This is a genomic window from Streptomyces sp. NBC_00005, from assembly GCF_045160215.1.
In the GTDB taxonomy this organism is placed as follows: domain Bacteria; phylum Actinomycetota; class Actinomycetes; order Streptomycetales; family Streptomycetaceae; genus Streptomyces.
In genome coordinates, this window is the sequence record NZ_CP108316.1 from 4,614,903 (window position 1) to 5,066,997 (window position 452,095).

At 69.5% G+C, this 452,095-nt stretch carries 430 protein-coding genes, 5 tRNA genes, 3 rRNA genes, 7 pseudogenes and 1 riboswitch (2 of these 446 only partly in view); of the genes and pseudogenes, 163 read left to right on the top strand and 282 right to left on the bottom strand.

The window, feature by feature from the left end; all coding sequences use genetic code 11:
* Both rpsI and rplM read right to left on the bottom strand, forming a co-directional pair.
* On the bottom strand, nt 1–120 hold the start of the coding sequence (rpsI, locus tag OG303_RS21035) for a 30S ribosomal protein S9 (protein ID WP_405870049.1). Its footprint begins 408 nt before the window's first position; 120 of the gene's 528 nt are visible here — the first part of the coding sequence; it begins with the start codon at nt 118–120; its stop codon lies beyond the left edge, outside the window.
* A gap of 42 nt (nt 121–162) precedes the next feature.
* Nucleotides 163–606 carry a 50S ribosomal protein L13 gene (rplM, locus tag OG303_RS21040; protein ID WP_045559465.1) on the bottom strand — a complete coding sequence of 148 codons (444 nt, stop codon included), beginning with the start codon at nt 604–606 and terminating at the stop codon, nt 163–165.
* A 327-nt stretch (nt 607–933) separates the two neighbouring features.
* Here rplM and OG303_RS21045 point away from each other — a divergent pair, with 327 nt between their 5' ends.
* A complete protein-coding gene (locus OG303_RS21045) occupies nt 934–1,818 on the top strand; it encodes a hypothetical protein (protein WP_405870051.1) in 885 nt (294 codons plus the stop codon).
* 82 nt (nt 1,819–1,900) lie between these two features.
* On the opposite strand, the gene OG303_RS21050 is transcribed toward OG303_RS21045, so the two are convergent.
* The 37 genes and pseudogenes from OG303_RS21050 to rpsJ form a co-directional block, all read right to left on the bottom strand.
* Entirely contained in the window at nt 1,901–2,422 is a 522-nt protein-coding gene (locus OG303_RS21050; RefSeq protein ID WP_405870052.1) for a GtrA family protein, read from the bottom strand.
* An 8-nt stretch (nt 2,423–2,430) separates the two neighbouring features.
* A complete protein-coding gene (locus OG303_RS21055) occupies nt 2,431–3,201 on the bottom strand; it encodes a polyprenol monophosphomannose synthase (protein ID WP_405870053.1) in 771 nt (256 codons plus the stop codon).
* Nucleotides 3,202–3,220: 19 nt separating this feature from the next.
* Nucleotides 3,221–4,537 carry a UDP-glucose dehydrogenase family protein gene (locus tag OG303_RS21060; protein WP_405870054.1) on the bottom strand — a complete coding sequence of 439 codons (1,317 nt, stop codon included), beginning with the start codon at nt 4,535–4,537 and terminating at the stop codon, nt 3,221–3,223.
* 31 nt (nt 4,538–4,568) lie between these two features.
* Nucleotides 4,569–6,395: an ArnT family glycosyltransferase gene (locus OG303_RS21065; protein WP_405870055.1), complete on the bottom strand. Its 1,827-nt coding sequence runs from the start codon at nt 6,393–6,395 to the stop codon at nt 4,569–4,571.
* Entirely contained in the window at nt 6,395–7,408 is a 1,014-nt protein-coding gene (locus OG303_RS21070) for a glycoside hydrolase family 26 protein (RefSeq protein ID WP_405870057.1), read from the bottom strand. Before OG303_RS21070 ends, OG303_RS21065 begins: the two co-directional genes overlap by 1 nt.
* Nucleotides 7,408–8,822 (bottom strand): annotated as a pseudogene (locus OG303_RS21075) (glycosyltransferase family 2 protein). The gene OG303_RS21070 and the pseudogene OG303_RS21075 overlap by 1 nt, the downstream one beginning before the upstream one ends.
* 383 nt (nt 8,823–9,205) lie before the next feature.
* On the bottom strand, nt 9,206–10,072 hold the full coding sequence (gene truA, locus OG303_RS21080) for a tRNA pseudouridine(38-40) synthase TruA (RefSeq protein WP_405870058.1): 867 nt from the start codon (nt 10,070–10,072) through the stop codon (nt 9,206–9,208).
* 84 nt (nt 10,073–10,156) lie between these two features.
* Nucleotides 10,157–10,666: a 50S ribosomal protein L17 gene (gene rplQ / locus OG303_RS21085; RefSeq protein WP_405870060.1), complete on the bottom strand. Its 510-nt coding sequence runs from the start codon at nt 10,664–10,666 to the stop codon at nt 10,157–10,159.
* Between the two features lie 187 nt (nt 10,667–10,853).
* On the bottom strand, nt 10,854–11,876 hold the full coding sequence (locus OG303_RS21090) for a DNA-directed RNA polymerase subunit alpha (RefSeq protein WP_003966937.1): 1,023 nt from the start codon (nt 11,874–11,876) through the stop codon (nt 10,854–10,856).
* Between the two features lie 152 nt (nt 11,877–12,028).
* A complete protein-coding gene (gene rpsK, locus OG303_RS21095) occupies nt 12,029–12,433 on the bottom strand; it encodes a 30S ribosomal protein S11 (protein WP_003956432.1) in 405 nt (134 codons plus the stop codon).
* A 70-nt stretch (nt 12,434–12,503) separates the two neighbouring features.
* Nucleotides 12,504–12,884: a 30S ribosomal protein S13 gene (gene rpsM / locus OG303_RS21100; RefSeq protein ID WP_405870061.1), complete on the bottom strand. Its 381-nt coding sequence runs from the start codon at nt 12,882–12,884 to the stop codon at nt 12,504–12,506.
* A gap of 197 nt (nt 12,885–13,081) precedes the next feature.
* Nucleotides 13,082–13,195 carry a 50S ribosomal protein L36 gene (gene rpmJ / locus OG303_RS21105; protein ID WP_003998809.1) on the bottom strand — a complete coding sequence of 38 codons (114 nt, stop codon included), beginning with the start codon at nt 13,193–13,195 and terminating at the stop codon, nt 13,082–13,084.
* A 61-nt stretch (nt 13,196–13,256) separates the two neighbouring features.
* The gene (gene infA, locus OG303_RS21110; protein ID WP_003948620.1) at nt 13,257–13,478 is read right to left on the bottom strand and encodes a translation initiation factor IF-1; all 222 of its coding nucleotides are present in this window, start codon (nt 13,476–13,478) and stop codon (nt 13,257–13,259) included.
* A gap of 334 nt (nt 13,479–13,812) precedes the next feature.
* Complete coding sequence (gene map, locus OG303_RS21115; RefSeq protein WP_405877396.1) at nt 13,813–14,649, bottom strand: type I methionyl aminopeptidase; 837 nt, start codon at nt 14,647–14,649, stop codon at nt 13,813–13,815.
* Between the two features lie 99 nt (nt 14,650–14,748).
* On the bottom strand, nt 14,749–15,411 hold the full coding sequence (locus OG303_RS21120; RefSeq protein ID WP_405870063.1) for an adenylate kinase: 663 nt from the start codon (nt 15,409–15,411) through the stop codon (nt 14,749–14,751).
* Entirely contained in the window at nt 15,411–16,724 is a 1,314-nt protein-coding gene (gene secY / locus OG303_RS21125; RefSeq protein ID WP_405870064.1) for a preprotein translocase subunit SecY, read from the bottom strand. The genes OG303_RS21120 and secY overlap by 1 nt, the downstream gene beginning before the upstream one ends.
* A 188-nt stretch (nt 16,725–16,912) precedes the next feature.
* The gene (rplO, locus tag OG303_RS21130) at nt 16,913–17,368 is read right to left on the bottom strand and encodes a 50S ribosomal protein L15 (RefSeq protein ID WP_405870065.1); all 456 of its coding nucleotides are present in this window, start codon (nt 17,366–17,368) and stop codon (nt 16,913–16,915) included.
* 2 nt (nt 17,369–17,370) lie between these two features.
* Nucleotides 17,371–17,553, bottom strand: coding sequence for a 50S ribosomal protein L30 (gene rpmD / locus OG303_RS21135; RefSeq protein ID WP_006376032.1), 183 nt, complete (start codon nt 17,551–17,553; stop codon nt 17,371–17,373).
* A complete protein-coding gene (gene rpsE / locus OG303_RS21140) occupies nt 17,553–18,158 on the bottom strand; it encodes a 30S ribosomal protein S5 (RefSeq protein WP_371669683.1) in 606 nt (201 codons plus the stop codon). The genes rpmD and rpsE overlap by 1 nt, the downstream gene beginning before the upstream one ends.
* A gap of 38 nt (nt 18,159–18,196) precedes the next feature.
* Entirely contained in the window at nt 18,197–18,580 is a 384-nt protein-coding gene (gene rplR, locus OG303_RS21145; RefSeq protein ID WP_369171707.1) for a 50S ribosomal protein L18, read from the bottom strand.
* Nucleotides 18,581–18,583: 3 nt separating this feature from the next.
* Complete coding sequence (gene rplF, locus OG303_RS21150) at nt 18,584–19,123, bottom strand: 50S ribosomal protein L6 (protein WP_266683869.1); 540 nt, start codon at nt 19,121–19,123, stop codon at nt 18,584–18,586.
* Between the two features lie 24 nt (nt 19,124–19,147).
* On the bottom strand, nt 19,148–19,546 hold the full coding sequence (gene rpsH, locus OG303_RS21155) for a 30S ribosomal protein S8 (protein WP_007384075.1): 399 nt from the start codon (nt 19,544–19,546) through the stop codon (nt 19,148–19,150).
* Between the two features lie 212 nt (nt 19,547–19,758).
* Nucleotides 19,759–19,944, bottom strand: a complete 186-nt coding sequence (locus OG303_RS21160; RefSeq protein ID WP_003948630.1) for a type Z 30S ribosomal protein S14 — start codon at nt 19,942–19,944, stop codon at nt 19,759–19,761.
* Between the two features lie 5 nt (nt 19,945–19,949).
* Complete coding sequence (gene rplE / locus OG303_RS21165; protein WP_405870067.1) at nt 19,950–20,507, bottom strand: 50S ribosomal protein L5; 558 nt, start codon at nt 20,505–20,507, stop codon at nt 19,950–19,952.
* On the bottom strand, nt 20,507–20,830 hold the full coding sequence (rplX, locus tag OG303_RS21170) for a 50S ribosomal protein L24 (protein ID WP_053674523.1): 324 nt from the start codon (nt 20,828–20,830) through the stop codon (nt 20,507–20,509). Before rplX ends, rplE begins: the two co-directional genes overlap by 1 nt.
* Before the next feature lie 2 nt (nt 20,831–20,832).
* On the bottom strand, nt 20,833–21,201 hold the full coding sequence (rplN, locus tag OG303_RS21175) for a 50S ribosomal protein L14 (protein ID WP_003998823.1): 369 nt from the start codon (nt 21,199–21,201) through the stop codon (nt 20,833–20,835).
* Nucleotides 21,202–21,326: 125 nt separating this feature from the next.
* On the bottom strand, nt 21,327–21,614 hold the full coding sequence (rpsQ, locus tag OG303_RS21180) for a 30S ribosomal protein S17 (protein WP_007384073.1): 288 nt from the start codon (nt 21,612–21,614) through the stop codon (nt 21,327–21,329).
* On the bottom strand, nt 21,614–21,838 hold the full coding sequence (gene rpmC, locus OG303_RS21185; RefSeq protein ID WP_003998824.1) for a 50S ribosomal protein L29: 225 nt from the start codon (nt 21,836–21,838) through the stop codon (nt 21,614–21,616). The genes rpsQ and rpmC overlap by 1 nt, the downstream gene beginning before the upstream one ends.
* Nucleotides 21,838–22,257, bottom strand: coding sequence for a 50S ribosomal protein L16 (gene rplP, locus OG303_RS21190; RefSeq protein ID WP_009327094.1), 420 nt, complete (start codon nt 22,255–22,257; stop codon nt 21,838–21,840). The genes rpmC and rplP overlap by 1 nt, the downstream gene beginning before the upstream one ends.
* A 5-nt stretch (nt 22,258–22,262) precedes the next feature.
* On the bottom strand, nt 22,263–23,087 hold the full coding sequence (gene rpsC / locus OG303_RS21195) for a 30S ribosomal protein S3 (RefSeq protein ID WP_405870071.1): 825 nt from the start codon (nt 23,085–23,087) through the stop codon (nt 22,263–22,265).
* Entirely contained in the window at nt 23,087–23,434 is a 348-nt protein-coding gene (gene rplV / locus OG303_RS21200) for a 50S ribosomal protein L22 (RefSeq protein ID WP_165261516.1), read from the bottom strand. The genes rpsC and rplV overlap by 1 nt, the downstream gene beginning before the upstream one ends.
* Nucleotides 23,435–23,474: 40 nt before the next feature.
* Nucleotides 23,475–23,756: a 30S ribosomal protein S19 gene (rpsS, locus tag OG303_RS21205; protein WP_030930516.1), complete on the bottom strand. Its 282-nt coding sequence runs from the start codon at nt 23,754–23,756 to the stop codon at nt 23,475–23,477.
* 12 nt (nt 23,757–23,768) lie between these two features.
* Nucleotides 23,769–24,605, bottom strand: a complete 837-nt coding sequence (rplB, locus tag OG303_RS21210) for a 50S ribosomal protein L2 (RefSeq protein ID WP_405870073.1) — start codon at nt 24,603–24,605, stop codon at nt 23,769–23,771.
* 40 nt (nt 24,606–24,645) lie between these two features.
* A complete protein-coding gene (gene rplW, locus OG303_RS21215) occupies nt 24,646–25,065 on the bottom strand; it encodes a 50S ribosomal protein L23 (protein ID WP_405870075.1) in 420 nt (139 codons plus the stop codon).
* Nucleotides 25,065–25,721: a 50S ribosomal protein L4 gene (gene rplD, locus OG303_RS21220; RefSeq protein WP_405870076.1), complete on the bottom strand. Its 657-nt coding sequence runs from the start codon at nt 25,719–25,721 to the stop codon at nt 25,065–25,067. Before rplD ends, rplW begins: the two co-directional genes overlap by 1 nt.
* A gap of 7 nt (nt 25,722–25,728) precedes the next feature.
* Complete coding sequence (rplC, locus tag OG303_RS21225) at nt 25,729–26,373, bottom strand: 50S ribosomal protein L3 (protein ID WP_020118531.1); 645 nt, start codon at nt 26,371–26,373, stop codon at nt 25,729–25,731.
* Between the two features lie 17 nt (nt 26,374–26,390).
* Entirely contained in the window at nt 26,391–26,699 is a 309-nt protein-coding gene (rpsJ, locus tag OG303_RS21230) for a 30S ribosomal protein S10 (RefSeq protein ID WP_003948644.1), read from the bottom strand.
* A 704-nt stretch (nt 26,700–27,403) separates the two neighbouring features.
* Between rpsJ and OG303_RS21235 the strand changes: the two are divergent.
* A pseudogene (locus tag OG303_RS21235) lies at nt 27,404–28,489 on the top strand (right-handed parallel beta-helix repeat-containing protein); the annotation flags it as partial.
* Nucleotides 28,490–28,557: 68 nt separating this feature from the next.
* Here OG303_RS21235 and OG303_RS21240 read toward each other — a convergent pair.
* The 17 genes from OG303_RS21240 to OG303_RS21320 form a co-directional block, all read right to left on the bottom strand.
* Nucleotides 28,558–29,700 (bottom strand): acyltransferase family protein, encoded by a 1,143-nt coding sequence (locus OG303_RS21240; RefSeq protein WP_405870078.1) that lies wholly within the window; start codon nt 29,698–29,700, stop codon nt 28,558–28,560.
* Nucleotides 29,701–29,965: 265 nt separating this feature from the next.
* Nucleotides 29,966–31,159 (bottom strand): elongation factor Tu, encoded by a 1,194-nt coding sequence (gene tuf / locus OG303_RS21245; protein ID WP_147995149.1) that lies wholly within the window; start codon nt 31,157–31,159, stop codon nt 29,966–29,968.
* 157 nt (nt 31,160–31,316) lie between these two features.
* Nucleotides 31,317–33,443: an elongation factor G gene (gene fusA, locus OG303_RS21250; RefSeq protein WP_405870080.1), complete on the bottom strand. Its 2,127-nt coding sequence runs from the start codon at nt 33,441–33,443 to the stop codon at nt 31,317–31,319.
* Nucleotides 33,444–33,482: 39 nt separating this feature from the next.
* The gene (gene rpsG, locus OG303_RS21255) at nt 33,483–33,953 is read right to left on the bottom strand and encodes a 30S ribosomal protein S7 (protein WP_003974303.1); all 471 of its coding nucleotides are present in this window, start codon (nt 33,951–33,953) and stop codon (nt 33,483–33,485) included.
* A gap of 3 nt (nt 33,954–33,956) precedes the next feature.
* Entirely contained in the window at nt 33,957–34,328 is a 372-nt protein-coding gene (gene rpsL / locus OG303_RS21260; protein ID WP_003948652.1) for a 30S ribosomal protein S12, read from the bottom strand.
* 307 nt (nt 34,329–34,635) lie between these two features.
* Complete coding sequence (locus tag OG303_RS21265; RefSeq protein ID WP_405870081.1) at nt 34,636–35,265, bottom strand: DUF1707 and DUF4190 domain-containing protein; 630 nt, start codon at nt 35,263–35,265, stop codon at nt 34,636–34,638.
* A gap of 180 nt (nt 35,266–35,445) precedes the next feature.
* Complete coding sequence (locus OG303_RS21270) at nt 35,446–36,117, bottom strand: hypothetical protein (RefSeq protein WP_405870082.1); 672 nt, start codon at nt 36,115–36,117, stop codon at nt 35,446–35,448.
* A 380-nt stretch (nt 36,118–36,497) separates the two neighbouring features.
* Nucleotides 36,498–40,397 (bottom strand): DNA-directed RNA polymerase subunit beta', encoded by a 3,900-nt coding sequence (locus tag OG303_RS21275; protein ID WP_405870084.1) that lies wholly within the window; start codon nt 40,395–40,397, stop codon nt 36,498–36,500.
* A 100-nt stretch (nt 40,398–40,497) separates the two neighbouring features.
* Nucleotides 40,498–43,983, bottom strand: a complete 3,486-nt coding sequence (gene rpoB / locus OG303_RS21280) for a DNA-directed RNA polymerase subunit beta (RefSeq protein ID WP_405870085.1) — start codon at nt 43,981–43,983, stop codon at nt 40,498–40,500.
* A gap of 614 nt (nt 43,984–44,597) precedes the next feature.
* Nucleotides 44,598–44,984, bottom strand: coding sequence for a 50S ribosomal protein L7/L12 (gene rplL, locus OG303_RS21285; protein WP_405870086.1), 387 nt, complete (start codon nt 44,982–44,984; stop codon nt 44,598–44,600).
* Nucleotides 44,985–45,101: 117 nt separating this feature from the next.
* On the bottom strand, nt 45,102–45,632 hold the full coding sequence (rplJ, locus tag OG303_RS21290; RefSeq protein ID WP_405870088.1) for a 50S ribosomal protein L10: 531 nt from the start codon (nt 45,630–45,632) through the stop codon (nt 45,102–45,104).
* Nucleotides 45,633–45,966: 334 nt separating this feature from the next.
* Nucleotides 45,967–46,878 carry a hypothetical protein gene (locus OG303_RS21295; protein WP_405870089.1) on the bottom strand — a complete coding sequence of 304 codons (912 nt, stop codon included), beginning with the start codon at nt 46,876–46,878 and terminating at the stop codon, nt 45,967–45,969.
* Nucleotides 46,879–47,020: 142 nt separating this feature from the next.
* A complete protein-coding gene (rplA, locus tag OG303_RS21300; RefSeq protein ID WP_405870091.1) occupies nt 47,021–47,746 on the bottom strand; it encodes a 50S ribosomal protein L1 in 726 nt (241 codons plus the stop codon).
* 81 nt (nt 47,747–47,827) lie between these two features.
* The gene (rplK, locus tag OG303_RS21305; RefSeq protein ID WP_030359033.1) at nt 47,828–48,262 is read right to left on the bottom strand and encodes a 50S ribosomal protein L11; all 435 of its coding nucleotides are present in this window, start codon (nt 48,260–48,262) and stop codon (nt 47,828–47,830) included.
* 178 nt (nt 48,263–48,440) lie between these two features.
* Nucleotides 48,441–49,280, bottom strand: coding sequence for a transcription termination/antitermination protein NusG (gene nusG / locus OG303_RS21310; RefSeq protein WP_405870093.1), 840 nt, complete (start codon nt 49,278–49,280; stop codon nt 48,441–48,443).
* Nucleotides 49,281–49,360: 80 nt separating this feature from the next.
* Nucleotides 49,361–49,645, bottom strand: coding sequence for a preprotein translocase subunit SecE (gene secE, locus OG303_RS21315; protein WP_405870094.1), 285 nt, complete (start codon nt 49,643–49,645; stop codon nt 49,361–49,363).
* A 108-nt stretch (nt 49,646–49,753) separates the two neighbouring features.
* A tRNA-Trp gene (locus OG303_RS21320) sits at nt 49,754–49,826 on the bottom strand.
* Nucleotides 49,827–50,109: 283 nt separating this feature from the next.
* On the opposite strand from OG303_RS21320, the gene OG303_RS21325 reads away from it, so the two are divergent.
* Complete coding sequence (locus OG303_RS21325; RefSeq protein WP_405870095.1) at nt 50,110–51,336, top strand: pyridoxal phosphate-dependent aminotransferase; 1,227 nt, start codon at nt 50,110–50,112, stop codon at nt 51,334–51,336.
* A gap of 122 nt (nt 51,337–51,458) precedes the next feature.
* Nucleotides 51,459–52,487: an adenosine deaminase gene (locus OG303_RS21330; RefSeq protein WP_405870096.1), complete on the top strand. Its 1,029-nt coding sequence runs from the start codon at nt 51,459–51,461 to the stop codon at nt 52,485–52,487.
* Nucleotide 52,488: 1 nt separating this feature from the next.
* Here the strand turns inward: OG303_RS21330 and OG303_RS21335 are convergent, their stop codons facing one another.
* The gene (locus tag OG303_RS21335) at nt 52,489–53,085 is read right to left on the bottom strand and encodes a TetR/AcrR family transcriptional regulator (RefSeq protein WP_405870097.1); all 597 of its coding nucleotides are present in this window, start codon (nt 53,083–53,085) and stop codon (nt 52,489–52,491) included.
* 116 nt (nt 53,086–53,201) lie between these two features.
* On the opposite strand from OG303_RS21335, the gene OG303_RS21340 reads away from it, so the two are divergent.
* Nucleotides 53,202–53,834, top strand: coding sequence for an NAD(P)-dependent oxidoreductase (locus OG303_RS21340; protein WP_405870098.1), 633 nt, complete (start codon nt 53,202–53,204; stop codon nt 53,832–53,834).
* A 33-nt stretch (nt 53,835–53,867) separates the two neighbouring features.
* Here the strand turns inward: OG303_RS21340 and OG303_RS21345 are convergent, their stop codons facing one another.
* From OG303_RS21345 to OG303_RS21380, 8 genes are all read right to left on the bottom strand, one after another.
* Entirely contained in the window at nt 53,868–54,923 is a 1,056-nt protein-coding gene (locus OG303_RS21345) for a UDP-N-acetylmuramate dehydrogenase (protein ID WP_405870099.1), read from the bottom strand.
* A 135-nt stretch (nt 54,924–55,058) separates the two neighbouring features.
* Nucleotides 55,059–56,510 carry a DHA2 family efflux MFS transporter permease subunit gene (locus OG303_RS21350; protein WP_405870101.1) on the bottom strand — a complete coding sequence of 484 codons (1,452 nt, stop codon included), beginning with the start codon at nt 56,508–56,510 and terminating at the stop codon, nt 55,059–55,061.
* Between the two features lie 116 nt (nt 56,511–56,626).
* Nucleotides 56,627–57,196: a TetR/AcrR family transcriptional regulator gene (locus OG303_RS21355; RefSeq protein WP_405870102.1), complete on the bottom strand. Its 570-nt coding sequence runs from the start codon at nt 57,194–57,196 to the stop codon at nt 56,627–56,629.
* A 123-nt stretch (nt 57,197–57,319) separates the two neighbouring features.
* A complete protein-coding gene (locus OG303_RS21360) occupies nt 57,320–57,748 on the bottom strand; it encodes a MaoC family dehydratase (RefSeq protein ID WP_405870103.1) in 429 nt (142 codons plus the stop codon).
* A 7-nt stretch (nt 57,749–57,755) separates the two neighbouring features.
* Entirely contained in the window at nt 57,756–58,208 is a 453-nt protein-coding gene (locus OG303_RS21365) for a MaoC family dehydratase N-terminal domain-containing protein (protein WP_405870104.1), read from the bottom strand.
* Between the two features lie 151 nt (nt 58,209–58,359).
* Complete coding sequence (rpmG, locus tag OG303_RS21370; protein WP_003948671.1) at nt 58,360–58,524, bottom strand: 50S ribosomal protein L33; 165 nt, start codon at nt 58,522–58,524, stop codon at nt 58,360–58,362.
* A gap of 90 nt (nt 58,525–58,614) precedes the next feature.
* Nucleotides 58,615–58,687, bottom strand: a tRNA-Met gene (locus tag OG303_RS21375).
* Between the two features lie 46 nt (nt 58,688–58,733).
* A tRNA-Thr gene (locus OG303_RS21380) sits at nt 58,734–58,806 on the bottom strand.
* 267 nt (nt 58,807–59,073) lie between these two features.
* On the opposite strand from OG303_RS21380, the gene OG303_RS21385 reads away from it, so the two are divergent.
* The 3 genes from OG303_RS21385 (at nt 59,074) to OG303_RS21395 (ending at nt 61,323) form a co-directional block, all read left to right on the top strand.
* Nucleotides 59,074–60,393 carry an amidohydrolase family protein gene (locus tag OG303_RS21385; RefSeq protein WP_405870105.1) on the top strand — a complete coding sequence of 440 codons (1,320 nt, stop codon included), beginning with the start codon at nt 59,074–59,076 and terminating at the stop codon, nt 60,391–60,393.
* Nucleotides 60,394–60,542: 149 nt separating this feature from the next.
* On the top strand, nt 60,543–61,199 hold the full coding sequence (locus OG303_RS21390; RefSeq protein ID WP_405870107.1) for an NAD(P)H-binding protein: 657 nt from the start codon (nt 60,543–60,545) through the stop codon (nt 61,197–61,199).
* 1 nt (nt 61,200) lies between these two features.
* Entirely contained in the window at nt 61,201–61,323 is a 123-nt protein-coding gene (locus tag OG303_RS21395) for a hypothetical protein (protein WP_405870108.1), read from the top strand.
* Nucleotides 61,324–61,418: 95 nt separating this feature from the next.
* Here the strand turns inward: OG303_RS21395 and OG303_RS21400 are convergent, their stop codons facing one another.
* The gene (locus OG303_RS21400; protein ID WP_405870110.1) at nt 61,419–61,631 is read right to left on the bottom strand and encodes a hypothetical protein; all 213 of its coding nucleotides are present in this window, start codon (nt 61,629–61,631) and stop codon (nt 61,419–61,421) included.
* A gap of 183 nt (nt 61,632–61,814) precedes the next feature.
* Nucleotides 61,815–62,292 (bottom strand): annotated as a pseudogene (locus OG303_RS21405) (NUDIX hydrolase).
* Nucleotides 62,293–62,496: 204 nt separating this feature from the next.
* On the opposite strand from OG303_RS21405, the gene OG303_RS21410 reads away from it, so the two are divergent.
* On the top strand, nt 62,497–65,019 hold the full coding sequence (locus OG303_RS21410) for an MFS transporter (RefSeq protein WP_405870111.1): 2,523 nt from the start codon (nt 62,497–62,499) through the stop codon (nt 65,017–65,019).
* Nucleotides 65,020–65,204: 185 nt separating this feature from the next.
* Here OG303_RS21410 and OG303_RS21415 read toward each other — a convergent pair.
* Nucleotides 65,205–65,286: transfer RNA gene (locus OG303_RS21415), tRNA-Tyr, on the bottom strand.
* Nucleotides 65,287–65,520: 234 nt separating this feature from the next.
* On the opposite strand from OG303_RS21415, the gene OG303_RS21420 reads away from it, so the two are divergent.
* Nucleotides 65,521–66,009, top strand: a complete 489-nt coding sequence (locus OG303_RS21420) for a YajQ family cyclic di-GMP-binding protein (RefSeq protein WP_383420566.1) — start codon at nt 65,521–65,523, stop codon at nt 66,007–66,009.
* A 129-nt stretch (nt 66,010–66,138) separates the two neighbouring features.
* Here the strand turns inward: OG303_RS21420 and OG303_RS21425 are convergent, their stop codons facing one another.
* Complete coding sequence (locus OG303_RS21425; protein WP_405870112.1) at nt 66,139–66,405, bottom strand: GlsB/YeaQ/YmgE family stress response membrane protein; 267 nt, start codon at nt 66,403–66,405, stop codon at nt 66,139–66,141.
* A 134-nt stretch (nt 66,406–66,539) separates the two neighbouring features.
* Here OG303_RS21425 and OG303_RS21430 point away from each other — a divergent pair.
* Nucleotides 66,540–67,164, top strand: a pseudogene (locus OG303_RS21430) (amino acid permease); the annotation flags it as partial.
* 191 nt (nt 67,165–67,355) lie between these two features.
* Here OG303_RS21430 and OG303_RS21435 read toward each other — a convergent pair.
* The 13 genes from OG303_RS21435 to OG303_RS21495 form a co-directional block, all read right to left on the bottom strand.
* A complete protein-coding gene (locus OG303_RS21435; RefSeq protein WP_405870113.1) occupies nt 67,356–67,922 on the bottom strand; it encodes an SMI1/KNR4 family protein in 567 nt (188 codons plus the stop codon).
* A gap of 121 nt (nt 67,923–68,043) precedes the next feature.
* Complete coding sequence (locus OG303_RS21440; protein ID WP_405870114.1) at nt 68,044–68,436, bottom strand: YccF domain-containing protein; 393 nt, start codon at nt 68,434–68,436, stop codon at nt 68,044–68,046.
* Entirely contained in the window at nt 68,433–69,296 is an 864-nt protein-coding gene (htpX, locus tag OG303_RS21445; protein WP_405870116.1) for a zinc metalloprotease HtpX, read from the bottom strand. The genes OG303_RS21440 and htpX overlap by 4 nt, the downstream gene beginning before the upstream one ends.
* Before the next feature lie 193 nt (nt 69,297–69,489).
* Nucleotides 69,490–71,013 (bottom strand): NADH-quinone oxidoreductase subunit N, encoded by a 1,524-nt coding sequence (locus tag OG303_RS21450; RefSeq protein ID WP_405870118.1) that lies wholly within the window; start codon nt 71,011–71,013, stop codon nt 69,490–69,492.
* A complete protein-coding gene (locus tag OG303_RS21455) occupies nt 71,010–72,584 on the bottom strand; it encodes an NADH-quinone oxidoreductase subunit M (RefSeq protein WP_405870119.1) in 1,575 nt (524 codons plus the stop codon). The genes OG303_RS21450 and OG303_RS21455 overlap by 4 nt, the downstream gene beginning before the upstream one ends.
* A gap of 6 nt (nt 72,585–72,590) precedes the next feature.
* Entirely contained in the window at nt 72,591–74,585 is a 1,995-nt protein-coding gene (locus tag OG303_RS21460) for an NADH-quinone oxidoreductase subunit L (RefSeq protein ID WP_405870120.1), read from the bottom strand.
* Nucleotides 74,582–74,977, bottom strand: coding sequence for an NADH-quinone oxidoreductase subunit NuoK (gene nuoK, locus OG303_RS21465; protein ID WP_405870121.1), 396 nt, complete (start codon nt 74,975–74,977; stop codon nt 74,582–74,584). Before nuoK (OG303_RS21465) ends, OG303_RS21460 begins: the two co-directional genes overlap by 4 nt.
* Nucleotides 74,977–75,702, bottom strand: a complete 726-nt coding sequence (locus OG303_RS21470; protein WP_405877398.1) for an NADH-quinone oxidoreductase subunit J — start codon at nt 75,700–75,702, stop codon at nt 74,977–74,979. The genes nuoK (OG303_RS21465) and OG303_RS21470 overlap by 1 nt, the downstream gene beginning before the upstream one ends.
* 35 nt (nt 75,703–75,737) lie before the next feature.
* Entirely contained in the window at nt 75,738–76,316 is a 579-nt protein-coding gene (locus tag OG303_RS21475; RefSeq protein ID WP_405870123.1) for a NuoI/complex I 23 kDa subunit family protein, read from the bottom strand.
* A gap of 2 nt (nt 76,317–76,318) precedes the next feature.
* Nucleotides 76,319–77,287, bottom strand: coding sequence for an NADH-quinone oxidoreductase subunit H (locus OG303_RS21480; RefSeq protein ID WP_405870124.1), 969 nt, complete (start codon nt 77,285–77,287; stop codon nt 76,319–76,321).
* Nucleotides 77,284–78,822, bottom strand: a complete 1,539-nt coding sequence (locus tag OG303_RS21485; protein ID WP_405870126.1) for an NADH-quinone oxidoreductase subunit C — start codon at nt 78,820–78,822, stop codon at nt 77,284–77,286. The genes OG303_RS21480 and OG303_RS21485 overlap by 4 nt, the downstream gene beginning before the upstream one ends.
* The gene (locus OG303_RS21490) at nt 78,819–79,439 is read right to left on the bottom strand and encodes an NADH-quinone oxidoreductase subunit B (RefSeq protein WP_405870127.1); all 621 of its coding nucleotides are present in this window, start codon (nt 79,437–79,439) and stop codon (nt 78,819–78,821) included. Before OG303_RS21490 ends, OG303_RS21485 begins: the two co-directional genes overlap by 4 nt.
* Nucleotides 79,430–79,879: an NADH-quinone oxidoreductase subunit A gene (locus OG303_RS21495; RefSeq protein WP_405877400.1), complete on the bottom strand. Its 450-nt coding sequence runs from the start codon at nt 79,877–79,879 to the stop codon at nt 79,430–79,432. Before OG303_RS21495 ends, OG303_RS21490 begins: the two co-directional genes overlap by 10 nt.
* 264 nt (nt 79,880–80,143) lie before the next feature.
* Between OG303_RS21495 and OG303_RS21500 the strand changes: the two genes are divergently transcribed.
* The 5 genes from OG303_RS21500 to OG303_RS21520 all read left to right on the top strand — a co-directional run bounded on the left by OG303_RS21500 (nt 80,144) and on the right by OG303_RS21520 (nt 87,021).
* A complete protein-coding gene (locus tag OG303_RS21500; protein WP_405870128.1) occupies nt 80,144–81,367 on the top strand; it encodes a sensor histidine kinase in 1,224 nt (407 codons plus the stop codon).
* A gap of 120 nt (nt 81,368–81,487) precedes the next feature.
* Nucleotides 81,488–82,861, top strand: coding sequence for a sensor histidine kinase (locus OG303_RS21505; protein ID WP_405870130.1), 1,374 nt, complete (start codon nt 81,488–81,490; stop codon nt 82,859–82,861).
* Nucleotides 82,862–83,034: 173 nt separating this feature from the next.
* Nucleotides 83,035–83,694, top strand: a complete 660-nt coding sequence (locus OG303_RS21510) for a response regulator transcription factor (RefSeq protein ID WP_016437671.1) — start codon at nt 83,035–83,037, stop codon at nt 83,692–83,694.
* A 326-nt stretch (nt 83,695–84,020) separates the two neighbouring features.
* The gene (locus tag OG303_RS21515; protein WP_405870131.1) at nt 84,021–85,949 is read left to right on the top strand and encodes a 2-oxoacid:acceptor oxidoreductase subunit alpha; all 1,929 of its coding nucleotides are present in this window, start codon (nt 84,021–84,023) and stop codon (nt 85,947–85,949) included.
* A complete protein-coding gene (locus OG303_RS21520) occupies nt 85,942–87,021 on the top strand; it encodes a 2-oxoacid:ferredoxin oxidoreductase subunit beta (RefSeq protein WP_405870132.1) in 1,080 nt (359 codons plus the stop codon). Before OG303_RS21515 ends, OG303_RS21520 begins: the two co-directional genes overlap by 8 nt.
* A 66-nt stretch (nt 87,022–87,087) precedes the next feature.
* On the opposite strand, the gene OG303_RS21525 is transcribed toward OG303_RS21520, so the two are convergent.
* From OG303_RS21525 to OG303_RS21535, 3 genes are all read right to left on the bottom strand, one after another.
* Nucleotides 87,088–87,345 (bottom strand): hypothetical protein, encoded by a 258-nt coding sequence (locus OG303_RS21525; protein WP_405870133.1) that lies wholly within the window; start codon nt 87,343–87,345, stop codon nt 87,088–87,090.
* A 13-nt stretch (nt 87,346–87,358) separates the two neighbouring features.
* Nucleotides 87,359–87,862: a DUF6082 family protein gene (locus tag OG303_RS21530; protein ID WP_405870134.1), complete on the bottom strand. Its 504-nt coding sequence runs from the start codon at nt 87,860–87,862 to the stop codon at nt 87,359–87,361.
* A gap of 81 nt (nt 87,863–87,943) precedes the next feature.
* Nucleotides 87,944–88,336, bottom strand: a complete 393-nt coding sequence (locus tag OG303_RS21535) for a winged helix-turn-helix transcriptional regulator (RefSeq protein WP_405870135.1) — start codon at nt 88,334–88,336, stop codon at nt 87,944–87,946.
* A gap of 91 nt (nt 88,337–88,427) precedes the next feature.
* On the opposite strand from OG303_RS21535, the gene OG303_RS21540 reads away from it, so the two are divergent.
* The 4 genes from OG303_RS21540 (at nt 88,428) to OG303_RS21555 (ending at nt 92,199) form a co-directional block, all read left to right on the top strand.
* Nucleotides 88,428–89,282 carry an SDR family oxidoreductase gene (locus OG303_RS21540; protein ID WP_405870136.1) on the top strand — a complete coding sequence of 285 codons (855 nt, stop codon included), beginning with the start codon at nt 88,428–88,430 and terminating at the stop codon, nt 89,280–89,282.
* Between the two features lie 179 nt (nt 89,283–89,461).
* Nucleotides 89,462–90,409: an EamA family transporter RarD gene (rarD, locus tag OG303_RS21545; RefSeq protein WP_405870138.1), complete on the top strand. Its 948-nt coding sequence runs from the start codon at nt 89,462–89,464 to the stop codon at nt 90,407–90,409.
* A gap of 200 nt (nt 90,410–90,609) precedes the next feature.
* Nucleotides 90,610–91,098, top strand: a complete 489-nt coding sequence (locus OG303_RS21550; protein WP_405870140.1) for a VOC family protein — start codon at nt 90,610–90,612, stop codon at nt 91,096–91,098.
* A 144-nt stretch (nt 91,099–91,242) separates the two neighbouring features.
* Nucleotides 91,243–92,199 (top strand): M28 family metallopeptidase, encoded by a 957-nt coding sequence (locus OG303_RS21555; RefSeq protein ID WP_405870142.1) that lies wholly within the window; start codon nt 91,243–91,245, stop codon nt 92,197–92,199.
* A gap of 27 nt (nt 92,200–92,226) precedes the next feature.
* On the opposite strand, the gene OG303_RS21560 is transcribed toward OG303_RS21555, so the two are convergent.
* A complete protein-coding gene (locus OG303_RS21560) occupies nt 92,227–93,678 on the bottom strand; it encodes a tetratricopeptide repeat protein (protein WP_405870143.1) in 1,452 nt (483 codons plus the stop codon).
* Nucleotides 93,679–93,934: 256 nt separating this feature from the next.
* On the opposite strand from OG303_RS21560, the gene OG303_RS21565 reads away from it, so the two are divergent.
* Nucleotides 93,935–94,447 carry a hypothetical protein gene (locus tag OG303_RS21565; RefSeq protein WP_405870144.1) on the top strand — a complete coding sequence of 171 codons (513 nt, stop codon included), beginning with the start codon at nt 93,935–93,937 and terminating at the stop codon, nt 94,445–94,447.
* 209 nt (nt 94,448–94,656) lie between these two features.
* Nucleotides 94,657–95,259 carry a flavodoxin family protein gene (locus OG303_RS21570; protein WP_405870146.1) on the top strand — a complete coding sequence of 201 codons (603 nt, stop codon included), beginning with the start codon at nt 94,657–94,659 and terminating at the stop codon, nt 95,257–95,259.
* Here OG303_RS21570 and OG303_RS21575 read toward each other — a convergent pair.
* From OG303_RS21575 to OG303_RS21595, 5 genes are all read right to left on the bottom strand, one after another.
* The gene (locus OG303_RS21575; RefSeq protein ID WP_405870148.1) at nt 95,249–96,145 is read right to left on the bottom strand and encodes an ABC transporter permease; all 897 of its coding nucleotides are present in this window, start codon (nt 96,143–96,145) and stop codon (nt 95,249–95,251) included. The two genes, OG303_RS21570 and OG303_RS21575, sit on opposite strands and share 11 nt — an antisense overlap.
* A complete protein-coding gene (locus tag OG303_RS21580) occupies nt 96,132–97,106 on the bottom strand; it encodes an ABC transporter ATP-binding protein (RefSeq protein ID WP_405870150.1) in 975 nt (324 codons plus the stop codon). The genes OG303_RS21575 and OG303_RS21580 overlap by 14 nt, the downstream gene beginning before the upstream one ends.
* 84 nt (nt 97,107–97,190) lie before the next feature.
* Entirely contained in the window at nt 97,191–98,417 is a 1,227-nt protein-coding gene (locus OG303_RS21585; protein WP_405870151.1) for a LolA family protein, read from the bottom strand.
* A 288-nt stretch (nt 98,418–98,705) separates the two neighbouring features.
* A complete protein-coding gene (locus OG303_RS21590; protein WP_405870153.1) occupies nt 98,706–99,716 on the bottom strand; it encodes a CHRD domain-containing protein in 1,011 nt (336 codons plus the stop codon).
* A 176-nt stretch (nt 99,717–99,892) separates the two neighbouring features.
* Complete coding sequence (locus OG303_RS21595; protein WP_405870155.1) at nt 99,893–100,903, bottom strand: polyprenyl synthetase family protein; 1,011 nt, start codon at nt 100,901–100,903, stop codon at nt 99,893–99,895.
* 268 nt (nt 100,904–101,171) lie between these two features.
* On the opposite strand from OG303_RS21595, the gene OG303_RS21600 reads away from it, so the two are divergent.
* From OG303_RS21600 to OG303_RS21610, 3 genes are all read left to right on the top strand, one after another.
* Nucleotides 101,172–102,674: a peptide MFS transporter gene (locus tag OG303_RS21600; protein WP_405870156.1), complete on the top strand. Its 1,503-nt coding sequence runs from the start codon at nt 101,172–101,174 to the stop codon at nt 102,672–102,674.
* Nucleotides 102,675–102,690: 16 nt separating this feature from the next.
* A complete protein-coding gene (locus tag OG303_RS21605) occupies nt 102,691–104,688 on the top strand; it encodes a CocE/NonD family hydrolase (protein ID WP_405877403.1) in 1,998 nt (665 codons plus the stop codon).
* A 240-nt stretch (nt 104,689–104,928) separates the two neighbouring features.
* Nucleotides 104,929–105,136: riboswitch (cyclic di-AMP (ydaO/yuaA leader) on the top strand.
* Between the two features lie 5 nt (nt 105,137–105,141).
* Nucleotides 105,142–105,876 carry a transglycosylase SLT domain-containing protein gene (locus OG303_RS21610; RefSeq protein ID WP_405870158.1) on the top strand — a complete coding sequence of 245 codons (735 nt, stop codon included), beginning with the start codon at nt 105,142–105,144 and terminating at the stop codon, nt 105,874–105,876.
* Nucleotides 105,877–105,882: 6 nt separating this feature from the next.
* Here the strand turns inward: OG303_RS21610 and OG303_RS21615 are convergent, their stop codons facing one another.
* The 3 genes from OG303_RS21615 to OG303_RS21625 form a co-directional block, all read right to left on the bottom strand.
* Complete coding sequence (locus OG303_RS21615; RefSeq protein WP_405870160.1) at nt 105,883–106,695, bottom strand: HAD family hydrolase; 813 nt, start codon at nt 106,693–106,695, stop codon at nt 105,883–105,885.
* 132 nt (nt 106,696–106,827) lie between these two features.
* Complete coding sequence (locus OG303_RS21620; protein WP_405870162.1) at nt 106,828–108,030, bottom strand: FAD-dependent oxidoreductase; 1,203 nt, start codon at nt 108,028–108,030, stop codon at nt 106,828–106,830.
* Nucleotides 108,031–108,097: 67 nt separating this feature from the next.
* Nucleotides 108,098–109,345 (bottom strand): ATP-grasp domain-containing protein, encoded by a 1,248-nt coding sequence (locus OG303_RS21625; protein ID WP_405870163.1) that lies wholly within the window; start codon nt 109,343–109,345, stop codon nt 108,098–108,100.
* Between the two features lie 248 nt (nt 109,346–109,593).
* Between OG303_RS21625 and fahA the strand changes: the two genes are divergently transcribed.
* The 8 genes from fahA (at nt 109,594) to OG303_RS21665 (ending at nt 119,208) form a co-directional block, all read left to right on the top strand.
* Entirely contained in the window at nt 109,594–110,832 is a 1,239-nt protein-coding gene (gene fahA / locus OG303_RS21630) for a fumarylacetoacetase (RefSeq protein WP_405870164.1), read from the top strand.
* A 233-nt stretch (nt 110,833–111,065) separates the two neighbouring features.
* On the top strand, nt 111,066–112,007 hold the full coding sequence (locus tag OG303_RS21635) for a M56 family metallopeptidase (protein WP_405870165.1): 942 nt from the start codon (nt 111,066–111,068) through the stop codon (nt 112,005–112,007).
* A gap of 198 nt (nt 112,008–112,205) precedes the next feature.
* The gene (locus OG303_RS21640) at nt 112,206–112,994 is read left to right on the top strand and encodes a GntR family transcriptional regulator (RefSeq protein ID WP_405870166.1); all 789 of its coding nucleotides are present in this window, start codon (nt 112,206–112,208) and stop codon (nt 112,992–112,994) included.
* Between the two features lie 41 nt (nt 112,995–113,035).
* A complete protein-coding gene (locus OG303_RS21645; protein WP_010986276.1) occupies nt 113,036–113,263 on the top strand; it encodes a ferredoxin family protein in 228 nt (75 codons plus the stop codon).
* Between the two features lie 15 nt (nt 113,264–113,278).
* Nucleotides 113,279–114,652 (top strand): ABC transporter substrate-binding protein, encoded by a 1,374-nt coding sequence (locus OG303_RS21650; RefSeq protein ID WP_405870167.1) that lies wholly within the window; start codon nt 113,279–113,281, stop codon nt 114,650–114,652.
* 92 nt (nt 114,653–114,744) lie between these two features.
* A complete protein-coding gene (locus tag OG303_RS21655) occupies nt 114,745–115,593 on the top strand; it encodes an ABC transporter permease (protein WP_405877405.1) in 849 nt (282 codons plus the stop codon).
* Complete coding sequence (locus tag OG303_RS21660) at nt 115,577–116,344, top strand: ABC transporter ATP-binding protein (protein ID WP_405870168.1); 768 nt, start codon at nt 115,577–115,579, stop codon at nt 116,342–116,344. The genes OG303_RS21655 and OG303_RS21660 overlap by 17 nt, the downstream gene beginning before the upstream one ends.
* An 11-nt stretch (nt 116,345–116,355) precedes the next feature.
* Nucleotides 116,356–119,208, top strand: a complete 2,853-nt coding sequence (locus OG303_RS21665) for a fumarate reductase/succinate dehydrogenase flavoprotein subunit (protein ID WP_405870170.1) — start codon at nt 116,356–116,358, stop codon at nt 119,206–119,208.
* Nucleotides 119,209–119,851: 643 nt separating this feature from the next.
* On the opposite strand, the gene recQ is transcribed toward OG303_RS21665, so the two are convergent.
* From recQ to OG303_RS21740, 15 genes are all read right to left on the bottom strand, one after another.
* Nucleotides 119,852–121,882, bottom strand: coding sequence for a DNA helicase RecQ (gene recQ, locus OG303_RS21670; protein WP_405870172.1), 2,031 nt, complete (start codon nt 121,880–121,882; stop codon nt 119,852–119,854).
* Between the two features lie 204 nt (nt 121,883–122,086).
* Nucleotides 122,087–123,745, bottom strand: a complete 1,659-nt coding sequence (gene nuoN, locus OG303_RS21675) for an NADH-quinone oxidoreductase subunit NuoN (RefSeq protein WP_405870173.1) — start codon at nt 123,743–123,745, stop codon at nt 122,087–122,089.
* Complete coding sequence (locus OG303_RS21680; RefSeq protein ID WP_405870174.1) at nt 123,742–125,313, bottom strand: NADH-quinone oxidoreductase subunit M; 1,572 nt, start codon at nt 125,311–125,313, stop codon at nt 123,742–123,744. Before OG303_RS21680 ends, nuoN begins: the two co-directional genes overlap by 4 nt.
* Before the next feature lie 5 nt (nt 125,314–125,318).
* Nucleotides 125,319–127,214 carry an NADH-quinone oxidoreductase subunit L gene (gene nuoL, locus OG303_RS21685; protein WP_405870176.1) on the bottom strand — a complete coding sequence of 632 codons (1,896 nt, stop codon included), beginning with the start codon at nt 127,212–127,214 and terminating at the stop codon, nt 125,319–125,321.
* 14 nt (nt 127,215–127,228) lie between these two features.
* A complete protein-coding gene (gene nuoK, locus OG303_RS21690) occupies nt 127,229–127,528 on the bottom strand; it encodes an NADH-quinone oxidoreductase subunit NuoK (protein WP_242779136.1) in 300 nt (99 codons plus the stop codon).
* The gene (locus tag OG303_RS21695) at nt 127,525–128,364 is read right to left on the bottom strand and encodes an NADH-quinone oxidoreductase subunit J (RefSeq protein WP_405870178.1); all 840 of its coding nucleotides are present in this window, start codon (nt 128,362–128,364) and stop codon (nt 127,525–127,527) included. The genes nuoK (OG303_RS21690) and OG303_RS21695 overlap by 4 nt, the downstream gene beginning before the upstream one ends.
* On the bottom strand, nt 128,361–128,963 hold the full coding sequence (gene nuoI / locus OG303_RS21700) for an NADH-quinone oxidoreductase subunit NuoI (RefSeq protein ID WP_405870179.1): 603 nt from the start codon (nt 128,961–128,963) through the stop codon (nt 128,361–128,363). Before nuoI ends, OG303_RS21695 begins: the two co-directional genes overlap by 4 nt.
* Entirely contained in the window at nt 128,956–130,320 is a 1,365-nt protein-coding gene (gene nuoH, locus OG303_RS21705; RefSeq protein ID WP_405870180.1) for an NADH-quinone oxidoreductase subunit NuoH, read from the bottom strand. Before nuoH ends, nuoI begins: the two co-directional genes overlap by 8 nt.
* Nucleotides 130,317–132,821, bottom strand: a complete 2,505-nt coding sequence (locus OG303_RS21710) for an NADH-quinone oxidoreductase subunit G (protein ID WP_405870182.1) — start codon at nt 132,819–132,821, stop codon at nt 130,317–130,319. Before OG303_RS21710 ends, nuoH begins: the two co-directional genes overlap by 4 nt.
* Complete coding sequence (gene nuoF, locus OG303_RS21715; RefSeq protein WP_405870183.1) at nt 132,818–134,164, bottom strand: NADH-quinone oxidoreductase subunit NuoF; 1,347 nt, start codon at nt 134,162–134,164, stop codon at nt 132,818–132,820. Before nuoF ends, OG303_RS21710 begins: the two co-directional genes overlap by 4 nt.
* The gene (gene nuoE, locus OG303_RS21720) at nt 134,164–135,033 is read right to left on the bottom strand and encodes an NADH-quinone oxidoreductase subunit NuoE (RefSeq protein WP_405870184.1); all 870 of its coding nucleotides are present in this window, start codon (nt 135,031–135,033) and stop codon (nt 134,164–134,166) included. The genes nuoF and nuoE overlap by 1 nt, the downstream gene beginning before the upstream one ends.
* The gene (locus OG303_RS21725; RefSeq protein ID WP_405870185.1) at nt 135,030–136,367 is read right to left on the bottom strand and encodes an NADH-quinone oxidoreductase subunit D; all 1,338 of its coding nucleotides are present in this window, start codon (nt 136,365–136,367) and stop codon (nt 135,030–135,032) included. The genes nuoE and OG303_RS21725 overlap by 4 nt, the downstream gene beginning before the upstream one ends.
* Complete coding sequence (locus OG303_RS21730) at nt 136,364–137,119, bottom strand: NADH-quinone oxidoreductase subunit C (protein ID WP_405870186.1); 756 nt, start codon at nt 137,117–137,119, stop codon at nt 136,364–136,366. Before OG303_RS21730 ends, OG303_RS21725 begins: the two co-directional genes overlap by 4 nt.
* Complete coding sequence (locus OG303_RS21735) at nt 137,116–137,670, bottom strand: NADH-quinone oxidoreductase subunit B family protein (RefSeq protein ID WP_016640165.1); 555 nt, start codon at nt 137,668–137,670, stop codon at nt 137,116–137,118. The genes OG303_RS21730 and OG303_RS21735 overlap by 4 nt, the downstream gene beginning before the upstream one ends.
* A 13-nt stretch (nt 137,671–137,683) precedes the next feature.
* Nucleotides 137,684–138,043: an NADH-quinone oxidoreductase subunit A gene (locus OG303_RS21740; RefSeq protein WP_007383963.1), complete on the bottom strand. Its 360-nt coding sequence runs from the start codon at nt 138,041–138,043 to the stop codon at nt 137,684–137,686.
* A 768-nt stretch (nt 138,044–138,811) separates the two neighbouring features.
* On the opposite strand from OG303_RS21740, the gene OG303_RS21745 reads away from it, so the two are divergent.
* Nucleotides 138,812–139,621, top strand: coding sequence for a C40 family peptidase (locus tag OG303_RS21745; protein WP_405870188.1), 810 nt, complete (start codon nt 138,812–138,814; stop codon nt 139,619–139,621).
* A 114-nt stretch (nt 139,622–139,735) separates the two neighbouring features.
* Here the strand turns inward: OG303_RS21745 and OG303_RS21750 are convergent, their stop codons facing one another.
* On the bottom strand, nt 139,736–141,550 hold the full coding sequence (locus tag OG303_RS21750; RefSeq protein ID WP_405870190.1) for an FAD-dependent oxidoreductase: 1,815 nt from the start codon (nt 141,548–141,550) through the stop codon (nt 139,736–139,738).
* A 90-nt stretch (nt 141,551–141,640) separates the two neighbouring features.
* On the opposite strand from OG303_RS21750, the gene def reads away from it, so the two are divergent.
* Nucleotides 141,641–142,270 (top strand): peptide deformylase, encoded by a 630-nt coding sequence (def, locus tag OG303_RS21755; protein WP_405870191.1) that lies wholly within the window; start codon nt 141,641–141,643, stop codon nt 142,268–142,270.
* Between the two features lie 19 nt (nt 142,271–142,289).
* Here the strand turns inward: def and OG303_RS21760 are convergent, their stop codons facing one another.
* Nucleotides 142,290–143,585: a geranylgeranyl reductase family protein gene (locus OG303_RS21760; protein ID WP_405870193.1), complete on the bottom strand. Its 1,296-nt coding sequence runs from the start codon at nt 143,583–143,585 to the stop codon at nt 142,290–142,292.
* Between the two features lie 99 nt (nt 143,586–143,684).
* Between OG303_RS21760 and OG303_RS21765 the strand changes: the two genes are divergently transcribed.
* Nucleotides 143,685–144,191, top strand: a complete 507-nt coding sequence (locus OG303_RS21765; protein WP_405870195.1) for a GNAT family N-acetyltransferase — start codon at nt 143,685–143,687, stop codon at nt 144,189–144,191.
* Between the two features lie 133 nt (nt 144,192–144,324).
* Nucleotides 144,325–144,648: a PASTA domain-containing protein gene (locus OG303_RS21770; protein WP_405877407.1), complete on the top strand. Its 324-nt coding sequence runs from the start codon at nt 144,325–144,327 to the stop codon at nt 144,646–144,648.
* Between the two features lie 109 nt (nt 144,649–144,757).
* On the opposite strand, the gene OG303_RS21775 is transcribed toward OG303_RS21770, so the two are convergent.
* The 4 genes from OG303_RS21775 to OG303_RS21790 are packed head-to-tail and all read right to left on the bottom strand — an operon-like array spanning nt 144,758 to nt 149,658.
* A complete protein-coding gene (locus tag OG303_RS21775; RefSeq protein WP_405870197.1) occupies nt 144,758–145,453 on the bottom strand; it encodes a demethylmenaquinone methyltransferase in 696 nt (231 codons plus the stop codon).
* Between the two features lie 23 nt (nt 145,454–145,476).
* Nucleotides 145,477–146,844: an acyltransferase family protein gene (locus OG303_RS21780; protein ID WP_405870199.1), complete on the bottom strand. Its 1,368-nt coding sequence runs from the start codon at nt 146,842–146,844 to the stop codon at nt 145,477–145,479.
* Nucleotides 146,844–149,324, bottom strand: a complete 2,481-nt coding sequence (locus OG303_RS21785; RefSeq protein WP_405870201.1) for a bifunctional polysaccharide deacetylase/glycosyltransferase family 2 protein — start codon at nt 149,322–149,324, stop codon at nt 146,844–146,846. Before OG303_RS21785 ends, OG303_RS21780 begins: the two co-directional genes overlap by 1 nt.
* Before the next feature lie 19 nt (nt 149,325–149,343).
* Nucleotides 149,344–149,658 (bottom strand): hypothetical protein, encoded by a 315-nt coding sequence (locus OG303_RS21790; protein WP_405870203.1) that lies wholly within the window; start codon nt 149,656–149,658, stop codon nt 149,344–149,346.
* Nucleotides 149,659–150,046: 388 nt separating this feature from the next.
* Between OG303_RS21790 and OG303_RS21795 the strand changes: the two genes are divergently transcribed.
* Both OG303_RS21795 and OG303_RS21800 read left to right on the top strand, forming a co-directional pair.
* The gene (locus OG303_RS21795; protein WP_405870204.1) at nt 150,047–151,090 is read left to right on the top strand and encodes a chitinase; all 1,044 of its coding nucleotides are present in this window, start codon (nt 150,047–150,049) and stop codon (nt 151,088–151,090) included.
* A 119-nt stretch (nt 151,091–151,209) separates the two neighbouring features.
* Entirely contained in the window at nt 151,210–152,163 is a 954-nt protein-coding gene (locus OG303_RS21800) for an IS481 family transposase (RefSeq protein WP_405867321.1), read from the top strand.
* Between the two features lie 4 nt (nt 152,164–152,167).
* Here the strand turns inward: OG303_RS21800 and OG303_RS21805 are convergent, their stop codons facing one another.
* From OG303_RS21805 to OG303_RS21820, 4 genes are all read right to left on the bottom strand, one after another.
* On the bottom strand, nt 152,168–152,614 hold the full coding sequence (locus OG303_RS21805) for an imidazolonepropionase-like domain-containing protein (protein WP_405870206.1): 447 nt from the start codon (nt 152,612–152,614) through the stop codon (nt 152,168–152,170).
* Nucleotides 152,615–152,706: 92 nt separating this feature from the next.
* Nucleotides 152,707–153,906, bottom strand: coding sequence for a cyclic dehypoxanthinyl futalosine synthase (gene mqnC / locus OG303_RS21810; RefSeq protein WP_405870208.1), 1,200 nt, complete (start codon nt 153,904–153,906; stop codon nt 152,707–152,709).
* Between the two features lie 71 nt (nt 153,907–153,977).
* The gene (locus OG303_RS21815; protein WP_405870210.1) at nt 153,978–154,712 is read right to left on the bottom strand and encodes a prepilin peptidase; all 735 of its coding nucleotides are present in this window, start codon (nt 154,710–154,712) and stop codon (nt 153,978–153,980) included.
* The gene (locus OG303_RS21820) at nt 154,709–157,663 is read right to left on the bottom strand and encodes a BTAD domain-containing putative transcriptional regulator (RefSeq protein WP_405870212.1); all 2,955 of its coding nucleotides are present in this window, start codon (nt 157,661–157,663) and stop codon (nt 154,709–154,711) included. Before OG303_RS21820 ends, OG303_RS21815 begins: the two co-directional genes overlap by 4 nt.
* 350 nt (nt 157,664–158,013) lie before the next feature.
* Between OG303_RS21820 and OG303_RS21825 the strand changes: the two genes are divergently transcribed.
* Together OG303_RS21825 and OG303_RS21830 are read left to right on the top strand one after the other, a co-directional pair.
* On the top strand, nt 158,014–158,664 hold the full coding sequence (locus OG303_RS21825) for a hypothetical protein (RefSeq protein ID WP_405870214.1): 651 nt from the start codon (nt 158,014–158,016) through the stop codon (nt 158,662–158,664).
* A complete protein-coding gene (locus OG303_RS21830; RefSeq protein ID WP_405870216.1) occupies nt 158,661–159,734 on the top strand; it encodes a hypothetical protein in 1,074 nt (357 codons plus the stop codon). The genes OG303_RS21825 and OG303_RS21830 overlap by 4 nt, the downstream gene beginning before the upstream one ends.
* A 1-nt stretch (nt 159,735) precedes the next feature.
* Here the strand turns inward: OG303_RS21830 and OG303_RS21835 are convergent, their stop codons facing one another.
* On the bottom strand, nt 159,736–160,008 hold the full coding sequence (locus OG303_RS21835; protein ID WP_405870217.1) for a hypothetical protein: 273 nt from the start codon (nt 160,006–160,008) through the stop codon (nt 159,736–159,738).
* Between OG303_RS21835 and OG303_RS21840 the strand changes: the two genes are divergently transcribed.
* On the top strand, nt 159,977–160,450 hold the full coding sequence (locus tag OG303_RS21840; RefSeq protein ID WP_405870218.1) for a hypothetical protein: 474 nt from the start codon (nt 159,977–159,979) through the stop codon (nt 160,448–160,450). The genes OG303_RS21835 and OG303_RS21840 overlap by 32 nt on opposite strands.
* A 104-nt stretch (nt 160,451–160,554) precedes the next feature.
* On the opposite strand, the gene OG303_RS21845 is transcribed toward OG303_RS21840, so the two are convergent.
* Nucleotides 160,555–160,968 (bottom strand): ATP-binding protein, encoded by a 414-nt coding sequence (locus tag OG303_RS21845; protein ID WP_405870219.1) that lies wholly within the window; start codon nt 160,966–160,968, stop codon nt 160,555–160,557.
* Nucleotides 160,969–161,206: 238 nt separating this feature from the next.
* Here OG303_RS21845 and OG303_RS21850 point away from each other — a divergent pair, with 238 nt between their 5' ends.
* Nucleotides 161,207–162,058, top strand: coding sequence for a helix-turn-helix domain-containing protein (locus tag OG303_RS21850; RefSeq protein ID WP_405870221.1), 852 nt, complete (start codon nt 161,207–161,209; stop codon nt 162,056–162,058).
* 8 nt (nt 162,059–162,066) lie between these two features.
* Nucleotides 162,067–162,270: a DUF397 domain-containing protein gene (locus OG303_RS21855; protein ID WP_405870222.1), complete on the top strand. Its 204-nt coding sequence runs from the start codon at nt 162,067–162,069 to the stop codon at nt 162,268–162,270.
* Between the two features lie 37 nt (nt 162,271–162,307).
* Here OG303_RS21855 and OG303_RS21860 read toward each other — a convergent pair whose 3' ends face one another.
* The 5 genes from OG303_RS21860 to OG303_RS21880 form a co-directional block, all read right to left on the bottom strand.
* Entirely contained in the window at nt 162,308–162,904 is a 597-nt protein-coding gene (locus OG303_RS21860; RefSeq protein WP_405870223.1) for a hypothetical protein, read from the bottom strand.
* Nucleotides 162,905–163,064: 160 nt separating this feature from the next.
* On the bottom strand, nt 163,065–163,658 hold the full coding sequence (locus tag OG303_RS21865; protein ID WP_405870224.1) for a hypothetical protein: 594 nt from the start codon (nt 163,656–163,658) through the stop codon (nt 163,065–163,067).
* Nucleotides 163,659–163,699: 41 nt separating this feature from the next.
* Nucleotides 163,700–168,247 carry a DUF6531 domain-containing protein gene (locus tag OG303_RS21870; RefSeq protein ID WP_405870225.1) on the bottom strand — a complete coding sequence of 1,516 codons (4,548 nt, stop codon included), beginning with the start codon at nt 168,245–168,247 and terminating at the stop codon, nt 163,700–163,702.
* Nucleotides 168,248–168,576: 329 nt separating this feature from the next.
* Complete coding sequence (locus OG303_RS21875) at nt 168,577–169,122, bottom strand: hypothetical protein (protein WP_405870227.1); 546 nt, start codon at nt 169,120–169,122, stop codon at nt 168,577–168,579.
* 152 nt (nt 169,123–169,274) lie between these two features.
* A complete protein-coding gene (locus tag OG303_RS21880; RefSeq protein WP_405870228.1) occupies nt 169,275–169,922 on the bottom strand; it encodes a hypothetical protein in 648 nt (215 codons plus the stop codon).
* A 113-nt stretch (nt 169,923–170,035) separates the two neighbouring features.
* On the opposite strand from OG303_RS21880, the gene OG303_RS21885 reads away from it, so the two are divergent.
* The gene (locus OG303_RS21885) at nt 170,036–170,377 is read left to right on the top strand and encodes a hypothetical protein (RefSeq protein WP_405870230.1); all 342 of its coding nucleotides are present in this window, start codon (nt 170,036–170,038) and stop codon (nt 170,375–170,377) included.
* Nucleotides 170,378–170,389: 12 nt separating this feature from the next.
* Here the strand turns inward: OG303_RS21885 and OG303_RS21890 are convergent, their stop codons facing one another.
* Nucleotides 170,390–170,803, bottom strand: a complete 414-nt coding sequence (locus OG303_RS21890; protein ID WP_405870231.1) for an SsgA family sporulation/cell division regulator — start codon at nt 170,801–170,803, stop codon at nt 170,390–170,392.
* Nucleotides 170,804–171,021: 218 nt separating this feature from the next.
* On the opposite strand from OG303_RS21890, the gene OG303_RS21895 reads away from it, so the two are divergent.
* Nucleotides 171,022–172,854 (top strand): sigma-70 family RNA polymerase sigma factor, encoded by a 1,833-nt coding sequence (locus tag OG303_RS21895; RefSeq protein ID WP_405870233.1) that lies wholly within the window; start codon nt 171,022–171,024, stop codon nt 172,852–172,854.
* 136 nt (nt 172,855–172,990) lie between these two features.
* On the opposite strand, the gene OG303_RS21900 is transcribed toward OG303_RS21895, so the two are convergent.
* The 9 genes from OG303_RS21900 to OG303_RS21940 all read right to left on the bottom strand — a co-directional run bounded on the left by OG303_RS21900 (nt 172,991) and on the right by OG303_RS21940 (nt 179,590).
* On the bottom strand, nt 172,991–173,479 hold the full coding sequence (locus OG303_RS21900; RefSeq protein WP_405870235.1) for a pilus assembly protein TadG-related protein: 489 nt from the start codon (nt 173,477–173,479) through the stop codon (nt 172,991–172,993).
* Nucleotides 173,479–173,937 (bottom strand): TadE/TadG family type IV pilus assembly protein, encoded by a 459-nt coding sequence (locus tag OG303_RS21905; RefSeq protein WP_405870236.1) that lies wholly within the window; start codon nt 173,935–173,937, stop codon nt 173,479–173,481. Before OG303_RS21905 ends, OG303_RS21900 begins: the two co-directional genes overlap by 1 nt.
* Before the next feature lie 2 nt (nt 173,938–173,939).
* Nucleotides 173,940–174,377 (bottom strand): TadE/TadG family type IV pilus assembly protein, encoded by a 438-nt coding sequence (locus OG303_RS21910; protein WP_405877409.1) that lies wholly within the window; start codon nt 174,375–174,377, stop codon nt 173,940–173,942.
* A gap of 59 nt (nt 174,378–174,436) precedes the next feature.
* A complete protein-coding gene (locus OG303_RS21915) occupies nt 174,437–174,688 on the bottom strand; it encodes a hypothetical protein (protein WP_405870238.1) in 252 nt (83 codons plus the stop codon).
* Between the two features lie 96 nt (nt 174,689–174,784).
* The gene (locus OG303_RS21920; RefSeq protein ID WP_405870240.1) at nt 174,785–175,708 is read right to left on the bottom strand and encodes a type II secretion system F family protein; all 924 of its coding nucleotides are present in this window, start codon (nt 175,706–175,708) and stop codon (nt 174,785–174,787) included.
* A complete protein-coding gene (locus OG303_RS21925) occupies nt 175,705–176,652 on the bottom strand; it encodes a type II secretion system F family protein (protein ID WP_405877412.1) in 948 nt (315 codons plus the stop codon). Before OG303_RS21925 ends, OG303_RS21920 begins: the two co-directional genes overlap by 4 nt.
* 34 nt (nt 176,653–176,686) lie before the next feature.
* Complete coding sequence (locus OG303_RS21930) at nt 176,687–177,994, bottom strand: CpaF family protein (RefSeq protein WP_405870242.1); 1,308 nt, start codon at nt 177,992–177,994, stop codon at nt 176,687–176,689.
* Nucleotides 177,991–178,839, bottom strand: a complete 849-nt coding sequence (locus OG303_RS21935; RefSeq protein ID WP_405870243.1) for a hypothetical protein — start codon at nt 178,837–178,839, stop codon at nt 177,991–177,993. The genes OG303_RS21930 and OG303_RS21935 overlap by 4 nt, the downstream gene beginning before the upstream one ends.
* Nucleotides 178,840–178,858: 19 nt before the next feature.
* Entirely contained in the window at nt 178,859–179,590 is a 732-nt protein-coding gene (locus OG303_RS21940) for a hypothetical protein (protein ID WP_405870244.1), read from the bottom strand.
* A gap of 508 nt (nt 179,591–180,098) precedes the next feature.
* Between OG303_RS21940 and OG303_RS21945 the strand changes: the two genes are divergently transcribed.
* From OG303_RS21945 to OG303_RS21955, 3 genes are all read left to right on the top strand, one after another.
* On the top strand, nt 180,099–180,965 hold the full coding sequence (locus OG303_RS21945; RefSeq protein WP_405870246.1) for a hypothetical protein: 867 nt from the start codon (nt 180,099–180,101) through the stop codon (nt 180,963–180,965).
* A gap of 151 nt (nt 180,966–181,116) precedes the next feature.
* Nucleotides 181,117–183,363, top strand: a complete 2,247-nt coding sequence (locus OG303_RS21950; RefSeq protein ID WP_405870247.1) for a hypothetical protein — start codon at nt 181,117–181,119, stop codon at nt 183,361–183,363.
* Nucleotides 183,353–184,615: a hypothetical protein gene (locus OG303_RS21955; protein ID WP_405870248.1), complete on the top strand. Its 1,263-nt coding sequence runs from the start codon at nt 183,353–183,355 to the stop codon at nt 184,613–184,615. Before OG303_RS21950 ends, OG303_RS21955 begins: the two co-directional genes overlap by 11 nt.
* On the opposite strand, the gene OG303_RS21960 is transcribed toward OG303_RS21955, so the two are convergent.
* From OG303_RS21960 to OG303_RS21985, 6 genes are read right to left on the bottom strand one after another with little or no spacing between them, the layout of a single operon-like run.
* Entirely contained in the window at nt 184,608–185,198 is a 591-nt protein-coding gene (locus OG303_RS21960) for a hypothetical protein (protein WP_405870249.1), read from the bottom strand. The genes OG303_RS21955 and OG303_RS21960 overlap by 8 nt on opposite strands.
* Nucleotides 185,198–185,866, bottom strand: coding sequence for a hypothetical protein (locus OG303_RS21965; RefSeq protein ID WP_405870250.1), 669 nt, complete (start codon nt 185,864–185,866; stop codon nt 185,198–185,200). Before OG303_RS21965 ends, OG303_RS21960 begins: the two co-directional genes overlap by 1 nt.
* Nucleotides 185,863–186,675, bottom strand: coding sequence for a hypothetical protein (locus OG303_RS21970; RefSeq protein ID WP_405870252.1), 813 nt, complete (start codon nt 186,673–186,675; stop codon nt 185,863–185,865). Before OG303_RS21970 ends, OG303_RS21965 begins: the two co-directional genes overlap by 4 nt.
* Nucleotides 186,672–187,499 (bottom strand): hypothetical protein, encoded by an 828-nt coding sequence (locus OG303_RS21975; RefSeq protein ID WP_405870253.1) that lies wholly within the window; start codon nt 187,497–187,499, stop codon nt 186,672–186,674. Before OG303_RS21975 ends, OG303_RS21970 begins: the two co-directional genes overlap by 4 nt.
* A 60-nt stretch (nt 187,500–187,559) precedes the next feature.
* Nucleotides 187,560–188,975 (bottom strand): hypothetical protein, encoded by a 1,416-nt coding sequence (locus tag OG303_RS21980; protein ID WP_405870255.1) that lies wholly within the window; start codon nt 188,973–188,975, stop codon nt 187,560–187,562.
* Nucleotides 188,972–189,268 carry a hypothetical protein gene (locus OG303_RS21985; RefSeq protein ID WP_405870256.1) on the bottom strand — a complete coding sequence of 99 codons (297 nt, stop codon included), beginning with the start codon at nt 189,266–189,268 and terminating at the stop codon, nt 188,972–188,974. Before OG303_RS21985 ends, OG303_RS21980 begins: the two co-directional genes overlap by 4 nt.
* A 336-nt stretch (nt 189,269–189,604) precedes the next feature.
* Here OG303_RS21985 and OG303_RS21990 point away from each other — a divergent pair, with 336 nt between their 5' ends.
* The 3 genes from OG303_RS21990 to OG303_RS22000 are packed head-to-tail and all read left to right on the top strand — an operon-like array spanning nt 189,605 to nt 194,821.
* A complete protein-coding gene (locus OG303_RS21990; protein ID WP_405870257.1) occupies nt 189,605–190,327 on the top strand; it encodes a hypothetical protein in 723 nt (240 codons plus the stop codon).
* A gap of 10 nt (nt 190,328–190,337) precedes the next feature.
* Entirely contained in the window at nt 190,338–194,255 is a 3,918-nt protein-coding gene (locus OG303_RS21995; RefSeq protein ID WP_405870259.1) for a DUF6531 domain-containing protein, read from the top strand.
* Nucleotides 194,256–194,290: 35 nt separating this feature from the next.
* The gene (locus OG303_RS22000; RefSeq protein ID WP_405870260.1) at nt 194,291–194,821 is read left to right on the top strand and encodes a hypothetical protein; all 531 of its coding nucleotides are present in this window, start codon (nt 194,291–194,293) and stop codon (nt 194,819–194,821) included.
* A 416-nt stretch (nt 194,822–195,237) separates the two neighbouring features.
* Here OG303_RS22000 and OG303_RS22005 read toward each other — a convergent pair whose 3' ends face one another.
* Together OG303_RS22005 and OG303_RS22010 are read right to left on the bottom strand one after the other, a co-directional pair.
* Nucleotides 195,238–195,795, bottom strand: a complete 558-nt coding sequence (locus OG303_RS22005; protein ID WP_405870261.1) for a hypothetical protein — start codon at nt 195,793–195,795, stop codon at nt 195,238–195,240.
* A 293-nt stretch (nt 195,796–196,088) separates the two neighbouring features.
* Nucleotides 196,089–196,364: a GntR family transcriptional regulator gene (locus OG303_RS22010; RefSeq protein ID WP_405870263.1), complete on the bottom strand. Its 276-nt coding sequence runs from the start codon at nt 196,362–196,364 to the stop codon at nt 196,089–196,091.
* A 161-nt stretch (nt 196,365–196,525) separates the two neighbouring features.
* Here OG303_RS22010 and OG303_RS22015 point away from each other — a divergent pair, with 161 nt between their 5' ends.
* From OG303_RS22015 to OG303_RS22035, 5 genes are all read left to right on the top strand, one after another.
* Nucleotides 196,526–196,831, top strand: a complete 306-nt coding sequence (locus tag OG303_RS22015) for a hypothetical protein (RefSeq protein ID WP_405870265.1) — start codon at nt 196,526–196,528, stop codon at nt 196,829–196,831.
* A gap of 562 nt (nt 196,832–197,393) precedes the next feature.
* Nucleotides 197,394–198,047 (top strand): hypothetical protein, encoded by a 654-nt coding sequence (locus OG303_RS22020; RefSeq protein WP_405870267.1) that lies wholly within the window; start codon nt 197,394–197,396, stop codon nt 198,045–198,047.
* A complete protein-coding gene (locus OG303_RS22025) occupies nt 198,035–199,069 on the top strand; it encodes a hypothetical protein (RefSeq protein WP_405870268.1) in 1,035 nt (344 codons plus the stop codon). The genes OG303_RS22020 and OG303_RS22025 overlap by 13 nt, the downstream gene beginning before the upstream one ends.
* Before the next feature lie 257 nt (nt 199,070–199,326).
* Nucleotides 199,327–199,932, top strand: coding sequence for a hypothetical protein (locus OG303_RS22030; RefSeq protein ID WP_405870269.1), 606 nt, complete (start codon nt 199,327–199,329; stop codon nt 199,930–199,932).
* A 53-nt stretch (nt 199,933–199,985) separates the two neighbouring features.
* A complete protein-coding gene (locus tag OG303_RS22035) occupies nt 199,986–200,483 on the top strand; it encodes a hypothetical protein (RefSeq protein WP_405870271.1) in 498 nt (165 codons plus the stop codon).
* Here the strand turns inward: OG303_RS22035 and OG303_RS22040 are convergent.
* The 3 genes from OG303_RS22040 to OG303_RS22050 are packed head-to-tail and all read right to left on the bottom strand — an operon-like array spanning nt 200,473 to nt 202,968.
* Nucleotides 200,473–201,963: a hypothetical protein gene (locus tag OG303_RS22040; RefSeq protein WP_405870273.1), complete on the bottom strand. Its 1,491-nt coding sequence runs from the start codon at nt 201,961–201,963 to the stop codon at nt 200,473–200,475. The genes OG303_RS22035 and OG303_RS22040 overlap by 11 nt on opposite strands.
* Before the next feature lie 5 nt (nt 201,964–201,968).
* Nucleotides 201,969–202,661, bottom strand: a complete 693-nt coding sequence (locus OG303_RS22045; RefSeq protein ID WP_405870274.1) for a hypothetical protein — start codon at nt 202,659–202,661, stop codon at nt 201,969–201,971.
* Nucleotides 202,651–202,968, bottom strand: a complete 318-nt coding sequence (locus tag OG303_RS22050) for a hypothetical protein (RefSeq protein WP_405870276.1) — start codon at nt 202,966–202,968, stop codon at nt 202,651–202,653. The genes OG303_RS22045 and OG303_RS22050 overlap by 11 nt, the downstream gene beginning before the upstream one ends.
* A 600-nt stretch (nt 202,969–203,568) precedes the next feature.
* Between OG303_RS22050 and OG303_RS22055 the strand changes: the two genes are divergently transcribed.
* The 12 genes from OG303_RS22055 to OG303_RS22110 all read left to right on the top strand — a co-directional run bounded on the left by OG303_RS22055 (nt 203,569) and on the right by OG303_RS22110 (nt 213,881).
* Nucleotides 203,569–203,871, top strand: coding sequence for a hypothetical protein (locus OG303_RS22055; RefSeq protein ID WP_405870277.1), 303 nt, complete (start codon nt 203,569–203,571; stop codon nt 203,869–203,871).
* Nucleotides 203,872–205,167 carry a WXG100 family type VII secretion target gene (locus OG303_RS22060; protein WP_405870278.1) on the top strand — a complete coding sequence of 432 codons (1,296 nt, stop codon included), beginning with the start codon at nt 203,872–203,874 and terminating at the stop codon, nt 205,165–205,167. It begins immediately after the preceding gene.
* A gap of 7 nt (nt 205,168–205,174) precedes the next feature.
* Nucleotides 205,175–206,089: a hypothetical protein gene (locus tag OG303_RS22065; RefSeq protein WP_405870280.1), complete on the top strand. Its 915-nt coding sequence runs from the start codon at nt 205,175–205,177 to the stop codon at nt 206,087–206,089.
* Between the two features lie 20 nt (nt 206,090–206,109).
* Complete coding sequence (locus tag OG303_RS22070) at nt 206,110–206,799, top strand: hypothetical protein (RefSeq protein WP_405870281.1); 690 nt, start codon at nt 206,110–206,112, stop codon at nt 206,797–206,799.
* Nucleotides 206,800–206,893: 94 nt separating this feature from the next.
* Nucleotides 206,894–207,784 (top strand): hypothetical protein, encoded by an 891-nt coding sequence (locus tag OG303_RS22075; RefSeq protein ID WP_405870283.1) that lies wholly within the window; start codon nt 206,894–206,896, stop codon nt 207,782–207,784.
* Between the two features lie 24 nt (nt 207,785–207,808).
* Nucleotides 207,809–208,468 carry a hypothetical protein gene (locus OG303_RS22080; protein WP_405870285.1) on the top strand — a complete coding sequence of 220 codons (660 nt, stop codon included), beginning with the start codon at nt 207,809–207,811 and terminating at the stop codon, nt 208,466–208,468.
* A gap of 598 nt (nt 208,469–209,066) precedes the next feature.
* On the top strand, nt 209,067–209,384 hold the full coding sequence (locus tag OG303_RS22085; protein ID WP_405870286.1) for a hypothetical protein: 318 nt from the start codon (nt 209,067–209,069) through the stop codon (nt 209,382–209,384).
* On the top strand, nt 209,381–210,724 hold the full coding sequence (locus tag OG303_RS22090) for a putative T7SS-secreted protein (protein ID WP_405870287.1): 1,344 nt from the start codon (nt 209,381–209,383) through the stop codon (nt 210,722–210,724). Before OG303_RS22085 ends, OG303_RS22090 begins: the two co-directional genes overlap by 4 nt.
* Nucleotides 210,725–210,748: 24 nt before the next feature.
* Complete coding sequence (locus OG303_RS22095; RefSeq protein WP_405870288.1) at nt 210,749–211,414, top strand: hypothetical protein; 666 nt, start codon at nt 210,749–210,751, stop codon at nt 211,412–211,414.
* 39 nt (nt 211,415–211,453) lie between these two features.
* Nucleotides 211,454–212,119 carry a hypothetical protein gene (locus tag OG303_RS22100; RefSeq protein ID WP_405870289.1) on the top strand — a complete coding sequence of 222 codons (666 nt, stop codon included), beginning with the start codon at nt 211,454–211,456 and terminating at the stop codon, nt 212,117–212,119.
* Nucleotides 212,120–212,231: 112 nt separating this feature from the next.
* Nucleotides 212,232–212,576: a hypothetical protein gene (locus tag OG303_RS22105; protein ID WP_405870290.1), complete on the top strand. Its 345-nt coding sequence runs from the start codon at nt 212,232–212,234 to the stop codon at nt 212,574–212,576.
* Between the two features lie 60 nt (nt 212,577–212,636).
* Nucleotides 212,637–213,881 (top strand): hypothetical protein, encoded by a 1,245-nt coding sequence (locus tag OG303_RS22110; RefSeq protein ID WP_405870291.1) that lies wholly within the window; start codon nt 212,637–212,639, stop codon nt 213,879–213,881.
* A 7-nt stretch (nt 213,882–213,888) separates the two neighbouring features.
* Here the strand turns inward: OG303_RS22110 and OG303_RS22115 are convergent, their stop codons facing one another.
* Both OG303_RS22115 and OG303_RS22120 read right to left on the bottom strand, forming a co-directional pair.
* Nucleotides 213,889–214,458: a hypothetical protein gene (locus OG303_RS22115; RefSeq protein WP_405870293.1), complete on the bottom strand. Its 570-nt coding sequence runs from the start codon at nt 214,456–214,458 to the stop codon at nt 213,889–213,891.
* A 140-nt stretch (nt 214,459–214,598) separates the two neighbouring features.
* The gene (locus tag OG303_RS22120) at nt 214,599–214,904 is read right to left on the bottom strand and encodes a WXG100 family type VII secretion target (protein ID WP_405870294.1); all 306 of its coding nucleotides are present in this window, start codon (nt 214,902–214,904) and stop codon (nt 214,599–214,601) included.
* A gap of 272 nt (nt 214,905–215,176) precedes the next feature.
* On the opposite strand from OG303_RS22120, the gene OG303_RS22125 reads away from it, so the two are divergent.
* On the top strand, nt 215,177–219,736 hold the full coding sequence (locus OG303_RS22125) for an FtsK/SpoIIIE domain-containing protein (protein ID WP_405870296.1): 4,560 nt from the start codon (nt 215,177–215,179) through the stop codon (nt 219,734–219,736).
* A 152-nt stretch (nt 219,737–219,888) separates the two neighbouring features.
* Nucleotides 219,889–220,371 (top strand): hypothetical protein, encoded by a 483-nt coding sequence (locus tag OG303_RS22130; protein WP_405870297.1) that lies wholly within the window; start codon nt 219,889–219,891, stop codon nt 220,369–220,371.
* Here OG303_RS22130 and OG303_RS22135 read toward each other — a convergent pair.
* Both OG303_RS22135 and OG303_RS22140 read right to left on the bottom strand, forming a co-directional pair.
* A complete protein-coding gene (locus tag OG303_RS22135) occupies nt 220,364–222,121 on the bottom strand; it encodes a serine/threonine-protein kinase (protein WP_405870299.1) in 1,758 nt (585 codons plus the stop codon). The two genes, OG303_RS22130 and OG303_RS22135, sit on opposite strands and share 8 nt — an antisense overlap.
* 63 nt (nt 222,122–222,184) lie before the next feature.
* Nucleotides 222,185–223,033: a menaquinone biosynthetic enzyme MqnA/MqnD family protein gene (locus tag OG303_RS22140; protein WP_405870301.1), complete on the bottom strand. Its 849-nt coding sequence runs from the start codon at nt 223,031–223,033 to the stop codon at nt 222,185–222,187.
* 308 nt (nt 223,034–223,341) lie between these two features.
* Here OG303_RS22140 and OG303_RS22145 point away from each other — a divergent pair, with 308 nt between their 5' ends.
* Nucleotides 223,342–223,545, top strand: coding sequence for a cold-shock protein (locus tag OG303_RS22145; protein WP_003992177.1), 204 nt, complete (start codon nt 223,342–223,344; stop codon nt 223,543–223,545).
* 122 nt (nt 223,546–223,667) lie between these two features.
* Here the strand turns inward: OG303_RS22145 and OG303_RS22150 are convergent, their stop codons facing one another.
* On the bottom strand, nt 223,668–224,240 hold the full coding sequence (locus OG303_RS22150; protein ID WP_405870302.1) for a helix-turn-helix domain-containing protein: 573 nt from the start codon (nt 224,238–224,240) through the stop codon (nt 223,668–223,670).
* Nucleotides 224,241–224,309: 69 nt separating this feature from the next.
* Here OG303_RS22150 and OG303_RS22155 point away from each other — a divergent pair, with 69 nt between their 5' ends.
* The 4 genes from OG303_RS22155 to OG303_RS22170 all read left to right on the top strand — a co-directional run bounded on the left by OG303_RS22155 (nt 224,310) and on the right by OG303_RS22170 (nt 226,883).
* Nucleotides 224,310–224,999 (top strand): AzlC family ABC transporter permease, encoded by a 690-nt coding sequence (locus tag OG303_RS22155; RefSeq protein WP_405870303.1) that lies wholly within the window; start codon nt 224,310–224,312, stop codon nt 224,997–224,999.
* A gap of 14 nt (nt 225,000–225,013) precedes the next feature.
* On the top strand, nt 225,014–225,310 hold the full coding sequence (locus OG303_RS22160; RefSeq protein WP_405877414.1) for an AzlD domain-containing protein: 297 nt from the start codon (nt 225,014–225,016) through the stop codon (nt 225,308–225,310).
* A 49-nt stretch (nt 225,311–225,359) separates the two neighbouring features.
* Complete coding sequence (locus OG303_RS22165; protein WP_405870305.1) at nt 225,360–226,034, top strand: class I SAM-dependent DNA methyltransferase; 675 nt, start codon at nt 225,360–225,362, stop codon at nt 226,032–226,034.
* A gap of 81 nt (nt 226,035–226,115) precedes the next feature.
* Nucleotides 226,116–226,883, top strand: coding sequence for a PIG-L deacetylase family protein (locus OG303_RS22170; protein ID WP_405870306.1), 768 nt, complete (start codon nt 226,116–226,118; stop codon nt 226,881–226,883).
* A gap of 9 nt (nt 226,884–226,892) precedes the next feature.
* On the opposite strand, the gene OG303_RS22175 is transcribed toward OG303_RS22170, so the two are convergent.
* Nucleotides 226,893–228,809: an AMP-dependent synthetase/ligase gene (locus tag OG303_RS22175; RefSeq protein ID WP_405870307.1), complete on the bottom strand. Its 1,917-nt coding sequence runs from the start codon at nt 228,807–228,809 to the stop codon at nt 226,893–226,895.
* 276 nt (nt 228,810–229,085) lie between these two features.
* Complete coding sequence (locus tag OG303_RS22180) at nt 229,086–231,038, bottom strand: AMP-dependent synthetase/ligase (protein WP_405870309.1); 1,953 nt, start codon at nt 231,036–231,038, stop codon at nt 229,086–229,088.
* A 270-nt stretch (nt 231,039–231,308) separates the two neighbouring features.
* Between OG303_RS22180 and OG303_RS22185 the strand changes: the two genes are divergently transcribed.
* Nucleotides 231,309–232,610, top strand: coding sequence for a 3-oxoacyl-ACP reductase (locus OG303_RS22185; RefSeq protein WP_405870310.1), 1,302 nt, complete (start codon nt 231,309–231,311; stop codon nt 232,608–232,610).
* Nucleotides 232,610–233,452, top strand: a complete 843-nt coding sequence (locus tag OG303_RS22190) for a MaoC family dehydratase (RefSeq protein ID WP_405870311.1) — start codon at nt 232,610–232,612, stop codon at nt 233,450–233,452. Before OG303_RS22185 ends, OG303_RS22190 begins: the two co-directional genes overlap by 1 nt.
* Before the next feature lie 18 nt (nt 233,453–233,470).
* On the opposite strand, the gene OG303_RS22195 is transcribed toward OG303_RS22190, so the two are convergent.
* The 6 genes from OG303_RS22195 to OG303_RS22220 form a co-directional block, all read right to left on the bottom strand.
* A complete protein-coding gene (locus tag OG303_RS22195) occupies nt 233,471–234,124 on the bottom strand; it encodes a TetR/AcrR family transcriptional regulator (protein WP_405870312.1) in 654 nt (217 codons plus the stop codon).
* A 58-nt stretch (nt 234,125–234,182) separates the two neighbouring features.
* Entirely contained in the window at nt 234,183–234,494 is a 312-nt protein-coding gene (locus OG303_RS22200) for a DUF4229 domain-containing protein (RefSeq protein ID WP_405870313.1), read from the bottom strand.
* Nucleotides 234,495–234,614: 120 nt separating this feature from the next.
* Nucleotides 234,615–235,139, bottom strand: coding sequence for a GNAT family N-acetyltransferase (locus tag OG303_RS22205; RefSeq protein WP_405870314.1), 525 nt, complete (start codon nt 235,137–235,139; stop codon nt 234,615–234,617).
* Between the two features lie 57 nt (nt 235,140–235,196).
* Nucleotides 235,197–236,360: an aminofutalosine synthase MqnE gene (gene mqnE, locus OG303_RS22210; RefSeq protein ID WP_405870316.1), complete on the bottom strand. Its 1,164-nt coding sequence runs from the start codon at nt 236,358–236,360 to the stop codon at nt 235,197–235,199.
* Nucleotides 236,361–236,419: 59 nt separating this feature from the next.
* Entirely contained in the window at nt 236,420–236,875 is a 456-nt protein-coding gene (locus tag OG303_RS22215; protein WP_405870317.1) for an Lrp/AsnC family transcriptional regulator, read from the bottom strand.
* Between the two features lie 83 nt (nt 236,876–236,958).
* A complete protein-coding gene (locus OG303_RS22220) occupies nt 236,959–237,642 on the bottom strand; it encodes a UbiX family flavin prenyltransferase (RefSeq protein WP_405870318.1) in 684 nt (227 codons plus the stop codon).
* Between the two features lie 91 nt (nt 237,643–237,733).
* On the opposite strand from OG303_RS22220, the gene OG303_RS22225 reads away from it, so the two are divergent.
* Nucleotides 237,734–238,348, top strand: a complete 615-nt coding sequence (locus OG303_RS22225; RefSeq protein WP_405870320.1) for a rhomboid family intramembrane serine protease — start codon at nt 237,734–237,736, stop codon at nt 238,346–238,348.
* Here the strand turns inward: OG303_RS22225 and mqnP are convergent.
* Complete coding sequence (gene mqnP / locus OG303_RS22230) at nt 238,338–239,240, bottom strand: menaquinone biosynthesis prenyltransferase MqnP (protein ID WP_405870322.1); 903 nt, start codon at nt 239,238–239,240, stop codon at nt 238,338–238,340. The two genes, OG303_RS22225 and mqnP, sit on opposite strands and share 11 nt — an antisense overlap.
* Nucleotides 239,237–240,688 (bottom strand): menaquinone biosynthesis decarboxylase, encoded by a 1,452-nt coding sequence (locus OG303_RS22235; protein ID WP_405870324.1) that lies wholly within the window; start codon nt 240,686–240,688, stop codon nt 239,237–239,239. The genes mqnP and OG303_RS22235 overlap by 4 nt, the downstream gene beginning before the upstream one ends.
* A gap of 88 nt (nt 240,689–240,776) precedes the next feature.
* Here OG303_RS22235 and OG303_RS22240 point away from each other — a divergent pair, with 88 nt between their 5' ends.
* A complete protein-coding gene (locus OG303_RS22240) occupies nt 240,777–241,196 on the top strand; it encodes a PLD nuclease N-terminal domain-containing protein (RefSeq protein WP_405870326.1) in 420 nt (139 codons plus the stop codon).
* Between the two features lie 16 nt (nt 241,197–241,212).
* Here the strand turns inward: OG303_RS22240 and OG303_RS22245 are convergent, their stop codons facing one another.
* Nucleotides 241,213–242,142, bottom strand: coding sequence for a hypothetical protein (locus OG303_RS22245; RefSeq protein WP_405870327.1), 930 nt, complete (start codon nt 242,140–242,142; stop codon nt 241,213–241,215).
* Between the two features lie 209 nt (nt 242,143–242,351).
* On the opposite strand from OG303_RS22245, the gene OG303_RS22250 reads away from it, so the two are divergent.
* Nucleotides 242,352–243,764: a purine-cytosine permease family protein gene (locus tag OG303_RS22250; RefSeq protein WP_405870328.1), complete on the top strand. Its 1,413-nt coding sequence runs from the start codon at nt 242,352–242,354 to the stop codon at nt 243,762–243,764.
* Here the strand turns inward: OG303_RS22250 and OG303_RS22255 are convergent.
* Both OG303_RS22255 and OG303_RS22260 read right to left on the bottom strand, forming a co-directional pair.
* A complete protein-coding gene (locus OG303_RS22255) occupies nt 243,737–244,366 on the bottom strand; it encodes a hypothetical protein (RefSeq protein ID WP_405870329.1) in 630 nt (209 codons plus the stop codon). The genes OG303_RS22250 and OG303_RS22255 overlap by 28 nt on opposite strands.
* A 53-nt stretch (nt 244,367–244,419) precedes the next feature.
* Nucleotides 244,420–244,761, bottom strand: coding sequence for an ArsR/SmtB family transcription factor (locus OG303_RS22260; protein ID WP_405870330.1), 342 nt, complete (start codon nt 244,759–244,761; stop codon nt 244,420–244,422).
* A 106-nt stretch (nt 244,762–244,867) separates the two neighbouring features.
* On the opposite strand from OG303_RS22260, the gene OG303_RS22265 reads away from it, so the two are divergent.
* Nucleotides 244,868–245,845 (top strand): zinc-binding alcohol dehydrogenase family protein, encoded by a 978-nt coding sequence (locus tag OG303_RS22265; RefSeq protein WP_405870331.1) that lies wholly within the window; start codon nt 244,868–244,870, stop codon nt 245,843–245,845.
* Nucleotides 245,846–245,871: 26 nt separating this feature from the next.
* On the opposite strand, the gene OG303_RS22270 is transcribed toward OG303_RS22265, so the two are convergent.
* The gene (locus tag OG303_RS22270) at nt 245,872–247,662 is read right to left on the bottom strand and encodes a protein kinase domain-containing protein (protein ID WP_405870333.1); all 1,791 of its coding nucleotides are present in this window, start codon (nt 247,660–247,662) and stop codon (nt 245,872–245,874) included.
* 202 nt (nt 247,663–247,864) lie between these two features.
* Here OG303_RS22270 and OG303_RS22275 point away from each other — a divergent pair, with 202 nt between their 5' ends.
* Nucleotides 247,865–248,473: a TetR/AcrR family transcriptional regulator gene (locus tag OG303_RS22275; RefSeq protein ID WP_405877416.1), complete on the top strand. Its 609-nt coding sequence runs from the start codon at nt 247,865–247,867 to the stop codon at nt 248,471–248,473.
* Nucleotides 248,474–248,618: 145 nt separating this feature from the next.
* Entirely contained in the window at nt 248,619–248,759 is a 141-nt protein-coding gene (locus OG303_RS22280; protein ID WP_405870334.1) for a hypothetical protein, read from the top strand.
* Between the two features lie 6 nt (nt 248,760–248,765).
* Here the strand turns inward: OG303_RS22280 and OG303_RS22285 are convergent, their stop codons facing one another.
* The gene (locus OG303_RS22285; RefSeq protein ID WP_405870335.1) at nt 248,766–249,068 is read right to left on the bottom strand and encodes a hypothetical protein; all 303 of its coding nucleotides are present in this window, start codon (nt 249,066–249,068) and stop codon (nt 248,766–248,768) included.
* Nucleotides 249,069–249,265: 197 nt separating this feature from the next.
* Between OG303_RS22285 and OG303_RS22290 the strand changes: the two genes are divergently transcribed.
* Nucleotides 249,266–249,937 (top strand): hypothetical protein, encoded by a 672-nt coding sequence (locus OG303_RS22290; RefSeq protein WP_405870336.1) that lies wholly within the window; start codon nt 249,266–249,268, stop codon nt 249,935–249,937.
* 3 nt (nt 249,938–249,940) lie between these two features.
* Here OG303_RS22290 and OG303_RS22295 read toward each other — a convergent pair whose 3' ends face one another.
* Entirely contained in the window at nt 249,941–250,708 is a 768-nt protein-coding gene (locus tag OG303_RS22295) for a CDP-alcohol phosphatidyltransferase family protein (protein ID WP_405870338.1), read from the bottom strand.
* A 169-nt stretch (nt 250,709–250,877) separates the two neighbouring features.
* On the opposite strand from OG303_RS22295, the gene OG303_RS22300 reads away from it, so the two are divergent.
* Nucleotides 250,878–251,777, top strand: a complete 900-nt coding sequence (locus OG303_RS22300; RefSeq protein ID WP_405870339.1) for a transglutaminase-like domain-containing protein — start codon at nt 250,878–250,880, stop codon at nt 251,775–251,777.
* 2 nt (nt 251,778–251,779) lie between these two features.
* On the opposite strand, the gene OG303_RS22305 is transcribed toward OG303_RS22300, so the two are convergent.
* Entirely contained in the window at nt 251,780–253,051 is a 1,272-nt protein-coding gene (locus OG303_RS22305) for a PucR family transcriptional regulator (protein WP_405877418.1), read from the bottom strand.
* Between the two features lie 99 nt (nt 253,052–253,150).
* On the opposite strand from OG303_RS22305, the gene OG303_RS22310 reads away from it, so the two are divergent.
* Both OG303_RS22310 and OG303_RS22315 read left to right on the top strand, forming a co-directional pair.
* Nucleotides 253,151–253,609: a nucleoside deaminase gene (locus tag OG303_RS22310; protein WP_405870341.1), complete on the top strand. Its 459-nt coding sequence runs from the start codon at nt 253,151–253,153 to the stop codon at nt 253,607–253,609.
* Entirely contained in the window at nt 253,602–254,576 is a 975-nt protein-coding gene (locus tag OG303_RS22315) for an isopenicillin N synthase family dioxygenase (protein ID WP_405870342.1), read from the top strand. Before OG303_RS22310 ends, OG303_RS22315 begins: the two co-directional genes overlap by 8 nt.
* On the opposite strand, the gene OG303_RS22320 is transcribed toward OG303_RS22315, so the two are convergent.
* From OG303_RS22320 to hemL, 8 genes are all read right to left on the bottom strand, one after another.
* Nucleotides 254,563–254,991 carry an SRPBCC domain-containing protein gene (locus tag OG303_RS22320; RefSeq protein WP_405870343.1) on the bottom strand — a complete coding sequence of 143 codons (429 nt, stop codon included), beginning with the start codon at nt 254,989–254,991 and terminating at the stop codon, nt 254,563–254,565. The two genes, OG303_RS22315 and OG303_RS22320, sit on opposite strands and share 14 nt — an antisense overlap.
* A gap of 67 nt (nt 254,992–255,058) precedes the next feature.
* Nucleotides 255,059–256,156, bottom strand: a complete 1,098-nt coding sequence (ccsB, locus tag OG303_RS22325) for a c-type cytochrome biogenesis protein CcsB (RefSeq protein ID WP_405870345.1) — start codon at nt 256,154–256,156, stop codon at nt 255,059–255,061.
* A complete protein-coding gene (locus tag OG303_RS22330) occupies nt 256,153–257,892 on the bottom strand; it encodes a cytochrome c biogenesis protein ResB (RefSeq protein ID WP_405870346.1) in 1,740 nt (579 codons plus the stop codon). Before OG303_RS22330 ends, ccsB begins: the two co-directional genes overlap by 4 nt.
* Nucleotides 257,893–257,895: 3 nt before the next feature.
* Nucleotides 257,896–258,666: a cytochrome c biogenesis CcdA family protein gene (locus OG303_RS22335; protein ID WP_405870347.1), complete on the bottom strand. Its 771-nt coding sequence runs from the start codon at nt 258,664–258,666 to the stop codon at nt 257,896–257,898.
* A 1-nt stretch (nt 258,667) separates the two neighbouring features.
* Nucleotides 258,668–259,291 (bottom strand): TlpA family protein disulfide reductase, encoded by a 624-nt coding sequence (locus OG303_RS22340; protein ID WP_405870349.1) that lies wholly within the window; start codon nt 259,289–259,291, stop codon nt 258,668–258,670.
* Between the two features lie 66 nt (nt 259,292–259,357).
* A complete protein-coding gene (locus OG303_RS22345; protein ID WP_405870351.1) occupies nt 259,358–260,695 on the bottom strand; it encodes a hypothetical protein in 1,338 nt (445 codons plus the stop codon).
* A 209-nt stretch (nt 260,696–260,904) separates the two neighbouring features.
* Nucleotides 260,905–261,603, bottom strand: a complete 699-nt coding sequence (locus tag OG303_RS22350) for a histidine phosphatase family protein (protein ID WP_405870352.1) — start codon at nt 261,601–261,603, stop codon at nt 260,905–260,907.
* On the bottom strand, nt 261,600–262,919 hold the full coding sequence (gene hemL / locus OG303_RS22355; protein WP_405870353.1) for a glutamate-1-semialdehyde 2,1-aminomutase: 1,320 nt from the start codon (nt 262,917–262,919) through the stop codon (nt 261,600–261,602). The genes OG303_RS22350 and hemL overlap by 4 nt, the downstream gene beginning before the upstream one ends.
* A gap of 351 nt (nt 262,920–263,270) precedes the next feature.
* On the opposite strand from hemL, the gene OG303_RS22360 reads away from it, so the two are divergent.
* Entirely contained in the window at nt 263,271–263,906 is a 636-nt protein-coding gene (locus tag OG303_RS22360; protein WP_405870355.1) for a hypothetical protein, read from the top strand.
* A 73-nt stretch (nt 263,907–263,979) separates the two neighbouring features.
* On the opposite strand, the pseudogene OG303_RS22365 reads toward OG303_RS22360, so the two are convergent.
* Together OG303_RS22365 and OG303_RS22370 are read right to left on the bottom strand one after the other, a co-directional pair.
* Nucleotides 263,980–264,315, bottom strand: a pseudogene (locus OG303_RS22365) (site-specific integrase); the annotation flags it as partial.
* A gap of 17 nt (nt 264,316–264,332) precedes the next feature.
* Nucleotides 264,333–264,446, bottom strand: a pseudogene (locus OG303_RS22370) (YdcF family protein); the annotation flags it as partial.
* A 294-nt stretch (nt 264,447–264,740) separates the two neighbouring features.
* Here OG303_RS22370 and OG303_RS22375 point away from each other — a divergent pair.
* Complete coding sequence (locus OG303_RS22375; protein ID WP_405870356.1) at nt 264,741–266,054, top strand: cation:proton antiporter; 1,314 nt, start codon at nt 264,741–264,743, stop codon at nt 266,052–266,054.
* A gap of 111 nt (nt 266,055–266,165) precedes the next feature.
* Here OG303_RS22375 and OG303_RS22380 read toward each other — a convergent pair whose 3' ends face one another.
* From OG303_RS22380 to OG303_RS22395, 4 genes and pseudogenes are all read right to left on the bottom strand, one after another.
* A complete protein-coding gene (locus OG303_RS22380; RefSeq protein WP_405870357.1) occupies nt 266,166–266,798 on the bottom strand; it encodes a hypothetical protein in 633 nt (210 codons plus the stop codon).
* Nucleotides 266,799–266,921: 123 nt separating this feature from the next.
* On the bottom strand, nt 266,922–267,542 hold the full coding sequence (locus tag OG303_RS22385; protein WP_405870358.1) for a hypothetical protein: 621 nt from the start codon (nt 267,540–267,542) through the stop codon (nt 266,922–266,924).
* A gap of 538 nt (nt 267,543–268,080) precedes the next feature.
* Entirely contained in the window at nt 268,081–270,069 is a 1,989-nt protein-coding gene (locus OG303_RS22390; protein ID WP_405870359.1) for a WD40 repeat domain-containing protein, read from the bottom strand.
* A 550-nt stretch (nt 270,070–270,619) separates the two neighbouring features.
* A pseudogene (locus OG303_RS22395) lies at nt 270,620–271,822 on the bottom strand (helix-turn-helix domain-containing protein); the annotation flags it as partial.
* 491 nt (nt 271,823–272,313) lie between these two features.
* Between OG303_RS22395 and OG303_RS22400 the strand changes: the two are divergent.
* Entirely contained in the window at nt 272,314–272,475 is a 162-nt protein-coding gene (locus OG303_RS22400; RefSeq protein WP_405870361.1) for a hypothetical protein, read from the top strand.
* Nucleotides 272,476–272,505: 30 nt separating this feature from the next.
* Here the strand turns inward: OG303_RS22400 and OG303_RS22405 are convergent, their stop codons facing one another.
* The 5 genes from OG303_RS22405 to OG303_RS22425 form a co-directional block, all read right to left on the bottom strand.
* Nucleotides 272,506–273,024: a DUF3515 family protein gene (locus OG303_RS22405; RefSeq protein ID WP_405870362.1), complete on the bottom strand. Its 519-nt coding sequence runs from the start codon at nt 273,022–273,024 to the stop codon at nt 272,506–272,508.
* Nucleotides 273,025–273,196: 172 nt separating this feature from the next.
* The gene (locus OG303_RS22410) at nt 273,197–274,636 is read right to left on the bottom strand and encodes an ATP-binding protein (RefSeq protein WP_405870364.1); all 1,440 of its coding nucleotides are present in this window, start codon (nt 274,634–274,636) and stop codon (nt 273,197–273,199) included.
* Entirely contained in the window at nt 274,637–275,347 is a 711-nt protein-coding gene (locus OG303_RS22415; RefSeq protein ID WP_405877420.1) for a response regulator transcription factor, read from the bottom strand.
* A 128-nt stretch (nt 275,348–275,475) separates the two neighbouring features.
* Entirely contained in the window at nt 275,476–276,057 is a 582-nt protein-coding gene (locus tag OG303_RS22420; protein ID WP_405870365.1) for an FMN reductase, read from the bottom strand.
* Nucleotides 276,054–277,139 carry an LLM class flavin-dependent oxidoreductase gene (locus tag OG303_RS22425; protein ID WP_405870366.1) on the bottom strand — a complete coding sequence of 362 codons (1,086 nt, stop codon included), beginning with the start codon at nt 277,137–277,139 and terminating at the stop codon, nt 276,054–276,056. Before OG303_RS22425 ends, OG303_RS22420 begins: the two co-directional genes overlap by 4 nt.
* A 105-nt stretch (nt 277,140–277,244) precedes the next feature.
* On the opposite strand from OG303_RS22425, the gene OG303_RS22430 reads away from it, so the two are divergent.
* Both OG303_RS22430 and OG303_RS22435 read left to right on the top strand, forming a co-directional pair.
* Complete coding sequence (locus OG303_RS22430; protein WP_405870367.1) at nt 277,245–278,060, top strand: DUF6597 domain-containing transcriptional factor; 816 nt, start codon at nt 277,245–277,247, stop codon at nt 278,058–278,060.
* Between the two features lie 167 nt (nt 278,061–278,227).
* Complete coding sequence (locus OG303_RS22435) at nt 278,228–279,646, top strand: MFS transporter (protein WP_405870368.1); 1,419 nt, start codon at nt 278,228–278,230, stop codon at nt 279,644–279,646.
* 11 nt (nt 279,647–279,657) lie between these two features.
* Here the strand turns inward: OG303_RS22435 and OG303_RS22440 are convergent, their stop codons facing one another.
* On the bottom strand, nt 279,658–280,548 hold the full coding sequence (locus OG303_RS22440; protein ID WP_405870369.1) for an NADP-dependent oxidoreductase: 891 nt from the start codon (nt 280,546–280,548) through the stop codon (nt 279,658–279,660).
* Between the two features lie 136 nt (nt 280,549–280,684).
* Here OG303_RS22440 and OG303_RS22445 point away from each other — a divergent pair, with 136 nt between their 5' ends.
* Nucleotides 280,685–281,092, top strand: a complete 408-nt coding sequence (locus tag OG303_RS22445; RefSeq protein WP_405870370.1) for a winged helix-turn-helix transcriptional regulator — start codon at nt 280,685–280,687, stop codon at nt 281,090–281,092.
* A gap of 185 nt (nt 281,093–281,277) precedes the next feature.
* Here OG303_RS22445 and OG303_RS22450 read toward each other — a convergent pair whose 3' ends face one another.
* Nucleotides 281,278–281,751, bottom strand: a complete 474-nt coding sequence (locus tag OG303_RS22450) for a MarR family winged helix-turn-helix transcriptional regulator (protein ID WP_405870371.1) — start codon at nt 281,749–281,751, stop codon at nt 281,278–281,280.
* Nucleotides 281,752–281,836: 85 nt separating this feature from the next.
* Nucleotides 281,837–282,313: a hypothetical protein gene (locus OG303_RS22455; protein WP_405870372.1), complete on the bottom strand. Its 477-nt coding sequence runs from the start codon at nt 282,311–282,313 to the stop codon at nt 281,837–281,839.
* A 102-nt stretch (nt 282,314–282,415) separates the two neighbouring features.
* Here OG303_RS22455 and OG303_RS22460 point away from each other — a divergent pair, with 102 nt between their 5' ends.
* From OG303_RS22460 to OG303_RS22480, 5 genes are all read left to right on the top strand, one after another.
* Complete coding sequence (locus OG303_RS22460; protein ID WP_405870373.1) at nt 282,416–282,754, top strand: YnfA family protein; 339 nt, start codon at nt 282,416–282,418, stop codon at nt 282,752–282,754.
* Between the two features lie 62 nt (nt 282,755–282,816).
* The gene (locus OG303_RS22465) at nt 282,817–283,593 is read left to right on the top strand and encodes an SDR family NAD(P)-dependent oxidoreductase (protein WP_405870374.1); all 777 of its coding nucleotides are present in this window, start codon (nt 282,817–282,819) and stop codon (nt 283,591–283,593) included.
* Nucleotides 283,593–283,745, top strand: coding sequence for a hypothetical protein (locus OG303_RS22470; RefSeq protein ID WP_405870375.1), 153 nt, complete (start codon nt 283,593–283,595; stop codon nt 283,743–283,745). Before OG303_RS22465 ends, OG303_RS22470 begins: the two co-directional genes overlap by 1 nt.
* A gap of 43 nt (nt 283,746–283,788) precedes the next feature.
* The gene (locus OG303_RS22475; RefSeq protein ID WP_405870377.1) at nt 283,789–285,054 is read left to right on the top strand and encodes a GNAT family N-acetyltransferase; all 1,266 of its coding nucleotides are present in this window, start codon (nt 283,789–283,791) and stop codon (nt 285,052–285,054) included.
* A gap of 175 nt (nt 285,055–285,229) precedes the next feature.
* Nucleotides 285,230–286,030, top strand: a complete 801-nt coding sequence (locus OG303_RS22480; protein ID WP_405870379.1) for a hypothetical protein — start codon at nt 285,230–285,232, stop codon at nt 286,028–286,030.
* A 51-nt stretch (nt 286,031–286,081) separates the two neighbouring features.
* On the opposite strand, the gene OG303_RS22485 is transcribed toward OG303_RS22480, so the two are convergent.
* Nucleotides 286,082–287,275: an RtcB family protein gene (locus OG303_RS22485; protein ID WP_405870381.1), complete on the bottom strand. Its 1,194-nt coding sequence runs from the start codon at nt 287,273–287,275 to the stop codon at nt 286,082–286,084.
* A 205-nt stretch (nt 287,276–287,480) separates the two neighbouring features.
* Here OG303_RS22485 and OG303_RS22490 point away from each other — a divergent pair, with 205 nt between their 5' ends.
* The 3 genes from OG303_RS22490 to OG303_RS22500 all read left to right on the top strand — a co-directional run bounded on the left by OG303_RS22490 (nt 287,481) and on the right by OG303_RS22500 (nt 290,822).
* Entirely contained in the window at nt 287,481–288,326 is an 846-nt protein-coding gene (locus OG303_RS22490; protein WP_405870382.1) for a DUF3558 domain-containing protein, read from the top strand.
* A gap of 135 nt (nt 288,327–288,461) precedes the next feature.
* Entirely contained in the window at nt 288,462–289,376 is a 915-nt protein-coding gene (locus OG303_RS22495; RefSeq protein ID WP_405870383.1) for a DUF3558 family protein, read from the top strand.
* Between the two features lie 156 nt (nt 289,377–289,532).
* Nucleotides 289,533–290,822 (top strand): DUF2637 domain-containing protein, encoded by a 1,290-nt coding sequence (locus tag OG303_RS22500; RefSeq protein WP_405870385.1) that lies wholly within the window; start codon nt 289,533–289,535, stop codon nt 290,820–290,822.
* 64 nt (nt 290,823–290,886) lie between these two features.
* On the opposite strand, the gene lysS is transcribed toward OG303_RS22500, so the two are convergent.
* Entirely contained in the window at nt 290,887–292,653 is a 1,767-nt protein-coding gene (gene lysS, locus OG303_RS22505; RefSeq protein WP_405870387.1) for a lysine--tRNA ligase, read from the bottom strand.
* 158 nt (nt 292,654–292,811) lie between these two features.
* On the opposite strand from lysS, the gene argS reads away from it, so the two are divergent.
* A complete protein-coding gene (gene argS, locus OG303_RS22510; protein WP_405870388.1) occupies nt 292,812–294,593 on the top strand; it encodes an arginine--tRNA ligase in 1,782 nt (593 codons plus the stop codon).
* Nucleotides 294,594–294,671: 78 nt separating this feature from the next.
* Here the strand turns inward: argS and OG303_RS22515 are convergent, their stop codons facing one another.
* Entirely contained in the window at nt 294,672–295,049 is a 378-nt protein-coding gene (locus tag OG303_RS22515) for a peptidase inhibitor family I36 protein (RefSeq protein WP_405870390.1), read from the bottom strand.
* A gap of 310 nt (nt 295,050–295,359) precedes the next feature.
* Here OG303_RS22515 and OG303_RS22520 point away from each other — a divergent pair, with 310 nt between their 5' ends.
* Nucleotides 295,360–296,139, top strand: coding sequence for a peptidoglycan-binding protein (locus tag OG303_RS22520; RefSeq protein ID WP_405870392.1), 780 nt, complete (start codon nt 295,360–295,362; stop codon nt 296,137–296,139).
* Entirely contained in the window at nt 296,136–296,996 is an 861-nt protein-coding gene (locus OG303_RS22525; protein WP_405870393.1) for a helix-turn-helix domain-containing protein, read from the top strand. The genes OG303_RS22520 and OG303_RS22525 overlap by 4 nt, the downstream gene beginning before the upstream one ends.
* Here the strand turns inward: OG303_RS22525 and OG303_RS22530 are convergent.
* Nucleotides 296,977–297,792: a class I SAM-dependent methyltransferase gene (locus OG303_RS22530; RefSeq protein ID WP_405870394.1), complete on the bottom strand. Its 816-nt coding sequence runs from the start codon at nt 297,790–297,792 to the stop codon at nt 296,977–296,979. The genes OG303_RS22525 and OG303_RS22530 overlap by 20 nt on opposite strands.
* Before the next feature lie 83 nt (nt 297,793–297,875).
* Here OG303_RS22530 and OG303_RS22535 point away from each other — a divergent pair, with 83 nt between their 5' ends.
* Nucleotides 297,876–298,472 (top strand): TetR/AcrR family transcriptional regulator, encoded by a 597-nt coding sequence (locus OG303_RS22535; protein WP_405870395.1) that lies wholly within the window; start codon nt 297,876–297,878, stop codon nt 298,470–298,472.
* A gap of 109 nt (nt 298,473–298,581) precedes the next feature.
* On the opposite strand, the gene OG303_RS22540 is transcribed toward OG303_RS22535, so the two are convergent.
* Complete coding sequence (locus OG303_RS22540; protein ID WP_405870397.1) at nt 298,582–298,758, bottom strand: hypothetical protein; 177 nt, start codon at nt 298,756–298,758, stop codon at nt 298,582–298,584.
* A 54-nt stretch (nt 298,759–298,812) separates the two neighbouring features.
* Between OG303_RS22540 and OG303_RS22545 the strand changes: the two genes are divergently transcribed.
* Nucleotides 298,813–299,607, top strand: coding sequence for a DUF4253 domain-containing protein (locus OG303_RS22545; RefSeq protein WP_405870398.1), 795 nt, complete (start codon nt 298,813–298,815; stop codon nt 299,605–299,607).
* 24 nt (nt 299,608–299,631) lie between these two features.
* Here the strand turns inward: OG303_RS22545 and OG303_RS22550 are convergent, their stop codons facing one another.
* From OG303_RS22550 to hemB, 3 genes are all read right to left on the bottom strand, one after another.
* Entirely contained in the window at nt 299,632–300,534 is a 903-nt protein-coding gene (locus tag OG303_RS22550; RefSeq protein ID WP_405870399.1) for an SAM-dependent methyltransferase, read from the bottom strand.
* Between the two features lie 501 nt (nt 300,535–301,035).
* Complete coding sequence (locus tag OG303_RS22555; protein ID WP_405870400.1) at nt 301,036–301,395, bottom strand: DUF805 domain-containing protein; 360 nt, start codon at nt 301,393–301,395, stop codon at nt 301,036–301,038.
* Between the two features lie 282 nt (nt 301,396–301,677).
* Nucleotides 301,678–302,670: a porphobilinogen synthase gene (gene hemB, locus OG303_RS22560; RefSeq protein WP_405870402.1), complete on the bottom strand. Its 993-nt coding sequence runs from the start codon at nt 302,668–302,670 to the stop codon at nt 301,678–301,680.
* Nucleotides 302,671–302,910: 240 nt separating this feature from the next.
* Between hemB and OG303_RS22565 the strand changes: the two genes are divergently transcribed.
* Nucleotides 302,911–304,314, top strand: coding sequence for an FAD-binding oxidoreductase (locus OG303_RS22565; protein ID WP_405870404.1), 1,404 nt, complete (start codon nt 302,911–302,913; stop codon nt 304,312–304,314).
* Between the two features lie 69 nt (nt 304,315–304,383).
* Here OG303_RS22565 and OG303_RS22570 read toward each other — a convergent pair whose 3' ends face one another.
* From OG303_RS22570 to OG303_RS22590, 5 genes are all read right to left on the bottom strand, one after another.
* Complete coding sequence (locus OG303_RS22570; RefSeq protein ID WP_405870405.1) at nt 304,384–306,087, bottom strand: uroporphyrinogen-III synthase; 1,704 nt, start codon at nt 306,085–306,087, stop codon at nt 304,384–304,386.
* Entirely contained in the window at nt 306,084–307,043 is a 960-nt protein-coding gene (gene hemC, locus OG303_RS22575) for a hydroxymethylbilane synthase (RefSeq protein ID WP_405870407.1), read from the bottom strand. Before hemC ends, OG303_RS22570 begins: the two co-directional genes overlap by 4 nt.
* Complete coding sequence (locus tag OG303_RS22580; protein WP_405870408.1) at nt 307,040–308,869, bottom strand: glutamyl-tRNA reductase; 1,830 nt, start codon at nt 308,867–308,869, stop codon at nt 307,040–307,042. The genes hemC and OG303_RS22580 overlap by 4 nt, the downstream gene beginning before the upstream one ends.
* Nucleotides 308,866–309,630, bottom strand: a complete 765-nt coding sequence (locus tag OG303_RS22585; protein WP_405870409.1) for a redox-sensing transcriptional repressor Rex — start codon at nt 309,628–309,630, stop codon at nt 308,866–308,868. The genes OG303_RS22580 and OG303_RS22585 overlap by 4 nt, the downstream gene beginning before the upstream one ends.
* Before the next feature lie 281 nt (nt 309,631–309,911).
* Nucleotides 309,912–310,181, bottom strand: a complete 270-nt coding sequence (locus OG303_RS22590) for a glutaredoxin family protein (RefSeq protein WP_405870411.1) — start codon at nt 310,179–310,181, stop codon at nt 309,912–309,914.
* Between the two features lie 172 nt (nt 310,182–310,353).
* Here OG303_RS22590 and OG303_RS22595 point away from each other — a divergent pair, with 172 nt between their 5' ends.
* From OG303_RS22595 to OG303_RS22605, 3 genes are all read left to right on the top strand, one after another.
* Complete coding sequence (locus tag OG303_RS22595; RefSeq protein ID WP_405870412.1) at nt 310,354–311,280, top strand: HAD family hydrolase; 927 nt, start codon at nt 310,354–310,356, stop codon at nt 311,278–311,280.
* A gap of 427 nt (nt 311,281–311,707) precedes the next feature.
* On the top strand, nt 311,708–312,481 hold the full coding sequence (locus OG303_RS22600; protein ID WP_405870414.1) for an ECF subfamily RNA polymerase sigma factor, BldN family: 774 nt from the start codon (nt 311,708–311,710) through the stop codon (nt 312,479–312,481).
* A 233-nt stretch (nt 312,482–312,714) separates the two neighbouring features.
* Complete coding sequence (locus OG303_RS22605) at nt 312,715–313,938, top strand: DUF5667 domain-containing protein (RefSeq protein ID WP_405870416.1); 1,224 nt, start codon at nt 312,715–312,717, stop codon at nt 313,936–313,938.
* A 68-nt stretch (nt 313,939–314,006) separates the two neighbouring features.
* Here OG303_RS22605 and OG303_RS22610 read toward each other — a convergent pair whose 3' ends face one another.
* The 5 genes from OG303_RS22610 to OG303_RS22630 all read right to left on the bottom strand — a co-directional run bounded on the left by OG303_RS22610 (nt 314,007) and on the right by OG303_RS22630 (nt 317,840).
* On the bottom strand, nt 314,007–315,059 hold the full coding sequence (locus OG303_RS22610; protein WP_405870418.1) for a lysophospholipid acyltransferase family protein: 1,053 nt from the start codon (nt 315,057–315,059) through the stop codon (nt 314,007–314,009).
* Between the two features lie 14 nt (nt 315,060–315,073).
* On the bottom strand, nt 315,074–316,135 hold the full coding sequence (locus tag OG303_RS22615) for an NAD-dependent epimerase/dehydratase family protein (RefSeq protein ID WP_405870420.1): 1,062 nt from the start codon (nt 316,133–316,135) through the stop codon (nt 315,074–315,076).
* Between the two features lie 293 nt (nt 316,136–316,428).
* Nucleotides 316,429–316,527: a 30S ribosomal protein bS22 gene (locus OG303_RS22620; protein WP_003948845.1), complete on the bottom strand. Its 99-nt coding sequence runs from the start codon at nt 316,525–316,527 to the stop codon at nt 316,429–316,431.
* 157 nt (nt 316,528–316,684) lie between these two features.
* Complete coding sequence (locus tag OG303_RS22625) at nt 316,685–316,894, bottom strand: helix-turn-helix domain-containing protein (protein ID WP_016437488.1); 210 nt, start codon at nt 316,892–316,894, stop codon at nt 316,685–316,687.
* A gap of 130 nt (nt 316,895–317,024) precedes the next feature.
* Nucleotides 317,025–317,840, bottom strand: a complete 816-nt coding sequence (locus OG303_RS22630; RefSeq protein WP_405870422.1) for a phosphatase — start codon at nt 317,838–317,840, stop codon at nt 317,025–317,027.
* Nucleotides 317,841–318,138: 298 nt separating this feature from the next.
* On the opposite strand from OG303_RS22630, the gene OG303_RS22635 reads away from it, so the two are divergent.
* Entirely contained in the window at nt 318,139–318,567 is a 429-nt protein-coding gene (locus OG303_RS22635) for a spore-associated protein A (RefSeq protein ID WP_405870423.1), read from the top strand.
* A 45-nt stretch (nt 318,568–318,612) separates the two neighbouring features.
* On the opposite strand, the gene OG303_RS22640 is transcribed toward OG303_RS22635, so the two are convergent.
* The 7 genes from OG303_RS22640 to OG303_RS22670 all read right to left on the bottom strand — a co-directional run bounded on the left by OG303_RS22640 (nt 318,613) and on the right by OG303_RS22670 (nt 327,683).
* Nucleotides 318,613–319,785: an acetoin utilization protein AcuC gene (locus OG303_RS22640; protein WP_405870425.1), complete on the bottom strand. Its 1,173-nt coding sequence runs from the start codon at nt 319,783–319,785 to the stop codon at nt 318,613–318,615.
* On the bottom strand, nt 319,736–320,953 hold the full coding sequence (locus OG303_RS22645) for an MFS transporter (RefSeq protein ID WP_405870426.1): 1,218 nt from the start codon (nt 320,951–320,953) through the stop codon (nt 319,736–319,738). Before OG303_RS22645 ends, OG303_RS22640 begins: the two co-directional genes overlap by 50 nt.
* 78 nt (nt 320,954–321,031) lie before the next feature.
* Nucleotides 321,032–321,727 (bottom strand): VC0807 family protein, encoded by a 696-nt coding sequence (locus OG303_RS22650; RefSeq protein ID WP_405870427.1) that lies wholly within the window; start codon nt 321,725–321,727, stop codon nt 321,032–321,034.
* A 69-nt stretch (nt 321,728–321,796) separates the two neighbouring features.
* Nucleotides 321,797–322,441, bottom strand: a complete 645-nt coding sequence (locus OG303_RS22655; RefSeq protein ID WP_405870429.1) for an HAD family hydrolase — start codon at nt 322,439–322,441, stop codon at nt 321,797–321,799.
* A 62-nt stretch (nt 322,442–322,503) separates the two neighbouring features.
* Nucleotides 322,504–322,620 (bottom strand): 5S ribosomal RNA (gene rrf / locus OG303_RS22660).
* Nucleotides 322,621–322,713: 93 nt separating this feature from the next.
* A 23S ribosomal RNA gene (locus OG303_RS22665) occupies nt 322,714–325,836 on the bottom strand.
* Between the two features lie 319 nt (nt 325,837–326,155).
* Nucleotides 326,156–327,683 (bottom strand): 16S ribosomal RNA (locus OG303_RS22670).
* Together the 16S, 23S and 5S rRNA genes form the textbook arrangement of a ribosomal RNA operon.
* 843 nt (nt 327,684–328,526) lie before the next feature.
* Here OG303_RS22670 and trpS point away from each other — a divergent pair.
* On the top strand, nt 328,527–329,588 hold the full coding sequence (trpS, locus tag OG303_RS22675) for a tryptophan--tRNA ligase (RefSeq protein WP_405870430.1): 1,062 nt from the start codon (nt 328,527–328,529) through the stop codon (nt 329,586–329,588).
* Here the strand turns inward: trpS and OG303_RS22680 are convergent.
* On the bottom strand, nt 329,492–330,538 hold the full coding sequence (locus OG303_RS22680; RefSeq protein ID WP_405870431.1) for a GlxA family transcriptional regulator: 1,047 nt from the start codon (nt 330,536–330,538) through the stop codon (nt 329,492–329,494). The genes trpS and OG303_RS22680 overlap by 97 nt on opposite strands.
* An 87-nt stretch (nt 330,539–330,625) precedes the next feature.
* Between OG303_RS22680 and OG303_RS22685 the strand changes: the two genes are divergently transcribed.
* On the top strand, nt 330,626–331,213 hold the full coding sequence (locus OG303_RS22685; protein ID WP_405870432.1) for a cysteine hydrolase family protein: 588 nt from the start codon (nt 330,626–330,628) through the stop codon (nt 331,211–331,213).
* 16 nt (nt 331,214–331,229) lie between these two features.
* Here OG303_RS22685 and proC read toward each other — a convergent pair whose 3' ends face one another.
* From proC to OG303_RS22700, 3 genes are all read right to left on the bottom strand, one after another.
* Nucleotides 331,230–332,042 carry a pyrroline-5-carboxylate reductase gene (proC, locus tag OG303_RS22690; RefSeq protein ID WP_405870433.1) on the bottom strand — a complete coding sequence of 271 codons (813 nt, stop codon included), beginning with the start codon at nt 332,040–332,042 and terminating at the stop codon, nt 331,230–331,232.
* Between the two features lie 477 nt (nt 332,043–332,519).
* Nucleotides 332,520–333,314: an ABC transporter permease gene (locus tag OG303_RS22695; protein ID WP_405870434.1), complete on the bottom strand. Its 795-nt coding sequence runs from the start codon at nt 333,312–333,314 to the stop codon at nt 332,520–332,522.
* A complete protein-coding gene (locus tag OG303_RS22700) occupies nt 333,311–334,099 on the bottom strand; it encodes an ABC transporter ATP-binding protein (RefSeq protein ID WP_405870435.1) in 789 nt (262 codons plus the stop codon). The genes OG303_RS22695 and OG303_RS22700 overlap by 4 nt, the downstream gene beginning before the upstream one ends.
* Before the next feature lie 252 nt (nt 334,100–334,351).
* On the opposite strand from OG303_RS22700, the gene OG303_RS22705 reads away from it, so the two are divergent.
* A complete protein-coding gene (locus tag OG303_RS22705; protein WP_405870436.1) occupies nt 334,352–335,803 on the top strand; it encodes a SulP family inorganic anion transporter in 1,452 nt (483 codons plus the stop codon).
* Here OG303_RS22705 and OG303_RS22710 read toward each other — a convergent pair.
* The 4 genes from OG303_RS22710 to OG303_RS22725 all read right to left on the bottom strand — a co-directional run bounded on the left by OG303_RS22710 (nt 335,767) and on the right by OG303_RS22725 (nt 338,489).
* A complete protein-coding gene (locus tag OG303_RS22710) occupies nt 335,767–336,537 on the bottom strand; it encodes a class I SAM-dependent methyltransferase (protein ID WP_405870437.1) in 771 nt (256 codons plus the stop codon). The genes OG303_RS22705 and OG303_RS22710 overlap by 37 nt on opposite strands.
* Nucleotides 336,538–337,246: 709 nt before the next feature.
* Nucleotides 337,247–337,759 carry an EamA/RhaT family transporter gene (locus OG303_RS22715; protein WP_405870438.1) on the bottom strand — a complete coding sequence of 171 codons (513 nt, stop codon included), beginning with the start codon at nt 337,757–337,759 and terminating at the stop codon, nt 337,247–337,249.
* A 43-nt stretch (nt 337,760–337,802) separates the two neighbouring features.
* Complete coding sequence (locus OG303_RS22720) at nt 337,803–338,147, bottom strand: SH3 domain-containing protein (RefSeq protein ID WP_405870439.1); 345 nt, start codon at nt 338,145–338,147, stop codon at nt 337,803–337,805.
* Nucleotides 338,148–338,168: 21 nt separating this feature from the next.
* Nucleotides 338,169–338,489, bottom strand: coding sequence for an SH3 domain-containing protein (locus OG303_RS22725; protein ID WP_405870440.1), 321 nt, complete (start codon nt 338,487–338,489; stop codon nt 338,169–338,171).
* A gap of 184 nt (nt 338,490–338,673) precedes the next feature.
* Here OG303_RS22725 and OG303_RS22730 point away from each other — a divergent pair, with 184 nt between their 5' ends.
* Nucleotides 338,674–340,770, top strand: coding sequence for a serine/threonine-protein kinase (locus OG303_RS22730; protein ID WP_405870441.1), 2,097 nt, complete (start codon nt 338,674–338,676; stop codon nt 340,768–340,770).
* A 67-nt stretch (nt 340,771–340,837) separates the two neighbouring features.
* On the opposite strand, the gene ilvD is transcribed toward OG303_RS22730, so the two are convergent.
* The 4 genes from ilvD to OG303_RS22750 all read right to left on the bottom strand — a co-directional run bounded on the left by ilvD (nt 340,838) and on the right by OG303_RS22750 (nt 345,322).
* Nucleotides 340,838–342,691, bottom strand: coding sequence for a dihydroxy-acid dehydratase (gene ilvD / locus OG303_RS22735; RefSeq protein ID WP_405870442.1), 1,854 nt, complete (start codon nt 342,689–342,691; stop codon nt 340,838–340,840).
* 124 nt (nt 342,692–342,815) lie between these two features.
* Nucleotides 342,816–343,421: a TetR family transcriptional regulator gene (locus tag OG303_RS22740; RefSeq protein WP_405870443.1), complete on the bottom strand. Its 606-nt coding sequence runs from the start codon at nt 343,419–343,421 to the stop codon at nt 342,816–342,818.
* A complete protein-coding gene (locus tag OG303_RS22745; protein ID WP_405870444.1) occupies nt 343,418–344,242 on the bottom strand; it encodes a sugar phosphate isomerase/epimerase family protein in 825 nt (274 codons plus the stop codon). Before OG303_RS22745 ends, OG303_RS22740 begins: the two co-directional genes overlap by 4 nt.
* Before the next feature lie 138 nt (nt 344,243–344,380).
* Nucleotides 344,381–345,322 carry a Ppx/GppA family phosphatase gene (locus OG303_RS22750; RefSeq protein ID WP_405870445.1) on the bottom strand — a complete coding sequence of 314 codons (942 nt, stop codon included), beginning with the start codon at nt 345,320–345,322 and terminating at the stop codon, nt 344,381–344,383.
* 71 nt (nt 345,323–345,393) lie between these two features.
* Here OG303_RS22750 and OG303_RS22755 point away from each other — a divergent pair, with 71 nt between their 5' ends.
* Nucleotides 345,394–346,287 (top strand): hypothetical protein, encoded by an 894-nt coding sequence (locus tag OG303_RS22755; RefSeq protein WP_405870447.1) that lies wholly within the window; start codon nt 345,394–345,396, stop codon nt 346,285–346,287.
* Nucleotides 346,288–346,506: 219 nt separating this feature from the next.
* On the opposite strand, the gene OG303_RS22760 is transcribed toward OG303_RS22755, so the two are convergent.
* Nucleotides 346,507–348,192 carry a BACON domain-containing protein gene (locus OG303_RS22760; RefSeq protein WP_405870449.1) on the bottom strand — a complete coding sequence of 562 codons (1,686 nt, stop codon included), beginning with the start codon at nt 348,190–348,192 and terminating at the stop codon, nt 346,507–346,509.
* A 220-nt stretch (nt 348,193–348,412) separates the two neighbouring features.
* Here OG303_RS22760 and radA point away from each other — a divergent pair, with 220 nt between their 5' ends.
* Nucleotides 348,413–349,822: a DNA repair protein RadA gene (radA, locus tag OG303_RS22765; RefSeq protein ID WP_405870451.1), complete on the top strand. Its 1,410-nt coding sequence runs from the start codon at nt 348,413–348,415 to the stop codon at nt 349,820–349,822.
* Between the two features lie 80 nt (nt 349,823–349,902).
* The gene (gene disA, locus OG303_RS22770; RefSeq protein ID WP_405870452.1) at nt 349,903–351,027 is read left to right on the top strand and encodes a DNA integrity scanning diadenylate cyclase DisA; all 1,125 of its coding nucleotides are present in this window, start codon (nt 349,903–349,905) and stop codon (nt 351,025–351,027) included.
* 80 nt (nt 351,028–351,107) lie between these two features.
* On the opposite strand, the gene OG303_RS22775 is transcribed toward disA, so the two are convergent.
* Nucleotides 351,108–351,947, bottom strand: a complete 840-nt coding sequence (locus OG303_RS22775) for a hypothetical protein (RefSeq protein ID WP_405870454.1) — start codon at nt 351,945–351,947, stop codon at nt 351,108–351,110.
* 149 nt (nt 351,948–352,096) lie between these two features.
* Between OG303_RS22775 and OG303_RS22780 the strand changes: the two genes are divergently transcribed.
* From OG303_RS22780 to cseC, 5 genes are all read left to right on the top strand, one after another.
* Nucleotides 352,097–353,032 (top strand): A/G-specific adenine glycosylase, encoded by a 936-nt coding sequence (locus tag OG303_RS22780; RefSeq protein WP_405870455.1) that lies wholly within the window; start codon nt 352,097–352,099, stop codon nt 353,030–353,032.
* Between the two features lie 262 nt (nt 353,033–353,294).
* On the top strand, nt 353,295–353,834 hold the full coding sequence (locus tag OG303_RS22785; RefSeq protein ID WP_390668618.1) for a SigE family RNA polymerase sigma factor: 540 nt from the start codon (nt 353,295–353,297) through the stop codon (nt 353,832–353,834).
* Entirely contained in the window at nt 353,822–354,469 is a 648-nt protein-coding gene (locus OG303_RS22790; RefSeq protein WP_405870457.1) for a hypothetical protein, read from the top strand. The genes OG303_RS22785 and OG303_RS22790 overlap by 13 nt, the downstream gene beginning before the upstream one ends.
* A 180-nt stretch (nt 354,470–354,649) precedes the next feature.
* Nucleotides 354,650–355,354, top strand: a complete 705-nt coding sequence (gene cseB, locus OG303_RS22795; RefSeq protein ID WP_405870459.1) for a two-component system response regulator CseB — start codon at nt 354,650–354,652, stop codon at nt 355,352–355,354.
* 17 nt (nt 355,355–355,371) lie between these two features.
* Nucleotides 355,372–356,715, top strand: coding sequence for a two-component system sensor histidine kinase CseC (gene cseC, locus OG303_RS22800; RefSeq protein ID WP_405870461.1), 1,344 nt, complete (start codon nt 355,372–355,374; stop codon nt 356,713–356,715).
* Nucleotides 356,716–356,755: 40 nt separating this feature from the next.
* Here cseC and OG303_RS22805 read toward each other — a convergent pair whose 3' ends face one another.
* The 4 genes from OG303_RS22805 to OG303_RS22820 form a co-directional block, all read right to left on the bottom strand.
* On the bottom strand, nt 356,756–357,625 hold the full coding sequence (locus tag OG303_RS22805) for a class I SAM-dependent methyltransferase (protein WP_405870463.1): 870 nt from the start codon (nt 357,623–357,625) through the stop codon (nt 356,756–356,758).
* The gene (locus OG303_RS22810) at nt 357,619–358,065 is read right to left on the bottom strand and encodes a VOC family protein (RefSeq protein WP_405870464.1); all 447 of its coding nucleotides are present in this window, start codon (nt 358,063–358,065) and stop codon (nt 357,619–357,621) included. Before OG303_RS22810 ends, OG303_RS22805 begins: the two co-directional genes overlap by 7 nt.
* A 55-nt stretch (nt 358,066–358,120) precedes the next feature.
* Nucleotides 358,121–358,540: a helix-turn-helix transcriptional regulator gene (locus tag OG303_RS22815; RefSeq protein WP_405877422.1), complete on the bottom strand. Its 420-nt coding sequence runs from the start codon at nt 358,538–358,540 to the stop codon at nt 358,121–358,123.
* A 213-nt stretch (nt 358,541–358,753) separates the two neighbouring features.
* A complete protein-coding gene (locus tag OG303_RS22820) occupies nt 358,754–360,328 on the bottom strand; it encodes an MDR family MFS transporter (protein ID WP_405870465.1) in 1,575 nt (524 codons plus the stop codon).
* 174 nt (nt 360,329–360,502) lie between these two features.
* Here OG303_RS22820 and OG303_RS22825 point away from each other — a divergent pair, with 174 nt between their 5' ends.
* On the top strand, nt 360,503–361,099 hold the full coding sequence (locus tag OG303_RS22825) for a TetR/AcrR family transcriptional regulator (RefSeq protein ID WP_405870466.1): 597 nt from the start codon (nt 360,503–360,505) through the stop codon (nt 361,097–361,099).
* Here OG303_RS22825 and OG303_RS22830 read toward each other — a convergent pair whose 3' ends face one another.
* Nucleotides 361,100–361,813: a M23 family metallopeptidase gene (locus OG303_RS22830; RefSeq protein WP_405870468.1), complete on the bottom strand. Its 714-nt coding sequence runs from the start codon at nt 361,811–361,813 to the stop codon at nt 361,100–361,102.
* Between the two features lie 510 nt (nt 361,814–362,323).
* On the opposite strand from OG303_RS22830, the gene OG303_RS22835 reads away from it, so the two are divergent.
* On the top strand, nt 362,324–362,923 hold the full coding sequence (locus OG303_RS22835; protein WP_405870469.1) for an HAD family acid phosphatase: 600 nt from the start codon (nt 362,324–362,326) through the stop codon (nt 362,921–362,923).
* A 68-nt stretch (nt 362,924–362,991) separates the two neighbouring features.
* Here the strand turns inward: OG303_RS22835 and OG303_RS22840 are convergent, their stop codons facing one another.
* Nucleotides 362,992–365,517 carry an ATP-dependent Clp protease ATP-binding subunit gene (locus tag OG303_RS22840; RefSeq protein ID WP_405870471.1) on the bottom strand — a complete coding sequence of 842 codons (2,526 nt, stop codon included), beginning with the start codon at nt 365,515–365,517 and terminating at the stop codon, nt 362,992–362,994.
* Nucleotides 365,518–365,947: 430 nt separating this feature from the next.
* Here OG303_RS22840 and OG303_RS22845 point away from each other — a divergent pair, with 430 nt between their 5' ends.
* Nucleotides 365,948–366,565: an SCO3374 family protein gene (locus tag OG303_RS22845; RefSeq protein ID WP_405870473.1), complete on the top strand. Its 618-nt coding sequence runs from the start codon at nt 365,948–365,950 to the stop codon at nt 366,563–366,565.
* Between the two features lie 8 nt (nt 366,566–366,573).
* Here OG303_RS22845 and OG303_RS22850 read toward each other — a convergent pair whose 3' ends face one another.
* From OG303_RS22850 to OG303_RS22895, 10 genes are all read right to left on the bottom strand, one after another.
* Nucleotides 366,574–366,909: an Lsr2 family protein gene (locus OG303_RS22850; protein ID WP_030942666.1), complete on the bottom strand. Its 336-nt coding sequence runs from the start codon at nt 366,907–366,909 to the stop codon at nt 366,574–366,576.
* Between the two features lie 299 nt (nt 366,910–367,208).
* On the bottom strand, nt 367,209–367,760 hold the full coding sequence (locus OG303_RS22855; protein ID WP_405870475.1) for an amino-acid N-acetyltransferase: 552 nt from the start codon (nt 367,758–367,760) through the stop codon (nt 367,209–367,211).
* 9 nt (nt 367,761–367,769) lie between these two features.
* A complete protein-coding gene (locus OG303_RS22860; RefSeq protein ID WP_405870477.1) occupies nt 367,770–368,201 on the bottom strand; it encodes a BlaI/MecI/CopY family transcriptional regulator in 432 nt (143 codons plus the stop codon).
* A gap of 156 nt (nt 368,202–368,357) precedes the next feature.
* Nucleotides 368,358–368,537: a hypothetical protein gene (locus tag OG303_RS22865; protein ID WP_405870478.1), complete on the bottom strand. Its 180-nt coding sequence runs from the start codon at nt 368,535–368,537 to the stop codon at nt 368,358–368,360.
* 73 nt (nt 368,538–368,610) lie between these two features.
* Complete coding sequence (locus tag OG303_RS22870; protein WP_405877424.1) at nt 368,611–369,270, bottom strand: hypothetical protein; 660 nt, start codon at nt 369,268–369,270, stop codon at nt 368,611–368,613.
* A 132-nt stretch (nt 369,271–369,402) separates the two neighbouring features.
* Nucleotides 369,403–370,200 carry a type III pantothenate kinase gene (locus OG303_RS22875; protein ID WP_405870480.1) on the bottom strand — a complete coding sequence of 266 codons (798 nt, stop codon included), beginning with the start codon at nt 370,198–370,200 and terminating at the stop codon, nt 369,403–369,405.
* A gap of 9 nt (nt 370,201–370,209) precedes the next feature.
* Complete coding sequence (gene nadC / locus OG303_RS22880; RefSeq protein ID WP_405870481.1) at nt 370,210–371,187, bottom strand: carboxylating nicotinate-nucleotide diphosphorylase; 978 nt, start codon at nt 371,185–371,187, stop codon at nt 370,210–370,212.
* Nucleotides 371,188–371,192: 5 nt separating this feature from the next.
* Complete coding sequence (locus OG303_RS22885; protein ID WP_405870483.1) at nt 371,193–372,908, bottom strand: L-aspartate oxidase; 1,716 nt, start codon at nt 372,906–372,908, stop codon at nt 371,193–371,195.
* A complete protein-coding gene (gene panC / locus OG303_RS22890; RefSeq protein WP_405870484.1) occupies nt 372,905–373,906 on the bottom strand; it encodes a pantoate--beta-alanine ligase in 1,002 nt (333 codons plus the stop codon). Before panC ends, OG303_RS22885 begins: the two co-directional genes overlap by 4 nt.
* The gene (locus tag OG303_RS22895) at nt 373,903–374,832 is read right to left on the bottom strand and encodes a Rossmann-like and DUF2520 domain-containing protein (RefSeq protein WP_405870486.1); all 930 of its coding nucleotides are present in this window, start codon (nt 374,830–374,832) and stop codon (nt 373,903–373,905) included. Before OG303_RS22895 ends, panC begins: the two co-directional genes overlap by 4 nt.
* A gap of 185 nt (nt 374,833–375,017) precedes the next feature.
* Between OG303_RS22895 and OG303_RS22900 the strand changes: the two genes are divergently transcribed.
* Nucleotides 375,018–376,307, top strand: a complete 1,290-nt coding sequence (locus OG303_RS22900) for a threonine aldolase family protein (protein ID WP_405870487.1) — start codon at nt 375,018–375,020, stop codon at nt 376,305–376,307.
* Here the strand turns inward: OG303_RS22900 and OG303_RS22905 are convergent.
* A complete protein-coding gene (locus tag OG303_RS22905) occupies nt 376,297–376,518 on the bottom strand; it encodes a hypothetical protein (RefSeq protein ID WP_405870488.1) in 222 nt (73 codons plus the stop codon). The genes OG303_RS22900 and OG303_RS22905 overlap by 11 nt on opposite strands.
* A 166-nt stretch (nt 376,519–376,684) precedes the next feature.
* Here OG303_RS22905 and OG303_RS22910 point away from each other — a divergent pair, with 166 nt between their 5' ends.
* A complete protein-coding gene (locus OG303_RS22910; RefSeq protein ID WP_405870489.1) occupies nt 376,685–377,791 on the top strand; it encodes a DUF5937 family protein in 1,107 nt (368 codons plus the stop codon).
* Nucleotides 377,792–377,994: 203 nt separating this feature from the next.
* Here OG303_RS22910 and OG303_RS22915 read toward each other — a convergent pair whose 3' ends face one another.
* Both OG303_RS22915 and OG303_RS22920 read right to left on the bottom strand, forming a co-directional pair.
* Nucleotides 377,995–378,666: a response regulator gene (locus tag OG303_RS22915; RefSeq protein ID WP_405870490.1), complete on the bottom strand. Its 672-nt coding sequence runs from the start codon at nt 378,664–378,666 to the stop codon at nt 377,995–377,997.
* Nucleotides 378,667–378,767: 101 nt separating this feature from the next.
* The gene (locus OG303_RS22920; RefSeq protein WP_405870492.1) at nt 378,768–379,970 is read right to left on the bottom strand and encodes a sensor histidine kinase; all 1,203 of its coding nucleotides are present in this window, start codon (nt 379,968–379,970) and stop codon (nt 378,768–378,770) included.
* A 118-nt stretch (nt 379,971–380,088) separates the two neighbouring features.
* Between OG303_RS22920 and OG303_RS22925 the strand changes: the two genes are divergently transcribed.
* On the top strand, nt 380,089–381,159 hold the full coding sequence (locus OG303_RS22925; protein WP_405870493.1) for an SAM-dependent methyltransferase: 1,071 nt from the start codon (nt 380,089–380,091) through the stop codon (nt 381,157–381,159).
* A gap of 54 nt (nt 381,160–381,213) precedes the next feature.
* On the opposite strand, the gene OG303_RS22930 is transcribed toward OG303_RS22925, so the two are convergent.
* A complete protein-coding gene (locus OG303_RS22930) occupies nt 381,214–382,365 on the bottom strand; it encodes an NADH-quinone oxidoreductase subunit D (RefSeq protein WP_405870495.1) in 1,152 nt (383 codons plus the stop codon).
* A 31-nt stretch (nt 382,366–382,396) separates the two neighbouring features.
* Here OG303_RS22930 and OG303_RS22935 point away from each other — a divergent pair, with 31 nt between their 5' ends.
* Together OG303_RS22935 and OG303_RS22940 are read left to right on the top strand one after the other, a co-directional pair.
* Nucleotides 382,397–382,909, top strand: coding sequence for a PH domain-containing protein (locus tag OG303_RS22935; RefSeq protein WP_405870497.1), 513 nt, complete (start codon nt 382,397–382,399; stop codon nt 382,907–382,909).
* Complete coding sequence (locus OG303_RS22940; protein WP_405870498.1) at nt 382,906–384,243, top strand: PH domain-containing protein; 1,338 nt, start codon at nt 382,906–382,908, stop codon at nt 384,241–384,243. Before OG303_RS22935 ends, OG303_RS22940 begins: the two co-directional genes overlap by 4 nt.
* 40 nt (nt 384,244–384,283) lie before the next feature.
* On the opposite strand, the gene OG303_RS22945 is transcribed toward OG303_RS22940, so the two are convergent.
* Entirely contained in the window at nt 384,284–385,729 is a 1,446-nt protein-coding gene (locus OG303_RS22945) for a hypothetical protein (protein WP_405870500.1), read from the bottom strand.
* A gap of 181 nt (nt 385,730–385,910) precedes the next feature.
* A complete protein-coding gene (locus OG303_RS22950; RefSeq protein WP_405870501.1) occupies nt 385,911–387,038 on the bottom strand; it encodes an alpha/beta hydrolase in 1,128 nt (375 codons plus the stop codon).
* A gap of 224 nt (nt 387,039–387,262) precedes the next feature.
* Here OG303_RS22950 and OG303_RS22955 point away from each other — a divergent pair, with 224 nt between their 5' ends.
* The 6 genes from OG303_RS22955 (at nt 387,263) to OG303_RS22980 (ending at nt 392,450) form a co-directional block, all read left to right on the top strand.
* Nucleotides 387,263–389,074, top strand: coding sequence for a phosphatidylglycerol lysyltransferase domain-containing protein (locus OG303_RS22955; RefSeq protein ID WP_405870502.1), 1,812 nt, complete (start codon nt 387,263–387,265; stop codon nt 389,072–389,074).
* A gap of 132 nt (nt 389,075–389,206) precedes the next feature.
* Entirely contained in the window at nt 389,207–390,157 is a 951-nt protein-coding gene (folP, locus tag OG303_RS22960; RefSeq protein WP_405870504.1) for a dihydropteroate synthase, read from the top strand.
* The gene (locus OG303_RS22965) at nt 390,154–390,657 is read left to right on the top strand and encodes a nuclear transport factor 2 family protein (protein WP_405870506.1); all 504 of its coding nucleotides are present in this window, start codon (nt 390,154–390,156) and stop codon (nt 390,655–390,657) included. Before folP ends, OG303_RS22965 begins: the two co-directional genes overlap by 4 nt.
* 271 nt (nt 390,658–390,928) lie before the next feature.
* The gene (folB, locus tag OG303_RS22970) at nt 390,929–391,288 is read left to right on the top strand and encodes a dihydroneopterin aldolase (RefSeq protein WP_405870507.1); all 360 of its coding nucleotides are present in this window, start codon (nt 390,929–390,931) and stop codon (nt 391,286–391,288) included.
* Nucleotides 391,285–391,896, top strand: a complete 612-nt coding sequence (gene folK, locus OG303_RS22975) for a 2-amino-4-hydroxy-6-hydroxymethyldihydropteridine diphosphokinase (protein WP_405870509.1) — start codon at nt 391,285–391,287, stop codon at nt 391,894–391,896. Before folB ends, folK begins: the two co-directional genes overlap by 4 nt.
* A 68-nt stretch (nt 391,897–391,964) precedes the next feature.
* Complete coding sequence (locus OG303_RS22980; RefSeq protein WP_405870511.1) at nt 391,965–392,450, top strand: DUF3180 domain-containing protein; 486 nt, start codon at nt 391,965–391,967, stop codon at nt 392,448–392,450.
* A 21-nt stretch (nt 392,451–392,471) separates the two neighbouring features.
* Here the strand turns inward: OG303_RS22980 and folE are convergent, their stop codons facing one another.
* The 6 genes from folE to dacB form a co-directional block, all read right to left on the bottom strand.
* Entirely contained in the window at nt 392,472–393,077 is a 606-nt protein-coding gene (gene folE / locus OG303_RS22985) for a GTP cyclohydrolase I FolE (RefSeq protein WP_405870512.1), read from the bottom strand.
* A gap of 143 nt (nt 393,078–393,220) precedes the next feature.
* Nucleotides 393,221–395,260 (bottom strand): ATP-dependent zinc metalloprotease FtsH, encoded by a 2,040-nt coding sequence (ftsH, locus tag OG303_RS22990; protein WP_405870513.1) that lies wholly within the window; start codon nt 395,258–395,260, stop codon nt 393,221–393,223.
* A 183-nt stretch (nt 395,261–395,443) separates the two neighbouring features.
* Complete coding sequence (hpt, locus tag OG303_RS22995) at nt 395,444–396,004, bottom strand: hypoxanthine phosphoribosyltransferase (protein WP_030043337.1); 561 nt, start codon at nt 396,002–396,004, stop codon at nt 395,444–395,446.
* A gap of 65 nt (nt 396,005–396,069) precedes the next feature.
* A complete protein-coding gene (gene tilS, locus OG303_RS23000) occupies nt 396,070–397,113 on the bottom strand; it encodes a tRNA lysidine(34) synthetase TilS (protein WP_405870515.1) in 1,044 nt (347 codons plus the stop codon).
* Nucleotides 397,114–397,304: 191 nt separating this feature from the next.
* A complete protein-coding gene (locus OG303_RS23005; protein WP_405870516.1) occupies nt 397,305–398,429 on the bottom strand; it encodes a zinc-dependent metalloprotease in 1,125 nt (374 codons plus the stop codon).
* A gap of 85 nt (nt 398,430–398,514) precedes the next feature.
* Nucleotides 398,515–400,146 carry a D-alanyl-D-alanine carboxypeptidase/D-alanyl-D-alanine-endopeptidase gene (gene dacB / locus OG303_RS23010; protein ID WP_405877426.1) on the bottom strand — a complete coding sequence of 544 codons (1,632 nt, stop codon included), beginning with the start codon at nt 400,144–400,146 and terminating at the stop codon, nt 398,515–398,517.
* A gap of 124 nt (nt 400,147–400,270) precedes the next feature.
* On the opposite strand from dacB, the gene OG303_RS23015 reads away from it, so the two are divergent.
* Together OG303_RS23015 and OG303_RS23020 are read left to right on the top strand one after the other, a co-directional pair.
* On the top strand, nt 400,271–400,762 hold the full coding sequence (locus OG303_RS23015; RefSeq protein WP_171142460.1) for an inorganic diphosphatase: 492 nt from the start codon (nt 400,271–400,273) through the stop codon (nt 400,760–400,762).
* Nucleotides 400,763–400,865: 103 nt separating this feature from the next.
* On the top strand, nt 400,866–402,536 hold the full coding sequence (locus OG303_RS23020) for a threonine/serine exporter ThrE family protein (RefSeq protein WP_405870517.1): 1,671 nt from the start codon (nt 400,866–400,868) through the stop codon (nt 402,534–402,536).
* Nucleotides 402,537–402,591: 55 nt separating this feature from the next.
* Here the strand turns inward: OG303_RS23020 and OG303_RS23025 are convergent, their stop codons facing one another.
* The gene (locus OG303_RS23025; RefSeq protein WP_405870518.1) at nt 402,592–403,479 is read right to left on the bottom strand and encodes a DedA family protein; all 888 of its coding nucleotides are present in this window, start codon (nt 403,477–403,479) and stop codon (nt 402,592–402,594) included.
* A 143-nt stretch (nt 403,480–403,622) separates the two neighbouring features.
* On the opposite strand from OG303_RS23025, the gene OG303_RS23030 reads away from it, so the two are divergent.
* Entirely contained in the window at nt 403,623–403,988 is a 366-nt protein-coding gene (locus tag OG303_RS23030; RefSeq protein ID WP_405870519.1) for a YbjQ family protein, read from the top strand.
* An 18-nt stretch (nt 403,989–404,006) separates the two neighbouring features.
* Here the strand turns inward: OG303_RS23030 and OG303_RS23035 are convergent, their stop codons facing one another.
* Nucleotides 404,007–404,768 (bottom strand): MerR family transcriptional regulator, encoded by a 762-nt coding sequence (locus OG303_RS23035; RefSeq protein ID WP_405870520.1) that lies wholly within the window; start codon nt 404,766–404,768, stop codon nt 404,007–404,009.
* A gap of 123 nt (nt 404,769–404,891) precedes the next feature.
* Between OG303_RS23035 and OG303_RS23040 the strand changes: the two genes are divergently transcribed.
* Both OG303_RS23040 and OG303_RS23045 read left to right on the top strand, forming a co-directional pair.
* The gene (locus OG303_RS23040) at nt 404,892–406,184 is read left to right on the top strand and encodes an ion channel protein (protein WP_405870521.1); all 1,293 of its coding nucleotides are present in this window, start codon (nt 404,892–404,894) and stop codon (nt 406,182–406,184) included.
* 113 nt (nt 406,185–406,297) lie between these two features.
* Nucleotides 406,298–407,698, top strand: a complete 1,401-nt coding sequence (locus tag OG303_RS23045; protein ID WP_405870522.1) for a glutamate decarboxylase — start codon at nt 406,298–406,300, stop codon at nt 407,696–407,698.
* Between the two features lie 26 nt (nt 407,699–407,724).
* On the opposite strand, the gene OG303_RS23050 is transcribed toward OG303_RS23045, so the two are convergent.
* The 4 genes from OG303_RS23050 to OG303_RS23065 form a co-directional block, all read right to left on the bottom strand.
* Entirely contained in the window at nt 407,725–408,489 is a 765-nt protein-coding gene (locus OG303_RS23050) for an ABC transporter permease (RefSeq protein ID WP_405870524.1), read from the bottom strand.
* Nucleotides 408,486–409,472 (bottom strand): ATP-binding cassette domain-containing protein, encoded by a 987-nt coding sequence (locus tag OG303_RS23055; RefSeq protein WP_405870525.1) that lies wholly within the window; start codon nt 409,470–409,472, stop codon nt 408,486–408,488. The genes OG303_RS23050 and OG303_RS23055 overlap by 4 nt, the downstream gene beginning before the upstream one ends.
* A 72-nt stretch (nt 409,473–409,544) precedes the next feature.
* A complete protein-coding gene (locus OG303_RS23060) occupies nt 409,545–410,186 on the bottom strand; it encodes a PadR family transcriptional regulator (protein WP_405870526.1) in 642 nt (213 codons plus the stop codon).
* A gap of 24 nt (nt 410,187–410,210) precedes the next feature.
* Complete coding sequence (locus OG303_RS23065; RefSeq protein WP_405870528.1) at nt 410,211–410,759, bottom strand: DinB family protein; 549 nt, start codon at nt 410,757–410,759, stop codon at nt 410,211–410,213.
* 155 nt (nt 410,760–410,914) lie between these two features.
* Here OG303_RS23065 and OG303_RS23070 point away from each other — a divergent pair, with 155 nt between their 5' ends.
* Nucleotides 410,915–411,511: a hypothetical protein gene (locus tag OG303_RS23070; protein WP_405870530.1), complete on the top strand. Its 597-nt coding sequence runs from the start codon at nt 410,915–410,917 to the stop codon at nt 411,509–411,511.
* 24 nt (nt 411,512–411,535) lie between these two features.
* Here OG303_RS23070 and OG303_RS23075 read toward each other — a convergent pair whose 3' ends face one another.
* Both OG303_RS23075 and OG303_RS23080 read right to left on the bottom strand, forming a co-directional pair.
* Complete coding sequence (locus OG303_RS23075; protein ID WP_405870531.1) at nt 411,536–412,996, bottom strand: aldehyde dehydrogenase family protein; 1,461 nt, start codon at nt 412,994–412,996, stop codon at nt 411,536–411,538.
* Nucleotides 412,997–413,108: 112 nt separating this feature from the next.
* Nucleotides 413,109–413,933, bottom strand: coding sequence for a helix-turn-helix domain-containing protein (locus OG303_RS23080; protein ID WP_405877428.1), 825 nt, complete (start codon nt 413,931–413,933; stop codon nt 413,109–413,111).
* Nucleotides 413,934–414,266: 333 nt separating this feature from the next.
* On the opposite strand from OG303_RS23080, the gene OG303_RS23085 reads away from it, so the two are divergent.
* Nucleotides 414,267–414,782: an ATP-binding protein gene (locus tag OG303_RS23085; RefSeq protein ID WP_405870532.1), complete on the top strand. Its 516-nt coding sequence runs from the start codon at nt 414,267–414,269 to the stop codon at nt 414,780–414,782.
* A gap of 92 nt (nt 414,783–414,874) precedes the next feature.
* Here OG303_RS23085 and OG303_RS23090 read toward each other — a convergent pair whose 3' ends face one another.
* The 5 genes from OG303_RS23090 to rpmG (OG303_RS23110) form a co-directional block, all read right to left on the bottom strand.
* Nucleotides 414,875–415,093: a DUF397 domain-containing protein gene (locus OG303_RS23090; protein WP_405877430.1), complete on the bottom strand. Its 219-nt coding sequence runs from the start codon at nt 415,091–415,093 to the stop codon at nt 414,875–414,877.
* 500 nt (nt 415,094–415,593) lie between these two features.
* Nucleotides 415,594–415,827, bottom strand: a complete 234-nt coding sequence (gene rpsR / locus OG303_RS23095) for a 30S ribosomal protein S18 (protein WP_405870533.1) — start codon at nt 415,825–415,827, stop codon at nt 415,594–415,596.
* 5 nt (nt 415,828–415,832) lie between these two features.
* Entirely contained in the window at nt 415,833–416,960 is a 1,128-nt protein-coding gene (locus tag OG303_RS23100) for a CobW family GTP-binding protein (RefSeq protein ID WP_405870534.1), read from the bottom strand.
* Entirely contained in the window at nt 416,957–417,211 is a 255-nt protein-coding gene (locus tag OG303_RS23105) for a type B 50S ribosomal protein L31 (protein ID WP_405870535.1), read from the bottom strand. The genes OG303_RS23100 and OG303_RS23105 overlap by 4 nt, the downstream gene beginning before the upstream one ends.
* A 9-nt stretch (nt 417,212–417,220) precedes the next feature.
* Nucleotides 417,221–417,385: a 50S ribosomal protein L33 gene (gene rpmG, locus OG303_RS23110; RefSeq protein WP_030573688.1), complete on the bottom strand. Its 165-nt coding sequence runs from the start codon at nt 417,383–417,385 to the stop codon at nt 417,221–417,223.
* 62 nt (nt 417,386–417,447) lie between these two features.
* Between rpmG (OG303_RS23110) and rpmB the strand changes: the two genes are divergently transcribed.
* The 4 genes from rpmB (at nt 417,448) to OG303_RS23130 (ending at nt 419,326) form a co-directional block, all read left to right on the top strand.
* On the top strand, nt 417,448–417,684 hold the full coding sequence (rpmB, locus tag OG303_RS23115; RefSeq protein WP_405870536.1) for a 50S ribosomal protein L28: 237 nt from the start codon (nt 417,448–417,450) through the stop codon (nt 417,682–417,684).
* Nucleotides 417,684–417,989: a 30S ribosomal protein S14 gene (rpsN, locus tag OG303_RS23120; RefSeq protein WP_405870537.1), complete on the top strand. Its 306-nt coding sequence runs from the start codon at nt 417,684–417,686 to the stop codon at nt 417,987–417,989. The genes rpmB and rpsN overlap by 1 nt, the downstream gene beginning before the upstream one ends.
* Nucleotides 417,990–418,168: 179 nt before the next feature.
* On the top strand, nt 418,169–418,693 hold the full coding sequence (locus OG303_RS23125) for a hypothetical protein (protein WP_405870539.1): 525 nt from the start codon (nt 418,169–418,171) through the stop codon (nt 418,691–418,693).
* Nucleotides 418,694–418,801: 108 nt separating this feature from the next.
* Nucleotides 418,802–419,326 (top strand): DUF4232 domain-containing protein, encoded by a 525-nt coding sequence (locus OG303_RS23130; RefSeq protein ID WP_405870541.1) that lies wholly within the window; start codon nt 418,802–418,804, stop codon nt 419,324–419,326.
* 30 nt (nt 419,327–419,356) lie between these two features.
* Here the strand turns inward: OG303_RS23130 and OG303_RS23135 are convergent, their stop codons facing one another.
* Both OG303_RS23135 and OG303_RS23140 read right to left on the bottom strand, forming a co-directional pair.
* Entirely contained in the window at nt 419,357–420,508 is a 1,152-nt protein-coding gene (locus OG303_RS23135) for a DUF2786 domain-containing protein (protein ID WP_405870542.1), read from the bottom strand.
* Nucleotides 420,509–420,542: 34 nt separating this feature from the next.
* A complete protein-coding gene (locus OG303_RS23140; RefSeq protein ID WP_405870543.1) occupies nt 420,543–421,511 on the bottom strand; it encodes a S41 family peptidase in 969 nt (322 codons plus the stop codon).
* A gap of 111 nt (nt 421,512–421,622) precedes the next feature.
* Between OG303_RS23140 and OG303_RS23145 the strand changes: the two genes are divergently transcribed.
* The 3 genes from OG303_RS23145 (at nt 421,623) to OG303_RS23155 (ending at nt 424,827) form a co-directional block, all read left to right on the top strand.
* On the top strand, nt 421,623–422,249 hold the full coding sequence (locus OG303_RS23145; RefSeq protein ID WP_405870544.1) for a LysE family translocator: 627 nt from the start codon (nt 421,623–421,625) through the stop codon (nt 422,247–422,249).
* 116 nt (nt 422,250–422,365) lie between these two features.
* Nucleotides 422,366–423,100 (top strand): Clp protease N-terminal domain-containing protein, encoded by a 735-nt coding sequence (locus OG303_RS23150; protein ID WP_405870545.1) that lies wholly within the window; start codon nt 422,366–422,368, stop codon nt 423,098–423,100.
* Between the two features lie 35 nt (nt 423,101–423,135).
* Nucleotides 423,136–424,827: a bifunctional 3'-5' exonuclease/DNA polymerase gene (locus OG303_RS23155; RefSeq protein ID WP_405870546.1), complete on the top strand. Its 1,692-nt coding sequence runs from the start codon at nt 423,136–423,138 to the stop codon at nt 424,825–424,827.
* 66 nt (nt 424,828–424,893) lie between these two features.
* Here the strand turns inward: OG303_RS23155 and OG303_RS23160 are convergent, their stop codons facing one another.
* The 4 genes from OG303_RS23160 to OG303_RS23175 form a co-directional block, all read right to left on the bottom strand.
* Nucleotides 424,894–428,172: a BTAD domain-containing putative transcriptional regulator gene (locus tag OG303_RS23160; protein WP_405877432.1), complete on the bottom strand. Its 3,279-nt coding sequence runs from the start codon at nt 428,170–428,172 to the stop codon at nt 424,894–424,896.
* 379 nt (nt 428,173–428,551) lie between these two features.
* Nucleotides 428,552–429,445 (bottom strand): glycosyltransferase family 2 protein, encoded by an 894-nt coding sequence (locus OG303_RS23165; RefSeq protein WP_405877434.1) that lies wholly within the window; start codon nt 429,443–429,445, stop codon nt 428,552–428,554.
* Between the two features lie 124 nt (nt 429,446–429,569).
* On the bottom strand, nt 429,570–430,019 hold the full coding sequence (locus OG303_RS23170) for a DUF3052 domain-containing protein (protein WP_405870548.1): 450 nt from the start codon (nt 430,017–430,019) through the stop codon (nt 429,570–429,572).
* A gap of 196 nt (nt 430,020–430,215) precedes the next feature.
* Entirely contained in the window at nt 430,216–430,836 is a 621-nt protein-coding gene (locus tag OG303_RS23175) for a VanZ family protein (protein ID WP_405870549.1), read from the bottom strand.
* Between the two features lie 221 nt (nt 430,837–431,057).
* Here OG303_RS23175 and OG303_RS23180 point away from each other — a divergent pair, with 221 nt between their 5' ends.
* From OG303_RS23180 to OG303_RS23230, 11 genes are all read left to right on the top strand, one after another.
* Nucleotides 431,058–432,176, top strand: coding sequence for a sensor histidine kinase (locus tag OG303_RS23180; RefSeq protein WP_405870550.1), 1,119 nt, complete (start codon nt 431,058–431,060; stop codon nt 432,174–432,176).
* Nucleotides 432,173–432,823: a response regulator gene (locus tag OG303_RS23185; RefSeq protein ID WP_405870552.1), complete on the top strand. Its 651-nt coding sequence runs from the start codon at nt 432,173–432,175 to the stop codon at nt 432,821–432,823. The genes OG303_RS23180 and OG303_RS23185 overlap by 4 nt, the downstream gene beginning before the upstream one ends.
* 402 nt (nt 432,824–433,225) lie before the next feature.
* Nucleotides 433,226–434,569 carry an amidohydrolase gene (locus OG303_RS23190; RefSeq protein WP_405877436.1) on the top strand — a complete coding sequence of 448 codons (1,344 nt, stop codon included), beginning with the start codon at nt 433,226–433,228 and terminating at the stop codon, nt 434,567–434,569.
* Nucleotides 434,559–435,617: a LacI family DNA-binding transcriptional regulator gene (locus tag OG303_RS23195; protein ID WP_405870553.1), complete on the top strand. Its 1,059-nt coding sequence runs from the start codon at nt 434,559–434,561 to the stop codon at nt 435,615–435,617. Before OG303_RS23190 ends, OG303_RS23195 begins: the two co-directional genes overlap by 11 nt.
* A 66-nt stretch (nt 435,618–435,683) precedes the next feature.
* Nucleotides 435,684–436,445 carry a glutamine amidotransferase gene (locus OG303_RS23200; protein WP_405870555.1) on the top strand — a complete coding sequence of 254 codons (762 nt, stop codon included), beginning with the start codon at nt 435,684–435,686 and terminating at the stop codon, nt 436,443–436,445.
* Nucleotides 436,445–437,161, top strand: coding sequence for a purine-nucleoside phosphorylase (deoD, locus tag OG303_RS23205; RefSeq protein WP_405870556.1), 717 nt, complete (start codon nt 436,445–436,447; stop codon nt 437,159–437,161). The genes OG303_RS23200 and deoD overlap by 1 nt, the downstream gene beginning before the upstream one ends.
* Nucleotides 437,162–437,274: 113 nt before the next feature.
* Complete coding sequence (locus OG303_RS23210) at nt 437,275–438,369, top strand: BMP family protein (RefSeq protein WP_405870557.1); 1,095 nt, start codon at nt 437,275–437,277, stop codon at nt 438,367–438,369.
* Nucleotides 438,370–438,394: 25 nt separating this feature from the next.
* On the top strand, nt 438,395–439,966 hold the full coding sequence (locus OG303_RS23215) for an ABC transporter ATP-binding protein (protein WP_405870559.1): 1,572 nt from the start codon (nt 438,395–438,397) through the stop codon (nt 439,964–439,966).
* The gene (locus OG303_RS23220; RefSeq protein WP_405870560.1) at nt 439,963–441,096 is read left to right on the top strand and encodes an ABC transporter permease; all 1,134 of its coding nucleotides are present in this window, start codon (nt 439,963–439,965) and stop codon (nt 441,094–441,096) included. The genes OG303_RS23215 and OG303_RS23220 overlap by 4 nt, the downstream gene beginning before the upstream one ends.
* Nucleotides 441,096–442,055: an ABC transporter permease gene (locus tag OG303_RS23225; RefSeq protein WP_405870562.1), complete on the top strand. Its 960-nt coding sequence runs from the start codon at nt 441,096–441,098 to the stop codon at nt 442,053–442,055. Before OG303_RS23220 ends, OG303_RS23225 begins: the two co-directional genes overlap by 1 nt.
* Nucleotides 442,052–443,221, top strand: a complete 1,170-nt coding sequence (locus OG303_RS23230) for an esterase-like activity of phytase family protein (RefSeq protein ID WP_405870564.1) — start codon at nt 442,052–442,054, stop codon at nt 443,219–443,221. The genes OG303_RS23225 and OG303_RS23230 overlap by 4 nt, the downstream gene beginning before the upstream one ends.
* A gap of 197 nt (nt 443,222–443,418) precedes the next feature.
* Here OG303_RS23230 and OG303_RS23235 read toward each other — a convergent pair.
* The 5 genes from OG303_RS23235 to topA all read right to left on the bottom strand — a co-directional run.
* Nucleotides 443,419–443,495: transfer RNA gene (locus OG303_RS23235), tRNA-Thr, on the bottom strand.
* Between the two features lie 107 nt (nt 443,496–443,602).
* Nucleotides 443,603–445,186, bottom strand: a complete 1,584-nt coding sequence (locus OG303_RS23240; protein WP_405870565.1) for an alpha/beta hydrolase — start codon at nt 445,184–445,186, stop codon at nt 443,603–443,605.
* A 117-nt stretch (nt 445,187–445,303) separates the two neighbouring features.
* Entirely contained in the window at nt 445,304–446,509 is a 1,206-nt protein-coding gene (locus tag OG303_RS23245) for a DNA polymerase III subunit delta' (RefSeq protein WP_405870566.1), read from the bottom strand.
* Between the two features lie 345 nt (nt 446,510–446,854).
* Entirely contained in the window at nt 446,855–450,082 is a 3,228-nt protein-coding gene (gene tmk / locus OG303_RS23250) for a dTMP kinase (RefSeq protein WP_405870568.1), read from the bottom strand.
* A 173-nt stretch (nt 450,083–450,255) separates the two neighbouring features.
* Nucleotides 450,256–452,095, bottom strand: the 3' portion of a protein-coding gene (topA, locus tag OG303_RS23255) for a type I DNA topoisomerase (RefSeq protein WP_405870570.1). Its footprint extends 980 nt past the window's final position; only the last 1,840 of its 2,820 coding nucleotides appear in the window; the start codon falls outside the window, past its right edge; its stop codon occupies nt 450,256–450,258.

Sequence of the window (452,095 nt, forward strand, 5' to 3'; positions counted from 1 at the left end):
CAGCGACTCCGAGGTGTACTCGCCCTCGACGGGGACCTCGGACTCGGTGGTGTAGCTGTCGATGTCGACAAGCTCGGTCTCGGTCTCTTCGACCGGCTGCTCAACGGTGGTCTCGGCCACGATGCTCCTCAGATTCTCTTCAGTCTTAGGGGGTGGCCGGACTTACTGCGCGACCTGGGTGATCTCGAACGGCACCGGCTGCTGGGCAGCGTGCGGGTGCTGGTCGCCCGAGTAGACCTTCAGCTTCGAGAGCATCTGACGGCCCAGGGTGTTCTTGGGGATCATGCCCTTGATGGCCTTCTCGACGGCCTTCTCGGGGTTCTTCGCCAGCAGCTCGTCGTAACGGACGGAGCGCAGACCACCCGGGTAGCCGGAGTGGCGGTACGCCAGCTTCTGGGTCTTCTTGTTGCCGGACAGGTGAACCTTGTCGGCGTTGATGATGATGACGAAGTCGCCCATGTCCATGTGCGGGGCATAGGTCGGCTTGTGCTTGCCACGGAGGAGGTTCGCAGCGGTGGTAGCCAGACGACCCAGGACGATGTCCTGAGCGTCAATGACGTGCCACTGGCGAGTCACATCGCCGGGCTTGGGGCTGTACGTACGCACTTCGCAGCCTTCTTCTTCAGTGGATGGGGCCTGACACATGGCATCACTGAAGCGATCGTGCAGCTGGGGACGACAATGCCGGGGACGCTGCCCGTATGCCGCCCACTGGTAACTGCTCCAGGGAACCTACGTAAGGGCCTCTCGCGTGAGAACGACCAAGCCAATACGCATAACGAACAAGCAGGATACCTGCGCTGGCCCGGACGGGTCAAAACGAGGTCGCCGCACACGCGGGAAGACCGAGATGTGCACCCCTGCCGGAAAGGTCCCCGGCGACCCCGCCGGAGGCACATCGGCACCCTCCGCCTCCCGTCTAAGATGCGGCCCATGAGCTTTGGGCAGCAGGGGGGACCCCAGTCCCAGTGGGACCCCTGGAAACCGCAATCCCAGCAGCCGTGGGCCAACGGCGGCGACGACGGCCGGACCCCGGACTGGGCAGCGCTCGCCGAGGCGTCCGAGACGCGCAACAAGAGGCGCAGGCTGCTGTTCGTCGGCGGCGGCGCGGTCGCCACGATCGCGATAGGCACCGCCGTGGCCATGGCCGTGGTGTCGGCGAACGGCGACAACCAGGCCTCGGGCAACCCGTCCAACGTGCCCGCGAGCGGGTCCATCCCGAGCAGCAGCGCGACGGCTCCGTCCTTCGCGCCGACCAGCGCCCCGCCGCCGCTGGACCCGAAGGACTTCATCGCCTCCAAGAGCAAGGACACGGCCCCGCTCAGCGCGGACGCCCTCTTCCCGGGCACGCAGCTGACCATGGGCTCGGCGGTGTACAAGAAGGGCCCGACGGCCGACACGAAGAACTGCGCGTCGGTCGCCGAGGGCACCCTCCCGAAGGTCCTCAACGCCAACGACTGCACCCGCCTCCTGCGCGTGACCTACGTCAAGGGCGGCATCGGCGTGACCGTCGGCGTGGCCGTCTTCGACACCGAGGCGCAGGCCACCAAGGCCAAGAACCAGACCGACAACAGCGGCCTGGTCAAGTCGCTCTTCGGCAGCGGCGTGAAGCCCTTCTGCAACGCCGCGTTCTGCCGCACGACCACCAACTCCTACGGCCGCTACGCCTACTTCACGATCGCCGGATACTTCAACGGCAACGACGTCACGAAGAAGGACACGAAGGTCTTCCAGGTCGGCGACGACCTGGCCGTGTTCACCTTCCGCCAGATCCGCCGCCGCGGCGAGGCCCAGGCGTCGGCGGCCGCGAACGAGTGACCCGGCGCACCACTAGGGCCCTTCTGATGGATCTCCGACGCCGCGGAGATCCATCAGAAGGGCCCTAGGCGCGCCGGGCCGGTCAGGTGCTCTCCCACACGACGGTCAGGGCGGGCTCGTTCAGGACGGGCTCGGGGTGGCGAGCATCACGTTCCGGACGACTGCCGGCCGTCTTGAAGACCCACGTCCGGTAGGACCAGAACCGGAAGAGGGTCGCGATGCCGATGCCGACGAACTTGCCGGTGTTGCTCGCGAGCGTGCCGTCCCAGCCGAGTCCGTAGGTGGTGGCATAGAGGACCGAGTTCTCGATGACCAGGCCGACCGCGCTGAAGAAGAGGAAGAGCCCCAGCTCCTTCCGCCGGCCGCTCCGGTCCTCCTGGCCGCGGTCCCGGTACGCGAAGTACCGCAGACCGAGGTAGTTGCCCATGATCGCGCAGATCGTCGCCACGACACTCGCCCGGACGGTCTGCCACTCGGTGACGGTCCTGATGATGTTGAAGACCGCGAGATTGACCACGAAACCCGACAGCCCCACTGCGCCGAACTTCGCGATCTCGCGGTACAGGTGCCCCCATCGCGAGGGAACCGCATGCCGTCCGCTCACCGTCCCGCTCAGCCCCGTCTGTGGCGCAGCCGCAGCCGCAGCGGCACGACCGCCGACTCGATCTGCGTCGCGAGGTTCATCTTGGACACACCCTCGGTGCGCTCCTCGAACCGGATCGGGATCTCGACGGCGCTGTGGCCGGCCCGGACGGCCTTGAACTTCAGCTCGACCTGGAAGCTGTAGCCGGCGCTGTCGAGGGTCGCGAGATCGACGTCCCGCAGCGTGGCCGCCGACCACAGGTTGAAGCCGGCGGTGATGTCCCGGATCTTGGTGCCGAGCACGGTCCGGGCGTAGCGGTTGGCGAAGCGGGACAGCAGGACCCGGTGCCTGCCCCACTCCTCGGCCAGCGAGCCGCCCTCCACGTACCGGCTGCCGACGACCAGGCCGACGCCCGTGGCGACGGCCGTACCGAGCATCCGCGGCACCGCCTCGACGGGGTGGCTGCCGTCGGCGTCCATCTGGACGACGTACGCGGCGCCCTCCGCCAGCGCGGCGCTCATGCCCGCGGCGTACGCGCGCCCGAGGCCGTCCTTCTCGGTGCGGTGCAGCACGCTCATCCGGCGCGGCCCGGCGGGCTGGTCGGCGTTGTACTTCTCGGCGAGCTCGTCGGCGATCCGCCCGGTGCCGTCCGGGCTGGAGTCGTCGACGACCTTCAGGTGCAGCCCGTCGATCGGCAGACCAAGGACCAGCTCGGCCATGCGGGGCAGGTTCGCCGCCTCGTTGTACGTCGGCATCACGATGGTGACCGGTACGCCGGGGCGTCTGTCGTTGACCGTCATGTCCTTCTCCTTCCCTCCCCTAGAGGCCCCGAAGGGACCCCCTTCCAATGGGCGCCGGTCTGCCCAGCGCCCGGAAGTACCAGCCCGCCGCGGTCCAGCGGTCCGCGTCGAGCACCCCCCGGCCGTCCACGATCCGCGGACGGGACACGAGCCGCGCGGCCCGCTCCGGGTCGATCTCCCGGAACTGCGGCCACTCGGTCAGATGCAGCACGAGGTCGGCTCCCCCGAGCGCCTCCTCGGCCGACAGCGCGTACCCGAGGAGCGGGAACGCCTTGCGGGCGTTGTCCAGCGCCTCGGGGTCGTAGACCGTGACATCGGCGCCGTCGAGCCGCAGCCGGGCGGCCACGTTGAGCGCGGGCGAGTCACGGATGTCGTCGGAGTCGGGCTTGAAGGCCGCTCCGAGCACGGCGACACGGGCCCCCAGCACCGTCCCACCGCACAGCTCCCGCGCCAGGCCGACCACCTTGTCGCGGCGCCGCATGTTGATCGCGTCGACCTCGCGCAGGAAGGCCAGTGAGACCCCCAGCTCGTCGGCGCGGTGGGCGAAGGCGCGGATGTCCTTGGGCAGGCAGCCGCCGCCGAAGCCGACGCCGGCGCGCAGGAACTTGCTCCCGATCCTGTCGTCGTACCCGATCGCCTCGGCGAGGACGCCGACGTCGCCACCGGAGGCCTCGCAGACCTCGGCCATCGCGTTGATGAAGGAGATCTTGGTGGCGAGGAAGGCGTTGGCGGCCGTCTTGACCAGTTCGGCGGTCGGGAAGTCGGCGGTGACGAGTGGGGTCCCGGCGTCGAGGACGGGCGCGTACACCTGGCGCAGGATCGTTTCAGCCCGCGGGGAGCAGACGCCGACCACCAGCCGGTCCGGCCGCAGCGTGTCCTCGACGGCGAAGCCCTCGCGCAGGAACTCCGGGTTCCAGGCGACCTCGGTGTCGAGCGTGGAGGCCAGCCGCTGCGCCGTGCCGACCGGCACGGTCGACTTGCCGACCAGCAGCGCACCCTCGGCCGCGTGCTCGGCGATCGCCGCGAAGGCCGCGTCGACGTACGTCAGGTCCGCGCCCTCGGAGCCCTCGCGCTGCGGAGTTCCGACACACACGAAGTGCACGTCGCCGAAGGCTCCGGCCGCGGCGTAGTCGGTCGTGAACCGGAGCCGTCCGCTCGCCGTGTGCTTCGCGATCAGCTCGGGCAGCCCGGGTTCGTGGAACGGCACCCGGCCGCCCTCGAGCGCGGCGACCTTGTCGGGGTCGACGTCCACGCCGAGCACCTCGTGACCGAGCTCCGCCATACAGGCGGCGTGGGTGGCACCCAGGTAGCCGGTGCCGATGACGGTCAGCCGCATGACGGCCTTTCTCACTTCAGAGCGGATGCGCTCAGGAGGTCTTGATCCAGATGCGGTACTCGCTCGTGCCGTTGGCGTTCCGGAAGGGAATCTCGGCCAACAGCCGGTAGTGCGAGTTGCCCTTGACCGCGGCGGCGATGATGTCGTCGACCCGCGGGTTGGTGAGCCCGTCGAGGACGATCAGGTTGAACCTGCCGGCCTTCACCGACTGGCGGTAGGCCTCGTCGCCGCTGTAGTACTTGCCCTTCTTGTCCTTGTAGTCCATGCCGAAGACGCTGTGCCACTGGCTGTGGCTCGACTTCTCGCGCAGGTAGTACACGGGCACCTCGGGCGTGGAGGCCAGGTATTCGCCCTTGGAGTTCACATGGGACCCGATGACGTCGATCATCTTCGTGGAGTTGGGCCACACGTCGAAGCGCCAGTCGGCCTGCTGGATGCCCAGGCACAGCGTGGCCGTCCAGAGCATGATGCCGAGCTGGGGGTAGCGGAAGTGCGCGCCCACCAGACGGGTCACCCCCACACCGGCCATCGGCGCGGCGAAGAGCAGACCGAAGCCGACGTGCTTGAACAGCGAGACCACGGTGCCCAGATGGACCTGGTACGCCGGTGCCAGCACGGCCGTACCGCACAGCACCAGCCCGAGCAGGGCCCGCCAGCGCCAGCCGGGGTTGCCCAGCCCGATGGCCTGCGGCGACTCGTTCATACGGCTGCGCCGGACGTACGAGACGGCGCCGCCGACGGCGGTCAGGAACATCAGCCCGCCCCACTTGGCCGACTGCTCCAGCAGGAACTCGGTGGTGTCAGTGCCGTGGACACGGTTGGTGGTGGTCTGCCGCACACCGTCCATCAGATCCGTGGTGTACATGCCCACCACGACCAGACCGCCGATGCCGAGCGCGAGCAGCACCATCCGCAGGAACGCCTTGCCGCCCTTGTGCGGCCACGCGGTGAGCAGGGCGAGCGCGACGATGGTCGGCAGGTACAGCGCGGACGCGTACTTCACCCCGACCGCCAGGACCGCGACAGGCGCGGCCAGCAGCACGGCGATCACCGGCGCCCGGTCGGTGCGTACGACGATCCAGGTCGTCAGGGCGAGCAGGAACACCGCGGCCGCGTCGTAGGTGGCGAAATAGCCCATCACGACGGTCGACTGGAGCACCGCGAACAGCGCGGCGGCGGCCAGCGCGGCCCGCTCGTTGAACAGCCGCCGGGTGAAGGAGTACAGCAGCCCGGTGGTGCAGAGCATGAAGAACAGGCTCAGGGTCCGCGCCCCGGCGAGCCCGAACTTCGCGTCCACGATCGCGGCGAGCACCGGGTAGAGCTGCGGCGAGCCGGAGAAGTACGCGGCGTAGTCGCGGGGCAGCGGGGTGCCGTGGAGCAGCTGGGCGAGCTCGGAGTGACCGGCCGCCAGGTACAGCGCCTCGTCCTGGAAGGCGGTGTTGGACAGCCGCAGCGACAGCGCCGCCTGGACGAGCAGGATGCACAGCAGTACGGCCCGGCTGACCCAGGCCCGCCGCCGGCTCGCCGCCATCTCCCAGCCGGCTTCCGGCGTCTCGGGGATGTGGTAACCGGGCTCGTCCGCCGCGTCGTCCGGCACCTGCTGGTACTGGACGGTGCGCAGGGCGTACGTCGGCTGGTCCTCGGGACCGCTGTGCGGCTGCTCGGGGATGCCGGCCGCGTACGGCTGCTGCTGCGGCTCCTGGCCCGGGTGGAAGTGGTTGTCGTACGCGTGCCCCTGCTGCTCGTACTGCTGCTGCCGCGGGGGCGTCCCGTTGGAGTTGAACCAACCGGACCCGCTGTCGTCGTCGGCGTACGGATCGTAGGGCTGTGGCGTGTAGTGGTCGTTTCGGGAGGTCATCACGGCTTCCGTACGTCGAAGCCGAAACGGTCGTCGGCCGCCAGGCGCTTGAACTCCTTCAGCGCCAGCGGGCTCGCCTCCAACCGCCAGTCGGCACGCTTCTTGTAGTTGAACCAGATGAAGCCGAGCATGTCGTCGTCGGCCTCCACGCCCGCGAACAGGTTGCGGATGTCGGCCCGTCGCCGCTCACCCGCCATGGCCGCCGTCTCGATCAGGATCATGGGCTTCTTGGTGAACGTGCGGATCTGGTCGATGGTCGGACCGAAGACGCTGTCGAAGGCGTTGTCCTCGTCGATCGTCCAGTAGCCCACCAGCCCCACCCAGTCGACGTAGGCGTCGCCCGGGTAGTAGGGCTCCAGCTTCACGCTCTTGACGGGGTTGACGATGTTGGGCGACCAGGCCCAGATCACGTTCGAGGCACCGGCGTCGATGAACGTCTCGTGGATGTGCCGCCAGGCGGCCACGTACTGCTTGGGGGTCACGTACTTCGTGCCCCACTTCTCCCACTGGCCGTTGAACTCGTCGGCGAAGTCGATCACCACGGGCACGTTCAGCCTGCGCACCGCCGTCGCGTACTTTTTGATGTACGCGTCCGACTTGCCCGCCGCGATGTCGGCGATGGTGGTGTCGAGGGGCTCCCAGGACATCAGCGTCATGGCGCCCTTCTTCCAGGCCTTGCGCACGCCACTGGCGTCGAAGCCGTCGCCCCAGCCGGCGTAGTACTCGATGAGGTTGGGCTGCTTGCCGGTTAGCTCGGTGTACGCGTCGACGCCCTTCATGGACGTGGGCGCGCCCGCCACGGCGGCTCCGTAGTACTTCTTGTCCGGCTTGATCAGCGGCACGACGTCGTAGGGGATGTCGGACTGCGCGCTCTTCGACGGATCGGCGCCGCCCTCGGCGTGTTCGGCGGGCGACCCGTCGTTCGACTCGCCGAGCACAGAGCAGCCGCCGAGGGTCAGGGCGGTGAGCAGGACGGCGGCCAGTGCGGTACGGGCACGGTGGCGGAACTGCATCAGGCGACCGCCCTCTCGCGCGGCTGCACCAGCACGCGGCCCACCACGAGGGCGTAGAAGAGCCCGGAGGACAGGATCAGGGCGAAGTTCGGGGCGTCCATGGTGAACGTCCGGTACACAGCGCCGACCACCCAGATCAGGGCCGTGCCGCCGCTCCAGACCCACATGCCGATCCAGAAGCGGCGGGTCTTGTTCTTCTTGGCGCCGGAGGAGCCGGTGGGCTGCCAGCCCATGCGGTTCTTGCGCAGGATGTCCCAGATGGCGAAGACGTGCGCCCAGCCGTACATCATGCGGGCCGCCCAGGCCTCCAGGCGGTAGGGCGCCTTGTGCCACATCGGGAAGATGATCGTGGTGTAGAGGATGCTCGGCAGCACCAGGACCAGGTGCTCGACCTGCAGCTTCTGCGGCATCATCACGAGCAGCACGATGGGGATGACCGGCGCCGCGAAGGTGAACAGCGCCGTGTGGATGTAGTAGAAGAACCCGGACATGTAGCACAGGCGGCTGGACAGCCTGATCTTGCGCTGCCAGAACTTCTTGCCGGCGAGCGGCTCATCGAGCCGGAGCACCAGCGGTACTGCTGGTTGAAGAAGGCGCCGGCGGTGTCCGGGCACACGCCCGTGGAGACGGCGACCGGCACATAGCGCAGGTCCCAGCCGAGGCCCCGCAGGTCGAAGCCGGTGTGCACGTCCTCGGAGTGCTCGATCAGCGTCGTACCGCCGTTGGTCTCCAGCGCGGCCCGCCGGTACACGGCGCAGGAGCCGACGCAGATCGCGCCGTCGCTGCCCTGCCGGGAGACCTGCACGGACCGGTAGAACAGCTCCTGCACGGCGCCCGCGCCGCGCTCGATCCAGTTCTGCGAGTCCAGCACCCGGAAGTACTGCGGGGACTGCACGATCCCGATCCCCGGGTCGGACTCCATGTACGGCAGCAGTTCTTCGAGCAGGTCGGCGCGCGGGGTGAAGTCGGCGTCGAGGATGAGGATGTACTGGCCGTCGGACTGCCCGAACCCGAAGTGCAGGTTGCCCGCCTTCTTGAACCAGCCGCGGTTCTCCCGGGTGCCGTAGCGGAACCCGAAGTCGCGGGCCATGGCCTTCAGCTCGGGGCTCGCGCCGTCGTCGAGGACGAAGGGAACACAGACGCCCGGGTAGTGGTCGGCCATCTCCCGCACGTGCCGCCAGGTGTTGTGCAGCACCTCGATGGGCTCACCGCACACCGGCAGGAACACGTCGACCGTGGGGTAGACCTCGGGCCGCCAGCCGTGGACCAGCCGCTTGTGGTGCGCGATGTCGAAGTCTCTGGTGAAACCATTCACCCGAAGCGACACCAGGTAGTAGATGACCGTGAACACCAGCAGCGGCGTGTAGATCCACAGCACCGGTGTGGACTGGGCCAGCTTGAACTGGCTCATCACCAGGCAGCAGAAGCTGATCAGAGAGCTGATCGTCAGGATCCACAGCCGTCTTCGGGCGTAGGAGTACTTCTCCTTGTCCGTCGGCGGAAGCGGCAGCAGCCCCAGGGGAGCTCTGCCGCCCCGCGCGGCTCTACGACGCCCATGACTCTGCCGCGCGACACGACGCCCCCCGGCCCTTGTCGGACCAACTGCACTCATGAGAAACCCCACCCATGGGCCTCACCGGCCCCTTGCCCCCCACCTGTTGCCCGGTCTCCCCTGTAGAACTGATGACCGAGTTGCGAAAGAATATACGAGAGGATGTGAAGGCCGTAAGGGGCTACACGGGACTTACGTCCACTAAGTCCCGACATGGGCGATATCTTCGCCCCAAGCGTGAGTAACTAACAGGTTTCGCATCCGGACGAGCCGGGCAAGGACCGCCGGTTCCGCGCCTCTTTGTTCCGCGCGGCCAACAACTCGTCGGCCGGGTAGCCGACCTCCTCAAGGGTCAGCCCGTGCGGCCGTACGACATGCACGGCCGAATCCCGTACGCCGGCCGCGAGCACCTTGCCGGGCCAGTCCGGCCCCCGGTGCCCGTCCCCGACGAACAGCAGCGCCCCGATCAGCGAGCGCACCATGTTGTGGCAGAAGGCGTCGGCGCGCACGGTCGCGGTGATGATCCCGTCCTCCCCGCGCACCAGGCTCAGCCGCTGCAGCGTACGGATGGTGGTCGCACCCTCCCGCTTCTTGCAGTAGGCGGCGAAGTCGTGCTCCCCCAGCAGCCGTTCGGCGGCCTCGTTCATCGCGTCGACGTCGAGTGGCCAGTCGTGCCAGAGGACGTGATTGCGCAGCAGCGGATCCACACCGCCGGGATTGTCGGTGACCCGGTAGGCGTACCGCCGCCAGACCGCCGAGAAACGGGCGTTGAAGCCACTGGGCGCCTCTCTGAGGGCCCACACGCGTACGTCCCTGGACAGGCGCCCCGCGAGCCGCTTGAGCAGCTTGTCGTGATGCGCGTCCCAGACCTCCCGGGGCAGGTCGACATGGGCGACCTGTCCGCGCGCATGCACCCCGGCGTCGGTCCGCCCGGCCACGGTCAGCTCGTACGTCGTCCCCCCGGACCGTGTCACGGTCCGCAGGGCGTCCTCGATCTCGCCCTGCACGGTCCGCCGGCCCCCGGCCTGCTTGGCCCACCCGGAGAACTCGCTCCCGTCGTACGACAGGTCGAGACGGACACGGACGTAACCGGGCTGTACTTCGTCACTCACACGGAGATCCTCTCAGCAACACGAAGGCGGGCCCGCTCCTCGAAAGGAACGGGCCCGCCCACGAAACAGCCTTCGCCAGAACGCTTACGCGTCCTTCGACTCCTCGGCGGCTTCCTCGGCCTCGTCGGCCTTGGTCACGTCGACCTTGGCGTCCTCGACCTCGACCGCAGCCTCGACGTCCTTGGCGGCACGCTTCGTCGCGGCCTCGGCCTCGCCGGTCGCCTGCTGCGCGACCGTCAGCGCCTCGACCAGCTCGATGACAGCCATGGGCGCGTTGTCGCCACGGCGGTTACCGATCTTGGTGATGCGGGTGTAGCCACCCGGACGGTTCTCGTAGCGCGGGCCGATCTCGGTGAAGAGCGTGTGCACGATGCTCTTGTCCGTGATGACCTGCAGCACCTGGCGGCGGTTGTGAAGGTCGCCCTTCTTCGCCTTGGTGACCAGACGCTCGGCGTACGGGCGCAGGCGGCGGGCCTTCGCCTCGGTGGTGGTGATGCGGCCGTGCTCGAACAGCGCCTTCGCGAGGTTCGCGAGGAGCAGCTTCTCGTGCGCGGCACTGCCGCCCAGACGGGCACCCTTGGTGGGCTTCGGCATGGTTCTTCTCCTGTGTGTCTGCCCCGGCCGTATCAGGTACCGAGGTCAGTATCCGAGCAGGCGGCCGCCTGTCGGAGATCCGGAGCCTTTTACAGCCTCGGAGGTCCCGCGCCCCAAGGGGCGCGGGGAACTGCGCGGCCGGCCACAACCGGCCCGCAGCCACAATCCAGCCGTCGAACCCGAGCTCTTAGTACTGCTCGGTCTCGACGAACCCGGCATCCGCGTCGTCGTCGGCGCCGAAGGCGTCGGCGGCGGCGGTCGGGTCGAATCCGGGCGGGCTGTCCTTGAGCGCGAGGCCCATACCGGCCAGCTTCGCCTTGACCTCGTCGATGGACTTCGCACCGAAGTTGCGAATGTCGAGGAGGTCGGCCTCGGAGCGGGCGACGAGCTCACCCACGGAGTGGATGCCCTCACGCTTGAGGCAGTTGTACGACCGAACGGTGAGCTCCAGCTCCTCGATCGGCAGGGCGAGATCGGCGGCCAGGGCGGCGTCCGTCGGCGACGGGCCCATGTCGATGCCCTCGGCGTCGATGTTCAGCTCACGCGCCAGACCGAACAGCTCGACCAGGGTCTTACCGGCCGAGGCCATGGCGTCACGCGGGCGCATGGCCTGCTTGGTCTCGACGTCGACGATCAGCTTGTCGAAGTCGGTGCGCTGCTCGACACGGGTCGCCTCGACCTTGTACGTGACCTTCAGCACCGGCGAGTAGATCGAGTCGACCGGGATACGCCCGATCTCCTGACCCACCTGCTTGTTCTGCACCGCCGAGACGTAACCGCGGCCGCGCTCGACCGTCAGCTCCATCTCCAGCTTGCCCTTGCCGTTGAGCGTGGCAAGCACCAGGTCGGGGTTGTGGACCTCGACACCGGCCGGGGGCGCGATGTCGGCGGCGGTGACCAGACCCGGACCCTGCTTGCGCAGGTACATCACGACCGGCTCGTCGTGCTCCGAGGAGACGACCAGCTGCTTGATGTTCAGGATCAGGTCGGTGACGTCCTCCTTGACGCCCGGCACGGTGGTGAACTCGTGCAGGACACCGTCGATGCGGATGCTGGTGACAGCAGCCCCGGGGATCGACGACAGGAGGGTGCGGCGGAGGGAGTTGCCGAGGGTGTAGCCGAAGCCCGGCTCCAGCGGCTCGATCACGAACCGGGAACGGAACTCGTCGACGACCTCTTCGGTCAACGAGGGACGCTGAGCGATCAGCATGTGTGGATCAGATCCTTCTTTCGTGGACGCCCGCTATTTGACGCCCGACGGAATCGTCCCCCGCAAAAGGGACGGGTACTGCAAGGGTACGGGCGGTACGGCCCTTTGAAAGTGCCGTACCGCCCGAAATCCCAAGACCTACCGGCCGTGCGTCAGACGCGACGACGCTTCGGCGGACGGCAGCCGTTGTGCGGGGTGGGGGTGACGTCCTGGATGGAGCCGACCTCGAGGCCCGTGGCCTGGAGGGAGCGGATCGCGGTCTCGCGACCGGAGCCCGGGCCCTTCACGAAGACGTCGACCTTGCGCATGCCGTGCTCCTGCGCGCGGCGGGCGGCCGACTCGGCGGCCATCTGCGCGGCGAAGGGGGTGGACTTGCGCGAGCCCTTGAAGCCGACGTGGCCGGCGGAGGCCCAGGAGATCACGTTGCCCGAGGGGTCCGTGATCGAGACGATCGTGTTGTTGAACGTGCTCTTGATGTGCGCGTGGCCGTGAGCGACGTTCTTCTTTTCCTTGCGGCGCACCTTCTTGGCAGCGCCCTGACGACCCTTGGGGGGCATCTAGTAACTCCTACGGGGAGGTGGTCGGTCCTACAGCGAAGACCGCTGGTGAAGCGTTGTCCGCTGAGGACTACTTCTTGCCCGGCTTCTTCTTGCCGGCGATGGCGCGACGCGGGCCCTTGCGGGTACGGGCGTTCGTGCTGGTGCGCTGACCGCGGACGGGCAGGCCACGACGGTGACGGAGACCCTGGTAGCAACCGATCTCGACCTTGCGGCGGATGTCGGCCTGGACCTCGCGACGGAGGTCACCCTCGGTCTTGATGTTGCTGTCGACGAACTCGCGGATCGCGACGAGCTGCTCCTCGGAGAGGTCGCGAACGCGGGTGTTCGGGTCGACGCCGGTCGCTGCCAGCGTCGCCTGCGAGAGGGTCCGGCCGATGCCGAACACATAGGTGAGGGCGACCTCCACACGCTTTTCGCGCGGGATGTCAACACCGGAAACGCGTGCCATTCAATGGCTCCAGTTGATCCTCGGAGGTCTTCCACAGAACCGGCTCCCAGCCGCCGTACAAGGTACGAACCGGGTCCCCGGCCTCCGAACCGGGGGTATCAGACACCTGCGGTGCCTGGGTCCTGCGTATGAACATATTCAGCTCGCGTCGCGCGAATCTCTGCGATGTCGATGCAGAGGGATCGGTCGATCGTGCGTCAGCCCTGGCGCTGCTTGTGGCGCGGGTTCTCGCAGATGACCATGACCCGACCGTGACGGCGGATCACCCTGCACTTGTCGCAGATCTTCTTGACGCTCGGCTTGACCTTCATGGGATTGAGGTTCTCCGGGTCAGTTGCCGGCAGCCCCGCTCGCGCGGGACGTGGGCAAGATCTACTTGTAGCGGTAGACGATCCGGCCACGCGTCAGGTCGTACGGAGACAACTCCACCACGACCCGGTCGTCAGGGAGGATGCGGATGTAGTGCATACGCATCTTGCCGCTGATGTGTGCCAGGACCTGGTGGCCGTTCTGGAGCTCGACCTTGAACATGGCGTTCGGAAGAGACTCGACGACAGTGCCCTCGATCTCGATGGCACCTTGCTTCTTGGCCACGCTTCGCCCTTCGAATCGACTACCTTGATCGACTCCCGCACTGTTCCCTCACGGGGCGCATGCGGACATGCGGGTGCACGAGAGCCGACGAGTCAGTCTACGTCAGCGCACCCGGAAAGACGAATCGAGAGAGTCTGCCCCAGGCCCTAGATCATTAAGCGAACGGGCTTCAGCCGAGCGGGTCCGAAGCCACCGTGATCCCGTACTCCGCCGGCTTCGCCTTGCCGCCGACCCATCCCCATCGCCGCTCTCGCGGGCTCGGCGCCGGGAGCGCCTCACAGGCTTCGAGCGGCTGCGCCGGCCTCCGACCGGCGGTCGCGGCTCGGGCCCGGACTCAGGCCAGCGGATCCGGCGCCGCCGTGATCCCGAGCTCCGCCAGCTTCGCCCTGCCCCCATCGGGAGCCGTGAGGACCAAGGGGCCCTCCTCCGTCAGCGCGATGGAGTGCTCCCAGTGGGAGGACCAGGTGCCGTCGGTGGTGATGACCGTCCAGTCGTCGGAGAGGACCTCGGTCTTCGGCGTGCCGAGGGAGACCATCGGCTCGATCGCGAGGCAGAAGCCCGGGACCAGCTTGGGGCCCTTGCCGCGGCGCTTCTCCACGTAGTTCAGCAGGTGCGGGTCCATGTGCATCTCGGTGCCGATGCCGTGGCCGCCGTAGTCCTCGATGATTCCGTACTTGCCGCCGCCCGGCTTCGGCTGGCGGCGGATGTAGGTCTCGATGGCGCGGGAGACGTCGACGAGCCGGTTGCCCTGCTTCATCGCCGCGATGCCGGCCCACATCGACTCCTCGGTGACCCGGGAGAGCTCGATCAACTCGGGGGCGTGGCCCGAGCCGACGAAGGCCGTGTACGCCGCGTCGCCGTGCCAGCCGTCGATGATCGCGCCGCAGTCGATGGAGATGATGTCGCCGTCCTTGAGGATGACCTCGTCGGACGGGATGCCGTGGACGACGACCTCGTTGACGGAGGTGCAGATCGTGGCCGGGAAACCGCCGTAGCCAAGGAAGTTGGGCTTGGCGTCGTGCTCGGCGAGCACCTTGCGCGCGACCTGGTCCAGGTCCTTGGTGGTCGCCCCGGGGACCGCGGCCTCACGAGTGGCCGCGTGGATGGCGGCGACGACCAGCCCCGCCTCACGCATCTTGGCGATCTGCTCGGGGGTCTTGATCTGCACCATGGGTGGCCTGCGCTCTCCGTCACTCACGTCAACCAATTACCTACACAACAGTACGGCCGTGACGCCCCTGGGGGTGCCACGGCCGTAACCGGCTGACGGCTACTTGCCGTCGTCCTCGCGCTTGAGGGCTTCCATCGCCCGCTGCGTGACCTCGCCCACCGGGCCGAGGGACGAGATCGTGACGACCAGGCCCTGCGCCTTGTAGTAGTCGATGATCGGCTCGGTCTGCGTGTGGTAGACCTCGAGCCGGGTGCGGACGGTCTCCTCGGAGTCGTCGTCACGCTGGTAGAGCTCACCGCCGCAGACGTCGCAGACGCCTTCGTTCTTCGGCGGGCTGTACGTCACGTGGAACACGTGCGCCGAGTCGTTGCGGCAGATGCGCCGGCCGGCGATCCGCTTGACGACCTCTTCCTCGGGGACCTCGAGGTCGAGTACCGCGTCCAGCTTGATGCCCTCGGTCTTGAGCAGCTCGTCGAGCGCCTCGGCCTGCGAGACGTTGCGCGGGAAACCGTCGAGCAGGAAGCCGTTCTCCGCGTCCGGCTGCTCCATGCGGTCCTTGGCCATCGCGATGGTGACCTCGTCGGGGACGAGATTGCCGGCGTCCATGTAGGACTTCGCGAGTTTCCCGAGCTCCGTCTGCTGGCTGATGTTGGCGCGGAACAGGTCGCCCGTGGAGATGTGCGGGACACGCAGCTTCTCGGCAAGGCGAGTGGCCTGCGTGCCCTTCCCGGCGCCAGGCGGCCCGACGAGAACGATTCGCATCAGCGGAGGAACCCTTCGTAATTGCGCTGCTGGAGCTGGCTCTCGATTTGCTTCACCGTCTCGAGACCCACACCCACGATGATCAGGATGCTGGTCCCGCCGAACGGGAAGTTACCGGTTGCCCCGAACCCGACCAACGCCATCGTTGGCACAAGAGCGATCAGACCCAGATACAGCGAACCCGGCCAGGTGATCCGGTTGAGTACGTAGCTGAGGTACTCAGCGGTCGGTCGGCCAGCCCGGATGCCCGGGATGAAGCCACCATACTTCTTCATGTTGTCGGCGACTTCTTCGGGGTTGAAGGAGATCGCCACGTAGAAGAACGCGAAGAAAACGATCAGCAAGAAGTAGCTGACCAGGTAAATCGGGTGGTCGCCCTTGGTCAGGTTCTGCTCGACCCAGGTCTTCCAGCCTGCCTTGCTCCCGGAGAACTGAGCGATCAGCGCCGGGATGTAGAGCAGCGAGGACGCGAAAATGACGGGAATCACACCCGCCTGGTTGACCTTCAGCGGGATGTAGGTCGACGTACCGCCGTAGGAACGGCGGCCGATCATGCGCTTCGCGTACTGCACGGGGATGCGCCGCTGGGCCTGCTCGACGAAGACCACCAGGCCGACCATGACCAGGCCGACGAGGATGACGGTGCCGAACTCGATCCAGCCGTCGGCCAGCTTGCCCTGCTTCTTGATCGCCCACAGCGCGGACGGGAAGGTCGCGGCGATCGAGATGAACATCAGGATCGACATGCCGTTGCCGATGCCGCGGTCGGTGATGAGCTCACCGAGCCACATGACGACGGCCGTACCGGCGGTCATGCAGATGACCATGGTGATGGTGGTGAAGATCGCCTGGTCCGGCACGATGCTGCTGGCAGTGCTGCAGCCGCTGAACAGGGCGCCGCTGCGGGCGGTGGCCACCAGGCCGGTGCCCTGCAGGATGGCGAGCGCCACCGTCAGGTACCGGGTGTACTGCGTGATCTTCGACGTGCCCGCCTGGCCCTCCTTCTTGAGGGCTTCCAGGCGCGGGATCACCACGGTCAGCAGCTGCAGAATGATGCTCGCCGTGATGTACGGCATGATGCCCAGCGCGAAGATCGTGATCTGCAGCAGCGCGCCGCCGCTGAACATGTTGACCAGGCCGAAGAGGCCCTGGTTGCCGGAGGCCTCGTCCACGCATGTCTGGACGGCCGTGTAGTTGACGCCGGGGATCGGGACGTGCGTACCAACCCGGTACACCACGATGATGGCGAGCGTGAAGAGCAGCTTCTTGCGCAGGTCGGGTGTCCTGAACGCCCGGGCGAACGCGGTGAGCACGGTGCCTCCTGCGACCCCCGCGCAACAGCGTCAAGGGTGACGGTCTTGAGGTTCGACGGATACAAAAAAGAACAGTGCAGGCTACCTTACCGGCGGCACGGCTTCCCTTGGAACGACCAACCGGGGATACCCCATTGTTGGGGTATCCCCGGTCGGGATCGCTCAAGTCATCGAGACACCTGAGTGGTTCAGATGAGCTCGGTGACGGTGCCGCCGGCACCGGTGATCTTCTCCTTGGCGGAGCCGGAGACGGCGTCGACCGTCACCTGCAGCGCCACGGAGATCTCACCCTGGCCGAGGACCTTGACGAGGCTGTTCTTGCGAACGGCACCCTTGGCCACCAGACCCTCGACGGTGACTTCGCCACCCTCGGGGTAGAGCGCGGCCAGCTTGTCGAGGTTCACGACCTGGTACTCGGTCTTGAACGGGTTCTTGAAGCCCTTCAGCTTCGGGAGGCGCATGTGGAGGGGCATCTGCCCACCCTCGAAGCGCTCCGGAACCTGGTAACGGGCCTTCGTGCCCTTGGTACCACGACCGGCCGTCTTACCCTTCGACGCCTCACCACGACCGACACGGGTCTTGGCGGTCTTGGCGCCCGGGGCGGGACGGAGGTTGTGGATCTTGAGCGGGTTGTTCTCCGCCATGATCAGTCGACCTCCTCAACCGTCACGAGGTGGCGGACGGTGTGCACCATTCCGCGGAACTCGGGGCGGTCCTCCTTGACGACCACGGTGTTGATCCCCTTGAGACCAAGGGACCGCAGGGTGTCACGGTGGTTCTGCTTGCTGCCGATGTACGACTTCGTCTGCGTGACCTTGAGGCGAGCCATTACGCACCCGCCCCGGCACGTGCACGGAGAAGAGCCGCGGGGGCGACGTCCTCGAGCGGCAGGCCACGGCGGGCCGCGACCTCCTCGGGACGCTGCAGACCCTTCAGGGCCGTCACGGTCGCGTGCACGATGTTGATCGCGTTCGACGAGCCGAGCGACTTCGACAGGATGTCGTGGATACCGGCGCACTCGAGCACGGCACGCACCGGGCCACCGGCGATGACGCCGGTACCGGGGGACGCGGGCTTGAGCAGAACGACGCCGGCAGCCTTCTCACCCGTGATCGGGTGCGGGATGGTGCCCTGGATACGGGGGACCTTGAAGAAGTGCTTCTTGGCCTCCTCAACACCCTTGGCGATGGCGGCCGGCACCTCCTTGGCCTTGCCGTATCCGACACCCACGGTGCCGTCACCGTCGCCCACCACGACCAGCGCAGTGAAGCTGAAGCGACGACCACCCTTCACAACCTTGGCGACGCGGTTGATCGCGACGACGCGCTCAACGTACGCGGTCTTCTCGGCGGCAGCAGCGCCGCCGTCACGGCCCTTCCGGTCCCGCCGCTCGCCGCCACCGGCACCGCTTCCACGGCGCTGGGGTCCAGCCATTGGATTACCTCTCTCTTTCCGCTAGCTACGGAAGCGGCTCAGAACTTGAGCCCGGCTTCGCGGGCGGCGTCCGCCAGGGCGGCAATGCGCCCGGCGTACTGGTTGCCACCACGGTCGAATACGACAGCCTCGACACCGGCGGCCTTGGCACGCTCGGCGACCAGGGCGCCGACCTGCTTGGCCTGCGTCGACTTGTCGCCCTCGGCACCGCGGATCGAGGTGTCCAGGGTGGACGCCGACGCAAGGGTGTGACCCTTGATGTCGTCGATCACCTGGGCCACGATGTGGCGGTTCGAGCGGGTAACGACCAGACGCGGACGCTCCGCCGTTCCGTTGATGTGCTTACGGATCCGGATGTGGCGGCGCTTGATCGCGGCGCGCTTGTAGGCGTCGCCCTTGAGGATCTTCTGTCCGTATGCCATGGCTTACTTACCCGCCTTTCCGACCTTGCGGCGGATGACTTCGCCCTCGTACTTGACGCCCTTGGCCTTGTACGGGTCAGGCTTGCGCAGCTTGCGGATGTTGGCCGCAACCTCGCCGACCTTCTGCTTGTCGATGCCCTCGACCGAGAAGTGCGTCGGGTTCTCGACCTTGAACGAGATGCCCTCGGGCGCCTCGACCGTGATCGAGTGGCTGTAGCCGAGCGCGAACTCGAGGTTCGAACCCTTGGCCGCCACGCGGTAACCGACACCACTGATTTCGAGCTTCTTCACGTAACCCTGGGTCACGCCGGTGATCATGTTCGCCACCAGCGTGCGGGACAGGCCGTGCAGGGCCTTGTTCTGACGCTCGTCGTTGGGGCGGGTGACGTTGAGAACGCCGTCCTCACCCTTGGCGATGTCGATCGGCGCGGCAACGGTGTGGGTCAGCGAGCCCTTGGGGCCCTTGACCGAGACCGTACGGCCGTCGATGGTGACGTCCACGCCGGCGGGAACCGTGATGGGGAGCTTGCCAATGCGCGACATAGCTGTTTCCTCCGTTCCCTTCCGCTACCAGACGTAGGCGAGGACTTCCCCACCCACGCCCTTCTTGCCGGCCTGCTTGTCGGTCAGGAGACCGTGCGACGTGGAGATGATCGCCACGCCGAGGCCACCGAGGACCTTGGGCAGGTTGGTGGACTTCGCGTACACCCGGAGACCGGGCTTGGAGATCCGCTTGATGCCCGCGATGGAGCGCTCACGGTTCGGGCCGAACTTCAGCTCGAGAACGAGGTTCTTGCCGACCTCGGCGTCCTCGACCTTCCAGCCCGTGATGAAGCCCTCCTGCTGGAGGATCTCCGCGATGTGAGACTTGATCTTCGATGCCGGCATCGTCACGGAGTCGTGGTATGCCGAGTTCGCGTTGCGCAGACGCGTAAGCATGTCTGCGATCGGATCAGTCATGGTCATGAATTGGCCTTCGGCCTCTCTCGCCGGGGTTTCCAGGTGCCCATCCCTCTCCTCGATCCGAGACGAGGCGGGTGCGGTGCGGTGGACCTACGGCGTAGTAAGTCGTACGGGCGACCGTCAGGCGCCCAACCCTCCAAGCCTAAGCCATGGAGAGGAGGGCGCCTGACACGCCCATTGCTTACCGAGAGCTTCGGGAATCCCTAACTGCGGGACTACCAGGAGCTCTTGGTCACGCCCGGCAGCTCGCCACGGTGAGCCATCTCACGAAGGCACACGCGGCACAGGCCGAACTTGCGGTACACGGAGTGGGGACGGCCGCAGCGCTGGCAGCGCGTGTAGCCACGCACGCCGAACTTGGGCTTGCGAGCAGCCTTTGCGATCAGAGCCTTCTTCGCCATCTCGCTCACGCCTCCTTGAAGGGGAAGCCGAGGTGACGAAGGAGCGCGCGGCCCTCAGCGTCGTTGGTCGCCGTGGTGACCACGGTGATGTCCATACCCCGGACGCGGTCGATCTTGTCCTGGTCGATCTCGTGGAACATGACCTGCTCCGTGAGACCGAAGGTGTAGTTGCCACGACCGTCGAACTGCTTGGGGGACAGACCACGGAAGTCGCGGATGCGCGGCAGCGCGAGCGACAGGGTGCGGTCCAGGAACTCCCACATGCGGTCGCCACGGAGCGTGACGTGGGCACCGATCGGCTGACCCTCACGCAGCTTGAACTGCGCGATGGACTTGCGGGCCTTGGTGACGGCCGGCTTCTGACCGGTGATCGTGGTGAGGTCGCGGATGGCGCCCTCGATCAGCTTGGAGTCGCGGGCGGCGTCGCCCACACCCATGTTGACCACGATCTTGACGAGGCCGGGGATCTGCATGACGTTCTCGTACGAGAACTCCTCACGCAGCTTGCCCGTGATCTCCTCGCGGTACTTCGTCTTGAGACGCGGAGTGGTGGTGGTAGCCATCAGATGTCCTCACCCGTCCGCTTGGCAACGCGGATCTTGTTGCCCTCGTCGTCGAAGCGGTAACCGACACGCGTGACAACCTTGTTGCCGTCCTTCTCAACGACCAGCTGGACGTTGGAGACGTGGATCGGCGCCTCGGTCGTGACGATGCCGCCGGCCTGCGAACCGCGAGCGGTCGGACCGGCCTTGGTGTGCTTCTTGACCCGGTTGACACCCTCGACCAGGACGCGCTCGTCGCGCGGGTAAGCGGCAATGACCTTGCCCTGCTTGCCCTTGTCCTTGCCGGTGATGACCTGGACCAGGTCGCCCTTCTTGATCTTCATGCTTACAGCACCTCCGGAGCCAGCGAGATGATCTTCATGAACTTCTTCTCGCGCAGCTCACGCCCGACCGGGCCGAAGATGCGGGTGCCGCGAGGGTCGCCGTCGTTCTTCAGAATGACGGCGGCGTTCTCGTCGAAGCGGATGTACGAGCCGTCCGGACGGCGGCGCTCCTTGACGGTGCGAACGATGACCGCCTTGACGACGTCACCCTTCTTCACGTTGCCACCGGGGATCGCGTCCTTGACGGTGGCGACGATGACGTCACCGATGCCCGCGTAGCGGCGACCGGAGCCACCGAGCACACGGATGCAAAGGATTTCCTTCGCACCAGTGTTGTCGGCGACACGCAGTCGCGACTCCTGCTGGATCACGTCTATCTCCTGTTTGTCTGCCGGTTCCCCGGGAGCCGCTCAGCGAGCGGCTCCCGGAGCCTGGCGGAACTGTCCTGCGGGTTTGCCCGCAGGCGTACTTATTGGAATTCCCTTGCGGGAATTACCTACTTGGCCTTCTCGAGGATCTCGACGACGCGCCACCGCTTCGTGGCGGACAGCGGCCGGGTCTCCGCGAGGAGGACACGGTCGCCGACACCCGCGGCGTTCTGCTCGTCGTGCGCCTTGAGCTTGTTGGTACGGCGGATGACCTTGCCGTACAGCGCGTGCTTGACGCGGTCCTCGACGGCGACGACGACGGTCTTGTCCATCTTGTCGCTGACGACGAGACCCTCGCGGGTCTTGCGGAAGCCGCGGGCCTCTGCAGTCTGCTCAGTCACGTTGCTCTCACTCATCAGGCGCTCTCCACCGTCTCGATGCCCAGCTCGCGCTCACGCATCAGGGTGTAGATCCGCGCGATGTCCTTACGGACGGCCTTGAGCCGACCGTGGTTCTCGAGCTGGCCCGTCGCCGCCTGGAAGCGGAGGTTGAACAGCTCTTCCTTGGCTTCGCGGAGCTTCGCCAGAAGCTCCTCGTCACCCAGTTCGCGCAGCTCGGACGCCTTGGTACCGGCCGACATCACGCTTCACCTGCCTCGCGCTTGACGATCCGGCACTTCATCGGCAGCTTGTGGGCCGCACGGGTCAGCGCCTCACGGGCGATCTTCTCGTTGGGGTACGACAGCTCGAACATCACGCGTCCGGGCTTGACGTTGGCGATCCACCACTCCGGCGAACCCTTACCGGAACCCATGCGGGTCTCGGCAGGCTTCTTGGTGAGGGGACGGTCCGGGTAGATGTTGATCCAGACCTTGCCACCACGCTTGATGTGACGCGTCATGGCGATACGAGCGGCCTCGATCTGACGGTTCGTCACGTAGGCCGGGGTGAGCGCCTGGATGCCGTACTCGCCGAACGCAACCTGCGTGCCGCCCTTGGCAGCGCCGCTGCGCTTCGGGTGGTGCTGCTTGCGGTGCTTGACCCTACGGGGGATCAGCATTTCGGTCAGGCCTCCGTTCCGGTGCTCTCAGCCGGAGCGGCGGCGGGGGCCTCGGCCTTGGGGGCCTCGGCGCCTGCAGCCTGCTGCGGCTTACGACCGCGCCGCTCGCCACCGCGGCCACCACGGGCCGGGCGGTCGGCACCGCCACCGCGAGCCGGGCGGTTACCCGCACGGGCGGCAGCGTTCTCGGCGCGGACCTCGGCGATGTTCTTGACGTCGCCCTTGTAGATCCAGACCTTCACACCGATGCGGCCGAAGGTCGTCTTGGCCTCGAAGAAGCCGTAGTCCACGTTCGCGCGGAGCGTGTGCAGGGGCACACGGCCCTCGCGGTAGAACTCCGAGCGGGACATCTCGGCGCCACCGAGGCGGCCACCGCACTGGATCTTGATGCCCTTCGCGCCGGCCTTCATCGTGCCCTGCATGCTCTTACGCATGGCGCGACGGAAGGAAACGCGGGAGGACAGCTGCTCGGCAACGGCCTGAGCAACCAGCTGAGCGTCGGTCTCGGGGCTCTTGACCTCGAGGATGTTCAGCTGGACCTGCTTGCCCGTGAGCTTCTCGAGGTCACCGCGGATGCGGTCGGCCTCGGCGCCACGGCGGCCGATGACGATGCCCGGACGAGCGGTGTGGATGTCCACACGCACGCGGTCACGGGTGCGCTCGATCTCCACCTTCGAGATGCCGGCGCGCTCCATGCCGGACGTCATCATCCGACGGATGGCGACGTCTTCCTTGACGTAGTCCTTGTACAGCTTGTCGGCGTACCAACGGGACTTGAAGTCCGTGGTGATGCCGAGCCGGAACCCGTGCGGGTTTACCTTCTGGCCCATTACCGGGTTCCTTCCTTGCTGCTGACGACCACGGTGATGTGGCTGGTCCGCTTGCGGATCCGGTAGGCACGGCCCTGGGCACGCGGACGGAACCGCTTCAGGGTCGGGCCCTCGTCGACGTAGGCCTCGGAGATGAAGAGGCTGTCGGCGTCGGTGTGGTCGTAGTTGTGCGCGGCGTTGGCAATGGCGCTGTCCAGCACCTTGCCGACCGGCACGCTCGCGGCCTGCGGGGCGAAACGCAGGACCGCCTGAGCCTCCGTGGCGGCCATGCCACGGATGAGGTCCACCACGCGGCGGGCCTTCATGGGCGTGACGCGGATGTACCGCGCCTGGGCCCTGGCTTCCATGGTTGTCCCTTCAGTGTTTGTCATGGTCGTTCACCCCGCGCTAGCGGCGCTTCGACTTCCGGTCGTCCTTGACGTGACCCCGGAAGGTGCGCGTCGGCGAGAACTCGCCGAGCTTGTGGCCGACCATCGACTCGGTGACAAACACCGGGATGTGGGTCTTGCCGTTGTGCACCGCGATCGTGTGGCCCAGCATGGCCGGGACGATCATCGAGCGGCGGGACCAGGTCTTGATGACGTTCTTGGAACCGGCTTCGTTCTGAGCATCCACCTTCTTGGCGAGGTGCTCGTCGACGAAGGGCCCCTTCTTGAGACTGCGCGGCATCTAAACCCGCTCCTAGCGCTTCTTGTTCGTCTTGCGGCGGCGGACGATGTACTTGTTCGAAGCCTTCTTCGGCGAACGAGTACGACCCTCCTTCTGACCCCAGGGGCTGACCGGGTGGCGACCACCGGAGGTCTTGCCCTCACCACCACCGTGGGGGTGGTCAACCGGGTTCATCGCCACACCGCGAACGGTCGGGCGGACGCCCAACCAGCGCTTGCGGCCGGCCTTGCCCCAGTTGATGTTGCTCTGCTCGGCGTTGCCGACCTCGCCGACCGTGGCGCGGCAGCGCTGGTCGACCAGGCGGATCTCACCGGACGGCATACGAAGGTGGGCCATCGTGCCCTCCTTCGCGAGCAGCTGCACGGAGGCACCGGCGGAGCGGGCGAACTTGGCGCCGCCGCCCGGACGAAGCTCCACGGAGTGGATCGTCGTACCGACCGGGATGTTGCGCAGCGCCAGGTTGTTGCCGGGCTTGATGTCGGCGCCGGGGCCGTTCTCGATCCGGTCGCCCTGGTTCAGGCCCTTCGGCGCCAGGATGTAGCGCTTCTCGCCGTCCACGTAGTGGAGCAGCGCGATGCGCGCGGTGCGGTTGGGGTCGTACTCGATGTGCGCGACCTTCGCCGGCACGCCGTCCTTGTCGTGACGACGGAAGTCGATCACTCGGTAGGCGCGCTTGTGTCCGCCACCCTGGTGGCGAACGGTCACACGACCGGAATTGTTACGGCCGCCCTTGCTGTGCAGCGGGCGAACCAGCGACTTCTCCGGCGTGGACCGCGTGACCTCGACGAAGTCGGCGACGCTGGAGCCACGACGGCCCGGCGTAGTCGGCTTGTACTTGCGGATTCCCATTTCTCAGTCCTCGTCCGATATCGGACGATCCGGACCGCCATTAGGCGGTCGGACCGCCGAAGATGTCGATACGGTCGCCCTCAGCGAGGGTCACGATCGCGCGCTTGGTGGCCGCACGCTGGCCGAAGCCGGTGCGGGTCCGCTTGCGCTTGCCGATGCGGTTGATCGTGTTGACCCCGGTGACCTTGACCGAGAAGACCGCCTGGACGGCCTGCTTGATCTGGGTCTTGTTGGCGCCCGGGGCGACGATGAACGTGTACTTGTTGTCGTCGAGAAGCGCGTAGCTCTTCTCGGAGACGACCGGCTTCAGCAGCACGTCACGGGGGTCCGTGAACGACTTGCTGATCGGCGTCTCGACGGTGTTCTTGCCCTCGGCCTCGTGGCGACGCGCCTTGGCGACGCGCGCGACCTTGGCGGCCTTGGCAGCCTTGGAGGCAATGCTCGGGTGACGCGTAGCCATCAGGCTTCGCTCCCTTCGGTGTCAGCGGCCTTGGGGCCAGACACGAAGGACTCGAACGCGGCCTGGGTGAAGACCACGTCGTCCGAGACGAGAACGTCGTACGTGTTCAGCTGGCCCGGCTCCAGGAGGTGGACCTGGGGCAGGTTGCGGGCGGACAGCCACGCAGCCTCGTCGGCGCGGTCGACGACCAGGAGCAGGTTCTTGCGCTCCGAGATCTTGCCGAACAGCGTCCGAGCGGACTTGGTGGAGGGGGTCTCGCCCTCGATCACGCCGGTCACGACGTGGATACGGTTGTGGCGGGCCCGGTCGGTGAGGGCGTGGCGCAGGGCCGCGGCCTTCATCTTCTTCGGGGTCCGCTGCGAGTAGTCACGCGGCTGCGGGCCGTGGACGACGCCACCGCCGGCGAACTGCGGCGCACGGGTCGAGCCCTGACGGGCGCGGCCGGTGCCCTTCTGGCGGTAAGGCTTCTTACCGCCACCACGGACTTCACCGCGACGCTTGGTCTTGTGCGTGCCCTGGCGGGCAGCGGCGTTCTGCGCGACGACGACCTGGTGAAGCAGCGGGATGCTGATCTTCTCCACGCCGAAGATCTCCGCGGGGAGCTCGACGCTACCGGTCTTCTCGCCTGCAGGCGAAAGGATGTCAACAGTGCTCATCGGTACCTCAGGCCCCCTTGGCCGCGGTGCGGACCAGGACGAGGCCGCCGTTCGGACCGGGAACCGCGCCCTTGATGAGCAGCAGACCCTTCTCCGCGTCAACGGCGTGGACGGTCAGGTTCTGGGTGGTGACACGCTCGTTGCCCATGCGACCCGCCATGCGGAGGCCCTTGAACACGCGGCCCGGGGTGGCGCAGCCACCGATCGAACCGGGAGAGCGGTGCTTGCGCTGGGTGCCGTGACCGGCGCCGAGGCCCTTGAAGTTGTGACGCTTCATGACACCGGCGAAGCCCTTGCCCTTGCTCTTGCCGGTCACGTCCACCTTGACGCCGGCCTCGAAGACCTCAGCGGAGATCTCCTGGCCCAGCGTGTACTCGGAGGCGTCCGCGGTGCGGATCTCGACGAGGTGGCGGCGGGGAGTGACGTCGGCCTTGGCGAAGTGACCCTTGAGGGGCTTGTTCACCTTGCGCGGGTCGATCTCGCCGAAGGCGATCTGGACCGACTCGTAGCCGTCCACGTCGTTCGTGCGGACCTGGGTCACGACATTGGGGCTGGCCTTGACGACGGTGACCGGAACAACACGGTTGTTCTCGTCCCACACCTGCGTCATGCCGAGCTTCTCGCCCAGGATGCCCTTGATCTGCTTAGCCATTCTCAGATCACCGACCCCTAGAGCTTGATCTCGATGTCGACACCGGCCGGGAGGTCGAGTCGCATCAGGGAGTCAACGGTCTTGGGCGTCGGGTCGAGGATGTCGATCAGGCGCTTGTGCGTGCGCATCTCGAAGTGCTCGCGCGAGTCCTTGTACTTGTGCGGCGACTTGATGACGCAGTACACGTTCTTCTCAGTGGGCAGCGGCACCGGGCCCGCGACCGACGCACCAGTACGCGTCACCGTCTCGACGATCTTCTTCGCCGAGCTGTCGATGACCTCGTGGTCGTAGGCCTTGAGCCGGATGCGGATCTTCTGTCCCGCCATGGCTACTCAGTAGTCCTGTCTCTCGTAACGCTCTGGAACCCGGTGTTCCGCTGACTTCGTACGCTGACTTCTCTCCGACCCACGCGGTCGGGCGTGTCGCGCTCTCGCTGACACAGATGCCCCATCGTTCGAACATCCCTGCTGGGAAAGCACGGCCCTTCCGGAACCGCAAGCCGGGGGCGAAGGGCCCACCGGGTGCCTGGCCGGCGCTGCACTGACACTTCCCGAAAGATTCCCGTACGTCCGCCCCAGTGCTGCCGTAGGGCAGTTAGGGCGACGAGTACTGTGGGACTCGCTTTCAGTCCTCCCGGCGGGAGGCGCGCAGCATCAACACTCGACCGAGCAACTCGGACAGTCTGCCATATGGGGCAGGGGCCTGGCCAATCGAGCCGGAGAGAATACCCCCAGGGTGACGCAGGTCAAACACAGCCCCTTCAGGAGCGGCCGGCACGCCTCGCTCCGGCCACCCGGGCACCCATGATCTCGTTCATGTTCATGAATAAGAATCAAGCACCCGTCTATTGACGCGTCCACGGCAAGCGCTTACGTTCCTCCCCGGAGAAAGCGCTTTCCCTTGCACGGAACCCCTGGTCACGGACGAACCTGGAGGCAACACCATGCAAGTGAGACCCGTCATCGCGTGCGTCGGCCTGCTGGCCGGCACGCTCGTCGCGCTGTCCGGCACCTCGGCGCAGGCCGCGAGCACTACGCTGTACGTGTCGCCGAGCGGCACCGACAGCGCGGCCGGCACGCAGTCCGCCCCGACGACGCTCACCTCGGCGATCAGCCGTATCGCCCCCGGCGGCACCATCTATCTGCGCGGCGGGACGTACGCCTACTCGTCGACGGTCACGATCCCGGCGGGCAGCAACGGCTCCTCCGGCGCACTCACCACCCTGTCCGCCTACTCGGGCGAGACTCCGGTGCTGAACTTCTCGGCGCAGAGCGAGAGTTCGTCGAACCGCGGGCTCCAGCTGAACGCCAATTACTGGCACCTGTACGGCCTCACCGTCGAGCACGCCGGCGACAACGGGATCTACGTCGGCGGCAGCAACAACGTCGTCGAGCGCACGGTGACGGCGTACAACCGAGACACGGGTCTGCAGCTGGGCCGGATCTCCTCCAGCACCCCCAGCAGCCAGTGGCCGTCGAGCAACCTGATCGTGAGTTCCCAGTCGCACGACAACGCCGACTCCGACGGCGAGGACGCCGACGGGTTTGCGGCGAAGCTCACCACCGGCACCGGGAACGTCTTCCGTTACGACGTCTCCCACCACAACATCGACGACGGCTGGGACCTGTACACCAAGACCGACACGGGTGCCATCGGACCGGTGACCATCGAGTACTCCCTGTCCTACGGCAACGGCACGCTCAGCGACGGCAGTCAGAGCGGCGACGGCGACCGCAACGGCTACAAGCTCGGCGGCGACGACATCGCCGTCAACCACGTCGTCCGGCACAACATCGCCTACGGCAACGGCCACCACGGGTTCACGTACAACAGCAACCCCGGCACGATGGCCGTCTCGAACAACGCGAGCGTCGACAACGCGGAGCGCAACTTCTCGTTCGACGCGGGCACTTCGGTCTTCCGCACCAACACCTCGTGCCGCTTCGGCGTCAGCGGTTCGAACGACAAGACGGTTGGCGACGTGGACAGCTCCAACCAGTTCTGGACGGGTACGAACGGTTCCCGCTGCTCCTCCTACAGCGGCGCCCTGGGCTGGTCCTTCGCCTCGGACGGCCACCTCGCGGTGACGTTCGGCGGCACGGTGGTGACGCCGTAACCGACCCGACCGGACGGCAAAGGGGCCCGTACGACTCCGGTCGTATGGGCCCCTTTGCGCAGACCGCGCTAGGCGCTCGCGTTCCGCAGCCGGGCGAACGACGTGTCCAGCCCCCGCTTCAGCAGTCGCGCAACGGGCCGTTCCACGAAGCGGTGGACGAGCCGGCTCAGGACCAGGAAGGCGGCGATCATCAGGGCGACCAGCAGCCGGGGGTCCATGGTGTCGCGGAGCCGGCTGATCAGCGTCGTACCGGCCACGTAGTGGATCAGGTACAGCGGATACGTCAGGCTGCCGGCGGTGACCAGCCACTTCCAGCGGACGCGGTCCGTCGCGCCGAGCGCGATCGCGACCATGGCGAGCAGGAACACGGTGAAGATCACCATGCTCCCCCGCCAGCCGGAGACATGCTCGACCTCGTCGATCCTGAGCCCCAGCTCCCGCTGCCCCATCAGCCACGCCATCGTGAGGATGCCCCACAGCAGCAGGTCCTGGCCGAAGCGGTGCATGAGGTAGAGGGCGAGGCCGGCGATGAAGAACCAGGCGCCTTCCGGGTTGGCGGCCAGCGTCAGGAGGTGGAACTTCGCCACCGGGGCCGACATCGCCGCCGCGCCCCACACGCAGCAGAAGATCACGACCTTGCGGTACGTCAGCCCGGTGGCGACGACGACCATGAAGAGCAGGTAGAAGCGCAGCTCCGACCAGAGCGTCCAGTAGACGCCGTCGACGCTCGACACCCCCGAACCCGACTGCAGCATCGTGAAGTTGAGCAGGATGTCGCGCAGCTTCAGCCGGTCCCAGACGCCCGGCACCGCCACCAGCACGGTCGTGGTGAAGGCGATGGCGAACCAGTACGCCGGGTAGAGCCGGATCACCCGGGAGACGAAGAACTGCCGCGGGGTGCGCCCCCAGCACGACATGCAGATCACGAAGCCGCTGATCACGAAGAAGATCTCGACGCCGATCCAGCCGTAGGCGGCGAAGTGGAACACCGTCGGCATGATGTCGGAGACCGGTCGGTCCCAGATGGAGTTGTGCGGCTGGTCGACGCGCCGGCTGCCGGCGTAGTGGTGCACGGCGACCATCAGGGCGGCGACGAGGCGGATGCCGTCGATGGCGTACAGGCGCGGGCGCTCGCGGCGGAGCGGGGCCGCATGACGGCGTACCTGCACCGTCCGCAGTTGCTGCGTCGGCCGGTCGACCATCATCGACATCAACGATCATCCCCTGTCTGCCTGCTTCGACCGTTCAACGCTAGGCCGTCACAACCGCCCCACAGCGAGCAGACAAGAACATTCGGGACATTGGTGACGGGGAGTTGGTCCAACTCTCGACGACGCGACCCGCAGGGTTCGCCGAGACTTCACCGTGCGACCGTCACACCACCGCGCCGGGAAAGACGAAAGGGCCCGTACGACCGAAGTCGTACGGGCCCCTTCAGGAGCTCGCGGCTGGAGCTACCAGGTCAGATCGACAAGCTTACTTGTTGATCTTGGTGACCTGGCCGGCGCCCACGGTCCGGCCACCCTCACGGATGGCGAACTTCAGGCCCTCTTCCATGGCGACGGGCTGGATGAGCTCAACGGTCATCTCAGTGTTGTCGCCCGGCATGACCATCTCGGTGCCCTCGGGGAGGGTCACGACGCCGGTCACGTCCGTGGTACGGAAGTAGAACTGCGGGCGGTAGTTGTTGAAGAACGGCGTGTGACGGCCGCCCTCGTCCTTGGACAGGATGTACGCCTGCGCCTCGAACGAGGTGTGCGGGGTGACCGAGCCGGGCTTGATGATGACCTGGCCGCGCTCGACGTCCTCGCGCTTGATGCCGCGGAGCAGCAGACCGACGTTCTCACCGGCCTGGCCCTCGTCGAGCAGCTTGCGGAACATCTCGATGCCGGTGACCGTGGTGGTGGTCTTCTCGGTCTTGATGCCGACGATGTCGACGGTCTCGTTGACCTTGAGGACACCACGCTCGATACGGCCGGTGACGACCGTGCCACGACCGGTGATCGTGAAGACGTCCTCGATCGGCATCAGGAACGGCTTGTCGACGTCACGCTCGGGCTGCGGGATGTTCTCGTCGACGGCCTTCATCAGGTCGAGGACGGTCTTGCCCCACTCGGCGTCGCCCTCGAGAGCCTTGAGCGCCGAGACCTTGACGACCGGCAGGTCGTCGCCCGGGAACTCGTACTCGGAGAGAAGCTCACGAACCTCGAGCTCGACGAGCTCCAGGATCTCCTCGTCGTCCACCATGTCGGCCTTGTTCAGGGCGACAACGATGTAGGGAACGCCGACCTGGCGGGCCAGGAGCACGTGCTCCTTGGTCTGCGGCATCGGGCCGTCGGTGGCGGCAACCACGAGGATGGCGCCGTCCATCTGCGCCGCACCCGTGATCATGTTCTTGATGTAGTCCGCGTGACCGGGGCAGTCGACGTGGGCGTAGTGACGCGTCTCCGTCTGGTACTCGACGTGCGCGATGGAGATCGTGATACCGCGCTGGCGCTCTTCGGGAGCCTTGTCGATCTGGTCGAAGGCCGAGGCCTCGTTCAGGTCCGGGTACGCGTCGTGCAGCACCTTGGTAATGGCGGCCGTGAGGGTCGTCTTACCGTGGTCGATGTGACCGATGGTGCCGATGTTGACGTGCGGCTTAGTCCGCTCGAACTTCGCCTTCGCCACTGGGGTCCTCCTGTGGAGTGGTTCTGGTACGCCTTACTCATCGGCGCCAGGTGATCTTTGCTGGATGGCCCGGATCCCCGGGGCATTCCCTCCGCTCTTGCGGTGGAATGCCCCACGAGGCTCCGGAGTCAAGCCTACGGCGTGTGAACGCGGTGCGTTACTCGCCCTTGGCCTTCGCGATGATCTCCTCGGCGACGTTCCGCGGAACCTCGGCGTAGGAGTCGAACTGCATCGAGTAGCTTGCGCGACCCGACGTCTTGCTGCGGAGGTCTCCGACGTAGCCGAACATCTCCGAGAGGGGCACGAGACCCTTCACGACGCGGGCACCGGCCCGCTCCTCCATGGCCTGGATCTGGCCACGGCGGGAGTTGATGTCGCCGATGACCTCGCCCATGTAGTCCTCGGGCGTGGTGACCTCGACGGCCATCATCGGCTCGAGCAGCACGGGGCTGGCCTTGCGCGCGGCCTCCTTGAACGCCTGCGAACCGGCGATCTTGAAGGCGAGCTCGGAGGAGTCGACCTCGTGGTAGCCACCGTCGATGAGCGTGACGCGGACGCCCGTCATCTCGTAGCCCGCCAGGATGCCGAACTGCATGGCCTCCTGCGCACCGGCGTCGACCGAAGGGATGTACTCCTTCGGGATACGGCCACCGGTCACCTTGTTCACGAACTCGTACGAGGCGTCGCCGCCCTCGATGGGCTCGATCGCGATCTGCACCTTGGCGAACTGGCCGGTACCACCAGTCTGCTTCTTGTGCGTGTAGTCGACGCGCTCGACGGCCTTGCGGATCGTCTCGCGGTAGGCGACCTGCGGCTTGCCGACGTTGGCCTCGACCCTGAACTCGCGCTTCATACGGTCGACCAGCACCTCGAGGTGCAGCTCGCCCATACCGCCGAGGATGGTCTGGCCCGTCTCCTCGTCCGAGTGAACGTGGAAGGAGGGGTCCTCCTCCGCGAGACGCTGGATGGCGACACCCAGCTTCTCCTGGTCACCCTTGGACTTGGGCTCGATGGCGACCTGAATGACCGGCGCCGGGAAGTCCATGGACTCCAGGATCACCGGGTTCTTGTCATCGCAGAGCGTCTCACCGGTCGTGGTCTGCTTCAGACCCATCACGGCGACGATGTCGCCGGCGCCCACCGCATCGATCTCCTCACGCTTGTTCGCGTGCATGCGGTAGATCTTGCCGATGCGCTCCTTCTTGCCCTTGACGGAGTTCAGCACGGCGGTGCCGGTCTCCAGGCGGCCCGAGTACACCCGGACGAAGGTGAGCTTGCCGAGGTGCGGGTCGCTCATGATCTTGAACGCAAGGGCGGACAGCGGCTCGTCCTCGGACGGCTTGCGCTTGACGACGACCTCGGGGTCCTTGACGTCGTGGCCCTCGATGGCCTCGACGTCGAGGGGGGTCGGCAGGTAGCGCACGACCGCGTCGAGCAGGGGCTGGACGCCCTTGTTCTTGAACGCGGTGCCACAGAACACCGGGGTGACCGTGACGCCGTCGCTCTTGCCGGACGCGATGGTGATGCGACGGATCGCGGCGTACAGCTGCTCCTCGGTGGGCTCCTGGCCCTCCAGGAACAGCTCCATGATCTCGTCGTCGTTCTCCGCGACGGTCTCGACCAGCTGGCCGCGGTACTCCTCGGCGGCCTCGACGTGCGTGGCGGGGATGTCGACGACGTCGTACATCTCGCCCTTGGCCGCCTCGGCGGACCACACGAGCGCCTTCATGCGGACCAGGTCCACAACGCCCTTGAAGTCGGCCTCGGCACCGATCGGCAGCTGCATGATGATCGGAACGGCACCGAGCCGGTCCTTGATCATGTCCACGCAGCGGTGGAACTCGGCGCCGGTACGGTCCAGCTTGTTCACGAAGCAGATGCGCGGCACGCCGTAACGGTCGGCCTGACGCCACACCGTCTCGGACTGCGGCTCAACGCCCGCGACACCGTCGAACACGGTGACGGCACCGTCGAGGACGCGGAGCGAACGCTCCACCTCGACCGTGAAGTCCACGTGACCCGGGGTGTCGATGATGTTGATCGTGTAGTCGTCGTCCTCAAGCGGCCAGTGACAGGTGGTGGCAGCAGAGGTGATCGTGATGCCACGCTCCTGCTCCTGCTCCATCCAGTCCATGGTGGCAGCGCCGTCGTGGACTTCACCGATCTTGTAGCTGACGCCGGTGTAGAAGAGGATCCGCTCGGTGGTGGTCGTCTTGCCCGCGTCGATGTGGGCCATGATGCCGATGTTGCGCACCTTGGCCAGGTCAAGTGAAGTGGTAGCCATAAGGCTTCAGTCTTCTCTCGGTCTCGATGTGGGTAGCGACTACCAGCGGTAGTGCGCGAAGGCCTTGTTGGACTCGGCCATCTTGTGGGTGTCCTCGCGCTTCTTCACAGCGGCACCGAGGCCGTTGGAGGCGTCGAGAAGCTCGTTGAGCAGACGCTCGGTCATGGTCTTCTCGCGACGGGCGCGGGAGTAACCGACCAGCCAGCGCAGCGCGAGCGTGTTGGCACGACCGGGCTTGACCTCGATCGGAACCTGGTACGTCGCACCACCGACACGGCGGGACTTGACCTCGAGGGTCGGCTTGATGTTCTCCAGCGCGCGCTTCAGCGTGATGACCGGGTCGTTGCCCGTCTTCTCACGCAGACCTTCCATGGCGCCGTAGACGATGCGCTCGGCGGTGGAGCGCTTGCCGTTCAGCAGCACCTTGTTGATGAGCGACGTGACAAGAGGAGAACCGTAGACCGGGTCGATGATGACCGGGCGCTTCGGGGCGGGGCCCTTACGAGGCATTTTCTACTTCTCCTTCTTGGCGCCGTAGCGGCTGCGGGCCTGCTTGCGGTTCTTCACACCCTGGGTGTCAAGGGAACCGCGGATGATCTTGTAGCGAACACCCGGCAGGTCCTTCACACGGCCACCACGCACGAGCACGATGGAGTGCTCCTGCAGGTTGTGTCCCTCACCCGGAATGTAAGCGGTGACCTCGATCCCGCTGGTCAGACGCACACGCGCGACCTTACGCAGGGCCGAGTTCGGCTTCTTCGGGGTGGTCGTGAACACACGCGTGCAGACGCCACGACGCTGAGGGGAACCCTCGAGTGCGGGCGTCTTGTTCTTCTCGACCTTGTCCTGCCGGCCCTTCCGGACCAGCTGCTGGATCGTAGGCACTACTTCTCCGGTTTCTGTGTGCCGAATGGTGAAGCTAACCTGGAACGTCGCCGACCCACGCGGTCGGGTGTGTCGAATCCGGCAGACTCTCGCCGCGAAGCGAAAAGGGCGCAGATTACGGTGGCCAGTGACGGCTCGCTATGCGGTTGAAGGCACGCACGAGAGCCAGGGCACACCCCAGGCACAAGGTCTGAGCGTACCTACCTCATTCGCTGCGGTCAAAACAAATGGGCTGCGCCCGCCTCGCTGCACCGTGCATGTCAAGACCATGCACCGTAGTGATCTTCGATCCGGCACGGCAGAGCCGTCAGCCGGAGGCGAGGGCCACGGCGAACAGCAGCGTGAGCACCAGTGCCCATCCGGCGGTCGACAGCCAGCCGAGCACCAGTCCGGTCAGGGCGAGCCCGTCCCCGCCCTCTCCGGTCCGCTGCATCTCGTTGCGCGCCGCGTGCCCCAGGATGACCGCCGGGATGCCGGTGAGCCCCATGGTCGGCAGACACAGCAGCCCGCAGACGGCAGCCCCGATCGCCTTGGCGTTCGTCTGCCGCCGCGGCTCGGGCAGAAAGGTCAGCGGCACGGCCGTGATCGCCGCCGGCTGCGGTACGGGGCCGGTGGGCAGGTCGGCGACGAGCAACGCCAGCTCCCCCACGGTCCGCGCCGCGTAGGCGCGCTCCACACGCTGGTCGAACTCCGCCTTCTCCAGCCGCCCCTCCCCGTACCCCGCTCTGAGCACGTCCACTGCGCGTTCGCGGTCGGCGTGGGAGGCGAGCATGGAGGGGGCGCCGTGCGTCACCCCGGGCTGCGGGGCCGGGGCACCGGCCCCCTGCCAGGGCTGCGGCACGCGCCCGTCCCTCCAGGCCTGCGGGAAGCCACCAGCGCCCGCACCCGGCCGCGACTCGTCCTTGCCCTGCCACGGTTGCCACGACGGTTGCGACACGGAAGCACCCCCTGGGAGGTCGAATACCTCCATGATGCTCCAACTCCCTGAAAACGGGACAGGTTCCCACACCTCTTACAGGACACGGCCTGCCCCGCCCTGAGCACCTCGCGGCCGGCCACGGCAGCTCTGTCCCGTACCCGCCCTTGAGGCCCTTTGGCAGGATGGGCGTCCACTGTGTTACTGACGAATCCACGGAACCTCACCGATGGTCCGACCGCGATACTCGCCCGGGAAGATAAAGCGGATCAGGAGCGCGTCCTCTTCCGCGTCCAGCCGGGCGAGGCCCTCCACCATCGCTCGACAGGACTTCTCGTACTCGCCGTTCAGAAGTCCCTCGGGATTGGGTTCCTCCGACACACTGCCGCCGGTGATGCGGCAACGCTGAATTATGTGCTCCTCGATATTGGAGACATAGACGGTGGCCAGGGCCTCGCCAACATTCGAGAGAATGCCGTTGACCTCATCAATGGACGGATCCGAGGTCATGTTTCCGAGCAGCGGGATGATGCGGTCGGTGGTGTGCAGTTCACGCACGTACTCATACCTGTCCGACGCGGTCAGGAAATGTCGGTTCACGCTCGTCTGGTCCAGATTGGCGTGGGTGCTCTCATTCACGTTCGTGATGTCGAGCTGCCTGCGGCAGAACTCGCCGTACAGGTGGTCGATACGCTGCTGCAGATCCTCCACGACGGGAGCCGCTTCCAGGGCGGCGACCAGGCTCTCCGGGGTCAGCCCGGCGGGCGGTTCGGCTGGCACGTGACGGCCAAACAGCAGGCCGAGGAACCGAAGGGGTGTCTCGGCCTGCGCCATGAGGAGTTTGAAGACGAGATGCTCCAGCAGATTGTCCATACGCGGGTCGACAATCAGCGCGATACGCGGCCGGAACGCCCCTACGTACGTCAGATTCCGGCAGGGACCCACCCTCAGATAGGCCCCCGTGGTCCCACTCGTGGGCCGCGCCACGACACCACATCGTTGTACGCGACCTCATTGGTGACGAAACAGTCCAGCGTGTAGTTGCTCGCCGGCACGGAAGCTTCGAGCGATCGTGACATAACACTGCCGAAAAGATTCTCCGCCATACATGGCCCCCTTTAGGCAAAAGGAGAATATGAAGCGGACGGAATTTTCCTCTATCCGAAAAATGCGGCAGAATGCGCGCGCTCCGGATGGCCGAAGGGCGGCCACCCTCCTAGGGTGACCGCCCTTCGCTACTTCAGACGTACGCCTTACTGGTTGTACGGCCCGTAGTCGTAGTCCTCCAGCGGAACGGCCTGGCCGGAGCCCGTGCCGAACGGCGAGTAGTCGATGTCGTCGTAGCCGACGGCCGAGTACATCGCGGCCTTGGCCTCCTCGGTCGGCTCGACCCGGATGTTGCGGTAGCGGGACAAGCCCGTACCGGCCGGGATGAGCTTACCGATGATGACGTTCTCCTTGAGGCCGATGAGGCTGTCGGACTTGGCGTTGATCGCCGCATCCGTCAGGACTCGGGTCGTCTCCTGGAAGGACGCCGCCGACAGCCACGACTCCGTGGCCAGCGAGGCCTTGGTGATACCCATGAGCTGCGGACGACCGGAGGCCGGGTGACCGCCCTCCTGGACCACACGACGGTTCTCGGTCTCGAACTTCGAGCGCTCGACCAGCTCGCCGGGCAGCAGCTCGGCGTCGCCGGACTCGATGATCGTCACGCGGCGGAGCATCTGCCGGATGATGATCTCGATGTGCTTGTCGTGGATCGACACACCCTGCGAGTTGTAGACCTTCTGGACCTCGCCGACCAGGTGGACCTGGACGGCACGCTGACCCAGAATGCGCAGCACGTCGTGCGGGTTGGTGGCACCCACCGTGAGCTTCTGGCCCACCTCGACGTGCTCGCCCTCGCTGACCAGGAGTCGGGCACGCTTCGAGATCGGGAACGCCGTCTCGTCGCTGCCGTCGTCCGGGGTGACGACGATCTTCTTGGTCTTCTCGGTCTCCTCGATCCGCACGCGGCCGTTGGCCTCGGAGATCGGGGCGACACCCTTCGGCGTACGAGCCTCGAAGAGCTCGACGACACGGGGCAGACCCTGGGTGATGTCGTCACCGGCCACACCACCGGTGTGGAAGGTACGCATCGTCAGCTGGGTACCTGGCTCACCGATGGACTGGGCGGCGATGATGCCGACCGCCTCACCGATGTCGACCAGCTTGCCGGTGGCCAGCGAGCGGCCGTAGCAGAAGGCGCAGGTGCCGACCTGGGACTCGCAGGTCAGGATCGAACGGGTCTTGACCTCCTCGACACCGTGGTGCACCAGCTGGTCGATGAGCACGTCGCCCAGGTCCACGTTGGCCGGCGCGATCACCTTGCCGTCGATGACGACGTCCTCGGCGAGCATGCGGGCGTAGACGCTGGTCTCGACGTCGTCCGTCTTGCGCAGCACGCCGTCGGCGCCGCGCGTGGCGATCTTCAGCTTCAGACCGCGCTCGGTGCCGCAGTCCTCCTCGCGGATGATGACGTCCTGCGAGACGTCCACCAGACGACGGGTCAGGTAACCCGAGTCGGCGGTACGCAGGGCGGTGTCCGCCAGACCCTTACGGGCACCGTGCGTGGAGATGAAGTACTCCAGCACGGACAGACCCTCACGGAACGACGCCTTGATGGGACGCGGAATCGTCTCGTTCTTGGCGTTGGACACCAGACCACGCATACCGGCGATCTGACGCATCTGCATCATGTTTCCTCGGGCACCCGAGTCAACCATCATGAAGATGGGGTTCGTCTTGGGGAAGTTCGCGTTCATGGCCTCGGCAACCTCGTTGGTCGCCTTGGTCCAGATCGCGATGAGCTCCTGAGTGCGCTCTTCCTTGGTGATCAGACCGCGCTCGTACTGCTTCTGGACCTTCTCGTCCTGCGCCTCGTAGCCCTTGACGATCTCCTTCTTCGCCTCGGGAACGACGATGTCGGAGATGGCCACGGTGACGCCGGAGCGGGTGCCCCAGTAGAAGCCGGCCGCCTTCAGGTTGTCGAGCGTCGCCGCCACGATGACCTTGGGGTAGCGCTCCGCCAGGTCGTTGACGATCTCGCCGAGCTGCTTCTTGCCCACCGAGTAGTCGACGAACGGGTAGTCCTCGGGCAGCAGCTCGTTGAAGAGCGCGCGGCCCAGGGTCGTCTTCAGGCGGAAGGTGTCACCCTGCTGCCACTCCGGCTCGCCCTCTTCGCGGGCCGGCGGGGTCCAGCCGCGCGGCGGGATGGTGCCCACCGGGAAGCGGATGTCGACGGCCGACTGAAGCGCGAGCTCGCCGGCGTCGAACGCCATGGTCGCCTCGGCCGTGGAGCCGAACGCGCGGCCCTCGCCCTTGACGTCCCGCAGCTCACCGTCGGTGGTGAGGAAGAACAGACCGAGGACCATGTCCTGGGTCGGCATCGTCACCGGACGGCCGTCGGCGGGCTTGAGGATGTTGTTCGAGGACAGCATCAGGATGCGGGCCTCGGCCTGCGCCTCCGCGGACAGCGGAAGGTGTACGGCCATCTGGTCGCCGTCGAAGTCCGCGTTGAACGCGGTGCAGACGAGCGGGTGGATCTGGATGGCCTTGCCCTCGACCAGCTGCGGCTCGAAGGCCTGGATGCCGAGGCGGTGCAGGGTGGGCGCACGGTTCAGCAGCACCGGGTGCTCGGCGATGACCTCTTCGAGGACGTCGTACACGACGGTGCGGCCGCGCTCCACCATGCGCTTGGCGCTCTTGATGTTCTGCGCGTGGTTCAGGTCGACCAGGCGCTTCATCACGAACGGCTTGAAGAGCTCCAGCGCCATCGCCTTCGGCAGACCGCACTGGTGCAGCTTCAGCTGCGGACCGACGACGATCACGGAACGCGCGGAGTAGTCCACACGCTTGCCGAGCAGGTTCTGACGGAATCGACCCTGCTTGCCCTTCAGCATGTCGCTGAGGGACTTCAGCGGGCGGTTACCGGGACCGGTGACCGGACGGCCACGACGACCGTTGTCGAACAGCGCGTCGACGGCCTCCTGGAGCATGCGCTTCTCGTTGTTCACGATGATCTCGGGCGCGCCGAGGTCGAGAAGCCGCTTCAGTCGGTTGTTCCGGTTGATCACACGGCGGTACAGGTCGTTCAGGTCGGAGGTCGCGAAGCGGCCACCGTCCAGCTGCACCATCGGGCGAAGGTCCGGCGGGATGACCGGGACGCAGTCGAGAACCATGCCCTTGGGGCTGTTGGAGGTCTGCAGGAACGCAGACACGACCTTCAGCCGCTTCAGCGCACGGGTCTTCTTCTGGCCCTTGCCGGTACGGATGATCTCGCGGAGGCGCTCGGCCTCCTCGTCCAGGTCGAAGGACTCCAGGCGCTTCTGCAGCGCCGCGGCACCCATCGAACCGTCGAAGTACGTGCCGAAGCGGTCACGCAGCTCGCGGTAGAGGAGCTCGTCGCCCTCGAGGTCCTGGACCTTGAGGTTCTTGAACCGGGTCCACACCTCGTCGAGACGGTCGATCTCGCGCTGCGCACGGTCGCGCAGCTGCTTCATCTCACGCTCGGCACCTTCGCGCACCTTGCGGCGTACGTCGGCCTTGGCGCCCTCGGCCTCGAGCTCGGCCAGGTCGGTCTCGAGCTTCTTGGCGCGGGCCTCCAGGTCGGAGTCGCGACGGTTCTCGACCTGCTGACGCTCGACGGAGACGTGCGCCTCCAGCGAGGGCAGGTCACGCGTACGGCGCTCGTCGTCGACGTACGTGATCATGTACGCCGCGAAGTAGATGACCTTCTCGAGGTCCTTGGGAGCCAGGTCGAGCAGGTAGCCCAGCCGCGACGGGACGCCCTTGAAGTACCAGATGTGGGTGACGGGAGCGGCCAGCTCGATGTGGCCCATCCGCTCACGACGCACCTTGGCGCGAGTGACCTCGACGCCGCAGCGCTCACAGATGATGCCCTTGAACCGGACACGCTTGTACTTGCCGCAGTAGCACTCCCAGTCCCGGGTCGGACCGAAGATCTTCTCGCAGAAGAGTCCGTCCTTTTCGGGCTTGAGCGTGCGGTAGTTGATCGTCTCGGGCTTCTTGACCTCGCCGTGGCTCCACTGACGGATGTCGTCAGCGGTGGCCAGACCGATCCGGAGCTCGTCGAAGAAGTTGACGTCGAGCACTATGCGTCAATCCCTCTCAGGGTTGTAAGTCTTAGGGGTCTGATACGGGGGTCCAGGGGCCGGCCGGAGTTCCTCACCAGGTCCTCCGGCCGGACTCCCGTCAGACCTCTTCGACGCTGCTCGGCTCGCGCCGGGACAGGTCGATGCCGAGCTCCTCCGCAGCGCGGAAGACATCCTCGTCGGTGTCACGCATCTCGATGGACATACCGTCGCTGGACAGCACCTCCACGTTCAGGCAGAGAGACTGCATCTCCTTGATGAGCACCTTGAAGGACTCGGGGATGCCGGGCTCAGGGATGTTCTCGCCCTTGACGATGGCCTCGTAGACCTTCACGCGGCCGGTGACGTCGTCGGACTTGATGGTCAGCAGCTCCTGGAGGGCGTACGCGGCGCCGTATGCCTCCAGCGCCCACACCTCCATCTCGCCGAACCGCTGGCCACCGAACTGGGCCTTACCACCCAGCGGCTGCTGGGTGATCATCGAGTACGGGCCGGTCGACCGGGCGTGCAGCTTGTCGTCGACCAGGTGGTGCAGCTTCAGGATGTACATGTAGCCGACCGAGATCGGGGCCGGGAACGGCTCACCGCTACGGCCGTCGAACAGCCGCGCCTTACCGGTCGGGAGCACCATGCGCTCGCCGTCGCGGTTCGGGATGGTGTGCTGCAGCAGACCCGCGAGCTCGTCCTCGCGCGCACCGTCGAAGACGGGGGTCGCGACGTTCGTGCCCGGGTCGACCTGGTCGGCGCCGATGACCTGCAGGCGCTGTGCCCACTCGTCGGCGAGACCGGAGACGTCCCAGCCGCGGCTGGCGAGCCAGCCGAGGTGGATCTCCAGCACCTGTCCCGGGTTCATTCGGGACGGCACACCCAGCGGGTTGAGAATGATGTCGACCGGAGTTCCGTCCTCGAGGAACGGCATGTCCTCGATGGGCAGGATCTTCGAGATGACGCCCTTGTTGCCGTGACGGCCGGCGAGCTTGTCACCGTCCGTGATCTTGCGCTTCTGCGCCACGTAGACACGAACCAGCTGGTTCACGCCCGGCGGCAGCTCGTCGCCCTCCTCACGGTCGAAGACGCGGACGCCGATGACCTTGCCGATCTCGCCGTGCGGCACCTTCAGCGAGGTGTCACGGACCTCACGGGCCTTCTCACCGAAGATCGCGCGCAGCAGGCGCTCCTCCGGCGTCAGCTCGGTCTCGCCCTTGGGCGTGACCTTGCCGACGAGGATGTCACCGGCGACGACCTCGGCACCGATCCGGATGATGCCGCGCTCGTCGAGGTCGGCGAGGACCTCCTCGGAGACGTTCGGGATGTCCCGGGTGATCTCCTCGGGGCCGAGCTTGGTGTCACGGGCGTCGACCTCGTGCTCCTCGATGTGGATCGAGGAGAGGACGTCGTCCTGTACGAGGCGCTGCGACAGGATGATCGCGTCCTCGTAGTTGTGACCCTCCCACGGCATGAACGCCACGAGCAGGTTCTTGCCCAGCGCCATCTCGCCGTTCTGGGTGGCCGGACCGTCGGCGAGCACCTGGCTCGTGATGATCCGGTCGCCCTCGTTGACGATGACCTTCTGGTTGACCGAGGTGCCCTGGTTGGACCGGGAGAACTTGGCCAGGCGGTACGTGATGTACGTGCCGTCGTCGTTGGCGGTGGTGATGTAGTCCGCGGAGACCTCCTGGACCACACCGTCCTTCTCGGCCTTGACCACGTCGCCGGCGTCGACCGCGGAGCGGTACTCCATGCCGGTGCCGACGAGCGGGGACTCGGACTTGATGAGCGGCACGGCCTGACGCATCATGTTCGCGCCCATGAGGGCACGGTTGGCGTCGTCGTGCTCGAGGAACGGGATCATGGCGGTCGCGACCGACACCATCTGGCGCGGCGAGACGTCCATGTAGTCCACGTCGTCACCGGCGACGTAGTCGACCTCACCGCCACGGCGACGGACGAGGACGCGGTTCTCGGCGAACCGCATGTCGTCCGAGAGCGTGGCGTTGGCCTGCGCGATGACGAAGCGGTCCTCCTCGTCGGCCGTCAGGTAGTCGACCTCGTCGGTGACCTGACCCTCGACGACCTTGCGGTACGGCGTCTCGACGAAGCCGAACGCGTTGACGCGGCCGTACGAGGCCAGCGAGCCGATCAGACCGATGTTCGGGCCTTCAGGGGTCTCGATCGGACACATGCGGCCGTAGTGCGAGGGGTGCACGTCACGGACCTCGAAGCCGGCCCGCTCACGGGAGAGACCACCCGGGCCAAGAGCCGACAGACGGCGCTTGTGGGTGAGACCCGACAGCGGGTTGTTCTGGTCCATGAACTGCGACAGCTGGCTGGTGCCGAAGAACTCCTTGATGGAGGCGACGACCGGCCGGATGTTGATCAAAGTCTGCGGCGTGATCGCCTCGACGTCCTGAGTCGTCATGCGCTCACGGACGACGCGCTCCATACGAGCCAGACCCGTACGGACCTGGTTCTGGATGAGCTCGCCGACGCTACGCAGACGACGGTTGCCGAAGTGGTCGATGTCGTCGGTCTCGACAACGATCGTCTGACCGTTGTCCGCGGCCGTCTCGGTCTCGCCCGCGTGCAGCTTCACCAGGTACTTGATCGTCGAAATGACGTCCTCGACGGTCAGGATGCCCGCGTCGAGCGGAGCCTCCGCGCCCAGCTTCTTGTTGACCTTGTAGCGGCCGACCTTCGCGAGGTCGTAGCGCTTCGGGTTGAAGTAGAGGTTCTCGAGCAGGGTCTGCGCGGCCTCACGCGTCGGGGGCTCGCCCGGACGCAGCTTGCGATAGATGTCGAGCAGCGCGTCGTCCTGTCCCTGGGTGTGGTCCTTCTCCAGGGTGGCGCGCATGGACTCGTACTCGCCGAACTCCTCCAGGATCTGCTCGGTCGTCCAGCCGAGAGCCTTGAGCAGAACGGTGACGGACTGCTTGCGCTTGCGGTCGATGCGGACACCGACCATGTCGCGCTTGTCGATCTCCATCTCCAACCAGGCACCCCGGGACGGGATGATCTTGGCCGAGAAGATGTCCTTGTCGGACGTCTTGTCGATGGAGGAGTCGAAGTAGACACCGGGCGAGCGGACGAGCTGCGACACCACGACACGCTCGGTGCCGTTGATGACGAAGGTGCCCTTGTGGGTCATGAGCGGGAAGTCGCCCATGAAGACCGTCTGGGACTTGATCTCGCCGGTCTCGTTGTTGGTGAACTCAGCCGTCACGAAGAGCGGAGCGGCGTACGTGAAGTCGCGCTCCTTGCACTCGTCGATGCTGTTCTTCGGCGGCTCGAAACGGTGGTCGCGGAACGTCAGCGACATCGACCCGGAGAAGTCCTCGATCGGAGAGATCTCCTCGAAGATCTCCTCCAGACCGGACTTGGTGGGGACGTCCTGACCGGACTCGAGAGCCGCCTCGACCCGACTCTGCCAGGCGGTGTTCCCGAGCAGCCAGTCAAAGCTCTCGGTCTGCAGCGCGAGCAGGTTGGGAACCTCGAGGGGCTCCTTGATCTTTGCAAAGGAGATGCGCAGCGGGGCGGTGCTGGCGCCGTTGTTCGTATTCGCGGTCGAGGCAGTGCGCGAGGCGGCCAAGAGGGGGTCCTTCCGAGGGCTCGGACTCACTACGCGCGTACCGGTCCCTCTCATGCGCACAGAGACAGCACTCCCCGAATTAGCCAAAAGGCCAGGTCAGGGACGTTCTGATCGTCGGTGCGAAAGCGAGGGCATGCCCCTGGTGACGGGCAGGGGACAGCTAACAGGCAGCGCAAAGGGTCAGTGTAGCCACTCGGCACACTGATGTCCAGCCCCGGTTTTTTGAGACCCTCGTTGTTCTCAACACCTGCAGCAAGCCCACGCCCTCAATGCACGTTGATACTGCCCTCTTCGTCGCCGATCCATGCCTCGGATTCGGATCCTTGTGACGACGCGTCCTGAGAATTGCGCGCTGCGTGCGGTTCGTCAAGGCCCCTCTTGCCCAAACCGGGTGCTGCCATCGTCACTTGCAGCCTGCACCGGGGGCTCTCGGAGGCACGACGAAGATCACCATACTCTCCGCGAACCCGGGTGCAAGGCAGCCGCCACACGGTCCCTCGGAACGCCGAAGAGCGACCACCCGGATGGATGATCGCTCTTCGGTGCGTCAGCGTTACAGCCCTCTGCGAGCAGCTGTGTCAGCTAGCAAGGGAGTCCTGCGGGACTCCGTGGGGTCACTTGACCTCGACGGAGGCGCCGGCGCCCTTGAGGGACTCGGCGGCCTTCTCGGCGGCGTCCTTGGCGACCTTCTCGAGAACGGGCTTCGGGGCGCCGTCCACGAGGTCCTTGGCCTCCTTCAGACCCAGGGAGGTCAGCTCACGCACGACCTTGATGACCTGGATCTTCTTCTCGCCGGCACCCGTGAGGATGACGTCGAACTCGTCCTGCTCCTCAGCGGCCTCGGCCGGGGCGGCGGGACCGGCGGGGCCGGCAACGGCGACCGCGGCGGCGGCGGTGACGTCGAACTTCTCCTCGAACGCCTTCACGAACTCGGAGAGTTCGATGAGGGTGAGGGACTCGAACTGCGCGAGCAGCTCTTCCTGGGACAGCTTCGTCGCCATGTTGGGCGATCCTTCCAATTAATCGGCTGGTGCCGGGATGTACATGTCGGCGGGCGTACGTTCGGCCCGCGTCGACCACCGCCGCGTCATGCGGCCGCGGTCAATGTGCGAGCCGAATTACTCGGCACCGCCCTGCTCGGCCTGCTTGGCACGAAGCGCCTCCGCGGTGCGGACGAACTTCGAGGGAAGCGCCTGGAAGACCTGGGCAGTCTGCGTCTGCTTGGCCTTGAAGGCACCCGCCAGCTTGCTGAGCAGAACCTCGCGGGACTCGAGGTCCGCAAGCTTCTTGATCTCGTCGGCGGACAGCGCCTTGCCGTCAAGGACACCGCCCTTGATGACGAGGTTCGGGTTGTCCTTGGCGAAGTCACGAAGACCCTTCGCCGACGTCACCGGGTCACCGGTGATGAAGGCGACCGCCGTCGGACCGTTGAACAGGTCGTCGAGCGTCGAGATCCCGGCCTCGTTGGCCGCGATCTTGGTCAGCGTGTTCTTCACCACGGCGTACTGGGCGTCTTCACCGAGCGAACGACGCAGCGTCTTGAGCTGCGCCACGGTGAGACCCCGGTACTCGGTCAGCACAGCGGCGTTCGAGCTACGGAACTGGTCCGCGAGCTCGGCTACCGCGGCAGCCTTGTCGGGCCTTGCCATAAGCGTGGCCTCCTTCCGGGTGATGAGGACCGCTCAGAAGGAGACTGGGAAAACGAAACGCCCCGGCGCAGGCGCACGGGGCGTGGCTCGACCGGAATTCCTACAAGAGGAGTCCTGGGAGCTCATCCACAGTCACCTGCGCGGGTCGTCCGCCGTTCAGCGGATCCTTCGGCCACCGCACCCTCCAGGAGCGCACGGCAACGACCAGCGGTCTTTGGCTTCTCCAGGAGGGTACGCGACCGGATCGCCGTCAAGCAAATCCGCCCGTACGGTGCTCAGCCGCGGCTCTCCTTCCGCGGCTCACGCAGGCATTCTCGGTCGAAACCGCACGGCTTCAGGACGTCGTACCGGTCCCGCCCTGCTTCTTCAGCAGCGCCTTGAAGTCCTCGGTGTCGCTCGCCGCGGGCTTGGTGGCGGAGACCTTCACGCCGTAGTCGCTGTAGTACGCGGTCTGGGTGTATTCGCCGGCCGACATCTGGCCCTTCTCGATCTTCTTGACCAGGAGGTCCTGGTCGTTGACCCAGATATCGACGGTCTCCGTGGTGACACCGGCCTGGGTGAGCTGCTTCTTCAGGCCGGCGAGCTGGCTCGCGGTGAGGTTGGAGTTCTTGCCGGCGAGGTCGGCGACGTCCACCGTGCCCGCGTAGTGCGTGGTGTTCACGCCGCGCACCTTCTCGGTGCCGACCTTCTTGACGTCCCCGGAGGCCAGCAGGAGCTTCACCGACTGGTTGGGGGTCGTGTTCTGCATCTGGTCCTTGAGGTAGGCGCCGGAGCTGCCGCCGAGGTCGGCCAGATCGTCGTAGCCGTACCGGATCCAGTGCTTGCCGCCCGCCTGCTCGGCGAACTTCTCGCCCATCTTCGCGTAGTAGGCGTCCGGCAGATAGCGGGCCTCCATCGACGTGGTGCCGAGCTGGCGCATGGTGTCCGCCATGGTGCCGCCGGTGTACGTGATGGTGAGATTGCCGGTGAGGCCGTCGGCCCAGCCGAGCGCGCCGTCGGCCTTCATGGACATCAGGGAGCCCATGGCGGTCGTGGACTCGACCTTGGCGGAGTCGGCGCCGTCGGTGGACTTCTCGGCGGTGCGCAGGGCCGCTATGGGACTGACGTGCGTCGCGCCCTTGCCGGACGCCTTGTCGTCCTTGCCGGAGCCCCCGGAGGAGCCCGAGGAACTGCAGGCGGCCACCCCGGACAGCGCGGTCACCGCCGCGATCGAGAGGCCCACGCGACGCACGGTCGTGCTCTTCATTCGTCCCCACCCCTAAGCAGTTGCTGTGCCCGCACGCTAACGCAGGGCACTGACACATGTACCAGGAACAGGGACGGGCCCCGCACCTCGAAAGGTTGCGGGGCCCGCGTCAAGAACGCGTACGCGCGGCTGTCGTCCTGGATCAGACGGCGGCCGGGTCCTCCTCGACGAGGAGGTTGCGGGTGCGGTTGGAGTCGACCGGAATGCCGGGGCCGATCGTGGTGCTGATCGCGGCCTTCTTGATGTAGCGACCCTTGGCGGCGGACGGCTTCAGACGGAGGATCTCCTCCAGGGCCGCGCCGTAGTTCTCCACCAGCTGGGTGTCGTCGAAGGACACCTTGCCGATGATGAAGTGCAGATTCGAGTGCTTGTCGACACGGAACTCGATCTTGCCGCCCTTGATCTCGGTCACGGCCTTGGCCACGTCCGGGGTCACGGTGCCGGTCTTCGGGTTCGGCATCAGACCACGGGGACCGAGCACGCGGCCGAGGCGGCCGACCTTGCCCATGAGGTCCGGGGTGGCGACGACGGCGTCGAAGTCCAGGCGGCCCTTCGAGACCTCGTCGATGAGCTCGTCGGAGCCGACGATGTCGGCGCCCGCGGCAGTCGCGGCCTCGGCACGGTCACCGGTCGCGAAGACCAGGACCCGGGCGGTCTTACCGGTGCCGTGCGGAAGGTTCACGGTGCCACGGACCATCTGGTCGGCCTTGCGCGGGTCGACACCCAGACGGAAGGCGACCTCGACGGTGCCGTCGAACTTGGTCGTGGAGGTCTCCTTGGCGAGACGGACGGCCTCGAGCGGGGCGTAGAGCTTGTCCCGGTCGATCTTCTCGTCCGCAGCGCGGAGAGACTTGCTGCGCTTGCTCACTGTTTCTCCTGGTGAGTCTTAGGAGTCGTGGTTCGGACCGAGCAGGCCCTACCACTACTGCTGATGTACGGGGGGTGGGGCTCAGCCCTCGACCGTGATGCCCATGGAACGCGCGGTGCCGGCGATGATCTTCGACGCGGCGTCCAGGTCATTGGCGTTGAGGTCGGGCATCTTCGTGGTGGCGATCTCGCGGACCTGCGCCTGGGTGATCTTGGCGACCTTGGTCTTGTGCGGCTCGCCGGAGCCCTTCTCCACGCCCGCGGCCTTGAGGATCATCTTGGCGGCCGGCGGCGTCTTGGTGATGAAGGTGAAGGAGCGGTCCTCGTAGACCGTGATCTCCACCGGGATCACCCAGCCACGCTGCGACTCGGTCGCGGCGTTGTACGCCTTGCAGAACTCCATGATGTTGACGCCGTGCTGACCCAGCGCGGGGCCGACCGGCGGAGCCGGGTTGGCGGCACCGGCCTGGATCTGGAGCTTGATGAGCCCCGTGACCTTCTTCTTCTTGGGAGGCATTACTCTCCGGGTCCTTTCGATTGAGGCCTGCCCCCGCCCGGGTCGCGTCCCGGATGAAGGCATACCGCGCAACGATAACGGGTATAGATGCGCGGCCAAAAACCGAGCAGGTCAGACGGGCTGCGAAAGCCTGTCTGACCTGGTCGGAGGCATGTGTTCCAGAAGGAGCTGGAAGGAGCTAGTTCTTCTGGATCTGGTCGAACGACAGCTCGACCGGAGTCTCGCGGCCGAAGATCTCGACGAGGCCCTTGACCTTCTTCGAGTCGGGATTGATCTCGTTGATGGTCGCCTGCAGCGTGGCGAACGGGCCGTCCGTGACGGTGACCGAGTCGCCGACCTCGAAGTCCAGCACCTGGACCTCGACCTTGCGCTGCGGGACGGGCTTGCCCTCGGCCTCGGCGGCCTCGCGGGCTGCCTTCTCCTCGGCCTCCGGGGCGAGCATCTTGACGATCTCGTCCAGGGTCAGCGGGTACGGGTCGTACGCGTTGCCCACGAAGCCGGTGACGCCGGGGGTGTTGCGGACGACGCCCCAGGACTCGTTCGTCAGGTCCATGCGGACGAGGACGTAGCCCGGGAGCTTGTTCTGCTTGATGGTCTTGCGGTCGCCGTTCTTGATCTGGACGACCTCTTCCTGCGGCACCTCGGCCTGGAAGATGTAGTCCTCGACGTTCAGCGAGACGGCGCGCTGCTCCAGGTTCGTCTTCACGCGGTTCTCGTAACCGGCGTAGGTGTGGATGACGTACCACTCGCCGGGCAGGGAACGGAGCTCGTCGCGGAGGGCCTCGACCGGGTCGACCGGCTCGGACTCCTCCTCCTCGACCTCCTCGACGGCCTCTTCCTCGTCGACGGTCTCTTCCTCGTCCACGACCTGCAGTGCGGCCTCCTCGGCCGGCTCCCCCGCCTCGGCCTCTGCAGCCTCGAACTCGTCCTGCTCGTCCGCGCCCTCGACGATGTCGAGTTCGTCGTCCACGGACTCGTCAGGCTCGATGGCGTCGTCGTTCAGGTTCGTGTCAGACACGGTGGCTGCTTCTTCCTGGATACATAGGGGTGGAACATGCGAAAGGGGCGCCGGGTACCTCGGCGCCCTTCGCTCTCGGCTCAGCCGAAGACGTACTTGGCGGCGTGGCTGAGTCCATAGTCAATCACGGTCACCAGGCCGATCATCACGACGACGAACACAATCACCACGGTGGTGTACGTCGTCAGCTGGTTCCGCGTCGGCCAGACGACCTTGCGAAGCTCGGCGATGATCTGGCGGTAGAACAGGGCAAGCCTCTTGAATGGACCCTTCTTGGCCCGCTTGCCACCCTTGCGGGACTTCTTGGTCTCCCGCGCCTCGTCCTGGGCATCAGGCGTGTCGATGGAGCCCACGGCGTCCGCCATTCGTCCTCACCTGTTCCCGGGTCGTGGCCGTGCCGCGCCCGGTCTGAGCCGCACGGCGGTGCATTGCTGTACGTACATGCGCACACATCCTGGCGAAGGTGTGTGTAGCAGGGCCGGAGGGACTTGAACCCCCAACCGCCGGTTTTGGAGACCGGTGCTCTACCAATTGAGCTACGACCCTTTGTGTGTCCCCCAACGTACCGCATCCGACCGAGTGCTCGGTGTGCACCTTCTGCGGCGCGGCAGTTGATGGCCAACGAGGTGAGAGTGTACGTGGTCCGGAGCGCCCCGTCGAACAGAAAGCGCCCGTAGGGGCCTTGGGGAAGGAAGATCGCCGGAAAACCCAAGGAAGATCACCCAGGCCATCGCGCGAATCCGGATAGGTGTTCAGTAGTCGACCCCCAGATGTTCAGTCCGTGAAACCCGCGTGCCGGGGGCGTTTCCGGTCTGAAACGATGGGGCCCATGAGCGCTGCAACCCCTCCCACCGAGCGCCGGGTCTCCGCCCGAGTCGGCGCGATCTCCGAGTCCGCCACCCTCGCCGTGGACGCCAAGGCCAAGGCCCTCAAGGCCGCCGGGCGTCCGGTGATCGGCTTCGGCGCCGGTGAGCCCGACTTCCCGACCCCGGACTACATCGTCCAGGCCGCCATCGAGGCCTGCTCGAACCCGAAGTACCACCGGTACACGCCGGCCGGCGGTCTCCCCGAGCTGAAGGCCGCGATCGCCGCGAAGACGCTGCGCGACTCGGGCTACGAGGTCGAGGCGTCCCAGGTCCTGGTCACCAACGGTGGCAAGCAGGCCATCTACGAGGCCTTCGCCGCGATCCTCGACCCGGGCGACGAGGTCATCGTGCCGGCGCCGTACTGGACGACGTACCCGGAGTCGATCCGGCTCGCCGGCGGTGTCCCGGTCGACGTCGTCGCGGACGAGACGACGGGCTACCGCGTCTCGGTCGAGCAGCTGGAGGCGGCGCGGACGGAGAACACGAAGGTCCTCCTCTTCGTCTCCCCCTCCAACCCGACCGGCGCCGTCTACACGCGCGAGCAGATCGAGGAGATCGGCCGCTGGGCCCTGGAGAAGGGCCTGTGGGTCCTGACCGACGAGATCTACGAGCACCTCGTGTACGGCGACGCCGAGTTCCACTCCCTGCCGGTGGTCGTGCCCGAGCTCGCCGACAAGACGATCGTCGTCAACGGCGTCGCGAAGACGTACGCGATGACGGGCTGGCGCGTGGGCTGGGTCATCGGCCCGAAGGACGTCGTCAAGGCCGCGACGAACCTCCAGTCGCACGCCACGTCGAACGTGTCGAACGTCGCCCAGGTCGCCGCCCTGGCCGCCGTCTCCGGTGACCTGACGGCCGTCGCGAAGATGCGCGAGGCCTTCGACCGGCGCCGCAAGACCATCGTGCGGATGCTCAACGAGATCGACGGCGTGCTCTGCCCGGAGCCCGAGGGCGCCTTCTACGCGTACCCGTCGGTCAAGGGCCTGCTCGGCAAGGAGATCCGCGGCAAGCGTCCGCAGGACACGGTCGAGCTGGCCGCGCTGATCCTGGAGGAGGCCGAGGTCGCGGTCGTCCCGGGCGAGGCCTTCGGTACGCCGGGTTATCTGCGGCTGTCGTACGCCCTGGGTGACGAGGACCTCGTCGAGGGCGTCAGCCGGATCCAGAAGCTGCTGGCGGAGGCGCAGGACTGACGTCCTTTCCTGTACGTGGGCACCCACCGGCTTCGGTGGGTGCCCACGTTTCTTTGTGCGAGCAAGACCACTAAAGGGGAATCCGCTTCCGGGACCACGGGGACGTACGGCAGGATCCTGGAATGGAGCGTGTACGTGATGTCTCTGAGCTGCCGAAGGCCCATCTGCATCTGCACTTCACCGGGTCGATGCGGGCCACCACAGTGCTGGAGCTGGCCGACAAGTACGGTGTGCGACTGCCCGATGCGCTGACCGAGGCGCTGACCAGTGGGGAGCCGCCGAAGTTGCGGGCGACGGACGAGCGGGGCTGGTTCCGCTTCCAACGGCTGTACGACGCCGCCCGCTCGTGTCTGAGGCAGCCGGAGGACATCCAGCGCCTGGTGCGGGAGGCCGCCGAGGAGGACGTGAAGGACGGCTCGGGCTGGCTGGAGATCCAGGTGGACCCGACGTCGTACGCGCCTCGGCTGGGCGGGTTGATCCCGGCACTCGAGGTCATCCTGGACGCGGTGGAGACGACCTCGCGCGACACGGGCCTGGGCATGCGGGTGCTGGTCGCCGCGAACCGTATGAAGCACCCCCTGGACGCCCGCACACTGGCCCGGCTGGCCGTGCGGTATGCCGACCGGGGTGTGGTCGGCTTCGGGCTGTCCAACGACGAACGCCGGGGTATGGCAAGGGACTTCGACCGGGCGTTCGCGATCGCCCGGGAGGGCGGGCTGCTGTCGGCCCCGCACGGCGGCGAGCTGACGGGCCCGGCCTCGGTCCGTGACTGCCTCGACGACCTGGACGCCCACCGGATCGGGCACGGTGTGCGGGCGGCGGAGGACTCGCGCCTGCTCAAGCGCCTTGCGGACAGGGGCGTGACGTGCGAGGTGTGCCCCGCCTCGAACGTGGCCCTGGGCGTGTACGAGAAGCCGGAGGACGTCCCGCTCAGGACGCTTTTCGACGCCGGGGTCCCGATGGCCCTGGGCGCCGACGACCCGCTCCTGTTCGGCTCCCGGCTGGCCGCCCAGTACGACATCGCCCGCCGCCACCACGCCTTCACGGACGAGGAGTTGGCGGAACTGGCCCGTCAGTCGGTACGGGCTTCGGCGGCACCGGAGGACGTGAAGGCGAAGCTGTTGTCGGGCGTGGACGACTGGCTGGCCTAGGTCAGCCGGCGATACCCGCCAGCAGGGTCCGCGTCAGCCGTACGGCGAACTCGTCGACCGGCGGCCGCGCGGCCTCGCTGGTCGCCTCGTAGGCGAACGCCCGCTGCGCACAGGCACCCAGCAGCAGCGACGCGGCCGCGAAGGTGTCCGCGTCACGGCTGACCCGCCCGAGCTCCTGCTCGGCCCGCAGGTACGTGTCCAGCGCCTGGATCGGCCTGTGCGGGCCCGTTCCCATCTCCCGCATCACGTCGTCGTGCCGCCGCTTCAGCTGGGTCTCGGCGTACAAAGACGCGGCGATCGGGAAGCTCTGGTCGTAGAAGTGGGCGGCGTGGCGGGCGATCTCGGTGAGGTTCTCCTCCAGCGTGCCCTGGCCGGGCTCGGCGGCCAGGCTGCGCAGCAACGGCGTCAGCTGGGGCAGCCGCTCCGAGAGGACGCGGATGAACAGTTCTTCCTTGCTCGCGAAGTACTTGTAGAGCGCGGCCTCGGAGCAGCCGGCCGCCTTGGCGATCTCCTTGGTGGTGGCGCGGGCCAGCCCGACGGTGAGCATCAGCTCGTGAGCGGCATCGAGGATGCGGACCCGGGCCGGCTTCGTTTCCATGGCACGTCCAATCGGGCTTGACGAGTGGGTGAGTACTTACTCACTCTAGTGGGAGGGGATGGTGAGTGAATACTCACCCACCATGTCCACCACCATCCACGAGCACGGGAGCAGCCATGAAACTCACGGTTTTCGGCGCCACCGGCGGCATAGGCCGGGAAATCGTCCGCCAGGCCCTGGACGCGGGTCACGAGGTCACGGCGGTCGTACGGGATCCCGCGCGGCTGTCCGTGACGGGCGACCGGCTGGAGGTGTTCCGCGCGCAGCTGACTGACCCGGAGGCGGTGCGCCCCGCGGTCGCCGGCCGGGACGTGGTCCTGTCGGGGCTCGGCGCGCGCAGCCGCAAGGAAGCGGGGGTCGCGACCCGGCTCACACGCACGGTGCTGGGCGCCATGGAGGCGGAGGGCGTGCGGCGGCTGCTCGTGGTGAGCGCGGGTCCGGTCGGCCCTGCGCCCGAGGGGGACGGACCGCTCGACCGCACGGCGCGAAGCATCGTCTCCGCGGTACTCAAGGGCGTCTACGCCGACCTGAGCGCGATGGAGGCCGAGTTGGCCCGCAGCACCTCGAGCTGGACGGTCGTCCGGCCGCCGCGGCTGCAGGACAAGCCGGTCACGGGCGCGTACCGGACGGTGGTGGGCGGCTTCCCGGCCAAGGGCCGCTTCATCGGGCGTGCGGACGTGGCGCACGCGATGCTGGCGATGGCCGACGATCCGGGGACGGTGAAGCAGGGGGTGGGTGTCGCGTACTGACGCGTTCCTGAGCGGGCCCCGAGGCCCGGGTTCCTACAGGCTGACCCCGACCGTCACCGGCTCGTTGACCAGCGTGATGCCGAAGGCCTCGCGGACGCCGGCGACGACCTCGCGGGCGAGTGCGAGCAGGTCCTCCGTGCTGGCCTCGCCCCGGTTGGTGAGGGCGAGGGTGTGCTTGGTCGAGATGCGGGCGGGGCCGGTGCCGTACCCCTTGGTGAAGCCCGCCTTGTCGATGAGCCAGGCGGCGGAGGTCTTGGTGTGCCCCTCCCCCGCCGGGTACGCGGGCGGCTCCACCCCGTCGCCGAGCCGCTCCCGCACGCGCGCGTGGAACGCGGTGAACTGCCCCTCGGTGAGGATCGGGTTGGTGAAGAACGAGCCCGCCGACCAGGTGTCGTGGTCCTCGGGGTCCAGGACCATGCCCTTGCCGGAGCGCAGCGCGAGGACGGTCTCGCGGGCGGCGGCCAGCGGCACGCGGTCACCGGGCTCGACGCCGAGTGCCCGCGCCGTCTCGGCGTACTTGACGGGCGCGGAGAGCCCGTCCGCGTCCTCCAGCTCGAAGCGGACGCGCAGGACGACGTACCGCTCGGGGTCGGCCTTGAAGCGGCTGTGGCGGTACGAGAAGGCGCAGTCGGCGCTCGGGATGGTGACCGTCTCGCGCGCGTGGCGGTCGTACGCGACGACCTCGGTGATGGTGGAGGAGACCTCCTGGCCGTACGCCCCCACGTTCTGGATGGGGGTCGCGCCGGCCGAGCCCGGGATGCCGGCCAGGCACTCGATGCCGGCCAGGCCCGCCTCCACGGTGTGCGCGACGGCGTCGGTCCACACCTCGCCGGCGGCCAGCTCCAGGCGGGTGCCCTCGAGGTCGAAGCCCTTGGTCGCGATGACGAGTGCGGTGCCCGCGAAGCCCTTGTCGCCGATGACCAGGTTCGAACCGCCGCCGATCAGCAGCAGCGGCGTCCCGGCGTCGTCGGCCTCTCGGACGGCGGCGATCACCTCGGCGTCGCTCGTCGCGGTGAGCAGCCGGGTCGCGGGGCCGCCCAACCGGAAGGTGGTCAGCGGGGCGAGGGGGGCGTCGTGGAGTTCCTGCACGCGCTCAAGACTACGAGACGCCACTGACAGCCCCGGCAACGCACACCTGACAGCCCGACAGGACATGACCGATCAACCCGGCACGCGCGCGTACGGCCCCGCCGGCGAGGGCGGGGCCGTACGCGCGCGTGGTGCTCAGGAGCCGGCGGTCTCCAGGACCGGTGCCGTCTTCGGCGACTCGCTCTGTGCCGCCTCCGCGACCTGTGCGGCCCGCTTGCGCGTCGGGATCAGCAGCGCCGCCACTCCGGCGACCGCGACGACCGCGGAGCCCGTCACCAGCGCGGGCTGGAGGCCGTCGACGAAGGCCTGCCCGGACTCGTAGCCGCCCTGGGCCGAGAAGATCGACGCCATGATGGCGATGCCGAGCGCTCCGCCGACCTCGCGCAGCGCGTTGTTGGCGCCGGAGGCGATGCCCTGCTCCTTGGGGAGGACGCTGGACATGACCAGGTTGGCGGCCGGGGCGAAGTACAGGGCCATGCCGATGCCGCTGACGATCAGCCCGGGCAGCTGGGCGGTGTAGGAGACGCCGGGCGCCACCACAAAGGCCATCCAGCCGAGCCCGGCGGCCTGCAGGAAGAGGCCGGCGGCGACGACGGGGCGGCCCCCGATGCGGTCGGAGAGGATGCCGGCGATCGGCGCGACGAGCATCGGCATGCCGGTCCAGGGCAGCATCCTCAGTCCCGCCTCGGTGGGCGAGTAGCCGAGGACGCCCTGCATGAACTGGCTGAGCAGGAAGATCGAACCGAACATCCCGAGGAACATCAGCAGGCTCGCGGCGTTGATCCCGGAGAAGGCGCGGGAGCGGAACAACCGCATCGGGAGCATGGGGTTCTTGGCACGCAGGCTGTAGCCGACGAACCCGACGAGCAGCGCGGCGCCGGCGAACAGGCCGGTCAGCACCAGGGGGCTGGTCCAGCCGTCGGCGGGCCCGCGGACCAGGCCGTAGACGATCCCGAAGAGGCCGCCGCTGGCGAGCAGGGTGCCCGGGAGGTCGAGCGGGGCGCCGGTGCCGTGCGACTCGGCGAGACGGAGGCGGGCGAGCGGCAGCAGGGCGAGGCCCAGCGGGACGTTCAGCCAGAAGATCCAGTGCCAGGAGACGTGCTCGGTGAGGCTGCCGCCGATGAGCGGTCCGGAGGCCACGGCGAGCCCGTTGACGGCACCCCAAATGCCGTACGCCATCCCGCGCTTGGCGGCGGGCACGGCGGCGGTCAGCAGGGTGAGCGTCAGGGGCATCATGATGGCCGCGCCGACACCCTGGACGGCGCGGGCGGCGATCAGCGAGTTGATGCCGGTCGCCATGGCCGCCGCGGCGGAGGCACCGGTGAAGACGGTGATGCCGACGAGAAAGAGCCGACGGCGGCCGAAGCGGTCGCCGAGTGCCGCGCCGAACATCAGGAGAACGGCGAAGGTGAGCGTGTACGCACTCACCGTCCATTCCAGGTCTCCCAGTGCGCCACCGAGGTCCTTGCGGATGGAGGGCAGGGCGGTGGTGACGACGAGGTTGTCGAGGGCCGCCATGAATCCGGCGACGCTGGTGATGACGAGGGCCCAGACGGTTCCCCCGCGACGTGCGGTCTGCTGTGACATCGCTCCCCCAGAGGGTGATCAGTGGCTTCGGTACGCTTCGATGGGTCTTTACGGTTAGTTATTGATGACTAACTTTCACGGACACAAGAAGACACTCGCCGCACCTTCCCCATGGACTACTTCTCCAGCCGGCCCTTGAGCCGCGCCTCCGGATAGAGCCCTTCCCAGACTCGATGCTCGGGCGGAAACCCCATGGCCACCAGGCAGTTGATGAGCATCCCGTACGCCATGAACGTCGTCGTCTCGTCGATGTCGGCACCGAGCGGCAGATGAACCGTGTCCCACAGCCGCATCCAGCCCGCCCGCACCTCCTCGCCGAGCTCGTGGTCCCCGGCCTGCTCGGCGGCGGCCACGGTGACGTACATCTGCATCTGCATCAACAGCCGCTCCGGCTGCTCCGCGATGACCTTGGTGTACGCGTTCGCCATGGCACGCAGGGCTTCCTCGCCCTCCAGCCCCTCGGCCGCCTCCTCGAACGTGCGGACGGTGTCCGCCATGCACCGCTGGGCCGTCGCCAGGAAGATCGCCTTCTTGCCCGGGAAGAGCCGGAAGAGATACGGCTGCGAGACACCGACGCGCTTGGCGATCGCCTCGGTCGACGTGCCGTAGTAACCGCCGCGGGCGAACTCTGCGGTCGCCGCGCGGATGACGCTCTCGCGCCTCTCCTCTGCGCTCATCCTGGCCATGCGAGTAAGTTAGTACTCAATCACTAACTTCGTCAACAGGTAGGGCCCACACGTACGCGTACGGAATGCCGTAAGGGGCGCCCGCAATGGCGAGCACCCCTTACACCAGGTCGAACGCACCGCTCAGGCCAGCCGTGCGACCGCCCGCGACATCCCCAGCACCTTCTGGCCGGCGCTGGTCGCCGTGAGGTCCACGCGGACCGTGTTGTCGTCGAGCTTGGCGGCCACCTTGCCGCTGACCTCGATGACGGCGCCCTGGCCGTCGTTCGGGACGACGACGGGCTTGGTGAAGCGGACGCCGTACTCGACGACCGCGCCCGGGTCGCCGGCCCAGTCGGTGACCACCCGGATCGCCTCGGCCATGGTGAACATGCCGTGCGCGATGACGTCCGGCAGCCCGACCTCCTTGGCGAACTTCTCGTTCCAGTGGATCGGGTTGAAGTCCCCGGAGGCGCCCGCGTACTGGACGAGCGTGGCACGGGTCACGGGGAACGTCTGGGCGGGCAGCTCGGTGCCGACCTCGACGCCGTCGTAAGCGATCTTCGCGGTCATCGGTTCCTCACGCTCCCTCTGGCCCGCGGGCGACCAGCTTGGTCCAGGCGGTCACGACGTGCTCGCCGGCCTCGTCGTGGACCTCGCCCCGGATGTCCAGGATGTCATTGCCGGCCATGGACTTGACGGCCTCGATGGTGGAGGTGACGGTGAGCCGGTCGCCGGCGCGCACCGGGCGGACGTAGGCGAACTTCTGGTCACCGTGCACCACGCGGCTGTAGTCCAGGCCGAGCTGCGGATCCTGGACCACCTGCCCCGCGGCCTTGAAGGTGATAGCGAAGACGAAGGTCGGCGGGGCGATCACATCGGGGTGGCCGAGCGCCTTGGCGGCCTCCGGGTCCGTGTACGCCGGGTTGGCGTCCCCCACCGCCACCGCGAACTCACGGATCTTCTCCCGGCCCACCTCATACGGCTCGGTGGGCGGGTAGCTCCGCCCCACGAAGGACTGGTCGAGCGCCATGGCTCGGCACCTCCTGATGTCTGCCTGCTGATGTCTGCCCGATGCTTGCTCCGGGCGCCCTGTAATCGAGCGGAACCGGTCGGTAACCGGGGCCGAAACGACGCGAGGCCGCCCCCCGACTAGTGGGGGCGGCCTCGCGTACGAGCCTGATTTATCGCGTTTCGCGGTGCGCGGTGTGCGCGTTGCAACGCGGGCAGTGCTTCTTCATCTCCAGTCGGTCCGGGTTGTTACGCCGGTTCTTCTTGGTGATGTAGTTCCGCTCCTTGCACTCCACGCAGGCCAGCGTGATCTTCGGGCGGACGTCGGTGGCAGCCACAGGAGTGCTCCTTGACGAACGGATAGGACTTATTTAACGCATAGAAGAGTAGCCGATCGAAGGACCGACCCCGCAATCGGCTACTGTCAGTAGCGGTGACCGGACTTGAACCGGTGACACAGCGATTATGAGCCGCTTGCTCTACCGACTGAGCTACACCGCTGTGATGCGATCGGTTCCCGCCTCGCGACGGGAACCTCCCACACCAGAGCCCCAATACGGAATCGAACCGTAGACCTTCTCCTTACCATGGAGACGCTCTACCGACTGAGCTATTGGGGCGAGCGATGAAGACATTACACGCTCGGCCGCCGTTCACCCAAATCCGTTTCGCGGCCCCCGTCCCGGCCTGTTCCACGGCCTGTACAGCGCCCCTGCACGGGCCTGTCGCCCAGCTCTCCCATGAGCCACTGAGGCCTCTCCGATACGTCTGACCACACCGGTACGACTATTGCGCTCCTCCCCGACACGAGCGGATCGCCGTCCTAGGCTCGACTCACTCTGCGTGATCTTGCGCCCCCTGCGCAGTCCCCGAGCCCCTGGAGCGCGATGCCCGACAGCCAGCCGCAGCCGCCCCACTCGTCGTCCTCCTCGTCTTCGTCCTCGTCGGGCTCGTCTTCCTCGTCGGGCTCCTCGGGTTCTTCGGGCTCCTCGGGACAGGTGGGCGACCCGGCTGCCCTGCTGCTGTGCGGGGCCCGGCTGACCGACGGCCGGACCGTGGACGTACGGCTGGGCGGCGGGCGCATCGAGGCGGTCGGCACGGCCGGCAGTCTGGCGGCGGGCGGAGTGCGGGGCTGCGGCACGCGCCTGGATCTCAGCGGCTATCTGCTCCTGCCGGCCCCGGCCGAACCGCACGCTCACCTGGACACCGCGCTGTCGGCCGAGGGCGACGGTCCGGCCTCGAACGAGCCCCAGGACGTGCAGCGCCGGGCCACCGAGGCGGCGCTGTTGCAGCTGGGGCACGGGGCGACCGCGCTGCGGGCACACGTGCGCGTGGGCGACGTTCAGGGGCTGGGCGCGCTGACCGCCGTACTGCAGGCGCGGCGTTCGCTGCGCGAGCTGACGGAACTGACGACGGTGGCCATGCCGAGGCTGCTGACCGGCGTGGCCGGGGCGGACGGGCTGGCGATGCTGCGGGACGCCCTGAAGATGGGCGCCTCCGTGGTGGGCGGCTGTCCGGATCTGGACCCGGATCCGACCGGGTACGTGGAGGCGGTCCTCGAGGTCGCCGCCGAACACGGCTGCCCTGTCGACCTCCACACGGACGCCGCTGACCCGGCCCGCCTCGCCCGTCTCGTCGCGATGGCCGGCGGGTTGCGCCCCGGGGTGACGCTCGGCCCCTGCGGCGGTCTCGCCCGTCTGCCCGCCGAGACGGCCCGGCGTACCGCCGACCAGCTCGCGGCGGCCGGAGTGACGGTGGCCTGCCTGCCCCAGGGCGGATGCGGCGGCACCGACCAGCGCGAGACGGCTCCGGTACGGCTGCTGCGGACGGCCGGCGTACGGATGGCCGCGGGCAGCGGCGCCCTGCGCGACATGTCGAACCCGGTGGGGCGCGGGGATCCCTTGGAGGCGGCCTACCTGCTGGCCTCCCGGTACGGGTTGAGGCCCGAGGACGCGTACGACGCGGTGAGCTCGTCGGCGCGGGCGGTCATGGGGCTGCCCGAGGTGCGCGTGGAAGCGGGGTTTCCGGCCGAGTTGCTGGCCCTGCGGGGTGACCAGCTGGCGGGGGCGCTGTCGCTGGCGTACAGCCGGATCGTGGTGCATCGGGGGCGGGTGGTGGCGCGCACCAGCGCGGTACGGGAGTACTGCAACTCGGCCGCCGCGGCGGAGCTGGGGTTGCCTCGGCAGGAGCGGGGGGCGTTGTCGTGAGGGCTGGGGCGAAAAGGACGTAGACGTAGGGGAAAAGGACAAGGGGACGGGGAGCCTGCGGTCGAAGGCGGCGCGATCAGCGCGTGTGCCTCTGGGACGTGGCTCAAGTCGTGCGGCGGATGCGGCCGTCCGGGCGTACGGTCGGAAACATGCGCATTGTCATCGCTGGTGGTCATGGTCAGATCGCGCTGCGGCTGGAGCGCTTGCTCGCCGCGCGCGGAGACGAAGTCGCGGGGATCATCCGTCACGCCGGGCAGGGCGACGATCTGCGGGAGGCCGGCGCCGAACCGATCCTGCTGGATCTGGAGTCGGCCTCGGTCGAGGAGGCCGCGGCGCAGCTGCAGGGCGCAGACGCGGCCGTCTTCGCGGCGGGCGCGGGTCCGGGCAGCGGGGCCGCCCGCAAGGACACGGTGGACAAGGGAGCGGCGATCCTGTTCGCCGACGCGGCGGTTCGGGCCGGTGTACGACGACACGTGGTCGTCTCGTCGATGGGGGCCGATCCCGCGCACCAGGGGGACGACATCTTCGACGTGTACCTGCGCGCGAAGGGCGAGGCCGACGCGTACGTACTGGGGCTCGACGCCCTGGACTCGACGATCCTGCGCCCCGGGATGCTGACGAACGACGCCGGCACCGGCCTCGTACGACTGGAGGCCCACACCGGCCGCGGCGCGATCCCCCGCGACGATGTGGCCGCCGTACTGGCGGAGTTGGTGGACTCCCCGGCGACGGCCGGCCTGACCCTGGAGCTGGTCAGTGGGTCGGCGCCGGTGTCGGTGGCGGTGAAGTCGGTCGCCGGGAACTGAGGTGGCCGGCGAGGGGGTTCCGGCCACGCGGGAGGCCCTGCTGCGGCGGATGTACGAGGTCTTCTCGACGACCGACGAGCGGGACGCCTTCGTCCCGCAGTGCCTGGCGCCGGACGTGGACTGACCGAGCGTGCTCGACGGGATCCGTGTGCACGGCTGCGACGGGGTGCACGCCCAGCACTTCCAGAACTGGAACTGGAACTCGAACTGGGACTAGGACTAGAACAGGGGCAGTTGGCCCGGGATCTCCGAGACGACGTATCCGTCCAATGACGGTTGGGCCGCGCCGAGTTGTGCTTGTCGGCGGGAGCCGGGGCAGGAGACGAGTTCGCCGTTCTCGCGTGCGCCGGGCGGGTCGTGCCGCGCGAACCGCCCGGCGACGACGGCGATCTCGCGACGGCATTCGGGGCAGCGTCTACGACGAGTGGACATGGGGTCAGTGTGCCCCGGGCGGGGGCGTGTTGTGCGTGGGGCACACGCGCCGGGGTCCCTCGGGCGCACGCCCCGGGGGTCCATCGTCGGCGGGTGCGTGGGCCGTCGTGAGCTCCGGTGGCCGTCGACAGCCCATGGGTCGCGGTCAGCCCATGGGTCGCGTGGTCCGCCCATGGGTCGCGGTCAGCCGATATAGGGGGACGTCCGCGTCCGGTCCATCGCGTGGGCGATGCGCAGGCGCATCGTCGGGTGGATGTCCAGGGCGGGCAGGTCGGCCGGGGCGACCCAGCGGACCGCGGTGGTCTCGCTGCTCGTGCGGAGTTCGCCGCCCGTGGGGCGGGCCCGGAAGCAGATGCTGAACTGCTGGCGGATCTCGCCGTCGTCATAGCGCATCACATGGCCGGGATCGGTGTAGATGCCGGAGAGGTCGACCACTTGGGCCGTGATCCCGGTCTCCTCGCAGACCTCGCGCACCACGGTGTCGCTGATGGACTCCCCCAGGTCGTGGCCGCCTCCGGGCAGTGCCCAGCGGCCGTTGTCGGAGCGCTGGACCATGAGCACTTGTCCCGCGCCGTTCTGCAGGAATGCCAGCCACTACGGAGGGCACCACCGAGTTGGCCCGCGGGGCGGCAGGGTCGTGCAGGTAGTCGATCCGTCCCATGCCGATGTACGTACCTCACCGCGTCGGTACGGATCCGCGCCGCCGACCGCTGTCACCCCGAATCCGGCCGAGGTCACCTGACATCACCCCGAACTCTTCACTGGGCCCCTACGGAATCCGACCCTGCTTGCTTAAGTCAATCAACTGACTTAACTTAGGTGTGTCGCGCACACCCGATGCCCCATGCCTACGGAGGCCCGGCCCATGTCCCACGCCCTTCCCCGACCCGCCGACGACGGGGTGGTGTCCGCAGCGCCGCGGGCCAATGCCGTCGTAGCGGTCCTGGCCTTCGGCGGGATCGTGGTCTCGCTGATGCAGACCCTGGTGATCCCGATCGTCCCGGAGCTGCCGAAGCTCCTGAACGCCCCGGCCTCCGACACCGCCTGGGCCGTCACCGCCACGCTGCTCGCCGCCGCCGTGGCCGTCCCGATGATGGGGCGGCTGGGAGACATGTACGGCAAGCGCCGCATGCTCCTGGTCAGCCTGGTCCTGCTGGTCGCGGGTTCGGTCACCGCCGCCCTCAGCGACTCCCTGGCCCCGATGATCGTCGGGCGGGTGCTGCAGGGCACGGCGGGCGGCGTGATCCCGCTCGGCATCAGCATCATGCGGGACGAACTGCCCGCCGAACGGCTCGGTTCGGCCACCGCCATGATGAGCGCCTCACTGGGCGTCGGCGCCGCGCTGGGCCTGCCCGCGGCCGCGCTGATCGCCGACAACTTCGACTGGCACGTGCTGTTCTGGAGTTCGGGCGCGATGGGCGTCGTAGCGCTGCTGCTGGTCCTGTTCGTGGTGCCCGAGTCCAAGGTGCGGACAGGTGGCCGCTTCGACGTCGTCGGCGGCCTCGGCATGGCGGCGGGCCTGGTCTGCCTGCTGCTGGCGATCTCCAAGGGCGGCGACTGGGGCTGGGACAGCGGCACCACGCTCGGCCTGTTCGGGGCCTCCGTCGTCGTCCTGCTGCTGTGGGGCTGGTTCGAGCTGCGCACCGAGCAGCCGCTGGTGGACCTGCGCACCACCGCCCAACGACAGGTACTGGTCACCAACCTCGCCTCGATAGCCCTCGGCTTCGGCATGTTCGCGATGTCCCTGGTCCTCCCGCAGCTCCTGCAGTTGCCCGAGGCGACCGGCTACGGCCTGGGCAAGTCGCTGCTCATCGCCGGTCTGGTCATGGCCCCGTCCGGCCTGGTGATGATGGTCGTCGCCCCCGTCTCGGCCATCCTCTCCAAGGCCAAGGGCCCGAAGGCCAGCCTGATGCTCGGCTCGCTGATCGTGGCCGCCGGCTACGGCCTCAACATCCTGCTGATGGACCAGGTCTGGCAGTTCGTGCTGGTGTCCTGCGTCATCGGTTCCGGTATCGGCTTCACATACGGCGCGATGCCCGCGCTGATCATGGGCGCCGTGCCCCCGTCCCAGTCGGGCGCGGCCAACAGCCTCAACACCCTGATGCGGTCCATCGGTACGTCGACGGCCAGCGCCGTCGCCGGCGTCATCCTGTCGCAGATGACCACCGACTTCGGCTCGGTCGCCCTCCCCTCCGAGAACGGCTTCAAGACCGTCCTGGCCATCGGCGGCAGCGCGGCACTGCTTGCCTTCGCGGTCGCGTCTTTCATTCCGCGGCATCGGGGGGTTTCGGAGGCGGCGGGGGTTGGGGTTGCGGGTGGGGCTGAGGCTGGTCCTGCGGCTGGGGCTGGGGGCTCTGGGGCTGGGGGCTCTGGGGTCGAGGAGGGTGCTATCGCTGGGGTGTTGTCCGCTACGGCGCCGGGCGCGGCCGGGATGGGGGCGGCTGCGCCAGGCTTGTCCGCCGGCGTCGGCGCCGCGGCCGCGATCGGGGAGGGTGCGCCGGGCCTGTCCGCCACGGCCGTCCGTTCCAACGGATCCGCCCCTTCCAACGGATCCGCGCCGAAGCCCGCAGCCTCGCCTGCCTCCTTCGCGACCGCCGAGCACGACGGGGCGAGCGGCTCCATCGGCGGCGGAATCCCGGTGAGCGGTCATGTTCTGGGGGCGGAGCGCGTCCCCGTGGCCGGGGCCGCGGTCACGCTCATCTCGCTCGGCGGGAAGCAGCTGGGCCGGTCGGTCGCGGGGAACGGCGGTTCGTACGCCGTCGACGCACCCGCCGCCGGTTCGTACGTCCTGATCGCCTCCGCCGACGGCTACCAACCGCAGGCCTCAACGCTCGTCGTCGCCGACGGACCGGTCTCGTACGACGTCCTGCTGAGCGGCACCAGCGGCCTCGTCGGCCTGGTGCGGTCCGCCGACAGCGGGGCGCCGGTCGCCGATGCCGTGGTGATCGTGACCGATGTGCGCGGGGAGGTGCTGACCACCGGACGGACCGACGCGCTGGGCGAGTTCACGGTCACGGACCTGGTGCCGGGGACGGTGACGCTCGCCGTCAACTCCCCCAAGCACCGCCCGCTGGCCCTGCCCGTCGAGATCGGCGGCGCCGGCACCACACGCGTCGAGGTCGAGCTCCGGCCCGGCGCCCACGTGCGGGGCACGGTACGCGGAACGGGCGCCCCGCTGAGCGACGCCCGGGTCACGCTGGTGGACGCCGCGGGCAACGTGGTCGCCACGACAAGGACCGGCCACGACGGGGCGTACGCCTTCTCCGACCTGGACAGCGGCGCGTACACGGTCATCGCGACGGGCTATCCGCCGCAGGCAGCGCCAGTGACGGTGTCGGGCGCCGACACGGACGACCACGACATCGAACTCGCGCACAGCGGCGAGTAGTTCCGCCTGGGAATCCACCTGAGATTCCAGTGAGACGCGGCCCGCCCGGCCCGCACGGACACCTTGAGCGGAGGGATTCGTGCGGGCCGTTGGCATGGGTGTCTCATGGCTCATGGCGAGGGGAGCATACGAAGAGACCCCCGTGGCCCACGTTTCCGTGGACCACGCGGGTCTCTTTGTTGAAGTGGCGGCGCCAGGATTCGAACCTGGGAAGGCTGAGCCGGCAGATTTACAGTCTGCTCCCTTTGGCCGCTCGGGCACACCGCCGGGGTTGCTGCCGTTCGAACCGCTTTGTGGCGGTGCTCCGTGGCAACGACGTAAACAATACCCGATACGGAGGGGTGCTTCGCCACCCGTTTGATCTGCGCCCGGAGGACCACGGGTGGCTAGGCTTGTCCGGATGCGGCCCGGGAGAACGCCGGGCTCGGCGCCCGCCCCCACGTACGCCGATACGCACCCGTACGCACCCCCATTACGCACCGATACAAGGAGCCACAGGACATGGCCGACTCCAGTTTCGACATCGTCTCGAAGGTCGAGCGGCAGGAGGTCGACAACGCCCTCAACCAGGCCGCCAAGGAGATCTCGCAGCGCTACGACTTCAAGGGCGTGGGTGCCTCGATCTCGTGGTCCGGGGACAAGATCCTGATGGAGGCGAACTCCGAGGACCGGGTCAACGCCGTCCTCGACGTCTTCCAGTCCAAGCTGATCAAGCGCGGGATCTCGCTGAAGGCGCTGGACGCGGGCGAGCCCCAGCTCTCGGGCAAGGAGTACAAGATCTTCGCGTCGATCGAGGAGGGCATCTCCCAGGACAACGCGAAGAAGGTGGCGAAGATCATCCGCGATGAGGGCCCCAAGGGCATCAAGGCTCAGGTGCAGGGCGACGAGCTGCGCGTCAGCTCGAAGAGCCGCGACGACCTGCAGGCGGTGATCGCCCTCCTGAAGGGCAAGGACTTCGACTTCGCGCTGCAGTTCGTGAACTACCGGTGAGCCACTGAAACTACCGGTGAGCCACTGATTCACCGTCTCTGACTGACCATCCACGAGAAGGGCGGGCGCCCGGCGGGTGCCCGCCCTTCTCGCCTGCTGGCTGCGGTCCGGGGGCGTGCTCGGTCGTGCTCAGTTGCGCGAGTTTCCGAACAGGATGCGGTAGGCGATCAGGAGGACGAGCGAACCTCCGATCGCCGCGGCCCATGTCGCGCCGTCGTAGAAGCTCTTGGTGATCGGGTGGTCCATCCAGCGGGCCGATATCCAGCCGCCGATGAACGCGCCCGCGACGCCGATCAGAGTCGTGCCGATGAAGCCGCCGGGGTCGCGGCCCGGCAGCAGGAACTTGGCGATGGCTCCGGCCAACAGCCCCAGGATGATCCAGCTGATGATGGTCATGCCGTGAACCTGCCCTTCCGCACTGTGCCTGCACTTTCCGGACGTTGTGTTTTCGGTCAAGATCCGTTGTGCGTCGCGTGCTTGTCCGTGCTCTGTTGATGAGCAGGACGTCACGCCTGCACTCATCGGTTGCAGTGATCAGTAGGGTGCTGGCCACGGCTCCGACGGGCTCTTCTGGCGAGCTACGGCGCACGCTGGGCATCGGTGACGCCGTGGTCATCGGGCTCGGCGCGATGGTCGGCGCCGGGATCTTCGCAGCCCTGGGTCCCGCGGCGCGTGCGGCCGGGTCCGGGCTGCTGCTCGGCCTCGCCGTCGCCGCCGTCGTCGCCTACTGCAACGCCACGGCGTCGGCTCGGCTCGCTGTCCTCTATCCGGCCTCGGGCGGCACCTATGTGTACGGGCGTGAGCGGCTCGGACCGTTCTGGGGTTACCTCGTGGGCTGGTCGTTCGTGGTGGGGAAGAGCGCCTCCTGCGCGGGCGATGGCGCTCACGGTCGGGGCGTACGTCTGGCCTGGGCAGGCGCACGCGGTGACTGTCGCGGCCGTGGTGGCGTTGACCGCGGTGAACTACGGCGGTGTCCAAAAGTCCGCCTGGGTCACGCGGGTGATCGTGGTGGTGGTCCTCGCTGTCCTCGCTTCCGTGGTGGTCGTGTGTCTGGGCTCCGGGGCGTCCGAGGCCGAGCGCCTGGGTGTTGGCGCCTCTGGTGGCGTCGGCGGAGTACTGCAGGGCGCCGGGCTGGGCGGGTGGGCGGTGGCCGGGATGGAAGTCGGAGCGGGCAGGCAGTGGTCAGGACCGGGGGCCAGGGCCAGCAGAAGGAGCAGGAGCAGGACCGGGCGGCAATCCGGGTCCCGGCGGGCCGGGTGCGGTTTTTCGGCTGCTACCCCATGGGATCCCCGCAGTCGCCGTACGAGAGGGACCTCTGCGACACGGTCCAAACCTCGTCGCGGCTGCTAGGCCGCTCGTGCTGCCGTCGTGCGTATGCGGAAGTCGGCCCAGGGGGCCATCTCCAGCTCCTCGTTCGTCTCCTCGTACCAGCCCGTGCCGTCGGCCCAGGAACTCAGCCAGGCCGTGAGGCTGGGGGCGTCGACGTACCAGGCGTGGTCGGCATCGTCGGCGTTCGGCTCGAAGAGCAGGACCGTGGCTTCCGGGGCGCGGCAGTCCACGCACGCGTACATCGCGCAGCCCCAGTGGGATATCGGCAGAACTCCTTCAGGCCAGGGCCAGTCGGCGTCCTTTCGGCCGCTCTCGCGGTTGGCGAGGTACTGCACGACGGCGGCGGGCTCGCCGGCGGGCGGGCTGTCGAACAGGGGCAACAGACCGTACTCCGGGCCGAATCCACCGTCTCCTATGTGCACGTAGAGGTCGGCGAGCAGGGGAGGCAGGGTGAAGCCCAGGGTGGCCTCGGCGCGGGCCAGCGTCGACGCGTCGGCGGGCTCCGGGAGTGAAGGCCAGCCCCATGGGCGGGTGTTGTGCGCCTTGGCTGCCACCCGTGCCAGCAACTGCTCGTTCTCGGTCATGGGTTCATGATGCAAGGCGCCACTGACAATCGGGCCGGCCTGTGGACAACCGCCGGGTTGTGGAAAACGCCAGTGGGCCGGATGGGGCTGGCGGGCCGCCGCCCGCCTTCGTCCCGCCCGGTCAGCGAGTTGCGAACGGCTGGTCCGTCCGGACGATTTCGCGGCCGAGCGGCAGCAGCGAGACCGGGATCAGCTTGAAGTTGGCGATGCCGAACGGGATACCGATGATCGTGATGCACAGAGCGATACCCGTGACGATGTGCGCGAGCGCCAGCCACCATCCCGCGAGCACCAGCCACAGAACATTGCCGACGCAGGAGGGCGCACCGGCGTCGCGGCGCTCGACCGTCGTGTACCCGAAGGGCCACAGGGCGTAGACGCCGATGCGGAATGCCGCGATGCCGAACGGGATGCCGATGATCGTGATGCAGAGCAGCACGCCTGCGGCCAGGTAACCAAGGAACAGCCAGAAGCCGCTCAGGACGAGCCAGATGACGTTCAGAATGGTTTTCACTGGGGGCGACCTGCCATCTTCTCGAGCCGGGCGATGCGATCCGCCATCGGTGGATGCGTCGAGAACATCCTGGAGAGTCCCTGTCCCGGGCGAAACGGGTTCGCGATCATCATATGACTCGCGGTCTCGATGCGCGGCTCGGGCGGCAGCGGCAGCTGCTTGGTCCCCATCTCCAGCTTGCGCAGCGCGCTGGCCAGGGCGAGCGGGTCGCCCGTCAGCTGTGAGCCGGACGCGTCGGCCTCGTATTCCCTGGAGCGGCTGATGGCCAGTTGGATGACGGTGGCCGCGAGCGGACCCAGGATCATGATCATCAGCATGCCCAGGATGCCCGGGCCGTCGTCGTCGTTGGAACGGCCGATCGGGATCAGCCAGGCGAAGTTGACCAGGAACATGATCACGGAGGCGAGGGCACCGGCGACCGACGAGATGAGGATGTCGCGGTTGTAGACGTGACTGAGCTCGTGGCCGATGACGCCGCGCAGCTCGCGCTCGTCCAGGATGCGCAGGATGCCTTCCGTGCAGCACACGGCGGCGTTGCGCGGGTTGCGGCCCGTCGCGAAGGCGTTCGGTGCTTCCGTCGGGGAGATGTACAGGCGCGGCATGGGCTGGCGCGCCTGGGTGGAGAGCTCGCGGACCATGCGGTAGAGGGCGGGGGCCTCGAACTCGCTGACCGGGCGGGCGCGCATCGCGCGTAGCGCCAGTTTGTCGCTGTTCCAGTACGCGTATGCGTTCGTTCCCAGTGCGATGACAACCGCGACGACGAGCCCCATGCGGCCGAAGAAACTGCCGATGACGATGATGAGGGCGGACAGTCCCCCGAGGAGTACTGCGGTCCTTAGCCCGTTGTGCCGGCGGTGCACGGTACGCCCTCCAAGTCGTGCAGCAGGGGAACCCTTTGCTTGCTCATCTCCGATGCCACTGGTGCCGTGGTGGCACGTCCAGTGGACCCTTCTGCACTGGTCAACGCCAGGCGAGGGCCACTAGTTCCCTTGTGCGTACGGCGGCGTCCGTGGCCCGTCCGGGTGACAACAGCCCTGAGTGGCCGGCGTCGGCTCAGAAAAGAGCCGTGTCCGCGAAGCGCAGAACCAGCTGGGGCGCGCCGGAGAGGACGATGCCGAGGACACCGGTGAGGGTGATCGCCGCAGTGAGGGGTGCCGGGAGGTGGTGCTTCACGGACTCGCCCTCCGGAGTGCGGAACAGCAGGGCCGTCCATTGGAGGTAGTAGAACAGGGCGATGACGACGTTGGCGGCCATGACCACGGCCAGCCAGCCGAGTCCCGCGTCGACCGCTGCCGAGAACACGGTGACCTTGGCGAAGAGGCCGATGATGCCCGGGGGCAGTCCGGCCAGGCAGAGCAGGAAGAAGGCCATCAGCAGGGCGGCGAGCGGGTTCCTCGCGTAGAGGCCGCGGTAGTCCGTGATGCGGTTCGCGGACCTGGTACGGCCCACCACCGCGGCCACCGCGAAGGCTCCGAGGTTCACTGCCGCGTACATCAGGGCGTAGGCGACCGTGGAGCCGATGGAGTGCTCGGCGTCGTCGGAGTAGGCGGCCGCGGCGATCGGTACGAGGAGGTAGCCGGCCTGGCCGACCGACGACCAGGCGAGCAGGCGTACCGCGCTGTACGCGCGCGTGGCCTGCTGGCGCAGGGCGCCGACGTTTCCGACGGTCATGGTGAGCGCGGCCAGGGCGGCGAGCGCGGGGCCCCAGACGTCGGCGTACGACGGGAACGCGATGACCGTGACGAGGATCAGGCCGGAGAAGCCGACTGCCTTGCCGACGACCGAGAGGTAGGCGGCGATCGGCAGGGGCGCCCCTACGTAGGTGTCCGGGACCCAGAAGTGGAAGGGCACGGCGGCCGTCTTGAAGGCGAAGCCGACGAGAGTGAGCACCACGCCGGTCTGGGCGAGCGTGTGGAACTGTCCGTCGACGTGCTGGATCCGGTCGGCGACCTGGGCGAGGTAGAGGGTGCCGGTGGTGGCGTACACGAAGCTGATGCCCATGAGGCTGACGGCGGTCGCGGTGACTGACGACAGGAAGAACTTCAGGGCCGCTTCGGAGGACTTCTTGTCGCCCTGCCGGATGCCGACAAGGGCGAAGGCCGGCAGGGAGGCGACCTCCAGGGCGACGATCAGCGTCGCGAAGTCGCGGGAGGCGGGCAGGAGGGCGGCGCCGGCCGCGGAGGAGAGCAGCAGGAACCAGTACTCCCCTTCGGGGAGTTGTTTGTCGGCGTCCTTCAGGGCTGTCACCGACAGGAGAGCGACGAGGAGGGCGCCGCCGAGGACCAGGAACTGGATGACCAGGGTGAAGCGGTCCGCCGTGTAGCTGCAGACGTCGGCGTGGCCGGCCAGGCAGAACGTGGAGCGGTCGCCGTCCGTAAGAGGCAGCAGCAGGAGCGCGGAGGCGGCAAGGCCTGCGACCGAGACCCAGCCGAGGAGCGCCTTCTTGGTGGCGCCGACGAACAAGTCGGCGACGAGGACGACGAGTCCGACGACCGCCGCGAGGGTGGGCGGTGCGATGGCGAGCCAGTCGACGGACTGGACGAGGTTCTCGGCCAGCGGCTGGGCCAGGGAGCTCATCGGGTGCCTCCTGCGAGGAGCTGCTGCACTGCCGGGTCGGTCAGACCGAGGAGGGCCTTGGGCCACAGACCGGCGACGATCGTGAGGGCGACGAGCGGGGTCCAGGCCGCGAACTCGTACGTCTGGACGTCGGCGAGCTGCGGCGCTTCCTGCGGTGCGGCACCCATGCAGACGCGGCGGACCACGACGAGCATGTACGCGGCCGTCAGCAAGGTGCCGAACGCGGCGATCGCCATGAAGGTGAGGAAGGCGGGGCGGCTGAGGTCGGCGGCGGGTTTGAAAGCGCCGAACAGGGCCAGCATCTCGCCCCAGAAACCGGCCAGGCCCGGCAGGCCGAGCGAGGCGACCGCGCCGAAGGCGAGCAGGCCGCCGAGGCGGGGGGCCTTGCCGTACAGCGCGGCGCCGGTCTCCTCGGCGAGCGTGTCGAGGTCGGTCGTGCCCGTGCGGTCCTTGAGTGCGCCGACCAGGAAGAACAGGAGGCCGGTGATGAGGCCGTGGGCGATGTTGGCGAACAGGGCGCCGTTCACGCCGGTCGGGGTCATCGTCGAGATGCCGAGCAGCACGAAGCCCATGTGGCCGACGGAGGAGTAGGCGATGAGGCGCTTGAGATCACCCTTCGCACCGCGCTTCGCGAGGGCCAGGCAGGCCAGGGATCCGTAGATGATCCCGACGACGGCGAAGGCGGCGAGGTAGGGCGCGAAGGTGTGGAAACCGTCCGGTGCGATCGGGAGAAGGATTCGGACGAAACCGTACGTACCCATCTTCAGCAGCACGCCGGCCAGCAGGACCGAGCCGACGGTCGGCGCGGCGGTGTGGGCGTCGGGCAGCCAGCTGTGCAGCGGCCACATCGGCGTCTTGACCGCGAGTCCGATCCCGATCGCCAAAACGGCGATGACCTGCACGGATGAGGTCAGCGACCGGCCGTTGTCAGTGGCGAGTGCCACCATGTCGAATGTGCCGGCCTTGATCCCGATCAGGAGCAGGCCGAGCAGCATGACGACCGAACCGAGCAGTGTGTAGAGGATGAACCGCCAGGCGGCCTGGGTCCGGCCCTCGCCGCCCCAGCGGGCGATGAGGAAGTACATCGGGATGAGGACCATCTCGAACGCCAGGAAGAACAGCAGCAGATCGAGGACGGCGAAGCTCGCGAGGGTGCCGGACTCGAGGACAAGCATCAGCGCGATGAATGCCTTCGGGGTCGGGCCCGAAGGCATCTTGAAGTACGAGTAGAGCGCGCAGAGGAAGGTCAGCAGCGCAGTCAGGACCAGAAGGGGGAGGGAGATGCCGTCGATGCCGAGGTGGATGCGCACGTCGAGTGCGGGGATCCAGCTGATGTCGGTCGTGGCCTGCATCTTCGACGGGTGGTCGTGGTCGAAGCCGAGCGCCAGGACGATCGCGGCGATGAGGATCGCGCCGGTCACGGTCACGCCGTGCCGCAGCACGGCCTGGTCGGGCGACTTCCCCTTCAGTCCGGGCGGGGCGGGCAGGAGAGCGGCGACCGCGCCGAGGAGCGGGCCGACGACTACGAATGCCAGAAGGAACTGCATCACGGACTCGTTGATACCGATCACGCCTGCTCACGCTCCCGTGGCGACGAGGAGGGCGGCGACCGCCAGGACGACGGTGCCGGCGAGCAGCGCGCTCACATAGGTCTGCACATTGCCGGTCTGGGCGCGCCGTACGACGGCCCCGAGCAGGCGGGGTAGGGCGCCCGCACCGCGTACGTAAGTCTCGACGACCTCGCGGTCCAGGAACCGGACGAGACTCGCTCCGGCCTGGACCGGGCGGACGAAGAGTGCCGCGTACACGGCGTCGAGGTGGAAGCCGACGGCCGCGTGCCGGTACAGCGGGCCGAGCAGCAGCCGTCCCGGGTCCGCCGGGTCGGGTGCGGAGGCGACGTCGCCGTACGCGGGTGCGTGGCTGGCGATGGCCTCGGCCTCGACGAGCGCGGCGTCACCCTCGGGGTGGGCCGCGACCGCGCCCAGCGGGACACGGGCCGCGAGTGCGGTGGTGTGCCGCCAGGCTCCGTAGACGACGATGCCGCCGACCAGGGCCACGCCCGTGCCGAGTACGGAGGTGGTCAGGGCCGGGGTGAGGTCGCGGCCGTCGAACCAGACGGGGAGCACGCGGTAGGCGAGCCCGCCGAGGGCGAGTGACGGGACGACGAGCACCCACAGCACCACGGTCATGGTGAGCGGCTGGCGGCCGTGGTCGGGGGCCTCGGCACCCCGGCCGTGGAAGGCCAGCAGCCACAGGCGCATCGCGTACGCGGCGGTGAGCGCGGCCGCGAGCAGGCCGGCGACGAGGGTGATCCAGCCCGCTGCGCCGGGCGCGTTCTCGGTGTGGCCGGTGGCGACGTGCTCGGCGGCGCCCAGGACGGACTCCTTGGAGAAGAAGCCGCTGAAGGGCGGGATCGCGGCGAGCGCGAGGAGCGCCACGGTCATCGTCCAGAAGGCGTCGGGGACGCGGTCACGCAGGTGGCTCATGCGGGACATGGCGGCCAGTGAGTTGGTGCCGGCGGCATGGATGATCACGCCGGCCGCGAGGAACAGCAGCGCCTTGAAGGCGCCGTGCGAGAGGAGGTGGAAGACGGCGGCACCGCGGTCGCCGACCGCGAGGGCGCCGGTCATGTAGCCGAGCTGGCCGATCGTCGAGTACGCGAGGACGCGCTTGATGTCGTCCTGGGCGAGCGCGGCGAGTCCCGAGCCGAGCATCGTGACGGCGGCCATGACGGCCAGGACCACCATCGCGGCCTGGGAGGCCTCGAACACCGGGAGGAGACGGGCGACGAAGTAGACACCGGCGGCGACCATGGTCGCGGCGTGGATCAGCGCGGAGACGGGTGTCGGACCCGCCATCGCGTCGGGAAGCCAGGTGTGCAGCGGGAACTGCGCCGACTTGCCCGCCACACCCGCCAGGAGCAGCAGGGCGATCAGCGTGGGGTGGTCGAGTCCGCCGCTCGCGACCGTGCCGAGGACCTTCGTGATGCGGAAGGAGCCGGCGTCGGTGGCAAGCGCGAACAGACCGATGAGGAAGGGGACGTCACCGAGCTTGGTCACGAGAAAGGCCTTGATGGAGGCGGCGCGGGCCTCCGGGGTCTCCCAGTAGTGGCCGACCAGGAAGTACGAGCAGATGCCCATGATCTCCCAGCCGACCAGCAGCACGATCAGGTCGCCGGAGTAGACGACGAGCAGCATCGCGGAGGTGAAGAGGGAGACGAGAGCGGCGTACGAGGGGTAGCGCGGGTCGTCGCGCAGATAGCCCGTCGAGTAGATCTGCACGCAGGAGGCGACGACGCCGACCAGGACGGCGACGAGGGCGGCGAAACCGTCGATGTACAGGGCGAGTTCGATGGGGACCGAACCGGTGGGCGTGAGCTCCGTGGCGGCGTCGATCGCCCGGCCGCCGCCCTGGTCCACGGCGACCAGCACGGCCAGCACGAGGGCGGCGAGCGTCGGCAGGACGGCGAGCGGGCGGACGAAGCCGGGGGCCGTGCGGCCCAGGAGCAGGCCGGCCGCGGCGCCAAGGAACGGCAGGAGGGGGACGAGGACGGCGAGGGTGGTCGTGGTCACGCGGTGGCCTCAGCCTTCCCGGTTTCTTCCGCCGTGAGGGTGTCGGTGTCGCCGTCGGGGTCGTCGCTCTCGTGACCCTCGGCGCTGTCGCGGAGCTTGTCGATGTCCGAGGTACCGCGGTTGCGATAGACGGCGAGGACGATCGCCAGACCGATGCCGATCTCGGCGGCGGCGATGGCGATGATGAACAGGGTCAGGGCCTGGCCGGAGTGCAGGGTGTCCTGGGCGGCCTTGCTGAGCCAGACGTCGAAGGCGACGAGGTTGAGGTTGACGGCGTTGAGCATCAGCTCGACGGACATCAGGACCAGGATCGCGTTGCGCCGGGCGAGGACGCCGTACAGGCCCGTGCAGAAGAGGAGGGCGGAGAGTACGGCGGGATAGGCGAGGTGCATCAGCGGGCGCCTTCCTGCTCGGCCGGGTCGGGGCGTTCGGACGGGCCGCGTTGTCCGGCCGGGTCGTGTCGCTCGACCGGGTGATTCCGGGAATCCGGGACGGATGGGGAACTACCGGTCGCGGCCGGGGAGTTCACAGGGGGAGAGCTCGTCTCCGCCTTCGCCTTGCGGGACAGGACGATCGCGCCGACCAGTGCGGCGAGGAGAAGGACCGAGAGGGCCTCGAAAGGGAGCACCCAGTTCTGGAAGAGGCTCGCTCCGGTGACGGCGGTGGAGCCGGCGGCCGGGCCGTCCAGGTCGACCCAGGTCGTACGGAAGGCGTCGACGACGACCCAGACCAGGGCGGCGGCCGCGGCGACGGCCACGGTGAGGGCGGCCAAGCGGTTGCCGGAGTCGGCGTCCGGGGAGCGGCCGATGGGGGCCCGAGTGAGCATCAGACCGAAGAGGAGGAGGACGACGACGGAACCCACGTAGATGAGGACCTGCACCCAGGCGATGAACTCGGCGGTGAGCAGGAGGTACTCGACGGCGAGGCCACCGAGGGTGACCACCAACCACAGGGCGGCGTGCACCAGTTGCCGGGTGGTGACGGTGACGAGGGCTGCGCCGAAGGTAGCCAGGCCGACGAGGAGGAAGGCGATCTCGACGCCCGTCGGGGAGAGGAAGCCGTGGGTTTCGGCGGCTGTGGTCGCCGTGGCGTGGGCGGCCGTTGCCTGGGCCGCCATGGCGTGCGCTGCCGTCGCGGTGGATGCGGTGAGGGTCACGACGCGCCTCCCTCGGGCTCGGTCGGCTGGGCCGGTTCGGCGGGCTCGGCCTGTGCGGCCGCGAGCTTCTCCGCCGTCTTGCGGGCGGCGGCGATCTCCTTCGGTTCCTCCGCGCCGGGATCGAGGGCGGGCGGGGCCGGGACCGTCCACATCCACTCGCGGAGCTTGTCGCGTTCGTGGGTGAGTTCGTGAATGTCGGTCTCGGCGTACTCGAACTCCGGGGACCAGAACAGGGCGTCGAAAGGACAGACCTCGATGCAGATACCGCAGTACATGCACAGGGAGAAGTCGATGGCGAAGCGGTCGAGGACGTTGCGGCTGCGTTCGCGGCCGCCGGGGACCGCCGCCGGGACCGTCTCCTTGTGGGAGTCGATGTAGATGCACCAGTCGGGGCACTCGCGGGCGCACAGCATGCAGACCGTGCAGTTCTCCTCGAACAGGCCGATGACGCCACGAGTGCGGGGCGGGAGGTCGGGCTGGACCTCCGGGTACTGCTCGGTGACGGTCTTCTTCGTCATCGTGCGGAGGGTGACGGCCAGGCCCTTGGCGAGACCACTACCTGGAATGGGGGCCATGGTTACTGGATCACCACCTTGACGATGCCGGTGAGGGCGATCTGGGCGAGGGAGAGGGGGACGAGGAGGGTCCAGGAGAGTTTCTGGAGCTGGTCCTCGCGCAGGCGGGGGTAGGTGACGCGGAGCCAGATCACGAGGAAGGCGAGGACGGCCGTCTTCAGCAGGGTCCAGACCCAGCCGAGGCCGTCGGCACCCCAGGGGCCGTGCCAGCCGCCCAGGAAGAGGACGGTGGTCAGGCCGCACAGGACGATGATTCCGGCGTACTCGGCGAGGAGGAACAGGGCGAAGCGCAGGCCGGTGTACTCGGTGTAGGCGCCGAAGATGATCTCCGAGTCGGCGACGGGCATGTCGAAGGGCGGGCGCTGGAGTTCGGCGAGGCCTGCGACGAAGAAGACGACCGCGCCGACGATCTGCCAGGGCAGCCACCACCAGTGGAAGGCGTCCAGGATGCCGGGGAGGGAGACCGTGCCGGCCGCCATCGCGACGGAGGCGGCGGTGAGGAGCATCGGGAGTTCGTAGGCGAGGAGTTGGGCGGCTGTACGGAGGCCGCCGAGGAGGGAGAACTTGTTGGCGGAGGCCCAGCCGGCCATGAGGGAGCCGAGGACGCCGACGCCCATCACCGCCAGGACGAAGAAGATGCCCGCGTCGAGGACCTGACCGACGGCGCCCTCGCCCGGGCCGATGGGGATGGCGACGAGTACCAGGAGGTACGGGAGGAGGGCTACGGCGGGGGCGAGCTGGAAGATGCGGCGGTCCGCGCCCGCCGGGACGATGTCTTCCTTCTGCGCGAACTTCACGCCGTCGGCGACGAGTTGGGCCCAGCCGTGGAAGCCGCCGGCGTACATGGGGCCGAGGCGGCCCTGCATGTGAGCCATGACCTTGTGCTCGGTCTGACCGACGATCAGGGGGAAGGTGAGGAAGACGACGAACACGATCAGGAGTCGCAGGGTGACGTCCAGAGCGTCGGTCACTGCGGGCCTCCTGCGGGGTCTTCGGGGGTTGCGGCCGGGGGTTCGGTCGTCGGGGGTTCGGCAGTCGGATCTTCGGGGCTCGGGTCCTCGGGAGTGCCGCCGGGGGGCTTCTCGGCGGGGGTCTCCTTGGAGGAGGACGTCTCTGGGGAGGGTTCACCGGGGCTTGCCTCGGCCGCGGCTGAACCAGCACCGGTGTCGGCACCAGCACCAGCAGACGGTTCCTGGGAGGGCTCGGCTTCAGCCGACGGTTCTGCGGCCGGCTCGGCATCCGAGCTCGACTCAGCCGCTGGCTGCCGCTCTGGTTCCGGGCTCGGCTCCGTCTCCGACTCCGCGCTGGGCTTTGCCTCCCGACTCGACCCCGCCTCCGACCCCGCGCCGCGCTTTGCCTCCGGCCTCGGCTCCGGCCCCGGACGGCCCTGCTCCGTCTCCGCGCCGGGCCCCGCTTCCGGGCCCGGTTTCGGCTCCGGCTCGTCGAAGGCCGGGCGGGCGTGGTGCCACGGGGCGTCCGAACTGCGGGGGGCGGGTTGAGCAGTTGGGCCGTCTGTTGACGGGGTTCGGGCGGTCTGGGAGGCCGAGCCTTCGCTCGCGCTGCGCGTGCGTCGCGGCGAGGCCGAGCCGGCGGCACCCGGCTGCCGGTCTGCCGGAGCATCCGCCGCAGAGCGCGCACCCCCCGATGCGGTCGGGTCGACCGGGGCACCCTCGGCCGGAGGCGACGCCGCCTGACTCGCCGAGCCTTCCGCAGCCGTACGCGCACGCCTCGGTCCAGCCGCACCCTCCGCAGACGCCGGAGTCGCCGCACCCGCCGCCCCACCGGCCGCACCCTCTCCCGACGGCGTCGCCCCCTGGCTCGCCGACCCTTCCGCCGCCGTGCGCGCACGCCGTACCGGGCGGTCGCCCGCTGTGCGTGTGGGGCGGTCGCCGGGTGTTCGGGCCGTTGCACGGGCCGGGCGGGTTGGGGCAGGGGGGAGTTGGCCCTTCAGGGGGCCCCATTCGTTCGGGTCGGGGACGCCTGGGGGGAGCATCTGGCGGCGCCTGGGGCCGCCGTGGTCGGACTCGCCCGGTTCCTTGGCGCCGGGCCAGGCCTTGGCCACGCGGGCCGCCAGGACGAAGTCCTTGCGGAGGGGGTGGCCTTCGAAGGTCTCCGGCAGCAACAGGTGGTCCAGCGCCGGGTGACCCTCGAAGACGACGCCGAACATTTCGTGGGTCTCGCGTTCGTGCCAGGCCGCGCCCGCGTAGACGTCGACAGCGGAGGCCAGCGTCGGTGACTCGTGCGGGACGGTGGTGCGGACCAGCAGACGGCGCACGGGGGAGAGGGCCACGACGTGTGCCGAGACGCGGAAACCCGTGCCCGGTTCGTCGACCGCGCTCAGCCAGTCGAAGTAGGTGCAGGAGAGGCGATCGCGGGCCACCTCCAGCGCGGCGAGCCAGGACGCCGGCGGCACGTCGACCGTCAGGACCTCGTACGACTCCTCGGCCGTGGCCTCCGTACCGAACAGTTCTTCGGCGGGGGCGGGAAGCCAGCCGACCGTGCTCATCGGCCCTCCTCCGAAGGAGACCCGGCGGCCGGCGGTTTCACCAGACCGCTCTGCAGTGCCGCGGCCGACGGACGCGCCGTTCCGACCCCGTAGCGTTCCCCCAGCGACTCTCGCGCGATCTTCTCCTGGAGCTTGAGGATCCCTTGGAGCAGGGCCTCCGGGCGGGGCGGGCAGCCGGGGACGTAGACGTCGACCGGGATGATCTGGTCGACGCCCTTGGTGACGGAGTAGGAGTCCCAGTAAGGGCCGCCGCAGTTGCTGCACGCGCCGAAGGAGATGACGTACTTGGGTTCCGGCATCTGCTCGTACAGGCGCTTCACGGCCGGTGCCATCTTGTCCGTGACCGTGCCCGACACCACCATCAGGTCGGCCTGGCGGGGGCCCGGCGCGAAGGGGATGACGCCGAGACGGATGAAGTCGTGGCGGGCCATCGACGCGGCGATGAACTCGATCGCGCAGCAGGCGAGGCCGAAGTTGAAGACCCAGAGGGAATAGCGGCGGCCCCAGTTCAGGACCACCTTCATCGGCTCGGGCGCGAGACGCGCGAGGGCGCCGAGCCGCTTCGGCTCCGGCAGCAGCACGGGCTCCGGCGAATTCACTTCTGGCGTCACGTCCATGCCAGGACGCCCTTCTTGTATGCGTACAGCAGCCCCACGGCCAGGAAGCCGAGGAAGATGAACATCTCGACGAGGGTCGTCGCGCCGTAGCCGGGGGCCGCGTAGACGGTCGCCCAGGGGAACAGGAAGATCGAGTCGACGGCGAAGATGACGTACAGGAACGCGTAGACGTAGTAGCGGACCTGGGTGTGGGCCCAGCCCTCGCCGACGGGGTCCACTCCGCACTCGTAGGTCAGGAGCTTCTCGGGGGTGGGGACCACCGGGCGCAGCAGGCGGCCGGCCCCGAAGGCGACCGCGACGAAGAGCACGCCGACGACGGCGAGCAGTCCGACGACGGAGTACGACTGGAAGTAGTCCGCCGCGACGACGGTCGGTTCCCGCACGTCCGTGCCCTCGCTCCCTGACTCTGCGACCCGGCGACCGTCCGCCACAGCGACCATGTGCCATGTGGCCATGTGCCCCTGTGACCTGCGGCCCTGATGAACGCTGCTGTTCGACGATCTGTACGCACGGGAGTCTAGGCCCTGATAAAGAGACGGTAAGCAGCCCGTCACGCCTTGAGATCTCCTTGAGATGCCACGGCCGGTGCCGGGGCCGATGCCGTGACCCGATGGCGTGACCGATGCCGGGGTGGGGTTTTCCCCAGGAGACAAGGGCGGCCGACCTCATGGCGCGAGCGCCCGGCGCGCGGCACGCTGGCCCATATGACCGAACGACTCCCGCGCCCGACGCCCGCACCGGAAGATGACGGCGACCGTCTGCCGCCTGTCCGGTTCGCCTACGACCGGCACACCTGGAAGGAGATCGCGCATCTCCTGGCGAACCTTCCGGTGGCGCTGCTGGGGTTCATCTACGTCGTGACGGTGCTGTTCACCGGCTTCTGGCTGACCGTGACGGTGATCGGGTTCCCGCTGCTGGCGGCCGGCCTGACGGGCGCACGGCTGCTGGGCAGGATGGAACGCGCGCGGGCCAGGAAGCTGCTCGGGGTGCGGGTGGACGAGCCGAGCCCCTTGCCCGGACGCGGCACCGGCTTCTTCCCGCGGCTGTGGATGAGGCTGAAGGACCCGGTGGGCTGGCGCACGGTGCTGTACGACTTCATCCGGCTGCCCTGGGGCATCCTCACCTTCGTCATCACGCTGACCTCGCTGTTCGTGCTGTGGCCGGTGCTGCCGTTCATCGCGCGGGGGCTGACCAACGCCGACCGGGCGATGGTGCGCGGGCTGCTGTCGCCGTCCGACGAACTGGAGCGGCGGATCGCCGAACTGGAGTCGGACCGTGGCGTCGTGGTCGACACGGCCAACGCCGATCTGCGGCGCATCGAGCGCGATCTGCACGACGGGGCGCAGGCCCGCCTGGTGAACCTGGCGATGGGTCTCGGCCTGGCCAAGGAGAAGCTCCTGGAGGACCCCGACACGGCGGCGGAGATGGTCGCGGAGGCGCACGGCGAGGTGAAACTCGCGCTGCAGGAGCTGCGGGATCTGGCCCGCGGCATCCATCCCGCCGTACTGACGGACCGCGGCCTCGATGCCGCCCTGTCCGCGGTCTCCTCGCGCTGCACCGTCCCCGTGAAGGTGACGGTCGACCTCGACTCCCGGCCCGCCGCGGCCATCGAGGGCATCGCCTACTTCACCGTCTCCGAACTGCTGCAGAACGTCAGCAAGCACAGCGGGGCGAGGACCGCGTCCGTCGAGGTGTGGCGGTCGACGGAACGGCTGCTCATCCAGGTGGAGGACGACGGCCGCGGCGGCGCGCGCCTCGACGGCGGTACGGGGATGCAGGGGCTCGCCGACCGGCTGGACGCCGTCGACGGGCTGTTCGTCATCGACTCGCCGCAGGGCGGACCGACCACCGTGACGGCGGAGCTGCCGTGGCGCGACCGTGCCCCGGGAGAGGGCGTCCCGGGAAACGCCGCCCCGGCAAAGGGGTAGGGAAAACCCCCCTTCCAAGAGGCCGACGGACTCCATGGTTCGCGGACCTGCGGCGGAGGAGCGTGGAGGTACGACAGGACAGCCGCACGGCTTGAGGGACGAGTAGAACGGACGACGCCGATGGCCACGGAGTACGGACAGGGCTACGGGCACGGGTACGACGACGGGCTCGGCTTCACCGGGGGCACCGGTGAGCGGCGGCACCAGCTGCCGGCCGGGCTGCGGGCGCCGTTCGAGGCGCGCAGCTGGCGCGAGTTCGGGTATGTGCTGCTGAGCCTGCCGATCGGCGTCATGCTCTTCGTTTACGCCGTCACGATGGTGTCGCTCGGGGCGGGTCTGCTGGTGACGTTCCTCGGCATTCCGGTGCTGGCGGCGGGGCTGGCCGGCTGCCGGGGGTTCGGGGCGCTGGAGCGGGCTCGGGCGCGGGGGCTGCTGGGCCTCGAGGTGGCCGACCCGGAGCCGCTGCGGATGAAGAAGTCCGGCGTGATGGCATGGATGGGGGCCGTGCTGAAGAGCGGCACGTCGTGGCGGACGCTGCTGTACGCGCTGCTGCAGTTCCCGTGGGCGGTGTTCTCGTTCGTGGTCGCCGTGAACTTCTGGGCGTACGGGTGGGCCCTGCTGACGTATCCGCTGTGGTTCTGGCTCTTCCCGATGCACGGCGGTCAGGGCGGGCTTCAGCTCTACGGCGACGGCACCCACAGCATCTACCTCGACAACCCCTTCGAGATCGGGGTCACCGCGCTGGTGGGGCTGCTGTTCACGCTGGCCACGCCGTGGATCGTGCGGGCGCTGACGATGGTGGACCGGCTGATGGTGCACGGGCTGCTCGGGCCGTCCCGGCTGGCCACGCGGGTCGTGGAGCTGGAGTCCGACCGGGGCGTCGTGGTGGACACGGCGGCCGCGGACCTGCGCCGGATCGAGCGGGACCTGCACGACGGGGCGCAGGCTCGGCTGGTGGCGTTGGCCATGGATCTGGGGCTGGCGAAGGAGAAACTGACGGAGGACCCGCGGGCGGCGGCCCGGATGGTCGACGAGGCGCACGGCGAGGTGAAGACGGCCTTGCAGGAGCTGCGGGATCTGGCGCGCGGGATTCATCCGGCGGTGCTGACGGACCGGGGGCTGGACGCGGCGCTGTCTTCCGTCGCCTCGCGGTGCACCGTGCCGGTGCAGGTCGAGGTGGACCTGGTGGAGCGGCCGGCGCCGGCCATCGAGGGGATCGCGTACTTCACGGTGTCGGAGCTGCTGCAGAACATCAGCAAGCACTCGCGGGCCACCTGGGCGGCGGTGGACGTGTGGCGGGTGGAGAACCGGCTGATGGTGCAGGTCGTGGACAACGGGGTGGGCGGCGCGGATGCCACCGGCGGGTCCGGGCTCGGGGGGCTCGCGGAGCGGTTGGACGCGGTCGACGGGATTCTGGTGGTGGATTCACCGGTGGGCGGGCCGACCCGGGTGACCGCGGAGCTGCCCTGGCGGGGGGAGCGGGCGCTGGGGTGAGCGCGGATTCCTTCGCCCCCCGCGATACGTGCAGTGCACGGCTGGAACCAGCCGTGCACTGCACGTATTCGCGTTGATTCCCGTTGGTCCGGCGCAGTCGGGTCCGAATGCTGGAATGCTGGACTACTGGCAGACGGAGTCGGGCTGGGGGGCCATAGATCGTGGAGGACAGGGTGCGGGTGGTCATCGCTGAGGATTCAGTGCTGCTCAGGGAGGGGCTGACCCGGCTGTTGACCGACCGTGGGCACGATGTTGTCGCCGGGGTGGGCGACGGGGACGCGTTGATCAAGACGATCACCGAGCTGGACGGGCAGGGTGAGCTGCCCGATGTCGTGGTCGCCGATGTGCGGATGCCGCCGACGCACACCGACGAAGGGGTGCGGGCGGCGGTGCAGCTGCGGAAGGCGCATCCGGGGCTCGGCGTGCTCGTGCTGTCCCAGTACGTGGAGGAGCGCTACGCCACCGAACTGCTGGCCGGTTCCAGTCATGGCGTCGGCTATCTGCTCAAGGACCGGGTGGCCGAGGTCCGTGAGTTCGTGGACGCGGTGGTGCGGGTGGCCCAGGGGGGTACCGCGCTCGACCCGGAGGTGGTCGCGCAGCTGCTCGGGCGCAGCCGCAAGCAGGACGTGCTGGCCGGGCTGACGCCCAGGGAGCGTGAGGTCCTGGGGCTGATGGCCGAGGGGCGGACGAACTCGGCGATCGCCCGGCAGCTGGTGGTGAGCGACGGTGCCGTCGAGAAGCACGTCAGCAACATCTTCCTCAAGCTCGGCCTGTCCCAGAGTGACGGGGATCACCGACGTGTTCTGGCGGTCCTCACCTATCTGAACTCCTGATGTGCTGACCCCCTTGGTCAGTCGCCCCAGCCAGTCGTCCTCGGCCGGTCATCGGATACCCGGTCGGTCATCGGGTGCCCGGGCGGTGAATCGAGCGTCAGTCCAACGTTCGTCCAGCCCTAGAACCGAACAATTGCGGTGAGCGTCTTCAAGGGAAGCGCCGGGGGGCGAGAAATCATGACAATTCTGGGCGTCGCACCGTCTCAAATGCGTGTCCATCATGCGAATGGCCACGGGAAGGCGACCCTAACGGACGTAGGGTTGATCCTGGGAGGGCCCACGGGAAGGCCGGTCCCAGACAGCCGCCTCGAGGGAGGTCCAGTTCAGTGACCAGCCAGGTCAGCAGGACAGCGGAACAGGCCGAAGAAACCGTCGTGGGAGAGCAGCGCAAGCCGGGCGGAACAAAGGACGTACGCAGGCTGGACCGGGTGATCATCCGGTTCGCGGGAGACTCCGGTGACGGCATGCAGCTCACCGGTGACCGCTTCACCTCGGAAACGGCGTCCTTCGGAAACGACCTGTCGACACTGCCGAACTTCCCCGCCGAGATCCGGGCCCCTGCCGGAACCTTGCCGGGCGTCTCCTCCTTCCAGCTCCATTTCGCCGACCACGACATCCTCACCCCCGGTGACGCGCCCAACGTGCTGGTCGCCATGAACCCCGCCGCGCTCCGGGCCAACATCGCCGACGTGCCGCGCGGTGCGGAGATCATCGTCAACACGGACGAGTTCACCAAACGGGCGATGCAGAAGGTCGGGTACAGCGCCTCTCCACTGGAGGACGGCTCGCTCGACGGCTACAGCCTGCATCCGGTGCCGCTGACGACCCTCACGGTCGAGGCACTCAAGGAGTTCGACCTCAGCCGCAAGGAGGCCGAGCGCAGCAAGAACATGTTCGCGCTGGGCCTGCTGAGCTGGATGTACCACCGGCCGACCGAGGGCACAGAGAAGTTCCTGCGGACCAAGTTCGCGAAGAAGCCCCAGATCGCCGAGGCGAACCTCGCCGCCTTCCGGGCCGGCTGGAACTTCGGCGAGACGACCGAGGACTTCGCGGTCTCCTACGAGGTCGCACCGGCCGCCGCCGCCTTCCCGACCGGGACGTACCGCAACATCTCCGGGAACCTGGCCCTCGCCTACGGCCTGATCGCCGCCTCGCGCCAGGCCGACCTGCCGCTGTTCCTGGGCTCGTACCCGATCACGCCGGCCTCGGACATCCTGCACGAGCTGAGCCGGCACAAGAACTTCGGCGTACGGACCTTCCAGGCCGAGGACGAGATCGCCGGCATCGGCGCGGCACTGGGCGCGGCCTTCGGCGGCTCGCTGGGGGTGACGACGACCTCCGGTCCGGGTGTGGCGCTCAAGAGCGAGACCATCGGGCTCGCCGTCTCCCTGGAGCTGCCGCTGCTCGTCATCGACATCCAGCGCGGCGGCCCGTCCACCGGGCTGCCCACCAAGACCGAGCAGGCCGACCTGCTGCAGGCCATGTTCGGCCGCAACGGCGAGGCGCCGGTGCCGGTGATCGCCCCGATGACCCCGGCGGACTGCTTCGACGCGGCCATGGAGGCGGCGCGGATCGCGCTGGCGTACCGCACCCCGGTGATGCTGCTCTCCGACGGCTACCTGGCCAACGGCTCCGAGCCCTGGCGCATCCCCGAGCTCGACGAACTCCCGGACCTGACCGTGCAGTTCGCCCAGGGACCGAACCACACCCTGGACGACGGCACCGAGGTCTTCTGGCCGTACAAGCGCGACCCGCAGACGCTCGCCCGCCCCTGGGCCATCCCCGGCACGCCCGGCCTGGAGCACCGCATCGGCGGCATCGAGAAGGAAGACGGTACGGGCAACATCTCGTACGCCCCCGCCAACCACGAGTTCATGGTCCGCACCCGCCAGGCCAAGATCGACGGCATCGATGTCCCCGATCTCGAGGTGGACGATCCGCACGAGGCGGCGACGCTGGTGCTCGGCTGGGGCTCGACGTACGGGCCGATCACCGCCGCGGTACGGCGGCTGCGCGCGGCCGGCGAGTCCGTCGCACAGGCCCACCTGCGCCACCTCAACCCGTTCCCGCGGAATCTCGGCACGGTGTTGAAGCGTTACGACAAGGTGGTGATCCCCGAGATGAACCTCGGTCAGCTCGCCACGCTGATCCGGGCGAAGTACCTGGTGGACGCCCACTCGTACAACCAGGTGAACGGTATGCCGTTCAAGGCTGAGCAGCTCGCCACGGCTCTCAAGGAGGCCATCGATGGCTGAGACGTCCACGGAAGGCACGGGCACGATCGAGGCACTCTCGCTCGTCCCCAAGGCCGAGGCCCGCCAATCCATGAAGGACTTCAAGTCCGACCAGGAAGTGCGGTGGTGCCCCGGCTGCGGTGACTACGCGATCCTCGCCGCCGTCCAGGGCTTCATGCCTGAGCTGGGCCTGGCCAAGGAGAACATCGTCTTCGTCTCGGGCATCGGCTGCTCGTCCCGCTTCCCGTACTACATGAACACGTACGGCATGCACTCGATCCACGGGCGGGCCCCGGCCATCGCGACCGGCCTGGCCTCCAGCCGGCGGGACCTGTCGGTGTGGGTGGTCACGGGTGACGGCGACGCCCTGTCCATCGGCGGCAACCACCTCATCCATGCGCTGCGCCGCAATGTGAACCTCAAGATCCTGCTGTTCAACAACCGGATCTACGGCCTCACCAAGGGTCAGTACTCCCCCACCTCGGAAGTCGGCAAGATCACCAAGTCGACGCCGATGGGCTCGCTGGACGCGCCCTTCAACCCGGTGTCGCTGGCGATCGGCGCGGAGGCCTCGTTCGTCGCCCGCACCATCGACTCCGACCGCAAGCACCTGACCGAGGTGCTGCGCCAGGCGGCCGCCCACCAGGGCACGGCGCTGATCGAGATCTACCAGAACTGCAACATCTTCAACGACGGCGCCTTCGACGCCCTCAAGGACAAGCAGCAGGCCGAGGAGGCGGTGATCCGGCTCGAGCACGGGCAGCCGATCCGCTTCGGGGCGGACGGTGCGCGGGGTGTGGTCCGGGATGTGGCCACCGGTGACCTCAAGGTGGTCACGGTGACGCCGGACAACGAGTCTCAGATCCTGGTCCACGACGCCCACGCCGCGTCCCCGACCACCGCCTTCGCCCTGTCCCGCCTCGCCGACCCGGACACCCTGCACCACACCCCGATCGGTGTGCTCCGGTCCGTGGACCGCCCCGTCTACGACACGCAGATGTCCGACCAGCTCGACGCCGCGATCGAGCAGAACGGCAAGGGCGACCTGGCGGCGCTGCTGGCGGGCGGGGACACCTGGACGGTTGTCGGCTGACGACCATCGACACCCGAAGGGCCCGGATGCGCGGTACGGCATCCGGGCCCTCGGTGTCCTGCGGTGTCATGCGTCGGGGATGTCCTTCTTGGCGCGGATCAGGGTCTCGCGGCTGATGACGACGATGCGTTCGTCGTCGGCGCGGGAGGCGTCCGGGGGAAGGTACGGGTCGAGGGCGGCGGTGGCCTCGGTACCGATGACGGCGAAACGACCGTCGCTCAGCTCGAACAGATCCGGGCAGTTCGCCCCGCTCGCACTGCCTCGCCGCCGAGGCGGATCACCCAGCCGCCTGGTGATCCGAACACACGAGAACTCGTCCGACATCTCTGCCTCCTCCTCAATCGCCTGGAGACTCCGGCGGCCCCACCACCCACCATTCTTCGAGGTCCTCGGGGCGCTCGTCCATGATGGCGTCGACGGCTCTGCCGACCCGCGCCTCGAATGATTCCGCGGGCAGAGCGCTGCGCGCCTCGACCGTCCGTGCCCAGTACTCCGCGAAGACCGGAATGCCGCGCAACACCTTCAGATGCCCCAGGAGTTCGGCTCGGTCCAGGGATCCGACCCGGTGGGCCAGCAGGATGAGCCCGTACTGTGCGTTGGCGTTCAGCATCTGACGGCGCTCGTCGTCGGACAGGCCGCTGTACGGACTCAGGGCGTCGGCGAGGGCCGGGTCGTCGATCGCCCGGTCCAGCCGCTCCAGGAAATAGCCGTGCAGTTGGATCAGGTTCGCGCGGTGCAGTTCCGTCGCGATCCGGTCGTACCCGTCCGCCATGCGGCCGAGCTGCTGGACGACCTGCAGCAGCAGCTCCTGCACGGAGCTCCCCTGGTCCGGCACGGTCATGCCCCCACCCCCCGTTCCGCCGAGCGGCAACGCGTCCCGGCTCCAGCGTGCAAGCCGGAGCGGAAAGTGGAAAGGGGGCGCTCAGGCCTGGTTCTTCGCCGCGTCGTACGCCTCGCGCGCCTCCTGTACCGCCTCCATCCGCTTCTGCGTCCACTCGGCCAGGCCCCGCACCTGCTCCGCCGCCTCCCGCCCGAGGTCGGTCAGGGAGTAGTCCACCCTCGGTGGGATCACCGGCTTGGCGTCGCGGTGGACCAGGCCGTCCCGTTCCAGGGTCTGCAGGGTCTGGGTGAGCATCTTCTCGCTGACCCGGCCGATGGCACGGCGCAATTCGCTGAAGCGGTACGGGCGTTCGAGGAGTTCGATCAGGACCAGCACGCCCCAGCGGCTGGTGAGGTGTTCCAGGACGAGGCGGTAGGGGCACATCGCCTCGCCGGCGTCGTACTTCGCGGCGACTTCCGGGTTACTTACGGCCATGCCAGTACCTTACTTCAAAGTGGGTACTTTCGAAGAGTTAGCGCCTCCCCTAGGGTAAGTGTCATCCGCACCCCACAAGGAGTTGTGAATCATGAGCATCGTCGTCACCGGCGCCACCGGACACCTCGGCCGTCACGTCGTGGAGCAGCTGCTGGAGAAGGTTCCGGCCGACCAGATCACCGCCGTCGTACGCGACGAGGCCAAGGGCGCCGCCTTCGCCGCCCGCGGCGTGAAGCTCGCGGTCGCCGACTACAACACCCCCGAGAGCTTCGGCAGCCTCTTCTCGGCCGGTGACAAGGTGCTGCTCATCTCCGGCAACGAGTTCGACAAGGGCCGCGTCGCCCAGCACAAGGTCGTCATCGAGGCCGCGAAGGCGGCCGGCGTCGCGCTGCTCGCCTACACCAGCGCCCCGAGCAGCCTGACGGCCGCACTCGCCGACGACCACCGCGGCACCGAGGAGGCCCTCGTCGCCTCCGGCGTGCCGTACGCGCTGCTGCGCAACGGCTGGTACCACGAGAACTACACCGAGAACCTGGCCCCCGTGCTCGAGTACAGCGCCGTCGTCCAGGCCGCCGGTGAGGGCCGGGTCTCCTCCGCCTCGCGCGCCGACTACGCGGCCGCCGCCGTCGCCGTCCTGACCGGCGAGGGGCACGAGAACAAGACGTACGAGCTGGGTGGCGACGAGGCGTGGAGCTTCGCCGAGTACGCGGCCGAGCTGAGCCGGCAGACCGGCAAGGAGATCGCCTACAGCCCCGTCTCGGTCGATGCCTTCGCCGGGATCCTGGCCGGCGCCGGGCTGCCCGGACCGCTCGCCGCCATCCTCGCGGGCGTGGACGCCTCCATCGAGAAGGGCGAGCTCGTCGTCTCCACTGGCGACCTGTCCCGCCTGGCCGGCCGTCCGACCACGCCGCTCGCCGACGCGATCGCGGCAGCGGTCAAGGGCTGACACCCGGGCCCCACCAGGGCCGGGACTCCGCCCCGCGAGGGACGGGACTCCCCCGTAGGGCCCGCGGGCACACCACCCCCGCCTGTCATGACCGTATGGCGATACGGACATGACAGGCGGGGGTTCTCGGCGTTACCTTCTGCCTGGCACGTGTGCGCGACAAGGCGAGGAGGGGGCCCGTGACCGGGAAGTCGAGGGGCGAGCGGCACATAGGACTGCTGAACGGCTTCGCGGCATACGGGATGTGGGGCCTCGTTCCCCTCTTCTGGCCCCTGTTGAAGCCCGCCGGAGCGATCGAGATCCTCGCCCACCGGATGGTCTGGTCCCTCGTCTTCGTGGCCGTCGCGCTCATCGTGATCCGCCGCTGGGCGTGGGCCGGCGAGCTGCTGCGGCAGCCGCGCAGGCTGGGGCTCGTCGCCATCGCCGCGGCGGTCATCACCGTCAACTGGGGCGTGTACATCTGGTCCGTCAACAGCGGGCACGTGGTCGAGGCCTCCCTCGGGTACTTCATCAATCCGCTGGTCACCATCGCCATGGGCGTGCTGCTCCTGAAGGAACGGCTGCGGCCCGTGCAGTGGGTGGCGGTCGGCACCGGCTTCGCCGCGGTGGTCGTGCTGACGGTCGGGTACGGTCAGCCGCCGTGGATCTCGCTCACCCTCGCCTTCTCGTTCGCGACGTACGGGCTGGTGAAGAAGAAGGTCAATCTCGGCGGGGTCGAGTCGCTCGCCGCGGAGACCGCGATCCAGTTCCTGCCCGCGGTCGGGTATCTGTGGTGGCTGACCTCGCGGGGCGAGTCGACGTTCACGACCGACGGGGTGGGGCACGGGGCGCTGCTCGCCGCCACCGGCGTGGTCACCGCGTTGCCTCTGGTCTGCTTCGGGGCGGCGGCGATCCGGGTGCCGTTGTCGACGCTGGGGTTGCTGCAGTATCTGGCGCCGGTGTTCCAGTTCCTGCTCGGGGTTGCGTACTTCCATGAGGCGATGCCGGCCGAGCGGTGGGCCGGGTTCGCGCTGGTGTGGGGTGCGCTGTGTCTGCTGACCTGGGATGCGTGGCGCGCTGCGCGCAGGCCTGGCCGGGTCGGTGTGCCGAGGGTTGATGCGGCTGCGTCCACTGCGGTGGACGTCTGACTGTGCCTCCGTCGGGGTGTCCGTCCGGGGGCTGCCGCCCCCAGGCCCCCGCTTCGGCCTGAACGGCCTCGTCCTCAAACGCCGGACGGGCTGGGATTCCTGACTGGCGCTCGAAGACGCCGACGGCGCCAAGGGTGCCGAGAGCACTGAAAGGCGCCGACCGCGCTGAAAAATGGTGCCCGCCCGCTTATAAGTGGTCCATGACATCGACACCCGCACCCACGCCCCCGTCGGCCCCGACCCCCGTGCACTGGAAGCTCGTCGTCGACGCCGGCGATCCGCATGCGCAGGCCGACTTCTGGGCCGCCGCGCTCGGGTACGAGGTCGAGGACAACAGTGCGCTCATCGAGCGGTTGCTGCAGCTCGGCGCCCTGCCCGCGGCGGCCACCGTCGACTTCCACGGGCGCGCGGCCTTCCGGGACCTGATCGCCGTACGGCATCCGGACGACCCGTACGACAAGGACTCGGGAACCGGGCCCGGCCGGCGGCTGCTGTTCCAGCGGGTGCCGGAGGCGAAGACCGTCAAGAACCGGATCCATCTCGATCTGCACCCAGGCGAGGGGCGACGGGACAGCGAGGTCGAGCGGCTGGAGGGGCTCGGGGCGAGTGCGCTGCGCCACGTGAAGGAGCCCGCCGGGGAGTGGGTCGTGATGGCGGATCCGGAGGGCAACGAGTTCTGCGTGCACTAGACCGGGCAGTGGCATCCGGCGTCCGGTATGTGAACCACCTGTCCTGATACCGCTCTTGACGCTGGGTTAGTAAAGAGTTCACCATCCTGGGACCCCATTCACTGAGGAATCCCCGTGGTTCCCATGGAATTCGGAGCCCCCCACATGAAGCTCTCCGTTTCCGGGCGTACGGCAGCGACCGGTGTCGTTGCACTTGGCGTCACGTCTGTCATGCTCCTGACCGGCGGATCCATAGCCGGTGCGGCGCCCGCGCCGGTCGTGGCCGCCGCGCCCGACATCCCCGTGGCGAACGTCAAGGCCCATCTCGCCCAGCTGCAGTCCATCGCCACCGCCAACGGCGGCAACCGCGCGCACGGCCGGGCCGGCTACAAGGCCTCGATCGACTATGTGAAGGCCAAGCTGGACGCGGCCGGATTCACCACCACCCTCCAGCAGTTCACGTCCTCCGGCAGCACCGGCTACAACCTGATCGCCGACTGGCCCGGCGGAGACGCCAATCAGGTCGTCATGTCCGGTTCCCACCTGGACAGCGTCACCGCCGGTCCCGGCATCAACGACAACGGCTCCGGCTCGGCCGCCGTCCTGGAGACCGCGCTCGCAGTGTCACGTGCGGGCTACCAGCCGGCCAAGCACCTGCGGTTCGCCTGGTGGGGTGCGGAGGAGCGGGGCATGGTCGGCTCCCGCTACTACGTCAACAACCTCTCCAGCGCGAACCGTTCGAAGATCAGCGGCTACCTGAACTTCGACATGATCGGCTCACCCAACCCGGGCTACTTCGTCTACGACGACGACCCGGCGATCGAGAAGACGTTCAAGGACTACTTCACCGGCCTCGGCATCGCCACCGAGCCCGAGACCGAGGGCGACGGCCGCTCCGACCACGCGCCGTTCAAGAACGCGGGCGTCCCCGTCGGCGGCCTGTTCAGCGGCGCCGACTACATCAAGACGGCGGCCCAGGCGGCGAAGTGGGGCGGCACGTCGGGGCAGGCATTCGACCGCTGCTACCACTCCGCCTGCGACACGTCGTCCAACATCGACAGCACCGCCCTGGACCACAACAGCGACGCCGTCGCGCACGCCGTGTGGGAGCTGTCCTCCTAGAGTCCGACCGGCCGGTCAACAGGCAGGTCAACTCGTCGGCGGCTGGGCCGACTTGCGGGCGCGTTCCGTGAGCCGGCCCATGCGGGCGCGGGCCGACTCCAGCCGCTCGATGTCGTCGGCGGCCGGGCCGTCCTCGGCGGTGAGTTCGGTCCACAGACCGATCAGTTCGCGACCCAGGTCCAAGCCCTGCTGCGGGTCGCGCACCGCGCGCCAGGCGGAGGCCGCGCTCTGGACGTTGCCGTAGGCCGCCTCCGCGTCCCCTGTGCGACGGCCGATCCGGGCGAGGTCGATCGAGAGCCGGAAGGCACGGAGCGCGTCGCCCGCCAAGTAGGCGATGTACGCCGTGAGTTCGCGCAGCCGGAGCACCTCGGCGTGCTCCGGTCCGAGCGCCGCCGACGCCTCCCCGACCGCGCTCTCGGCCAGGCCCGCCGCGGTCTCGATCCGCCCCGCCTTCACGGCCTCGTTGATCTGCGCCATCGGCTCCGCGAGGAAGGCGGGGGTGACCGGCGGTTCGTCACCGAGGACGGCTTCGGCCACGGCGTCGAAACCGCGGGCGGGTGTGGGCTTGGGGTCGGGGTCGAGGGCCGGGTCCGGGCGGACGGCCAGGAGGAAGTGGTTCGAGCGGTCGGATGCGGTATCCGGCCGGGGCGCGGGTGGCGCGTCCTCGGGTTCGGGGCGGCCCTTCGGCACCGCGTCCATCGGCGGAGGCGGGCCGAACTCGCCCATCGGTGCCGCGACCGTGCCGGGCACCCTGTCCTCGGTCGACTCCGGCAGCGCACGCAGCGTGAACGTCGGTACCGGCTCTCCGGTGCCGCCCGACTGCTCCGGGACGGCCCGCAGGGGGAACGTCGGCACGTTCTCACCCAGCGGCTGCGGCTCCGACACCGCCCGCAGCGGGAAGGTCGGGGCGGTCTCCCGCGCGGGTTCCGAGGTCGCCCGCAGGACGTGCGTCGGCTTGTCGCGCCGGGGCGACTGCTCGGGCTGCGCCGGTTCCAGGGCGGCCGCGGGGGCCACGGGTGCCTCCGGCTCGGCGGGCGGGGACGGCGGCGCGGCCTGCTGCGAGGACAGTGCGGGCGGCGGGGGCGGCAGCGCGGGCCGGTGCGAAGCCGGCAAGGCCGGCGGGGGCGGTGGGCCCTCCGCCGCGTCCGTCGGCTCACCCGAAGGAGCCATGCCTACAGGCTCCCCCGTGAAACTGCTGGCCCCGTCGGTGTCCACCTGAAGGTGCACGACGTAGCCGATCCGCTCGTCGTGGACCGTGGCGTGGACGGGGTGGCCGGTGGCGAGGGCGATGCGGTGGAGGTGGTTCAGGACGGCCTGCTGGATCTCCTCGCCGGCGGCCGCGGCGACCGGCACGCCGCCGACCCAGGCACCGACCGCGCCGGATCCGGGGACGCGGACGTCGATCGGTGCCGCCACCAGGGCCGCCGAGCCCTCGGCGCGCTGCTGTTCCCGCTTCTTCTCGCGGCTGAGTCGAGACATCGGTTCCCTCACTCGGATGCGTCGGGGAGTCTGCGGAGAGCGCGTTCGGGTTCCATGGTGCTCCCTCCCGCCGTCGGGTTTCCGCTCCCCCGGCGTCAAGATCCGGTCGTGCACGTACTGTTGAGTAGTCTCTCCGGTCGCTGCCGGTTCTCACGTCACCGTGGCGTCACAGACTCGTCCCAGGAGCTCGCACCCCGTCGCGTGACCGTGGCGGCACCGTGAGGATCGAGGGGCGTGACGAGGGAGGAGAGCGGGCATGCGGACGGATGTGCAGCAGGGACCGGAGATCTGGATCCGCGGCCCGGTCACCGTACCGGAGCCCGGGCCGCCGGAGCCCGCCCACGCCGCCTCCGCCCGGCGCTACTCCTGGCTCGGCACGCACGGCGGCGCCGGCGTCTCCACGCTCGCCGCCGTCTACGGTGGCCACGACTGCGGCCGTGACTGGCCCGGCCCCGAGGACCCCCACTCCGTCCTGCTCGTCGCCCGTACGCACGCGTCGGGGCTGGCGGCCGTGCTGCGCACCCTGGAGGTCTTCCGGCTCGGAGAGGCCCCGCCCGGCCTCGACCTCGACGCCGTCGTGCTCGTCGCGGACGCGCCGGGGCGGCTGCCGCGGCCACTCGACCGGCAGGTCCGGCTGATCGAGTCGTTCATCGACGTGTACCGCGTGCCCTGGATACCCGACTGGCGCCTCGGCGACCTGAACGGGACACCACCGCGCGAGACCGAGGCCCTGGCCCGCCTCACAGGGGCGGCCGCGCGGCACCGGTGAGCGGCCGAATCGGCCACCGGTGAAGAGCTGAGTCGGCGCGGGCATCGGTACCCCCTGGCTTCCCCGTGGTTTCTCCGTGGCTTCCCCCTGACTGCCTCGTGCGCTTCCCATGGCTCTCCCCCTCCCCCTGGACAGATAGATGCGTACGCATATAATGCAGATGCGTTTAGTTGTTCTGTGCCGACTGTGCCGATCACCTGGGGGATCTCATGACAAGCCGCCGTTTCCTGTTCGTACTGGGCAGCAGCCGCAGCGAGGGCAACACCGAACTGCTGGCCCGCCGGGCGGCGGAGCAACTGCCCTCGGACGTCGAGCAGCAGTGGCTCTCTCTCGCCGAGCACCCGCTGCCCGACTTCCTGGACCTGCGGCACGACAGCGAGTACCTGAACTCCCCCACCGGGGACACCCCGGCGCGCCTGCTCGACGCCACGCTCGCGGCGACGGACATCGTGATCGCCTCGCCGGTCTACTGGTATTCGGTCTCCGCTCTCACCAAGCGCTACCTGGACTACTGGTCGGGCTGGCTGCGCACCCCCGGCCTCGACTTCAAGGCACAGCTGGCCGGGCGCACCCTGTGGGGCGTGTCCGTGCTCGCGGACGACCAGCCCGTGGTCGCCGACCCGCTCGTCGGCACGCTGAACAACTCGGCGGCGTACATGAAGATGCGCTTCGGCGGGGTGCTGCTGGGCAACGGCAGCAAGCGCGGCGACGTACTGAAGGACGAGGCCGCGCTGGCCCGTGCGAAGACCTTCTTCGCGCAGGAGCCGCCACTCGCGCGCTTCCCCTACGACCGTGTGAGCGCTACGCCGTGATGTCCTTCGTCGTGAACCGCGCCCAGGCCGCCGAGCCGAACAACACCGCGTACAGGGCCTGGAGTTCGAGGTTCTTCACCAGGTCGTCCCAGTAGATCGGGTCACGCATCAGGTCGGCGAAGGACAGCCAGTAGTGAGAGAAGAAGTACGGCTGTATCGCGTGGAGTTGGGGGATCTGGTCGAGGATCTGGACGGTGATCAGCAGTCCGACGGTGGTCGCCATCGCCGCGATGCCGCTGCTGGTCAGCGTCGAGACGAACAGGCCGAGTGCCGCGACGCCTATCAGGGACACGGCGACGATGAGCGCGATCAGCAGGGCTCTGCCCAGGCCCTCGGCGAAGCTGATCCGTGTGCCGGAGATGGTGGTCAGGTCGCCGAGCGGGAAGAGGATCGCTCCGACGGCCAGCGCCGAGGCCGCGACCACGAGGGTGGCGACCAGGCAGAAGGCCATCACCGTCGCGTACTTGGTGAGCAGGAGGCGGGTGCGGCCGGCCGGGGCGACCAGCAGATAGCGCAGGGTGCCCGAGTTCGCCTCGCCCGCGATCGCGTCGCCCGCGATGACGCCGATCGCCATCGGCAGGAAGAACGGGAGTGTCGCGGCGAGCGCGGTGAAGACCAGGAACAGGCCGTTGTTGGTGATCTGCGAGATGAACGCCGGGCCCCCGCCGCCACCGCCACCGCCGACGGACGAACCGTCGCTCGTCTCGATCTTGACGGCGATCCCGACCAGGATCGGCACGCCCGCCAGCACGGCCAGCAGAGCGAGCGTGCGCCAGCGCCGGAAGGTGGTGAGCAGTTCACTGCGGAGGAGTCCGAAGGTCCACAGCACGCTGGGTGAGCGCGGCTCGTGTGCCGCTTCGACTCGTACCGCTTCAGCCTGCGACATCGAATCCCTCCCCCGTGAGTGCGACGAACGCGTCCTCCAGGGAGGCTCGTTCCACGCCGAAGCCTCGGACGCGGACGCCGGCCGTCACCAGCGCGGCGTTCACCTCGGCGAGGTCGCGGTCCGGGGGTTCTGCGGTCACCCGGTCCTCGGTGACGACGACGTCGGCGGCGCCCTGCTCCTTCAGCACGCGGGCCGCGTCCTGGGTGTCGGGTGTGGTGACGACCAGCAGGCCGCGCGCCCCCGCGGCCAGGTCGGCCACGGCGCCCTGGGTGATCAGGCGGCCCTGCGCCATCACCGCGGCATGGGTGCAGACCTGCTCGATCTCGTCGAGGAGGTGCGAGGAGAGGAAGACGGTCGTGCCGTCGGAGGCCAACTCCCTGACCAGGGAACGGATTTCACGCATTCCCTGCGGGTCGAGACCGTTGGTCGGCTCGTCGAGCACCAGCAGCTTGCGCGGCTGGAGCAGCGCGGCCGCGAGGCCGAGCCGCTGCTTCATGCCCAGCGAGTAGGCCTTCGCCTTCTTGCCGGCCGCCGCCGTCAGGCCCACCCGGTCCAGCGCCGTCGTGACGCGGGTGCGCCGGGTGCGCGGATCGGCGGTCGGGTCGGCGGAGTCGTAGCGCAGAAGGTTGTCGCGGCCGGAGAGGAAGCCGTACAGGGCGGGTCCCTCGATGAGCGCGCCGACGTGCGGGAGCACGGCACGCGAGGCCCGCGGCATGGGGCGCCCGAGCACGCGTGCCGTGCCCGCCGTGGGCTCGATGAGGCCCATCAGCATGCGGATGGTGGTGGTCTTGCCCGAGCCGTTCGGGCCGAGGAAGCCGAAGACGCTGCCCGCCGGGACGGTCAGGTCCAGGCCGTCGACGGCGAGCTGCCCGCCGCGGTAGCGCTTGGTGAGCCCATGGGTGGCGATGACGCTGTCATCCGGCTCCCCCTTGTCCGGCTCCGTGACGGACGGTTCGCCCATCGGCTCCCTCGATTCATGCTCGTACGACCTTGCGCGACGACTACGTACAGTTACTACGTACGGCCGTCGCGCAAGGTTCCCGGCTCAGCCCGCGTTCGCCGCCTTCACCAGCGCGTCCTTGCTCACCGCGCCGACGTAGACCTTGCCGTCGTCGGTGATCAGGGCGTTGATCAGGCGGGTCTTGAAGACCGTGCCCGAGCCGAACTTGCCGGAGACCTTGTCGCCGAGCGAGTCGAGGAAGCCGCCGAACTGGCCGCCGGCTTCGGAGCCGGACGGCATGCCCTGGCCGCCGGTGTCGAACGTGGCGATGGAGGTCCAGCCCTTGCCGATGACGTTCAGTCCGTCGGGGCCCTTGCCGAGGTCCTTGTCGGACTTACCGGTCTTGTCGTCGCCCTTCAGGCTGCCCTCGAAGTGGCCGTTCGCATGGTCGGTCTGGCTGTCCTCGGTGACCTTCGCGCCCTTGGGCGGCGTGAATGTGAAGGTCGAGGCGCTGGGCTTGGCGAAGCTGACCTGGGTGAAGCCGGCGTCGATCACGGCGGCGCCGCCGCTCGCCGGGGTCAGCGTGAACTTCAGCGGCAGCCCGGTCTTGGAGTCCACGGCCACGGTGATCTGACCGACGGTCGAACCGGACTGCTTCGGCTTGATGACCAGCCGGTACGCGTCGCGGCCCGCGACCTGGGCGGTCCCCTGGACGGTCACGGAGGTGGTGTCGTCGACCGCCTTCAGGGCGTCCTCGGTGAGGTCCTTGGGCGTGGCGGGGACGTCGTCCTTCTTCTGCTCGGCCGCGTTGTCGGGCGCGGTCGAGTGGTAGACCTCGTTCGACTGGCTGTCGTAGCCCCAGACGTCCTTGCCGTTGTGGATGAGGCTGTACTCCGCCGCGTTCTCCAGCAGCGACACCTTCTGCCTGTCCGGGCCGTCGGCCGCGACGCGCAGGGTGTGTGTGCCGGTGGCGAGTTCCGTGAGTTTGGAGGTCGGGTCGGCGGACGAACCGTCGCCCGACTTGGTGGCGCCGGACGTCAGGCTGCTCTCGAGACCGCCGAGGTCCGGCAGCCCCAGATCGGTGGTGATCTTCACCGTGCCGGACATCTGCTGGACGTCCGACTTGGCGATCTTGTCGATGAGTTGCTGCGCGCTGATCTTCGGCAGGTCGGGGTCACCGGAGTCGGCGAGTGCCGGGACGAGCCCGATGGTCGCCGCCGCCACCCCCACCACCGCGACCGGGACCACGTACCGCGCGGCCTTGCGCCGGCCCGCGCGCAGGTCGTCGGCCTCCGCGGCGGTCGTACTGTCGTCGGATTCGTACGGTGCCATGTGTGCGCTACCTCCGTCGTCGGCGGCGGCCTGTCCAACTCGTGTGTTCTCGTTGTCCACCCCGAGCCGCCATTCTCACCCGAATCGGTGAGGAGTGGTGATTTCCCTGGTTTCCATCTCACCAAATCGGCCAGGAAGAAGCGTCAGACCCGGGAGCCAACTCCGTGTACACCTGGGGTATGACGCGAGAGGGCGACACCTCCCCCGACCCGTAGGGGTCGTGCGGGGAAAGCGCCGCCCGAGGTGAGCTCGTGTCAGGTCCTGTCCGGGTACCTGTGCGTACCTGCCTCAGTTCTGTACGAAGACGTAGTCCGCCTGGTACTGGACGCCGACGATCGCGCCGGGCGAGCAGGAGCCGGACGGTGCGACGCCGCCGACGGTGTTGAGCCGCAGGATCTCGGCGGTGTCCGCGAGCAGGCCGTGGTGCTTGCCGGACTGGGTGGCCTTGAGGTCGAGCTCGGGGATGTTGCCGTCCCCGTTCGGCGTCTTGGACAGGACGGCCCCGGTCACCGCGCTGCCGTCCGGCGCGATCCACTGCGGCGTACCGGAGTTGGGCTTGACGAAGGTGTGCCGGATGTTGCCGCCGAGCACCGCGCTGACATCCCGCTGGGCGAAGGCGTAGCCGCCACCGTCGGCCGGCTTGCACTCGTAGATCTGCTTGCCCTTGACCACGGACGCCTGGAAGTTGTGCAGGGCGTCGCGGAAGTCGAAGGCGGCGACCGTGACCTTGTGGAGCTGGCCGCGGACGGCTCCGCCGGGGAACTCGGCGGTGTGCAGGTTGGCGTAGAACGAACCCGGGTCGGACTTGAGGGCGGCGAGCAGGTCGGCGTCCTTGACCTTGACGGTGCCGGTGACGCTGTGGCGCTTGCCGTTCTTCAGCAGGTCGGTGAAGTCGACCTTGACGCCGCCGTTGGTGCCCTTGGCGCCCTGGTGGATGTGGAGCATGGTCGGTTTGCCGGTGCCGCGCCAGGTCACGGCGACGGACACCTTGTCGCCCTTCACCTTGATGAACTCGACGGCGGCGCCGTCCTTGTCGCCGACGGCGGGACCGCCCGCCACGGGCACCTCGTTGGCACCCCGCAGGCTGGCGGCGAGGAGGGTCCCCCCGGTGCCGCCGGACACGGTCCCGCTCTGGCTCACGATGCTCTGGTCACTCATGCCGGCGTGGCCCGCGTGGTCGGCGCGGGTGCCTCCGGCGGCGAAGGCGGGAATCACCGCGGCGGCGACACCGCCGGCGGTGGCCACCGCGACAGCGGTGACGATCAGGCTCTTACGGCGCTTCGAGAACGTCGCGTTCATGCCCATGATTCTGTTTTCTCCCCGTAGACCGGCCGACACCCCCTGCGTCGGCCTTCTGTGTATGACTACGGAGGCGATCTTAAATTGGACTCAGTCCAGACTTGTGACGTGTATCACATCACCGCTCGTCACTGATCCAGGGGCGGAATCAGCGGCACCGAATCGGCTGGGCGGAATCAGCCGGCCCGATGCACGACCGCGTCGCACATCTCCATGAGCGCGGCCTTCGCGCCGCAGTCGACCAGCGGCGCCAGCGCGGAGCGCGCGTCCTCGGCGTACCGCACGGTGTCCCGCCGGGCCTGCTCCAGCGCGGGATGCGCCCGCAGCCCCTCCAGCGCCTCCGCGTGCCGCGCGTCGTCGGTGAGGTCGGAGTCCAGCAGCTCGCACAGGGCGATGTCCTCGGCCAGCCCCAGCCGCGCCGCCCGCTCCCGCAGCCGTAGCACCGGAAGGGTGGGGATCCCCTCGCGGAGGTCGGTCCCCGGCGTCTTCCCGGACTCGCGCGAGTCGGAGGCGATGTCCAGCACGTCGTCCGCGAGCTGGAAGGCGACTCCGAGCCGCTCGCCGTACTGCGTCAGCACGTCCACGACCGTCTCGTCGGCGCCCGACATCATCGCTCCGAAGCGGCACGACACGGCCACCAGCGAACCCGTCTTGCCACCCAGCACGTCCAGGTAGTGGTCGACCGGGTCCCGCCCGTCCTGCGGCCCCGCGGTCTCCAGGATCTGCCCGGTGACCAACCGCTCGAACGCCTCCGCCTGGACCCGGACCGCCTCTGGCCCGAGGTCGGCCAGGATGTGCGACGCGCGCGCGAACAGGAAGTCGCCGGTGAGGACCGCGACCGAGTTGCCCCAGCGGGTGTTGGCGCTGTCCACGCCGCGCCGCACCGCGGCCTCGTCCATCACGTCGTCGTGGTACAGCGTCGCCAGATGGGTCAGCTCCACCACCACGGCCGACGGCACGACGCCCGGGGTATACGGGTCACCGAACTGGGCGGCGAGCATCACGAGCAGCGGACGGAACCGCTTTCCGCCCGCCCGCACCAGGTGCTGGGCGGCCTCCGTGATGAAGGGCACCTCGCTCTTGGTGGCTTCGAGCAAACCCTCCTCGACGGCCGCCAATCCGGCCTGGACATCGGCTTCCAGAGCCTGGTCCCGCACGCTCAGCCCGAACGGCCCGACGACGGTCACGAGGGGTCTCCTGTCTGCTGGTGTCTACTGGCGGTTACGCGGTTTGTCGATAGGTCGCCGACATCACTCAAGTCAGCGTATCCGGTCACCTTTCGATCACCGATGCCGCCCACCGCCCCCGGTCTCGACTTTCCTCGACCGAGAGGTGCCCCCATTCGCCCGGGCACTATCGGATCACGACCGGTATGTTTTTGATCACCCGATAGCAACGGATATCCAACGACTTGTCCATCGGCGTGTCCATCGGATCGGAGGGAAGCAGCGGCCCGTGTCCCGAACAGATGTAGACGTCGAGTCCGGCAGCGAGCCGCCTCCCGAGGACGACCACGCCTTCTTCGGCCAGCCGAAGGGCCTGCTCACCCTCTCCGGCCTGGAGGTCTGGGAACGCTTCTCGTTCCTCGGCATGCAGGCCATCCTCGTCCTCTACTTCGCCGACACGCTCGCCCACGGCGGCATGGGCATGTCGGCCGGAACCGCGGCCTCCGTCTCCGCGGCGTACGGCACCCTCGTCTACCTGGTCTCCGTCGCCGGCGGCTGGCTCGCCGACCGCATCCTCGGCTCGTACCGCGCGGTCCTGTGGGGCGGCATCCTGATCGCCTGCGGCCACTACTCCATGGCCGTGCCGACCTCCACCATGACCTGGGTGGGCCTGGGGCTGATCAGCGCCGGCACCGGGCTGCTCAAGCCCAACGTCGCCACGATGGTCGGCAAGCTGTACCGCACCGACGACGACCGCCGTGACGCCGGTTTCGCCCTCTACTACATGGCGATCAACATCGGGGCCTTCGCCGGCCCGCTGATCACCGGCTGGCTGGGCGACCACAAGGGCTGGCACTGGGGCTTCTCCGCGGCCGCGATCGGCATGACGTTCGGTCTGGTCCAGTACGTGGCGGGCCGACGTCACCTGGCCGGGCGCAGGCACACGGCTGAATTCGCCCTCGCCCCGGCCGCGATGCACCGGGCGATCCGCCGGATCCTCGTGGGCGTCGCGGCCGTGGCCGTCCTCGCCGTGCTCCTCGCCGCCGCCGGGTGGCTGACGATGGGCCGCTTCGTCGACCTGCTCACGCTGATCTCCGTCATCGCGCCGGTCGTCTACTTCGCGGTGATGTTCTCCAGCCCGCGGGTGACATCCGAGGAACGCGGCCGGCTGCGGCCGTACATCGTGCTCTTCCTCGCCTCGACGGTCTTCAACTTCATCCTCTTCCAGGCGTACTCGACGATGATCCTGCTGGCCTCGACGAACGCCGAGACGACCCTCCTCGGCTTCGACTTCCCCGCGAGCTGGTACGCCTCCGCGCTCGGTGCCTTCGAGGTCAGCCTCGCCCCGGTGGTCGCCGCGCTCTGGGTCCGCATGGGCCACAGCCAGCCGCACGCCTCCAACAAGATCGCCATCGGGGTCGTCCTCGGCGGCCTGTCCTTCCTGCTGATGGTCCTGCCGACGTCCGGCCACTCGGGTGACGACTACCTGATGTCCGCCTGGTGGATCGTGGGCTCGTACCTCCTGCTCGGCCTCGGCGACGTCCTGCTGGAGACCTCCGGCATGTCGGCCACGACCAAGCTGGCGCCCGCCGCCTTCTCCAGTCAGACCATGTCGCTCTGGTTCCTGTCCCTCGCCCTCGCCAACGGCATCCAGGCCCAGACGGTGAAGCTCTACGACAACGTCTCCAAGCCCGCCTACTTCGGCGTCAACGGCGCCATCGCGGTGGCCGCGGGTTTGGCCGTGACCGCCGCGGCGCCCTGGCTGCGCCGCACCATGCACCCCGTCCACTGAGGTCACTGCGATGAGCATGCACATCCGTACGTCCTTCCCCCACGAGGCGACTCACGAGGACCTCTGGATCCCGCTTGCCGACGGGACCTTGCTGTACGCGCGCGTGTGGCGCCCCCTGACCGACGAGCCCGTGCCGGCGCTCCTGGAGTACCTGCCGTACCGCCTGACCGACTGGACCGCGCCCCGCGACCACCAGCGCCATCCCTGGTACGCGGGCCACGGCTACGCCTCCGTCCGGGTCGACGTCCGCGGGCACGGCAACAGCGAGGGCATGCCGACGGACGAGTACTCGGCGACGGAGCTCGCCGACGGGGTCGCGGTGGTCAACTGGCTTGCGGAGCAGCCCTGGTGCGACGGCAAGGTGGGCATGTTCGGCATCTCCTGGGGCGGCTTCAACTCCCTCCAGATCGCGGCCCTCGCGCCCGAGCCGCTCAAGGCGGTCGTCACCGTCTGCTCCACGGACGACCGCTATGACAACGACGTGCACTACATGGGAGGTTCCGTCCTCGCGGTGGACATGCACGCGTGGGCCGCCACGATGCTCGCCTTCGTCTGCCGCCCGCCGGACCCGCAGTACGTCGGCGAGGCCTGGCGGGACATGTGGCTCAAGCGCCTCGAGACCGTCGACCCCTTCCTGCACACCTGGCTGGAGCACCAGACCCGGGACGGCTACTGGCGGCACGGCAGCGTCTGCGAGGACTACGGCGCGATCGACGCCGCCGTCCTCGCGGTGGGCGGCTGGCACGACCCCTACCGCGACACGGTGCTCCGGCTCGTCGAGCACCTGCCCGCCGACCGCGTACGCGGCCTGATCGGCCCCTGGTCGCACCAGTACCCGGACCGGGGCCTGCCGCCCGGCCCGGCGATCGGCTTCCTCCAGGAGACCCTGCGCTGGTGGGACCACTGGCTGAAGGGGGTCGACTCCGGGGTGATGGAGGAGCCCCTGCTGCGCGCGTACGTCAGCGACTCGCACCCGCCGGCCACGGTGTACGAGACGCTGCCCGGCCGCTGGGTCGGCGAGGCGGCCTGGCCCTCCCCCGACGTCACGACGGTCTCGTACGCCCTCCAGGGCGAGCCCCAGATCGTTCGCTGCCCGCAGTACACGGGCATGGACGCCGGCCGGTTCTTCCCGTTCGGGAACGACGCCGACCTGCCGCCGGACCAGCGTGACGAGGACGGGCGGGCCGTGTGCTTCGAGTTCGAGGCAGAGGAGGAGACGTGGGTGCTGGGGCGGCCGCGGGTGCGCTTGCGGCTGACGTGCGAGGTGCCGAGCGGGCAGGTCGTCGCGAGAGTGTGTGACGTGGCACCGGACGGTTCGTCGACCCTGGTGACGCGAGGCGCGCTGAACCTGTCGGCGCGGCACGGGCGCGACCTGGCCGTGCCGTGGGCGCCGGGAGCCACGGAGGACGTGGAGTTCGAGCTGAACGGCATCGGGCACGCGTTCCCGCCCGGCCACCGCATCCGCCTCGCCCTGTCCTCCGCGTACTGGCCGTGGCTCTGGCCGCGGCCCGACTCGGCGGCGGGCTTCACCCTGCACGCGGTGGGCAGCTTCCTGGAACTCCCGGTACGCGCACGTGCGTTGGACGAGAGGGCGATCACCTTCGAGGAGCCGGAGCAGTCCGAGCCGATGGGCGTCAACCACCCGATCACACTGGACGAACCGCGCCCCGAGCGCCTGGTGGTGCGTGACGTGGCCAAGGGCGAATGGCGCCTGGAGGTCGACCCGCGCTACGGCGGCACGCGCGTGTACCCCGACGGACTGGAGTTCACCGAGGACGCGCTGGAGACGTACACGATCCAGGAGGCCGACCCCCTGTCGGCCCGCACCCGCTCGGACTGGTCGATCCGGCTGCACCGCCCCGAGCTGGCCTGGGACACGACGATCCGCACACGCTCGGAGATCACCTGCGACGAAGAGTCCTTTTTCGCCATCAATGAGGTGATCTGCTCCGAGGGTGAAGAGGTGGTCTTCCACCGGACTTGGGAGAAGCGGATCCCACGGACGGCCGGTTGACCACGAGTTGGGCCCATTGCCTGATTTGCCGCCCTTGTGGATGCCAGTGACTTGGCTCACGCGGCCGCGCCGGTCGACGATGTCCCGGCCTTTGTCGACTCCCCTTCCGCTGCAAGCCAGTTGAGGCTTGGCAGTTGCAAAGGATCAAGCGCCCCATGAGCCTCACACCAAGGTCAAAAGGCGGATGTACGAATCCCGCACTTGTTCCGGACGTGTGCTCTCGCATACGTTCCGGGCCTGTCGGGTGGAACGCCGAATCCTGCCGCCGCCCGGACACGACCCATCGACCAACTCACTCGCACGGCAGGAGCGGGGGAACCAGGTAAGTCGCCGGACCGGGCATTCCCCGGACCGGCTTGGGGTGAAGTCACGCAGCCGTACGGCTGCGTGGCCGGGCATCTCCCCGCCCGAACCCGACAGCTCACCTCGCAGGCGCCGGAGAGGAACAGCGCCATGTCCCGAGGCAAGCACCGCCACCCCAGAACCAGCTCACTCACCCGAGGCATCGTCGTCGCCTGCACCGGCACCGCCGCCCTCGCACTCCCGCTCCTGAGCGCGACGACCGCGAGCGCCGCGACGCCGACCCAGGCCCCCGCCGCGTCGGCCGCATCGCAGGTCAAGTCCATTACGTACACCACGGTCAAGGGCGACACGCTCTATGGCATCGCGGACAAATACGACACCCCGGGCGGCTGGCAGCAGCTCTACAAGGACAACCGCAAGGCCATCGGCGACAACCCCAGGCTGATCCACTCGGGCCTCAAGCTGACGGTCAGGACGACGAAGACGGCGAGCGCGACTGCCGCCACGTCCACCAAGAAGTCCTCGTCCGTCGTCCACGCCACCCAGGCCTCCGTCAAGACCTACGCGAACAACCTCGACGGCTGGATCCGGCAGTCGCTGGACATCATGGCGCAGAAGGGAATTCCCGGGACGTACGACGGCATTTACCGCAACATCATGCGGGAGTCGTCGGGCAACCCGGCCGCCATCAACAACTGGGACTCCAACGCCGTCGCCGGCACCCCGTCCAAGGGCCTGCTGCAGGTCATCGACCCGACGTTCCTCGCCTACCACGTGCCCGGCACGTCGCTCAACCCCTACGACCCGGTCGCGAACATCACCGCCGCCTGCAACTACGCAGCCGCGCGGTACGGGTCGATCGACAACGTGTTCGGCGCGTACTGAGCCGCATCACACACCCGGGAAGAGTCTTTCGAGGACGACGGCGATGCCGTCGTCCTCGTTCGACCGGGTGATCTCGTCGGCCACCGCCTTGAGTTCGGGGTGGGCGTTGGACATGGCGACGCCGTGGGCGGCCCAGTCGAACATCGGGATGTCGTTGGGCATGTCGCCGAAGGCGATCGTCCGGTCCGGCCCGAGTCCCAGGTGTTCGGCGGCCAACGCGAGGCCCGTCGCCTTGGTGATGCCGCATGGCTGGAGTTCGACGGTCCCCGGCCCCGACATGGTGACGGTGGCCAGCGAACCGACCACCGAACGCGCCGTCGCCGCCAACTCGTCGTCGGACAGGTCGGGATGACGCAGCAGCACCTTGCTGATGGGCTCGCACCACAGGTCGTCGCGTCGCTCGACCCGTACGGCCGGCAGCGTCGGATGCGGCATGAGGTAGCCCGGCTCGATGAGCGTGAGCCCCTCCACACCGTCCTGGTCGACGGCCGCGTACACCTCGCCCACCTCGGCCTCGATCTTGCCGAGGGCCGTCTCGGCCAGCTCCCGGTCCAGCGTGACGGACCACAGCAGGCGGTCCGCGCCGGCGTCGTACACCTGCGCGCCCTGCCCGCACACCGCGAGCCCCCTGCTGCCCAGTTCGTCCAGGAGCGGCCGCACTCTGGGGGCCGGCCGGCCCGTCACGACCAGGTGCCGGGCGCCGGCCACGGCCACTCGCGCGAGTGCGGCGAGGGACCGGTCGGACAGCGTGTCGTCGCCTCGGAGCAGCGTGCCGTCCAGGTCGGTGGCGATGAGTGCATATGCGGTGGGTGCGGCCATGATCAGAGAATACGGACAGGACGCCCCACCGACTCATCGCGAACCGGACGACCGCGGACTTCACCGCCGTCCCTTGCTCAACTTCCCTACCCTGGTGGGTTCTTCATCACCGGGTGGTGCCCCGGACCCGGCCTACCCGTGCGCTGCCGCCAGGTGCTTGGCGAGCCTCGGGGAGGCGAACTCCGTGCCGCACACGAAGCGCATCACCGGGCCGTACGACGCCGCGGCGGGCAGGCCGGTGAAGTACAGGCCCGGGACCGAGGAGACGTACCCCGCGCCCAGTTTGGGCGTGCCGCGGCTCACCGCCAGGCGCGTGCGCAGTTCGTGGCCGAGGAAGTCCATCGCCGCGATGTCCACGCGGTATCCGGTGGCCGCGATGACGTGGTCCGCGGACAGGTCCTCGGTGCGGCCCGCAAGGGTGCGGACCGTCAGCTTCGGGCTGCCGTCGGCCGCCTCCGCCCGTACGATCCGGTCGACCTCGCTGACCTGGACCTTCCTCTCGAAGCGGTCGCGCAGCCACCACGCGCCGAGCGGGCCGAGGACCCGGCGCACCAGGTAGTGGCGGGCCTCGGCCGGGAGGTAGCGGTAGGGGTGCGGGTAGTAGCTGAGGGCCCACAGCGACCAGGCGCGGCCGAAGGGCGACTCGGGGCGCAGCTTCGGCTGCTGCCACGGCGGCGCGCCGAAGGCGACCGTGCCGCGACCGCGGGCCACCACCCTGACCTGGGCGCCCGCCTCCGCCGCCAGCGCCGCCGTCTCCAGCGCGGACTGCCCGGCGCCGACGACGATCAGGTCCTGGCCGGCGTAGCGCTTGAGGTCGTGCTGCTGGGAGCTGTGGGAGACCGGGCCCGTGGGAGTGGGCCCGTCGGCCGCGGCCGAGGCCAGCTCCGCCGGCAGGTGCGCGAGGCCGGACAGGCCGGTCGCCACGACGACCGCCCGGGCGGTGAACAACTCGCCCGAGTCCAGCTTCAGTTCGAAGCCGCCGCCCTTGTGCCGGTCCACCGACACCACCCGCACCTGCTCCAGCTCGGGCACCAGCTTCTGCCGGAACCAGTCGCCGTAGGCGATGAACGTCTCGACCGGGATGATGTCCTCGTCCGTCACCAGCCGCTTGATGCCGGCGGCGTCGCAGTAGTCGACGAGGTTGTGGCCCTGTTGCGGGGCGTCGATGTTGGAGGCGACCGGAGTCGACTTCAGGAGCATTCCGACGGGCATGTGGTCGCGCCAGCTGACCATGGGCTCGCCGAAGACGCGGACCGGGATGCCGCGTGCGCGCAGATGGGCGGCGGTCGACAGGCCGAACGGCCCGGCGCCGATGATTGCAACCGGTTGAATCACGAAGTCCCTCCCCAGGACGTTCACTTCGTCACTTCGTGTGGTTCGGCTCGGGCAGCCGGCTGGCCGGCTAACTGCCCGAACTGGTGGTGCTGCCGCGGCGGTTGGTGCGCCACAGCTGATACAGGTGCTTCGCGCCCGGCCGCACGAAGCGCGCGAGCATCGTGAGGAACGGCAGCGGGTCGTCACCCGCGAGCCAGGCCAGCTCCGTCCCGCTCGCGCGCGCCGGTGCGTGCGGCGTCGTATAGCCGCTGCGGCGGTAGGCGAGCAGGGCGGGCAGGTCGATGTTCTCCACGATGTACCGGTGGCCGGCCCGCTGTTCCCCCTCCGGGACGGGGCGTCCGGTCAGGTCCAGGTGCATGGCGCGGACGACGTCCACCCCCGACTCGTTCTCGAAGAGCCGGAACTGGGCGCCCATGCGGGGGTTGAAGTCGAGGAGTTTGTACAGTCCGTCGCGCCGGTCGAAGCGCAGGTCGAGGTCGATGATTCCGGTGAAGCCGATCTGTTTGATGAAACGCGCGGCGAGGTCCGCGAGTTCCGGGTTGTCGACGACGTACGCGTTCGCCGTCATGCCCGCGTGCGGAGGCCAGGAACGCACCTTGACGCCGGTGAACATGGCGAGCGGGGTCGAGTCCGCGTCGAAGTAGGCGTGCACGATCCAGTCCTCGGCCTCCTCCCTCGGCAGGTACTCCTGGAGGATCACCCCGGGGTGCTCGCCCCAGTCGCGGGCCAGCCGGAGCAGGCCCTCGCGGGTGGCGATTTTCGTCGTGCCGTTCACCGCCGGCTGTTTGCGCCGGGTGAACGCCTCGCGGTTCTTGGCCACCACCGGGAAACGGGCCTTCTCGGCGAACGCGACGATGTCGTCGTAGGAGTGCGGGAAGGCGGCCGTCGGGCTCGGTATGCCGTGCTCCACGCACAGTTCGTGCAGGCCCTGCTTGCTCGCGAGACGGCGCGGCAGGGCCGGGTCGACGCGCGGAAAGAGGAAGTGCCCCTCGAGTACGTCCTGGTGCTCGGCGATCAGGACGGCCGCCTCCTCGTCGGTGGGGACGAGGACGGTCGGGCGGCCGATGCGACGTCCGACCCGCAGCAGACCCTCCACCAGGTGGTCGGGGTCCTCGGTGCCGGTGGTCGGCCAGACGAAGGCCTTCTTGAGATAGCGGGAGGAGGCGGCGGGCGTGTAGCGGTCCTCCGTGATCGCGTACATCGGCACGCCGAGACGGCCGAGACTGCGGATCGCGCCGACGCCGCCGTGGTGCAGCGGGTAGTCGCCGAACTTGACGATCAGGCCGGGCACATCATGGTCGGCCTCGAAAGGCACACTTCCGCTCCTGGCCACGGGTCCCCCCACGCGTCCCCCCTACGGACCGGACCCACCCCGTCCGTGTCCCCCAAAGGACGCTAAGCCGGAATTGAGGCCTCCGACAAGGCCAATTCGGACATTGCAAACTCTTTAGACACTGCCCAGGACAGGCAACACAGCCGTAACGTGTGGCTCGGCTCCCTGGCCACGCATGCGATGCACGGCAGACACGGCATCCGGAACGCACGAAAGTGAGGCAGCACCCCATGCCCCCCTTCGATGTCCCCGAGGGCGATCCCTTCGGTCCGCACAACCTCCCATACGGCGTCTTCTCGCCCGCCGGTTCGCCGCAGCGAACCGTCGGGGTCCGGCTCGGCGACCACGTCCTCGACGCGGGCGCGGCGGCGCTGGCACTCGGCTCCCCGTATGCCTCCCTGCTCGCGCGGCCCTCGCTGAATCCGCTCCTCGCCGCGGGCCGCACCGCCTGGTCGGACGTGCGGCGCGCACTGACGGCGTGGGTGACGGTGCCCGCGCACCAGGAGGCGATCGGGGGGTTCCTGCACCCGCTGTCGTCGGTGACGCTCCATCTTCCGTTCGAGGTCGCGGACTACGTCGACTTCTACGCCTCCGAGAACCACGCACGGAACGTCGGCCAGATCTTCCGCCCGGACGCGGCGGACTCGCTGACCCCCAACTGGAAACACCTCCCGATCGGTTACCACGGCCGGTCCGGCACGGTCGTGGTGTCGGGCACGGATGTCGTACGGCCGTCCGGGCAGCGCAAGGCTCCGGCCGACGCGGCTCCCGTCTTCGGGCCGTCCGTCCGCCTGGACATCGAGGCCGAGGTCGGCTTCGTGGTGGGCGCGCCCTCGGAGCGCGGGAAGCCGGTGGCCCTCGGCGACTTCCAGGACCACGTCTTCGGGCTGTGTCTGCTCAACGACTGGTCCGCGCGCGACATCCAGGCCTGGGAGTACGTCCCCCTCGGGCCGTTCCTCGGCAAGTCCTTCGCCACGTCGGTGTCGGCGTGGATCACACCGCTGGACGCGCTGGAGGACGCGCGCGTGGCGCCGCCGGAGCGGACCCATGCGCTGCTGCCGTATCTGGACGACACGGCCGCCGCTGCCGACTCGGGTGTCGAGCCGGGCGGCTACGACCTGCGGATCTCCGTCGCGATCAACGGTCATGTCGTCTCGGAGCCGCCCTTCTCCACCATGTACTGGACGGCCGCGCAGCAGCTGGCCCACATGACGGTGAACGGCGCCTCCCTGCGGACCGGCGACCTGTTCGGGTCGGGCACGGTGAGCGGTCCGACGCCGCAGGAGCGCGGCTCGCTGCTGGAGCTGACCTGGAACGGGCGGGACCCGCTGGAACTTCCCGAGGGCAAGCGGACGTTCCTGGAGGACGGGGACGTGGTGACGCTGTCGGCGTGGGCGCCCGGGCCGGGCGGGACCCGCGTGGGACTGGGCGAGGTGAGCGGGCGGATCGTGGCAGGCGTGCCGGAGTGATCGTGGCAAGCGTGGTGGAGTGAGCGGGAGTTGCGGGCTGTGACGACGGCCGTACGGGACGTGCGGGGTGGTGGTACGGGACGTACCAGGTGGCCGTACGGGACGTACGAGGTCGCTCTGGTCCCCTGACTCCCGCTCCCTTCGCCGTCATACTGGCGGCGGGCGTCTTGTGCGCCGAGCCGCACCACCCCACCGCCCCGCCCCTTCCTCCGACCGGATCCGGAGACCGTGGCATGACCGTCTGCCTGCTCCTGCTGAGCGTGGTCGCCCTGATGGCCGCCGTGCCGGTTCCGCGCGCGCTCGTGCGGGCGGCCTGGCCGGAGCGGGAGCCCGTGCTCGCGCTGTGGGTGTGGCAGTGCCTGGTCGCCACCGTCCTGCTGTGCTGTCTGACGGCGCTCGTGCTGGGCGCCGCCGCCGTCTTCCACACCGTCCGCGACCACGTCTTCGCGCCGGCGCCCCCGGCCGTGACCGCGGCGTACGACCTGACGGCCGCCCCGGTTTGGGCCGTCGTCCTCACCCTGCTGCTGGCCTGTGGTGCCGCCTGGACGACGGCGATGCTCGCCCGCGAGCTCGTCGAGGCGCGGCGGCGGCGCGGACAAGCCCGGGCGCGCCTGCGCGAACGGGCCCCCGAGCTGCCCGCCGGGCTGGAGGAAGCGGCGCGCGGCCCGCTGCTGGTACTGGAGGACGAGTACCCCGACGCCTGGTGGATGCCGGGTCATCCGCCCCAGCTGGTCGTCACGACGGGCGCCCTGCACCGCCTCACCGACCACCAACTCGACGCCGTCCTCACCCACGAGCGCGACCACGCCCGCGCCCACCACGACTGGCTGCTGCATCTGTCGACCGCCCTGGCCACGGGGTTTCCCCGGGTGCCGCTGTTCGCCCACTTCTGCGACCAGACGCACCGGCTGGTGGAGCTGGCGGCGGACGACACGGCGTCGCGCCGGTGCGGTCACCTCACCACCGCGTTGGCGCTGATCGAGCTGAACCAGCACCGCGGCGTCCTGTCCTGCGCCTCCAGCCACCGCCTGCTCGGCGAACGCGTCGACCGCCTCCTCGAGCCGCCCCCGCGTCTGGGCCGCCGGCACCGCGCGCTGACGACGACGGTGGCGGCGCTGGTGCCACTGCTGCCGCTGCTGATCGCGTTCGCTCCCGGGCTGACGGCGTTGGGCTGACCGTCGCCTCGCAGGCTGCCGCCTCCGTACGGGCTGGAAGCATCCGGCCGACTGGACACGGCAGCGGGGCCCGCAGGTGTGGCAGATCTTACTCAACTGCATCTGTTTCTCCAGGTCAGCGACCGGTCTGACGCCTCCACAGGTGGCGCAACACAGCTGCAACACTCCCTTCCCTACCTAGTCGCTATGGTTCAAAACATGCCATCCAGCGACCGCGTCCGAGAGCACGCCGGCCAGGGCGCGACCACCGTCGCCGCCCACCGTGCGCGGCGTCGGCTGCGTGCCGACCAGGCCAGGCAGCTGGCGGACCTGCTCCGCCACCAGCTCCTGGCCGGCGGCTTCCCGGACGGCACACTCCCCCACGAGACGGTCCTCGCCACGGACTACGGCGCCACCCGCAACACCGTCCGCCAGGCCCTGGACCTGCTCAGGGCGGAGGGTCTCGTGGATCGTCTGCCCGGCGTCGGCACCGTGGTGGTCGCGCAGAAGTACCCGCACGGCCTCGACCGCCTGATGGGCCTCGCCGAAACCCTCAACGAGCACGGCCGGGTCACCAACGAGGTCCGCACGATGGGCCCCGCCCCCGCACCCGCCCCGGTCGCCGAACGCCTGCGCGTCCAGCCCGGCACCGACGTCCTCTACATCGAACGCCTGCGCCGCCTGAACGGCATTCCGCTCTCCCTCGACCTGACCTATATCCCGCTCGACATCGGCACCGCCCTGCTCGGCGCCGACCTGGAGAACACCGACGTCTTCCGCCTCCTGGAGGCCATCACCGGCCAGCGTCTCGGCCACGCCGAGATCACCCTGGAGGCGGTCAACGCGGACACCCACTCCGCGGCCGTGCTCGAAGCCCCGCGCGGCGCGGCCGTCCTCATGCTGGAACGGCTCACGCACCTCGCCGACGGCCGCCCGGTCGACCTGGAGTTCATCCGCTTCCGCGGCGACCGCATCACCATGAGCGGCCTGCTGCACCGCTCGCTCTGACCTCACCACCCCTTCCCCGCAGGACCTCCCTGGAGACAGCCATGCCTTTGGCGCCCCAGCGGGCCGACGTGCCCGTGACCATCGACGAGTCGAAGTGCATCGACGGCTGCACGCTCTGTGTGGACATGTGTCCGCTGGACTCCCTCGCCATCGACGAGAGCAACGGCAAGGCCTACATGCACGTCGACGAGTGCTGGTACTGCGGCCCGTGCGCGGCCCGCTGTCCCACCGGAGCCGTCACGGTCAACATGCCCTATCTGCTCCGGTGAGAGGTCCGAACTCCGATGTCCGAAACCCCCGTGTCCCGAACTTCCGTCAAACGCACAGCGATCGCCGTGTCCGCGGTCTCTCTCCTTTTCCCCCTGAGCGCCTGCGGCGGCAGCGCCGAGGCGGGTGACGGCAAGAACGTCACCATCACCGTCGGCTACCAGTCCAAGACCATCAACACGGTCACGGCCGGCACCCTGCTGCGCTCCCTCGGCTACTTCGAGAAGGACCTCAACGCCCTCCACGACGGCCACACCTACAAGGTCGACTGGCAGGACTACGCCACCGGCGCACCCATCACCGCCCAGATGACCGCCGGGAAGATCGACATCGGCTCGATGGGCGACTTCCCGCTGCTCATCAACGCGGCCCGCGGCAAGCAGCTGGGCCGGCCGACCCGTCTGGTCTCCGTCACCGGTTACAACCTGCACGGCGGCCTCAACACGATCGTCACCGCCCCGGACTCGAAGCTCGCCTCCCTCACGGACCTCAAGGGCAGGAAGGTCTCCACCAGCGTCGGATCGGCCGCCGACGGCACGCTCGTACGGGCCCTGCAGCGCGCCGGCATCGACCCCGACAAGGGCATCGAGAAGCTCAACCAGCAGCCCGCGGTGGGTGCTTCGGCCCTGTCGGCGGGCAGCACGGACGCACTCTCCCAGTTCGTCGCGTGGCCCGGCCTGCTCGCCTACCAGGGCAAGGCGAAGGCCCTGTACGACGGCGCGCAGCTGAACCTCCCCACCTTCCACGGCGTCACCGCCCGCGAGGACTTCGCCAAGCAGCGCCCGGCCGTCCTCGATGCCTTCCTCAAGGCTCAGGCGGAAGCCACCGACTACCTGAACTCCCACCCCGTGGCCGCCGCCGAGAAGGTCGCCAAGGCCACCGACCTGCCCGCCGAGGTCGTCTACCTCTACAACGGGGCCCACGGCATCGCCACCTTCGACCCGGCGATCAAGCCGCAGCTCGTCTCCGCGCTGAAGCAGGACGTCTCGGTCCTGAAGTCCGCGAAGCTGACCGGCGACATCGACGTGGACGCCTTCGTCGACGACCAGTACGTGAAGAAGGCCCTCGGTGCCGACTACGCCAAGCGGCTCGCCTCGACGCCACCGGCCGCCGCGAGCGAGGTGTGGCCGAAGGGCTCCGAGAAGACGGTCGGCTTCAAGTCCCCGTCCGCGCTGCTGAGTTACGTCGAACAGCACAAGAACGGCATCCGCGCCGCCTACGTCCCCGACGCCACCACCGGCACCCTGTGGTTCGCCGACAAGGCGGTCTGGGTGGCCGACCGCGACCAGCTCCTCCCCTTCGTCGCACCGGCCACCGCCAAGGCGTACGTCGCCGAGCACACGGGCGCCCGCGTCATCACGTACGCCGACGCGCTGGGACAGGCGTCGTGAGCGGCACAGCACGCACCTCAGAGGCCGCGAACCCGCAGGCATCCGGAAGCGACAACGGCAGCCGGCGTGCGCCCAAGGTCGGCCGGTATGCGCTGCGGGTGACCTCGCTGGCGGTCGCTCTCGGCCTCTGGCAGCTGCTGACCAGCCTGAACGTCGACCTGTGGCTGCGCTTCTCGCAGTTCCCCACGGTCGTCGACGTGGCCCGCGCCTTCGCCGACCGGGTGTCCGGACCGGACTACTGGACGGACCTCACCGACAGCCTCACCCGCATCCTCACCGGCTTCCTGCTCGCCGCGGTCCTGGGCGTGGCCACGGGCGTGCTCGTGGCGCGCTCGCGGCTCGCCGAGGACCTGCTCGGCCCGGTCCTCGAAGTGATCCGCCCGATCCCCGCGATCGCTCTCGTCCCGGTCGCGATTCTCCTGTTCCCCTCCAACGAACAGGGCATCGTCTTCATCACCTGCACCGCCGCCTTCTTCCCTGTCCTGGTCTCCACCCGGCACGCGGTCCGCGCGCTGATCCCCGTGTGGGAGGAAGCGGTGCTGACGATGGGCGGCGGACGGTGGCGGATCCTCGGTTCGGTCGTCCTGCCGGGCGCGCTGCCCGGCATCTTCGGCGGCCTGTCGGTCGGCATCGGCGTCTCGTGGATCTGTGTGATCTCCGCCGAGATGATCTCCGGCCAGTACGGCGTCGGGTACCGCACCTGGCAGGACTACACCGTCGTCAACTACGCGGGCGTCTTCGTCGGGATGGTCACGATCGGCGTGCTCGGCTGGGTCACCTCCACGGCCGTGGAGCTCATCGGCCGCCGTCTGACCCGCTGGCTGCCGCGCACGTCGTACGTCCCGGCGGGCCGGACTCCGCGGCGAGTGCGCGGCGCCGACGCCGCCGTACCGGTGAGCCCCACGACCAAGGAGGACGTGCCCCATGACCAGCTCGTCTGACGTCCGTTCGGCCTCCCGCACCGGCGCGGGACTGGCACTGCACGGCGCCGTCCTCGGACGGCCCGGCGCGCCCGTGCTCGACGCGGTGGACCTCGACGTGACCCCCGGCGACATCCTCACCGTCGTCGGCCCCTCCGGCTGCGGCAAGTCGACCCTGCTGCGCACGCTGGCCGGGCTGCTGTCCCCGCTCGCCGGAGCGGTCAGCCAGGACGGACGTCCCCTGACGGGCCCCGCCGCCGACCGAGCCCTGATCTTCCAGGAGGACGCCCTCCTGCCCTGGCGCACCCTGCGCGCCAACGTCGAACTGCCGCTCGCCATCAAGGGGTTGCCGCGCGCCGAACGCCGCGTCCAGGCCGAGTCCTGGCTCACCCGCGTCGGCCTCGCCGAACAGTCCCGGCAACTGCCCCACCACGTCTCCGGCGGGCAGCGCCAGCGCGCCCAGCTGGCCCGGGCCCTCGCGGGAGCACCCCGCGCCGTCCTCATGGACGAGCCCTTCGGCGCCCTCGACGCCCAGACCCGCGCCGGCATGCAGGACCTGCTGGTGGAGGTGCTCCACGGCACGGGCGCCACCGTCGTCTTCGTCACCCACGACGTGGACGAGGCCCTCTTCCTCGGCGACCGCGTGGCGCTCCTCGGCAACGGCCGACTGACCGCCGTGCGCGACGTGCCGCGCCCGCGCGACCGTACGGCGCACGACGATCCCGCGCGCGTGGCACTGCGGCGCGACGTCCTCACCTCGCTCGGTACCTGAAAGGCCCCCCGGTGACCACCCCCGTGAACACGCCCCTGGAGATCCCCGCGCTCGCCGACGCCGAGGAGATCAGCTGCGACGTCCTCGTCATCGGCGGCGGCACCGCCGGCACCATGGCCGCACTCACCGCCGCCGAACACGGCGCGAACGTGCTCCTGTTGGAGAAGGCCCACGTCCGCCACTCCGGCGCGCTCGCCATGGGCATGGACGGCGTCAACAACGCGGTCATCCCCGGCCGCGCCGAACCCGACGACTACGTCGCCGAGATCACCCGCGCCAACGACGGCATCGTCGACCAGTCCACCGTCCGCCAGACCGCCACGCGCGGCTTCGGCATGGTGCAGCGCCTGGAGTCGTACGGCGTGAAGTTCGAGAAGGACGAGCACGGCGACTACGCGGTCCGCCAGGTGCACCGCTCGGGCTCCTACGTGCTGCCGATGCCGGAGGGCAAGGACGTCAAGAAGGTCCTGTACCGGCAGCTGCGGCGCCGCGAGATGCGGGAGAAGATCCGCATCGAGAACCGGGTCATGCCGGTACGTGTGCTCACGGCTCCCGAGGACGGGCGCGCCGTCGGGGCGGTCGGCTTCAACACGCGCACCGGCGCGTTCGTCACCGTCCGCGCGGGCGCCGTGATCCTGGCGACCGGCGCCTGCGGCCGCCTCGGCCTGCCCGCCTCCGGCTACCTGTACGGCACGTACGAGAACCCGACGAACGCGGGCGACGGCTACGCGATGGCGTACCACGCGGGCGCCGAGCTGACCGGCATCGAGTGCTTCCAGATCAACCCGCTGATCAAGGACTACAACGGCCCCGCCTGCGCGTACGTCGCCAATCCCTTCGGCGGCTACCAGGTCAACCGGCACGGCGAACGCTTCGTCGACTCCGACTACTGGTCGGGCCAGATGATGGCCGAGTTCGCGGCGGAGGTCGCGAGCGACCGCGGCCCGGTGTACCTGAAGCTGAGTCATCTCCCGGAGGAGTCGATCTCGGCGCTCGAGTCGATCCTGCACTCCACGGAGCGCCCGACCCGGGGAACTTTTCATTCCGGGCGCGGCCACGACTACCGCACCCACGACATCGAGATGCACATCTCCGAAATCGGCCTGTGCGGCGGCCATTCGGCCTCCGGCGTCCGGGTGGACGACCAGGCCCGCACGAACGTCCCCCGGCTGTACGCCGCCGGTGACCTGGCCTGCGTGCCGCACAACTACATGATCGGCGCGTTCGTCTTCGGCGACCTGGCGGGCGCGGACGCGTCCCAGTACACGCCGTACGAAGGGGAGTTCTCCGCCGCTCAGCTGCGGGAGGCGCACGAGCTGATCTACCGCCCGCTGCGCAACCCCGAGGGCCCGCCGCAGCCCCAGGTCGAGTACAAACTGCGCCGCTTCGTGAACGACTACGTGGCCCCGCCGAAGTCCGGCGCCCGGCTGTCGCTGGCCCTTGAGGCCTTCGAGCGGATGCACGACGACATCGCGGAGATGGGCGCGCAGACCCCGCACGAACTGATGCGCTGCGCCGAGGTCTCCTTCATCCGCGACTGCGCCGAGATGGCCGCGCGTGCCTCCCTGGCCCGCACGGAGTCCCGCTGGGGTCTCTACCACGACCGTCTCGACCACCCCGAGCGCGACGACGCCTCCTGGTTCCACCACCTCGACCTGCACAAGTCCCCCTCCGGTTCGATGGAGTTCACGGCCCGTCCCGTGGCTCCCTATCTGGTTCCCGTCGACGAATTCGCCCCCGTCGGCGGCCCGTCCCGTCACATCGGCGAGGTCCACGCCGAGGACGTGGCCACGGCCGGCTCCCGGGACCGGGCACCGGTCGCGACCGTGACGCAGGACGTGGCGGCGACCGCGGCCGACGGCTCCGGACCCGACGCGCTGGCCCATGGCGACGCCTCCGGTGCCGAAGGATCGTCGAGCCGCCTCCTCGAACTCGTCGCCCTCGCCGACGAGGAGCCCGAACTCGACGCCCTGCGCCCCTACTTGGCCGACACCGCGCCCACCGTCCGCCGCGAGGCCGTCGCCGTCCTCACCGAGACCGTGCCGCCGGGAACGGGCCCCGCACTCGCCGAAGCCCTGCGCGACACCGCCGCCGAGGTGCGCGCCACGGCGGCCGCGTCACTGCGCGAGCTCGTCGAGACGCTCCCCGCGGAACCCGCCCTGCGCGACGGCCTCGCCGCCGCCCTGGCCGAGCCCGACCCGGTCGTCCGCGCCGCCTCCCTCGACGTCCTGCGCGCCCTGCGCCTGGGTGACGCAGCGCTCTTCGCCGAGGCCCTGACCGACTCGGACATCCCGGTCCGCATCGAGGCCGTCCGCGCCCTCGTCTCGGTCGACGCCGCCGCGGAACTGGCCCGAGCGGCCACCGCCGACCCGTCCCGCGAGGTCCGCGTGACCATCGCCAAGGCGCTGGCGACGGTGTCGGCGGGCCAGGCAGGACAGAGGGGACAGGCAGGGGACGCCGGGCCTCCCGGGGACGAGGGACCTGCGGGAACGTCCCTCGACCTCGTCCTTGCCGCCCTGTCCGACCTCGCCGACGACCCCGACGCCCTGGTCCAGGGCGCCGCCTACGGTGCGCTCGGGACCACCGGCTGCCCGGCACCCCTCGCCGCACGCGCCGTCGCCGCTCTGTCCGCGTCGGCCTGGCAGGTCAGGTCGGGCGCCGCGACGGCCCTGTCCGCAGCCGAGCCGGACGTGGCGGTCCCCGCCCTGGCGAAGACCCTCGCCGACCCGAACGCCGACGTACGCAAGTCGGCCGTACTGGCCCTGACCCGGCACAACGACACCGAGGACGCCCGCGCGGCCCTCGCGACAGCCACGACCGACTCGGACGCGGACGTCAGGGCATACGCGGCACGGGCACTGTGACCGTGCGGGACGCTGTGACGGTGCGGGGCACTGACCGTGCGGGACGCTGTGACCGTGCGGGACGCTGTGACCGTGCGGGGCACTGACCATAGGTAGCGCGGACGTCGGGGCGCGACCGTACATAGTGCTGACGTGCGCGGCGCGACCGCATGGCGCTGACCGTGCGGGCCACGACCGCACATGGCGCTGACCGTGCGGGCCACGACGGCGGCCTCCGCAGCAGGCAGGCGGGCGGGCGTCGACACGGCGCCCCGGCCTGCGCTGGCCTCGCCGGCGGACCGGCATCCGAACGGCTCCGGTCGCGGACCATCCGCCCCCGGTTGCGTCTCCAGCCCGGCGCGCAGGGAGCTCACGACGCCACCGACCGTGCCGGCGGAACGGCTCCGGTCACGGGCCAACTAACCGCGGCTACCCGGAACGCCTCCCGTCACGAGCCAACTACCCCCGGGCTCCCCGGCGTTCGGTCCGCCCCGATCGCCGCCCCAGGCACCCGCACGTCAGTCGCCTGACCCGCCGCCCCTGCCGCAGCCGCCGCCGGGCACAGCGCCGACAGGCCGAACCCGCGTTCCCCGCTGTCTCCAGCAGAGCCGCCCCGGCCCCGGCCGCCCGAGTCACCGATGCCCGACCCGGGCGGCCGGTTCACCTATATCCAGTCCTCGGGCTCCGGCTCCGCGTCCATCTCGGGCCAGTAGTCGTCACCCGAGTCACCGTCGGCCGCCGAAGACGAACCAGTCGCCGAAGCCGCACCACTCACCGGAGCCGAGCCGCTCTCCGGAGCCGAGCCGGGTGCCCCGCCCAGCTCGGCAAGCACCGCGAGCACACCCTCCCCGTACGTCACCAGCTTCTTCTCGCCGACCCCGCTGATGCCGCCGAGCTGAGTCACCGACGTCGGCCACGCGGTGGCGATCTCCCGGAGCGTGGCGTCGTGGAAGATGACGTACGCCGGGACGCCCTGCTCCCGGGCCTGCTCGGCACGCCAGGCGCGCAGCGCCTCGAACGCGGGCTGCAGCTCCTCGGGCAGCTCGGCCGCGGCGGCCTTGGCCTTGCGCTCGCCCCTGCCGGAGGAGGACGACGCCGAACGCGAGGTCGCCGGCTTCTTCGGCTCCTTGCGCAGCGGTACCTCCCGCTCCCGCCGCAGCACCGACCCGCTGGCCTCGGTCAGCACCAGCGTGCCGTACTCCCCCTCGACCGCGAGCAGCCCCTGCGCCAGCAACTGCCGTACGACGCCCCGCCATTCGCCCTCGGCGAGGTCCTCGCCGATGCCGAACACGGACAGCTGGTCGTGGTCGAACTGGATGACCTTGGCCGTGCGCTTCCCCATCAGGATGTCGACGATCTGCAGCGCGCCGAACTTCTGCCCGCGCTCCCGCTGCAGCCGCACCACGGTCGACAGCACCTTCTGGGCGGCGACCGTCCCGTCCCAGGTCTCTGGCGGGACCAGGCAGGTGTCGCAGTTGCCGCAGCCCGCCGCGTCCGGGTCCTGGCCGAAGTAGGCCAGCAGCTGGCCACGGCGGCACTGCGCGGTCTCGCACAGGGCCAGCATCGACTCCAGGTGGGCGGCGGCCCGGCGCCGGAACGCCTCGTCGCCCTCGCCCATCTGGATCAGCTTGCGCTGCTGTATGACGTCGTTGAGGCCGTACGCCATCCATGCCGTCGACGGCAGCCCGTCCCGGCCGGCGCGTCCGGTCTCCTGGTAGTAGCCCTCGACCGACTTCGGCAGGTCGAGGTGGGCCACGAAGCGCACGTCCGGCTTGTCGATGCCCATTCCGAAGGCGATGGTCGCCACCACGACCAGGCCCTCCTCGCGCAGGAACCGGGACTGATGCGCCGCGCGCGTGCCCGCGTCCAGGCCCGCGTGGTACGGCACCGCCTCGATGCCGTTGCGGCTGAGGAACTCCGCCGTCGACTCCACCGACTTGCGCGAGAGGCAGTAGACGATGCCCGCGTCCCCGGCGTGCTCCTCGCGCAGGAAGCCCAGCAGCTGCTTCTTGGGGTCGGCCTTGGGCACGATCCGGTACTGGATGTTGGGCCGGTCGAAGCTCGCCTCGAAGTGCCGGGCCGTCGGCATGTGCAGCCGCTGGGTGATCTCCTGGTGCGTCGCGTGCGTGGCCGTGGCCGTGAGCGCGATCCGCGGGACGTCGGGCCAGCGCTCACCCAGCAGGGAGAGGGCGAGATAGTCGGGGCGGAAGTCGTGGCCCCACTGGGACACGCAGTGCGCCTCGTCGATCGCGAAGACCGCGATCTTGCCGCGGGACAGGAGGTCGAGCGTCGAGTCGAGACGCAGCCGCTCCGGCGCCAGGTACAGCAGGTCCAGCTCGCCGGCCAGGAACTCGGCCTCGACCATCCTGCGCTCGTCGAAGTCCTGCGTGGAGTTCATGAACCCGGCCCGCACGCCGAGTGCCCGCAGCGCGTCCACCTGGTCCTGCATCAGCGCGATGAGGGGGGAGATCACAATACCCGTGCCGGGTCTGACCAGGGCCGGGATCTGGTAGCACAGCGACTTGCCGCCGCCGGTCGGCATGAGGACCACGGCGTCACCGCCGGCCACCACATGCTCGATGACCGCTTCCTGCTCACCGCGGAAGGCCTCGTATCCGAAGACCCGGTGCAGTGTGGCCAGCGCCTCGCTCTCCATCACCCCTGGCATCTCGCTGATCCCGCCCATCCCACCCATAGTTCCGTCCCCCGTACGTCGTCCCTCGACCACTGCCCCCACGATAGGTGCCCGCACTGACAGCCCAGGAGTTATCCACAGACCCGTATCGGTGACTCTCCGTGGTCAGTCATCTGCCTGAAGAACCGATCTCGGACGGCAAAGGCCCCGGTTCCCGTTCGAGAACCGGGGCCCACGCACGCGCACCGCAGGTCAGCGTGCAGGTCAGCGCACGAACACTCCCGCCTGGTTAGCCAGGTCCAGGAAGTACTGCGGCGCGACACCGAGCACCAGCGTGACGACCACACCGAGCCCGATCGCCGTCATCGTCAGCGGCGACGGCACGGCGACCGTCGGGCCGTCGGGCCGCGGCTCGCTGAAGAACATCAGCACGATCACGCGAATGTAGAAGAACGCGGCGATCGCGGACGAGATCACACCGACCACGACCAGCGGGGCCGCCCCGCCCTCCGCCGCCGCCTTGAACACGGCGAACTTCCCGGCGAAGCCGGAGGTCAGCGGGATGCCGGCAAAGGCCAGCAGGAACACCGCGAACACGGCCGCCACCAGCGGTGAACGGCGGCCCAGTCCCGCCCACTTGGACAGGTGCGTCGCCTCGCCGCCCGCGTCCCGGACGAGCGTGACGACCGCGAACGCGCCGATCGTCACGAAGGAGTACGCGGCCAGGTAGAAGAGGACGGACGACACTCCGTCCTTCGAGGTCGCGATGACACCCGCGAGGATGAATCCCGCGTGCGCGATGGACGAGTACGCCAGCAGCCGCTTGATGTCGGTCTGCGTGATCGCGACGATCGCACCGCCCAGCATGGTGACGATCGCGACGGCCCACATGACCGGCCGCCAGTCCCAGCGCAGGCCGGGCAGGACGACGTAGAGCAGCCGCAGCAGAGCACCGAAGGCAGCCACCTTGGTCGCCGCCGCCATGAACCCGGTCACCGGGGTCGGCGCGCCCTGGTAGACGTCCGGCGTCCACATGTGGAACGGGACGGCGCCCACCTTGAACAGCAGCCCCATGACGATCATCGCGCCGCCGACGAGCAGCAGCGCGTCGTTGCCCATGGTGTCGGCGAGGGCCGGGTCGACGTTCGTGATCGAACCGTCGACGACCTGCGCGATGGTCGCGTACGACACCGAGCCCGCGTAGCCGTACAGCAGCGCGATGCCGAACAGCGTGAACGCGGAGGCGAACGCACCGAGCAGGAAGTACTTGACCGCGGCCTCCTGCGACATGAGCCTCTTGCGGCGGGCCAGCGCGCACAGCAGGTACAGCGGCAGCGAGAAGACTTCCAGGGCCACGAACAGCGTCAACAGGTCGTTGGCCGACGGGAAGACCAGCATGCCGGCGACCGCGAAGAGGAGCAGCGGGAAGACCTCGGTCGTGGTGAACCCGGCCTTGACCGCCGCCTTTTCGCTGTCGCTGCCGGGCACGGACGCGGCCTGCGCGGCGAACGAGTCGACGTGGTTGCCGTGCACCACCGGGTCGAGGCGCCGCTCGGCGAACGTGAACAGGCCGACCAGACCGGCCAGCAGGATCGTGCCCTGCAGGAACAGGGACGGTCCGTCCACCGCGATCGCGCCCATCGCCGCGATGTGCGCCTTGGTGGTGCCGAACCCGTCGGCCGCGAGCGCGACGACCGCGGCGAAGGCGGCACAGAGCGCGGCGGCGGACAGGAACACCTGGACGTAGTAACGGGACTTGCGCGGCACGAAGGCCTCGACGAGCACCCCGATGATCGCCGCGCCCACGACGATCAAGGTGGGCGACAACTGCCCGTATTCGATCTTGGGCGTGTCGATCTTCGAGATCGGATCGGCCGCGGTGGCCGCCGTTGTCCACAGGCTGTGGACGGCTGATGCGCTCACTTGGCCGCCTCCACTGCGGGCTTGGGATCCTTCTTGTGTACGTCGGACAGGGTCGACTTCACCGCCGGGTTGACGATGTCCGTGAGCGGCTTCGGGTAGACGCCCAGGAAGATCAGCAGCACGATCAGCGGAGCGACGACCAGGAGCTCACGGGCTCTGAGGTCCGGCATCGCGGAGACCTCCTGCTTCACCGGGCCCGTCATCGTCCGCTGGTAGAGGACGAGGGTGTAGAGCGCGGCGAGCACGATGCCGAAGGTGGCGATGATGCCGATCGCCGGGTAGCGCGTGAACGTGCCGACCAGGACCAGGAATTCACTCACGAACGGCGCCAGTCCCGGCAGTGACAGGGTCGCCAGGCTGCCGATCAGGAAGGTGCCGGCGAGCACCGGGGCGACCTTCTGCACACCGCCGTAGTCGGCGATGAGCCGCGAGCCGCGCCGGGAGATCAGGAAGCCCGCCACCAGCATCAACGCGGCGGTGGAAATACCGTGGTTGACCATGTAGAGCGTGGCCCCGGACTGGCCCTGGCTGGTCATCGCGAAGATGCCCATGATGATGAACCCGAAGTGCGAGATCGACGCGTACGCCACCAGCCGCTTGATGTCCCGCTGGCCGACGGCGAGCAACGCCCCGTAGACGATGCTGATCAGGGCGAGTACGAGGATGGCGGGCGTCGCCCACTTCGAAGCCTCCGGGAACAGCTGGAGGCAGAAGCGGAGCATCGCGAAGGTGCCCACCTTGTCGACGACCGCCGTGATGAGGACGGCGACCGGGGCGGTGGACTCCTGCATGGCGTTGGGCAGCCAGGTGTGCAGCGGCCACAGCGGCGCCTTCACCGCGAAGGCGAAGAAGAAGCCGAGGAACAGCCAGCGTTCGGTGTTGGTCGCCATGTGCAGCGAGCCGTTGGCGCGGGCCTCGGCGATCGCCTGGAGGCTGAAGTTCCCGGCGACCACATAGAGGCCGATCACCGCGGCCAGCATGATGAGACCGCCGACCAGGTTGTAGAGGAGGAACTTCACGGCCGCGTACGACCGTTGCGTGGACGCCGCCTCCTCGCCGTGCTCGTGGGCACGGTCCCCGAAGCCGCCGATGAGGAAGTACATCGGGATCAGCATGGCTTCGAAGAAGATGTAGAAGAGGAAGACGTCGGTGGCCTCGAAGGAGATGATCACCATCGCCTCGACGGCCAGGATCAGGGCGAAGAAGCCCTGCGTCGGCCGCCACCGCTTGCTTCCGGTCTCCAGCGGGTCGGCGTCGTGCCAGCCCGCGAGGATGATGAACGGCATCAGGAGGGCAGTCAGCGCGATCAGGGCGACCGCGATGCCGTCCACGCCCAGCTCGTACCTGACCCCGAAGTCCGCGATCCACGCGTGTGACTCGGTGAGCTGGTAGCGGCCGCCGTCCGGGTCGAAGCGGACCAGGATGGTGATCGCGAGGGCGAGCGTGGCGAGCGAGACGAGCAGCGCGAGCCATTTCGCGGCGGTGCGCCGGGCGGCCGGCACGGCTGCCGTGGCGACCGCCCCGATCGCCGGGAGCACGGCCGTCGCTGTCAGCAGAGGAAAGGACATCGGTATCAGACCGCCCTCATCAGCAGGGTCGCGGCGATGAGGATCGCCGCACCGCCGAACATCGAGACCGCGTACGACCGCGCATAGCCGTTCTGCAGCTTGCGCAGCCGTCCGGACAGGCCCCCGACCGAGGCCGCCGAGCCGTTGACGACTCCGTCGACCAGCGTGTGGTCGACGTACACCAGGGAACGCGTGAGGTGCTCGCCGCCTCGGACGAGGACGACGTGGTTGAAGTCGTCCTGCAGCAGGTCGCGCCGGGCGGCCCGGGTGAGCAGCGACCCGCGCGGGGCGACGACCGGGACCGGGCGGCGACCGTACTGCGCGTAGGCGATGCCTACGCCGATCACCAGGACCACCATGGTGGCCAGCGTGACCGTCAGGGCGCTGACCGGCGAGTTGCCCTCCTCGTGCCCGGTGATCGGCTCCAGCCAGTGAAGGAAGCGGTCGCCGATGCTGAAGAAGGCGCCCGCGAAGACCGAGCCGAAAGCCAGCACGATCATCGGGATCGTCATGGTCTTCGGCGACTCGTGCGGGTGCGGCTCGTGCCCGTGCTCGTCCGGCTGCCAGCGCTTCTCGCCGAAGAACGTCATCAGCATCACGCGCGTCATGTAGTACGCCGTGATGGCCGCACCCAGCAGGGCGCAACCGCCCAGGATCCAGCCCTCGGTGCCGCCCTTGGCGAAGGCCGCCTCGATGATCTTGTCCTTGGAGAAGAAGCCGGACAGGCCCGGGAAGCCGATGATGGCGAGGTAGCCGAGGCCGAAGGTGATGAACGTGATCGGCATGTACTTCCTGAGACCGCCGTACTTCCTCATGTCGACCTCGTCGTTCATGCCGTGCATGACCGATCCGGCGCCGAGGAACAGCCCGGCCTTGAAGAAGCCGTGCGTCACCAGGTGCATGATCGCGAAGACGTAGCCGATGGGGCCGAGGCCCGCGGCGAGCACCATGTAGCCGATCTGCGACATCGTCGAGCCGGCCAGCGCCTTCTTGATGTCGTCCTTCGCGCAACCGACGATCGCACCGAACAGGAGCGTGACGGCACCGACCACGGTGACCACCAACTGCGCGTCGGGCGCGGCGTTGAAGATCGCTGCGGAGCGGACGATGAGGTAGACGCCCGCGGTCACCATCGTCGCGGCGTGGATGAGGGCCGAGACCGGGGTCGGGCCCTCCATCGCGTCCCCGAGCCAGGACTGCAGCGGCACCTGGGCGGACTTGCCGCAGGCGGCGAGCAGAAGCATCAGGGCGATGGCGGTGAGCCTGCCCTCGCTGGTGTCGCCGACGCTGTTGAAGACCGGCCCGAAGGCGAAGGTCCCGAACGTCGTGAACATCAGCATGATGGCGATGGACAGGCCCATGTCGCCGACGCGGTTGACCAGGAAGGCCTTCTTGGCCGCGGTCGCCGCGCTGGGCTTGTGCTGCCAGAAGCCGATCAGCAGGTAGGACGCCAGACCGACGCCCTCCCAACCGACGTACAGCAGCAGGTAGTTGTCAGCGAGGACCAGCAGGAGCATCGCCGCGAGGAACAGGTTCAGGTAACCGAAGAAGCGGCGGCGGCGCTCGTCGTGCTCCATGTACCCGACCGAGTACAGGTGGATCAGCGAGCCGACGCCGGTGATCAGCAGCACGAACGTCATCGACAGCTGGTCGAGGCGGAAGGTGACGTCCGCCTGGAAGCCCTCGACCGGGACCCAGGTGTACAGGTGCTGCATCAGGGTCCGGTGTTCGGCGCCCTTGCCGAGCAGGTCGGCGAAGAGGATCACACCGAACACGAAGGAGGTGGTCGACATCAGTACGCCGATCCAGTGGCCGACGGCATCCAGCCGCCGGCCGCCGCACAGGAGTACGGCCGCTCCGAGCAGTGGCGCCGCCACCAGCAGCGCAATCAGGTTCTCCACGATTCAGCGACCCCTCAGAGCTTCATCAGGCTGGCGTCGTCGACCGAGGCCGAGTGGCGGGAACGGAACAGGGACACGATGATCGCGAGCCCGACCACGACCTCCGCGGCGGCGACGACCATCGTGAAGAAGGCGATGATCTGGCCGTCGAGATTGCCGTGCATCCGGGAGAAGGTGACGAACGCGAGGTTGCAGGCGTTGAGCATCAGCTCGATGCACATGAACACGACGATCGCGTTGCGCCTGATCAGCACGCCGGTGGCGCCGATCGTGAACAACAGGGCTGAGAGATACAGGTAGTTGACCGGGTTCACTTCGACGCCTCCTCGGCCCGCTTGCGGTTCGCCGGCTCGATCTCGGTCCGCTCCAGGCGCTCCTCCGCGCGCTGCTCCAACGCCTTCAGGTCGTTGAGCGCCTCGGCCGACACATCACGGATCTGGCCGCGATCACGCAGCGTCTTGCTGACCGTGAGGTCGGACGGCGTGCCGTCCGGCAACAGGCCCGCGATGTCCACCGCGTTGTGCCGGGCGTACACGCCGGGCGCCGGCAGCGGCGGCAGGTGCTTGCCTTCGCGGACGCGCTCTTCGGACAGCTCGCGCTGCGTCTTGGCACGCTCGGTGCGCTCGCGGTGCGTGAGCACCATGGCGCCGATCGCGGCCGTGATCAGCAGGGCGCCGGTGATTTCGAAGGCGAAGACGTACTTGGTGAAGATGAGGGTCGCGAGGCCCTCCACATTGCCGTTGGCGTTCGCCTCGCCCAGGCCGTTGAACTCCGTGAGGGACGCGTTGCCGATCCCCGCGAGCAGCAGGATGCCGAACCCGACCCCACAGAGAAGGGCCAGCCAGCGCTGGCCCTTGATCGTCTCCTTCAGGGAGTCCGCGGCCGTCACGCCGACGAGCATCACCACGAACAGGAACAGCATCATGATCGCGCCGGTGTAGACGACGATCTGCACGATGCCCAGGAAGTAGGCGCCGTTGGCGAGGTAGAACACCGCCAGGACGATCATGGTGCCGGCCAGCGAGAGCGCGCTGTGCACGGCCTTCTTCATGAAGACGGTGGCCAGGGCGCCGATCACGGCGACCGTACCGAGGACCCAGAACTGGAAGGCCTCGCCGGTGGAGGTGGAGTAGGCGGCGAGATTGCTCATGCCTCCGCCCCCTCTTCTTCGGGCTTCTGACCCTTGGAGACGGCGACTTGGGGCACGGTGCCCGGCGCGGCCTCCGTCACCAGCCCCCGGTAGTAGTCCTGCTCGTCCATCCCCGGGAAGATGGAGTGCGGGCTGTCGACCATGCCCTCTTCGAGGCCGGCGAGCAGCTGTTCCTTGGTGTAGATGAGGTTGGCGCGGCTGCTGTCGGCGAGCTCGAACTCGTTGGTCATCGTCAGCGCGCGCGTGGGGCACGCCTCGATGCACAGGCCGCACAGGATGCAGCGGGCGTAGTTGATCTGGTAGACGCGGCCGTACCGCTCGCCCGGCGAGTAGCGCTCCTCGTCCGTGTTGTCGGCGCCCTCCACGTAGATGGCGTCGGCGGGGCAGGCCCAGGCGCACAGCTCGCAGCCGACGCACTTCTCCAGGCCGTCCGGATGGCGGTTGAGCTGGTGCCGTCCGTGGAACCGGGGGGCGGTGGTCTTCTGCTGCTCCGGGTACTGCTCGGTCAGCCGCTTCTTGAACATGGCCTTGAACGTCACGCCGAAGCCGGCCACCGGGTTCATGAAACCGGGCTTGGTCTCCTTGGGCTCCTCAGCCATCGGACGCCTCCTTTCCATCCGAAGATCCGTCACTGGCAGTATCCGACCCACCACTGACAATCAGCTCTCGCTCCTGGCGCGACCGGCGCCTCGGCACCGGCGGGAGCTCCTGTCCCGGCAGCGGCGGTACGGGGAATCCGCCCGCCATGGGGTCGAATCCGGCGAGTTCCGCGGCAGGCTGCTCGGACTCCTTCGCCCTCTCGCGGAACATGTCGGCGACGAAGGACAGGAGCAGCAGGGCGAGGACGCCGCCGCCGATGTAGAGGGCGATGTCGGCGAAGTCGTAGTTCTCGTTCCTCAGCACCCGCACCGTCGCGACCAGCATCAGCCAGACCACGGAGACCGGGATGAGGACCTTCCAGCCGAGCTTCATCAGCTGGTCGTAGCGGACCCGCGGGAGCGTGCCCCGCAGCCAGATGAAGAGGAACAGCAGCAGCTGCACCTTGATCACGAACCAGAGCAGCGGCCACCAGCCGTGGTTCGCGCCCTCCCAGAAGGTGCTGATCGGCCAGGGGGCCCGCCAGCCGCCGAGGAAGAGCGTGGTCGCCACGGCCGAGACCGTCACCATGTTCACGTACTCGGCGAGCATGAACATCGCGAACTTGATCGACGAGTACTCGGTGTTGAAGCCGCCGACCAGGTCGCCCTCGGACTCCGGCATGTCGAAGGGGGCGCGGTTGGTCTCGCCCACCATCGTGACGATGTAGAGGATGAAGGAGACCGGCAGCAGGACGATGTACCAGCGGTCGTGCTGCTGTTCCACGATCGTCGACGTCGACATCGACCCCGAGTAGAGGAACACCGAGGCGAAGGCGGCGCCCATGGCGATCTCGTACGAGATCATCTGTGCGCACGAACGCAGACCGCCGAGCAGCGGGTAGGTGGATCCGGAACTCCAGCCCGCCAGCACGATCCCGTAGATGCCGACCGAGGCGACCGCGAGGATGAAGAGCATCGCGATCGGCAGGTCGGTCAGCTGCATCGTCGTACGGTGGCCGAAGATCGAGATCTCGTTGCCGGCCGGGCCGAAGGGGATCACCGCGATCGCCATGAAGGCCGGGATGGCCGCGACGATCGGCGCGAGGACGTAGACGACCTTGTCCGCGCGTTTGACGATGAGGTCTTCCTTGAGCATCAGTTTGATGCCGTCGGCGAGTGACTGGAGCATGCCCCAGGGGCCGTGCCGGTTGGGGCCGATGCGCAGCTGCATCCAGGCGACGACCTTGCGTTCCCAGACGATGGAGAACAGCACGGTGATCATCAGGAAGGCGAAGCAGAACACCGCCTTGACGACGACCAGCCACCAGGGGTCGCGGCCGAACATCGAGAGGTCTTCAGCGGCGAGGTACGGGCTCATGCCTCCACCTCCTTGGGGGCCTCGCCGACGAGCGTCGCCGGGCCGATACGGACAAGAGCGCCGGGCAGCGCCCCGGTGTCGGAGGCGACGCCCCCGCCTGCGGAGTTCAGCGGGAGCCAGACCACCCGGTCGGGCATCTCCGTGATGCTCAGCGGGAGTTCGACCACTCCGGAGGGACCGGTCACGGCGATGACGTCGCCGTCCTTGACGCCCGCCTCGGCGGCCGTCGGCGCGGACACGCGCGCGTGGGCGGCATGCCGGGTTCCGGCGAGCGCCTCGTCGCCCTCCTGGAGGACACCCTGGTCGAGCAGCAGACGATGCCCGGCCAGTACGGCTTCACCGGCGGCCGGCCGCGGCAACTGGGCCGCGGTCTCCAGGGGTTCGGTGGCCCGCGGACCGTCCCAGGCGCCCAGCCGGTCAAGCTCCGCACGCACGGTGCGCAGGTCCGGCAGACCCAGGTGTACGTCCATGGCGTCGGCCACCATCTGCAGCACGCGCGCGTCGGTGGGCGCGAGGTGGCGGGTCATCTGGTCCGGCTTGAGCGCGGCCTCGAAGAAGCGCACCCGTCCTTCCCAGTTGAGGAAGGTGCCGGCCTTCTCGGCGACCGCGGCGACCGGGAGTACGACGTCGGCGTGCCCGGTGACCTCACTGGGACGCAGCTCCAGCGACACCACGAAGCCCGCCTCGTGCAGTGCTTCACGCGCGCGTGCCGGGTCGGGCAGGTCGGCGACCTCCACGCCCGCGACCACCAGTGCCTGCAGCTCGCCGGTCGCGGCGGCCTCGACGATCTGGCTCGTGTCGCGGCCGTAGCGGTGCGGGAGTTCGGCCAGGCCCCAGACGGCGGCGACCTCTTCACGCGCGCGTGGATCGGTGGCCGGACGTCCGCCCGGCAGCAGCGAGGGCAGCGCGCCCGCCTCCAGGGCGCCGCGCTCACCGGCCCGCCGCGGGATCCACACGAGCTGGGCGCCGGTCGCGGACGCCGCACGTGCGGCGGCGGTCAGCCCGCCCGCCACGGCGGCCAGCCGCTCGCCCACGACGATCGCCGCACCCTCGGCGCGCAGCGCCTCGGCGGCCTTCCCGCCGGGCTCCTCCAGGCCGACCCCGCTCGCGAGTGCGTCCAGCCACTCGGTCTCGGTGCCCGGGGCGGCCGGCAGCAGCGTGCCCCCGGCCTTCTTCAGGCCGCGGGTGCTGTGCGTGGCGAGCGAGAACACCTTCTGCCCGTGTCCCCGCCAGGCCTTGCGCAGCCGCAGGAAGATTCCGGGCGCCTCCTCCTCGGCCTCGAACCCGACCAGCAGGACGGCGGGCGCCTTCTCCAGGGAGGTGTACGTGACGCCCGTACCGTCGAGATCACGACCGCGACCGGCGACCTTGGCGGCGAGGAAGTCGGACTCCTCGATGCCGTGCACGCGCGCGCGGAAGTCGATGTCGTTCGTGTCGAGGGCCACGCGCGCGAACTTGCTGTACGCGTAGGCGTCCTCGATGGTGAGACGGCCACCGGTCAGGACGCCGGTCCTGCCGCGCGAGGCGAGCAGTCCCTGAGCGGCGATCTGCAGCGCCTCCGGCCAGGAGGCCGGTTCGAGGTCACCCTCGGCGTTGCGCACGAGCGGCGTCTGGAGCCGGTCCCGCTGCTGCCCGTACCTGAACGCGAACCGCCCCTTGTCGCAGATCCACTCCTCGTTGACCTCGGGGTCGTTGGCCGCGAGCCGCCGCATGACCTTGCCGCGCCGGTGGTCGGTGCGGGTGGCGCAGCCGCCGGAGCAGTGCTCGCACACGCTCGGGGACGACACGAGGTCGAAGGGCCGGGAGCGGAAGCGGTAAGCCGCCGAGGTGAGCGCGCCGACCGGGCAGATCTGGATGGTGTTGCCGGAGAAGTACGACTCGAAGGGGTCGCCCTCGCCGGTGCCGACCTGCTGCAGCGCGCCCCGCTCAAGCAGCTCGATCATCGGGTCGCCCGCGATCTGGTTGGAGAACCGGGTGCACCGGGCGCACAGCACGCACCGCTCACGGTCGAGCAGCACCTGCGTGGAGATCGGCACGGGCTTCTCGTACGTCCGCTTCTTTCCCTCGAAGCGGGACTCGGACTGGCCGTGCGACATGGCCTGGTTCTGCAGCGGGCACTCGCCGCCCTTGTCGCAGACCGGGCAGTCGAGCGGGTGGTTGATGAGGAGCAGTTCCATCACACCGTGCTGGGCCTTCTCGGCGACCGGCGAGGTGAGGTGCGTCTTCACCACCATGCCGTCCGTGCACGTGATCGTGCAGGACGCCATCGGCTTGCGCTGGCCCTCGACCTCGACGATGCACTGGCGGCAGGCGCCGGCCGGGTCGAGCAGGGGATGGTCGCAGAACCGGGGGATCTCGATGCCGAGTTGCTCGGCGGCCCGGATGACCAGGGTGCCCTTGGGCACGCTGATCTCGGCGCCGTCGATCGTCAGCGAGACGAGATCCTCCGGCGGGACCGCCGCCTCTCCCCCTCCCGAGGGAGCGTTGGTGGTCACAGTCATGCGTTCACCTCCGTGCGGTCGGCCCAGGCCGTCGACTTGGCCGGGTCGAAGGGGCAGCCGCGGCCCGTGATGTGCTGCTCGTACTCCTCGCGGAAGTACTTGAGCGAGGAGAAGATCGGCGAGGCGGCGCCGTCGCCGAGGGCGCAGAAGGACTTGCCGTTGATGTTGTCGGCGATGTCGTTCAGCTTGTCGAGGTCGGACATGACGCCCTTGCCGGCCTCGATGTCACGCAGCAACTGCACCAGCCAGTACGTCCCTTCGCGGCACGGCGTGCACTTGCCGCAGGACTCGTGGGCGTAGAACTCGGTCCAGCGGGTGACGGCGCGCACGACGCAGGTCGTCTCGTCGAAGCACTGCAGGGCCTTGGTGCCGAGCATGGAACCGGCGGCGCCCACTCCCTCGTAGTCGAGAGGGACGTCGAGGTGCTCGTCGGTGAACATCGGCGTCGAAGAGCCGCCCGGCGTCCAGAACTTGAGCCGGTGGCCCTGCCGCATGCCGCCGCTCATCTCGAGGAGCTGGCGGAGCGTGATGCCGAGCGGGGCCTCGTACTGGCCGGGGCTCGTGACGTGGCCGCTGAGCGAGTAGAGCGTGAAGCCCGGGGACTTCTCGCTGCCCATCGACCTGAACCATTCCTTGCCTTTTTGCAGGATGGCGGGAACTGACGCGATCGACTCGACGTTATTCACCACAGTCGGGCATGCATAGAGGCCCGCGACGGCAGGGAAAGGGGGACGAAGCCGCGGTTGACCCCGGCGGCCTTCGAGCGAGTCGAGCAGCGCGGTCTCCTCACCGCAGATGTACGCGCCCGCACCCGCGTGCACGGTGAGCTGGAGGTCGAGTCCGCTGCCCAGGATGTTCTCGCCGAGGTAGCCGGCCTCGTAGGCCTCGCGCACGGCCTCGTGCAACCGCCGCAATACGGGGACGACTTCACCACGCAGATAGATGAAGGCATGCGAAGACCTGATGGCATAACACGCGATGACAATGCCCTCGATGAGGCTGTGCGGGTTCGCGAAGAGGAGCGGGATGTCCTTACAGGTTCCGGGCTCCGACTCGTCGGCGTTGACAACTAGATAGTGCGGCTTTCCATCTCCCTGGGGAATGAACTGCCATTTCATCCCCGTCGGGAATCCCGCGCCGCCGCGGCCGCGCAGCCCGGAGTCCTTGACGTACGCGATCAGGTCGTCCGGGGACATCGCGAGCGCCTTGCGGAGCCCCTCGTATCCCTCGTGCCTTCGGTAGACGTCCAGCGTCCAGGACCTGTCCTCGTCCCAGAAGGACGACAGCACGGGTGCGAGCAGCTTCTCCGGGCTGGTGTCCTTGAGTTCGGGTGCCAAGGTCATCACTCCCCCTCCTCGGCGGCGGGCCCTGCCGGATGGGCCGGGTCGGAGGCCGACGTGTCCTGCGGCGCATCGTGTGAGCTCAGGTGCTCGGTCGGCGACGGCTCGTGCACTGCCTTGTTCTGCTCGTCGTGCGGTCCGCCGTCCCGCGGATGGACCACGCGCGCGGGTGCGGCCTCTCCCCTTGCCAGGCGAAGGCCCACCAGCGACGCCGGTCCCGCACTGCCGCCTGCCTCGACGGCCCCTGGCCGCTCGTCGGGGAAGCCGGCCAGGATCCGCGCGGTCTCCTTGAAGGTGCACATGCGCGCCCCGCGCGTGGGCTCGACGGGCAGTCCCGAGCGCAGATCGTCGACGAGGCGCTTCGCGCTGGCCGGGGTCTGGTTGTCGAAGAACTCCCAGTTGACCATCACGACCGGCGCAAAGTCGCAGGCCGCGTTGCACTCGATGTGCTCCAGGGTGACCTTGCCGTCGTCGGTGGTCTCACCGTTGCCGACGCCCAGGTGCTCCTGGAGCTCCTCGAAGATCGCGTCACCGCCCATCACCGCACAGAGCGTGTTGGTGCAGACGCCCACCTGGTAGTCACCGCTCGGCCTGCGCCGGTACATGGTGTAGAAGGTGGCGACCGCGGTGACCTCCGCCGTGGTCAGCTCCAGCATGTCCGCGCAGAACTGCATCCCGGTGCGCGTGACATGGCCCTCCTCCGACTGCACCAGATGCAGCAACGGCAGGAGCGCGGACCGGGAGTCGGGGTAGCGGGCGATCACCTCGCGCGCGTCCGTCTCGAGCCGGGCTCGGACATCGTCCGGGTAGGCGGGCGCGGGCAGTTCGGGCATGCCCAGGCTGACGCCCCGCTCCGAAGAACTGGTGGTCACCGGTCGACGCCTCCCATCACGGGGTCGATGGACGCGACAGCGACGATGACGTCGGCGACCTGGCCGCCTTCGCACATCGCCGCCATGGCCTGCAGGTTGGTGAAGGACGGGTCGCGGAAGTGGACCCGGTAGGGGCGGGTGCCGCCGTCGGACACGGCATGCACTCCGAGTTCGCCCTTGGGCGACTCGACGGCCGCGTACGCCTGTCCCGGCGGTACGCGGAAGCCCTCGGTGACCAGCTTGAAGTGGTGGATCAGGGCCTCCATGGAGGTGCCCATGATCTTCTTGATGTGGTCGAGGGAGTTGCCCAGTCCGTCCGGTCCCAGGGCGAGCTGGGCGGGCCAGGCGATCTTCTTGTCGGCGACCATGACCGGGCCGGGCTGCAGCCGGTCCAGGCACTGCTCGACGATCCTGAGCGACTGGCGCATCTCCTCCAGGCGGACCAGGAAGCGGCCGTAGGAGTCGCAGGAGTCGGCGGTGGGGACGTCGAAGTCGAACGTCTCGTAGCCGCAGTACGGCTGCGCCTTGCGCAGGTCGTGCGGCAGGCCGGTGGAGCGCAGGATCGGGCCGGTGGCGCCGAGGGCCATGCAGCCGGCCAGGTCGAGGTAGCCGACGTCCTGCATACGGGCCTTGAAGATGGGGTTCCCGGTGGCGAGCTTGTCGTACTCCGGGAGGTTCTTCTTCATCTTCTTCACGAACTCGCGGATGTGGTCCACCGCGCCGGGCGGCAGGTCCTGCGCGAGTCCGCCGGGGCGGATGTACGCGTGGTTCATCCGAAGGCCCGTGATGAGCTCGTAGATGTCGAGAATCATTTCACGATCACGGAATCCGTAGATCATGATCGTGGTGGCGCCGAGTTCCATGCCTCCGGTGGCGATGCACACCAGGTGCGAGGACAGCCGGTTCAGCTCCATCAGGAGCACCCGGATGAGAGTGGCGCGGTCGGGGACCTCGTCCTCGACGCCGAGGAGCCTCTCGACGGCGAGACAGTAGGCGGTCTCGTTGAAGAAGGACGTCAGGTAGTCCATGCGCGTCACGAACGTGGTGCCCTGCGTCCACGTGCGGAACTCGGTGTTCTTCTCGATCCCGGTGTGGAGGTAGCCGATGCCGCAGCGGGCCTCGGTGACCGTCTCGCCGTCGATCTCCAGGATCAGGCGCAGCACTCCGTGGGTGGAGGGGTGCTGGGGGCCCATGTTGACGATGATGCGCTCGTCGTCGGCGCGGGCCGCGGACTGGACGACCTCGTCCCAGTCGCCACCGGTGACCGTATATACGGTGCCCTCGGTGGTCTCGCGCGCCGAGGCGGACGCGGCTGATGACTGCGTGTTGCTCACGAGTACGACCTCCGCTGGTCCGGAGCCGGGATCTGGGCGCCCTTGTACTCGACGGGGATGCCGCCGAGGGGGTAGTCCTTGCGCTGCGGATGGCCCTGCCAGTCGTCCGGCATCATGATCCGCGTCAGCGCCGGGTGACCGTCGAAGACGATGCCGAAGAAGTCGTAGGTCTCGCGCTCGTGCCAGTCGTTGGTGGGATACACGGAGACCAGGGACGGGATCTTCGGATCGGCGTCCGGGGCGCTGACCTCGATGCGGATCAACCGGTTGTGGGTGATCGAGCGCAGGTGGTAGACGGCGTGCAGCTCGCGGCCCTTGTCGTGCGGGTAGTGGACACCGCTGACGCCGGTACAGAGCTCGAAGCGCAGGGCCGGATCGTCGCGCAGGGTCTGGGCGACGCGCAGCAGATGCTCGCGCTCGACGTGGAAGGTGAGCTCTCCGCGGTCGACGACCGTCTTCTCGATCGCGTTGTCGGGGAGCAGGCCCTGCTCCTCCAGCGCGCCCTCGAATTCGTCGGCGACCTCGTCGAACCAGCCGCCGTAGGGGCGGGCCGCGGGTCCCGGGAGGCGGACCGAGCGGACCAGGCCGCCGTAGCCGGAGGTGTCGCCGCCGTTACTGGCGCCGAACATGCCGCGCTGGACGCGGATCTCCTCGCCGCCCTCGCCGCGCTGGCCGGGAAGGTTGGATGCGCCGAGGTCCTTTTCGGGGTTCACCCCGTTCGACGCTCCGTTGGTGCCGTTCGCGTCGCTCACCGCAGCAGCCCCTTCATCTCGATCGTGGGCAGGGCCTTGAGCGCCGCTTCCTCCGCCTCGCGAGCCGCCTCCTCGGCGTTCACGCCGAGCTTGGAGGTCTGGATCTTCTGGTGCAGCTTGAGGATGGCGTCCATCAGCATCTCGGGCCGTGGCGGGCAGCCGGGCAGATAGATGTCGACCGGAACGACGTGGTCGACGCCCTGGACGATCGCGTAGTTGTTGAACATGCCGCCCGAGGAGGCGCAGACCCCCATGGAGATCACCCACTTGGGGTTCGGCATCTGGTCATAGACCTGGCGCAGCACCGGTGCCATCTTCTGGCTCACCCGGCCGGCCACGATCATCAGGTCCGCCTGGCGGGGCGAACCTCGGAAGACCTCCATGCCGAAGCGCGCCAGGTCGTAGCGGCCGGCGCCGGTGGTCATCATTTCGATGGCGCAGCAGGCGAGCCCGAACGTGGCCGGGAAGACGGACGACTTGCGCACCCAGCCTGCGGCCTGCTCGACGGTGGTCAGCAGGAATCCGCTCGGCAGTTTTTCTTCGAGTCCCATGTTCTAAGGCCCCTCAGTCCCATTCCAGGCCGCCGCGCCGCCATACGTACGCGTACGCGACGAAGACGGTGAGCACGAAGAGCAGCATCTCCACGAGCCCGAAAACCCCCAGGGCGTCGAAGGTGACGGCCCAGGGATAGAGGAAAACGATCTCGATGTCGAAGACGATGAAGAGCATCGCCGTCAGGTAGTACTTGATGGGGAAGCGCCCGCCGCCGGCCGGCGTGGGGGTCGGCTCGATCCCGCACTCGTAGGCCTCGAGCTTGGCCCGGTTGTAACGCTTCGGACCGATCAGCGTGGCCATGACCACGGAGAAGATCGCAAAGCCTGCCCCGAGGGCTCCCAGTACGAGGATGGGCGCATACGCGTTCACCGCTCCTCGCTCCTCTCAGTCGGCACTGACTGCTGGCGATGGCGTCGGACTCACACCGACCTCATACGTCCCTCTAACCCCCGCCGTCCCGGCGAAGATCGAGAACATGTGAAGCAGGTCACAAGCCCAACTGCCTCGCATCCTATGCCCGCCGCTCTGTGATCTGCGACACGGGGTATTACACAAGCTTTGTGATCTCCACCACCTGATGAAGGATCATGAAGTCGGATGAGCGGTGATCTTCGTACGTGAAGCGTCCGAGTGATCACCAGAGGTGACATTTCCGCCAGTCGGCGCAGCTCGCGAGGGTCGTCTCCATATCAAGAGGGTTCCCTTGCATGCAAATTGGTGCTGGACGGGACGTCTTGGTAGAGGACCCCGTTCACACATCAGGGGGAGGTGCGCGGTGCGGTGTGGACACGTGCACGCGTTCACGAGCAGAGGTCGGGTCGTGACCCGAGCGCAATCGCGTCGTGATCTACGCGCGTGACGCGCACATACCTGTGACCGTTGCGTGACCTCCGCCACACTCATGAGAGGCGCATGAGAACGGGGCTTGGCCACCTGTCCCAACCAGTGGTAGGTGCGGGGCAATTAGGGCGTAACGATGAAAGACCGTGATCACGGGGGTAACGGGTCGGGTCCACAATGTCCGTTACGGCGTCAATAAAGGTCGCCACACCAGGGATTCGGGGCTCCGATTGAACAACTGTGGCGCAGCACACGTTTCTTGAAGGTATGGAGGAGCCCCTGATACCGGTTGTTCTCATGTCCCACACCGCTCACATACGCAGCCACCGGAAACCCCGCCGCACCGCGTCGACTACGACGCTCGCGATGCGCGTCGGAGTGACCGGTGGCGTCCTCAGCATGGCCGCGGCGGGCGCGTCGGCTTCGGCGAACGCCGCCGAGCCGGTGACGCAGACCCTCGAACTGCCCACCCTGACGGCCGACCTGTCCACTCAGGTCGCCCAGTCCGCGGAAGCCACCCAGCAGGCGGCCGCGAACTACGAGTTGCAGGCCGTGCGCGACGCGGCCGCCGCAACGGCCGCAAAGCAGGCCAAGGCGGACCTCGCTCAGGCGAAGAAGAAGGCGGAGGCCAAGAAGAAGGCCGAGGCGGCCCGCAAGGCGGCCGCCGAGCGTGCCACCTCCCGCAGTGCGGAGCGGACGACCCTGGCCGCTGCCACGACCTCTACGGCCTCGTCGGGCTCGTCGACGGCCACCGGTTCGGCCGCGGCCATCGTCAACTTCGTCAAGGCTCAGGTCGGCAAGGCCTACGTGTCCGGTGCGACCGGTTCGTCCGCCTACGACTGCTCGGGCCTGGTGCAGACCGCGTTCAAGCAGGTCGGCATCAGCCTGCCGCGCGTCTCGCAGGACCAGTCGACGGCCGGCACCCAGGTCTCGCTGAGCAACCTGCAGCCGGGCGACATCCTTTACTGGGGCAGCGCGGGCAGCGCGTACCACGTGGCGGTGTACGTCGGCGACGGCATGTTCGTCGGCGCGCAGAACCCGTCGACCGGTGTCGTGGAGAAGCCGCTCTCCTACGACCCGCCGACCGGTGCGGTGCGGGTGCTCTGACGCACGCACCGCACAGCGCAGCACAAAGACGTACGGAAGGGCCGCAGCCGCTCGGGGGCAGCGGCCCCTCCGTCGTCCACCGACGGCGTCCCCTGACGGCCGTTTCCGGGGTCCCTAGCCCAGGTCGAAGGTGTTGGGCAGGCCCAGCTTGTAGCGGGCCTCGTCGACCCGCTTGAGGGGCTCCATCTCCGGCGGCCGGTAGAGCTCCCGGATCTCACACGGCTCGGCGTCCGAATTGTCCGCGTCCAGGAGGGCGTTGACGGCCCGTCGCGCGGACTCGTTGGCGCCCTCCATCGTCGCCAGGTCGACGTCCGTGTGGACGTAGTCGCCGGCGAGGAAGAAGTTCGGGACCCTCGTGCGGGCCGAAGGGCGGTTGTAGAGCGTGCCCGTGGGGTGGATGAGGAGCTGTTCGCGGTTCTGCGGATCGGGGCCGCCCAGGCCCGTCACCGCCGGGTCCATGAACCAGCCGAGGCGGTCCTCGTCCGTGAGGGTCGTCCTGCCGGCGTCGTTCAGGCCGTCCTTCAGCTGGGCCCAGAGTTCGGCGACGATCTCCTCCTTCGTGCACGCGCGCGCCGTCTTGCCGTACAGGATGCCGGGCTTGTCCCATTCGGAGATGATCGCGGACAGGCAGTCATGGGCCTGTCCGTCGCCGTAGTCGCGCGAAAAGTCCCGTCCGTCCCAGAACTGCGCCTGCCCGACACCCGTCACCGACCAGGGTGAGTCGAGGCAGTTGATGTGGCCGTGCACGACGGGGGTGGGCGTGCGCAGGTAGAACATCACGCCGGTCATCCAGTCCGTCTGCAGCGCGTCGCACCTGGCGAGCTGCGGGTCGGCCGCCCGCAGCGCCTGCCCCCACGTACCGCGCGCGTGCTCGACGGGCAACGCGGAGACGTAGTGGTCGGCGGTGACCGTGCGCTCCTGGCCGCCGTCGCGGGCGGTGACGCGTACGCCGGTGACCCGCCCGCCCTCGTAGAGGACCTCGCGGACCTGGGTGCCGAGGACGAACTCGACGCCGAGGGAGCGCAGATGGGTCTCCCAGGGGTCGATCCACGCCTCGCTGGTGGGGGCGTTGAGGACGCGGTCGATGTCGGCGTCGTCGCCGTCCAGGCCGCGACCGAGGAGGCCCCACAGGATCAGGGCCTCGATGATGATGCGGCCGACAGTGCGGGTGGATGCGACTTCCGCGCGCGTGGCGACAAGGTTGCGGGTCTGGCCGATGCCGAGGAGGGTCTGGTACTCCGCGCTCATCTCCTCGGCGCGGATGAAGTCCCACCACGCGACCTTCTCCCACTGGTCCTCGCGGCGGGCGTCGCAGCTGGTGAGGTGGACCAGGAGGCGGTCGGCGAAGTAGGCGGCCTCGTGGGCCGGGAGGCGGGTGCCGAGGTCCAGGACGGAGAGGATCTGGTCGCGGATCCAGGACGGGGTGATGTCGCCGGGCGCCGGCGGGGTCGTCGCTCGGCGCAGCGGGAAGTGCAGGTCCGGGCGGCCCGAGCTGCGGGCGAACAACTCCTCCGTGGAGTTGCGGAGGTTGCCGTGGACGCCGTTCGCGTTTCCGGCAAAGGGGATACGGCGCATCGTGTCCGGCAGGTTCCGGTAGAAGCCGGGGAAGAAGCGGAAGCCGTGCTCGCCGGGGAGCGGCTTGTGGCCGCCGGCCGCCGTGCCCGGGACGTCCATCGAGCGGGCCTTGCCGCCGAGGATGTCGTAGTACTCGTAGACGGTGACGGCGTAGCCGCGTTCGGCGAGTTCGTGGGCGGCGCTGAGGCCGGAGACACCGCCGCCGAGGACGGCGACGCGCTTGCCGGAGGCCGCGCTCGCGCTTCCGGCGGGCCATAAGGCGAGGGCGCCGGCCGCTCCCCCGGCACCCGCGAGGAAGCGTCTGCGGGTGTGGCCGGTGTTCTCCTGCGCATGCTGCGCGCGTTCTGTTGTCATGAGTCCCGGAGGGTAGGCAGGGGCTCCGCAGGCCGGAACCCGCTTTTCCCGCCACCCACAGCATCCTCACAATCACAGGGAGACACAGACATGCCACGCGTGTTCGTACAAGGCAGGCCCGTCGACTCGTATCCGAGGCCGGCGCCCGAGGCCCGGCGCGGCTCGGTGCGGCGCATCACCGAGGTCGGCGAGGAGGTGCTGCACAGGCCGTGCCGGGACGTCACCGAGTTCGGGCCCGATCTCGCCGCGCTCATCGACGACATGTTCCTGACGATGTACATCGCGGACGGGGCAGGGCTCGCGGCGAACCAAGTCGGCGTCGACCTGCGGCTGTTCGTGTACGACTGCCCGGACGACGACGGGGTCCGGCACGTCGGGTACATCGCCAACCCGGTCCTCGACGCCCTCCACCCGGCCGGACGCCGCCTGCTCGACGAGGGCGAGGGGTGCCTGTCGGTGCCGGGCGCCGTGATGGACGTACCGCGTCCGGACCGGGCCGTGGTGCGCGGGTTCGACAAGGGCGGCGAGCCCGTCACCATCGAGGGCACGGGGTACTTCGCGCGCTGCCTGGAGCACGAGACCGACCACTGCGACGGCCACGTCTACCTGGACCGGCTCTCCAAGCGGGAGCGGAAGGACGCGCTCAGGCAGGTGGCGGACCGACGCGACGAGGTGTTCGCGCGCCGGGCCGCCAAGACCGAGGCGCTCAGCGGTTCCTAGCGGAAGCCCCGGCGGCTGATCACGCCTTCGGTGCCACCTTGCTCAGCCCGTTGATGATCCGGTCCATCGCGTCGCCGCCCGTCGGGTCCGTGAGGTTTGCCAGGAGCTTCAGGGTGAACTTCATCAGCATGGGGTGGGTCAGGCCGCGCTGGGCCGCGATCTTCATGACCTTCGGGTTGCCGATGAGCTTCACGAAGGCGCGGCCCAGCGTGTAGTAGCCGCCGTAGGTGTCCTTCAGGACGCGCGGGTAGCGCTGGAGGGCCAGTTCGCGGCTCGCGGGCGTCGGGCGGGCGTGGGCCTGGACGATGACGTCGGCGGCGATCTGGCCGGACTCCATGGCGTAGGCGATGCCCTCGCCGTTGAAGGGGTTCACCAGGCCGCCGGCGTCGCCGACCAGGAGCAGGCCCTTGGTGTAGTGGGGCTGGCGGTTGAAGGCCATCGGGAGGGCGGCGCCGCGGATCGGGCCGGTCATGTTCTCCGGGGTGTAGCCCCAGTCCTCCGGCATGGAGGCGCACCAGGCCTTCAGGACCTCGCGCCAGTCCAGTTCCTTGAAGGAGTCCGAGGTGTTCAGGACGCCCAGGCCGACGTTCGACGTGCCGTCGCCCATGCCGAAGATCCAGCCGTAGCCGGGCAGCAGACGGTCCTCGCCCGGACCGCGGCGGTCCCACAGTTCCAGCCAGGACTCCAGGTAGTCGTCCTCGTGGCGGGGCGATTCGAAGTACGTGCGGACCGCGACGCCCATCGGGCGGTCCTCGCGGCGGTGCAGGCCCATCGCGAGGGAGAGGCGGGTGGAGTTGCCGTCGGCGGCGACGACCAGCGGCGCGTGGAAGGTGACCTCGCGCTTGTCCTCGCCGAGCTTGGCGTGCACGCCGGTGATGCGGCCCGTGCGGTCGTCGAGGATCGGGGCGCCGACGTTGCAGCGCTCGTACAGACGCGCCCCCGCCTTCTGGGCCTGCCGGGCGAGCTGCTCGTCGAAGTCGTCGCGCTTGCGGACGAGTCCGTAGTCCGGGAAGGAGGCGAGATCCGGCCAGTCCAGCTGGAGCCGGACGCCGCCGCCGATGATGCGCAGCCCCTTGTTGCGCAGCCAGCCGGCCTCCTCGGAGATGTCGATGCCCATCGACACGAGCTGTTTGGTGGCCCGCGGGGTCAGGCCGTCGCCGCAGACCTTCTCGCGCGGGAACTCGGTCTTCTCCAGCAGGAGCACGTCGAGGCCGGACTTGGCGAGGTGGTAGGCGGTCGTGGAGCCCGCCGGTCCCGCGCCCACGACGATCACATCGGCGGTGTTCTCGGAGAGCGGCTCGGTCACGACGGTCACGGCGGGATCTCCCCAAGTTCGACAAATCTCTGTGCCGAGCGGCACTGGACACAGGCAGTCTATTCAGCAGAATTGATCACCCGGCTGAAGGGCTGCCCCGTGAACCGAGCTCTCCCCGTAGTACGGCTGCGTGTCCCCACCGACGAGGACGCGGTCGCCTGGCACCGGCTCTTCGACGACCCGGACGTCATGGAGTTCCACGGCGGCAAGTCCGCGGCCCTCTCCGTCTACGAGGAGCTCACCGCCCGCCAGCGCCGGCACGACGCCGAACGGGGCTTCTGTCTGTGGACCATGGTCGGCGAGTCCGGGCAGGCCGTCGGGTTCACCGGAGCCCAGCCGTGGCCGCGGGACTGGGGTCCCAAGGGCGAGATCGAGATCGGGTGGCGGCTCGGGCGGGAGTACTGGGGCAAGGGGTACGCGACGGCGGCCGCGCAGATGACGCTGGAGCGGCTGCGGGCCGCGGAGGTGCCGAGCGTGGTAGCCATGGTCCTGGCCGGCAATGAGCGGTCGATCGCGGTGACGCGGCGGCTGGGCATGCACCTCGCCGAGGTCTTCACGACGCCGACCGCGCAGCAGGAGGGACACTGCTACCGGCTCGATCTGTGACGACCGTCGACTACTCACCGTAGTCGACTGCTACAGAAAGACACCCGACACTTCCGGGCGGTGCCGGGCCGGAGTTACCCTTCAGGTACCGCTGGGGGTGACATCTGTGCACATACCGCCCAAGACACCCGAAGTGCGCGTACCGCGACTTGTCGGACTGATGGCCATGGACGCGCGCAAGACGGCCGAGTCGACCGGACTGTTCATCAACGCGCCGGACCGGCCCGACTTCCACCAGACCGTCGTCGAGTACGTCGTACGGCAGTACCCGCAGCCCAATGCCGAAGTGCCGCGGGACTCGATGGTCTATGTTTGGTTCGACTTCGGCGAGGGTGAGGGCGGCGGAGGCTCCGGTGTGCGCGAACCGCGCCTGCCGCGTCCGCCCAGCGGCGGGATGCAGCGCGAGCTCGACGAGCCGGAGGACCCGTACGCCGTCGTCGGGTTCTGCGTCCCCTGACCCGGACCGGCACTTCTGGACCCGGCGGGGCTCAGGTCTCCCGACTCCGTGCGGGGCTCAGGTCTCTTGGCTCCGTGCGGGGCCCAGATCTCCTGATCCCGTGCGGAGCTCAGGCCTCCTTGAAGCCGCGGTGCAGGGCCACCACGCCGCCCGTGAGGTTGCGCCAGGCGACCTTCGACCAGCCGGCCTTGCGCAGGCGCTCGGCCAGCGCGGGCTGGTCGGGCCAGGCGCGGATGGACTCGGCGAGGTAGACGTAGGCGTCGGGGTTGGACGAGACCGCGCGTGCGACCGGCGGGAGGGCGCGCATCAGGTACTCGGTGTAGACCGTGCGGAAGGGCGCCCAGGTCGGGTGCGAGAACTCGCAGATCACCACCCGGCCGCCGGGCTTGGTCACCCGGTACATCTCGCGCAGGGCCGCATCGAAGTCCTGCACGTTGCGCAGTCCGAAGGAGATCGTGACGGCGTCGAACGTGTCGTCCTTGAACGGCAGCTTCGTCGCGTCGCCCGCGGTCAGCGGCAGCCAGGGGTGCTTCCTCTTGCCGACCTGGAGCATGCCGAGGGAGAAGTCGCAGGGGACGACGTACGCGCCCGTGCGGGCGAAGGGCAGCGAGGACGTGGCCGTGCCCGCGGCCAGGTCCAGGACCTTCTGCGCGGGCCGGGCGTCGACCGCCCGGGCCACCTCCTTGCGCCACACGCGGTCCTGGCCGAGCGACAGCACGTCGTTCGTCAGGTCGTACCGTTCCGCCACGTCGTCGAACATCGAGGCGACTTCGTGCGGCTGCTTGTTCAGGGAGGCGCGGGTCACCTCGCCATTGTTGCAGCCCGACCTCACGGAAGAAGCTTCGGCTTCTTCTTCCCGGCCACGTCCTCCACCCATCCGCACAGCAGGATGAACACCGCGATCAGGACCCAGCCGATGCCGAACATGAACCACTGGCTCTCCAGCGGCAGCCACTTCTCGAACGCGGGCACGTTCCAGAACTGGTCGATCAACGGGACGGCCAGGATCAGCGCGATCTCGTGCCAGAGGTAGAGCGTCACGGCGCGGGCGTTGAAGATCGTGACTAGCCGGTCGGTGCGCCGGAACTTGGTGAGCCAGGCGAAGTCGATGCGGAAGTACGCCTTGGCCCACATCAGGAGCATGACGTACCCGGCCGACCAGAACGCCTGGGCGAGCGGGATGTCGTCGAGGTCGTAGGAGCCCGTCTCCGCCTGGTGCGTGAAGGCGTACCAGCCGCCGTAGCCGACCGCTGCGACGGACAGCAGGACGACGAGGGCCGGCTTCATCCGCTGCAGGACCCCGTCGCGGTGGGCGAAGCCGAGGATCCAGCAGAAGAGGAAGGTCGCGAGGTCCGTCAGGGCGCTGCCGAAGCGGTTGTCCGGGGGCTCCCACAGGAAGTGGAAGACCAGGATCGGAGCGAGGGAGAGGAACAGGACCGCGACGGGCGCCAGCCGGAAGGCCCTCAGCAGGACCGGCGACAGCAGCACGAACCAGAGGTACGTCCGCAGGTACCAGAGGATCTCCCAGGCCTGTATGCCCCAGCTGTTGCCCGGCGGATCGCCGAGCGGCACGATCCAGAAGACGATCTGCCAGCCCGGCATCCAGTCGTGGATCAGCATCGCGAGGACCACGAAGACGCCCCAGAACCAGAACGGGGGCAGCAGCCTGCGCATCCGGCTGCGGATCACCTTGAGCGCGGGCCGCTCCAGCGACTTCGCCATCAGCGTGCCGGCCAGGGCGAACATGATCCCCATGGAGGGGAAGACCATGCCCGCCCAGGCCCAGCCGAAGGTGTGGTAGGTCACCACGCGGATCAGGGCGACCGCGCGGAGGGTGTCGAAGTAGCGGTCGCGGCCCGCCGGTTTGGGCGGGGTCTTCTCCTCGGCCGGCTCCTCGGCGACCACGACCGTGGCCTCGGGAGCCGGTTCCGGCTCCACCACCGGCAGGGGCGCCGTCGCGTCGGCCACCGGCCGGCCCTGCCCCTGCCCCTGCCCCTGCCCCTGCCCCTGCCCCTGCCCATAGTCGACGTACTGCTGCGGGTACGGCTGTTGCGGATACGGATGCTGCACGTACTGCTGCTGGCCCTGACCCGCGTATCCGTACCCGTAGCCGTAGTCCTGCTGATACGGCTGCTGAGGCGGTTGCTGGGGCGACGGCTGGGGCGGTCGCTGGTAGCCCTGCTGCTCCCAGCTCATCAGCTCACCCCTGCCGGAGTACCGACCTCGCCGGTCCGCTTCAGCTTCTGCCAGCGCAGGCGGCCGCCGGTGAGGGCGGTGATGCTGGAGTGGATGAGGACGAGGTACATCATCTGGCGGTAGGCCAGCTGTTGCAGCGGCATCATCAGGAGGTACCTGTATTTCTCGCGGTCGAGGCGGAAGGCGTAGGCCGCGCACAGGAGTTGGACCGCGAGCACCGCGAGCCACGCGAGCAGCGCCGCCGTGAAGTCGACGAAGATCATCGAGTAGACGGTGAACACGTCGATCAGCGGGGCGAAGACCGGCGTGACGATCTGGAAGATCACCACCAGCGGCATGCCGATCCGGCCGAAGCGGCCCGAAGGCCCCTTGTCCGTAAGGGACTTGCGGTGCTTCCACAGCGCCTGCATGGTGCCGTAGGACCAGCGGTAGCGCTGCGACCACAGCTGCTTGAGCGAACCGGGCGCCTCCGTCCAGGCCTTGGCGTGCTCCTGGTAGACGACCCGCCAGCCCGCGCGGTGCATGGCGATGGTGATGTCGGTGTCCTCGGCGAGGGTGTCCTCGCTCATGCCGCCGACCTGGAGGACGGCGTCACGGCGGAACGCGCCGATCGCGCCCGGGATGGTGGGCATGCAGCGCAGCAGGTCGTACATGCGGCGGTCGAGGTTGAAGCCCATCACGTACTCGATGTGCTGCCAGGCGCCGATGATCGTGTTGCGGTTGCCGACCTTGGCGTTGCCCGCGACCGCACCGACCTGGGGGTCGGCGAAGGGCTGCACCAGCTGGTGCACGGCGTCCGGCTCGAAGACCGTGTCGCCGTCCATCATGATGACGATGTCGTAACTGGCGCTGCGGACACCGTTGTTGAGGGCGGCCGGCTTGCCCGCGTTCTCCTGGCGGATGACCCGGACGTTCGTCATGCCGAGGGAGTCGGCCGCGTTGCGCGCGATCTCGGAGGTGCCGTCCGTCGAGCCGTCGTCGACCACGATGATCTCGATCGGATGGGTGCTCTTCGCCAGCGACTCCAGGGTGTTGGCGATGCACTCCTTCTCGTTGTACGCCGGCACGATCACGCTCACCGGCCGGGTGATGGTCGGTCCCCAGCTGAACCGGCGTTTGTTGCGCTGTCTGTAGTGGCTGCGGGCGAGGATCACCATCATCCCGAAGCGGCCCATGACGGCTATGCCCACGACCATCAGCCCGACCGCCAGCACCGGTAGCGCGTACTCGGCCACGGCGACGGCGACGATGAGCGCCTTGCCTTCGTAGAGGGTGGCGCCGGTGGCCGTGCGGTGGGCGGCCTGGAGCCGGGACGCCGTGGAACCCTGACTTCCCCCTGACCCCTGGGACCCCTGAGTGCCGTTCTGCTGAGTGCCGTTCTGCGACTGACCGCCCGGACCACCGGAGGACTGAGCGCCGGTCGAGCCGTTCGTCGCGGCCGACCCCGGAGCGGTTCCCGTCGGGGCCGATCCCGTCGGAGCCGTTCCGGTCGACGACTGCCCCGACGCCGAGCCTGCGGCCGCCGAACCCGCGGCCGCCGAACCGGCAGTCCCCGAACCGGCAGTCCCCGAACCGGCGTTCGCCGCCTGGCGGTTGCTCGCGTTCTGCTTCTCGATGACGCCGCTGATGGTGGTGAAGGTGTAGCCCTTCGCCTTCATCTTCTTGATGTACTGGGGCAGCGCCTCGACCGTCTGCTCGCGGTCGCCGCCCGCGTCGTGCATCAGGACCGCCGCGCCCTTGTTCTTCTTCGGCGTGGCCCAGTTGATGATCTTCGAGACGCCCGGCTTCTTCCAGTCGTCGCTGTCGGTGTCGACGAAGACGCTGGTGTATCCGTCCGCGCCGAGCTTCTTGTAGACGGGCCAGCTGTAGTTGTCGATGGCGTCCGTCTCCGAGGAGTACGGCGCGCGGAACAACGTGGTCGTGATGCCGGCCGCGCCCGCGAGCGCGAGCTGGGTCTGCTGCATCTCACGGTTGACGCGGGCGTCGCTCTGGTACGACAGGTCGACGTGGGTGAAGGTGTGGATGCCCACCTCGTTGCCCTGCGCGACCATGTCCTTCACGATGTCCGGGTAGCGCGAGACCATCGAGCCGACCAGGAAGAACGTGGCCGGGACGTCGTTCTCCTCGAGGATCTTGAGAACGTCGGGCGTGTAGGTGGGGTTCGGGCCGTCGTCGAAGGTGAGGGCGATGGTCTTCTTCGGCACCGAGATCGTCGTGGCCCGACCGCCCTGGAAGGTGACGATCGGCCCGCCGTTGAGGATCTTGTCAGGGACCTTGGCGGAGCTGGCCCCGGTACGTACGCGCTGGTCGCCGCCGACCTCGGCGCGCAGATAGCCGTCGAGCAGCATCACGCTGGTCAGCCCGAGCAGGAACACCAGGGCGAGGATGACTCGCGGTTTCTGCAGCGCCGCGGCCTTGCCCGCCACCCGCCGCATGCGGGTGGGAGCGCGGCGGCGGCCGCGAGAGGTGGATGTCGTCATAAGTGTGGCTGCGTTCCGGTCAGTTGGCCGCCGAAGCGGACGCGGACGGGGCGGAGCTGGGCGGCTCGCCGGTGGCGATGCCGGTGGGGGGAGTACCGCTGGGCTTCACGGGCGGCGTGCCGACGCCGCCCTGCGGCTCGGCGCCGCCGGGGCCGGAGTTCTGGGCACCGGCCGGTCCGCCGCCTCCGAAGGGCAGCAGCGAGGACGGACTCGAGGTCCCGATCCCCATGAAGGCCAGGCCCAGGATGACGGCGTACCCGATACACAGGACGCCGGCCAGGAGGCCGATCCGGCGCAGCAGCTTGGAACGGCGCCCGGAGTTGTCAACGAACACAGGCCCCTCGACGGACCCGTTGCCGCGTTTGCGGCGGCGACCACCCCTGGTCGCGCTGTTTTCGATGGCAGGCTCGGAATGCATTCCCCAGACATTAGGGAGTCTTTATGTGTCCCAGACCGATTTTCTTGTGAGGCACATATGAGAAACCTCTTAACCTGTCTCCATGCTGTGAGGTTTCCGGAACGCCTGCACAACTCGCCACGAGGGGGAACGAGTTGAATGTCCCGTTTGGATCGACCGACATGACCGGTTCACTCCATCCGTCCCATGTGTTTACTGTGTATCAACCGTCTTCATGAACAGCGGCTCAGTGTGAGACGTTTTCCTTTTGAATGAGACTTTGTTTCAAGCCTGAGACAGAAATCACGAGAGCGGGTGCATGCCAATGCCGAGTTTCCGGAAGCCGATGGCCGCTGGGTTCACTTGTCTGTTTGCCCTGGCCGCGGCGGGTTGCTCCGCGGGCTCCGACAGCAGCACGGACTCGGCGCCGGAGCCCGGGAAACAGAGCAGCGCCGCCGCCTCCGCCTCCCCGTCGCAGGAGACGTCGTCCACCACTTCGTACGCCCCGTACGTAAGCGCCACGGAGGCCTCCGACAACGACTCCAGCGGCTCCCCCACGACGTACAACCTGGCGTTCGTGATCTCCGACGGCAGCGACTGCACGCCGAAGTGGAACGACGAGTACGCCCTGGCCGACTCGACGGTGAAGTCCCGGATCTCGAAGCTCAAGGAGGACGGCGCCACCGTGCGCGTCTCCTTCGGCGGGGCCTCCGGCAAGGAACTGGCGTCGACCTGCGACAGCGCGTCCGAGCTGGCGGCGGCGTACGGCAAGGCGCTGGACGCGGCCGGCTCCACTCAGGCCGACTTCGACATCGAGGGCGACCAGCTGACCGACTCCGACTCGGTGGCCCTGCGCTCCGAGGCGATAGCCCTGCTGCAGAAGGACCGCAGCGACCTCAAGGTCTCCTTCACGCTCCCGGTCATGCCGTCCGGCCTGGACTCCGACAGCCTGGCGCTGCTCGCGTCCGCGAACAAGTACGACGTCCAGGTCTCCACGGTCAACATCATGACCATGAACTACGGCGAGTCGTACACCGGCGACATGGGCGACTACGCCCTCACCTCGGCCAAGGCGACGCACACGCAGCTGAAGAAGGTCTTCGGCCTGTCCGACGCGAACGCCTGGCGGGGCATGGCACTCACCTCGATGATCGGCGACAACGACATCGACAACGAGACGTTCACGCTCTCCGACGCGGCGCAGGTACGGACGTTCGCCGAGGAGAAGGAGATCGCCTGGGTGTCGATGTGGTCGACGTTCCGGGACCAGCAGTGCGAGAAGGGGAACTCCGAGGACGACGACGCGGCCACCAACTGCAGTGGGGTGACGCAGAGTTCGGGCGCGTTCGCGGAGGCGTTCGCGGGCTAGGTGTTCTGTCTCGGGAGGTTGTGGACGGGTGAGGCAGGTCTCGGCTGAGGGATCTTGAACAGGTGAGGGCCTTCCGGTTCGGTGTGGATTGCGACGTCTACACCAACAGAAAGGCCCTCGTGGTCCACCGTAATGCACCCCTGAGCGAGACCGGCCGTCTGCGTCTGGCCCGCTGCGTGGTCGAGGACAACTGGACCCTGCGCCGGGCCGCCGAACGCTTCCAGGTCTCGCCGACCACGGCCCAGCGATGGGCGGACCGCTACCGGAAACTCGGCGCGGCGGGCATGAGCGACCGCTCGTCCAGAGCGCATCACAGCCCGAACCGGACCCCGACCCGCACCGAGCGGCGGATCATCAAGGTCCGTGTCCTGCGCCGCTGGGGACCGGCCCGCATCGCCTACCTGCTGCGATTGAACCCGTCCACGGTGCACCGGGTCCTGGCCCGCTACAAGCTGGCCCGTCTGGCTCATCTCGACCGTGCCACCGGGCGGGTGATCCGCCGCTACGAACGCTCCACGCCGGGCGAGTTGGTGCACGTGGACATCAAGAAGCTCGGCAACATCCCCGACGGCGGAGGCCACAAGACCCTGGGGCGCCAGGCCGGCCGCAAGACCCGCTCCGGCGTGGGCTACAGCTACCTGCACAACGCCGTCGACGATCACTCCCGCCTCGCCTACAGCGAGATCCACGCAGACGAGAAGAAGGAAACCGCAACCGCCTTCTGGGGCCGGGCCCAGACGTTCTTCACCCAGGCCGGGATCACCGTCCAGCGGGTGCTGACCGACAACGGCTCCTGCTACCGCTCACGCGACTGGCGTGATGCCCTCGCCGCAGCCGGGATCACCCACAAGCGAACACGCCCCTACCGGCCGCAAACGAACGGCAAGGTCGAGCGCTTCAACCGCACCCTGCTGGACGAGTGGGCCTACGCCCGCCCCTACCGCACGGAGACCGAACGACGCGACGCGTTCCCCGACTGGCTCCACTCCTACAATCACCACCGCGGACACACCGCGCTGAAAGGCCAACCACCCGCCAGCCGCGTCCCCAACCTCACGGGTCAATACACCTAGGGCCCTAGCGGCGCCTGTGCACGAGCCGCCCCGCGCAGACCGTGGCGATGCAGGCGCCGGTTTCGTCGAGTACGGCGAGGTCGGCGCGGCCGGTCTGCCTCAGCGCGGTCGGCCGGGTGCGCGGGAGGACGACCACGTCGTTCCGCTCGGCGGCGGCGCGGAGTTCGGGCGAGTCGACGTACTCCTCAAGGACGGCCACCGCACCCGACTTCAGTACGGCGTGGATGCGTTCGCGCGGGGACGGGGCGTCCGGCAGCGGCCCTTCGTGGATGCGCGCGGGCCCGAGGACACCGGGCCATCTGCGCACCCGGGCGCCGGGGAACCGCTCCCGCAGCTCCTCGAACGTCCCCACGGCACCGATCCGGTCCCGCCCCACCACGACGGCGCCGTCCTCGATCGGCTCCGAGTCCCAGGTGCACCGGACCTCGTCCGCCGCGTGAATGGTCTCCAACTCGCCCTCTGGTCAGATCGGTTGGACTCGGATCCGTTGAACTCGAATCCGTTGAACTCGGATCGGTTGGACTGAGATCCGTTGAACGCGGCTCAGTTGGACGCGAGGAGCTTCAGTTCGGGATGCGCCGTGCCGCCCGCGATCGCCGTGGACGAGATGTGGGACATCACCCGCTCGTCGACCGGGTCGTCAGCCGGGTCGTCGTGCACCACGATGTGCTCGTACGTCGTGGTCCGCTGGGCCGGGACGCGCCCCGCCTTGCGGATCAGGTCGATGATCTCGAGCCGGTTGGAGCGGTGCTTGGCACCGGCGGACGAGACGACGTTCTCCTCCAGCATGATCGAGCCGAGGTCGTCCGCACCGTAGTGCAGGGACAGCTGCCCGACCTCCTTGCCGGTCGTCAGCCAGGACCCCTGGATGTGCTGGATGTTGTCCATGAACAGCCGCGCGATCGCGATCATCCGCAGGTACTCGAAGAGCGTGGCCTGGGTGCGGCCCTTCAGGTGGTTGTTCTCGGGCTGGTAGGTGTACGGGATGAAGGCGCGGAAGCCGCCCGTCCGGTCCTGCACGTCACGGATCATCCGCAGGTGCTCGATGCGCTCGGCGTTGGTCTCGCCGGTGCCCATGAGCATCGTGGACGTCGACTCGACGCCCAGCCCGTGCGCGGTCTCCATGATCTCCAGCCAGCGCTCGCCGCTCTCCTTCAGCGGGGCGATCGCCTTGCGCGGCCGCTCGGGCAGCAGCTCGGCACCGGCGCCGGCGAAGGAGTCGAGGCCGGCGGCGTGGATCCGCGAGATGGCCTCCTCCACGCTCACCTCGGAGATCCGGGCCATGTGCTCGACCTCGCTCGCCCCCAGGCTGTGGATGACGAGCTGCGGGAAGGCCTGCTTGATGGCGGAGAAGTGCTTCTCGTAGTACTCGACGCCGTAGTCCGGGTGGTGGCCGCCCTGGAACATGATCTGGGTGCCGCCCAGCTCGACGGTCTCGGCGCAGCGTCGCAGGATGTCGTCGAGGTCGCGCGTCCAGCCCTTGGCGGTGTCCTTGGGAGCGGCGTAAAAGGCGCAGAACTTGCACGCCGTGACGCACACGTTCGTGTAGTTGATGTTGCGCTCGATGATGTACGTCGCGATGTGCTCGGTGCCCGCGTACTTGCGGCGGCGTACGGCGTCGGCGGCGGCGCCGAGCGCGTGCAGCGGGGCGTCGCGGTAGAGGTCGAGGGCCTCTTCCGGGGTGATCCGCCCGCCGGCCGCGGCACGGTCGAGGACGGACTGGAGCTCGGCCTTCTCGGTCACCGGGGCGTCCCTTTCGTAAGGGTTGTGGGCGGACCCAGCCAGCCTACGCCAGGCGTTCTACGGGACGGACGTCAGGCCGCGTACGCGCCGATGAGCAGCCCGAGGAAGGCCCCGGTGATCAGGAAGGGTCCGAACGCGATGGCCGTCTTGCGCCCGGCCCGCCGTACGACGACGAGCGTGCCCCCGTACAGCGCCCCGAGCAGGAACGCGGCGAAGGTGCCCAGCATGACCGTCGGCCAGCCGTACCAGCCCAGGACGGCGCCCAGTCCCAGCGCCAGCTTCACGTCGCCGAAGCCCATCCCGCCGGGGTTGATGAGGAACAGCAGGAAGAAGGCGCCGCCGAGCGCGAGGGCGGCGTACAGCGCGGTCGGCCAGTCGCCGGCGTGCTCGGGCAGGAGGGCGACGACGCCGAGCAGGGCGAGCGCGGCGCCCGCGAGCGGCAGTGTCAGGACGTCGGGCAGCCGCTGCACCCGGAAGTCGACGACCGCAAGCAGCACGCCGACGGGCGCGAGCAGCAGCCACACGGCGAGCTCGGGCCGGATGCCGGTGGCGGCGGCGAGGGCGGCGCAGACGAGGGCGGTGGCGGCGGCGACCGCGGGTGTACCGGGGCCGTAGAAGGGTTCCGTGCGCTCGCACTGCCCGCACCGGGCCCACCCGATCCATCCCCCGATCGGATGCCCGCCGGGGCACCGGTCCCGCCAGTCCTCCTCGGAGGACACGGAGAAGCGGTACGCCGCCCGCGGCAGGAGTACGCCCGTCGCCGCACCCCACAGTGCGGCGACGGCGACGACGAGGACGGTGCTCATCCCACCGCGGCGACGCCGCTGCGCCACGACGGCAGCAGCTCGTCGAGCAGCGCCTCGGTGCGCGGCGGCAGCCCGCGTGCGCCGCTGCGGTTGATGAGGTCGGCGGCGAGGGTCTGCAGACGGCCCTCGTCACCGGTGGCGTGGGTGGCGCGGAGCAGCTCGTTCCACAGGCGCTCGTCGCCCGGTGCGGAGTTCAGCGAGGCGTTGAGGGCCTCGATGGCCTTCTCCGCGCGGTTCTTCTCGAGATGGAACGCGGACAACGCGAGCCCGATGTCGGCCACCAGCAGCGGGAGTTGGGCGTCGATGATCTCGTGGGTGAGCCAGCGGTAGCGCCCCTCGGGCCGGTCTGCGAGCAGCGGCCCGCGCACCAGGACCAGCGCGTCCGTCAGCAACCGCCCGCGCACGGCACGGCTGTCGATGCCCTTGCCCTGGGTGGCCTCGTGGTAGAGCGACCGCAGCACGTCCAGGTCCGACACCACGGACTTGGCGAGCACGAGCCGGCCGGTCGAGTCGGCGGTGAGCCGGGGGCTGCCGTCCGGGTCGGCGCCGAGCCAGACCCGCAGCCGCTCCAGCAGCGCATCCCGCACGTCCTCCGGGACACCCCGCGGCCACAGCGCGGACGACAGCACCCGCGGGTGCACGCCCTCACGGTGCAGCAGCAGCAGCGCGAGCGCCTCGTGCAGCAGCGCACTGCGCTCCCCGTCCGGGGTGTCGAGGCCGATGATCTCGTACGGGCCGACGAGGCGCGCGTACACCGCCGGCCGCCCCTGCTCGCTGATGTCGACGAGGAACGGCGGTGTGGTGGCGGGTCCTTGGGGTTCGCGCTCGGGGTCGGCCTCGACGAACAGCTCGACGACAGCGCGCTGGGTGGCCACCGGCAGGAGCTGGGCGTCGAGTTCGAGGCCGAGGAGCGGGGCGAGGAGCTTGCCCTCGCTGGTGACCTCCATCTCCCAGGCGGCGCCCGGCAGATCGCCGGTCTCGGTGCCGACGAGGTAGCCGATGCCGAGCCGGCTCGCGTCGGAGGCGAGTTCGGCGAGCTTGACGGCGTCCTCGGCGGAGGGCTGGGCGGCGAGCAGGACGAGGTGCGGGGCCCAACGGGTGTGCTGGGCAGGCCCGGTACGCCCGGTGAGGACCGAGTCGTGCCCGGCGGCCCCCAGCGCTCCCCTCCGCTGCCGCGTCTCGGCCTCCATGGTCTCGATGAGGTCGTCGATGCCGTCGAGGTGGCGCAGCCGGTTGGGCGCGAGGGGGGTCAGGTCCTCGCCGAACCCGACGAGGGTGATGGTCATGCGGTCCGACCAGCCGTTGGTGGCGAGTTCGGCGGCGACGGACGCGAAGACGGCGGCCCGGTCGGCCTCGCGACCGCTCAGGGAGACGATGCCGGGCACCGACTCCAGGTTGAGCAGCAGCCGCGAGTCGTCCATGGTGCCGAGGCTGACGAGGCCGGGGTAGGGCGCGGCGGTGTCGACGTCGCCGTATTGCTCGGCGTCGGTGCGGGCGAGCATCCAGAAGGTCTGGTCCTGCCCGAGCTGCCAGGGCGCGGGCGGCTTCCCGGCGGGCTGGGCGAGCTGCAGATGCAGATCGCCGTTGCTGAGCCAGGCGGCGTAGACGGTGGGCAGGGCACGCGACTCGGCGGCGAGGGAGGCGGCAAGTCCCCTCAGCGAGAGGTCGAGCAGTCGTACGCCTTCGGGGTCGGCGCCGACGAGAAGGGCGTCCTGCGCATTGGCGGCGTCGCCGGCCGGCAGCGGCGGCTCCATCCCGCGCCGCCCGCCGACGGCACCGAGCGCCGACTGCCACAGCGCCTGCCGACGGCGCCGGCCGAGGGCACCGAGGAGGCCGGCGGCGAGAAGAGGGGCGCCGATGAGGGCCTGCGGCAGGCCGAAGGCGCTGCTGGATGCGGACGTCGCGGGGGTGGCCTGCTGATGACCGCCGTCGGAGGCGGGCCGCTGCTCGGGAAGCGAGACCTGCTGGGCGTGGTGACCGCCGCCCTGGGCCTGGCTGCCGCCCCCTTGGGCGTGATCGCCGGACTTGGAGTAGTCGTGGATCTGCTGCTGGTCCGGCGAGGAGGCGTGGGCGGAGGCATCGGGCGCCTCGACGAGCTCGCCGCCGTGCGCGTCGCCGGGCATCTCCATGATCCACCCGGGCCGGATCAGACTGGCCTCGGAGAGCTTGGAACCGTCCGGCTGGGTCCGGTCCTTGTTGAGCTCGTAGATCTCCTTGTACCGGCGCCCGTCACCGAGATGCCTTTGCGCGATCTCCCACAGGGAGTCGTGGTGACGCCCCTCCGGCGGCTGGATCCGGTAGTACTTCGTGTCGCCGTGCTGGGCGGTACTGCCGCCGCCGTCGGCATGCGCGGCCGCGTGGGAGGCCTGTTCGGCGAGGGCGGCGGCGGTACTGGCGGCCTGCTCCTGCTGCTGGGCGAAGAGCCCGGGGGTCGCCTGCGCCGCGGCGACGGTGGGCTTCTGGTTCCCCTCGATGCTGTGCCCGAGCTGCGACAGCCCCGGCGTGAGGCTGGCAGCCGTGGCGCCGATGAGCAGCAGGGCGGCGACGAGCTGCCGGGCGAGCAGCTGGCTGGGCCCCGAACCGGGCACCCGCCCCGGCACTCCGACACCCGAGAGCGCGGCCTTGACCTCCACCAGCACACAGGCGGTGAACTGGGCCCAGGCCAGCCAGACGATGACGGTCAGGATGTGCAGGAAGGTCGTGACGGTGATCTCCTGCTGGAGCCAGTCAAGGCTCGGCACCCCGTTGGGCAACGGCCACCCGATCAGCACGGCCAGCGCCCCGGGCACCCCGACGACGAGCACGAGCAGCGCGACGAACGCGAAGAACGCCTTGACGAAGTCCCCGAAGCTGCGCCTCCGGATGCGGACGGGTTGCGGCGTCCGGTTCCTCGGGGCGGCCGAGTTGCCCGTCGAGCGTCCCGTCGAGCTTGAGGTGCTGCGTCGCGGCATGGCGAGTGTCCCGGGTTGTGTGTGGAGGGGGCGGAGGGTGGGAGGGAGGGGATACGTGAGGCGTACCGAGCCTACAGAGATCTTATGGACTCGGATTTGGGACGTCGAAGGTCGGATACGGAGCTGAGACCTCGCCCTTCACCCAATACGTCACCGTCTGCCCCCTTGGCCGGAGTTGCCCCGCGCCTGTCGTCACGGCCGCCCTTGCCTACGATCCACGCCCTCGGCGCCCGCCACGCCACACTCCTCACGTTCCCCACACAATCCCCCACAGGCACCCCAGGCCCTCTTACCCGCCCCTGATAGCTTCGTTCCCCGTTGCACACAGCCGACTCCGGGGGAGATCAACCGTGGCCCGCCGCGCACTGCCGACTACTGCCGCCGCGCTCACTGCAGCGGCAGCACTTTTGCTCACCGGGTGCGGTGGGGGTGACAAGTCGTCTTCGGATGACATCAAGGGGGCGGGTACGGGGTCGGGGAGTCCTTCGGCTTCGGCTTCGGCTGACGCCGACGCTCCCGACGTCAGCGTCCCCAGCGACTTCCACCTGGTCTTCGACTTCGATGCACCGTCCGACGCGAAGCAGGCGTCAGCTCTTTCCGACGCGGAGAACTACATCCGGGCCCTGAAACACGGCATCTCCAAGCAGGATCCGAACGACCCCGCGTACCAGTACTACTCGAGCGGCCAGGCTGCGCAGTACGCCAAGTCGCAGATCCAGGCCTGGGTGAAGGGAAGCTGGACCGTCACGGGGACGGACAAGTACTACGACGCGGACGTCACTGCGTTGAGCGGCGGCAAGCGCGAACTCGTCACCTTCTGCCGGAACCAGGGCAAGTCGTACAGCAAGGAAATCAAGAGCGGCAAGATCCTCTACACCGAGGAGAACCTGGACAGCTACGTGAAATACCAGCTGCTCATGTTCGCGCCCACCGGCTCCTCCAAGGCCTGGAAAGCATCGGTCGTGGAGGTCAAGGGGAAGGCGAAGGAGTGCCAGAAGTGACGAAGCACAGGCTCTCCCGGCGCTTGACCTTGCCTGCCGCCATCGCCTTGGCGCTGGTCAGCGGCGGCACCGCCCATGCCAATGACACGCCCGGGCCCACAACGCCCGCACCGCCCACCTCCGGCGGTAAGCACGGCAAGGACATCTACGCCTCCGCCACCTACTCCCACATCAAGGTCCGCCAGGTGAGCGGCCCCACCGGGGGCAAGCGCGGCAACCTCTCCTCCGTGGACGTCAACTGGAAGCCGCCGGCGTGCTGGTACGAGCCCGTCTTCACCGGCCAGGAGCTGAAGGACTTCGTCGACACGAACGACGGCGACGGGGACGTGGGCATCCACGAGTCCTGGTTCGGCAAGGAGTTGTGGACGAACCACTACCAGGACGGCAAGCCGGAGACCAACTTCGACGACGAACAGAGCACCGCCGAGGGCTACAAGAACTACAACATCGGCAAGCACGGCTATTTCTGGCGCAGCGTTGCGCCAGATGACAGCGCTCCCGAGTCCTGGGACTGCGGCAAGATCATGTTCTGGCAGGACGCCGGGGTGGTCCCCAAGGTCGCCCACGCCCCCACGCCGAAGATGCTCGCCGAGTACGCCTACAACCAGGTCAAGGTCCCCGACACCGAGATCGAGCTCAAGCCCACCACCAAGTCCACGGTGAACCTGCCCACTTGGGCCTGGCTGGACAAGGGCACCTTCCGGGAGATCAAGGTCCGCGCCGAACTCCCCCGCACCAATCTCTACGCCGTGACGACCGCCAAGCCGGTCGCCCTCCACCTGGACCCGGGCACGGAGGACGCGACGACGTACCCCGCGTCGGGCGACTGCACGATCAACGACGACGGCTCGATCGGCACGCCGTACGAACAGGGCGACGCCAACAAGACCCCGTCCTGCGGCATCACTTACCTCCACGCCACGAACGGCACGCCGTACCACCTGAAGGCCAGCATCACCTGGCAGATCTCGTGGGAAGGCACGGGCGGAGCGCAGGGCGACCTCCCCAACGGCACCTTCGACACGACCCAGGACATGAACGTCCAGGAGATCCAGGCCGTCAACCGCTGAGTCAGCGGGCCTCGTTCACTGTTGCACGCGCCACCCCCCAGGAGAGTTCCACCGTGCCCCGCCGCGCCCGGACCACAACCGCCGCCACTTTCAGTGCCGCTGCGGCGCTCCTGCTCACCGCGTGCGGCGGGAGCGACAACTCGTCGTCGGACGACACCAAGGCCACGGATGCGAGGCCAAGCAGTCCGTCCGTTTCAGCTGCCGTTTCGAGTTCAACGCCGTCCGACGACGTCCAGCGCCCGGTGATCACACTGCCGAGCAACTTCCAGCTCACGTTCGAGAACTGGAAGAGCGGCGACCCGGTGAAGCAGGCGGTGCTCAACGACGCCAAGGAAGAACTCCGGGCGGGGTACGCGGCGATCATCGCGAACGAGCCCGACGGTGGTACGGCCCTCGCGTTCTACGACACCAACACCGCCATCATGCAGTCGCAGCAGTGGATCAAGACGTACACGAGCAAGAACCTCACGGTGTTCGGCAAACTGCCCGCATTCGACCCCAAGGTCATCCTCTCCGCCGACAAGAAGGCGGCGTCCCTTTCGTACTGCACCGACGAGAGCAAGGCCTACACGAGGAACCGCAAGACCAAGGAAGTGCTGGGCAATCCGGCCGGGACGGACCCGCACGTCAGCTATGTCGTCAGCCTGGGCAAGAACACGCAGGGCGTCTGGCAGAACGTCTCGACCAAGGGCGAGAGGGGCGATTGCTCGCGATGAGGCGTCTTCACGGATGACTGCCGATGACACGACCGGCTCAGGTCGTGCCGTCGGCGAACAAGTTCGCTGCACTCGTCGCGTGAACCGCCGACGTGGTCAACCCGCTACGCCACAACGAGGTCACACCACACGTACTTGCCGCGATTGCCGTGTCTCGTCAGCGGCTGCCAGCCCCAGACATCGGCGCATGCGCGGACGAGGGCCAGCCCGCGCCCCTCCTCCACATCGGCGAGGAGTTCCAACACCCCCGGCGGCTCGGGCGGTTCAGGACTCGCGTCCCACGCCCCGATCCGCAGCACGCCGGCCGACCAGCGCACACGTAGGGCAGCGGGCCCTTTGGTATGGCGTACGGCGTTGGAGACCAGCTCCGTCGCGAGCAGCTCGGCGGTGTCGACCAGTCGGATCAGGCCGTGCATCGTGAGGATCAGGCGGAGGGTGCGGCGGCAGACCGTGACGGCTCGGGGGTCGTTCGGGATGTAGAGGGAGTACTCCCAGGGCTCGGACTCGTTTTCGGGCATGACTGAACTCCTCTTGAGCAGGGGGGAGTTGGCGGATCTCACCGCGGTCGCGGGTGGTGGCAGTGCCGCTGCCGTCATGGCATGACGGAGCGGTGCGCTTCCAGAGCCCCGAGAGTTCCGCAGCGTGCACGTCGCGTCACTGACGGTATGGCATAGATTTATTCCATAGCAAGCCGACCGCGTAATCTGGCCCCGAACGAGTCGCTCAACCAAGGCTGTTGAAGGCAAGGAGGAAGCCATGCCACCCAGACGGCAGCCCACGGCACGTCAAGTCCGCCTGGGCGCAGAGCTGCGGAAACTACGCGAGACGGCCGGCCTCAAAGCGACGGAGGCGGCGAGCCTGCTCGGAACCAACTCCGTCCAGATGAGTCAGGTCGAGGCAGGTATCGCAGGCGTGAGCGAGGAACGCGTGCGGCGAATTGCCGCCCATTACGCCTGCACAGACGAAGAGTTGGTTTCGGCGCTCACAGCGATGGCGACCGACCGAACACGCGGCTGGTGGGAGGAGTCCCGAGGCCTACTACCCACGCCGTTCCTTGATCTCGCCGAGTTGGAGCATCACGCCCACTACAGGTGGGACGTGGACTTTTTGCACGTCCCAGGCCTACTGCAGACCCAGGACTACGCGCACGCGCTCTTCTCCTACATGAACCCGGAGTACCCAGCGAGCGAGATGGAACGCTGGGTGGAGCACCGCATGAAGCGGAAGGCCATCATTGAACGCGCCGATCCCACCCCGTACGAGACCGTGATCCACGAAGCGGCACTCCGTATCAGGGTCGGCGACCGTGCCTCGGCACGTGCTCAGATCGCCCGCATCCTGGAGCTCTCCGAAGCCGACCACATCACCGTGCGCGTCATCCCCCTCGACCTGGACGGTTTCGCCGGCGCCGGAAGCGCCATGGTGTACGCGGGCGGCCCTTTGCCCAAGCTGGACTCGGTGGTGCGCGACGGACCCAACGGCACAGTCTTTGTTGACGCCGAAGCCCAACTCAGCCGCTTTCGAACGCTCTTCCGTAGAGTAGAAGCGGTGTCGCTCGAACCTGAGCGTTCGCGTGACTTCATCAACAGGCTGGCGAAGGAGCTGTAAAACACCCCATGAACACTCCCGACACCTGGCGGAAGTCGTCCTTCTCAGGCGGTGGTGAAGGCAACGCCTGCGTGGAGATAGCAGACCTGCACACCCGAGTAGCGATACGCGACTCGAAGGCCCCGGCCCAAGGCACCCTCTCCTTCCCTCTCGGCGCCTTCACCGCGCTCATCAAGGCCATCCAGGCGGACGCTCCGCGTCCATCCGTCTGACCCCGCCCGGCCGGCCTCACGCGGAGGACGAGGCAGATCAGATGCCCCAGGGGTCCGGATGCGGCTTGTCCGTTGGGTCTTCGGACCAGAGCAGGCGTTTCTCGATCTGGTCCCCTGTGAGGTCACAGAGCCGGTCGGCCGCCCAGCCGTTCCATTGGACTGCACCGGGGAATTGCGGCAGGCGGAAGGCCGGGAGATGCGTGGGCATAGCTTCGACACGGAACACCGCCTTTTTCACTTCCCCGTCCATCTTCTTCGGCTTGGACGACCGGCGCAGGTCCAGACAGTCGACCACCTCTTCCACCAGGTAGAGGCAGTACTCGTCGTCCTTCGCGCCGTCGATGTCGACCGGCACGAAACTGCCGGCTGCAAGCAACTCGTCCCCAAAGCGCTCAGCAAGGCGGCGGCTCAGCACGGGAGCACCGTGGTAACCAGTGGGAAACTCGCTCTTGGACCAACGGCGCTCACCCAACCATTCGGCACGCAGCCGCATGGGACGGTCTGCTTCACCTCCTGCACGCTGCCAGCGCATGAGCCCTCGCACATCGAAATTGTTGAGACTCAGTGTCTGGTAATCACTCAGGCTCGGCATGAGCCGGTACACCGACAGACCCTTTTCAGGCCCGTCAGCCACAGCGTCACCATCCGTCCCTGCCATACGCACGGCAGCGACGACGAGCGACTGCGTAGAGATAGCGAACCGCCACACCTGAGTAGCCATACGCGACGCGAAGGATCCGGCCCAGGGCACTGTCCCTTCCGCCCGGGCGGACTCAAGTGGAGAGTGGGTCGGATCAGATGCCCCAAGGGTCAGGATGCGGGGTGACCTGCGGGTTCTCGGACCAAGTAAGACGCACCTCGATCTCGTCGCCCGTCAGTTCGACAAGTTGGTCGGCAGCCCAGCCGTTCCACTGGACAGCGCGGGGGGATTGCGGCAGTCGGAAGGCCGGCAATTGCTCGGGCAATGCTTGCTGGAGGAACACCGCCTTCTTGATCTCGCCGTTCCGGTTCGGCTTCGACGACCTCCGCGTGTCGAGGCAGTCGACCACCTGCTCAACCAGATAGAGGAAGTACACGTCATCCTTGGCGCCCTCGATGTCGACAGGTACCAGGCTGCCGGCCGCAAGCAACTGGTCTCCGAGGCTCTCTGCAAGACGCCGGCTGAGGACGGGAGCGCCTGGGCGACCAGAGGGAAACTCACTCTTGGACCAGTGACGCTCACCCAGCCATTCGGCACGTAGCCGAGAGGGCCGGTCCGCTTCGGCTCCGGTACGTTGCCAGCGCATCAGCCGAGTCATGTCGGAACTGTCGAGATGCAGGCCCTGGTATTCGCTCAGGCTCGGCAGGAGTCGGTACACCGACAGCCCCTTCTCGGGCATGTCAGCCATTGCGTCACCATCCGTATTCGTTGTCACCTCGGTATGGTCCATCATGGTGCCGTCCACACCGCGTTGGCCGACGGCTGCCCGCTCGCCAGCTCTCTCTCGACCTGCTGCCCGATGGTGCGAAGTTCCCCACGCAAGGCCCCGCGGATGGCACGCGCTCCGTAGCCGTCGGCCGTCATCCTGTCTGTCAAGTCGTGCAGATGCGTGTTCAGGCGCTGCAGGAACATCTTGCGGTGCGTGAAGTTGTGGGGTCGCGGGTGCCCCAGAGGGATCCCGTTTACCGCGTCGTTGATGTCAACGCCGTACTTCTCCAGCAGCGCCCGGGCCTGTGCCGCTCCATTGCGCTTCATGCCGGACGGCACAATGTGTGCCGCAGCTTCGCCCGCGCTCTTCGCCCGCCCCTCTCGCGCCAGGTTCTTCGCCAGCAGGTCGGCGTTCTCGGCACAGGTGAGAAGCCCCAGGTAGTCGAGCCACGACAGCGGGTTGGGCACGTAGGCTCGCGGGTTCGGGCCCGCGTCCAGCCCCAGCGGGTCTGCGCTGAGGTATGTCGCGGCGACCGGGTCGTAGTACCGGAAGAAGTTGTGGTGGAGCTGAGACTCCGGGTCGTAGTACTGGCCTGGGAAGCGCAGTGGGGTCGACGTCTCGTATGCGTCGTCCCACGCTGTGAGGCCCCAGAGCGTGGCATCGGCGTGCCAGGCGATTTCGCCGCTCTCGGAGACGAGCTCGGTCGGGGTGCCGATGAGGTCGGTGACGATGGCGTAGAACCGTTCGTCGACGACCTCCTGCGGTACGTCGACCAGGGTGGTGCGCTCTCGCTGGGCCAACGGCCGAACGCCGTCGCGTTCCCAGGTGAGCGTGGATGTCTCGGGGAAACCTGCCCGAGTCGTGGTCTGCTCCACCAGGTGGGTGCCGTCCCAGGTGAACCGGGTCTCCTCGGCAACGCCGTGTCCGTCGACGGTCAGGCGCTGCTTGGCGACGCGGCGTCCCAGCGGGTCGTAGAGGTAGCGCCAGACCGTGCGGTCTGGCGTGACGACCGAGGTGAGCCGGTCGTCGGCGTCCCAGGTGTAGTGCCAGACGTCGGGCTTGCGCGACAACCGTGTCCTGCGGCGCGTCACTACGCGACCGGCAGCGTCGTACTCGTAGTGGACGCCACCCGCGCGCAGAACGTGGTTGCCGCGGTGGACGCGGTCGCCGCGACTCTCCTGGGCGGGGTACCGGTCCGGCCATGCGGCCCGCGTCTGGTTGCCCTGCTCGTCGTAGGCGTACGACTCCGTCCACTCCCCCGCGCGCACTGCCAGGACGCGTCCCGCCGGGTCGAGGTCGAACGTGCGGTGTCCCGCCACGCGGTCGTCCAGCGCGGTCACGTGGCCGTCCGGCCGGTATGTGTAGGTGCGGTGCGTCAGCGGGCGAGAGCCGGTGGAGGACGTCAGCTGCTGAGTGGTGAGGCGGTCTCCTGCGTCCCACGCGAGGGTGAGAGTGAGGTCGGTGCCGAATCGCCTGGTGGTTTCTCGGCCGAGGCTGTCGTGCGCGAAGGCCAGTGTGCGGTTGGCAGCCGTGAGCTCTGTGCGGTGTCCTGCAGCGTTGTACGCGTACCTGGTGACGGCGCCGCTCGGTGTGGTCCGGCGCGCAGGGCGGCCCAAGACGTCGTAGGCCGTGGTGAAGACCCGACCGTCGACCGTCTCAGCCGTGATGCGACCGCCGAGGTCGTAGTCGTACGTGAGCGTGGCGTCCGGTCCCACGGCCCGCAGGAGCCGACCGGCACGGTCGTGGAGGTAGGTGGTCGTCCTTCCGTCCAGGGTCGCCCGGACCTGGTTGCCGACCTCGTCGTAGGAGAAACAGGCCGCCTGTCCGACGGCGTTCGTGCGGCTCAGCAGCTGGCGCGCCGGGTCGTAGGTGTAAATGAGCGTGCGGCCGTCGAAGTCCGTCTCCGACACCAGGTTGCCCACCGCGTCGTAGCGGTAGTCCCAGGTCAGACCGCGCATACCGGTCACCTGGATCAGCCGCAGCTCGGTGTCGTGGGTGAAGGTGTAGCGGACCCCGTCCGGCGTTGTGCGCGAGGTGAGCAGGTCGAAGGCGCCGTAAGTGAAGCAGGTGGTCCTGCCCAGTGCGTCGGTGTGGGTGAGCTGGTTGCCCTCGCCGTCGTAGGTCCACCGCTCCACGCTGCCATCGGGGTTGGTCCGCGAGGTGAGGTGACCGTCCGTGGACCAGGTCCGCCGGGTCTGCCCGCCCAGGGGGTCGACGACAGCGGTGCATCGACCGAAAGGGTCGTACGTGTACGCGGAGGCCGCTCCGAGCGGATCGGTGGCCAAGGTCGCTTGTCCGACCGGGTTGTTGGCGAAGCGATAGACGGCACCCGACGCGTCCGTCAGCGTGGCCAGGGCTCCAGTCGGCTCCCGGGCGAAGACCGTGGTGGCCCCGTCAGCGGTCGTCAGTGACGTGCAGTTGCCGCGTTCGTCCCACTCCTGCCGCAGGACGGCTCCGTCGTACTCGGTGATCTCGATCGGAAGGCCGAGGTCGTTGTAGCGGGTCGTCGAGACGGAGCCGTCGGGCAGCCGGACAGCGGTCGGGCGGCCCGCCTCGTCCCACTCCACGCGGAGGGAGCGGCCCAGCTGGTCGGTACGGCTGAGCAGCCGGTCCCTGTGATCCCACTCCTGGGTGACCGCGTGGCCGAGCGCGTCAGTCTCCTCGACGAGCTGGTAGGCGTCGTTGAATCGGTAATGAGTGGCGTGGCCCAGCGAGTCGACGGCGACGGTGCGGTGAGCGTCCTCGTCGTACGCGAACGTGTAGGAGAGGAACCCGTCCATGCCGTGACCGGCCACGCAGCGGCCGGCGTCGTCGTAGTCGAAGCGGTAACGGACTCCGTTGCGATCCTTCCATCCCGTGATGCGTCGGTTCTCGTCGTAGGCGAACTTCAGCGGCAGACCGGAGGAGTTGTGGATCGCCGACAGGTTGCCGCGATCGTCGTAGCCGTAGCGGACGATGTTCGGCTGCTCGGGGTGGCTGCGCAGGGTCAGTTCCGTGATTCTGCCGTTCTCGCAGGTCACACCTATGCGGTAGCCGCCATGGTGGACGACCTCCTCGGGCATTCCGTCCGCCCGGTAGGTCACCCCGATCGTGTTGCCGTTGCGGTCGCTGATCGCCGCCAGTGGAAGTTCGGCGGTCGGTCGGTTGGCCAGAGGCCGGAAGCGCAGGGTGTGGCCTGTCTCAGGCCGGTGCAGCACAAACTCGCCCTCGGCGGTTCCGTCCCAGCTCAGCGGCCAGGCCGGGCCCTCGACCGGCAGAACGGAAACGTCCGCGTCCGGGACCGGGTAGTGCAGCACCATGCCGTCGTCGGCGGTGAACCGGACGCCGGTCGGGTCGAGCAGCAGGCGCTGGTCGAGCGTGCACGTCCAACTCGGGCCGAGAAGGCGTCCGCTGCGGACCCGTGTGCGGTAGTGGCGTTCCAGGAGAAGGGGGAGAGCACCGTCAAGCGCCACGTCCGTAGCGGACATGACCATCTCGCCGGTGGCCAGGTCGACCGGGTCCCCACGGGTGACGAGCTTCTTCATCTGCCGGCCCAGCACACGCGCGGTCTTGCCGAACCCGCGCACCCCGAGAGCCATACCTTTGAGGCCGGTCTTGCCGAAAGCCTTCATACCCTTGGCGAGACCCCCCAGCGTGGTGAGCCCCTTCATGCCAGGTATGCAGTCCAGTGCAGCGAAAGCCACGTCCCATAGCGACGCTTGGCCTTTGGAGTATTTGTAAAGCGTGTCGGCAAGCACAACGAGGGCCGCGATCAGCACGATCGCACCCAGAATCGGCCCCCCGATGATCATCGCGATGATGCCGACCACCGCGACGACGACCTTGCAGACCGTGACGATCGTGTCCCAGTTGTCCTCGAACCAGTCCCCGACGTCCTCCCACCACGACCGGTTCTGAATGCCCGCATCCGACGCCTCGTCGATCTTCTGCTTCGCCTCCCGCGCCGCGTCCTCGCGCATCTTGCGAGCGTCCGCGGCCATCTTCTTCGCCGCGGACAAGGCATCCTGCGCATCCGTCACGTCCGACTGCGCCTTGGTGTGGGCCGACTTGGCGTGCTGGGCATCCCGGGTGGCGGCACGGACCTTCGACTCGTCCGGCTTGTCCGCATCGGACTTGCTGCCGGTCGGGTCGTCCTTGTACTTGTCGGCCTCCTTAGTGGCCCGGGTCACCCACGAATCAGCCGACGACAGACGGGACTTGGCCGACGACAGGTCGTGCTGCGCCTCACGGCCCTTGGCCAGCGCCTTGTCCGCAAGCGCCTGCGCCCGCTCCAGCTTCGGCCAGTACGCCGCCAGCGCGTCGCCGCACAAGTCGTACGACTTCTTCAGCTTCTTGAGGTTCTTCGGGACACCGGAGAACTCGTCCTTGAACACCTCCGCGGACTTGCCGGCCCACTTCAGGGCCGTGTCCTCCTCCGCCATCCCCTTGACGATCTTCAACGCGTCGGACACGTCGTCCGCGAAGTCATGAAGCGTCCTGGCCAGCGTCTTCACGCGCTCGGGGTCGCCCGGCGTCGGGTCCTTGTCCAGATCCAGGACATGCCAGTCCCGCGGCCGATGTCCCGCCATACCGCAACCCCCGTCACGCGCACACCATCAACAACCCTATGCACACGCGAACTTACCTGGTTCTTACGTTCGAAGTGAAGATCAGTCGTGTGGAAGGGGCCCGCGGGATGCTGGGACCGACGTCGCGGCGAACTCTCCGTGATTGAACTCGGGCCATCTCGCCGCCTGCCCATGTCGACCACCGTCTCGTCGAGATTCGACTACGGGATGCATGCCCTGGACGAGATCGGGGCCAATCAGAACCGGTCTATCAACCGTCCAAGCCGGCTAGTCCAAATGGGGGACGGGACGGATCGCCGGAACTATGTGGCCATGGCCATGCCCCGTGATCAGTCGTCCCAAGGAACGCGCACGGGCTTCCGCTTCCACCAGTCGCCGTCATCGGACTCAGGCCTGTCCATCGTCGGGCGTACCCAGGGGCGCAGCGTACGCTCCGGATCCGGGGCACTGGCAGCACGGAACCGAGCATCCAGCCGTGCCAGCAGCTTGCCCAAGGCGCCCTCGCGTGCTTCCACCGGCATGGCGTACATCAACTCCTCCAGTGCGTCACGGGAATCCAGGTCGTTGCCGTAGGCGCTGATGGGGTAGAAGTCATCGCTCGACCATCCCGGTTCCATCCTGCGCACCAGGCGTTCCCAGGACGCGAAACGGTCGGCCACCGAGTAGACGGGTGCCGTGATCTTCTCGCGCAGATGTGGTGCGACCCGTGCTCTCTCCACCTCCAACCGCTCCGCATCGCACCCGGCGACAGCCTCCAGCACCGGCTGCGGCAGTTCGTTCCACACGGCCTTGGTCTCCGGGGCGGCCCGGAACACGTCGCGCGGTGACCGCTTCCCGCCCCGCCGAGCCCGGCCGTTCCCCGTCGCGCCCGTCACGCCACTCACTCCTTCTCACTCGTTGAGCTGCTTCATGAAGTACGCGCAGCCACCGTCGGGCGAGAAACTCCCTGACTTGTCGTACGCCCCGTCCTGTGTCGTCAGGCCCCACAGGGTGATTCGAGGTGAAGGCGATCAGGCTGTGCCGAAGCTCAGCCCGTAAATCGGAACGTCGACGTGATCGCGTCGAAGATGTCGAAGAACGAGTCGGCCAGGTCCAGGACTTGGCTGCTGCCGGCCACCAGCGCGACCTTGCCCTCCTGCCCCGGGACGGGAATGAACGTCTGCATCAGCACGGCTCGGATCGTGCGGTTCAGGCTGTCGTCCGGTACGGCGATGTCCTCGATGCCGTACGTGCGGGCCACGGTGCCCACGCCCGGGATGTCGACCGTCGTCACCTTGCGCCAGGAGTCGCCCTCGTTCTTCGGCTCCTTGGGCGCCAAGGCAGACGCGATCACGGAGGGGTCCGTGGACAGCGGTGCGCCGTCGCGGGTGCGGCCGCCGACCAGCGACACCGTCACCGAGCCCGTGATCGGCGTCCCACCGCCGAAGCTCTCCGCCATGCAACCGCAGTACAGCGCGCCCGACTTCCACGCGTCCGCGGCCGCCTTCTGCAGGAAGGCGGTGTACGTGTCCCGATACTGGGCCAACTCCGGGTGCTGCTGGACCCGTTCGGTCACCATCCGGTGGATCGAGTCGTCACGGGACTCCGGCCGTACGTCGAACTCCCACCACGACTCCGGCACCTTGATCCGGAAACCTCCGCGCTCGATCGTGAGCGCCTCCATGTAGCGGGCCATGACGTGTCCGGTTCTCCCCGTTTTCTCGATCGACGTCGATCACGTGTGCCGACATCATTCCGTTGTACGGTGCGGCCCAGACTACGAGATCGTGAGATCGGGGGACGGAAGCCATGGGCAAGGGCAAGAGCGACCTCGCGCTGCCACTCGGCGAACTCGAGGAGTACGGGGGCCGGTTGCGGTCCCTCAAGGCCCGGCTGAACCACACCAAGAAGCTCTTCGAGTCCTACAAGGACGACATCGGCGACGGCAGCGTCAACGACGCCCTCGACGACTTCGAGTCCAACTGGGAGGACGGGCGCGAGGACATCAGCCAGTCGTTCGACGCCCTGGCCGACATGTCCGACGCCGTCGTACGCGAGTTCAAGAAACTCGACCTCGACCTCGCGAAGAAGGCGGAGGACGCGGTCAAGCAGGAGGACAGGGCGGGCAGCAAGGGAGACGGCGGCAAGTGATCCTCCCGCCTCTCACGCGGCGCCGAACAGAGTCGCCAGCCCCTGGTCGAGGGCCGGCTCCAGGGGTTCGCCGCCCGGCTCCGTGACCTCGTACGAGCGCAGCAGGAAGCGGTGGAGGTCGGTCGAGTCGAAGAGGACCGCGGCTATGCCCTCCGGGGCACGGAGTTCGACGATCGTGTGGGTCAGTCCGCACGGGCGGACGTGGACGTTGCCGAGGCCGGCCGGGTTTCCCAGGCCCTCCTCCAGGAGCCCGCGGGCGAAGGTCCATGTCACCTCCTCTCCGTCGAACGAGATCCAGGCGGGGAAGACGAGGTGCACCGCCAGGGGGTCGTCGGAGGCGTAGCGGAGGGTGACGGGCACCGCCAGCTCGTCATGGTCAGGGGTGAGCAGGTGGGCGCCGGTGGGCTGCTCCAGGGCGATGTACACGAGCGGTCTCCCTTTTCGGGCATGTCTGATGAGGCGGCGGCCAGTTGGGCCTGTGCCCCTCTTGAGCACGTGGAGGGGCCCGGCATTACGCCGCCACAGAAGACAATTTTCGTGACGTGCGTCACATTGGCTCAACGCTGAAACTTTGATTGAAAGTTTTGCCATCTAGGCTTACAAAACCTTTCTCGCCCCACTGCAGGCAACTGGAGCGTTCCGCCATGTCCGACGGTCCCATCGCGGTGTCCGCACCGGCCTCCGCCTCCGCCTCCGCCACGACGGCGTACGCCCGGATCTACGAGGAACAGCAGCCGCGTCTCGTCGCGTACGCGCGTTCCCTCACGAGGAACGCCTGGACCGCCGAAGACCTCGTCGCCGAGGCGCACTTCCGGGTGTGGCGGCGGCTGGCGGCGGGGCACGAGATCGACAACGTGCCGGCGTATCTGATGACGACGGTGCGGCATCTCGCGATCGCCGCCGGCAGCGCCGTACGCGAGACGCCGCGGGATCCGCACGCCGACGAGCGGGCCGAGGCGGGCGAGCACTGTCACGGGCCCGGGCACGGGGACGACCCGGCCGAACAGGTCTCCTCCGTCGACCTGTTGGTGCGGGTGCTGGGCCAGTTGCCCGAGCGGTGGGTGAAGGCGCTGTGGCTGGCCGAGGCCGAGGGCCAGCCGCTGGCGGCGATCGGCCCGCAGCTCGGCACCCGGGACGGCGCGACGGCCGTACTGCTGCACCGCGCCCGCGAGGGCATGCGCCAGGCGTTCCTGAAGACCCAGACCGGCGCTCCGGACGATCCCGCCTGCCAGGTCCACTGGAGCCGTATGCCCGCCTATGTGCGGGGTGGCGCCACGGCACGGCAGTCCGAGCGGCTGCTCGGGCACGTGGACGCGTGCGACGACTGCCGGGCGCGGCTGGCCGCCCTGATGAGCGCCAACGACCGGTTGCCCGCACTCGTCGGTCCGGCGCTGCTCGTGTTCACGGTGGGCGGCGCGGGCAAGTTCCTGCTCGCCTTCACGGCCGGTTCCGCCGGTGCGGCGTTCACCGCGGGCGGCGGGCACGCTGGTGGGCTGCTGCACGGAGTGCGCCAGGTCGCGGTCGGCGGCTCGAAGGCGCAGGTGGCGGCCGCGGGCGGCGCGGTGGTGGCCGGTGTCGCCGCGGTCCTGCTGGTGCTCGGCTCGATCGACGGCTCCACGGCTCCGGCGCAGCGCACACCGGTGGCCGACGCACCCCTCGACAAGGTGCCGGTTACGCGGCAGCCGGTGGCCGAGGCGGTGGGTCCGCCGTCGACGGGCCTGCCGGGCCGGCCGTCGGAGAAGAACGGCACATCGACCCGGGCGGACGGTGCGGGCGGCGCTGAGCAGGTCCGCGTGACGACGGGTGGGAAGACGGCGGGAGCGCCGACGGACGATTCCCCGTCGTCGCCGGTCGGCACTGGGCCGGGCGAGCCGGATGAGCCGGACCAGCCGATCGAGACCACCCCCGTGGACCCGGATCCGGCTCCCCCGGCGGCGGGTGGAGACCACGACGAGCCGCCGCAGGGTCCGGAAGCCCCGGCCGACCCGCCCAAGGAGGCGCCGAAGGCCCCTCCGGCTCCGCCCAAGGATTCGCCGAAGCCCCCGGCACATCCGCCGAAGGACTCCCCGAAGCCCCCGTCGGCTCCTTCGGCGCCCTCGGTTCCCCCGGCGCCTCCCGCCGGCAACACCCCCGAGTACCCCGCGCCTTCGGCTCCCCCCAGCGACAGCACCACCGAACCCGAGTCGCCGAGCGCGCCGTCCACCCCGCCCGCACCCGAGCCGGTGACCCCAACCCCCGCAAGTCCCGAGCCGGTTGAGAACGCCCCGGCCCCGTCGCCGAGCACGCCCAGCCCCGGCGACTCGTCCACTACGACCGAACCCGGACACGGAAGCGACCACGGATCCGGCACGGGGACCGGCACCAGCACGCCGTCGCCCTCCACGCCCACCGGGCACAACTGCCCAGGTGCGCAGGGGCAGGAGCACGGACAGGAACAGGAACAGGAACAGGGGCAGGGACAGGAGCAGGAGCAGTAACGGTTCCGGGTCTCACCGCTGACCCGCTGGGCCCGCCCGGTTCGTCGGGCGCGCCGCATGGGGACAGGAAACCGATCGGCCGGTCCCACGGCAACGGGCGAGGCCCGGCTCCGCCCGACTCCGGCGGAGTCGGGCCTCAGCCGACCTCGTTCTGGGCCACCGCGTCGCCGTGGACGACCACGTCACCGCCGTAGAACATCCCCGTGAAGACGGGCGTGTACGTCAACTGGACCTCTACCTGGACCTGTTCGGCGTCCGCGGCCACGCAGTGGGTCGCCGCGATGTCCCCGCCCCGCATGTCCATCTGGCGGGCGAAGGCCTTCACGCGGGCGTCGCAGTTCTGGTAGTTGATCGGGGCGGCGGCGCCCGGGTTCTCGTAGATCTCGTTGAGGTTGATGTCCTGGGCGGCGTAACGGGCCGCCTGTTCCGCTATGTCGGCCGCGCGCTCCCGCTTCGAGATGGACATGCCGCCGTCGATCACGAAGGCGGAGAGGGACAGGAAGACGAGCGCGAAGATGATGACCGCGCCGGCGCCCGAACCGCGGTCGTCGAGGTGGGCCCTGCGGGCGGACAGCCAGGTGCGCAGGGCGGCCGCGGCCTTGGCCGGCGTTCTCAACTCGCCCATCAGGCCTTCCTCTTGTACGGGTCCAGCGGTGCGGTGAACGAGCCCGACATGTGGGTCGGGATGTTCAGGCCCAGCATGGCCAGGCCCCGTACCTCACAACTGACCTCGACCGTGAAGAAGTCGGCGTCCTGGAAGCCGGCGCTGGTCTTGGTCACGGTCACATCGCCGGAGCAGACGTCCGTCAGGTCGGCCGCGGCCGCCTTGCGTGCCTCGCTCATGGCGTTGCCCTCGTCCCACTGGAGGGATCCGGAGCGGGCCGCGTCCCGGGCCGCGCCGTCGATCGCTCCCCGTCCGTCCACCATCTGACCGAAGGCCACCAGGACGAGGATGAAGAGGATCATCACCGGAGCGAGGATCACCACCTCGATCGCGGACAGGCCGCGGTCGTCGCGCAGCCGGCCGCCGGCGTCCCGCAGGCCGAGCCCGTGCAGGAGATCCCTGAGAGCAGAGAGGGTCATCGCTAGTTCTGATCCTCTCGTACGAACCTCTCCACCGGGCCTTCCGACTGCGCGTGCACCGTGAAGTCCAGGCCCGGGAACACCGTCGGCACCTTGGCCGTGATCTCCACGCCCACCGTGTTCTGTTCCGGCTGGAGCATCTTGACGTCGGGCGAGAGCACCAACTGCGGGCCCAGCTGGCTGATGTAGCTGTCCACCACGTCCTGCGCCTCGCCCCGCCACGCGCCCGGGGAGTCGTGCGCCGTGGCGCGGGCCTTGCGCGCGCCGGCCTGGGCGGCCGCCTGGGCCACGTGGTCGGCGAAGAAGTACAGCGCGAACTGCACCGTAGCGAAGATCATGAAGAACAGGACCGGCGTGAGCAGCACGAACTCGATCGCGGTCATGCCGGAGTCACCACGGGTGGCCGCCGCCTTGCGTGCGGTCTCCACCCGGTGGCGCATCCATCTGCCCACGTTGGCCGGCCTCCCCGTCAACCCCGTTGTGCGTGCCGTCGGCCTGGTCAGCAGGTTCCGCTCGCCTTGGCACCGTTGATGCAGTTCTGGACCTTCTTCGCACCGTCGCTCAGCGCGGTGTTGATGATCGCGGCCACCACGCCGACGATCGCCACGACGACCGCGGAGATGATGACCCACTCGACCGCGGAGGCACCGCGGTCCAGTTCGCCGGAGCGGGCCCGCTGCACGCGGCCCTGCAGGAAGGTGACCAGGAAGTCCATCGCCGGGATGCCGGTGTTGAAGTTCCGTCCCATCATGGTGAGTTGTCCTCTCAGGAGCAGTTCGCTGGCTCGTTGTCGCTGTTCGTCGCTCGTTGTCACTGGGGGCCGGCCGTGTGGGAGCTCAAGCGCGCGTCATGACACCTGGAACACCCGCATCGCCGCCGGAAAGATCAGGAACACCAGGAAGCCGGCACACAGCAGCAGCTGGGCCACGAGCATGGACTGGGACTTCTCGCCCGCGCTGCCCTCGATCTCGGCGAGTTCGCGGTGCCGCATGGTCTCGGCGCGGGAGGCGAGGGACTCGCGGACCTTGGCGCCGTCGTCCGCGACCAGGGCCAGGGAGGCCGACAGGTCCTTCAGTTCCTCGACGCCGATGTCCTCGCCCAGCTGTCCCAGTGCCTGCCACTGGCTGATGCCGGTGATGCGGGCGTCGGCCAGCACGTTGCGGATGCGCTGCGTGGCCCATCCGTCCGACACCTCGGCGGCGGCCATGAGCGCCTCCGGCAGACCGCGGCCGCCCGCCAGGCTCATCGACACCAGGTCCAGGTACGCGCCGATCACGCGCCGCAGGTCGCGCCGCTTCTCGGCCGCGTCCCGCCGTACCTCGAAGTCGGGCAGGAGGAAGAAGACGAGCGCGAACGCCAGCGCCAGCCAGACCGGGATGATCGGGCTGCTGCCGACCCCCAGCGTCCACACCACCGCGAACAGGAACGGGCCGAAGAACAGGCCCGCCACGCTCAGCAGCACCTTCGTCGCCAGGAACTTCTCCCAGCTGCGGTCCAGCACCGCCAGGTCCGCGCGCAGCGAACGCTGCTCCCAGCCCTGCTGCAGGTAGAACTCGGCGACCCGCTCGCCGACTTCGGCCCGCAGGGAGCCGAGCCGGCCCTTCTCCACCGTCGTGCGCGCCGCCCCGTAGGCCGCACCGCGCGCCCGCATCGCGTCGATCCGCGCGACCTGCGAGACCGCGCTGCGCTTCGACGGCATGAGGGCGCGTACGAGGGCGTAGATGCCCAGGCCGATGACCGCGCCGACGACGATCGGCATCGTCAGGTTCACCGTCGTACCCCCTCTTCGGACTGCGAGTGCAACGGCTGCTGGCCCGGCGTCCGGGGCCGGACGAACTGGACCGACGACTCGTCGCGCACCAGGAAGCGTTCGGGCGTCTCGATGGTGGACAGCTTGCGCAGCCACCAGAAGCCCAGCGCGAACAGGCCGCAGACGATGGCCAGGACGAGCTGGCCGACGGCCGTTCCGTACGGCGCCACGAAGTCGCGGTTGAAGATGGACAGGCCGAGGACGAAGGCGATCGAGACCGCCACGACGATCTGGACCGAGCGCCGGGTGGAGGCTCGCTGGGCCATCACGCGCTGGCGCATGTCCACCTCCTCTCGTGCCGACTTGGCGAGCGCGCCCAGGACCTGTCGCAGACCGGGGCCGCGCAGGCGGGCGTTGAGGATGAGCGCCGCCACGATGATGTCGGCGGACGCGTCGTTGATCTCGTCGGCGAGTTGCTGGAGCGCCTCGGGAAGCGGGGTGCGGGAGCGCAGGCGGTCGACCAGGGCGTCCAGATGGGGCCGCAGGACCGGGGCGGAGGCACGCGCCGACGCCGGGATGGCCTGCTCCAGGCCCACCGCTCCGGCGATCGTGTCGCGCAGCGACTCCGTCCAGGAGGCCAGGGCCTCCACGCGGCGCATGCCGGCCTTTTCCTCCCCGGCACCGCCGAAGAGGCGGTCCCAGAAGAAGACGAGGATGCCGGCGGCGATTCCGGCAACTGCCCAGCGGGTCAAGAGCAGTACGACGAGGCCGACGATGGCCGCCAGCGAGCCGCGCTGACCGGCGAACCGGATCAGCTCGCCCGCCCGCTCGGCGGCCTTCTGCTTCTCGTGGTCGGGCTTCACGGGCAGTCCGCGTACGGCGACCATGAACAGCGCGAGTCCGCCGCCGACGGCGACGCCGCTGCCGATCGAGTACAGGACAGTGGTGGAGAAAAGGCCGCCCATCGAACCGAGCGAGCCGAGAGCCTCGTACGTCATGTCACCCCCACGTTCCGGTCGGCCGGTAGCCCTGAGCCATCAGGTCCTCCAGGCATGCGATGGGTGCGTGCGGCACGATCCGCCCGTCGGGAGTCTCGGCGAACACCTCGCTGGACAGCACGCGGCCGTCGACGCCGTTGACCTCGCGAACCGAGGTGACCATGCGCTGGAGGCGGCCGCCGGTCTGGAAGTTGTTGCGCCGCTGGATGAAGACGACGAAGTTCACCGCACCCGCGATCAGCATCTGACTGGCCTCGATGGGCAGCCGCTCACGCGCCTGCAACGCGTATGTGGAAATACGGTTGAAGACCTCGCTGGAGCTGTTCGCGTGGATGGTGGACAGCGATCCGTCGTTGCCCTGCGACATCGCGTTCAGCATGGTCACGATCTCGTCGCCGAGGACCTCACCGACGATGACGCGGGAGGGGTTCATACGGAGCGAACGGCGCACCAGCTCGGCCATCGAAATCATGCCCTGGCCCTCGGAGTTGGGCAGCCGCTCCTCGAACGCCACCACGTTGGGGTGGAGATCGGGGAAGGTGTCGAGCCCGAGCTCCAGCGCACGCTCCACGGTGATGAGACGCTCGTGCGGCGGGATCTCGTTGGCGAGGGCCCTCAGCAGCGTCGTCTTACCGGCGTTGGTGGCTCCCGCGATCATGATGTTCTTACGGGCACGGACCGCGCAGGCCAGGAAGTGCGCGACCTCGGGGGCGATGGTGCCGTTGCCGACGAGGTCGGAGATGAAGACCTTGCCCATGCGGGCGCGACGGATGGAGAGCGCCGGGCGCCGCGTCACGTCCATGACGGCCGACAGACGCGAACCGTCGGGCAGCCGCAGGTCGAGCTGCGGGTTGGCGGAGTCGAAGGGCCGGGAGGAAAGGCCCGAGTAGGCGCCGAGCACCTGGATGAGCTCGATGAGCTCCTCGTCCGTCTCGGCGACGGGATCGCCCGTGACCTCACGGCCGTCGGCATACCCGACGAACACCTGGTCGGAGCCGTTGATGTCGATGTTCTCGACTTCGGGGTTGTCGAGCAGCGGCTGCAGCCGGCCGACGCCGAAGAGGGCCGCGTGCACGGCGGCCGCGTACTGCTCCTCGGTCTCGGCGTCGAGGGGGGTACGGCCGGCGTTGATCTCCGTCCGGGCGTACTCCTCCAGGATCTGGGCTATCACCGCACGGGCGTACTGCCGTTCGTCCTCGGTGGACATCGGCGTGACGTTGCTCGCCTGGTCGAGGCGGCGCTGCTCGGCGATGCGGTCACCGGCGTCCTGCCGGAACCGCTTGACCAACTGGTGGTCGACAGCGGTCATGCGCCGGCCCCCGCGTGCCCGCTGACCTGACCGTGCGTCGGTACGGACCAGGCCGCGCCGTACTGCTGGTACAGGTCCGCGGTGACCTTGCGGGCCGAGCGGATGAGCAGCGACTTGTCGAGGCGGCCGCGCTTGCGTCCGGCCAACTGGTCGGCGCCGGCGGGGTCGTCGGCGATGGTGCCGACCACGCGGGCGCCCGTCTGGGCGTGCACCAGCATGTCGTTGACCTGGCCGGCGAGCTTGGCGGCGTTGTTCGTGTCGGCGATCAGGACGACGCCGATCATGGGGTTCCCGAGGCCGGCGGCACCGCGCGGACCGCCGTGCAGCTTGTTGGAGAGGGCGGTCGCACGGTCACGGACGCGCGCGATGGCCTCCGGCTCGGTGCGGCTGATCAGCAGCACGAGCGCGGCGTGCGGGAAGAGGTCGACGGCAGGCGTCTCCCCACTGATGCGTCCGCAGTCGGCGATGACGTCGGCGGGCGCGTTCGGGGAGTCGGCGAGCGAGGAGAAGGCGTGCCCGAGGGTCGGCCAGAGCCCGGCGAGACCGGCGGCCTGCTCGGCGTTCCCGAGTCCGACGAGGACTTCGAGGCCGCCGCTCAACGGCTGTACGTGGTCCCAGAGTTGGTCCGGGACCAGGCCGCGGCGGGCGGTGGCCGCGATGGACAGCATGCCGGTGTTGGGGTTGAGCGGTCCGCCGTGCGCGGCGGCGCTGCGGTACACCAGGTCGCCGCCCGCCGGGTCGGTCTCGGCGAGCAGGACACGACGCGGCCAGACCGCCGCGAGGGCGACGGCCGCGGTGGTGACGCCGGGGGAACCCTTGTCGGCGGCGAGGGCGATGAGGGCCATGGTTTGCGTCAGCCGCCTTCTACTTGCTGGAGACGAGCACGAGAGCCACTTGGCTGTTGGACGCGGCCTGGGCGAGGGCGGCGGCCTTGTCGCTGTCGACGGTGAGCGTGACCGGGAGGTTCGTGCTGCTGACGAGGGAGTCGCTCTGCGTCTCCTGTACGAAGGTGACCCGCGCCTGTTCCGCGATCAGCGTGTTGCTGCCGCCGGAGCTCGAGGACGAACTGCCGCTGGAGCCGGAGTTCGAGCCGGATCCGGTGTCGTCGCCGACGCGGTACGCGGCGACGGTGTCGCCGGCCTTCAGTCCGGTCGGGTACTGGCCCGCCTTGAGGGAAAGACCGACGGTGGCCTTGCCCGCGGCGACACCGGCCTCGTCACCGAACATCTCACCGACGGGTACGACCCCGGCCGGGATGGCGTTGACGGCCTTCAGCTTCTTCAGGGCGCTCAGCTGCGACCACTCGACGTAGTGGATGCCGCTGTCCTTGGCGACCATCACCGACGTCACGTTGCTGTCGCTGACCGATCCGCCCGCGGGAATGTCCGCGGTCACCTTGACGACCTCGATCCGGTCGCCGGCCTGCAGCACGAGCATCGTCGCGCCCAGCGCACCAACCAGGATCAACAGCACCGCCAGCGCGGCCAGCGCGGGTTTGCGCTCGCGAGGCGGAGTGGGAAGCCGGTCACCGACCGACGGCTGAGCCGGAGCCGCAGAACGACCGTGAGCCGTCCCCGAACGCTCTTGGATCTTCACGCAACCGCTCCCCGTACACCCAAGAAATTGTCTGCCACGTATGCCAAATTCTTTATAAATCTGGACACTTCACCCGGGCCCGCCCGTACGCAGACGTCCGGGACGCGCCGGACGTACCGCCCGACCTGGGCGAATAGCCATCGCTGGGGTGAGTGTCAAGCCATGGCACCGTATCAGCCGCACATAAGCCCCTCAAGGCGCGTCCTGCCTCGTGGACCGCACGGCCCGCACCGTTATTCACCTGCAACTTGAAGTGCAGGTTTCCCAGTTGCACCGAGGCCGCGACAGGTCCGCCACCTGTGCGGGAGCGAATCCGTCCCCCCGTCGACATCCTGCCCTTACCGGGGCGTTCCTCACGCGGCGCCCATGATGCCTGCACGATTCGCTCACGAAGGCTTGGAACCGCCGTGCCATGATCTTTGCTCGCCGCGGAGCGGTCGGACACGGAGACGGGGTTGCTGGAGTGACGGGGACGGGGAGTCCGGGGAACCGGGCGGGACTTCTTCCGGTGAGCGGGGCGGCGCTGGCCTCCGACGGGCGGGCGCTGGAGGCGGTGCGTGCGATCGGTGCGCGCTGCGGCGTGGACTTCACGGACGACGCCGCGGTGACCGTGCTGCTGGGCGAACGCCGTCGGGTGCTGGAGCGGCGCGGTCCGCTGGCGTGGTGGGGCGCACTGGCCCTGACGGTCGGCGTGGTCTGGCTGTGCATGGCGCCGACCCTGTCCGCGCCCTCCGGAAAGCCGGCCCTGGCCTTCGCCCCGCCGGCCGCGCTCCTCGTCCTCGGCATCGCCTGCCTCACCCTCGTCCACGCCCGCTGGAAGCGCGAGTTGCTGCACGGGACGCTCGTCGGCTACCGCGAGGTGCTGGGCGTGGCCCGGGCCCACGGGGTCCCGGTGACGCACGTACCGGCCTGGCTGGAGGGACGGACGTCCGGGGGCGGCAAGGGAGCGGCGCCAGTCCCGGCGTATCCGAAGGTGGAGCCGCTGTTCACGCAGGCCGCGCAGGAGCAGCCGGCTGCCGCGGCCGCCCGCACCGCCCCCGTCCCGTCCAAGCCCCCCGCCGTCACGGCCTACGAGTCCATGGCCGACGCCGGCGGCTGGCACGACGAGACGGGCTGTCTGCTGGTGATGGCCGGTGCCGGGGGCGCGATCTGGGCGGCCACGTCGGACGCCCCGATCGGCTACGGCGCCCTCGTCCTCGTCCCGCTCGCGATCCTCGTCTGGCTGGCGGGCAGCCGCCAGGGCAAGGAGAGAACACGGTTGCGGGCGGAGGCGCAGGCGTACGTCAGGACTGTGGCGGCGGCACAGTCGGCCGGGGCTCGGGTACCCGAACTGTCGCCTGTGCTGCGGAAGTTGCTGGACGAAGGTGCCGTTTGACCTCGCTCGACGGCACGCGACCGGTCACTCGCCTGACGGCCCTGCCCGACCTGCCGGAACCGGAGCCGGAACCCCGGGCCGCCGTTTCGCACTAGCGAAGCCGCCAGTAGAGTGCCGCAAGGACACAGGACGGGTATCGGGGGAGACGTCAGTGACTGCAACGGCCGAGGCGCACGCGACCCGTCGGCGAACGTACGGCGCCGCCCGTCTGCTTCTCACCCTCACCGCCCTCGCCGCCCTGTTCGCAACCGCCACGCCGGCCGCCCACGCCGCCGAGCCCGTCGCCCAGGCCGCCTACCTCGCCGCCCGCCTCCGCGCCGATCCGGTCTACGTCACCGACCAACTCCCGCGTGAGATACCGCACTCCACGGCTCCGGCGTTCGCCAGGCTGGCCAAGCGCACCGGTGTGCCGACGTACGTCCTCGTCCTCCCCGGCCCGAGCGGCACCGGCAAGGGCCTGCTCGGCGCCGTCCACGACCGGCTGGGCCGGGACGGCCTCTACGTGCTGATCGACGCTTCGGGTGTCAGCGACGCCACGGCTTACGGCGTGCACGCCCCCGCCGCCGACGCGGCGACCGTCGCGCTCTACGAACTCCCCTACGACGCAGGCCCCTTGCGCAGCTTCGAGCGCTTCGTGGACGTCGTCGCGCAGGGCAGCGAGAAGGCCGCCCAGCGGGCGGCGAGCGCACGCGAGCGGTACGGCGACGAGGACCCCGCCGCCCTGTACCTCGGCCCGAGCGACCGCGACAACCAGTCGTTCCTCACGGGCGTCCTGCTCACCGCCGTACCGGCGTTGATTCTGCTGCTGGTTCCTTATGTACGACGGTGGCGCCGCCGGTTGCCGGGGGCGAAGCCCGGTAGGCCTGGGGCGAAGCCCGGTAAGCCGGGGTCGGCAAAGCTGGATTCCGGGAGGAAGCCGGAGTCCGGGAAGCCGGAGTCCGGGAAGCCGGGGCCCGGCATCCGCCACCGGCTCGGGCGCGGGCTCGTCCCTGCCGCCGCCCTGGCCGGCGCGGCCGCCATCGCCCTCACGGCCTCCCTCGTCTTCGACCAGACCAGGTCGAGCGCCGCTCCCCCACCCACCGCCGCCGACCTCACCGCCCGCGTTCACCGCGTGACGGAGGGCCTGAAGCGCGATTCCGTGTACGTCGACCCGGAGAGCGCGCGCGTCCTGAGCGCCGCCCAGCTGTCCCGACTCCACGACCGTATCCGCGCGTTCGCCCGCTCGGACGGCGGCGGCCCGGTGTACGTCCTGCTGGTCCCGCAGCTCACCGAGGACGAATCCGCGGGCCAGTACGACGTGTTCACCGCGACCGTGCACAGGAAGCTGGGCAAGGACGGCCTGTACGTCGTCGCCGACCCCCTCGGTGGCTACATCGAAGTCCTCAACTACGGCCTCCGACTGGACAGCGTCGGCCTCGACCTCGGCCTCCCCGAATCCATCGGATCCGGCGACGACCAGGCGCACGAGGCCGACGACCACGCGCTCGGCGACCGTCTCGACGCCCTGATGACGTACCTGGACAAGGTTCCGCGCAGCGACGAGCCGAACACGGCGGCCGACTACCCCGCCACCCCCGAGCCCGTCGACAGCCACGTCCTGCGCCCCCTGTTCTCGGGGGACTTCCGGCCGGGCCTGCTCATGGGCGCCCTCACCGCACTCTTCGCCCTCGCCCTCACGGCCGGCGTGCTGGGCATCGTCGGCAAGGTGCTGCGCCGCCGCAACCCGGCCCCGCTGCCGACCTCCACCCTGCCCTTCACGGCGCCCACCGATCCGTCACCGTCGTACCTGCGACGCACGGCCCACACGGAACTCAGCGCATTGGCCGAGGACTTCAGGGGCTCTGCGGGCTCCGGAGATTCCGGAGATTCCGGGGAATCCGGAGATTCCGGGGAATCCGGGGAATCCGGGGAATCCACGCACGAGCAACCGCCCTCCGGTCCCTCTGGTCTCCTCCCCCAGGTCCGCGCCTGGGACTGCTTCGACGCCGCGATGCTCCTGGTCGACGGCGACATCGACGCCCTCGACAGCCCCGGTCCCGGACCCGAGACGCTGGTCGCGGTCGTCGTCCTGTCCCGCGCGGGCCGCGCAGCGCTCCGGGGCGAGGTCAACGACCTGTGCTGCGGCGTGAACCCACTGCACGGCCCCGCGGTGAGCCGTCACCACGTCCGCGTGTCCGCCGAGGGGCGGCGCCGCCGGCTGCTCCCCGTCTGCGAGAGCTGCCGCAACACGGCCATCGTCGAACCGGCCACCGTCCACACCCTGTTGATGACCCTGCCGGCCCCGGCGGGCGCCGACGGACGGGTGCCGTACATCGAGACGGACGGCCCGCTGACCGCCGTACCCAATGGAATTCCCAGGCTGATCGACAAGGTGAGGGAGACCGCCGGTGTCCAGTGATGTGAAGCGGCTGATCGCCGTCCTCGCGGCGGCCCTGCTGGCGGTCGTGCCCGCGGCCACCGCGCGGGCGTCGGACCACACGCCGAGCGCCGGCGAACGCATCGCCGACGCCCTGCACACCTCCCCCGTCTACGTCGACGACGCGTACGCCACCGCCGTACCGCCGTCCCAACAGCGGCAACTGGCCGCCCAGATCAAGAAGACGGGCCTTCCCATCAAGGTCGTCCTCACGCCCCTCACCAAGGGCGACGGCTTCGACGGCGACTCGGACGTCCTCGCGGACGTCGTCCACGACCGCCTCCCCCAGCACCAGCTCATCCTCATCACCGCGGACGGCGACTTTCCCGACACCCTGAACGGCTACGAGTGGCCGAGCGACACCCACCAGACCGAGGACGCCGTCGCCGCGACCGCCTTCCTGGACGAGACACGCGAGGCGGGCCTCGCCGACCTGACGGCGAAGGCCGTGGGACTGGTGGCGGAGGGCGACGGTACTCGGGTGTACGAGGAGGCGACGAAGGACCTGCGCGACTCCTCGTCGTCGGAGTCGGATCACGCGGCCAAGTCGTCGTCGGGCGGGTCGATTTCGTGGCTGTGGCTGCTGATCGCCGTACCGGCGTTTGCCGCCCTCGTCCTTACCGGCGGCCGCCTGGCGTTCCGCCGCAGATCTCGTACGGCCGCCGCCGGCGTCCCCCAACTGGTGTTCGCCACGGCCCGTGCGGCCGACGAGGCAGAGCTGCGCCGCCGGGCGGAGACGGAGGTTCTGGCTCTCGGCGAGGCAACCCAGGAGGCCTCCCCGGACCGAACTCCCGGCCTCCAGCAGGCCCTTGACGCCTACGCCGCTGCCGGTACGGTCCTCGACGCGGCGCGGGGCGTACCGGACCTGGCGGGCGTCCTGGCCCTGGTGGCAGAAGGCGAGGACGCCCTGTCCGGCGCCGCCCCTCTCCCCCTCTGCTTCTTCAACCCTCTCCATGGCCGGTCCACCACCCGCACCACCCGCACCACTTGGCGCCCCCTCGGCCGCCGCGACCGCCTCCGGGTCGCCACGTGCCCCGAGTGCGCGACCGCCCTCGCCGACCGCCGCGCCCCGGATGTCCTCACGGACACCGCCCCGGACGGCCGGACCGTGCCCTACTTCGAGATCCCGGCGCAGCGGAGCGTGTGGGCGGCAACGGGATTCGGGTCCTACGGACCGAACGGATCCCTCGCGGAACGCGTGAACCTCGGCGACTTCACGCGCTCGCTCAGCTGACGGCGACCGTCTGCGCGAGGCGGTCCGTCAGCTCGCACAGACTGTCGCTGTGGGCCTGCGCCTGCCATGAAGTGAGCAGCACCAGGCCCCACTTGTCGTCGGGGACGATGCCGTAGGCACAGGTCTCCATGACCGTGCCGGTCCCGTCCCGGTCGGCGTCCTGCACGAACGCGTGCCGGACGCGGACCGCCGGTCCAACAGGCAGGGTGCGCAGTTCGGCCTCGGGCGGGCGGTAGGAGACGGCCGTGGGGGCGGCGAGATAGCGGTGCAGGAGCTCAACGGTCATCGTCGGGTACGTGTCGTCGGCGACCAGGGCCGACAGCTCGATGCGGGCGAGCTCGCCGAGCCGGGGCTCGGGGACGTACGACAGGGCGGTGATCGGGCCCCGGGTGCGCGCGTCCTCGGCGGCCAGCCGCAGCTCCTCGGCCAGCGCCTCGACCAACTGCTCGTCCCTGTCGGCACCCGCGCGCAGCCTGGCCGAGTCCATGGCCCAGGAGGCCAGGTCGACCATTTCGCGCACGGGCAGGGGGACGGCGTCGTCGGGTGCCTTCATGCGCACGGTCGACGAGGAGAAGGCGGGCATCAGGCCATCCATTGCAGGGTGCGGGCGATGGAGTCGAAGAGACCGACCAGGGCTTCGGCCAAGGGCTCCATGGGGGTGGAGAAGGACAGGAGCAGGCGCTGGTCGGCGTGCGGGACGGCGAGGTAGACGTCCAGGTGCGTAACGGTGAGCTTGTTGCCGTCCGGGTCGTCGGGCTCGGGGCGCCGACGGTAGAGGTGGCGCACGGCGGGGCCGGCGGGAAGGTCGGTCGTGGTGACCTCGTCGTCGGGGGCGGTGCGTGCGGCGAGGGACATGGCGATGTCGGCGAGGTCTCCGACGGCGGTGCCGGACTGTGGCTTCAGCACGGTGACGACGAGACCTGCGGAGACCGGGACCTGCCCGATGAGTTGATTGACGAGATACATCTCCACGCCACCGTTCGCATGCGCCGCCTCGGCCTGCGCCTTCATCCGCTCGGCAAGCGCCGCCTTCAACTGCGGGGTGGCCTTGGTACGCCGCAGACCGCGGTTGACCAGCTTGTCGATGCGGTGGGGCCAGCGGTCGGGGTCGAGGACAATGCGTTCCCAGCCTTCGGGGAAGGCCAGGCGGTAGTCGGAGGGGCGTGCGGGGCGGCCACCGGGGCTGGGGTCGCTGGTTGCCGTCACCGCATTCATGGTCGCGTCGGTGTTCGTCTTCGTCTCCTTGGTCATGCCACCGCTCCTTCCGTCGCCCAGGCCCGGGCCCGCCGCAGCCGCCCCAGGGCCATGACGCCCAGTGGGGCCAGGACCATCACGGCCGCCGCGCTCAGGGACACTGCGGTTTCGACGGTGTCGTCGATGTCGGGCTTCGCTCCGAGGAAGGGGCCGTAGAAGCCGGACGGATCGACAACAGCCGTGGCCCTGTCCCCTGTTCGCATTCGGTCGGCGCATTTCTCCCTGTTGCTGAACACCTGGTGGACGGAACCGTCCGCCAACCGGACCCTGCAGTACGTCTCACGGATCCCGTGGGACAACGGCCGGCTGGGAGCGGCGAGGGTGACCGTCTGCTCCACTCCGCGCAGTTGCAGGTACCACTCCTGGGTGGCGCGGGACGCGACGAAGATCAGGACGAAGTACGCCACCGCCGTGAACCACGGCAGGACCAGTTCACGGCGCGAATTCCCGGCATCTTGGGCGGCCATGACGACGCCCACCCCGACCAGGGTTCCGAGCAGCAGAGAGAACTCGCCCAGCACGAGGTTGGACAGCTCGCAGACGACGAATCCGGTGAGGGCGGCCAGCAGCAATCGCAGCCATGGCCGCCCGACGAGCAACCGAAGTGGCCCCTTGCCACCGAACCGTCGCGGACGGGAGTCGGCGGTCAGGTCGGCCAGGATGGTGCGCACCCGTCGCGTATCGCCGTCGTCGGCGGCCATACGGCGCAACTCCGGCAGCCCCAAGCCGACCTCTTCCAAGGTCCGTTGCCATTTCTCCGGCAGCTCCGCGAACAACTCGTCGACGGTGCGTTCGTCCTCCGTCACGCCGCCGTTCCGTCCGACCGGCCGCCTCGTCTGCCCCGCGCCTCGTTCGCCCGGCTCATGACCGCAGCAGTCAGCGGAGCGAGGACGAGTAGGACGGCGGCACCGAGACAGACGTATCCATCGACGGTGCCGCCGATGTCGGACCTGCCCCCGAGGACCGGCCGATAGTGGTCCGACGGATCGATCACCGCGCGCGTCTTCGTGCCGACCACCGACGCGTCCGTACACCGCTTGTCGTTGTGGAACACCTGACGGACCGATCCGTCCGGGAGCTTGACGCGGCAGTACAGAGTGCGAATCCCGTGCGACCCATGATTCACGGGCGTCGCATACGTGACCGTGGCTTCCTGACCGCGCAGATGCAGATACCACTCGTCAGCGGCGTACGAGCCCATCCAGATCAGGACGACGTAAGCGGCCGCGACGACGCCGCACACGGCGAGCCCTCCGACGGATCTGCGGGTCTTGAACCCCGCCCAGGCGACGGCCAGCCCACAGGCCGCGCCGACGAACAGCGCCGAGGAGTCGAGGACATACGTGGACAGCAGGCAGAGGACCACACCGACGACGGCCACCAGGAGCAGCCGAAGCCAGGGCCACACTGTCCTGCTCTCCTCGGTCCAGCGATCACCGTCGAAATCCCACCGGCTTGAGGAGACGGAGTATTCCGAGAGGATGTGCTGCACGATTCGCCCGCCGTTGTCCTCCAGGGCGATCTCGCGCAGTTTCGGCAGGCCCAGCCCCTTCTGCTCAAGCGCGCGGCGCGTGCTCTTCGGCAGTCGGGCGAACTGTTCGTCGACGGTCCGACCGTCTCCAGGTGCCACTTTCCTCGTTCTCTCCTCGCCCTTGCGGGCCTCGCGATGGTCCGGCTTCAGCAGGTGCCTTCAGCCTCCGGCAGGAGTCCAGTGCCAGTTGTAGAAGGGAATCCCGTTCGCACCGAGTCCGGGAACATGCTTGAGCCCGTCGAACGCATTGCGCTCAATGCTGCTGGGTTCCCAACCCGCCGCGGGCGTGAGGTTCGCGATGCCCGCGGCGAGCGGCGCCACCTGGCTCGCGAGGTAGAGACCGCCGGCCGAGTAGGCCTTGCCCTTGAACACGGAATCGGCGAGGGAACCCCACTTGGGCAGCTCCTCGGCGAGGATTCCGTCCCCTCCGGCCCCCGCCCTGAAATCCTTCACAGCTGTGACAACGTCGTTGGCGTACGCCTTGAAGTTGAGAGACTCCTTGACGATCGACTTCATACTCGGCAGGAGCCTGTCCGGACCCTTCGCCAGGGCCTCGCCGATCTTGCCCGCTCTGACTCCCGTGAGGTCCTCGGCCAATCCGCTGGCCAGTTCCTCGCTCGCGCCCACCTCGCGCAGCGCGAGGAACTCCTTCAGAGCCGACGATCCGCGCGCCGCGACGGCGGCCTCCTTGGCCGTCGTCCCCAGGATCCGCCCGGCACCGAAGGACAGCACACCGACCACGTCGATGGCGACGTCCAGCCACGTGCCCTTGCCGTCCAGTGCGGAAATGGTGTCGCAGACCAGCGCGACCACGGAGGCGATCAGGGCCAGTGCGCCGAGCACCTCACCGAGGATGGGAACCCAGCTGAATACGAGCGCCAGAAGACAGAGCACACCGGCGATCGCCCCCGCCCAGTGCCCGATCGTCGCAACCCAGTCCTTCCAGTTGTCCCACCAGTGATGCTTGGGATCCTTCAGACCGTCATGGTCGATGGCGTCACGGATGGCCTTGGCGGCGTACCCGGCCTGGGTGTCCCGGTAGTCCAGCGCATGCCGCAGATCCTTCTTGGCGGCCTCGAGCTCCCCGTCCGCGGCGTCCTTCTGCCGCTTCAGCTTCTGCTTGTCGGGGTGCTCGTCGGGCCCGGGATGGTGATCGATCTGCTTCTGATAGCGACTGCCGTCCCCGTCGGCGCTCTTGGCCTTCGTGAGCGCCGTACGCACCAGGTTCTGCGCGTGGTTGAGGGCGGTGGCCCAGTTCTCCCGCGCCTCGTCGGACACGGGCCCGTACGGAACGGAGGAGCCGAGGGCGGTGGCGGCGGCCGCGTACCGCTGGTGCGTCTTGGTGAGCAGCCCGACGGTGTCATGGGTCTTGTCCTGGAACACCCGCCCGGCGTCTGAGTCCCACCCGTTCCCGTCGACGAGGTTGTTCAACTTCCCCGCCTGCTCCTCGATCAGCTTGGCGGTGTCGGAGATGCGCTTGCCGAGCCGGGCCACCTCGTACGGATCACCGGGCGTGAACGCCTTGTCGTCGTAGCGCGCCGTCTGCCAGTCGACGCCGGAGAAGTCGTCACTCACTTGCCCTTGCCACCGTCCCCCGACTGGGCCTTCAGCAGCGCGTCGGCGAGATGCTGGTCAAGACCGTCGTACGCCTTGGCCGCCGCACCGGCGGTCTTCCCGAGGAACTCCAGCCCGTCGCAGAGCTCCTTGCGCTTCTTCTTCCAGTCGTCCGCGAAGTCGTCGAGCGCGCCGGCGACGTCGCCGGACCCCATCTCGGCGTCGTAGGAGTCGACAAGATCCCTGGCATGCTCGAAGTGCGACTTGAGCTTGCCCACCGACCGGCTGATCTCTTTCAGCTCGGTTGTGGACACCTTGACGTGATCCGCCACTCCGACCCCCGTGTACGTGCTTCTCGTCCGACCGCCACTTCAGTCCCGCAGGGCACAGAGCAGCCATGGTTACTGTCCGTCGAGGGTTTTCGCGGCTGCAACCAACGGGGTGCAAAGGGAGTGTCTAGAGCGGACCACGCGATTCGCCGGACCCAAGAGAGCCTTGAGATATCGACAACCGGCTCTTGGGGCGCCTTTGACCTGCCTTTTTCCACCTCGAACTTATGATCGTCCGTCATGACCGTGTCAGGTCACATGAGTTGACGCGGGCGACGGACGAACGCACGGGAGTCGCGGTCGCACGGGGGTAACGACAAAATGGCGATCAACCTGCCGCACTGGCTCGCCGAGGTGATCAACGTCCTCGGCTTCGACTGGCCCGAGATCGACGAGGACCAACTCCGCGAGGCCGCCCGTCACCTGCGCAAGTACGCACACGACGCAGAACGGTCCCACGACCGCAGCCACAAGATCGTGACCGGTGACCTCCAAGAGGTCTACGCCTCCCAGTCCTACACCGCCCTCGCCGAGGCGTGGGCCGGCCAGTCCAGCAAGCACATGAAGGAGCTCATCGAGGCCTGCCGCATGCTGGCCACCGCTCTGGACGACGCCGCCATCGGCGTCGAGGTGATGAAGGACAAATGCATCGTCCAACTCGGAATCGCCGCTGGCGAGTTGGGCATGGACATCGCCGCCAGCGCGGTCACCCTGGGCCTTTCCGACCTCGCGGCCGCTGCCCAGATCGAGATCCAACAGCGCCTGATGAACGGCATCATGCAGAACTTCGAGCGCGAGGTCGTCTCGATCCTCGCCGGCAAGATCACCGGGCCGATCAAGGAGAAGATCGACCGCTCCGTCGAGAAGCTGCTGTTCGCCGAGATCACCCACGAGGCCCTCGGCGGCCCGGCCCCCAAGATGAAGCTCGACTACGACGGCATCCTCGGCCATGCCGGCACGATCAAGGGCGAGTCGAAGGCCAACCTCGACGGCGGCCGCTCCTTTCGCCACCACACCGGGCACCTCACCTTCAAGACGGGATGACGCGGCAGGCGTGAGCGAGATAGTCCAGAAACTCGTCAAACCGGTGGTCGAGATCATCGGCCACATCGGCGAACACATACCCAAGGCCCTCGCCAAGAGCCACCACCGCGTCGCCGACCACCTCCACACCGTCGTCCGCGAGGCCCGCAAGACCGACGAACGCCTCGCCCAGGAGGCCGGCCACCTCCCCAAGGGCCACGCTCACGAACCACACACCGGCCACGGCGGAACCGACGCGGCGGCAACAGCCGCGACAGCTGCCGGCAAACCCCTCGACCGCCTCCGCTCCCTGTGGGCCCGCACCTTCGGCTCCCGCCACTGCAAGAACGACCCCGTGGACGTCGCTACCGGCGAGATGGTCCTGCCCACCACCGACGTAACCCTCCCTGGCGCGCTCCCTCTCACCCTCACCCGCACCCACCTCTCCAGCTACACCCGCGGTGTTTTCTTCGGCTCCTCGTGGGCCTCGGTCCTCGACCAACACCTCGAACTGGACGCAGACGGTGTGGAGTTCGTGTCGTCCGACGGCATGCTGCTCGCATACCCGCCACCGACCGCAGAGGGCCCCACGTACCCCCTCACGGGGCCCCGCCTTCCTCTCACTTGGAGCGGCGAGCCCAACACCCCGATGCGCATCGGGGACAACGGCACCGTCCTCACCTTCGACCAGGCCCGCCCCCTCCCCCACCGCCCCGGCGCGATCACCTTGCGCCTGGTGCGCATCGAGGACCGCAACGGCCGCGCGATCGAGATCGAGTACGACACCGACCGCGCCCTTCCCATCCTCGTCACCCACCACGGCGGCTACCGCATAGCCGTCGACCACCACCCCACCCTCCCCCGCATCACCGGCTACCACCTCCTCGACACCGAGGGCCCCGGCACCACGACGCCGCTCGCCCACTTCGGCTACGACGAACACGGCGACCTGGCCGAAGTCTTCAACTCCTCCGGTCTGCCGCTCCGCCACACCTACGACGCCGAACACCGGATGACGTCATGGACGGACCGCAACGGCAACCGCTTCGAGTACGAGTACGACACCGCGGGCCGCGTGATCCGAACCGGCGGCGAGAACGGCCTGATGTCCTCGACGTTCGCCTACTCGGAGGACGGCCGCACCACGCACTACACGGACTCCCTCGGTCACACGACGGTCTGCGAACACAACGACGCCTACCGCCTGATCCGGGAGACCGACCCACTCGGCAACACCACGCACCAGGACTGGGACACCGACAACCAGCACCTCGTCGCCGTAAGGGATCCCCTCGGCCACACCACGCGCTACACCTACGACGCCCACGGAAGTGTCGTCGCCGTGGAGGACCCCACCGGCTCGGTCAACCGAGTTGCCTACAACGACCTGGGCCTGCCAGTGGAGTTGACCGAGGCCTCGGGTGCGGTGTGGCGCAGCGAGTACGACGACCGAGGCAACCTCCTGGCGACGATCGACCCGTTGGGCGCCCGTACGTCGTACACCTATGACGAGTACGGCGACGTGGAGACGGTCACCAATCCGCTCGGTGCGGTCCAGCACTGCACCACGGACACGGCGGGCCTGCTGCTCGAGGTGACGGACGCGAACGGGTCGACGACGACGGCCGTACGCAACGCCTTCGGCCACATCGCCGAGGCGACGGACGCCCTCGGCAACACGATCCACGTCGGCTGGACCGTTGAGGGCCTCGTCTCGTGGGTGGAGCGGTCCGACGGTCGCCGCGAGTCGTGGGCGTTCGACGCCGAGTGCAACCCGGTCGGCTACACGGACCCCGGAGGTCGTTCGGTCGCGCAGTCCCCCGGCCAGTTCGACCTACTGACGGGCACGACGGACGCGGACAGCGCGAACTACGCCTTCGAGCACGACACGGAACGCCGCCTGGTGCGGGTGGTGAACCCGGCGGGCAACGAATGGACGTACACATACGACCCAGCGGGCCGCCTACTCGACGAGACGGACTTCGACGGCAGGACGATCCGCTACGAGTACGACGCGATGGGCAACATCGTCGCCCGCACCAACTCGGCCGGCGAGACACTGACGTTCACGCGGGACGAGCTGGGCCGCCTCACCTCGTCCGCCGAAAACGACGAGGTCACCACCTACGAGTACGACATCGCGGGCAATCTGGTCCAAGCCCGCAATGCAGCGTCCGACCTGCACCGCGAGTACGACGCGACAGGCCGCATGCTGTCCGAGACGGTCAACGGCCGTACGGTACTGGTGGATTACGACGCGATGGGCCGCCCGATCCGTCGGACCACCCCCACCGGCGCCGTCTCGTCCTTCACCTACGACCCGACCGGCCTGCCGACTGCATTCGAAATGGCCGGTCACCGCATCGCGTTCGGCTTCGACGCCACAGGCCGCGAGACGAGCCGAACACTGGGCCCGGGCGTAAAGCTGCACCAGACCTGGGACGGCACGAACCGCCTGACCGCCCAACAACTGACGCAGGACGGGACCACCCGCCCCCTCCAACTCCGCACGTACACGTACCGGGCCGACGACTTCCTCACCGAGATCGACGACCTGTCCACGGGCGCCCGCCGCCTGGACCTCACCGCAAGTGGGCGCGTCTCATCGCTCACGGCCCGCAACTGGACCGAGCGCTACGCCTACGACTCTCTCGGCAACCTCACCCACGCCGAAACGCCCCTCACCGAGACCCCGGAGGACACGGATCACGTCTTCACCGGCACGCTCCTCCACCGCGCCGGCCGCACCCGCTACAAGTACGACGCCCACGGCCGCGTCATCCGCACGACCACCCGCCTGCTGTCAGGCGGCCGCCGGGTCCGTCACTACCGCTGGAACGCTCAGGACCAACTGGCCGAAACGATCACGCCTGACGGTGCGGTATGGCGGTACGAATACGACGCGGCGGGCCGACGCATCACCAAATACCGCGTCGACAAATCCGGCGAGGTGACGGAGCGCCTCACCTTCACGTGGTTCAACGCGACACTCACCGAGCAGACGGACGAGACCGGCCGCACGGTCACCTTCGAATACCTCCCGGAAACCTCTGTTCCGCTGGCCCAACTCACAGCCGGCGATGGATTCCACGCGATCCTCACCGACCCTGTGGGCACGCCGACGGAGCTGGTCTCCCCCGACGGTGAGATCGCCTGGCAGCAACGCACGACGCTGTGGGGCGAGCCCCTGCCGGACGGCCCCTCGGCCACGATCGACTGCCCGCTGCGCTTCCCGGGCCAGTACGCGGACGCGGAGACGGGGTGGCACTACAACTTCTTCCGGCACTACGACCCGGCTACGGCGCGGTACACCACGCCGGACCCGCTGGGGCTGGAGCCGGCGCCGAATCCGGGCGCGTATGTGTCGAATCCGCTGGCGTGGTCGGACCCGTTGGGTCTGGGAACCAAGTATCGCGACCTGCCCGGTTGGAAGGGCGGCAACCCCATCGACCCTACGTGGGGCGGTCGTGTCACCCACAAGACCGGCTACAAGGGGCGACCCGAGGGTGTCGTCGCGGAGGTCCACAAGGACATGCTGGGCCAGAGGACGGGCCCACAGGTGGATGCCGGCACCATCCCAGGTTGGAAGGACGGGATCGGGCTCCGACGCACCCACCTCCTCGCGGCCTCGCTCGGCGGATCGAACAAAGACCTCGCGAACTTCATGGCGGTACATCGCCGAGCGAACCACCCCGTCATGTACCACTACGAACGCCAGGTGGCCATGGCGGTCAACGACGGCCATGTCGTGACCTACAAGGTCACACCCCTGTACCACAGCCCGACCGACACCAGACCGCACAGCATCGCCATCGAGGCGACCAGCGACAAGGGGTTCGCCTTCTCGCCCTACCATTCGGACGAGGCCTCCAGACACGCGATGGCTGCGGACCCGAGCAAGCGGACCAACCGCATCGTCATTCCCAACACACCCGACTGCGGCAAGTAGGCGCGAAGAAGTCCAGGACATCGGAGTAGCAAACAGTGAACGCGACGCTTGAAGAGCTGATGCGGCTCGTACCGCCGGCAACTCGACCTCCCATCGGTGACTGGGATTCAGCCGAGCAGGCTCTGCACCACCACCTGCCGACCGATTACAAGGATCTGGTCAACCTGTACGGGTCCGGTGCCTTCTGCGGCTACCTCGAACTGCTGGTTCCCCCCGGCGTTTGGGAGCCGTACGACATCGTCGAGTTCAACGACGGGCACGGCGACTACGCGGTGGACGTCTGGCGGGAGGAGGACGAGAAACCGCACGAATTCAGCGCCGACCTCGGCTACGAACTCATCGCCTGGGCAAGCACCATCGACGGCGACACTCTGTACTGGCTGGCCCACACCGACCAGAAGCCCGAGTCCTGGCGCACCCTGCTCGTCTCCGAAGACCTGGCCGTCTGGGAGCACTACGATGCCCCAGCCCCCGCCGTACTTCTCGGCCTGCTCACCGGTGAAATCGACTCGGACATCGTCACCCCCGACCTCTCGGCCGTGACGTTCAAGCCCTACCCGGCATAGACCTGCCGGTGTGCGTTGTGGATGAATCGCTCCGCGAACTCCTCAAACTCGCACCTCTCCCACCGTCCACCTCGGCCACGAACTCATCGCCTGGGCCAAGACCATCGACAGTGACACCCTCAACTGGCTGGCCCACACCGACCAGAATCCGGAATCCTGGCGCACTCTGCTCGTCTCCCAGGACATCGCAGAGGCATGGGAGCACTACGCCGCACCGGCCACCGCCGTACTCCTTGCGCTGCTCACCGGAGACATCGACTCGGACATCATCACGCCCGACATCGAGGATCCGAACTTCACCCATTACTCAGTTGACGCCGACGAGGACTGCCAGGCCTGCAGGACCTCTGAGGAATGATCTGTGGATCTCGCGATGGCCTGCACACCTCTGGCTCTGCCCGTTCCCGGCGGTCCGCCTACACCCGCCCAGGCAGCGCATCTGCCGGGATCTCAACTTCCCTGGCCTTGTCACCCACCACGAGCTGGTCGGCGTATCCGGCCTCGGTCCACAGCAGCTTCTTGAACTGCTCCGGGGTGAGAACCCCCTGCCACGGTGTGCCGCCCGGGCAGAACACCAAGGTGCAGCCGTAGCAGTACTGCGCGGGTCGCCACAGTCGCTCCGCACGCGGAGCTCCGGCCTCGGCAGCGGCCTTCTCGCGCCCGTCGCTGCGGACGACAGCGATGGTCCCGACGAAACAAACCAGGGCGAGCAGGACACCGCCGACCATGTACAGGGACTTGTCCTGGTGGACGCCCCTGTACGCAAGGACGACACCGAGGCCGGTCAGTACCATGCCTTCCCCGAAGTGCATCCAGCCGTCGCCGAACTTGTCCGGCCCAGGCGCCAACCGACCGTACAGGTCGTCACGCATCGCGCCCTTGCCCGAGCGCGCCTGCTCAACCGCCCGCACCTCCGTACCGCCGCAGCCCGGACACACCACCCCAGTTGGCCCTCCGGCCGCCTCGGTCTCCATGTTGATCAGCTTATCGGCGTCCTGAATCTGGAGTCTCGGCCAGCCCGAGCACCCCACCTCCGTCACGGTTCGGACCTCTCACTGCAGGCAATTGGCCGCTCCGTCTCAGAGTTGCGCCGCCCGAACTGCGACCTTGCGATCACCCAGTGAGGCAGAAACGCCAATTGGAGTGAGAGACCCGCACGAGCCCTCTTCGCCAGGCGCAACTCGCCAATGCGCCCACCCCGGCATGGGACCGGTCATCGCGAGTGTGCGCAAGACGCTCCTCACCCACCAAGGCCACGGTGGCCGACCTAGGCGTCCGGCTCCTCGTCACCGTCAGCAGGCGTCACGTACGTCCCGCGCTGCGGAACCGTGAAGACCAACCCCTCCTCCACGAGCACGGCGATCGCCCGACGAACCGTCGTGCGCGCCAGACCGTACTGCTGCACAAGTTGCGTCTCACTGGAGATCGGCCGGTTCGGCTGCCAGTCCCCGCGCTTGATCCGCGCTCGCAGGATGCCCGCGAGTTGCCGGTACGGCGTGACTGGCCCTTCGTGATCAATTTCTGCGTCGGGCTGGAAATTCATGATCAGGAAGCTACTCGTACACGTAAGGCCTCTGTCATTGAGATACGTATCGATACGTACAGATACAAGTCGAGCTAAGTTAAGGGACGCAACACGACCAGAACCCCGGCAACGGAGGCAACCGTCCCGGGGCACGGCCAACGCTGCTAAGGAGCGTCGACATGCTGGACCTTACAGTCCGCACCCTCGCGTGGATGCTGAGTCTTTGCACCCCACCCCCACGAGGCCGCCATCGCCTCGGCACACTGCTGCCGCCCCTGCGGATCACCCCCGTCCCGCCACCGCACCGCTTCACCGAACGGCTCGACGGCAACGCATCCCGCCTCGTACGCCCCTACGTACTCGACCCCACCGAACACCGCCGCCAACGCGAACGTCGTCGAGCCGCCCGCCTGGCAACACTCGGCATCGACGTAGGCCCGAAACACATCCACGGCATCCGCGTACCGGCGGGAGCCGCCCGATGACGCGCCCCGCGGTGCGCATGTGCGCCCGCTGCCAACGCACCACGGACGAACCGGTCTTGGTCCACGAGGTCCACGCCGCCACGGGCCCCGGCTTCAACGTCTACGCGTGCCCGGACTGCTCCACCCACTACCCACCCCAGCCGGACGTACTGGAACTCCTGGAACCAAACCACCGTCGCTCGCGCCTCACCCTGCGCATCTACACAGTGGACACGGCCGGCACGGTGACCGCCGACAGCGGCAGGCTCGAGATCGTGGCCGGCGGTCGCGCGGAGCCGGTGCCGCGCACGTCGGCGTACCCGCCATGCGCGTGCCCAAGATGCAGGACACCGCGATAGCGAACCGAAATCCCCCACGACTACGGCGACCTCGGACGCGCCACACGAACACGCCTGGGGCCGCCGCCAGTTTGAGCACGATCGGGATACATCCCACACCCCCCAGAGCCCCGATACGTCCGCAATTGCACAAGTTCGCAGGGAAGTTCGCTCTGGCGAAACCAAGAACCCCACCGATAGCGTTTGTGCTCTTGACGAACTTCAGTCTCACGGGGGAGTCCACAGTGAAGCGCCGCACGATGCCCGCTGCCGCCGCGCTTGCCGCGACCGCAGCCCTACTGCTGACGGCTTGCGGGGGCGGGGACGACAAGTCCAGCAACAACGACAAGATCGCGGGAGCGGACGCAGGGAGTGCGACGGCAGCTTCGCCGAGTGCTTCGGCTTCCAGCGCGGCCAACCGTCCGAAGATCGAGTTGCCGTCGGATGTCACGGACAAGTACGAGAACTGGAAGACGGGCGACGCGACCGAGGACGCAGTCCTGGCGGACACCGCCCAGCGCATCGACGCAACGAACGATGCCATTCTGCGAGGCGACACCAGCGCACCTGGCCTCTCGTTCTACTACCGCGACAAAGCATTGACCGATGCCGTGGCCTGGGTACAGGCGTACGTGAAGGCAAACCTCTCCTTCACTGGCACGACGCGTTACTACGCCCCCAAGGTCACGCTCTCCGGCAAGAGCACGGCGTCCGTCGTCTACTGCTCCGACGAGAGCAAGGGTTTCAACAAGAACCGCAAGACGAACAAGGTCGACAGGACTCCCTCGAAGGAAAGTCCGTACGTGCTGTACAACACCCGCCTCGAGAGGAACAAGCAGGGCGTGTGGCAGACCAGCAACCTGGTCTCGAAGCGGGGGGACAAGACATGCGCTGGGTGACCGGTCGGCGGCGCATCCTGGCGCTGAGCGTGATCATTGCCGCATGCGGCGTGGGATTGCCGGGCACAGCGGCGGCATACGGACCGGGCGAAGGACAGGGAGCCCCGCCCACCTCCGGTAAATCGGACGGCAAGGGCGGAATCTCCGCGACCGCGGGTGCCATCGTCTACGACCGTTCGAACAACGGATCCGGTCAGTCGGTCGGCCCCGTCACCTCGACGACGACCTGGACCCCGCCAGCCTGTTACTACGCACCCAAGTACACCCCCGCCAAGCTCAAGGCGTACCTGGAGCCGACGTGGGAAGCCGAATCGACCGGTTACGAGTGGGACGCCAAACAGCGCGACCGTTACGTCAACGGACATCCGTACAAGGACTTCAACAAGGACAAGACCGGCAAGGGCTACTGGTGGGACTCGTACGTCACGCCCGGTCGGGAGGGAGACCCCGGTGCCCTCGACTGCACCAAACCCATCTTCTGGGTCGACGCCAACACCGACCCCCCGGCCGACATCCCGGAAGCGGTCACTCCGAAGGTCCTCGCCGAACTCGCCTACAACGAGGTTCGGGTCCCGGGCACCAAGGTGACCCTGGCCCCGGCAGGCGCGACCAAGGTCAATCTGCCCACGTGGGCGTGGCTGGACGGCGCAGAGTTCAAGCCGGTCTCGGTCACCGCCTCCGTGCCGGTACTCGGCATCACTGCGACCACGACGGCCGAACCGGTGTCCCTGAAGATCGATCCCGGTACGTCGGACGCACAGGCCTACCCGGCCTCCGGCGTCTGTGAGATCAACAACGGCCAGATCGGCGAGCCGTACGCCAAGGGCAAGGCGAGCACGACCCCGCCTTGCGGCGTCAAGTACCTGCGCTCCTCCGGCGACGGCACCTACCCACTCAAGGCCACCATCACGTGGAAGATCCACTGGACCGGTACCGGCGGCGCGGGCGGCAACCTGCCCGACGGCACCTTCGGCGCCACCCAGGCCGTCACCGTCCAGGAGATCCAGGCCGTCAACCGCTGACCAGAAATGGCGGCCGGCGGAATCCAAGGCCGCCGGCCGCCCGAATGGGCAGGACCAACATGAATTACCGACTCACCTCCGACCTCAACTGAAACTCCCCGCGGCGCCCCGAATCGCGCCGGCGCTCCCCGCCTTCCGCCCACCGGCGGGATGCCTCGGTGCTGATACGGTCGGCCCTACGGGTCGAAAAGCCTGCCGGCCCCATCAAATCCACGACAAACCACAACAATTAATCACCTGTAGGGAAGGATCTTCGAATGGTTGACGAAACGTCTCGCAACGCCATCGATGATCCGGACGCCTTGCGCGCGTGGCAGGTTGCGCGGCGGCGTTCCACCACAGCATTCACGTTCTGGGGGATTTCCCTGCCCGGTTTCCCCGTGCTGGCAATGGTTTTGTGGGAACCGCTGGTCGGTGGGTCACTCCCCGGCTATGCCATTGCCCCGCTGGTCATTGTGTCAGCGGTTGGGCTCGTCCTCTCGGAGCGCCGCTGGTCTCAGGTCAAGCAGATGAGGGGCATTCTGGCCGTCTACCCGTTCAAAGACCACCCGCCGCTCAAGAGCGTTTCCGCAGGGGACATCGCGCACTTTCAGCTTCCCGATCCGGACGCCCCAAACAAGAAGGTCAGTGTCGTCGCACTGCGATACGGGCTCGGTAAGCAGTGGCGAAACACAATGGCCGAGGTCCGGGACCAGGGATTCGTCCTCGCCGGTGACCCGCGCTTCGGCATGGTGATCACGCCGCGGGAGCGACACGAATTGATTGCCGTGCGTCCCAAGCACCCACAGCTCACGGGCGGACGTCCGAATGGAGTGGACGAATCTTCCTGGCACCAGGCGCGGGCAGCTGGAATCGCCCATTGACTTCTATTTGCCGAGCGCTCCAGAAAGCCTGATCAGACGACAGCGAGGTTCCAGTGCCCGAGTTTGTGTACATTCCATTCGACGGTCAGGACGACGTCCTCGACGGTATGTTCCAGGGGCATCTGGACGTCACGGGAAGTTCCGGAAACGCCACTTCCCGAAACCCCCGGCAACCGGATGGGGGCGTAGGCGTCATTATTTTCCCCGCGCTGGTCGAGGTACTCGACGGTGTCGGCACGCTGCTGCGGCGCGGGCGTGGCACGTTCAAGTGCTCCGAGATCGGACTACCGCTGAAGTTCAAGCTCAAGAACGGGCGCATGACGATCAGTCACCGCTGGACGATGATCGACGAATCGTCGCCGCAGTCCACAGCCACCGCTCTCTGGACGGCGGCCCAACAACTGACAGGCAGCCTCATGGGCCGTGTCACGGAGCCCACCGGCCACACCGAAATGGCCGATGGCGGCACCGTTCGGTACATCGACTTCCGCGTCCAGGTGAATGAATCGCTGACGCGATTCGAAGAAGCGAAGGCACAGATCAGCCACTGAACGCGGCCTTGGCGGGCAAGATGCCAGGCTTGTAGCCCAGACCACTGTCGCCATAGCCACCAACGGTGTCCATCAACACGCCACTGGTATCGAAATCGGCGCCGAAGACCGCACTGTTGACTGTGGCTTTGGTGATACTGGTGAGGCCTCCCTGAGTGGCGCCCAGAATTGCCTTGCCGATCACGTTTTTCCCAGCCAAGGTCATACCCAGGTCCTGGTACTGCCCGCGCGTCATGTTGGTCAGATTACTATTGTAGATGGCCGCAGCCGCCTTGGGGAGACCTTTACTGAAGCCCTTGCTCAACAGCGAGCCAGTACCCACACCGACGGCGTTACTTACTAGGTTACCCTTCCAATTCTTCTTAACATCGCCCCAGCCGCCGTTAACGGCGTCCTTGAGCGTGTTCTTGAATTCTCCCTTGGTGAACGCGAAGGCGACCTTCCGGAATCCCTTGAGGTCCTCACCCGTATGCCACAGCTTGATCAGACGGGCGGAGGCGATCTCCGCCTTCCTAACCCTCAACACCATCTTGACCCCGGCGGCGAGCTTGCCTGCCTTCACCAGCATGGACAGCTTGCCGACCACCGGGATGCAGTCCAGAGCGGCGAAGAGAAGATCACCCCAGCCCGCATTGCCCTGAGCGAACTGGATGATGGTGTCCGCCAGCACGATCAGTGCCGCGGCAAGAACGATCCACACCAGCGGGCCGCCCACGAACAGCAGCACGATCCCGGCAACAGCCACGAAGATCTTGGCGGCGATGACAATCACCTTCCAGGCCTTCCCAAGCCAGTCGCCGACCTTCTCGTACCACTTCTTGTTGTGAATCCCGGCGTCGGACGCCTCGTGGATGTCCTTGACGAGCTTCGTGGCAGCCTCGTCCTGGTCCTTGCCGGCGTTCTCCGCCTTCGTCTTCAGCTCTGCCAGCTGGGCGTGCAGGTGGTTGACCTGGCCCTGGGTCGCCTGCTGGTGCTGGTGCGCGTGCTGGGCGTCGCGTGTCGCCTTGCGGACCTTTTCCGGGTCAGGTGCGGGAGCGTCATCAGTGGGGTTCTTCAGCTTGTCCTGCGCGGACTTGGCGTTGTTCGCCGTGGTGGTGGCGCTGGACAGTCGGGACTGCGCCCGGGAGAGGTCGCCGCGCAACGTCCGGGCCTTGGCGAGCGCGTGGTCCGCCGTCGTCTGGCAGTGCTCCAGCTTCCCGGAGTAGGTCACCAAAGCATGAGCGACCAGGTCGTACGAGTCGTGCAGCTTCTGCAACTGGCCGGGCAGCTTGCCGATCCGCTCCTTGAACGCCTCCATGGCCTTGCCGGCCGCGTCCTCGAGGGCGGAGTCCTTCGAGGCGGAGCGCATGCCGCTGAGCGCCTTGGAGATGTCCTCGACGAACGTCTTGTAACGCTGGCCCTGGAGCTTGACCTCGTGCGGATCGCCGGGCGTCGGGTCGTCGTGCAGGTCGAGGTTGTGCCAGTCGGTGGGGCGGGCCATCGAGCTCAGCTCTCCGTGTCGAGGTCGGCGCGGTATACGAAGCGGAAAGTGCTGGTGATGAGGTCGAAGAGCTGCAGCATCGGCTCGACCAGGGCCAGTTGGGGTGTGCTCGCGCTGATGACGGCGACCTTCGGATCGCTGCCCGGGAAGGGCACGAAGGTCTGCATCATCACCGCGCGATAGCTGCGGTTGTCGTCGGGGATCTCGATATCCTCGATGCCTTCGGCGCGCACCGCCTGGCCCGCCTCGGGCAGGTCCAACAGGCGCACTCGGCGCCACGGATCCGTGGGCCGACGGCCGCCGGCGATCGGTGTCATCACTCCCAGGAGAGTGTCGAGGCCGGTGGAAGCGGTCTCGCCGGTGGTCTCGTTCACGGCCGCGGTCACACTGACCGTGAGACTGGCGACCATCGGCTCGTCGTCGACGATCTCGCACATGGAGCCGGAGTAGACGACTTTGTTGTTCCTGGCCTCGCGGGCCACCTTCTTCAGGGTCCTGACCAGATCGGCCTGGTACTCGGCCAGTTCCGGCCTCTCCTTGATCCGCTCTGCGACCGCCTCGCGGATCGAGCGGTTCACCGTGGCGGGGTGGACGTCGAACTCATACCACGTGCTCGGGACTTGGATGTTGATGCCGATGACGTCCCCGGGGGCAGCCCCGGCGAAGGGATCCTCGGCGAGGGGGCCCTCACTTTGCACCCTTGCCCTCCTTCTCGTGCTCGCGGAGGGCGTTCCTCAGATCGACGTCGAGTTTGGTCATCTTGTCGACGATCTCCTGGGCCATCTTCGCCACGCCATCGAGGCCGACGTCGATCTCCTTGCGGCCGTCTTTCCAGCCATGCACGAAGTCTTCCATGGCGTCGAACGCAGAGCTCGAGCCCAACTCGCCGTTGCCCAGCTTGCGGTCGACCTGGCCGGTGTCGTCCATACGTTTCTTGATCGACCGCAGTTGACCCGCCAAGGTGTCGAGCCCGGACAGGCTCAGGACGAGATCACCCTTGGACATGTCCGGTTCCCCCCAAATAACCCAGAGCGTGCGGGTAGCGGTGCAAGTTGCCTTCGTAACACGACCGTTGAAGGCTACTGGGCCTCGCGGGCACGACAACTGCCAGCTGGCCCGTTGCAGCAAACACGTTACAACGGCCACCGCGCTCGCCTCCGCTGGAAGCCACTTCCCCAAGGATCGACAGATTCTCGCGCAGCGCCATCAACGCGGTCCCCTTACCAGTCCGCCTCAACCTGCCAACGCAGACGAAGGCCGCTCAGGTCGGCCGAGCGCATGAGGCGGGAGACCTCCCGACCCCAACCGACCGAAGCGCTCTCACCTCACTTCAGGCCCCTCTTCGCCATCCGGGATCCACAGGAGATCAGCACCCCGCCAATTTCCGGCAAAAGATCCCCCATGCCCTCTTCAAGCGATCGCCAATTTTTTGCAGCCCAGTTAGGTCGTCTTTGCTCTGCACATAAGATCACCGAGGCTGCCTTCACCCCTTGGCTCCCCTGCCCGCTCCTTCGCCCTCGCGAAGGCAACGCGGCGCGGGTGGAGTGCGTGGATCAGTCCGCACGCAACCACCGGGCCACCCAAAGCGCATCGTGAGTGATCATCGTGAGTGACCTGCGCCTCGAAGACACGATCTTCCAGGACCTGAAGAAGACCTTCTCCACCATCAGCGACCGCATGGAGACCACCCGCCGCACCCTCCGTGGCACGGACGCCTCAGCCGTGGGTGAGAGCGGCCTCGTCGAAGACGTGCAGGACTTCGCCGACGACTGGGAGTACGGGATCAAGCAGCTCGGCAAGCACACCCACGGCGCGGTGAAGATGATCAACAAGATCGGGGAGAGCTTCGGCAAGCTCGACCTGGACCTGGCCGAGTCGCTCAAGGCCCCGAAGAAGAAGGGCAAGTAAGTGGCTGGGCAGCGGCCTGCATTCCCCCACATAGGCTGGGACCCCACGCCGGGAAACGTGGATGACACTCGAGATCTCGCCAAGCAGATCGGCAAACTGGCGGGCGAGCTGGGCACAGCGGTCAAGGAACTGGACCGGATCGAGGCAGGTGCCTGGAAGGGCAAGACCGCGATCGCCTTCACCGATTACATCGGCAAGGACGTCACCCCCCTCATCCGTAAGAGCCACGACTCCTTCGACAAGGCATCGCGCGCACTGCATCGCTGGGCCAACGAGCTCCACGACTTCCAGGACCGGGCGGACAGGCTGGAGAAGTCAGCCGGCGAGAAGCTCAGCGCCAAGGCCGACGCCCAGGCCAAGGCCGACCAGAAGGGCGACGGCAAGGGAAGCGAGGAGCTGGGCAAGGCCTCCGGAGCCGTGAACGCCGTCATCCAGAAGGTCCACGAACTGGAGGAGGAGTACCGCCTCGCCGCCCAGAAGATCAGCAAGGAGCTGGACAAGGCCGGCGACATCGCGCCGGACGAGCCCGGGTTCTGGGACAAGCTCGGGAGCGGGATCGCAGACGCCTGGGATGCCACGGGTGACTGGCTCAAGGACCACGCCGACATGATCAAGCTGGTCGGTGACCTGCTGAGCGATCTGAGCGGCATCCTGGGCATGCTGGCCATCATCACCCTGCCGTTCGAGCCCCTCGGTGCCATCTTCGGTGCGGCGGCACTGGCCACGAGTGGGCTGGCGCTGCTGTCGCACGGCATCGCCAAAGCCGCGGGTGCGGATGTGAGCTGGATGCAGATGGGATTCGACGCGCTCGGGCTCATGCCCGGACTCGGTGCTTTCGGCAAGGGCGTCAAGGTGGCGGACGAGGGTATCGCCGCGGCACGCGCCGCCAGCGAGTTCGGCAAGGGTTTCCAAGGCGCGGAACTCGCCGCCGGTGCCCGGAACATCTTCGCGACCGGCGAGCTCGCAGGAAAGGTGGAAGGCGGCCTCGCCCTGTTCGGGAAGAAGGTCGTTCTGGGTGGCAAGTTCGGCAATATCGGCATCATCACTCATGAGAGCGGTGCCATGAGCCGGCTGGCCGGACTGGCGGAAGCGGGCTATCACCAAGGTCAGCTGATGGGCACCAAGGGACTCAAGCTCGTCAGCGGCGGCAAGTTCGACGTCAGCCCCTTGAGTCTGGGGGGCAGGGCATTGGACGCCGGGATCAAGATCGCACCCAAGCTCGCGAGCATCCCCCAACACATCGGAGAAGCGCTCCATCCTGGAGACAGCTTCCACGACGCTGCCACCTCACACTGAGAGCGCGATGCACATGGCGACCTGGACACCTGAACCGGGCGAGACACTGCTCGCCCGCGACGCGATCACTTTCGCGACCGGCACCGCCCCGAGAGTGTCCGGTATGCGATGGTTCCGCGACACTCAGCGGAACGACATCCAAGGTGAGCTGCCCGGCTGGCCCGAGGGCCCTGTCTTCTCCCTCGGCCCCGAGGCGGAGAAGCACCCTGGCAAACGTGCAGGTGTGTTCGGAATGCGCGCGCTCTACGTTGCGATCGGGGGCGCCCTCGAAGGTCTCGGCGGCACCGGCAGCTTCCTTCCCGGCGCGGGTGACGGACCCGGGCGACCACAGGAACCGGAGAACGAAGTCACTGACTTCCCCGTCATGTGGGCCGACGCCGACACGCTCGCCCGCACTCTGCCCTGGCAGCTCGACCCAGCCCGTTGTCCCGAGAACTACCACACCCACATCGTCGTCACCGACCGGCGTCTGGTCATCACCGGCTTCCCGGATGACGACCCTCTACGTGACCAGGTTCTCTGGCAGGTCGAACGGTCGGAGATCGCGCATGTCGAGCGGATGCGATTCAGCAGCGTGGGCGATGAAGCCAAGGTGCGCTTCGCAGACGGCTCGTGGTGCAGGCTCGCTCCACCGCGCACCCGCAAGTACTGGTCCGTTCTCCGTCACCTGGCCCACCCCTGCGAGGTCGTCCCGCTCGGTGCGCTCACGCCACGCCAACGCGAGTACGTGGAGTCGTACGTGGCCTCGGTGAATGACCGGGACACCTCTGTGGAACCTGTGATCACCCGTCGCCCCAGCGGCAAGTTCCTCATCGAGGTGCCCACCACTCAGCCGGTGAAGCCCGATCTCGGGATGCTGAGGCCGTTCTGGTTCATGAGCCAGGCAGGCGGGCGCGGCGGATTCGATCCCAAGGACCTCTGATTTTTCGAGCGGAGCACTGAATGACCACCCTCGCGGTAGAAGTCGAACCCGGGATCGTCCCGCCTTTCTCGTTCATCGCACCGAACGGACTTCATGCCCTCCCGATAGCCCCGTCGCCCGAAGAACGCGCCGCCCGTTCCCGCGAGTTCGTACGCGACCTCTATTCTCGCGGCGACGAGGCCATTTGGGATCCGGCAGCACCCTTCTACGCCGCGCTCGCCGAATACATGGCCGAGAACGGATGCGCTTACTCGGCCATGGGCCTCTTCTCGAGAGACGAAGGCGGAGTCGCCCAGTGCGCGCTCACGGTCGCGACGCTGAAGACCGACCAGTCCGACCCCGACATCGCAGCGCAGGGCATTCTGGCCGCCCTCTCCGGCAACCCGAACAACGACGCCCGCTGGCTGGACCTGCCCTGCGGGCCGGCGGTTTCCTGCGTCCGGTTCAATGAGGTCACCGTCCAGCCCGAAGTGACCAGCAGTGGTGAGCAGGTTGAGCTCCTCACCGGGCAGATCCAGGTCCACATCCCGTTCCCGACGGGCCCGTACACCGCTGTCTTCACCCTGGACACCGCTGCCACGGACTACTGGGCGGAGTTCTGCAACATGATGGCGGCCATCCTCCAGACCGTCTCGTTCACGGACACGGCCGAGGCCCCTTCCGACGACAGTGGCGCGGAGCCGCTCACACCCGCGGCGGACATGGGGTGACGACGCACGCCCGGCGAACCCGAAGCGCTGCCACGCGCACGCAGGTGCACCTGCCTGACCGGGGCGAAGTCCTGCCTCGAGAGGTGACGCACTGATGGACTGGTACCCCAGCGCCGACGAAGACCTCCTCCTCCGCACCCCAGCCAAGTTCGCCACCGGCGTCGCCCCCGCCGTAGCCGGATCCCGATGGTTCCGAGACCCTGCCCGCGACGACATCCAGGGCGAGTTGCCCGGCTGGCCCGAAGGCCCGGTCCACTCCCTGCGCACGACCGGCGACCGCGTCGCACGCCGCACCGGTCGCGCCTTCCTGGTCGGGGTTCCCGTGATCGCGAACATCATCGCGAACATCGGTGGGGCCGCCGGCTCGCCCTTCGGTGACGTACCCGTACGAGGCAAGCCGGAAGAGCCGGAGAACGAGGTCCAGGACTTCCCCGTCATGTGGGCGGCCCGCGGCACCCTGGCGCGCACGGTGCCGTGGCAGCTCGATCCGGCACGCCGCCCGAAGGGCTACGCCACCGACCTCGCCCTCACCAGTCGGCGCCTGCTCTTCCTCGGCACCCGGACCGGCTCGCTGGACAAGGCGGACGTACTCGCCGAGTTCCCTCGCGACTCCATCGCCGGAGCCCGGCACATGACGTACAGCGAGGTCGAAGCCGACGTACGGCTGACCTTCACCGACCAGTCGTGGATCCGCCTGTTCACGGGCAACCCCGACAGCGCCGAGCGCCTGTGCCAACTACTCGCCGGGACCGAACGCACCGTCCCCGAAAGCGAACTGACCAGCGGCCAACGCGAGCGCCTGACCCGCCTCCTCGCCGAACTTCCGGCCGACGCCTCTCCTCCGCTCCTCACCCGCCGGCCGAGCGGGATCGTCATGATCGAGGTCCAAGTCCCCGCAACGGCCGGAACGGACGTCCACGAAACGCACTCGATCCTGATGGGGCCCGCCGGGGAAGCGGCCAAGCCTCAGCTGGGCGACCTGTAGCGCAGGCGGAGGAGGCTTTCGCCCATGGACTGGTATCCACCCTCGGGACAGCACCTGCTCGTGCGGACCAATGTCGCGTTCGCGACCGGAGTGGCACCGCGAGTGGCAGGACTACGTTCCTACCGCGACGCTGAGCGACGCGACATCGAGGCCGATCTCGGCTGGCCGCCCGGCCCGGGCTTCACGCCCCGGGGCAAGGCCGACCGGGCCGGTGTCCGCGCCCTCGACATCGCTCTGCTCGGTGTTCCGCGGCTGCTGAACATGGTCGCGAACGTCGCCGCGCCCAGCGGCTCGCCCTTCGGTGAACCCCACAGTCCCGGCAAGGTCCAGGAACTCGAGAACGAGGTGGACGACTTCCCCGTGATGTGGGCGGCCCCGGGCACCACCGCCCGAGCTCTGCCTTGGCAACTCGACCCTGCCCGTCGGCCCAAGAATTACCGCACCGAACTCGTCCTCACGGACCAGCAGTTGCTCGTCCTCGGCGTGACCACAACGGCCGGCCTGGCTCCCGCCGACGAACTGTGGCAGCTGCCTCGCGATTCCGTGACCGACATTGAGCGAATGCCCTTCTCCGTGAACGCCACCGACGTCAGGGTCTGGTTCAAGGATGGATCGTGGACCCGGTGGAAGGTCGGCGAGGCCGCCAAGCTGGTAAGCCGGTTCCGTGGGGAGGGCAACCCGTGACGAACGCCTCCATGGCCTTGCCGGCCGCGTCCTCGAGGGCGGAGCCCTTCGAGGCGGAGCGCATGCCGCCGAGCGCCTTGGAGATGTCCGTTTCCCCCTAAATAATCCAGAGCGTGCAGGTAACGGTGCAAGTTGCCTTCGTGGCGCGCCCGTCGAAGACTCCTGGGCTTCGAGGGCTCGACGGCTACAGCTGATTCGTTGCAGCAAACACGTTACGAGCCCCCCGACTGCCGACGCCACGATGTACAGCCTGTCGGCGCGACCGGGCCCCCGGCCACCCACCTCCCCCACAACAGGGCCACAGGGTCGCCCGGTTTGCCGCAATAGATTCACTGTTACTCACCCGCGAACAGGTCCGGCCTGGCGAAACCAGGGGTCACACGGATACCGTCAGCACCCTTGACTTACCCTTTGCCTTGCGGGGGGCCCGCCTTGACGTACCACTCTTCGCTGTCGGCGTCCCACGCGGCGGCAGCAGTCGCGCCGTCGAGCTCGATCGACCGCCGATTCCGCGCGGATCAATCCAGCAGTGGACAGATGGACCAGGCGGTTCAAATCCATGCGGAGGGGACTCTGAACGGGGAGAGGACACCGGCACATGGCTGACCGGCTCGTTGTGGACGGCGGCGAACTCGCGCATTTCATGAAGCTTTTGAACAAGTCCAGCACCTCATTGAAGGGCCTGCGCAAGGCGTTGAGTGATGCGACTGTCACAGGTCTGGGCACGGACGATCTGGACTCGGCATGCGAGGACTTTCAGGACGACTGGAAGTACGGAACCGAGGAGATCGGGAAGCAGACAGAGGATCTCGCCAAGATCATCGGCGAGAGCAAGAAAAGTTACGAAGAGGTCGACAAGGCCTTGGAAGAAGCCTTGCGGAAGTCGAAGCACGGCAACGGAGGGGGCAAGAAGTGACCTACACGCCGGGCCACGAGCAGTCTCCTTACTCCAACTCCCCCGCAGCCCGGGACGGAGACCTGCCCCAGGGACTCAAGTCGTCTCCGTCCATTCCGAACCCCAACTACCCACATCTGGGCTTCAACCCGACCCCTGGTGACACCGAGTCCGTCCTCGACCTGTACAAGAAGCTCAGCAGCTGTGCCAAGGTCCTGGAAGAGTCACACGGGCTCGTCACGAAACTCATGGACGGCAGCTACTGGGAGGGCGACGCTGCAGTAGCCTTCCGCGAGCAGATTGATGGCGGCCCCCTCCCGCTCAATCTCAAGAACGCCGCGCACTCCATCCGTAAGGCTGCGCGGCAGCTCAACAGTTGGGAGGGCGAACTCGAGGAATTTCAGCGTCGAGCCAAAAAGCTCGAGCAGGACGCCAAGGCCGCACAGGACGTCGTAGACGCGGCAAAGGGGCACGCCTCAAAGGCGAAGAGCAGCCCCGAGCTCGACGGCAAGGGAAGCCGGCACGACCAGGCGCAGAAGACCCTCAGCAATGCCAACACCGCGGTTGAAGAAGCCCAGGCCGAGCTTGACAAGGTCATCGGAAGGGCGAAGAAACTCGCCGAGGAGCATGAGGAAAAGGCCCGTTACCGCGCCGGCAAGATTCGCGATGCCACGAAGAAGTTGGCCCCGCACGAACCGGGCTGGCTCGAGGAATTCGCGGACTGGTTCACCGAGAACCTGCCCGACATCCTGAGTTTCACCGCGGGTGTCATCGGTCTGGTGGCGCTGTTCGTGGCTACCGGAGGCGTGGCCGCAGCCGTCCTGCTGCTCACGGCGGCTGCGTTGAGCGCATCCGCACTCGTCATGCGGCTGTCCGACTCCGAAGTTCTCGCCTCCTTGAAGGACGGCTTCACCAAGGGTGAGTTCGACTCCGACTTCTGGGGCAATGTCGTCAGCCTCGGTGGCGACGTCCTGGGGATGATTCCGGGTGTGGGAGCCGTGGGCATGGGCGCGCGCGGAGCGGTGAACGCCCTGCGAGCCGGCGAGGAGACGGTCACTCTCGGGAGGGCGCTGACGGCGTTCGGGAGCGAAACGATGAGTCAGGCGAAGGCGATCTCGGGCCTCGGGAATCCCGCGTTGAACCTTGTGGTGCGTGGAGCGCGTGACGCGGCGCGGGTCGGCGAGATCGTGGAGATCAGCTCGGCTTCGGCCGGTGTAGTGACCGCCGGGTACGGGCTGGTGTCCAGTGCCGTGGACGAACTGGACAACGACGGTGCCAAGGACGGCGGCACCGGAATCGACGGTGCGCGAAGCATCCTGGACGGCGGCGCGCTGGTCGACCTCGCGCGGCACGTGTTCTGAAGCGAAGGACAAGAGAGAATTCACATGAACCCCACAGACCACCCCGCAGCCTGGGAGCACTCACCGACCCGGCGCGCCTGGTCCAAGCAGCTGGCGATGAACGCGTTCGCTCTCGTTGCCTGGATCGCGTCGTGGTTCGCCCTGCTGGCCGTCCTGTCGGTGTTCCTCGGGCCCGGATACGCGGTCGTCGTCGCGCCGTTCCTTGTGTACAGCTTCTACCGAGCCGTCCTCCAGCTCTTCATCCTTTTCGCCGTCTTCCGGATGAGGCGGGTCCTTCGCGTGTACCCGTGGCAGCTGTTCCAAGAGCCCCCACGCGGCCTCGCCAACCGGACCGATGTCGTCGGCAGACAGTTCGGCTGGTTCGAGTTCCCGAATCCGGCCCGGCCGGAGGAGGGGCTGCCCATGGTGTTCTCCCGGCACTGGGGGGTCGGCTGGTGGAGCCGACGCATGGCGCCTCGTGCGACGCCCGAACTCAAGGCTCAGGTCGGCGTGGTGTGGCTCGCCGGGGACCCCCGTTTCATCGGGGTGCTGGCCGCACCCACACCTGACGGGTCGATGCCGCGCCGTTTCCGCTTCCTTCATCAGCAGACAGGTTCGGACGGAGGGCGTCGTACCGTCGCCGAGTGGGGAGCCACCAGCGAGGACGTCGAACGCGGTCGCCGCGCCGGGATTGTGCCTGCCCGACCCTGAATTCCCCACATCGACGAAGCCTCCGAAAGCCCTATAAACATGACACACCGCGTCATCATCGACGATTCGGCCAGTGACCCCAGCGCGGGCATCTGGTTCGCCGTCCCGGGCGGCTTCACCGAGCTGCCGATCGACGTTCTTCTCGCCCCACCGGCTTCCGCCGAGGCGGACCGGCTCGCGCAAGCGCTGACCCCCTTGCTCGAGGCCATTCCTGACGGCGTCACCCGGCAACAGTTCATCGCCCAGCTGGCATCGGGACAGCAATTCCTACGTGCCCTGCGGGAGGTGGGCACCGTCCACTGCTCCCTGGGCGTCCACCGCGACGACACGGCGGGAGACAACGGCGGAACCCTGCATTCCCTCTTCACGGTGTCCTGGCGCGATATTGCCTGGTCCCCGCGGTCGGTGAGTGCGGCACGGGCGGTGGCGGCAGCGGAGCAGCACTCTCATGTCGAGTACCTGGACCTGCCCAGCGGGCCCGCGTCGATGAGTGAGACCGTACGGACCCCTACGTCGGAATCCGGTCTTCCTCCAACCCCGTTGCTTCAGATCTGCGCCTACCTCCCGCACCCGGACTGCAAGCGCATGGCAGTCCTCACGCTGAGCACAACCGCTGTGGACCGACGCGACCAATACCGCACAATCCTCCGGCAGATCGCCGAGCTCACGAGCTTCGAATCTCCGCTGATCGGAGTGCAGCCCTGAATGATCGTCAGGTTTGGACGAGCCGAGTTGTCCCGGAGAAGTGAGGAGACTGAGAGAAATGGCGGAGTCCCTCAGAGAACAGCTCGGCACAGGACCGAACTTCAGAGTGCGAGTGACCATCATCGGTGCGCTGGTGTCCGTCTTCCCGCTGATCGCCATCGCGGCCGTGCTCCCCGCCGCCGGTCGCGGAGTCCTGTTCGGGATCTACTGGGCCCTGCTCGGCGGCTGTCTGCTCCACCTCCTGTGGGTCCTGGTCCGGAACCCCAGGCCGAGCCGCCGGCCACCCCTTTTGTCACGGGACCTTGCCATGGGCTGGGCCCTTGGGGTGCCCAGTCTCCTCACCTCCTTCTGGCCGGGCATTGTTGGAGCCCCGCTCTTCACCGTCCTGGTCGGTGCGACCTGGGTCGCGGAGAAGGTTCGACACAGGAACGGACACGATGCACACCGGCAACGCTGACTCGTCGGCTCCCGCCTCACTCGGGAGTCCCGGGCGGCCGCCTTCCCGAAGCGCCCTGGCATGCCCAGCAGTTGGCTCGATCGCGCCTCCCGACTGAGCGACCAAAGGGACGCTCTCGACGTGTTGATCCGCGAGGATCTTTCTCGTACGCGCGCGCTCGCCTTCCTCCTGTGCGCAGGCGCCGTAACCCTCGTATCCGCCCTGGCCCCCGCCATGGTGGTCGGCGCCGTCGACTCCGAGTCGAGCGAGGCCACCGACGTGGCCGTGGCCGTCGTACTGGGCGTTGTGTTGCTCGCCGTCCTCGGCATTCCAGCACTCCTCGTCCTACGGGCCTTCCGGAAGCGGTCCGCCCGGCGCTTCGAGTTGCTCCAGCAGTGGGCGGCCGTCGATCGCGGGCACGACGCCGACTTCCCCACGAGCTACGGCACCCAGGGGTACCCGCACGGCCGTTTCTTCTACGCGACCGTCGTGCTCGCCATGGCGCTCCTCCTCGCCGTAGCCGTACTCGCCGGCGCCTCCGACCCCACTGCCCTGGCACTCCTCCCCTGTCTGATCGTCGCCGGCCTCTTCGCCTGGGGCACGGTGAGGAAGTACGCCGGGCGTTACAGCTGGTCAGAACGAGAGCGCGGGATTCGCACCCGTGCACACAGACGGGAGCTGCATCGCGCGCAGCTCGCACAGGCGGCGGCAGCTCCCATCGGGGCTCCGATCGCCTACCTGTCCGGCGTCCGCATCCACCCGGCCCTGCTCTACGCCGCTCTCCTCAGCCCCGCCGTCATCGTCACCCTGGTCTACGTCGTCGCCCGCCCCAAGAGCGCCCTCGGTCTCGCCGTGGCGGGCCTACTGGCTCTGGCGATCCTCGTGTTGGGGCTGCCCAAGGTCGTACGCATGCGTCGACGTGAGCGGGCCGAACTCGACTCCGCCTCGAACTCCCTCGCCCCGGACTCCATCGCCTCGGGCTTCCCCACCGGCGCCGTCGTGCATCCCGTGCGCTACGGACTCGGCGAGCCGGAGGGGCAGGCTGCCGCATCAGCCGCCTCCGCCTGGGATCTTGGCCCTGTGCGCACCGGAGGACTCACCGTCGACGCCGGGACCCTGCGGCTTCGCGGCATGGACGGAGCCGTGCTCGACCTGCCGCTGGCCGAAGTGCGGGGTGCGGTGCTGCTGCCCAGTGGTGTGGCGTGGCTTGCCCCGTCGGTCGATGTGCTGCTTCGTTCGGGAGGGGCGATCGAGGTCAGGTCGCCGCAGTCCAGGGCCATTCTGGATGCGCTCACCGGTGCCGGTGTGCAGGTGGTGGTGTCGTAGCAGCGGCCTATCGTTGCCGCGCCGCCCGGCTCTTCCCCTTGCCCTTCTTGCGCAGCTTGCGCTTGCGGGCTCGTTCTCCCGCCGCCTGCGCCTCGCCCGCCGCGGAGCTCCAGCGGTACAGGGCCCACCCCACGAGTGCCGCGCTGATCACGTACGCCGACAGCGCACTGCCCGTACCCGGGATGTACGCGCATCTCGACCCGTACGAACGGCAGTTGCGGCCGGGGAGCGCGTACAGCAGATAGAGCAGTGGGCCGAGAGCCGTCGTCCAGCAGACGGCGCTCCCCGCGGCCTGCAGTGCTCGCAGAGAGGTCGTGCGAGCCCGCGATCCGGACGAGAACCGCAACACCCCCGCACCTCCGGCGACGGAGACGAGGCCCAGCACTGCGCCCACGGTCCACGAGCCTCCCGGCAGGTCCATCAGCACGGGCGCCGTTTCGCGTACGAAGCGCTTCCACAGGCCCGTGACGAGCAGCAGCACGGCTGCCGCGGCGAGCAGGGCCAGTACGAAGGCGGCAACACCGAAGCCGTCGCGTACGCGGAAACGTGTACCGGTCCGTTCCGTTTCGTCGGTCACGGTCACGCACATCGTTTCTCGTCAGGGAAGGGAGGGGGGACGGAAGATCCGAATATCCGGGGTGAGGCAGTCAACGCGGTCCGCCCCCGAGACCGAACCCGGGGGCGGACCGCAGATCAACTACCGGCGCCGGCGGCCGACTAGCCCTTGGCCTGCTTGGCCAGCTGCTCATCCAGCTGCTCGTACGCTTCCTTGGCCTTCTTCAGGAAGTCCGAGAGGCCGTGCAGGCCCTGGATCGTCTTCGCCGCGCCCTTGGTGAAGTCCTTGACGGAGTCGTCGTACGCTCCGGAGGACTTCGCCGTGGTGAAGCCTTCCTCGACCAGTGCCGCGACACGCTTCTCGATGTTCTTGATCTTGTCTTCGAGCTCGTGCATGTCCTTGATCAGGTCGCCAGCGACCTTCTCCATCTCGGCATAAGTAAGGTCTGCGTCTTTGCCCTTGCCCATGACGGCGATCCCTCCCGTTGATGTGGCCGCAGGGCCTTCCCCCGTGGCGCTGTACCTCGCGGATCCGGTGGCCGTTCGTCGACCGGCCCTCCGTCCGCATGAGCAAAGATCTTACGGGTGTGGCCCGTGAGGCCACAGGGGCCTCTTGCAAGGGAATCGTGAACCGGCCCACATCCCGTTGCATCCGGGAAAGACTGGCCAGCTAAGGTCACTCTCACTGTGTTGAGTGGTCCCACTGTGTTCAGTGGTCTCGGTGTGTTGGGGGACGGAACGTGCGCCTGAGTCTGACCGTCGTCGACCCGCTCGGCGGTGCCAGTGCCGACGTGGTGCTCGACGCCGATCCGGAGTCCACGGTCGGTGACATCGCCCAGGAGTTGGGGCGCCATGTCGGTTTGGGAGACGGTGCGCAGATCATCCCGATCGGGGCGCATCGTCACACCGGCGGCAGCTCGGCTCCCCTCGCCTACGTCGACGGTTACGCCCTCGATCCCGGTGCCACCGTCGTGGGCTCCCCGCTCCGCGACGGCGCCGTCGTCAGTCTGCACGACCCCGCCGGCTGCATCCTCGGCGAACCCACCGGCGTGGTGGAGTTCCGTGTGGCCGGCGGGCCCGCGGCCGGTGCCGTGCACCGGCTCGGGGTCGGACGGTACGACATCGGCAGCGGGCCGGCCGCGCACATCCGCATCGACGACCCCGAACTCCCCGACCGCGCCGCCACCCTCTCCATCGCCATCGACGGCACCTGCCAAGTCGCCCTGCACACAAGCAAGGAGGACGAGAAGGCACGCCTCGACGGCGAGGAGTTCGACGGTGGCGACTGGCCCCTCAGCGCCCAACTCGCCCTCGGCAACACCCTCATCGAGCTCACCGCCTACGCCCCGCCCAACGCGGCCCTGAAGTGGTCCGACGACGGTGCCGGGCTCGACTACAACCGGCCCCCGCGGCTGCGCCCCGCCGAGCGGCAGACGCACTTCTCGCTGCCCAACCCGCCCGGCGACTACGAGGCTCGGCCGCTGCCGTGGCTGATGGCGCTGCTGCCGCTCGTCGGCGCCGTCGTCTCGGTCTTCATGTTCGGGCGCTGGTACTACCTCATCATGGCCGTGATGAGCCCGATCATGCTCTTCGGCAACTACTTCAACGACAAGAAGCACGGCCGGAAGTCGCACGCCAAGCAGCGCAAGGAGTACCAGGAGCACAAGGAGCGGATCGAGGAGGACGCCCAGGAGGCGCTGGTCCAGGAGCGGACGGACCGGCGGCAGGCCGTTCCCGACCCCGCCGCCGTGCTCGCCACCGGCACCGGTCCGCGCACCCGGCTGTGGGAGCGGCGGCGCACCGACGCCGACCACCTCCTCCTCCGCTTCGGCACCGGACGCGTCCCGTCCGAGGTCGAGCTCGACGATCCGGAGCAGGACGAGCACAAGCGCAAGGTCCGCTGGTACATCGAGGACGCGCCGGTCGCGCTCCCCCTCAAGAACCTCGGTGTCATCGGGGTCGCGGGACCCGGTGACTCCGCGCACGCGCTGGGGCGTTGGGCAGTCGCGCAGACCGCGGTGCTGCACAGCCCGATGGACGTGCAGTTCTACGTCCTCACCGACAACGACGCCAACACCCGCTGGGACTGGGTGCGCTGGCTGCCGCACGCCCGCCCGGCGAGCGGCCAGGACGTCAACGTCCTCATCGGCACCGACTCCGAGACGGTCGGCGCGCGCGTCGGCGAGCTGACCCAGTTGCTCGACGGCCGCCAGAAGGCGCTCCAGCAGGGCGGCAAGAGCAAGACCGACGGTCCCGCCTTCTCCGACCCCGACATCGTCGTCGTATGGGACGGGTCGCGGCGGCTGCGGTCGATGCCCGGTGTCGTACGACTGCTGCGGGAAGGTCCGGCCGTCGCCATCTACGCGATCTGCCTGGACGAGGAGGAGCGGTTCCTGCCCGGCGAGTGCCAGGCCTTCGTCGTCGCCGAGCCCCGGCGCACGGACGACGACAGCAACTCCCCCGCCCCCGTGGCCCAGCAGTCCGCCGGCGGCTTCCCCTCCTTCCAGGCCTGGCACCCGTCCGCGCAGCAGGGCGAGGAACACGCCGAGCAGGCCCCCGAGTTGCGGCTCCGCGTCGAGCAGACCGGGGCGCTGCGGAAGAAGAACGTACGGCCCGACTTCGTCTCCGCGGCCTGGTGCGCACGGCTGGCCCGGTCCCTCTCCCCGCTGCGCGACATCAGCGGCGAGTCCGAGGACTCCGCGCTGCCCGGCTCCAGCCGGCTGCTGGACGTGCTGCAGCTGGAGCCGCCCACGCGCGACGCGATCGCCGCGCGCTGGCGGATGGGCGGGCAGTCGACGATGGCCGTCATCGGTGAGTCCTACGACGGTCCGTTCGGCATCGACATGCGCAAGGACGGGCCGCACGGTCTGATCGCCGGTACGACCGGTTCCGGCAAGTCGGAGCTGCTGCAGACCATCGTGGCCGCGCTCGCCGTCGCCAACACACCCGAGAACATGACGTTCGTCCTCGTCGACTACAAGGGCGGTTCGGCGTTCAAGGACTGTGTGAAGCTGCCGCACACGGTCGGCATGGTCACCGACCTCGACGCCCACCTCGTCGAGCGCGCCCTCGAATCGCTGGGCGCCGAGCTCAAGCGGCGCGAGCACATCCTCGCCGCCGCCGACGCCAAGGACATCGAGGACTACCAGGACCTGGTGCGCCGGGATCCCTCCCACGCGCCGGTCCCCCGACTCCTCATCGTCATCGACGAGTTCGCGTCGATGGTCCGTGACCTGCCCGACTTCGTCACCGGTCTCGTCAACATCGCCCAGCGAGGCCGGTCCCTCGGCATTCACCTGCTGCTGGCCACCCAACGACCGTCCGGCGTCGTCTCCCCCGAGATCCGCGCCAACACCAACCTGCGCATCGCGCTGCGCGTGACCGACGCGGGCGAGTCCACCGACGTGATCGACGCGCCCGAGGCCGGGCACATCTCCAAGAACACGCCGGGTCGTGCGTACGTCCGCCTCGGCCACGCCTCCCTGATCCCGTTCCAGTCCGGCCGGGTCGGCGGCCGGCGTCCCGGTGCCGCCGACCCGGCGGCCCTCGCGCCCTGGGCCGGCCCGCTCACCTGGCAGGACCTCGGCCGGGGCGGGCTGCAGAAGCCCAAGACCGAGGCGCGCCAGGACGACGAGATCACCGACCTCAAGGTGCTGGTGGACGCCGTGCGGGAGGCCAACACCGCGCTGGCCATCCCGGCGCAGCACTCCCCGTGGCTGCCCGCCCTGGACGAGACGCTGCTGCTGGACGACGTCCCGGCGCCGCGGAGCCAGGGTTCGCTGCCCGCCGCCCCGTACGGCATCGAGGACCTTCCCGCCGACCAGGCCCGCCGCCCGGTCGCCGTGGACTTCGCGACCTTCGGTCACCTCATCGTCGCCGGTGCCCCGCGCTCCGGCCGATCGCAGGTGCTGCGCACCATCGCCGGTTCGCTGGCCCGCACCAACTCCTGCGCCGACGTCCATCTGTACGGCATCGACTGCGGCAACGGCGCCCTGAACGCGCTGACCCGCCTGCCGCACTGCGGTGCGGTCGTCGGCCGCAACCAGGTGGAGCGGGTCGACCGGCTCATGGGCCGGCTGAGCGGAGAGCTGACCCGCCGTCAGGAGCTGCTCGCGGACAAGGGGTTCGCCGACATCGGCGAGCAGCGTTCCTCCGTCGCCGAGGAAGAGCGGCTGCCGCACATCGTGCTGCTGCTCGACCGCTGGGAGGGCTGGCTGCCCACCCTCGGCGAGCACAACCACGGTGACCTGACCGACCAGATCCTGGCGATGATGCGTGAGGGCGCGAGCGTCGGCATCCACGCCGTCCTCACCGGTGACCGGCAGATCCTGGCCGGCCGTATCTCCTCGCTCACCGAGGACAAGTTCGGCCTGCGTCTCGCCGACCGCGCCGACTTCTCGATGCTGGACATCAACGCCCGCAAGGTTCCCGAGGAGATCCCGCCCGGCCGCGGCTTCCGCAACGAGACGGCCACCGAGACGCAGTTCGCGCTGCTCTCCGAGGACACGACGGGTCAGGGGCAGAACGCCGCCCTGGTCGCGATCGGCGAGGCAGCAGCAGCCCGGGACGCCGGGGTCCCGCGCTCCCGGCGCCCGTTCCGGGTCGACGTCCTGCCGAGCCGTATCTCCTTCGCGGACGCGTGGGCGATGCGCGACCCGGCGACGACGTCCGCTCCGCTGTGGGCGCTCGCGGGCGTCGGCGGCGACGAACTCTCCGCGTTCGGCCCCGACCTGGCGCAGGGCGTCCCGGCGTTCGTGATCGGCGGTCCCGCCAAGTCCGGCCGCAGCACGGTCCTGTTGAACTTCGCCCGCTCCTACCTCACCAAGGGCGTGCGCCTGATCATCGCGGCGCCGCGCCCGTCGCCGCTGCGCGAACTCGACGGCCAGGAAGGCGTGTTGAAGGTCTTCACCGGCCGCGATGTCGACGAGGACGAGCTGGAGGAGGCCATCGGGTCGGCCACGCCCCAGGAACCGATCGTCGTCCTGGTCGACGACGCCGAGGTGCTGGACGACTGCGACGCCGAGGACGTCTTCAAGCGCATCGTCGAGCGCGGCGCCGAGGAGGGTCTCGCCGTCGTCATCGCCGGTGACGAGGACGAGATCTGCGACGGCTTCTCCGGCTGGCAGGTCGACGCGAAGAAGGCCCGCCGCGGCATCCTGCTCTCGCCGCAGGAGTCGGGCTCGGGCGAACTGATCGGCATCCGCACGACCCGGAGCATGGTCGGCGGCCCGGTCTCCCCCGGCAAGGGCATGCTGCACCTGGGCACCGGCGACCACGTCACGGTGACGACGCCGCAGTAGCGGCGGGAGGACGACGGGGCATGCGCGGGGGCTCGGGGAGGCCGAGGCGGAGGAAGGCTGCGGGGGCGTCTCTGCGGTATGAGCGGGCACGCGGGCGTACGGCCGCGTCGGCCGCCCCTGATGAGCGCGAACGCCGGTTCAGCCGACGACAGATGCGGCGCTGGGCGGGCGGCTGGGCCGCAGTCGCCGCGATCATCGGCCCTTTCGTCATCGCCCAAGTCTGGGGACCTGACATCTGGAGCGGCATCGCTCCTGGCTGGCCCGGCGGCGGGTATGGATTCGCCGTCTCCGCCGGTGTGCTGCTGCCGTGGGGGGCCGCCGCCGTGATCCTCCCCCTGGCGCGTATCACTTGGGGAGAACCTCGCAGGCACTGGCTCGTTCAGGTCGCGCTCGCGCTCCCCGGCGCAGCTGTGTCGCTGCCGGTCCTCGTTGTGATCGCCGGGGCGTGGCGGCCCAAACCCCGCAAGCGCGGGTTGGACTGCCACGACGTGGGTGCGCCCTGCTGGGTCCACGAGCAGTACCCGTACGTCTGGGCCGCGGGCCTCGGCGCCACGCTCGTGGGGGCCGCGCTGCTCGTCCCGCTGCTCGTCGTCCGTGCCAACCGCCGCAAGGACCGTACGCAGTCCCCTACTTGATCTTCGACATCCGAGCCGTAGGATTCCCCTCCGCCTCGCTGTCCGACACGTACTTCAGGTCGTCCCCCACCCGCGACAACCGCACCGTGTGCGCCGCCGGATTGCACCCGGAGTGGTTGGACTTCGCGCCGACCGACTCCGCGACGATCTGCTTCTTCGTCACCGTCTTCACGGTCAGTACGTCGTTGCAGACGCCCCCGAGCTGGTCGGTCTGCCGGAGTTTGCCCAACTCCTCGCCCACGCCCGCCCGGTGGACGGTCAGCCGGAAGGTGCCCACTGGAAGGTTGCCGTCGAGGGCGAGGCCCTGGCCCTCCCAGGTGCCGAGGTAGGTGGCGGGGACACCGCCGGTGTTGCCGGAGCCGTCGGTGGGCTCCCCGGTCGCCGAGGGACCCGGCGTGGCATCCGAAGCGCTCGAAGTCGCGCTGGGCGCCCGGGAATACGACCCGCTGTCGTTGCCGCCCGCATGGGTGTCGTCGCCACTGCCCGGCAGCAGGTCGAACACGAACACCGACCCCACCGTCACCGCCGCCAGCGCCCCCGCGACGGCGAGCGCCACCGTGCAGCTCAGCCGGCGCCCGCGCCCGCCGTCCCCCGGCGCGGACGTCGCCGCCACGGAGACGGAGAGCTTGCCGGGACGCTGCTCGGCGGGCGGCGCGTCACGCGGTTCTGGCACCGAGGGCGCGACCGTGGGAACCGGCACCGAAGGCTCGATCGTGGGCAGAGGCGGCATCACCGGCGCCGGCCCGAACTCCCCCACCGTCGGCTGCCCGGCCCCTGACCCGCCGGCCGTCGCCGCATCCCCGACCGAGGGACTGCTGAACCCCACCGGCCCCGAAACCGCCTCGTCCCCCTGCACCGCCTCAAGATTCAGCAGCTGTACGGCACTTCGGCTCACCTGCTCCACCAGCGTTCCCGGCAGCCACCCGCCCGCCACCAGCCGCGCCGCCCCCTCGGAAGCCAGCCGCCGCGCCACCTCCGCGGGCGTCGGCCGCCGGTCGGGCTCCTTGGCCAGGCACGCCGCCACCACGTCCCGCAACTCGCCGTCCAGCGAACCGAGTTCGGGCTCCTCGTGGACGACCTTGTAGAGCAGGGCCGCGGACGAGTCCCCCGGGAACGGCGGCTCCCCGGTCGCCGCGTACGCCAGCACCGCCCCCAGCGAGAAGACGTCGGCCGCCCCGGTGGCCCCCTTGCCGAGGATCTGCTCGGGCGACATGTAGCCGGGCGAGCCGATCGAGACGCCGGTCGAGGTCAGGGAGGCCGTGCCGTCCGTGGCCCGCGCGATCCCGAAGTCGATCAGCAGCGGACCGTCGAGCGTCAGCAGCACGTTCGACGGCTTCACATCCCGGTGTACCAGCCCCAGTTCGTGCACCGACGCCAGCGCTTCCGCCAGGCCGGCACCCAGAACCCGTACCGAATGAAGAGGGAGCGGGCCGCCGTCCGCGACCGCTCCCGACAGTGAGGGACCCGCCGCGTACGCCGTCGCGACCCACGGCACGCCGGCCTCGGGGTCCGCGTCCAGGACGGGCGCCGTCCACGCACCGCCCACCCGGCGCGCGGCCTCCACCTCGCGGCGGAAGCGGGCGCGGAACTCCTCGTCGAGCGCGAAGTGGGGGTGCACGATCTTGACCGCGACCGTGCGACCCCCCGCGCTGCGGCCCAGATAGACGCGGCCCATGCCGCCGGAGCCGAGCCGGCCGAGCAGCCGGTAGGGCCCCACGACGGTGGGCTCGTCGACTGCGAGCGGTTGCATGCGGTCCACCCCTCCCCCGTAACCACTAGAAGGGTAGTGCGCCCACCCGCACGGAAAGGGCTCTCACGGCTGCAGCAGATCCACCTTCACATCCGCCGGGAAGCCCGTGGTCGGCCCCACGCGCCGCGCGAACTCGGCGACCGCCGCCAACTGCGGCCCCCCGAACCGGAAGTCCAGCGTGGTGAAGTACTGCTCCAGGACCCGCTCGTCGAACTCCTCCCAGCGGGCCGCCTGCTCGGCGACCTTGCCGACCTCCTCCAGGGAGAGGTTGCGGGAGGAGAGGAAGGCCTCGTGGACCTTGCGGGTGATCTCCGGTTCGCGCTCCAGGTAGTCGCGGCGGGCGGCCCAGACGGCGAAGACGAAGGGCAGGCCGGTCCATTCCTTCCACAGCGCGCCGAGGTCGTGCACCTGGAGGCCGAACCGCGGCCCGTCGAGGAGGTTGGCGCGCAGCGCCGCGTCCCCGATGAGTACGGCCGCTTCGGCCTCCTGCATCATCAGGCTGAGATCCGGCGGGCAGGTGTAGTAGTCGGGCTGGACGCCGTAGCGGTCGGCCAGCAACAGCTGGGCGAGGCGTACGGACGTGCGCGAGGTCGAGCCGAGGGCGACCCGGGCGCCGTCCAGGCGGTCCAGTGGGAGTTGCGAGACGATCACGCAGGACATGACCGGGCCGTCGCAGCCGACGGCGATGTCGGGGAAGGCGACCAGGTCATCCGCGTTCTTGAGGAACTCGACCAGGGTGATGGGCCCGATGTCGAGATCTCCCTGCACCAGCTTCTCGCTGAGCTTCTCCGGGGTGTCCTTCGTCAGCTCGAAGTCGAGGAGCGTGCCCGTTCTCGCGAGCCCCCAGTAAAGGGGCAGGCAGTTCAGGAACTGGATGTGGCCGACGCGCGGCCGGGTGCGAGAATTGTCCACATCGCGAGGCTAGACCCTATGAGGTACGGTGCAGCCTTCAGGGTGGTGCGTCGCTGTTGCCGGTGTCCCGTCAATCCCACCCGGCTCATTCAAACGTCCGAGTGACGTGATCTTGCCCTCTATTGCTTTCGGCTGCCTGCGTGCTAGGCTCGCCGCAAGTTGCAGTTTGGTTTCCCTTGCAGTACAGAGCCTGCGGAGCATGTAACCGCGGGCTCTCGTCGTTTTCAGACGTATGCAGTTGTGCAGCACTTGTTTTCACACTTGCAGGGTTCTGGAGCAGGGCAACCCTTTGGGCCCAAGGAGGGCTTATGGCTACCGGAACCGTGAAGTGGTTCAACGCCGAAAAGGGCTTTGGCTTCATCGCCCAAGAAGGCGGCGGCCCCGACGTCTTCGTTCACTACTCCGCGATCAACGCGAGCGGCTTCCGCTCGCTGGAGGAGAACCAGCAGGTCTCCTTCGACGTGACCCAGGGCCCGAAGGGCCCGCAGGCGGAGAACGTCACCCCCGTCTGATCAGTCCCGATCAGTCTGATCATTCGGTCTCGGAGCCTGGTGCTTTGGTCCGGAACTGAGAGCAGTACCCAAGGAGCCCCGTGCCGCAAGGCAGCGGGGCTCCTGCCTTTTCTCCGCGCGGCTCACACGTGCTGCATGACCAGCACGAACGTCGTCCCGGGCGCCAGCGCCTCGTAGGCGTGCGGCACGTCCCCGCGGTAGGCCATGTAGTCGCCCGGCCCCAGCTCCGCCTGCTCCCCCAGCGGCCCGGCCTTCACTTTTCCGGCCCTGACCACGATGTGCTCCATGGTCCCCGGAATGTGCGGCTGCGAATCGCGTACGGTGCCGGGCTCCAGCCAGACGTGGTAGATGTCCCGCCGGGCTCCGGGCGGGCTCGCCGACAGCAGCGTGGCCGTGTAGCTCGACTGCTCGGAGTGCACGGTGGGCCCCTCGCCGGCCCGAATCACCTGAACGGCCGGTGCCGGCGGCTCCACCAGCGTGCTGAAGGGGACACCGAGCGCGACCGCCAGCGCCCAGATCGTCTCCATGCTCGGATTCCCGCTCGCCGCCTCCAGCTGGGACAGCGTGGACTTGGCGATACCGGCCCGTTTGGCCAGCTCGGAGAGGGAGAGCCCGGCCCGGGTGCGCTCGCGTCGCAGGGCCGCGGCGATCCAGCCGAGGGGGAGCCGGGAGGGCGGGGACGGCGTGTCGGCCATACTTGTTCGCTCCATCGGTACGTTCGTTCGCCTTGACGAACACGACAGCTTCTGTCCATCCTAATGAACATGCGTTCGCTACAACGAACACCCCCGAGGGACCTCGTCCGCGACAGTTCACTCGTCTGGCTGGCCGGGGGCGTCGTCGGTGTCTCCTTCGGCGCGATCTCGGTGGCCGGCGGTCTGCCGGTGTGGGTGCCGGTGGTGATGTCGCTGGTGGTGTACGCGGGCTCGGCCCAGTTCAGCGCGGTCGGTGTGCTGCTGGCCGGGGGCGGTCCGCTGGCCGCGGCCGCCACGGGACTGCTGCTCAACACGCGCACGGCGGCCTTCAGCCTCGCGCTCGCGGACACGCCCGGACGGGGGCGTGGCGCCCGTCTGCTCGGCGCCCATTTGGTGACGGACGAGACGGTGGCCTTCGCCCTCGCGCAGCCGGATCCGGTACGGCGACGGGCGGCGTTCTGGATCTCGGGGGTCGGCCTGTTCGTCGTGTGGAACGTCGGCGTCCTGGCCGGAGCGCTGGCCGGGGACGCCCTCGGGGACACGGCGAGGTACGGCCTGGACGCGGCCTTTCCCGCCGTGCTGGTGGCGCTGGTCCTGCCGACGCTGCGCGAGGACGCACGGGTACGGCGGTGCGCGCTGCTCGGCGCGGGGATCGCGCTCGCGGTCACCCCGGCCGTCCCGGCGGGCGTGCCGGTGCTGCTGGCGTTGGCGGGGCTGGTCCTGTTCGGGCGCGACGGCCGGAAGGAGGCGTCGGCGTGAACGCGACGGTCGCCATGATCCTGGCGCTGGCGGTCGGGACGTACGCCTTCCGGCTGGTCGGACCCGCGCTGCACGGGCGGGTGGAACTCCCGGCGCGGGTGCGGGAGTTGCTGTCGGCCGGGGCGATCGTCCTGCTCGCCGCCCTGCTGGCGACCGGTGCGCTGACGGAGGGCGGGGGTCTTGCGGGATGGGCGCGGCCGGCCGGGGTGGCGGTCGGGTGTGTGCTGGCGTGGCGGCGGGCCCCGTTCGTGGTGGTGGTGTTGGGGGCGGCGGGGACGGCGGCTGTGTTGCGGGCGGCCGGGGTGGTGTGAGGGAGCCGGTCGAAGCCGACTGTCAGTGGCGGTGGCTACGGTTTCGACCATGACCGACAACGAGATCGACACCGAGGTCGACAACGGGTTCGTGACCACCACCCGGGTGTTCTACGACGCCATCGCCGAGGACTATGCCGCCATGTTCGAGGGCAAGCACGCGGCCTCCCCGCTGGACCGGGCGATTCTCGGCGCGTACGCCGAACTCGTGGGCGGTGACGGGACGGTGGCCGATCTGGGGTGCGGGCCGGGGCGGAGCACAGCGCACCTCGCCTCCCTCGGCCTCAAGGTCTTCGGCGTCGACCTGTCGGAGTCGATGCTCGCGATCGCCCGCCGGGAGAATCCGGGTCTGCGGTTCGAGCAGGGCTCGATGCTGGGCCTGGACGTCCCCGACGGGGATCTCGCGGGGGTCGTCTCCTGGTACTCGACCATCCACACCCCTGTGGAGAAACTGCCCGCGCTCTTCGCCGAGTTCCACCGCGTGCTCGCCCCCGGCGGCCACCTTCTGCTCGCCTTCCAGGCCGGCGACCAGCACCGGCACCACGACCGGCCGTTCGGCCACGACGTGTCACTGACCTTCCTGCGCCGCCAACCGGACGACGTGGCCGAGCTGTTGACACAGGCCGGGTTCGCGCTCGCGTCACGGACGGTGCGGGAGGCGGACGAGGGGCTCGGGGAGCGGACACCGCAGGCGTACCTGATGGCCCGCAAGCCCCGTACCTAGACGGCCCGATCGGACGGCGGACCCTCTCCGGGATGTGACACCGTGCTCCGGACCGGCCCCCGACCGGAAGGTGACCCGGCCATGTCTCTCCCGAGCCTTCTCGCGGTCTTCGCGCACCCCGACGACGAGTCCCTGGCCGCAGGCGGCGTGCTCGCGCAGCACGCCGCCTCGGGTGCGCGGACCGCTGTCGTCACGGGGACCTGGGCCGAAGGCACGTGGCGGGCCACCGAGTTGGCCGAGGCACTGCGCATCCTCGGGGCCGGGGAGCCCAGGTTGCTCGGGTACGCCGATGCGAAGGTGCCTGAGTCGGCGCCGGGACGCCCCCGTTTCTGCGACGCGCCGCTCGACGAGGCCGTGCGGCAACTGGTCGCGCACATCCGGGAGTTCCGGCCGGAGATCGTCGTCACACACGACGCCTACGGCAATCTGAGCGGGCATCCCGATCACGTCCACACCCACCGGGTGACCGTGCTCGCGGTGCAGGCCGCCGGGTGGGGGCGGCTGTATCCGGAGGCCGGTGCGGCCTGGCAGCCAGGAGCTCTTTATCTCGCCACCCATCCTGAATCCGCCGTACGGGCGCTGGGCGGCGGCGACATCCTGCTGCGGCCCGGCAGGGCGATGTACAGCGTGCCGGACGCGTGGATCACCGCTGCGGTCGACGTCGGACCTTGGGTCCGGCGGAAGGTGGCCGCTGTACTCGCCCATCGCAGTGAGGTGAAGCGCGGCGCCCTGCCCGGGCGGCTCGCCGCGCTCCCGCCGCCCGAGCGGGCCAGGGTGATGGCCACCGAGTGGTACATCCGGTACGGCGCCCCGCTGCAGGCGGTGCCGCTCACGGAGCTGGCCCCGTAAGGGGACTGCTCAGCGCTCGTACAGCGCCTCCACCTCCGTCGCGAAGTCCCGCATCACCGTCTCCCGCCGCAGCTTCATCGACGGTGTCAGATGGCCCGCCTCCTCCGTGAAGTCCCGGGGGACGACGACGAAGCGGCGGATGGACTCCGGGCGGGAGACCAGCTTGTTCGCCTCGTCCACCGCTCGCTGCAGGACCGCCCTCAACTCCTCGTCCTCGACCAGGAGTTCCGCGGGGACGGGGTGCCTGCCGTTCATCCGGCGCCAGTGGGTGATGCCGTCCATGTCCAGGGTGATGAGCGCGGCGATGTAGGGGCGGCGGTCGCCCACGACCATGCACTGGGAGATCAGGGGGTGCGAGCGGAGCCAGTTCTCGAGGGGGGCCGGGGCGGTGTTCTTGCCGCCTGCCGTGATGATGATCTCCTTCTTGCGGCCGGTGATCGTGAGGTAGCCCTCGTCGTCCAGGCGGCCGATGTCACCCGTCGCGAACCAGCCGTCCGTCGACGAGGGGATCACTCCGCCGCCGTGCGGGTCCCAGTAGCCGCGGAAGACCTGACCGCCGCTGAGCAGGATCTCGCCGTCGGCCGCGATACGGACCTTCGTGCCGGGCATGGGCCAACCCACCGTGTCCAGGCGGGGTTTGAGGGGTGGGGTGACGGTGGCCGCGCCGGTCGACTCGGTGAGGCCGTAGCCCTCGTAGATCTCCATGCCCGCGCCCGCGTAGAAGGCCGCGAGGCGGCGGCCGAGCGGGGAGCCGCCGGAGATGATGTGGCGGATGCGGCCGCCCATGGCGTTGCGGATGCGGCGGTAGACGAGGGAGTCGTAGAAGGCGCGGGCCGTCTTCAGGGCGGTGCTCGGGCCGGAGCCGGTGCCGGCGTGGCGGGCCTCCATCGCCTCGCCGTAGCGGACGGCCACGCTCGCCGCGCGGTCGAAGGCGGCGGCCCGGCCACCGATCTCCGCCTTGGCCCGGGCGTTGTTGTAGACCTTCTCCAGCATGTAGGGGATGCAGAGGAGGAAGGTCGGGCGGAAGGCGGCCAGGTCGGCCAGGAGGTCTTCCGCCTCCAGGCTCGGGGCGTGGCCCAGACGGACCCTGGCGCGGATGCAGGCGATCGCCACCATGCGGCCGAAGACGTGCGACATGGGGAGGAAGACGAGCGTGGAGGGGTCTTCCGACTTCGACTTGAAGATCGGGTAGAGGAGTTCGATCGCGTTGTCGACCTCGGCGAGGAAGTTGCCGTGCGTGAGCACGCAGCCCTTGGGGCGGCCGGTCGTGCCCGAGGTGTAGATGACGGTGGCGAGCGTGTCGGGGACCAACATGCCGCGCCGTACGGCGACTTCCTGCTCGGGGACGGGCTGCCCGAGCTCGGCCAGCCGCTCCAGGTGCCCCTTCTCGACGATCCACATGTGGCGCAGGTCGGGCAGGCGGCTGAGCTCCGGACCGAGCGCCGACGCCTGCGCGGCGGTCTCCGTCACCAGGGCCACCGCGCCGGAGTCCTGGAGGATCCACCGCGTCTGGTAGACGGAGGAGGTGGGGTAGATCGGGACGGTGACGAGGCCGGCGGCCCACGCGGCGAAGTCGAGGAGCGTCCACTCGTAGATCGTCCGCGCCATGACGGCGATACGGTCGCCGGGGACCAGGCCTTCCGAGATGAGGCCCTTCGCCAGCGCAAGGACCTGCTGGGCGAACTCCGTCGCCGTCACGTCCGCCCAATCCCCTTCGTGCGTACGGCGGCTGAGGACGCGGGCGGCGGGCGCGGTGTCCGCGTTGTCGAACGGCAGGTCGGCGAGCGAGCCGTGGGTGGGGGGCGGGGCGAGCGGCGGGACCGACGCCTCACGCACCTCTCCGTCCAGCCGACGTATCTCGGGCTCCACCAGTTGGGGCACGCCGTCGTAGTCGGACGCGGACGGATAGGGCACGGACACGGACATGGCAGCTCCTGGGGCGTGCAGCTCGATTCCGCTCTGCTGTAGTACGCGCAGAACGTACCGAGACGTTCACCGGCGGTGTGCGGCTGAGGGTTACCGCGGGTTAGAACGGCGATCGTACGATGCTCGCGTGCGGAGTTGGTGCGGGCACTCCGTGGGTTTTGCGGTGGGGTTGTGCCGTGGCTGGTCGTCGGCCGTCTGCGGGTTCGTCGTGGCTGGTCACGCCCACGCGGCGCAGCCGCACATGGACACAGCCCCGCGCCCCTGAACGGGCGCCCCCTAACGGGGTGCTGCCGCGCCGTACGGGTCGTAGAGCTGCTCGATCTGCGGGGCGAATTCCTCCGCGATCGCCTGCCGCTTCAGCTTCATCGACGGGGTCAAGTGGCCCGCGTCCTCCGTGAAGTCGACCGGGAGGATGGTGAAGCGGCGGATGGATTCCGGGCGGGAGACCAGTTTGTTGGCCTCGTCCACCGCTCGCTGCAGGAGCTGCCTCAACTCCTCGTCGTTCAGGAGGAGTTCCGCCGGGACCGGGTGCTTGTCGTGCATGCGGCGCCAGTGGCTGACGCCCTCCATGTCGAGGGTGATGAGGGCGCCGACGTAGGGGCGGGCGTCGCCGACGACCATGACCTGGGAGATCAGGGGGTGGGCGCGGAGCCAGTTCTCCAGCGGGGCCGGGGCCACGCTCTTGCCGCCCGCCGTGATCAGCAATTCCTTCTTCCGGCCGGTGATGTAGAGGTACCCCTCCTCGTCCAGCCGGCCGATGTCGCCGGTGGCAAGCCAGCCGTCGACGGTCGCGGGGACGACTCCGCCCGCGTGCGGGTCCCAGTAGCCGCGCAGGACGTGGTCGCCGGACAGCATGATCTCGCCGTCGGCGGCGATGCGGACCTTGGTGCCGGGCAGGGGCCAACCCACCGTGCCCAGGCGGGGTTTCAGCGGCGGGCTCACGGTGGACGCGCCCGTCGTCTCCGTCAGGCCGTAGCCCTCGTAGATCTCGATGCCCGCGCCCGCGTAGAAGGAGGCCAGCCGCCGGCCCAGCGGGGAGCCGCCGCAGATCATGTAACGGACCCTGCCGCCCATGGCGTTGCGGATACGGCGGTACACGAGCGGGTCGTAGAAGGTGCGGGCCGTCTTCAGCGCGGTGTTCGGGCCGGAGCCCGTGCCGGCGTGGCGGGCCTCCATCGCCTCGCCGTACCGGCAGGCCACGCCCACCGCGCGGTCGAAGGACGTGACCCGGCCGCCGCTCTCGGCCCGCGCGCGGGCCGCGTTGAACACCTTCTCCAGCATGTACGGGATGGCGACGAGACAGGTCGGCCTGAAGCTCGCCAGGTCGGGGAGCAGTTCCTCCGACTTCAGGCTCGGGGCGTGGCCGAGGCGGACCCGGGCCCGGATGCAGGCGACCGCGACCATGCGGCCGAAGATGTGCGACATGGGGAGGAAGTGCAGGACCGCGGCCTCCTCGCTGGTCCGCGCCCGGAAGACGGGGTAGAGGAGCTCGATCGCGTTGTCGACCTCGGCGAAGAAGTTGCCGTGGGTGATCGCGCAGCCCTTGGGGCGGCCGGTCGTGCCCGAGGTGTAGACGACGGTGGCGAGGGTGCTGGGGCCCAACATCCCGCGCCGTACGGCCACTTCCTGGTCCGGCACCTGCGCGCCGCGCTCCGCCAGGCGGTCCACGTGGTCCTTCTCGACGATCCACAGGTGGCGCAGGTCCGGCACCCGGTCGAGTTCCGGGCCGAGGGCCGCGGCCTGGGCGGCGGTCTCCGTGACGAGCGCGACGGCGCCGGAGTCCTGGAGGATCCACCGAGTCTGGAAGGCGGAGGACGTGGGGTAGATCGGGACGGTGACGAGGCCGGCGGCCCACGCGGCGAAGTCGAGGAGCGTCCACTCGTAGATCGTCCGCGCCATGACGGCGATACGGTCCCCCGCCGTCAGCCCCTCGGCGATCAGCCCTTTGGCCACCGCCAGCACCTCGTCCGCGAACCGGGCCGCCGTCACGTCCGCCCACCGGCCCGCCTCGGTCCGGCGACTGAGGACCTTGTCCTCGGGGGCGATGCGCGCGTTGTCGAAGGGCAGGTCGGCAAGCGAGCCGTGCGTCAGGGGCGGGACGAAGGGCGGCACGGCGACCTCGCGCACCTCCCCGTCCAGCCGCCGGATCGTGGGCTCCACGAGGATCGGCGTGCCGTCGTACGTCGTGGAGTGAACCGCCATGGCAGCGAGCGGGTGGGGGGTGGACACGGGCCACTCCAGAGGTTCAACGGAGTTGCCCTGCGGGGGAGTTGCCGCAGGTGAGAGGAGGAGATCGTACGGCGCGCCCGTGATGAGCCGGTGAGGGTTCGGAGGTAGTCCGGCGGCGGGGATGCGTCGGGGATGTGCAGCCTCGTCGCTTTTCTGGCCGAAAGGACCCTACCGGGCGGTATGGTGAAACTTTTTCACCTTCTGGTCCCCTCTTACCTCGGGTAACCTGACTCCAGAGTAAGCAGAGCATCCGCATGGGGAGTCAAGGACATGGCCGACCGCTATCTGCGCTTCGCTGACACCGCGCCGGGCCGCTTCCTGACCAGCAGACTCGGGCTGCCGCAACCGGCACCCCTCCAGCGCTGGTCGCCCGAGCACCCCGCCCTGACCGGCGGCGGCCTGCTGCACCTCACCGCCGGCAAGTCGGACCTCGACCTCGCTCCCGTCCTCGCCCGTACGGGACTCGAGGCCGGCACCGACAGCCCTGCCGCCGTCGTCCTCGACGCCACCGGAGTGCGGGACGTCGACGTGCTCGCCGAGGTGCACGCGGCGCTCCACCCCGTGGTGCGGTCGGTCGCGAGCGGCGGCCGGGTCGTCGTCCTGGGCGCGCCCCTCGATCCCGCCGACCATCACCAGGCCGCCGTCCAGCAGGCGTTGGAGGGCTTCGTGCGCTCGCTCGGCAAGGAGATCGGGCGCGGGCGGACCGTGAACCTGCTGCGGCTGACGGACGCCGGGGCCGCCGAGTCGACCCTGCGCTTCCTCCTCTCCCCCAAGTCCGCGTACGTCAGCGGGCAGGTGATCGGGGTCGGGACGGCTGAGGAGGTCGCGGTCGACTGGGACCGGCCCCTCGCCGGCCGCACCGCCCTCGTCACGGGTGCCGCCCGTGGCATCGGTGCGGCGGTCGCCGAGACGCTGGCCAGGGACGGCGCCCGGGTCGTCGTACTCGACATACCGCAGGCCGAGGAGGATGCGCGACGCGTGGCCGAACGGCTCGGCGGTACCGCTCTGGCGCTCGACATCACCGCCGCCGACGCGGGTGAGCGGATCGCCTCCGCCCTGCCGGACGGCCTGGACGTGCTGATCCACAACGCGGGGATCACCCGCGACCGCCGTCTGGTCAACATGCCTGCCGAGCGCTGGAGTTCGGTCCTCGACGTGAATCTGGCCAGCGTGCTGCGGACCACGGACGCGCTGCTCGACCGGGGGACCCTGCGCCCCGGCGGCCGTGTCGTCGCCACCGCCTCCATCGCCGGTCTCGCGGGCAATGCGGGTCAGACGAACTACGGCGCGAGCAAGGCGGGCATCGTCGGCCTGATCCGCTCCCTGGCGCCGCGCGCGCTCGCCGAGCACGGGGTGACGGTCAACGCGGTGGCGCCCGGGTTCATCGAGACGGAGATGACGGCGGCGGTCCCGCTGTTCATCCGTGTGGCGGGGCGACGTATGAACTCCCTTGCGCAGGGCGGTCTTCCGGCGGACGTCGCCGAGACCACGGCCTGGTTCGCGCACCCGGCCTCGGGCGCGGTCAACGGGCAGGTCGTACGGGTCTGCGGCCAGAGTCTGCTGGGGGCCTGATGTCCGACGTCCTCGCCCAGCCCCCCGCGCTCGCGCCCCTGCTCGCCCGCGGCGCCCTGCTGTCCCCCTTCAAACGGCCCCGCCCGGACGCCCACTTTCCCCGCACCCGGCTCGTCCTGCCCGCACTGCGCATCGACCTCGCGCGGCTGGCGGCGTACGAGCGGGTGTGCGGCTTCGCGACCGGTGAGGACGCCCTGCCGCTCACCTATCCGCATGTGCTGGGCTTCCCGCTGGCCATGCGGCTGATGAGCGGGCGCGGCTTCCCGCTGCCGCTGCTCGGCCTCGTCCACACCTCGATCGAGATCACGCAGCGGCGGGCCTCCGCGGCCACCGGAGAGTACGAACTCGCCGTGTACGTCGGCGGGTTGGAGCCGCATCGGCGCGGGACCGAGGCCTCGGTGATCACCGAGATGCGTGCCGCCGGGGACGTCGTCTGGGAGTCGCGGAGCACCTATCTGGCCCGGCACCGGACCCATGACCCCGCACCCGGAAGGACCGCGGACGACCGGGCACCCCTGCCCGCCGTGGCCGAGTGGCGCCTGGGCGGGGACGTCGGACGGCGCTACGGCGCCGCGTCCGGCGACCGCAACCCCATCCACCTGCACCCCCTCACCGCACGCCTCTTCGGCTTCCCCCGCGCCATCGCGCACGGCATGTGGACGGTGGCCCGCTGCCTCGCCGCCCACGGAACACCCGAACGCGCCCGCGTGGAGGCGGAGTTCAGGGCACCGGTGCTGCTGCCCGGGACGGTGACGTACGCGGCGGACTCAGGGCGGTTCGAGCTGCGCGGGAGCGGGGACCGCGTGCATGTGAGCGGACGGGTGGGTCCGCCGACGACCTGAAGGGGGCCCGCCCGGCCGTCAGGGCTCCTGCGTGACCGGCGGCGGTGACCAGGGCCGGCCCTCCATGAGGTTGCCGAGGCCGGCCCAGGCGAAGTTCATCAGGGTGGCCGACGCCTGGCGGGCCGTGGTGCCGGGGGTGGCGTTGGCCCAGGCGGCGAGGGACTCGGCGGCGCCGACCAGGGCCTCGGCGAGGCCGGCGACCTCGCGTTCGGGCAGGTCGGGGTCGCGGTGGGCCTCCCTGGCCGCGACGACGATCAGCTGGGTCACGAACGCGACGATCTCCTCGCGCATCGCGGTGACCTCGGCCGCGAACGGCTCACGCGTGCGGGCCTGGAGGTGCAGCACCGCCCAGCCGTCCGGGTTCTGCGCGGTGTGCGTGAAGAACGCCCGCAGCCCTTCCCAGAGTTGGCGGTCGGCGGGCAGCTCTGGCCGGACACCTGCCCGGACCGCCTCGACGAGCGCCTTCGCCTCCCGCCGGATGCAGGCGGTGAACAGGTCTTCCTTCGAGTTCAGGTACAGATAGACCAACGGCTTGGACACGCCCGCCAGTTCGGCGATCTCGTCCATCGACGCGGCCATGTACCCACGCTGCCCGAAGGTCCGCACGGCGGCGTCCATCATCTGCTGCTCACGGACCGCCCGCGGCATGCGCTTGGTCTTCACGGCACCCATGGGCCAAGGGTAGTTGGACGGATGTTCTCCCAACCCCTGCTTACGGCGACTGTGCAGACTACGACGTCTGCCCCTGCGTCCGGGCCGTGTCGTCCGCGCCGTCCTCCTGGCTGCGGTTCGCCTCCAGGTTGGCCGACATGTTGGCCTTCATGCGCTCGACCCTGGGCGCGATCTTGGCGGACGCCCGGTCCCGCTCCTTGCGCAGGACCACGAAGCTGATCGGGGCCGAGATCAGGAGGGACAGCAGGGCGACCCACATGCCGTTGGAGGCGCCGAGACCGCGCGGGACGATGCCGGAGTACACGAGGCCCCAGACGACCACGAAGCAACCCGCGAAAATCCCGAGGCGCATCAGCGTGTAGCGGAGCATCTCAATCCACTCTTCCGTACTGGGGGTCCCCCTGCGGGGGAAGTCCGAACGGCCCCAAAAGGGCCACCGTCCAGTGAAGCACGCTCGGGACCCGATCTTGCAGGGGGGTACGCCGGGCCCTCAGCCCAGATGCAGCAGCATGAAGATGTCGTCGCGGTCGTCGCCCGGAGCGACGCGGATCGCGCCGGGCACCCGCCCGACCTCCTTGTAGCCGCAGGAGCCGTAGAACCGCTCCAGGCCGTTCCCGCCCCGGCAGGTGAGCCGGATCGCCTCGATGCCGTCGAGGCCGCGGGCCGCCTCCTCGGCGGCGGCGAGGAGGTCCCGTCCGTATCCCCTGCCCTGGTGGCGGGGGTGCACCATCACCGTGTACAGCCACACCCAGTGCGTCATCAGCCGGTGGGTGTTGAAGGTGAGGAAGGCGGTCGCCGCGACCGTGCCCGACTCGTCCAGGCCGACCAGCAGCCGGGTACGCCCCTCCGTCATGGCCACGAAGTGCTTCACGAGCTCCGGGCGTATGTCGTCGGCCGTGACGGGCGGCACGAAGCCGACCGAGCCGCCCGCGTTCGAGACGTCCGCCCACAGGTCGAGGATCCCGTCGCGCAGGGCGGGAGTGACAGCGGGGTCGAGAGTGAAGTCAAGGGACACGACCCCATCGTACGTAAGGGACACAGTGCCTCAGTACGCATTACAAGGTGGGTCGAGTCACACCCGCATCGGCTGCGGCGACTCCCTGCGCGCCGGGTCCGGACCGTCGTACTCGCGGATGATCTCGTACCGCGTGTTCCGCTCCACCGGACGGAAGCCGGCGTCACGGATGAGGTCGAGCAGGTCCTCGCGGGTCAGCTTGTTCGGGGTGCCGTAGTTGTCGGCGTCATGGGTGATCTTGTACTCGACGACCGAGCCGTCCATGTCGTCGGCACCGTGCTGCAACGCCAGCTGCGCGGTCTGCACGCCGTGCATGACCCAGAAGACCTTCACGTGCGGGACGTTGTCGAAGAGCAGCCGGGAGACGGCGAAGGTCTTCAGCGCCTCCGCACCGGTCGCCATCTGGGTGCGGGCCTGCAGGCGGTTGCGTACCTTGCCGTCCTTCATGTCCACGAAGTCGTGCTGGTAGCGCAGCGGGATGAAGACCTGGAAACCGCCGGTCTCGTCCTGGAGTTCACGCAGGCGCAGCACGTGGTCGACCCGGTGCCGCGGCTCCTCGACGTGGCCGTACAGCATGGTGCACGGGGTCTTGAGGCCCTTCTCGTGCGCCAGCCGGTGGATGCGCGACCAGTCCTCCCAGTGGGTGCGGTGGTCGACGATGTGCTGGCGGACCTCCCAGTCGAAGATCTCCGCGCCGCCGCCGGTCAGGGACTCCAGGCCCGCGTCGATCAGCTCGTCGAGGATCTCGGAGGCCGACAGACCGCTGATCGTCTCGAAGTGGTGGATCTCCGTCGCCGTGAACGCCTTCAGGGACACGTCCGGAAGGGCCGCCTTCAGCTCCCTCAGCGAACGCGGGTAGTAGCGCCACGGCAGGTTCGGGTGCAGGCCGTTGACGATGTGCAGCTCGGTGAGGTTCTCGCCCTCCATCGCCTTGGCGAGCTTCACCGCCTCCTCGATGCGCATCGTGTACGCGTCCTTCTCGCCCGGCTTGCGCTGGAAGGAGCAGTAGGCGCAGGACGCCGTGCACACGTTGGTCATGTTGAGGTGACGGTTGACGTTGAAGTGCACGACGTCGCCGTTCTTGCGCATCCGCACCTCGTGCGCCAGGCCACCCAGCCATGCCAGGTCGTCCGACTCGTACAGCGCGATGCCGTCCTCGCGGGTCAGGCGCTCACCAGCCCTGACCTTGTCCTCCAGCTCGCGCTTGAGCCCGACGTCCATGCTCACACCTTTCTCCGACGACCTTCTCCGACGACTCCCACAACCGTACGACTCGGCCTCTAGACCTCTTCGGGCAACTCCCCGACCCGGTTCTCCCACTTCGTGGAGAGCACGATCGTGGTACGGGTCCGGGAGACGCCCTTGGTGCCGCTGAGCCGCCTGATGATCCGCTCCAGGCCGTCCACGTCGCTCGCCCGCACCTTGAGCATGTACGAGTCGTCGCCCGCGATGAACCAGCAGTCCTCGATCTCGCTGAGGTCCTTCACCCGGCGGGCCACGTCCTCGTGGTCGGCGGCGTCGGACAGCGAGATGCCGATGAGGGCGGTGACGCCGAGGCCGAGGGAGGCGGCGTCGACGGTGGCGCGGTAGCCGGTGATGACGCCGGCCGCCTCGAGCCGGTTGATGCGGTCGGTGACGCTGGGTCCCGACAGACCGACGAGGCGCCCCAGCTCCGCGTAGGAGGCCCGGCCGTTCTCCCTCAGAGCCTGGATGAGCTGCCTGTCCACCGCGTCCATGCGATCGAAGCCTTCCACTGAAGAGGTCTGGGAATTGCTGAATTCCTGCGTTGCTGAAAGGTGTTGCCGAGGTGCGGGCGCACTCAGGGGGTGACGGACCCGCCGCCGAGTTCGCCCTTCCAGCGCCGGTAGAGCCGGTGTCCGACGCCCGCCGCGTCGAGCACCCGTCCGGCGACGAAGTCCACCAGGTCCTGGATGTGGGTCGCCCCCGCGTAGAAGGCCGGCGAGGCGGGCACCACGGTCGCGCCGAGGTCGTCCAGGGTGACGAGGTGCCGGAGGGTCTGGCCACCCAGCGGGGTCTCCCGTACGGCCACGACGAGCGGGCGCCCCTCCTTGAGGGTGACGCTCGCCGAGCGCTGGAGCAGGTCCTTCGACAGACCGAGCGCGACCCCCGCCACGCACGCCGTCGAGGCCGGCACGATCAGCATGCCCTTGGTGGGGTACGACCCCGAGGACGGACCGGCGGCCAGGTCGCCCGCGCTCCAGTGCCGTACCGCCGTGATGTCGACGTCGAACGTCCCGGGCTTTCCGTCGGCGCCCCGGGACAGCCATTCCCGCAGGTCGTCCCGCCAGTGCGCGTCCCGGAAGGAGATACCCGTCTCGTCGAGCAGCGTCAGCCGGGAGGCCCGGGACACGACGAGGTCGACGCTCTCGCCGGCCTCGAGAAGCGCACGCAGCACCGACGCGGCATAAGGCGTGCCGGAAGCGCCGGACACCCCTACGATCCAAGGCGTACGCGGCGTCTCTCCTGGCTTGACTGGGTTCACAACACCGAGCCTATCCGGCGTCGCGGGGTGGGAACCGGTCGAGGGGGGCGGACCGTTCTCCCAAGGGGACGAGCCAATCGTGGGGGCTGCCATGTCGGGTACGACGTCGGGTGCGGAGCACAGGTGGTCGCGCGGCGACCGCGCGAAGGCCGCGGCCAGGCTGATGGTGGGCTGGGTCGCCCTGCTGTGGCTGCTCGAAGTGGTCGACGTGGTCAGCGGCCACGCGCTGGACGGGCTCGGCATCACACCGCGCGAGCCCTCCGAGCTGATCGACGTCGTCCCCGCCGCATTCATCCACTTCGGCTTCGCTCATGTGGCCGCCAACAGCGTGCCGCTGCTCGTCATGGGCTTCCTCGCGGCCCTCGGCGGCCTGCGCCGCTTCGCCGCGGTGTGCGCGGTGATCATCGTGGCGGACGGGCTGGGTGTGTGGCTCATCGCCCCGGCGCACACCAACACGGCGGGCGCCTCCGGCCTGATCTTCGGCCTGTTCGGCTTCCTGCTGGTCAGCGGGTTCGTGGAGCGCCGCCCGCTCGGCATCCTGGTCGGCCTGCTGATCGGCGCGGTCTGGGGCGGCTCGATCCTGCTGGGCCTCGCGCCCACGCAGTCGGGGATCAGCTGGCAGGGCCATCTGATCGGCCTGGTGTCGGGCGTGGCGGTGGCGTTCTGGTTCCGCCGCCGCCCGACCCCTCCGGCACTTATACGGTGAGCCCGCGCACCAGCAGATCCAGCAGCGCGCACACGAACAGGGCAATGCCGATGAAGCCGTTGACGCTGAAGAACGCCCTGTTCAGGCGGGACAGGTCGTGCGGGCGCACGATGTTGTGCTCGTAGACGAAGGCACCCGCGACGATCATCAGGCCGATCCAGAAGAACGCGCCCGCGTCGGTCACCACGGCGTACCAGATGAACAGCGCCGTCGTGATCGTGTGGCAGACCCGGGCGCCCCAGATCGCGGCCGGGACGCCGAAGCGGGCCGGGACCGACAAGACGCCGATCTCGCGGTCGGTGTCGATGTCCTGGCAGGCGTAGATCAGGTCGAAGCCGCCGATCCAGATGCCGACGGCCAGGCCGAGGATCGTGGCGTGCCAGGACCACTCCCCGCTGATCGCGAGCCAGCCGCCGATCGGGCCCATCGCCTGGGCGAGGCCGAGGATGGCCTGGGGGAAGTTCGTGAAGCGCTTCCCGTACGGGTAGATCACCATCGGGATCACCGCGATGGGGGCCAGGGCGAGGCAGAGCGGGTTCAGCAGGGCCGCCGAGCCGAGGAAGATCACCAGGGCGATCAGGGCGCCCGTCCAGGCGTGCTTCACCGACATCGCGCCGGTCACCAGCTCGCGGTGCGCGGTGCGCGGATTCCTGGCGTCGATCTCGCGGTCGATGATCCGGTTGACCGCCATCGCGAAGGTGCGCAGGCCCACCATGCAGATGGTGACCAGGAGCAGCCGCCCCCAGTGGATGTTCTTGTCCCACTCGAACATCGCCGTGAGGGCGGCGATGTACGCGAAGGGCAGGGCGAAGACCGAGTGCTCGATCATCACCAGGCGGAGGAACGCCTTGGTGCGTCCTGGCTGCGGGATCGCGGCGGAGGCGCTGCTCACAGGTTGTACTCCTTCCAGCGGCGGTCGACCTTCGCCGCCGTCTCGGGGTCGGACAACACCATGTCGGGCCAGCCGCCGTCGCGCGTGTAGCCCTCCTCGGGCCACTTCTTCGTCGCGTCGATGCCTGCCTTGCCGCCCCAGAACTGCTGGTAGGAGGCGTGGTCGAGGTGGTCGACGGGGCCTTCGACGACGCTGAGGTCGCGGGCGTAGTCCGTGTTGCCGAGGGCGCGCCACGCGACCTCGTGCAGATCATGGACGTCGCAGTCGGAGTCCACGACCACGATCAGCTTCGTCAGGGACATCATGTGTGCCCCCCAGACAGCGTGCATCACCTTTTGGGCGTGCTTGGGGTACTTCTTGTCGATCGAGACGATCGCGCAGTTGTGGAAACCGCCCGCCTCGGGCAGGTGGTAGTCCACGATGTCCGGCACGATGATCTTCAGCAGCGGGAGGAAGAACCGCTCCGTCGCACGGCCCAGGGGTCCGTCCTCCGTCGGAGGCCGGCCTACGACGATCGACTGAAGCAGCGGCCGCTTCCGCATCGTCACGCAGTCGATCTTCAGCGCGGGGAAGGGCTCCTGCGGGGTGTAGAACCCGGTGTGGTCACCGAACGGGCCCTCGGGGAGCATCTCGCCGGGCTCGAGCCAGCCCTCGATGACGACCTCCGCCTGCGCCGGTACCTGCAGCGGCACGGTCTTGCAGTCGACCATCTCGATCCGCTTGCCGGCGATGAACCCGGCGAAGAGGTACTCGTCGATGTCGCCGGGCAGCGGCGCGGTGGAGGCGTAGGTGACGGCGGGCGGGCAGCCGAAGGCGATCGCGACCGGCAGCCGCTCGCCCCTGCGGGCCGCGACCTGGTAGTGGTTGCGGCTGTCCTTGTGGATCTGCCAGTGCATGCCGATGGTGCGCCGGTCGTGGCGCTGGAGGCGGTACAGCCCGAGGTTGCGGATCCCGGACTCCGGGTCCTTGGTGTGGGTGAGCCCGAGGTTGAAGAAGGAGCCGCCGTCCTGCGGCCAGGTGAACAGCGCGGGCAGCTGGTCCAGATCCACGTCGTCGCCGGTGAGGACGACCTCGTGCACGGGAGCGTCCTTCACCTTCTTCGGCGGTACGTGCGTCATCGCGCCGAGCTTCCCGAACGCCTCGCGGACGCCGACGAAGCCGTGCGGCAGTTCGGGGCGCAGCAGCCCGCCGATCCTGTCGCTGATCTCCGCGTAGGACTTCAGCCCGAGCGACTTGAGCAGCCGCCGGTCGGTCCCGAAGACGTTCATCGCGAGGGGCATGGACGACCCCTTCACGTTCTCGAAGAGCAGCGCCGGTCCCCCCGACTTCTGCACCCGGTCGACGATCTCCCCGACCTCCAGATACGGGTCGACCTCGGCCTTGACGCGCTTGAGGTCGCCCTCGCGTTCCAGGGCCCTGAGCAGGGAGCGAAGATCGTCGTAAGCCATGCGTCCCAGTATCGGACACCCGCTACCCTGACCCCGTCACCGGGGCCGTGGAGCGGCCCGCCGCCGTCCTCTGGGGGATCGCACCACCATGCTCAGGTATCTGCCGTTCCTGCTGGTCCTGGCGCTGTGGATCTACGCCTTCATCGACTGTCTGAACACCCCCGAGGAGCAGGTGCGCGGGCTGCCCAAGGTGATCTGGGTGATCATCATCCTGTTGTTCGGGGAGGTGCTGGTCGGCCCGGTCGCCTGGCTGGTCGCGGGCAAGCAGCGCGGCGTCCCGGCCGGCGGTGCCACCCCCTCGGAGTGGCACCGCAACCACCGCACGGAGTTCGTGGCGCCCGACGACAACCCCGAGTTCCTGAAGTCCTTGAAGGAGGACAACAAGAAGGACGAAGCCCTGCTCAAGGACTGGGAGGCCGACCTGCGCCGCCGCGAGGAGGCGCTCAGGCGGCAGGAGCAGGAGCGGCAGGACGGGAAGACGGACCGCACTCCCGACGGCGAGGAGTGAGGCGCGGGTACGCGGATCAGCCGCCGGAGCCGCCGCCGCGGCACATGGTGATCGTGCTGCAGCCCCGGGTGTAGGAGTTCGCAGTGGGCGAGTCCAGGGCCGTGTCGAAGCCCCACTCGGCGCTCCGGTCACGGGCCGGGTCGTACACGACGACGCGGGCCCTCACGTGCTGCGGGTTGGCCACGAACTGGTCGTAGTGGAAGTCGATGGTCTGCGGCCTGATGAAACCGTTGTGGTACTGGGCGGTCATCGTGTAGATGCGGACACCGGTGATCGCGGAGGCCGGGATGTGCCGGACGTACGCCCACTCGTCCTGGGAGTGGTAGTGGTTGTACAGGTCTCGGTCGCCCCGGATCTGGTCGGGGATGTACATCGCGTTCGACGCCCAGGCGGGGTCGATCAGGTAGACGTAGGTGCGGGCGGTGACCACGCCGTCCAGGCAGCGGTACAGGAGGTACTGCCCGATCCCCGGAAGGATCGCGTAGGCGGCCATCCGGCCCGTCGAGCAGCGCGAGTTCAGGGCCAGGTTGCCCAGGGTGTTCGCGCCCTGGCTGCGCGCGAAGCTCTCGGCCAGGCCCTGCGATCCCGAGGTCGAGATGTACTCGCTGTTCAGGGAGCGGTCTCCCTGGACGTGGGAGCGGATGTCGGAGTTGGTGCCCCGGGACCACATACCGCGGTTGAAGATGCCCTGATTGTTGTCCGCGACCGGCGGGCGGGAGTCGCCGCGGTACACGATGCTCGGGAACGCCCGCTCCGGCACGATGTCGCGGTTGTGGAGGCTGGGACAGGTGCCCTGGCCGGAAGAGGAGGAGGCGCCTGATGAGTTGCCGCCGGGGCAGGGGTACGTCTGGGCCTGGGCGCTCGACAGCGGCCCGAAGAGGGTGGCGATCATCGCCAGCATGACCGCGGTCACCGTCCCCGCGATCGTGTGTTTCCGATGTGACATGGCTTGGTTCTCCCAGGGTTGTCCAGGTGCTCGCCCGGCGCTTGGATCACCGAGGCATCACCGAGACTGGCGGCCGGGGAGTTGTCAGGCACCCCCCGTCATCAGTGCAATCAATTCGGGCGCCCCGACAAGCTGTACGCCGCCGAGCCCACCGAAGCGGACAATGCGCCCCTGTGCCGGGAACGGCTGGAACCGGACACTTACCTCGCATGACGACTGCACCCGCCGACTCCCCCGGCACCCTCGCCCCCGCATACGGTGACAAGGTCATCGCCGTCGAGACGGCGGGCGCCGACCCCATCCCCGACGCCGAACGCCACGGCTCCCCGCTCCAGCTGCTGTGGACCTGGGCCTCCCCGAACATCGAGTTCGCGACCGTCTTCATCGGCGTGATCTCGGTGCTCTTCTTCGGGCTGAGCTTCTGGGAGGCGACCGCCGCCATCGTGCTCGGCACCGCGCTCGGCGCGATCACGCAGGGCGTGCTGTCCCTGGACGGGCCGCGGTTCGGCGTGCCGCAGATGGTGATCGGTCGCTTCTCCTTCGGCTACCTGGGCAACATCCTGCCCTCCGCGGCCAACGGCCTGGTGGCGGGCGTGGGTTGGTTCGCGGTGAACAGCGTGAGCGCGGCCTTCGCCCTGAACACGCTCACCGGCCTGCGCCCGCTGCCCTCCCTGCTCCTCGTCGTGGTCGCCGAGATCGTGATCGGCTTCATCGGCCACAACTTCGTGCACACCTTCGAGAAGTACGCCTTCCCGGCCCTCGCGGTGATCTTCCTGCTGGCGGGCGTGTGGACCTTCAAGGACGCCGACCTCGGCGGGGGCGGCACGGGTGGCGGCATCGGCGGCTTCCTGCTCGCCTTCAGCGCGGCCTGGGGCTATGCGGCCGGCTGGAACACGTGCGCCGCGGACTACTCCCGCTACCTGCCGCGCACCGCGAACAAGCTGAAGACCATCGTCTACCCGGCCGTCGGCCTGTTCGTGTCCGTCGCGGTCGTGGCGATCATCGGCGCAGCCTCGGCGACCATCGTGGCCCCGAAGGACGCCACCCCCACCGCCGCCTTCACCGGCCATCTCCCGGGCTGGCTCGCCGACCTCGTACTCCTCGCCATCATTCTCGGCGCCATCTCCGCGAACGCCCTCAACATCTACTCGGGCTCGATCTCCATCGCCTCCTTCGGCCTGAAGCTCCCCACCTGGCTGAGCCGCAGCGTGCTGGTCGTGGTGTCGGGTGTCGCCGGTACGGCGGCGGCGTGGGCGTCGCTGTCGGACGCGGGGTCGGCGTACGAGGCGTTCCTGCTGATCATCGCGTACTGGATCGCACCGTGGCTCGGGGTCGTGCTGGTGGAGCGGTGGCTGCAGGGCCGTACGGCCACGGACGAGGAGCTGTCGGCCCGCCTGGGCGACCGCACCTTCACCAGCTGGCCCGGTATCGCCGCCCTGTTGATCGGCATGGCGGTCTCCGTCCCCCTCTTCTCCAACCAGGAGGACTACGTCGGGTACGTCCCGAAGCACTGGCCGTCCTTCGGCGACATCACACCGGTGGTCGGCTTCGTGGTGAGCGCGGCGCTGTACGCGGTGCTGCGGCGGCCGAAGGATCAGTCGGCGTCGAGCAGTTCGGCCTGATCGACGTACTCGACCCTGATGTACCTGCGGTTGCTCTCCCCGTAGGCCTTCTTGATGATCGGTTCGGCCTTGTCGGGGTCGTCGACCCCGATGAGGACGAAGCCGTGCTCGTCCACCGCGACCTCACGCATCTGGAAGGTGCCGTCCCACCGTTTCATGTCGTCGCCGATCCGGTCGGAGAGCCTGTCGAGCGTCTTCCGGTCGATGTCGGTGTCGTGCAGCCGCACGGTCACTCCCTTGACGGCGGATCCGCAGACCTCGTCGTCGAAGGCGGCGGAGGGGATGCGCCAGACGTCGGCGGCCTGATCGTCGTCGTCGACGGAGAGGCCGGTGAAGACGGACGCGTAGCGCTTGTGCGCCGACAGCTTGTCGATGTGCACGACGACGCGCATCAGCGGGGTGCCGTCGTCGGCGTCGGGGAGGCTGTCCACAGGACGGGTGCCGACGCATTTCCCGTCTCCGGTGGCCGCCTTGATGCCGGCGGGATCCGCCTTGAGACCGCCGTCGGTATGGCCGGTCCCGAGCGCGTCGATCCACAGACCCGCGGCCACCGCCACGGCGGCGGTCGCGCCGGCCGCCGCGATCCAGATGCGGTTCCTCATGCCCCCTCCGTCCCTTGCCGTCAGCACTGTGACGCCGAAGGGGCCGGAAGCGTTCAGGCCGTCGGGTCGGCCCGCAGCACCAACTCCAGCAGCCCCGGGAAGCGGGCCTCGAACTCCGTCCTGCGCAGCCGGTTGACCCGCCTGGCCCCCTCGTCCCGCTGCTCCACCAGCCCAGCGCCCCGCAGTACCGCGAAGTGATGGCTGAGGGCCGCCTTGCCGACGGGCACGTCGAAGGTGCCGCAGCTGCGCGACCAGTCGAGCGAACCGGCCAACTCCCGTACGAGCTGCATGCGTACGGGATCGGCGAGCGCGGCGAGGGCCGTCAGGACGGGGACGTCGTCGGGGTGCGTGTGTTCGGGGGCGGCCCGATGACTGGTGCTGGTCCGTTGCGCCACGCCGTACTCCTGTTCCCCGCCGTGTCACCGCTTGCCGAGTGTTCGATGAAAACCATACACTCCCGAGTGTTCGCTTTTCATTGAACAGTCGAGCCGGAGGTACGGCATGCGCGCGGTCGAGTTCCAGGAGTACGGCGGTCCCGAGGTCCTGAAGGTCGTGGAGGCGGAGGTCCCCGAACCGGGCCCCGGCCAGGTGAGCCTCGACGTGGCGTACGCGGGGGTGAACTTCGCGGATCTCAAGGCGCGCGGCGAGGGGTACCGGGTGCCGAGCCTGCCGTTCGTGCCGGGACTGGAGGCGTCCGGGCGGATCCGGGCCGTCGGCGAGGGGGTCACCGGGCTGTCCGTCGGGCAGGAGGTGACGGCCCTGACGGAGGGCGGCGCCTACGCGGACGTGACGCTCGCGGACGCGGCGACCGTGTTCCCGGTCCCGGCGGACATCGGCCTGCGTACGGCGGCGACGCTGCCGACCGTGCTGCCCACGGCGTACGCGCTGGTCCACGCCGTGGGCCGGCTGCAGCCCGGCGAGACGGTGCTCGTGCAGGGCGCGGCGGGCGGAGTCGGCACGGTGGTGGGGCAGTTGGCGAAGGCGGCGGGCGCCGGCGCGGTGTACGGGGTGGTGTCGGGCGAGGCCAAGGCGGCCTACGCGCGCGAGTACGGGTACGACGAGGTGTTCGTCGGCGAGTTCACGCATGCGGTGCGGGCCGCCACGGACGGCCGCGGGGTCGACCTCGCCCTCGACCCCGTCGGCGGCGAGACCTTCCGCGGCAGCCTGGCCTCGCTCGCCGTCTTCGGGCGCCTGGTCTCCTTCGGCAACGCGAGTTCGGCGCCGGCGTGGAGCGTGGGCCAGCCGGAGCTGTACCCGTCCGGGATGTCGGTGGGCGGCTTCTCGATCCTGACCCTGGCGAAGACGGCCCCCGGCGAGCTGCGTTCCCTCGCCGAGCGGGCGTTCGCCAAGGCCGTGGACGGCACCGTGTCCCTGCCGGTCACCGCCGAGTTCGGGCTGGAGGAGGCGGCGGAGGCGCACCGGTTGATGGGGACCCGTACGAGCACGGGCAAGCTGCTGCTGCGGGTGGCGGCCGGCTGAGGCCCGCCCTACGCCCAGGGCCGGCCTTACACCCTCGTCCAGCGCTGTGACGTCGTCCCGGACACGCAGGTCGAGGTGACCGGCCAGCCGGAGGACTCGTCGAGGCACCGGCTGTTGGACATGTTCTGCAGGGTGCTGCCGGAGCCCGTGCGCCAGGTCTGCTGGGTGCTCTGGTCGCAAGCGGCCGACACGAGGTTGTAGGCGCTCACGCTCAGACACTGGCCGGTGTGCTCGTTGACCACGTGGAAGGTGCTACCCGACGCGCTCTTGTAGGTCCATGAGGACGCCGGGCTGTCCGAACACTCCCCGAGGACCGGACCGCTGAAGTCGCTCATCACCAGGCACTGGCCGTCGGAGGCGTTCTTGAGCCGGTAGTAGCCGGTGGACGCGGGGGCTGTGGTCGAGGAACCGCCGGACGTACCGAGGGAACTGCCCGAGCTGCCCGAACTCGCTGAGCCGGAGCCGGTGTTGCCGCCGCCGTCCGAGTCGCCCTGTGCGCCCGCTCCCGTCCCGCCCGTGCCACCGGCCTGCGATCCCCCCGCCCCCTTGCCCCCGCTCTCCTTCGCCCCCGGGGACGAGGACCTGTGCGCCGACGGCGACGTCGACGGGCTGCCCGTCGAGGTCGGCGTGGAGCCGGTGGACGCCGTGACGGAGACGGACGGAGTGGCCCGTGCCTCGTCGTCGGGCGAGGACGTGTACGGCAGATGCTGGATGGCGAGGGTCGTACCCGCCGCCACGACCACCACGGGGACGACGGCGAACAGGACGCGGGTACGGCGCCGTTCGCGCGGCCCCGGTCGGGCCTCGGACTTGCTCTCGGGCTGCTGTCCGGGCTCGGGAGCCGGTTCCGCACCGGCTGCGGGAAGGGTGGGAGCGGGCTCGGGCACCTCGTCGATCCGGGCCTCGTCCGCGGCGAACGCAGCCCGCTCGGCGAGTGGTTCGGTCACCGCCTCCGGCCAAGGCCGATCGGCGAACGGCCCGTGTTCCGCGGCCTGTTCGAGGAGTTCGGCGGCTGTGGGCCGGCCCTCCGGATCCTTGTCGAGACACGCGGCGACGACCTCGGCGAGCCGCGGGTCGAGGTCTCGTACGGGCTGGAGGTCGGGCTCTTCGTGGACGATGCGATACAGCACGCCGTGCCCGGACTCGTCACCGAAGGGCGGACAACCGGATGCCGCGTACGCCAGCACGGACCCGAGCGCGAACACGTCCACGGCGCCGCTCAACCGCCGTGCCCCGGAGGCCTGTTCGGGTGACATGTAGGCGGGCGTGCCCACGACCATGCCGGTCCGGGTGAGCTGGCTCTGGTCGGCGGCACGGGCGACACCGAAGTCGATGAGGATGAAGCCGTCGAGGGTCAGCATGACGTTGGACGGCTTGAGGTCCCGGTGGACCATGTCCAGCGCATGCACGTCCGCAAGCCCGGAGGCCGCCTCCCGGAGCAGCAGCCACAGCGCGTCGACCGGCAGAGGACCCTCGTTCAGCTCGACGGCCTCGCGCAGGGTGAGCCCGGGAACGTAGGCGGTGGCCAGCCACGGCGGCAGTGCCGTGCGGTCACTGGCGAGCAGCGGTGCGGTGGCCCCGGCGGGCAGCCGGGAGAGGTTGTCCAGCTCGTGCCCGAAACGGCGCAGGAAGTCCTTGTCCTCGCCGACCACGGAGGACAGCAGCTGCTTGACTGCGACGTACCGCCGCTCGTGAACCCCGAGGTAGACCCGCCCCATACCGCCGGCGCCGAGCCGCCCGACCAGCGGAATCCCACCGATCGACCGCGGATCCTCGTCCTCCAGCGGCTCGGCGCCGCTCCCGCTGAGATCGAACACGCTGCCCCGTTTTCCCCGTTCAACCATGGTCGCTGCCGGCACCGGCCGGCGGCCCGCCCGGCTCCCCCCACGGGCGGGCGGACACGCACGTCCGGCAGGGGACAGTCTGGGGCAGCGGACAGTAGGATCGGAAGCACTTTCTAGAAACTTGCTCTAGAAAAACACTTCAGAAATGCCACGCTCCACGAGGACGGCCACCCGGATGACCCCCAAGCAACAACGCGGCGAGGAGACCGTCGACCGCCTTCTGGAGGCCGTGCTGCGCGTGTACGCGGAGTCGGGCGAACAGGGCCTCACCGTCAGCGCCGTCACCACGGCCAGCGGGGTCAGCCTGGGCAGCCTCTACCACCACTTCGGCAGCATCGACGGCCTGGTCATCGCGGCGGAGCGGCGCTGGGTGGGCCGGCTGCTCGACGAGATGCTCACCGCGCTGCAGACCGCACCGACCTCGCGTGACGGCATCGAGGCCGTCGTACGGGCCTATTTCGCGTTCGTCCGGGAACACCCGGACGCCGCACGGCTCATGGGCTCCCCGTACGGCGACCGCGAGCCGATGCGGAGCGGCCAGGAGCAGCGCGACGCCCAGCGGGCGAGGGTGTCGGCGCTCGCCCGCTGGATCCAGCCCCGTGTGGAATCCGGCGAGTTGGCCCCGCTCTCCCAGCCCCTCATCGAGTCCCTCGTGCTGGGCCCGGTCGTCGCCATGGTCCGCCGCTGGCTTTCCGGTATCCACGACGTCGACCTCGACGAGGCTGCGGGGATCCTGGCGGAGCGGATCTGGTTGTCGATCAGTGCGGACGCAGGGCGGAATTGAGGTCCGACCAGGCGGGTGGGAGACGGACCCGGCGCCGACCCGGGAGGCGACACAGGGTGAACGACTGAGGGCGGAGCCGAAGGTGGCCAACGAGTGTGCAGGGGTGGGCACTTCAGGAGCAGTCGGCCGCCGCATCTTCCGTTGCGTGCCGTACTCGATCGTGCAGGACGCGTCGGCGGAACCGGAGTACGAGGCCCGCTGCGTCCCGGGCGAGGCCGACTGCGGTGCGCGGTCCGGGCCGGACCAGGCAGTCCTGGAACGGCGGTCGGCGGCCCGTCAGGCCTGACCGCGCTCACCCCTCCGGGTCGGCCTCCAGCCACGTCAGCTGCATGTCGTCGAGGAGGGACTCCAACGGCCGCCCGGAAGCATGCGCGTTGATCTCCACCTGGACCGTCGCCCAGCACGCGAGGCTCATGACGAGGACGCGCAGGCCGTCCGTGCCGTACCGCTCCAGGACGTCGTCGGCGCAGTCCAGGGCCTCCTGGGCGACGCGTTCCGCGGGATGGGTGCCGACCGCCCTGCGCAGCAGGGCGATGGAGAGACGGGAGACCTCCGGGGCGAGGGCGGCCAGATGCTGGTCCTCTTCTTCGTCCACGTCTTCACCGTAGGGGACGGGGTCCGTCTCGCACGTTTCCCCTCCGGAATCCGCCTGTGGGTGAAGATCCGGCAACGGTGGGGGCCGGGACCACCCGCATCCGTCGAGGTACGGGACCCGGGTGGGCCGGCTCCTGATCGCCAACGCTCCCGTCGTGACCGTACAGTTGACGGTCCATCGGGGACGAGAGGGACGTCATGATGAGGTTTCTCCGCTGGTTCCGACACCAGGACACCGGGGTGAAGGCGGCGCTCATCGGGCTCGTCGGCACGCTGACGGCGGCCCTGATCACGGCAACGGTGACGCTGACCGTGGCGCTGAACCGCCCGTCGGGCGGAGGCGGCGCGTCCTCACCCCCGACGTCGGCCCTCACGACGCCCGCCTCGGACACCCCACCCCCCGGCCCTACGACGACCGCGCCACAGCCCGGACCCACCGAGCCGTCGACCACGCCGCCGCCGTCACCGTCGAAGTCCACCCCTCCGCCCACGTCGAAGGCGCCGCCCGCGCCGCAGAGCCGGGTCCGCTGGCACGGCAACCTGGTGCTCGACGGCGACACCATGACCCGGGGCTGGTGGCTGGACCAGGTCCCGCCCGGGTCCGCGGTGAACGGCGACGTGTACACCGAGGGCTCCAGCGCCCTGTACAGCGACGCTGCGCTGGTCGCCTGGAGCGGCTCCGGCGCCCCGACGCACGACGAGTGCGCCGCCCTGCTCAACGCGAACCCCGGCCAGCACGTCCTGGACGTCCAGGTGGGCGACTTGGCCTGCGTCGGGACCTGGGACAAGCGCGTCGGCTACGTCGAGGTGACCGCGGTCCCGGACGCCCAGCGCATCAGGGTCTCGGCGACGGTCTGGGAGAGCGAGTGACGCTCAGCGCAACCGCGAGGACGACAGGATCGACAGCAGGTGGGCCGGGACCATCACCCAGGTGATGACGGCGAGGGCGCCGAGTGCCCATCGGGTCGGGTCGATTCCGCCCGTGGCCGCGTCCGCGAGCGCGGCGACCAGCAGCACCAGTGACGCCTCGATGCCGTTCGTCACCCGGTGGATCTTGAACGCGGCGGCCAGCCGGCGCACCGTCGCCACGCCCTGCGAACGCGGCCGGGTCGACTCGTCGTCGACGACGCCCAGCCCGCGGCGGGCCCGCGCCACGTCCACCAGGTCGGTGGAGGCCTTCAGCAGCACCACACCCAGCGCGGTGGCGATGCCGATCGACAGCCAGCCGCCGACGCCCGACTCGGCGGCCCGGTAGCCGGCCCCCGCCATCAGCGCCGCGTCGGCCAGATAGGCGCCGAGCCGGTCGACGTAGATGCCCGCCGCGCTGTTCTGTCCCTTCCAGCGGGCGACTTCGCCGTCCACGCAGTCGAAGAGGAGGAAGAACTGCATCAGGATCACGGCCAGTACGGCGCCGGTCGGACCCGGGATCATCAGCGCGGCCCCGGAGGCGACCCCGCACACGACCATCGTCCAGGTCAGCTGGTCGGGCGTGACCGGGGTGCGGACCAGTTGCCGCGTGAACCGCAGCGAGACCCTCCGCATGTACAGCCGGCCCGCCCAGTGCTCGCCGTTGCGGCTCGCGAGCTTGGTCCGCGGCTGACAGACGTCCCGCAGCTCCTCAAGAACCGGAGCAGCAACCATGACCGTTCCTCCCACCCACCCGGGGCCCAACTGCCGCAGGCGCGGCGGTGATCGGCACAGGTTACCTGCCCGGTCGCTGGACAATTCCCGGCGGATTTTGACACGGTGAGGCGCACCGGCCCGCATTCGAACACGTGGTCGATGACACCGGATGTCCGGGAGGCCAGCCATGTCCTTCACCTTCTACGCCACGCACAGTCCGTTCTCCGACCCGGGCGAACTCGTCCACGCCTACGGCGACTTGCCACGCGACCCGGCCGAACTCGCGTGCATTGCCCGGGACTTGGTCATCCACCGCCTGGAGGGCGACCTGTTCGGCCACACCCACCCGGTCGACCGGCTGCACAACGACGCCGAGACCCGCTACGTCGACGACATCCTGCGGATCCTCGTGGCGCGCGACGACGCCCCGCTGCACGTGCGGCGCGAGGTCGGCGACCGCTTCGTCGGCACCTGCCGCGACTTCTCGCTGCTGCACTGCTCGTTTCTGCGGCAGGCGGGCATCCCGGCCCGCATCCGGATCGGCTTCGCCGACTACTTCGGGTCCAACGGCTTCCACTGCGACCACGTGGTCACCGAGTACTGGGACGAGGAACGCGGCTGGCTGTTCGCCGACGCCCAGCTCGCCGACCCCTTCGTCACCGGCCACTGGAACGTGGACTTCGACCCGATGGACGTGCCGCGCGACCGCTTCCTCGTCGCGGGTGAGGCATGGTGGGCGATCCGGGAGCGCGGCGCGGACCCGACGACCTTCGGGCTGCACCCGCCGGCGGAGGGACCGTTCTGGGGCGAGCGGTATGTGTCCGGCAGCATCCGGCTCGACCTCGCCGCGCTCAACAAGGTCGAGACGCTGCTGTGGGACGTGTGGGGCGAGGACGAGGGCAAGCCGGGGGAACCGCTGCCGGAGTCGTCGCGTGAGTTCTACGACCGCGTGGCCCCCGTGACCTACGGCGAGGTGTCCTTCGACGCGGCACGGAAGCTGTTCGCCGAGGACGACACCCTGCGCACTCCGAAGACGGTGACGTGCTACGCGCCCTTCAACGGGCCGAGCCTCGTCGCCCTCCGCTGAGCTCAGGCAACGGTCCGCAGGCCCCGTACCTGCGCCGCCCCCGTCCCCCGCACCACCCGGTGCGCGCAGGCGGCGGCCAGCAGCTCGCCCAGCAGGTCCGGGTCGTCGATCTCCAGCCCGAGGAGCGACTCGATCCGCTCCAGGCGCTGGTACAGCGACTGGCGGCCGATGTGCAGCAGGGCCGCCGTGCGGGTCGGCGAGCAGCCGTGCCGCAGGTGGACCTCGAGGGTGCGGACGAGGTCGCTGGGGTGGGCCGCCTCCCAGGCCAGCAGCGCGCCCAGGGTGTGCTGCACCAGCCGGGCGAGACGGTCGCGGTTGGTGTCGATGCCACCGCGGGTCAGCTCGCGTTCCAGGGCGAGAGCGCGGGCGGAGGTGACCAACGGGCCGTCGGGGACGGCCGGTTCGGCCGCCGGGACGGTCAACGCCAGCTCCAGCGTCGTACGGGCCGCCCGCAAGGTGTCGCTCCAGCGCAGCCAGCCGCTGCCGGCGTCGACGGCGTGGCCGACGGCGACGGTGAGGCCGGGTTCGGCGGCCGTGCGGAAGGCCTCCTGGACCGCCCGTATCGGATCGCCCGAGCCCGGGCCGGATTCCCTGCCGGGCAGCGCGAGCAGCGCCAGGACGTCTCCCGGGAAGGCGGCCCGCAGCACCCCCGCCCCGCCGAGCAGCCGTGCCGCCCGGTCCACGGCGCCCACCTCGCGCGTGCCGTGCACCGACACCCCGATGAGACGGGCCCCCGGCCCCGGATGAAACCCGGCGAGCGCGGACCGCGCCTCGACCTCCGGCTGGTTGAGCGCCGCCCGGTCGGCCAGGTCCGCCAGCAGCGCGGCCGTGTGGTCGTCGCCCCACGGCCGCAGCACCGACCGTCCCGACAGACCGCGGGCCACGATCGCCCGGTTCGCCGCCTCCGTGATGCGTACGAAGGGCACGACCCGGTGCAGGGCCAGCAGCGGCAGCCCCAGCCGGCGGGCCTCGTCCGTCACCTCGGCGGGCATGTGCGGCAGGGCCCGGCCCACCTCCACCGCGAGGCCGGCCGCACCCCGGGCCGCGAGCTCGCGGACGTAGCGGCGGCGGACCTCATCGGCGGCGTCGGTGAGGCCGAAACCGTTCGTGAGCAGCAGTTCTCCGCCGTCCAGGAAGTTGGCGCCCTCGTACACCTCGCTGGAGTGGACCCAGCGCACGGGGCGGTCCAGGGCGCCCTGACCGGCGAGGAGCACGGGCTCGGAGGCGCGTACGGGATCGAGGTCCAGGACTTCGCGGAGGGTGAGTGCGGCCACGGGCACCTCCAGGGCGTGGACGTTTCGTCCGGCGGCGGGATGCCCGGAGAGTACTTTCCGCACGTTGCCCTCGTGTTTCGGCCACAGGAGAGTGAGGACATGGACCCCATGGATCAGGCGACGGCACGCACCTGGCTCGCCACCGCCGTCGAGGAGGCCCGCGCCGGGCTCGCGGCGGGCGGCATCCCGATCGGCGCCGCGCTCTACGGCGCCGACGGCACCCTCCTCGGCCGCGGCCACAACCGGCGCGTCCAGGACGACGACCCCTCGATGCACGCGGAGACGGCCGCGTTCCGCGCGGCGGGACGGCAGCGGTCGTATCGCGGTACGACCATGGTGACCACCCTCTCGCCGTGCTGGTACTGCTCCGGTCTGGTCCGCCAGTTCGGCATCTCGCGGGTCGTGGTCGGCGAGGCGGCCACCTTCCACGGCGGGCACGACTGGCTGGCCGAGCACGGCGTGGAGATCGTGCTGCTCGACGACGCCGAGTGCGTCGGGATGATGCGCGACTTCATCAAGAACCACCCGGCACTGTGGAATGAGGACATCGGTGAGTGACGCCCCTGCCCCCCGTATCCCGACGATCGACCTGCGCCCCTGGCTGTCCGGCGACCCCGAGGCCCGCGCCGGGATCGCCCGCACCGTCGACGAGGCCCTCCAGACCGCCGGATTCCTGCTGGTCACCGGGCACGGCGTGGACCCCGCACTGCGTTCCTCGATCCGGGAGGCGGCTCGTACGTTCTTCGGGCTTCCCCTCGACACCAAGCAGCCGTACGCCGCGAAGGTCGGCGGCCGCGGGTGGCTCGGCCCCGGCGCGGAGGCCAACGGCTATTCGGAGGGCACCGAGACCCCGCCGGACCTGAAGGAGTCGCTGACCTTCGCGACGCACGAGCCCTTCGAGGACCCGGTCGTCAACGCGGAGTGGTACGCGCCCAACGTGTGGCCGCGGGAGCTGCCCGAACTCCAGGTGCTGTGCGAGGAGTACCTGGAGCGGATGGGTGAGCTGGAGAAGCAGCTCCTCTCCCTCCTCGGTGAGGCGCTCGGCCTCGAAGCGGACTTCTTCTCCCGGCACATGGACCACCCGACGTACGGCTTCAACATCAACTGGTACCCGGGCGTCGAGGTCGTCGGGGAGCCGCAGCCGGGTCAGTTCCGCATCGGCCCGCACACCGACTTCGGGACGGTCACGATCCTGGACCGGCAGGCGGGGAAGGGCGGGTTGCAGGTCTACACGGACGAGGGCGGCTGGGAGGACGCGCCCTTCGACCCGGCCGCCTTCACCATCAACATCGGCGATCTGATGGCCCGTTGGACCGGCGACCGCTGGCGCTCCGGACGCCACCGCGTCCTGCCGCCCCCCGCGGACGCACCCGCCGAGGAGCTGATGTCGCTCGTCTACTTCGGCGAGTGCACACCGGGCACGACCGTGGAGTCCGTGCCGGCTCCGGTGGGACGGGTCGCGTACGGGCCGGTCGACTCGCATGTGTATCTGCGGGAGAAGCTGGACTCGATCACGGTCGACTAGGAGGGGACGGGCGGCCCTGGCCCTGCATGGTGCGGATCAGCCGCTCGAAGCGGGCCCGCCAGCGCGGTTCGGCGTCGTCCTCGCCCGAGAACTCGTGGGTGAAGCGGAGGGCCGTGCCGTCCTCGCCGTCCCGCTCCAGGTGGAAGCGGATCCGGCCGCCGGCCTCCACCGTGTACTCGGCGACCCGGTCCACGTCCCATGCCGTGACCAGGCCGCTGCCCAGGTCACGCAGGGTGACCGTGCCGCCGAGCCGGGGTTCGAGGACGTCGGCCGTGGTGAACCAGGTCGCGAGGCCCTCCGGGGTGGACACCGCGGGCCAGACCTGGTCCATGGGCCGGGGAATGCGCACCAGGAAGTGGAGGAGGTGCGTGTTCCCGTGGGTCCGGCTGGTGCCCTGTTCTATGGAACCGGTCATGACACCAGCCTGACCCGGGGGGCGGCGTTCCGCACGTGCCCGGCTTGCGCGCCCCCGCAAACGCTGCTTACACGCCCGCGTAGGAGTGCTTGCCGGAGACGAAGATGTTCACGCCGTAGTAGTTGAACAGCCAGCAGCCGAAGGCGATCAGGGCCAGGTAGGCGGCCTTGCGGCCCTTCCAGCCGGCGGTGGCGCGGGCGTGCAGGTAGCAGGCGTAGGCGACCCAGGTGATGAACGCCCAGGTCTCCTTGGGGTCCCAGCCCCAGTAGCGGCCCCAGGCCGACTCCGCCCAGATCGCGCCCGCGATGATCGTGAACGTCCACAGCGGGAAGACGGCCGCGTTGATGCGGTAGGAGAACTTGTCCAGCGACGAGGACGCGGGCAGCCGCTCCAGGAACGACACCGCGAACCGGCCGGGCTTGCCGCCGTTCTCCAGCTTGGTCTCGTACGCGTCCTTGAACAGGTAGAGGAGCGTGCCGACGGCGCCCACGTAGAAGACCGCGCCGCACAGGATGGCGGTCGAGACGTGGATGTAGAGCCAGTACGAGTGAAGGGCGGGAACCAACTGGTCACTGGCGGTGTACAAGACAGTGACGGCGATGCCGAGGTCGAGGAGGACCGTGGTGATCAGGAACAGCCCGAGCCAGCGGATGTTCTTCTTCAGCGCGAGCAGCGTGAGGTACACGGCGACGGCGACGGTGGAGAAGGTGATGTTGAACTCGTACATGTTGCCCCACGGCGCCCGCTCCACCGAGGCCGCGCGGGCGACCACACCGGCGAGGTGGATGAGGAAGGCGAGCACGGTGAGCGAGATGGCGATACGCCCGTAGAGATCGCCCTGCTCGTCCCCGCCGTGCGCCCCGGGCCCGTCGGGCACGTCACGCGCACCGGCCGAGGCCCGTACGACGACCTTGGGCCGCTCGAGCACGGCGGTGCCGCCGGCCTTCTGCACAGTGACGGCCGGAGCCCCCTTGGACTTCTCCGCCCCGGTGAGCGCGGCGGCCGTGCGGCCGACCTTGCTGCGGCTGCCGAAGAGCCATTCGGCGATGTACGCGAAGAAGGCCAGGGTGTAGACGGCCATCGCGGAGTAGATCAGCGTGTTGCTGACATTCGCGAGATGTTCGTTGGTGGCCGTGGCCAACTCGGTTGCGGCGGCGAGAGTCACTTCGTCTCAGCCCCTTCGGCAGGGAGGACTTCGGGATCGGGGGTGGTGGTGTCGTCTTGATCTGAGGAACCGGCGTCGTCATCGGGCTCGGATGCTCCCGGCGCCTGGTCGTACAGGATCCCGGCGAGGTCGCCGAGTTCCTCGGGCACCTTGGCGGACTCGCTGCGGCCGAGCCCGGCCATCTCCACGACCGTCACACCGTCGGCGCCCCGCACCGCCCGCACCCACACCCGGCGGCGCTGGATGAACAGGGAGCCGGCGAGGCCGAAGATGGCGACGAGTGCTCCGCCGAGTGCCCAGTCGGTGCCGGGCTGCTGGACGACCTGGAAGTTCGCCCACTGCTTGGTGCCCTCGTAGGTGACGGAGCCGGCGCCGTTCGGGAGCTTCATGGTCTGGCCGGGCCGCAGATTCTCCCTGAGCTGGGCGCCCTTGGAGTCCTTGAACTCCTTCACGTGCGCCTTGTCGAGCTGGTACACGCTCTGCGGGATGCCCGAGTCGACGCCGAGGTCGCCGTGGAACGGCGTCAGGTTGAGCACCGGGTTGCGCAGCCCGGGGAACGTGGAGGCCGTCTCGCTGCCCTTGGTGTAGGTCGGCAGGAAGAAGGCCGAGATGCCCAGCTGCTCGCTGACGCCCTTGGCGTTCTTGTAGCCGTCGAGGACCTTGATCACACCGGTGGAGGTGACGTTGGAGTCGAGCGGGAGGAGCGGTACGGCGTCGCGGTAGACGACGTTGCCCTTGCCGTCGCGGACGGTGATGAGGGGGGCGTAGCCGTGGGCGGTGAGGTAGACGTTCGCGTTGCCGATCTCCAGCGGCTCGTTGACCTTGACGAGGTCCTTCTTGTCCTTGCCGTAGGCACCCTGGCTGTAGGTGAGGGCCGCCTGGTAGGTGCGCGGGGTGCCCCGGTTGGGGCCGCTGGGCTCGTAGGTGCCGGTGAACTTGTCCAGGGTGAAGCTGAACGGCACCAGGTCGTCGGTCGTGAAGAGGTTGCCGGACTTGAAGTCGTCGTAGGAGATGAGGGTGTTGGAGAAGCCGTCGCCCTCGACGACCAGCTTGTTGCCCTCGGACTTGAACAACTGGCCCCAGGCGAAGGCGGTCAGCAGCACGATCAGCGCGATGTGGAAGGCGAGGTTGCCGATCTCGCGCAGATAGCCCTTCTCGGCGGCGACGGCGTCACCGGCGAGGTGGGCGCGGAAGCGGCGCTTCTTCAGCAGGGCGAGCGCGGCCTCACGGACCTGCTCGGGCTCGGCCTCGGTGCGCCAGGTCGTGTACGCGGGCAGCCGGGTCAGTCGCCTGGGGGCGCCCGGCGGGCGGCCGCGCAGCTGGCCGACGAACTGCCAGGTGCGCGGGACGATGCAGCCGATGAGGGAGACGAACAGCAGGATGTAGATCGCGGAGAACCACACCGAGCTGTAGACGTGGAAGAGGCCGAGCTTGTCGTAGACCGGCGCGAGGAGGGTGTGGGCCTTGCGGAAGTCGGCGACCTTGGTCTCGTCGATGCCGCTCTGGGGGATCAGCGAGCCGGGGATCGCGCCGAGCGAGAGGAGCAGGAGCAGCAGCAGCGCGACCCGCATGGAGGTGAGTTGCCGCCAGAACCAGCGGGCCCAGCCGATGACTCCCATGGCGGGCAGGTTCGGCAGGTCCTCCTTGGGCGCCGTGGACAGCTGGGATCGGGCGGCGCCGAGATCCGCGTCGTCCGGGGCGAGGGGGGTCTGGCCGTCGGTAGTGGTCTTGCTCATCGATCAGATCCCCACAGTGAAGCCGGCGGACCAGGACTGCATGTCCTGCACGATGCGGTCCCAGGCGCCGGTGAGCAGCAGCAGACCGGTCACGATCATCATCGTGCCGCCGATCCGCATCACCCAGACATAGTGGCGCTTGACCCAGCCGAAGGCGCCGAGCGCCTTGCGGAAGGCGACCGCGGCGAGCACGAAGGGCACGCCGAGGCCGAGGCAGTAGGCGACGGTCAGTATGGCCCCGCGGCCCGCACTCGACTGCTGCGAGGACAGCGCCAGCACGGAGGCGAGCGTGGGGCCGATGCACGGGGTCCAGCCGATGCCGAACAGCGCGCCGAGCAGCGGGGCACCGGCGAGACCAGCCACGGGCCGCTTGTGGAAGCGGAACTCACGCTGGGTCATCCAGGGCATCAGGCCCATGAAGAAGACGCCCATGACGATCATGAGTCCGCCCAGCACCTTCGACAGGATGCCCTTGTTGTCCTGGAGTGTGTCCCCGAAGTAGCCGAACAGGGCGCCGCTGGAGACGAACACGGCGGTGAAGCCGAGCACGAACAGCGAGGCACCCGCGAGCATGCGCCCGCGCCGGGCCTCGGCCAGGTCGGTGCCGGTCACGCCGGTGACGTACGACAGATAACCCGGGACGAGCGGCAGGACGCACGGGGAGAAGAAGGAGACGAGGCCGCCGAGCAGCGCGATGGGCAGGGCGACCAGCAGGGCGCCGTTGAGCACCGTGCCGTTGTAGCCCGTCGCGGCGAGCGTGGTGACTGAGGTCACGTCACTTCTCCGCGAGGACAGGGTTGATCATCTTGCGCAGCTTGCCCTCGGTGAGCGCGGCCAGCGAGCGGGCCGCGATCTTCCCGTCCCGGTCGAGGACGAGCGTGGAGGGGACCGCCTGCGGGTTCAGCGTGCCCTTCTTGAAGCGGAGCATCAGCTTGCCGGTGGGGTCGTACAGGCTCTGGTAGGTGATGCCCTGCTGCTTCTCGAAGGCGACCGCGTTCTGGGTACTGGTGTCGCGGGTGTTGATGCCGACGAACTGCACGCCCTTGCCCTTGAGGTCCTGGTAGACCTTCTCGAAGTTCGGCGCCTCGGCGCGGCAGGGGGCACACCAGGAACCCCACACGTTCAGGACGACGACCTTGCCCTTGTAGGAGGCGACGTCGAGCTGTCCCCCGTTGACCGTCTTGCCGGACAGGTCGGGCGCCTCGGCCCGCTCGCCCTTCTTGGCGGTGGAGATGCCGTCCTTGCCCATGACGAAGTTGGTGTCACCGCCTCCGCCGGAGGTGCCTCCGGACGAGCAGGCGGACATCAGCAGCGCGGCGACCGCGGCACCGGCGGTGGTCAGGACGGCTCGGTGACGTGCACGGTTCGAACGCAGGGGGGCGCGGCTGGCGGCACTCATGTGAAAAGTTTCGCATGCCCGTTCCGGGGATCTTGCGCACCCCCCTTGCGGGGGGATACCCGCATTTCAGGCGGCCTGCCCGGAGGTGGACGAGGAGTCCGAGGAGGAGGTGGACGAGGACGTCGAAGAGGACGACGAGGAGGACGTCGTGGAAGACGTCGAGGTGTCCTTGAGGAACGTCTTCCAGCCACCCGCCGGCTGCTGCCCCTTGCCGAGAGTCCGCAGCTTGGCGAGCACTTCCGGCTTCTGTACGTCCATCCAGTCGACGAACTGCCGGAAGGAGACGAGGCGTACGTCCGCGCCCTTCTCCTTCTCCCGCGCGATGTACTTGAACGCCTCCTCGACGGAGTCCATGTAGATGCCGCCGTTCCAGTGCTCGAAGTGGTTGCCGATGAAGTAGGGCGCCCGGTTCGTCTCGTATGCCCGCTTGAAGCCCTGTATGTACGCCTGCGCGGACTGGGTGCGCCAGGCCGGGTAGTTGTAGGAGGGCGCGTTGGTCGAGTTGACCGACTGGTTGGCGAGCATGTTGTAGTCCATCGACAGGACCTCGAAGCTGCGCCCGGGGAACGGGATTCCCTGCAGCGGCAGGTCCCAGACGCCCTGCTTCTTGTCGGGCCAGATCTGCAGGCCGCCGGGCGAGGAGGCGTCGTAGCGCCAGCCGAGTTCCTTGGCGGTGGGCAGCAGGTTGTTCTGGCCGAGCAGACAGGGCGTACGGCCGCCGACGAGCTCCTTCTCGTAGTCGAAGGGGAGCGAAGGCATGTCGGTCCAGCCGGTGTTGGTGCGCCACTCCTTCACGAAGGCCTTCGCCTGCTGGATCTCGCTGCGCCACTGCGCGGGCGTCCAGTTGCCGACGGTGCCGTAGCCGGAGCAGAAGTGGCCGTTGAAGTGGGTGCCTATCTCGTGCCCTTCGAGCCAGGCACGGCGGACGTTGGTGAGCGTCGCCTTGATGTGCTCGTCGGTGAGGTAGCCGATGTCGGAGGCGCCGCGTGCGTTGTTCGGCGGGTTGTAGAGGCGCTTCTTCGACTCGGGCAGCAGATACAGCCCGGAGAGGAAGAAGGTCATCGACGCCTCGTGCTGCTTGGCGAGGTCGAGGAAGCGCGGGAAGAGCCCGTTGCCGACCTCGCCGGCCCCGTCCCAGGAGAAGATCACGAACTGCGGCGGGGTCTGGCCGGGCTCCAACGGCTCGGGCTTGCCCGGCTGGTGGGGCTGCTTGCCGGTGAAGGAGGTCGAGCCGTCACCGAGGGGGCGGGCAGGGTGTGAAGTGCTGCCGGATCCGCCGCCTTTGGAACCCGAGGCATGGGTCGACCCGTCTGACTGCGTGAGGGTCCCGCAGCCCGAGAGTCCGACGGCGGCCGCGGCGCCCGCACCGAGACCGAGCATTCCCCTGCGAGTGAGAGCGCGCATTCCAACCTCGTTCGTCATGTCCTGTGGTGGTCACCCATTCAGAGGACATGACGAACGAGGAGGTTCCTCTCGATCACGCCGATCTCGCAACAAATGTCACGGACGTGTCATGGAACCCAAAGGGGATGTTTCACCTCTCCCAGAGGGACGTCTCAGGCCCTCCACGGAGGCCCCGGAGGGACGTCTCAGACCCTCCCCGGCGGGACGACTCAGGCACCGAAGGCCTTGTCCTTCCCCTTCACCGGCTTGGCGCCCGCGAGGAGATGGGCCGGGACGAGGTCGCGGGCCGGCTCGCTGTAACCGACGGACACGAGCTTGTCGCCCTGGTACGTGAAGGACGTCAGCGAGGCGAGCGTGCACTGCCGCTTGCGCGGGTCGTGCCACAACCGCCGCTTCTCGACGTACGACCGCACGATCCAGATCGGCAACTGATGGCTGACGAGCACCGCTTCGTGCCCGCGGGCCTGGTCCTTGGCGGCGTCCAGCGCCTGCATCATCCGTACGACGATGTCGACGTAGGGCTCGCCCCACGACGGCTTGAACGGGTTGACGAGGTGCTTCCAGTTGCCGGGCTTGCGCAGCGCCCCGTCCCCGACGCCGAAGGTCTTGCCCTGGAAGACGTTGTCGGCCTCGATGAGCCGCTCGTCGGAGGCGAGGTCGAGCCCGTGCGCCTTGGCGATCGGGGTCGCCGTCTCCTGGGCCCGCTCCAGCGGGGAGGCGCAGACGTAGGTGATGTCGCGGGGCGCGAGGTGCTCGGCCACCCTGTCGGCCATCTGCCGCCCGAGCTCGGAGAGGTGGTATCCGGGCAGCCGTCCGTACAGGACCCCGTCCGGGTTGGCGACCTCGCCGTGCCGCATGACGTGTACGACGGTGATGTCGGCGCCCGCCGTGTTGTTGCTGTCGCTCATGCTGCCGTGGCCTCCGCCGCCGCTCGGGCCGCCGCCGGGAGGGCGTCGGCGATGCGCTGTACGGCCTGTTCGTCGTGGGCCGCGGACACGAACCAGCTCTCGAAGGACGAGGGCGGCAGATAGACGCCCTGCGAAAGCATCGAGTGGAAGAAGGCGGTGAAGCGGAAGGACTCCTGCTTCTTGGCGCCCTCGTAGTCGCGGACCTCCCGGTCCGTGAAGAAGACGGAGAACATGTTGGAGGCGTTCTGCAGCCGGTGCGCGACGCCTTCCTTGGTGAGGGCCTCGGTGACGAGCGACTGGACGGTCGCCGACACGGCGTCGACCTTGTCGTAGGCGGCCTCGTCCAGAAGACGGAGCTGGGCGAGCCCGGCCGCGGTGGCGATCGGGTTCCCGGAGAGGGTGCCGGCCTGGTAGACGGGCCCGGCGGGTGCCAGATGGGCCATCACGTCGGCGCGACCGCCGAAGGCGGCGGCGGGGAAGCCGCCGCCCATGACCTTGCCGAAGGTCATGAGGTCGGGCCGGACCCCGTCGATCCCGAACCACCCTGCGCGGCTGGTGCGGAAACCGGTCATGACCTCGTCGGAGATGAAGAGCGCGCCGTTCTTCGAGCAGGCGTCCTTCAGTCCCTGGTTGAAGCCGGGCCCGGGCGGCACGACGCCCATGTTCCCGGGCGAGGCCTCGGTGATCACGCAGGCGATCTCGCCGGGGTGCCGATGGAAGGCCTCGTGGACGGACTCGAGGTCGTTGTAGGGAAGGACGATGGTGTCGCCGGCCTGTGCGCCCGTGACACCGGGGGTGTCGGGAAGGGCGAAGGTGGCCACACCGCTGCCCGCGGCGGCCAGCAGCGAGTCGACGTGACCGTGATAACACCCGGCGAACTTGATCACCTTGGTGCGGCGGGTGAACCCACGGGCGAGGCGGATCGCGCTCATGGTCGCCTCGGTCCCGCTGCTGACGAGCCGCACCTGCTCGAGCGGCTCGATCCGCCCGACCATCTCCTCGGCGAGCGCGACCTCGCCCTCACCGGGCGTACCGAAGGAGGTACCACGCGAGACGGCGTCCTGAACTGCGGCGATGACCTCGGGGTGGGAGTGCCCGAGGATCATCGGACCCCAGGAACACACCAGGTCGACGTACTCCCGCCCGTCGGCATCGGTCAGATAGGGACCAGTTCCGGACACCATGAACCGGGGCGTGCCGCCCACGGCACGGAAGGCGCGCACCGGGGAGTTCACGCCGCCGGGCGTGACGGCCGCGGCCCGGTCGAACAGAGCCTGCGAGACAGGCGCTTCGTATGAATAAGGCAGTTCGCTCATGACCTGCGACTTCTCCGACCTTCTCCGACTTCTCGGGCTCCGGTTGCCAGTGACCTCCTCAGAGTAGGCCAGGGCGTGCCGGCGGCAGGGGGGAGCTGCTGCTGACCCGAGAGACAGTCGCCGCCCGGCGCGATCTGCGAAACTGGGGCCTGATACACACAGCTCATACGGCCCCGGCGTACGTATTGGAGTACGGATGGGTGTACAGAGGCTTGTTCAGAGGCTGCGAAGATCCTGCGGACAGGTGTTTCACCGCACGTTTCGGCGGGCGGCCGTGGGGGAGGTCACTGACACGATGATCGGGTTGCGCGGCGGGGGCCACGCGTCCTAGAAAAGCAGTCGGGTGGAGATATGCATCGCGGTGGCGGACTGGGCGAGGGGACTGACGACCTGGGTCCTCGACGTGCCCAACGAGGCAGGCACCGACGCGAGGCGGAGGAGGCCGAAGCCCGTCAGACGCAGGGTGCATCGAGCGAGCCCGAGCAGATCGACCGGCGGATCGACCGCCGGGGCGACCCGCTCCGGGCGGGGAGCAGGAATGGTGGTCGGGTGGGGGTGACGTACAAGTACTTCGGCGCGCCGGACGGCGCGACCGCGGCCCGCGTCCCGATCTCGATGCGCCCCGAGGAACTCGGCGGCGACGAGCTCGGCATGAACGGCATGTTCACCAAGATCAAGCCGGAGACGATGGCGGCGATGGTGCTGACGGGCATCGAAGGCGTCCCCCTCAACAAGGTCCCGCCCCTCGAACTGGTCGTCCTGCACCCCGACTACGCGGTGGTCAAGCTCCCCATGACGGTCGTCGACCCCCTGCGCGGCATAGGCGAGGAGGCGGTGGGCGCGGCAGCGTTCATCTGGTCGACGGTGCCGGACCGGGGCGGCCCTCGGGATGCGTTCAACGTGTACCAACTGCTGCACGAATGGCAGGACTTCAGCCATCGGCTGCATGAGGCGGGGCATCAGCCTTATTGCCTTGTCTGGCCCTGAACTGGGGTTTCACTGGTAGCGGGCGGGGTCTTCGGACCTCGCCCTTTTTGGTGCCGGAGAGGGGCCGTCGGACGGCCAGGGCACATTGGGGGCACATGGGTTTGACTGGGGGCACTGGTGTGCCCTGTGCGGCGGGCGGGTCGCCGTCCTCTTCCGCCTCGCCTTCCGTCTCGCCTTCCGCCTCGGCTTCCGTTTCCGTGAAGGAGTCGTCGATCGCCTTGCGGGTGCGGGTCTCGCTGGACGGCAGCAGGTGCGTGTACGTCCGCAGCGTGAAGCCCGGGTGCGAGTGGCCGAGGTACTCGGAGAGCGCCTTGCTGCTCTCCCCCGCGTCCAGGGGTACGGAGGCGTAGGCGGGCCGGAGGGCGTGCATGCAGGTTCGGCTGGTGGATCGCGCATACCCCGCCGCTCGCCCCGAATCGGCGTGTATCAGCTGTTGATGAAGCGGCTGTCGAACCCGGCGCGCAGAAGTCGCTCGTAAGCGTCATACACATCCCCCGGTACGTTCTGTTCGACGGCGAAGCCGAGCTTCGGGTACTCGATCGTCGACACCCCGAGCGAGATGCGCATGCACATGGCCCGCCAGTAGCCGTCCCTCACACGTGGGGTGCGGATCCGCTCTGTCGGCCGTGACAGCGCCGGCTGGTCCGGAGCGAGTGCCGCCGTTCCACTGCCCGGCGGCACAACCCGGCGTGTCCTCGTCGGCTTCGGCGGGCAGTCCTTCGCCGACCTGTAGAAGGAGGCCATCGGCGCGTACACGCGGAAGGGCGGCGCTGCCGCAGGGGCGCAGGAGTCGACAGTCTGCCGGCGTTCGGCGGGGAACCGGAGGGCCGGAACATGAGCGGTGGCGGCTGGGCCGTTGTGGCGGTGGCGGGCGTCACCGCCGCGTACGCACTGGTTTCGCGTCGACTGTCCTCGACGCCCCTGTCGTCGGCGATCGTGTTCGTCGGCGCCGGGATCCTCATCGGGCCGGCCGTGCTCGACCTCGTCGACCTGGAGCGCGACCCCGCGCCGATCATCGCGCTCCTCGAAGCCGCCCTGACGCTCGTCCTGTTCACGGATGCCATGACGATCCGCAGACGGGACCTGCGGACCGGCGGCTTTCTGCCCGGCCGCCTGCTGGGCATCGGACTGCCGCTGAGCATCGGGGCGGGCTGGCTGCTTGCCTGGCCTCTGCTGCCGGGGCTGACGGTGTGGGAACTCGCACTCGTCGGCGCCATCCTCGCCCCCACCGACGCCGCCCTCGGAAAGACCGCCATCTCCGATCCCCGCGTCCCGGCACTCGTACGGCACGGGCTGAACGTCGAAAGCGGCCTGAACGACGGCATGGTGCTGCCCTTCTTCGTCCTGTTCCTGGCAGCCATCCCGGGCACGCACTACGCGGAAGAGGGCGTGGCGGGTGTCTTCTGGCGCGCCCTGGTGCTGAGCACCGCGCTGGGTCTGCTGGTCGGTGGCCTCGGCGGTCGACTGATGCAGTGGTCCCGGGCCAGGGGATGGGTCACGCGGGAGTGGCGGCAGGTCTACCTGCTGGCTGTCGCGGTCGCGTCGTACGAAGTCGCCGTCGTGACGGACGGCAGCGGCTTCATCGCCGCCTGGGTCGCCGGATTCGCCTTCGGGTTCGCCCTGCGCCGTTACCGGACCGGCGTCGAGAAGGAAGACCCGGACCGCACGGCCGAGTTCGCCGAGAATCTGGGCGCACTCCTGGCGTCGATCAGCCTTCTGGTCTTCGGGGCGGTGCTGCTCGGTCCTGCGCTGGAGCACCTGAGCTGGCGGATCATCCTGTACGCGGTGCTCAGCCTCACCGTCGTCAGGATGCTGCCGGTCGCTCTCTCGCTCGCCGGGAGCAGGCTGCGGCCGCCCACGGTGGCGTACATCGGGTGGTTCGGGCCGCGCGGCCTCGCATCCGTCGTACTGGCGCTGCTCGTGGTCGAGGAACACGTCCCCGGAGTGGAACTGCTGGGCAGGGTGGTCGCGATCACCGTCGGCCTCAGCGTCCTCCTGCACGGGGTTTCGGCCGTGGTCCTCGCCGAGCGGTATGGGCGCTGGTACGAGAAGACCGCGGCCGCCACCCGCGACCTGCGCGAGAGCACACCCGTACCCGTGAGCCCCGTGCGCCGCAGGCTCGGTCCCCCGGACAAGTCCGAGATGTGAGGCGGCACCCCTGAGCCACACCGCAGCACGGCATTGCGGCCTGGCTCAGCCGTCTGCGTCCAGCAGCCGGCGCAACTCGATCTCAAGCCACTGGCCTGGTCTGCCCTGAGCTCACTGGCCGGCGGGCAGTTTCGCGGTGATGGAGCGAGCCACCTGGACCAGCTTGTCGTCCGACGCGGTGGTCGGCGGTGTCGAGGTGTCCGCCGTGGTCGCAAAGGTCAGCACCCAGGTTCCGGCTCCCGAGTGCCACACGACGAAGGTGATGTGCTGCCGCGCCTGTATCTGGTAGCTGGTCTCCCGGAAGGCCTGCCGGCCCAGGTTGCTCACCGGGTCGACCCGCACGTCGCGCATCCCGGCCGAGGCCGGGTTCGCGCTCAGGTCGTGGGCGGCGGAGAGTTCGGCGTCGTAGGTGCGGGAGGCCGGGGTGAGGGCCAGCGTCGATGTTCCGTCGGCGGCGGCGTAACTGCAGCCGTCCGGGGCGTCACCCTTGTTGGGGCTGACCCGGGTCTGGAGCCGAGGGTCGGCGATGAGCTGCTTGGCAGCGCCCGTGGTCAGGGCGGTGCACAGGCGGGATGGTGGCAGCGTCTTCATCGAACCGGCGGAGCTGGTGGCAGTGACGGGAGCGGTGGTGCCACCGGCAGCCGAGGGCGTGGAGTGGGTTGTGGCGCTGCAGGCGGTCAGCGCAGCGACCGCGAACACCGCGATCGAACCGGCGGCGGCACGGAAGAAGCGACGCTCCATCATGGGATCAGGTCCTGTTTGTCGGGATCAATGCGGGAAGTGTTCGAGAGCCGAAAGGCGCCCCGCCGGCCGGCGGGGCGCCTCAGCGGACCGGTCACGACCGGACGCGGTCACGACCCGGCAGGGTCACGAATAGACGTTGTACGTCCCGTAGTCCCTGACGCTCAGATTGGTCGTCCAGGTGCCGAAACGCTCGTTGGGCGACCAGGTGTACTGCCACGCCTTGCCGTTCGGCCTGGTCGGGCTCGGCAGGCAGGACTTCCCGGTGGAGTGGTAGATGCCTTGGTAGACGCCCTTCGTCCAGCGACGCTCCACGACCTGGATCGGCTGGGCGTACTGACCCGGCTTCAGGTTGGTCGTGAAGGTGTACGAGGTGGTGGTGGAGCCGGTGCGGTCGTACGAGGGAGTGAGCTCGTCGAACAGCTTGCCGACGTAGGGGATCGGGACCTTGATGCTGAGGCCGATCGAGGCCTTCCAGCCCGTCGTCTTCGCTTGCTGCCACGCGTAGGAGCAGCTGGGAACGTTCGTGGGGCACCTGAACGTGGGGCCCCGCCAGATCCAGTCCTGCCAGGTGTTGGACGCCCACTGCGTGGTCACCGACTGCGTCTGGTGGTCCATCGAGGAGTTGCCGGCGATATCAGTCTGAGAACTGTCCGCATTCTGCAGGCACTCCGTGCTGGCCGCCGAGGCGACGCCGGGGGACGCCATCACCACCAGTGGGGCCAGCCCCAGCGTCAGCAGCCCCACCCACTTGCTCCTTGTCAGGCTCTTCCTCCGTGCAGCAACGGAACCCCCACTGCTGTGCGCGCCGCCGTTGATCGTCACCCTTGTCTCCTCTGTGCTTTCGGTACCGTTCGGCCGGATCGAGTGAACTGTTTTCGGGGAGGCGATCGTCAGCAGAGCGCGGGCGGGAGCCGGCACAGCCGTGTGCCGGAGGTTGCGCCCGAGCAGCTTCATGAACGTTCCCCTGATCGTGCGCCGGCAGCGTGTGCCCGGCGTCTGACACCGAGATTCGCCGCCGCCAAGTTGTTCGGACAGCCGTCCCACGAGGGCAATCAATTGCCGGACTCGCCTCTACGGCATCGATTCCGGGGAGCCGACGGGATCGCCGTCGGCTGCCCGCCCGACTCACTGACCGGGGAGTGCAGCGAAGCGGGGTAATCACACTTTTGGGGACGCCGATTTGTTTCTCAATGCAGGTCAGAGGCGTAAACAACCCAATCGGGGCCGGACGGCGGAGATGTCACCGCGTGGTCACATGCCAGACATCCGGGACCGCGGGATCTCACTGCTGGTGGCGGCCGTGGCCTTTCCTGCCGGTGCTCCGGTCGCCTTTCCGGGCTTCGGACGATCGGTCTTCCGTGGCGCTGGGGTGCGCTTCGGGAGACGACGTGCCGGGAGACGACGTATCGGTGACACGCCCGCCGGACTTCTCGGGTTCGTGCACACGCCCGCCGGACTTCTCGGATTCGTGCACACGCCTGCCGGACTTCTCGGAAGTGTGCGTCGATGCGGCGGTGCACGACGGCGCCGGAGTCGCGTCCTTGCCGGCCTCCGGGCCCGAGTCGACGGTGCCGGGCAGGTCACAGAGGCGCCGGTAGGGCACATCGGGGAGATACGTCCGCCATTCGGAGACGGTCAGCGTCGTCCCCGTCCGTGCACAGAGCCGGGTGACGATCGACGCGGGGTCTATGGCGTACCGCTGGACGGGGACATGCCGGCTGCTCGCGTGGACGGAACGCCCGTCGGGGCCGAAGGCCACGGATCGGATCGCGTCACCCGGGGTGTCGAGGGCGCCGCCGAGGGGCTGGCGCCCCGCGACGTCCCAGAGGCGCAGGTCACCTGAGCCGTAACCCACCGCGAGGGTGCGGCCGTCGGGGCTGAAGGCGAGGGCGGTGACCCTGGCGCCGAGGGCTCCGACGGCGGCCGGGATGACGGCCTCCCTGCGGCGTTCCGTACGGCCGCGCCAGACGGTGACACTGCCGAAGGCACCGCCCGTGGCCAGATGAACGCCGTCCGGGCTGAGGGCGACGACGTCCGCGTCGTCGCCCCGGGCGAGTGGTACGCCGGTGTCCCAGCCGAAGGGCAGGGCCGTGGCCGGGCCGGCGAAACCGGAGGCCAGGACGGACTTGAGCGTTGTGGCCAGGGCGTCCGGCCGGTCGGTTCGCGTTCCGCGGACGGTGTTCCACACCTCGCCGGTGAGTGAGCCGTCCGAGGTCGCCCGGGAGAGCAGCAGTTTCCGGCCGCCCGGGGTGAGCGCGATCGAGCGGACGGCGGACGGCCCGCGCGGGTGGAGTGATGCCCGGGTCCGGTGGCCGGGCACATCCCATACGACGAACCGGGCGGCGGACGCCTCCGGGGCCGCGATGCCGTAGGCGAAGGCTGCGCTGTCGGGGCTGAAGGTCATGAGGGGTACGGCGTCCCCGGCCGGGGTTCGTCCGGGTGCCGCAAGTAAGGGCAGTGCCGGCGGTCGGGCGACGATTCGGCCGGTCCCGGTGTCGCGCAGGCGGAACCGGTAGCGGTCGCCATGCCGTTCGGCGGTGGCCAGCAGGCGCCCGTCGGGGCTGAGCAACTCGTGCTCCAGTGGCCGGTCGAGCCACTGGGAGGTGAGGGACACCGAGAGGTCGAGGGAGTGGACGGTGCCGCCGGTCAGGTAGCGCAGGGTCGGGGTGTCGGGGTCCCAGGCGAGGCCGGTGACGGGCCCGTCGGCCAAGGGGTGCCGGAGCACCGGTGCTTCGGGTGCCGATAGGCGCCAGACCGTGGTGGCGTCCTGCGCGGCCGCGGCCAGGAACCTCCCGTCCGGGGTGAGGGCGAGGTGGGCGGCGCCCGGTTGGGCGATGTCCGCGAGCTGTCGGCCCGACGCGGTGTCCCAGACACGGATGCGCGTGGCCGAGACCGCGGCGAACCGCGTCCCGTTCCGGTCGAACGCGAGGGACGCGGACGAGCAGTCCACCGCCGACGAGTCCTGCCAGCCGCCCGGGACGGTGCGGTGGCGGACGAGGTCCCGCAGCACGAGCGGCCGGTCCTGCGTGCAGACGGCTGCCACCCGGGCGTCCGCGCTCGGGATCACGGCATCGGCCGCGGCCGTATCGAACAGCGGCCGGTCGTCCGCGAGTGCGCGAGACTGCGTCGGCTGCCTCGGCTGCGTCGTAGGGTCCGGGCCGTTCAGGACTTGGCTCACCGCATGGTGGTCGCCACTGCCGTCCCCCAGCCGTCCGGAACCGGTACGGCGGTGCGTGGCCACGTCCCAGGCCGTCCACCTGCCGTCGGCCACGCTGAGCAGGGTGCGTCCGGAGTCGGTGAGGAAGTCCTGGGTGTCGTCGGTCTGCCCGGGATCGGTGAAGACGTCCCGCTCGGGTTCGGCCAGCGCGTCGAGCAGGGCCGCGCGGCTCTCGGGCAGCGGGGCGAGCCGCCAGGCGGCGATGGAGAGCAGCGTCCTGGTGCCGGGGGTTGCCGACCTGTTCGCGGTAGACGAGGCCGGCGGCCCGGCGGGCCCCGGCGAGGGTGCGCTCCTGCTCGGCCACGCCGCTCGCGTGCCAGGCGATCTGACCGGCGACGAGTGCCCCGCCGATGACGCAGGAGAGCGCCACGACGAGGGTCCGTATGCGGCGCCGCATGCGGGCGGCCGTCCAGCGTTCCATGCAGTGGTCCACGCGCGAGGCACCGAGGAAGGCACGCTCCCGGGCCGTCAGATCGTCGTCGTTCCGCTCCCGGGCGAAGAACTCGTCGGCCGCGACGAGGCGGACTCCCCGGTACAGGTCACCGGGATCGCGGCCGTGCTCCTGCCAGATGCGGGCGGCCTCGGTGAGGTGCCGGTGCAGGCGCAGCCGTTCGCGGTTCTCCTCGATCCATCCCTGCAGCCGGGGCCAGCCGGTGATCAGGGCCTCGTGGGCGAGTTCCACGTTCTCCTCGTCCACCGTGACGAGCCGGGCGCGGGCGAGCCGTTCGAGGACGACGGGCACCTCGGGGTCCGGCCATTCGCGCAGATCGGCGCGCCGGACCGGGCGTCTGCCGTCGGGGGTGCCGTCGCCGGGGGCGACGAGTGCCAGCAGGAGCCGCCCGGCGGTGTCCGTCTGGTCGGGGGACAGGCAGCCGTACACCTCCTCGGCCGCCGTGGCGATCGCCCCGTGGACGCCGCCCGCCTCCTCGTAGGCGGCCAGCGTCAGCACTCCGCTGCGCCGTCGGCGCCAGGTCTCCCGCAGGGCGTGGGAGAGCATCGGCAGCGCGCCGGGCTGGTCGTGGACCTCCTCGACGATGCGCGCCGTCAGCTCGCGCTCCACCCGCAGGCCGGCCGCCGTGGCCGGTTTGACGACCGCGTCCCGCAGTTCGGTCCGCGTCATGGGGGTCACCGTCAAGGCGGTGTGCCGCAGTGCCTCGGCAAGGCCGGGGTGTTCCACGCACCGGCCGTGGAAGGTGGCGCCCACCGCGATGACCACGCGCAGTTCGCCGGCGGGATCCTGGGCGGCGAGCAACTGGTCGACGAACCGCCAGCGTTCGGCGCGGTCCCGGCAGAGCGTGAAGATCTCCTCGAACTGGTCCACCACGACCACGCGGTGCGGTCCGTCCCGCCCCGGGGCCAGCAGCCGTCCGTGCGTGGCCGCGGGCCGCGCGCCCGGCGTGATCAGGCGGAGCTCGGCGTCGCAGCCCGCTTCGTCCACGACGGTCTCCAGCCGGGGCAGCACTCCGGCTCGCAGGAGCGAGGACTTGCCGCTGCCGGACGCGCCGAGCAGCACCGCGAACCGGTGCTCCTTCATCAGCTTCACCGCGTCCTCGGCCAGCTCGTCCCGGCCGAAGAACAGCTCCCGGTCCCCCGGTTCGAACCTCGCCAGTCCCTGGTACGGCGACTCTCCTTCGCCCGCGCCGCACGCCGCCGCCTCCTCGGCCGCGGCCCGCAACCGGCTCTCCCAGACGTCCGGGTCCGCCCCGCAGGCCTGCGCGTACGCGCGCACCACCGCCACCGACGGCAGTCGTTCGCCGGAGGCCGCCCGTGACAGCGCGGCCACCGAGAGACGGGCCCGTTCGGACATCGTCCGGTACGACGGGGAGCCGGCCCGCGTGCGCAGTGACCGCAGCTCATGGGCGAGGCGCTGAACGGGCCCCGCCTCGGGGTCGACGGGTCTCTCGGGACGCCCACGCTGCCGCGTCACAGGTGCCCCCTCGCATCGCTCGGCAGGATCATTTGAAGATCACTTTCAACGCACCAGGCCCGCGAGTATGTCATGACATCTTGAGAGTTAAAAGAATCGATGGTGAAGCAGGTGCAAATCAGCCATGCTCCGATCGGGCCCGGCAGAGGCCCCGCCGAGATGCGCGAAGTCGCGTACGCGAAGCCGATGTCGAGGTCGAGGTCGTGACGGCTGAGCCCTGCGCGACGGGCAACGGGCAACGGATGCCGGGCCAGGGTGGAGCGGGCTACACCCTGTTCGGGGAGCGCACTCTCTCGTGACGCAAGGCGGGCGACGGGATCGTTGGTCTCGCCAGGCCAACGATCCCAACGGTTCGAAGAGGAGCGTCTGAGATGCCGCACACCACCACCGCAGCGACCCCCAAGTCCCGTCGCCGGCCGACCCCCACCGCCGCAGACGCGAAGCGACCGACCTCGAACACCACCACCGTCATGCCGCTCTGGCAGGCCCTGGCCGTGCTCTTCGCCCCGACGGACGGTGGCGTACGACCGTGAGCGAGGAAGACCGCCCGTCCGCCCCGACCGTCAGCCGGCGGCCGGGGCGGCCACGTCGTCGTCGCCGATGCACTTCGCGTGCTGCGCGACCGGGCTCACCGCCCTGCTCATCTCCACCAGCACGTCGTCCGTGCCGGCGACCCGGTCGGAGATCACGACCTCGACGGCGGGGTCGCGGCCGTACGTGACGAGGACCTTGCGGCCGTCGCCCGGCTTCGCGGGCCGCCACACCCAGTCCACGCCGTCGACGCTCACGCACGGGTCGGTCGTCGCTGCGGGCGGCTCGACCCCGCAGCGCGCGGTCACCGTGCCGCCGCCCCAGACGCCGACCCCGGGCAGCGCGGCGTCGTCGCGCCGCTGCCCGCCGAGGCCGTCCGGATACGCCCGCGTGATCCGAGCGCACTGCGGTGTGCCGCCGTCCGCCGCGGCCTCGACCCCGCCGACCGGCGCGTTCACCTCACGCACCACGAGAACGCCCCCGACGACGAGCCCGGCACCGCCCAGCGCGACGGCGACCCGAACCCGGCGAGCACGTAAAACGCCCTGCACAGGCCTGTTCCTTCCCCCTGCGGCCGACCTCCGACGTCCTGCCGGCCTTCCGGCCAAGTCTCCCACCAGGGGTCCCGCGGCCCCCGCCGGCCCCTCCCCCGACCGGCGCTCGCGGTCCTGCCCGGACAGGCCCCAACGCCCCATCGCGTACCACCGACCCGCACAAGCCCCCTCACCCCCCGTCGCGTCCCCCGCCCGCGGGCACCCCGCCCACCGTGAACCCGATCACCGAGCCGCCCCCGTCCCGCAGCAGGGCGAACGGTGCTCCGCCGTGTGCCATCGCCACCTCGCGCACGATGGACAGGCCGAGCCCGGAGCCGGGCAGGGAACGCGCGTCGGCGGCGCGGTAGAAGCGGTCGAAGACGCGGACCAGGTCGCAGTCGGCGATTCCGGGGCCGCGGTCGAGGACCTCGACGCGGACCGTGCCGGGCCGGGCGGGTCCGGAGACGGCGATCTCGATGGGGCCCGTGCCGTCGCGGTCGAACTTGGCGGCGTTCTCAACGAGGTTGGAGATCGCGCGCTGCAGCATCCCCGGGCGGCCGTCGGTCGTCGTGTCGCCGCTCGCGCGGACCGTGACCTCCCGGCCGACGCGGCGCCGGGCCAGCCCCGCGACGTCCTCGGCGATGTCGGCGAGGTCGACGCGCTGCGGCGGCTCGGTGTCCGACTGGCCGGCCGCCAGGTCCACCAACTCGTTCACCAGGTCGGTCAGTTCGCGCGCTTCTTGGCTCAGGTCCGCGACCAGGTCGACGCGGGTGGCCGGGGGCAGTTCGTCGATCCGGCGCAGGAGGGAGATGTTCGTACGCAGGGAGGTGAGCGGTGTGCGCAGTTCGTGCCCGGCGTCCTGGACCAGACGGCGCTGGTCCTCCTCTGACTGGGCGAGGCGGCCCAGCATGCGGTCGAAGGCGCGGCCGAGGCGGCCCACCTCGTCGTAGCCGGTGACGGGCACCTCGATGCCGAGCCGGCGGGTGCGGGCGACGTCCTCCGCGGCCGAGGTCAGGATGATCAGCCGGCGGGTGATGCGCCGGGCCAGCCACCAGCCGAACAGGCCGGCGGCGGTGACCACGGCGACCATCAGGATCAGCGTGCGCTGCTGCAGCGCCCGCAGCAGATCCTCGGTGTCGCTGAACTCCTGCGCGACCTGCACCGCGCCCCGCCCGTCGCCGAGTGAGACGGTGGCGACGCGGTAGACGTCCTCGGCGACGTCGACGTCCTTGTGCTCGACCATCCTCCCGGAGGTCCTCGCGGCCGCGACCGACCGGTCGGCGGCGGTGATCGGCAGCCCCGGCCTGCCGGGATCGACGACCTTGCCGTCCGGTCCCAGTACCTGCACGTCCGTACGGGCGGGCCGCACGATGTCGTGCCCCGGCGCCGAGGAGGAGAAGTCGTCCGTCGTCATCCGGTGCGTGCGCACCTCGTCCCGCAGGTCCTGCACGACCTGGTCGAACACGGACTCCTGGTCGACGCGGACCAGCCGGGCCGCGGCACTGTACGACAGGACGCCGACGAGGATCGTGACGGCCGCGGTGACCGTCGCGAACGACACCGCGAACGTGGTGCGCAGGGAGACCAGCCCGGGCCGCCGTCTGGCCAGCAGCCGCCGGAGCCGGCCCACTCAGTCCTCCCGCAGCACGTAACCCACACCGCGCACCGTGTGGATCAGCGCCGGCGCGCCCGGCTCGTCGAGCTTGCGGCGCAGATAGCCGACGTACACGGCGAGGTTCTTGGAACCGGGCCCGAAGTCGTAGCCCCAGATGCGGTCGTAGATGGTGGAGTGGTCGAGGACGATGCCCGCGTTGCGGACCAGGAGCTCCAGCAGTTCGAACTCCGTGCGGGTCAGCTCCAGCTCGCGCTCCCCGCGCCAGGCGCGCCGTGCCTGCACGTCCATGCGCAGACCGGCGGCCTCGATCTGCCGGTCGGAGCCCTGCGGCTGCTCCTTCGGTACGCCGACCGGGGCCGTCACGAGGTCCGGGCTCGTCCGGCGCAGCAGTGCACGCAGCCGCGCGAAGACCTCCTCGACGTCGAACGGCTTGACCACGTAGTCGTCGGCACCCGCGTCCAGGCCCGCGATGCGGTCCGCGGTCTCGACGAGCGCGGTGAGCATGAGGATCGGGGTGCGGTCGCCCTCGGCGCGCAGCACGCGGCAGACCTGGAGCCCGTCGATGCCGGGCATCATCACGTCCAGGAGCAGCACGTCCGGCGGCGTCCGGTGGGCCTGCGCCAGCGCCTCGACGCCGTCGGCGACTGCGGTCACCTGGTAGCCCTCCAGACTCAGGGCCCGCTCCAGGGCGTGACGGATGGCGCGGTCGTCTTCGGCGAGCAGCACAGTTTGGGGCACCACCCCAGTCTGCCAAGGTCCCGGAGTCCTACGACGTGATGAGCAGCTCACCCGGGGCCCTTCTTACTGGCCTCTCACCCCGGAGGCGCAACCAAGGCCGGGCCCCTACCGTCCTCTCACCCTGCGGCCCGCAGCGCGGCGAGCCGCTCCTCGAAGGGCACGAACCCGGGTTCCGCCCTCTTCGCGGTGCTCCCCGTCAGCAGCCCCGCCAGCTCCTGGGCAGCCCGCTCGATCCGCCCGTCCAGGCCCTCGGCGCCCCAGTCCTCCGAGGCGGCGTAGACACCGGTCGGGGCGACCACGGCCCGCAGGTGGGCGAAGAGCGGGCGCAGCGCGTGGTCGAGCACCAGCGAGTGCCGGGCCGTACCGCCGGTCGCGGCGATCAGCACCGGCTTGCCCACCAGCGCGTCCTTGTCGAGCACGTCGAAGAAGGACTTGAACAGACCGCTGTACGACGCCGAGAACACGGGGGTGACGACGATCAGCCCGTCGGCCTCCGTGACGGAGTCGATCGCGGCGGACAGCGCCCGCCCGGGGAAGCCGTTGGTGAAGTGGTGCGCGATCTCCACGGCGAGCTCGCGCAGCTCGACGACCTGGACGTCGACCGGGGCCTGCCGGCCCACCGCGGCGGCCAGCCGGTCCGCCAGCAGCCTCGTGGAGGACGGGACACTCAGCCCCGCCGACACGACGACGAGCCTCATCGGACGGTCACCTCCTGGGCCTTGAGCAGGGACGCGTGGTCCGGCGCCTCGGGCACGTCCGCCGGCCGCCCCTTGGCGAACTCCTCGCGCAGCACCGGTACGACCTCCTCGCCCAGCATGTCGATCTGCTCCAGCACGGTCTTGAGCGGCAGCCCGGCGTGGTCCACCAGGAACAGCTGCCGCTGGTAGTCCCCGGCGTACTCCCGGAAGGCAAGCGTCTTCTCGATCACCTGCTGCGGGGAGCCGACGGTCAGCGGCGTCTGGTCCGTGAAGTCCTCCAGTGACGGCCCGTGCCCGTACACCGGCGCGTTGTCGAAGTACGGCCGGAACTCCCGCACCGCTTCCTGCGAGTTGCGCCGCATGAAGACCTGCCCGCCCAGCCCCACGATCGCCTGCTCGGCCGTGCCGTGGCCGTAGTGCGCGTACCGGGCCCGGTAGAGCTCGACCATCCGCTTGGTGTGGTCGGCCGGCCAGAAGATGTTGTTGTGGAAGAAGCCGTCGCCGTAGTACGCGGCCTGCTCGGCGATCTCGGGCGAGCGGATCGATCCGTGCCAGACGAAGGGCGGGACGCCGTCCAGCGGCCGGGGCGTCGAGGTGAAGCCCTGCAGCGGGGTGCGGAACTTCCCCTCCCAGTCCACGACGTCCTCGCGCCACAGCCGGTGCAGCAGCGCGTAGTTCTCGACGGCGAGGTTGATGCCCTGCCGGATGTCCTGCCCGAACCAGGGGTAGACCGGGCCGGTGTTCCCGCGCCCCATCATCAGGTCCACCCGCCCGTCGGCCAGGTGCTGGAGCATCGCGAAGTCCTCGGCGATCTTCACCGGGTCGTTGGTGGTGATGAGCGTGGTGGAGGTGGAGAGGATCAGCCTCTCCGTCTGCGCGGCGATGTAGCCGAGCATGGTGGTCGGCGAGGACGGCACGAACGGCGGGTTGTGGTGCTCGCCGGTGGCGAAGACGTCGAGCCCGGCCTCCTCGGCCTTCAGCGCGATGGCGACCATGGCCTTGATGCGCTCGCGCTCGCTCGGCGTACGGCCGGTCGTCGGGTCCGGCGTGACATCGCCGACGCTGAAGATCCCGAACTGCATGGTCGCTCTACCTCCAAGTTGTTTACTGTTCAACTATAGCGGTTCAACCATCACCCCTCGCCCCCTATTCCGGCGATTGTCAGTGCCCCGTCCTACGATCCAAAGATGGCCGCCCCACGCCGTGACAACCGAGGCATCGTCGGCGCCGCGGAGTTCCTCGCGCGCGTGGACTTCCGCCGCCCCGAGCCCGCCGAGGCCCTGCGCCGCCACGTGGAGCACTACTGGCTGATCGACTGGGACCTCCGTGAGCCGTACGTCTCCCACGTGGTCCCGCACCCTTCGGTGCACATCGTCTTCCAGCAGTTCGAGGGGCAGGCCCCCTTCGTCGAACTCGCCGGCATCCAACTCGGCCTGTTCACGCAGAAGCTGGAGGGACGGGGCCGGGTGTGCGGCATCAAATTCCGGCCGGGCGGCTTCCGCCCCTTCGCACCCGGGCAGGCCGTGAGCGAGTGGACGGGCCGACGCGTCCACTCCCCCGAGACCTTCCCCACGGCGGACCTCGAGGCCGTCCTCGACCCCGACGACGAGGGCGCCCGCATCGCCGCCCTGGACGCGTTCCTGCTCGGCCTCGCCCCGCATCCCGACCCCCAGGCCGACCTGGCGACGACCCTGGTCGACCGCATCCGCACCGACCGCACGATCCGTCGCGTCGGTGACTTCGCCCGCTCCGAGGGGATGTCCGTACGACTCCTGCAGCGCCTGTTCGCCGGGTACGTCGGCGTGGGCCCCAAGTGGGTCGTCCTGCGCTACCGCATCCACGAGGCACTGGAGCGCGCCGAGACCGAGAAGGACGTCGACTGGGCGGGCCTGGCCGCCGACCTCGGCTATGCCGACCAGGCCCATCTGATACGGGACTTCACGGCGACGGTGGGCGTGCCGCCGACCGCGTACGCCACCGATCCGACGGCTTCGGGCACGTGAGAGGAACGTCGGGGACGTGAGGCGGACGTCGGGGACGTGAGACGGACGTCGAGGGCATGACGGGAACGCGAGGGGCCGGGCGCACGGCGTCCGCGCTCCGCTCACGCTGACGGTCACCCGGCGATATCCCCTTGACGGCCGGCGGCTCGCTCCGGATATTTATCTGCGTGACGCAGATTCTTCGTAACGCAAGAGAAAACCCGCCCCTGCCCGCCCGCGCCCGCTGGGCCGTCCTCGCCGTCGTCCTCGCCGCCGACGTCCTCGACCTCCTCGACGCCACGATCACCAACATCGCCGCACCCACCATCAGCCGGGACCTCGGCGGCGGCGCGAGCCTCGTCCAGTGGCTCGGCGCCTCCTACGCCCTCGCGCTCGGCGTGCTGCTGGTGCCCGGCGGACGGCTCGGCGACAAGTACGGGCGCCGGAGGCTGTTCCTGACCGGACTCGCCGGCTTCGTCGCCGCCTCGCTGGCCTGCGGACTGGCCCCCAGCCCCGCGTTCCTGGTCGTCGCCCGCCTCACCCAGGGCGCCTTCGGTGCCCTCGTCATCCCGCAGGGCTTCGGCATCCTCGGCACGACCTGGCCGCGCGAGGAGATCGGCAAGGCGTTCAGCCTGTTCGGGCCCGTGATGGGCCTGTCCGCGGTCGGCGGCCCGATCCTCGCCGGTTTCCTGGTCGACGCGGACCTCGCGGGCCTCGGCTGGCGCTCGATGTTCCTGATCAACCTGCTGCTGGGCGGAGCCGCCCTGCTCGCCGCCGCCCGTCTGCTCCCCCGCGACACCGGCGACCCGTCCGTCTCCGTCGACGTCGTGGGCTCCGCGCTGCTCGCCGGCGCCATGCTCGGCCTGCTCGGCGGGCTCATCGACGGCTCGGCGGCCGGCTGGAGCCTCCGCCCACTCGCCCTGCTCCTGCTGGGCCTCGCCCTGTTCGCCGGCTTCTGCCACCGTCAGCGCACGGCCGCCGAGCCCCTGATCCGCCCGAGCCTCCTCCACAACCGCGGCTTCACCTCGGGCCTGATCCTCGGCGTCCTCGCCTTCGCCGCGGTCGCCGGACTCCTCTACGTCGTCTCCCTCTACCTCCAGCAGGGCCTCGGCCGCTCCCCCGCCGGCACCGCGCTCGGCCTGATCCCGCTGTCCGCGGGCATCGTGGTCGCGTCCATCGCCTGCTACCGGCTGATCCACACCCACGGACGGCGGCTCGTCGTCGCGGGACTGCTGATCATCCTGGCGGGCTGCGGCTGTCTGGCCGTACTCGCCAACGGGGCCGCCCAGCCCGGCAGTTGGGCCCTCGTCCCGCCCCTCCTCCTCACCGGCCTCGGCATGGGCACCTGCTTCGGCACCGTCTACGACGTCACCATCGGCGACATCGCCCCCGAGGAGGCGGGCAGCGCGAGCGGCTCCCTCAACGCGGTCCAGCAGCTGGCCAACGCGACCGGAGCTGCGGCCGTGACCACGGTGTACTTCAAGGCCGTCGACGGCGGCGAGACCCACGCCCTGCTCGCGAGCCTCGCCGTGGTCGCCGCGGCCGTCGCCCTGTGCCTGCCCCTCGTACGACTGCTGCCGCGCAAGGCGCAGGAAGCGCAGCACTGAGGGGTGCGTCGCTACGGGACGAGGACCAGCCGGCCGCGCACCCCGCCCTCCGCGAGGCGGGCGTGCGCCTTGGCCGCCTCGTCCAGGGCGTACGTCTCGGCCACCCGCAGCGTCAGCACCCCCTCGTCCACCAGCGCCGCCAGTTCGGCCAGCCGCGCCCCGTCCGCGCTCACCTCGACCGCGCCGGTCCGCACCCCGCGCACCGAGGCCGGAGCCGCCTGCGGGATGACACCGATGTAGGCGCCGCCGTCCCGCACCCACTCCAGGGCCGTCTCGCCGAGAAACGCCGTGTCCAGCACGGCATCGAAGCCGCCCGGCTGCACGCCACCGGATGCGAAGTGCGCGGCCCCCAGGGACCGTACGAGCTCCTCGTCCGTCTCCCTGGCCAGCGCGGTCACCGAAATCCCGCGGTGGGCGGCGAGTTGGACGGCGAAGCCGCCGACCGCCCCGGCCGCACCCGAGATCAGGAGCGACTGCCCCTGCGACAACTCCAGCAGATCCAGGGCCTGTACGGCGGCCAGGGCGTTCAGCGGCAGCGTCGCCGCGTGCACGGCGTCGACCGTGGCCGGCGCCTTGGCCACCGCGTCCGTCTCCACGACGACGTACTCGGCATGCGTGCCCAGCGGCCTCACCATGCCGGGATCCAGCGCCACCACCTCGTCGCCGACGCTCCAGGCGGTGGCCACCCCCGTCGCGTCCACGGTCCCGGCGACATCCCAGCCGAGCCCGATCCGCTTGCCCGCACCCCCGAAGACGCCCTGGCGCACCCCGGCGTCCACCGGGTTCAGCGTCGCCGCCGCGACCTTGATCCGCACCTGCCGGGCGGCCGGCTCCGGCAGCTCGGCCTCCACGACCTCCACGGCCTCCGGCCCGCCGAACGTCGTCACCACTGCAGCACGCATGACTCTCAGCTCCCACTGAATCCGATGGCAGATTGTCCGCTGGGGCTATCCCCTCAGCTGCCTACAACCCTAGGAAGAGCTACTATCTATTCGGAAGTAGTTACCTGAGAGTGCGTACATACCCCGGAGGTGAGCCATGGCGACCAGGACGGCGGCCCAACGGCGCGAGCAGGCGCGCGTCGAGTACGACGCGTTCCTCAAGGCCTGCCCCACCAACCATCTCCTGGACCGCCTCAGCGACAAGTGGGTCAGCCTCGTCCTCGCCGCCCTCTCCACCGGCCCGATGCGCTACAGCGACCTCGGCCGCAAGATCGCGGGCGTCAGCCCCAAGATGCTGACGCAGACGCTGCGTTCACTGGAACGCGACGGCATCCTCACCCGCACGGTCACCCCGTCCGTCCCGGTCCGCGTCGACTACGACCTCACCGAACTGGGCAGCAGCCTCGCCCAGTTGATGACCGCGGTGAAGGCATGGGCGGAAACCCACTTCGACGAGGTACACGAGGCACGGGAGCGGTACGACACGGAGAACCAGAACGCCTAGGTGTGCCGTCCGGACAGGCACTAGGGCCCTTCTGATGGATCTCCGTGGAAGAAGGAGCGGCGTTCGGTGCGTGCGATCGGCGTGCGGCGTGGAGGGTCATGTGGCGGAGCCACCTGGCCCTTCGCGCCGTGCGGTGAGCGTGCGTGCCGAACGCCGCGACGCCGCGGAGATCCATCAGAAGGGCCCTAGACCTCGCCCGACCTCAGCCGCACGATCTGCACCGCGCTGAAGTCCACCGTCCGCCTCATGTGCCGCACGATCGTGGCGAGTTCGGCATCGTCCAGCTCGTCGAAGAGCGCGGACCACCCACCGCCCAGCCGGTCCCACATCCGCCCGAACTCGGCAATCCGCTCCGGCACGGTCGCCACCAGCACCCGCCGCCGGTCGCCCGCGTCCCGCTCCCGTACGACGTAACCCGCCTTCTCCAGCCGGTCCACCAGCCGCGTCGCCGACCCCGTCGTCAACCCCGTCATCTCGGCGATCCGGCCCGTCGTCACCGGCCCGCCCTCCAGCGTCAGCAGGTTCAGACACTGCAGATCGGTGGGGTGCAGCCCCAGGTGATCGGCCACGGCCTGGTTGAAGAGGGCGTACGCGGCCATGTAGCGACGCGAGACACCCGACAGCTCGTCGAGCAGCCGCTCCCGCGCGTTCCCGGCCATCCCCTGCTCCTCCTCGTCCACACCGTGCGGAGATCGTACGACGCAGCCGCCGCACCCCCTCCGGAAGCAGTACGCGTCCCCGGTCCTAGAAGTAGTACTCGTCACCCGTGTCGAGAACGAGCACCCGCTGGTGATCGTTCTGCCGGTTGCGGTCGACGGAGCCCCCGCTCCACGCCGTGTCCGTCTCCAGCAGCACCTCCGACGGCGCGCCCCGCAGCAGCACCCGCAGCCTGACGGGACGGCCCAGGTCGTCCGCGGCCAGCGCCCCCACCTCACACAGCACCGCCTGCGCCCCCGAGCGCGCACACCCGGCCGGCAGCACCTGCCCGTACGCCAGCGGCGCCGACCAGCGCAACCGCACCGTCGCGTCCGGCACCGCGGACGGCCCGTGATTGCGCGGCGTGAACCGCACATCCACCCGGCCGCCCGCCAGGGAGACGGCACCGTGATAGGCCAGATCGGCCTCGGGACCGGCCCCGGCCGCACCGGCGGGCGCAGCCACCGCCCCCAGCGCCGCCAGCCCGGCACCACCCACCGCAAGAATCCGCAACCTCCGCCGCATACCGCCACTCCTCACTCCACGTGGACGTACGGATGCATCCCACGCGGAGCGACCCGGCAGGCGCCGTCCATCAGGTGACAGCACGCATGCCAGGCTGCGCACATGCTCATCGCCCGGTCCGCCGCCCTCTTCGTCGTCGCCGCCCTCTTCGAGATCGGCGGCGCCTGGCTGGTCTGGCAGGGCGTGCGCGAGCACCGCGGCTGGCTGTGGGCGGCCGGCGGTGTGCTGGCCCTCGGCGCCTACGGCTTCGTCGCCACCTTCCAGCCCGACGCCCACTTCGGCCGCATCCTCGCCGCCTACGGCGGGATCTTCGTGGCCGGCTCGATCCTGTGGGGCATGGTCGCGGACGGCTACCGCCCCGACCGCTGGGACGTGACGGGCGCGCTGATCTGCCTCGCCGGCATGGCAGTGATCATGTGGGCGCCACGGGGCGGCAACTGACCCGCCTATCCTTGACGGAAACCGATCGCACACAGCGTTCGAACCCGTCCGAGGAGCAGCCCATGGCCACCGCCGCACCGTCCGCCGCCTCCCGCATCGCCGTCGTCACCGGTGCGAGCAGCGGAATCGGCGCCGCCACGGCCCGGCAACTGGCCGCGGCGGGCTACCGCGTCGTCCTCACCGCCCGCCGCAAGGACCGTATCGAGGCCCTCGCGGAGGAGATCAACGCCGCGGGCCACTCGGCGGCCGCGTACCAGCTGGACGTGACGGACCGCGCGGCGGTCGACGAGTTCGCGACGGCCTTCAAGACGATCGGCGTGCTCGTCAACAACGCGGGCGGCGCGCTCGGCGCCGACCCGGTGGCCACCGGCGACCCGGCCGACTGGCGCACGATGTACGAGACGAACGTCCTCGGCACCCTGAACATCACCCAGGCCCTGCTCCCGAAGCTCATCGCGAGCGGCGACGGCACGGTGGTCGTCGTCTCCTCCACCGCCGGCCACGGCACCTACGAGGGCGGCGCCGGCTACGTCGCCGCCAAGCACGGCACCCACGTCCTCGCCGAAACCCTCCGCCTGGAGATCGTCGGCCAGCCGGTCCGCGTCATCGAGATCGCCCCCGGCATGGTCAGGACCGACGAGTTCGCCCTCACCCGCTTCGGCGGCGACGAGGAGAAGGCGACCAAGGTCTACGAAGGCGTCGCCGAACCCCTCACCGCCGACGACGTGGCGGACACCATCACCTGGGCGGTGACCCGCCCCAGCCACGTCAACGTCGACCTCCTGGTCCTCCGCCCCCGCGCCCAGGCATCGAACACGAAGGTCCACAGGGAGCTGTGATGCCGGACGGGCCCGAACGGGAGGCAGAGCAACGACGCCTCGCCCTGGAGAAGAAACGCGAACGCTACGTCTGGTACTACCTCGCGTACTTCCTCTTCGGCATCCACATCGTGGCGTTCGTGATGATCTACGCGGTGCTGCACGCGAAGTAATCCACAGGTGCCGGCGGGCCGTGACCACATAAGGTCACAGCCTGTGGACAGACACCTGCCTTTCGACGCGCTGCACAACTTCCGCGACCTGGGCGGCTATACGACCCCCGACGGCCACCGGATCCGCCCCGGCCGCCTGTACCGCGCCGACTCGCTGGGCAAGCTGGCCGAGGGCACGGAGGACTGGGACCGCTTCCTCGCCCTCGGCATCCGCACGGTCATCGACCTGCGCCACCCCTGGGAGGCCGAGAGCAGCGGCCGTGCCCCGGCCCACCCGTCCTTCACGTACCACAACCTCAGCATCGAGCACCGCTCCTACAACCAGGCGGCACAGACCCCCGACGTCGATCCGGGCCCGTACCTGGCGAAGCGGTACATGGAGGTGGCGGCGGATGGGGTGAAGGAGATCCGCCGGGCCCTCGAACTGGTGGCGGCAGCGGCCGAATCGGCGGAACCCCTGGTCTTCCACTGCGCCTCGGGCAAGGACCGCACGGGCCAACTGGCGGCACTGATCCTGGGGTTGCTGGGCATCCCGGACGAGACCGTCATCGAGGACTACAGCCTCACGGAACTCGCGACCCCGGCCCTGCTGGCCGACTGGAAGGCGAGAAACAACGGCCACGAGCCGACGTGGCCGGGCTTCGGCCGGGCCCCGCAGTCGGTGATGCGGCTGTTCCTGGCATCCCTGACGGCCCGCTACGGCTCGACCGAGAACTACGTGAAGAACGAACTGTCCCTGGACGCAAAGGCGTTGGCGACAACCCTCCGCACGGCCCTCCTGGAACCCCACCCCACCACCTGGCCACCCCTGACCTACCGCAGAGCAACTCCGGCCGACGCCCCCACCCTCGTCCGCCTCCGCGACTCGTCCGCCCTCTGGCAACTGGCCCGCGGAATCGACCAGTGGCAGCCGGGCGAAAAGGACGAGACCCACTTCCGCACGCGCATGGAACAGGGCGAAGTCTGGCTGGCCCACGCAGGCCCCCACCTGGCAGGCGCCTGGGAACTCTGGTGGGACGACCAGGCCGCCTGGGGCCCCCGCCCCGCGGACGCGGGCTACATCCACCGCCTGATGACAACGCCCCACACGGCACCGCCGGGAACGGGCCGCGAGCTGCTGGCACGAGCGGAGTCCCGCATCCTCGCCACCGGCCGCCCCTACGCCCGCCTGGACTGCCTGGCCTCCAACCCCCGCCTGCGCGCGTACTACGAGTCGGCGGGCTACCGCGTCGTAGGCGAACAGCCCGCGAAGGACGGCGGGTTGGGCAGTCCGTACGCGGTGACGCTGCTGGAGAAGCGGCTCGTGTAACCCACAGGGGTGAACCGTCTCGATCACCCGCACGTCGCCCGAACTCGCGATCTAGGCTCGCGCCACAACATCAACTCGACGGCCCCCGCCGGGATGCCAGTCCCGGGCGAGGGCCTGACCAGCACGGAAGTGAGGCTTCCCTGTGGCTGATTGCGAGCTTAGCGCTCAGCACTTCATGGACCTGACGGTCCCCGAGTACGCGTACATGTTCGGCTTCTTGCAGGCGGACGGGCATCTGTACCAGGGCACCGGACAGAAGGGCCGTTTGAGTGTCGAACTCAACGCGCGGGACATTGATCTGCTCTACAGGTTCAAGAACCTGACTCCGTACAACAGCAGCGTCACGGAGCGGAGCCGGTCCACGAACTTCGCAGAGAACTATCACTCGGCGGTCTGGACCCTGTGCTCCCTCGAGGCCAGGACAAAGCTCAACGAGCTCGGTCTGCCTTACGGACGCAAGTCACGGACGATCACCCCACCACGCGTGGCATTCTCCCGCCGCGATTACCTTCGAGGCCTCATCGACGCTGACGGATCGGTCGGCTACACCGGTCCGGGTTGGCCCTTCGTCTCTCTGACCACATCGAGCACGGCCATCGGCGCCTACCTGTGCTCCTACGCACGGAAAATCACAGGAGCCGAACGCCTCATCAACCGCAACGCACGGGACGAGGTCTACAACATCTCGTACGAGAAGGAGACGGCACAGGCCCTGGTAGCCGACCTGTACTACCCGGGCTGCCTCTCTCTCGGCCGCAAACAGGTCAAGGCGGACGCGCTCGCCCGCTGGATCCGCCCGTTCGACATGCGCGTCGTGGACTCACGACGCCATTGGACCGCCCGGGATGACCAAGTGCTTCTTCAATCCGACGACATCCCGGCGGTGGCCGAGGAACTCGGACGCACGGAGAAGAGCTGCCGTGTTCGGCTATGGCGGCTCCGCAACAGCAAAATGATGATGCCGAGCGACGGTTAAGACGCAGCACTTGGGGCCCGGGCCGACAACGGCCTGGGCCCCTACCCCCTTCTAGCCCTTCACACAGACAATCTGCTTCAGCTTCGCCACGACCTCCACGAGGTCCCGCTGCTGGTCGATGACCTGCTCGATCGGCTTGTACGCGCCCGGGATCTCGTCCACGACGCCGGAGTCCTTGCGGCACTCCACGCCCCGCGTCTGCTCCTCCAGGTCCTTCGTCGAGAAGCGCCGCTTCGCCGCGTTGCGGCTCATGCGCCGACCCGCGCCGTGCGAGGCCGAGTTGAAGGCCTTCTCGTTGCCGAGACCCTTCACGATGTACGAACCCGTGCCCATGGAGCCTGGGATGATGCCGTATTCACCGGCCCTGGCACTGATCGCCCCCTTGCGCGTGACGAGCAGGTCCATGCCCTCGTAGCGCTCGCGGCTCACATAGTTGTGATGACAGCTCACCTCGGGGTCGAAGGCCACACGGGCCTTCTTGAACTCCTTGCGGACCACATCCTTGAAGAGCGCCATCATGATCGACCGGTTGTACTTGGCGTACTCCTGAGCCCAGTAGAGGTCGTTCTGGTAGGCCGCCATCTGCGGGGTGTCAGCTACGAAGACCGCGAGATCCCGGTCGATCAGTCCCTGATTCTGCGGAAGCTTCTGGGCCACACCGATGTGGTGCTCAGCCAGTTCCTTGCCGATGTTGCGGGAGCCGGAGTGGAGCATGAGCCACACCGAGTCGTGCATATCTATGCACAGCTCTGCAAAATGATTCCCCCCGCCGAGCGTCCCCATCTGCAAAGCCGCCCGCTCCCGCCGGAATTTCACGGCATCCGCCACCCCGTCGAACCGCCCCCAGAAGTCATCCCACCCCCCGGTGGCCAGCCCATGGAACCGCCCCGGCTCCACAGGGCTGTCATGCATCCCCCGCCCCACCGGAATAGCCTGCTCGATCTTCGACCGCAGCCGCGAAAGATCCCCCGGCAGGTCATTGGCGGTCAGCGACGTCTTCACGGCGGACATTCCGCAGCCGATGTCCACCCCCACCGCCGCAGGACACACAGCCCCCTGCATCGCGATGACCGACCCGACCGTGGCGCCCTTCCCGTAGTGCACGTCCGGCATCACGGCGAGGCCCTTGATCCACGGCAGGGTCGCGACGTTGCGGAGCTGCTGCAGGGCCACGTCCTCGACCGTGGTCGGGTCGGTCCACATGCGGATCGGGACCTTCGCGCCCGGCATCTCCACGTACGACATATCGTCCTCATTCCCCCGGAAAATCAACCAAAGTCTCAAATCGCAAAACCGGCGCCAAGGTCGATGAAAAAGGACAACGGACCGGCGTCCACGGCAGTGCGTGCGATACACATTGTCTCCAGGGGACGCCCCCGCGCGGCAAGCGATTAACCAGCGGGGACACTGAAGCAACGGCCATGGGGCCACCGTCGAGAGGAGCCTGACCGTGCAGCGGAAGGCGTACGTACCCGGCGTCGCCGCGCTCCTCGTGGCGCTGCTGGCCGGCTGCACCGGCGGGTCGAGCGACGGCGGATCGACGGACGACTCGAATCCCGGCGACTCCGGTACGGCGAGCGCGGCGGCCCAGCCGGGCAAGTACCGCACGCTTCCGGAGCCGTGCAGCGCGGTCGACCACGACACCCTCGACTCGCTGCTGCCGGGCATCAGGCAGATCACCGACGAGGACCAGCGCGAGAAGGCGTACGAGGGTGAGGCGACGCTCACGTACGACACCGACCGCAAGGTGGGCTGCCGTTGGAAGGTCGCCTCGACGGACGCGAGCGATCGTCTCCTCGTCGACTTCGAGCGTGTCGTCTCCTACGACAACTCGGTGAGCGACGACGCCGAGGCGCAGGAGCTGTTCGCGACGAAGCAGACGGCGGCGGACCTTCCCGAGCCGACGAGTTCGGACAGCGCTTCCGAGAGCAGCTCCGGTGCGGATTCCAGCCCCGGCGCCAGTTCCAGTGCCAGTTCCAGTGCCAGTTCCACCGGCAGTGCCGATCCCAGTTCCTCGCCCTCGGGCTCCGCCTCCTCGTCCGCCACCCCGGCCGATCTCCAGCCGCGCACGCTGAGCGATCTCGGCGACGAGGCGTTCCTCGACGACGCGCTCAGCGGCTCGGGTTCGACGGTCCAGCAGCGCACGGTGACTGTGGCGTTCCGCACGTCCAACGTCATTGTGACCATCCAGTACGAGGAGCAGCCGGCCACGGTCGGGACCGTGCCGGACAGCAAGGAAATGCAGGACAGGGCCAGGAAACTGGCCGCGCAGCTGGCGGACACGCTGGGCGGTTAGCGGCCGTTCGCCCGCCGGGTGCACCCGTTCGCAAAGCACAGGAACCAGAAGCACACAGTTTCCTCACCGCGTACCGTGGCCCCTCGGACCCGACCCGCCGACCGCAGGAACCACAGCGTCATGAGTGAAGGAACCATGCAGCGACCAGCAGAGCGAGACCAGCGGAACCAGCGAGACCGTCGAGCGAAGCGGCCAGGCCGTTTCGTCGTGTGCGCGGTCGCACTCCCCGTGATGGTGCTTGCCGCCGGCTGCTCCTCGGACTCCGGCTCCGATGACGGGGGCAGCAAGGGATCGGGCGACGCGTCGTCGTCCGCGGCCGGCGCGAGTGCGTCGCCGACGGTGCAGGCGGCGGCGTACCGGAAGCTTCCGGACTCGTGCGCGGTGCTGTCGAAGAAGACGTTGAGTTCGCTCGTGCCGAAGGCCAAGTCCGGCAAGGGGGGCAAGTCGGACGAAGAGGCGACGCGGGCCAGTTGCTCGTGGAGCAGCCTGGACAACAACGGTGTGAAGGGCTCGCAGTTCCGCTGGCTGAACGTCTCTCTGCTGCGCTTCGAGTCGGATGCGACGCGCGGCGAGGGCGACAAGCTGGCGCATGTGTACTACGAGAAGCAGGTCAAGGACGCCCAGGCCGTTCAGGGCGCGAAGAACGCGAAGTCGGAGCCGGTTGCCGGGACGGGCGACGAGGCGACGCTGGTGCGTTACGACCTGAAGAAGAAGGAGGGGTCCTTCAAGCAGCAGACGGTCGTGACGCGCGTCGAGAACGTGGTCATCACGCTCGACTACAACGGTGCCGGTCTGGCCGGTGAGAAGACCCCGAGTGCGGACACGCTGGCGAAGGTCGCGGAGCGGGCGGCCAGGGAGGTGGTGGCGTCGGTGTCGGCGGCGAACGGCGACGGCGGCGCGAGCACGGGCTCCGGCTCGGGTTCGGGCACGGCGAAGCCCTCGCCGTCCCAGTCGGCGTCGAAGTCGGCGTCGGCGTCTCCTTCGAAGGCCTCCAAGGACTCGAAGTCCGCTTCGCCCTCCCCGTCCTCCTCAGCGTCGAAGAAGAGCTGACCGTCACATCTGGACGCCAACTCGCAGCTCAGCACCGCTTTTTGATGGAGCCCGGACCCGTGAGGTGACCGGGCTCCATCCGTCCCGGCACGTCGTCCGGCGCACACATGTGCCACTCTGTTGCGCGCAACAGCTCGCAAGGGGAGGGGAGTACGGGTGGCCGCGCCACTGCAGCTGACTCGGATGCACCGCGTTCTCATCGGCGTGGTCGTTTCCGGCGCCGTGATCATCGCCGGTATCGGCTTCGCCGGTTCGTACGCGGCGGTCCGCGAGTTGGCCATCAAGAAGGGTTTCGGGAACTTCTCGTACGTCTTCCCGATCGGCATCGACGCGGGCATCTGTGTCCTGCTGGCCCTCGACCTCCTGCTTACCTGGATCCGCATCCCGTTCCCGTTGCTGCGTCAGACGGCGTGGCTGCTGACGGTGGCGACGATCGCGTTCAACGGCGCGGCGGCCTGGCCGGATCCGCTGGGTGTGGGCATGCACGCGGTGATCCCGGTGCTGTTCGTGGTCTCCGTGGAGGCGGCCCGGCATGCCATCGGCCGGATCGCCGACATCACGGCCGACAAGCACATGGAGGGCGTCCGCCTCACCCGTTGGCTGCTTTCGCCGGTCCCGACGTTTCTGCTGTGGCGTCGTATGAAGCTGTGGGAGCTGCGCTCCTACGAGCAGGTGATCAAGCTGGAGCAGGAGCGGCTGGTGTACCGGGCGCGGTTGCGTTCGCGCTTCGGTCGCGCGTGGCGGCGGAAGGCTCCGGTGGAGTCGCTGATGCCGCTGACGCTGGCGCGGTACGGGGTTCCGTTGGCGGAGACGGCTCCGTCGGGTCTGGCGGCGGCGGGGATAGAGCCTGCGTTGCTGCCGCCGGCGCCGGCGCCCGCCCAGGAGGTCGCTCCGCCCGTGGTCAACCGTGCTGTCGAGGCGGCGCCCGCCGCGCGGCAGGAACAGCGCGCACCGCAGGAGCAGGGCGCACCGCAGGAGCAGGGCGAGTACTACGAGCAGTACGAGGAGTACGGTCCCGAGCCCGATCAGAGCCCGTGGTTCAACGTCCCTCAGCAGACCGAGTACCAGGGCGCGTACGACCCGGCGTACGACGTCAATCAGTACGACGCCCAGTGGCGCGCGGAACAGCGCGAGTACGAGGAGCAGTTCGAGCAGCTCCCGCCCCAGGAGTCTCCCTCGGAGGAGACCGGCAGCTTCCCCATCCCCGCCGGCCCCGGCCGTACCCGTGAACTGGGCGAGGGCGGCGGCCCGCCGGAGCCGACCGAGGAGGACTTCTATCTGGTCTTCAAGAAGTCGATAGACGGCAGTTATCCGACCTCGGGCCAGTTCCGGGACGACGTGGAGTCGACCTACGGCAAGACGCTCCCGCAGCGTGAGGCCGACCGCATGGTCAACCGCTTCACCAACCGCCACACGGCGGAGCTCCAGGAAGACCACATCGCCTGACCCGCGTACGACGATGGGGGCGCCCGGTGTTCACCGGGCGCCCCCATCGTCGTGGCAGTGCGGCTTACTCCCCGAGCAGCCTGCGGACCCGCTCCTGGCCCACTGCCAGCAGCAGCGTGGGCAGTCGCGGACCGGTGTCACGGCCCACCAGCAGGTGGTAGAGCAGGGCGAAGAACGTGCGCTGGGCGGTCTTGATCTCCGCCGGCAGTTCCTTGGGCGTGGCGTCCGCGGAGAAGCCGGCCTGGACCTTGGGCACGCCGTACACGAGGTGGGTGAGTCCGTCGAGCGACCAGTTCGACTCGAGCCCGTCCAGCAGGAGCCGCAGCGACTGCTGGGGGGCCTCGTCGAGGGACTTCAGCAGTTCGGCGTCGGGTTCGTCGCGCACGATGGTCCGCTGGTCGGCGGGGACGTGCGTGTTGATCCAGGCCTCGGCCTTGTCGTAGCGCGGGCGCGCCTCGTCCAGGGCGGTGAGCGGGTTGTGCGGGTCGAGCTCGCTGAGGATCCGCAGGGCCTGGTCCTGGTGTCCGGCGGTGATGTCGGCGACCGAGGCCAGCGTCCGGTACGGCAACGGGCGCGGGGTCCTGGGTAGTTCGCCGGCGGCGGTGCCCACCGCGCGTGTGTGCGCGGCGACGTCCGCGGGCAGCGCGGAGCCGTCCGCGACCTTCGCGTCGAGCTTGTCCCACTCGTCGTAGAGGCGCTGGATCTCCTGGTCGAAGGCGATCTTGAAGGACTGGTTGGGCCGGCGGCGGGCGTACAGCCAGCGCAGGAGCTGCGGCTCCATGATCTTCAGGGCGTCGCCGGGGGTCGGCACGCCGCCCCTGGACGAGGACATCTTCGCCATGCCGCTGATGCCGACGAAGGCGTACATCGGGCCGATGGGCTGCTTGCCGCCGAAGATCCCGACGATCTGTCCGCCGACCTGGAAGCTGGATCCGGGGGACGAGTGGTCGACGCCGCTGGGCTCGAAGATCACGCCTTCGTAGGCCCAGCGCATGGGCCAGTCGACCTTCCAGACCAGCTTGCCGCGGTTGAACTCGTTGAGCCGGACGGTCTCGGAGAAGCCGCACGCGGTGCAGGCGTACGTGAGCTCGGTCGTCTCGTCGTCGTAGGAGGTGACCGTCGTCAGGTCCTTCTCGCAGTTGCCGCAGTAGGGCTTGTACGGGAAGTAGCCGGCGGAGCCGCTGCTGCCGTCGTCCTCGTCGGCCGCGCCCGAGCCCTCTGCGGCCTCCAGCTCGGCCTCGTCGAGGGGCTTTTGCTGCTGCTTCTTCGGCGGGGCCTTCTTGGTGCGGTACTGGTCGAGGATCGCGTCGATGTCGGCCCGGTGCGCGATGGCGTGCAGGATCTGCTCGCGGTACACGCCGGAGGTGTACTGCGCGGTCTGGCTGATCCCGTCGAACTCCACGCCGAGCTCGGCCAGCGAGGCGGTCATGGCGGCCTTGAAGTGCTCGGCCCAGTTCGGGTACGCGGACCCCTTCGGCGCCGGGACGGAGGTCAGCGGCTTGCCGATGTGCTCGGCCCACGTCTCGTCGACGCCGGGGACTCCGGCCGGCACCTTGCGGTAGCGGTCGTAGTCGTCCCAGGAGATGAGGTGGCGTACCTGGTGGCCGCGGCGGCGGATCTCGTCGGCGACGAGGTGCGGGGTCATGACCTCGCGGAGGTTGCCCAGGTGGATGGGCCCGGAGGGGGAGAGCCCGGACGCGACGACGACAACCGGAGCGTCAGCGACTGATGTCACCGCGCCCGGGGCCCGACGCTCCGACTCCTCGATGACCTCATCCGCGAAACGGGAGACCCAGTCGGTGGTCTCGGTGCTCTGAGCCACGATCGGCACGTCCTCTTTTTCTGAGAGTTCTGCAAGGGCAGCCGGTACGGTCGCACGGCTGCCGCCCCATTCTCCCAGACCGCATCGCGCCCGGGAAAACGGCTTTACCCCCCATGGGATACTGGTTGGGTCTATCCATCCCCACGAGGAGAACGGCTCCCTTTCCTATGGCCTCGGTCACGTCCCTCAGCGACTCCGTCCAGCAGCGCCTCGCGGCGGCTCTCTCGGCCGCCCTGCCGGAGGCCGGCTCTGCCGACCCGCTGCTGCGACGTAGCGATCGGGCGGACTTCCAGGCGAACGGGATCCTGGCGCTCGCCAAGAAGGCGAAGGCGAACCCGCGGGAGCTGGCGACGCAGGTCGTCTCCCAGGTCGACACGGGTGACGTGATCAAGGACGTCGAGGTGTCCGGCCCCGGGTTCCTGAACATCACGATCGGCGACCGGGCGATCCTCGAGACCCTCGCCGCGCGGTACGCGGACGACACGGGCCGTCTCGGCGTGCCCTTCGCCGAGCGGCCGGGCACGACGGTCATCGACTACGCCCAGCCGAACGTGGCGAAGGAGATGCACGTCGGCCATCTGCGGTCCGCGGTGATCGGTGACGCGCTGGTGCAGCTGCTGGAGTTCGCCGGCGAGACGGTCGTGCGCCGGCACCACATCGGCGACTGGGGCACCCAGTTCGGCATGCTCATCCAGTACCTGGACGAGCACCCGCACGAGCTGGACCACAAGGCCGACGGAAGCGGCGCGATGTCCGGCGAGGAGGCGATGTCGAACCTCGACCGCCTCTACAAGGCCGCGCGCAAGCTCTTCGACTCCGACGAGGAGTTCAAGACGCGGGCGCGGCGCAGGGTGGTCGACCTGCAGTCCGGTGAGCCGCGGACGCTGGCGGCGTGGCAGAAGTTCGTGGACGAGTCGAAGATCTACTTCTTCTCGGTCTTCGAGAAGCTGGACATGGAGATCCGGGACCCGGACATCGTCGGTGAGTCGGGTTACAACGACATGCTGGACGAGACGTGCCGCCTGCTGGAGGAATCCGGTGTGGCGGTCATGTCGGACGGCGCGCTGTGTGTCTTCTTCGAGGACATCAAGGGCCCGGACGGCAACCCGGTCCCGCTGATCGTCCGCAAGTCCGACGGCGGTTACGGCTATGCGGCGACCGACCTGTCCGCGATCAGGGACCGCGTCTTCAACCTGAAGGCGAGCTCGCTGCTGTACGTCGTGGACGTGCGTCAGTCGCTGCACTTCCGGATGGTCTTCGAGACGGCCCGCAGGGTGGGCTGGCTGAACGACGACGTCGAGGCGCACCAGCTCGCGTTCGGCACGATCCTCGGCAAGGACGGCAAGCCGTTCAAGACCCGTGAGGGTGTGTCGGTGCGGCTGGAGGACCTTCTCGACGAGGCCGTGCAGCGCGCCACCGCCGTGGTCCGGGAGAAGGCCGAGAAGGTGGGCCTGACCGAGCAGGAGATCGTGGAGAACGGCCGGCACGTGGGCATCGGCGCCGTGAAGTACGCGGACCTGTCGACGTCGGCGGTGCGGGACTACAAGTTCGACCTGGACCAGATGGTCTCGCTGAGCGGCGACACGTCCGTCTACCTCCAGTACGCGTACGCCCGTATCCAGTCGATTCTCCGCAAGGCCGGCGAGGCCCGCCCCCTCGCCCACCCGGAGCTCGAACTGGCCCCGGCGGAGCGGGCGTTGGGCCTGCACCTGGACCAGTTCGGCGAGACGGTGCTCGAGGTGGCGGCGGCCTACGAGCCGCACAAGCTCGCCGGGTACCTGTACCAGCTGGCCTCGCTGCTGACGACGTTCTACGACCAGTGCCAGGTGATCTCCGCGGACAACCCGCCGGAGGTCGTGGAGAACCGCCTGTTCCTGGTCGACCTCACGGCGCGCACCCTGCATCGGGGCATGGCGCTGCTGGGGATCAGGACGCCGGGTCGGCTCTGAGGCATTCCGGCACGTGGCGACAGGACGAGGGCGGCGCTCCCCGGTGGGGGCGCCGCCCTCGGGCGTGGTGGCGGGCGGTCAGCTGCAGTTGACCCACTTGTTGGACTTCTGGTGCCAGTGGGTGTCGCCGGTCCCCTTCACGCCCTTCGCGAGGACTCCGCTGTCGCCGCCGTAGTTCTTCTCCCCGTACCACTTGTAGTCACAGGACTTGCCGTGGTTGTACCAGGACCGGAAGTCCTGGAACACCGAGAACTGGGTCAGGTCCGCGTTCGTCCCGGCGACCTTCTGCATATGGCCGGTGTAGTTCGCCCCGGACCAGACGCAGAACCAGCCCAGCGGACAGTCCGACGCCGCCTGCGGCGCGGCCTGGGCCGCACTGGCGGCGCCCGCGCTGCCGGCCAGCAGACCACCGGTCAGCACGATGCCACCGGCCACTGCGGCGAACTTCCTGGTCATGCGCATCCTGTTGCCCCCTTCGTGGGTGGGCCGACCGCACCGGCCGGCTCGGCAACGAGACTGCTGGGCGGGCGCGGCGGGCGGCCACAGTTGCCGCAGAAGTGACGTCCCGCCGGGACGTCACGCGCGCTGACCTGCTGGGACACGGCGGGCGGTGACGGCCGGGCAGGACGGCGGGGACGCGTGGTGGCCGATTCCGTATCGGTGCAGGAACCACCTTCCGGTGCGGTCCCGTGGATGCTGATGCAGAATGCGACGGCACAGGGGCCGCTGACCACGGCCACTGACGACGAACGCGAGTGGGGGGAACATGTCGCGTTGGAAAGTGCTGCCTGCGCAACTCGACCCGCGTGTCCGGCAGTTGGTGGTGCGATTACGCCGGCTGAAGGACCACAGCGGGCTGAGTCTGCGGCAGTTGGCGGCGAGGACGGAGTACAGCCCGAAGTCGTGGGAGCGGTATCTGGGGGGCAGGTCGCTGCCGCCGCGGGAGGCCGTGGAGGCGCTGGCCCGGATCGGCGGTGAGGATCCGACCCGGCTGCTCGCGCTGCACGAGGTCGCCGTCGAGGCCTGGGGGCAGCGGCGCGACAAGGACGCCGTGGCGCAAACGGCCGTGGCGGAGCCGGAGTTGGTGTCGGCGGGCCCCGGCGAGGGGGTGCGGCTTCCCGTGCGGTCGCTGCGGATCGCGCTCGTGGCCGGGGCGGTGGCCGTGGTGCTGGCCATCTCCGCGGGGGTGCTGGTGGCCGTGCGGTTCATGGACCACCGCGATGACAGGGCGGCGGCCGGGACGGCTCCGCTCGTCGCGTCGGCACCGGCGTCGCCGCCCGCGTACACCTGCCGTCTGGAGCGGGTCGAGGGTCGCTGGTACGCGGGCAACAGCCGTACCGGGGATGCCGATGTGGGGTACGGCAGCGCCGGGCCGGAGGTGGCCGAGGTGCAGTGTCTGCTGCGCCGGGCGGGTTTCTCGCCGGGTGGGATCGACGGGATGTTCGGGCCGCTGACTCAGGGGGCGGTCAAGAGCTTCCAGAAGCAGGCCGGTCTCGATGCCGACGGCATGGTCGGGCCGCACACTTGGAAGGCCCTGCGGGGATGACGCCGGAACGCACACAACTCGCGACGGCACTGCGGGAGTTGAGGGCGCGTACCGGTCTCAGCATGGCGGCCCTCGCGGCGAAGACGGCGTTCAGCAAGTCGTCCTGGGAGCGCTATCTCAACGGTAAGACGCTGCCACCGCGCGACGCGGTGGAGGAGCTGTGCCGTCTGGCGGGCGAGCCGGACGGCCGGTGTCTCGCGCTGTGGGAGATCGCGGAGTCGGCGTGGAGCGGGCGGGCGACGGAGGCGAGTGAGGCAGCGCAGGCGGACCCGCCGTCGCAGGCGCCGCCCGAGGTCGCGCCCCGGGACGCGCCGGCCGAGCCTCCGGAGGCGGCACGTGCCGGTCACCGGGGTGTGGCGGCCGTCGCGGTGCTCGCGTCGGTGTGTGCCGTGACCGTCGGGGGCGTCGCGGTCGCGCTCCTGCTGCTGCCGCGCCAGAACGGCGAACCACGGTCGTCCGCGCCCTCGGCCGTTCAGGGCCCGCACTGCCGGGGTGCGTCCTGCGAGGGCGAGAGCCCGATGGACATGTACTGCGCCGCCTCCCCCACCACGGTCGCCACGCGTCGCACCGCCACCGGCGCGTGGATGGAGCTGCGCTACAGCGAGGAGTGCGGGACGAGTTGGGCACGGATGTGGGGTGCGCGGGTGGGCGACCGGATCGAGCTGACGGCGGGCGGCCGGGTCCGCGGCTCGGAGGTCGGGAACGAGGCGGACGCGGACTCGTTCGTCTACACCGCCATGACGGTGACCCGCCCCGGAACCGTCGTCCGGACCTGCTTCCGACCGGCGGCGGCAGGCAGGCCGGGCAGCGGCAGGTCGGGCGGCAGGGAGGAGTGCTTCAACTCCGTTTCGCGGTGACCGCTACGGTCGCGTACGACAGGGTGAAACTGCCGCCGTGCGCGTCGATCGCGGCCCCGACGCCCTTCAGCAGCTCGGCCAGCGCGTCGGCGGGGAGCCGGGTGAAGGCGCCCTGGGTGGGCATGACGTCCAGCCAGGCGTCCCGGGTGTACGTGAACTCCCGGTCGTAGCGCCACTGTTCGGGTTCGCCGAAGGCGCCCGCCGCCCGCATGCCGTCGGCGGCCCGGTCGAACCCGGTCCGATACGTCTCCAGGGCCGGTCTCGTCATGGACGCCCGGAAGTCGAAGGGGAGGTCGGGCACCACACGCGCGACGACGTCGGCGAAGGCTTCCGCGAGGTCGGGCGGGAATTGGGCCACGTTCCAGAAGGGTGCCAGCAGGCCGCCGGGCCGAAGGACGCGCGCCGCCTTCGCCGCTCCCGCGACGGGGTCGATCCAGTGCCAGGCGGTCCCGGCGACGACGGCGTCGAACTCCCGCCCGCCCGGCTCCCATTCCTCGAACCTCGCCACCTCCACCGCTACGTCCGCTGCCGACCGCCGCGCCAACTCGGCCATACGGGCGTCGGGTTCGACGCCGAGAACGGCGCACCCGGCGGCCCGGAACTGCCGGGCGGCGATTCCGGTGCCGCAGCCGACGTCGAGGACCTCGGGGCCGGGGCTCGCGGCGACGATCCGCTCCACCAGGGCGTCGGGGTAGCGGGGGCGGGCCCGGTCGTAGCGTTCGGCGTCGGTGCCGAACGACTCGGCCATGTCCCGCCGCCGATGGGGCTGGTTCTCGGAGGACGCTACAGTGGGCATGCGCCCACTATGGGTGGGCACGCGCCCACTCGTCAATGGGCAAGCGCCCACCCGTACCCATGACCCCCGTGACAGGAGGCGGTATGCCGACCGGTGTGGCCATCCGCGACCCGCGCCAGCAGCTCTTCGACGCCGCCGAGCGCATCCTGCTCAGGGACGGCCCGAACGCGCTGACCAGCAGGGCGGTGACGGCGGAGGCGGGCTGCGCGAAGGGCGTTCTGCACCGGCACTTCGCGGACTTCGACGCGTTCCTGGCCGAACTGGTGCTGGACCGCATCCGCCGGCTGGAGGGCCTGGGCACCGCCCTCCGCGAGGCCGCCGGGACCGGCACGGTCGCCGACAACCTCACCGGCGCGATCACGGACCTGTTCGACGCGGTCGCGATCGCCGTCGTGGGCCTGGTCATCGCCCGGGACGAACTCCGCGCCCGCCTGCGCGCGGCCGGCTCGACGGGCATCCCGCTGATGACGGAGGCGGCGGCGACGCTCGCCGGCTACCTCGCCGCCGAGCGCGACCGGGGCCGTATCGCGGCGGACACCGACGTCGACGTCCTCGCACCCACACTGCTCGGCGCCGCGCATCTGCTGTATGCGGACCGGGAGTCGGGGCCACCGGACCGGGAGGCCGTCCACAAGGTGGTGACGACGGTCGTCGCGGGCGCGCTGCCGAGGTCCGGCTGACATACGGTTCGCGGGCGGGCGACCGGGCCGGTACGCCGGTGAAAGCGTGCGGTGCCGTGTGCCGTTCCCAGGTTTCCGGTTGATGCGCCCTTCGGCCGCTCCAGGGGGTTCAGGGGCCCGCCGAGCTGCCCGAACTGCCGTACGAGCCGCCCGCCGCGCGGCGCAGCCGCCGGGCCTCGTCCAGCCCGCTGTCGCGGAGTTGAGGACGTCGACGACAGCGGGACCGTTCGGCGTCCTCACGCCCGAAGTGCAACCGCGCGAGCAGCGGCCCGTCGGCGGCGTTCACGGCGTACGCCTCCCGGCAGAACCGCTGTCAGTGGCTGCCCTTACAGTCACGGTCATGGCAACCCTTCCCAACCCGCTGCCGATGCTGGCGGCCGACCCGAGCGGGCACGCGCTCGGGCTTGAACTCCCGCCCGGCCGGCTGATCGACGAGACCGACGACGGGCCCTGGCACGAGCCGCTGCTGTGGCACGCCGAGAGCCCCGCCGTGCACGGCGGCTGGTCCGCGCTGGACGCCGCCCGGCGGGCCGCCGGCCTCCTGCCGGTGCTGATCGATGTCGGCGGCGGCCAAGGCGGCCCGGAGGAATGGGAGTTGATGCCCGGGGAGGTGTCGTACCCCGGGGACCACGATCCGGAGGACGTACTCGCGGAGTTCTGGGAGGAGTACGCGCAGGAGGAGGCGGACGAGGACGAGTGGCCGGGACTCGCACCCGCCCGCCCGCCGAGGACGGACCCCGACGCGCTGGCCGCCGAGATCGCCGACTTCCTCGTGGACGACGGCTCGTGGCTGAAGGAACCGCGCCTCGCTCTGGTCCCGGCCCGCCGCAGCGCGGACCTCCCGGCGGCGATCGGCTGGTCCGGCCCGCTGAACTTCGAGGACGACGTGGCCCGTCTGTGCGCGGTCCTCCGCTCCTGGGAGGACCGCTTCGGCATACGGGTCGTGGCGCTCACCTTCGACCAGCTGATCGTCTCGGTCGCGGCCCCGCCCACCACCATGGCCGACGCGGAGGCTGTGGCCGTCGAGCACTTCGCGTTCTGCCCGGACAACATCCAGCAGAGCGGCGACAGTTCACTGCGGTCGTACGCCGAGCACCTGATCGACCAGGAGATCTGGTCCTTCTGGTGGGACTGACGCCGCGCCTGCCGGAAAGACCGGTCAGGGCTTGTGGCCCACCGCCGCGTACACGTTGATGTCGGCGTCCGTGACGTCGTTGATGTCGGCGTACCGCACCTTCTCGATGTCGTCGAGGGCCGCCAGATAGGCGGCCTCCGGCTGCTGAGGGACCGGGGCCGCGTTGTCGGCCCGCCAGTGATGGGCGGGCACCACTCCCGGCTCCGCCAACTCCAGGGAACTCTCCGTGAAGAAGCGGGCGACCTCGGCCTCGGACCGCAGCACGAAGGTGAAGCCCCGCTCGGTGTACGTCCGCTGCACCGCCCGGATGTTCTCGGGGTTGAGGTCCTCGGTGAGGTGGCTGAGCACCAGCCGGCTGCCGGACGGCAGCGCCTCGACGAGCTCGCGCACGATCGGGTACGCCTCCTCGTCCTCGACGAAGTGCAGGATCGCGACCAGGCACAGCGCGACCGGCTGGTCGAAGTCCAGGGTCTTCGCGGCCTGTTCGAGGATCTGCGCCGGGTTCTTGAAGTCGGCGTCGACGTAGTCGGTACGGCCCTCGGGGCCGCTGGTGAGCAGGGCGCGCGCGTGGGCGAGGACGACGGGGTCGTTGTCGACGTACACGACCCGCGAGTCGGGGATGGTCCGCTGGGCGATCTGGTGGACGTTCTCCGCGGTGGGCAGGCCGGTGCCGATGTCGAGGAACTGGCGGATGCCGTCCTCCTTGGCCAGCGTGTTCACCGCGCGGCGCAGGAAGTCGCGGTTGTGCCGTACGTCGAGGTAGCCGCGTGGGTTGGCGGCGAGCGCGGCGGCGGCCGCCGCCCGGTCGACGGGGTAGTTGTCCTTGCCGCCGAGGAAGACGTCGTAGACGCGGGCCGGGTGCGCCTTGGTGGTGTCGATCCTCCTTCTCAGCTCGGCGGGATCCTGGCTGAGGGCGTCACCGGGCATGGGCGTCTCCCTGGAGAGTCGGGGCGGTCATTCAAGAGACAACGACCAGTCGCCAACAACCTAGCTCCCGGCGGAACTTGATGGTGCCCATGCCGTGATCTCACCCGACGCAAGCAGGTCCGGAGCCGGTCCGAAGCCCGTGGACCGTCCCGTACCGAACCTCCGGGACACGGCGTCCCTGCAGGTCAGAGGCCATCCCACCGGTCCGGCGTCCCGAATCGCCCGCGGACTGTGGCGCCCGGAGCCGATCATCGCCCAGGCTGGAATCCCCAGTCCGCCCCCCACGGAAGGCACGTACCACCATGCCCGCCCGAGCCCGTCGCACCCGCCTCCTCGCCGCCACCGCCCTGGTACTCGCCGCGTTCGCGCTGACGGGATGCAGGGACGGGGAGGGCCTGCGGGACGAGGGCCCGGCGACGGCCCGCGCCCTGCACGCTCCCGCCGGACAGCATGCGAAGAGGCCGCCCGGTCACGAACCGGGCGGCCTCGAGGCACAGGGGATCAGGCGTAGACCGGAGCCGCTTCCTTCGGGTTCGGGCCGTACTGGTTGACGCCCGGCTGGCTGTCGGAGCACGTGAAGACCAGCAGGGTGATGGGACCGGCGAGCGGGACGAGCCCGAACAGGAGCCACCAGCCGGAGCGGCCCGTGTCGTGCAGACGGCGAACGCCGACCGCCAGGCTGGGCAGCAGGATCGCGACGTAGAAGACGAGCGCGATGACCGGGGCCTTGATCGCGAAGCCGATGCCGATCAGCACCGCGTAGATGATCGCCGTGAAGAGGGCGAACATCCAGTACTCCTTGCGGCGCGCGCGCCCGCTGAACACCGCGTACTTCTTCAGCGCCTCGATGAACCAGCTCATTGTGCGTCCCCCCAGGGATCGGCGTTCGGACCCTCCGGAACGGATCAGGCCAGGCGCAGAAGGTACGGACACTGATGAGAACTCGTCAATTCAGCGCACACACCACGCCGGTTGACCCAATTCCGGACAGATCCGCCGTAGATCCACGACTGTTCGCAGGGAAACGCGGGGTGGACAACGCACGTTCACGGTACCGAGTTGCTTCCGTTGCCGAACCGAATGCGTACCGATGCCGGTCGGTGGCCAATTCGACGCCGGAGCTATCCCGTTCCGTATCCCGGCTCAGCGCAACTTCTGGGCCACTTCGGTGGCCCAGTACGTGAGGATGTTCTGCGCGCCCGCCCGCTTGATGCCGGTCAGCGCCTCCAGGATCGCCCGGTCGCGGTCGATCCAGCCCTTCTCCGCGGCGGCCTCGATCATCGAGTACTCGCCGGAGATCTGGTAGGCGGCGACCGGCACGTCCGCCGCGTCCGCGACCCGCGCCAGGATGTCCAGATACGGTCCCGCCGGCTTCACCATCACCATGTCGGCGCCCTCTTCGAGGTCGAGCGCCAACTCCCGCAGCGACTCCCGCACATTGGCGGGATCCTGCTGGTACGTCTTCCGGTCACCCTTCAGGGACGAGCCGACGGCCTCGCGGAACGGCCCGTAGAAGGCGGACGCGTACTTGACGGTGTAGGCGAGGATCGCGACGTCCTCCCGCCCGATCTGGTCGAGCGCGTCACGGACGACCCCGATCTGCCCGTCCATCATCCCGCTGGGCCCCACCACATGGGCGCCCGCGTCGGCCTGGACCTGCGCCATCTCGGCGTACCGCTCGAGGGTGGCGTCGTTGTCGACGCGTCCTTCGTCGTCGAGCACACCGCAGTGACCGTGATCGGTGGTCTCGTCCAGACAGAGATCGGACATGACGAGCAGGTCGTCGCCCACCTCGGCCCGCACATCACGGAGCGCGACCTGCAGGATCCCGTCCGGATCGGTCCCGGGCGTCCCGAGGGCGTCCTTCTTCTCGTCCTCCGGCACACCGAACAGCATGATCCCGGAGATCCCGGCCGCCACCGCCTCGGCGGCCGCCTTCTTCAGGCTGTCGCGGGTGTGCTGTACGACGCCGGGCATGGCGCCGATCGGCACGGGCTCGCTGACGCCCTCACGCACGAAGGCCGGGAGGATGAAGTCCGCCGGGTGCAGCCGGGTCTCGGCGACCATGCGCCGCATGACCGGAGTGGTCCGCAGACGCCGCGGTCGCGTACCGGGAAAGGATCCGTACGTCGTCATGTCACCTACGCTACGCCCGGCTCAGGGGCACCTTTGCCGACGGGGCGTCGGGAGCCGTGCGGCCCGAACGCACTCGCGATGCGCCCCTCATCCCCCGGGTCCATCCTGAGAACAAGGACCGGGCCCCCGTCCTCCGACCACCAGGACCTCGACGGCCCCCTTCCGCCGTACGCCGACGCTTGGACAGGAACCGCCGCCGTCCCCCCACCGCGCACTCGCCTGCGCCCGCAGGAGGACGAGATGACCGCCACCCACCACACCCCCGACCTGTTCGCCCTGTCCGAGATCCACGGTCCCGTCCTGCGCCCCGGCGACGACGCCTACGTGGACGAGGTCACCGGCTTCAATCTGGCCGCCATCCACCATCCCGACGTCGTGGTCGGAGCGACCGGCACCGACGACATCGTCACCGCCATGCGCTGGGCCGCGGCCACGAACACCCCGGTCGCCGTCCAGGCCACCGGCCACGGCGCGAACTTCCCGATCGAGGGCGGCCTGCTCATCAGCACCACCCGCATGACCGGCGTACGCGTCGACCCGGCCGAACGCACCGCGACGGTCGCCGCCGGCGCGAAGTGGAGCCACGTCCTGGAGGCGGCCGCACCCCACGGCCTCGCCGCGCTCAACGGCTCCTCCTCGGACGCGGGCGTCGTCGGCTACACGCTCGGCGGCGGTCTCCCCGTGCTCGGCCGGACCTACGGCTACGCGGCCGACCGGGTCCGCTCCGTCCAGGTCGTCACCCCCGACGCGACCCTGCGCACGGCGACCGCCGACACCGAACCCGACCTCTTCTGGGCGCTGCGCGGCGGCAAGGGCAACGTGGGAGTGGTCACCGAGCTGACCTTCGACCTGCTGGAACTCCCCACGATCCTCGGCGGCGGCATCTACTTCCGCGGCACACACGCGGAGCCGGTCCTGCGCGCCTGGGCCGACTGGACGACCACCCTGCCCACCCAGATGTGCAGCGCCTACACCCTCCTGCGCCTGCCCACGATCCCGCAGATCCCCGAGCCCCTGCGCGGCGGCTTCTGGGCCCGGGTCGCCCTCGCCTGGACCGGCGACGTGCAGGAGGGCGAGAACCTGCTGGCGCCCATCCGCAGGGCGGCACCGGTCGTCATCGACACGGTGGAGGAGATGCCGTACGCCGCCATGGACCGCATCTACCTGGACCCGCAGGACCCGCTCCCCGCCCGCGAGGCCTGCAGCCTGCTGCGCGCGCTGCCACCGGAAGCCCGGACCACGCTCCTGTCCCAGGCGGGCCCGGCGACCGCCGACTACCCGCTCCTCCTGGTCGAGCTGCGCCACATGGGCGGCGAACTCTCCCGCCCCGCCACCGTCGCCGACGCGATCTGCGCCCGCGACGCGAGCTACATCCTGGAATCGGTCGGCGTCCTGCCCGGCCCGGAGGCCGCAACAGCGGTGGAATCAGCCACGACGGCCCTCCACCAGGCGATGACCCCGTACGGCACCGGCCACACGATGGTCAACCTCCACGGCACCCCCGGCGACGAACGGGACCGGGCCCGCGCCTGGACGGACGAGGTCTACACCCGCCTGAGCGAAACGAAGTCGCAGTACGACCCGAGGAACTTGCTGCGCTACGGACACACCGTGGCTGCAGGTTCCGGCCCGTCCGGCGTTTGAGGACGAGGCCGAAGGCCGACAGGGGGGTCCGGGTGCGCGGCCCCCAGGGCCGCGCACCCCCACCCGACATCAGGTCGTACGACGCCGCCTGGCCCCCGGCCGCCGCTCACTCGGCCGAGTAACGGGATCCCCCGCATCAAGCGCGGCAGCCCGCCGCCGCAGCCCGAACGCAGCCAACGCCTCCGCCAACTTGTGCACGGACGGCTCCGGAGCCATCACATCCACCCGCAGCCCGTGCTCCTCGGCCGTCTTGGCGGTGGCCGGACCGATACAGGCGATCACCGTCACGTTGTGCGGCTTCCCGGCGATACCCACCAGGTTCCGCACGGTGGAGGACGAGGTGAAGAGAACGGCGTCGAAGCCACCCCCCTTGATCGCCTCCCGCGTCTCGGCCGGCGGCGGCGAGGCCCGCACGGTCCGGTAGGCGGTGACGTCGTCGACCTCCCAGCCCAGCTCGATGAGCCCGGCGACAAGAGTCTCCGTGGCGATGTCCGCACGCGGCAGGAACACCCGGTCGATCGGGTCGAACACCGGGTCGTACGGCGGCCAGTCCTCGAGCAGGCCCGCGGCCGACTGCTCCCCGCTGGGCACCAGGTCCGGCTTCACACCGAACGCGACCAGCGCGTTGGCGGTCTGTTCCCCGACCGCCGCGACCTTGATGCCGGCGAAGGCGCGCGCATCAAGCCCGTACTCCTCGAACTTCTCCCGCACGGCCTTGACCGCGTTCACCGAGGTGAAGGCGATCCACTCGTACCGCCCGGTGACGAGCCCCTTCACGGCCCGCTCCATCTGCTGGGGCGTCCGCGGCGGCTCGACGGCGATGGTCGGCACCTCGTGCGGTACGGCCCCGTACGACTTCAACTGGTCGGAGAGCGACGCCGCCTGCTCCTTCGTACGCGGCACGAGGACCTTCCAGCCGAACAACGGCTTGGACTCGAACCACGACAGCTGGTCGCGCTGGGCGGCGGCGGAACGCTCACCGACCACGGCTATCACCGGCCGCCCGCCCTCGGGCGAGGGCAGCACCTTGGCCTGCTTCAACGTCTGGGCGATGGTGCCCAGCGTGGCCGTCCAGGTCCGCTGACGCGTGGTCGTGCCGGCCACCGTCACGGTCATCGGCGTATCGGGCTTGCGCCCCGCGGACACCAGCTCACCGGCGGCCGCGCCGACGGAGTCGAGCGTCGTCGAGACGACCACGGTCCCGTCGGAGGCGCCGACCTCGGTCCAGCACCGGTCGGACGCCGTGCGTGCATCGACGAACCGCACGTCCGCACCCTCGGCGTCGCGCAGCGGAACACCGGCGTACGCGGGCACGCCGACGGCGGCGGCGACACCGGGGACGACCTCGAAGGGCACGCCCGCGGCAACGCAGGCGAGCATCTCCTCGGCGGCGTACGTGTCGAGTCCGGGATCCCCGGACACCGCACGCACGACCCGCCTGCCGCCCCGCGCGGCCTCCATGACAAGATGTGCGGCATCCCGTACCGCGGGGACCCCAGCGGTTGTTGACGAACCGTCAACAACCGCCAGCTGAGGTGTGCCCGTGCCCGGATGAGAGTCCGACGAAGGACCCCCGTCCGTGTGCACTTCGGCGACACCTTGTCTGGCGTGCTGACGTACCACGTCGAGCACGTCGTGCTCGGCGACGAGGACGTCCGCGTTCCCCAGCGCCTCCACGGCGCGAAGAGTCAGCAGTCCCGGATCCCCGGGTCCGGCACCGAGGAAGGTGACGTGACCGTGTTCAAGGCCGGCGGGAAGAGTGGTGGGGCTCACTGTGCTCGCTCCCCCATCAGACCGGCCGCGCCCTGGGCAAGCATCTCGGCAGCGAGTTCACGGCCGAGCGCCATTGCTTGGTCGTACGTCTCGGGCACGGGACCGGTGGTGGACAGCTGCACCGTGCGCGAACCGTCGGTCGTGCCGACTATGCCGCGCAGGCGCATTTCGTTGACAATCTGCCCGTCGGCCAGCAAGTCGGCCAGCGCGCCCACGGGGGCGCTGCAGCCGGCTTCCAGGGCGGCGAGCAGTGACCGCTCGGCGGTCACGGCGGCCCGGGTGAACGGGTCGTCGAGCTCTCCGAGCGCGGCGATGAGGTCCGCGTTGTCCGCGGTGCACTCGATCGCCAGTGCCCCCTGGCCGGGGGCGGGCAGAACGGTGTCGACCGACAGGAAGTCGGTCACTTCGTCGCCACGGCCGATTCGGTTGAGTCCGGCGGCGGCCAGGACTACGGCGTCCAGTTCACCGTCCCGCACGTATCCGATCCGGGTGTCGACGTTGCCCCTGATCGGGACCGTCTCGATGTCCAGCCCGTGGCTGCGCGCGTACGCGTTCAGCTGCGCCATGCGACGCGGCGAACCCGTACCGATGCGCGCCCCGCGCGGCAGGTCGGTGAACTTCAGCGCGTCCCGGGCGACGAGCACGTCGCGCGGGTCCTCACGCAGCGGGACGGCGGCCAGCGCCAGTTCCCCGGGCTGCGTGGTCGGCAGGTCCTTCAGCGAATGAACCGCGAAGTCGACCTCGCCCCGCATCAACGCCTCACGCAGCGCCGTGACGAACACGCCGGTGCCGCCGATCTGCGCGAGATGCTCGCGGGAGGTGTCGCCGTACGTGGTGATCTCGACGAGCTCTACGGGCCGTCCGGTCACCTGGCTCACGGCGTCCGCCACTTGCCCGGACTGGGCCATGGCGAGTCTGCTTCGCCTGGTCCCGAGTCTCAGTGCCTTGCTACTCATGCTGGCCCTCGGTTCTTGCTGTTCTCTGACTCGTTTTCGGCCCTGGAGACGGCGGCCACCGCCTCCTGGTCGAGGTCGAACAGGGTGCGCAGCGCGTCCGCGTACCCGGCGCCGCCGGGCTCGGCCGCGAGCTGCTTGACCCGTACGGTCGGCGCGTGCAGCAGCTTGTCGACGACGCGCTTGACGGTCTGTGTGATCTCGCTGCGGTGCTTGTCGTCGAGCTCGGGCAGCCGCCCCTCGAGGCGCGCGATCTCGTTCGCGACGACGTCGGCGGCCATGGTGCGCAGGGCGACCACGGTGGGTGTGATGTGCGCGGCCCGCAGCGCCGCCCCGAACGCGGCGACCTCGTCGGAGACGATACGGCGGACCTGGTCGACGTCGGCCGCCATCGGAGCGTCGGCCGAGGCCTCGGCGAGCGACTCGATGTCCACCAGCCGCACCCCGGTCAGCCGGTGCACGGCCGCGTCGATGTCGCGGGGCATCGCGAGGTCGAGGAGGAAGAGGACGGGCGTGGGGCGCGGGGCCTCGACGACCGGTTCGGGCTTGCGGCGCTCGGGGATCCGGCCGACGGCGGAGGCCAGCGCGGCGAGTGCGGCGATGGCCTCGGCTTCCTCGGCGGGGTCGAGCGCGACGGCCGTACCCGCGGCGGCGACGCCCTGGGCCGGGCCGGAGGCCTGCGGCCGCGGCGCGTTGTCCACCCAGGCGGCGTGCTGCTCCAGATCGGTGGCGGCCATCCCGGCCACAGCGGCTTCCCCGAGCACGGAGAACCCGGCGGTCGTCTGCACGGCGGAGAGGTCGAGCGGACAGTTCTCCTCGGCCCCGAGGCCGGTGGCCGACAGGCCCTCCGGCCCGGCGCTCGCCTCCGGAGCGGTTCCGGCGGACACCCCGCCCGACGGCCCGGCGGCCGAAGCGGTCACCCGCGGGCCCGCCGCGCCCGGCGTCGTAGCGCCCAAGGCCCCGCCCGTCGCGCCGGTGCCCGCGGGCATCCGGCCGTCGACCGCGTCCGCGACGGCGTCCGCCGACAGAACGAGCCCGGTCGCACCGGTACACGACACGACCACGTCGGCACGTGTCAGCTCGCCCGGCACCGAATGCATCGGTACCGCGCGGGCCGGCACGTCCGTGTCGTCGCCCTCGGAGAGGATCTGCGCGAGGCGCTCGGCGCGGTCGGCGGTGCGGTTGGCGATCACGATCTCGGCGACCCCGGCCCGCGCGAGCGTGGCGGCGGCCAGCGAGGACATCGATCCGGCGCCGATGACCAGCGCCTTCTTCCCGCGAGCCCAGTCCCGCACGTCCCCGCCGGCGGACAGCTGCTCCAGTCCGAAGGTGACCAGGGACTGCCCGGCCCGGTCGATGCCGGTCTCGGAGTGGGCGCGCTTGCCGACCCGCAGCGCCTGCTGGAACAGGTCGTTGAGCAGCCGCCCGGCGGTGTGCAGGTCCTGCGCCCTGGCGAGCGAGTCCTTCATCTGCCCGAGGATCTGCCCCTCGCCCACGACCATGGAATCGAGCCCGCAGGCCACCGAGAACAGATGGTGGACGGCCCGGTCCTCGTAGTGGACGTAGAGATACGGCGTGAGCTCGTCGAGCCCCACCCCGCTGTGCTGGGCGAGCAGCGTGGACAGCTCGGCGACACCGGCGTGGAACTTGTCGACGTCGGCGTACAGCTCGATGCGGTTGCAGGTCGCGAGGACCGCGGCCTCGGTGGTGGGCTCCGCGGCGACCGTGTCCTGGAGCAGCTTGATCTGGGCGTCCGCGTTCAGCGCGGCCCGTTCCAGAACGCTGACCGGGGCGCTGCGGTGACTCAGCCCGACGACGAGCAGACTCATGCCGGCATCACGGCGGGTACGTCCCCGTCGGGTCCCTGCTCGGCGGACTCCTTGCGGGCGGCGGCGGCCGGTCCCGCGCCGTCGGACGCGGCGGCCTCCTCGCCGGCCTTGCGCTGCTCGTGGAAGGCGAGGATCTGCAGCTCGATCGACAGATCCACCTTGCGTACGTCGACGCCGTCCGGGACGGTCAGCACGGTCGGCGCGAAGTTCAGGATGGAGGTGACCCCGGCGGCCACGAGCCGGTCGCAGACCTGCTGGGCGGCACCGGCGGGCGTGGCGATGACGCCGATGCTCACGCCGTTGTCATCAATGATCTTTTCGAGTTCATCGGTGTGCTGCACGGGAATGCCCGCGACGGGCTTTCCGGCCATGGCCGGGTCGGCGTCTATCAGAGCCGCGACACGGAACCCACGAGAGGCGAACCCGCCGTAATTGGCCAGAGCCGCGCCGAGATTACCGATACCGACGATCACAACCGGCCAGTCCTGGGTGAGGCCCAGCTCACGTGAGATCTGATAGACGAGATACTCGACGTCGTAGCCGACACCCCTGGTCCCGTACGACCCCAGATACGAGAAGTCCTTGCGCAGCTTCGCGGAGTTGACCCCCGCGGCGGCAGCGAGTTCCTCGGACGAAACCGTGGGTACCGAGCGCTCCGACAGTGCGGTCAGGGCGCGGAGGTACAGCGGAAGCCTGGCGACGGTGGCCTCGGGAATCCCTCGGCTACGGGTCGCCGGTCGGTGAGTTCGGCCAGTTGCCACGGTGCTCCTGCGGGTAGAGCGGGGCTGCAGGCGGTCACACGTACCCAGACCGCCCCGTCGACAGCAGGCTATGTCTTTGTGAACGCGTGCACAAAGATGGTGTCCGATTTGCCCGGCCAACGTGACCGGGGTCACGCACCCCCGGCGCACTGGTGTAGAACCGGCGCACAAGCACCACTGTGCCTCTATTCCTGGGGGCAAAACCGCACACACTCCTCTTACGATCCCCGCCCCCGAGACCAGTCGCCGTCGATCCTAAGCGAGTTTCCGGACGACTTGGACTACTCAGTCAGCGCTTTACGCAACCGCTGTTCCTCAACACGCCAGAAGGTGTGCTGCTTCCCATCGACCAGCACGACGGGAATCTGCTCCCAATACTGGTCATGGAGCTGCTGATCCCGAGTGATGTCTCTCGTCTCCCACTTCACCCCCACCTCACCGCACACCTTCTCCACCACGATCTGTGCGTCATCACACAGATGACACCCGGGCTTTCGGATGAGAGTGACGATCCGGTCCTGGGGGGCCTTACGGCGGAAGAGGGGACTCATGCAAGCCATTCTCGCGCGCGAGAGGCCGGCGGCGGGACCCCCGCAGAGCCGCCGGGGATCGCAACGAACAGGCGGATCGGATCAGTTCTTTAACGACACGGTCGCGGAGAGTTCACAGCCTCCAAACCTCCGGCGTCTGGAGGCACCGAACAAACTGGCTATGCTCACGTTCATGGCCGCTCTCGGATGGCTCACTCCCCGTAGGCGCTCCGCCACGGCGCGGAGCGTGTTGGCAGGCGAGGCCTCTGCGGAGGCAGCGCGCAAGTCCTCGCAGGACGTTCAGGACGTCGACCTGACGGAAGAGGAACCGGAGTTCCCGGTACTCGGCGACGACAAGGCTGCCGCCTTCTTCGACCTCGACAACACCGTGATGCAAGGTGCTGCGCTCTTCCACTTCGGGCGTGGCCTGTACAAACGGAAGTTCTTCGAGACCCGCGACCTCGCCAAGTTCGCCTGGCAGCAGGCCTGGTTCCGGCTGGCCGGCGTCGAGGATCCGGAACACATGCAGGAGGCCCGCGACTCGGCCCTCTCCATCGTGCAGGGCCACCGCGTCGCCGAGTTGCAGTCGATCGGCGAGGAGATCTACGACGAGTACATGGCCGAACGGATCTGGCCGGGCACCCGGGCGCTCGCCCAAGCCCACCTGGACGCGGGCCAGAAGGTGTGGCTGGTCACAGCCGCCCCCGTCGAAATCGCCCAGGTCATCGCCCGCCGACTCGGCCTGACCGGCGCCCTGGGCACCGTGGCCGAGTCCGTCGACGGCGTCTACACGGGCAAGTTGGTGGGCGAACCCCTCCACGGCCCGGCGAAGGCGGAGGCGGTCCGCGCCCTGGCCGCGGCGGAGGGCCTCGACCTCTCCCGCTGCGCGGCCTACAGCGACAGCCACAACGACATCCCCATGCTCTCGCTGGTCGGCCACCCCTACGCCATCAACCCGGACTCCAAGCTCCGCAAACACGCCCGCAAGCTGGACTGGCGCCTGCGCGACTACCGCACCGGCCGCAAGGCGGCGAAGGTGGGCATCCCCGCGGCAGCCGGAGTGGGCGCGGTGGCGGGCGGCACAGCAGCAGCCATCGCCCTGCACAAGCGCCGCCGCTGAGAGACCCCGCTCCAACTCCGCACGCCCCCGCCACTCCAGCGGGGGCGCACCTTTTCGACGGGCGCCTCGGGGTACAGCGGCACAGCCACGGGTGATCACACAGTGATCACCCGCACCCCGGACATGCCAATCGACAACCCGTACCCCCACACCCCTGTGTCCAGTCCCATTGGCTGCACACGGCCACAACACGCCCCCTTCCCACTCGTAATCCGAACCAATTCGATCAACAACCGGTCACGCTAAGGCACTTGATCGGGCGTCAATCGGTTACAGAAGCGACGTAATCGATGATTTGAGCAACTGGGTGTAGCAGCGCCTGCACGAAGCGTTATTCTCCTCAGACGCAAACCGGTACCCCTCCGTCGCTACGACGGGTGAAAGGTCCCGCACTGCACGTGATGGAAGCTCTGCCTCTGGGAGTCCCGTGTACCCACACGTCGGGGTTGACGCCTCGGGCCTGGCTACGCTGCGCGCAACGGTCCAAGACCTGTTGCGCGGCTTCGTCCCCACCGCGTACGCCGTCCCCGCCCTAGCCGTAAGCAACACCCCCGTCGGCCCGTGCTACGCGCTCGCCGACGGCAGCGCCGCCGTCGGCAGACGCAGCCGCACGGCCGGTGCCACCACCACCCGCCGCCCGGCCGCGGACAGCGACAGCGCCCGGATGATGGACCTCGTCGAGCGCGCCCAGGCCGGCGAGGCCGAAGCGTTCGGCCGGCTCTACGACCAGTACAGCGACACCGTGTACCGGTACATCTACTACCGGGTCGGCGGCAAAGCCACCGCCGAAGACCTCACCAGCGAGACGTTCCTGCGCGCCCTGCGCCGCATCGGCACCTTCACCTGGCAGGGCCGCGACTTCGGAGCCTGGCTGGTCACCATCGCCCGTAACCTCGTGGCCGACCACTTCAAGTCGAGCCGCTTCCGCCTCGAGGTGACGACCGGCGAGATGCTCGACGCCAACGAGGTCGAGCGCTCCCCCGAGGACTCCGTCCTGGAGTCCCTCTCCAACGCCGCACTGCTCGATGCCGTACGACGGCTCAATCCCCAGCAGCAGGAGTGCGTGACGCTCCGCTTCCTCCAGGGTCTCTCCGTCGCCGAGACCGCCCGCGTGATGGGCAAGAACGAGGGCGCCATCAAGACCCTTCAGTACCGGGCCGTGCGCACCCTCGCCCGACTCCTCCCCGACGACGTCCGCTGACAGAACACATTCCGTGACGCCCAACTCGCTGTCAGTGAAAGTCCGTTGACTTCCCGATCCGATCATCCGTCGTCCGTAACCCAAGTGCCGCGACGCTCGTTGTGCGGGATGCAGGCTCCCTGTGGTCACTCCCTGGCCGTCTCCGATCACTCGATCGTGTGGATGTGGTCAGAGCGTGCAACCCTCAGGACCCCCTGGGGAGTCGACCGTCATGATGAGAGGAGGTGCCGCCAGTGATCGCGAACGTATCGGCACACCGGCGGGCGAACGCCTTCGCCCAGGCTCTGGAGGAGCAGCCGGATCGGGACACGGCGGCCGAGCAGTCCGAAGGACCGGCCCCGGCCCCGGCTGCTGCGGAACAGACCGATCAGGGCCGCCTGTTGGCCCTCACGGAGTGTCTCGGCGAGCTGCCCCGACCGAAGCTGGACCCCGAGGTCAAGGTGGTCCAGCGGGCCCAGCTGGTGGCCGCGTTCGAGGCCATGCTGCAGGAGGGTGCCGGTGGCGAGGCGGCAGAACCTTCGGTACCCGGGCAGCGATCCCGCGGCGCCCACCGGGCGAGCCCACTGGGCAAGCTGCGACCGCGGTCACGGCTGACCAAGGGTCTTGCCGCGGGCGGACTGAGCGTCGGCGTAGCGGCGGGAGCCTTCGGCGGAGTGGCCGCCGCCAGCTCGGACGCCCTGCCCGGTGACTCGCTCTACGGACTCAAACGCGGGATCGAGGACTTCAAGCTCAACTACGTGTCCGAGGGGGACGACGAGCGCGGCGTGGCCTACCTCGACCAGGCCTCCACACGGCTGAGCGAGGCCCGCCGCCTGATGGAGCGCGGCCGCGGCGGCACTCCCCTCGACCACGAGTCCCTGGGCGAGATCCGGCGCACCCTGTCGGGCATGACGCACGACGCGTCCGAGGGCCACCGGCTGCTGCACGAGGCGTACGAGCGCGATCCCGAGTCCCTCGGTCCCATCCAGGCCCTGTCCACCTTCTCGCGCTCGCACCGCGATGCCTGGGGTGCCCTCCGCGAGAGGCTCCCGGTCCAGCTCGTGGACGTCAGCGACCAGCTGTCGTCGGTGTTCGACGCCATAGACGAAGAAGTCGCCCCGCTGCAGTCCCTGCTCCCCCCGTCCCCGGCCCAGGGCGGCGGCAACGGCAAGCGACAGGGTTCCGGTACGGCGTCCACGGGCACGTCCGGCTCCGACCGGCGGTCGACGACGCCCAGCGCCGGCAGCGGCACCTCCGACGGCAGCCACTCCAGCAGCCCCACCCAGTCGGCCGGCTCCACCGGCGAGGGCCTGCTCGGAGGCAGCACCGGCGGACTGCTCGACCCGCCGAAGGACAGCGGCAGCGCCTCCCCGTCGGCAAGCAAGTCCCCGACCACCGAACCGGACGTGACGATCCCACCCCTCCTCCCGGGCCTGCTCCCCGGCCTCGGCATCGACAGCCAGGACACGGGCCAGTAAGGCGCTACGACGAAGGGGGCGCCCCTCTCACGGGGGGGCGCCCCCTTCGTCGTAAACCCAGGAGAACCTCAGAAGAACACGGACCGCCGCTGCACCAGCAGCTTGTACAGCGTGTGCTGGATCTGTTCCCTGACCTGGTCGGTCAGGTTGAACATCAGCATCGGGTCCTCGGTGGCCTCCGGCGGATAGCCGTCCGTCAGGATCGGCTCGCCGAACTGGATCGTCCACTTCGTCGGCAGCGGGATCCCGCCCAGCGGGCCGAGCCACGGGAAGGTCGGCGTCAGCGGGAAGTACGGGAAACCCAGGAGGCGGGCCAAGGTCTTCGCGTTGCCGATCATCGGGTAGATCTCCTCGGCCCCGACGATCGAGCACGGGATGATCGGGGTGCCGTGGCGCAGAGCCGTGGAGACGAAGCCGCCGCGGCCGAAGCGCTGGAGCTTGTAGCGCTCGCCGAAGGGCTTGCCGATGCCCTTGAAGCCCTCCGGCATGACGCCGACCAGCTCGCCCCGCCCCAGCAGCCGTTCGGCGTCCTCGGCGCAGGCGAGGGTGTGACCGGCCTTGCGGGCCAGCTCGTTGACCACCGGCAGCATGAAGACCAGGTCCGCCGCGAGCAGGCGCAGATGGCGGCCCGCCGGGTGGTTGTCGTGGACGGCGACCTGCATCATCAGGCCGTCCATCGGGATCGTCCCGGAATGGTTGGCGACGATCAGCGCGCCGCCGTCCGTCGGGATGTTCTCGATGCCCTTCACCTCGACCCGGAAGTACTTCTCGTACACCGGGCGCAGCAGGGACATCAGGACCTGGTCGGTCAACTCCTCGTCGTAGCCGAAGTCGTCGACCTCGTAGTCGCCGGTGAGGCGGCGGCGCAGGAAGGAGAGGCCGCTCGCGATGCGCCGCTCCACACCACCGCCGTCCTGCGGCTTCTGGGGCGGCTGTTCCTCATGCGTCACGGGAACATCATCCTGCGCAGGCGCCCTGCTGGGCAGAGGCTGGACCTCGCCGACCAGCGCGGGTTCGTGTGTCCTGCGCCGACTCCCCGCGCTCCGGCGCCGCGACGGCCGCTGTACGGCGCTCCCGCGGGACCGGTCGTCGTCGAACGGAATGACCTTGGCGTCCGCCATCGTTGATGCGCTCCTCAGTTGGCGCTCGGCGTCGGGGGGTGGCCGCTGCCCAGGACGGGCAGCGCGGCGATCCGGTCGACGGTTCCCGCGAGGGCCTCCGGCGGCAGGAGCCCGGGTCCGTGACTGCGTGCGAAGTCCGCGAACGTCTCCGCCGTCGTGTACTTCGGCCTGAATCCGAGCGTCTCACGCATCTGGTCCGTCGCCACGACCCGACCGTGTGTCAGCAGCCGGATCTGTTCGGGCGAGAAGTCCGTCATGCCCAGCGTACGCACCAGGGAGCCCGCCCAGGTGACCGCCGGCAGCAGCAGCGGCACCGTGGGGCGGCCGAGCCGCCTGGAGCACTGGGAGAGCAGCAGGACGCCGTCGCCGGCGATGTTGAAGGTGCCGCTGTTGAGCGTGCCGCGCTCCGCCTCGTGCGAGGCGATCCGCAGCACCTCCATCACGTCGTCCTCGTGCACGAACTGCAGCCGCGGGTCGTAGCCGAACACGGTCGGCAGGACCGGCAGCGAGAAGTAGGAGGCGAGCGGTGTATCCGCCGTGGGCCCCAGGATGTTGGCGAACCGCAGCACGCACACGGCCACATCGGGCCGCCGCCGCGCGAAGCCCCGTACGTACCCCTCGACCTCGACCGTGTCCTTGGCGAAGCCGCCGCTGGGCAGGGACTTGGGCGGGGTCGACTCGGTGAACACCGCGGGATCGCGGGGCGCGGAGCCGTACACGTTCGTACTGGACTTCACGACGAGCCGCTTGACGTTCGGCGACTTCTGGCAGGCACCGAGCAGTTGCATGGTGCCGATGACGTTGGTCTCCTTGACCGCCATCCTGCTGCCGCTGCCGAGCCCGGTGGCGCTCACATCCATGTGTACGACCGTGTCGGCGCCCGTCTCGGCGAGCACGCGCGCGATGGTGGGCTGCCGGATGTCGGCCTGGATGAAGTCCGCTCCCCCGAGGTGGTGCTCGGGTGGGATCGCGTCCACGGCGATGACCCGGTCCACCTCCGGGTCACGCTGGATCCGTCGTACGAACCGGCCCCCCAGCCTGCGGGCCACTCCGGTCACGAGCACGACCTTGCCCAAGATCTACGCCTTCCTTCCAGCCCATCCGGTAGTCGTAGCCTGCCGTGTTCCCCGTGTGTGGCCAACTTAGCGGGTCGATGTTGCGCTGTGATGACCACCCAATGCACGAAGTGACGACATCCACAGACGTACGAACAGACCCAGCCATGTGAAACACGTGCGTACGCCCAGGGCTTGTGCGGGTTCCTGTGCGAGGTCCCGTGCGCTTCTGGGAGCTTCTGTGAACCCTCGAACGCATGTGGCCCCCCACCGGTTGCGGTGGGGGGCCACAGAACACGCTCCTGGAGCGTCGCCTACTTCTTGTTGCGACGCTGAACGCGCGTGCGCTTGAGCAGCTTGCGGTGCTTCTTCTTAGCCATCCGCTTGCGCCGCTTCTTGATAACAGAGCCCACGACTACCCTCGCTCACTTCTCATCACTCGGTGTTTGGGCGCCATGGGCCCATACGACCTACAAGGGGCCAGCCTACCCGGCCGAGCGCTGAGGTCGTAATCGAGGGTGCCGGGGGAGATCCAGAAGAGCCCTGATGAGGATCCCCCCGGCGTCGACGTCAGGCGGTTTCCACCCCCACATAGCTCTCGCGAAGGTATTCGTGAACCGCGTTCTCGGGGACGCGGAAGGACCGCCCCACCCTGATCGCGGGCAGATGACCGCTGTGCACCAAGCGGTACACGGTCATCTTCGACACTCGCATCACCGAGGCGACTTCCGCCACGGTAAGGAACTGAACCTCGCTCAGAGGCCTCTGCTCAGCAGCCATGACACACCTGAACCTTCCGCACTCGACGCGCCACCGGCTTCCCCTTCCGGTGACTCTTCGTCGCTGCGTGCTCACTCCCCAATGTAGGGGCCAGTGATGCGAGTGGGGAAGAGGTGCACCCATCGGCGGCCTACTGTGACAGACACGCTCGATTGAGTACGTAGCGGGTAAGCGGTCGGTAGTAATCAGACCGCACAGCGTCATCAAGTGGAACGACGACGGACACGGACCCCTCCGCCTCCCCCACGAAGAGTGCGGGGTCGTCCGTATCAGCCAGCCCAATGGCCTCGAACCCCAGCTGACCTGCCCCGCAGACCCACCCGTGGTCCCCGACGACCAGCTCGGGAAGCGGCCCGCCGGCCTCGGCCGCCGCGGCCAGCGCGGTACGAACCGGGAGCGGAGAGTGCGTGTGTGCGCCGGTCGCACAACCGGGGCGAGGCGCCCCGGGTTCCCGCACCAGCGCGACTCCCTGTACGTAGTCAAGGTTGTACGTGCGTAGACCGAACCGGGTCGTTATGTCGACACAGTGGCCATGCGCCGGTGTGAGGACGGTACATCCCGCCGCCGACAGCGCGTCCGCCAAGGCGGCGTAGAAACCGAGCAGTCGGTGCGGGTGACCGGTGCCGAGGAGCACGGGGGCGCTGCGCTGGGCGGCTGCCTCGAGACGGTCCGCGAAGGCATCCAGAGCGGTCAGAGTGCGCTCCGGATCGATCACATCATGGCCGGAGACATGCTGCGGATCGGCCGAAACCCCGCACTTGTCCGCCATCAACCCGATCAAATCCCGCTGCCGCCATGTCCATTCGGGATCGAGTCCGATCAGCACGCGGGGGTCGCGGGCGGCGAAGAGCCGATAGCTACGGAGGCTCTCCTCACGGGAGGTGGCCACGGGCCCGGCGAGACGGGCGGCCAGGAGATGGGCTCGCAGGGCTCCGGTGCTCAACACGCCTCCGAGAGTGGCGGGCCGGGGGCGGGACTGCGGCGGGAACGGGAGAAATACCGCACGGTTGGCGTAATACACCGCATAATGCCCCACCTTCCGCCCGCTACCCGCGGTGACAGAACGGTGACAAAGGGCGCCACAACTAAGGCACGGGCTCCCCTGTCTCACCATGCGTGGACGGCAACGACCAACCGTCCCGAGCACGTTGACCAACATCGATCGAGCGACACCCATCGCCCGACACCAGTCGGCCAACATCAGTTGATCAACATCAGTTGATCAATACAACAGGGGGAACACCATGAAGCTGTCCCGTCGCGCCACCACCGCCGCCGCACTCACCGTGCTGGCCCTCGGCGGTACCGTCGCCGCCACCGCCCCGGCCTCGGCGGCCACCACCAAAGCGGCAGCCGCCTCGTACAACGGCGTCTGCGGCACCGGTTACAAGGTCATCGACTCCACTCCGGTCGCCCGTGTCGGCACGGTCTACCTGACCTGGAACGAGTCGACCGGCAAGAACTGCGCCGTGACCGTCCGCAACACCACGGGCGCCAAGATCCACATGGAGATCGCCCTGGCGGCCCTCGACAGCGGCCAGCACGACGCCGTGGACTCCGGCCGGTACACGAGCTACGCCGGCCCGGTCTACGTCAACGGCCGTGGCTACTGCGTCGCGTGGACCGGCACCATCGGCACCGCGTCGGCCGGCGACTCGGGTCACTGCAGCTGATCCGGAACCGGGGGCGGGCCGACCACTCGCCCCCGGGCACCACCCCTACGCCAGCAGCCCGCGCAGCGGGAACACCGCCCGCCGCGTCGCCAGCACCGCCTGGTCCAGCCGGTCCGCGGGGTCGTACCCCGCCTCCCACTCGGCGTACGACACGGGCCACCGCCCGTCCGTCATCCGCGCCGGCGCCAACTGCCGCGTCCGCGCGAAGACTTCCTGCCGCCAGCCCTCCGGGATCACCGTCTCCGGCGCGATCTCCCGCCCCGCCGCGATTCCCACGAGATGCGTCCACGACCGCGGCACGACCTCGACGACCGCGTAACCGCCGCCGCCGAGCGCGACCCACTTCCCGTCGGCGAACTCGTGCGCCAGCTCATGGCAGGCGACCTGCACGGCCCGCTGCGCGTCCAGCGACACGGCCAGATGCGCGAGCGGGTCCTCGAAGTGAGTGTCGGCCCCGTGCTGCGTCACCAGCACCTGCGGCCGGAAATCGGCGATCAGTTCCGGAACGACGGCATGGAAGGCCCGCAGCCACCCCGCGTCCCCGGTCCCGGCGGGCAGCGCGACGTTCACGGCCGACCCCTCCGCGGAGTCCGCCCCCGTCTCCTCCGGCCACCCGGTCTGCGGAAACAGCGTCCGCGGATGCTCGTGCAGCGAGATCGTCAGAACCCGCGGATCCTCCCAGAAGGCCGCCTGCACCCCGTCCCCGTGATGCACGTCCACATCGATGTACGCGACCCGCTCGGCCCCGAGCTCCAGCAGCCGCGCGATGGCGAGCGAGGCGTCGTTGTAGATGCAGAACCCGGACGCGCCCCCGGGCATCGCGTGGTGCAGCCCGCCCGCGAAGTTCACCGCGTGCAGCGCCTCGCCGCGCCACACGGCCTCGGCGCCCCCCACCGACTGCCCGGCGATCATCGCGGACACCTCGTGCATACCGGCGAAGGCGGGATCGTCCATCGTCCCCAGCCCGTACGCCCCGTTCGCCGCCTCCGGATCCGCCGAAAAGGCCTTCACGGCCTCGACGTAGTCCTCCCGGTGGACGAGCCGCAGCGTCGACTCCCCGGCGGGCTTCGCCGCCACCACGTCGACGTCCTTGTCGAGCCCGAAGGCATCGACAAGGTGCCTGGTCAGGGCGAGCCGGACCGGATCCATCGGGTGGTCCGGACCGAAGTCATAGCCCGTTACTGCCTCGTCCCACATCAGCTGTGCGCGGCCGCTCATGCCCGCCACCGTATCGGTCCGGTTGAGGAGCGAACGACCGGGCGTAGAACAGGGTCACCAGCACCAACACCATCGGCACGATCATGGCTCCGCGATAGCTCCACGTGTCCCCCAGCGCACCCACCAGCGGCGAGCCGATCAGGAATCCGACGTAGTTGAAGACATTGAGCCGTGCGACGGCGGCATCGGAGGCGTTCGGGAACAGCCGCCCGGCGGCCGCGAAAGTCTGCGGCACCAGCACGCACAGCCCGAGCCCCAGCAGCGTGAACCCGAGCATCCCGACCCACGCCCCCGGCGCCAGGGCCACCACGGCAAACCCCGCCGCCGCCACGAGCGCCCCCAGCCGCACGACCGCCACGGCCCCGAACCGCCGTACCCCCAAGTCCCCCAGCGACCGCCCCAGCAGCGTGGTCACCATGTAGACGTTGTACGGCACCGTCGACAGCTGCTCCGAACTCCCGAGCACGTCCTTGAGGTACTTGGCACTCCAGTTGGAGACGGTCGAGTCCCCGATGTACGCGAAGGTCATCACGAGACACAGCGGCAGCAGCAGCTTGAAGACGACGGTCTGCCCCTGCCCCTCCCCCTCTTCCCGTACGTCCAGGGAGGCGTCCCCGCCGACGTACCACCGGCTCCCCACGAGCGTGGCCGGCAACAGCACCGCGACGACCGGCAGATACGACACCCACAGCGCCAGATGCCAGTGCGCCCCCGCCCAGGCCAGCGAGGCCCCCACGATCCCGCCCAGGCTGAAGACGGCATGGAAGCTGAGCATGATGCTGCGGCCGTACGCCCGCTGCAGGCTCACCCCGAGCATGTTCATCGAGGCGTCGAGCCCACCCACGGCAAGCCCGAAGGCACCCAGCGCGATTCCCAACTCGGCCAGGTGCTCCCCCGACCCGACCCCGAGGAGCGCCAGCAACACCACGGGCTGCAGGCACCGCAGCAGCACACTGGGCGATATCCGCTTCACCAACTGCTCGGTCGTCACGCTGCCGACACCGGCCAGGATGGGCACGGCGGCCAGAAAGGCGGGCAGCAGCGCGTCGGAGACGCCGTACCGGTCCTGGATGGCCGGGATGCGGGTCACGAGAAGGGCAAAGGTGGCGCCCTGAGCGAAGAAACTGAATGCCAAAGAGGCCCTACCGCGCCGCAGCACATCTGTCATGGCGGCGAGCGTAGGGCCCCGGGCTACCTGTGGGTAGATCAACCCAAAGATGAATTTCCCTCAGCTTTACCTGTGTGCTCAGGCGGCGACGGCAACCGCCGGCTTCGTGGCCTCCGCGGCCTCCGTCTCGGCGGCGAGCATCCGCTCCATGGGCCCGGCGGCGAAAGCACCGCCGATCACGATCCCGAGCGCGATCGCGCTCACCAGGAGGACCCCACCGAGCCAGACCATCGTGTCCACGGGAATCGTGTACGCACCCATGACCCGCGCGACGCACTCACCGAGCAGCGCCACACCCCAGACCACGGAGAACAGCCGCTCCTTGCGCCGGAAGTCCGCCGACCCGGACGCCACCCCGCTCACCAGCCGCTCCCAGGCGGCATCCTTCGCCGCGTCCGCCTTCACCAGGAAGGGCTTGAGGCCCGCGGTCATCATCGGCTTCCCGAGCGCCACGGAGACCAGGATGCCGATCGCGACCGTGCTGCTGACCGCTCCGTCCTTGGCAAGCATCAGCCGAGGGTCACCGGAGACGAAGCTGAGCAGCAGCCCGACGACGTTCACGACGAGGATCAGAAGCGCCAGCCCGTTGGTCGCCCGCTCCTTGACCACGCTCCACACGGTCCGCCCGGCCGGCACCACGCTGCTCCAGGCGAGCGCCGCGAACGTGCTCATCCCGAAGCCGTCCTTGAACAGGTAGTACGAACCGAGAGGCACCGCCACGTCCACGATCAGCGGGGCGAAGGGGTTCTTCTTCTTGCTCGTCTTCGTCGTCATGCCCTCAGCTTGCCGCCCGGCACCTGAGCGCCAGTAGAAACGATCGTCCGGAGCTCGGCATGACAAATGTCAGACCAGCAGGTCGGCCAACTCCCCCATGTCCGAGAAAAGTTGAGTCGCTCCTACGAGCCTGTCGGCAGGCGTCATGGCGGTGAACCCGAGGACGTCCATCCCTGCCGCGACCGCCGCCTGCACCCCCAGCCGACTGTCCTCGACCACCACACACCGCTCCGGTACGACCCCCATCCGCTCGGCCGCGTAGAGGAACAGGTCCGGCGCCGGCTTCCCCCGCCCGACATCCTGCGAACTGAAGATCCGCCCATCGTCGAACCACCGGTCAAGGCCGGTCTTCCGATGCCCCACCCGAATCCGCGCATGACTCCCGGAGGACGCGACACAGTACGGCACCCCGTCGGCGGCCAGCTTCTCCACGACACCGACGGCCCCGGCGACCGGCTCCAACTCCCGCTCGAACGCGGCGAACACACGCGCGTGGAAGACGTCGTCGAAGTCGTCCGGAAGCCTCTGCCCGGTTCGCTCCTGGACGAGGTCATGAACCCGGTGCATGGCAGCACCCATGTAGTCGCGAAGGGACTCCTCGTAGGAGGTCGGGTGCCCGAGCTCGGTGAGATAGGCGGCCAGGAGCCGGTTGGAGATGGGCTCGCTGTCGACGAGGACGCCGTCGTTGTCGAAGATCACGAGGTCATAGCGCATAACCACGAGCGTAAACGCAGAAAACCCCCGTACCGAAAGGTACGGGGGTTTTTGCAATGATTGTTCGGCGGCGTCCTACTCTCCCACAGGGTCCCCCCTGCAGTACCATCGGCGCTGTAAGGCTTAGCTTCCGGGTTCGGAATGTAACCGGGCGTTTCCCTCACGCTATAACCACCGAAACACTATGAAACTGTCGAACCATGCCACACCACGCTCTGTGAAACGTGGGGCTGTTCGTGGTTTCAGAACCAACACAGTGGACGCGAGCAACTGAGGACAAGCCCTCGGCCTATTAGTACCAGTCACCTCCAGCGGTTACCCGCCTTCCAGATCTGGCCTATCAACCCAGTCGTCTACTGGGAGCCTTACCCCATCAAGTGGGTGGGAATACTCATCTCGAAGCAGGCTTCCCGCTTAGATGCTTTCAGCGGTTATCCCTCCCGAACGTAGCCAACCAGCCATGCCCTTGGCAGAACAACTGGCACACCAGAGGTTCGTCCGTCCCGGTCCTCTCGTACTAGGGACAGCCCTTCTCAATATTCCTGCGCGCGCAGCGGATAGGGACCGAACTGTCTCACGACGTTCTAAACCCAGCTCGCGTACCGCTTTAATGGGCGAACAGCCCAACCCTTGGGACCGACTCCAGCCCCAGGATGCGACGAGCCGACATCGAGGTGCCAAACCATCCCGTCGATATGGACTCTTGGGGAAGATCAGCCTGTTATCCCCGGGGTACCTTTTATCCGTTGAGCGACGGCGCTTCCACAAGCCACCGCCGGATCACTAGTCCCGACTTTCGTCCCTGCTCGACCCGTCGGTCTCACAGTCAAGCTCCCTTGTGCACTTACACTCAACACCTGATTGCCAACCAGGCTGAGGGAACCTTTGGGCGCCTCCGTTACTCTTTAGGAGGCAACCGCCCCAGTTAAACTACCCATCAGACACTGTCCCTGATCCGGATCACGGACCCAGGTTAGACATCCAGCACGACCAGACTGGTATTTCAACGACGACTCCCCCCGAACTGGCGTCCGGAGTTCAAAGTCTCCCAGCTATCCTACACAAGCCGAACCGAACACCAATATCAAACTGTAGTAAAGGTCCCGGGGTCTTTCCGTCCTGCTGCGCGAAACGAGCATCTTTACTCGTAGTGCAATTTCACCGGGCCTATGGTTGAGACAGTCGAGAAGTCGTTACGCCATTCGTGCAGGTCGGAACTTACCCGACAAGGAATTTCGCTACCTTAGGATGGTTATAGTTACCACCGCCGTTTACTGGCGCTTAAGTTCTCAGCTTCGCACGCCCGAAAGCGCACTAACCGGTCCCCTTAACGTTCCAGCACCGGGCAGGCGTCAGTCCGTATACATCGCCTTACGGCTTCGCACGGACCTGTGTTTTTAGTAAACAGTCGCTTCTCGCTGGTCTCTGCGGCCACCCCCAGCTCACCGAGTAAATCGGATCACCGGTGATGGCCCCCCTTCTCCCGAAGTTACGGGGGCATTTTGCCGAGTTCCTTAACCATAGTTCACCCGAACGCCTCGGTATTCTCTACCTGACCACCTGAGTCGGTTTAGGGTACGGGCCGCCATAAAACTCGCTAGAGGCTTTTCTCGACAGCATAGGATCATCCACTTCACCACAATCGGCTCGGCATCAGGTCTCAGACTATGTGTCAGGCGGATTTGCCTACCTGACGTCCTACACCCTTACCCCGGGACAACCACCGCCCGGGCTGGACTACCTTCCTGCGTCACCCCATCACTCACCTACTACCACCTTGGTCCGGCGGCTCCACCACTTTCCTTTCCCCGAAGGGTCCGGAACGGCTTCACGGCCTTAGCATCAATAGGTTCGGTGTTTGACGCTTCACAGCGGGTACCGGAATATCAACCGGTTATCCATCGACTACGCCTGTCGGCCTCGCCTTAGGTCCCGACTTACCCTGGGCAGATCAGCTTGACCCAGGAACCCTTAGTCAATCGGCGCACACGTTTCTCACGTGTGAATCGCTACTCATGCCTGCATTCTCACTCGTGAACCGTCCACCACTGCCTTCCGGCGCGGCTTCACCCGGCACACGACGCTCCCCTACCCATCACGATCCCCGTTGGGGGTATATATCGCAATGACACGACTTCGGCGGTACGCTTGAGCCCCGCTACATTGTCGGCGCGGAATCACTAGACCAGTGAGCTATTACGCACTCTTTCAAGGGTGGCTGCTTCTAAGCCAACCTCCTGGTTGTCTCTGCGACTCCACATCCTTTCCCACTTAGCGTACGCTTAGGGGCCTTAGTCGATGCTCTGGGCTGTTTCCCTCTCGACCATGGAGCTTATCCCCCACAGTCTCACTGCCGCGCTCTCACTTACCGGCATTCGGAGTTTGGCTAAGGTCAGTAACCCGGTAGGGCCCATCGCCTATCCAGTGCTCTACCTCCGGCAAGAAACACACGACGCTGCACCTAAATGCATTTCGGGGAGAACCAGCTATCACGGAGTTTGATTGGCCTTTCACCCCTAACCACAGGTCATCCCCCAGGTTTTCAACCCTGGTGGGTTCGGTCCTCCACGAAGTCTTACCTCCGCTTCAACCTGCCCATGGCTAGATCACTCCGCTTCGGGTCTTGAGCGTGCTACTAAAAACGCCCTATTCGGACTCGCTTTCGCTACGGCTACCCCACCCGGGTTAACCTCGCAACACACCGCAAACTCGCAGGCTCATTCTTCAAAAGGCACGCAGTCACGAGGCAAGCACAAGTGCTTGCCCGACGCTCCCACGGCTTGTAGGCACACGGTTTCAGGTACTATTTCACTCCGCTCCCGCGGTACTTTTCACCATTCCCTCACGGTACTATCCGCTATCGGTCACCAGGGAATATTTAGGCTTAGCGGGTGGTCCCGCCAGATTCACACGGGATTTCTCGGGCCCCGTGCTACTTGGGTGTCTCTCAAACGAGCCGTTGACGTTTCGACTACGGGGGTCTTACCCTCTACGCCGGACCTTTCGCATGTCCTTCGCCTACATCAACGGTTTCTGACTCGTCTCACGGCCGGCAGACCGTAAAAGAGAGATCCCACAACCCCGCACACGCAACCCCTGCCGGGTCTCACACGTATACGGTTTGGCCTCATCCGGTTTCGCTCGCCACTACTCCCGGAATCACGGTTGTTTTCTCTTCCTGCGGGTACTGAGATGTTTCACTTCCCCGCGTTCCCTCCACTTGCCCTATGTGTTCAGGCAAGGGTGACAGCCCATGACGACTGCCGGGTTTCCCCATTCGGACACCCCCGGATCAAAGCCTGGTTGACGACTCCCCGGGGCCTATCGTGGCCTCCCACGTCCTTCATCGGTTCCTGGTGCCAAGGCATCCACCGTGCGCCCTTAAAAACTTGGCCACAGATGCTCGCGTCCACTGTGCAGTTCTCAAACAACGACCAGCCACCCATCACCCCACCCTGAAGGGCGAGTTCACTGGGGCCGGCACTGAAGGCAGCCGAAAACCGGCCGAACCCTCAGACACCCAACAGCGTGCCCGGCCCGTGTCCGCCCGGAGATCATGCGTTCCACGCTCCGAAGAGCAGTACTTGCAAGCCTCCGACCCGAGACCCAGGCCGAATAATCAACGTTCCACCCATGAGCAACCAGCATCGGACGTACGCCGATGTACTGGCCTCTGACCTCACCCCGTGGGGATCGGTAAGAAGTGCTCCTTAGAAAGGAGGTGATCCAGCCGCACCTTCCGGTACGGCTACCTTGTTACGACTTCGTCCCAATCGCCAGTCCCACCTTCGACAGCTCCCTCCCCACAAGGGGGTTGGGCCACCGGCTTCGGGTGTTACCGACTTTCGTGACGTGACGGGCGGTGTGTACAAGGCCCGGGAACGTATTCACCGCAGCAATGCTGATCTGCGATTACTAGCAACTCCGACTTCATGGGGTCGAGTTGCAGACCCCAATCCGAACTGAGACCGGCTTTTTGAGATTCGCTCCACCTCACGGTATCGCAGCTCATTGTACCGGCCATTGTAGCACGTGTGCAGCCCAAGACATAAGGGGCATGATGACTTGACGTCGTCCCCACCTTCCTCCGAGTTGACCCCGGCGGTCTCCTGTGAGTCCCCATCACCCCGAAGGGCATGCTGGCAACACAGAACAAGGGTTGCGCTCGTTGCGGGACTTAACCCAACATCTCACGACACGAGCTGACGACAGCCATGCACCACCTGTACACCGACCACAAGGGGGGCACTATCTCTAATGCTTTCCGGTGTATGTCAAGCCTTGGTAAGGTTCTTCGCGTTGCGTCGAATTAAGCCACATGCTCCGCTGCTTGTGCGGGCCCCCGTCAATTCCTTTGAGTTTTAGCCTTGCGGCCGTACTCCCCAGGCGGGGAACTTAATGCGTTAGCTGCGGCACCGACGACGTGGAATGTCGCCAACACCTAGTTCCCACCGTTTACGGCGTGGACTACCAGGGTATCTAATCCTGTTCGCTCCCCACGCTTTCGCTCCTCAGCGTCAGTAATGGCCCAGAGATCCGCCTTCGCCACCGGTGTTCCTCCTGATATCTGCGCATTTCACCGCTACACCAGGAATTCCGATCTCCCCTACCACACTCTAGCTAGCCCGTATCGAATGCAGACCCGGGGTTAAGCCCCGGGCTTTCACACCCGACGTGACAAGCCGCCTACGAGCTCTTTACGCCCAATAATTCCGGACAACGCTTGCGCCCTACGTATTACCGCGGCTGCTGGCACGTAGTTAGCCGGCGCTTCTTCTGCAGGTACCGTCACTTGCGCTTCTTCCCTGCTGAAAGAGGTTTACAACCCGAAGGCCGTCATCCCTCACGCGGCGTCGCTGCATCAGGCTTGCGCCCATTGTGCAATATTCCCCACTGCTGCCTCCCGTAGGAGTCTGGGCCGTGTCTCAGTCCCAGTGTGGCCGGTCGCCCTCTCAGGCCGGCTACCCGTCGTCGCCTTGGTGAGCCATTACCTCACCAACAAGCTGATAGGCCGCGGGCTCATCCTTCACCGCCGGAGCTTTCAACCCCTACCCATGCGAGCAGGAGTGCTATCCGGTATTAGACCCCGTTTCCAGGGCTTGTCCCAGAGTGAAGGGCAGATTGCCCACGTGTTACTCACCCGTTCGCCACTAATCCCCACCGAAGTGGTTCATCGTTCGACTTGCATGTGTTAAGCACGCCGCCAGCGTTCGTCCTGAGCCAGGATCAAACTCTCCGTGAATGTTTACCCGTAATCGGGTCGACACCACGAGAGCGGAACAACCACCGGAATAAGGCGGTCGTTCACAGCGTCCTCGCTGTGTTTTGTTTCAAAGGAACCTCGCCCCAACCGGATATCCGGCAGGAGACGGGGTATCAACATATCTGGCGTTGATTTTTGGCACGCTGTTGAGTTCTCAAGGAACGGACGCTTCCTTTGTACTCACCCTCTCGGGCTTTCCTCCGGGCGCTTCCCTTCGATCTTGCGTTTCCGACTCTATCAGACCGTTTCCCGATCCGATTTCCTCGGTGCTTTCCAGGTTCCCGCTTTCGCGTTTCCCTTTCCAGCGGCTCCGACTCTATCAGATCCTTTCGGGCCTGACCCTCAGTCAGCGAGGCTATCTTCCCGGCCGTTGGGCCGTTCCGACGAGTGAGACTTTAGCGGATTCCCGGCTCCCGAGCTAATCGGGGCCGCGTCCTTTCGAACGTGGATTCCTCATTTCGTAAATACGCATGCCAATGACGCGACGCCGGACAGTTTCGACTGGCCGTCGAGTAGTGGTTGGTACTTGCGGAATGGCTGTCCGGGGACCGACCGAGATCGGCGCTCACGTCGAACAACTCGGAGAACACTACGTAGCCGACCTGGGCGTGTCAACTTGCCTCCGGACGGGACCCGGCAGGCGTACTCTTGGGGCCATGACTACGCATACGCGCACCCAGCAGTGGTGGGCCGCCTGACGGCGGCCGCGCTCACGTATGCGTTCAACGGCCGCCGCCTCGGCGGCCGTTCTCGTTTCTCCCTCCAGAGCTTCCGAGGGTCGGCCGGCCGGGACGGCGGCCTCGACCAGGAGGTGGAGAAGAGATGACGCGAGTCTTCAGTGGGGTCAAGCCGACCGGGCACCTGACGCTGGGGAACTACCTGGGAGCCATGCGGCAGTGGGCCGCGGTGGACCAGCACCGAGCTGATGCGCTGTTCTGCATCGTCGATCTGCATGCGCTGACGGTGGACCACGACCCGGCGCGGGTACGCAGACTCAGTCGGCAGGCGGCGACGCTGTTGCTTGCGACGGGGTTGGATCCGGCGCTGTGCACCGTGTTCGTCCAGAGTCACGTCGACGAGCACACCCGGCTGTCGTATGTGCTCGAGTGCGTGGCCACGGACGGCGAGATGCGGCGGATGATCCAGTACAAGGAGAAGGCCGCTCGCGAGCGGGAGCGGGGCGGGAGTGTGCGGCTGTCCCTGCTGACGTATCCGGCGCTGATGGCGGCGGACATCCTGGTGTACGGGGCGGACGAGGTGCCGGTGGGGCACGACCAGGCGCAGCATGTGGAGCTGACGCGGGATCTGGCGGTGCGGTTCAACCAACGGTACGGGCATACGTTCGTGGTGCCGAAGGCGACGCTTCCGGCGGTGGCCGCGCGGGTCATGAACCTGCAGGATCCGACGTCCAAGATGGGGAAGAGCGACGACACCGGGCCTGGAATCGTCTATCTGCTCGACGAGCCGGACGTGGTGCGGAAGAAGGTCATGCGGGCCGTGACCGACAGCGGGCGGGAAGTCGTGTACGACCGGGAGGCTCGGCCGGGCCTGGCGAATCTGTTGGAGATCCTGGCTGCCTGTACGGGTGGGAACCCCGAGGAGCTGAGCGGTGTATATGAGTCGTACGGGTCCTTGAAGAAGGACACCGCAGAGGCCGTGGTCGAGCTCCTCAAGCCCGTACAGGAAAGGCACAGGGCGCTGTGCGCTGATCCTGGCCATGTGGAGGGGGTGCTGCGGGATGGTGCGGAGAAGGCGCGGGCCATGGCCCGGCCGACCGTGGATGCCGCTTATCGCGCGATCGGGTTGCTGCCCGCTGCTTCCGATACGGAGGCGGTCGATACCGGCGCGGTCGACAGGGATGTCGTGCTGAACGCGGCTCGGTAGGCGCGCGGGCTGGTGGCGAGGCGTGATGCGAAGTGCTGGCGCATCGTGACCTCGCTGCCGAAGCCGGCGCGGCGGGCGACTTCGGGCATGGGCAGGTCGGTGCGCTCGAGGAGTTTCTGGGCCGCGGCGATGCGCTGGTCGAGGAGCCAGCGGAGCGGGGTCGTGCCGGTTTCCGCGGTGAAGTGGCGGGCGAAGCTGCGCGCGGACATGCCTGCGTGGGCGGCAAGGTCGGCGACCGTGAGCGGTTCGTGGAGGTGGCGCAGGGCGTGCTCGCGTACGGCGGCGAGGGCGTCGGCGTCGCGGTCCGCGCGAGGGGTGGGGTGCTCGATGAACTGTGCCTGGGTTCCGGTGCGGAAGGGCGCGGTGACCATCGAGCGGGCGATGGTGGCCGCCGCTTCGGCGCCGTGGGCCTGGCGGACGAGGTGGAGGCAGAGGTCGATGCCTGCCGCGGTGCCGGCCGCCGTCCAGATGTTGTCGTCCTCGATGAAGAGGGCGTCGGGGACGACCGTGACTTGGGGGTGGCGTGCGCGGAGAAGGCTGATGAGGTTCCAGTGCGTGATGGCGCGGCGGCCGTCGAGGAGGCCGGCCTGGGCGAGGGTGAACGCGCCGCCGCAGAGGGCCGCGATGGCGATGCCGCGGGCGTGCGCGCGGCGAAGGGCTTCGAGGACGGGGGTGGGTGCGGGTGTGAGGTGGTCGTCGAGGCCGGGGATCACGATCAGGTCGGCGCGGGACAGCCAGGTGAGGGCGCGGTCCGGGAGGAGGGCCATGCCGCCACGCATGGGAATGGGGGTGGTGGTGTCGGTGGCGACGCGGCGCAGGTCGAAGTCGGGGGCGCCGCGATCGGTGCGGTCGGTGCCCCAGACCTCGGTGATGACGGAGACGTCGAAGGCGCGGATGCCGGGGAACGCGACGAGGGCGACGCGGTACGCGCGCTCCACGGCATCATCCATGGCTTTCTCCATGGGTGGCAGTAAACCATCGATCGCTGTCTTTTCGCCCTCTGGGGCGGACGTGCTCCCGGCGGCAGGATCGTGGGCATGGAGATCGCAGAGAACGCAGCGCTGGTGGTCGTGGACGTGCAGAAGGGCTTCGACGAGGCCGACTTCTGGGGGCCGCGGAACAACCCGGAGGCCGATGACAACATCGCTTCCCTCATCGACGTGTGGCAGGCGACAGGGCGGCCGGTCGTCTTCGTACGGCATGACTCGCCGAAGCCCCAGTCGCCGCTGCGGCCGGGGTACGAGGGGAACTCTTTCAAGGAGTACGTGGAGCGGCGGCGCGGGAAGGGGGCCCGTGGGGCTGAGCTGCTGATCACGAAGACCAGGAACTCGGCCTTCTACGGCACGCCGGATCTGGCCGCCTGGCTGAAGGCGGAGGGGATCTCGCAGTTCGTGCTGGCAGGGATCCAAACCAACATGTGCGTGGAGACGACGGCTCGGATGGGCGGGAATCTGGGGTACGGCGTTGTGGTCGCGTACGACGCGACGTACACCTTCGATCTGGCGGGGCCGTTCGGCTGGCGGCGGAGTGCGGACGAGGTCGCGCAGGCGTCGGCGGTGTCGCTGCACGGGGGCGGCTTCGCGCAGGTGGTGGCCACGAAGGAGGTCGTGGACGCGGCGGGGTGACCGCCCCCGGTGGGCGTCAGTCCTTGTTGCCGGAGGCCAGTTCGCGGCTGCGGTCGCGGGCGGCTTCGAGGGCGGCGATGAGGGCGGCTCGTACGCCGTGGTTCTCGAGTTCGCGGATGGCGTTGATGGTCGTGCCTGCGGGGGATGTGACGTTCTCGCGGAGCTTGACCGGGTGTTCGCCGCTGTCGCGGAGCATCGTCGCGGCGCCGATCGCGGACTGGACGATCAGGTCGTGGGCCTTGTCGCGGGGCAGGCCGAGCAGAATGCCGGCGTCCGTCATGGCTTCGACCAGGTAGAAGAAGTACGCCGGGCCGGATCCGGAGAGTGCAGTGCAGGCGTCCTGCTGGGACTCGGGGACGCGGAGCGTCTTGCCGACGGCACCGAAGATCTCCTCGGCGTGGGCGAGGTGGTCGGCGGTGGCGTGGGTGCCGGCGGAGATGACGGACATGGCCTCGTCGACGAGGGCGGGGGTGTTCGTCATGACGCGGACGACCGGGGTGCCGGTGGCGAGGCGGTCCTCGATGGAGGCGGTGGTGATGCCGGCGGCTCCGCTGATGATCAGGCGGTCGGTGGGGACGTGGGGGGCGAGTTCATCGAGGAGGGTGCCCATGTCCTGCGGCTTGACCGTGAGGATCAGGGTGTCGGCGGTCTTGGCGGCTTCCGGGTTGGTGACCGGGGTGACTCCGTAGCGGGTGCGGAGTTCTTCGGCTCGCTCCGGGCGGCGGGCGGTGACCAGGAGGTCTGTCGGGGCCCAGCCGCCGCGGATCATTCCGCTGAGCAGGGCTTCGCCGATCTTGCCGGTGCCGAGGACTGCGACTTTCTGGGTCATGGCTGGGGTGCCCTCCGGGGGTGCGTCGTCCGGGGTCCATCGTCGCACCGGGGATGGGTGGGTGGCTTGGGTGTCCGGTGGGCGGGATGTTGGTCGGTGGTTGCCGTCGGGGGTTCTCGCCCCCGCCGCCCCTACCCGTCCCGTCCCCAGGGGCGCTGCCCCTTCGACCCCGCCAGGGGCTCCGCCCCTGCACCCCCGCGGGGACTGGCGTCCCCTGCACCCCTCCCCCGAGCTCCGCCCCGGACCCCGATCGGCCTGAACAGCCTCGTCCTCAAACGCCGGACCGGCTGAGAGTGACGGCCGGTCTGAAGGATGAGCCGATCTGAAGGTGAGCCGGTCTGAAAGGTGTCGGGACGGCAGAGAGATGCCGGGACGGATGGAAGACGCCGGGACGGCAGAAAGGTGCCAGGACGGATGGAAGACGCCGGGACGGCTGAAGGATGGACGACTGTAGATGCCGGCAGGCAGCAAGAAGGGTCATGCCGTCCTGCGGCGCAGTGTTGCCGCGCCCAGGCCCAGTACGAGTAGGGCGCAGCCGGCGACGATCAGGGCGTCGCGTACGAAGGTGGCTGTCATGTCGGTGTGTTTGAGGACCTCGTTCATGCCGTCTACGGCGTACGACATGGGGAGGACGTCGGAGATGGCCTCGAGGGCGGGGTGCATGTTGGAGCGGGGGGTGAAGAGGCCGCAGAGGAGGAGTTGGGGGAAGATCACGGCCGGCATGAACTGGACCGCCTGGAACTCGGACGCCGCGAAGGCCGAGACGAAGAGGCCGAGGGCCGTGCCGAGGAGGGCGTCCAGGAGGGCTACCAGGAGGAGGAGCCAGGGGCTTCCGGTGACGTCCAGGCCCAGGAACCAGACCGCGAGGCCCGTGGCCAGGGCGGACTGGATGATCGCGAGGAAGCCGAAGGCGAGGGCGTAGCCCGCGATCAGGTCGCCCTTGCCCAGTGGCATGGCGAGGAGACGTTCGAGGGTGCCGGAGGTGCGTTCGCGCAGGGTGGCGATCGACGTGACCAGGAACATCGTGATGAGAGGGAAGATGCCGAGGAGGGATGCGCCGATGTTGTCGAAGGTGCGCGGGCTGCCGTCGAAGACGTAGCGCAGCAGGAACAGCATCACGCAGGGGATCAGGATCAGCATCGCGATGGTGCGTGGGTCGTGGCCGAGCTGGCGCAGGACCCGGGCCGCGGTGGCGGTGGTGCGGGAGGCGTTCAGGGCGCCGGTGGAGGCGGGTGGCGTCGTCGTACCGGTCGTGGTCGTCGTCGTACTCATCGGGTGGTCTCCTTCTCGCGGGCGGCGGCGGTCGCCTCGTCGACCAGGTGCAGGAAGGCGGCCTCGACCGTCCCGGAGCCGGTGCGGGTGCGCAGGGCGTCGGGGGTGTCGTCGGCGAGGATCTCGCCCTCGCGCATCAGGAGCAGGCGGTGGCAGCGCTCGGCCTCGTCCATGACGTGGGAGGAGATGAGGAGGGTCGCGCCGCGGTCGGCGGCGATGGAGTGGAAGAGGTTCCACAGGTCGCGGCGGAGGACCGGGTCGAGGCCGACGGTGGGTTCGTCGAGGACCAGGAGTTCCGGGGTGCCGAGGAGGGCGACCGCCAGGGAGACGCGGCTGCGCTGGCCGCCGGAGAGGTTGCCGGCGAGGGCGTCGGCGTGGCTCGTGAGGTCGACGTCCACGAGGACGCGGTCGACGTCGTGGCGCCGGTCGGCTGCGGACCGGCCCGGGGCGAGGATCGCTGTGAAGTAGTCGAGGTTCTGGCGGACCGTCAGGTCGTCGTAGACGGAGGGGGCCTGGGTGACGTAGCCGATACGGGTGCGGAGGGCCGGGTGGCCGGCCGGGCTGCCCAGGACCTGCAGGGTGCCGGTGACCTTGGCCTGGGTGCCGACGATCGAGCGCATGAGGGTCGACTTGCCGCAGCCCGAGGGGCCGAGGAGGCCGGTGATCTGGCCGCGCGGGACGGTGAAGTCGAGGCCGCGCAGGACGGTGCGGGGGCCGCGGACGACGGTGAGGCCTTCGGCTCGGACGGCCGGAGCGGAGGGCGGATCCGACGTGTAATTCATCATGCGATGAATAATCCTCCCGGGGTGCGATGCCGTCAAGTGACGTCGTCAGGCGGGCGCTTCCGGGGGCGCAGGCGCGCGTCGGCGTGATCGGAGGCGGAGGGTCCGGTTTGCATGCCTCTGCGTTCACCGGGCGGACACACGAACCGGATGCGGAACCAACTCCCGTTCCCGACAATGGATTTCACTTCGCCGTGCCCTCCCCCGGCTCGGCACCCACGCATCTCCCGTAACCCCAACGGAGGTGCTGCTGTCATGCGCTGTCGCGTACGCAAGGCCGATCTGTTCGCTTCCCTCGTCGTCTTCCTCGTCGCGCTGCCGCTGTGTGTGGGCGTGGCCATTGCCTCCGGAGTACCGGCCGAACTGGGGCTGGTCACCGGGATTGTCGGCGGGCTGGTCGCCGGGGCGCTGCCCGGCAGCAGCCTGCAGGTGAGCGGGCCGGCGGCGGGTCTGACGGTGCTCGTGTACCAGGCCGTCGACACGTACGGCGTCGAGGCGCTCGGCGTGCTGGTGTTCGGGGCCGGGCTGGTGCAGCTGGGGCTCGGGGCGCTGCGGCTCGGGCGGTGGTTCCGGGCCGTGTCCGCGACCGTCGTGCAGGGGATGCTCGCCGGGATCGGGCTCGTGCTGGTCGCCGGGCAGGTGTACGCGCTGGGCGACGCCGCCGCGCCCGCGAGTGGGCTCGGGAAGATCGCCGGGCTGGTGTCGCTGCCCGGGCGGGTGGATCCGGGGGCGTTGTCAGTGGCGGGTGCCACCATTGCCGTATTGCTGCTGTGGCCGCGTTGGCGCAGGGGGGCGCGGGTGGTGCCTGCCCCGTTGGTGGCGGTGGCGGTGGTGTCGGCGGTGACCGGGGTGTTCGGCCTGGGTGTGCGGCGGGTCGAGGTGCGCGGGCTCGTCGATGCGGTGCGGGTGCCGGAGGCGGCGGACTTCGGGCGGCTTACGGAAGTGGGGGTGATCGGGACCGTTGTGGCGTTCGCGCTGATCGCGTCGGCGGAGTCGTTGTTCAGCGCGGCGGCGGTGGACCGGCTGCACCGGGGATCGCGGACGGACTACGACCGGGAGCTGATGGCGCAGGGCGCGGGAAACGCGGTGTGCGGGGTGCTGGGGGCCCTGCCCATGACCGCGGTGATCGTGCGAAGTGCGGCTGGGGGCACCCCCTCTGGGGGAGTGCAGGCCGGAGCGCGGACCAAGGCCTCGCGGGTGCTGCACGGGGTGTGGCTGCTGTTGTTCACGGTCGTCGTGCCCGGGGTGCTCGGGGTGATTCCGGTGGCGGCGCTGGCCGCGCTGCTGGCACACGCCGGGTGCAAGCTCGTGCCGGTGCGGGAGCTACGGGCGCTGTGGCGGGGGCCTCGGGGTGAAGCGGTCGTGCTGGTGGTGACGGCCGGGGCGATCGTCGTGGGAAACCTGTTGGAGGGGGTGTTGGTGGGGCTGGCACTGGCCGTGGCGAAGACGGCGTGGGACATCAGCCATGTGCATGTGGAGACCGAGGACCGGGGCGAGGCGGGGATCGTCGTACGGGTGCTGGGGCATGCGACGTTCCTGCGGCTGCCGAAGCTGCTGGACGCGTTGGAGGCGCTGCCGCACGACCGGGAGGTGCGGCTGGAGTTGGGCGGGCTGCGGCATGTGGACCACGCGTGTGCGGCAGCCCTGGAGGGGTGGGCCGCCGCGCGGGGTCACGAGTTGGCGGCCACGAGCAACTCGACGACGTAGGTCTCCTCGACGATTCCGTCCGGGAAGACGGCGAGCAGGTAGTCACGCTCCTCGGCGAGGAAGACAGCGGTCTTTTCCTCGCCGTGGACCAGGAAGATCGAGTGGCTGCCGATGTTGGCGAGGTGCGTGTCCACGGGCACGCTGCGGCTCCAGCGGACCCTGCGATGGGCGAAGTGGAGGCGGCCGGTGGGGTCGGCGAGTGCGGGGCGGATGCCGCTGCCGTTCCTGTCCACGACTCTTTCGGTGCCGAAGTGGCGTGCAATCCGGGTCGTCTGCTCGTCGATCCACGGGACGTCCACGGCGCTCGTGTTCCACCACAGCGCGAGCGCCCCGCCCGGACGCAGCACCCGCAGGGCCTCCGGGACCGAGTGGACGGGGTCGGTCCAGTGCCAGGCCTGGGCGTAGGTGAGGAAGTCGGCGGAGGCGGTGGCGAGGGGAAGGGAGTTGCCGTTGCCCCGGACGATCGGGATGCCGGGGTTGGCGCGGCGGAACTGCGCCGCCATGCCGTCCCCCGGCTCTACCGCGACCACCTCGGCACCGCGGGCGTGCAGCAACGCGGTGGCAATGCCGGTGCCGGCACCGACGTCCGCCACCCGGGCACCGGCGAGGGGTCGGCCGGCGAGCTCCTCGATCGCGTCGAAGAGGGCCTGGGGGTAGGCGGGGCGGTTCGCCGCGTACTGGGCGGCGGCCGCGTTGAAGGAGTGGGCCCGGGTGGTGTTGGAGTCGACGGTCATACGGCCATGGTGACTGGGGAGGGGTGAGGGGAGCGTAGGTTTTTGGCGATCTTTGCGGCCGGTGGCGGTGGGGGTGGGGTGTCTGGGGGCGGGGGTGGGGCTGGCGCCTTTGGCGGGCTTTGCGGGCGTTGTGGGCGTTGCGGCTGATGGCTGTGTTGCGGTAGGTGGCTGCTACGGCCGTGGTCTGTGCGCTGCGGACGATGACTTCTACGTCCGTGGCCGGCGGTGGGTCCGTGCCTTGGCTGGGGCCGCCACCGTGGCTGGGTCTCCTGCCCTTGGCTACGCCCGCTATCCAGGCTGCGTCCGCCTTGGCCGGCGCCGAGTCCTCGCCTTGGCTGCGCCCGCCACCGTCGCTGTCTCCCCTGCCCCCGGCTTCGCCCGCTATCCGGGCTGCGTCCGCCGTGGCCAGCACTGAGTCCTCGCCCTGGCTGCGCCCGCCGTGGCTACGCCCGCCGTGGCCGGCGCTGTGTCCTCGCCTTGGCTGCGCCCACCGTCGCTGTATCCCCTGCCCCCGGCTTCGCCCGCTATCCGGGCTGCGTCCGCCGTGGCCAGCACTGAGTCCTCGCCCTGGCTGCGCCCGCCGTGGCCGGCGCTGTGTCCTCGCCCTGGCTGCGCCCGCCGTCGCTGTCTCCCCTGCCCCCGGCTTCGCCCGCAACCGGGCCGCGTCCCCCGTCCAACCTGCGTCCCCGGTAGTCGCTGGCTTCGCTGTTCAGGAGCGGCGGCGCTTCTTTCGCGGGTTGCCGGTGCGGCGGGAGGTGCGCTTCTCGTGTTGCTTGAGGGCCTCCTCGTATTCCTCGCGGCGGAGTTTCTCGCCGGGGGCCTCGGTGAGGGAGCGGAAGAAGTACGCGAGGAGGGAGCCGACGAAGCCGATGGCCAGCAGGCCGCGGAGGGACGCCTGGCGGTCGAGGTCGGGGCGCTTGCTGAAGGCGTCCCAGGTGTGGCGGAAGGCGAGGGCGCTGCAGATCGCGAACATCGCGACGACGAGGACGCTCACGAAGGCGCCGGTGTCGGCGAGTTGGAGGCCCTGGAAGGCGAAGCGGAGGACCAGGCAGGAGGCGCCGGCGGTCGCGAGGGAGCCGACCGCCACTCCGATTCGGCGAAGGGTGTAGCCGTCGTCGTGGTTCACCCAGGCGGTGCCGAAGAAGCGGAGGGGCTCGGGGCGGGGCCCGGTGGGGGCGCCCTGGGAGCCCGCGGTGTCCTGGGTGCCGGTTTCGTCGCTCACGGGACGATTATGGCTCCGGGGTGGGCGCGGGCTCCCCGCGGGATCAGCCGCAGCGGGACGCGACGTAGCCGTCGCTGCCCGTGTGCACGTAGGTGTCCGAGACGAACTGGCCGTCGTCGATGTTGTCCCAGATGTTCGACGTGCCGTAGTAGCCGGACACCGTCGTACCCGGCGTCTGGCAGTAGATCGGGACCTTCGCGCCCTCGGGCAGGACGCGGACGATGCCGTACTGGGTGCCCGGACCGCTGCGGACATTGAGGCGGAGGCCGGGGGCGACGTCGTAGTAGTGCACGGATGCCGCGTTCGCCGTGGCCGCCGAGCCCACCACCATGAGGAGGGCTCCGGCAGCACCGGCGAGCAGGACGGATCTACGCCTTCGCGATGTCATCGGTTTCCCCTGCTCGATGAGTCAGGCGCAGCGCGAGGCGACGTAGCCGTCGCTGCCGGTGTTCACGTAGGCGTCGGCGACGTACTGGCCGCTGTCGATGTTGTCCCAGATCTTCGACGTGCCGTACGGGCCCGTCACGCTCTGGCCCGGCTTCTGGCAGAAGATCGGGACGTAGGCGCCCTCCGGCAGGATGCGGACGATGCTGTACGTCGTACCGGGACCGCTGCGGACGTTGAGGCGGACGCCGGGGGCGACCTGGTAGTAGCGCACGCTTGCCGCGGCCGTGGTCACGGCCTCCGACTCGGCTGCGTTCTCGGCACCTTCGACACGGTCAACAGACATGACAAACTCCCCCCGTTGGACCCCCACGAGTGCCATGGGGTCCCGATGATTCCCCTGAAACACGACATGAAACACATGTACGCAACTCGCACGCGGAAGCTAGCACGCCTCCTCCGCCTCGTACGTGTCATCGACTAGGCTCCGTGCGTCGCGCGCGCGGACGAACAGCACGGGGGTGGTCCCAATGGCGCCACAGCAGGGCACCGGAGCGGGCGCGGAAGCGGAACTTCCCGAATACGCCGGTCACTACCGTCTGGATTCGTGTCTGGGTTCCGGTGGCATGGGCGTCGTGCATCTCGCGCGGAGCACCTCGGGGATGAAGCTCGCCGTCAAGGTCGTGCATGCCCAGTTCGCGAAGGATCCCGAGTTCAGGGGACGCTTTCGGCAGGAGGTGGCCGCGGCCCGAAGGGTGAGCGGGGCGTTCACCGCGCCGGTCGTGGACGCCGATCCGGAGGCCGAACGTCCGTGGATGGCCACGCTGTTCATCCCGGGACCGACCCTTGCCGATCACGTGAAGCGGAACGGCCCCATGGACCAGGCTCAACTGCGCCGTCTGATGGCCGGACTGGCCGAGGCCATGCGCGACATCCATCGGGTCGGGGTCGTGCACCGGGATCTGAAGCCGAGCAATGTGCTGCTCGCCGAGGACGGGCCGAAGGTCATCGACTTCGGCATTTCCCGGCCGAAGGACAGTGAACTGCGCACCGAGACGGGGAAGTTGATCGGCACGCCGCCGTTCATGGCGCCCGAGCAGTTCCGCCGTCCCCGGGAGGTCGGCCCGGCCGCCGACGTCTTCGCCCTGGGATCCGTCATGGTGCACGCGGCGACCGGGCGCGGGCCGTTCGACTCCGACAGCCCGTACGTCGTCGCCTACCAAGTCGTCCACGACGAGCCCGACTTGACCGGCGTACCGGCGAATCTTGCGCCACTCGTCGTGCGTTGCCTGGCCAAGGAACCCGAAGACCGCCCCACTCCGGACGAGTTGATGCGGGAGCTGCGCTCGGTGGCGGCCTCCTATGACACCCAGGCGTTCATACCGGCGCAGCGCACAGCCGACATACCGGAGCCGAAACCCCGCACCGAGGACGCCGGACCGCCGCCCAGCAGACGCCTCGGCAAGCGGCTGGCGCTGGCGGCCGGGGCTCTCGGTCTGGTCGTGGGCTGCGTGTTCGCCTTCGACCGGTTGAGCGGCGAGGTCGGGCCCGCCCCGAAGCCCACGGATCCCGGAACGACGGCGGCGGCCTTCCACGCGTGGCAGGCGAAGCCGGGGTCCAAGGGGGCCGGCCCGCCGCCCCAATGTTCCTACGGCGCCGGGAAGTTGCTCTGCGCACAACCAGGGCTGGTCTTCGCGCTCTCCCCTGCCGACGGCACCGTGCTGTGGCGCCGCTCCGTCGCCAAGGACGGCGACAGCCTGCCGCCTGTCCTGTCGGGAGGACTCGTGCAGATCACCGCGGACGAGGGCAGCCGTCTGCAAGCACTGGATCCCGCGTCGGGCACCCCGCGCTGGCACCGGAGCCTGCCCACGCACAGCGGGGCGGGGTACGCCGGCGGCATGCTCCTCCTGACGCACGCCGACGGTTCGGTCACCGGTGTGGACAGCGCGTCGGGCGACACGAAGTGGAGCCGCCGGATACCCGGCAAGGACGCGTCGCCCTTCGTCTCGTTCGCGGGGGACTCCCTGGCGTACGCGACGAGTTCGTCCAACAGCGGTTCCAGCACGCGCGTCACCGCCGTGGATCCGGACACGGGCGACGTGCGGTGGGACGCACGGCTGAAGGGGGCCCTGCAGCCGATCGGCACGAGCGACGGCTCCGTCTACTTCCTCTCCGTCGACAACAAGTACGGGGACACGAAAGCCGTGGTCCGCTACGACCCGCAGTCCAAGGCCTCCCGTCAGGTCACACTTCCCGTCCCACTCCAGGGCGCCCACGCCGGCGTGCACGGGGACACCGTCTACCTCCTGGCCACCGGTGGCTCCCTGGAGGCCGTGGACATGAACGCGCAAAAGCGGCTGTGGCTTCTCGAGACGTCCGTGACCCGCGGTTCGGTGCCCGTCGCCGACAGCAAGCACGTGTACATCACCGCCCCCGACGGCCGCCTGCTCGCGGTCGGCGCTCGCAGCGGAAAGCTCGTCGGGCAGACGTCTCCACGGCTCGGCACGAACTCGGACCAGGTCGTGCCGACCCTGCAGGTGCCCCTGCTCGCCGACACCCACATCTACGCCACCGCCCCCGACGGCACAGTCTTCGCCGTGAACTCCCGCACCCCGTCGGCCTGGTAGCACGCACGCCCGCACGCACACGAAAGGGGCCGCCCCCGAAGGGACGGCCCCGTCGCAGACCTGGGTCTCAGCCCAGCTTGGAGACGTCCCGCACCGCGCCCTTGTCCGCACTGGTGGCCATCGCCGCGTAGGCGCGCAGTGCCGCCGACACCTTCCGCTCCCGGTTCTTGGGGGCGTAGACCCCGCCCAGCGCCTGCTCACGGCGCGCCAGTTCGGTGTCGTCCACGAGGAGCTCGATGGTGCGGTTCGGGATGTCGATGCGGATGCGGTCGCCGTTCTCGACCAGGGCGATCGTGCCGCCGGAGGCCGCCTCGGGGGACGCGTGGCCGATCGACAGGCCCGAGGTGCCGCCGGAGAAGCGGCCGTCCGTGATCAGGGCGCAGGTCTTGCCGAGGCCGCGGCCCTTGAGGAAGGACGTCGGGTAGAGCATCTCCTGCATGCCGGGGCCGCCCTTGGGGCCCTCGTAGCGGATGACGACGACATCGCCGTCGGTCACCTGTTTGTTGAGGATCTTCTCGACGGCCTCTTCCTGCGACTCGCAGACGACCGCCGGGCCCTCGAAGGTCCAGATCGACTCGTCGACGCCGGCCGTCTTGACCACGCAGCCGTCGACGGCGAGGTTGCCCTTGAGGACCGCCAGTCCGCCGTCCTTCGAGTACGCGTGCTCGGCGCTGCGGATGCAGCCCTCCGCCGCGTCCACGTCCAGCGCCTCCCAGCGCTCGGACTGGGAGAAGGCCTCGGCGGAGCGGACGCAGCCGGGTGCCGCGTGCCACAGCTCCAGGGCCTTCGGGGACGGGGAGCCACCGCGGACGTCCCAGGTCTTCAGCCAGTCCGCCAGGGACGGGCTGTGGACGGAGTGCACGTCCTCGTTCAGCTGGCCGGCGCGGTGCAGCTCGCCGAGGAGGGCGGGGATGCCGCCGGCGCGGTGCACGTCCTCCATGTAGTACGTGCGGTTCTTCGCGACGTTCGGGGCGACCTTCGCGAGGCAGGGCACCCGGCGGGAGACCTCGTTGATCTCCTCCAGGCCGAAGGGGATGCCCGCCTCCTGGGCCGCCGCCAGCAGGTGCAGGATCGTGTTGGTGGAGCCGCCCATCGCGATGTCGAGGGCCATGGCGTTCTCGAAGGCCGCGAAGGTGGCGACGTTGCGCGGGAGGACCGTCTCGTCGTCCTGCTCGTAGTAGCGGCGGGTGACGTCCATGACCGTGTTGGCCGCGTCGACGTAGAGCTGCTTGCGCGCGGTGTGGGTGGCCAGGACCGAGCCGTTGCCGGGCAGGGAGAGGCCGATGGCCTCGGTGAGGCAGTTCATCGAGTTGGCGGTGAACATGCCGGAACACGAGCCGCAGGTCGGGCAGGCGTTCTCCTCGATACGGAGGATGTCCTCGTCCGAGATCTTGTCGTTCACGGCGTCGGAGATCGCGTCGACCAGGTCGAGCGTGCGGACCGTGCCGTCGACGAGCGTGGCGCGGCCGGACTCCATCGGGCCGCCGGAGACGAAGACCGTCGGGATGTTCAGGCGCAGGGCCGCGTTCAGCATGCCCGGGGTGATCTTGTCGCAGTTGGAGATGCAGATCAGGGCGTCGGCGCAGTGGGCCTCGACCATGTACTCGACCGAGTCCGCGATCAGGTCGCGGGAGGGCAGGGAGTACAGCATGCCGCCGTGGCCCATCGCGATGCCGTCGTCCACCGCGATCGTGTTGAACTCGCGCGGGATGCCGCCGGCCTCGGTGATCGCCTCGCTGACGATCCGGCCGACCGGCTGCAGGTGGGTGTGGCCCGGCACGAACTCCGTGAAGGAGTTGGCGACCGCGATGATCGGCTTACGGCCGATGTCCGCACCGGGTACACCGGAGGCGCGCATAAGGGCGCGTGCGCCCGCCATGTTGCGGCCGTGGGTGACTGTGCGGGACCTCAGCTCGGGCATCGTCGCTCGCTCCTTCAGACAGATATGGCTGCTGTCGAGCGTACGCCGCTCATCCAGTGGGCGGACAGTCCGTCCGGAATACGGGACTCCCGTCTCGCCCAGAGGTCGGCGAACCCCCTGGTGATCACGGATTCGTCAGATGCCCCTGCACCACCGGCGCCACCCGCGCGATGATCTGCTCCACGTCCGCCGACGCGACCGGCTCGATCTTGATCACGTACCGCATCATCGCGACCCCGACGAGCTGCGCGGCCGCCAGTTCGGCGCGCAGTTCCGCGTCCGGGGCGTCGAGCTCGCCGGCGATCCGCCGCATCAGCTGCGCGGAGACGAGCCGGCGGAAGACGGCCGCCGCGGCCTCGTTGTTCACCGCCGACCGGACGATCGCGAGCAGCGGCTTGCGGGTCACCGGGTTCTCCCAGAGACCGAAGATGACGCGGGTCATCCGCTCGCCGACATCGTCCATCGGGCCTTCGAGGACCACGTCCCGCACCTTCAGGGCCGGTGAGAAGGCAACCTCGACGGCCGCCTCGAAGACCTGCTCCTTGGTGCCGAAATAGTGGTGGACCAGGGCCGAGTCGACTCCTGCCGCCTTCGCGATGCCACGCACCGACGTCTTCTCGTACCCGCGCTCGGAGAACTCCTCGCGGGCCGCGGTCAGGATGCGGTCGCGGGTGTCGGCCGATTCCGTACGAGGAGGACGGCCCCGCTTGCGCGCGGTGACGCCGGTCATGGCCTCGGCACCTTCACCGCGGAGGCCAGATGGAGCCGCGTGAAGGCCAGGGCCTCGGCCAGATCGGCCTCGCGTTCGGCGCCGGACATGGCGCGACGGGTGTTGACCTCGATGACGACGTGGCCGTCGAAACCGGTCAGGGCGAGGCGTTCCAGCAGCTCGGCGCAGGGCTGGGTGCCACGGCCCGGGACGAGGTGCTCGTCCTTCGCCGATCCCTTGCCGTCGGCGAGGTGGACGTGGCCGAGGCGGTCGCCCATGCGGTCGATCATGTGCATGGCGTCGGCGCGGGCGGTCGCGCTGTGGCTGAGGTCGATCGTGAAGTGACGGTAGTCCTCCTTCGTCACGTCCCAGTCCGGGGCGTACGCGAGCATCTCGCGGTCGCGGTAGCGCCAGGGGTACATGTTCTCGACGGCGAACCGCACGTCCGTCTCGTTCGCCATGCGCCAGATGCCGCTCACGAAGTCGCGGGCGTACTGGCGCTGCCAGCGGAAGGGGGGGTGTACGACGACGGTGCCGGCCCCGAGCTTCTCGGCCGCCGCCTGGGCGCGTTGGAGCTTGATCCACGGGTCGGTGGACCACACGCGTTGCGTGATGAGCAGGCAGGGCGCGTGCACGGCCAGGATCGGGATCCGGTGGTAGTCGCTGAGTCTGCGCAGCGCCTCGATGTCCTGGCTGACGGGGTCGGTCCACACCATGACCTCGACCCCGTCGTACCCGAGGCGCGCGGCGATCTCGAAGGCCGTCGCCGTGGACTCCGGGTACACCGAGGCCGTGGACAGCGCGACCTTCGCATCCGGGATGCGTACGACTGGCTCCGCCATGCTGGACAGGTTAAGGGGTGGCGTGGGTGCGTTGTGGCGCGCCTATTGGCCGTTGTGGGATTCGCCACGGGCGTGCCGATGGTTCATGGCTGCTCGCGCCCGCGCTGCCCGGCCACGGATCGGCACAGCTCCGCGCCCCTACGGCATCGACAGGGACCCCATGTGATCGAGTCGGCGCAGGATGACGCCCTCTCGCAGCGCCCACGGGCAGATCTCCACCGTCTCCACGCCGAACAGGTCCATCGCGCCCTCGGCCACCAGGGCACCGGCGAGGAGCTGGCTCGCGCGGCCGTCGGAGACCCCGGGCAGCTCGGCGCGCTGGGCGACCGTCATGCCGGCCAGCTGCGGGACCCACGCCTCCAGGGACTCCCGCTTCAGCTCTCGCTGGACGTACAGGCCGTCGGTGGACCGTGCGGCGCCCGCTATGCGGGCCAGTTGCTTGAAGGTCTTCGACGTGGCCACGACGTGATCGGGGGCGCCGAAGCGGGCGAACTCGCCGACGGTGCGCGCGATCTGGGCGCGTACGTGACGGCGCAGGGCCCTTATCGACTCCGGGTCGGGCGGGTCGCCGGGGAGCCAGCCGGCGGTGAGGCGGCCGGCGCCGAGCGGGAGGGAGACGGCGGCGTCGGGCTCCTCGTCGATGCCGTAGGCGATCTCCAGGGAGCCGCCGCCGATGTCGAGGACGAGGAGCTTGCCGGCGGACCAGCCGAACCACCGGCGGACGGCGAGGAAGGTCAGCCGGGCCTCCTCCGCACCGGTGAGGACCTGCAGCTCGACACCGGTCTCGTCCTGCACGCGCGCGAGGACGTCGTCGGCGTTGCTGGCCTCGCGCACGGCGGAGGTCGCGAACGGCAGCAGGTCCTCGACGCCCTTGTCCTCGGCTGCCTGCAGAGCCTCGTGGACGACGCCGATCAGTTTCTCGACGCCGTGGGGACCGATGGCCCCCGACTCGTCGAGGAGTTGAGCAAGGCGCAGTTCCGCCTTGTGCGAGTGCGCGGGCAGCGGGCGCGCTCCCGGGTGCGCATCCACCACCAGCAGATGCACCGTGTTCGATCCCACGTCGAGGACACCGAGTCTCATGTACGGAACGCTACTGCCCGCTCGGCGGTCCTCCGTCCTCGGTGCCGCTCCGGGCGCCTTACTCTGGTCTCGTGCCAAAGACGAAAAAGGCAAAGGCCGACAAGTCGGCGGGGGCTGCCGGGTCCGCCAAGGACTCTTCGAAGGTGAAGCCACCGAAGCCTCCGAAGGCGTCGCAGCTGTCAAAGGTGTCGAAGATGTCGAAGAAGGCCCGGGAAGCCGACGAGCAGGGCCTCGACTTCGCGCGCGCGTGGGTGGAGTTCCCTGATCCGGCAGACGACGAGCAGGTCTTCCGCTGCGATCTGACATGGCTGACCTCTCGCTGGAACTGCATCTTCGGCAGCGGCTGCCAGGGCATCCAGGCGGGCCGCGCGGACGACGGGTGCTGCACGCTGGGCGCCCACTTCTCCGACGAGGACGACGAGAAGCGCGTCTCCGAGCATGTGGCGAGGCTCACGCCGGAGATCTGGCAGCACCATGACGAGGGCATGGAGCACGGCTGGGTCTCGGAGGACGAGGACGGCGACCGCCAGACCCGTCCCTTCCAGGGCTCCTGCATCTTCCAGAACCGGCCCGGGTTCGCGGGCGGCGCGGGCTGCTCCTTGCACATCCTGGCCCTGAAGGAGGACCGCGAGCCGCTGGAGACCAAGCCGGACGTGTGCTGGCAGCTGCCGGTCCGGCGGACGTACGACTGGATCGACCGGCCCGACGACACGCGCGTGCTGCAGGTGTCGATCGGTGAGTACGACCGCAGGGGGTGGGGCCCGGGCGGCCACGACCTGCACTGGTGGTGCACGTCGGCGACCTCGGCGCACGGCGCGGGCGACCCGGTGTACGTGTCCTACCGGGCGGAGCTGACCGAGCTGATGGGCAAGGCGGGCTACGACCGCCTCGTCGAGCTGTGCGAGGAGCGGCTGGCCTCGCAGCTGCCGCTGCTGGCCCCGCATCCGGCGGACCCCGTCGGCTAGGGCCTGTCTGACAATTCCCATCGTCCGGCCGAAGGCCGGGCCGCGCGGCGTCAGGTGCGTGCTCTCGGCGTGCCGGGCGTAGACCCTCGTACTGGACGTACTCGGGTCTGCGCCCGGTGCGGCGAGTGGGGGCACCTCCCACGCCCTTAAGGCAGTGGGGGAGCGTGCATGGCGTCGCGCGGCAGACGGGAATTGTCAGACAGGCCCTAGGACCTGTCTTCACGACGCCGCAGGGCTCGGGTCGCCGCTGTCGGTGGGCGGAGGCGTCGAGCCCGTCGGGGTGGTCGGGGAGCCGGTGGGCGTGGGCTGCGGGTCGGACGACGAGGGCGGGTCGCTCGGGGTGGGGTCCGAGGGTGCCGAGGTGGTCGGGGTCGGGTCGGACGAGGACGGCGGGTCGCTCGGACCGGGGCCGGTCGGGCTGGGTGCGGTGCCGTAGCCCTCGATGGAGACGACGGCGCCGGCCGGTGAGACCGCCACCTGCGCGCTCCAGGAGCCGGACGGCTCGCGCAGATGGTCGACGTACACCTTGATCGTGAACGATTCGCCGGGCGCGAGCGTTCCCGACGACTGGCTCAGATAGAGCCAGGAGACTCCCGTGGACGCGGACCAGCGCACCGGCGCGGGTCCGGTCGCGGTGAGGGTGACGAGCGTCGTGTCGCCGTTGTTGCCGGCCGACACCTCGATGTGTCCGGCGCTCTTCGCGCCGATGCCGACGACGCTGACGACCTCCACGGACACGTCGGGCTTGTTGCCCTTGCCGAAGCGGCCGCCGGGCCTGGTGCTGGCGTTGCCGGCGTTCTCGTAGCCGCCGCCGGCCGCATCGCCGGCGAGGCTGTCGGGGCCGTGTGCCTCGCTGGCGGTGGCGGCGCGGCCGTCCGCGCCCTCGTCGACCGGCGAGCCCCGGTAGGCGGCCCACAGGGCGAGCACGGGGGCCGCCACGACGGTGGCGACGACCGTCGTCGTGACGGCACGCGCGCGGAGGCGGTCCCGGCGGGCGGCACGGTCCTTGGGGTCCATCGGGAAGCCGCGCCGGTCGAAGCGGGGGACGGCGGCGCCACGCGCGCGTGGATGGTGGGCGACCGCCACGTGCAGAGCCGCGCGGGGCGCCTCGAGGACCGGCAGCTCGGCGGGCGTGACCATCGCGCCGGGCCAGCGGCCGGGGATCGCGCGCTCGGCGCTGCGGCGGCAGCGCGGACAGTCGTCGACGTGCCGGACGAGTTCCTTGCGCAGGGCAGAGCTGAGCACCAGCTGGTTGTCTCCGGTGAGCCGGGCGACGCTCGGGCAGCTGCCGGTCTCGACGACGGCGAGCGCCGCGCGCGTGCGCTCGACCTCGCAGGCGGCGGAAGCCAGCAGTTCGCGGGCGGTGGCGAGGTCCAGACCCAGCACGGCGGCGACCTCGTGGGCGGCGAGGTGGTGGCGCACGGCGAGTTCGAGCGCCTCGCGCTGCTCCGGGGTGGTGCCGGCGGCCTCCGGCCAGGCGAGCAGGGCCAGTTCGCGGCGGCGCTGCTCCTGGACCTCGTCGGCGACGGGAAGGTCGGCAGGGTGCTGCCGCTCGGCGCTGTTCCTGCCCGCCGCGTGCGTGCTCTGACGTTTCTGCTTGGCCTCGGTCAGCTTGCGCAGACAGGCCCAGCGGACCAGTGCGTACAACCAGGCCCGGCGGTCCCCCGACGCCTCCGGGCCGCGGCGCCTGTCGGCGAGCGCGAGGGCTTCGCCCAGGGCCGCGGTCGCCGTGTCGTGGTCGCACAGCACGGACAGGCAGTAGGTGAACAGCCCGTCCAGATACGGCTCATGGCGCGCGGGCGGCCGCTGCGCCAGCGTGCGCGCCGCCGCGCGGTCACGCGCCTCCCGGCACGCCCGGTGTGCGCCGGTGGTGCGGGTCGAGGTCTCCGGACTGCTACTGCTCATCCGTGGACCGTAGGCGGCGGAGACCAGGGCCTTCCGCCCCCTTGAGGACATTTACTCCGTACGGGTGAAACGATCCCTCAATAGGGGACAGGAACCCTTCATTCCGTGGCTGGTTCGGGGTGTGGGTGGCTGGTTCCCGTCGGGCGTGACGGCGCGCGGGGCGGACCGGCGACCCCGCCTCCGGGCCCGGTTGTCAGTGGCGGCGGTTACGGTTCTCGACATGGCTGCCCGTACCAAGACCACCAAGGACCGCCCGTCCTACCGCTGCACGGAGTGCGGCTGGCAGACGGCCAAGTGGCTCGGCCGCTGCCCCGAGTGCCAGGCCTGGGGGACGATCGAGGAGTACGGCGCGCCCGCGGTCCGTACGACGACACCGGGCCGCGTGACCACCTCCGCGGTGCCCATCGGTCAGGTCGACAGCCGGCAGGCCACCGCCCGCTCGACCGGCGTGCCCGAGCTGGACCGAGTGCTCGGCGGCGGGCTCGTGCCCGGCGCGGTGGTGCTGCTCGCGGGCGAGCCCGGCGTCGGCAAGTCGACGCTGCTGCTGGACGTGGCGGCCAAGTCGGCGAGCGACGAGCACCGCACGTTGTACGTCACGGGTGAGGAGTCGGCGAGCCAGGTCCGGCTGCGCGCCGACCGCATCAAGGCCGTCGCCGACCATCTGTATCTGGCCGCCGAGACCGATCTGGCCGCCGTGCTCGGCCACTTGGACGCGGTGAAGCCGTCGCTCCTCATCCTCGACTCCGTACAGACCGTCGCCTCCCCGGAGATCGACGGGGCCCCCGGCGGCATGGCCCAGGTGCGCGAGGTGGCCGGCGCCCTGATCCGAGCCTCCAAGGAGCGCGGGATGTCCACCCTCCTGGTGGGCCATGTCACCAAGGACGGCGCGATCGCGGGCCCGCGCCTCCTCGAACACCTCGTGGACGTCGTCCTCAGCTTCGAGGGCGACCGGCACGCGCGCCTTCGTCTCGTACGGGGCGTCAAGAACCGCTACGGGGCGACGGACGAGGTCGGCTGCTTCGAACTGCACGACGAGGGCATCACGGGCCTCACCGACCCAAGCGGACTTTTCCTGACCAGACGTGACGAACCGGTCCCCGGCACCTGTCTGACGGTCACCCTGGAGGGCCGCCGCCCCCTGGTCGCAGAAGTCCAGGCGCTCACCGTCGACTCACAGATCCCCTCCCCGCGGCGTACGACGTCCGGTCTGGAGACCTCCCGGGTCTCGATGATGCTCGCCGTCCTGGAACAGCGCGGCCGGATCAGTGCGCTCGGCAAGCGGGACATCTACTCCGCGACGGTCGGCGGAGTGAAGCTCTCCGAGCCCGCCGCCGACCTCGCCGTAGCCCTCGCGCTGGCGTCGGCCGCGAGCGACACCCCGCTGCCCAAGAACCTGGTCGCGATCGGTGAAGTCGGCCTCGCGGGCGAGGTCAGACGGGTCACGGGCGTTCAGCGCCGGCTCTCCGAAGCGCACCGTCTGGGCTTCACGCACGCGCTCGTTCCGGGCGACCCCGGCAAGATCCCTCCCGGCATGAAGGTCCTGGAAGTCGCCGACATAGGGGACGCTCTGAGGGTCCTTCCGCGCTCCCGTCACCGAGAGGCCCCACGGGACGAGGAGGACCGCCGGTAGACTTTGCCCAGGTCTCGCCCGTCCGTGCGAACAGAACGTGCAGCACGGGGGCGCCCAGAACCTGCGACCGGAGGAGTGCAGTGGCAGCCAACGACCGGGCAGCAGCTCCCGGAAAATCCGGTGGGAGTTCCGGTGCCGATGGCCTGATGCGCGCCTCACTGAGCGCCGTGGCTCCCGGCACGGCCCTGCGCGACGGGCTCGAGCGGGTACTCCGCGGCAACACCGGCGGTCTCATCGTGCTCGGCTCCGACAGGATCGTCGAAGCCATGTCCACGGGCGGTTTCGTGCTGGACGTCGAGTTCACGGCCACGCGCCTGCGTGAGCTGTGCAAGCTCGACGGCGGCATCGTGCTGTCCTCGGACCTGTCGAAGATCCTGCGCGCGGGCGTGCAGTTCGTGCCCGACTCGACGATCCCGACCGAGGAGACGGGCACCCGGCACCGCACGGCCGACCGCGTCTCGAAGCAGGTCGGCTTCCCGGTGGTCTCCGTCTCCCAGTCGATGCGCCTGATCGCCCTCTACGTCGACGGTCAGCGCCGCGTCCTGGAGGACTCCGCGGCGATCCTGTCCCGCGCCAACCAGGCCCTCGCGACCCTGGAGCGCTACAAGCTCCGTCTGGACGAGGTCGCGGGCACGCTGTCGGCGCTGGAGATCGAGGACCTGGTGACGGTCCGCGACGTGTCGGCGGTGGCCCAGCGCCTGGAGATGGTGCGCCGCATTGCCACCGAAATCGCCGAATACGTGGTCGAACTGGGCACGGACGGACGCCTGCTGGCCCTCCAGCTCGACGAGTTGATCGCGGGCGTGGAACCCGAGCGCGAGCTGGTGGTCCGGGACTACGTCCCCGAGCCCACGGCCAAGCGCTCCCGCACGGTCGACGAGGCGCTCTACGAGCTCGACGCGCTCCACCACGCCGAGCTCCTCGAACTGCCCACGGTGGCCCGCGCGTTGGGCTACACGGGCTCTCCGGAGACCCTGGACTCGGCGGTCTCGCCCCGCGGCTTCCGCCTGCTGGCCAAGGTGCCGCGCCTGCCGGGCGCAATCATCGACCGTCTCGTGGAGCACTTCGGCGGACTGCAGAAGCTGCTCGCCGCGAGCGTCGACGACCTGCAGACCGTCGACGGCGTCGGCGAGGCACGGGCCCGCAGCGTGCGCGAGGGACTGTCCCGGCTGGCGGAGTCGTCGATCCTGGAGCGCTACGTCTGAGCAACACCCCTGGGAAGCGACGGCCCTGGGAAGCGGTCGCTCCGGGAAGCGGCCCCCTGGGAGTCTCCCGGCGGGGGCGCTCAGTCCGACTTGAGCAGGAACGACGTCTGCGCCTTGGCGAACCCCGCCGCCGTCGCCTCCACCAGATAGGTGCCGGCCCCGGCCGACCCCGCCGGAGGCGTCGCGCACTCGGGAGCGCTCGGCTTGCGGTCCCACTTCACGGTGTACGTGATGCCGGTGTGCGCGGGCGCCCGGAACACCAGGCTGCCGGAGCCCTTGGGGCAGTCGGCGGACGACCAGTAGTCGTCGTCGCTGCTCGCCTCGGTGATCGTCAACACCGCGCTCTTCGGCCCGAGATCGATCTTGCAGTCGGCGGCGGAGGTGTTCGCCGCGGTCAGCAGCAGGGTGGGCGTCTGACCCGGCGAGTACGTGTTGTGGAGGCTGCGCACGGTCAACTTCACGGCGCTCGCGGTGCAGTTGGGCAGCGTGGAACCACCCGCGACGACATCGTCACTGCCGACCCCGACGCCGGAGCCGACCCCGGCCGTACCGCCACCGGCCGCTCCTTCGGAGCCCCCGGTCCCGGAACCGGACCCCGAACCGGAACTCGAGCCCGTCCCGTCGCCGGACCCCGAACTGCCCCCGGAATCCGACCCGCTGGAGCCCCCGCCGCTCGACTCGTCCCGCCCGCCCGGTGCCTGGCTGATCGCCGGCCCGGAACCCGACGGCCCCGGCGTGATCGTCGAGGGAGAGGGATTCTTGTTGCTGGAGCCGCCGTTGTCCTTCTTGCCGCCGCCGCCCGACGTGACGATCCACGTGATCAGCAGCGCCAACAAGGCGCAGACAGACGTGAGTACGACCCTCCGTCGCCAGTAAATGGAGGAGGGAAGCGGCCCGACAGGATTGCGCAGAGATCCCACGGCGCAAACTGTACGAGAGATCGGCGCGTTGTCTTGCCCCACCCGCCGCCCTCACTTCAACTTTTCCGGATCATCATCCCGGTCCGCACGACGCACCGCGAGCGGCACGACGGCCCAACCGCCCGGCGCCATGGCAGGATCGGAATGCCATGACTGCTCCCACGAAGCTCCCGCATCCCAGCCCCTCCGACGACGCCGTCGGCTCCCCTCTCGGCGAGGACCTGCACTCCCCCGTCATCGACTGGTTCGACGAGCACGCCCGTGACCTGCCGTGGCGGCTCCCGGAAGCCGGCCCCTGGGGTGTGATGGTCAGCGAGTTCATGCTGCAGCAGACACCGGTGAGCCGCGTGCTGCCCGTCTACGAGCAGTGGCTGGCCCGCTGGCCGCGCCCCGCCGACCTGGCCGAGGAGGCCCCCGGCGAGGCGGTCCGCGCCTGGGGCCGGCTCGGCTACCCGCGCCGCGCCCTGCGGCTGCACGGCGCGGCCGTGGCCATAACGGAACGGCACGGCGGGGACGTACCGACCGAACACTCCCAGCTCCTCGCGCTGCCCGGCATCGGCGAGTACACGGCCGCGGCGGTCGCCTCCTTCGCTTACGGGCAGCGGCACGCGGTGCTCGACACCAATGTCCGCCGGGTCTTCGCGCGGGCCGTCACCGGCGTCCAGTACCCGCCGAACGCCACCACCGCCGCCGAACGCAAGCTCGCCCGCGCCCTGTTGCCCGAGGACGAGGGGACCGCCGCGCGCTGGGCCGCGGCCTCCATGGAGCTCGGCGCGCTCATCTGCACGGCCAAGAACGAGACCTGCCACCGCTGCCCCATCGCTGCGCAGTGCGCCTGGCGGCTGGCGGGCAAGCCCGCGCACGACGGGCCGCCGCGGCGCGGGCAGACGTACGCGGGGACGGACCGGCAGGTGCGCGGCAAGCTGCTCGCCGTCCTGCGCGACGCCCACGCACCCGTGCCGCAGGCGGCCCTCGACCGGGTCTGGCACGAGCCGGTACAGCGGGCGCGGGCGCTCGACGGGCTCGTGTCGGACGGTCTCGTGGAACCGCTTCCCGGTGCTTTGTATCGGCTGCCGTTGACGTAACCCGTCGTAACACCACGCCGCATCACAACCCACGACCCCGTCAAATCGCCCCATAACCAGGCGAATTGGTGCGTGTGTTTACCCCGTTCCTATGTCCGTTACACAACCGACGGACAGCCGATTGCCAGCCGAGCGTTGCCTCGGACAGGGCCGTGACAACACCTCCGTAGCTTCATCTTCATGCCCGGCGGACCCGGGCTGCTACGGAACAGACCGACGGCGATCGAGCCGGCCGGTAACGGGGATCGGAAGGCGGTTCGACATGGCGCAGGGCGAGGTGCTCGAGTTCGAGGAGTACGTCCGCACCCGGCAGGACGCGCTGCTGCGCAGTGCCCGCCGGCTGGTCCCGGACCCGGTGGACGCACAGGACCTGCTGCAGACGGCGCTGGTCCGGACGTACGGCCGCTGGGAGACCATCGAGGACAAGCGGCTCGCCGACGCCTACCTGCGGCGCGTGATGATCAACACGCGGACCGAGTGGTGGCGGGCGCGGAAGCTGGAGGAGGTCCCGACCGAGCAGCTGCCGGACGCCTCGGTCGACGACTCCACCGAGCAGCACGCCGACCGCGCCCTGCTGATGGACATCATGAAGGTGCTGGCTCCCAAGCAGCGCAGCGTCGTCGTCCTGCGACACTGGGAGCAGATGTCGACGGAGGAGACGGCCGCCGCCCTGGGGATGTCGGCCGGAACGGTCAAGAGCACGCTGCACCGGGCGCTCGCCCGGCTCCGTGAGGAGCTGGAGAGCCGCGATCTGGACGCACGCGCGCTGGAGCGTGGGGAGCAGGAGCGTTGCGCGGTCTGACGGACTCGGGCCGAGGGACCTTGCAGGCGGCGTTCACGGCAATGGCCGTGTTCGCCGCCCTCGCCCTTTTCGTCTCCGCCTGCGCCACGGGCGGCACCGGCGCCCGTGACGAGGGCCCGGCGCACGCGGGTTCCGACGCGGTGGCGGGCGCCGCGGTCACGCCCACGTCCAGTCCGTCGAAGACCAGTTCCCGGGTGGACGCGGTCAAGCTCGTCAAGGACGACCCGACGGTCTCGGCGGAGGTCAAGCGCGACCTGAAGCCGTGTGTCGCGGACGAGTACCCGGTCGACGTGTCGTACGGCGATCTGACCTCCGGATCGACGGACGACGTCGTGGTGAATGTGCTGACCTGCGGCGATGCCGTGGGGGTCGGCTCGTACGTGTATCGCGAGAAAGGCGGTCGGTACGAGAATGTGTTCAAGGTCGAGGAACCCCCGGTCTACGCGGAGATAGACCGCGGCGACCTGGTGGTGACCAAGCAGGTGTACGAGAAGGGTGACCCGGTGTCGAGTCCGTCCGGCGAGAACGTGATCACGTACCGCTGGAGCTCGGGCCGCTTCACCGAGGAGTACCGCACGCACAACGACTACAGCAACGCCGTCGACAACGACCCCTCTCCGAGCCCGGACAACTGACCCGGTAAGAATCTCCGGCAGGACCTCGGGCAGGAATCTCCGGCGAGAATCTCCAGCGAGGTGAACCGATCGGCACGGCCGAACCGATCGGTTGGTGAACGCGGGACGTGATCCTCGCGTCCCTTCAGAGAGCTCACCCGCACGGACGACACGAACAACACGAGAACTGAGAGCACCGGGATGGCAGACCAGACCCACGTCCTGTTCGTCGAGGACGACGACGTCATCCGCGAGGCCACCCAGCTCGCCCTGGAGCGGGACGGCTTCGCGGTCACCGCGATGCCCGACGGACTGTCCGGCCTGGAGGCGTTCCGGGCCGACCGCCCCGACATCGCGCTGCTCGACGTCATGGTGCCCGGCCTCGACGGTGTGAGCCTGTGCCGCCGGATCCGGGACGAGTCGACCGTGCCGGTGATCATGCTGTCGGCGCGGGCCGACTCGATCGACGTCGTGCTGGGCCTGGAGGCGGGCGCCGACGACTACGTGACCAAGCCGTTCGACGGTGCCGTGCTGGTCGCCCGCATCCGTGCGGTGCTACGGCGCTTCGGTCACGCGAGCGGCGGCGACAAGACCGACGAGGCCGCCTCCGACATGGCCGGCGGTGTACTGAGCTTCGGTGAGCTGGAGATCGACACCGAGGGCATGGAGGTGCGCCGGGCCGGTCAGCCGGTGGCGCTGACGCCGACCGAGATGCGGCTCCTGTTGGAGTTCTCCTCCGCGCCGGGCACCGTCCTGTCGCGCGACAAGCTGCTGGAGCGGGTGTGGGACTACGGCTGGGGCGGGGACACGCGCGTGGTGGACGTCCACGTGCAGCGACTGCGTACGAAGATCGGCCAGGACCGGATCGAGACGGTCCGCGGCTTCGGCTACAAGTTGAAGGCCTGAGCGGGGACATCAGGGACATGCGGGGGATCATCCGGCGCCCGGGTACTGCAGGTGACAGCGGTGCGGGCATCCGTACAGGCCTGCGGTGGAAGCTCAGCGCCGCCATCGCGCTGGTCGGCGCCCTGGTGGCGATCGCGCTGAGCCTGGTCGTGCACAACGCGGCCCGGGTCTCGATGCTGGACAACGCGCGCGACCTCGCGGACGAGCGCGTCCAGATCGCGCAGCGCAACTACGAGCTGTCCAGCCGGCCGAACTTCCCCAACGTCAAGATCGACGACCCCCGGCTGCCGCCGGCACTGCGGGTGAAGGTCGGGGAGGGGCGGCGGGCGACGTATGTGACCGACCGGCGCGACGGTGTGCCGGACATCTGGGCCGCCGTACCGCTCAAGGACGGGCATGTGCTGTCGCTGCACACCGGGTTCACCGACCGCAGCACGGACATCCTCAACGACCTCGACCAGGCCCTGGTGATCGGCTCCATCGCGGTCGTCCTCGGCGGCAGCGCGCTGGGCGTGCTCATCGGCGGTCAGTTGTCGCGCCGGCTGCGCAAGGCGGCGGCCGCGGCGAACCAGGTCGCCAAGGGCGAGTCGGACGTACGGGTGCGGGACGCCATCGGCGGGGTCGTCCGGGACGAGACCGACGACCTGGCGCGCGCGGTGGACGCCATGGCGGACACGTTGCAGCAGCGGCTGGAGGCCGAGCGCCGGGTCACCGCGGACATCGCGCACGAGCTGCGCACGCCCGTGACGGGTCTCCTCACGGCGGCCGAACTGCTCCCGCCCGGCCGCCCGACCGAGCTGGTCCTCGACCGTGCGAAGGCGATGCGCACCCTGGTCGAGGACGTCCTGGAGGTGGCCCGCCTCGACGGCGCCTCCGAGCGGGCCGAGCTGCAGGACATCGTGCTCGGCGAGTTCGTCGCCCGGCGAGTGGCCGCGAAGGACCCGGCCATCGAGGTCCGGGTGGTGCACGAGTCGATGGTCACGACCGATCCCCGGCGCCTGGAGCGGGTCCTGTTCAACCTGCTCGCCAACGCCGCCCGGCACGGCAAGCCGCCCATCCAGGTCACCGTCGAGGGCCGGGTCATCCGGGTCCGCGACCACGGCCCCGGCTTCCCCTCCGACCTCCTCGCCGACGGCCCGAGCCGCTTCCGCACGGGCAGCACGGACCGCGCGGGCCACGGCCACGGACTGGGCCTTACCATCGCCGCCGGCCAGGCCCGGGTCCTGGGCGCCCGGCTCACCTTCCGCAACGTCCGCCCGGCGGGCGCACCCGACCACGTAGCGGCGGAGGGCGCGGTGGCGGTGCTGTGGCTGCCGGAGCACGCACCGACGAACACGGGCAGCTATCCGATGATGCCGTAGCGACCGTCGGACGGCGGCTGACGTCAGGTGGTGGCGGCCGTCAGGTGGTGGCGACCAGCAGCTCCTCCCCTCTGGACGGCCGCACCCCGTCCGTCCTGCCCGCGAAGTACCGCTCCTCGAGATCGGCCGCCGACACGTGCCGGGCCTCCCGGAAACCGGCCTCGCGGGCCAGGGCCAGCAGCTGCGGCGGCCGGTAGAAGCTGAGGAAGGGTGTCCCGGCGGCTCGGGCGCCCTTCATCGCGACCCTGAGCTGCGCCTGCTCCCCCGGCTCGACGTCCTCGATCGGCCGCAGGAAGGTCGTGACCAGCGTCGATCCGGGGGCGAGACCCGCGACGAGCCGGAAGGTCGCCGCGATCGCCTCCTCGGTGAGGTACATCGTGACGCCCGCCGAGGCCACCACGGCGGGCCGCCCGGCGTCGAGTCCGGCGGCGAGCAGCTGCCCCCACCAGTCCCCCTCGAAGTCGACCGGCACGAGCCTCAGCCACTCGGGGATGTCGTGGCCGAGGTCCGCCAGCCGCTGCCGCTTCCAGGCCTGCGGGCCTGGCTGGTCGGCCTCGAAGACGCGCAGCCCGAGCCGGGCGGCGACCTCCGGCCGACGCTGGGCGAACGTGTCCAGACCGGCGCCGAGGACGACGTACTGATCCACTCCCTCCCCCGCCCGCGCCACGACCAGGTCCTCGACGAACCGGGCCCGCGCCACGATGGACGCCCGGGTGCGGCGGGTGGCGTCGACGTCCATGTCGGGACGCTCGCGCCAGTCGTCGCCAGGGTCGGCGATCCGCAGCCCGACCTCGTCCTCGATGACGTGCGGCGGCGGATCGGCCCGGAGGTGCAGGGCCCGCCAGAGGGCGACCCGCACGGCCGTGTGGTCGGCCGCCGGGGTTGACTCCCGCGGGGATCCGTTCAGCACGCCCAGTCCTTCGCCAGGTCGAGCTCGCCCTCGCTGGGCTGGGTGAGCGAGAACCAGTTGCCGGAGTCGTCGCGGAACACCGCCTCCGTGCCGTACGGGCGCTCCTGCGGCTCCTGCAGGAACTCCACGCCGCGGTCCTTGAGCTTCTTGTACTCCCCGTGGATGTCGTCCGTGGTCAGCGCGCCCGCACCGAGGACCCCCTTGGCCACGAGCTTCCTGACCATCTCGGCGGACTCGGGGTCCATCGCGGGCGGGCCCGGCACCATCAGCGTGATTTCGACCTCGGGCTGGTTCGCGGTGCCCACGGTGATCCAGCGCATGCCGCCCTCGCCCATGATCAGATCCGTACGGAGCTCCAGGCCCAGCTTCTCGGTGTAGAACTTCTTGGCCCGGTCCTGGTCGAGGACCCAGACGGTGGAAATGGCGAGTCCCTTGATCATCACGTGCTCCTGTCGGCGGTCGGTCGCTGCCCTGTCACCGTAGGCAGCGGCGCCTTCAGCCCGCTTCTTCGGAATTGCGCTGCCCCGGCGGCCCGCTTCTGAACCCGCCGGCCCAGAGCATGGCGTAACAGCCCGGTATGAGCGCGGCCCCGCGCCCCACGTGCTTCGCCCGGTACTCGGTGGGTGTCAGCCCGGTCCATGCCTTGAACCGGGTGGAGAACGTGCCCAGGCTGCTGAAGCCGACGAGGTTGCAGATCTCGGTCACGGACAGGTTGGCGGTGCGCAGCAGGTCCTCGGCGCGGTCGATGCGGCGGTGCGTCAGGTACTGGCCGGGCGTCTCGTCGTACGCCTCCTTGAAGGCCCGTATGAAGTGGTAGCGCGAATATCCGGCGTGCGCGGCCACCGCGTCCAGGTCCAGCTCCGGGTCGGCCCAGTCACGATCCATGGCGTCCTTGGCCAGCCGCAACTGCCGCATTTTGTCCATAGATCCGATGGTGACACGCAGTACTGACAACGGCGCCAGTAGGCCTCTCCAGCCCGTCCGGCGTTTGAGGACGAGGCCCCTTCAGGGCCGAAGGAGGGTCTGGGGGCGCAGCCCCCGGGGCAGGGGCGGCGGGGGCGCGGAAACACGAAGAAGGCCCCCCGGGGCGGACACCTACCGGGGGACCTTCAGCTCACTTTCGTACGGTCAGACGGCCTCGACCACCGGCTGCACCGGCGCGTCCTCCGCCGGCTCCTCCGTCTTCGGTCCCGTCCCCCGCAGCGTGACCTCCTTGACGAACACCGCCGCGACCAGTGCGAACACCGCGACCACGGAACCGAGCAGGAAGGCCGAGTGCGTGCCCGAGGACACCGCGTGCTGGTACGCCTCGCGCGCCACGGCCGGCAGCTTCTCCAGGCTCTTCGCGTCCAGCTGCGCCGACTTCTCGGTGATCTTCGAACCCAGGGCGCCGGCCTTCTCGGTCATGACGTGCTGGACCCGGTTGTTGAACAGGGCGCCCATGATCGCGACACCGAAGGAGGAGCCGAGCGTACGGAACAGGGTGGTGGAGGAGGACGCGACGCCCATGTCCTTCATCTCGACGCTGTTCTGCGCGACCAGCATGGTGATCTGCATCAGGCAGCCCATGCCGAGACCGACGACGGCCATGAACACACCGGACATGAACCGCGAGGTCCCCGTGTCCATCGTGGACAGCAGATACAGGCCGACGATCATCAGGGCGCTGCCGACGACCGGGAACACCTTGTACTTGCCGGTGTTCGTGGTCACCCGCCCGGCCACCATCGAGGTGACCAGCATCGCACCGAGCATCGGCAGGAGCAGCAGCCCGGAGTTGGTCGCGGACGCGCCCTGCACCGCCTGCTGGTACAGCGGCAGGAACAGCGTGGCGCCGAACATCACGAAGCCGGTGATGAAGCCGATGAGCGACATCAGGGTGAAGTTGCGGCTGCGGAAGATGTGCAGCGGCACGATCGGCTCGGCGGCCTTCGTCTGCCAGAACACGAACCCGATGAGCGCGGCGACGCCGATGCCGATGAGCTCCATGATCCGCGCGGACGTCCAGGCGTACTGCGAGCCGCCCCAGGTGGTGACGAGGACGATCGAGGTGATGCCGATGGTCAGCAGCGCGACGCCGAGGTAGTCGATGCCCGCCTTGGACCGCTTCCTCGGCAGGTGCAGCACGGCGCTGATGAGGCCGAGCGAGACCACGCCGAGCGGCAGGTTGATGTAGAACGACCAGCGCCAGCCCCAGTTGTCGGTGATGGTGCCGCCGACCAGCGGGCCGCCGATCATCGCGAGCGCCATGACGCCGGCCATCATGCCCTGGTACTTGCCGCGCTCCCGCGGCGGAATCAGGTCGCCGATGATCGCCATGACGCCGACCATCAGACCGCCAGCGCCGAGACCCTGGATCGCACGGAACCCGATCAGCTCGCCCATGTTCTGGGCCATACCGCTGAGCGCGGAGCCGATCAGGAAGATCACGATCGACGTCATGAACGCGCCCTTACGGCCGTACATGTCGCCGAGCTTGCCCCAGATCGGCGTGGAGGCCGCGGTCGCGAGGGTGTAGGCCGTCACGACCCACGAAAGGTGCTCGAGTCCGCCGAGGTCGCCCACGATCGTCGGCATCGCCGTGCCCACGATCATGTTGTCGAGCATCGCGAGCATCATGGTGATCATGAGCGCGAGCAGTACGACCCGTACGCTCCTCGGCTGTTTCTCCGGCTTCGTCTCGACTGTCTGTGTGTCCGCCATCGTTCCCACTCCCCTAGGTACTACGCCTTCTGCGGTACTGCCCCCGCCCGGCCACTTACTTGCCGCCCGGCTAGTTGGCTACACTGGGAAGGTAGACCCGTAACTAGCCGGGCGTCAAGTAAGTTTTTTAGTCGGGCGGCAAGTAAGTTTGCAGGGAGCGTGAGGAGCACGAGGATGGGCGGCACCATGGACGGCACCAAGCGGCAGCGCCGCGGAGACACCCGCCAGCGCATCCAGGACGTGGCTCTCGAACTCTTCGCCGAGCAGGGCTACGAGAAGACGTCGTTGCGCGAGATCGCCGAGCGCCTCGACGTCACCAAAGCGGCGCTCTACTACCACTTCAAGACGAAGGAAGAGATCCTCGTCAGCATCTTCGAGGACCTCTCGCAGCCGATCGTCGAACTGATCGACTGGGGCAGGCAGCAGCCGCAGTCGCTGGCGACGAAGCACGAGATCATCCGCCGCTACAGCGACGCCCTGGCTGGTGCGACCCCGCTCTTCCGCTTCATGCAGGAGAACCAGGGGACGGTGAAGGAGCTGAGCATCGGCGAGGTGTTCCGCAGCCGCATGATGGGCATGCGCGACATCCTCATCGACCCGGAGGCCGAGCTGATCGACCAGGTCCGCTGTGTCAGCGCGATGTTCACACTGCACGCCGGGATGTTCGTCCTCAACGACATCGAGGGCGACACCGAGGACAAGCGCAAGGCGGTCCTCGAGGTCGCCACCGACCTGGTGACGCAGGCGCACGAAGGCGGCCACGCGTCCTAGCTAGACGGTCACGCCCTTGGCCCGCAGGAACGCGACCGGGTCGATGGCGGAGCCGTAGTTGGCGGTCTTCCGGATCTCGAAGTGCAGGTGCGGGCCACTGGAGTTACCGGTGTTCCCGGACCGGGCTATGTGCTGGCCGGTGGTGACGACCTGACCGACCCGGACGTCGATCCGCGACAGGTGGGCGTACTGCGAGTACGTCCCGTTGCCATGCTTGATGACGATGGCGTTGCCGTACGCGGGGCCGTCGCCGGCACCGTTCCCGCCGGCCTTGACGACGGTGCCGCCGTGCGCGGCGAAGACGCTCGTGCCGCTCGCCACGGCGAAGTCCTGCCCGCTGTGGGTGGACTGCCACATGCCGCCGGCCTGGTTGAAGCTCGCGGAGAGCTTGTACTTCTTCACCGGGTCGATCCAGGACACGGCCTTCTTGGCGGCAGCCTTCTTGGCAGCGGCCTTCTTGGCGGCGGCCTTCTTCTTCGCGGCCGCCTGCGCCTTCGCCTTGGCGCTCGCGGCGGCCTTGGCGGCCTTGGCCTGCGCGGCGGCCTGCGCCTGGACGGCGCTCGCGGCGCTGGAGGCGGAGGCGGTGGTGGCATCGGCGGCGGCCGCGACCCCTGCGCCCAGCACGACCGACGCGCCGAGGCCGGCGGCCAGGACGGCCGCGCGGGTGCGGAGCAGGGACGTACGGGAAGAGCGGGACGTGACACGCGAAGACATAGGAACCTCGGGGTGACGGGGACAGAAACGCCACCCGGCGCACAAGCGGCCGCCGGGTGGGCCATCCCTTGGTAACCCCGAGACCCGCAGAGTCCAAAACCTGTGATCTACGACGGAAGCTAGTACTTCATCGCAAAACTTCCCACTTATTGACACAGCCCCCAAGTGGGACACATCGGTATCGAATCCCCCCATGACGGCAGATCCGCATTTGGAATTCCAGAACAAAAGTCCTTTTTGCCCATATCGGGTCACCCACTATCCGCCGTAGTACCGGACAAATCGCCTGTGCGGCTTGTCACCGGTCGGCAAGATCCAGATCCTCCGCAATGTGACGGGGGCTACCCTCCTGACGTCCCGTCACTTCCGGTACCAACGGCGTGCATCGCCTGATGTGACGCACATCTCTGGTCACCTACCCCCCGGTAACCCTACGGTTCCCCTCGCGCCACCCTCGCCCCTGACGATGCACCAGACAACGGCATACGGACGTGAGAGGACCCCCCATCCATGAAGAGCCGACGCCCCTGGGCGCTCCGCGCAACGGTCACCGCAGTTTCCGCCTCTGCCCTCGTGGCACTGGCCGCCCCCGCGAACGCGGCGACCAGCACCGGGGACGTCGACTACGCGACCTGGCAGAAGGACTGCCAGACGGTGATGGACCAGGCCCTGCCGTATCTGAAGCAGCGCATCGCCGCGGCCGAGCCGGGCGAGAAGCAGGCGATCGTCTTCGACATCGACAACACCACGCTGGAGACCGACTACGGCTTCAGCTACCCGCAGCCGGCCAACAAGCCGGTCCTGAACGTCGCCGAGTACGCCCAGGAGCACGGCGTCTCGCTCTTCTTCGTCACCGCCCGCCCGGGCATCATCTACGCGCCCACCGAGTGGAACCTCGAGCACGACGGCTACGACGTCTCCGGTCTCTACGTCCGCGGCTTGTTCGACCTCTTCAAGGACGTCGCCGCCTACAAGACCGCCCAGCGCGTCGACATCGAGAACAAGGGCTACAAGATCATCGCGAACATCGGCAACAGCGCCACGGACCTGTCGGGCGGCCACGCCGAGAAGACGTACAAGCTGCCGGACTACGACGGGCAGTTGTCGTAGCCGCACGCGGGCACGACGAAGGGGCCGGTGCTCGAAAGCACCGGCCCCTTCTGGCGTCGCCGTGAGGCTTACGCCTCCTTGCTCAGGTTGGGACCGGCCCCACCCGCGGCCTGCTCGATCGGCGGGACGTCGGGCAGCGCCGACTTCTCCTCACCGCGGAAGGTGAAGGTCTGGGTCTCGCCCTCGCCCTCGGTGTCCACGACCACGATGTGACCGGGACGCAGCTCGCCGAAGAGGATCTTCTCGGACAGCGTGTCCTCGATCTCGCGCTGGATGGTGCGACGCAGCGGACGCGCACCCAGCACCGGGTCGTAACCCTTCTTGGACAGCAGCTCCTTGGCGGACTGGGAGAGCTCGATGCCCATGTCCCGGTCCTTCAGGCGCTCGTCCACCTTGCCGATCATCAGGTCGACGATCCGCAGGATGTCCGCGGGCGTCAGCTGCGGGAAGACGACCACGTCGTCGACGCGGTTGAGGAACTCGGGACGGAAGTGCTGCTTGAGCTCGTCCGAGACCTTGTTCTTCATGCGCTCGTAGTTCGACTTCTTGTCACCCGAGGCCGCGAAGCCCAGGTTGAAGCCCTTGGAGATGTCCCGGGTACCGAGGTTGGTCGTCATGATGATGACCGTGTTCTTGAAGTCCACGACCCGGCCCTGGGAGTCGGTCAGGCGACCGTCCTCCAGGATCTGCAGCAGCGAGTTGAAGATGTCCGGGTGAGCCTTCTCGACCTCGTCGAAGAGGACGACGGAGAACGGCTTGCGGCGGACCTTCTCGGTCAGCTGGCCGCCCTCTTCGTAGCCCACGTATCCGGGGGGCGAACCGAAGAGACGCGAGACCGTGTGCTTCTCGCTGAACTCCGACATGTCGAGGGAGATCAGCGCGTCCTCGTCACCGAAGAGGAACTCGGCGAGGGCCTTGGACAGCTCGGTCTTACCGACGCCGGACGGGCCGGCGAAGATGAACGAACCACCGGGACGCTTCGGGTCCTTGAGGCCCGCACGCGTACGACGGATCGCCTTCGAGAGCGCCTTGACGGCGTCGACCTGGCCGATGACCCGCTTGTGGAGCTCGTCCTCCATGCGCAGCAGACGCGAGGACTCCTCCTCGGTCAGCTTGAAGACCGGGATGCCGGTGGCGGTCGCGAGGACCTCGGCGATCAGCTCGCCGTCGACCTCGGCGACGACGTCCATGTCGCCGGCCTTCCACTCCTTCTCCCGCTTGGCCTTGGCGGCCAGGAGCTGCTTCTCCTTGTCGCGGAGGGAGGCGGCCTTCTCGAAGTCCTGCGAGTCGATCGCGGACTCCTTGTCGCGGCGCACGCCCGCGATCTTCTCGTCGAACTCGCGCAGGTCCGGCGGCGCGGTCATCCGGCGGATGCGCATCCGGGAACCGGCCTCGTCGATCAGGTCGATCGCCTTGTCCGGCAGGAAGCGGTCCGAGATGTACCGGTCGGCGAGCGTCGCCGCCTGCACCAGGGCCTCGTCCGTGATGGAGACGCGGTGGTGGGCCTCGTACCGGTCACGCAGACCCTTGAGGATCTCGATCGTGTGCGGCAGGGACGGCTCCGCGACCTGGATGGGCTGGAAGCGGCGCTCGAGGGCCGCGTCCTTCTCCAGGTGCTTGCGGTACTCGTCCAGCGTGGTGGCACCGATGGTCTGCAGCTCACCGCGGGCCAGCATCGGCTTCAGGATCGAAGCGGCGTCGATGGCGCCCTCGGCGGCACCCGCACCGACCAGCGTGTGCAGCTCGTCGATGAACAGGATGATGTCGCCGCGGGTGCGGATCTCCTTGAGCACCTTCTTCAGGCGCTCCTCGAAGTCACCGCGGTAGCGGGAGCCGGCGACCAGCGCGCCGAGGTCGAGGGTGTAGAGGTGCTTGTCCTTGAGGGTCTCGGGCACCTCGCCCTTGACGATGGCCTGGGCGAGACCCTCGACGACGGCGGTCTTGCCGACGCCGGGCTCACCGATCAGGACCGGGTTGTTCTTGGTGCGGCGGGACAGCACCTGCATGACCCGCTCGATCTCCTTCTCGCGCCCGATGACCGGGTCGAGCTTGGACTCACGAGCGGCCTGGGTGAGGTTCCGGCCGAACTGGTCGAGGACCAGGGACGTCGAGGGCGTGCCCTCGGCAGGCCCGCCGGCGGCGGCGGTCTCCTTGCCCTGGTAACCGGAGAGCAGCTGGATGACCTGCTGCCGCACCCGGTTGAGATCAGCGCCCAGCTTGACCAGGACCTGGGCGGCGACGCCCTCGCCCTCACGGATCAGGCCGAGCAGGATGTGCTCCGTGCCGATGTAGTTGTGGCCCAGCTGAAGGGCCTCGCGGAGCGAGAGCTCCAGGACCTTCTTGGCACGGGGGGTGAAGGGGATGTGCCCGGACGGGGCCTGCTGCCCCTGCCCGATGATCTCCTCCACCTGCTGGCGGACCGCCTCGAGCGAAATCCCGAGGCTCTCAAGGGCCTTGGCGGCGACACCCTCACCCTCGTGGATCAGGCCCAGGAGGATGTGCTCGGTGCCGATGTAGTTGTGGTTGAGCATCCGGGCTTCTTCCTGAGCCAGGACGACAACCCGCCGCGCGCGGTCGGTGAACCTCTCGAACATCGTTAATCGCTCCTCAGAGCGGTCAGGCAGTGGGGGGAACTTCCCCTCCCTGTCCTTCCGCAGCTTAGTCCCGCAAGCGGGGACCGCTCATTCCAACTGCCGACACCGTCGATGGCCTCCTGACCCCGAACGCCGACATCTGCTCCAACCCGATGGTGCGAGACGATGTTCCCGCAGGCCAGGTGGTTACCCTCACCATCAGTACGCCGATGGCGAACGTGAGACGCCCTGCCCTGCGTGTCGCCCCCTCCCACTAGGGATGTCTTACCCGCCGGCACTGACACTCCATGCCGCGTGCACCGGTTCCCTCCGCTATGGGCGAACAACCTTGCACCACCCCGCACCCCCGCGCGCCCCCATTTCCGGCACTCTGCGCAGCTGCCGGAACACCCAGCGTAACTCGCGGCCCTTTCGGACGGTTGCACTTGGCATGGTTGGCAGCCTCCTCACAATCCCGCTCCCCCGGCAGCCGCTCGATCCGGGCGATCGAGCCCGCCGGTGGTACGAGAACGAACTGGGCTGGGCGACAGTGCCCGCACCTGCGGAAAGCCCCGGATCCCCGGTACGGCTGCGCGTGGGCGACCGTTTCGACGTCCTGGACGTCCCGGCCGAGGCGGGCCGGGCGGGCCTGCGCCATCTCGCGCCGGGCTCTCCGGTGGCCGTGCAGGGCGACCGGATGCGGCTGCTGGTGGCCGCGGGCAGCGCGGAGGAGTTGCCGGGGCTGCTGGACTGGCTGGAGTGGGGCGCGCTCACACTCGATCTGACGGCCACCGGTGAGGGCGGCGCCATGGACGCGCCGCTGCCCCCCGGGCCGGAGCCGGCCGATGTACGGCCCGCGGACCGCTCGGGCGCCCTGCAGGGGGCCGCCGTATGGTTGCGACCCCCCGAGCCTGGGTGCGAGGTCGAGGCCTCGCTGCCGACGCTGATGTCGGCCGTGGGGGGCGGTGGGGGCGCCCCCGATCTCGTACGACTCGTGGACACGGTGGCGACGCACTGCCACCGGTTGCGGCTGCGGCGCGCGTGCGCCCGGCCGTTGACCCTGCCGTAGCCCAGCGATCAGGCGTTGGCCTTCTCGTAGGCCTCGCGGATGGACGCGGGAACACGGCCGCGGTCGTTGACCTCGTATCCGTTCTCCTTCGCCCACGCGCGGATCTGCGCGGTGTCCTGGCTGCCACCGGAAGCGGCGCGCGCCTTTCCGCGCCCGCCCGAAGCACGGCCTCCGGTACGACGACCACCCTTCACGTAAGGCTCGAGAAGGCCACGGAGCTTGTCCGCATTGGCGGTCGTGAGATCGATCTCGTACGTCTTGCCGTCCAACGCGAACGTGACGGTCTCGTCTGCCTCGCCGCCGTCGATGTCGTCGACAAGAAGGACCTGAACCTTCTGTGCCACCGGATTTCCTTTCATCCAATACTTGAGGGCCTGGGGTCTGCGGCGTCCGCCGTTTCGCCGTCCCCTGTTATATGCAGTACTGCAGTACGTCGGAAAGCAAACCGCTTTTGCCGGAAAAACACAAACCCCTCGGAGAGACTGACTGCGGGACTGACTGCGGGACTGACTGCGGGACTGACTGCGGGACTGACTGAGAGAGCAAGCGCGAGACAGACAGTCCGCCCGGTCCGGAAACATGCGCGTTTCGGACATAGGGAACCGGGGCAGGACTCGGCGGAATACGCCCCGGTGATCGCTGATCACAGATGCAGAAGCATCCGGCTGTTGCCCAAGGTGTTCGGTTTCACCCGTTCGAGACCCAGGAACTCTGCTACGCCCTCGTCATAGGAACGCAGTAGCTCCGCGTAGACATCGGTGTCGACGGGCGTCTCGCCGATCTCGACGAAGCCGTGCTTGGCGAAGAAGTCCACTTCGAAGGTCAGACAGAAAACGCGACGAACACCCAGCCAACGTGCGGTGTGCAGCAACTTCTGCAGCACTTGATGCCCGACACCGGCGCCCTTCAGGCCGGGCTTCACCGCGAGAGTGCGGACTTCCGCGAGGTCTTCCCACATCACGTGCAGCGCACCACAGCCGACCACCTCGGCGTTGTCGTCCCGTTCGGCGACCCAGAACTCCTGGATGTCCTCGTAAAGCGTCACCGTTGCTTTGTCGAGCAGGATGCGGCCGCGGACGTACGTGTCAAGGAGTCGGCGCACGGCCGGGACATCGCCGGTACGCGCCCGCCGGACAGTGATGGCTTTAGCGCTGACTTCGGGGCCTTCGGGGCCATCAGGACTCTCTGCTGACATGTGCGGACGCTATCGCCCGTCGTCCTCCGGCGCCGACCCGGGGTTCTCATCGGCGGTATCGCCGCCGGTATCCGAGGTCGCTTCGGCTGTTTCCGGGCCTTGGACGATGCGTACAGCGTCTCTGAGAGCCCGTCGCTGTTCCTCGCTCATCATCCCGAAGAAGGCGACGAGAGCAGCCGCGGGGTTGTCACTCTGCGACCAGGCGTCGTTCATCAGAGCGGCCGCGTAGGCGGCCCGGGTGGAGACCGCCTCATATCGATAGGCCCGGCCTTCCGCCTCACGGCGTACCCAGCCCTTCTGATGGAGATTGTCCAAAACGGTCATCACCGTGGTGTATGCGATGGACCGTTCCTGCTGAAGATCTTCCAGGACTTCTCGAACGGTCACCGGGCGGTTCCACTTCCACACCCGCGTCATGACCGCGTCTTCGAGTTCTCCCAATGGGCGAGGCACAGTTCAGCACAATAGTGGGAGAACTCCTTCACAGCCTGCTGGACGGGCGCTTTCGATCACAAACGGTGACAAAAAGGGCGCACGACTCGGAAAGCGCGAGCATGCGCGGGAGTCGTGCGCCGAGGGAGCGGCGTCGGGGAGGGCTCAGCCGTCGGTCTTCGCGGAGCCCTGCCGGGCCCCCTCCGCGCGCGCGAGAACGGCGTCGACGGCCGCGTCCTCCTTGGCCTTGTTGGCCCCGCCCTGGGTCTTCACGATCACCCGGATCACGCCGATGAAGAACACAGCCATGACGACCGGGGGCACAAGCGCGGAGACGTAGTCCATGCGTCCAGGGTAGCCACGGGGCGGAAGGGCGGGCGGGGCGGGGTTGGGGAAGTTCCGGACGGTTCGGGGCTTCTCAGCCCGCGGCGAGGTGCCTGGGCGGATTCGAGCCGGACGGCGGGGTCGGTTTGCGGCGCGGGAAGACCTCGCCCGGGGTCGGGATGGGACGGGACGGTTTCGGGGTCGCCGGGGCGGGAGCCGGCTTGGGAGTGGCCGGCTTCTGGGCGGGCTTCTTCTCGGGCTTCCTGGCGGGATCCCGGTCCACGTCCTCGGCAGGGTCCGCCCCGGTACCGACAAGGCCGCCGGGAAGGGCCGTGAGGCGGGTGCGGGCGGCCGGGACGGTCGGGGTGGCCGGGCGCGACGTACCGCGCGCGAGGCGGGCGCGTACGTCCTGCTCGGCGAGCATCCGGCAGCGCCCCAGGAGGACGGATGCGGCCGGGTTGCCGCGCAGGGCCCGGAGGGCGGACAGGTCGTCGGGGTCCGGGCGGTATCCGGCCGCCAGCGCCTCCTCGAGGAGGACGAGGTACCCGGCGGCGGTGCCGGGCAGGGCGGCTCGGTAACGCGCGAGGTCGGCCACCAGGAAGGCGCGCAGCCTGGCGCCCTCCCGCATCGCCTCGTCCAGCGACTCGGCGAGGCGGAGACAGTCCTGGACGTCCTCGGCGGGAGTGGGGCCGGGCTGAAGGGCGAGGGCGAGAGCGCGGCGGAGCACACGCAGCTCCTCCACGCCGAACGCCATGCCGCCGCGAGATCCGTATGGCGTGGGCATGCGGCGACGATACGCGCTAATCAGACAAATTCGACATATTTCGCCATACGTGGACGAGTGTCGCGCAACCGGCCCACTCGGTTACGCCGAGGCCCACCGTCCTCACATCCGCGACACGTTCCGCTCGTACACCAACCGGAGCCCGACCAGCGTCAACCACGGCTCGTGCTCGTCGATCACCGACGACTCCCCCAGGACCATCGGCGCAAGTCCGCCGGTCGCGATGACCGTCACGTCGTCCGGATCCTCCGCCAGCTCCCGCGCCATCCGGCCGACGACACCGTCGACCTGCCCGGCGAACCCGTAGATGATCCCGGACTGCATCGCCTCGACCGTGTTCTTGCCGATCACGCTCCGCGGGCGGGCCACCTCGATCTTGCGCAGCTGCGCGCCCTTGACGCCGAGCGCCTCGACGGAGATCTCGATGCCGGGCGCGATGACGCCGCCGATGTACTCCCCGCGCGCGGACACCGCGTCGAACGTCGTCGCCGTACCGAAGTCCACGACGATCGCGGGACCGCCGTACAGCTCGACCGCCGCCACCGCGTTGATGATGCGGTCGGCGCCGACCTCCTTGGGGTTGTCGGTCAGGATCGGGACGCCCGTCTTCACGCCCGGCTCCACCAGCACCGCGGGCACGTCGCCGTAGTACCGGCGCGTCACCTCGCGCAGCTCGTGCAGCACGGACGGCACGGTCGCGCAGATCGCGATCCCGTCGATGCCGTCGCCCAGCTCGTCCCCGAGCAGCGGGTGCATGCCCATCAGGCCCTGCAGCAGCACCGCCAGCTCGTCCGCCGTGCGGCGCGCGTCCGTGGAGATGCGCCAGTGCTCGACGATGTCGTCCCCGTCGAACAGGCCGAGGACGGTGTGCGTGTTCCCTACGTCGATCGTCAGCAGCATGGCCGGTACCTACTCCGCCGCTCGCAGGTCGAGACCGATGTCGAGGATCGGCGAGGAGTGGGTCAGGGCTCCTACGGCGAGGTAGTCGACGCCGGTCTCGGCGTACGCCCGCGCGTTGTCCAGCGTGAGCCGGCCCGACGCCTCCAGGGCGGCGCGGCCGTGGACGAGGGCCACCGCCTCCTCGCACTCGCCGGGCGTGAAGTTGTCCAGCAGGATCAGGTCGGCGCCGGCGTCGATGACCTCGCGCAGCTGGTGCAGGGTGTCGACCTCGACCTCGATCGGCACGTCCGGGAAGGCCTCCCGTACGGCCTTGAAGGCCGGTGCGACGCCGCCCGCGGCGACGACGTGGTTGTCCTTGACGAGTGCCGCGTCCGACAGCGACATGCGGTGGTTGACCCCGCCCCCGCAGCGCACGGCGAACTTCTCCAGGGACCTGAGCCCCGGCGTCGTCTTGCGGGTGTCGCGGACCCTCGCCTTCGTGCCCTCCAGCACGTCCGCCCACGCGCGCGTGGCGGTCGCGATGCCCGACAGGCGGCACAGGAGGTTGAGCGCGCTGCGTTCGGCGGTGAGCAGGTCACGCGTGCGCGTGGTGACCGACAGGAGCTTCTGCCCGGCCTCCACCCGGTCGCCGTCCTCGACGTGCCGCTCGACCTCGAACTCGTCCGTGCAGACCACGGAGATCACCGCTTCGGCGACCCTGAGCCCCGCCGCGACGCCCGCCTCGCGTGCGGTGAAGTCGGCGGTGGCGACGGACTCTTCGGGGATGGTCGCGACGGTGGTCACGTCCACGCCGTGGTCGAGGTCCTCCTGGATGGCGACGTTGGCGATGTCCTCGACCTCCACGGGGTCGAGTCCGGCGTCGGCCAAGAGCTGCGCGAGCGCGGGGTCGAGCCCGCACTCCAGATATTCCGCGTCGGTGTCCGCGCCGCAGGCACAGCCGTCGCCGCAGCCGCCGTTCGACGCGAGGGGGAGGTCGGGGGTGCTCACTTCTGTCACTGCTCCTGGAGGGGCTGCCGGGTAGGGGGGAAGTCTGCGGTATCGGTGGTGTGTACGGCGAGGGTGCGGTCCGGATTCAGCCGTACGACGATGTGGCGGCGCCATGCCGTGTCGTCGCGGTCGGCGTTGTCCTCGCGCCAGTGGCAACCGCGGGTCTCCTCGCGCAGCCGGGCGGCGGCGACCAGGACGCGGGCCACGCACAGGAGGTTGGTTGCCTCCCAGGTGTCGACGCCGGGCTCGGCGGTCTTGCCGTTCTCGTCGAGGGCGTCGCGGGCGTCGGCGTGCAGCTGCTGGAGCTGTTCGGCGGCCTTGGCGAGGGATTCTGCGGAGCGCAGGACGCCCGCGCCGTTGGCCATGATCCGCTGGATCGCGAACCTGTCCTCGGGGGCGAGGAGGGGGTGCGCGGGCGTCTCGGGGTGCTCGACCGGTTCGGGCACGCGCGCGTGGAGGCCGCTGTCCGCGTGGGTCGCCGTGATGTCGGCGGCGATGCGCTCGGCGTAGACGAGGCCCTCGAGGAGGGAGTTCGAGGCGAGCCGATTGGCGCCGTGCACGCCCGTGCAGGCGACCTCGCCGCACGCGTACAGGCCCGGGACGGTCGTGCGGCCCCGGGAGTCCGTGCGGACGCCTCCGGAGGCGTAGTGGGCCGCCGGGGCGATCGGGATGGGATCGGTGACCGGGTCGATGCCGTGGGCGCGGCAGGCGGCGAGGATCGTCGGGAAGCGGTGCTCCCACATGTCGGCGCCGAAGTGCCGGGCGTCGAGGAACATGTGCCCGGCGTCCTGCTCCTGCATGCGGCGCATGATGCCCTTGGCGACGATGTCCCGGGGCGCGAGCTCGGCCAGCTCGTGCTGCCCGACCATGAAGCGCACGCCGTCGGCGTCGACCAGGTGGGCGCCCTCGCCGCGTACGGCCTCGGAGACCAGGGGCTGCTGGCCCTCGGCGTCGGCGCCCAGGAACAGCACCGTCGGGTGGAACTGCACGAACTCGAGGTCGGAGACCTCGGCGCCCGCGCGCAGGGCGAGCGCCACACCGTCGCCGGTCGACACCGAGGGGTTGGTGGTCGCGGAGAAGACCTGGCCCATGCCGCCGGTCGCGAGGACCACCGCGGGGGCGTGCACGGCGCCCACGCCGTCGTGCTGGCCCTCGCCCATGACGTGCAGGCTCACACCCGCCGTACGGCCGTCGGTGTCCGTCAGCAGGTCCAGCACGAGCGCGTTCTCGATGGTGCGCACACCACGCGCGCGTGCCGCCTCGACCAGGGCCCGGGAGATCTCCGCGCCGGTCGCGTCGCCGCCGGCGTGCGCGATGCGGCGGCGGTGGTGGCCGCCCTCGCGGGCGAGCTCCAGGTCGCCGTCCTCGGACTCGTCGAAGTGGGCACCGGTCGCGATGAGCCGGCGCACGGCGTCCGGGCCCTCGGTCACGAGGATCCGGACGGCCTCCTCGTCGCACAGGCCCGCGCCCGCCACCAGGGTGTCGTCCAGGTGCTGTTCGGGGGTGTCGCCCTCGCCGAGGGCCGCGGCGACGCCGCCCTGGGCCCAGCGGGTGGAGCCGTCGTCGAGGCGGGCCTTGGTGACGACGACGGTCCGCAGGCCCGAGGCCTCGCAGCGCAGGGCCGCGGTGAGGCCGGCCACCCCGGAGCCGACGACCACCACGTCGGCGGCGATGGACCACCCGGGGGCGGGCGCGTGCAGTCGTATGCCTGTGCTGGTCACGAGGCGGCTCCGAAGGTTCCGAAAGCGAGCGGGATGTTGTCGATCAGCCGGGTCGCCCCGACCCGGGCGGCGACGGCGAGGACGGCCTCACCGGTGAAGTCGTCGTCGATCTCGGTGAAGTCGGACGGGTCGACGAGGGCCAGATAGTCCAGTTCGAGCGGCGGAGACAGCCGCGCGGCCTCGTCGAGGGCCAGCCGGGCGGCCGCGCGGACGGCCGACGGGGCGCCCGGGAGCGCCTTCGCGACGGCGTGCGCGTCGGCGGCCGCGCGGGACTCCCCTATGGCGCTGAGGGCCTCGGCACGCGCGTGCGTGGCGGGCACTTCGCGGGCCCGCGCGCGCAGCGCCTCCTGGGCGGCATGCCGGTCGCTGCCCGCGAACAGCGCGCGGGAGAGGTTGAGCGCCGTGCGCCGCTGCTCGGGCGAGAGGAATCGGTTGCGGCTGGAGAGAGCGAGGCCGTCGTCCTCGCGCACGGTGGGTACGCCGACGATCTCGATGCCGAAGTTGAGGTCCCGCACCATGCGGCGGATCAGGGCGAGCTGCTGGGCGTCCTTCTGGCCGAACAGGGCGACGTCGGGGCGGGTGAGGTGCAGCAACTTGCCGACGACCGTGAGCATGCCGTCGAAGTGGCCGGGGCGCGAGGCACCCTCCAGGCGCTCCCCCATGGGGCCCGCGCTGATGCGGACCTGGGGTTCGCCGCCCGGGTAGACCTCGTCCACGGACGGGGCGAACACGACGTCCGCGCCGGACTGTTCGGCGACCTTGAGGTCCGCGTCCAGGGTGCGCGGGTAGCGGTCGAGGTCCTCGCCCGCGCCGAACTGCAGGGGGTTCACGAAGACGGTGACGACCACCTCGCCGCCGGGTCCGGAGATCTCTCGCGCGGTGCGGATCAGGGTGGCGTGGCCCTCGTGCAGGGCACCCATGGTCATCACGACGGCGCGGCGGCCCGCACGCGTGCGTGCGTGCAGTTCGGCGGCGGTGCGCAGCAGGGTGGTGGTCATCGGGCGTCTCCCTCGGCGCCGTTGGTCCCGGTGGCGAGCACTCCGAGGAGGTCCTCGGCGAGTTCCGGCTTCAGCAGCCCGTGGGCGAGCGCGCGGTCCGCGGTGGCCCGTGCCATCGCCAGATAACCGGCGACGGTCTGCGGGGCGTACTTGCGCAGCTCCGCGACGTGCGCGGCGACCGTACCGGCGTCCCCGCGCGCGACGGGGCCGGTCAGGGCCGCGTCGCCGGAGCGCAGGGCGTTGTCGAGGGCGGCGCCGAGCAGCGGGCCGAGCATCCGGTCGGGGGCCTCGACGCCCGCCTCGCGCAGCAGCTCCATGGACTGGGCGACCAGTGTCACCAGGTGGTTCGCGCCCAGCGCGAGCGCCGCGTGGTACAGCGGGCGCATCTCCTCGGCGATCCACTCCGGTTCGCCGCCCATCTCGATGACCAGGGCCTCGGCGGCCAGCCGCAGCTCCTCGCGCGCGGTGACCCCGAAAGAGCATCCGGCCAGGCGCTGGACGTCCACCGGCGTGCCCGTGAAGGTCATCGCCGGGTGCAGGGCCAGCGGCAGCGCGCCCGCGCGCAGGGCGGGGTCCAGGACCTTGGCACCGTACCGTCCGGAGGTGTGCACGAGCAGCTGGCCCGGCCGCACGGCCCCGGTCTCGGCGAGCCCCTCCACCAGTCCGGGCAGGGTGTCGTCCGGAACGGTGAGCAGCACCAGGTCGGCGCGCTCCAGCACCTCGGCGGGCGGCATGAGCGGCACGTCGGGGAGCATCTCCGCGGCCCGCCTCCGAGAGGCGTCGGAGACTCCCGAGACGGCCACCGGACGGTGCCCGGCAAGCTGGAGGGACGCGGCCAGCGCGGGGCCCACCCGACCGGCTCCGACAACGCCGACGGTGAGCCGCGCGGGGCGGTCCCTGGGGTCTGGCTGTTGGCTTGTACTCACGCGACGGCGGCCTTCCCGTTCCAGTCCGCTCCGGGTACCGGACGATTTCTCGTCATGTTAACGCGATCGGTTCGAGAGGCGTTCGGTTGTCCACAGGCTGTGGGTTTCCGCACGGCACCTGCACACGGGAAAACCTGTGGAAAACCGAGTGCTCGCCCGGACCCGCGCCAGGCATGATCCGAGGCATGAGCGATGCGGCGGAGCAGGTCGAGGGGCAGCCCGAACAGATGCCGGACGAGGATCAGATGTCGGATGCGGAACGGCGCAAGCGACGCCGTGAGCGGCGCATCAGCGCGTGCCGGAGTGCGGAGCGCGTCCTCGCGCGCCCCGGTTTCCTGGGCACGCTCCGGGAGCGCCTGGCGCTGCTGGAGAGCGCTCAGGACCTGTACGACCTGGACGAGCCGTCGGACATCTACGGCAACGGTGTCGTCGAGGCCCTGGAGGAGAAGGTCGCGGGACTGCTCGGCAAGGAGGCCGCCGCGTTCTTCCCGACGGGCACCATGGCCCAGCAGGTGGCACTGCGCTGCTGGGCGGGCCGCACCGGCAACCCGACGGTCGCCCTGCATGCGCTGGCCCACCCCGAGGTGCATGAGCGGAACGCGTTCAGCCAGGTCAGCGGGTTGCGTCCGGTGCGTGTGACCGGCGAGCCGCGGCTGCCGACCGCCGACCAGGTACGTGAATTCGAGGAGCCCTTCGGGGCGCTGATGCTCGAGCTGCCGCTCAGGGACGCCGGTTTCGTGCTGCCCTCCTGGGAGGAGCTCACCGAGATCGTGGAGGCCGCGCACGAGAGGGACGCCGTAGTGCACTTCGACGGCGCGCGTCTGTGGGAGTCCACCGTCCACTTCGGCCGGCCCCTGGACGAGATCGCGGGCCTGGCGGACAGCGTGTACGTGTCGTTCTACAAGTCCCTGGACGGCTTCGGCGGCGCGGCGATCGCGGGCCCGAAGACGCTGATCGACGAGGCGAAGGCCTGGCGGCACCGGTACGGCGGCCAGATCTTCCAGCAGTTCCCGACGGTGCTGTCGGCCCTCGCCGGCCTGGAGCGGGAACTGCCCCGGCTGCCCGAGTACGTGGCCCACGCGCGCGTGGTCGCCGACGCGCTGCGCGAGGGGTTCGCGGCGGCCGGGGTGCCGTGGATGCGCGTCCACCCCGAGCGGCCGCACACGAACGAGTTCCAGGTCTGGCTGCCGTACGACCCCGACGTCGCCGCGGAGGCCGCCGTCCGGCACGCCGAGGAGACGGGCACCGTCCTGTTCTCGGACGCCTGGGATCCGAAGGGCCCGGGGCTGGCCGTCACCGAGGTCTCTGTACGGGCCGCGGGCCTGGAGTGGACGGCCGAGGACGTGAAGGCGGCGGTCGCCGAATTCGTCGCCCGGCTCACCGAGGAGGCCCACAAGCAGACCGACGAGCAGGCCAAGAACGCAGAGGTCGGCGACCAGCCGGAATCGAGCGAGGAGCCGGAGGTCAGCCGGTAGAACGCGGCCGCAGACGCAGACGCAGCCATCGGCCCAGGGCCGGCCGTATCCGCCCGTGGGCCGGCCGGCCGGCGACGACCGCACGGAACTGCCGCTCGTCGCGCCACTCGCGCACGACCTGCCAGTCATGGGCGCCGGGAGCGGGCGGCGCGGGCTCGCCGAGCTTCCGGGCGCGGTACGTGTCGAGGAGGTACTGCTGGGTGATGCTCATGGGTGATCGCCTTCTCGGGACGTGGATACGTGGATACAGGGATCCGTAGGCTCCGCGGCTGCCCCGGTGGTCCCAGGTTGCGCCGGTGCGGCGGTGGCGTCGCGTCGATTGACGGCGGCCGTCAAACGACGACGGCGTTGTCAGTGGCGGAGTGCACCATGAGGTCATGAGCGTGCACATCGACATCGCGGGGCTGCGGCCGGAGAGGGTCACCGCCGTGCCCTCGCCGCTGGGCGAGCTCGGTATGGCGCTGCATGCGCTCTCCGAGCCGGGACACCACCCGGGCCTTCAGGGCTGGGTGACGAGCGTGACGGCCCGGCTCGACTCGCAGCTGGCGGACCGGATGTGCGAGGCGGACTTCCTGTGGCGGACGACGTTCTCGGACCTGTTCCTGCCGTTCGCCGGCATCCCGGGCAGAAGCACGCTGCCGGGCGCCACGCTCGCCGAGGACCTGGACCTGCTGGACAAGCTGACGGACGAGCAGTTCGTGGACGCGGCCCTGGAGTTCACGTGCGCGCTGCCGTACGACTCGCCGGCGCCGGCCATCCTCTCCGACGCCGTGGTGCGCCGACGCGCGCTGGATCTGGCCGCCTCCCGCGGGCCGCAGCAGGTGCGGTTCAGCGAGCGGCTGCTGGCCGACCCGCCGCTGATCCGAGCCTGGTTCAGGCAGTTCGTGGAGGACTGCGACGAGGCGTTCTTCGCGGAGGCCTGGTCCCGGCTGCGCCACCAGCTCGCGGCGGACGCCCGCCACAAGACGGACCTCCTGCGGCACAGGGGCCTCGCCGAGGCGCTGACCGCGGTGTCCCCGGCCGTGGCGCTCGACGAGTCCGCCGCGCGGATCACGGTCGACAAACTGGCCGACGCCCGTACGGCCACGGCGGACGGCGGCCTGCTGCTCGTCCCGACGAGCCTGGGTTGGCCGCATCTCAGCGTCCTGTACCGGTACGGCTGGCAGCCGGTGCTGCACTACCCGGTCGGCACCCCCGAGCTCGCCGCGCCGCCCTCGGTCGAACAGCTGGCCCTGCGGATGACGGCGCTCTCCCACCCCGTCCGGATGCGCCTGTGCCGCCATCTGGCCCGCAGCGCGTACACCACGGGCGAGCTGGCGCAGGTGCACGGCATGACGGCTCCCGAGATATCCCGGCACCTGAGCGTGCTGAAGAAGGCGGGACTCATCACCACCCGCCGCCGCGGCCGGTACGTCCTGCACCAGCTGGACGTGACGGTGGTGGCCCGCCTGGGCAGCGACTTCCTGGAGGGGATCCTCCGCTAGGGCCTGCCCGGCGGATCATGCCGCGCAAGCGCCCTCGTTGTCCGGCCGCAGCGTCAGCCCGCCGAGCACAGCGATGCGATCGGCCGTCTTCGGCACGGTCGAGCGGTGCCGCACCCGAAGAGGCCGTCGATCCGCAGGAGCATGCGCGGACCTGCGCGGACCGTGGTGCGCACCGGTTCACGCGAGGGGTACGCCCCTGTGGATCAGCCGTGTCCGCCCGCGCGCACGAGCCCCGTCTCGTACGCCAGGACCACCACCTGCACCCGGTCCCTGAGCCCCAACTTGGTCAGGATGCGGCCGACATGGGTCTTCACGGTCGCCTCGGACAGCACGAGCCGGGCCGCGATCTCGCCGTTGGACAGGCCCTGCGCGACCAGGATCATGACTTCGCGCTCGCGTTCGGTGAGCCGCTCCAGCTCCTTGTGCTGGGGATCCTTGCCGGCGCTCGGCAGCATCGGCGCGAACCGGTCGAGCAGGCGGCGCGTGGTCGACGGGGCCACCACCGCGTCGCCGCTGTGCACGGCCCGGATGGCGGCGAGGAGTTCGCCGGGCGGCACGTCCTTGAGCATGAAGCCGGAGGCGCCCGCCTTCAGCCCCGAGAAGGCGTACTCGTCGAGGTCGAAGGTGGTCAGGATCAGCACCTTCGGCGGTTCGGGCTCCGAGCAGATGCGGCGGGTGGTCTCCACGCCGTCGAGCTTCGGCATGCGGACGTCCATCAGCACCACGTCGACGGCTGTCGCGCGCAGCACCTGAAGGGCCTCGACGCCGTCCCCCGCCTCCGCGACGACCTCCATGTCCGGCTGGGCTGCGAGCACCATCCGGAACCCGGTGCGCAGCAGCACCTGGTCGTCCACGAGCATCACGCGGATCGTCATCGAGACCTCTTCCGTTCTCGTTCGTTGCGGCGGTTCACGTTGTGCGGCGGTTTTCGTCGGCGGGCGGCGTTACAGGTGTCAACACCGGACGTGCGTAGGCGTCAGTGGGCGGGTTTCAGCGGGAGCAGCGCGCTGATCCGGAACCCACCGCCGGGGCGCGGACCCGCGTCCAGGGTGCCCCCGACCATACCGACCCGCTCGCGCATGCCGATCAGGCCGTGACCCTGGCCGTCGGCGCCGCCTTCCTCGTACAGCTCGTGCGGGGCGCCCTTGCCGTCGTCCTCGACGAGCAGGCCGAGGCCGTCGTCGAAGTAGACGAGGCGCACACTCGCGCCCGTGTTGGGCCCGCCGTGCTTGCGCGTGTTCGTCAGCGCCTCCTGCACGATGCGGTACGCGGTGAGCTCGACGCCGCTGGGCAGCGGGCGCGGGGTGCCCTCGACCTTGAAGTCGACGGGCAGGCCGGAGGTGCGGCACTGCTCGATCAGCTCGTCGATCTGCTCGACGTCGGGCTGCGGAACGTACTCGCCGACCTCCTTGTGCTCGCCGGTGCGCAGCACGCCGAGCAGGCGGCGCATCTCGGCGAGGGCCTGGCGGCCGGTGGAGGAGATGGTCTCCAGGGCCTTCTTCGCCTGGTCGGGGGCGGCGTCCAGGACGTAGGCGGCGCCGTCGGCCTGCACCACCATCACCGACACGTTGTGCGCGACGACGTCGTGCAACTCGCGTGCGATCCGGGCGCGTTCGGCGGCGACCGCGACCTTGGCCTGCGCCTCGCGCTCCTTCTCGAGGCGGGCGTTGCGCTCCTCCAGCTGCGCGAAGTAGGCGCGGCGGGTGCGGATCGAGTCGCCGAGCACCCAGGCGAGCGCGAACGGGACCGTCTGGAAGACCACGATCGCCAGGTTGCCCAGAGTGCCGCTGTGCTCGTTCGGCCAGCGCAGCTGTGCCACTGGGGCCGCGCACAGGCCCACGGCCAGGGCGAGCCGGGAGGCCCACCGGGCGCCCGTCGCGGCCACCGTGTAGACGATCACCAGCATCGCGAAGTCGGCGGGCGTCGTCTCGACGTTCAGCGCCACCTGCGCCACACCGAGCCCGATCGTCAGCAGCAGCATCTTCTCCGGCATGCGGCGGCGCAGCGCGATCACCAGGCACAACAGGAGCACGATCGGAACGATCACTGCCGGCGAGTCGGTGCCCCTGGCCTCCTGACGGGCGAACTCGCCCACCACCGAGATCCCGAACAGGAAGACGGCCCAGAAGCTGTCGACCCCTGTCGGGTGCCTGCGGAGGAAGTCATAGAGGCGCTGCACGTAACCCAGCGTAGGGAAGCGCGATGCGTGCAGGGGTCAACCGGAGGACCGATCCGCGCCGGGCGCGCATACTCCGCAAGGTGGAGGCCCCGCTCTCCCGTGCGCTTAGCCTGAGCCGGTGACGGGAGAGACATCGGGCCGGTGGCAGGGCTGGCGGGCGGCGGCGGAGGCCGCCCTGTACGGGCCCGGCGGCTTCTATCGCAGGCCCGAGGGTCCGGCCGGGCACTTCCGTACGTCCGTGCACGCCTCACCCCTGTTCGCCGAGGCCGTGGCCCGGCTGCTGTGCCGGGTCGACGCCGCCCTGGACCGGCCCGGTTCGCTCGCGTTCGTCGACATGGCCGCGGGGCGGGGCGAGCTGGTCAGCGGTGTGCTCGCCGCGCTGCCCGACGACGTGATCGCCCGCACGCGCGCGTACGCCGTCGAAGTCGCCGACCGCCCCGAAGGCCTGGACGACCGGATCGAGTGGCTCACCGAACCGCCGCACGGAGTCACCGGGCTGCTGTTCGCCAACGAGTGGCTGGACAACGTACCGGTGGACATCGCCGAGGTGGACTCGACGGGCGTACCGCGGCGGGTGCTCGTACGGCAGGACGGGACCGAACGGCTCGGGGAGCCCGTAGGCGGTGCGGAGGCGGAATGGCTCGCCCGGTGGTGGCCGCTGACCACCGAGCAGGGACTGCGGGCCGAGATCGGGCTCCCCAGGGACGAGGCCTGGGCGGCCGCGGTCTCCTCGCTCGACCGGGGGCTCGCGGTCGCCGTCGACTACGCGCACACCCTGGACGCACGCCCCCTGTTCGGAACGCTCACCGGCTTCCGCGCGGGGCGCGAGACGGCACCCGTGCCGGACGGCTCGTGCGACATCACGGCGCATGTCGCACTGGACGCGTGCGCGGCGCGCGCGGAGGCGGGGGCGGAGCCAGAGGCAGAGACAGAGACAGAGGCGCGCACGGCACGCTCAGAGGCGCGTACGACATCCAGTGCGCGCCTGCTGCGCCAGCTCGACGCCCTGCGCGCCTTGGGCATCGCAGGCGCACGCCCCCCGCTCACGCTCGCGTCCACACAGCCCGCCGCATACGTACGCGCCCTCGCGAGCGCCGGCGAAGCCGCCGAACTCACCGCTCCGGGCGGCCTCGGCGACTTCGGCTGGCTGCTGCAGCCGGTTGGAATTCCGGACCCACTCGTCGACTGACCGCTCCGGACGGTTGGCATTCCGGACCCACTCGCCCCGGCTGCCCGGTCGGCCCTACTTGTCGATGTCCCCGACCACGAAGAACAGCGACCCCAGGATCGCCACCATGTCCGCGACCAGCGTCCCCGGCAGGAGTTCGGTGAGGGCCTGGATGTTGTTGTACGAGGCCGAGCGCAGCTTCAGCCGGTACGGGGTCTTCTCGCCCTTGCTGACGAGGTAGTAGCCGTTGATGCCGAGCGGGTTCTCGGTCCACGCGTACGTGTGGCCCTCGGGCGCCTTCAGGACCTTGGGGAGGCGCTGGTTGATCGGCCCGGGCGGCAGGTCGGCCAGCCGGTCAAGGCAGGCGTCGGCGAGGTCCAGGGCGACGTGGGTCTGCTCCAGGAGCACCTCGAAGCGGGCGAGGCAGTCGCCCTCCTGCCGCGTCACGACCTTCAGGGTGTCCTGCAGCTCCCCGTACGCGAGGTACGGCTCGTCGCGGCGCAGGTCGAAGTCGACGCCCGAGGCGCGCGCGATCGGCCCGCTCACGCCGTACGCGTGAACGGCCTCCGGCGCCAGCGCGCCGACACCCCGCGTACGCCCCCGGAAGATCTCGTTGCCGAGCACCAGGTCGTCGTACACGTCCATGCGCGAGCGCACGGCGGCGACGGCGCCACGCGCGCGTGAGGCCCATCCGGCCGGCAGGTCCTCCTTCAGGCCGCCGACGCGGTTGAACATGTAATGCATACGGCCGCCGGAGACCTCCTCCATGACGTTCTGGAGGACCTCGCGCTCCCGGAACGCGTAGAAGACCGGGGTGATGCCGCCGAGCTCCAGCGGGTACGAGCCCAGGAACATCAGGTGGTTGAGCACCCGGTTGAGCTCCGCGAGCAGCGTGCGCGTCCACACCGCGCGCGGGGGCACCTCCATGCCGAGCATGCGCTCCACGGCGATCACCACGCCGAGCTCGTTCGAGAAGGCCGACAGCCAGTCGTGGCGGTTGGCGAGCATGATGATCTGGCGGTAGTCGCGCGCCTCGAAGAGCTTCTCCGCGCCGCGGTGCATGTAGCCGATCACCGGCTCCGCGTGCGCGATGCGCTCGCCGTCCAGCACCAGCCGCAGCCTGAGCACACCGTGTGTGGACGGGTGCTGCGGTCCGATGTTGAGCACCATGTCGGTGCTCTCCGCGGCGCCGCCGATACCGACCATGGTCTCCGTCGTAGGAGTCATGGACACAGTCTCTCCTACGTACGCTGGCCGTATGGAGACGGGGAGCCCGCACAACACGGGGACAACGGAGGACCACTCGGCGGAGCCGGTGTGGATCGGGCTGCCCCCCGGTCTGCTGCGGATGCGCCGGCTGTTGCTGGTGGTGTGGCTGGGGCTGCTGGCCCTCGCCGTCGGCCTGCTGCTCGGGATGCTCGCCCGGCCCGTCTGGGCGGCCTTCGCTCTGCTGCCGCTCGCGCTCATGGCCTGGGGCTGGGTGCTGCTCGGCCGCAACTGGCGCTCCTGGCGGTACGCCGAGCGGGCCGACGACCTGCTGCTCAGCCGGGGCGTGCTGTGGCGCGAGGAGACCGTGGTGCCGTACGGCCGGATGCAGCTGGTCGAGGTGACCTCCGGGCCCGTGGAGCGGCACTTCGGGCTGGCCAGCGTGCAGCTGCACACGGCGGCCGCCGCGACCGACGCGACCATCCCGGGCCTCGAACCGGCCGAGGCGGAACGCCTGCGCGACCGGCTCACCGAACTCGGCGAGGCCCGATCGGCGGGCCTGTGACCGCGCCGGGCGTCGACGACGCCGTACGCGAGAAGAAGCCCGTCACCGAGCGGCGTCTGCACCCCGTGACGCCTCTGAGGCGGGCGTGGGCGCCGGTGGCCGTCATCATCGGGTGGGCGGTGCACGACCCGGACCAGGCGCAGCGCCAGCTGACGAGGCTGACGACCACCACCCTCCTGATCGCACTCGCCGTACTCGTCCCGGCCGCCGCCCTGTACGGCTTTTTGACCTGGTGGTTCACGCACTTCGCGGTGACGGACACCGAACTGCGCATCCGTACCGGCCTGTTGTTCCGCCGCACCGCGCACATCCGGCTGGAACGCATCCAGGCCGTCGACGTCACTCAGCCGCTCCTCGCACGCGTGGCGGGCGTCGCCAAGCTCAAACTCGACGTCATAGGCACCGACAAGAAGGACGAACTCGCCTTCCTGGGAGAGCGCGAGGCGCGTGCGCTGCGCGCCGAACTGCTCGCGCGCGCCGCCGGGTTCGCGCCCGAGACGGCGCACGAGGTCGGCGAGGCACCGGTGCGCGAACTGTTGCGCACGCCCCCGCTCGACCTTGCGATCTCCGTCGTGCTGACGGGCGCCACCTGGGGCTCCCTGGTCGCCGCACTCGTCGTCCCGACGGTGCTGTGGCTGGCCACCCACAGCGTGTGGACGGTGCTCGCGACCGGCGTGCCGCTGCTGGGAGCAGCGGGCGCCACCAGTGTGGGCCGGTTCGTCGGCGAGTACGACTGGAAGGTGGGCGAGTCGCCGGACGGCCTGCGCATCGACCACGGGCTGCTCGACCGTACGCACGAGACGGTGCCGCCCGGCCGCGTGCAGACCGTGCGGATCGTGGAGCCGCTGATGTGGCGGCGCCGCGGATGGGTGCGGGTGGAGCTGGACGTGGCCGGGTCGTCCAACTCCGTGCTGGTACCGGTTGCCCCGCGCGCGGTCGCCGAGTCGGTCGTCGCGCGTGTGCTGCCCGGGGTGACCGTGCCCGAGGCCGCGTCGCTGTCACGGCCGCCGCGGCGTGCCGGACGGTGCGTTCCGGTGTGGTGGCGGGGTTACGGACTCGCCGTCACCGACACGGTGTTCGCCGCCCGGCACGGGCTGCTGCGTCGCAGCCTCGCGCTCGTGCCACACGCGAAGGTGCAGAGCGTACGGCTGGCTCAGGGGCCGTGGAAGCGGCTGTGGCGCGTCGCCGACGTCCATGTGGACACGGGGGCCAACAAGACCGTGACAGCCCGGCTGCGGGACGCACAGGAGGCGGCGGAGTTGCTGCGGGGGCAGGCCGAGAGGTCACGGACGGGGCGCAGGGACGCGCGGCCGGACCGCTGGATGGTGTCGTAGCGCGACCACTGGAACTTCGAAGCTCCAGGAAACCGAAGCTTCAGGACACCTTGCTGCGCAGCCCCTGCACGTCGATCTGCTCGGTCTCGTCGTGGGCCGTCAGGTCGATCACCTGACCGACACCGCGCGAGTCCTCGTCGGCGGGCTTGAACTCCGCCTCGGCCTCGGCCTTGTGGAGGGCGAGCGCCTCCTGGCCGACGACATCGGCGAGGTCCTCGTTCTGCACGGCCTCGAGGGCATCGCGCGCCTGCTCCGTCTTCGTACCGAAGAAGTCGAATCCGCCCTCGACCGTCGGACGCCGCACGGGCGCGGCCGGTACGACGGCCACCGCGGTCGGCGCCACGAAGTGCCCGGCAGGCTGCTGCGCGGGCCGGCCGGACGGGGCGTGCCTGGCCGGGGTGCTGGCGGCCGCGCGCTCATGCCCGTCGACCGCCTCGGGCTGCCCCTGGGCCTCGTCCTCCTGCGCCGCGGCCTCCGTAGCAGCGTTGGCGGCGGAACCGGTCGTGGCGGGGGTCGTCCCGGTCGCGGCGGCGTCGGTCACGGCGGAACCGGCCTTCACCGACTCGCGCTTCGAGGAGGCATCGCCTTTGGTGGGACCGTCGCCCTTCGGAGAACCGCCGCCTTTCGGAGAACCGTTCCCCTTCGGAGAACCGTCGTCCTCGGGCGAAGAGCCGTCGGTCGCGCTGTCCTGGTCCGTCGGGAAGTCGCCCTGCGGCGAGTCGCCTTCCAGGTCGTCGTCCTCCAGGGAAGCGCCCTCCGGGGAATCGTCCTCCAGGGAGCCGTCCGTCGCAGAAGCGTCCTTCGGAGAACCGTCACCGTCCTCGTCGAACCGCTTCAGTGCCGCGTTCGCCCGCAGGAACAGGTGGGACCCCTCCGGGGAGAAGACCGCGGGAGCGTCCGGCGTCTCGTCGGCGTCGACGTCGTCCGCGTCCACCGAGGCAGCCACAGCCTCGGTGTCGTCCGCGAATTCCGTCTCCGCCACCGCGTCGTCCTCGATCAAGGGCGCCGGCGGCAAGGCCCGTGCCGGAGCCCCCGCCTCTATCTCGAGCAGGCGGCGGCCCTCCAGGGCGCTCGCGCGCTCGGTCTCCGCGGTGGCGTACCGCCGCAGCAGCGCCGCGTGTTCGTTGCGCAGCCCGGCCAGTTCGGCCCGCTTCGCCCGCAGCCGCTGCTCCAGTTTGCTGCGCAGCTCGCGCGACTCGTCGAGGTCGGTCTCCAGCTCGGCGACCCGCTCCTCGTGCCGCCACTCGTCGCTCGCACGCGCGCGCGTGAGGTCGGCGACCTGCTTGCCGGCCTGTGCGTCCCAGCGGCGCATGACGGCCGCACCGACGACAGCCGTCGCCGCGGCGGCCGCGGCTATGACACGGAGCACGGCCTGCTGCGAGAACACCCAGGGGCCGAACGCGCAGACGAAGGAGACGCCTGCGATCGCCGACGGAGGCAGCAGCCTGTGCAAGGGCGGGGAATGGCGGTGACGTCCACGTGGCATGGCCAGAAACTTACCGCGCGTAGGCGACCCTTGGTGCCCCGCCCCGCAAAAACGCAGCCATCCCGAAACGTTCACGGGGCATCAGGGGTCAACTTTGCCTCAGCTTTGCCGTGATGGCGCTATTCCGGCCGCACTTGAAGGCGAATTGCGGGGCCGCCCCGCCCGGTGGATCACCGGTGGATCACCGGTCGCTCAGCCGCCCGCTGATCCACTGCAGCGTCGCCGGAATCTCCCGCCGCCAGGTGTTGAAGTTGTGGCCGCCGCTTTCGAGGATGATCGACGAGATCCGCGTCAGCTTCGTGGCCTGGACACGCTCTATGAACTTCAGCGTGTCCTTGTAGTTGGATTCCCCGATCCTGCTGCTGGTGACGAGCAGTGAAGTGTCGGGCGCGGGCAGGTGCTTGATGCACCACCACAGGTCGGCGCGATTACGCAGCTCCTTGTCGCCCCGGAAGAGATCGCCCGTGGTGGGGTCGATCGGCGCCTTGTAGTACGGCGACAGGCCGGCCCCGGCGGCGTACGCCCGGGGGTGGTGCATGGCGATCTTCAGGGCGCAGTAGCCGCCGGTGGAGTCGCCGATGATGCCCCAGCTGCCCGGCTTCTTGCCCACCCTGTAGTGCGCCAGCATGGCGTCGGGCAGGTCCTTCGCGAAGAAGGTCTCCGTCTGCGGACCGCCCGGGATGTCCACGCACTCCGTGTCCCGCGGCGGCGCCACCGTCGGCCGCAGCATCACCAGGATCATCGGCTGCATACGGCCGTCCTTCGCGAGGTCCTGGGCGGTGCTCGGGTAGTGCAGCTTGTTCACGAGCGCCTGGGCGGTGCCCGGGTATCCGGTCAGCACGACGGTCGCGGGGAAGGTACGCGCGCGGTATCGCGCCTGGAAGTACTCCGGCGGCAGGTACACGTAGGCGGGTGTGGCGATGTGCGTCGTACGGCCGACGATGTCGACCTTCTGGATCTGGCCGGCCACCTCTGGCCGGGAACCGCCAGCTCCACGCACGCGTGCCGTGTCGAGAACCTCCAGCGGGCCGCCCGAGCCGCCGAGCGCCGTGTGGTTCACGACGACGCCCTGATCCTTCTCCTGGCCGAACAGATCCGCCCAGCTGGCGTAGAACCCGAAGGCCTGGTTGGCGGCGAGGCCCAGCGACATGAAGAGGGCCAGCTGGGTGCCGAGCAGCAGACCGACGCGTCCGCTGACGGCCCGCCAGTTCCGCCGCGCCAGACGCGGCCACAGCCACACCGTGCCGACGAACAGCAGCACCGCGAACGCGACTGCCAGCACCAGCACCTTGTTGCTCGTAAGACCCATGACCTGCTTCCTGCCTGCGGTTTGCAACCGGCTCCCCCGCTTCTTCGCGAGGGCTTGTCCGGGACTTTCCTCGGCCTTTGAACCGGCTTTGAAGGGGAGAAGGAACCTCTCCCCCCGAGACACCGTCCTAGAGGGCGCAATGTCGCCGGATGCCCGAATCGGTACCGGATCCAAGGTCTCTCGCAGAACTACGGGATGCGATGTCTGTCAGGACAGATGAGGAAATGTCGGGTGGGGTTCCCTCCCGATCACGCAGCGCGCGGCGCGTATTCCGTGGTCCGCGCCCCGAGGCCGTCCCGGTCCTCGTCGCCAGAGCATGTGCTCTGGTCGGCCTACTGGACATCGCCGCGGGCGTCTTCCCGCGCTTCAGGCACAGCCGTATGCACACCATCGCGGAGGTGCTGCCAGGTGCGCTCGGCCCGTTCGCAGCCGCGCTCTCGCTCAGCACCGGCGTGCTGTTGCTGCTGCTCGCCCACGGGCTGAGGCGCGGCAAACGCCGGGCGTGGCGGGCCGCCGTGGCGCTGCTGCCGGCGGGCGCGGTGGCGCAGTTCACGTACCGCCACTCCCTGATCGGAGTGGTCATCTCGCTCGCGCTGCTCGCGCCCCTGCTGCGCCACCGGGACCAGTTCAGGGCACTGCCGGACCCGCGCAGCCGGTGGCGTGCGCTCGCCAACTTCGTCCTCATGGGCGCCGGTTCCCTCGTGCTCGGACTGATCATCGTCAGCGTCCACCCGAATCGCATGGTCGGCGACCCGAGCCTGGCCGATCGCATTACCCACGTCCTGTACGGCCTGTTCGGCTTCGAAGGACCGGTCGACTACCAGGGCAACACCTCGTGGACGGTCGCCTTCTCGCTGGGCGCTCTCGGCCTGCTGACGGCGATCACAACGATTTACCTCGCCTTCCGCCCCGAACACCCGGCGGCGCGCCTGACGGAGGAGGACGAGGCACACCTGCGGGCTCTTCTGGACAAGCACGGCGGCCGCGACTCCCTCGGTCACTTCGCGCTGCGCCGCGACAAGGCGGTCGTCTTCTCGCCCAGCGGCAAGGCGGCGGTGACGTACCGGGTCGTGTCCGGCGTGATGCTCGCCAGTGGTGACCCCATCGGCGACGTCGAGGCGTGGCCGGGCGCCATCGAGCGCTTCATGGACGAGGCCAGGGCGCACTCCTGGACGCCGGCCGTGATGGGCTGCTCGGAGACGGGAGGCGAGGTGTGGACCCGCGAGACCGGCCTCGACGCCCTCGAACTGGGCGACGAGGCGGTGGTGGACGTCGCGGATTTCTCCCTCGCCGGCCGCGCGATGCGCAACGTGCGTCAGATGGTCAAGCGCATCGAGCGCGCCGGTTACGAAACCCGGGTACGACGTGTCCGTGACGTCGGCGACGCCGAGCTGGAGCGGATCCGGCAGGCCGCCGAGGACTGGCGCGGCACCGACACCGAGCGCGGTTTCTCCATGGCCCTGGGCCGCATCGGCGACGCCGCCGACGGCGACTGCCTGATCGCCACCGCCCACAAGACCGACGAGGAGCCGGGACACTACGGCGACCTGAAGGCGATCCTGCACTTCGTCCCCTGGGGCGAGGACGGCGCGTCCCTGGACCTGATGCGCCGCGACCGTTCGGCCGACCCCGGTATGAACGAACTCCTCATCGTCGCCGCCCTCCAGGCGGCACCGAAACTCGGCATCGCGCGCGTGTCGCTCAACTTCGCGATGTTCCGCTCGGCACTCGCGCGTGGCGAGAAGATCGGCGCGGGCCCGGTGCTGCGCGCCTGGCGCGGACTGCTGGTGTTCCTCTCCCGCTGGTTCCAGATCGAGTCCCTGTACAAGTTCAACGCGAAGTTCCGGCCCCGCTGGGAACCGCGCTTCGTGGTCTACCGCGCGTCGGCCGACCTGCCGCGCATCGGCTTCGCCGCCATGCAGGCGGAGGGCTTCGTCGACCTCGCCCTCCCGCTGCCGCGCTTCCTGCGCCGTCGCAAGGCCGCCCCGCGCGCGTGCGCCCACGCCGTCGCGGACCGGGACGTACGCGCGGCGTGAACCGGCGGCCGGACACCCGCACCCGGCCGACACCCGGACAGGCCCGGTGGCTTCCGCCCCGGATCGTGACGGCCTGGGCTTCCGCCCGGGCCGTGGCGGCCCGGGGCCGGGCCCTGGGCCTACGCTGAACGTATGAGCAAGCAGAGCGGACGCGGGCGCGTCGCGGGCCTTCCGGAATGGGACCGCTGCGCGGTCATGGGGGTCGTGAACGTCACACCCGATTCCTTCTCCGACGGCGGCCGCTTCTTCGACACGACGGCCGCCGTCAAACACGGCCTCGAACTGGTCGCCGAGGGCGCGGACCTGGTCGACGTCGGCGGCGAGTCCACCCGGCCCGGCGCCACCCGCGTCGACGAGGCCGAGGAACTCAAGCGCGTCATCCCCGTCGTCCGCGGCCTCGCCTCCGAGGGCGTCACCGTCTCCGTCGACACCATGCGCGCCTCCGTGGCCGAGCGGGCCCTCGCGGCCGGCGCCGCCCTCGTCAACGACGTCAGCGGCGGCCTCGCCGACCCCGCCATGGTCCAGGTGGTGGCGGAGACCGACGCCCCCTTCGTCGTCATGCACTGGCGCGGCTTCCTGGAGGGCGGCAACGTCAAGGGCGTCTACGCCGACGTCGTCACCGAGGTCGTCGACGAACTGCACGCACGCGTGGAGGCGTTCCTGGAGGCCGGCGCCGCCCCCGACCGCATCGTCGTCGACCCGGGCCTCGGCTTCTCCAAGGACGCCGAACACGACCTCGTGCTGCTCGCCCACCTCGACCGCCTGCTCGGCCTCGGCCACCCCGTGCTCGTCGCCGCCTCCCGCAAGCGGTTCCTCGGGCGCGTCCTCGCCGGACCGGAGGGCGCGCCGCCGCCCGCGCGCGAGCGCGACGCCGCCACGGCCGCCGTCTCCGCGCTCGCGGCGCACGCCGGGGCATGGGCGGTCCGCGTGCACGAGGTGCGCGCGACGGCGGACGCCGTACGGGTCTCGCGCGCCGTGGAAGGAGCGCGTGCCGCAGGACACGCGCCGGGCGCCAGTGCCACGAGCGGAGCCCGAGCCACAGAGCCCGCCCCCGGCGCACACGGTGCAGAAGGAGCCCGGTGAGCGCCCCCCACACGGACGTCGAGCAGGTGGAGGCCGCCAACACCGCCTTCTACGAGACGTTGGAGCGCGGCGACTTCGAGGACCTGTCCTCGCTCTGGCTGACCCCGTCCGACCTGGGCGTCGACGAGGAGTACCACGATCCGGCCGATGCCGGGGTGGTCTCGTGCGTGCACCCCGGCTGGCCCGTGCTCACCGGCCGCGGCGAGGTGCTGAGGTCGTACGCGCTGATCATGGCGAACACCGACTACATCCAGTTCTTTCTCACCGACGTGCACGTCTCCGTCACCGGCGACACGGCTCTGGTGACCTGCACCGAGAACATCCTCAGCGGCGGCCCCGCTCCCGAGGGCAGCGAGGAACTCGGGCCGCTGGTGGGCCAGCTGGTGGTCGCCACGAACGTGTTCCGCCGCACCCCCTCCGGCTGGAAGCTCTGGTCCCACCACGCCTCCCCGGTAATGGCCGAAAACGACGAGGCCGAGGAGGACGACACACCCTCGTGAGTGGGTAGGCGCCCACTGAGGACGCCCGACCGGAACCCGCTGGGACCAAGAAGTGGTTGGAATCACGGACCCCTGGGTAGGGGCGGCTACCAACCCATGAGCCGCCGGGTTCCCCAGGGGAAACACACGATGAAACCTCCTGGTCCCGGACCGGGCCCACGCCCCCGTGGCCCGGTCCTGTCAGTGCCCGCGGGTAGATTCGTTTGAGGCCGGTGTGCCGCCCGCACACGGCATCGACCGGCCGTTACCGACGATTGCAGGAGTGATTCGCGTGGATCGTGTCGCGCTGCGCGGCCTCAAGGCCCGTGGGCACCACGGGGTGTTCCCCAAGGAGCGCGAGGAGGGCCAGACCTTCATCGTGGACCTCGTCCTCGGGCTGGACACCCGCCCGGCCGCCGCCGACGACGACCTGGCGAAGACCGTGCACTACGGCATCGTGGCGGAGGAGGTCGTGGCCGTCGTCCAGGGCGAGCCCGTCAACCTCATCGAGACGCTCGCCGAGCACATCGCCCAGGCCTGCCTGAAGCACGACGGGGTCCAGGAAGTCGAGGTCTGCGTCCACAAACCGGACGCACCGATCACGGTCCCCTTCGACGACGTGACCGTCACCATCACCCGGAGCCGAGCATGACCGCGTCCTTCACCGAGGGTCACAGCGACCCGACCGTACAGCCGGTACCCGCCTCCGTCGTGGCGCAGGTGGACGCCGCCGACACCACACTCCACAACCCGAAACGGGCCGTGATCTCCCTCGGCGCGAACCTCGGCAATCGCCTGGAGACCCTCCAGGGCGCCATCGACGCCCTGGAGGACACCCCTGGCGTCCGCATCAAGGCCGTGTCTCCGGTGTACGAGACGGAGCCCTGGGGCGTCGAGCCCGGCAGCCAGCCGGCGTACTTCAACGCGGTCGTCGTTCTGAAGACCACCCTCCCGCCGTCCTCACTCCTGGAGCGGGCCCACGCGGTCGAGGAGGCCTTCCACCGCGTACGGGACGAGCGCTGGGGAGCGCGCACCCTCGACGTCGACATCGTCGCGTACGCCGACGTCGTCCTGGAGGACCCGCACCTCACCCTGCCCCACCCGCGCGCGCACGAGCGCGCCTTCGTCCTCGCCCCCTGGCACGACATGGAACCCGAGGCGCAGCTGACCGGCCGTGGCGCCGTCGCCGATCTCCTCGACACCGTCACCCGCGAGGGCGTGACGGTGCGCAAGGACCTGGAACTTCACCTGCCCGAGTAGTCGTTAAGGTCAAGACGACCACAGTCCGCGGGACGGTCCGCAGGACGCGGGGGAGCTGAAGGGACACCGTGAGAGAGCTGCGCATCAGGGTGCTGGCAGGCGTGTTCGTCGTGGCCGGAATCCTGTCCTGGGCGGGCGCCCGCCTCTGGAACTCGATCGGGACCCTGCCCAGCGTCCCCCTGGCCGCCCCCATCGTCCTCGCCGTGATCGCGGTGGTCCTGCTGGCCACGGCGCTCTCGCTGCGCGCCCGCTTCAAGGCCCAGCGCGAGCGCCGCCCCGAGGCCAAGGGCGTCGATCCCCTGATGGCGGCCCGCGCGGTCGTCTTCGGCCAGGCCAGCGCCCTGGTGGCCGCCCTCGTCGCCGGTATGTACGGCGGCACGGGCGCCTTCCTCCTGGAGCTCCTCGACATCCCCGCCCGCCGCGACCAGGCCATCTACGCCGGCTTCGCGGTCGTGGCAGGCATCGCCGTCATAGTGGCGGCCATCTTCCTGGAGCGCGTGTGCAGGCTCCCGGAGGACGACGAGCACAACAACGGCGCGGCGACGACGGCCTGACGAGGCGGTACGCGCCCCGCGTCAGCGCGCCATGATGAGGCTCATCGCCTCGTTGCGGGTGGCGGAGTCACGCAGCTGACCACGGACCGCCGACGTTATGGTCTTGGCCCCCGGCTTGCGGACGCCCCGCATCGACATGCACATGTGCTCGCACTCGACGACGACGATCACGCCACGCGGCTCCAGGATCTCCATGAGGGAGTCGGCGACCTGCGTGGTGAGACGTTCCTGCACCTGCGGCCGGCGTGCGTAGACGTCCACGAGCCGGGCCAGCTTCGACAGGCCCGTGATCTTTCCGTCGGTGGACGGGATGTAGCCGACATGGGCCACGCCGACAAACGGCACCAGGTGATGCTCGCAGGAGCTCAGCACCTCGATGTCCTTCACGAGCACCATCTCGTCGTGCCCCAGGTCGAACGTCGTCGTCAGCACGTCCTCGGGCTTCTGCCACAGCCCGGCGAAGATCTCCCGGTACGCCCGCGCCACCCGCGCCGGCGTCTCCTTGAGTCCCTCCCGGTCGGGGTCCTCGCCAACCGCGATCAGCAGCTCGCGTACGGCGTTCTCGGCACGCTTCTCGTCGAACTCGCCGATCGAACCCTCGCCGTCCAGCGTCACGGGGTCGGTCATTTGGTGCCTCGTTCCTGTGCCGGTCACGCGTGTGGGCCACGCGCCTCATCTGCGGACCTACGGAAATGCCGCGCCCCCCAGGCTAGAACCTGGGGGGCGCGGCATTCATTCCGGGCCTGACGAGGCCGTCGGGAGAGCGGTGGTCAGCTCTCCGGGCGATCCTCGGGGGCCGACTCGGTCACCGGGGCGGGCTCCGCCGCGGTGGCCTTGGCGGTGGTGATCGCCGGGGTCGCGCCGTTGGCGCCGTTCGTCAGTGCGAGCTCCTTGGGGGAGAGCACCGGCGGACGGGTGGACGGCGTGCGGCGGGAGGAGCCGGTCCAGGCCGGCCGCGGGGGACGCTTGACGATGGGAGCGAAGACCTCTGCGATCTGCTCCTTGTTCAGCGTCTCCTTCTCCAGCAGCTGGAGCACCAGCTGATCGAGGACGTCGCGGTTCTCGACCAGGATCTCCCAGGCCTCGTTGTGCGCCGTCTCGATGAGCTTCTTGACCTCTTCGTCGACCAGCGCGGCAACCTCTTCCGAGTAGTCGCGCGGGTGCGACATCTCCCGGCCGAGGAACGGCTCGGTGTTGTCGCCGCCGAACTTGATGGCGCCGAGACGCTCGGTCATGCCGTACTGCGTGACCATCGCGCGGGCCGTTGCGGTGGCCTTCTCGATGTCGTTCGCAGCGCCCGTGGTCGGGTCGTGGAAGACGAGCTCCTCGGCCGCACGGCCGCCCAGCATGTAGGCCAGCTGGTCCAGCATCTCGTTGCGGGTCGTGGAGTACTTGTCCTCGTCCGGCAGAACCATCGTGTAGCCGAGGGCACGGCCTCGCGACAGGATCGTGATCTTGTGGACCGGGTCGGAGTTCGGAGAAGCCGCCGCGACCAGGGCGTGGCCGCCCTCGTGGTACGCGGTGATCTTCTTCTCCTTGTCCGACATGATCCGGGTCCGCTTCTGCGGGCCCGCGACCACACGGTCGATCGCCTCGTCCAGGCTGGAGTTGTCGATCAACTTCTTGTCGCTGCGGGCCGTGAGCAGCGCGGCCTCGTTGAGGACGTTGCTCAGGTCCGCGCCGGTGAAGCCGGGAGTACGGCGGGCGACGGCCGACAGGTCGACGTCCGGTGCGACCGGCTTGCCCTTCTGGTGGACCTTGAGGATCTCCAGGCGGCCCATCAGGTCCGGCGGGTCGACCGCGATCTGGCGGTCGAAGCGGCCCGGGCGCAGAAGCGCCGGGTCGAGGATGTCCGGACGGTTCGTGGCAGCGATGAGAATCACACCGCCCTTGACGTCGAAGCCGTCCATCTCGACGAGCAGCTGGTTCAGCGTCTGCTCGCGCTCGTCGTGACCGCCGCCGAGGCCGGCGCCGCGATGGCGGCCGACCGCGTCGATCTCGTCGACGAAGACGATCGCCGGGGCGTTCGCCTTGGCCTGCTCGAACAGGTCACGGACCCGGGAGGCACCGACACCGACGAACATCTCGACGAAGTCGGAACCGGAGATCGAGTAGAAGGGGACCCCGGCCTCGCCGGCCACGGCACGCGCGAGCAGCGTCTTGCCGGTACCGGGACGGCCGTAGAGGAGCACGCCCTTGGGGATCTTGGCGCCGACGGCCTGGAACTTCGCCGGTTCCTGCAGGAACTCCTTGATCTCGTGGAGTTCCTCGACGGCCTCGTCGCACCCCGCGACGTCCGAGAACGTCGTCTTGGGGGTGTCCTTGGTGATGAGCTTCGCCTTCGACTTCCCGAAGTTCATGACCCGGGAGCCGCCGCCCTGCATCTGATTCATCAGGAACAGGAAGACGACCACGATCAGGACGAAGGGGAGCAGCGAGAGCAGGATGCCCAGGAAGGGGTTCTGCTTGGACGGCGAAACCGTATAGCCGTCCGGAATCTGCTTGTCCTGGTACTTGGTCTGCAGCGTGTTGGCGATGGTCACGCCTTGATCGCCGATGTAGCTCGCCTGGATCTTCGAGCTGCCCTCGACCTTTACGCCGTCCTTGAGCTGGACCTTGACGGTCTGCTCGTCGCCGGTGGTCAGCTTGGCTGATTCGACCTTGTTGTCATTGATCGCCTGGACGACCTGGCCGGTGTCCACCGTCTTGTAGCCGCCGGACGAGCCGACGACCTGCATCAACACGACCACGGCAAGGACGGCCAGCACGATCCACATGACCGGCCCACGGAAGTATCGCTTCACGTCCATCCATACGGAGCGGTGTCGCCCCGTCCCTCCTGCCATAGTGAGTTTGATAAGACAGTTCTTCTGACGGTACCCCAGCATTGTGGCCCGAAGTCGCACGGGACGGCTGGCAAACCCGTCTGCCTGCTCCAACGGCGCGAAACCCGCTGGGGTTCCCGATCGTCCTACAAAGACAGCTCTGCTGGCTCAGCCGCCGTAGACGTGAGGCGCGAGCGTACCGACGAACGGGAGGTTGCGGTACTTCTCGGCGTAGTCGAGGCCGTAGCCCACGACGAATTCGTTCGGGATGTCGAAGCCGACCCATTCCACGTCGATGGCGACCTTGGCGGCGTCCGGCTTGCGCAGCAGGGTGCACACCTTGAGCGACTCCGGCTCGCGGGAGCCGAGGTTGGACAGCAGCCACGACAGGGTCAGGCCGGAGTCGATGATGTCCTCGACGATGAGGACGTGCTTGCCCTTGATGTCGGTGTCGAGGTCCTTGAGGATCCGCACCACACCGGAGGACTGGGTGCCCGCGCCGTACGACGACACGGCCATCCAGTCCATGGTGACGGGGGTGGACAGCGCCCGGGCGAGGTCTGCCATGACCATCACCGCGCCCTTGAGGACTCCGACGATGAGCAGGTCCTTGCCCGCGTACTCCGCGTCGATCTTCGCGGCCAGCTCCACGAGCTTCGCGTCGATCTCTTCCTTGGTGATGAGCACCTCTTTGAGGTCGGTGCCCATGTCTTTCGCGTCCACCCGCATCACTTTCGGTCGTCCAACCGGCCGCTCGGCGCCTCCCCTGGGAGAGCCCCCGGGAGAGGTGAGATTCAGCCTTGCCGAATCACCAGTCTGCCACCCTGGCGCTGGGCGACGACTTTGCCCGGGAGATTGATGGCTCCCTGGCCGCGCCAGCCCGTGATCAGCCGGTCGACTTCCTCGATGTGACGGGCGAACAGCGAACCGGCGGGCGCCCCGGCCTCGATGGCGACGCGGCGCAGGATGCGGCGGCGCACGGCGGGCGGCAGGGCGTAGAGCTTGGCGCACTCCAGGAGGCCGGCGGCGTCGCGCACGCCGGCCTCGGCCTGACCGGCCCAGGCGTCCAGGGCATCGGCGTCGTCGCGGGAGAGCTGGGCCGTACGGGCGAGGGCCTCGACGACGCCCTTGCCGAGCGCCTTCTCCAGGGCGGGCAGGCCCTCGTGGCGCAGCCGGGAGCGGGTGTACGCGGGGTCCGCGTTGTGGGGGTCGTCCCAGACGGGCAGCGACTGGACCATGCAGGCCTTGCGCGCGGTCTGCCGGTCGAGCTGGAGGAAGGGGCGCCGGTAACGGCCGTCGGCCCCCGAGACCGCGGCCATTCCGGACAGGGAGCGGATGCCGGAGCCGCGGGCGAGGCCGAGCAGGACGGTTTCGGCCTGGTCGTCGCGGGTGTGGCCGAGCAGGACGGCGCACGCACCGTGGCGCTTGGCGGCGGCATCGAGCGCGGCGTAGCGGGCGTCGCGGGCGGCGGCTTCCGGTCCGCCTTCGCGGCCTACGGTCACGGAGACGCAGTCGACCGGGTCGAGGCCCAGTTCGCCCAGGCGCAGGGCGACTTCGTCGGCGCGCAGGTCGGAGCCGGCCTGCAGGCCGTGGTCGACAGTGACGCCGCCGGCGCGGATGCCGAGCTTGGGGGCCTCGAACGCGAGGGCGGAGGCGAGGGCCATGGAGTCGGCGCCGCCGGAGCACGCCACGAGCACGAGCGGCGATCGCGGGCGCTCGTGCGGGGTCCGCTCGGAGAGGCCGGGGGCCTCGGAGGTGGTCTGGTGGGTGTTGAGGATGTCGTGGAGGACGTGGCGGACCGCCAGGCGTATCGCCGCGACCGCAGGATGGGGACCCATGTCCGGTTCCCTTCATGAAGTTTTCGGGGGTGAGCCCGAGGTCGGTCACTCAGAGTGTGTAGATGGTGACAGAACCGGGCCGTTCCCCGAGCATCGCACGCCTACCCATCGCTCACGGTCCCTCGGACGGGTGATTGGAGGGGCGTTCGCCTGCCGTCGGCCGGATTCGCTTCACGACCTCGCCACGGCGTTCACGACTCGGTCTTGCGGTGCACCCGCGCGACCCAGTCCGCCGGTTTCGAGATCTCCGCCTTGGTGGGGAGGGTGTTCGGGGACGTCCACACCCGGTTGAAGCCGTCCATGCCGACCTGGTCCACGACGGCCCGTACGAACCGCTCGCCGTCCCGGTACTGCCTGAGTTTGGCATCCAGACCCAGCAGCTTGCGCAGGGCCATGTCCAGTCGGGAGGCGCCCTTCGCCCGGCGCTGCTGGAACTTCTCGCGGATCTCGGCGACGGTCGGTACGACTTCTGGACCCACCCCGTCCATCACGAAGTCGGCGTGCCCCTCCAGGAGGGACATCACGGCGGTGAGGCGGCCGAGGATCTCGCGCTGCGCCGGGGTCTGCACGATCTCGACGAAGGACCGTCCGCCGTCGTCCTCCTCGCCCTCGGGGCGCCCGCCCGCAAGGGACTGGGCGGCCTCCCTGATGCGCTCCAGCACGGTCATGGGGTCGACCTCGGTCTCCCCCAGGAAAGACTGGATTTCGCCCTCGAGGTGGTCGCGCAACCAGGGCACCGCGCTGAACTGCGTGCGGTGCGTCTCCTCGTGCAGGCAGACCCACAGGCGGAAGTCGTGGGGCTGGACGTCGAGTTCGCGCTCCACGTGCACGATGTTCGGGGCGACGAGGAGCAGCCGGCCACCGCCGTTCTCCCCCGCGGGAAGGTCGCGCGTGGACGGGGCGAAGGTCTCGTACTGGCCGAGGACTCGGGAGGCCAGGAACGACAGCAGCATGCCCAGTTCGACGCCGGTGACCTTGCCGCCGACGGCGCCCAGGACCGCGCCGCCGGGGGTGCTGCCGCGCCGCTCCTGCATCTTGTCGAGCAGCGGCTTGAGGATCTCCCGGAAACCGGCGACGTTCGCCCGGACCCAGCCGGGGCGGTCGACGACCAGGATCGGGGTGGAGTGGGTCTCCTCCGTGCCCATACGGGTGAAGCCCCGGACGTGTTCCTCCGAGGCCTTGGCGTGCCGACGCAGTTCCGCGACGACGGCCCGGGCCTCGTCGCGGCTCACGTCGGGGCCCGGCCGCACGAGCCGGGTCGCGGTCGCGACCGCGAGATTCCAGTCGACCATCTCGGCACCACCGATGCTCGTCATGCGTCAACGGTACGTGAGCACTCCCACTTGGGGCAGGCCGCCGCAGTTCGGCGGGGCATCGCGGCCGCCACAGTGGTAACGGCGATCACCCGCAGCCGCAGGCCGCCAGAGCCGTGGCCGTCCGGTCCAGTGCCGACTGGGCCGCCAACGGGCTGGTCGTGTCGGCTGCCAGGAACGCGAAGGCCAGCAGGCGGCCGTCCTGGTCGACGACCGTTCCCGCCAAGGTGTTCACGCCCGTCAGGGTGCCCGTCTTCGCTCGTACGACTCCTGCCGCGCCGTTGGTGTAGCGGCTGGTCAGGGTGCCGGTGAAGCCGGCCACCGGGAGGCCCGTCAGGACCGGCCGGAGTTCGGGGTGGGAGGGGTCACCGGCCTTCACCAGCAGGGCCGTGAGCAGGTCGGCCGTGAGTCTGTCGTCCCGGTCGAGGCCGCTGCCGTCATGGAACTCGGCACCCTTGAGGGGGAGTTCGAGCTTCTTCAGCGTGGCGGCGATCGCGGACGCGCCGCCGTCGAAGCTCGCGCGCTTCCCCGTCGCGACGGCCGTCTGGCGGGCCAGGGCCTCGGCGATGTCGTTGTCGCTGTTGGTCAGCATGCGCTCGATCAGGGCCGAGAGCGGGGGCGAGGAGACGGCGGCGAGGTTCTTGGCCCGGGTCGTCGCCTTGGACGGGCCGGGGGGCGTGGTCTTGATGCCGTGGCCCTCGAGGAACGTCCCGAACGCGCGGGCCGCGTCCGCCGCCGGGTCCGTCACGCGCTTGACCGGGCCGCTCGTCGAGTCGTCGATGCGGCCCTCGTCGGCCATCAGGGGGCTCACGGGCGCGAGGTTGACGTTGACACCGATGGGGTGGAGTTCGGGGCCGGCGTACAGGGTGGTGTCGTAGGAGAGCGTCACTTCGTGGAGGTCGCGCTTCTTCAACGCCTTCGCCGTCCTGTCGGCCAGGTCCCGCAGGCTGGCCCAGCCGTCCGCCTCCTTGTGGGCCGTCAGTGTCGGGTCGCCGCCGCCGACCAGGACGAGCTCCTTGGTGTCGGGCTCCAGGGCCGCGCGGGTGGTCAGGCGGTGATCGGCGCCCATCGCCGACAGGGCGGCGACCGCGGTGGCGATCTTCGTCGTGGAGGCGGGGGTCAGCGCGTCGTCGGCGCCGGTGCCGTAGAGGCGCTTGCCGGTGGCGACGTCGACGACCGCGGCGGTGTGGCGGGAGCCGAGCGCCGCGTCCCCCAGAAGGGGGCCCAGAACGCCGGAGAGGGCCGCGCCGGTCGGGGCCGACTTCACGGTGTTCGCGGCGCCGCCCAGGCCGATCAGGACGGATGCGGCGCTCGGGGCGGGCCGGGGCGCCCCCGCCGCCGCGTCGGATGAACCGGACGTATCGGAATTACGGCCGTGATCTGTGCCACCCGTTCGTTCCAGGGCGACTGCGCGGTCCGCCTCGGCCGTACGCTGACCGGTGGAGTCCCAGGGACCGGCGGCGGTCGCCACGGTGACGGCCAGCGCCACACCGGCGGTGGCGGCGCCCGCGGTGTACTGCCAGGTCCTGACGGTCTTCGGCCCCGTGTTCCGGCTGAGCCGCTTCCGCGCGAGCTGCACCCGTGCGAGCTGCGGTTTCGTAGCGGCCGCGGCCCGTTCGAGCTGCGGTCGCACGGCGTTCGCGGCTCGTTCGAGACGCGGGCGTACGGTCCCGGCGGCCCGTGCCAGACGCGGTCGCACGGCGTTCGCAGCCCGCACCACATGCGGTCTCGCGGCCCGCCAAGGCCTCAGCTCAGGCACGACCACCAGCCCCTTTCGCGATCACACACCTGCGTGAGGGACACTTAACCACCAGAACTATGTGCTGATCATGGAGGAGCCACCGGTGGAGTTCGACGTCACGATCGAGATCCCGAAGGGTTCGCGGAACAAGTACGAGGTGGACCACGAGACCGGTCGGATCCGCCTGGACCGTCGACTCTTCACCTCGACCGCCTACCCGACCGACTACGGCTTCGTCGAGAACACTCTCGGCGAGGACGGCGACCCGCTGGACGCGCTGGTCATCCTGGACGAGCCGACGTTCCCCGGCTGCCTCATCAAGTGCCGCGCCATCGGCATGTTCCGTATGACGGACGAGGCCGGCGGCGACGACAAGCTGCTGTGCGTGCCGGCGACGGACCCGCGCCAGGAGCACCTGCGGGACATCCACCACGTCTCCGAGTTCGACCGCCTGGAGATCCAGCACTTCTTCGAGGTCTACAAGGACCTGGAGCCCGGCAAGTCCGTCGAGGGCGCCAACTGGGTGGGCCGCGTCGACGCCGAGATCGAGATCGAGCGGTCGTACAAGCGCTTCAAGGAGTCGGGCGGCCACTGAGCCCCATGTCACGAACGGGCCGCACGCGTACGCGTGCGGCCCGTTCGTGTTCTGTGCGCATACTGAGGCTTGCCGCACGTGTCGTACAGGGAGCGTTACTCAAGTGATGGAGGCGGAGGACCGCAAGCCGCAGACGGACGAGGCGAGGGGCGGGTTCGATCCCGAGATCACCTCCGAGTTCGCCGTTCCCGCAGGACTCGCCGTCCCTCAGAGCGGCGGTGAACCGGAGACCACGTCCGAGTTCGCCGTGCCGACGGGGCTCGACGTCCCGCCGTCGTCCGCGGGCGAGTCCGAGGGGTCGGCGTTCAGTACGCCGAGCACCTACAGCACCCAGCAGGCCCCGGTCGCGTTCACGCCGGCGACCGGCATTCCGGTGGTCAGCCTCACCAAGGACGTGCCCTGGCAGGACCGGATGCGCACGATGCTGCGCATGCCGGTGGCCGAGCGGCCCGCGCCGGAGCCCGGGCCGAAGGCGGAGGAGGGCGGTCCGGCCGTCCCGCGCGTGCTCGACCTGACCCTGCGTATCGGCGAGTTGCTGCTGGCCGGCGGTGAGGGCGCCGAGGACGTGGAGGCCGCGATGTTCGCGGTCTGCCGGTCCTACGGCCTCGACCGGTGCGAGCCGAACGTCACCTTCACCCTGCTGTCGATCTCGTACCAGCCATCCCTCGTGGACGACCCGGTGACGGCGTCGCGGACGGTGCGCCGCCGGGCCACCGACTACACGCGGCTGGCGGCCGTGTTCCGGCTGGTGGACGACCTCAGCGACCCGGAGACCCATCTCTCGCTGGAGGAGGCCTACCGGCGGCTCGCGGAGATGCGCCGCAACCGGCACCCCTACCCCGGGTGGGTGCTGACCGGGGCGAGCGGGCTCCTCGCGGGTGCGGCCTCCGTGCTCGTCGGCGGTGACGCGATCGTGTTCGTCGCGGCCGCGCTGGGGGCGATGCTCGGCGACCGGCTGGCCTGGCTGTGTGCGGGGCGCGGGCTGCCGGAGTTCTACCAGTTCACGGTCGCCGCGATGCCTCCGGCGGCCATCGGGGTCGCGCTCACCGTCGCGCACGTCGACGTCAAGGCGTCCGCGGTCATCACCGGTGGGCTGTTCGCGCTGCTGCCGGGGCGGGCGCTGGTGGCGGGCGTGCAGGACGGGCTGACCGGGTTCTACATCACCGCGTCGGCGCGGCTGTTGGAGGTCATGTACCTCTTCGTCGGCATCGTCGTGGGCGTGCTCGTGGTCCTGTACTTCGGGGTGAACCTCGGTGCCAAGCTCAACCCCGACGCGGCCCTGAGCATCGATCCGCGGCCCGGGTGGCAGATCGGTGCGTCGATGCTCCTGTCGCTCACCTTCGCGGTGCTGCTGCAGCAGGAGCGGTCCACCGTGCTGTGGGTGACGTTGAACGGCGGCGTCGCGTGGTCGGTGTACGGCGCGCTGCACTATCCCGGTGGGCTCTCGCCGGTGGCCTCCACGGCGGTGGCGGCCGGACTGGTCGGGCTGTTCGGGCAGTTGCTGTCGCGGTACCGGTTCGCCTCGGCGCTGCCGTACACGACTGCGGCCATCGGGCCCCTGCTGCCAGGGTCCGCCACGTATTTCGGGCTGCTGTCGATCGCTCAGAACGAGGTCGACAAGGGGCTGGTGTCGTTGGCCACGGCCGCTTCGTTGGCCATGGCCATCGCCATCGGGGTCAACCTCGGGTCGGAGATCTCCCGGTTGTTCCTGCGGGTGCCGGGGGCGGCGAGTGCGGCGGGGCGCCGGGCTGCCAAACGAACCCGGGGGTTCTGAGCGCCTGCGCGGCGGCCGCACATCGATACGGCCTCGCGCCCCGTCAGGGGGCGCTTCAGTAACCCTGGTTGTACGGGTTCTGGTGGTTGTGCTGCTCGCCGTACTGCTGCTGGGGGTAGCCCTGCGGGTACTGCTGGGCGTACTGCTGGTTGGGGTCGTACGGCTGCTGCTGTTGCTGGGGCTGCTGTTGCTGGGGCTGCTGGTACTGCTGGTGGTAGCCCTGGTCGTCCGTCGGCGGGATGCGGCGCAGTTGGGTCGTCGCGTCGTCCATGGCCGGAGGCACGGGCTGCTGCTGAGCCGGGGCGGGCGGCGCGGGGTTCTTCTTGGCCTTGGAGCGGGCGCGCAGGAACTCGATGATGATCGGGACCACCGAGAGGAGGACGATCAGGATCAGGATCGCCTCGATGTTCTTGTGGACGAAGGCCACGTTGCCGAGCCAGGAACCCAGCAGGGTGACGCCCGCGCCCCAGAGCACGCCGCCGATCACGTTGAACGTGATGAACGAGCGGTACTTCATGCCGCTGACGCCGGCGATGATCGGCGTGAACGTCCGCACGATGGGCACGAAACGGGCCAGGACCAGGGACTTGGGGCCGTACTTCTCGAAGAACTCGTGGGCCTTGACCACGTTCTCCTGCTTGAAGAGGCGGGAGTCCGGGCGGGTGAAGAGCGAGGGGCCGACCTTCTTGCCGAAGACGTAGCCCGCCTGGTCGCCGAGGATCGCGGCGACGCAGATCAGCAGGATGGCCGCCCACAGCGGGAAGTCGAGGGTGCCCGCGGTGATCAGCAGACCGCAGGTGAACAGCAGCGAGTCGCCCGGCAGGAAGAAGCCGATGAGCAGGCCCGACTCCGCGAAGACGATGAGGAGCAGGCCCCAGATGCCGAACGTGTCGAGGAGGTAGTTCGGATCCAGCCAGCTCGGGCCGAGGGCAAGCGTCGTCACGGTTCCGGGCTCCCTGAGAGGGGTGGGGGAAGGAACGGCGTCCTTCTACGGGCGCACAAAGCTATCAACGCAATGTGTCCGCCCCAGGTTCCACCGGTGTCTCCAGGATGCACTGTGCGCCGACTGGCACAAAGCTGTGAGCCATGGGCATCGATGAATACGGCGGCGGCCAGGAGCCCCAGCCGGACGTACTGGTCGTGACGACGAACGACGTACCCGGACACCGGGTTCAGGAGGTCCTCGGCGAGGTCTTCGGGTTGACGGTGCGCTCCCGGCATCTGGGGAGCCAGATCGGCGCGGGGCTGAAGTCGATGATCGGCGGTGAGCTCAAGGGGCTCACCAAGACACTCGTGCAGACCCGCAACCAGGCCATGGAGCGGCTCGTCGAGCAGGCACGCGCGCGTGGGGCGAACGCCGTGCTGATGTTCCGCTTCGACGTGACGGAGGCGGCGGACCTGGGCACGGAGGTGTGCGCGTACGGGACCGCGGTGGTCCTGGCCCGGGAGTGACCCCCCGGGCCAGGAGCGTTACGAGGTGTGCCGGGCGGCGTTCGCCAGGATCGCGTCCCGCAGGTGCTCGGCGACGCCCGGGTGCATGGCGTCGTAGAACGCCTTGAAGCGCTCGTCGGACACGTACATCTCGGCGAGGCCCCGGTGCATGTCGTACGGGCACTCGTAGAACCACCTGCTGATGTGCTGCCGGTGTTCCTCGGCCAGGTCCATGGCCGCCGCGCCGGTCGGCGGATCGCCTGCCGCGACCAGGGCGGCATAACGCTCGCTCCAGACGTCGACCTCGGCCTGCAGGCGTTTCCAGTCCTCCTTGGTGTACGTGGCCGCGCGGCGCTGCGACTCGGCGTAGGCCTCCGTGCCGCCCCAGCGCTGTTCCGCCTCTTCGGCGTACTGCTCGGGGTCCTTGTCGCCGAAGACCTCGAACCGCTCCTCGGGCGTGAGGTTGATGCCCATCTTGCGTGCCTCCATGGCGTGCTCCACGGCCGCCGCCATCTTCTGCAGCCTCTCGATCCGGGCGGTCAGCAGCTCGTGCTGGCGGCGCAGATGCGCGCGCGGGTCCGCGGCCGGGTCGTCGAGCAGGGCGGCGACCTCGTCGAGCGGGAAGCCGAGCTCCCGGTAGAACAGGATCTGCTGCAGCCGGTCGAGGTCGGCGTCGCTGTAGCGCCGGTGACCCGCGTGGCTGCGCTCGCTCGCGGCGAGCAGGCCGATGTCGTCGTAGTGGTGCAGCGTGCGCACCGTGACGCCGGCGAAGCCCGCGACCTGTCCTACGGAGTAGCTCACTTCGTCCGCTCCTTTCTCGGTACGCACTCCACGGTGAGTCCTCACGCCACGTGAGGTGCAAGCCCGAATCCCGGAGCAGTCGTTCCAGATGTTGCGTATGTTTTGTCCACTTATGGTGAGCCAGTGGCCCACGACACCGCGCAACAGCCGCCCGCCGCCCCCGCGGCACCGGCACCGGCACGCGCGTTGTTGCCGTTGATCCTCCCCGCTCTCGTCGTGGGTGTGGGCGGGAGCCTGCTGCTCGTCGGAGTGAGCGCGGCGGCCGAACAGCTCCAGCACGTCCTGTGGAAGAACCTGCCCGACGCGCTGGGGATCGGCCGGTACTCCGTCCTGTGGATGCTGGTCGTGCTCACCATGACGGGCGTTCTGGTCGGGCTGGTGGTGTGGAAGGTGCCCGGGCATGCCGGGCCCGATCCCGCGAGCATGGGGCTGAACGCCCCGGTGCTGCCGCCCGTCGTGCTGCCCAGCCTGCTGCTGGCCACCGCGCTGATGCTCGCGGGCGGCCCGAGCCTCGGCCCCGAGAACCCGATCATCGCGGTGAACGTGGCGCTCGCGTTCTGGGCGGGGCACCGCCTGATCCCCCGGGTGCCGGGCAGTCTGTGGGTGGCACTGGCGGAGGCCGCGACGATCGGCGCGCTGTTCGGGACGCCGGTGGCGGCGGCACTGGTCATCTCCGAGGCGCTGGCCGGGCGGCAGCTGAAGGGGCAGCTCTGGGACAACCTGTTCGGGCCGCTGATGGCGGCCGGGGCGGGCGCCATGACCACCACTCTCGTGTCGGAACCGAGCTTCGATCTGGATCTGCCCCCGTTCGGCCGGCATCCCGGCTGGAGTGATCTGCTCGCCGCGCTGGTGATCGCGTCGCTGACGGCGGTGCTCGGCATGTGCGCGGTCTACGCCTTCCCGTACGTCCACGGCTTCTTCAAGCGCCTGGGGCACCCCATGGTGGCGCTCCCGGTCGGCGGGCTGGTCCTGGGGCTCCTGGGAGCACTGGGCGGGCATCTGACGCTCTTCAAGGGGCTGGACGAGATCGCGGAGCTGGCGCGCGACCCGGACGGCTGGTCGGCGGGCGAGTTCACGTTGATGGCCGTGGTGAAGCTGGCCGCGCTGCTCGTCGCCGCCGCCTGCGGCTTCCGGGGCGGACGAATCTTCCCGGCGGTGTTCGTCGGCGTCTCCTTCGGGCTGGGCGCGCACGCCCTCTTACCGGCCGTTCACCCGGCGCTCGGTGTCTCCGCGAGCGTCCTGGGCATGCTCCTCGCCATCACCCGGCAGGGCTGGGTGAGCCTGTTCACGGCCGCCGTGCTGGTGTCCTCGCCGGCGATCCTCGCCCTGTTGTGCATCGCCTCCCTGCCCGCCTGGCTGCTGGTGACGGGCCGGCCCCAGATGCAGCTGCACGACGACGGCACCCCGGTCATCTGATCCCCGTGGCGACTACCCCGAGCAACCGACCCGAACGATTTCCACGAGCCGATCCCAACGAGCCGATTCCAACGAGCGGTTACTCCGAGCCGATTCCCCGAGGAGACAAAGTCATGGCGCTCCACAAAGGTCCCGAGAAGCCCGACGAACGACCGGTGTCGGTCAATCCCTTCTTCGGGGAGGCGAATCCGGTCGCCGGCATGACCCAGGCGCCGCCCAGGCACCGGCTCCCGGACGCTCCCATGCCGCCGACGACGGCGTACCAGCTGGTGCACGACGAGCTGATGCTGGACGGCAACTCACGGCTGAACCTCGCCACGTTCGTCACCACCTGGATGGAACCGCAGGCCGGTGTGCTGATGGCGGAGTGCCGGGACAAGAACATGATCGACAAGGACGAGTACCCGCGCACCGCCGAGCTGGAGCGGCGCTGCGTGGCGATGCTCGCCGACCTGTGGAACGCACCCGATCCCTCGGCCGCCGTGGGCTGTTCGACGACCGGGTCGAGCGAGGCGTGCATGCTCGCCGGGATGGCGCTGAAGCGTCGCTGGAGCAGGCGGAACCCCGCCCCGGGCGCCCGTCCGAACCTCATCATGGGCGTCAACGTCCAGGTCTGCTGGGACAAGTTCTGCAACTTCTGGGAGGTCGAGGCCCGCCAGGTACCCATGGAGGGCGACCGCTTCCACCTCGACCCGCAGGCCGCCGCCGAGCTGTGCGACGAGAACACGATCGGGGTCGTCGGCATCCTGGGCTCCACCTTCGACGGCTCCTACGAGCCCATCGCCGACCTGTGCGCAGCGCTCGACGCCCTCCAGGAGCGCACGGGCCTCGACGTCCCCGTGCACGTCGACGGCGCGTCCGGCGCGATGGTCGCGCCCTTCCTCGACCCGGACGTGGTGTGGGACTTCCGCCTCCCGCGCGTGGCGTCCATCAACACCTCGGGACACAAGTACGGACTCGTCTATCCGGGCGTCGGCTGGGCGCTGTGGCGCGACAAGGAGGCGCTGCCCGAGGAGCTGGTCTTCCGCGTCAACTACCTGGGCGGCGACATGCCGACCTTCGCGCTCAACTTCTCGCGCCCCGGCGCCCAAGTGGTTGCGCAGTACTACTCGTTCCTGCGGCTGGGCCGCGAGGGCTACCGGGCCGTGCAGCAGACGACGCGGGACGTGGCCCGGGGCATCGCCGAACGCGTGGAGGCGCTCGACGACTTCCGGCTGCTGACCCGGGGCGACGAGCTGCCGGTCTTCGCGTTCACGACGGCGCCGGACGTGAAGGCGTACGACGTTTTCGACGTGGCCCGGCGGATGCGGGAGAGCGGATGGCTGGTGCCCGCGTACACCTTCCCGCCGAACCGGGAGGACCTGTCCGTACTCCGGGTCGTGTGCCGCAACGGCTTCTCCACCGACCTCGCCGACATGTTCGTCGACAGCCTGACCCAGCTGCTGCCGGAACTGCGCCGGCAGCCGCACCCGTTCACTCGCGACAAGGGCGCGGCCACCGGCTTCCATCACTAGTGCGGCACCAGGTCAGTCAACGGTCGCTATCGGCTGAGGCGCGCGAACCGGCGTACGGCGAGCGGGAAGAACACCGCGAGCAGGGCCAACGGCCAGACGACGGCCGCCCATACGTGCCCCGGCTCCCCGCCGGGGCCGCCCAGCAGGTCCCGTACGGCCGTCGCGGTCCGGGACATCGGGTTCCACTCGACGACCGTGCCGAGCCAGCCCGGCATCGAGTCGGGGGCGGCGAACGCGTTGGACAGGAAACCGACCGGCCAGACCAGGATCTGCACGGCCTGGACCAGCTCCGGTTTCCCGGCGACCAGGGCCAGTTGGATGCCGATCCACAGCATGGCGAAACGGAAGAGCAGCAACAGGCCCATGGCGCCGAGGAATTGGGCCGGGGTCCCGTGTGCGCGCCAGCCGAGCGCGTACCCGACGCCGACGAGGACCGCCAGGCCGACGGCCGACTGGAGCATGTCGGCGGCCGAACGGCCCACCAGAACCGCGCCGTTGGCCATCGGCAGCGAGCGGAAGCGGTCGACGACGCCCTTGTTGAGGTCCTGGGTGACGTTCAGCATCGTGCCCTCCAGGCCGAAGGCCATGGTGAGCGCGAGCATGCCCGGGACCAGGTAGTCCACGTAGTCGCCCTCGACCCCGCGCCCGCCGCCGACCAGGTAGCCGAACATCAGCAGCAGCATCACCGGGAAGACCAGGCCGACGAGCACCTGCACGGGCTGCCGCGCCCAGTGGGCGAGTTCGCGCCGGGTCATGGTCCAGCAGTCGGTCAGCACGTAGGCGCTGCTCATGCGGCGACCTCCTTCGTACGGTCGTCGGGTCCCGTCGATGCCATGGGTCCCGCCGGTCCCGTCAGGTGCAGGAACACCTCGTCCAGGGTCGGGCGTCGCAGGGCCACGTCCTCCGCCTCGATACCGGCCTCCCCCAGGGCGCGTACGACACCGGAGAGCGCCGCCATGCGGTCGGTCACCGGAGCACTGATCAGGCGGCGGTCTGGGTCGACCGAGATCTCGGCCTTCGGGACGGGCAACAGGGCCACCGCGGCGCCCAGTTGACCCGCGTCGCGCAGCACCACGTCGATGCGGTCGCCGCCCGTCCGCGCCTTGAGCTCGTCCGCCGTGCCGTCGGCGATCACGCGTCCTGCGTCGACGACCGAGATGCGGTCGGCGAGCTGGTCGGCCTCGTCCAGGTACTGGGTGGTGAGCAGGACCGTCGTACCGCCGCCGACCAGGGAGCGGACCGCGGACCACACCTCGGCGCGGCCGCGCGGGTCGAGGCCGGTCGTCGGCTCGTCCAGGAACAACACCTCCGGGTCCCTGACCAGGGAGGCGGCCAGGTCCAGGCGGCGCCGCATGCCGCCGCTGTAGGAGCGCACCGGTTTGCGGCCGGTGTCCGTGAGGCCGAAGCGCTCCAGGAGTTCGCCGGCTCGCACGCGCGCGTGGCGCGCGCCCAGGTGGTAGAGGCGGCCGAACATCTCCAGGTTCTGCCGGCCGCCGAGCTCCTCGTCGAGGGCCGCGTGCTGGCCGAGCAGGCCGATGCGCAGACGCACCGCTCGGGCCTCGGCCACGACGTCGTGCCCGGCCACCTCGATCCGGCCCGCGTCGGGCCGCAGCAGGGTGGACAGGATCCGGACCAGGGTCGTCTTGCCCGCGCCATTGGGGCCCAGGACGCCGTGCACGGTGCCGCGGGCGACGGTGAGGTCGAGCCCGTCCAGTGCGTGTTTCTCGCCGTACTTCTTGTGTGCTCCGTCGACGGTGATCGCCGCGTCGGCCACTGCCACTCCCTCGCTAGTCAAACTTGACTACCTCTCGAAAGTAACGCCACCGAAGCCATTGGTCAAACTTGATTAGCGGTCATCCTCCGGGTGCCGCTCCCCCGTCGCGTACGGGTTCTCCTCACCCTCGACGAGGACGCCGACGAACGGCTCGCCCTCCCCCGCGAACGTGTACGCCCCGCCCTCGATGCGCCCGATCAGCCCCTGGGTCCACTCGGCCTCGGCATCGGCCGTGTGGACCCAGAGGTTCATGATCTCGCCGATGTGGCCGAGCTGTTCGGGGCCCTCCTCGGGTACGTAGTGCTCGGTGACGGCGGAGCGCCACGCCTCGATGCGCCGGATCCGCTCCTTCAGCAGCGACACGGCCTCCGCACGCGGCAGGTCCACGATGAAGCCGATGGACGCCGACTTCACGTCCATCTTCTGGTCGTACGAGGTCAGCGCCTCACGCAGCAGCCGGAAGTACTCCTCGGTGCCCCAGTCGGTGATCTCGTACTCCGTGCGCGGCGGGCCGCCGGCCGTGGACGGCGCGATCTCGTGCGCGTGCAGCAGCCCTTGCTTCGCCATCTGCTTGAGCGCGTGGTAGATCGAGCCGGGCTTGGCGTTGGACCACTCGTGCGCGCCCCAGTACTCCAGGTCGTTGCGCACCTGGTAGCCGTGGGCCCGCCCGTGCTGACGGACCGCGCCGAGCACGAGGAGACGGATCGCTGACATGGGGCCAGCGTAGGACCCGGGAGGTCAGCCCCAGCTCGTGCCCTGCTCCTTGGCCACCAGCTCGAAGGCGGTGGCGCCGTCCAGCGACTCCCTGATGATGTCGGCGTGGCCCGCGTGCCGGGCGGTCTCGCGGATCAGGTGCAGGCACAGCCAGCGCATCGAGACGCGCCCCTCCGGCGGGAACCAGGGCTGGTCCGGGAGCGGGAAGGTGTCGTCCAGGCTCGGCACCGAGCGGACGTAGGCCTCGGTCTCGGCGGCGACCTTCTCCCAGTGGGCGAGCTGCGATGCGACGGTCTCGCCGTCGACGAGCTGGAAGGTCTCGTGCCAGTTGGTCTCGTCCCGCTGGATCGCCGGCGGTTCCTGCTTGGCGCGGGCGATCCAGCCCTGCTCGACCTCGGCGACATGCTTGAGCAGACCGGAGAGGGACAGCTCACTGGCGCTGGGCCTGCTCGCGGCCTGCTCCTCGGTCAGCCCCAGCAGCGCCCTGCGGATCCCGCCTCGCTGTTCCTCGATGAACGCAAGCAGTGCCCCGCGCTCGTCGCCCTGCGCCTCTGCCGATACGTGCGTGACCATGACCGCCGCCTTTCGTCGGATCGGGGCCCCGGAGGCCTCCTTGACACCGACGAAGCTACGGGGCATTGAGGTCAGATCCTGTCCTCAATGGGGAGGGTGCCGCAGGGAGTTCTGCCCGGGAGGATCATGGCGGCAGATCGTCAGGGGAGGGCACGATGGGCAAGGGTTCCAAGAAACGGCGCTCGCACAACAAGAGGCGGGACAAGCAGCCGGCGCCGCCGAGACGGCCACTCAACGCTTCCCGGGCCGGCACAAAGCCGCCGTCGCCCCTGATGGTCGCGCTCTCCGTGACGTTCTTCGTCCTGCTCTTCGGTCTGGCACCGCTCGTCGGCGGCGGCTACATGCTGGCGGGAGCCCTCGGCCTCATGGGGCACCGCGCCGTCTTCACCGCCACGGCCTGCGAGACGACCGGCACCGGCAGGGACCGCCACAACGTCTGCGACGGGGAACTGGTCACTCCGCACCGGCCGTCGCGGTACGCCTCCATCGACGCGGAGCTGCCGCTGGACAGGGCGACAGCCGTCCAGGTGCTCCCCAGCGGCTCGCTGGAGACCGTCGGCGCCGCCGCGGTCGCCGGCTGGTCGACCCTAGGCCTCGGCGGCCTCACCGTCCTGACCGGCGGCTCGGTCGCCACGTACCGGCGGCGCCGTGGGGCGCCGGACCGCCGCACCGGATTCCGGCTGCTCCTCGTGCCGGCCTCCCTGACGGCGGCCGGCCTCGTCGTCTACCTCGTCGTCAGGGCCGTCACGTGACGACGGCCCCGACCCGACCACCCGTCAGAACGGGAAGCCGCTGCGCCCGTGCTGCACCGAGATCCACTTCAGGGTGGTGAAGGAGTCGATGGTCGTCTCACCGTTCAGCCGGCCGACGCCGGAGCTCTTCTCGCCACCGAAGGGGACGAGCGGCTCGTCGTGGACGGTGCCGTCGTTCACGTGGAACATGCCGGTGTCGATCTGCTTGGCGAAGGTGACGCCCCGCTCGATGTCGCCCGTGTGGACGGCGCCACTCAGGCCGTACGGCGTGTCGTTGACGAGGCGTACGGCCTCCTCCTCGCCGTCGAAGGGGACGAGGAAGACGACCGGGCCGAAGACCTCCTGCTGGAGCAGGGCCGAGTCGGCGGGGACGCCGGTGAGGACGGAGGGCTCGACCAGGTTGTCGGTGGTCGTGCCGCGCACCAGGGCCGTGGCACCCTCGGCGACCGCCTGCTCGACGACGCCCGAAAGGGCGTCCGCCTGCGAGGAGTTGATGACCGGGCCGATGACGGTCTGCGGGTCGCGCGGGTCGCCGGACTTGAGGGTCTTCACCTTGGCGACGAACTTCTCGGTGAACTCGTCGGCGATCGAGCGGTCCACGAGCACACGGTTGGCGGCCATGCAGACCTGGCCCTGGTGGACGTAGCGGCTGAAGACCGCCGCGTCGACCGCGTAGTCGATGTCGGCGTCGTCGAGGACCACGATCGCGCTGTTGCCGCCCAGTTCGAGGACCGAGCGCTTGAAGTGCGAGGCGCAGACGGTGGCCACGTGGCGGCCGACCTTGTCGGAACCCGTGAAGGAGATGACCTTCGGGACCGGGTGCTCGATGAACGCGTCGCCGATCTCCGCGATGTCCGTGATGACGACGTTGAGCAGACCGCCCGGGAGCCCCGCGTCCTCGAAGATCTTCGCGACCAGGGAGCCGCCGGTGATCGGGGTGTTCTGATGGGGCTTCAGCACCACGCCGTTGCCGAGCGCGAGGGCCGGGGCGACCGACTTGATCGACAGCAGGAAGGGGAAGTTGAAGGGGCTGATGACGCCCACGACGCCGACCGGTACGCGGTAGAGGCGGTTCTCCTTGCCGTCCACCGGCGACGGGAGGATCTTGCCCTCGGGACGCAGCGCCCACTGGATCGACTCGCGCAGGAACTCCTTGGCCAGGTGGAGTTCGAAGCCGGCCTTCAGATAGGTGCCGCCGAGCTCGGAGATGATCACCTCGGTGATCTCCTGCTCGCGCTCCTCGATCAGACGCAGCGCCTTCTCGAACACCGCACGGCGGGCGTACGGGTTGGTCTTCGCCCACTGCTTCTGAGCCCTGGCCGCCGCCTGGTACGCCTCGTCGACCTCGTCGACCGTGGCTATGGTGATCGACGCCAGCTTCTCGCCGTCGTACGGATTGAAGTCGATGATGTCCCAGGAGCCGGTGCCCGGGCGCCACTCACCGTCGATGTACTGCTGGGCCAGGTCGGTGAAGTACGACGACATGTGATCCCCAAATCGCTAGCAGACACACGATCAACATCACGGTCTGATCACACGTCATCGTACTTGCGACTCAAGTGAGTTGGGGACTGAGAGCTAACTTATGGGGAGAACCCTAGGAGAGTTGGAGGAGACCTCGTAGGAGATCGCGGCTCTCGTCCAGCCCCGGGCTGTCCTGCTGGAGCTCCTTGAGCGCCTTCTCGTACTGGGCCACGTCCTCGTTCTTGTCGAGATACAGGGCGCTGGTGAGCTGCTCCAGATAGACGACGTCCGACAGGTCCGACTCCGGGAAGCTGAGGATCGTGAACGCGCCACTCTCGCCCGAGTGGCCTCCGAAGCCGAACGGCATGATCTGCAGCCGTACGTTGGGGTGTTCGGAGACCTCGATCAGGTGCTGGAGCTGACCGCGCATCACCTCGCGGTCGCCGTACGGGCGGCGCAGGGCGGCCTCGTCCAGAACGATGTGGTACTCGGGGGCGTGGTCGGAGACCAGGTACTTCTGCCGCTCCAGGCGCAGCGCCACCCGCTTCTCGATGTCGGCCCTGCTCGCACCCTTCATGCCGCGCTGGACGACCGCGCGCGCGTACGCCTCGGTCTGCAGCAGGCCGTGCACGAACTGCACCTCGTACGCGCGGATCAGGGACGCCGCGCCCTCCAGGCCCACATAGGTGGGGAACCAGCTCGGCAGCACGTCCGAGTAACTGTGCCACCAGCCCGCGACGTTGGCCTCGCGGGCCAGGGAGAGGAGCGAGGTGCGCTCCTGCTCGTCCGTGATGCCATACAGGGTCAACAGGTCTTCGACATCACGGGTCTTGAAGCTCACCCGGCCGAGTTCCATCCGGCTGATCTTCGACTCCGATGCGCGGATCGAGTAGCCCGCCGCCTCGCGCGTGATGCCACGGGCCTCACGCAGCCGCCTGAGTTGCGAGCCGAGCAGCATCCGCCGCACCACCGATCCGGGCTCTCCCACGCTCACGTTCGCCAGCCTCCCCAACGCCTTCAGGGGCCGAAGTCTGCCACTAAAACACTCCGAGCAGTACTCGTCCGATTACAGAGATGGAAAGAAGCCAAAGATTCTGCACAGGAAGAAGGAAGGAGTTGGCAAGTAGCGAGAGAGAAGATGGCGGAAAAAATGACCAACAAGCGGTACGGGAGGGTCCAATTCGGTCACGTGCACGTGCATCTGCACCTTGCATCTGCACCGCGCATCCGAAACCATGGTCCCGCGCAACCGCTGCATCGCATCGACCGCGAATTCCCGGGAGTGCCTCGCATGGGGACGAATGGATCGACCATGCTCGAGCCGTTACGGCAGGGCCTTCCGCCGTTGGATCCCGCAGCCGTGTCCAACGCCGCATCCTGCGCCCTTCCCGCCCGCTACGAAGCGGTGCGCGAGGCGAGACTCTTCACCCGCAGAACCCTCGACCAGTGGGACATAGGCGACCGCTTCGACGACGTCTGTCTGGTGGTCTCCGAGCTCGTCACCAACTCCCTGCGGCACGGCCTGCCGGTCGGCAGCCTGTGCACCGCGGAGCAGACCCCGCCCGTGCGGCTGCACCTGATGCGCTGGACCGAGCGGCTGGTGTGCGCGGTGCGCGACCCCAGCCACGCCAGCCCGGTCGCCCGCGAGGCGGACGACTTCTCGGCGGAGTCGGGCCGCGGCCTGTTCCTCGTCGACTCCTTCGCCGACGGCTGGGGCTGGCACCCGATGGCGGGCACGCTCGGCGGCAAGGTCGTCTGGGCGCTGTTCCAACTGCCCCACACACCCCAGCCGCTGCCCGCCGAATAGCGCAACCCCGCGTTCCCTGACGTCGGGTTTCTACGCGCGTTACTACGCGTAAGGTGCCGATTGCCCCGAGTTGCCCCGGGGCCGAACGGGCGTCAGCCCGCTATCAGGTGGTCGAACTCGCCGTCCTTGATGCCCAGGAGCATCGCCTCGATCTCCGCGCGCGTGTAGACGAGCGCCGGACCTTCGGGGAAACGCGAGTTGCGCACGGCCACCTCGCCGCCGGGCAGCCTGGCGAACTCCACGCAGGAGCCCTGCGAGTTGCTGTGCCGGCTCTTCTGCCAGGCCACATGGTTCAGCTCCGTGGCCGCCATGCCGTTGTACACGTCGTGGTCCACAGGTCGCTCCCCGGTGGTGCGGTGGCCTTGGGGCCACTGATGCAGTGGTCAACTGGTCCGGATCATAGCCGTGTTCACGTGCGGATGCATGAGCAGATGCACGTGCACGCGGGGTGGTGCTGCGGTTACAGATGTGACGTACGTGTCTGTACGTGTCCGCACCTGGTCCTGCATCCGTTCCAGCGTCTGCCCCCGAGCTCGCATCACATGCGGGTTCCGATCCCCGTCCATGATCGTGCGGGCCGTCAACCGTGCGGGGCGCCGGGGTCGGATCCCTCGTGCGACGAGTCGAATCGCTCGCGCACTAAGAAGAGACGCCTGGCGCGGCCTTCGTGTTCCACTGTCCACGTGATGGTCCGATCCGCGGGACGGACGAGGCCTGTTCAGGGCCGATGCGGGGGCTTGCAGGCGGCAGCCCCCGGCGGGGTCCACGCCGGGGGCTGACAAGGGGACGGTGCAGGCGACTCGGCCGGGCCTCAGCGGCCGGCGTACGGCAGGAGCGCCATCTCCCGGGCGTTCTTGATCGCACGGGCCAGCAGACGCTGCTGCTGGGCGGTGACGCGGGTGACGCGGCGGCTGCGGATCTTGCCGCGGTCCGAGATGAACTTCCGCAGCAGGTCGGTGTCCTTGTAGTCGATGTACGTGATCCGGGCCGCGTCCAGCGGGTTGGGCCGGTCCTTGGCGGGCTTGCGGTCGGGCTTGCGGGGCATGCGGGTCAGACCTCCAGGAGGGTGTCGAAGGCGGGCGGCAGTCGCTTCCAGGCGTCCCGGCCGGCGGCGTACTCGGCGTCGGTCAGCAGGCAGGACTCCAGCAGGTGCGCGAGTCCTTCGCGGTCGAGGCCGGGGGACGTGAAGACGAGGTGCTGGCAGCAGTCGCCGTGCTCGGGGTGCCAGTCCAGCGCGGCGGCCGCGCGGCGCACGGGCGGCACCATGTCCCAGGCCGCGTCGGGCAGGGACGCGAGCCATGGCCCGGCGCTCTCCACGCACAGCGCCCCGCCCGCCGCGTCCCAGTGCAGCAGCGTGTCCGGCTTGTCCGCGAGCCAGAACCGGCCACGGCTGCGGGCGGCGGCGCAGGTCAGGTCCTCCAGTGCCGCGTACAGCCGCTCCGGGTGGAAGGGACGGTCGCGATGCCATACGAGGGTGGCGACGCCGTGGGCATCGGCCTCGGCGGGGAGCAGGGCGCAGGCGGGGTGCTGGGCCGCCGCGGCCGCCTCCACGTCGAAACCGGCCAGGGCGGCGCCCGCCAAGTCGCCGTGGGGGATCACGACTTGGCGGGCCGTCGGATGCAGCTGCCCCAGCAGTTCGCGGTCCTCGTCGTCGGCCTGAGCGGAGTCGGTGACGGCGAGGACGGGGGCGTACTCGAGTTGGCGCGCGAACGTGTCCGCGACCGTGCGCTGGTCCGTGGCCGCCGCGGCGAGGCCGCCGTCGGCGAGGTCGTCGCCGTTGGCCAGGTAGGGCAGCAGCAGCGCCGGGTCCACGGCGGTGATCACGCCGGTGACCGTGAGCCCACCGGACACGACCACCTCGGCCATGGCCTTGGGCTCGACGGAGTCCCACAGCTCCACGACGGCGAGACGGGTGCCGCCCGCTTCCGCGAGCCGACGCAGCTCTGGGACGAGGTCCTCCCTGAGCGCGCAGCACGCACAGTCGTTGACCAGGGGTGCCTCGCCTGCCGACACGATGCCGGTCGCATCACGGATCGTCCGTACGACCGTGCCCGCCGCGGCCGTAGCCAGGTCGTGGTGGAGTACGACGCTGCCGGGGACGTCGGCCAGCAGTCGGGCGACGGCTGCTTTGCGGGCGTCGGCGTGCAGCCCGCCGACGATCACGACCGACAGGCTCACGCCCCGCCCCGCTTCCCGAACCGGCGCTCGAAGCGCTCCACGCGCCCGGCGGTGTCCAGGACGCGCGCGGTGCCGGTGTAGAAGGGGTGGCTGACGTTCGAGATCTCGACGTCCACGACCGGGTAGGTGTTGCCGTCCTCCCACTCGATCGTCTTCTCGCTGGTCATCGTCGAGCGGGTCAGGAAGGCGTGCTTGGCGGCACGGTCACGGAAGACGACAGGACCGTAGGCCGGGTGGATTCCGTTGCGCATGGCGGTGGTTCAGCGCTCCTCTCGGAAGTCGACGTGGCGGCCGGCGACCGGGTCGTACTTGCGCAGGGTCATGCGATCGGGGTCGTTGCGGCGGTTCTTGCGGGTCACGTAGGTGTAGCCGGTCCCCGCCGTGGACCGGAGTTTGATGACCGGGCGGAGTTCGTTGCGAGCCATGCTGGTACCTTACTGAAAATGAATTCCATTAGCGACAACGCTTCAGGAGAGGTACGTCACCCATGTCCGCGCACTGCATGCTGACCGGCGCCCAGCCGGGGTTCGGCAACCGCATCTCCCACTCCCACCGGCGGACCTCCCGCCGCTTCGACCCGAACATCCAGAGCAAGCGGTACTGGCTGCCGAGCGAGGGCCGGTACGTACGGCTGCGGCTGAGCACGAAGGGCATCAAGACCGTCGACGCGCTCGGCGTCGAGGCGGCCGTGGCGCGGATCCGCGCGCGGGGGGTGCGGGTCTGATGGCGAAGAAAAGCAAGATCGCGAAGAACGAGAAGCGGCAGGAGATCGTCGCCCGGTACGCCGAACGGGGCGCCGAGCTGAAGGAGATCATTCGCAGGCCGTCGTCCACAGAGGCCGAACGGCTGGCCGCCCAGCGGGAGTTGCGCCGACAGCCGCGTGACGCGAGCGCCACGCGCGTGCGTAACCGCGACCAGGTGGACGGGCGGCCGCGCGGGTACTTCCGTGCTTTCGGGCTGTCGCGGGTGTCACTGCGGGGGCAGGCGCATGCCGGGTATCTGCCGGGGGTGCGCAAGTCCTCCTGGTGACCAGGGGGTGCGGGATGTCCTGGTGACCGAGGGGGCAAGCGCTCTCGGTGGTCGGGTGGGTGCAAGTCCTCCCGGTAAATCTCACAGGCGCTCCCCATGGGGCCGACTGCCGGGGCTGGTAGCTTGCTGCGGGCGTTTCGGCCAGACGGCTACGGCTTGCTACAGCTTGGGAGTTTCCAGTGACTTCGGCGACCTTCTCGCGTCCCTCTCGCACGGTGTCACGCCGGCAGGTGCGGATCGCGGCGGCGGCCGCGGGGCTGGCGGGCGTGCTCGTGCTGACCGCGTGCAGCGGCGGCGGCGACTCCAAGGACGACTCCTCGTCCAGCCCCTCCTCCGCGACCTCGACCTCGGACACGGGCGGCGGCAGCGGCGGTACGACGACCGAGTCCGACAGCCTGCAGGGCAGTTGGCTCGCCACGACGGACGGCAAGGCCGTGGCGCTGGTGATCACCGGCAAGCAGGCCGGGCTCTTCTCGACCGGCGGGACCGTGTGCAGCGGGACCGCCGGCAAGGAGGCCGGCATGCAGATGATCCACCTCACCTGCACGGACGGCAGCAAGGGCCGGGCGACGGGGATGGTCGACTCCGTCTCCAAGAGCGCGCTGCAGGTCACCTGGTCCGGCAGTGTCGGCAAGGAGGCCTACACCAGGTCGAAGGGCGGGACGCTGCCGACGGGGCTGCCCACGGCGAGCCTCGGCCAGTAGTCGGCGGGCAGCCCCGTCGGTGGGGCGGGCAACCGGCGCACGGGTTCGTGCGTGATGATCCATGCACGCGATCACCGGCGTCACGCCGCAGAGCACCAGAGGAACCACATGCGCGCCACCCCGATCACCGTCGCCGCTCTCGCCGCGGCCCTGCTCCTGACCGCCTGCGACGACAACGGCGGTGACGGCGGCGGCACGAGCGAGAACAAGGCCGGCGACGCCTGCACGCTCGACACCGTCGGCGTGCAGGTCGCGGCGAGCGCCGCCCCGTCCGCCGGGGACTCGGGCAACGTCACCGTCACGATCACGAACCGCGACGTCAAGTGCACCCTGAACGGCTTCCCGGGCGTCGACCTCTACGCGGGCGGTACTTCGACCACCGTCCTGGCCGACAAGGCCGCGAAGGCCCAGAAGCTGACCCTCGCCAAGGACGCGACCGCGTCCTTCACGATCACGTACGTCCGCGGCGAGGCGGGCGGCAAGAAGAGCCTCCCGGTGAAGACGGTGAAGTTCAGCCTGCCCGGCTCCACCGCCGACCACAGCTTCAAGTGGTCGTACGGCGAAGTCGCCGTCAAGGGCGACGCGAACGAGCCGAACGCCTCGGTGACCGCCTTCCAGCAGGCCGGCGACTGAAAGCCTCCGTCACCTCCCCGGCCGGTCGTCTCAGGGGAGCCGTGGCCGGGCTCCCACCTGTGCCCGGTCCGCCGCCTCGGCCCCCTCGGTCCAGCCCGCCGCGTCGCTCACCCCGCGCAGGCGGGTGGTGGTCGTCCGGGGGAACATGCGGTCCGTGTGGGCCGTGACCGCGACCTCGCGGGTGGCCAGCACCGGGAGCAGGTCGTCGGTCACCTGCGTCTCGGCGGCCGCCGCGAGGCGCGTGCCTATGCGGTGGGCGTAGGCCGCGAGGAAGGACTGGCGGAAGGTCTTGGTGCGTCTGCGGCCGCCCGCCCGCTGGGCCGTCTCCGCCTTCGTCATCGCCGTCGTGGCCTGTACGAGGAGCGAGGTGTAGAGGAGCTCGACCGCTTCCAGGTCGGCCTCGAAGCCGACGACGGTGGTGAATCCGAACGGTTCGTTCCACACCGCCCGGCAGTGGTTCGCGCCGGCCACCGCGTCCAGGAGAACCGCCTTCGCCTGCTCGTACGGCGCCTCTACGCCGATCCGGCAGGCGCCGGGGGCGTCGGGCGACGGCGCCCGGGAGGCGAGGAGCGCCTCGTCGATGCTGTGCCTGGCCATCAGCTCCTGCGCCTTGGCGGACAGCGCCTCCGCCTCCTCGGGGAAGCCGGTCGCCTCCGCCTTGGCGAGCAGGGCGCGGATGCGGGTGAGCATGCGGGACTCGGTCCGGGGGCCGGGACCGGGATCGGCCTGCCGCGTGGGCTCGTCGAGGGGTTCGAGGGTCGGCAGGCGCAGCAGCAGGCGGTACAGCTCCAGGACCGCGGTCGCGTGCGAGAAGCGGTCGGTGCGGGGTGGCGTGCCCGCGGCCTCGGCGGTTTCGGCCGCTTCGGCGGTGAGCTCGTCCAGCTGCGCCCTCCAGCGGGGGCCGCGCGGGCGGTCGTCCGGCGTCTGCGCGCGGATCAGCTCCGATGCCAGGCGTACACGTACGTCATCCAGCTCGCGCCGTACGATCCGGACGACGTCGGCGGGCTGCCAGCCGCGGCGCCAGGCCGCCGCCACGAACTCCTGGCCGCGGCGGGCGACTTCGGCGTCCGCCGCCGGGTCCGCGGCCAGCAGGGAGGCGCCCGTGTCGAGGGCGGTGTCGGTCTCGGCGTACAGGGCGGCCTGGAAGGCGCGTTCGACGGTGCTGGACGTAGTGCTGCTCACTCGTCGATCGTGCCACGCGGCACTGACAGTCGGGTCAGCCGTGGATCAGGGTCAGCGCCCGGTCGAGGGCGTCGGGGGCCGGGCAGGGGACGTCGGGGAGGACGCCGGTGCCCTCCCAGTTGGTGCGGGAGACCGGGTTGATCGAGCGGCCGACGGGGATGGTGGCCTCCAGGTTCGGGTGGACCGTCCAGCCCTCGCGCGGGTGGGCACCGCCGCGGGTGGTCTCCCCCACGACGGTCGCACGGCCCAGCTGCTGGAGGTCGTAGGCCAGTTCCTCGGCGGCGGAGAAAGTGCGGGGGGCGGTGAGGACGTAGACCGGCTTGGTGCCGCCGAAACGGGCGCCGGGGACGTGCGGCAGGCTCCAGGACTGGTCGTAACGGTCGCCCTCGCGCGCGTACATGGTGTTCAGGTGGGTGCGCTCGTCCAGGAGGTAGCTGCACACGAAGGCGACGGTGTCCGGGTCTCCGCCGCCGTTGCCCCGCAGGTCCAGGATCAGGGCGTCGGCGCGGGCGACCAGGGTGAGCGCGGCGGCGAGCGGTTCGGCCGACCAGGACAGCGGGAAGAGGGCCGGGGCCAGTTCGAGCAGGGCGGTGCCGCCCTCCAGCAGCTGGACGCGGGGCACGCCGCCCAGGGAGGCGTCGAAGTCGTGGCGCATCGCGGCCAGGGCGGCCTCGCCCTGACCCTGCGGCACCTGCTCGGGGTGGTACTTGAGACGCAGATGCAGGTCAGTGTTGACGGACTGCAGATCGGCGGTGACCAGGCCGCCGAGTTCCTCCGCGCTCGCGACGTCGTACGCGCCCTCGGCCAGACGCCGGCGCAACAGCGCGGCCAGCTGCTCGGCGACGTCCGGGAAGACGTAGTGCTCGGTGAGGAGCCGGGCCGTCTCGTCGACGACCGCGGGAACGTCCGTGACAGGGACCGGAGTTGAGGCCGGGGAACGGTCTGCAAGGGGTGTGGAGGAGCTCGTCGGCAGCGTGGTCTTCGTCGGCGCAGTCGTCGTCATGGCAGCTGAGTCAACCACCGTCCCCCCGCGCTTCACATCGCGTTTTCCGGGACTCGTCTCACTCCCCGAAATTCGGTCGCCCCTCTCCCCCGTCGGTTCAAGCATGGCCGCATGGTGGACATGTCTTCGTACGCGGCTTTCCTCGTCGCCGCACTCGCGCTCTGCATCACTCCCGGCCCCGACATGATGTTCATCGTGGCGATGGGCGGACGGGGCGGGCCCAGGACCGGAGTGCTGGCCGCGTTCGGCGTGGCCTGCGCGATGTTCGCGCACACGGCCGCCGCGGCGCTCGGTCTGTCGGCACTGTTCCTGGCACTGCCGACGCTCTATCACGTGCTGCGCTGGGCGGGCGCGGCGTATCTCCTGTACCTCGCCGTCAAGGCCTTCCGGGACCGCGCGGTGCCGGTCGAGGAGGATGCGCCGGCGGGTCCCGGGCGGCGGCGCGCCTTCTGGCAGGGGGCGGTCACCAATCTGCTCAACCCCAAGGTGATCCTCTTCAACGTCGCCTTCCTGCCGCAGTTCGTGACCCCCGAACTGGGGCACGTGCGCGAACAGTTCCTGATCCTCGGACTGACGATCACGGTCATGGGGTTCGCGGTGGACGGCTCGATCGGCCTGCTCTCCGGGAAACTCTCCACGCTGCTGCGGCGCAGCCGACGGGTGGCGCGCGGGCTGAACATCTTCAGCGGGACGGTGTTCACGGGACTGGCGGTGCGGCTGGCGGCGTCGCCGAAGTAGGCGACCGAGAAGTAGGCGACCAGGAAGTGGGCAACCAAATCGGGCACGCGCGCGTGGAGGCGAGAAGATGTCAACCCTCGGTTGACACCCATGAGGTGTCAACCTACGGTTGACACATGACGACGAACCCCGCAGTCAAGTCATCCGTGCGTCTCGACGACCTCATCGCGGCCATCAAGACGGTCCATTCCGAGCCCCTCGACCAGCTCCAGGACGCGGTGATCGCCGCCGATCACCTCGGTGAGGTGGCCGACCACCTGATCGGCCACTTCGTGGACCAGGCCCGGCGTTCCGGAGCGTCCTGGACGGACATCGGCCAGAGCATGGGAGTCACCCGGCAGGCCGCGCAGAAGCGGTTCGTGCCCAAGGAGTCGACCGGCCTCGACCCGAACCAGGGCTTCGGTCGCTACACCCTGCGCGCCCGCAACGTGGTGATGACCGCGCACAACGAGGCCAAGGGCGCGCCCCACACCGAGGTCGTGCCGGCCCACCTGGTCCTCGGTCTGCTCGCCGAACCGGAGGGCCTGGCCGCCAAGGCGATCGTTCAGCAGGGCGTCTCCCTCGACGCGGTGCGCGAGGCGGCAACCTCCGCGCTTCCACCCGCCGCCGAGATGGCCCCGGAGCTCGTCCCGTACGCCTCCGACGCCAAGAAGGTCCTGGAGCTCACCTTCCGCGAGGCCCTGCGCCTGGGCCACAACTACGTCGGCACCGAGCACATCCTGCTGGCCATGCTGGAGTTCGAGCACGGTTCGGGAGTGCTGTCCGGTCTCGGTATCGCGAAGGAACCGGTGGAGGCCGAGCTGGCGAAGGCGCTGGAGAAGTATCTGCAGGCCCCGCCCGAGTCGCGCTGAGGCCGTTGTCAGACCCTCCTGCGACACTCGCAACCATGACCGACCGCTGGGCGCTCGCTCCGGCCGAGGACGGTGGCGTGGAGATCGCCCCCCTCGGCCCGGCCGGGCTGCTCGCCGGGCCGGTGCGATGGGAACCCGACCTCGCGACGGCCGTGCGGGGACGGCCGGAGGTCGCGCGATGGGTGTGGCGGTCCACCGCCGAGGTCTATCCCCGCCTGCTCGCCACGGGGGTGCGAGTGGAGCGGTGCTACGACATCGAGGACGCGGAGACGCTGCTGCTGGGGCACGAGGGGCGGTACGGGGAACCCCGGTCCGCCGCCGCCGCCCTGGCCCGGCTGCGCCGCGGCCCCGTCCCGCCCGACCCGCCCCAGCGCGCCGCCGAACCGGGCGCGCAGTCCCCCCTCTTCGAACCGCAGACGGTCCACGTGCCGCTGCCGGACCTCGTCGAGGTGTACGCCGATCAGCAGCGCCGGCACGACTCCACCACCCACCCCGACCGGATGCGGCTGCTGACCGCCGCCGAGTCGGCGGGCATGCTGGTCGCCGCCGAGATGAACCGCGCCGGACTGCCGTGGAGCGCCGAAGTGCACCGCCGGGTGCTGCACGAACTGCTCGGCGAGCGGTATGCGGGCGGTGGCGAGCCCCGGCGCCTCGCCGAACTGGCGGACGAGGTGTCCGCCGCCTTCGGGCGCCGCGTCCGCCCCGATCTGCCCGCCGACGTCATAAAGGCCTTCACGCAGGCCGGGATCAAGGTCAAGTCGACCCGGCGCTGGGAGATCGAGTCCGTCGACCACCCGGCCGTGAAGCCGCTGATCGAGTACAAGAAGCTGTACCGCATCTGGGTCGCCCACGGCTGGTCCTGGCTGCAGGACTGGGTGCGCGACGGGCGGTTCAGGCCCGAGTTCCTCGCGCACGGGACGGTCACGGGACGCTGGGTGACCAACGGCGGGGGTGCTCTGCAGATCCCCAAGGTCATCCGGCGCGCGGTGGTCGCCGACCCCGGCTGGCGGCTCGTCGTCGCGGACGCCGACCAGATGGAGCCGCGCGTACTGGCGGCCATCTCCCGCGACCCCGGGCTCATGGAGGTGGCCGGGCGCGAGAGTGACCTCTACCAGTCCGTCTCCGACCGGGCCTTCTCCGGCGACCGCGCCCAGGCCAAGCTCGCCGTGCTCGGCGCGGTCTACGGCCAGACCTCCGGGGACGGCCTGAAGAACCTCGCCGCGCTCAGACGCCGCTTCCCCAAAGCGGTGGCGTACGTCGACGACGCGGCGCGCGCGGGCGAGGAGGGGCGGCTCGTGCGGACCTGGCTGGGGCGGACCTGTCCCCCCGCGGCCGGGGCGGGCGAGGACGCCTCCGAGGAGGCCGGCATCCCCCAGGACGACCCGGCCGAGGCCCCCACCGGCACCGAGTGGGTGCCCGGCTACGCCTCCACGAACACCCGCGCCCGCGGCCGTTTCGCCCGTAACTTCGTCGTCCAGGGCAGCGCCGCCGACTGGACCCTGCTGGTGCTCGCCGCACTGCGGCAGACCACCGCGGGCATGGCGGCCGAGCTGGTCTTCTTCCAGCACGACGAGGTCATCGTGCACTGCCCCGAGGGGGAGGCGGACGCGGTCGTGACGGCGATCCGGGAGGCTGCGGAGCTGGCGGGGCGGCTGACGTTCGGGGAGACGCCGGTGCGGTTTCCGTTCACCACGGCGGTGGTGGAGTGCTATGCGGACGCGAAGTGAGCGGTGGGCGGCGAGTGTTGGGCGCGGCTGCGGGTGGAGGTGGGGGTGGGGGTGGGGGTGCGGGGATCACCGTAGGTCTGCTCGAGCGGCGAGCAGTTCCGTCAGCTCCGCCACCACCGCCTTCTCGTCCGTCCCGTCCAGCGCGTCGAGCGCACCGCGCCATTGTTCGTACGCCTCCTCGCCGCGCCCCTGCTCCCGCAGCAGGAGCCCGTGCTGGTGGCGGGCGAGACCGCCCGTGTAGCGGTCGGTGCGGGCATCGGCCCGGCGGAGGAGTTCGGCACACTCGTCGCCGGCCCGTTCACCGCTGCCGAGGAGCCGCAGCGCGCGCACCAGCCCGAGCCGGGTCTGCGACTCGCCGTGCCAGTCGCCGTGCCCGCCGAGGATGCGCAGGCTCTCCTCGAAATGGGGTACGGCGGCGGCCGGTTCGCCGAGGGTCAGATGGGCGTAGCCGATGTTGCAGTGCGCCGAGTGCTGCACGATCACGGCGCCGATCTCGTCGCCGAGGGCGAGCGAGCGCCGGTGCTGCTCGATCGCGGCCCGCGGGTCGGTGTGCTCGTACAGGTTGCCGAGATGGCTGTGGGTCACGGCCTCGCCGTACGGGTCGTTCAACTGCCGTGAGTACTCAAGGCTCTGACGCAGGGCCCGGCCGGACTCCTCGTAGTGGCCGAGTCCTTCGAGCAGCAGTCCGCGGTTGTTGAGGCAGCGGCGCATCCAGGAGACGTGGTCGAGCCGGCGCCAGATCGTCAGCGCCTCGTCGTTGAGGGTGAGCGCCTCGCTCTGCCGCCCGGTCAGGAAGTGCAGGCCGGCGAGGTCGCCCAGCGCGTACGCCTCGGCGGCCTCGTCACCGAGCCGCCGCGCCACGCGGAGGGCGGCCCGGCCGAGCACCTCCATCTCGGCGACGCGGCCGCTGCGCTGCACGTAGGGGAAGAAGAGGCGGACCAGGGTCGAGATGCGGGCGGCTCTGGGGTCGTAAGTGTTCGGGTCGGGGCTGGTGTTGGGGCTCGGGCCGGTGTTGGGGCCAGCGGCAGTCTCGTCGGCTTCGGCAGGCTCGTCGACGTGCCGCTCGACCAGCGTGACGATGTTCGCCAGCTCCATGTCGCCCCAGGCGAAGGCCTGTCCGGAGGATTCGAAGGTGGGGAGGGCGGCGACGTGCGCGGCGTGGTCCGGCGGCTGGGCCGCGGTCGGGCGGCGGCGGTCGTCCCGGTCCAGACCCGGTTCGACGATAGCGGTCAGGACGCGCTCGGCGACCGCGGCGTACCAGGGCAGGGCCGAGTCGACGGCGGCGACGTCATCGGCACCCGCGGCCAGTTCGCGGGCGAAGTCGCGCACCAGGTCGTGAGGGGCGTAACGGCCGTACGCCGTCTCCTCCAGGAGGGCTACGTCGACCAGGCGGTCCAGCGCGGCCTCGGCGCGGCGCGAGGTGGTGCCGACGAGGTGGGCGAGCAGGGGTGCGCCGTACGCGGGCAGGTCGAGGCCGCCGATGCCGCGCAGCACGAGGGCGGCGTCCCGGTCGACCTCGCGCTCCGAGGCGGCGAGCGCGTCGTGGGCGACGGCCAGGGAGCGGCGGACGCTCAGGTCGTCGTACTCCAGGTGGTGCAACCGACCGTCCGTGGCGGCCAGTTGACCGGCCAGGACGTCCGGCGTGAGCGCGTGGCGCGCGGCCAGGCGCGCCGCCACGATGCGCAGGGCGAGCGGGAGGCGGCCCGTCAGCTCGACGAGGGGGTGGGCCGCGTCGAGGGCGTCCCGGCCGGAGGCCGCCCGCAGCAGGGCGGCGCTCTCCTCGTCGCTCAACGGGGTGAGCGGGAAGCGACGGGCGCCGTCGAGGGCGGTCAGCGGCGAACGGCTGGTGACGATCACGGCGCACCCGGCGCCGGCCGGCAGCAGCGGGCGCACCTGGGCGGCGTTCGCGGCGTCGTCCAGGAGCAGCAAGGTGCGGGTCGGGGCGAGCAGGGAACGGAGCAACGCGGCTGCCGCGTCCGGGCGTTCGGGAATGCGGCGGGGCTCGGTGCCGAGGTCGCGGAGCAGGGCGGTGAGGGCCTGGGCGGGGGTGAGGGGGGGCATGCCGGGGGTGGCGCCGTGCAGGTTGACGTACAGCTGGCCGTCGGGGAAACGGTTCCGCAGCTGGTGGGCGACGTGCAGGGCGAGGGCGCTCTTGCCTATGCCGGCCATGCCGCTGATGACGGCGGGGTGGCTCCGCCGGTTGAGCAGGGTTTGGTGCAGGTTGGATTGTTCGGGGGTTCGGCCGGTGAAGTGGGGTGGGGGTGGGGGGAGTTGGGCCGGCTGGGTCGGTTTCGTCGGTGCGGGTGTGTGGGGCTGCACCCGGCCTTCGGCCGGGTTTGGGGTCCCACCCGCACCATCCGTGCTGCCTTCGTCGTCGGGTGCGGGTGGCCCCTGTGGGGGTTCCTCGCCATCGGCGAGTGCCTGTGCCTGTGCCTGTGCCTGTGATGGTGCCGACACCGACACCGACACCGACACCGACGCTGATGCCGATGCCGGGGCGTGGGCTGTCTGGAGTACCTCCGCGTGTGCCTGCTGTACCGACTGGCCCGGCTCGATGCCCAGTTCCTCGATGAGGCGGGTGCGCAGGTCGCGGTGGACGGCCAGGGCTTCGGCCTGGCGGCCGGTGCGGTGCAGGGCGAGCATCAGCTGGCGGTGGTACGCCTCCCGCAGCGGATGTTCGGCGGTCAGCGCCGCCAACTCCGGTACGAGAGCGTCCAGTCGGGCACTGTCGACGGTCAACTCGGCGTCGTAGCGCCACTCCAGAAGCAGCAGCCGCGCCTCCCGCAGGCGCTGAACGAAGGCGTAGCCGCCCAGCTCGGCGGGCAGCCCGCTCAGCGGCGTGCCCCGCCACAGCGCGAGCGCGGACGTGCACTCGCGCACCACCCGCTCCCAGTTGCGGGCGGCGTACGCGCCGCGTGCCGTGGCGAGATGCCGCTCGAAGACATGGACGTCCAGCTCGTCCTGTTCGACCCTCAGCACGTACCCGGGCGGCACCGCCCGCAGCCGCTCGGGATCGTCGAGCAGCCGCCGCAGCCGGGCCACGTGGTTGTGCAGCGAGGCCTGCGCGGACGCGGGCGGGGCGCCGCCCCACAGCGCGTCCTTCAGCGACTCGACGGAGACGACGCGGCCGGCTTCGAGGAGCAGGGCGGCGAGCAGAGTACGGACCTTGGGACTGCCGATGGCTTTGACGACGTCAACGCTTCCGGGGGCATCCGGCTTCCCGCCGGCATCGCCGACACCGCCGTGGCCGTCGCGGACGTCACGGACGCCATGGACGTCGTACCCGTGACCGTCGTACAGAACCGGCGGCCCCAGCAGTCCGAACCGCAGCTCGCGCCGCCCCACGCCGTCCACTGCCTTCCCGCGTCCTTGGCGGATTTCCGCCCTCGTCACGACGGTTTCCCGCCACCCGCTCCACGGCGACCGCCGCCGGAATCCGTTACGACTGCTGCCGTCCGGCGATGCCGCCCGGCGACTTCAGGCCAGTCGGCCGACGCCGGAACGGAGAACCGTTGGCCACATGTTAGCGATCCGTTGGCGTGACCTGATGTGATCACTTCATCGGATCTGGCCCGGGGGTGCGCGCGTACGACGCGCAACTCGGGGGAGTGTCGCCGCCGCGGCCGGATCCGGGGGACGTCAGAGGGTCCCGGTCGGCGGAGGTGAGCGCCCGGGACCCTCGTCCCCTTCTCTTCGGGCCTGTTCAGGTCTGTCGGAGTTCTGCTCAGACGACCGGCGGGCGCCCCAGCCGCGAGAGCCGCCACACGGTCCGCCATCGCATGGGACGCCGCTCGCCGGCAGGATCACGTACGCCCTCCACGAACCCGCCGAACCAGGCGCGCAGCCCGGCCCGCGACCGGGTCCGTGCGAGGGTGAGCAGCGTCCAGATCCCCAGGTGGACGGGGATGAGGGCGAGCGGCAGTCGGCGCCGGACGAGCCACACCCTGTTCCGGGCGTTCACGCGGTAGTAGATGGCGTGCCGGGCGGGCGAGGTCTTCGGGTGCTGGAGCAGCAGTTCGGGCGCGTACAGGATCCGCCAGCCGGCGTCGGCGGCCCGCCAGGCCAGGTCGGTCTCCTCGTGGGCGAAGAAGAACTCGGCGGGCCAGTCCCCGATCTCGTCGAGCATGGCCGTACGGAAGGCGTGCCCGCCGCCGAGGAACCCGGTGACGTACCCGCCCCGCATCGGGTCGGAGGCGCCGACCCGGGGCACGTGCCGCTGCTGCGTCTCACCGTGCTCGTCCGCGATGCGGAAGCCGACGATGCCGAGCCGGGGGTCGGCCGCGAACAGTTCACCAACGCGGCTCAACACGTCGGCGGCCACGAGGAGTCCGTCGTCGTCCAGTTCCACGACGACGTCGACGTCCCCGAACTCCCGCAGCTGGGCCAGCGCCTGGTTCCGGCCGCCCGGGCAGCCGAGGTTCTCGTCGAGTTCGAGGAGGGTGACCTCGCCCGGGAGCGACAGCCGCTCGGCGAAGTCGGGCAGCGGGCAGCCGTTTCCGACGATCACGATCCGCGTGGGGGCGAGGTCCTGTTTGGCGACGGACTCCAGCAGCGCGTCGACCTCGGCGGGCCGGTTTCCCATGGTCACCACGGCGACGGCGATCCTCGGAGCTTCCAGGTCCCGCATGCCCTCACCCCGTCCCGGCCGCCGACAATCCAGGCCGCGATGCTAGCCGTTCACGGTAAGGACTTCTTAAGTACGCCGGATCTTGGGCCAGGTGTGGCGGTTCGACCGGTTCGCGTCAGTCACGGGCCGGGCGTCGCGGTTGTGCATGCCGGTTCTCCCTGCGCCGCACGAACTTCAGCCCCGACCAGTCCTCCCCCAGCGCGGCGACCTTCACGTCGACGACGCCGAGCGGGAGGAAGAGGTCCCGCAGGTCGTTCTCGGCGATGTCGCTCACGTGGCCGGCGGCCTTGCGGGGCCAGGCGATCCACAGCATGGCGTCGTCGGCGAGAGCGGCGACCAGGGCGGGCGCCTCGGCGGCCAGATCGGCGTGGGTGCGGTAGAAGGCGAGGGTGATGTCGGTGCCGCGAGGCCCGTCGGGGGTGAGGTCCACGTCGTCGGGGAGGCCGGGAAGGGCGAAGGAGTCCGGGGCGTGCCGGAGCCCGACACGATGGCCCGGCTTGATGCCGATCTTCTTCGCGAGAGGGGTCGCGGAGTAGCCACCGCCCGCGACGCTGGAGCCACCCATGGCCTGCCCTCCGGGACGCGCACCGACCGTAGGCCCTCCATCGTGCCGCTCACCGGTACACCGCGACAGCGGGACCGCCGTTCCGGCACGGAAGGCACGGAGGGCACGGAAGGCACGGGAATGGCACGGGAAGAAGGTCTCGGATTCGATCCGGTCGGATCGGAGGCATCGCACCGACGCCCTCCGGCACCGCCCGTCACCGCGAGACGGAGTCCGCGGTGGGAACGCGGGTTTCCGGGGCCGAACCGGCGAGCGCGGTCCCCGGCAGGGCGAACGGCCGCACGATGCGCGACAGAGCGGTGGACCGCAGTGCCAGACGGAGGACCAGGAAACCGAGCACGCCGCCGAGGGTGTTGGCGACCAGGTCGTCGGCGTCCGCCGACCGGCCGTTGCTGAACAGGATGTACATCACCAGCTGGGTGATCTCGACCGCCGCGCTGACGGCAAGGCAGCGGAGGGCGACCCGCTTCGGCGAGAGGTCCCCCCTCGTCATCAGCAACAGCACCATGCCCAGCGGGGCGAACAGGAAGACGTTCAGCACGAAGCCGGGGTCCAGCGACAGGAGCCCGAGGAACGGGATCGGCTGGGTCTGCTCGTACCAGGGTGACAAGTTCTGGCTGCGGTCCACGATGATCGGGAAGAACGTGAAGTGCGCGAAGCCCGCCACGTACACGGCGGCCAGCAGCCGGGTCAGCGCCGGTACCCCGTGCCAGCCCGGCTCCCCGCGCCGTGCGCGTACCGCGAGCACCGCGCCGAACGCGAGAAGGAGGGGTCCCAGCACCTCCCACGATTCGATCCGAAACGTGATGCCGCCCATGAGATGCTCCTGATGTGATCGATAGCAGATTGTCCGAACCGGACACGACTCTGCCCGGCCACTCCGCCGGTCGGATCCGGCGAAAGACAGATCCTGCGGGGCCGACTACGACTTTCGGCCGAGCGGTCTCCTCCGCCCTCACTTCCCGGTGGGCGAGAACGCGGCCCCTACTGCCGTGGGCGGCATGGCTGTTGTGGCTGACGGTGCTGTGCGGGGCCCTGGTGATCGACCGCCTCACCGGGCTGATCGGAGACCGGGGGTTCGGCCTCGCCAAGTTGCTCTGCGGCCTCCTGGCCGTGACTGCCGTCGCCGTTTCGCCCTGGCTCGGTGCCAAGGCTCTGCCTGCGTTCGCCGGCCTGGCGGGGGTGGCGTCGCTGGCCCTGTCGCTCGCCCTGCACGCCGGTGCCGCAAGCTCGTCGCCCGACGGTACGGACTCCCGCGACGGGTTCGGGTTCACCGAACCGGCGGCGCTGCTGTGGCTGTTGCTGGTCGTCGCCCTGCGCGGCCGACGGCGGTGGGCGGCGTGGGCCGTCCTGGCCCTGTACCCGGCGATCGTGCTGCGGCCGATGGCGAGCGATGTCGGGGAGATCAGCATCATCACGGCGCTGTTCTTCGCCGTGGGGACGACGGCGGTCCTGGGCGCCGGCGTCGCACGTCGGCTGGTTCTGGTGGACCGACGGCGCCGGGCGGCGACGATCCGGCTGGAGCAGCGCACCGAGTTCGCCCGCGACCTGCACGACTTCGTCGCTCACCATGTGACCGGCATCGTCGTGCAGGCACAGGGCGCCCTGGCGATTGCGGAACGGCGGCCGCAGCTCGTACTTCCCGCGCTGGAACGGATCGAGCAGGCCGGGGCGGAGGCGCTGACCTCCATGCGGCACATGGTCGGGATGCTGCGCGACGCCGACGGAGAACCGGCCCTCGCACCGCTGGCGGGGATCGCCGAACTGCGCACGCTCGTCGAGGAGTTCTCCACAGTCGGCGGCGCGCAGGCGCGGCTCGATCTGGAGGGCACCTTCGACGGCCTGCCCGTGGAGGTGGCCACCACCGCGCACCGCGTCGTGATGGAGGCACTGACCAACGTACGCAAGCACGCTCACGGCTGCGCCGAGGTCCAGGTGCACGTGGTCCGGTCCGGCGACAGCCTCACCGTACGGGTCGGCGACGACGGACGACCGCACCCCGCCTCCACCGGCGGCTTCGGCCTGAAGGGACTGGCCGAACGAGTCGGCCTCATCGGCGGCCGCATCCAGTCGGGCCCGGTCACCGGCGGCGGCTGGGGCGTCGAAGCCACCCTCCCGGTGACCCCGGCCCGAGCCATGACAGAGGCGGCCCGATGACCATCCGGGTACTTCTCGCGGACGACCAGGCCATGGTCCGCGCCGGTTTCGCGATGATCCTGGCCGCCCAGGACGACATCGAGGTCGTCGCCGAAGCCGTGGACGGCCTCCAGGCCGTGGAACTCGCCGAGCGGCACCGCCCGGACGTCGTACTGATGGACATCCGCATGCCTCGCCTCGACGGCCTCGAAGCCATGCGCCGACTGATCCGCCCCGGCACCGTCGACCCGCCGAAGGTCGTCGTTGTCACGACGTTCGACGACGACGAATACGTCCACCGCGCCCTGGCCGACGGCGCCTGCGGATTCCTGCTCAAGGACTCCGGTCCGGCCCTGCTGGTGGAGGCGATCCGGGCGGCGGCATCCGGTGAGGCACTGGTCAGCCCCTCCATCACGGTGCGGCTGCTGCACCGTCTGAACCGAACCCCCGCCCGCCGGGAACCGAGCGTCGGGCTGTCGGCTCGCGAGATGGACCTCGTACGTCTGGTGGCCCGGGGTCTGACCAATGCCGAGATCGCCGCCGAACTGTCCATCTCGGTGGGCACGGTGAAGACCCATCTCGGCAACGTCCAGACCAAACTGCCGGCCCGCAACCGCGTGGAGATAGCCGCCTGGGCCTGGCAATCCGGCCTCGTCGACGAGCACTGACCCCAGGGGCGCCCTGATGCCGCCCCAAGCCAAAAAGAACTGAACCAGCGTTCGGCGTCGGCGAGACAGTATCCCGGCCTCCGCAATGATCTCGGCGGCAGCCACCTTCAGTGGCAGCCGCGCTTGCGGTTGAACCGGTGCGTGCCGACGACCGCGGACCGCGGTGGCCAGGTCCGGGGCAGTGCAACACGGACCTCGATCGGCTCAGCCACGCAGACCGTGGTGATGCCGACGCCGAAACGGGCCGCCGGCCGGGTGCAGGTGTGACGCACTGCACGTGGACCCCGTATGAGCGAGCAGCACGCCTTCCCGAGCGGCCAGCAGGCTGGGGACTCGGCACTGCAAGGGGTTGTGCAAAACGTTTTGGATCCTTAGCGTCCGGTTTCGAACGGAAGGATCCACATCGTGCGCCGACTGATCGTGACCTCCTGCTCGGTGCTCGTCGTGCCGGAATCGGGCCCCTGCCGGGTGGAGAAGGACCAGGACATCCTCGTCGAGGACGGAGTGATCGCCTGGCTGGGCCCGGCCGGCTCCGGGCCGGACGCCGCCGGGGCGGAGACCGTGGACGGCAGGGGACTGGTCGCCGTACCAGGTCTGGTGAACGCCCACACCCACGGCCCGATGACGCTGATGCGCGGCGCCGCCGAGGACGTGAGTGTCGAGGCCTGGTTCAACGAGCGGGTGTGGCCCATGGAGGTCAACCTCACCCCCGCCGACATCGGCCTCGGCGCGGAGCTGGCCTGTGCGGAGATGCTGCTCAGCGGGGTGACCACGTTCGCCGACCACTACTTCCACGCCGAGCGGATCGCCGACGCCGTCGTGCGTACCGGAATCCGGGCCGACATCGCGCCGACCTGCTTCAGCAGCCGGGGCCGGGCCGCGCTGGAGGAGAGCGCCGACGTCGCGGCGGCCCTGCACGGCACCGGTGGCGGGCGGGTCACCTCGTCGCTGGGCCCGCACGCGCCGTACACCGTCGAGGACGCGGACCTGGTCCGGCTCGCGGAGCTGGCCCGGGAGACACGCCTACGGATCCACATCCACGCCGCCGAGCACCTGGAGCAGACCGAGTCGAGCCTGGCGCGGCGCGGCATCACCCCCATCGGGGTGCTGGAGCGGACCGGCGTGCTGGAGGCGGGCGCGCTGATCGCGCACGGGTGCGGCATCGTCCCCGAAGACCTGCCGACGCTGGCGGCGCACGGGGACCGTACCGGCGTGGCCTGCTGCCCCAAGGTCTATCTGAAGCACGCTCTGCGTCCGCTGACTCCGGTACGGAGCCTGCTGGACGCCGGTGTCGCCGTCGGGGCCGGGACGGACGGGGCGGCCGGGCACAACACGCTGGACGTGTGGGAGGCGATGCGGCTGGTCGCGCTGACCCAGAAGCAGGCGGAGCGGGACGCCACCTGGATGACGGTCTCCGACACGGTCCGGCTGGCCACGCGCGGCGGGGCCCGGGCGCTCGGACTCGGGAGCCGGATCGGCGCGCTCGAACCGGGCCGGGCCGGTGACATCGTGCTGGTCGACCTGGGCGGAGTCCACTGCCGCCCGGTTCACGACCCGGTGGCGGCCCTGGTCTACAGCACGCGGGCGAGCGATGTGCGCACGGTCGTGGTGGACGGGCGGGTCGTGGTGCGGGACGGCCGGCTGCTGACGGTGGACCTGCCGGGGCTGCTGGCCGAGGTCGAGGCACGCGTGCCCGCGCTGCTGGACACCTCGCACGGCAGAGCGGTGCAGCACTATGACCCGTGAGCAGGACGAGGACGCGGGCCGGCGCCGGATGCGGCGGCCGGCGTCGATCAAGGACGTGGCGGCGGCGGCCCGGGTCAGTCCGACCACGGTGTCGCACGTGCTGAGCGGCAACCGGCCGGTCGCGGAGGAGACGGCCGAGCGGGTCCGCGCGGTCGTCGGCCGACTCGGCTACGTCCCCGCCTCCACGGCCCGCAATCTCCAGGCCGGTTCGACCAACGTCATAGGGCTGCTGGTGCCCGACATCACCAACCAGTTCTTCGCCGAACTCGCCAAGGGCGTCGACGACGCCGCCCACGACCTGGGCTACGGCGTCATCCTGTGCAACACCGAATTCGACCCCGACCGCGAGGACCGCTATCTGGAAATGCTCCGCGGCCGGTTCATCGACGGCATGGTGTACGCCTCCGGCTCGCCGCCCTCCCGTGGCCGGCTGGCGTCACTGCTCGGGCGGTTCCCCATCGCCCTGGCCGACGAGGTCGTCCCCGGTCTGCTGGAGCAGACCATCCTGGTCACCGCCGACCACCGGGCGGGCGGCCGACTGATCGGGCAGCACCTGCGGGAGCTGGGCCATCGCCGGGTACTCGCGATCAGCGGCCCGGTGGACCTGGTGAGCAGCCTGGAGCGGATCGCCGGTTTCCGCGAGGCGTTCGGCAGCGCGGGGGTCACCGAGGTTGAGGGCGCCTTCGTCGAACGGTCCGGCTACAACCTGGTCGCCGCGGCCCTGGAGGACGGCGGCCCGCGTCGCTTCACCGCGGTGTTCGCCGCCAACGACCTGATGGCACTCGGCGCGGTCGCCGCCCTGGAGGACGCGGGCCTGCGCGTCCCCGACGACGTCTCGGTGGCGGGCTTCGACGACATCATGCTCGCCTCCCGCGTCCACCCCCGCCTCACCACCGTCCACCAGCCCGCCTACGACATCGGCCGCACGGCCGGCACCCAACTCCTGAGCTATGTCCACCGGGACGAGGTGCCCCCTGCCTCCCGGCACATCCTGCCGGTCCGGCTGAAGGCCCGCGCCAGTACGTCTCCCGTGCGCCCGGCCCCCTGACCGGCTCACACGAAAAACACCGCGCACAAAGAACACCCCACACATCACAGGAAAGGTCGTGCCGCGATGCCCCATGTCCTCGTCGTGGGTGAGTCCTGGTTCACCCACTCCGTCCACCAGAAGGGGTTCGACTCCTTCTTCACCTCCGAGTACGTCGAGGGCGCCCAGGTCTTCCTCGACGCGTTGCGCGACCGCGGCCACACGGTGACGTATGTCCCGGCGCACGAGATAGCGACCGGGGTGCCCGCCACAGCCGAGGGCCTGGAGCCCTACGACGTCGTCGTGATCAGCGACGTGGGGGCCAACAGTTTCCAGCTCCCGCCGGAGACGTTCACCCGCTCGGTGCCCGCGCCGGACCGTACGGAACTGCTGCGGGCCTACGTGGAGCGCGGCGGAGGCCTGCTGATGGTGGGCGGCTATCTCACCTTCACCGGCATTGACGCCAAGGCCCGTTGGGGACGCACCCCGCTGGCCGCGGCGCTGCCGGTCGGTCTGCACGACCGGGACGACCGGGTGGAGCTGCCCGCCGGGGCCGCACCGCGGGTCGTCGCCCGGCACCAGCTGGTCGACGGGCTGGACGGGACCTGGCCGGATCTGCTCGGCCTCAACGAGGTGACGGTGAAGGACGGGGCGGACCTGCTCGTCGAGTGCGCGGGCCATCCGCTGCTGGCGGTGGGCGGCTACGGCGCGGGAAGGTCGGCGGCCTTCACGTCCGACCTGGCGCCGCACTGGGCCCCGCCCGCGTTCCTGGACTGGAAGGGCTACCCCGAGCTGTGGGACCGGCTGGTCCGCTGGCTGGCACGGACCCCGGTGGGGGAGGACGTCTGATGGTCACCGCCCACCTCTCGGCCGCCCCCGGCGACTTCGCACCGGACGTACTGATGCCCGGCGACCCGCGCCGGGCACGCCGTATCGCCGAAACGATTCTCCAGGACGCCCGGCTGGTCACCGACGTGCGCGGCATCGAGGGATACACCGGAACGTACCGAGGCGTGCCCCTGTCCGTCCTGGCCTCCGGCATGGGAATGCCGTCCGTCACGATCTACGCCACCGAGCTCTTCCGCTTCTACGGCGTGCGCAGCATCGTGCGGGTGGGCACAGCGGGCGGTCTGCCCGCCTCGGTGGGTCTGCGGGACGTGGTCGTGGCCACCGCGGCCCACACCGACTCGGCCATGGGCAGCCACCGTATCGACGGAGTGCAGCTGAGCCACGCCGCCTCGTTCGGCCTGACCGCGGCGGCCGCACAGGCCGCCGGGGCCGGACGGCACATCCACGTCGGGCCGGTGTTCACCACCGACCACTTCTACCTGGACCGGCCGACGCTGTTCGAGCAGTTGGAGGCGCACGGCACCCTGGCCGTGGAGATGGAGGCCGCGGGTCTGTACGCGACCGCCGCCGCCGAGGGCGGTCGCGCGCTCGCCGTGCTGACGGTCAGCGATCACGTGCGCCGCGCGGAGGCGCTCACTCCGGCCGAGCGCGAGACGGACTTCGACCGCGCCGTCACCATCGCGGCCACCGCGCTGCTCGCGGAAACAATCTCCTAACACCAGAGGCCATAGCCAAAACGTTTTGCATTGCATACCTTTCGGCCAATGGCGAAGAACGGCCCCTGTCTGACGACTCAGAAAATCAAGAACTCGAGAAAGAGATCAAAACGATGAACAAGATCAGAATTCTGGGGGCCGTCGCGGCGCTCTCCCTCACCCTCGCCGGATGCGGCGCCTCGACAGACGCCGACTCCACTCAGTCCGGGAAATCCGGAAAGCTGAGAATCAAGTTCGTCATCAACGGAAACCTCGGCGACCGTTCTTTCTTCGACTCCGCGTACGCGGGCCTGAAGAAGACGGAGAAGGACCTCGGTTACAGCCTGAAGGTCGTCGAGCTGGGCAGCGACCGCACCAAGTGGTCCTCGGGCTTCGAGGACGCGGCTGCCGGCGACGACTACGACGTGCTCGCCGCGGGCACCGTCGACACCGTCGGATTCCTCTCCAAGCTGGCCCCGGAGTACCCGGACAAGAAGTTCTGGCTCTTCGACGGATCCGTCGACTACACGGGCAAGAGCGGCTGTTCCAACAAGTGCGCGAACGTCTACTCCGTCACCTTCAAGCAGAACGAGGCCGCCTATCTGGCCGGATTCCTCGCCGACAAACTCGTCGCGGCCAAGGCCCTTCCCGGCAGCAGCGGAAACGGAAAGGTGGGCGTGATCGGCGGAGTGAAGATACCGGTCATCGAGGACTTCGTCGTCGGCTTCAAGGCGGGCTTCAAGGCGGCGGGCGGAAATCCGTCCTCCGGTGTCCTCGTGCAGTACGTCGGCGGCGACAATCCGTTCGGCGACCCGGCCAAGGGCAAGCAGATCGCCTCGGCGATGTACGGACAGGGCGCCGAACTGGTGTGGCCCGTCGCCGGATCCTCCGGCCTCGGGGTGTTCGAGTCGGCCGTCGCCACCAAGCGGTACGCCTTCGGGGTCGACTCCGACCAGTACAAGACGCTCACCGACGCGGCCCAGCGGCAGACCGTCGTCACCTCCATCCTCAAGAACGCCGGCAACGCCCTCTACCTCGCGGCCAAGGCGAACAAGGCCGGCACGCTCGCCTACGGCAAGCCCGCCGCCGTCGGCCTGGCCGAGGACGGCGTGGGCTACGTGGACAACGCCAACTTCGACAAGCTCGTTCCCGCCGCCGTGCGCGCCGAACTCCAGGCGCAGGCCGCGAAGGTCAAGTCCGGTGCCGTCAAGGTCCCTTCGGCCTTCTGACCTCCGAGGAACACTGGTGGAACCCATGGAGAATGCCGACGAGACCATGGCCGGAACCCTCGACAGGGCCCCTGTCGCCCTGGAGGCCGCGGGCCTGGGCAAGACCTACCCCAACGGCACCCGCGCCGTCAGCGACGTCGACCTGTCGGTACCCGGCGGCGAGATCAGGGCGATCGTCGGACAGAACGGCGCCGGCAAGTCCACCCTGATGAAGCTGCTGTACGGACTCGAACAGCCGTCAGCAGGGCACATCGGCGTGCACGGGCGACGGGTCAGGTTCTCGGGGCCCCAGGACGCCATCGCCCTCGGCGTGGGCATGGTCCACCAGAACCTCATGCTGGTCCCGTCGTTCACCATCGCCGAGAACGTCGTCCTCGGCGTCGAACCCGGCCGGGCGGGCCGCGTCGACCGCGCGGCCGCCGCCGAACGTACCGCCGCGCTGGCCGAGGAGGCCGGGCTCGCCGTCGACCCGGAGGCGAGGGTCGACGCGGTGTCCGTGGGGATGCGCCAGCGCGCCGAGATCCTCAAGGCCCTGCACCGCGGCGCCCGCATCCTGATCCTCGACGAGCCCACCGCCGTGCTCACCCCCCAGGAGACCACCGACCTCTTCACGGCGGTCCGCAGGCTGCGCGACTCGGGAATGACCGTGCTGTTCATCTCGCACAAGCTCAAGGAGGTACGGGAGATCAGCGACCGCGTCACCGTCATGCGCGCCGGGTCGGTGATCGGCACCGTACGCACCGAGGAAGCGACGTCCGCGCAGCTGGCGTCCATGATGGTCGGCCGGGAGATGTCCCTCGACGTGCCGAAGCCCCCGGCGCGGCCCGGGGCGAGGGTGCTGCGGGTGCGTGGACTCTCGGGCCCGGCGGTGCACGGCGTCTCCCTCGACATCGCGGCCGGTGAGATCGTCGGCCTCGCGGGAGTCGAGGGCAACGGCCAGACCGAACTCGTCGAACTCCTCGCCGGACTGCGCCGCCCCACCGCCGGGTCGGTCACCGTCGACGACGCCGACGTCACCCACCTCGACGCGGCGGGACACCGCAGGGCCGGTGTCGCCCACGTGCCCGAGGACCGGCTGTCCAACGGGGCGGCCCTGGACCGGTCCATCGCCGACAACCTGATCGTCGACCGCCACGACCGGCCCCCGGTCGCACGCCGAGGCGTCCTGCGCACCCGCCGCATACGAGAACTCGCCGAGGACCTCATCAGCCGTTACGCGATCCGCGCCCCGCACCCCGAAACGGCGGCCGGAGCACTGTCCGGCGGCAACCTGCAAAAAGTCGTCGTCGCCCGCGAACTGTCCGCCCGGCCCCGCCTGTTGCTCGCCGCACAGCTCACCCGGGGCGTCGACATCGGCGCCATGCACTTCATGTACGAGCGGCTCCTCGAAGCCCGTGACGCGGGCGCCGCGGTGCTGCTCGTCTCCGCCGACCTGGGTGAACTCCTCGCGCTCTCCGACCGGTTGCTGGTCATCAAGGACGGCCGTCTCGTCGCCCGCTTCGACGACCCGACCGGACTCACCGAGGAGGCCACCGGCCTGTACATGCTCGGTGTGGAGCGGCATCCGGACGAGCGGATCACGGCAGGTGCCCGATGACCTCGACCCTGGAACCGGCCGCGGAACAGCAGGGGCGGCCCGAGACGCAGGGCCGCCGGGAGTTCCTGGCCACCCGACGCCGTACGGTGGTCGTCGAGTTGACGATGACGGTGCTGACCGTCGCCGTCGCCGTCCTCATCGCCTTCCTGGTGGTCCTGGCCACCGGCAAGGACGCCACCGGCGCACTGAACGCCCTGCTCACCGGCCCGCTGGAGCGCACCCCGCGGATCGGCCGCTGGCTCGCCGACGCCACCACCCTGTCGCTGCTCGGCCTGTCCGTCGCGATCCCCTTCCGGGCCCGGCAGATCAGCCTCGGCGCGGAGGGCCAGGTGTACGCCGGCGCCCTGGCGAGCGCGCTCGTGGCGATCAACTTCCATCTGCCGCCCGTCGCCGCCGTACTGGTGCCGCTCGGCGCCGCCACCCTCGCCGGGGCCGCGCTGGGCGCGGTACCGGGCGTCATGAAGGCCCGCCTCGGCGCCAACGAGATCGTGGCCACGCTGATGCTGAACGCCGTGGTCGTGCGGGTCTTCGACTATCTCCTCACCGACCATCTCAAGGCTCCCGACAGCAGCGCAGTGCAGTCCGCCCCGGTGCGGCCCGACTCGGTCCTGCCTCTCCTCTCCGACTTCTTCGGCGTCCCCCTGGACCAGGCGAACGTCGGCCTCTTCGGGATGGTCGCGGTGGCCGCCGCCGTCTGGTTCCTGCTCGCCAGGACACCGCTCGGCTACCGCATCCGCATCACCGGCTCCAACCCGGACTTCGCCCGCTACGGCGGCCTCGACGTACCGCGCACCATCGAGTGGAGCTTCGTCATCGGCGGCGCGCTGGCCGGCCTCGCCGGAGCACACCTCGCGCTCGGGATCTACGGCGGACTCCAGCCCGACATGGCCGGCGGCCTGGCCTTCGAGGGCATCGTCGTCGCCCTGCTGGGCCGCAACAACCCGGTCGGCGTGGTCGCCGCCGCGCTCCTCTACTCGTATCTGCGGGTCGGCGGCGACGTGATGGAACAGCAGACCGACGTCGGCTCCGACGCCGTGACCATCATCCAGGCGGTCATCGTGCTGCTCGTGACCGCGCGGGCGCTGCCCGAGCTCGTCAAGCGGTACCTCGCCCGAAGGGAGGCCCGCTGATGGGCCCCGTCCTCGACGTCGTGCTCAGCACGGCATTCCTCGCGGCGATCCTCGGGGTGTCCACGCCGTACGTCCTCGCCGCCCTCGGCGGGCTGCTGGCCGAGCGGGCCGGAGTGCCCAACATCGCCCTGGAGGGCTCGATGCTGAGCGCCGCCTGCACGGGCGCGCTGGTCGCCGGGTACAGCGGCTCGGTGTGGGCCGGAGCCGTCTGCGGGATCGCCGCCGGCGCGCTGCTCGCGCTGCTGCTCGGCGTGCTGCACCTGTACCTCGGCGCGGACGCCATCATCGCGGGCATCGGCCTCAACCTCCTGGCGGCGGGCGCGACTTCGTACACCGTGTACGCGCTCCTCGGCGACAAGGGAGGCACCAGCCGACTGCACAGCGGCGCGCTGCCCTCCGTCCGACTGCCGCTCATAGAGGACATCCCGGGCCTCGGCGCGGTGCTCAGCGGGCAGAACGTGCTGACCTGGACCGCCCTCGCCGCCACCCCCGCGGTCGCCTGGCTGCTGTACCGGGCCCGGTTCGGCTTCCACCTGCGGGCGGTCGGGGAGCACCCCGAGGCGGCACGCTCGGTCGGCATCCACGTGCACCGGGTCCAGTTCCGCGCCCTCGCGCTCAGCGGCGCGCTGGCCGGGGCGGCCGGAGTGTTCCTGAGCATGGGCGCCGTGTCCTTCTTCGTCACCGGCATGACCGCGGGCCGCGGCTACATCGCCCTGGCCGCCGTCTTCCTGGGCGCGCTGCGCCCCTGGGGCGTGTTCCTGGCCGCCCTCGGCTTCGGCACCGCCGAGGCCCTCGCCGTCCAGCTCGGCAACCTCGCCGTCCCGTCCCAGCTGGTCTCCGCGATTCCCTACGTCTTCACCCTGCTGGCCCTCGCGTTCTTCGCCTGGCGCCGCCGCACGTCCCGTACCGCCGCCGCTCCCACGGCACCGTCCGGCCTGCCCACCTTGGAGACCCCATGAGCATCCGCGCCGCCCGCGCCCGGATCATCGCCACCGCCGTCGCCCTCGCCTCGCTCCCCGCCCTCGTCGGCACCCCGGCCGCCGCCCACGACAGCGGCGTACGGCTGGACTTCCTCGGCGAGCGTGAACTGCCGAACGCGATGGCCTTCCAGGGCACCACCGTCGGCGGGCTGTCCGCCGTCAGTTACGACGCGAAGACGGGCACGTACTACCTGATCAGCGACGACCGGTCGCAGACCGGCCCGGCCCGCTTCTACACCGCTCACATCGACTTCGCCCACGGCGCCCTCAAGGGCGTGGAACTCACCGGCACCCACCCGTGGCTCCGCCCGGACGGCACCGCCTTCCCGCCCACCTCGACCGCCACCTCCACCGTGGCACCCGACCCGGAGGGCATCGCCGTCGACCCGCGCGACGGCAGCCTCGCCTGGACGAGCGAGGGCGAGCGCATCGTCCCGTCCGACGGGCCCGCCCTCCTCGGCGACCCCTGGATCCGCCGCGCCACCACGACCGGCGCCTACCGCGGACAGCTCGCGCTTCCCCCACAACTGCACATGGACTCCCAGGAGTTCGGCCCCCGCAAGAACCAGACCCTGGAAGGAGCCACCTTCACCCCGGACGGACGGCGGATCGTCACCGCCATGGAGGACCCCCTCTACCAGGACGGCGACGACCCCACCCCCGAGCACGGCGCGCTCACCCGCATCACCGTCCACGACGCACGCACCGGACTGCCGCTGGCCCAGTACGCCTACCCCCTGGAACCACTGTTCGCCACGCCGCCGGCGGGCAGCACCGACACCAACGGTGTCAGCGACCTCGTGGCCCTCGGCCACGACCGCTTCCTGGTCCTCGAACGCGCCTCGATCTTCGCCGACAACAACTGGAAGGCCCGCGTCTACCTGGTCGACCTCCACGGCGCCACCGACACCCTCGGCCGCGATTCCCTCACCGGCACGTCCACGGACCCCGTCCAGCCGGTCCGCAAAACACTCGTGACCGACCTGTCCGACGTCCCCGGGCTGACCCGAGTCGACAACGTCGAGGGCATCACCCTCGGCCCCCGACTCCCCGACGGCCGCCGCACCGTCGTCCTGGTCTCCGACGACAACTTCGCCGCACGTCAGGTGACCCAGTTCATCGCCTTCGCGGCCCACGGCATCTGACGGCCTTCGTACCGCTTTCGGCAACCGCACCGCCTCCGTGGCGGGCGAACTGGCGGCCATCGTGCACAGCGCGGACGGGCTGTCCCGGCTCCGCGGAACTCACGAGTCCGAAGCCATGAACACCGGGAGCTGTCCGCGGATCATGTGATCAAAAAACAAAGAAGCCGCAGGTCAGAGGCCTGACCTGCGGTTTCCCATGGAGCCGCCTTCGGGATTCGAACCCGAGACCTACGCATTACGAGTGCGTTGCTCTGGCCATCTGAGCTAAGGCGGCGCGCCGTACGCACTATGGTGCGATCAGCAACGCCGGTAAGTCTACACAGTTTCGAGGGGTGCTCCGCACCAGCCCCGGGTGGGTGATCCACGGGGCTGGTGGACGGGCTATGAGCAGCGCTTTGCCTTCGCCGGAGGGGTTCCGCGGAGCAGGTATGCGTTGATCGCGGAGTCGATGCAGGTGCTGCCGCGACCGTAGGCGGTGTGGCCGTCGCCCTCGTAGGTGAGGAGGCGGGCCGAGGTGAGCTGGCGGGAGAGGGACTGGGCCCAGCGGTACGGGGTCGCCGGGTCGCGGGTGGTGCCGACCACGACGATGGGGGCAGCGCCCTTCGCCTCGATGCGGTGCGGTGCGCCCGTGGGCTTCACCGGCCAGTACGCGCAGTTCAGGGAGGCCCAGGCGAGGCCCTCACCGAAGACGGGGGATGCCTTTTCGAAGGACGGGAGTGCCTTCTCCACCTGGTCGGGGCCGGTGAAGGCACCCGGGAGGTCCAGGCAGTTCACGGCGGCGTTGGCGAACATCATGTTCGAGTAGCGGCCGTCGGCATCGCGCTCGTAGTAGCTGTCGGACAGGACGAGCAGGCCCGCGCCGTCGTTCTCCTTCATCGCCGACGTCAGCGACTCGCGCAGCTGCGCCCACGCTCCCTCGTCGTACATCGCCGCGATCACGCCGGTGGTGGCGAGGGCCTCGCCGAGCTTGCGGCCGTCGGCGTCACCGGTGGGGATGGGGTGCGCGTCCAGCTTCTTGAAGAAGGCGCTGAGGTTCTTGCCGACCTGGGCGGGCGAGGTGCCCTTGCGGCCGAGCGGGCAGTCCGACTGCTGCACGCAGTCCTTCGCGAAGGACTGGAACGCCGTCTCGAATCCCGCCGTCTGATCCAGGTTCAGCCGCCGCGCGGACAGCGAGGGGTCCATCGCACCGTCCAGCACCAGCCGGCCCACCCGGCTCGGGAAGAGCCCGGCATACGTCGCCCCGAGGAACGTCCCGTACGACGCCCCCACATACGTCAGCTTCGAGTCGCCCAGCGCCGCCCGCAGGATGTCCATGTCCCGCGCCGCCTCGACGGTGGAGACGTGCCGCAGCAGTTCCGTCGAGTGCGCCCCGCAGCCCGTCGCGAACTTCTTGTAGGCGCCGACGAGTTCGTCCGTCTCCTTCCGGTCGTCGGGCGTCGTGTCCGTCTGTGTGTACGTATCCATCTGCCGGCCGCCGAGGCATTCGACGGGCTCGCTGCGGGCGACGCCGCGCGGATCGACCGCGACCATGTCGTAGCGGGCACGGACCTTCGCCGGGTAGCCGATGCCGGCGTACTGCTCGAGGTACCCGATCGCCGAGCCACCGGGCCCGCCCGGGTTCACCAGCAGGGAACCGAGCGGTTTGCCCTTGCCCGTGGCCTTCGTGCGGGCCACGGCGAGCCGCACGTCTCCGGCATCCGGCCTGGCGTAGTCGAGCGGTGCCTTCATCGTGGCGCACTCGAATCCCGGGACACCGCAGGTGCGCCAGCTCAGCTTCTGGCCGTAGTACGGCGAGAGAGCGGACGGCGTCGATGTCGGCAGTGCGGCCAGTGCCGCCTGCGCCGTGGTGCCGCTGGTGCTCGCCGTGCCTCCGGAGGAGCAGGCGGAGACGAGCAGGGCGGCCGCGGCGAGGAGGGCGGCTGCGGTTCGGGGCCGAAAGGGACGGGAGCTGCGCCTGATGTACATCTGGCGAGCGTAACTCTGTGCAGTGGCCCGAATGCTTTCCGTGCACGTCGTGGCTCGTACGAGTTACCTGGTCAACTCCTCGTTGATCACCGGGCGGGCCGGTGGTCCGCCCGTCGTTCAGCCCGCTCTCAGGGCCAACGTCATCGCCTCCACCGCGAGCAGTGGGGCCACATTGCGGTCGAGGGCCTCGCGACAGGCCGCGATCGCTTCGATACGGCGGAGCGTGGACTCGGGGGAGCTGCCGCGGGCGAGGCGCTCCAGGATGTCCTCGGCGTCCGCGTTCGCGATGGCCACGCGGGAACCGAGCTGGAGGGCGAGGACGTCGCGGTAGAAGCCGGTGAGGTCGGTGAGGGCGACGTCGAGGCTGTCGCGCTGCGTACGCGTTCTGCGCCGCTTCTGCTTGTCCTCCAGGTCCTTCATCACGCCCGCCGTGCCGCGCGGCATCCGGCCGCCCTGGACCGCGCCCATGGCCGCCTTCATCTCCTCCGTCTCCTTGCCGTCCCGCTCCTCGGCGAGCTGCTTGGCGTCCTCGGCGGCCGCGTCGACGAGCTCCTGGGCAGCCTTGAGGCAGCCGCCGACGTCCTCGACGCGGAGGGGCAGCTTCAGGACGGCGGCGCGGCGCTCGCGGGCGGCCGGGTCGGTGGCCAGGCGGCGGGCCCGGTCGACGTGCCCCTGCGTGGCGCGCGCCGCGGCGGCGGCGACGGGCGGTTCGATGCCTTCCCGCCGTACGAGCATGTCGGCGACGGCGTCCACCGACGGTGTCAGCAGGTTGAGGTGGCGGCAGCGGGAGCGGATGGTGGGCAGGACGTCCTCGATGGAGGGGGCGCACAGCAGCCAGACCGTACGCGGGGCGGGCTCCTCGACCGCTTTGAGGACGGCGTTGGCCGACTTCTCGTTCAGCCGCTCGGCGTCCTCGACGAGGATGACCTGCCAGCGGCCGTTCGCCGGCGACGTGAACGACTTGCGGACGGTGTCGCGCATGTCGTCGGCGAGGATCTGCGCGCCGACGGCGGCGATGCTGGAGACGTCTGCGTGTGTGCCGACGAGGGCGGTGTGGCAGCCGTCGCAGAACCCGCAGCCCGGGGTCCCGCCGAGCGCCCGGTCGGGGCTGACGCACTGCAACGCGGCGGCGAACGCCCGCGCCACCTGGTTCCGCCCCGCGCCCGGCGGTCCCGTGAACAGCCAGGCGTGGGTCATCTTCGACGCCTCGGGCGGCGGCGCGGCGGTGGCGGCCGCGGTGACCAGCGCATCGGCATCCCGGGCAGCGGCATCGAGCTGCTCGGCCACCTTCTCCTGGCCGACGAGGTCGTCCCAGACGGTCATGAACTCACCCCGCCCCTTCGTCACGTTTCACGTTGCGGGATCCATTGTGCGGGGCGGCACTGACAACGGCGGACGAGCGGTCGGTGCGGCCCCGATCGGGAGCGTGGGGCGGGCGACCGGAACGGCCCGTTCAGGAGAGCCGGGCGGGCGACCGGACTGGCCCCTGCGGGCAGGCCCGACGAGCCACCAGTCCGCGCCCCACAGAAGCCCCCCCTCGATGAGCACCGGGCGCCCCCGCCCGGGAGCCCCCGGCAATCGACACCCGCCCCCGGCGACAGCGCCGGGCAAGGGGCAACAGGCAACGGACAACGGGCCAGCCGACCTCAGCCCCTCAGCCCCGATGCCTCAGCCCCGCCCCCCGCGACCGCGCCGCCCCCGGCCCGCGTCGTCGTCGTACTCGTCCTCGCGCGGACCGAGCAGTTCGTCCGCCAGTGTCGGCAGGTCGTCCAGCGGTGTCTCCTCGGCCCAGTCCGAGCGTGCCCGCCGCCGCGGCTCGCCCTCGGCGTCGACCTGCGGCATCTCCCGCGTACGGTCCTCGGCCTCCTCCGGGCGGGCCCCCGACCGCTCGTCCCGGAAGAACCCCGGCGGAACCCGGTGCGCGGCATCCTCACCGCGCACGGGAGGCAGCAGGGCCGTCTCGTCCTCGGCCCCGGACGGCACCGGCGGCAGCACAGCCGTCTCGTCGGCCGCTCCCGGCACGACAGGCGGCAGCACGGCCGTCTCGTCCGCCGCCCCCGCGGGAGCCGGCGGCTGCGGCAGCTTCGTCGTCACCTCGGACTCGGACTCCCCGGCGGGCCGGTCGCCGCTCTGCGCACCTTGCGGCCTGTCCTCCCGCACCGGCCGCAGCACCGTCGTCTCCTCCACCGGCCCGCCCGACGCGTTCGTCGGCGTGACCACCGGTGTCGGCACCGTCGACGCCTCCGGCGGCATCGCGGGCGCCGCGGGCTGCTTGGGTCCCGCCTCCGCGGCGGCCGTCGCCTGCTCGGCGAGCCGCCTGGCCTCCTCGGCCCGCAGCAGCGCCTCCTCGGCCTTGCGCTGCTTCTCCAGGCGCCGCGCCTCGGCCTCGGCGTGCAGCCGGGCCTCTTCCTCGGCCTGCCTGCGCCGCCGGTCCTCGTCGGCCTTGCGGCGGGCCTCCTCCTCGGCGCGCGCCTTCTCCTCCGCGAGGAGCCGCACCCGCTCCTCCTCGGCACGACGGCGCGCTTCCTCGGCCCGCAGCCGGGCCTCCTCCGCCTGGCGTTCGGCCTCGCGGCGCTGCGCCTCCTCCAGCTCGCGCCGCTTGCGCTCCTCCTCCTCGGCGCGCAGCCGCTCGAGCTGTTCCTGGCGCTCGCGCTCCAGCCGCTCTTCCTCGGCCTTGCGCGCGGCCTCCTCCTCGGCCTTGCGACGGGCCTCCTCCTCGGCCTTCTTCCGCGCCTCCTCCTGGGCCTTCACCTCGGCCTCGGACAGCGGCAGCATCTGGTCGAGCCGGTGCCGTACGACGGTGGTGACGGCCTCGGGCTCCTGGCCCGCGTCCACCACGAGGTACCGCCCGGGGTCGGCCGCGGCCAGCGTCAGGAAACCGGACCGCACGCGCGCGTGGAACTCGGCCGGCTCCGACTCCAGCCGGTCGGGCGCCTCCGTGAACCGCTCGCGCGCGATGTCCGGCGAGACGTCCAGCAGCACGGTCAGATGCGGTACGAGGCCGTTCGTCGCCCAGCGGTTGATGCGGGCGATCTCGGTCGGGGACAGGTCGCGGCCCGCCCCCTGGTAGGCCACCGAGGAGTCGATGTAGCGGTCGGAGATGACCACCGCGCCGCGCTCCAGGGCGGGCCTGACCACCGTGTCCACGTGCTCCGCGCGGTCCGCCGCGTACAGCAGCGCCTCCGCCCGGTGGGACAGCCCCGCGCTCGACACGTCCAGCAGGATCGACCGCAGCCGCTTGCCCACCGGCGTCGCGCCCGGCTCGCGCGTCAGCACGACCTCGTGGCCCTTGGCCCGGATCCACTCGGCGAGCGCCTCGGCCTGCGTGGACTTGCCGGCGCCGTCGCCGCCCTCCAGGGCGATGAAGAAACCGGAGGTCGTCGGCGTCGGCACCGGGTCGTCGCCACCCAGCAGCGCGTCCCGCAGGTCGTGCCGCAGCGGCACCCCCGAGCGATCGTCGCCCTTGGCCAGGACCAGCGCCGCCACCGGCAGCAGCAGTGCGCCGACCAGCATCAGCGTGAACGCGGCGCCGCCGTGCGCGAACACGAACTTGCCGTTCTCCAGCCGGTGCGGCCCGATCCCCGCCGCCACCACGGGCGCGATGACCGCGCCGAGCGCCACACACACGCGTACGACCGCGTGCAGGTGCTCCGTCGTGCGCGCCCGCCGGTAGTCCTCGGCCTCCTGGTCGAGGAGCGTGTGCCCGGTGTTGGCGGCCACGCCCGCACCGATGCCGGCCAGCGCGACGATCAGCAGCACAGTGGTGACGTCCGGGACGAGCCCGGCGGCCAGCAGCGCAACGCCGGTGAAGGCGATCGCCAGCGCGAGCAGCCGGCGCCGCGACAGGGTCGGCAGCACGGAGGGCGCCGTACGGATGCCGACGACGACACCGCCCGTCAGCGCGAACACCAGCAGCCCGTACGTCACCGGGCCGCCGCCGAGGTCCTTGGCGTGCAGCACGCAGACGGCGACGGCCGCGGAGATCGCACCCGCGACGGCGGCGGCCGCGAGCACCAGCAGCGGAATGGATCCCGTACGCCCCTTGTCCACGCCCGTCCCCGTCTTGGGGCGGCGCAGGCCCTCGAGCGGCGAACGCGCGCGCGGGGTGCGTGTGTCGGGCAGTTCCAGGAAGGTCAGCACGGACAGGGACGCGGCGAACAGTCCGGCCGCCACATACGAGGCGAGCGCCGCCTGGTGCTGCTCGAACCAGTCGATCCCGGCGCCCAGCAGGTTGTTGAGCAGCCCCGCGACGACGAGCGCGGCGGCCGCGAGGGGGATCGCCACGAAGCTCGTGCGCAGCGACAGACGGCGCAGGGCGTCCATGTGGTCCGGCAGCGGCCGTACCGTCGCGCCCTCCGGGGGCGGCGCCGGCAGCAGCGCGGGCGCCGCGCTCTCGCGGCACACCGTCCAGAAGCGCTCGGCGACTCCGGTCACGAACGCGGTGACCAGGACGACGGCCAGCGCGTCGTCCGGCGTCCAGTCGATCCACAAGGGCGCGACGATCAGCGCGAGGACCCTGACGCCGTCGGCGGCGACCATGGTCCAGCGGCGGTCGAGCAGGCCCTCCTGAGAGGTGAGCGAGGTCAGCGGCCCGAGGAGGACGGCCCCGAAGAGCAGCGTTGCCAGGATCCGTACGCCGAAAACGGTCGCCACTGCGAACGCCACGCCCCGGTACCCACCGCCGAACGAGCCCTCGCTGATCGCCGCCTGGAGTGCGAGGAGCACCAGCACGAGGAGGGCGAGGGTGTCCCCGACTCCGCCCACCAGCTGTGCGCTCCACAGCCGCCTCAGCTGCGGTCGGCGCAGCAGGGCGCGGACAGCGCGCTCGCGGGAGTCCGCTACAAGGGCGTCGTCGGGGGCCGGGTGGTGGGCCGTTGGCTGCTCGGCTCGCGTCATGCTTTCAGCCTATCGGGACGGACTGACAGCCCGCGGCGCGCGTCCGAACGTGCGCACGCCCCGACACCAAAGCGATACCGGGGCGTTCGTTTCGCGAACGGGAGACGCAAGGAACGTCAAGGACACAACCCCCAAAAGGCCCGGTCCTGAACGCCCCTCACGCCACCGTGGACTTACTCCTCCACGGCCTTCGAAGCCGTCGCCTTCTTCGCGGTGGTCTTCTTGGCAGTCGTCTTCTTCGCAGCCGTCGTGGTCTTCTTCGCCGCGGTCTTCTTGGCGGCCGTCGCCTTCTTCGCCGGAGCCTTCTTGGCGGGCGCCTTCTTGGCCGTCTTCTTGGCGGGCGCCTTCGCCCGCTTCTCGGCGAGCAGTTCGAAGCCGCGCTCCGGGGTGATCTCCTCGACGCTGTCGCCGGAGCGCAGCGTCGCGTTGGTCTCCCCGTCGGTCACGTACGGCCCGAAGCGGCCGTCCTTGACCACGACCGGCTTCTCGCTGACCGGGTCCACACCCAGCTCCTTCAGCGGCGGCTTGGCGGCCGCACGGCCACGCTGCTTGGGCTGGGAGTAGATCTCCAGCGCCTCTTGGAGCGTGATCGTGAAGAGCTGGTCCTCGGTCTGCAGCGAGCGCGAGTCCGTGCCCTTCTTCAGGTACGGCCCGTAGCGCCCGTTCTGCGCGGTGATCTCCTGGCCCTCGGCGTCGGCGCCGACGACGCGCGGCAGCGACATCAGCTTGAGCGCGTCCTCGAGCGTCACCGTGTCCAGCGACATCGACTTGAACAGCGAGGCCGTACGCGGCTTGACCGCGTTCTTGCCGGTCTTCGGGGTGCCCTCGGGGAGCACCTCGGTGACGTACGGGCCGTAGCGGCCGTCCCTGGCGATGATCTGGTGGCCCGACACCGGATCGGCACCGAGTTCGAAGTCGCCGCTCGGCTTGGCGAGCAGCTCCTCGGCGAACTCGACACTCAGCTCGTCCGGGGCCAGGTCCTCGGGCACGTCCGCCCGCTGGTGGTTCTCGGAGTCCTTCTCGCCGCGCTCGATGTACGGGCCGTAGCGCCCGACCCGCAGCACGATGCCGCTGCCCACCGGGAACGACGACACCTCGCGCGCGTCGATCGCGCCCAGGTCGGTCACCAGCTCCTTGAGGCCGCCGAGGTGGTCCCCGTCGCCGTTGCCCGCCTCGGCCGCGTTGCCGTTGTTGGTGCCCTCGCCGAAGTAGAACCGCTTCAGCCACGGCACGGCCTGGGCCTCACCGCGCGCGATGCGGTCGAGGTCGTCCTCCATCTTGGCGGTGAAGTCGTAGTCGACGAGCCGCCCGAAGTGCTTCTCCAGGAGGTTGACCACGGCGAAGGACAGGAAGGACGGCACGAGTGCCGTGCCCTTCTTGAACACGTAACCGCGGTCGAGGATCGTGCCGATGATCGACGCGTACGTCGACGGGCGGCCGATCTCGCGCTCTTCGAGCTCCTTGACCAGGCTGGCCTCGGTGTAGCGGGCCGGGGGCTTGGTGGCGTGCCCGTCGACCGTGATCTCCTCGGCGGACAGCGGGTCGCCCTCGCCCACCTGCGGCAGGCGGCGCTCGCGGTCGTCCAGCTCGGCGTTCGGGTCGTCGGCGCCTTCGACGTACGCCTTCAGGAAGCCGTGGAACGTGATCGTCTTGCCGGAGGCGCTGAACTCGACGTCCCGGCCGTCGGCAGCCGCGCCGCCGATCTTCACCGTGACGGAGTTACCGGTCGCGTCCTTCATCTGGGAGGCCACGGTCCGCTTCCAGATCAGCTCGTAGAGCTTGAACTGGTCGCCGGTCAGGCCGGTCTCCGCGGGCGTGCGGAAACGGTCGCCCGAGGGCCGGATCGCCTCGTGCGCCTCCTGCGCGTTCTTGACCTTGCCTGCGTACGTCCGCGGCTGCGCCGGCAGGTAGTCGCCGCCGTACAGCTGCGTGACCTGGGCGCGGGCCGCGGTGATGGCGGTGTCGCTCAGCGTCGTGGAGTCCGTACGCATGTAGGTGATGTAGCCGTTCTCG

Bases quoted from the DNA above. Each gene is read 5' to 3' on its own strand.
- OG303_RS22550 (WP_405870399.1), bottom strand. From the start codon at position 300,534: ATGCCCGGTGACGCCCTCAGCCAGGATCCCGCCGAGCTGAGAAGGAGG.
- OG303_RS23065 (WP_405870528.1), bottom strand. From the start codon at position 410,759: ATGGTCACGCACGTATCGGCAGAGGCGCAGGGCGACGAGCGCGGGGCA.
- OG303_RS22595 (WP_405870412.1), top strand. From the start codon at position 310,354: ATGGCCGCTCTCGGATGGCTCACTCCCCGTAGGCGCTCCGCCACGGCG.
- rpmJ (WP_003998809.1), bottom strand. From the start codon at position 13,195: ATGAAGGTCAAGCCGAGCGTCAAGAAGATCTGCGACAAGTGCAGGGTG.
- OG303_RS23130 (WP_405870541.1), top strand. From the start codon at position 418,802: ATGCGCGCCACCCCGATCACCGTCGCCGCTCTCGCCGCGGCCCTGCTC.
- rplD (WP_405870076.1), bottom strand. From the start codon at position 25,721: ATGAGCACTGTTGACATCCTTTCGCCTGCAGGCGAGAAGACCGGTAGC.
- OG303_RS21745 (WP_405870188.1), top strand. From the start codon at position 138,812: ATGTCCCACACCGCTCACATACGCAGCCACCGGAAACCCCGCCGCACC.
- OG303_RS21535 (WP_405870135.1), bottom strand. From the start codon at position 88,336: ATGGCCGTAAGTAACCCGGAAGTCGCCGCGAAGTACGACGCCGGCGAG.
- OG303_RS21900 (WP_405870235.1), bottom strand. From the start codon at position 173,479: ATGGGCGAGTTGAGAACGCCGGCCAAGGCCGCGGCCGCCCTGCGCACC.
- hemC (WP_405870407.1), bottom strand. From the start codon at position 307,043: ATGAGTAGCAAGGCACTGAGACTCGGGACCAGGCGAAGCAGACTCGCC.
- OG303_RS22150 (WP_405870302.1), bottom strand. From the start codon at position 224,240: ATGGCCGACACGCCGTCCCCGCCCTCCCGGCTCCCCCTCGGCTGGATC.
- OG303_RS22785 (WP_390668618.1), top strand. From the start codon at position 353,295: ATGGCGCAGGGCGAGGTGCTCGAGTTCGAGGAGTACGTCCGCACCCGG.
- OG303_RS22100 (WP_405870289.1), top strand. From the start codon at position 211,454: ATGACACACCGCGTCATCATCGACGATTCGGCCAGTGACCCCAGCGCG.
- rpmB (WP_405870536.1), top strand. From the start codon at position 417,448: ATGTCCGCGCACTGCATGCTGACCGGCGCCCAGCCGGGGTTCGGCAAC.
- OG303_RS23210 (WP_405870557.1), top strand. From the start codon at position 437,275: ATGAACAAGATCAGAATTCTGGGGGCCGTCGCGGCGCTCTCCCTCACC.
- OG303_RS21735 (WP_016640165.1), bottom strand. From the start codon at position 137,670: ATGGGACTCGAAGAAAAACTGCCGAGCGGATTCCTGCTGACCACCGTC.
- rpsJ (WP_003948644.1), bottom strand. From the start codon at position 26,699: ATGGCGGGACAGAAGATCCGCATCCGGCTCAAGGCCTACGACCACGAG.
- OG303_RS22745 (WP_405870444.1), bottom strand. From the start codon at position 344,242: ATGGCGGAGCCAGTCGTACGCATCCCGGATGCGAAGGTCGCGCTGTCC.
- OG303_RS21470 (WP_405877398.1), bottom strand. From the start codon at position 75,702: ATGGCGGCCCAGGCAACGGCCGCCCACGCCACGGCGACCACAGCCGCC.
- OG303_RS21575 (WP_405870148.1), bottom strand. From the start codon at position 96,145: ATGTCGCAGGCTGAAGCGGTACGAGTCGAAGCGGCACACGAGCCGCGC.
- OG303_RS22495 (WP_405870383.1), top strand. From the start codon at position 288,462: ATGCAGCGACCAGCAGAGCGAGACCAGCGGAACCAGCGAGACCGTCGA.
- OG303_RS22725 (WP_405870440.1), bottom strand. From the start codon at position 338,489: ATGTCTGTTGACCGTGTCGAAGGTGCCGAGAACGCAGCCGAGTCGGAG.
- OG303_RS23030 (WP_405870519.1), top strand. From the start codon at position 403,623: ATGGGCATCGATGAATACGGCGGCGGCCAGGAGCCCCAGCCGGACGTA.
- hemL (WP_405870353.1), bottom strand. From the start codon at position 262,919: ATGAGCGAACTGCCTTATTCATACGAAGCGCCTGTCTCGCAGGCTCTG.
- rpsS (WP_030930516.1), bottom strand. From the start codon at position 23,756: ATGCCGCGCAGTCTCAAGAAGGGGCCCTTCGTCGACGAGCACCTCGCC.
- OG303_RS22820 (WP_405870465.1), bottom strand. From the start codon at position 360,328: ATGGCGGACACACAGACAGTCGAGACGAAGCCGGAGAAACAGCCGAGG.
- OG303_RS21605 (WP_405877403.1), top strand. From the start codon at position 102,691: ATGCACATCCGTACGTCCTTCCCCCACGAGGCGACTCACGAGGACCTC.
- OG303_RS23175 (WP_405870549.1), bottom strand. From the start codon at position 430,836: ATGGGCGGCATCACGTTTCGGATCGAATCGTGGGAGGTGCTGGGACCC.
- OG303_RS22485 (WP_405870381.1), bottom strand. From the start codon at position 287,275: ATGTCGTACGTGGAGATGCCGGGCGCGAAGGTCCCGATCCGCATGTGG.
- folP (WP_405870504.1), top strand. From the start codon at position 389,207: ATGAGCAAGCAGAGCGGACGCGGGCGCGTCGCGGGCCTTCCGGAATGG.
- OG303_RS23215 (WP_405870559.1), top strand. From the start codon at position 438,395: ATGGAGAATGCCGACGAGACCATGGCCGGAACCCTCGACAGGGCCCCT.
- OG303_RS21360 (WP_405870103.1), bottom strand. From the start codon at position 57,748: ATGACCGCGAAGATCGCTTACGACGGCGTCGAGGTCGGCACCGAGCTG.
- nuoI (WP_405870179.1), bottom strand. From the start codon at position 128,963: ATGGCTGAGGAGCCCAAGGAGACCAAGCCCGGTTTCATGAACCCGGTG.
- OG303_RS23195 (WP_405870553.1), top strand. From the start codon at position 434,559: ATGACCCGTGAGCAGGACGAGGACGCGGGCCGGCGCCGGATGCGGCGG.
- OG303_RS22130 (WP_405870297.1), top strand. From the start codon at position 219,889: ATGCGGCGCTGGGCGGGCGGCTGGGCCGCAGTCGCCGCGATCATCGGC.
- OG303_RS22340 (WP_405870349.1), bottom strand. From the start codon at position 259,291: ATGAGTGCCGCCAGCCGCGCCCCCCTGCGTTCGAACCGTGCACGTCAC.
- OG303_RS22040 (WP_405870273.1), bottom strand. From the start codon at position 201,963: ATGGCCCGCCCCACCGACTGGCACAACCTCGACCTGCACGACGACCCG.
- OG303_RS21070 (WP_405870057.1), bottom strand. From the start codon at position 7,408: ATGCAGTTCCGCCACCGTGCCCGTACCGCACTGGCCGCCGTCCTGCTC.
- rpsN (WP_405870537.1), top strand. From the start codon at position 417,684: ATGGCGAAGAAAAGCAAGATCGCGAAGAACGAGAAGCGGCAGGAGATC.
- OG303_RS21935 (WP_405870243.1), bottom strand. From the start codon at position 178,839: ATGGCCCTCATCGCCCTCGCCGCCGACAAGGGTTCCCCCGGCGTCACC.
- OG303_RS23230 (WP_405870564.1), top strand. From the start codon at position 442,052: ATGAGCATCCGCGCCGCCCGCGCCCGGATCATCGCCACCGCCGTCGCC.
- OG303_RS21520 (WP_405870132.1), top strand. From the start codon at position 85,942: ATGGCTGAGACGTCCACGGAAGGCACGGGCACGATCGAGGCACTCTCG.
- OG303_RS23200 (WP_405870555.1), top strand. From the start codon at position 435,684: ATGCCCCATGTCCTCGTCGTGGGTGAGTCCTGGTTCACCCACTCCGTC.
- OG303_RS22095 (WP_405870288.1), top strand. From the start codon at position 210,749: ATGAACCCCACAGACCACCCCGCAGCCTGGGAGCACTCACCGACCCGG.
- OG303_RS22360 (WP_405870355.1), top strand. From the start codon at position 263,271: ATGCATCGCGGTGGCGGACTGGGCGAGGGGACTGACGACCTGGGTCCT.
- OG303_RS22265 (WP_405870331.1), top strand. From the start codon at position 244,868: ATGCGCGCGGTCGAGTTCCAGGAGTACGGCGGTCCCGAGGTCCTGAAG.
- OG303_RS22845 (WP_405870473.1), top strand. From the start codon at position 365,948: ATGGTTGGCAGCCTCCTCACAATCCCGCTCCCCCGGCAGCCGCTCGAT.
- rplX (WP_053674523.1), bottom strand. From the start codon at position 20,830: ATGAAGATCAAGAAGGGCGACCTGGTCCAGGTCATCACCGGCAAGGAC.
- OG303_RS21960 (WP_405870249.1), bottom strand. From the start codon at position 185,198: ATGCCCGCCTTCTCCTCGTCGACCGTGCGCATGAAGGCACCCGACGAC.
- OG303_RS22010 (WP_405870263.1), bottom strand. From the start codon at position 196,364: ATGAATTTCCAGCCCGACGCAGAAATTGATCACGAAGGGCCAGTCACG.
- OG303_RS22165 (WP_405870305.1), top strand. From the start codon at position 225,360: ATGACCGACAACGAGATCGACACCGAGGTCGACAACGGGTTCGTGACC.
- cseB (WP_405870459.1), top strand. From the start codon at position 354,650: ATGGCAGACCAGACCCACGTCCTGTTCGTCGAGGACGACGACGTCATC.
- OG303_RS22470 (WP_405870375.1), top strand. From the start codon at position 283,593: ATGCCGGACGGGCCCGAACGGGAGGCAGAGCAACGACGCCTCGCCCTG.
- OG303_RS21645 (WP_010986276.1), top strand. From the start codon at position 113,036: ATGCCTTTGGCGCCCCAGCGGGCCGACGTGCCCGTGACCATCGACGAG.
- OG303_RS21335 (WP_405870097.1), bottom strand. From the start codon at position 53,085: ATGGAAACGAAGCCGGCCCGGGTCCGCATCCTCGATGCCGCTCACGAG.
- OG303_RS23145 (WP_405870544.1), top strand. From the start codon at position 421,623: ATGGTGGACATGTCTTCGTACGCGGCTTTCCTCGTCGCCGCACTCGCG.
- OG303_RS21855 (WP_405870222.1), top strand. From the start codon at position 162,067: ATGAACACTCCCGACACCTGGCGGAAGTCGTCCTTCTCAGGCGGTGGT.
- OG303_RS21680 (WP_405870174.1), bottom strand. From the start codon at position 125,313: ATGTCCTTTCCTCTGCTGACAGCGACGGCCGTGCTCCCGGCGATCGGG.
- OG303_RS23070 (WP_405870530.1), top strand. From the start codon at position 410,915: ATGGGCAAGGGTTCCAAGAAACGGCGCTCGCACAACAAGAGGCGGGAC.
- OG303_RS21695 (WP_405870178.1), bottom strand. From the start codon at position 128,364: ATGAGCAATCTCGCCGCCTACTCCACCTCCACCGGCGAGGCCTTCCAG.
- rplV (WP_165261516.1), bottom strand. From the start codon at position 23,434: ATGGAAGCCAGGGCCCAGGCGCGGTACATCCGCGTCACGCCCATGAAG.
- OG303_RS21425 (WP_405870112.1), bottom strand. From the start codon at position 66,405: ATGACCATCATCAGCTGGATCATCCTGGGGCTGTTGGCCGGAGCCATC.
- fahA (WP_405870164.1), top strand. From the start codon at position 109,594: ATGCCCCCCTTCGATGTCCCCGAGGGCGATCCCTTCGGTCCGCACAAC.
- OG303_RS22025 (WP_405870268.1), top strand. From the start codon at position 198,035: ATGCGCTGGGTGACCGGTCGGCGGCGCATCCTGGCGCTGAGCGTGATC.
- OG303_RS21505 (WP_405870130.1), top strand. From the start codon at position 81,488: ATGGCCACGGAGTACGGACAGGGCTACGGGCACGGGTACGACGACGGG.
- OG303_RS22290 (WP_405870336.1), top strand. From the start codon at position 249,266: ATGATGAGGTTTCTCCGCTGGTTCCGACACCAGGACACCGGGGTGAAG.
- OG303_RS22685 (WP_405870432.1), top strand. From the start codon at position 330,626: ATGGAGATCGCAGAGAACGCAGCGCTGGTGGTCGTGGACGTGCAGAAG.
- OG303_RS22625 (WP_016437488.1), bottom strand. From the start codon at position 316,894: ATGGCTGCTGAGCAGAGGCCTCTGAGCGAGGTTCAGTTCCTTACCGTG.
- OG303_RS22245 (WP_405870327.1), bottom strand. From the start codon at position 242,142: ATGTCACATCGGAAACACACGATCGCGGGGACGGTGACCGCGGTCATG.
- OG303_RS23185 (WP_405870552.1), top strand. From the start codon at position 432,173: ATGACCATCCGGGTACTTCTCGCGGACGACCAGGCCATGGTCCGCGCC.
- rplO (WP_405870065.1), bottom strand. From the start codon at position 17,368: ATGGCGGAGAACAACCCGCTCAAGATCCACAACCTCCGTCCCGCCCCG.
- OG303_RS22520 (WP_405870392.1), top strand. From the start codon at position 295,360: ATGTCGCGTTGGAAAGTGCTGCCTGCGCAACTCGACCCGCGTGTCCGG.
- OG303_RS22720 (WP_405870439.1), bottom strand. From the start codon at position 338,147: ATGACATCGCGAAGGCGTAGATCCGTCCTGCTCGCCGGTGCTGCCGGA.
- OG303_RS22515 (WP_405870390.1), bottom strand. From the start codon at position 295,049: ATGACCAGGAAGTTCGCCGCAGTGGCCGGTGGCATCGTGCTGACCGGT.
- OG303_RS21915 (WP_405870238.1), bottom strand. From the start codon at position 174,688: ATGATGGGACGGAACTTCAACACCGGCATCCCGGCGATGGACTTCCTG.
- OG303_RS21850 (WP_405870221.1), top strand. From the start codon at position 161,207: ATGCCACCCAGACGGCAGCCCACGGCACGTCAAGTCCGCCTGGGCGCA.
- OG303_RS22545 (WP_405870398.1), top strand. From the start codon at position 298,813: ATGGCAACCCTTCCCAACCCGCTGCCGATGCTGGCGGCCGACCCGAGC.
- OG303_RS23105 (WP_405870535.1), bottom strand. From the start codon at position 417,211: ATGCGCAACGGAATCCACCCGGCCTACGGTCCTGTCGTCTTCCGTGAC.
- OG303_RS21420 (WP_383420566.1), top strand. From the start codon at position 65,521: ATGGCCGACTCCAGTTTCGACATCGTCTCGAAGGTCGAGCGGCAGGAG.
- rplL (WP_405870086.1), bottom strand. From the start codon at position 44,984: ATGGCGACGAAGCTGTCCCAGGAAGAGCTGCTCGCGCAGTTCGAGTCC.
- OG303_RS21160 (WP_003948630.1), bottom strand. From the start codon at position 19,944: ATGGCGAAGAAGGCTCTGATCGCAAAGGCTGCTCGCAAGCCCAAGTTC.
- OG303_RS21965 (WP_405870250.1), bottom strand. From the start codon at position 185,866: ATGACCAAGGAGACGAAGACGAACACCGACGCGACCATGAATGCGGTG.
- OG303_RS21750 (WP_405870190.1), bottom strand. From the start codon at position 141,550: ATGACAACAGAACGCGCGCAGCATGCGCAGGAGAACACCGGCCACACC.
- OG303_RS22655 (WP_405870429.1), bottom strand. From the start codon at position 322,441: ATGCGCTATGACCTCGTGATCTTCGACAACGACGGCGTCCTCGTCGAC.
- ftsH (WP_405870513.1), bottom strand. From the start codon at position 395,260: ATGGACGTGAAGCGATACTTCCGTGGGCCGGTCATGTGGATCGTGCTG.
- OG303_RS22645 (WP_405870426.1), bottom strand. From the start codon at position 320,953: ATGACAGATGTGCTGCGGCGCGGTAGGGCCTCTTTGGCATTCAGTTTC.
- OG303_RS22380 (WP_405870357.1), bottom strand. From the start codon at position 266,798: ATGATGGAGCGTCGCTTCTTCCGTGCCGCCGCCGGTTCGATCGCGGTG.
- OG303_RS22535 (WP_405870395.1), top strand. From the start codon at position 297,876: ATGCCGACCGGTGTGGCCATCCGCGACCCGCGCCAGCAGCTCTTCGAC.
- OG303_RS22580 (WP_405870408.1), bottom strand. From the start codon at position 308,869: ATGAGTCTGCTCGTCGTCGGGCTGAGTCACCGCAGCGCCCCGGTCAGC.
- OG303_RS21450 (WP_405870118.1), bottom strand. From the start codon at position 71,013: ATGAGCTCCCTGGCCCAGCCGCTGGCCGAGAACCTCGTCCAGTCCGTC.
- rpmG (WP_030573688.1), bottom strand. From the start codon at position 417,385: ATGGCTCGCAACGAACTCCGCCCGGTCATCAAACTCCGGTCCACGGCG.
- rplK (WP_030359033.1), bottom strand. From the start codon at position 48,262: ATGCCTCCCAAGAAGAAGAAGGTCACGGGGCTCATCAAGCTCCAGATC.
- rpsH (WP_007384075.1), bottom strand. From the start codon at position 19,546: ATGACCATGACTGATCCGATCGCAGACATGCTTACGCGTCTGCGCAAC.
- OG303_RS22225 (WP_405870320.1), top strand. From the start codon at position 237,734: ATGTCGGGTACGACGTCGGGTGCGGAGCACAGGTGGTCGCGCGGCGAC.
- OG303_RS22080 (WP_405870285.1), top strand. From the start codon at position 207,809: ATGGACTGGTATCCACCCTCGGGACAGCACCTGCTCGTGCGGACCAAT.
- OG303_RS21795 (WP_405870204.1), top strand. From the start codon at position 150,047: ATGCCGAGTTTCCGGAAGCCGATGGCCGCTGGGTTCACTTGTCTGTTT.
- OG303_RS22780 (WP_405870455.1), top strand. From the start codon at position 352,097: ATGACTGCTCCCACGAAGCTCCCGCATCCCAGCCCCTCCGACGACGCC.
- rpmC (WP_003998824.1), bottom strand. From the start codon at position 21,838: ATGTCGGCCGGTACCAAGGCGTCCGAGCTGCGCGAACTGGGTGACGAG.
- OG303_RS22635 (WP_405870423.1), top strand. From the start codon at position 318,139: ATGAAGCTGTCCCGTCGCGCCACCACCGCCGCCGCACTCACCGTGCTG.
- rplW (WP_405870075.1), bottom strand. From the start codon at position 25,065: ATGGCTACGCGTCACCCGAGCATTGCCTCCAAGGCTGCCAAGGCCGCC.
- folE (WP_405870512.1), bottom strand. From the start codon at position 393,077: ATGACCGACCCCGTGACGCTGGACGGCGAGGGTTCGATCGGCGAGTTC.
- OG303_RS22455 (WP_405870372.1), bottom strand. From the start codon at position 282,313: ATGCGGCGGAGGTTGCGGATTCTTGCGGTGGGTGGTGCCGGGCTGGCG.
- OG303_RS22465 (WP_405870374.1), top strand. From the start codon at position 282,817: ATGGCCACCGCCGCACCGTCCGCCGCCTCCCGCATCGCCGTCGTCACC.
- OG303_RS23075 (WP_405870531.1), bottom strand. From the start codon at position 412,996: ATGTCGTCGTACTTCACCGACCTGGCCCAGCAGTACATCGACGGTGAG.
- tilS (WP_405870515.1), bottom strand. From the start codon at position 397,113: ATGGGTCCCCATCCTGCGGTCGCGGCGATACGCCTGGCGGTCCGCCAC.
- OG303_RS21590 (WP_405870153.1), bottom strand. From the start codon at position 99,716: ATGAACGCGACGTTCTCGAAGCGCCGTAAGAGCCTGATCGTCACCGCT.
- OG303_RS23045 (WP_405870522.1), top strand. From the start codon at position 406,298: ATGGCGCTCCACAAAGGTCCCGAGAAGCCCGACGAACGACCGGTGTCG.
- OG303_RS23225 (WP_405870562.1), top strand. From the start codon at position 441,096: ATGGGCCCCGTCCTCGACGTCGTGCTCAGCACGGCATTCCTCGCGGCG.
- rplB (WP_405870073.1), bottom strand. From the start codon at position 24,605: ATGGGAATCCGCAAGTACAAGCCGACTACGCCGGGCCGTCGTGGCTCC.
- OG303_RS21990 (WP_405870257.1), top strand. From the start codon at position 189,605: ATGGCGATCAACCTGCCGCACTGGCTCGCCGAGGTGATCAACGTCCTC.
- deoD (WP_405870556.1), top strand. From the start codon at position 436,445: ATGGTCACCGCCCACCTCTCGGCCGCCCCCGGCGACTTCGCACCGGAC.
- rpsR (WP_405870533.1), bottom strand. From the start codon at position 415,827: ATGCCCCGCAAGCCCGACCGCAAGCCCGCCAAGGACCGGCCCAACCCG.
- OG303_RS21270 (WP_405870082.1), bottom strand. From the start codon at position 36,117: ATGGACAATCTGCTGGAGCATCTCGTCTTCAAACTCCTCATGGCGCAG.
- folK (WP_405870509.1), top strand. From the start codon at position 391,285: ATGACCGCGTCCTTCACCGAGGGTCACAGCGACCCGACCGTACAGCCG.
- OG303_RS21060 (WP_405870054.1), bottom strand. From the start codon at position 4,537: ATGCGGCTGACCGTCATCGGCACCGGCTACCTGGGTGCCACCCACGCC.
- OG303_RS21435 (WP_405870113.1), bottom strand. From the start codon at position 67,922: ATGACCGAGAACGAGCAGTTGCTGGCACGGGTGGCAGCCAAGGCGCAC.
- OG303_RS22760 (WP_405870449.1), bottom strand. From the start codon at position 348,192: ATGAGCAGTAGCAGTCCGGAGACCTCGACCCGCACCACCGGCGCACAC.
- rplJ (WP_405870088.1), bottom strand. From the start codon at position 45,632: ATGGCAAGGCCCGACAAGGCTGCCGCGGTAGCCGAGCTCGCGGACCAG.
- OG303_RS21485 (WP_405870126.1), bottom strand. From the start codon at position 78,822: ATGAGCACGGTCGGCTGGCTTCCCGCCCCCGCCGAAGAACTGTTCGGT.
- rpsM (WP_405870061.1), bottom strand. From the start codon at position 12,884: ATGGCACGCGTTTCCGGTGTTGACATCCCGCGCGAAAAGCGTGTGGAG.
- mqnE (WP_405870316.1), bottom strand. From the start codon at position 236,360: ATGGACGTCGGGCTCAAGCGCGAGCTGGAGGACAAGGTCAGGGCTGGT.
- OG303_RS22430 (WP_405870367.1), top strand. From the start codon at position 277,245: ATGGCCGCCCCACGCCGTGACAACCGAGGCATCGTCGGCGCCGCGGAG.
- OG303_RS22030 (WP_405870269.1), top strand. From the start codon at position 199,327: ATGGTTGACGAAACGTCTCGCAACGCCATCGATGATCCGGACGCCTTG.
- def (WP_405870191.1), top strand. From the start codon at position 141,641: ATGCCACGCGTGTTCGTACAAGGCAGGCCCGTCGACTCGTATCCGAGG.
- OG303_RS22945 (WP_405870500.1), bottom strand. From the start codon at position 385,729: ATGCCACGTGGACGTCACCGCCATTCCCCGCCCTTGCACAGGCTGCTG.
- OG303_RS22215 (WP_405870317.1), bottom strand. From the start codon at position 236,875: ATGGACGCGGTGGACAGGCAGCTCATCCAGGCTCTGAGGGAGAACGGC.
- OG303_RS21555 (WP_405870142.1), top strand. From the start codon at position 91,243: ATGAAGCTCTCCGTTTCCGGGCGTACGGCAGCGACCGGTGTCGTTGCA.
- OG303_RS22590 (WP_405870411.1), bottom strand. From the start codon at position 310,181: ATGAGTCCCCTCTTCCGCCGTAAGGCCCCCCAGGACCGGATCGTCACT.
- OG303_RS23050 (WP_405870524.1), bottom strand. From the start codon at position 408,489: ATGAGCAGCGCCTACGTGCTGACCGACTGCTGGACCATGACCCGGCGC.
- OG303_RS21580 (WP_405870150.1), bottom strand. From the start codon at position 97,106: ATGGGCGAACCGTCCGTCACGGAGCCGGACAAGGGGGAGCCGGATGAC.
- OG303_RS21055 (WP_405870053.1), bottom strand. From the start codon at position 3,201: ATGACGGTCAACGACAGACGCCCCGGCGTACCGGTCACCATCGTGATG.
- secE (WP_405870094.1), bottom strand. From the start codon at position 49,645: ATGGCGGACGCCGTGGGCTCCATCGACACGCCTGATGCCCAGGACGAG.
- OG303_RS21870 (WP_405870225.1), bottom strand. From the start codon at position 168,247: ATGGCGGGACATCGGCCGCGGGACTGGCATGTCCTGGATCTGGACAAG.
- OG303_RS22255 (WP_405870329.1), bottom strand. From the start codon at position 244,366: ATGAGGAACCGCATCTGGATCGCGGCGGCCGGCGCGACCGCCGCCGTG.
- nuoK (WP_405870121.1), bottom strand. From the start codon at position 74,977: ATGCACCTCGCCTATCCCGCCGTACTCTCCGCCCTCCTCTTCTGCACG.
- OG303_RS21895 (WP_405870233.1), top strand. From the start codon at position 171,022: ATGTCCGACGGTCCCATCGCGGTGTCCGCACCGGCCTCCGCCTCCGCC.
- OG303_RS22155 (WP_405870303.1), top strand. From the start codon at position 224,310: ATGCGTTCGCTACAACGAACACCCCCGAGGGACCTCGTCCGCGACAGT.
- OG303_RS22425 (WP_405870366.1), bottom strand. From the start codon at position 277,139: ATGCAGTTCGGGATCTTCAGCGTCGGCGATGTCACGCCGGACCCGACG.
- OG303_RS22005 (WP_405870261.1), bottom strand. From the start codon at position 195,795: ATGGAGACCGAGGCGGCCGGAGGGCCAACTGGGGTGGTGTGTCCGGGC.
- OG303_RS21930 (WP_405870242.1), bottom strand. From the start codon at position 177,994: ATGACCGCTGTCGACCACCAGTTGGTCAAGCGGTTCCGGCAGGACGCC.
- proC (WP_405870433.1), bottom strand. From the start codon at position 332,042: ATGACCCAGAAAGTCGCAGTCCTCGGCACCGGCAAGATCGGCGAAGCC.
- OG303_RS22750 (WP_405870445.1), bottom strand. From the start codon at position 345,322: ATGAGACTCGGTGTCCTCGACGTGGGATCGAACACGGTGCATCTGCTG.
- OG303_RS22175 (WP_405870307.1), bottom strand. From the start codon at position 228,809: ATGTCCGTGTCCGTGCCCTATCCGTCCGCGTCCGACTACGACGGCGTG.
- OG303_RS21475 (WP_405870123.1), bottom strand. From the start codon at position 76,316: ATGGCCCCCATTCCAGGTAGTGGTCTCGCCAAGGGCCTGGCCGTCACC.
- OG303_RS21240 (WP_405870078.1), bottom strand. From the start codon at position 29,700: ATGTCGATGATGGTCGACCGGCCGACGCAGCAACTGCGGACGGTGCAG.
- OG303_RS23170 (WP_405870548.1), bottom strand. From the start codon at position 430,019: ATGGGTGGCTCCAGCGTCGCGGGCGGTGGCTACTCCGCGACCCCTCTC.
- OG303_RS22815 (WP_405877422.1), bottom strand. From the start codon at position 358,540: ATGCGGCAGTTGCGGCTGGCCAAGGACGCCATGGATCGTGACTGGGCC.
- OG303_RS21560 (WP_405870143.1), bottom strand. From the start codon at position 93,678: ATGTCTCGACTCAGCCGCGAGAAGAAGCGGGAACAGCAGCGCGCCGAG.
- OG303_RS22930 (WP_405870495.1), bottom strand. From the start codon at position 382,365: ATGACTCCTACGACGGAGACCATGGTCGGTATCGGCGGCGCCGCGGAG.
- OG303_RS23005 (WP_405870516.1), bottom strand. From the start codon at position 398,429: ATGACGAGCATCGGTGGTGCCGAGATGGTCGACTGGAATCTCGCGGTC.
- OG303_RS22740 (WP_405870443.1), bottom strand. From the start codon at position 343,421: ATGACCGGCGTCACCGCGCGCAAGCGGGGCCGTCCTCCTCGTACGGAA.
- rpsQ (WP_007384073.1), bottom strand. From the start codon at position 21,614: ATGAGTGAGAGCAACGTGACTGAGCAGACTGCAGAGGCCCGCGGCTTC.
- OG303_RS21550 (WP_405870140.1), top strand. From the start codon at position 90,610: ATGACATCGACACCCGCACCCACGCCCCCGTCGGCCCCGACCCCCGTG.
- OG303_RS22460 (WP_405870373.1), top strand. From the start codon at position 282,416: ATGCTCATCGCCCGGTCCGCCGCCCTCTTCGTCGTCGCCGCCCTCTTC.
- OG303_RS21530 (WP_405870134.1), bottom strand. From the start codon at position 87,862: ATGACCGTGCCGGACCAGGGGAGCTCCGTGCAGGAGCTGCTGCTGCAG.
- OG303_RS21540 (WP_405870136.1), top strand. From the start codon at position 88,428: ATGAGCATCGTCGTCACCGGCGCCACCGGACACCTCGGCCGTCACGTC.
- OG303_RS22910 (WP_405870489.1), top strand. From the start codon at position 376,685: ATGAGCGTGCACATCGACATCGCGGGGCTGCGGCCGGAGAGGGTCACC.
- OG303_RS22070 (WP_405870281.1), top strand. From the start codon at position 206,110: ATGACCACCCTCGCGGTAGAAGTCGAACCCGGGATCGTCCCGCCTTTC.
- OG303_RS21710 (WP_405870182.1), bottom strand. From the start codon at position 132,821: ATGACTGTGACCACCAACGCTCCCTCGGGAGGGGGAGAGGCGGCGGTC.
- OG303_RS22120 (WP_405870294.1), bottom strand. From the start codon at position 214,904: ATGGGCAAGGGCAAAGACGCAGACCTTACTTATGCCGAGATGGAGAAG.
- OG303_RS21640 (WP_405870166.1), top strand. From the start codon at position 112,206: ATGCCATCCAGCGACCGCGTCCGAGAGCACGCCGGCCAGGGCGCGACC.
- OG303_RS22300 (WP_405870339.1), top strand. From the start codon at position 250,878: ATGTCCTTCACCTTCTACGCCACGCACAGTCCGTTCTCCGACCCGGGC.
- OG303_RS22565 (WP_405870404.1), top strand. From the start codon at position 302,911: ATGACCGCCACCCACCACACCCCCGACCTGTTCGCCCTGTCCGAGATC.
- OG303_RS22875 (WP_405870480.1), bottom strand. From the start codon at position 370,200: ATGCTGCTGACGATCGACGTAGGGAACACGCACACCGTCCTCGGCCTG.
- OG303_RS22870 (WP_405877424.1), bottom strand. From the start codon at position 369,270: ATGGCGTTCGGCGTGGAGGAGCTGCGTGTGCTCCGCCGCGCTCTCGCC.
- OG303_RS21325 (WP_405870095.1), top strand. From the start codon at position 50,110: ATGAGCGCTGCAACCCCTCCCACCGAGCGCCGGGTCTCCGCCCGAGTC.
- nuoH (WP_405870180.1), bottom strand. From the start codon at position 130,320: ATGAGCCCGTACCTCGCCGCTGAAGACCTCTCGATGTTCGGCCGCGAC.
- OG303_RS22680 (WP_405870431.1), bottom strand. From the start codon at position 330,538: ATGGATGATGCCGTGGAGCGCGCGTACCGCGTCGCCCTCGTCGCGTTC.
- OG303_RS21885 (WP_405870230.1), top strand. From the start codon at position 170,036: ATGGGCAAGGGCAAGAGCGACCTCGCGCTGCCACTCGGCGAACTCGAG.
- OG303_RS21390 (WP_405870107.1), top strand. From the start codon at position 60,543: ATGCGCATTGTCATCGCTGGTGGTCATGGTCAGATCGCGCTGCGGCTG.
- rplQ (WP_405870060.1), bottom strand. From the start codon at position 10,666: ATGCCGAAGCCCACCAAGGGTGCCCGTCTGGGCGGCAGTGCCGCGCAC.
- rpsK (WP_003956432.1), bottom strand. From the start codon at position 12,433: ATGCCCCCCAAGGGTCGTCAGGGCGCTGCCAAGAAGGTGCGCCGCAAG.
- OG303_RS21650 (WP_405870167.1), top strand. From the start codon at position 113,279: ATGTCCGAAACCCCCGTGTCCCGAACTTCCGTCAAACGCACAGCGATC.
- OG303_RS21585 (WP_405870151.1), bottom strand. From the start codon at position 98,417: ATGGCACCGTACGAATCCGACGACAGTACGACCGCCGCGGAGGCCGAC.
- OG303_RS23245 (WP_405870566.1), bottom strand. From the start codon at position 446,509: ATGACCGTCTGGGACGACCTCGTCGGCCAGGAGAAGGTGGCCGAGCAG.
- OG303_RS22015 (WP_405870265.1), top strand. From the start codon at position 196,526: ATGCTGGACCTTACAGTCCGCACCCTCGCGTGGATGCTGAGTCTTTGC.
- OG303_RS22610 (WP_405870418.1), bottom strand. From the start codon at position 315,059: ATGGCGGACGCCAAGGTCATTCCGTTCGACGACGACCGGTCCCGCGGG.
- rpsC (WP_405870071.1), bottom strand. From the start codon at position 23,087: ATGGGCCAGAAGGTAAACCCGCACGGGTTCCGGCTCGGCATCACCACG.
- recQ (WP_405870172.1), bottom strand. From the start codon at position 121,882: ATGGGTGGGATGGGCGGGATCAGCGAGATGCCAGGGGTGATGGAGAGC.
- OG303_RS21350 (WP_405870101.1), bottom strand. From the start codon at position 56,510: ATGTCACAGCAGACCGCACGTCGCGGGGGAACCGTCTGGGCCCTCGTC.
- OG303_RS21295 (WP_405870089.1), bottom strand. From the start codon at position 46,878: ATGAAGAGCACGACCGTGCGTCGCGTGGGCCTCTCGATCGCGGCGGTG.
- OG303_RS21780 (WP_405870199.1), bottom strand. From the start codon at position 146,844: ATGAGCTGGGAGCAGCAGGGCTACCAGCGACCGCCCCAGCCGTCGCCC.
- OG303_RS22440 (WP_405870369.1), bottom strand. From the start codon at position 280,548: ATGCGTGCTGCAGTGGTGACGACGTTCGGCGGGCCGGAGGCCGTGGAG.
- OG303_RS22190 (WP_405870311.1), top strand. From the start codon at position 232,610: ATGTCCGACGTCCTCGCCCAGCCCCCCGCGCTCGCGCCCCTGCTCGCC.
- OG303_RS22695 (WP_405870434.1), bottom strand. From the start codon at position 333,314: ATGAGTACGACGACGACCACGACCGGTACGACGACGCCACCCGCCTCC.
- OG303_RS21090 (WP_003966937.1), bottom strand. From the start codon at position 11,876: ATGCTGATCGCTCAGCGTCCCTCGTTGACCGAAGAGGTCGTCGACGAG.
- OG303_RS22700 (WP_405870435.1), bottom strand. From the start codon at position 334,099: ATGATGAATTACACGTCGGATCCGCCCTCCGCTCCGGCCGTCCGAGCC.
- OG303_RS22705 (WP_405870436.1), top strand. From the start codon at position 334,352: ATGCGCTGTCGCGTACGCAAGGCCGATCTGTTCGCTTCCCTCGTCGTC.
- OG303_RS21660 (WP_405870168.1), top strand. From the start codon at position 115,577: ATGACCAGCTCGTCTGACGTCCGTTCGGCCTCCCGCACCGGCGCGGGA.
- OG303_RS21495 (WP_405877400.1), bottom strand. From the start codon at position 79,879: ATGGTCGCTGTGGCGGACGGTCGCCGGGTCGCAGAGTCAGGGAGCGAG.
- ilvD (WP_405870442.1), bottom strand. From the start codon at position 342,691: ATGCCCGAGCTGAGGTCCCGCACAGTCACCCACGGCCGCAACATGGCG.
- OG303_RS21865 (WP_405870224.1), bottom strand. From the start codon at position 163,658: ATGGCTGACATGCCCGAGAAGGGGCTGTCGGTGTACCGACTCCTGCCG.
- OG303_RS22065 (WP_405870280.1), top strand. From the start codon at position 205,175: ATGCACATGGCGACCTGGACACCTGAACCGGGCGAGACACTGCTCGCC.
- OG303_RS22640 (WP_405870425.1), bottom strand. From the start codon at position 319,785: ATGAGCGGCCGCGCACAGCTGATGTGGGACGAGGCAGTAACGGGCTAT.
- OG303_RS22840 (WP_405870471.1), bottom strand. From the start codon at position 365,517: ATGTTCGAGAGGTTCACCGACCGCGCGCGGCGGGTTGTCGTCCTGGCT.
- OG303_RS22935 (WP_405870497.1), top strand. From the start codon at position 382,397: ATGGAGACGGGGAGCCCGCACAACACGGGGACAACGGAGGACCACTCG.
- OG303_RS22450 (WP_405870371.1), bottom strand. From the start codon at position 281,751: ATGGCCGGGAACGCGCGGGAGCGGCTGCTCGACGAGCTGTCGGGTGTC.
- OG303_RS21905 (WP_405870236.1), bottom strand. From the start codon at position 173,937: ATGACCCTCTCTGCTCTCAGGGATCTCCTGCACGGGCTCGGCCTGCGG.
- rpsG (WP_003974303.1), bottom strand. From the start codon at position 33,953: ATGCCTCGTAAGGGCCCCGCCCCGAAGCGCCCGGTCATCATCGACCCG.
- OG303_RS23150 (WP_405870545.1), top strand. From the start codon at position 422,366: ATGACGACGAACCCCGCAGTCAAGTCATCCGTGCGTCTCGACGACCTC.
- OG303_RS22195 (WP_405870312.1), bottom strand. From the start codon at position 234,124: ATGGGTGCCGTGAAGACCAAGCGCATGCCGCGGGCGGTCCGTGAGCAG.
- OG303_RS22955 (WP_405870502.1), top strand. From the start codon at position 387,263: ATGTCGGGTGGGGTTCCCTCCCGATCACGCAGCGCGCGGCGCGTATTC.
- OG303_RS21615 (WP_405870160.1), bottom strand. From the start codon at position 106,695: ATGGCCGCACCCACCGCATATGCACTCATCGCCACCGACCTGGACGGC.
- OG303_RS23060 (WP_405870526.1), bottom strand. From the start codon at position 410,186: ATGTCAGCGATCCGTCTCCTCGTGCTCGGCGCGGTCCGTCAGCACGGG.
- OG303_RS21120 (WP_405870063.1), bottom strand. From the start codon at position 15,411: ATGCGAATCGTTCTCGTCGGGCCGCCTGGCGCCGGGAAGGGCACGCAG.
- OG303_RS22375 (WP_405870356.1), top strand. From the start codon at position 264,741: ATGAGCGGTGGCGGCTGGGCCGTTGTGGCGGTGGCGGGCGTCACCGCC.
- OG303_RS22050 (WP_405870276.1), bottom strand. From the start codon at position 202,968: ATGTCCAAGGGTGATCTCGTCCTGAGCCTGTCCGGGCTCGACACCTTG.
- OG303_RS22295 (WP_405870338.1), bottom strand. From the start codon at position 250,708: ATGGTTGCTGCTCCGGTTCTTGAGGAGCTGCGGGACGTCTGTCAGCCG.
- OG303_RS22250 (WP_405870328.1), top strand. From the start codon at position 242,352: ATGACGACTGCACCCGCCGACTCCCCCGGCACCCTCGCCCCCGCATAC.
- cseC (WP_405870461.1), top strand. From the start codon at position 355,372: ATGCGGGGGATCATCCGGCGCCCGGGTACTGCAGGTGACAGCGGTGCG.
- OG303_RS22345 (WP_405870351.1), bottom strand. From the start codon at position 260,695: ATGCGCGCTCTCACTCGCAGGGGAATGCTCGGTCTCGGTGCGGGCGCC.
- rplF (WP_266683869.1), bottom strand. From the start codon at position 19,123: ATGTCGCGCATTGGCAAGCTCCCCATCACGGTTCCCGCCGGCGTGGAC.
- nuoF (WP_405870183.1), bottom strand. From the start codon at position 134,164: ATGACCTTGGCACCCGAACTCAAGGACACCAGCCCGGAGAAGCTGCTC.
- OG303_RS22275 (WP_405877416.1), top strand. From the start codon at position 247,865: ATGACCCCCAAGCAACAACGCGGCGAGGAGACCGTCGACCGCCTTCTG.
- OG303_RS22865 (WP_405870478.1), bottom strand. From the start codon at position 368,537: ATGGACTACGTCTCCGCGCTTGTGCCCCCGGTCGTCATGGCTGTGTTC.
- OG303_RS22160 (WP_405877414.1), top strand. From the start codon at position 225,014: ATGATCCTGGCGCTGGCGGTCGGGACGTACGCCTTCCGGCTGGTCGGA.
- OG303_RS23090 (WP_405877430.1), bottom strand. From the start codon at position 415,093: ATGGCGGCCACGGAGCTGAACCATGTGGCCTGGCAGAAGAGCCGGCAC.
- OG303_RS22525 (WP_405870393.1), top strand. From the start codon at position 296,136: ATGACGCCGGAACGCACACAACTCGCGACGGCACTGCGGGAGTTGAGG.
- OG303_RS22110 (WP_405870291.1), top strand. From the start codon at position 212,637: ATGCCCAGCAGTTGGCTCGATCGCGCCTCCCGACTGAGCGACCAAAGG.
- OG303_RS22400 (WP_405870361.1), top strand. From the start codon at position 272,314: ATGCCGCACACCACCACCGCAGCGACCCCCAAGTCCCGTCGCCGGCCG.
- hpt (WP_030043337.1), bottom strand. From the start codon at position 396,004: ATGCGGGTGGACGCGAAAGACATGGGCACCGACCTCAAAGAGGTGCTC.
- OG303_RS21410 (WP_405870111.1), top strand. From the start codon at position 62,497: ATGTCCCACGCCCTTCCCCGACCCGCCGACGACGGGGTGGTGTCCGCA.
- OG303_RS22240 (WP_405870326.1), top strand. From the start codon at position 240,777: ATGCTCAGGTATCTGCCGTTCCTGCTGGTCCTGGCGCTGTGGATCTAC.
- OG303_RS22830 (WP_405870468.1), bottom strand. From the start codon at position 361,813: ATGTCTTCGCGTGTCACGTCCCGCTCTTCCCGTACGTCCCTGCTCCGC.
- OG303_RS21385 (WP_405870105.1), top strand. From the start codon at position 59,074: ATGCCCGACAGCCAGCCGCAGCCGCCCCACTCGTCGTCCTCCTCGTCT.
- OG303_RS22330 (WP_405870346.1), bottom strand. From the start codon at position 257,892: ATGAGCAAGACCACTACCGACGGCCAGACCCCCCTCGCCCCGGACGAC.
- OG303_RS23240 (WP_405870565.1), bottom strand. From the start codon at position 445,186: ATGTACATCAGGCGCAGCTCCCGTCCCTTTCGGCCCCGAACCGCAGCC.
- OG303_RS22420 (WP_405870365.1), bottom strand. From the start codon at position 276,057: ATGAGGCTCGTCGTCGTGTCGGCGGGGCTGAGTGTCCCGTCCTCCACG.
- OG303_RS22085 (WP_405870286.1), top strand. From the start codon at position 209,067: ATGGCTGACCGGCTCGTTGTGGACGGCGGCGAACTCGCGCATTTCATG.
- OG303_RS21815 (WP_405870210.1), bottom strand. From the start codon at position 154,712: ATGAGCACCGTCCTCGTCGTCGCCGTCGCCGCACTGTGGGGTGCGGCG.
- OG303_RS21355 (WP_405870102.1), bottom strand. From the start codon at position 57,196: ATGGCCAGGATGAGCGCAGAGGAGAGGCGCGAGAGCGTCATCCGCGCG.
- OG303_RS22185 (WP_405870310.1), top strand. From the start codon at position 231,309: ATGGCCGACCGCTATCTGCGCTTCGCTGACACCGCGCCGGGCCGCTTC.
- OG303_RS22905 (WP_405870488.1), bottom strand. From the start codon at position 376,518: ATGAGCATCACCCAGCAGTACCTCCTCGACACGTACCGCGCCCGGAAG.
- tmk (WP_405870568.1), bottom strand. From the start codon at position 450,082: ATGACGCGAGCCGAGCAGCCAACGGCCCACCACCCGGCCCCCGACGAC.
- OG303_RS22530 (WP_405870394.1), bottom strand. From the start codon at position 297,792: ATGCCCACTGTAGCGTCCTCCGAGAACCAGCCCCATCGGCGGCGGGAC.
- OG303_RS21820 (WP_405870212.1), bottom strand. From the start codon at position 157,663: ATGCCGCGACGCAGCACCTCAAGCTCGACGGGACGCTCGACGGGCAAC.
- OG303_RS22810 (WP_405870464.1), bottom strand. From the start codon at position 358,065: ATGATCAAGGGACTCGCCATTTCCACCGTCTGGGTCCTCGACCAGGAC.
- OG303_RS21500 (WP_405870128.1), top strand. From the start codon at position 80,144: ATGACCGAACGACTCCCGCGCCCGACGCCCGCACCGGAAGATGACGGC.
- OG303_RS22900 (WP_405870487.1), top strand. From the start codon at position 375,018: ATGAGCGATGCGGCGGAGCAGGTCGAGGGGCAGCCCGAACAGATGCCG.
- OG303_RS21785 (WP_405870201.1), bottom strand. From the start codon at position 149,324: ATGACGACATCCACCTCTCGCGGCCGCCGCCGCGCTCCCACCCGCATG.
- rplE (WP_405870067.1), bottom strand. From the start codon at position 20,507: ATGGCTACCACCACCACTCCGCGTCTCAAGACGAAGTACCGCGAGGAG.
- rplP (WP_009327094.1), bottom strand. From the start codon at position 22,257: ATGCTGATCCCCCGTAGGGTCAAGCACCGCAAGCAGCACCACCCGAAG.
- OG303_RS22320 (WP_405870343.1), bottom strand. From the start codon at position 254,991: ATGACCGGTTCCATAGAACAGGGCACCAGCCGGACCCACGGGAACACG.
- OG303_RS22200 (WP_405870313.1), bottom strand. From the start codon at position 234,494: ATGCTCCGCTACACGCTGATGCGCCTCGGGATTTTCGCGGGTTGCTTC.
- OG303_RS21910 (WP_405877409.1), bottom strand. From the start codon at position 174,377: ATGCGCCACCGGGTGGAGACCGCACGCAAGGCGGCGGCCACCCGTGGT.
- OG303_RS23140 (WP_405870543.1), bottom strand. From the start codon at position 421,511: ATGACGACGACTGCGCCGACGAAGACCACGCTGCCGACGAGCTCCTCC.
- map (WP_405877396.1), bottom strand. From the start codon at position 14,649: ATGGTGCAGATCAAGACCCCCGAGCAGATCGCCAAGATGCGTGAGGCG.
- OG303_RS22310 (WP_405870341.1), top strand. From the start codon at position 253,151: ATGGACCCCATGGATCAGGCGACGGCACGCACCTGGCTCGCCACCGCC.
- OG303_RS23080 (WP_405877428.1), bottom strand. From the start codon at position 413,933: ATGCTGCTCGGCTCGCAACTCAGGCGGCTGCGTGAGGCCCGTGGCATC.
- OG303_RS21065 (WP_405870055.1), bottom strand. From the start codon at position 6,395: ATGACCTCCCGAAACGACCACTACACGCCACAGCCCTACGATCCGTAC.
- OG303_RS22710 (WP_405870437.1), bottom strand. From the start codon at position 336,537: ATGACCGTCGACTCCAACACCACCCGGGCCCACTCCTTCAACGCGGCC.
- fusA (WP_405870080.1), bottom strand. From the start codon at position 33,443: ATGGCTACCACTTCACTTGACCTGGCCAAGGTGCGCAACATCGGCATC.
- OG303_RS21340 (WP_405870098.1), top strand. From the start codon at position 53,202: ATGAAACTCACGGTTTTCGGCGCCACCGGCGGCATAGGCCGGGAAATC.
- OG303_RS22445 (WP_405870370.1), top strand. From the start codon at position 280,685: ATGGCGACCAGGACGGCGGCCCAACGGCGCGAGCAGGCGCGCGTCGAG.
- rpmD (WP_006376032.1), bottom strand. From the start codon at position 17,553: ATGGCTCGCCTCAAGGTCACGCAGACGAAGTCGTACATCGGCAGCAAG.
- OG303_RS21610 (WP_405870158.1), top strand. From the start codon at position 105,142: ATGTCCCGAGGCAAGCACCGCCACCCCAGAACCAGCTCACTCACCCGA.
- OG303_RS22350 (WP_405870352.1), bottom strand. From the start codon at position 261,603: ATGAGCGACAGCAACAACACGGCGGGCGCCGACATCACCGTCGTACAC.
- OG303_RS22730 (WP_405870441.1), top strand. From the start codon at position 338,674: ATGGCGCCACAGCAGGGCACCGGAGCGGGCGCGGAAGCGGAACTTCCC.
- rpsE (WP_371669683.1), bottom strand. From the start codon at position 18,158: ATGGCTGGACCCCAGCGCCGTGGAAGCGGTGCCGGTGGCGGCGAGCGG.
- OG303_RS22825 (WP_405870466.1), top strand. From the start codon at position 360,503: ATGGGCGGCACCATGGACGGCACCAAGCGGCAGCGCCGCGGAGACACC.
- OG303_RS22855 (WP_405870475.1), bottom strand. From the start codon at position 367,760: ATGTCAGCAGAGAGTCCTGATGGCCCCGAAGGCCCCGAAGTCAGCGCT.
- OG303_RS22950 (WP_405870501.1), bottom strand. From the start codon at position 387,038: ATGGGTCTTACGAGCAACAAGGTGCTGGTGCTGGCAGTCGCGTTCGCG.
- OG303_RS22480 (WP_405870379.1), top strand. From the start codon at position 285,230: ATGGACCTGACGGTCCCCGAGTACGCGTACATGTTCGGCTTCTTGCAG.
- OG303_RS21565 (WP_405870144.1), top strand. From the start codon at position 93,935: ATGCGGACGGATGTGCAGCAGGGACCGGAGATCTGGATCCGCGGCCCG.
- OG303_RS22145 (WP_003992177.1), top strand. From the start codon at position 223,342: ATGGCTACCGGAACCGTGAAGTGGTTCAACGCCGAAAAGGGCTTTGGC.
- OG303_RS21490 (WP_405870127.1), bottom strand. From the start codon at position 79,439: ATGGACGTGACGCCAGAAGTGAATTCGCCGGAGCCCGTGCTGCTGCCG.
- OG303_RS21400 (WP_405870110.1), bottom strand. From the start codon at position 61,631: ATGTCCACTCGTCGTAGACGCTGCCCCGAATGCCGTCGCGAGATCGCC.
- OG303_RS22235 (WP_405870324.1), bottom strand. From the start codon at position 240,688: ATGGCTTACGACGATCTTCGCTCCCTGCTCAGGGCCCTGGAACGCGAG.
- OG303_RS21570 (WP_405870146.1), top strand. From the start codon at position 94,657: ATGACAAGCCGCCGTTTCCTGTTCGTACTGGGCAGCAGCCGCAGCGAG.
- OG303_RS22915 (WP_405870490.1), bottom strand. From the start codon at position 378,666: ATGACGATCCGCGTGATGCTCGTGGACGACCAGGTGCTGCTGCGCACC.
- OG303_RS21635 (WP_405870165.1), top strand. From the start codon at position 111,066: ATGACCGTCTGCCTGCTCCTGCTGAGCGTGGTCGCCCTGATGGCCGCC.
- OG303_RS21045 (WP_405870051.1), top strand. From the start codon at position 934: ATGAGCTTTGGGCAGCAGGGGGGACCCCAGTCCCAGTGGGACCCCTGG.
- OG303_RS21880 (WP_405870228.1), bottom strand. From the start codon at position 169,922: ATGGCCCGCTACATGGAGGCGCTCACGATCGAGCGCGGAGGTTTCCGG.
- trpS (WP_405870430.1), top strand. From the start codon at position 328,527: ATGACGCGAGTCTTCAGTGGGGTCAAGCCGACCGGGCACCTGACGCTG.
- OG303_RS21330 (WP_405870096.1), top strand. From the start codon at position 51,459: ATGGAGCGTGTACGTGATGTCTCTGAGCTGCCGAAGGCCCATCTGCAT.
- OG303_RS23155 (WP_405870546.1), top strand. From the start codon at position 423,136: ATGACCGACCGCTGGGCGCTCGCTCCGGCCGAGGACGGTGGCGTGGAG.
- rplC (WP_020118531.1), bottom strand. From the start codon at position 26,373: ATGGCTAAGCAGATCAAGGGCATCCTGGGCGAGAAGCTCGGCATGACG.
- argS (WP_405870388.1), top strand. From the start codon at position 292,812: ATGGCCTCGGTCACGTCCCTCAGCGACTCCGTCCAGCAGCGCCTCGCG.
- OG303_RS23220 (WP_405870560.1), top strand. From the start codon at position 439,963: ATGACCTCGACCCTGGAACCGGCCGCGGAACAGCAGGGGCGGCCCGAG.
- OG303_RS22555 (WP_405870400.1), bottom strand. From the start codon at position 301,395: ATGAGCTGGTTCATCGAGGCGCTGAAGAAGTACGCGGTGTTCAGCGGG.
- OG303_RS21365 (WP_405870104.1), bottom strand. From the start codon at position 58,208: ATGGCGCTCGACCAGTCCTTCGTGGGGCGGAGCTACCCGCCCACCGAG.
- rplR (WP_369171707.1), bottom strand. From the start codon at position 18,580: ATGGCATACGGACAGAAGATCCTCAAGGGCGACGCCTACAAGCGCGCC.
- OG303_RS22075 (WP_405870283.1), top strand. From the start codon at position 206,894: ATGGACTGGTACCCCAGCGCCGACGAAGACCTCCTCCTCCGCACCCCA.
- OG303_RS21845 (WP_405870219.1), bottom strand. From the start codon at position 160,968: ATGCCCGAAAACGAGTCCGAGCCCTGGGAGTACTCCCTCTACATCCCG.
- hemB (WP_405870402.1), bottom strand. From the start codon at position 302,670: ATGACGACGTACGGATCCTTTCCCGGTACGCGACCGCGGCGTCTGCGG.
- OG303_RS21925 (WP_405877412.1), bottom strand. From the start codon at position 176,652: ATGGGCGGCCTTTTCTCCACCACTGTCCTGTACTCGATCGGCAGCGGC.
- OG303_RS22135 (WP_405870299.1), bottom strand. From the start codon at position 222,121: ATGCAACCGCTCGCAGTCGACGAGCCCACCGTCGTGGGGCCCTACCGG.
- radA (WP_405870451.1), top strand. From the start codon at position 348,413: ATGGCTGCCCGTACCAAGACCACCAAGGACCGCCCGTCCTACCGCTGC.
- OG303_RS22650 (WP_405870427.1), bottom strand. From the start codon at position 321,727: ATGACGACGAAGACGAGCAAGAAGAAGAACCCCTTCGCCCCGCTGATC.
- OG303_RS22835 (WP_405870469.1), top strand. From the start codon at position 362,324: ATGAAGAGCCGACGCCCCTGGGCGCTCCGCGCAACGGTCACCGCAGTT.
- panC (WP_405870484.1), bottom strand. From the start codon at position 373,906: ATGACCACCACCCTGCTGCGCACCGCCGCCGAACTGCACGCACGCACG.
- OG303_RS21525 (WP_405870133.1), bottom strand. From the start codon at position 87,345: ATGTCGGACGAGTTCTCGTGTGTTCGGATCACCAGGCGGCTGGGTGAT.
- OG303_RS23085 (WP_405870532.1), top strand. From the start codon at position 414,267: ATGGGGACGAATGGATCGACCATGCTCGAGCCGTTACGGCAGGGCCTT.
- OG303_RS22170 (WP_405870306.1), top strand. From the start codon at position 226,116: ATGTCTCTCCCGAGCCTTCTCGCGGTCTTCGCGCACCCCGACGACGAG.